The organism is Streptomyces sp. LE64 (genome assembly GCF_052606915.1).
Window position 1 is genome coordinate 1,298,154 of record NZ_CP199708.1, and the last position, 456,444, is coordinate 1,754,597.

At 73.6% G+C, this 456,444-nt stretch carries 391 protein-coding genes, 8 tRNA genes, 1 other RNA gene, 3 pseudogenes and 1 riboswitch (2 of these 404 running past the window's edge); of the genes and pseudogenes, 182 read left to right on the forward strand and 221 right to left on the reverse strand.

Features of this window, described 5'->3' with window-relative positions; translation table 11 throughout:
• Positions 1-973, forward strand: partial view of a bifunctional adenosylcobinamide kinase/adenosylcobinamide-phosphate guanylyltransferase gene (locus ACSMX9_RS05805; RefSeq protein WP_445400480.1) — the 3' portion only. The gene continues 236 nt to the left of window position 1, outside the view; 973 of the gene's 1,209 nt are visible here — the last part of the coding sequence; its start codon lies beyond the left edge, outside the window; it ends in the stop codon at positions 971-973.
• Positions 974-980: 7 nt separating this feature from the next.
• On the opposite strand, the gene ACSMX9_RS05810 is transcribed toward ACSMX9_RS05805, so the two are convergent.
• Positions 981-1,874: a class I SAM-dependent methyltransferase gene (locus ACSMX9_RS05810; RefSeq protein ID WP_445400482.1), complete on the reverse strand. Its 894-nt coding sequence runs from the start codon at positions 1,872-1,874 to the stop codon at positions 981-983.
• Between the two features lie 170 nt (positions 1,875-2,044).
• Between ACSMX9_RS05810 and cobT the strand changes: the two genes are divergently transcribed.
• The 8 genes from cobT (at position 2,045) to ACSMX9_RS05850 (ending at position 14,231) form a co-directional block, all read left to right on the forward strand.
• Positions 2,045-3,091: a nicotinate-nucleotide--dimethylbenzimidazole phosphoribosyltransferase gene (gene cobT / locus ACSMX9_RS05815; RefSeq protein WP_351242344.1), complete on the forward strand. Its 1,047-nt coding sequence runs from the start codon at positions 2,045-2,047 to the stop codon at positions 3,089-3,091.
• Between the two features lie 10 nt (positions 3,092-3,101).
• Positions 3,102-3,920, forward strand: coding sequence for an adenosylcobinamide-GDP ribazoletransferase (locus ACSMX9_RS05820; protein WP_445400484.1), 819 nt, complete (start codon positions 3,102-3,104; stop codon positions 3,918-3,920).
• Between the two features lie 171 nt (positions 3,921-4,091).
• Positions 4,092-5,648 (forward strand): leucyl aminopeptidase, encoded by a 1,557-nt coding sequence (locus ACSMX9_RS05825; protein WP_366114410.1) that lies wholly within the window; start codon positions 4,092-4,094, stop codon positions 5,646-5,648.
• A gap of 240 nt (positions 5,649-5,888) precedes the next feature.
• The gene (gene lpdA / locus ACSMX9_RS05830; protein ID WP_366114409.1) at positions 5,889-7,277 is read left to right on the forward strand and encodes a dihydrolipoyl dehydrogenase; all 1,389 of its coding nucleotides are present in this window, start codon (positions 5,889-5,891) and stop codon (positions 7,275-7,277) included.
• 62 nt (positions 7,278-7,339) lie between these two features.
• On the forward strand, positions 7,340-9,124 hold the full coding sequence (gene sucB, locus ACSMX9_RS05835) for a 2-oxoglutarate dehydrogenase, E2 component, dihydrolipoamide succinyltransferase (protein ID WP_445400486.1): 1,785 nt from the start codon (positions 7,340-7,342) through the stop codon (positions 9,122-9,124).
• Positions 9,125-9,447: 323 nt separating this feature from the next.
• Positions 9,448-10,092, forward strand: coding sequence for a GntR family transcriptional regulator (locus ACSMX9_RS05840; protein ID WP_351242334.1), 645 nt, complete (start codon positions 9,448-9,450; stop codon positions 10,090-10,092).
• A 354-nt stretch (positions 10,093-10,446) separates the two neighbouring features.
• Positions 10,447-13,152, forward strand: a complete 2,706-nt coding sequence (aceE, locus tag ACSMX9_RS05845; RefSeq protein WP_445400488.1) for a pyruvate dehydrogenase (acetyl-transferring), homodimeric type — start codon at positions 10,447-10,449, stop codon at positions 13,150-13,152.
• A gap of 113 nt (positions 13,153-13,265) precedes the next feature.
• Positions 13,266-14,231: a helix-turn-helix transcriptional regulator gene (locus ACSMX9_RS05850; protein WP_445400490.1), complete on the forward strand. Its 966-nt coding sequence runs from the start codon at positions 13,266-13,268 to the stop codon at positions 14,229-14,231.
• Here ACSMX9_RS05850 and ACSMX9_RS05855 read toward each other — a convergent pair.
• The gene (locus ACSMX9_RS05855; protein WP_445400492.1) at positions 14,222-15,193 is read right to left on the reverse strand and encodes an SDR family oxidoreductase; all 972 of its coding nucleotides are present in this window, start codon (positions 15,191-15,193) and stop codon (positions 14,222-14,224) included. The two genes, ACSMX9_RS05850 and ACSMX9_RS05855, sit on opposite strands and share 10 nt — an antisense overlap.
• A 133-nt stretch (positions 15,194-15,326) precedes the next feature.
• Here ACSMX9_RS05855 and ACSMX9_RS05860 point away from each other — a divergent pair, with 133 nt between their 5' ends.
• A complete protein-coding gene (locus ACSMX9_RS05860; protein ID WP_445402907.1) occupies positions 15,327-15,854 on the forward strand; it encodes a DUF4240 domain-containing protein in 528 nt (175 codons plus the stop codon).
• A gap of 25 nt (positions 15,855-15,879) precedes the next feature.
• Here ACSMX9_RS05860 and ACSMX9_RS05865 read toward each other — a convergent pair whose 3' ends face one another.
• Entirely contained in the window at positions 15,880-16,368 is a 489-nt protein-coding gene (locus ACSMX9_RS05865) for a GNAT family N-acetyltransferase (protein WP_445400494.1), read from the reverse strand.
• Positions 16,369-16,493: 125 nt separating this feature from the next.
• Here ACSMX9_RS05865 and ACSMX9_RS05870 point away from each other — a divergent pair, with 125 nt between their 5' ends.
• On the forward strand, positions 16,494-17,393 hold the full coding sequence (locus ACSMX9_RS05870; protein WP_445400496.1) for a TIGR01777 family oxidoreductase: 900 nt from the start codon (positions 16,494-16,496) through the stop codon (positions 17,391-17,393).
• Positions 17,394-17,597: 204 nt separating this feature from the next.
• Positions 17,598-18,938 (forward strand): NAD(P)/FAD-dependent oxidoreductase, encoded by a 1,341-nt coding sequence (locus ACSMX9_RS05875; RefSeq protein WP_445400498.1) that lies wholly within the window; start codon positions 17,598-17,600, stop codon positions 18,936-18,938.
• A gap of 41 nt (positions 18,939-18,979) precedes the next feature.
• On the opposite strand, the gene ACSMX9_RS05880 is transcribed toward ACSMX9_RS05875, so the two are convergent.
• Positions 18,980-20,545, reverse strand: coding sequence for a regulator (locus ACSMX9_RS05880; RefSeq protein WP_445400500.1), 1,566 nt, complete (start codon positions 20,543-20,545; stop codon positions 18,980-18,982).
• A 225-nt stretch (positions 20,546-20,770) separates the two neighbouring features.
• On the opposite strand from ACSMX9_RS05880, the gene lipB reads away from it, so the two are divergent.
• The 3 genes from lipB (at position 20,771) to ACSMX9_RS05895 (ending at position 23,260) form a co-directional block, all read left to right on the forward strand.
• On the forward strand, positions 20,771-21,586 hold the full coding sequence (gene lipB / locus ACSMX9_RS05885) for a lipoyl(octanoyl) transferase LipB (protein ID WP_445400502.1): 816 nt from the start codon (positions 20,771-20,773) through the stop codon (positions 21,584-21,586).
• A gap of 193 nt (positions 21,587-21,779) precedes the next feature.
• Positions 21,780-22,745, forward strand: a complete 966-nt coding sequence (gene lipA / locus ACSMX9_RS05890; protein WP_445400504.1) for a lipoyl synthase — start codon at positions 21,780-21,782, stop codon at positions 22,743-22,745.
• A gap of 311 nt (positions 22,746-23,056) precedes the next feature.
• Positions 23,057-23,260 carry a hypothetical protein gene (locus ACSMX9_RS05895; RefSeq protein WP_366115745.1) on the forward strand — a complete coding sequence of 68 codons (204 nt, stop codon included), beginning with the start codon at positions 23,057-23,059 and terminating at the stop codon, positions 23,258-23,260.
• Positions 23,261-23,282: 22 nt separating this feature from the next.
• On the opposite strand, the gene ACSMX9_RS05900 is transcribed toward ACSMX9_RS05895, so the two are convergent.
• Positions 23,283-24,185: an SDR family oxidoreductase gene (locus ACSMX9_RS05900; RefSeq protein WP_445400506.1), complete on the reverse strand. Its 903-nt coding sequence runs from the start codon at positions 24,183-24,185 to the stop codon at positions 23,283-23,285.
• A 216-nt stretch (positions 24,186-24,401) separates the two neighbouring features.
• Here ACSMX9_RS05900 and ACSMX9_RS05905 point away from each other — a divergent pair, with 216 nt between their 5' ends.
• A complete protein-coding gene (locus ACSMX9_RS05905) occupies positions 24,402-25,100 on the forward strand; it encodes a DUF4191 domain-containing protein (RefSeq protein WP_351247166.1) in 699 nt (232 codons plus the stop codon).
• Between the two features lie 184 nt (positions 25,101-25,284).
• The gene (locus ACSMX9_RS05910; RefSeq protein WP_445400508.1) at positions 25,285-26,568 is read left to right on the forward strand and encodes an MFS transporter; all 1,284 of its coding nucleotides are present in this window, start codon (positions 25,285-25,287) and stop codon (positions 26,566-26,568) included.
• Here the strand turns inward: ACSMX9_RS05910 and ACSMX9_RS05915 are convergent.
• Complete coding sequence (locus ACSMX9_RS05915) at positions 26,540-26,728, reverse strand: winged helix-turn-helix transcriptional regulator (protein ID WP_445400510.1); 189 nt, start codon at positions 26,726-26,728, stop codon at positions 26,540-26,542. The two genes, ACSMX9_RS05910 and ACSMX9_RS05915, sit on opposite strands and share 29 nt — an antisense overlap.
• 90 nt (positions 26,729-26,818) lie before the next feature.
• Between ACSMX9_RS05915 and ACSMX9_RS05920 the strand changes: the two genes are divergently transcribed.
• From ACSMX9_RS05920 to crcB, 3 genes are read left to right on the forward strand one after another with little or no spacing between them, the layout of a single operon-like run.
• A complete protein-coding gene (locus ACSMX9_RS05920) occupies positions 26,819-27,259 on the forward strand; it encodes a fluoride efflux transporter FluC (RefSeq protein WP_445400512.1) in 441 nt (146 codons plus the stop codon).
• Positions 27,256-27,603, forward strand: coding sequence for a DUF190 domain-containing protein (locus tag ACSMX9_RS05925; protein WP_445400514.1), 348 nt, complete (start codon positions 27,256-27,258; stop codon positions 27,601-27,603). The genes ACSMX9_RS05920 and ACSMX9_RS05925 overlap by 4 nt, the downstream gene beginning before the upstream one ends.
• Positions 27,600-27,974, forward strand: a complete 375-nt coding sequence (gene crcB, locus ACSMX9_RS05930) for a fluoride efflux transporter CrcB (RefSeq protein ID WP_445400516.1) — start codon at positions 27,600-27,602, stop codon at positions 27,972-27,974. Before ACSMX9_RS05925 ends, crcB begins: the two co-directional genes overlap by 4 nt.
• 84 nt (positions 27,975-28,058) lie before the next feature.
• On the opposite strand, the gene ACSMX9_RS05935 is transcribed toward crcB, so the two are convergent.
• The 4 genes from ACSMX9_RS05935 to ACSMX9_RS05950 all read right to left on the reverse strand — a co-directional run bounded on the left by ACSMX9_RS05935 (position 28,059) and on the right by ACSMX9_RS05950 (position 30,330).
• A complete protein-coding gene (locus tag ACSMX9_RS05935; protein ID WP_445400518.1) occupies positions 28,059-28,868 on the reverse strand; it encodes a phosphotransferase in 810 nt (269 codons plus the stop codon).
• Between the two features lie 239 nt (positions 28,869-29,107).
• Positions 29,108-29,743 carry a hypothetical protein gene (locus tag ACSMX9_RS05940; RefSeq protein ID WP_445400520.1) on the reverse strand — a complete coding sequence of 212 codons (636 nt, stop codon included), beginning with the start codon at positions 29,741-29,743 and terminating at the stop codon, positions 29,108-29,110.
• Between the two features lie 84 nt (positions 29,744-29,827).
• Positions 29,828-30,031 (reverse strand): hypothetical protein, encoded by a 204-nt coding sequence (locus tag ACSMX9_RS05945; RefSeq protein WP_445400522.1) that lies wholly within the window; start codon positions 30,029-30,031, stop codon positions 29,828-29,830.
• Positions 30,028-30,330, reverse strand: coding sequence for a hypothetical protein (locus tag ACSMX9_RS05950; RefSeq protein ID WP_445400524.1), 303 nt, complete (start codon positions 30,328-30,330; stop codon positions 30,028-30,030). The genes ACSMX9_RS05945 and ACSMX9_RS05950 overlap by 4 nt, the downstream gene beginning before the upstream one ends.
• A 119-nt stretch (positions 30,331-30,449) precedes the next feature.
• Here ACSMX9_RS05950 and ACSMX9_RS05955 point away from each other — a divergent pair, with 119 nt between their 5' ends.
• The 3 genes from ACSMX9_RS05955 (at position 30,450) to ACSMX9_RS05965 (ending at position 31,783) form a co-directional block, all read left to right on the forward strand.
• A complete protein-coding gene (locus ACSMX9_RS05955) occupies positions 30,450-31,262 on the forward strand; it encodes a helix-turn-helix domain-containing protein (protein WP_445400526.1) in 813 nt (270 codons plus the stop codon).
• The gene (locus ACSMX9_RS05960; protein WP_445400528.1) at positions 31,259-31,447 is read left to right on the forward strand and encodes a DUF397 domain-containing protein; all 189 of its coding nucleotides are present in this window, start codon (positions 31,259-31,261) and stop codon (positions 31,445-31,447) included. The genes ACSMX9_RS05955 and ACSMX9_RS05960 overlap by 4 nt, the downstream gene beginning before the upstream one ends.
• A 147-nt stretch (positions 31,448-31,594) precedes the next feature.
• Positions 31,595-31,783, forward strand: a complete 189-nt coding sequence (locus ACSMX9_RS05965) for a DUF397 domain-containing protein (protein ID WP_445400530.1) — start codon at positions 31,595-31,597, stop codon at positions 31,781-31,783.
• 89 nt (positions 31,784-31,872) lie between these two features.
• Here ACSMX9_RS05965 and ACSMX9_RS05970 read toward each other — a convergent pair whose 3' ends face one another.
• Positions 31,873-32,340: an RDD family protein gene (locus ACSMX9_RS05970; protein ID WP_366115731.1), complete on the reverse strand. Its 468-nt coding sequence runs from the start codon at positions 32,338-32,340 to the stop codon at positions 31,873-31,875.
• Between the two features lie 267 nt (positions 32,341-32,607).
• Here ACSMX9_RS05970 and glnA (ACSMX9_RS05975) point away from each other — a divergent pair, with 267 nt between their 5' ends.
• A complete protein-coding gene (gene glnA / locus ACSMX9_RS05975) occupies positions 32,608-34,017 on the forward strand; it encodes a type I glutamate--ammonia ligase (RefSeq protein WP_445400532.1) in 1,410 nt (469 codons plus the stop codon).
• An 86-nt stretch (positions 34,018-34,103) separates the two neighbouring features.
• On the opposite strand, the gene ACSMX9_RS05980 is transcribed toward glnA (ACSMX9_RS05975), so the two are convergent.
• The 3 genes from ACSMX9_RS05980 to ACSMX9_RS05990 form a co-directional block, all read right to left on the reverse strand.
• Entirely contained in the window at positions 34,104-34,421 is a 318-nt protein-coding gene (locus ACSMX9_RS05980; RefSeq protein ID WP_445400534.1) for a type II toxin-antitoxin system PemK/MazF family toxin, read from the reverse strand.
• Complete coding sequence (locus ACSMX9_RS05985; RefSeq protein ID WP_445400536.1) at positions 34,418-34,732, reverse strand: hypothetical protein; 315 nt, start codon at positions 34,730-34,732, stop codon at positions 34,418-34,420. Before ACSMX9_RS05985 ends, ACSMX9_RS05980 begins: the two co-directional genes overlap by 4 nt.
• 149 nt (positions 34,733-34,881) lie before the next feature.
• Positions 34,882-35,130, reverse strand: coding sequence for a hypothetical protein (locus ACSMX9_RS05990; protein ID WP_445400538.1), 249 nt, complete (start codon positions 35,128-35,130; stop codon positions 34,882-34,884).
• 360 nt (positions 35,131-35,490) lie between these two features.
• Here ACSMX9_RS05990 and ACSMX9_RS05995 point away from each other — a divergent pair, with 360 nt between their 5' ends.
• Entirely contained in the window at positions 35,491-35,853 is a 363-nt protein-coding gene (locus ACSMX9_RS05995; protein ID WP_445400540.1) for a hypothetical protein, read from the forward strand.
• Between the two features lie 81 nt (positions 35,854-35,934).
• Here ACSMX9_RS05995 and ACSMX9_RS06000 read toward each other — a convergent pair whose 3' ends face one another.
• Positions 35,935-36,720, reverse strand: coding sequence for a PASTA domain-containing protein (locus tag ACSMX9_RS06000; RefSeq protein WP_445400542.1), 786 nt, complete (start codon positions 36,718-36,720; stop codon positions 35,935-35,937).
• Positions 36,721-36,988: 268 nt separating this feature from the next.
• Between ACSMX9_RS06000 and mutA the strand changes: the two genes are divergently transcribed.
• From mutA to ACSMX9_RS06020, 4 genes are all read left to right on the forward strand, one after another.
• Positions 36,989-38,842 (forward strand): methylmalonyl-CoA mutase small subunit, encoded by a 1,854-nt coding sequence (mutA, locus tag ACSMX9_RS06005; protein WP_445400544.1) that lies wholly within the window; start codon positions 36,989-36,991, stop codon positions 38,840-38,842.
• Positions 38,842-41,049 carry a methylmalonyl-CoA mutase gene (gene scpA / locus ACSMX9_RS06010; protein WP_445400546.1) on the forward strand — a complete coding sequence of 736 codons (2,208 nt, stop codon included), beginning with the start codon at positions 38,842-38,844 and terminating at the stop codon, positions 41,047-41,049. The genes mutA and scpA overlap by 1 nt, the downstream gene beginning before the upstream one ends.
• Positions 41,050-41,060: 11 nt before the next feature.
• Positions 41,061-42,062, forward strand: coding sequence for a methylmalonyl Co-A mutase-associated GTPase MeaB (meaB, locus tag ACSMX9_RS06015; RefSeq protein ID WP_445400548.1), 1,002 nt, complete (start codon positions 41,061-41,063; stop codon positions 42,060-42,062).
• A gap of 215 nt (positions 42,063-42,277) precedes the next feature.
• Positions 42,278-42,757 (forward strand): DUF7144 family membrane protein, encoded by a 480-nt coding sequence (locus ACSMX9_RS06020; protein ID WP_445400549.1) that lies wholly within the window; start codon positions 42,278-42,280, stop codon positions 42,755-42,757.
• 28 nt (positions 42,758-42,785) lie between these two features.
• Here ACSMX9_RS06020 and ACSMX9_RS06025 read toward each other — a convergent pair whose 3' ends face one another.
• Positions 42,786-44,150 carry a DUF2252 domain-containing protein gene (locus ACSMX9_RS06025; protein ID WP_445400551.1) on the reverse strand — a complete coding sequence of 455 codons (1,365 nt, stop codon included), beginning with the start codon at positions 44,148-44,150 and terminating at the stop codon, positions 42,786-42,788.
• Positions 44,151-44,321: 171 nt separating this feature from the next.
• A complete protein-coding gene (locus tag ACSMX9_RS06030) occupies positions 44,322-44,600 on the reverse strand; it encodes a hypothetical protein (protein ID WP_351247115.1) in 279 nt (92 codons plus the stop codon).
• Positions 44,601-44,877: 277 nt separating this feature from the next.
• On the opposite strand from ACSMX9_RS06030, the gene ACSMX9_RS06035 reads away from it, so the two are divergent.
• The 6 genes from ACSMX9_RS06035 to ACSMX9_RS06060 all read left to right on the forward strand — a co-directional run bounded on the left by ACSMX9_RS06035 (position 44,878) and on the right by ACSMX9_RS06060 (position 51,556).
• On the forward strand, positions 44,878-45,390 hold the full coding sequence (locus ACSMX9_RS06035; RefSeq protein ID WP_445400553.1) for a MarR family winged helix-turn-helix transcriptional regulator: 513 nt from the start codon (positions 44,878-44,880) through the stop codon (positions 45,388-45,390).
• Positions 45,391-45,535: 145 nt separating this feature from the next.
• Positions 45,536-46,567, forward strand: coding sequence for a glutamine synthetase (gene glnII, locus ACSMX9_RS06040; RefSeq protein WP_445400555.1), 1,032 nt, complete (start codon positions 45,536-45,538; stop codon positions 46,565-46,567).
• Positions 46,568-47,051: 484 nt separating this feature from the next.
• Positions 47,052-47,672 carry a winged helix-turn-helix domain-containing protein gene (locus tag ACSMX9_RS06045; RefSeq protein ID WP_445400557.1) on the forward strand — a complete coding sequence of 207 codons (621 nt, stop codon included), beginning with the start codon at positions 47,052-47,054 and terminating at the stop codon, positions 47,670-47,672.
• 121 nt (positions 47,673-47,793) lie between these two features.
• Entirely contained in the window at positions 47,794-48,804 is a 1,011-nt protein-coding gene (locus tag ACSMX9_RS06050) for an NAD-dependent epimerase/dehydratase family protein (protein WP_445400559.1), read from the forward strand.
• Positions 48,805-48,939: 135 nt separating this feature from the next.
• Positions 48,940-49,542 (forward strand): tetratricopeptide repeat protein, encoded by a 603-nt coding sequence (locus ACSMX9_RS06055; RefSeq protein WP_445400561.1) that lies wholly within the window; start codon positions 48,940-48,942, stop codon positions 49,540-49,542.
• Between the two features lie 67 nt (positions 49,543-49,609).
• Positions 49,610-51,556 (forward strand): hypothetical protein, encoded by a 1,947-nt coding sequence (locus tag ACSMX9_RS06060; protein WP_445400563.1) that lies wholly within the window; start codon positions 49,610-49,612, stop codon positions 51,554-51,556.
• 66 nt (positions 51,557-51,622) lie between these two features.
• Here the strand turns inward: ACSMX9_RS06060 and ACSMX9_RS06065 are convergent, their stop codons facing one another.
• Entirely contained in the window at positions 51,623-52,207 is a 585-nt protein-coding gene (locus ACSMX9_RS06065) for a hypothetical protein (protein ID WP_445400564.1), read from the reverse strand.
• A gap of 287 nt (positions 52,208-52,494) precedes the next feature.
• Here ACSMX9_RS06065 and ACSMX9_RS06070 point away from each other — a divergent pair, with 287 nt between their 5' ends.
• Positions 52,495-53,226: a TetR/AcrR family transcriptional regulator gene (locus tag ACSMX9_RS06070; protein ID WP_366115712.1), complete on the forward strand. Its 732-nt coding sequence runs from the start codon at positions 52,495-52,497 to the stop codon at positions 53,224-53,226.
• Positions 53,227-53,247: 21 nt separating this feature from the next.
• Here ACSMX9_RS06070 and ACSMX9_RS06075 read toward each other — a convergent pair whose 3' ends face one another.
• From ACSMX9_RS06075 to ACSMX9_RS06085, 3 genes are all read right to left on the reverse strand, one after another.
• Positions 53,248-54,927: a glycoside hydrolase family 13 protein gene (locus ACSMX9_RS06075; RefSeq protein WP_445400566.1), complete on the reverse strand. Its 1,680-nt coding sequence runs from the start codon at positions 54,925-54,927 to the stop codon at positions 53,248-53,250.
• Positions 54,928-55,160: 233 nt separating this feature from the next.
• Complete coding sequence (locus tag ACSMX9_RS06080; protein ID WP_445400568.1) at positions 55,161-56,360, reverse strand: globin domain-containing protein; 1,200 nt, start codon at positions 56,358-56,360, stop codon at positions 55,161-55,163.
• Between the two features lie 81 nt (positions 56,361-56,441).
• On the reverse strand, positions 56,442-56,885 hold the full coding sequence (locus tag ACSMX9_RS06085; protein ID WP_445400570.1) for an RrF2 family transcriptional regulator: 444 nt from the start codon (positions 56,883-56,885) through the stop codon (positions 56,442-56,444).
• A 187-nt stretch (positions 56,886-57,072) separates the two neighbouring features.
• Here ACSMX9_RS06085 and ACSMX9_RS06090 point away from each other — a divergent pair, with 187 nt between their 5' ends.
• Positions 57,073-58,167 (forward strand): LacI family DNA-binding transcriptional regulator, encoded by a 1,095-nt coding sequence (locus ACSMX9_RS06090; protein ID WP_445400572.1) that lies wholly within the window; start codon positions 57,073-57,075, stop codon positions 58,165-58,167.
• Positions 58,168-58,300: 133 nt separating this feature from the next.
• Complete coding sequence (locus tag ACSMX9_RS06095; protein ID WP_445400574.1) at positions 58,301-59,215, forward strand: phosphatase PAP2 family protein; 915 nt, start codon at positions 58,301-58,303, stop codon at positions 59,213-59,215.
• Between the two features lie 28 nt (positions 59,216-59,243).
• Here ACSMX9_RS06095 and ACSMX9_RS06100 read toward each other — a convergent pair whose 3' ends face one another.
• Positions 59,244-60,836 carry an amidohydrolase gene (locus ACSMX9_RS06100; protein ID WP_445400575.1) on the reverse strand — a complete coding sequence of 531 codons (1,593 nt, stop codon included), beginning with the start codon at positions 60,834-60,836 and terminating at the stop codon, positions 59,244-59,246.
• A gap of 125 nt (positions 60,837-60,961) precedes the next feature.
• Between ACSMX9_RS06100 and ACSMX9_RS06105 the strand changes: the two genes are divergently transcribed.
• A complete protein-coding gene (locus ACSMX9_RS06105) occupies positions 60,962-61,585 on the forward strand; it encodes a TetR/AcrR family transcriptional regulator (RefSeq protein ID WP_445400577.1) in 624 nt (207 codons plus the stop codon).
• On the opposite strand, the gene ACSMX9_RS06110 is transcribed toward ACSMX9_RS06105, so the two are convergent.
• Positions 61,573-64,593, reverse strand: a complete 3,021-nt coding sequence (locus ACSMX9_RS06110) for a bifunctional [glutamine synthetase] adenylyltransferase/[glutamine synthetase]-adenylyl-L-tyrosine phosphorylase (protein ID WP_445400579.1) — start codon at positions 64,591-64,593, stop codon at positions 61,573-61,575. The two genes, ACSMX9_RS06105 and ACSMX9_RS06110, sit on opposite strands and share 13 nt — an antisense overlap.
• A gap of 391 nt (positions 64,594-64,984) precedes the next feature.
• Here ACSMX9_RS06110 and glnA (ACSMX9_RS06115) point away from each other — a divergent pair, with 391 nt between their 5' ends.
• Together glnA (ACSMX9_RS06115) and ACSMX9_RS06120 are read left to right on the forward strand one after the other, a co-directional pair.
• A complete protein-coding gene (gene glnA / locus ACSMX9_RS06115) occupies positions 64,985-66,346 on the forward strand; it encodes a type I glutamate--ammonia ligase (protein WP_445400581.1) in 1,362 nt (453 codons plus the stop codon).
• Between the two features lie 85 nt (positions 66,347-66,431).
• Positions 66,432-68,198, forward strand: coding sequence for an NAD+ synthase (locus tag ACSMX9_RS06120; RefSeq protein ID WP_445400583.1), 1,767 nt, complete (start codon positions 66,432-66,434; stop codon positions 68,196-68,198).
• A gap of 38 nt (positions 68,199-68,236) precedes the next feature.
• Here ACSMX9_RS06120 and ACSMX9_RS06125 read toward each other — a convergent pair whose 3' ends face one another.
• The 3 genes from ACSMX9_RS06125 to ACSMX9_RS06135 form a co-directional block, all read right to left on the reverse strand.
• A complete protein-coding gene (locus tag ACSMX9_RS06125) occupies positions 68,237-69,268 on the reverse strand; it encodes an endonuclease/exonuclease/phosphatase family protein (RefSeq protein ID WP_351247071.1) in 1,032 nt (343 codons plus the stop codon).
• Positions 69,269-69,462: 194 nt separating this feature from the next.
• Entirely contained in the window at positions 69,463-70,059 is a 597-nt protein-coding gene (locus ACSMX9_RS06130) for a TetR/AcrR family transcriptional regulator (RefSeq protein WP_445400585.1), read from the reverse strand.
• A 121-nt stretch (positions 70,060-70,180) separates the two neighbouring features.
• A complete protein-coding gene (locus tag ACSMX9_RS06135; protein ID WP_445400587.1) occupies positions 70,181-71,782 on the reverse strand; it encodes an MFS transporter in 1,602 nt (533 codons plus the stop codon).
• A gap of 190 nt (positions 71,783-71,972) precedes the next feature.
• On the opposite strand from ACSMX9_RS06135, the gene panB reads away from it, so the two are divergent.
• The 4 genes from panB to ACSMX9_RS06155 all read left to right on the forward strand — a co-directional run bounded on the left by panB (position 71,973) and on the right by ACSMX9_RS06155 (position 75,598).
• Positions 71,973-72,857: a 3-methyl-2-oxobutanoate hydroxymethyltransferase gene (gene panB, locus ACSMX9_RS06140; RefSeq protein WP_445400589.1), complete on the forward strand. Its 885-nt coding sequence runs from the start codon at positions 71,973-71,975 to the stop codon at positions 72,855-72,857.
• A gap of 255 nt (positions 72,858-73,112) precedes the next feature.
• Positions 73,113-73,670, forward strand: a complete 558-nt coding sequence (locus ACSMX9_RS06145) for a hypothetical protein (RefSeq protein ID WP_445400591.1) — start codon at positions 73,113-73,115, stop codon at positions 73,668-73,670.
• 96 nt (positions 73,671-73,766) lie between these two features.
• The gene (locus ACSMX9_RS06150; RefSeq protein ID WP_445400593.1) at positions 73,767-74,762 is read left to right on the forward strand and encodes an ATP-binding cassette domain-containing protein; all 996 of its coding nucleotides are present in this window, start codon (positions 73,767-73,769) and stop codon (positions 74,760-74,762) included.
• Positions 74,759-75,598 carry an ABC transporter permease gene (locus ACSMX9_RS06155; protein ID WP_351249228.1) on the forward strand — a complete coding sequence of 280 codons (840 nt, stop codon included), beginning with the start codon at positions 74,759-74,761 and terminating at the stop codon, positions 75,596-75,598. Before ACSMX9_RS06150 ends, ACSMX9_RS06155 begins: the two co-directional genes overlap by 4 nt.
• 16 nt (positions 75,599-75,614) lie before the next feature.
• On the opposite strand, the gene ACSMX9_RS06160 is transcribed toward ACSMX9_RS06155, so the two are convergent.
• Positions 75,615-78,956 carry an AfsR/SARP family transcriptional regulator gene (locus ACSMX9_RS06160; protein ID WP_445400595.1) on the reverse strand — a complete coding sequence of 1,114 codons (3,342 nt, stop codon included), beginning with the start codon at positions 78,954-78,956 and terminating at the stop codon, positions 75,615-75,617.
• A 146-nt stretch (positions 78,957-79,102) separates the two neighbouring features.
• Between ACSMX9_RS06160 and ACSMX9_RS06165 the strand changes: the two genes are divergently transcribed.
• Positions 79,103-79,900: a site-2 protease family protein gene (locus ACSMX9_RS06165; protein WP_445400597.1), complete on the forward strand. Its 798-nt coding sequence runs from the start codon at positions 79,103-79,105 to the stop codon at positions 79,898-79,900.
• A 21-nt stretch (positions 79,901-79,921) separates the two neighbouring features.
• On the opposite strand, the gene ACSMX9_RS06170 is transcribed toward ACSMX9_RS06165, so the two are convergent.
• Together ACSMX9_RS06170 and npdG are read right to left on the reverse strand one after the other, a co-directional pair.
• Positions 79,922-80,107, reverse strand: coding sequence for a hypothetical protein (locus tag ACSMX9_RS06170; protein WP_351249234.1), 186 nt, complete (start codon positions 80,105-80,107; stop codon positions 79,922-79,924).
• 117 nt (positions 80,108-80,224) lie between these two features.
• On the reverse strand, positions 80,225-80,965 hold the full coding sequence (npdG, locus tag ACSMX9_RS06175; protein WP_445400599.1) for an NADPH-dependent F420 reductase: 741 nt from the start codon (positions 80,963-80,965) through the stop codon (positions 80,225-80,227).
• Between the two features lie 139 nt (positions 80,966-81,104).
• Between npdG and ACSMX9_RS06180 the strand changes: the two genes are divergently transcribed.
• Complete coding sequence (locus ACSMX9_RS06180; RefSeq protein WP_445400601.1) at positions 81,105-81,725, forward strand: hypothetical protein; 621 nt, start codon at positions 81,105-81,107, stop codon at positions 81,723-81,725.
• 389 nt (positions 81,726-82,114) lie between these two features.
• On the opposite strand, the gene ACSMX9_RS06185 is transcribed toward ACSMX9_RS06180, so the two are convergent.
• From ACSMX9_RS06185 to ACSMX9_RS06195, 3 genes are all read right to left on the reverse strand, one after another.
• Positions 82,115-82,378, reverse strand: a complete 264-nt coding sequence (locus ACSMX9_RS06185) for a TM2 domain-containing protein (protein WP_351249240.1) — start codon at positions 82,376-82,378, stop codon at positions 82,115-82,117.
• A 254-nt stretch (positions 82,379-82,632) separates the two neighbouring features.
• Positions 82,633-83,070, reverse strand: a complete 438-nt coding sequence (locus tag ACSMX9_RS06190) for a DUF2752 domain-containing protein (RefSeq protein WP_445400603.1) — start codon at positions 83,068-83,070, stop codon at positions 82,633-82,635.
• The gene (locus tag ACSMX9_RS06195; protein WP_445400605.1) at positions 83,039-83,506 is read right to left on the reverse strand and encodes a TM2 domain-containing protein; all 468 of its coding nucleotides are present in this window, start codon (positions 83,504-83,506) and stop codon (positions 83,039-83,041) included. Before ACSMX9_RS06195 ends, ACSMX9_RS06190 begins: the two co-directional genes overlap by 32 nt.
• 324 nt (positions 83,507-83,830) lie before the next feature.
• Here ACSMX9_RS06195 and ACSMX9_RS06200 point away from each other — a divergent pair, with 324 nt between their 5' ends.
• Positions 83,831-85,090 carry an MFS transporter gene (locus ACSMX9_RS06200; protein ID WP_445402908.1) on the forward strand — a complete coding sequence of 420 codons (1,260 nt, stop codon included), beginning with the start codon at positions 83,831-83,833 and terminating at the stop codon, positions 85,088-85,090.
• 21 nt (positions 85,091-85,111) lie between these two features.
• Here ACSMX9_RS06200 and ACSMX9_RS06205 read toward each other — a convergent pair whose 3' ends face one another.
• Positions 85,112-85,345, reverse strand: a complete 234-nt coding sequence (locus ACSMX9_RS06205) for a hypothetical protein (protein WP_445400607.1) — start codon at positions 85,343-85,345, stop codon at positions 85,112-85,114.
• Positions 85,346-85,503: 158 nt separating this feature from the next.
• On the opposite strand from ACSMX9_RS06205, the gene map reads away from it, so the two are divergent.
• Both map and ACSMX9_RS06215 read left to right on the forward strand, forming a co-directional pair.
• Positions 85,504-86,361 (forward strand): type I methionyl aminopeptidase, encoded by an 858-nt coding sequence (gene map, locus ACSMX9_RS06210; RefSeq protein WP_445400609.1) that lies wholly within the window; start codon positions 85,504-85,506, stop codon positions 86,359-86,361.
• 238 nt (positions 86,362-86,599) lie between these two features.
• Positions 86,600-87,253 (forward strand): biliverdin-producing heme oxygenase, encoded by a 654-nt coding sequence (locus ACSMX9_RS06215; RefSeq protein WP_445400611.1) that lies wholly within the window; start codon positions 86,600-86,602, stop codon positions 87,251-87,253.
• A gap of 88 nt (positions 87,254-87,341) precedes the next feature.
• On the opposite strand, the gene ACSMX9_RS06220 is transcribed toward ACSMX9_RS06215, so the two are convergent.
• The 3 genes from ACSMX9_RS06220 to ACSMX9_RS06230 all read right to left on the reverse strand — a co-directional run bounded on the left by ACSMX9_RS06220 (position 87,342) and on the right by ACSMX9_RS06230 (position 91,397).
• Positions 87,342-88,010, reverse strand: coding sequence for a PhzF family phenazine biosynthesis protein (locus tag ACSMX9_RS06220; protein ID WP_445400613.1), 669 nt, complete (start codon positions 88,008-88,010; stop codon positions 87,342-87,344).
• Positions 88,011-88,138: 128 nt separating this feature from the next.
• The gene (locus ACSMX9_RS06225) at positions 88,139-89,845 is read right to left on the reverse strand and encodes an HtaA domain-containing protein (protein ID WP_445400615.1); all 1,707 of its coding nucleotides are present in this window, start codon (positions 89,843-89,845) and stop codon (positions 88,139-88,141) included.
• Positions 89,846-89,900: 55 nt separating this feature from the next.
• A complete protein-coding gene (locus ACSMX9_RS06230) occupies positions 89,901-91,397 on the reverse strand; it encodes an HtaA domain-containing protein (RefSeq protein WP_445400617.1) in 1,497 nt (498 codons plus the stop codon).
• A 118-nt stretch (positions 91,398-91,515) separates the two neighbouring features.
• On the opposite strand from ACSMX9_RS06230, the gene ACSMX9_RS06235 reads away from it, so the two are divergent.
• The 3 genes from ACSMX9_RS06235 to ACSMX9_RS06245 all read left to right on the forward strand — a co-directional run bounded on the left by ACSMX9_RS06235 (position 91,516) and on the right by ACSMX9_RS06245 (position 94,483).
• The gene (locus ACSMX9_RS06235) at positions 91,516-92,532 is read left to right on the forward strand and encodes a heme/hemin ABC transporter substrate-binding protein (RefSeq protein ID WP_445400619.1); all 1,017 of its coding nucleotides are present in this window, start codon (positions 91,516-91,518) and stop codon (positions 92,530-92,532) included.
• Between the two features lie 62 nt (positions 92,533-92,594).
• Entirely contained in the window at positions 92,595-93,656 is a 1,062-nt protein-coding gene (locus tag ACSMX9_RS06240) for a FecCD family ABC transporter permease (protein WP_445402909.1), read from the forward strand.
• On the forward strand, positions 93,647-94,483 hold the full coding sequence (locus tag ACSMX9_RS06245) for a heme ABC transporter ATP-binding protein (protein WP_445402910.1): 837 nt from the start codon (positions 93,647-93,649) through the stop codon (positions 94,481-94,483). Before ACSMX9_RS06240 ends, ACSMX9_RS06245 begins: the two co-directional genes overlap by 10 nt.
• Positions 94,484-94,501: 18 nt before the next feature.
• Here the strand turns inward: ACSMX9_RS06245 and ACSMX9_RS06250 are convergent, their stop codons facing one another.
• Entirely contained in the window at positions 94,502-95,479 is a 978-nt protein-coding gene (locus ACSMX9_RS06250; protein WP_445402911.1) for a hypothetical protein, read from the reverse strand.
• 212 nt (positions 95,480-95,691) lie between these two features.
• Here ACSMX9_RS06250 and ACSMX9_RS06255 point away from each other — a divergent pair, with 212 nt between their 5' ends.
• Positions 95,692-96,693, forward strand: a complete 1,002-nt coding sequence (locus ACSMX9_RS06255; RefSeq protein ID WP_445400621.1) for a small ribosomal subunit Rsm22 family protein — start codon at positions 95,692-95,694, stop codon at positions 96,691-96,693.
• A gap of 13 nt (positions 96,694-96,706) precedes the next feature.
• On the opposite strand, the gene ddaH is transcribed toward ACSMX9_RS06255, so the two are convergent.
• Together ddaH and ACSMX9_RS06265 are read right to left on the reverse strand one after the other, a co-directional pair.
• Positions 96,707-97,525, reverse strand: a complete 819-nt coding sequence (gene ddaH / locus ACSMX9_RS06260; RefSeq protein ID WP_445400623.1) for a dimethylargininase — start codon at positions 97,523-97,525, stop codon at positions 96,707-96,709.
• Between the two features lie 149 nt (positions 97,526-97,674).
• Positions 97,675-97,908 carry a DUF6243 family protein gene (locus ACSMX9_RS06265; RefSeq protein WP_445400625.1) on the reverse strand — a complete coding sequence of 78 codons (234 nt, stop codon included), beginning with the start codon at positions 97,906-97,908 and terminating at the stop codon, positions 97,675-97,677.
• Between the two features lie 182 nt (positions 97,909-98,090).
• Between ACSMX9_RS06265 and ACSMX9_RS06270 the strand changes: the two genes are divergently transcribed.
• Both ACSMX9_RS06270 and ACSMX9_RS06275 read left to right on the forward strand, forming a co-directional pair.
• Positions 98,091-98,741, forward strand: coding sequence for a TetR/AcrR family transcriptional regulator (locus ACSMX9_RS06270; protein WP_445400627.1), 651 nt, complete (start codon positions 98,091-98,093; stop codon positions 98,739-98,741).
• Positions 98,742-98,902: 161 nt separating this feature from the next.
• Positions 98,903-99,631 carry a bifunctional DNA primase/polymerase gene (locus tag ACSMX9_RS06275; RefSeq protein ID WP_445400629.1) on the forward strand — a complete coding sequence of 243 codons (729 nt, stop codon included), beginning with the start codon at positions 98,903-98,905 and terminating at the stop codon, positions 99,629-99,631.
• A gap of 284 nt (positions 99,632-99,915) precedes the next feature.
• Here the strand turns inward: ACSMX9_RS06275 and ACSMX9_RS06280 are convergent, their stop codons facing one another.
• A complete protein-coding gene (locus ACSMX9_RS06280; protein ID WP_445400631.1) occupies positions 99,916-100,056 on the reverse strand; it encodes a hypothetical protein in 141 nt (46 codons plus the stop codon).
• A 263-nt stretch (positions 100,057-100,319) separates the two neighbouring features.
• On the opposite strand from ACSMX9_RS06280, the gene ACSMX9_RS06285 reads away from it, so the two are divergent.
• On the forward strand, positions 100,320-101,072 hold the full coding sequence (locus ACSMX9_RS06285; RefSeq protein WP_445400633.1) for a helix-turn-helix domain-containing protein: 753 nt from the start codon (positions 100,320-100,322) through the stop codon (positions 101,070-101,072).
• A gap of 159 nt (positions 101,073-101,231) precedes the next feature.
• On the opposite strand, the gene ACSMX9_RS06290 is transcribed toward ACSMX9_RS06285, so the two are convergent.
• The gene (locus ACSMX9_RS06290) at positions 101,232-101,876 is read right to left on the reverse strand and encodes a dihydrofolate reductase family protein (protein ID WP_445400635.1); all 645 of its coding nucleotides are present in this window, start codon (positions 101,874-101,876) and stop codon (positions 101,232-101,234) included.
• 123 nt (positions 101,877-101,999) lie between these two features.
• Entirely contained in the window at positions 102,000-103,223 is a 1,224-nt protein-coding gene (locus ACSMX9_RS06295) for an epoxide hydrolase family protein (RefSeq protein WP_445400637.1), read from the reverse strand.
• A gap of 274 nt (positions 103,224-103,497) precedes the next feature.
• On the opposite strand from ACSMX9_RS06295, the gene ACSMX9_RS06300 reads away from it, so the two are divergent.
• Positions 103,498-103,830, forward strand: a complete 333-nt coding sequence (locus tag ACSMX9_RS06300; RefSeq protein WP_445400639.1) for a hypothetical protein — start codon at positions 103,498-103,500, stop codon at positions 103,828-103,830.
• Between the two features lie 22 nt (positions 103,831-103,852).
• Here the strand turns inward: ACSMX9_RS06300 and ACSMX9_RS06305 are convergent, their stop codons facing one another.
• Entirely contained in the window at positions 103,853-105,031 is a 1,179-nt protein-coding gene (locus ACSMX9_RS06305) for an RNA polymerase sigma factor (RefSeq protein ID WP_445402912.1), read from the reverse strand.
• Positions 105,032-105,039: 8 nt separating this feature from the next.
• Entirely contained in the window at positions 105,040-105,447 is a 408-nt protein-coding gene (locus ACSMX9_RS06310) for a YciI family protein (protein ID WP_351247993.1), read from the reverse strand.
• Between the two features lie 154 nt (positions 105,448-105,601).
• On the opposite strand from ACSMX9_RS06310, the gene ACSMX9_RS06315 reads away from it, so the two are divergent.
• Complete coding sequence (locus ACSMX9_RS06315) at positions 105,602-105,997, forward strand: GNAT family N-acetyltransferase (RefSeq protein WP_445400641.1); 396 nt, start codon at positions 105,602-105,604, stop codon at positions 105,995-105,997.
• A gap of 94 nt (positions 105,998-106,091) precedes the next feature.
• Here ACSMX9_RS06315 and ACSMX9_RS06320 read toward each other — a convergent pair whose 3' ends face one another.
• Positions 106,092-106,682 carry a short chain dehydrogenase gene (locus tag ACSMX9_RS06320; protein ID WP_445400643.1) on the reverse strand — a complete coding sequence of 197 codons (591 nt, stop codon included), beginning with the start codon at positions 106,680-106,682 and terminating at the stop codon, positions 106,092-106,094.
• A gap of 174 nt (positions 106,683-106,856) precedes the next feature.
• Between ACSMX9_RS06320 and ACSMX9_RS06325 the strand changes: the two genes are divergently transcribed.
• Both ACSMX9_RS06325 and ACSMX9_RS06330 read left to right on the forward strand, forming a co-directional pair.
• On the forward strand, positions 106,857-107,498 hold the full coding sequence (locus ACSMX9_RS06325) for a DUF1326 domain-containing protein (protein ID WP_445400645.1): 642 nt from the start codon (positions 106,857-106,859) through the stop codon (positions 107,496-107,498).
• A 160-nt stretch (positions 107,499-107,658) separates the two neighbouring features.
• On the forward strand, positions 107,659-108,228 hold the full coding sequence (locus ACSMX9_RS06330) for a TolB family protein (RefSeq protein WP_445400647.1): 570 nt from the start codon (positions 107,659-107,661) through the stop codon (positions 108,226-108,228).
• A 56-nt stretch (positions 108,229-108,284) separates the two neighbouring features.
• Here ACSMX9_RS06330 and ACSMX9_RS06335 read toward each other — a convergent pair whose 3' ends face one another.
• Genes ACSMX9_RS06335 through ACSMX9_RS06345 form a run of 3 tightly spaced genes read right to left on the reverse strand, consistent with a single transcriptional unit; the run spans position 108,285 to position 111,672 of the window.
• Positions 108,285-109,916 (reverse strand): pyruvate, phosphate dikinase, encoded by a 1,632-nt coding sequence (locus tag ACSMX9_RS06335; protein ID WP_445400649.1) that lies wholly within the window; start codon positions 109,914-109,916, stop codon positions 108,285-108,287.
• The gene (locus ACSMX9_RS06340) at positions 109,913-110,590 is read right to left on the reverse strand and encodes a transcriptional regulator (protein ID WP_445400651.1); all 678 of its coding nucleotides are present in this window, start codon (positions 110,588-110,590) and stop codon (positions 109,913-109,915) included. Before ACSMX9_RS06340 ends, ACSMX9_RS06335 begins: the two co-directional genes overlap by 4 nt.
• The gene (locus ACSMX9_RS06345; protein ID WP_445400653.1) at positions 110,587-111,672 is read right to left on the reverse strand and encodes a TetR/AcrR family transcriptional regulator; all 1,086 of its coding nucleotides are present in this window, start codon (positions 111,670-111,672) and stop codon (positions 110,587-110,589) included. Before ACSMX9_RS06345 ends, ACSMX9_RS06340 begins: the two co-directional genes overlap by 4 nt.
• A gap of 237 nt (positions 111,673-111,909) precedes the next feature.
• Here ACSMX9_RS06345 and ACSMX9_RS06350 point away from each other — a divergent pair, with 237 nt between their 5' ends.
• Positions 111,910-113,397: a glucose/sorbosone family PQQ-dependent dehydrogenase gene (locus tag ACSMX9_RS06350; RefSeq protein WP_445400655.1), complete on the forward strand. Its 1,488-nt coding sequence runs from the start codon at positions 111,910-111,912 to the stop codon at positions 113,395-113,397.
• A 193-nt stretch (positions 113,398-113,590) separates the two neighbouring features.
• Here the strand turns inward: ACSMX9_RS06350 and ACSMX9_RS06355 are convergent, their stop codons facing one another.
• Both ACSMX9_RS06355 and ACSMX9_RS06360 read right to left on the reverse strand, forming a co-directional pair.
• Entirely contained in the window at positions 113,591-114,466 is an 876-nt protein-coding gene (locus ACSMX9_RS06355) for a hypothetical protein (RefSeq protein ID WP_445400659.1), read from the reverse strand.
• Positions 114,467-114,522: 56 nt separating this feature from the next.
• A complete protein-coding gene (locus ACSMX9_RS06360; protein ID WP_445400661.1) occupies positions 114,523-115,893 on the reverse strand; it encodes a Bcr/CflA family multidrug efflux MFS transporter in 1,371 nt (456 codons plus the stop codon).
• Positions 115,894-116,137: 244 nt separating this feature from the next.
• Between ACSMX9_RS06360 and ACSMX9_RS06365 the strand changes: the two genes are divergently transcribed.
• From ACSMX9_RS06365 to ACSMX9_RS06380, 4 genes are all read left to right on the forward strand, one after another.
• Positions 116,138-117,148, forward strand: a complete 1,011-nt coding sequence (locus tag ACSMX9_RS06365; RefSeq protein ID WP_445400663.1) for a Gfo/Idh/MocA family protein — start codon at positions 116,138-116,140, stop codon at positions 117,146-117,148.
• Between the two features lie 172 nt (positions 117,149-117,320).
• Complete coding sequence (locus ACSMX9_RS06370) at positions 117,321-117,782, forward strand: lamin tail domain-containing protein (RefSeq protein WP_445402913.1); 462 nt, start codon at positions 117,321-117,323, stop codon at positions 117,780-117,782.
• Between the two features lie 92 nt (positions 117,783-117,874).
• Positions 117,875-118,429, forward strand: a complete 555-nt coding sequence (locus tag ACSMX9_RS06375; RefSeq protein ID WP_445400665.1) for a DoxX family protein — start codon at positions 117,875-117,877, stop codon at positions 118,427-118,429.
• A 59-nt stretch (positions 118,430-118,488) separates the two neighbouring features.
• Positions 118,489-118,938 carry a phosphatase domain-containing protein gene (locus ACSMX9_RS06380; protein WP_445400667.1) on the forward strand — a complete coding sequence of 150 codons (450 nt, stop codon included), beginning with the start codon at positions 118,489-118,491 and terminating at the stop codon, positions 118,936-118,938.
• 173 nt (positions 118,939-119,111) lie between these two features.
• Here ACSMX9_RS06380 and ACSMX9_RS06385 read toward each other — a convergent pair whose 3' ends face one another.
• Both ACSMX9_RS06385 and ACSMX9_RS06390 read right to left on the reverse strand, forming a co-directional pair.
• Positions 119,112-119,981, reverse strand: coding sequence for an alpha/beta fold hydrolase (locus ACSMX9_RS06385; RefSeq protein WP_445402914.1), 870 nt, complete (start codon positions 119,979-119,981; stop codon positions 119,112-119,114).
• A gap of 403 nt (positions 119,982-120,384) precedes the next feature.
• Positions 120,385-122,988 (reverse strand): AAA family ATPase, encoded by a 2,604-nt coding sequence (locus tag ACSMX9_RS06390; protein ID WP_445400669.1) that lies wholly within the window; start codon positions 122,986-122,988, stop codon positions 120,385-120,387.
• Between the two features lie 1,029 nt (positions 122,989-124,017).
• Here ACSMX9_RS06390 and ACSMX9_RS06395 point away from each other — a divergent pair.
• Positions 124,018-124,383 carry a hypothetical protein gene (locus ACSMX9_RS06395; RefSeq protein ID WP_445400671.1) on the forward strand — a complete coding sequence of 122 codons (366 nt, stop codon included), beginning with the start codon at positions 124,018-124,020 and terminating at the stop codon, positions 124,381-124,383.
• A 134-nt stretch (positions 124,384-124,517) separates the two neighbouring features.
• Positions 124,518-125,534: a helix-turn-helix domain-containing protein gene (locus ACSMX9_RS06400; RefSeq protein ID WP_445400673.1), complete on the forward strand. Its 1,017-nt coding sequence runs from the start codon at positions 124,518-124,520 to the stop codon at positions 125,532-125,534.
• A gap of 38 nt (positions 125,535-125,572) precedes the next feature.
• On the opposite strand, the gene ACSMX9_RS06405 is transcribed toward ACSMX9_RS06400, so the two are convergent.
• Positions 125,573-125,920: a hypothetical protein gene (locus ACSMX9_RS06405; RefSeq protein WP_445400674.1), complete on the reverse strand. Its 348-nt coding sequence runs from the start codon at positions 125,918-125,920 to the stop codon at positions 125,573-125,575.
• 208 nt (positions 125,921-126,128) lie between these two features.
• Here ACSMX9_RS06405 and ACSMX9_RS06410 point away from each other — a divergent pair, with 208 nt between their 5' ends.
• Entirely contained in the window at positions 126,129-126,392 is a 264-nt protein-coding gene (locus ACSMX9_RS06410) for a hypothetical protein (RefSeq protein ID WP_445400676.1), read from the forward strand.
• Between the two features lie 173 nt (positions 126,393-126,565).
• Here the strand turns inward: ACSMX9_RS06410 and rnpB are convergent.
• From rnpB to ACSMX9_RS06425, 3 genes are all read right to left on the reverse strand, one after another.
• Positions 126,566-126,983: RNase P RNA component class A (gene rnpB, locus ACSMX9_RS06415), an RNA gene on the reverse strand.
• A gap of 35 nt (positions 126,984-127,018) precedes the next feature.
• A complete protein-coding gene (locus ACSMX9_RS06420; RefSeq protein WP_445400678.1) occupies positions 127,019-127,630 on the reverse strand; it encodes a TetR/AcrR family transcriptional regulator in 612 nt (203 codons plus the stop codon).
• Positions 127,623-128,075, reverse strand: coding sequence for a DUF4260 family protein (locus ACSMX9_RS06425; protein ID WP_445400680.1), 453 nt, complete (start codon positions 128,073-128,075; stop codon positions 127,623-127,625). The genes ACSMX9_RS06420 and ACSMX9_RS06425 overlap by 8 nt, the downstream gene beginning before the upstream one ends.
• A gap of 127 nt (positions 128,076-128,202) precedes the next feature.
• Here ACSMX9_RS06425 and ACSMX9_RS06430 point away from each other — a divergent pair, with 127 nt between their 5' ends.
• Both ACSMX9_RS06430 and ACSMX9_RS06435 read left to right on the forward strand, forming a co-directional pair.
• Positions 128,203-129,057, forward strand: a complete 855-nt coding sequence (locus ACSMX9_RS06430) for a MerR family transcriptional regulator (protein ID WP_445400682.1) — start codon at positions 128,203-128,205, stop codon at positions 129,055-129,057.
• Between the two features lie 89 nt (positions 129,058-129,146).
• Positions 129,147-129,827 carry a hypothetical protein gene (locus ACSMX9_RS06435; protein ID WP_445400684.1) on the forward strand — a complete coding sequence of 227 codons (681 nt, stop codon included), beginning with the start codon at positions 129,147-129,149 and terminating at the stop codon, positions 129,825-129,827.
• Between the two features lie 69 nt (positions 129,828-129,896).
• On the opposite strand, the gene ACSMX9_RS06440 is transcribed toward ACSMX9_RS06435, so the two are convergent.
• On the reverse strand, positions 129,897-131,294 hold the full coding sequence (locus tag ACSMX9_RS06440; protein WP_445400686.1) for an APC family permease: 1,398 nt from the start codon (positions 131,292-131,294) through the stop codon (positions 129,897-129,899).
• 305 nt (positions 131,295-131,599) lie between these two features.
• Here ACSMX9_RS06440 and ACSMX9_RS06445 point away from each other — a divergent pair, with 305 nt between their 5' ends.
• Genes ACSMX9_RS06445 through ACSMX9_RS06460 form a run of 4 tightly spaced genes read left to right on the forward strand, consistent with a single transcriptional unit; the run spans position 131,600 to position 135,154 of the window.
• On the forward strand, positions 131,600-132,373 hold the full coding sequence (locus ACSMX9_RS06445; RefSeq protein ID WP_445400688.1) for a polysaccharide deacetylase family protein: 774 nt from the start codon (positions 131,600-131,602) through the stop codon (positions 132,371-132,373).
• Positions 132,370-133,239 carry an SDR family NAD(P)-dependent oxidoreductase gene (locus ACSMX9_RS06450; protein WP_445400690.1) on the forward strand — a complete coding sequence of 290 codons (870 nt, stop codon included), beginning with the start codon at positions 132,370-132,372 and terminating at the stop codon, positions 133,237-133,239. Before ACSMX9_RS06445 ends, ACSMX9_RS06450 begins: the two co-directional genes overlap by 4 nt.
• On the forward strand, positions 133,236-133,970 hold the full coding sequence (locus ACSMX9_RS06455) for an SDR family NAD(P)-dependent oxidoreductase (RefSeq protein WP_445400692.1): 735 nt from the start codon (positions 133,236-133,238) through the stop codon (positions 133,968-133,970). Before ACSMX9_RS06450 ends, ACSMX9_RS06455 begins: the two co-directional genes overlap by 4 nt.
• Positions 133,967-135,154 (forward strand): C45 family autoproteolytic acyltransferase/hydolase, encoded by a 1,188-nt coding sequence (locus ACSMX9_RS06460; protein ID WP_445400694.1) that lies wholly within the window; start codon positions 133,967-133,969, stop codon positions 135,152-135,154. The genes ACSMX9_RS06455 and ACSMX9_RS06460 overlap by 4 nt, the downstream gene beginning before the upstream one ends.
• Before the next feature lie 77 nt (positions 135,155-135,231).
• On the opposite strand, the gene ACSMX9_RS06465 is transcribed toward ACSMX9_RS06460, so the two are convergent.
• Positions 135,232-136,938, reverse strand: a complete 1,707-nt coding sequence (locus tag ACSMX9_RS06465) for an ABC transporter substrate-binding protein (RefSeq protein ID WP_445400696.1) — start codon at positions 136,936-136,938, stop codon at positions 135,232-135,234.
• Between the two features lie 217 nt (positions 136,939-137,155).
• Here ACSMX9_RS06465 and yaaA point away from each other — a divergent pair, with 217 nt between their 5' ends.
• Positions 137,156-137,956, forward strand: a complete 801-nt coding sequence (yaaA, locus tag ACSMX9_RS06470) for a peroxide stress protein YaaA (RefSeq protein WP_445402915.1) — start codon at positions 137,156-137,158, stop codon at positions 137,954-137,956.
• 64 nt (positions 137,957-138,020) lie between these two features.
• On the forward strand, positions 138,021-138,665 hold the full coding sequence (eda, locus tag ACSMX9_RS06475; protein WP_445400698.1) for a bifunctional 4-hydroxy-2-oxoglutarate aldolase/2-dehydro-3-deoxy-phosphogluconate aldolase: 645 nt from the start codon (positions 138,021-138,023) through the stop codon (positions 138,663-138,665).
• Positions 138,666-138,693: 28 nt separating this feature from the next.
• On the opposite strand, the gene ACSMX9_RS06480 is transcribed toward eda, so the two are convergent.
• From ACSMX9_RS06480 to ACSMX9_RS06490, 3 genes are read right to left on the reverse strand one after another with little or no spacing between them, the layout of a single operon-like run.
• A complete protein-coding gene (locus tag ACSMX9_RS06480; protein ID WP_445402916.1) occupies positions 138,694-139,995 on the reverse strand; it encodes a bifunctional RNase H/acid phosphatase in 1,302 nt (433 codons plus the stop codon).
• A gap of 22 nt (positions 139,996-140,017) precedes the next feature.
• A complete protein-coding gene (locus ACSMX9_RS06485) occupies positions 140,018-140,713 on the reverse strand; it encodes a zinc ribbon domain-containing protein (protein ID WP_445402917.1) in 696 nt (231 codons plus the stop codon).
• A gap of 44 nt (positions 140,714-140,757) precedes the next feature.
• Positions 140,758-141,624, reverse strand: a complete 867-nt coding sequence (locus ACSMX9_RS06490) for a Nif3-like dinuclear metal center hexameric protein (RefSeq protein WP_445400700.1) — start codon at positions 141,622-141,624, stop codon at positions 140,758-140,760.
• Between the two features lie 265 nt (positions 141,625-141,889).
• On the opposite strand from ACSMX9_RS06490, the gene ACSMX9_RS06495 reads away from it, so the two are divergent.
• Both ACSMX9_RS06495 and ACSMX9_RS06500 read left to right on the forward strand, forming a co-directional pair.
• Positions 141,890-143,263, forward strand: coding sequence for a hypothetical protein (locus ACSMX9_RS06495; RefSeq protein WP_445400702.1), 1,374 nt, complete (start codon positions 141,890-141,892; stop codon positions 143,261-143,263).
• Between the two features lie 62 nt (positions 143,264-143,325).
• Positions 143,326-143,475, forward strand: coding sequence for a hypothetical protein (locus ACSMX9_RS06500; RefSeq protein WP_445400704.1), 150 nt, complete (start codon positions 143,326-143,328; stop codon positions 143,473-143,475).
• 107 nt (positions 143,476-143,582) lie between these two features.
• On the opposite strand, the gene ACSMX9_RS06505 is transcribed toward ACSMX9_RS06500, so the two are convergent.
• Positions 143,583-144,659, reverse strand: a complete 1,077-nt coding sequence (locus ACSMX9_RS06505; RefSeq protein WP_445400706.1) for a Zn-dependent alcohol dehydrogenase — start codon at positions 144,657-144,659, stop codon at positions 143,583-143,585.
• Positions 144,660-144,966: 307 nt separating this feature from the next.
• Between ACSMX9_RS06505 and ACSMX9_RS06510 the strand changes: the two genes are divergently transcribed.
• Together ACSMX9_RS06510 and ACSMX9_RS06515 are read left to right on the forward strand one after the other, a co-directional pair.
• The gene (locus tag ACSMX9_RS06510; protein WP_445400708.1) at positions 144,967-145,854 is read left to right on the forward strand and encodes an N-acetylmuramoyl-L-alanine amidase; all 888 of its coding nucleotides are present in this window, start codon (positions 144,967-144,969) and stop codon (positions 145,852-145,854) included.
• A 156-nt stretch (positions 145,855-146,010) separates the two neighbouring features.
• A complete protein-coding gene (locus ACSMX9_RS06515) occupies positions 146,011-146,862 on the forward strand; it encodes a hypothetical protein (RefSeq protein ID WP_445400710.1) in 852 nt (283 codons plus the stop codon).
• Between the two features lie 78 nt (positions 146,863-146,940).
• Here the strand turns inward: ACSMX9_RS06515 and ACSMX9_RS06520 are convergent, their stop codons facing one another.
• On the reverse strand, positions 146,941-147,378 hold the full coding sequence (locus ACSMX9_RS06520) for a VOC family protein (protein WP_445400712.1): 438 nt from the start codon (positions 147,376-147,378) through the stop codon (positions 146,941-146,943).
• A gap of 111 nt (positions 147,379-147,489) precedes the next feature.
• Between ACSMX9_RS06520 and ACSMX9_RS06525 the strand changes: the two genes are divergently transcribed.
• Positions 147,490-148,074 carry a TetR/AcrR family transcriptional regulator gene (locus ACSMX9_RS06525; protein WP_445400714.1) on the forward strand — a complete coding sequence of 195 codons (585 nt, stop codon included), beginning with the start codon at positions 147,490-147,492 and terminating at the stop codon, positions 148,072-148,074.
• Between the two features lie 14 nt (positions 148,075-148,088).
• Here ACSMX9_RS06525 and ACSMX9_RS06530 read toward each other — a convergent pair whose 3' ends face one another.
• The 4 genes from ACSMX9_RS06530 to ACSMX9_RS06545 all read right to left on the reverse strand — a co-directional run bounded on the left by ACSMX9_RS06530 (position 148,089) and on the right by ACSMX9_RS06545 (position 152,174).
• Complete coding sequence (locus ACSMX9_RS06530) at positions 148,089-149,159, reverse strand: prenyltransferase/squalene oxidase repeat-containing protein (RefSeq protein ID WP_445400715.1); 1,071 nt, start codon at positions 149,157-149,159, stop codon at positions 148,089-148,091.
• Complete coding sequence (locus tag ACSMX9_RS06535) at positions 149,156-149,890, reverse strand: methyltransferase domain-containing protein (protein WP_445400717.1); 735 nt, start codon at positions 149,888-149,890, stop codon at positions 149,156-149,158. Before ACSMX9_RS06535 ends, ACSMX9_RS06530 begins: the two co-directional genes overlap by 4 nt.
• Positions 149,890-151,266, reverse strand: coding sequence for a glycosyltransferase family 4 protein (locus tag ACSMX9_RS06540; protein WP_445400719.1), 1,377 nt, complete (start codon positions 151,264-151,266; stop codon positions 149,890-149,892). The genes ACSMX9_RS06535 and ACSMX9_RS06540 overlap by 1 nt, the downstream gene beginning before the upstream one ends.
• Positions 151,267-151,478: 212 nt before the next feature.
• Positions 151,479-152,174, reverse strand: a complete 696-nt coding sequence (locus ACSMX9_RS06545; RefSeq protein WP_445400721.1) for a substrate-binding domain-containing protein — start codon at positions 152,172-152,174, stop codon at positions 151,479-151,481.
• Positions 152,175-152,238: 64 nt separating this feature from the next.
• Between ACSMX9_RS06545 and ACSMX9_RS06550 the strand changes: the two genes are divergently transcribed.
• Entirely contained in the window at positions 152,239-152,439 is a 201-nt protein-coding gene (locus ACSMX9_RS06550; protein WP_445400723.1) for a helix-turn-helix domain-containing protein, read from the forward strand.
• Positions 152,440-152,527: 88 nt separating this feature from the next.
• A complete protein-coding gene (locus ACSMX9_RS06555) occupies positions 152,528-152,677 on the forward strand; it encodes a hypothetical protein (RefSeq protein WP_445400725.1) in 150 nt (49 codons plus the stop codon).
• A gap of 555 nt (positions 152,678-153,232) precedes the next feature.
• On the opposite strand, the gene ACSMX9_RS06560 is transcribed toward ACSMX9_RS06555, so the two are convergent.
• From ACSMX9_RS06560 to ACSMX9_RS06575, 4 genes are read right to left on the reverse strand one after another with little or no spacing between them, the layout of a single operon-like run.
• Positions 153,233-154,552 (reverse strand): amidohydrolase, encoded by a 1,320-nt coding sequence (locus ACSMX9_RS06560; RefSeq protein WP_445400727.1) that lies wholly within the window; start codon positions 154,550-154,552, stop codon positions 153,233-153,235.
• 28 nt (positions 154,553-154,580) lie between these two features.
• On the reverse strand, positions 154,581-156,023 hold the full coding sequence (locus tag ACSMX9_RS06565; protein ID WP_445400729.1) for a sodium:solute symporter family protein: 1,443 nt from the start codon (positions 156,021-156,023) through the stop codon (positions 154,581-154,583).
• On the reverse strand, positions 156,020-156,322 hold the full coding sequence (locus ACSMX9_RS06570; protein WP_445400731.1) for a DUF3311 domain-containing protein: 303 nt from the start codon (positions 156,320-156,322) through the stop codon (positions 156,020-156,022). Before ACSMX9_RS06570 ends, ACSMX9_RS06565 begins: the two co-directional genes overlap by 4 nt.
• Positions 156,319-158,013: an amidohydrolase gene (locus ACSMX9_RS06575; protein WP_445400733.1), complete on the reverse strand. Its 1,695-nt coding sequence runs from the start codon at positions 158,011-158,013 to the stop codon at positions 156,319-156,321. The genes ACSMX9_RS06570 and ACSMX9_RS06575 overlap by 4 nt, the downstream gene beginning before the upstream one ends.
• A 140-nt stretch (positions 158,014-158,153) precedes the next feature.
• Between ACSMX9_RS06575 and ACSMX9_RS06580 the strand changes: the two genes are divergently transcribed.
• Complete coding sequence (locus ACSMX9_RS06580; protein ID WP_445400735.1) at positions 158,154-159,221, forward strand: Lrp/AsnC family transcriptional regulator; 1,068 nt, start codon at positions 158,154-158,156, stop codon at positions 159,219-159,221.
• A gap of 218 nt (positions 159,222-159,439) precedes the next feature.
• Here the strand turns inward: ACSMX9_RS06580 and ACSMX9_RS06585 are convergent.
• The 3 genes and pseudogenes from ACSMX9_RS06585 to ACSMX9_RS06595 form a co-directional block, all read right to left on the reverse strand.
• Positions 159,440-159,774, reverse strand: a pseudogene (locus ACSMX9_RS06585) (YdcF family protein); the annotation flags it as partial.
• Positions 159,775-160,091: 317 nt separating this feature from the next.
• The gene (locus tag ACSMX9_RS06590; RefSeq protein WP_445400737.1) at positions 160,092-161,549 is read right to left on the reverse strand and encodes an aldehyde dehydrogenase; all 1,458 of its coding nucleotides are present in this window, start codon (positions 161,547-161,549) and stop codon (positions 160,092-160,094) included.
• A gap of 140 nt (positions 161,550-161,689) precedes the next feature.
• Positions 161,690-162,112 carry a DnaJ family domain-containing protein gene (locus ACSMX9_RS06595; protein ID WP_445400739.1) on the reverse strand — a complete coding sequence of 141 codons (423 nt, stop codon included), beginning with the start codon at positions 162,110-162,112 and terminating at the stop codon, positions 161,690-161,692.
• 102 nt (positions 162,113-162,214) lie between these two features.
• Between ACSMX9_RS06595 and ACSMX9_RS06600 the strand changes: the two genes are divergently transcribed.
• The gene (locus ACSMX9_RS06600) at positions 162,215-162,610 is read left to right on the forward strand and encodes a hypothetical protein (protein ID WP_366117683.1); all 396 of its coding nucleotides are present in this window, start codon (positions 162,215-162,217) and stop codon (positions 162,608-162,610) included.
• A gap of 42 nt (positions 162,611-162,652) precedes the next feature.
• On the opposite strand, the gene ACSMX9_RS06605 is transcribed toward ACSMX9_RS06600, so the two are convergent.
• Positions 162,653-163,324 carry an O-methyltransferase gene (locus ACSMX9_RS06605; protein ID WP_445400741.1) on the reverse strand — a complete coding sequence of 224 codons (672 nt, stop codon included), beginning with the start codon at positions 163,322-163,324 and terminating at the stop codon, positions 162,653-162,655.
• A gap of 549 nt (positions 163,325-163,873) precedes the next feature.
• Here ACSMX9_RS06605 and ACSMX9_RS06610 point away from each other — a divergent pair.
• Positions 163,874-165,970, forward strand: coding sequence for a bifunctional glycosyltransferase 87/phosphatase PAP2 family protein (locus ACSMX9_RS06610; protein WP_445400743.1), 2,097 nt, complete (start codon positions 163,874-163,876; stop codon positions 165,968-165,970).
• A gap of 74 nt (positions 165,971-166,044) precedes the next feature.
• Here ACSMX9_RS06610 and ACSMX9_RS06615 read toward each other — a convergent pair whose 3' ends face one another.
• The 7 genes from ACSMX9_RS06615 to ACSMX9_RS06645 form a co-directional block, all read right to left on the reverse strand.
• Positions 166,045-167,739 (reverse strand): hypothetical protein, encoded by a 1,695-nt coding sequence (locus ACSMX9_RS06615; protein WP_445400745.1) that lies wholly within the window; start codon positions 167,737-167,739, stop codon positions 166,045-166,047.
• 182 nt (positions 167,740-167,921) lie between these two features.
• Positions 167,922-168,374: a transglycosylase SLT domain-containing protein gene (locus ACSMX9_RS06620; protein WP_445400747.1), complete on the reverse strand. Its 453-nt coding sequence runs from the start codon at positions 168,372-168,374 to the stop codon at positions 167,922-167,924.
• 342 nt (positions 168,375-168,716) lie between these two features.
• Positions 168,717-169,598 carry an ECF transporter S component gene (locus tag ACSMX9_RS06625; RefSeq protein ID WP_445400749.1) on the reverse strand — a complete coding sequence of 294 codons (882 nt, stop codon included), beginning with the start codon at positions 169,596-169,598 and terminating at the stop codon, positions 168,717-168,719.
• Complete coding sequence (locus ACSMX9_RS06630; protein WP_445400751.1) at positions 169,595-171,205, reverse strand: ABC transporter ATP-binding protein; 1,611 nt, start codon at positions 171,203-171,205, stop codon at positions 169,595-169,597. The genes ACSMX9_RS06625 and ACSMX9_RS06630 overlap by 4 nt, the downstream gene beginning before the upstream one ends.
• Positions 171,202-172,374: a CbiQ family ECF transporter T component gene (locus ACSMX9_RS06635; protein ID WP_445400753.1), complete on the reverse strand. Its 1,173-nt coding sequence runs from the start codon at positions 172,372-172,374 to the stop codon at positions 171,202-171,204. Before ACSMX9_RS06635 ends, ACSMX9_RS06630 begins: the two co-directional genes overlap by 4 nt.
• A gap of 111 nt (positions 172,375-172,485) precedes the next feature.
• Positions 172,486-173,175, reverse strand: a complete 690-nt coding sequence (locus ACSMX9_RS06640) for an SCO2322 family protein (protein ID WP_445400755.1) — start codon at positions 173,173-173,175, stop codon at positions 172,486-172,488.
• The gene (locus ACSMX9_RS06645) at positions 173,172-174,425 is read right to left on the reverse strand and encodes a prenyltransferase/squalene oxidase repeat-containing protein (protein WP_445400757.1); all 1,254 of its coding nucleotides are present in this window, start codon (positions 174,423-174,425) and stop codon (positions 173,172-173,174) included. Before ACSMX9_RS06645 ends, ACSMX9_RS06640 begins: the two co-directional genes overlap by 4 nt.
• 137 nt (positions 174,426-174,562) lie before the next feature.
• Positions 174,563-174,634, reverse strand: a riboswitch (cobalamin riboswitch).
• A gap of 315 nt (positions 174,635-174,949) precedes the next feature.
• On the opposite strand from ACSMX9_RS06645, the gene ACSMX9_RS06650 reads away from it, so the two are divergent.
• Positions 174,950-176,356, forward strand: a complete 1,407-nt coding sequence (locus tag ACSMX9_RS06650; protein WP_445400759.1) for a peptidoglycan-binding protein — start codon at positions 174,950-174,952, stop codon at positions 176,354-176,356.
• Positions 176,357-176,377: 21 nt separating this feature from the next.
• Here ACSMX9_RS06650 and ACSMX9_RS06655 read toward each other — a convergent pair whose 3' ends face one another.
• On the reverse strand, positions 176,378-177,046 hold the full coding sequence (locus ACSMX9_RS06655) for an HAD-IA family hydrolase (protein WP_445400761.1): 669 nt from the start codon (positions 177,044-177,046) through the stop codon (positions 176,378-176,380).
• Positions 177,047-177,344: 298 nt separating this feature from the next.
• Positions 177,345-177,926 (reverse strand): TMEM165/GDT1 family protein, encoded by a 582-nt coding sequence (locus tag ACSMX9_RS06660; RefSeq protein WP_351238443.1) that lies wholly within the window; start codon positions 177,924-177,926, stop codon positions 177,345-177,347.
• A gap of 555 nt (positions 177,927-178,481) precedes the next feature.
• Here ACSMX9_RS06660 and ACSMX9_RS06665 point away from each other — a divergent pair.
• The 4 genes from ACSMX9_RS06665 (at position 178,482) to ACSMX9_RS06680 (ending at position 182,517) form a co-directional block, all read left to right on the forward strand.
• A complete protein-coding gene (locus ACSMX9_RS06665; protein WP_445400763.1) occupies positions 178,482-179,156 on the forward strand; it encodes an HNH endonuclease family protein in 675 nt (224 codons plus the stop codon).
• 82 nt (positions 179,157-179,238) lie between these two features.
• Positions 179,239-180,927, forward strand: coding sequence for an alkaline phosphatase D family protein (locus tag ACSMX9_RS06670; RefSeq protein WP_445400765.1), 1,689 nt, complete (start codon positions 179,239-179,241; stop codon positions 180,925-180,927).
• A gap of 227 nt (positions 180,928-181,154) precedes the next feature.
• Entirely contained in the window at positions 181,155-181,607 is a 453-nt protein-coding gene (locus ACSMX9_RS06675; protein ID WP_445400767.1) for a DoxX family protein, read from the forward strand.
• Positions 181,608-181,893: 286 nt separating this feature from the next.
• The gene (locus ACSMX9_RS06680; protein WP_351238451.1) at positions 181,894-182,517 is read left to right on the forward strand and encodes a DedA family protein; all 624 of its coding nucleotides are present in this window, start codon (positions 181,894-181,896) and stop codon (positions 182,515-182,517) included.
• A 76-nt stretch (positions 182,518-182,593) separates the two neighbouring features.
• Here the strand turns inward: ACSMX9_RS06680 and ACSMX9_RS06685 are convergent, their stop codons facing one another.
• On the reverse strand, positions 182,594-182,839 hold the full coding sequence (locus ACSMX9_RS06685) for a DUF2277 family protein (RefSeq protein ID WP_445400769.1): 246 nt from the start codon (positions 182,837-182,839) through the stop codon (positions 182,594-182,596).
• 76 nt (positions 182,840-182,915) lie between these two features.
• Here ACSMX9_RS06685 and ACSMX9_RS06690 point away from each other — a divergent pair, with 76 nt between their 5' ends.
• On the forward strand, positions 182,916-183,302 hold the full coding sequence (locus tag ACSMX9_RS06690) for a hypothetical protein (RefSeq protein WP_445400771.1): 387 nt from the start codon (positions 182,916-182,918) through the stop codon (positions 183,300-183,302).
• A gap of 28 nt (positions 183,303-183,330) precedes the next feature.
• On the opposite strand, the gene ACSMX9_RS06695 is transcribed toward ACSMX9_RS06690, so the two are convergent.
• A tRNA-Val gene (locus ACSMX9_RS06695) sits at positions 183,331-183,402 on the reverse strand.
• Positions 183,403-183,638: 236 nt separating this feature from the next.
• Here ACSMX9_RS06695 and ACSMX9_RS06700 point away from each other — a divergent pair.
• The 3 genes from ACSMX9_RS06700 (at position 183,639) to ACSMX9_RS06710 (ending at position 186,347) form a co-directional block, all read left to right on the forward strand.
• The gene (locus tag ACSMX9_RS06700) at positions 183,639-184,421 is read left to right on the forward strand and encodes a DUF4097 family beta strand repeat-containing protein (RefSeq protein WP_445400773.1); all 783 of its coding nucleotides are present in this window, start codon (positions 183,639-183,641) and stop codon (positions 184,419-184,421) included.
• Between the two features lie 74 nt (positions 184,422-184,495).
• Positions 184,496-186,001: a hypothetical protein gene (locus ACSMX9_RS06705; RefSeq protein WP_445400775.1), complete on the forward strand. Its 1,506-nt coding sequence runs from the start codon at positions 184,496-184,498 to the stop codon at positions 185,999-186,001.
• 130 nt (positions 186,002-186,131) lie between these two features.
• Complete coding sequence (locus ACSMX9_RS06710) at positions 186,132-186,347, forward strand: FmdB family zinc ribbon protein (RefSeq protein WP_445400777.1); 216 nt, start codon at positions 186,132-186,134, stop codon at positions 186,345-186,347.
• A 43-nt stretch (positions 186,348-186,390) separates the two neighbouring features.
• Here the strand turns inward: ACSMX9_RS06710 and ACSMX9_RS06715 are convergent, their stop codons facing one another.
• Together ACSMX9_RS06715 and ACSMX9_RS06720 are read right to left on the reverse strand one after the other, a co-directional pair.
• Entirely contained in the window at positions 186,391-187,035 is a 645-nt protein-coding gene (locus ACSMX9_RS06715) for a response regulator transcription factor (protein WP_445400779.1), read from the reverse strand.
• Positions 187,026-188,180 carry a sensor histidine kinase gene (locus ACSMX9_RS06720; RefSeq protein WP_445400781.1) on the reverse strand — a complete coding sequence of 385 codons (1,155 nt, stop codon included), beginning with the start codon at positions 188,178-188,180 and terminating at the stop codon, positions 187,026-187,028. Before ACSMX9_RS06720 ends, ACSMX9_RS06715 begins: the two co-directional genes overlap by 10 nt.
• Before the next feature lie 132 nt (positions 188,181-188,312).
• On the opposite strand from ACSMX9_RS06720, the gene ACSMX9_RS06725 reads away from it, so the two are divergent.
• A complete protein-coding gene (locus ACSMX9_RS06725) occupies positions 188,313-188,969 on the forward strand; it encodes a DedA family protein (RefSeq protein WP_445400783.1) in 657 nt (218 codons plus the stop codon).
• Here ACSMX9_RS06725 and ACSMX9_RS06730 read toward each other — a convergent pair.
• Genes ACSMX9_RS06730 through ACSMX9_RS06740 form a run of 3 tightly spaced genes read right to left on the reverse strand, consistent with a single transcriptional unit; the run spans position 188,908 to position 193,488 of the window.
• On the reverse strand, positions 188,908-189,759 hold the full coding sequence (locus tag ACSMX9_RS06730; protein ID WP_445400785.1) for an HAD family hydrolase: 852 nt from the start codon (positions 189,757-189,759) through the stop codon (positions 188,908-188,910). The genes ACSMX9_RS06725 and ACSMX9_RS06730 overlap by 62 nt on opposite strands.
• Positions 189,756-192,299, reverse strand: a complete 2,544-nt coding sequence (locus ACSMX9_RS06735; protein WP_445400787.1) for a phosphoribosyltransferase — start codon at positions 192,297-192,299, stop codon at positions 189,756-189,758. The genes ACSMX9_RS06730 and ACSMX9_RS06735 overlap by 4 nt, the downstream gene beginning before the upstream one ends.
• Before the next feature lie 22 nt (positions 192,300-192,321).
• On the reverse strand, positions 192,322-193,488 hold the full coding sequence (locus tag ACSMX9_RS06740) for an HpcH/HpaI aldolase/citrate lyase family protein (protein ID WP_445400789.1): 1,167 nt from the start codon (positions 193,486-193,488) through the stop codon (positions 192,322-192,324).
• Between the two features lie 198 nt (positions 193,489-193,686).
• Here ACSMX9_RS06740 and ACSMX9_RS06745 point away from each other — a divergent pair, with 198 nt between their 5' ends.
• Complete coding sequence (locus ACSMX9_RS06745) at positions 193,687-194,532, forward strand: TerD family protein (protein WP_445400791.1); 846 nt, start codon at positions 193,687-193,689, stop codon at positions 194,530-194,532.
• A gap of 50 nt (positions 194,533-194,582) precedes the next feature.
• Here the strand turns inward: ACSMX9_RS06745 and ACSMX9_RS06750 are convergent, their stop codons facing one another.
• The 6 genes from ACSMX9_RS06750 to ACSMX9_RS06775 form a co-directional block, all read right to left on the reverse strand.
• Positions 194,583-195,323, reverse strand: a complete 741-nt coding sequence (locus ACSMX9_RS06750; protein ID WP_351238475.1) for a TerD family protein — start codon at positions 195,321-195,323, stop codon at positions 194,583-194,585.
• 158 nt (positions 195,324-195,481) lie between these two features.
• Entirely contained in the window at positions 195,482-196,624 is a 1,143-nt protein-coding gene (locus ACSMX9_RS06755) for a DUF475 domain-containing protein (RefSeq protein ID WP_366117262.1), read from the reverse strand.
• Between the two features lie 73 nt (positions 196,625-196,697).
• The gene (locus ACSMX9_RS06760; RefSeq protein ID WP_445400793.1) at positions 196,698-197,273 is read right to left on the reverse strand and encodes a TerD family protein; all 576 of its coding nucleotides are present in this window, start codon (positions 197,271-197,273) and stop codon (positions 196,698-196,700) included.
• Positions 197,274-197,428: 155 nt separating this feature from the next.
• Positions 197,429-198,004 carry a TerD family protein gene (locus tag ACSMX9_RS06765; RefSeq protein ID WP_351238481.1) on the reverse strand — a complete coding sequence of 192 codons (576 nt, stop codon included), beginning with the start codon at positions 198,002-198,004 and terminating at the stop codon, positions 197,429-197,431.
• 114 nt (positions 198,005-198,118) lie between these two features.
• Positions 198,119-198,577 (reverse strand): peroxiredoxin, encoded by a 459-nt coding sequence (locus ACSMX9_RS06770; RefSeq protein WP_366117261.1) that lies wholly within the window; start codon positions 198,575-198,577, stop codon positions 198,119-198,121.
• A 225-nt stretch (positions 198,578-198,802) separates the two neighbouring features.
• Positions 198,803-199,240: a DUF3052 domain-containing protein gene (locus tag ACSMX9_RS06775; protein WP_351238485.1), complete on the reverse strand. Its 438-nt coding sequence runs from the start codon at positions 199,238-199,240 to the stop codon at positions 198,803-198,805.
• A 588-nt stretch (positions 199,241-199,828) separates the two neighbouring features.
• Here ACSMX9_RS06775 and aceE (ACSMX9_RS06780) point away from each other — a divergent pair.
• Entirely contained in the window at positions 199,829-202,576 is a 2,748-nt protein-coding gene (gene aceE, locus ACSMX9_RS06780; protein ID WP_445400795.1) for a pyruvate dehydrogenase (acetyl-transferring), homodimeric type, read from the forward strand.
• Between the two features lie 122 nt (positions 202,577-202,698).
• Here aceE (ACSMX9_RS06780) and ACSMX9_RS06785 read toward each other — a convergent pair whose 3' ends face one another.
• A complete protein-coding gene (locus tag ACSMX9_RS06785) occupies positions 202,699-203,094 on the reverse strand; it encodes a peptidase inhibitor family I36 protein (protein ID WP_445402918.1) in 396 nt (131 codons plus the stop codon).
• Between the two features lie 371 nt (positions 203,095-203,465).
• On the opposite strand from ACSMX9_RS06785, the gene ACSMX9_RS06790 reads away from it, so the two are divergent.
• The gene (locus tag ACSMX9_RS06790; protein WP_445400797.1) at positions 203,466-204,686 is read left to right on the forward strand and encodes an alpha/beta hydrolase; all 1,221 of its coding nucleotides are present in this window, start codon (positions 203,466-203,468) and stop codon (positions 204,684-204,686) included.
• Between the two features lie 65 nt (positions 204,687-204,751).
• Positions 204,752-205,618: a DUF4429 domain-containing protein gene (locus tag ACSMX9_RS06795; RefSeq protein WP_445400799.1), complete on the forward strand. Its 867-nt coding sequence runs from the start codon at positions 204,752-204,754 to the stop codon at positions 205,616-205,618.
• 46 nt (positions 205,619-205,664) lie between these two features.
• Here the strand turns inward: ACSMX9_RS06795 and ACSMX9_RS06800 are convergent.
• Positions 205,665-206,675, reverse strand: a pseudogene (locus ACSMX9_RS06800) (aldo/keto reductase); the annotation flags it as partial.
• Complete coding sequence (locus ACSMX9_RS06805) at positions 206,672-207,163, reverse strand: MerR family transcriptional regulator (protein WP_445400801.1); 492 nt, start codon at positions 207,161-207,163, stop codon at positions 206,672-206,674. The pseudogene ACSMX9_RS06800 and the gene ACSMX9_RS06805, both read right to left, overlap by 4 nt.
• A gap of 126 nt (positions 207,164-207,289) precedes the next feature.
• Here ACSMX9_RS06805 and ACSMX9_RS06810 point away from each other — a divergent pair, with 126 nt between their 5' ends.
• A complete protein-coding gene (locus tag ACSMX9_RS06810) occupies positions 207,290-208,129 on the forward strand; it encodes a serine hydrolase domain-containing protein (RefSeq protein WP_445400803.1) in 840 nt (279 codons plus the stop codon).
• Between the two features lie 19 nt (positions 208,130-208,148).
• On the opposite strand, the gene ACSMX9_RS06815 is transcribed toward ACSMX9_RS06810, so the two are convergent.
• Positions 208,149-208,826: a pirin family protein gene (locus ACSMX9_RS06815; protein ID WP_445402919.1), complete on the reverse strand. Its 678-nt coding sequence runs from the start codon at positions 208,824-208,826 to the stop codon at positions 208,149-208,151.
• Between the two features lie 356 nt (positions 208,827-209,182).
• Here ACSMX9_RS06815 and fasR point away from each other — a divergent pair, with 356 nt between their 5' ends.
• The 5 genes from fasR (at position 209,183) to fabF (ending at position 214,105) form a co-directional block, all read left to right on the forward strand.
• Positions 209,183-210,352, forward strand: a complete 1,170-nt coding sequence (gene fasR / locus ACSMX9_RS06820) for a fatty acid biosynthesis transcriptional regulator FasR (RefSeq protein ID WP_351238801.1) — start codon at positions 209,183-209,185, stop codon at positions 210,350-210,352.
• A 91-nt stretch (positions 210,353-210,443) separates the two neighbouring features.
• Positions 210,444-211,406 carry an ACP S-malonyltransferase gene (locus ACSMX9_RS06825; RefSeq protein ID WP_445400805.1) on the forward strand — a complete coding sequence of 321 codons (963 nt, stop codon included), beginning with the start codon at positions 210,444-210,446 and terminating at the stop codon, positions 211,404-211,406.
• Between the two features lie 31 nt (positions 211,407-211,437).
• Positions 211,438-212,439, forward strand: a complete 1,002-nt coding sequence (locus ACSMX9_RS06830) for a ketoacyl-ACP synthase III (protein WP_445400807.1) — start codon at positions 211,438-211,440, stop codon at positions 212,437-212,439.
• Between the two features lie 73 nt (positions 212,440-212,512).
• Positions 212,513-212,761: an acyl carrier protein gene (locus tag ACSMX9_RS06835; RefSeq protein WP_351238503.1), complete on the forward strand. Its 249-nt coding sequence runs from the start codon at positions 212,513-212,515 to the stop codon at positions 212,759-212,761.
• Between the two features lie 75 nt (positions 212,762-212,836).
• Positions 212,837-214,105, forward strand: coding sequence for a beta-ketoacyl-ACP synthase II (gene fabF / locus ACSMX9_RS06840; protein ID WP_351238505.1), 1,269 nt, complete (start codon positions 212,837-212,839; stop codon positions 214,103-214,105).
• Between the two features lie 63 nt (positions 214,106-214,168).
• Here the strand turns inward: fabF and ACSMX9_RS06845 are convergent, their stop codons facing one another.
• The gene (locus tag ACSMX9_RS06845) at positions 214,169-214,663 is read right to left on the reverse strand and encodes a DUF3145 domain-containing protein (protein ID WP_366117487.1); all 495 of its coding nucleotides are present in this window, start codon (positions 214,661-214,663) and stop codon (positions 214,169-214,171) included.
• A gap of 416 nt (positions 214,664-215,079) precedes the next feature.
• Here ACSMX9_RS06845 and ACSMX9_RS06850 point away from each other — a divergent pair, with 416 nt between their 5' ends.
• On the forward strand, positions 215,080-216,000 hold the full coding sequence (locus tag ACSMX9_RS06850; RefSeq protein WP_445400809.1) for an SGNH/GDSL hydrolase family protein: 921 nt from the start codon (positions 215,080-215,082) through the stop codon (positions 215,998-216,000).
• A 92-nt stretch (positions 216,001-216,092) separates the two neighbouring features.
• Positions 216,093-217,352, forward strand: a complete 1,260-nt coding sequence (locus ACSMX9_RS06855) for a pyroglutamyl peptidase (protein WP_445400811.1) — start codon at positions 216,093-216,095, stop codon at positions 217,350-217,352.
• 43 nt (positions 217,353-217,395) lie between these two features.
• Here the strand turns inward: ACSMX9_RS06855 and ACSMX9_RS06860 are convergent, their stop codons facing one another.
• On the reverse strand, positions 217,396-218,190 hold the full coding sequence (locus ACSMX9_RS06860) for an EI24 domain-containing protein (protein ID WP_445400813.1): 795 nt from the start codon (positions 218,188-218,190) through the stop codon (positions 217,396-217,398).
• A gap of 68 nt (positions 218,191-218,258) precedes the next feature.
• Between ACSMX9_RS06860 and ACSMX9_RS06865 the strand changes: the two genes are divergently transcribed.
• Complete coding sequence (locus ACSMX9_RS06865) at positions 218,259-218,903, forward strand: hypothetical protein (protein WP_445400815.1); 645 nt, start codon at positions 218,259-218,261, stop codon at positions 218,901-218,903.
• Between the two features lie 126 nt (positions 218,904-219,029).
• Positions 219,030-220,493, forward strand: a complete 1,464-nt coding sequence (locus ACSMX9_RS06870) for an acyl-CoA synthetase (protein WP_445400817.1) — start codon at positions 219,030-219,032, stop codon at positions 220,491-220,493.
• A 55-nt stretch (positions 220,494-220,548) separates the two neighbouring features.
• On the opposite strand, the gene ACSMX9_RS06875 is transcribed toward ACSMX9_RS06870, so the two are convergent.
• The 4 genes from ACSMX9_RS06875 to ACSMX9_RS06890 all read right to left on the reverse strand — a co-directional run bounded on the left by ACSMX9_RS06875 (position 220,549) and on the right by ACSMX9_RS06890 (position 223,749).
• Positions 220,549-221,241 carry a PhnA domain-containing protein gene (locus tag ACSMX9_RS06875; RefSeq protein ID WP_445400819.1) on the reverse strand — a complete coding sequence of 231 codons (693 nt, stop codon included), beginning with the start codon at positions 221,239-221,241 and terminating at the stop codon, positions 220,549-220,551.
• A 53-nt stretch (positions 221,242-221,294) separates the two neighbouring features.
• Positions 221,295-221,723, reverse strand: a complete 429-nt coding sequence (locus ACSMX9_RS06880) for an ATP-binding protein (RefSeq protein WP_445400821.1) — start codon at positions 221,721-221,723, stop codon at positions 221,295-221,297.
• Entirely contained in the window at positions 221,717-223,339 is a 1,623-nt protein-coding gene (locus tag ACSMX9_RS06885) for a SulP family inorganic anion transporter (RefSeq protein WP_445402920.1), read from the reverse strand. Before ACSMX9_RS06885 ends, ACSMX9_RS06880 begins: the two co-directional genes overlap by 7 nt.
• Before the next feature lie 68 nt (positions 223,340-223,407).
• Positions 223,408-223,749 carry an ArsR/SmtB family transcription factor gene (locus ACSMX9_RS06890; protein ID WP_366117008.1) on the reverse strand — a complete coding sequence of 114 codons (342 nt, stop codon included), beginning with the start codon at positions 223,747-223,749 and terminating at the stop codon, positions 223,408-223,410.
• 271 nt (positions 223,750-224,020) lie between these two features.
• On the opposite strand from ACSMX9_RS06890, the gene ACSMX9_RS06895 reads away from it, so the two are divergent.
• The 7 genes from ACSMX9_RS06895 to ACSMX9_RS06925 all read left to right on the forward strand — a co-directional run bounded on the left by ACSMX9_RS06895 (position 224,021) and on the right by ACSMX9_RS06925 (position 234,143).
• Positions 224,021-224,401 carry a CU044_2847 family protein gene (locus ACSMX9_RS06895; protein WP_445400823.1) on the forward strand — a complete coding sequence of 127 codons (381 nt, stop codon included), beginning with the start codon at positions 224,021-224,023 and terminating at the stop codon, positions 224,399-224,401.
• 2 nt (positions 224,402-224,403) lie between these two features.
• Complete coding sequence (locus ACSMX9_RS06900; RefSeq protein WP_445400825.1) at positions 224,404-226,194, forward strand: VMAP-C domain-containing protein; 1,791 nt, start codon at positions 224,404-224,406, stop codon at positions 226,192-226,194.
• A 37-nt stretch (positions 226,195-226,231) separates the two neighbouring features.
• On the forward strand, positions 226,232-227,287 hold the full coding sequence (locus tag ACSMX9_RS06905) for an AAA family ATPase (protein WP_445400827.1): 1,056 nt from the start codon (positions 226,232-226,234) through the stop codon (positions 227,285-227,287).
• On the forward strand, positions 227,277-230,333 hold the full coding sequence (locus ACSMX9_RS06910; protein WP_445400829.1) for an SAV_2336 N-terminal domain-related protein: 3,057 nt from the start codon (positions 227,277-227,279) through the stop codon (positions 230,331-230,333). The genes ACSMX9_RS06905 and ACSMX9_RS06910 overlap by 11 nt, the downstream gene beginning before the upstream one ends.
• A gap of 192 nt (positions 230,334-230,525) precedes the next feature.
• Positions 230,526-231,569 (forward strand): rod shape-determining protein, encoded by a 1,044-nt coding sequence (locus ACSMX9_RS06915; RefSeq protein ID WP_445400831.1) that lies wholly within the window; start codon positions 230,526-230,528, stop codon positions 231,567-231,569.
• Between the two features lie 59 nt (positions 231,570-231,628).
• Positions 231,629-233,257 carry a sensor histidine kinase gene (locus ACSMX9_RS06920; RefSeq protein WP_445400833.1) on the forward strand — a complete coding sequence of 543 codons (1,629 nt, stop codon included), beginning with the start codon at positions 231,629-231,631 and terminating at the stop codon, positions 233,255-233,257.
• A 160-nt stretch (positions 233,258-233,417) separates the two neighbouring features.
• Positions 233,418-234,143 carry a ScbR family autoregulator-binding transcription factor gene (locus ACSMX9_RS06925; RefSeq protein WP_351238543.1) on the forward strand — a complete coding sequence of 242 codons (726 nt, stop codon included), beginning with the start codon at positions 233,418-233,420 and terminating at the stop codon, positions 234,141-234,143.
• 107 nt (positions 234,144-234,250) lie between these two features.
• Here the strand turns inward: ACSMX9_RS06925 and ACSMX9_RS06930 are convergent, their stop codons facing one another.
• The 4 genes from ACSMX9_RS06930 to ACSMX9_RS06945 form a co-directional block, all read right to left on the reverse strand.
• Complete coding sequence (locus ACSMX9_RS06930) at positions 234,251-236,179, reverse strand: ABC transporter ATP-binding protein (RefSeq protein WP_445400835.1); 1,929 nt, start codon at positions 236,177-236,179, stop codon at positions 234,251-234,253.
• A complete protein-coding gene (locus ACSMX9_RS06935; protein WP_445400837.1) occupies positions 236,179-237,915 on the reverse strand; it encodes an ABC transporter ATP-binding protein in 1,737 nt (578 codons plus the stop codon). The genes ACSMX9_RS06930 and ACSMX9_RS06935 overlap by 1 nt, the downstream gene beginning before the upstream one ends.
• 167 nt (positions 237,916-238,082) lie before the next feature.
• Positions 238,083-239,549: a xylulokinase gene (locus ACSMX9_RS06940; protein ID WP_445400839.1), complete on the reverse strand. Its 1,467-nt coding sequence runs from the start codon at positions 239,547-239,549 to the stop codon at positions 238,083-238,085.
• 63 nt (positions 239,550-239,612) lie between these two features.
• Positions 239,613-239,924: a YtxH domain-containing protein gene (locus tag ACSMX9_RS06945; protein ID WP_366117018.1), complete on the reverse strand. Its 312-nt coding sequence runs from the start codon at positions 239,922-239,924 to the stop codon at positions 239,613-239,615.
• Positions 239,925-240,067: 143 nt separating this feature from the next.
• Here ACSMX9_RS06945 and ACSMX9_RS06950 point away from each other — a divergent pair.
• From ACSMX9_RS06950 to ACSMX9_RS06960, 3 genes are all read left to right on the forward strand, one after another.
• Positions 240,068-240,140: transfer RNA gene (locus ACSMX9_RS06950), tRNA-Asn, on the forward strand.
• Positions 240,141-240,145: 5 nt separating this feature from the next.
• Positions 240,146-240,218: transfer RNA gene (locus ACSMX9_RS06955), tRNA-Asn, on the forward strand.
• A 167-nt stretch (positions 240,219-240,385) separates the two neighbouring features.
• Positions 240,386-240,459: transfer RNA gene (locus tag ACSMX9_RS06960), tRNA-Ile, on the forward strand.
• Positions 240,460-240,887: 428 nt separating this feature from the next.
• Here ACSMX9_RS06960 and ACSMX9_RS06965 read toward each other — a convergent pair.
• Positions 240,888-241,250, reverse strand: a complete 363-nt coding sequence (locus ACSMX9_RS06965) for a DoxX family protein (RefSeq protein ID WP_351238553.1) — start codon at positions 241,248-241,250, stop codon at positions 240,888-240,890.
• Positions 241,251-241,450: 200 nt separating this feature from the next.
• Here ACSMX9_RS06965 and ACSMX9_RS06970 point away from each other — a divergent pair, with 200 nt between their 5' ends.
• Both ACSMX9_RS06970 and ACSMX9_RS06975 read left to right on the forward strand, forming a co-directional pair.
• Entirely contained in the window at positions 241,451-242,110 is a 660-nt protein-coding gene (locus ACSMX9_RS06970; protein WP_445400841.1) for a TetR/AcrR family transcriptional regulator, read from the forward strand.
• Positions 242,111-242,276: 166 nt separating this feature from the next.
• Positions 242,277-243,386 carry a hypothetical protein gene (locus ACSMX9_RS06975; protein WP_445400843.1) on the forward strand — a complete coding sequence of 370 codons (1,110 nt, stop codon included), beginning with the start codon at positions 242,277-242,279 and terminating at the stop codon, positions 243,384-243,386.
• Here ACSMX9_RS06975 and ACSMX9_RS06980 read toward each other — a convergent pair.
• Complete coding sequence (locus ACSMX9_RS06980) at positions 243,355-244,122, reverse strand: GNAT family N-acetyltransferase (protein ID WP_366117023.1); 768 nt, start codon at positions 244,120-244,122, stop codon at positions 243,355-243,357. The two genes, ACSMX9_RS06975 and ACSMX9_RS06980, sit on opposite strands and share 32 nt — an antisense overlap.
• Positions 244,123-244,183: 61 nt before the next feature.
• Complete coding sequence (locus ACSMX9_RS06985) at positions 244,184-245,029, reverse strand: class I SAM-dependent methyltransferase (protein WP_351238560.1); 846 nt, start codon at positions 245,027-245,029, stop codon at positions 244,184-244,186.
• Between the two features lie 205 nt (positions 245,030-245,234).
• Between ACSMX9_RS06985 and ACSMX9_RS06990 the strand changes: the two genes are divergently transcribed.
• Positions 245,235-246,695: a N,N-dimethylformamidase beta subunit family domain-containing protein gene (locus tag ACSMX9_RS06990; protein WP_445400845.1), complete on the forward strand. Its 1,461-nt coding sequence runs from the start codon at positions 245,235-245,237 to the stop codon at positions 246,693-246,695.
• 34 nt (positions 246,696-246,729) lie between these two features.
• Here ACSMX9_RS06990 and ACSMX9_RS06995 read toward each other — a convergent pair whose 3' ends face one another.
• Together ACSMX9_RS06995 and ACSMX9_RS07000 are read right to left on the reverse strand one after the other, a co-directional pair.
• The gene (locus ACSMX9_RS06995; RefSeq protein ID WP_445400847.1) at positions 246,730-247,449 is read right to left on the reverse strand and encodes an HAD family hydrolase; all 720 of its coding nucleotides are present in this window, start codon (positions 247,447-247,449) and stop codon (positions 246,730-246,732) included.
• 3 nt (positions 247,450-247,452) lie between these two features.
• On the reverse strand, positions 247,453-248,616 hold the full coding sequence (locus tag ACSMX9_RS07000; protein ID WP_445400849.1) for a serine/threonine protein kinase: 1,164 nt from the start codon (positions 248,614-248,616) through the stop codon (positions 247,453-247,455).
• A gap of 304 nt (positions 248,617-248,920) precedes the next feature.
• Between ACSMX9_RS07000 and ACSMX9_RS07005 the strand changes: the two genes are divergently transcribed.
• The 4 genes from ACSMX9_RS07005 (at position 248,921) to ACSMX9_RS07020 (ending at position 253,488) form a co-directional block, all read left to right on the forward strand.
• Positions 248,921-250,213: an extracellular solute-binding protein gene (locus ACSMX9_RS07005; RefSeq protein WP_445400851.1), complete on the forward strand. Its 1,293-nt coding sequence runs from the start codon at positions 248,921-248,923 to the stop codon at positions 250,211-250,213.
• Between the two features lie 195 nt (positions 250,214-250,408).
• A complete protein-coding gene (locus ACSMX9_RS07010) occupies positions 250,409-251,392 on the forward strand; it encodes a carbohydrate ABC transporter permease (protein ID WP_351238570.1) in 984 nt (327 codons plus the stop codon).
• Positions 251,389-252,243: a carbohydrate ABC transporter permease gene (locus ACSMX9_RS07015; protein ID WP_445400853.1), complete on the forward strand. Its 855-nt coding sequence runs from the start codon at positions 251,389-251,391 to the stop codon at positions 252,241-252,243. The genes ACSMX9_RS07010 and ACSMX9_RS07015 overlap by 4 nt, the downstream gene beginning before the upstream one ends.
• A 144-nt stretch (positions 252,244-252,387) precedes the next feature.
• A complete protein-coding gene (locus ACSMX9_RS07020; RefSeq protein ID WP_445400855.1) occupies positions 252,388-253,488 on the forward strand; it encodes a radical SAM protein in 1,101 nt (366 codons plus the stop codon).
• Here the strand turns inward: ACSMX9_RS07020 and ACSMX9_RS07025 are convergent.
• Both ACSMX9_RS07025 and ACSMX9_RS07030 read right to left on the reverse strand, forming a co-directional pair.
• Positions 253,470-254,423: a GHMP family kinase ATP-binding protein gene (locus ACSMX9_RS07025; RefSeq protein ID WP_445400857.1), complete on the reverse strand. Its 954-nt coding sequence runs from the start codon at positions 254,421-254,423 to the stop codon at positions 253,470-253,472. The genes ACSMX9_RS07020 and ACSMX9_RS07025 overlap by 19 nt on opposite strands.
• 59 nt (positions 254,424-254,482) lie before the next feature.
• Positions 254,483-255,592 (reverse strand): NAD-dependent epimerase/dehydratase family protein, encoded by a 1,110-nt coding sequence (locus ACSMX9_RS07030; protein WP_445400859.1) that lies wholly within the window; start codon positions 255,590-255,592, stop codon positions 254,483-254,485.
• A gap of 234 nt (positions 255,593-255,826) precedes the next feature.
• Here ACSMX9_RS07030 and ACSMX9_RS07035 point away from each other — a divergent pair, with 234 nt between their 5' ends.
• Both ACSMX9_RS07035 and ACSMX9_RS07040 read left to right on the forward strand, forming a co-directional pair.
• Positions 255,827-257,533 (forward strand): hypothetical protein, encoded by a 1,707-nt coding sequence (locus ACSMX9_RS07035; protein ID WP_445400861.1) that lies wholly within the window; start codon positions 255,827-255,829, stop codon positions 257,531-257,533.
• A 308-nt stretch (positions 257,534-257,841) separates the two neighbouring features.
• Positions 257,842-259,209, forward strand: a complete 1,368-nt coding sequence (locus ACSMX9_RS07040) for an esterase-like activity of phytase family protein (protein ID WP_445400863.1) — start codon at positions 257,842-257,844, stop codon at positions 259,207-259,209.
• Positions 259,210-259,259: 50 nt separating this feature from the next.
• Here ACSMX9_RS07040 and ACSMX9_RS07045 read toward each other — a convergent pair.
• The 6 genes and pseudogenes from ACSMX9_RS07045 to ACSMX9_RS07070 form a co-directional block, all read right to left on the reverse strand.
• A pseudogene (locus tag ACSMX9_RS07045) lies at positions 259,260-260,439 on the reverse strand (RNA polymerase sigma factor).
• Positions 260,440-260,532: 93 nt separating this feature from the next.
• Complete coding sequence (gene dnaG / locus ACSMX9_RS07050) at positions 260,533-262,443, reverse strand: DNA primase (protein WP_445400865.1); 1,911 nt, start codon at positions 262,441-262,443, stop codon at positions 260,533-260,535.
• A 90-nt stretch (positions 262,444-262,533) separates the two neighbouring features.
• Positions 262,534-263,814, reverse strand: coding sequence for an NAD(P)/FAD-dependent oxidoreductase (locus ACSMX9_RS07055; protein ID WP_445400867.1), 1,281 nt, complete (start codon positions 263,812-263,814; stop codon positions 262,534-262,536).
• A gap of 212 nt (positions 263,815-264,026) precedes the next feature.
• Entirely contained in the window at positions 264,027-265,352 is a 1,326-nt protein-coding gene (locus tag ACSMX9_RS07060; protein ID WP_445400869.1) for a deoxyguanosinetriphosphate triphosphohydrolase, read from the reverse strand.
• Positions 265,353-265,397: 45 nt separating this feature from the next.
• Positions 265,398-265,862 carry a gamma-glutamylcyclotransferase family protein gene (locus ACSMX9_RS07065; RefSeq protein ID WP_445400871.1) on the reverse strand — a complete coding sequence of 155 codons (465 nt, stop codon included), beginning with the start codon at positions 265,860-265,862 and terminating at the stop codon, positions 265,398-265,400.
• Positions 265,863-265,950: 88 nt separating this feature from the next.
• Positions 265,951-266,568 (reverse strand): NADPH-dependent FMN reductase, encoded by a 618-nt coding sequence (locus ACSMX9_RS07070; protein ID WP_445400873.1) that lies wholly within the window; start codon positions 266,566-266,568, stop codon positions 265,951-265,953.
• A 346-nt stretch (positions 266,569-266,914) separates the two neighbouring features.
• Here ACSMX9_RS07070 and ACSMX9_RS07075 point away from each other — a divergent pair, with 346 nt between their 5' ends.
• Both ACSMX9_RS07075 and ACSMX9_RS07080 read left to right on the forward strand, forming a co-directional pair.
• Positions 266,915-267,439, forward strand: a complete 525-nt coding sequence (locus ACSMX9_RS07075; protein ID WP_445400875.1) for a hypothetical protein — start codon at positions 266,915-266,917, stop codon at positions 267,437-267,439.
• Between the two features lie 115 nt (positions 267,440-267,554).
• Positions 267,555-268,217 carry a class F sortase gene (locus ACSMX9_RS07080; protein ID WP_445400877.1) on the forward strand — a complete coding sequence of 221 codons (663 nt, stop codon included), beginning with the start codon at positions 267,555-267,557 and terminating at the stop codon, positions 268,215-268,217.
• Positions 268,218-268,255: 38 nt separating this feature from the next.
• Here the strand turns inward: ACSMX9_RS07080 and ACSMX9_RS07085 are convergent, their stop codons facing one another.
• The 4 genes from ACSMX9_RS07085 to ACSMX9_RS07100 all read right to left on the reverse strand — a co-directional run bounded on the left by ACSMX9_RS07085 (position 268,256) and on the right by ACSMX9_RS07100 (position 274,664).
• Positions 268,256-268,915 (reverse strand): hypothetical protein, encoded by a 660-nt coding sequence (locus tag ACSMX9_RS07085; RefSeq protein ID WP_445400879.1) that lies wholly within the window; start codon positions 268,913-268,915, stop codon positions 268,256-268,258.
• A 158-nt stretch (positions 268,916-269,073) separates the two neighbouring features.
• Positions 269,074-270,027 (reverse strand): oxidoreductase, encoded by a 954-nt coding sequence (locus ACSMX9_RS07090; RefSeq protein ID WP_445400881.1) that lies wholly within the window; start codon positions 270,025-270,027, stop codon positions 269,074-269,076.
• Between the two features lie 151 nt (positions 270,028-270,178).
• Entirely contained in the window at positions 270,179-272,899 is a 2,721-nt protein-coding gene (ppdK, locus tag ACSMX9_RS07095) for a pyruvate, phosphate dikinase (RefSeq protein WP_366116289.1), read from the reverse strand.
• Positions 272,900-273,302: 403 nt separating this feature from the next.
• Positions 273,303-274,664 (reverse strand): cytochrome P450, encoded by a 1,362-nt coding sequence (locus tag ACSMX9_RS07100; RefSeq protein WP_445400883.1) that lies wholly within the window; start codon positions 274,662-274,664, stop codon positions 273,303-273,305.
• A 436-nt stretch (positions 274,665-275,100) separates the two neighbouring features.
• On the opposite strand from ACSMX9_RS07100, the gene ACSMX9_RS07105 reads away from it, so the two are divergent.
• Entirely contained in the window at positions 275,101-277,038 is a 1,938-nt protein-coding gene (locus ACSMX9_RS07105) for an amylo-alpha-1,6-glucosidase (protein WP_445402921.1), read from the forward strand.
• 15 nt (positions 277,039-277,053) lie between these two features.
• On the opposite strand, the gene dusB is transcribed toward ACSMX9_RS07105, so the two are convergent.
• The 4 genes from dusB to ACSMX9_RS07125 all read right to left on the reverse strand — a co-directional run bounded on the left by dusB (position 277,054) and on the right by ACSMX9_RS07125 (position 281,193).
• Positions 277,054-278,214: a tRNA dihydrouridine synthase DusB gene (gene dusB / locus ACSMX9_RS07110; RefSeq protein ID WP_445400885.1), complete on the reverse strand. Its 1,161-nt coding sequence runs from the start codon at positions 278,212-278,214 to the stop codon at positions 277,054-277,056.
• A gap of 335 nt (positions 278,215-278,549) precedes the next feature.
• A complete protein-coding gene (locus tag ACSMX9_RS07115) occupies positions 278,550-279,371 on the reverse strand; it encodes an alpha/beta fold hydrolase (RefSeq protein WP_445400887.1) in 822 nt (273 codons plus the stop codon).
• Between the two features lie 28 nt (positions 279,372-279,399).
• Entirely contained in the window at positions 279,400-279,873 is a 474-nt protein-coding gene (locus ACSMX9_RS07120; RefSeq protein WP_445400889.1) for a hypothetical protein, read from the reverse strand.
• A 3-nt stretch (positions 279,874-279,876) separates the two neighbouring features.
• Positions 279,877-281,193: an AAA family ATPase gene (locus ACSMX9_RS07125; protein ID WP_445400891.1), complete on the reverse strand. Its 1,317-nt coding sequence runs from the start codon at positions 281,191-281,193 to the stop codon at positions 279,877-279,879.
• Positions 281,194-281,448: 255 nt separating this feature from the next.
• Here ACSMX9_RS07125 and ACSMX9_RS07130 point away from each other — a divergent pair, with 255 nt between their 5' ends.
• Positions 281,449-282,171, forward strand: a complete 723-nt coding sequence (locus ACSMX9_RS07130) for a polysaccharide deacetylase family protein (protein WP_445400893.1) — start codon at positions 281,449-281,451, stop codon at positions 282,169-282,171.
• Between the two features lie 224 nt (positions 282,172-282,395).
• Here ACSMX9_RS07130 and ACSMX9_RS07135 read toward each other — a convergent pair whose 3' ends face one another.
• Entirely contained in the window at positions 282,396-283,778 is a 1,383-nt protein-coding gene (locus tag ACSMX9_RS07135; RefSeq protein ID WP_366116282.1) for a glycine--tRNA ligase, read from the reverse strand.
• Between the two features lie 288 nt (positions 283,779-284,066).
• Here ACSMX9_RS07135 and ACSMX9_RS07140 point away from each other — a divergent pair, with 288 nt between their 5' ends.
• The 4 genes from ACSMX9_RS07140 to ACSMX9_RS07155 all read left to right on the forward strand — a co-directional run bounded on the left by ACSMX9_RS07140 (position 284,067) and on the right by ACSMX9_RS07155 (position 287,394).
• Positions 284,067-285,131 carry a metal ABC transporter substrate-binding protein gene (locus ACSMX9_RS07140; RefSeq protein ID WP_445400895.1) on the forward strand — a complete coding sequence of 355 codons (1,065 nt, stop codon included), beginning with the start codon at positions 284,067-284,069 and terminating at the stop codon, positions 285,129-285,131.
• Positions 285,128-285,928: a metal ABC transporter ATP-binding protein gene (locus ACSMX9_RS07145; RefSeq protein WP_445400897.1), complete on the forward strand. Its 801-nt coding sequence runs from the start codon at positions 285,128-285,130 to the stop codon at positions 285,926-285,928. The genes ACSMX9_RS07140 and ACSMX9_RS07145 overlap by 4 nt, the downstream gene beginning before the upstream one ends.
• 11 nt (positions 285,929-285,939) lie before the next feature.
• Positions 285,940-286,833, forward strand: coding sequence for a metal ABC transporter permease (locus ACSMX9_RS07150; protein ID WP_366116279.1), 894 nt, complete (start codon positions 285,940-285,942; stop codon positions 286,831-286,833).
• Positions 286,834-286,950: 117 nt separating this feature from the next.
• Entirely contained in the window at positions 286,951-287,394 is a 444-nt protein-coding gene (locus ACSMX9_RS07155; RefSeq protein WP_445400899.1) for a Fur family transcriptional regulator, read from the forward strand.
• A 36-nt stretch (positions 287,395-287,430) separates the two neighbouring features.
• Here ACSMX9_RS07155 and ACSMX9_RS07160 read toward each other — a convergent pair whose 3' ends face one another.
• A complete protein-coding gene (locus ACSMX9_RS07160) occupies positions 287,431-288,261 on the reverse strand; it encodes an isoprenyl transferase (RefSeq protein ID WP_351238622.1) in 831 nt (276 codons plus the stop codon).
• 19 nt (positions 288,262-288,280) lie between these two features.
• Positions 288,281-289,030 carry a DNA repair protein RecO gene (gene recO / locus ACSMX9_RS07165; RefSeq protein WP_351238624.1) on the reverse strand — a complete coding sequence of 250 codons (750 nt, stop codon included), beginning with the start codon at positions 289,028-289,030 and terminating at the stop codon, positions 288,281-288,283.
• Positions 289,031-289,128: 98 nt separating this feature from the next.
• On the opposite strand from recO, the gene ACSMX9_RS07170 reads away from it, so the two are divergent.
• Positions 289,129-289,506, forward strand: coding sequence for a VOC family protein (locus ACSMX9_RS07170; RefSeq protein ID WP_445400901.1), 378 nt, complete (start codon positions 289,129-289,131; stop codon positions 289,504-289,506).
• A gap of 27 nt (positions 289,507-289,533) precedes the next feature.
• Here the strand turns inward: ACSMX9_RS07170 and ACSMX9_RS07175 are convergent, their stop codons facing one another.
• Positions 289,534-290,241, reverse strand: coding sequence for a TerB family tellurite resistance protein (locus ACSMX9_RS07175; protein WP_445400903.1), 708 nt, complete (start codon positions 290,239-290,241; stop codon positions 289,534-289,536).
• 161 nt (positions 290,242-290,402) lie between these two features.
• The gene (gene leuA, locus ACSMX9_RS07180) at positions 290,403-292,190 is read right to left on the reverse strand and encodes a 2-isopropylmalate synthase (protein ID WP_445400904.1); all 1,788 of its coding nucleotides are present in this window, start codon (positions 292,188-292,190) and stop codon (positions 290,403-290,405) included.
• A 386-nt stretch (positions 292,191-292,576) separates the two neighbouring features.
• Here leuA and ACSMX9_RS07185 point away from each other — a divergent pair, with 386 nt between their 5' ends.
• The 3 genes from ACSMX9_RS07185 (at position 292,577) to ACSMX9_RS07195 (ending at position 294,580) form a co-directional block, all read left to right on the forward strand.
• Entirely contained in the window at positions 292,577-293,641 is a 1,065-nt protein-coding gene (locus ACSMX9_RS07185; protein ID WP_445400906.1) for a M4 family metallopeptidase, read from the forward strand.
• Positions 293,642-293,661: 20 nt separating this feature from the next.
• Positions 293,662-293,928, forward strand: a complete 267-nt coding sequence (locus tag ACSMX9_RS07190) for a protealysin inhibitor emfourin (RefSeq protein WP_445400908.1) — start codon at positions 293,662-293,664, stop codon at positions 293,926-293,928.
• A 94-nt stretch (positions 293,929-294,022) separates the two neighbouring features.
• Positions 294,023-294,580: a hypothetical protein gene (locus tag ACSMX9_RS07195; RefSeq protein ID WP_445400910.1), complete on the forward strand. Its 558-nt coding sequence runs from the start codon at positions 294,023-294,025 to the stop codon at positions 294,578-294,580.
• 53 nt (positions 294,581-294,633) lie between these two features.
• Here ACSMX9_RS07195 and era read toward each other — a convergent pair whose 3' ends face one another.
• The 8 genes from era to ACSMX9_RS07235 form a co-directional block, all read right to left on the reverse strand.
• Positions 294,634-295,593, reverse strand: a complete 960-nt coding sequence (era, locus tag ACSMX9_RS07200; RefSeq protein WP_351238638.1) for a GTPase Era — start codon at positions 295,591-295,593, stop codon at positions 294,634-294,636.
• Between the two features lie 61 nt (positions 295,594-295,654).
• Positions 295,655-296,002: a cytidine deaminase gene (locus ACSMX9_RS07205; protein ID WP_351238640.1), complete on the reverse strand. Its 348-nt coding sequence runs from the start codon at positions 296,000-296,002 to the stop codon at positions 295,655-295,657.
• Between the two features lie 31 nt (positions 296,003-296,033).
• Positions 296,034-296,390 carry an MmcQ/YjbR family DNA-binding protein gene (locus tag ACSMX9_RS07210; RefSeq protein ID WP_445400912.1) on the reverse strand — a complete coding sequence of 119 codons (357 nt, stop codon included), beginning with the start codon at positions 296,388-296,390 and terminating at the stop codon, positions 296,034-296,036.
• Positions 296,387-297,670 carry a hemolysin family protein gene (locus tag ACSMX9_RS07215; protein WP_351238644.1) on the reverse strand — a complete coding sequence of 428 codons (1,284 nt, stop codon included), beginning with the start codon at positions 297,668-297,670 and terminating at the stop codon, positions 296,387-296,389. Before ACSMX9_RS07215 ends, ACSMX9_RS07210 begins: the two co-directional genes overlap by 4 nt.
• A gap of 4 nt (positions 297,671-297,674) precedes the next feature.
• Positions 297,675-298,172 (reverse strand): rRNA maturation RNase YbeY, encoded by a 498-nt coding sequence (gene ybeY / locus ACSMX9_RS07220; RefSeq protein WP_351238646.1) that lies wholly within the window; start codon positions 298,170-298,172, stop codon positions 297,675-297,677.
• 12 nt (positions 298,173-298,184) lie between these two features.
• Positions 298,185-300,332 carry a PhoH family protein gene (locus ACSMX9_RS07225; protein WP_445400914.1) on the reverse strand — a complete coding sequence of 716 codons (2,148 nt, stop codon included), beginning with the start codon at positions 300,330-300,332 and terminating at the stop codon, positions 298,185-298,187.
• A gap of 134 nt (positions 300,333-300,466) precedes the next feature.
• Positions 300,467-301,594 (reverse strand): carbohydrate kinase family protein, encoded by a 1,128-nt coding sequence (locus ACSMX9_RS07230; protein WP_445402922.1) that lies wholly within the window; start codon positions 301,592-301,594, stop codon positions 300,467-300,469.
• 289 nt (positions 301,595-301,883) lie between these two features.
• Positions 301,884-304,316 carry a glycosyl hydrolase family 18 protein gene (locus tag ACSMX9_RS07235; RefSeq protein ID WP_445400916.1) on the reverse strand — a complete coding sequence of 811 codons (2,433 nt, stop codon included), beginning with the start codon at positions 304,314-304,316 and terminating at the stop codon, positions 301,884-301,886.
• Positions 304,317-305,039: 723 nt separating this feature from the next.
• Between ACSMX9_RS07235 and ACSMX9_RS07240 the strand changes: the two genes are divergently transcribed.
• Complete coding sequence (locus tag ACSMX9_RS07240) at positions 305,040-306,719, forward strand: PA14 domain-containing protein (RefSeq protein ID WP_445400918.1); 1,680 nt, start codon at positions 305,040-305,042, stop codon at positions 306,717-306,719.
• A gap of 359 nt (positions 306,720-307,078) precedes the next feature.
• Here the strand turns inward: ACSMX9_RS07240 and ACSMX9_RS07245 are convergent, their stop codons facing one another.
• From ACSMX9_RS07245 to hrcA, 8 genes are all read right to left on the reverse strand, one after another.
• On the reverse strand, positions 307,079-308,002 hold the full coding sequence (locus tag ACSMX9_RS07245; protein ID WP_445400920.1) for an aminoglycoside phosphotransferase family protein: 924 nt from the start codon (positions 308,000-308,002) through the stop codon (positions 307,079-307,081).
• A gap of 38 nt (positions 308,003-308,040) precedes the next feature.
• Entirely contained in the window at positions 308,041-308,943 is a 903-nt protein-coding gene (locus ACSMX9_RS07250; protein WP_445400922.1) for a ribonuclease Z, read from the reverse strand.
• 3 nt (positions 308,944-308,946) lie between these two features.
• Positions 308,947-309,309 carry an HIT domain-containing protein gene (locus ACSMX9_RS07255; protein WP_366117210.1) on the reverse strand — a complete coding sequence of 121 codons (363 nt, stop codon included), beginning with the start codon at positions 309,307-309,309 and terminating at the stop codon, positions 308,947-308,949.
• A gap of 100 nt (positions 309,310-309,409) precedes the next feature.
• A complete protein-coding gene (locus tag ACSMX9_RS07260) occupies positions 309,410-312,640 on the reverse strand; it encodes a S41 family peptidase (RefSeq protein WP_445400924.1) in 3,231 nt (1,076 codons plus the stop codon).
• A 115-nt stretch (positions 312,641-312,755) separates the two neighbouring features.
• Positions 312,756-313,514 carry a 16S rRNA (uracil(1498)-N(3))-methyltransferase gene (locus ACSMX9_RS07265; RefSeq protein WP_445400926.1) on the reverse strand — a complete coding sequence of 253 codons (759 nt, stop codon included), beginning with the start codon at positions 313,512-313,514 and terminating at the stop codon, positions 312,756-312,758.
• Positions 313,511-314,584, reverse strand: coding sequence for a nitronate monooxygenase (locus ACSMX9_RS07270; protein ID WP_445400928.1), 1,074 nt, complete (start codon positions 314,582-314,584; stop codon positions 313,511-313,513). The genes ACSMX9_RS07265 and ACSMX9_RS07270 overlap by 4 nt, the downstream gene beginning before the upstream one ends.
• A 260-nt stretch (positions 314,585-314,844) precedes the next feature.
• Positions 314,845-315,981 (reverse strand): molecular chaperone DnaJ, encoded by a 1,137-nt coding sequence (gene dnaJ / locus ACSMX9_RS07275; RefSeq protein ID WP_351238664.1) that lies wholly within the window; start codon positions 315,979-315,981, stop codon positions 314,845-314,847.
• Positions 315,982-316,998: a heat-inducible transcriptional repressor HrcA gene (gene hrcA, locus ACSMX9_RS07280; RefSeq protein ID WP_445400930.1), complete on the reverse strand. Its 1,017-nt coding sequence runs from the start codon at positions 316,996-316,998 to the stop codon at positions 315,982-315,984. It lies immediately after the preceding gene.
• A gap of 191 nt (positions 316,999-317,189) precedes the next feature.
• Between hrcA and ACSMX9_RS07285 the strand changes: the two genes are divergently transcribed.
• Together ACSMX9_RS07285 and ACSMX9_RS07290 are read left to right on the forward strand one after the other, a co-directional pair.
• On the forward strand, positions 317,190-317,987 hold the full coding sequence (locus tag ACSMX9_RS07285) for an MBL fold metallo-hydrolase (protein ID WP_445400932.1): 798 nt from the start codon (positions 317,190-317,192) through the stop codon (positions 317,985-317,987).
• Positions 317,988-318,098: 111 nt separating this feature from the next.
• On the forward strand, positions 318,099-318,908 hold the full coding sequence (locus tag ACSMX9_RS07290) for a DUF3097 domain-containing protein (RefSeq protein WP_351238670.1): 810 nt from the start codon (positions 318,099-318,101) through the stop codon (positions 318,906-318,908).
• A 346-nt stretch (positions 318,909-319,254) separates the two neighbouring features.
• Here the strand turns inward: ACSMX9_RS07290 and ACSMX9_RS07295 are convergent, their stop codons facing one another.
• Positions 319,255-319,692: a hypothetical protein gene (locus ACSMX9_RS07295; protein WP_445400934.1), complete on the reverse strand. Its 438-nt coding sequence runs from the start codon at positions 319,690-319,692 to the stop codon at positions 319,255-319,257.
• 7 nt (positions 319,693-319,699) lie between these two features.
• On the opposite strand from ACSMX9_RS07295, the gene ACSMX9_RS07300 reads away from it, so the two are divergent.
• Genes ACSMX9_RS07300 through ACSMX9_RS07310 form a run of 3 tightly spaced genes read left to right on the forward strand, consistent with a single transcriptional unit; the run spans position 319,700 to position 322,754 of the window.
• Positions 319,700-320,242, forward strand: coding sequence for a hypothetical protein (locus tag ACSMX9_RS07300; protein WP_445400936.1), 543 nt, complete (start codon positions 319,700-319,702; stop codon positions 320,240-320,242).
• Complete coding sequence (locus tag ACSMX9_RS07305) at positions 320,239-320,916, forward strand: hypothetical protein (protein WP_445400938.1); 678 nt, start codon at positions 320,239-320,241, stop codon at positions 320,914-320,916. Before ACSMX9_RS07300 ends, ACSMX9_RS07305 begins: the two co-directional genes overlap by 4 nt.
• Positions 320,913-322,754: a hypothetical protein gene (locus tag ACSMX9_RS07310; RefSeq protein WP_445400940.1), complete on the forward strand. Its 1,842-nt coding sequence runs from the start codon at positions 320,913-320,915 to the stop codon at positions 322,752-322,754. The genes ACSMX9_RS07305 and ACSMX9_RS07310 overlap by 4 nt, the downstream gene beginning before the upstream one ends.
• A 33-nt stretch (positions 322,755-322,787) precedes the next feature.
• Here the strand turns inward: ACSMX9_RS07310 and hemW are convergent, their stop codons facing one another.
• The 4 genes from hemW to lepA all read right to left on the reverse strand — a co-directional run bounded on the left by hemW (position 322,788) and on the right by lepA (position 330,999).
• Positions 322,788-324,020 carry a radical SAM family heme chaperone HemW gene (gene hemW, locus ACSMX9_RS07315; protein ID WP_445400942.1) on the reverse strand — a complete coding sequence of 411 codons (1,233 nt, stop codon included), beginning with the start codon at positions 324,018-324,020 and terminating at the stop codon, positions 322,788-322,790.
• A 56-nt stretch (positions 324,021-324,076) separates the two neighbouring features.
• Complete coding sequence (locus ACSMX9_RS07320; protein WP_445400944.1) at positions 324,077-326,401, reverse strand: SpoIIE family protein phosphatase; 2,325 nt, start codon at positions 326,399-326,401, stop codon at positions 324,077-324,079.
• A 546-nt stretch (positions 326,402-326,947) separates the two neighbouring features.
• Positions 326,948-328,837, reverse strand: coding sequence for an AMP-dependent synthetase/ligase (locus ACSMX9_RS07325; RefSeq protein ID WP_445400946.1), 1,890 nt, complete (start codon positions 328,835-328,837; stop codon positions 326,948-326,950).
• 296 nt (positions 328,838-329,133) lie between these two features.
• The gene (gene lepA / locus ACSMX9_RS07330) at positions 329,134-330,999 is read right to left on the reverse strand and encodes a translation elongation factor 4 (RefSeq protein WP_445400948.1); all 1,866 of its coding nucleotides are present in this window, start codon (positions 330,997-330,999) and stop codon (positions 329,134-329,136) included.
• A 306-nt stretch (positions 331,000-331,305) separates the two neighbouring features.
• On the opposite strand from lepA, the gene rpsT reads away from it, so the two are divergent.
• Positions 331,306-331,572: a 30S ribosomal protein S20 gene (gene rpsT / locus ACSMX9_RS07335; protein ID WP_351238686.1), complete on the forward strand. Its 267-nt coding sequence runs from the start codon at positions 331,306-331,308 to the stop codon at positions 331,570-331,572.
• 261 nt (positions 331,573-331,833) lie between these two features.
• Here the strand turns inward: rpsT and holA are convergent, their stop codons facing one another.
• The 8 genes from holA to leuS form a co-directional block, all read right to left on the reverse strand.
• A complete protein-coding gene (gene holA / locus ACSMX9_RS07340; protein ID WP_445400950.1) occupies positions 331,834-332,820 on the reverse strand; it encodes a DNA polymerase III subunit delta in 987 nt (328 codons plus the stop codon).
• Positions 332,821-332,895: 75 nt separating this feature from the next.
• The gene (locus ACSMX9_RS07345) at positions 332,896-333,141 is read right to left on the reverse strand and encodes a hypothetical protein (protein WP_351238690.1); all 246 of its coding nucleotides are present in this window, start codon (positions 333,139-333,141) and stop codon (positions 332,896-332,898) included.
• Between the two features lie 55 nt (positions 333,142-333,196).
• Positions 333,197-334,075: a YceI family protein gene (locus ACSMX9_RS07350; protein WP_351238692.1), complete on the reverse strand. Its 879-nt coding sequence runs from the start codon at positions 334,073-334,075 to the stop codon at positions 333,197-333,199.
• Positions 334,076-334,292: 217 nt separating this feature from the next.
• Positions 334,293-336,785, reverse strand: a complete 2,493-nt coding sequence (locus ACSMX9_RS07355; protein ID WP_445400952.1) for a ComEC/Rec2 family competence protein — start codon at positions 336,783-336,785, stop codon at positions 334,293-334,295.
• Positions 336,782-337,567, reverse strand: coding sequence for a helix-hairpin-helix domain-containing protein (locus ACSMX9_RS07360; RefSeq protein WP_445400954.1), 786 nt, complete (start codon positions 337,565-337,567; stop codon positions 336,782-336,784). The genes ACSMX9_RS07355 and ACSMX9_RS07360 overlap by 4 nt, the downstream gene beginning before the upstream one ends.
• Before the next feature lie 144 nt (positions 337,568-337,711).
• Entirely contained in the window at positions 337,712-338,572 is an 861-nt protein-coding gene (locus ACSMX9_RS07365) for a DegV family protein (protein WP_445400956.1), read from the reverse strand.
• A 105-nt stretch (positions 338,573-338,677) separates the two neighbouring features.
• Positions 338,678-339,406, reverse strand: coding sequence for a hypothetical protein (locus tag ACSMX9_RS07370; RefSeq protein ID WP_445400958.1), 729 nt, complete (start codon positions 339,404-339,406; stop codon positions 338,678-338,680).
• A 176-nt stretch (positions 339,407-339,582) separates the two neighbouring features.
• A complete protein-coding gene (gene leuS, locus ACSMX9_RS07375) occupies positions 339,583-342,537 on the reverse strand; it encodes a leucine--tRNA ligase (RefSeq protein WP_445400960.1) in 2,955 nt (984 codons plus the stop codon).
• Between the two features lie 452 nt (positions 342,538-342,989).
• On the opposite strand from leuS, the gene ACSMX9_RS07380 reads away from it, so the two are divergent.
• Together ACSMX9_RS07380 and ACSMX9_RS07385 are read left to right on the forward strand one after the other, a co-directional pair.
• On the forward strand, positions 342,990-343,997 hold the full coding sequence (locus tag ACSMX9_RS07380; protein ID WP_445400962.1) for a cytochrome b/b6 domain-containing protein: 1,008 nt from the start codon (positions 342,990-342,992) through the stop codon (positions 343,995-343,997).
• Positions 343,994-345,589: an NADH-ubiquinone oxidoreductase-F iron-sulfur binding region domain-containing protein gene (locus tag ACSMX9_RS07385; RefSeq protein ID WP_445400964.1), complete on the forward strand. Its 1,596-nt coding sequence runs from the start codon at positions 343,994-343,996 to the stop codon at positions 345,587-345,589. Before ACSMX9_RS07380 ends, ACSMX9_RS07385 begins: the two co-directional genes overlap by 4 nt.
• 74 nt (positions 345,590-345,663) lie before the next feature.
• Here ACSMX9_RS07385 and ACSMX9_RS07390 read toward each other — a convergent pair.
• The 8 genes from ACSMX9_RS07390 to ACSMX9_RS07425 all read right to left on the reverse strand — a co-directional run bounded on the left by ACSMX9_RS07390 (position 345,664) and on the right by ACSMX9_RS07425 (position 350,760).
• Positions 345,664-345,736 (reverse strand) — tRNA-Ala (locus ACSMX9_RS07390).
• Between the two features lie 112 nt (positions 345,737-345,848).
• Positions 345,849-346,082 carry a hypothetical protein gene (locus ACSMX9_RS07395; RefSeq protein ID WP_366116734.1) on the reverse strand — a complete coding sequence of 78 codons (234 nt, stop codon included), beginning with the start codon at positions 346,080-346,082 and terminating at the stop codon, positions 345,849-345,851.
• Positions 346,083-346,504: 422 nt separating this feature from the next.
• Positions 346,505-346,577 (reverse strand) — tRNA-Ala (locus tag ACSMX9_RS07400).
• A 106-nt stretch (positions 346,578-346,683) separates the two neighbouring features.
• Positions 346,684-347,364, reverse strand: coding sequence for a histidine phosphatase family protein (locus tag ACSMX9_RS07405; RefSeq protein ID WP_351238708.1), 681 nt, complete (start codon positions 347,362-347,364; stop codon positions 346,684-346,686).
• The gene (gene rsfS / locus ACSMX9_RS07410) at positions 347,361-347,819 is read right to left on the reverse strand and encodes a ribosome silencing factor (protein WP_351238710.1); all 459 of its coding nucleotides are present in this window, start codon (positions 347,817-347,819) and stop codon (positions 347,361-347,363) included. The genes ACSMX9_RS07405 and rsfS overlap by 4 nt, the downstream gene beginning before the upstream one ends.
• A gap of 114 nt (positions 347,820-347,933) precedes the next feature.
• Entirely contained in the window at positions 347,934-349,844 is a 1,911-nt protein-coding gene (locus ACSMX9_RS07415; protein ID WP_445400966.1) for a LytR C-terminal domain-containing protein, read from the reverse strand.
• 16 nt (positions 349,845-349,860) lie between these two features.
• Entirely contained in the window at positions 349,861-350,487 is a 627-nt protein-coding gene (gene nadD, locus ACSMX9_RS07420; protein ID WP_351238712.1) for a nicotinate-nucleotide adenylyltransferase, read from the reverse strand.
• Between the two features lie 111 nt (positions 350,488-350,598).
• Entirely contained in the window at positions 350,599-350,760 is a 162-nt protein-coding gene (locus ACSMX9_RS07425) for a hypothetical protein (protein WP_351238714.1), read from the reverse strand.
• Between the two features lie 250 nt (positions 350,761-351,010).
• Between ACSMX9_RS07425 and ACSMX9_RS07430 the strand changes: the two genes are divergently transcribed.
• Positions 351,011-352,144, forward strand: a complete 1,134-nt coding sequence (locus ACSMX9_RS07430; RefSeq protein ID WP_445400968.1) for a M48 family metallopeptidase — start codon at positions 351,011-351,013, stop codon at positions 352,142-352,144.
• 5 nt (positions 352,145-352,149) lie between these two features.
• Here ACSMX9_RS07430 and ACSMX9_RS07435 read toward each other — a convergent pair whose 3' ends face one another.
• From ACSMX9_RS07435 to proB, 5 genes are all read right to left on the reverse strand, one after another.
• Complete coding sequence (locus ACSMX9_RS07435; RefSeq protein WP_445400970.1) at positions 352,150-353,220, reverse strand: SCO2583 family membrane protein; 1,071 nt, start codon at positions 353,218-353,220, stop codon at positions 352,150-352,152.
• A gap of 91 nt (positions 353,221-353,311) precedes the next feature.
• Positions 353,312-353,881: an SCO2584 family spore wall biosynthesis protein gene (locus ACSMX9_RS07440; protein ID WP_445400972.1), complete on the reverse strand. Its 570-nt coding sequence runs from the start codon at positions 353,879-353,881 to the stop codon at positions 353,312-353,314.
• A 122-nt stretch (positions 353,882-354,003) separates the two neighbouring features.
• Positions 354,004-355,311 (reverse strand): glutamate-5-semialdehyde dehydrogenase, encoded by a 1,308-nt coding sequence (locus ACSMX9_RS07445; protein WP_445400974.1) that lies wholly within the window; start codon positions 355,309-355,311, stop codon positions 354,004-354,006.
• An 84-nt stretch (positions 355,312-355,395) separates the two neighbouring features.
• On the reverse strand, positions 355,396-355,860 hold the full coding sequence (locus tag ACSMX9_RS07450) for a hypothetical protein (protein WP_351238724.1): 465 nt from the start codon (positions 355,858-355,860) through the stop codon (positions 355,396-355,398).
• 177 nt (positions 355,861-356,037) lie between these two features.
• Entirely contained in the window at positions 356,038-357,165 is a 1,128-nt protein-coding gene (gene proB / locus ACSMX9_RS07455; RefSeq protein ID WP_445400976.1) for a glutamate 5-kinase, read from the reverse strand.
• A 329-nt stretch (positions 357,166-357,494) separates the two neighbouring features.
• Here proB and ACSMX9_RS07460 point away from each other — a divergent pair, with 329 nt between their 5' ends.
• Complete coding sequence (locus ACSMX9_RS07460; protein ID WP_445400978.1) at positions 357,495-359,555, forward strand: hypothetical protein; 2,061 nt, start codon at positions 357,495-357,497, stop codon at positions 359,553-359,555.
• A 70-nt stretch (positions 359,556-359,625) separates the two neighbouring features.
• Here ACSMX9_RS07460 and galE read toward each other — a convergent pair whose 3' ends face one another.
• Complete coding sequence (gene galE, locus ACSMX9_RS07465; RefSeq protein WP_445400980.1) at positions 359,626-360,597, reverse strand: UDP-glucose 4-epimerase GalE; 972 nt, start codon at positions 360,595-360,597, stop codon at positions 359,626-359,628.
• Between the two features lie 363 nt (positions 360,598-360,960).
• Between galE and ACSMX9_RS07470 the strand changes: the two genes are divergently transcribed.
• Together ACSMX9_RS07470 and ACSMX9_RS07475 are read left to right on the forward strand one after the other, a co-directional pair.
• The gene (locus ACSMX9_RS07470) at positions 360,961-363,192 is read left to right on the forward strand and encodes a bifunctional glycosyltransferase/CDP-glycerol:glycerophosphate glycerophosphotransferase (RefSeq protein ID WP_445400982.1); all 2,232 of its coding nucleotides are present in this window, start codon (positions 360,961-360,963) and stop codon (positions 363,190-363,192) included.
• A gap of 21 nt (positions 363,193-363,213) precedes the next feature.
• Positions 363,214-366,780, forward strand: a complete 3,567-nt coding sequence (locus ACSMX9_RS07475; RefSeq protein WP_445400984.1) for a bifunctional glycosyltransferase/CDP-glycerol:glycerophosphate glycerophosphotransferase — start codon at positions 363,214-363,216, stop codon at positions 366,778-366,780.
• A 127-nt stretch (positions 366,781-366,907) separates the two neighbouring features.
• Here ACSMX9_RS07475 and ACSMX9_RS07480 read toward each other — a convergent pair whose 3' ends face one another.
• The 17 genes from ACSMX9_RS07480 to ACSMX9_RS07560 form a co-directional block, all read right to left on the reverse strand.
• The gene (locus tag ACSMX9_RS07480; RefSeq protein WP_445400986.1) at positions 366,908-368,878 is read right to left on the reverse strand and encodes a glycosyltransferase; all 1,971 of its coding nucleotides are present in this window, start codon (positions 368,876-368,878) and stop codon (positions 366,908-366,910) included.
• A gap of 364 nt (positions 368,879-369,242) precedes the next feature.
• Positions 369,243-370,679: a GTPase ObgE gene (obgE, locus tag ACSMX9_RS07485; protein ID WP_366116914.1), complete on the reverse strand. Its 1,437-nt coding sequence runs from the start codon at positions 370,677-370,679 to the stop codon at positions 369,243-369,245.
• A 182-nt stretch (positions 370,680-370,861) separates the two neighbouring features.
• Positions 370,862-371,116: a 50S ribosomal protein L27 gene (gene rpmA, locus ACSMX9_RS07490; RefSeq protein WP_073793698.1), complete on the reverse strand. Its 255-nt coding sequence runs from the start codon at positions 371,114-371,116 to the stop codon at positions 370,862-370,864.
• A 14-nt stretch (positions 371,117-371,130) separates the two neighbouring features.
• The gene (gene rplU / locus ACSMX9_RS07495; RefSeq protein WP_309053521.1) at positions 371,131-371,451 is read right to left on the reverse strand and encodes a 50S ribosomal protein L21; all 321 of its coding nucleotides are present in this window, start codon (positions 371,449-371,451) and stop codon (positions 371,131-371,133) included.
• Positions 371,452-371,743: 292 nt separating this feature from the next.
• Positions 371,744-375,628, reverse strand: coding sequence for an Rne/Rng family ribonuclease (locus ACSMX9_RS07500; RefSeq protein ID WP_445402923.1), 3,885 nt, complete (start codon positions 375,626-375,628; stop codon positions 371,744-371,746).
• Positions 375,629-375,655: 27 nt separating this feature from the next.
• A complete protein-coding gene (locus ACSMX9_RS07505; RefSeq protein WP_445402924.1) occupies positions 375,656-376,504 on the reverse strand; it encodes a TIGR03936 family radical SAM-associated protein in 849 nt (282 codons plus the stop codon).
• Between the two features lie 109 nt (positions 376,505-376,613).
• A complete protein-coding gene (locus tag ACSMX9_RS07510; protein WP_445400988.1) occupies positions 376,614-378,539 on the reverse strand; it encodes a TIGR03960 family B12-binding radical SAM protein in 1,926 nt (641 codons plus the stop codon).
• Between the two features lie 61 nt (positions 378,540-378,600).
• The gene (locus ACSMX9_RS07515; protein ID WP_445400990.1) at positions 378,601-380,136 is read right to left on the reverse strand and encodes a CYTH and CHAD domain-containing protein; all 1,536 of its coding nucleotides are present in this window, start codon (positions 380,134-380,136) and stop codon (positions 378,601-378,603) included.
• A gap of 132 nt (positions 380,137-380,268) precedes the next feature.
• Positions 380,269-381,468: a rod shape-determining protein RodA gene (gene rodA / locus ACSMX9_RS07520; protein ID WP_351238747.1), complete on the reverse strand. Its 1,200-nt coding sequence runs from the start codon at positions 381,466-381,468 to the stop codon at positions 380,269-380,271.
• A complete protein-coding gene (gene mrdA / locus ACSMX9_RS07525) occupies positions 381,468-383,642 on the reverse strand; it encodes a penicillin-binding protein 2 (RefSeq protein WP_445400992.1) in 2,175 nt (724 codons plus the stop codon). Before mrdA ends, rodA begins: the two co-directional genes overlap by 1 nt.
• On the reverse strand, positions 383,639-384,313 hold the full coding sequence (mreD, locus tag ACSMX9_RS07530; protein ID WP_445400994.1) for a rod shape-determining protein MreD: 675 nt from the start codon (positions 384,311-384,313) through the stop codon (positions 383,639-383,641). Before mreD ends, mrdA begins: the two co-directional genes overlap by 4 nt.
• Before the next feature lie 10 nt (positions 384,314-384,323).
• Positions 384,324-385,271, reverse strand: a complete 948-nt coding sequence (gene mreC, locus ACSMX9_RS07535) for a rod shape-determining protein MreC (protein WP_351238753.1) — start codon at positions 385,269-385,271, stop codon at positions 384,324-384,326.
• A gap of 149 nt (positions 385,272-385,420) precedes the next feature.
• Entirely contained in the window at positions 385,421-386,440 is a 1,020-nt protein-coding gene (locus ACSMX9_RS07540) for a rod shape-determining protein (RefSeq protein WP_351238755.1), read from the reverse strand.
• Positions 386,441-386,765: 325 nt separating this feature from the next.
• Positions 386,766-387,179: a nucleoside-diphosphate kinase gene (gene ndk / locus ACSMX9_RS07545; protein ID WP_445400996.1), complete on the reverse strand. Its 414-nt coding sequence runs from the start codon at positions 387,177-387,179 to the stop codon at positions 386,766-386,768.
• Between the two features lie 67 nt (positions 387,180-387,246).
• A complete protein-coding gene (locus tag ACSMX9_RS07550; RefSeq protein ID WP_351238759.1) occupies positions 387,247-387,615 on the reverse strand; it encodes a DUF4233 domain-containing protein in 369 nt (122 codons plus the stop codon).
• A 3-nt stretch (positions 387,616-387,618) separates the two neighbouring features.
• Positions 387,619-389,175, reverse strand: coding sequence for a bifunctional tetrahydrofolate synthase/dihydrofolate synthase (gene folC / locus ACSMX9_RS07555; protein WP_445400998.1), 1,557 nt, complete (start codon positions 389,173-389,175; stop codon positions 387,619-387,621).
• 127 nt (positions 389,176-389,302) lie between these two features.
• Positions 389,303-391,927: a valine--tRNA ligase gene (locus ACSMX9_RS07560; RefSeq protein WP_445401000.1), complete on the reverse strand. Its 2,625-nt coding sequence runs from the start codon at positions 391,925-391,927 to the stop codon at positions 389,303-389,305.
• Positions 391,928-392,061: 134 nt separating this feature from the next.
• On the opposite strand from ACSMX9_RS07560, the gene ACSMX9_RS07565 reads away from it, so the two are divergent.
• Entirely contained in the window at positions 392,062-392,997 is a 936-nt protein-coding gene (locus ACSMX9_RS07565) for a hypothetical protein (protein ID WP_445401002.1), read from the forward strand.
• A 69-nt stretch (positions 392,998-393,066) separates the two neighbouring features.
• Here ACSMX9_RS07565 and clpX read toward each other — a convergent pair whose 3' ends face one another.
• From clpX to ACSMX9_RS07590, 5 genes are all read right to left on the reverse strand, one after another.
• Positions 393,067-394,353 (reverse strand): ATP-dependent Clp protease ATP-binding subunit ClpX, encoded by a 1,287-nt coding sequence (gene clpX, locus ACSMX9_RS07570; protein ID WP_366116907.1) that lies wholly within the window; start codon positions 394,351-394,353, stop codon positions 393,067-393,069.
• Between the two features lie 190 nt (positions 394,354-394,543).
• Positions 394,544-395,224 (reverse strand): ATP-dependent Clp protease proteolytic subunit, encoded by a 681-nt coding sequence (locus ACSMX9_RS07575; RefSeq protein ID WP_351238767.1) that lies wholly within the window; start codon positions 395,222-395,224, stop codon positions 394,544-394,546.
• A gap of 77 nt (positions 395,225-395,301) precedes the next feature.
• Positions 395,302-395,910 (reverse strand): ATP-dependent Clp protease proteolytic subunit, encoded by a 609-nt coding sequence (locus ACSMX9_RS07580; RefSeq protein ID WP_351238821.1) that lies wholly within the window; start codon positions 395,908-395,910, stop codon positions 395,302-395,304.
• Positions 395,911-396,254: 344 nt separating this feature from the next.
• Positions 396,255-397,661, reverse strand: coding sequence for a trigger factor (gene tig, locus ACSMX9_RS07585; RefSeq protein WP_445401004.1), 1,407 nt, complete (start codon positions 397,659-397,661; stop codon positions 396,255-396,257).
• Positions 397,662-397,883: 222 nt separating this feature from the next.
• A tRNA-Pro gene (locus ACSMX9_RS07590) sits at positions 397,884-397,960 on the reverse strand.
• Positions 397,961-398,110: 150 nt separating this feature from the next.
• Between ACSMX9_RS07590 and ACSMX9_RS07595 the strand changes: the two genes are divergently transcribed.
• Positions 398,111-398,184: transfer RNA gene (locus ACSMX9_RS07595), tRNA-Gly, on the forward strand.
• A gap of 324 nt (positions 398,185-398,508) precedes the next feature.
• Here ACSMX9_RS07595 and ACSMX9_RS07600 read toward each other — a convergent pair.
• On the reverse strand, positions 398,509-398,703 hold the full coding sequence (locus tag ACSMX9_RS07600; RefSeq protein WP_351238823.1) for a hypothetical protein: 195 nt from the start codon (positions 398,701-398,703) through the stop codon (positions 398,509-398,511).
• An 824-nt stretch (positions 398,704-399,527) separates the two neighbouring features.
• On the opposite strand from ACSMX9_RS07600, the gene ACSMX9_RS07605 reads away from it, so the two are divergent.
• Positions 399,528-400,763, forward strand: coding sequence for an acyltransferase family protein (locus ACSMX9_RS07605; RefSeq protein ID WP_445401006.1), 1,236 nt, complete (start codon positions 399,528-399,530; stop codon positions 400,761-400,763).
• Positions 400,764-400,811: 48 nt separating this feature from the next.
• Here ACSMX9_RS07605 and ACSMX9_RS07610 read toward each other — a convergent pair whose 3' ends face one another.
• The 3 genes from ACSMX9_RS07610 to ACSMX9_RS07620 are packed head-to-tail and all read right to left on the reverse strand — an operon-like array spanning position 400,812 to position 404,623.
• A complete protein-coding gene (locus ACSMX9_RS07610; RefSeq protein ID WP_445401008.1) occupies positions 400,812-401,303 on the reverse strand; it encodes an HD domain-containing protein in 492 nt (163 codons plus the stop codon).
• Between the two features lie 33 nt (positions 401,304-401,336).
• Entirely contained in the window at positions 401,337-403,826 is a 2,490-nt protein-coding gene (locus ACSMX9_RS07615) for an FtsX-like permease family protein (RefSeq protein WP_445401010.1), read from the reverse strand.
• Positions 403,826-404,623 carry an ABC transporter ATP-binding protein gene (locus ACSMX9_RS07620; RefSeq protein ID WP_445401012.1) on the reverse strand — a complete coding sequence of 266 codons (798 nt, stop codon included), beginning with the start codon at positions 404,621-404,623 and terminating at the stop codon, positions 403,826-403,828. Before ACSMX9_RS07620 ends, ACSMX9_RS07615 begins: the two co-directional genes overlap by 1 nt.
• A 412-nt stretch (positions 404,624-405,035) precedes the next feature.
• On the opposite strand from ACSMX9_RS07620, the gene ACSMX9_RS07625 reads away from it, so the two are divergent.
• Positions 405,036-406,244 (forward strand): cation:proton antiporter, encoded by a 1,209-nt coding sequence (locus ACSMX9_RS07625; RefSeq protein ID WP_445401014.1) that lies wholly within the window; start codon positions 405,036-405,038, stop codon positions 406,242-406,244.
• An 88-nt stretch (positions 406,245-406,332) separates the two neighbouring features.
• On the opposite strand, the gene ACSMX9_RS07630 is transcribed toward ACSMX9_RS07625, so the two are convergent.
• Positions 406,333-407,493, reverse strand: coding sequence for a PP2C family protein-serine/threonine phosphatase (locus tag ACSMX9_RS07630; RefSeq protein WP_445401016.1), 1,161 nt, complete (start codon positions 407,491-407,493; stop codon positions 406,333-406,335).
• A gap of 198 nt (positions 407,494-407,691) precedes the next feature.
• Between ACSMX9_RS07630 and ACSMX9_RS07635 the strand changes: the two genes are divergently transcribed.
• Positions 407,692-408,921, forward strand: coding sequence for a GNAT family N-acetyltransferase (locus ACSMX9_RS07635; protein WP_445401018.1), 1,230 nt, complete (start codon positions 407,692-407,694; stop codon positions 408,919-408,921).
• A 4-nt stretch (positions 408,922-408,925) separates the two neighbouring features.
• Here ACSMX9_RS07635 and ACSMX9_RS07640 read toward each other — a convergent pair whose 3' ends face one another.
• From ACSMX9_RS07640 to ACSMX9_RS07650, 3 genes are all read right to left on the reverse strand, one after another.
• The gene (locus tag ACSMX9_RS07640; RefSeq protein WP_445401020.1) at positions 408,926-409,747 is read right to left on the reverse strand and encodes an Fpg/Nei family DNA glycosylase; all 822 of its coding nucleotides are present in this window, start codon (positions 409,745-409,747) and stop codon (positions 408,926-408,928) included.
• A 78-nt stretch (positions 409,748-409,825) separates the two neighbouring features.
• Complete coding sequence (locus ACSMX9_RS07645) at positions 409,826-410,314, reverse strand: ribose-5-phosphate isomerase (RefSeq protein WP_351238785.1); 489 nt, start codon at positions 410,312-410,314, stop codon at positions 409,826-409,828.
• A 135-nt stretch (positions 410,315-410,449) separates the two neighbouring features.
• Entirely contained in the window at positions 410,450-411,043 is a 594-nt protein-coding gene (locus ACSMX9_RS07650; protein ID WP_351238787.1) for a biotin transporter BioY, read from the reverse strand.
• A 283-nt stretch (positions 411,044-411,326) separates the two neighbouring features.
• Here ACSMX9_RS07650 and ACSMX9_RS07655 point away from each other — a divergent pair, with 283 nt between their 5' ends.
• Together ACSMX9_RS07655 and ACSMX9_RS07660 are read left to right on the forward strand one after the other, a co-directional pair.
• Positions 411,327-412,784 carry an amino acid permease gene (locus ACSMX9_RS07655; RefSeq protein WP_445401022.1) on the forward strand — a complete coding sequence of 486 codons (1,458 nt, stop codon included), beginning with the start codon at positions 411,327-411,329 and terminating at the stop codon, positions 412,782-412,784.
• A 170-nt stretch (positions 412,785-412,954) separates the two neighbouring features.
• Positions 412,955-413,596, forward strand: coding sequence for a superoxide dismutase (locus ACSMX9_RS07660; RefSeq protein ID WP_351238791.1), 642 nt, complete (start codon positions 412,955-412,957; stop codon positions 413,594-413,596).
• A gap of 174 nt (positions 413,597-413,770) precedes the next feature.
• Here ACSMX9_RS07660 and ACSMX9_RS07665 read toward each other — a convergent pair whose 3' ends face one another.
• The gene (locus ACSMX9_RS07665; RefSeq protein WP_445401024.1) at positions 413,771-414,406 is read right to left on the reverse strand and encodes a mycothiol-dependent nitroreductase Rv2466c family protein; all 636 of its coding nucleotides are present in this window, start codon (positions 414,404-414,406) and stop codon (positions 413,771-413,773) included.
• Positions 414,407-414,736: 330 nt separating this feature from the next.
• On the opposite strand from ACSMX9_RS07665, the gene pepN (ACSMX9_RS07670) reads away from it, so the two are divergent.
• On the forward strand, positions 414,737-417,328 hold the full coding sequence (gene pepN, locus ACSMX9_RS07670; protein WP_445401026.1) for an aminopeptidase N: 2,592 nt from the start codon (positions 414,737-414,739) through the stop codon (positions 417,326-417,328).
• Between the two features lie 265 nt (positions 417,329-417,593).
• Positions 417,594-418,766 (forward strand): hypothetical protein, encoded by a 1,173-nt coding sequence (locus tag ACSMX9_RS07675; RefSeq protein ID WP_445401028.1) that lies wholly within the window; start codon positions 417,594-417,596, stop codon positions 418,764-418,766.
• Between the two features lie 27 nt (positions 418,767-418,793).
• On the opposite strand, the gene ACSMX9_RS07680 is transcribed toward ACSMX9_RS07675, so the two are convergent.
• Positions 418,794-419,237, reverse strand: coding sequence for an NUDIX hydrolase (locus ACSMX9_RS07680; RefSeq protein ID WP_351243114.1), 444 nt, complete (start codon positions 419,235-419,237; stop codon positions 418,794-418,796).
• A 355-nt stretch (positions 419,238-419,592) separates the two neighbouring features.
• Here ACSMX9_RS07680 and ACSMX9_RS07685 point away from each other — a divergent pair, with 355 nt between their 5' ends.
• Positions 419,593-422,922 (forward strand): S8 family serine peptidase, encoded by a 3,330-nt coding sequence (locus ACSMX9_RS07685; RefSeq protein ID WP_445401030.1) that lies wholly within the window; start codon positions 419,593-419,595, stop codon positions 422,920-422,922.
• Between the two features lie 67 nt (positions 422,923-422,989).
• Here ACSMX9_RS07685 and ACSMX9_RS07690 read toward each other — a convergent pair whose 3' ends face one another.
• On the reverse strand, positions 422,990-423,781 hold the full coding sequence (locus ACSMX9_RS07690; RefSeq protein ID WP_445401032.1) for a hypothetical protein: 792 nt from the start codon (positions 423,779-423,781) through the stop codon (positions 422,990-422,992).
• On the reverse strand, positions 423,782-424,288 hold the full coding sequence (locus ACSMX9_RS07695) for an RNA polymerase sigma factor (RefSeq protein WP_445401034.1): 507 nt from the start codon (positions 424,286-424,288) through the stop codon (positions 423,782-423,784).
• A 516-nt stretch (positions 424,289-424,804) separates the two neighbouring features.
• Between ACSMX9_RS07695 and ACSMX9_RS07700 the strand changes: the two genes are divergently transcribed.
• Positions 424,805-425,842: an aspartate-semialdehyde dehydrogenase gene (locus ACSMX9_RS07700; protein ID WP_445401036.1), complete on the forward strand. Its 1,038-nt coding sequence runs from the start codon at positions 424,805-424,807 to the stop codon at positions 425,840-425,842.
• A 62-nt stretch (positions 425,843-425,904) separates the two neighbouring features.
• Here the strand turns inward: ACSMX9_RS07700 and ACSMX9_RS07705 are convergent, their stop codons facing one another.
• Both ACSMX9_RS07705 and ACSMX9_RS07710 read right to left on the reverse strand, forming a co-directional pair.
• A complete protein-coding gene (locus ACSMX9_RS07705; protein ID WP_445401038.1) occupies positions 425,905-426,237 on the reverse strand; it encodes an SCO4225 family membrane protein in 333 nt (110 codons plus the stop codon).
• Positions 426,238-426,325: 88 nt separating this feature from the next.
• The gene (locus tag ACSMX9_RS07710; RefSeq protein WP_445401040.1) at positions 426,326-427,540 is read right to left on the reverse strand and encodes an MFS transporter; all 1,215 of its coding nucleotides are present in this window, start codon (positions 427,538-427,540) and stop codon (positions 426,326-426,328) included.
• A 227-nt stretch (positions 427,541-427,767) separates the two neighbouring features.
• Between ACSMX9_RS07710 and pepN (ACSMX9_RS07715) the strand changes: the two genes are divergently transcribed.
• Positions 427,768-430,338, forward strand: a complete 2,571-nt coding sequence (gene pepN / locus ACSMX9_RS07715; RefSeq protein ID WP_445401042.1) for an aminopeptidase N — start codon at positions 427,768-427,770, stop codon at positions 430,336-430,338.
• A gap of 57 nt (positions 430,339-430,395) precedes the next feature.
• On the opposite strand, the gene ACSMX9_RS07720 is transcribed toward pepN (ACSMX9_RS07715), so the two are convergent.
• Entirely contained in the window at positions 430,396-431,313 is a 918-nt protein-coding gene (locus ACSMX9_RS07720) for an EamA family transporter (RefSeq protein WP_445401044.1), read from the reverse strand.
• Positions 431,314-431,488: 175 nt separating this feature from the next.
• Here ACSMX9_RS07720 and ACSMX9_RS07725 point away from each other — a divergent pair, with 175 nt between their 5' ends.
• Entirely contained in the window at positions 431,489-432,064 is a 576-nt protein-coding gene (locus ACSMX9_RS07725) for a MarR family winged helix-turn-helix transcriptional regulator (protein WP_445401046.1), read from the forward strand.
• Between the two features lie 72 nt (positions 432,065-432,136).
• On the opposite strand, the gene ACSMX9_RS07730 is transcribed toward ACSMX9_RS07725, so the two are convergent.
• The 3 genes from ACSMX9_RS07730 to ACSMX9_RS07740 form a co-directional block, all read right to left on the reverse strand.
• Positions 432,137-432,322 (reverse strand): hypothetical protein, encoded by a 186-nt coding sequence (locus tag ACSMX9_RS07730; protein ID WP_445402925.1) that lies wholly within the window; start codon positions 432,320-432,322, stop codon positions 432,137-432,139.
• Positions 432,323-432,449: 127 nt separating this feature from the next.
• Positions 432,450-434,555, reverse strand: coding sequence for a 4-alpha-glucanotransferase (gene malQ, locus ACSMX9_RS07735; RefSeq protein ID WP_445401048.1), 2,106 nt, complete (start codon positions 434,553-434,555; stop codon positions 432,450-432,452).
• Positions 434,556-434,846 carry a hypothetical protein gene (locus ACSMX9_RS07740; protein ID WP_351243137.1) on the reverse strand — a complete coding sequence of 97 codons (291 nt, stop codon included), beginning with the start codon at positions 434,844-434,846 and terminating at the stop codon, positions 434,556-434,558.
• Positions 434,847-435,198: 352 nt separating this feature from the next.
• Between ACSMX9_RS07740 and ACSMX9_RS07745 the strand changes: the two genes are divergently transcribed.
• On the forward strand, positions 435,199-438,318 hold the full coding sequence (locus ACSMX9_RS07745; RefSeq protein WP_445401050.1) for a beta-N-acetylglucosaminidase domain-containing protein: 3,120 nt from the start codon (positions 435,199-435,201) through the stop codon (positions 438,316-438,318).
• A gap of 33 nt (positions 438,319-438,351) precedes the next feature.
• Here the strand turns inward: ACSMX9_RS07745 and ACSMX9_RS07750 are convergent, their stop codons facing one another.
• Positions 438,352-438,888, reverse strand: coding sequence for an HNH endonuclease (locus tag ACSMX9_RS07750; protein ID WP_445401052.1), 537 nt, complete (start codon positions 438,886-438,888; stop codon positions 438,352-438,354).
• 375 nt (positions 438,889-439,263) lie between these two features.
• Between ACSMX9_RS07750 and ACSMX9_RS07755 the strand changes: the two genes are divergently transcribed.
• From ACSMX9_RS07755 to ACSMX9_RS07815, 13 genes are all read left to right on the forward strand, one after another.
• Positions 439,264-440,328 (forward strand): mechanosensitive ion channel family protein, encoded by a 1,065-nt coding sequence (locus tag ACSMX9_RS07755; protein WP_445401054.1) that lies wholly within the window; start codon positions 439,264-439,266, stop codon positions 440,326-440,328.
• Between the two features lie 213 nt (positions 440,329-440,541).
• Positions 440,542-441,846 carry an ROK family protein gene (locus ACSMX9_RS07760; protein WP_445401056.1) on the forward strand — a complete coding sequence of 435 codons (1,305 nt, stop codon included), beginning with the start codon at positions 440,542-440,544 and terminating at the stop codon, positions 441,844-441,846.
• Between the two features lie 182 nt (positions 441,847-442,028).
• On the forward strand, positions 442,029-443,369 hold the full coding sequence (locus tag ACSMX9_RS07765; protein WP_445402926.1) for an ABC transporter substrate-binding protein: 1,341 nt from the start codon (positions 442,029-442,031) through the stop codon (positions 443,367-443,369).
• 2 nt (positions 443,370-443,371) lie between these two features.
• Positions 443,372-444,316: a carbohydrate ABC transporter permease gene (locus ACSMX9_RS07770; RefSeq protein ID WP_366114590.1), complete on the forward strand. Its 945-nt coding sequence runs from the start codon at positions 443,372-443,374 to the stop codon at positions 444,314-444,316.
• 2 nt (positions 444,317-444,318) lie between these two features.
• Positions 444,319-445,242 carry a carbohydrate ABC transporter permease gene (locus ACSMX9_RS07775; protein ID WP_445401058.1) on the forward strand — a complete coding sequence of 308 codons (924 nt, stop codon included), beginning with the start codon at positions 444,319-444,321 and terminating at the stop codon, positions 445,240-445,242.
• An 8-nt stretch (positions 445,243-445,250) separates the two neighbouring features.
• On the forward strand, positions 445,251-446,516 hold the full coding sequence (locus tag ACSMX9_RS07780; protein WP_351243151.1) for a 6-phospho-beta-glucosidase: 1,266 nt from the start codon (positions 445,251-445,253) through the stop codon (positions 446,514-446,516).
• On the forward strand, positions 446,507-447,526 hold the full coding sequence (locus ACSMX9_RS07785; RefSeq protein WP_445401060.1) for an N-acetylglucosamine kinase: 1,020 nt from the start codon (positions 446,507-446,509) through the stop codon (positions 447,524-447,526). The genes ACSMX9_RS07780 and ACSMX9_RS07785 overlap by 10 nt, the downstream gene beginning before the upstream one ends.
• A gap of 289 nt (positions 447,527-447,815) precedes the next feature.
• On the forward strand, positions 447,816-449,381 hold the full coding sequence (locus ACSMX9_RS07790) for a hypothetical protein (protein ID WP_445401062.1): 1,566 nt from the start codon (positions 447,816-447,818) through the stop codon (positions 449,379-449,381).
• 14 nt (positions 449,382-449,395) lie between these two features.
• On the forward strand, positions 449,396-450,361 hold the full coding sequence (locus ACSMX9_RS07795; protein ID WP_445401064.1) for a glutamate ABC transporter substrate-binding protein: 966 nt from the start codon (positions 449,396-449,398) through the stop codon (positions 450,359-450,361).
• Positions 450,362-450,471: 110 nt separating this feature from the next.
• Complete coding sequence (locus ACSMX9_RS07800; RefSeq protein ID WP_445401066.1) at positions 450,472-451,797, forward strand: hypothetical protein; 1,326 nt, start codon at positions 450,472-450,474, stop codon at positions 451,795-451,797.
• Complete coding sequence (locus tag ACSMX9_RS07805; protein WP_445401068.1) at positions 451,794-454,340, forward strand: tetratricopeptide repeat protein; 2,547 nt, start codon at positions 451,794-451,796, stop codon at positions 454,338-454,340. Before ACSMX9_RS07800 ends, ACSMX9_RS07805 begins: the two co-directional genes overlap by 4 nt.
• 165 nt (positions 454,341-454,505) lie before the next feature.
• A complete protein-coding gene (locus ACSMX9_RS07810; protein WP_445402927.1) occupies positions 454,506-455,882 on the forward strand; it encodes a PP2C family protein-serine/threonine phosphatase in 1,377 nt (458 codons plus the stop codon).
• Between the two features lie 161 nt (positions 455,883-456,043).
• Positions 456,044-456,444: the 5' end (the start) of a VWA domain-containing protein gene (locus ACSMX9_RS07815; RefSeq protein ID WP_445401070.1), read on the forward strand. It continues 934 nt past the right edge of the window; 401 of the gene's 1,335 nt are visible here — the first part of the coding sequence; it begins with the start codon at positions 456,044-456,046; its stop codon lies beyond the right edge, outside the window.

The window sequence follows — 456,444 nt, forward strand, 5'->3', positions numbered from 1 at the left end:
GGTGGAGGTGCCGCCGGGGCTGCCGCAGCCGGGGCGGGTGCCCGACGGGCGGGAGTTGGCCCTGCTGACCGGGCACCGGGTGCGGGCCGTGCCGATGGACTCGCCCGGCACCGGGTACGCGGTGACCGGCCCGGACGGGCAGCGGGTGCTGTACCTGCCGCCCGGCGCGGCACCGGCCGGGCTGGCCGAGCAGGAGGCGCGGTACGACCTGGTGCTGGCCGACGTGGTGGGCCGTCCGGACGCGCTGGCCCGGTTGCGCGAGGCGGGGGCGGTGGGCCCGACCACCGACGTGGTGGCGGTGCACCTCGACCACGACGTGCCCCCGGGGCGGGAGTTGACGCGTCGGCTCGCGGCGGCCGGGGCGCGGGCGGTGCCGGACGGGACGACGCTGAGCGTGGGCGCGTTCGAGGAGGTGCCGGACGTGCCGCGCCGGACCCTGGTGCTGGGAGGGGCCCGGTCGGGGAAGTCGGTGGAGGCGGAGCGGCGGCTGGAGAGCTTCCCCGGAGTGGTGTACGTGGCCACCGGCGGCAGCTACCACGGGGCGCCGGGCGACGCGGAGTGGGCGGCGCGGGTGGGGGCGCACCGGGAGCGCCGGCCGGGGTCGTGGCGGACGGAGGAGACCTGCGACCTGGTGCCGCTGCTCGCCCGCACCGGGCCGCCGCTGTTGATCGACTGCCTGTCGCTGTGGCTGACCGACTCGATGGACGCGGTGAACGCCTGGGACGACGCGGAATGGGCGGCGGACGGTGAGCGGGAACTACGGCGACGGGTCCGGGAGTTGGCGGATGCGGTGCGGGCCACCCGGCGGGTGGTGGTGGCGGTGTCGAACGAGGTCGGGGCGGGGATCGTGCCGGCCACCGCGTCCGGGCGCCGCTACCGGGACGAGCTCGGGCGGTTGAACGCGGCGTTCGCGGCGGAGTGCGAGCAGGTGCTGTGGGTGGTGGCCGGGCAGGCGGTGGAGTTGCGCGGCTGAACCGGCCCTACGCCGGGTCCCGGCGGGCGATCAGCCGGTAGGCGGAGGCGCGCCCGGCGACGGGGCCGGGCGGGCGCAGCGCCCGGTCGAGGGCCCGGCCGAGGCGCAGCGGGCCGGTGGCGGGCCGGGCGACGGGCCCGCGGCGGGCGGTCAGCAGGAGGGCTGCGGCGGTGCCGGCTCCGGCCGGGCGGGGGGCGCCGCGGTGGTCGACCAGGACGACGGTGGCGCCCAGGGCGCGCAGGGCGCGGTGCAGATTGGCCTCGGGGATCAGGTGCAGGTGGCCGGGGCGGTGGTAGGGGGCCCACCAACGGCCGAGGGCGGCGGCGCGGCAGCGCGGGTCGGTGCCCTCGATCAGGAGGTGGCCGCCGGGGCGCAGCACCCTGAGGGCGGCGCGGAGTTCGGTGCGGGGGTCGGGGACCCGTTCGAGGTGGCGGAAGAGGCTCACCACGTCGTAGCGGGCGGCGAGCCGGGGGGCGAGGTCGGGGAGGGTGCCGTGGTGGGCTTCGTCGAGGCGGTCCCCGGCGAGGGCGAGTTCGGGTGCGGTGTCGAGGCCGTCGAAGGCGGTGTAGGGGTGCACGGCGCGGGCGGCGGCGGGGAAGTCGGCGGGGCCGGTGCCGACGTCCAGCCAGCTCTCGGGTTCGCCGAAGGGGAGCAGGGCGCGAGCGGCGCCGAGGTGGTCCCGGTCGCGGCGCAGGGCGCGGTCGGGGTCCGCCGGGGGCGGCGCGGGGGCGGTGGGGTCGGGGGTGCGGAAGACGTGGCGGCAGGTGCGGCACTCGTCGAGGTCGCCGGGGAGCACGGGGGTGCGGACCTTGGTGCGCAGGGTCGCCGCACCGCACCAGGGACAGCGGCGGTGGGCGGGGTGGTCCGGGGCGGGAGCGGTACGCGCGGGCACGGAGGGCACGAAACGGAACGTAAGGGATCAAGGGGACGGGTTCAACGAGGGTCGGGGCGGGCCGCTCCCCGTGCCGCCCCCGCGGTGGACCGCTCCGCGCCGCGGGCCGTGTCGGAGAGGGTCCGGACGGCTCCGGGGAACCCGGTCGGGCGGGCACCGGTGGCGGTACTGTTCGGCGAATGAGCTCCCTGAATCTCGACGACTTCACCGACCTGATCGACCGTCCCGACGCCGGGTTGCGCAACGACGCCGAGGAGCGCAGGGAACGGCAGGACGTGCCGCCCGGGGCGCTGGGCCGGCTGGACGAGTTGGGCGGTTGGCTGTCGGCGGCGCAGGCGGCGGTGCCGGTGCGCCCGGTGGAGCGTCCCAAGGTGGTCCTGTTCGCGGCCGACCACGGGGTGGCCCGCTTGGACGTCTCGACCCGGGCCGCGGGCAGCGCGCACGAGTTGGTGCGGGGCGTCCTCGACGGCTCCCGTCCGGTGGCGGTGCTGGCCCGGCGCAGCGGGGTGCCGGTCCGGGTGGTGGACGTGGGCCTGGACTGCGAGCCGGACGCCTTGCCGGCGGAGGTGACGCGGCACCGGGTGCGGCGGGGCTCGGGGCGGATCGACGTGGAGGACGCGCTGACCGCCGAGGAGGCGGAGGCCGCGTTCCGGGTCGGGACGGCCCTCGCGGACGAGGAGGCCGACTCCGGCACGGACCTGGTGGTGTTGGGCGATCTGAGCGTGGGCGGGACCACGGTGGCGGCGACGCTGATCGCGGCGCTGTGCGGGACGGACGCCTCGGTGGTGACCGGGCGGGGCGGGGCCCCCATCGACGACCTGGCCTGGATGCGCAAGTGCGCGGCGGTGCGGGACTCGCTGCGCCGGGCCCGACCGGTGCTGGGCGACCAGCTGGAGCTGCTCGCCACCGTGGGCGGGGCGGACTTCGCGGCGATGACGGGGTTCCTGTTGCAGTGCGCGGTGCGCAGGACGCCGGTGATCCTGGACGGGGTGGTGTCGGCGGCCTGTGCGCTGGTCGCCCAGCGGGCCGCGTTCCGGGCGCCGGACTGGTGGCTGGCCGGGCACGACTCCGGGGAGCCGGCGCAGGCCAAGGCGCTGGACCGGATGGCCGTCGAGCCGCTGCTCGCCCCGGGCGTGCGGGTGGGCGAGGGCACCGGGGCCCTGCTGGCGCTGCCGCTGGTGCGGGCCGCCGCGGCGCTCGCGGCCGAGTTGCCGGTGCGGGACTGAGCCGGGCGCGATGACGGGTACCACGGGCGGGGACCACGACGAGCGGCGCCCCGGGCGCGGGGAGGGCGTCCGCTTCGCGCTGGGCACGCTGACGGTGCTGCCGGTGCGGGTCGCCCACTGGGACCGGCCGGCGGCCCGGTCCGGGATGTGCTGGGCGCCGCTGGCCGGGTTGGTCGTCGGCGTGCTGGCCGCGGCCACCGCGGGGCTGTTGCTGCTCGGGGGCGCACCGGTGGCGCTGGCCGCGGTGGCGGCGGTCGCGGCGGGGGCGGTGCTCACCCGGGGGCTGCACCTGGACGGGCTCGCCGACGTCGCGGACGGGCTGGGCAGCGGGAAGCCCGCCGTCGACGCCCTGCGGATCATGAAGCAGTCGGACATCGGCCCGTTCGGCGTGATCGCCCTGGTGCTGGTGGTGCTCGGGCAGGTCGCCGCGCTGGCCGCGCTGTACGCCGACTCCTGGACCTCCGGTGCGGCCGGCACCGTCCTCGCCGCGGTGACCGCCCGCCTCGCGCTGACCCTGACCGCCCGGCCCGGGGTGCCGGCGGCCCGGCCGACCGGGCTGGGCGCGGCGGTCGCCGGGGCGGTGCCGTCCGGGGCCGCGCTCTGCGTGCTGGTGCTCGTCGCCGCCGCCTCGGCGGGGCTCGGCGGGGTGCTGGACGGACCGGGCGGGGCGCTGCGCGCCCTCGCCGCGGTGCTGGGCGGCTGCCTGGTGGCCGAGGGGCTGCTGCGGCACTGCGTACGACGGTTCGGCGGGGTGACCGGAGACGTGTTCGGGGGCGTCGCGGAGGCCGCCGGCACCGCCGCGTTGGTGGTCCTCACCCTGGGCCGGTGACGCGCGGGCCGGGGCGTCCCACCGGTGGACGGCCCCGGCGTCACGGAGCGTAGGCTCCTCACTGGCACACTTCCGGCCCGACCCACCAGCGTCGGGTACGGGGCCGGTCGGGCCACCACCACCCTCACGGCTCAGCCGCTGGACACTCCTAGGAAGCGAGACCCCACCACCGTGACTGCTCTCACTCTCAGCACCGCCGCGGCGTCCGGACTGCGCGCCGACGCGATCGTCGTCGGCGTGGCCAAGGGCGCCCAGGGCCCCGTGCTCGCTCCGGGCGCCGAGGCCGTGGACCAGGCGTTCGACGGCGCCCTCGCCGCCGTCCTGGAGACGCTCGGTGCCTCGGGCAGCGAGGGCGAGGTGATCAAGGTCCCCTCCCCCGCCGGGCTGAAGGCCCCGGTCGTGCTGGCCGTCGGGCTGGGCTCGGCGTCCGCGGCCGAGGGGGCGACCGACGCCGCCGCCGACGCCGCCAACTACACCGACGAGGTGCTGCGGACCGCCGCCGGCGCCGCCGCCCGGGCGCTGGCCGGGGCGCGGAAGGCCGCGTTCGCCCTGCCGATCGCCGATGCGGAGGCCGTGGGGGCGATCGCCGAGGGCGCCCTGCTGGGCGCGTACGCCTTCGACGCGTACAAGGAGACCGGCCGCGGCAACAAGCTCGCCAAGAAGGGCAAGCCGCCGCTGGCGGAGGTCGCCGTCCTCGGCGGCAAGCCCCGTGACAAGGCCCACAAGGCGGCCGTCGCCCGTGCGGTGGCGATCACCGAGGAGCTGAACCGCGCCCGCGACCTGGTGAACACCCCGCCCAACGACCTCGACCCGGAGGCCTTCGCCGCCGTCGCCTCGGCCGCCGCCAAGGAGCACGGGATCAAGGTCCAGGTGCTGGACGAGAAGGCCCTGGCCAAGGGCGGCTACGGCGGCATCCTCGGGGTCGGCGCCGGGTCCGCGGCCGGCCCCCGGCTGGTCAAGCTCAGCTACACCCACCCGGACGCCGAGAAGCACCTGGCGTACGTGGGCAAGGGCATCACCTACGACTCGGGCGGCATCTCGCTGAAGCCCGCGGGCCACAACGAGACGATGAAGTGCGACATGGCCGGTGCCGCCGCCGTGTTCGCCGCGGTCGTCGCGGTCGCCCGGCTGGGCCTGGCGGTGAACGTCACCGGCTGGCTGGCGCTCGCCGAGAACATGCCCTCCGGCACCGCCACCCGCCCCGGCGACGTGCTGCGGATGTACTCGGGCAAGACCGTCGAGGTGCTGAACACCGACGCCGAGGGCCGGCTGGTGCTCGCCGACGCGATCGCCAAGGCGTCCGAGGACGAGCCCGACGCGATCGTGAACGTGGCGACGCTCACCGGGGCCATGATGGTCGCGCTCGGCAACCGCACCTTCGGCATCTGCGCCAACGACGACGCGTTCCGCACCGCCGTGTTCGAGACGGCCGAGGAGGTCGGCGAGCCGGCGTGGCCGATGCCGCTGCCGGAGCACCTGCGCAAGGGAATGGACTCGACCACCGCGGACATCGCCAACATGGGCGAGCGGATGGGCGGCGGGCTGGTCGCCGGGCTGTTCCTGCGCGAGTTCGTCGGCGCCGGTCTGACCTGGGCGCACCTGGACATCGCCGGCCCCGCCTTCAACGAGGCCGGCCCCTTCGGCTACACCCCCAAGGGCGGCACCGGCTCCGGTGTGCGCACCCTGGTCCGGTTGGCGGAGCGCACCGCCTCCGGTGACCTGGGCTGACCCTGCGGGCGGCAGCCGTTCGACCGTGGTGGCGCCGGGCTCCGGCCCGGCGCCACCACCGTGTGTGAGCCATACCACGCACCGGCCCGGCGTCCCGGCACCCCCCGAGTAGTGCAAAGATGGGCAACGGCAGGACAGGGCCCCACCACAGGGCCGGAGAACGAGCGGCCACACCAGCCGACGGCCGGACACCCTCCGAAACCGGAGCCGGCGCGCGGCGCAATGCATGGAGGACGTGACGTGGCGAACGACGCCAGCACCGTTTTCGACCTAGTGATCCTCGGCGGTGGCAGCGGTGGTTACGCCGCGGCCCTGCGCGGCGCGCAGCTGGGTCTGAACGTCGCCCTGATCGAGAAGAACAAGCTGGGCGGCACCTGCCTGCACAACGGTTGCATCCCGACGAAGGCCCTGCTGCACGCCGGCGAGGTCGCGGACCAGGCCCGCGAGGCCGAGCAGTTCGGCGTCCGGGCCACCTTCGAGGGCATCGACATCAAGGCCGTCCACAAGTACAAGGACGACGTCATCGCGGGCCTCTACAAGGGTCTCCAGGGCCTGGTGGCCTCCCGCAAGGTGACGTACATCGAGGGCGAGGGTCGGCTGTCCTCCCCCACCTCGGTCGAGGTGAACGGCCAGCACGTCCAGGGCCGCCACGTGCTCCTGGCCACCGGCTCCGTGCCGAAGTCGCTGCCGGGCCTGGAGATCGACGGCAACCGGATCATCTCCTCGGACCACGCGCTGACCCTCGACCGGGTGCCCGCCTCCGCGATCATCCTGGGCGGCGGCGTGATCGGCGTCGAGTTCGCCTCGGCGTGGAAGTCCTTCGGCACCGACGTGACGGTCGTCGAGGGCCTCAAGCACCTGGTGCCCGTCGAGGACGAGAACAGCTCCAAGCTGCTGGAGCGGGCGTTCCGCAAGCGGGGCATCAAGTTCAACCTCGGCACCTTCTTCGAGAAGGCGGAGTACACCCAGGACGGCGTCCGGGTGACCCTCGCCGACGGCAAGGTCTTCGAGGCCGAGGTGCTGCTCGTCGCCATCGGCCGCGGCCCGGTCTCCCAGGGCCTGGGGTACGAGGAGCAGGGCGTCGCGATGGACCGCGGCTACGTCCTCGTCGACGAGTACATGCAGACCAACGTGCCGACCGTCTCCGCCGTCGGTGACCTGGTCCCCACGCTCCAGCTCGCGCACGTCGGCTTCGCCGAGGGCATCCTGGTGGCGGAGCGACTGGCCGGTCTGAAGACCGTGCCGATCGACTACGACGGCGTGCCCCGGGTCACCTACTGCCACCCCGAGGTCGCCTCCGTGGGCATCACCGAGGCCAAGGCCAAGGAGATCTACGGCGCGGACAAGGTCGTCGCCCTGAAGTACAACCTGGCGGGCAACGGCAAGAGCAAGATCCTGAAGACCGCGGGCGAGATCAAGCTCGTCCAGGTCAAGGACGGAGCCGTGGTCGGCGTCCACATGGTCGGCGACCGGATGGGCGAGCAGGTCGGCGAGGCCCAGTTGATCTACAACTGGGAGGCGCTGCCGGCCGAGGTCGCCCAGCTCATCCACGCCCACCCGACCCAGAACGAAGCGCTCGGCGAGGCCCACCTCGCACTGGCGGGCAAGCCCCTCCACTCCCACGACTGATCTCCGGTCACCGGGCGCGACGACCACAGACTTCCGCACTTTCGTAAGGAGCAACCGAAACCATGGCGGTTTCCGTATCCCTTCCGGCGCTCGGTGAGAGCGTCACCGAGGGCACTGTCACCCGCTGGCTGAAGGCCGAGGGCGAGCGCGTCGAACTCGACGAGCCGCTGCTGGAGGTGTCCACCGACAAGGTCGACACCGAGATCCCCTCCCCCGCCGCCGGCATCCTGGCCTCCATCAAGGTCGCCGAGGACGAGACGGTCGAGGTCGGTGCCGAGCTCGCCGTCATCGACGACGGCAGCGGTGCCCCCGCAGCCGCCCCGGCCCCGGCCGCCGCCGAGGCCCCCGCCGCCCCCGCGGCTCCCGAACAGCCCGCTCCGGCCCCGGTCGCCGAGGCCCCCGCGGCCCCGGCCGCTCCGGCCGCGCCCGCGGCTCCGGCGGGCGCGGCCGAGGGCACCGACGTGGTGCTCCCGGCGCTCGGCGAGTCCGTCACCGAGGGCACCGTCACCCGCTGGCTGAAGGCGGTCGGCGACTCGGTCGACGCCGACGAGCCGCTGCTGGAGGTGTCCACCGACAAGGTCGACACCGAGATTCCGGCGCCCGTCTCCGGGGTGCTGCTGGAGATCGTCGTCGGTGAGGACGAGACCGCCGAGGTCGGTGCCAAGCTGGCCGTCATCGGTGTCGCCGGTGCCGCGCCCGCCGCGGCCCCCGCCCCGGCCGCCCCCGCCCCGGCGGCGGCCCCGGCTCCGGCCGCTCCGGCGCCCACGCCGGCGGCTCCCGCGCCCGCGCCGGTCCAGGCCGCCCCCGCGGCGCCCGCGCCGGCTCCGGCCGCTCCGGCCGCCCCCGCCCCGGTGGCTCCGGCCCCGGCCGCCCCGGCTGCTCCGGCCGCCGCGCGTCCGGCCGACGACGGCGCCTACGTCACGCCGCTGGTGCGCAAGCTGGCCTCCGAGAACGGGGTGGACCTGGCGTCCCTCCAGGGCACCGGGGTCGGCGGACGCATCCGCAAGCAGGACGTCCTGGCCGCCGCCGAGGCCGCCAAGGCCGCCCGGCCCGCCGCCGCGGCCCCGGCCGCCGCGCCCTCCGCTCCGGCCCCGGCCCGCAAGGCCCCGGCGCTGGAGGTCTCCCCGCTGCGCGGGCAGACGGTCAAGATGACCCGGATGCGCAAGCTCATCGGCGACAACATGATGAAGGCGCTCCAGACCCAGGCGCAGCTCACCTCGGTCGTCGAGGTGGACGTGACCCGCCTGATGCGCCTGCGCGCCCAGGCCAAGGAGACCTTCGCGGCCCGTGAGGGCGTGAAGCTGTCCCCGATGCCGTTCTACGTGAAGGCGGCGGCCCAGGCGCTCAAGGCGCACCCGCTGATCAACGCGCGGATCAACGAGGACGAGGGCACCATCACCTACTTCGACACGGAGAACATCGGCATCGCCGTGGACTCCGAGAAGGGGCTGATGACCCCGGTCATCAAGGGTGCGGGCGACCTGAACATCGCCGGCATCGCCAAGAAGACCGCGGAGCTCGCCAACGCGGTGCGGACCAACAAGATCCGCCCCGACGACCTGGCCGGTGCGACCTTCACCATCAGCAACACCGGTTCGCGCGGCGCGCTGTTCGACACGGTGATCGTGCCGCCCACCCAGGCCGCCATCCTGGGCATCGGCGCCACGGTCAAGCGCCCGGCGGTCATCGAGACCGCCGAGGGCACCGTGATCGGCGTCCGGGACATGACGTACCTGTCGCTGTCCTACGACCACCGTCTGGTCGACGGTGCCGACGCCGCCCGGTACCTGACCGCCGTCAAGGCGATCCTGGAGGCCGGCGAGTTCGAGGTCGAGCTCGGGCTGTGAACCCGTGGTGTCCGCGTCGCACGTCGACGCGGACACCGTCCGGTGCCGCCCGTACGGGAGGACGATCCGTCCCCCGTACGGGCGGCACTGCGTTTCCCGGGCCCGCTCCGGAGCCCCGTGGGGCACCGTTCCCGCCCTGTAAGGCTCGCCACACCTGCGAGGACGTCCCCGTCCGAGACACGTCAAGATGGGGGTGTGGCCGTATTGTCTACGGGTCAATGCCCTAGGCCGTGTCCGACCCGTGGCGTCGTCCGCCCGAAGGGTGGACGGGCACGTCGGGACCGGTTCCGGGGTCGCCATGGCCCGGCAGCAAGGAGCCCCGCATGACCGCGCCCGTCGTCCACTCGCTGCGCGAACAGATCCGCGAGCACATCGTGGAGGGGATCGTCAGCGGGCGCTGGAAGCCGGGTGAACGGATCGTCGAACGACGGATCGCCACCGAGCTGGAGGTCAGCCAGACGCCCGTGCGGGAGGCGCTGCGGGAGCTGGAGTCGCTGCGGCTGATCGAGTCCTCCCCCAACAAGGGCGTGCGGGTGCGCAACCTCACCGCCGCCGACCTGGAGGAGAGCTACCCCGTGCGGGCCGGCCTGGAGGCGATCGCCGCGGAGCTCGCGGCCGAGCGCCTCGCGGTGGACTGCTCGGCGCTGGAGCCGCACGTCGCGGCGTTGTACGAGGCGGACCGGCACGCGGACGGCACCGGGCAGGTGCGGCACACCGTGGCCTTCCACCGGGAGCTGGTGCGGGCCGCCCGCAACGGGGTGCTGCTGCACACCTGGGAGGGGTTGGGCATCGAGGTGTTCACGGCCCTGTCGATCCGCTGGTTGGGCACCGTCCAGCAGTCCTACGCGGAGGAGCACGAGGCCCTGGTGGCGGCCTTCAAGCGCCACGATCCGGCCATCGCGGAGTTGGTGAAGGCCCATGTGCTCGGCTGTGCGCCGCGCCCCGACGCGGGGCTCTGCGGGCCCTGAGCGCAGCGCACCGGGCGGGTCGGTGGGATCGCTCCGGCAGCACCAGAAGTCATCAGCAGCCCCACAGGGCACGGACGCCTCAGACAGCTCAGACCCCCATGGACCCCGTTCAGATGTGCGAAACAGCCGCTTTCACCTGCGAAAGCAAGGCACCGCATGCCTGCGACCGAGGCACTGGGTGCCGACTTTCTTCATCTGAAGAGGTTTTACCACCCAAGCCTTTGATCGATCATCGATCAGGGGGTTAGAGTCCCCGTTGGACTTCTACCAGAGTCCCGCCCTGTCCTGCCAAGACCAAGGGCACCCCGAACCCCTACCGATGAGGGAACCCCTTCGACTCCGGAAGGCGGCGACATGACCGACCCCACCGCAATTCAGCCGAGCGCGCTGGACCAGCTCCCGGACCGCGACCCCGAGGAGACCGCCGAGTGGCAGTCCTCCCTGGACGCCGTGACCAAGGCTGCCGGCCCGCACCGCGCCGCCTACCTGATGCGGCGCACGCTGGAGCGGGCCGAGGGCGCCGGTCTCGCGCTGCCCAAGCTGCTGGAGACCGACTACGTCAACACCATCCCGACCGCCGCCGAGCCCGAGGCCGACGGCGACCCGGAGATGGAGCAGCGCATCACCGCGTGGAACCGCTGGAACGCGGCGGCCATGGTGAGCCGGGGCAGCAAACTCGGCGTCGGCGGCCACATCGCGACCTTCGCGTCGGCCGCCTGGCTCTACGAGACCGGCTTCAACCACTTCTTCCGGGGCAAGGAGGCCGCGGACGCGCCCGGCTCCGGTGACCAGCTCTACGTCCAGGGCCACGCCTCCCCCGGCATCTACGCCCGCGCCTTCCTCGACGGGCGCCTCTCCGAGGGCCACCTCGACCGCTTCCGCCAGGAGGCGGGCGGCAACGGCCTGCCCTCGTACCCGCACCCGCGGCGGCTGCCCTGGCTCTGGGAGTTCCCCACCGTCTCCATGGGCCTCGGCCCGCTCTCCGCGATCTACCAGGCCCGGTTCAACCGGTACCTGACCAGCCGCGGCGTCAAGGACCTCTCCGCCTCGCACGTGTGGGCGTTCCTCGGCGACGGCGAGATGGACGAGCCCGAGTCGACGGCGGCCCTCAACCTCGCCGCCCGCGAGGGGCTGGACAACCTCACCTTCGTCATCAACTGCAACCTCCAGCGCCTCGACGGCCCGGTGCGCGCCAACTTCAAGATCGTGCAGGAGCTGGAGGCCCAGTTCCGCGGCGCGGGCTGGAACGTCGTGAAGTCGCTGTGGGGCTCCGCCTGGGACGAGCTGTTCCAGCTCGACACCACGGGCGCCCTGGTACGACGGCTGCGCGAAGTACCCGACGCGCAGGTGCAGACGTACCAGACGCGCGACGCGGCCTACATCCGCGAGGACTTCTTCGGCAAGGACCCGGCGCTGGTCGAGCTGGCCAAGCTGCTCAGCGACGACAAGATCCTGGAGTGCTTCCACCTCTCGCGCGGCGGCCACGAGCCCCGCAAGGTGTACGCCGCCTACCGGGCCGCCCTGGCGCACAAGGGCGCGCCGACGGTGATCCTGGCGCAGACCGTGAAGGGCTTCACGCTCGGCAAGGGCTTCGCGTCCAAGAACGCGAACCACCAGATGAAGAAGTTGTCCACGGACGAGTTCAAGTGCATGCGGGACCTGCTGGAGCTGCCGATCTCGGACAGCGCCTTCGTCGACGACGTGGTGCCCTACGGCCACCCCGGCGCCGACTCCCCCGAGGTCCGCTACCTCCAGGAGCGCCGCGCGGCGCTCGGCGGCCCGGCCCCGGCCCGCCGCACGCATCCGCTGGCCCCGCTGCCCGCGCCGGCCGAGAAGACGTTCGCGTCCTTCGACAAGGGCTCCGGCACCCAGTCGGTGGCCACCACCATGGCGCTGGTCCGGCTCCTGAAGGACCTGGTCCGGGACAAGGAGACCGGTCACCGCTGGGTGCCGATCGTCCCCGACGAGGCGCGCACCTTCGGCATGGAGTCGCTCTTCCCCTCGCTGGGGATCTACTCCCCCAAGGGCCAGACGTACGAGCCGGTCGACCGCGACCAGCTGATGTACTACCGCGAGGCCACCAACGGCCAGATCCTCAACGAGGGCATCACCGAGGCCGGCTCGATGGCCGACTTCATCGCCGCGAGCACCGCGTACGCGACGCACGGCGAGCCGATGATCCCGCTGTACATCTTCTACTCGATGTTCGGCTGGCAGCGCACCGCGGACCAGATGTGGCAGCTCGGCGACCAGCTCGGCCGGGGCTTCCTGGTCGGCGCCACCGCCGGGCGGACCACGCTCACCGGTGAGGGCCTCCAGCACGCGGACGGCCACTCCCCCGTCATCGCCGCGACCAACCCGGCCGCCCTCAGCTACGACCCCGCGTTCGCCTACGAGGTGGCCGCGATCGTCAAGGAGGGTCTGCGCCGGATGTACGGCGAGGCCGTCGAGGGCGAGGACCGGGACGTCTTCTACTACCTCACGGTCTACAACGAGCCGCTGCCGCAGCCCGCGAAGCCGGCCGGGGCGGACGAGGGCATCGTCAAGGGCCTGTACCGCTTCAACACCGCCGAGTCGGCGGGGCTGACGCCGCCCGCGGGCGCCGCCCGCATCCAGCTGCTGGGCTCCGGCACGGCCATCCACTGGGCGCTGAAGGCCCAGCGGTTGCTGGCCGAGGAGTGGGGCGTCGGCGCGGACGTGTGGTCGGCCACCTCCTGGACCGAGCTGCGGCGCGACGCGCTGGAGGCGGACGCGGCGGTGCTGCGCGGCGAGGAGCGGGTGCCGTTCCTGCGCACCGCGCTCGCCGGTGCGGCCGGCCCCGTCCTCGCGGTCAGCGACTACATGCGGCAGGTGCCGGACCAGATCGCCCAGTGGGTCGAGCAGGACTGGTCCTCGCTGGGTGCCGACGGGTTCGGACTCTCCGACACCCGTGACGCCGCGCGCCGCCACTTCGGCGTCGACGCCGAGTCGATCGTGGTGGCCGCGCTGGCCCAGCTGGCGCGCCGCGGTGAGGTCCCCGCGACCGCGGTCAAGGAGGCCCGCGAGCGGTACGGACTCTGAGCCGGGCGGTGCGGGGGCCCGGTGGCCCCGGCCCCCGCACCCGCCGGTCCCCTTCGGGCCCCCGCCTCCGGGCGGGGGCCCCTTCGGCGTTCCGGCCGGGGGATGATGGGGGGATGCGGGCGGCTCGGCTGATCAGGATGGTGCTGTTGTTGCAGGCTCGGGTGTCGATGACGGCGGCCGAGCTGGCGCGGGAGCTGGAGGTGTCGGAGCGGACCGTGACCCGGGACGCGCAGGCGCTCTCGGCGGCCGGGGTGCCGGTCTACGCGGACCGGGGCCGCAGCGGCGGCTACCGGCTGGTGGGCGGGTACCGCACCGGGTTGACGGGGTTGGGGCGCGGGGAGGCGGAGGCGCTGTTCCTGTCGGGGGTGCCGGGTGCGCTGCGGGACATGGGGTTGGCCGACACGGCTTCGACGGCCCGGCTCAAGGTGTCGGCGGCGCTACTGCCCGCGCTGCGGGGCGCGGCCGGTACCGCGGAGCAGCGGTTCCACCTGGACGCGCCGGGTTGGTTCCACGACGAGCCCGCCCCCGAGCTGTTGGCGCCGGTGGCGGACGCGGTGTGGAACGACCGCCGGATCGCCGTGCGCTACCGGCGGGGCGGGGCCGGTGAGGTGGAGCGGGTGTTGGAGCCGTACGGGCTGGTGCTGAAGGCGGGGGTCTGGTACCTGTGCGCCCGCGTGGACGCCGGCGCGCACCGGGTGTACCGCCTGGACCGGTTCACCGCGGTCGAGGCGGACGGGGGGCGGTTCGTCCGGGACGGGGCGTTCGACCTGCCGGGGTTCTGGGAGCAGCGGGCGGCGCAGTTCGTGCGGGCGCTGTGGCGGACCTCGGTGACCCTGCGGCTGTCGCCGGAGGGGATGGCGCGACTGCGGTACGCGGTGGGGCCCGCCGCCGCAGAGGAGGCGACGGCGGGCGAGCCGGACGGCGAGGGGTGGGTGACGGTCACCGTGCCGACCGAGTCGGAGGAGGTGGCGTACACCCAGGTCCTGGTGCTGGGCCCGGAGGTGGAGGTGCTGGCGCCGGCCGGGCTGCGGGAGCGGTGTGCCGGGGCGGCGCGGCGGGCCGCGGCGCGCTACCGGTAGTCGGCGACCTCGGGGGCCCCGCCCTCCTTCTCGGCGAGCATGTAGCCCCAGACGTCCGGGCGGGAGCCGTCGAGGTCGGTGACGCCGTAGGCACGGGCGAGGTCGGCGCTGTCGAGGGAGGTGCCGTTCCAGCGGTGGTGCTCGGGGTCGGCGACCAGGGCGGCGAGTCCGCGGGCCAGATAGGTCGGGGACTCGGAGACCGACCAGTGGGGTTGGGCCTCGGTGTTCTCCCGCCAGGTCTCCTCGGTGACGCCGAAGTGGTCCAGCATCTCCTCGGAGCGCAGGAAGCCGGGGGTGACGGCGACGGCGGTGGAGCCGACCGGCGCCAGTTCCTCGCCGAGGACGCGGGCCATCCGGATCGGGGCGTTCTTGGCGAGGTCGTAGTAGAAGTTGCCGCGGTACTCGTCGTTGCTGCGGGCGGTGCCGTCGGTGACCTCGACGAGCAGGGCGCCGGGGTGCCGCACCAGCAGGGGCAGGGCGATGCTGCTGGTGATGATGTGGCTGCGCACCCCCAGGTCCAGGATCCGCAGGCCCCGGTCGAGGTCGATGTCCCACAGCCGGGTGTCGAAGTCGAGCAGCGGGTTGCCGCCCCACATGTCGTTGACGAGCACGTCGAGCCGTCCGTGCTCGCGTTCCACCCGGGCCAGCAGGTCCCGCACCCGGTCGGGCTCCAGGTGGTCGGTGGGGACGGCGGTGCCCGAGCCGCCGGAGCCGGCGTCCCGGGCGGCGGCGTCGACGAGTTCGGCGGTCTCCTCGATGGTCTCGCCGGGTCGGCCCAGTTCGCTGACCTTCTCGCGGGTGGTGCGGCCGGTGGCGTAGACGGTGGCACCGGCCCGGCCCAGTTCCACCGCGATGGCCCGGCCCGCGCCCCGGGTGGCTCCGGCGACCAGGGCGATCCGGCCGCGCAGAGGGGCGGTGCGGGGGCGTGCGGAAGCGGCGTCGTGCGCCGTGGTGTGCGTCATGTGCCGATCGTGGCCGGGAATCCGGACATCCTCCGTCAGGCTTTGCGGACGGATCGGGGATCGGGCCGGAAGGGGGGAACGGGACCCGGCTCGGCGTGCGACCGCGGGGCGCAGGGCAGATGCTGGTCCCGTGATGGACGAGACGGAGTTCTGGGAGCTGGTCGACGGCGCGCGCGAGGCCGCCGACGGCGACCCCGAGGAGCAGGCGGACGCGCTGGTCGAGCGGCTGGTCCGGCTGGACCCGGAGTCCGTCCTCGACTTCTCCCGGCACTTCGAGGCCCGCTACCAGCGCGCCTACCGCTGGGACCTGTGGGGCGCCGCCTGCGTGCTGCTGGACGGGGTGAGCGACGACGCCTTCGACTTCTTCCGGTGCTGGCTGATCGGGCAGGGCCGGGAGGTGTTCGAGGGGGCCCTGCACGACCCGGACGACCTGGCGGAGCTGTTGGACGGCTTCGACCCGGCGGTGGACGGGGACGCGGAGGAGCTGGGGTACGCGGCGGACGAGGCGTACGAGCGGCTGACCGGGGCCGTCACCCCCGAACTGGGACTGCCCCCGGCGCCCCCGGAGCCCGCCGGGGTGCCGATGGACTTCGAGGACGACACGGTGCTGGCCCGCTACTACCCGCGGCTGTGGGACCGGTTCGGCCAGTCCGAGGCGTGAGCCGGCGCACGCCTGCCCGGCGTGCTCACAGCGAACGCCCCATGCACACGTCGTCCACGTACCGTCCGCCGACGAAGAACTCCTCGGGGAGCACCCCTTCGACGGCGAACCCCTCGGAGGCGTAGAGCGCCCGGGCGGGGGCGTTGGGGCCGAGCACCCGCAGGGTGAGCCGCCGCGCCCCCCTGCTGCGTGCCTCCGCCACGGCGGCCCGCAGCAGGGCACGGCCCGCGCCCAGCCCCCGGGCCCGCTCGGCGACGGCGAGGCCCTGGATCTGCCGGACGTGCGCGTTGGAGGCCAACGGGGTGGGGAAGCCGAGCTTCAGATAGCCGGCGACCTCCCCGGCGACCTCGACCACCAGGTGGTCCTCGGGGCGGGAGCGCCCGTCGAAGAAGGGCGCGTAGGGCGGTTCCGGAGCCGGGCTGACCGCGTGCAGCGGGGACCAGGCGGCGCGGTCGAGCCGGGCCAGCGCCTCCTCGTCCTCGGCTCGGGCGGGACGTACGTGCAGTTCGGGCATGCGGATCACCCTAGGGGGCAGGGGTGGTGGTGGGGCAGGGGTTTTCCGCCCCGCCGTCACCCGTTCCGGCGCGCCCGGACCCGGGTGCGCGGCTCCGTGTGGTGCACGTTCGGCAGGATGGGGTCATGCAGCCTTCCCGTATCGCCGTGGCCGGGGCCTCGGGGCTCATCGGCTCCGCGCTCGTCCGCTCCTTGACCGCCGACGGCCACCAGGTGGTGCGGCTGGTGCGCCGACCGCCCCGGGGCCCCGACGAGGTGCGCTGGGACCCGGTGCGCCAGCGGATCGAGCCGCCCGGGCTGCTGGACTGCGAGGCGGTGGTCAACCTGGCCGGGGCGGGGGTCGCCGACCACCGGTGGACCGCCGCGTACAAGAAGCAGATCCGGGACAGCCGGGTGCTGGGCACGGTCACCCTCGCCGAGGCCGCCGCCGCCCTGGAGGTGCCGCCGCGGGTGTTCCTCAACGGCAGCGCGGTCGGCTTCTACGGGGACACCGGGGACCGGGTGGTCGACGAGGACGCCCCGCCCGGCAGCGGCTTCCTGCCCTCCCTGACGGTGGAGTGGGAGGAGGCGGCGGCCCCCGCCGAGGAGGCCGGCATCCGTACCGTGTTCGCCCGCACCGGGCTGGTGGTGTCCCGCCACGGCGGTGCCTGGCAACGGTTGTTCCCGCTGTTCAAGACCGGCCTCGGGGGCCGGCTGGGCAGCGGGCGCCACTACTGGAGCTACATCGCGCTGTACGACGAGGTGGCCGCGCTGCGCCATCTGCTGACCGCGGAGGACCTGTCCGGGCCGGTCAACCTGACCGCACCGGAACCACTGACGAACCGTCAGATCACCGCGGCGATGGGCCGGGTGCTGCACCGGCCGGCGGTGTTCGCGGCCCCCGCGGCGGCGGTGCGCCTGGTACTGGGCGAGATGGCCACCGACGTGCTGACGAGCACCCGGGCCGTCCCCCGGAAGCTGCTGGAGTCGGGGTTCGCCTTCACCTTCCCGGACGTCGAGGACGCCCTGCGGGCCGCGCTGCGCTGAGCCGCGCCGCCCGGTCGACGGCGCACGGCCGGGCCGCCCCGCCCCCGGGGCGCCTCCGCCGTGCGACCGGCGTGCGTCCGTACCACGGTGTCGCGCGCCCTGCCGGGGGCGGGGCACGGCTCCTACGCTCGACCGGAACTCATGTACGTCACGGCCGTGTCGGGGGCCTGGTGCGCTCGACCGCGCAACCTCGGGGAGGAGCACGTGCTTGAGCCCGCACGTCATGCGGAGATCGTCGTCGTCGGAGCCGGGGTCGCCGGACTCACCGCTGCCCGGCGACTGACCGGGGCGGGGATACCCACCGTGGTCCTGGAGGCGTCCGACCGGCCCGGCGGTCGGATGGCGACCGAGGAGGTCGACGGCTTCCTGCTCGACCGGATCGCCCGACCGCTCTCCACCGCCCACGCCGAACTGCGGCGCACACCGGGGCTGGAGGGGCTGGTGCTGCGCCCGTTCTCACCCGGTGTGCTGGTGCCGGGCGAGGGGCGGCTGCACCGGGTGGGCGAACCCCGCCCCGCCCGGCGCGCACGGGGCGCATTCAAGACTGCACGCGCCCTGGCAAGCGCCCCCAGAGGCGGTCCTCGACCGGGGTGGGCGCCCCGGTCGGGTGCCGTGGGGAGCCCGCTGGACCAGGCCCGACTGGGCGCGGCGCTGGCCCGGCTGGCCGACACCCCGGTGGAACGGTTGCTGGCCCGCCCGGAGTGCCCCGCCGCCGAGGCCCTGCCCACCCGGGGCGTCCCGTCCCGGACGGTGGAGGGCTTCGTGCGCCCGCTGTTGGCCGCGCTGTTGTGCGACCCGGAGCTGTCCACGTCCAGCCGGTGCGCCGACCTCGCCCTGCACGCCTTCGCCCGGGGGCGGCTCTGCCTGTCGGAGGGCGGGGCCGGGGCCCTGCCCGACGGCTTGGCCGCCGGGCTGCCCCCGGGGACGCTGTGCACCGGGGTGCGGGTCCGTTCGGTGTCGACGAACCGGGTGGTCACCGAGGAGCACGGGGAGATCCGCTGCCGGGCGGTCCTGCTGGCCACCGACGCCCGGTCCGCCGCACGGCTGCTGCCGGGGCTGCGGGTGCCCGACTTCCACCAGGTCACCGTGGTGCACCACGTGGCCGAGGTGGCTCCGCTCCAGGACCCTGCCTGGGTCCTCGACACCGAGCGGCGCGGTCCGGTGGCCCACACCGCGGTGGTCAGCCGGGTCGATCCGACCCGGGCCCCGGCCGGCCGGTCCCTGGTCTCCTCCACCGTCCTCGGCCCTCCGCCGTCGGACCTGGACCGGGCGGTGCGGACGCAGCTGGCCGAGCTGTACGGCACCGGGACGGCCCGGTGGGAGCTGCTGTCGGTGCGGCACGTCCCGGACGCGGTGCCCGCGACGCCCGCCCCGCACGATCCGCAGCGGCCGGTGCGGGTCGTGGACGGCCTGTACGTGTGCGGGGACCACCGGGAGACCGGCGGCCCGGCCGGGGCGATCCGGTCCGGGCACCGGGCCGCGGCGGCCGTCCTCGCGGACCTCGCCCCTGAGTCGGCGCACCGGGCGGAGCACCTCGCGGCCTGACCGCCTCCGGGGTCCGGCTCCCGGACCCCGTGGGGCGGCCGTCAGATCAGTGCGACCTTGTCCCGGTAGCCGCGCGCCTGCACGGTCTCCCGGTACGGCTCCAGGCGCCGTTCGAAGTCGCGGACGTACTCCAGGGCCCGTACCGAGCGCATGTCGGCAGCCTGCTGCGCGGCCTCCGCGCCCAGGGCGCACGCCTGGTCCAGTTCGCCGAGGCCGAGGCGGGCGCAGGCCAGCACGACCCGGCAGAACAACCGGCTGCGGGCGTACCCGGGCGCCCGCAGTTGGAGGGAGCGCTCGGCGTGCTGGGCCGCGGCCCGGTACTGCTGGAGGTCCCGGTAACAGTGCCCGAACTCGTCGGCGAGTTGGGCCTCGTCGAAGAACCGGGCCCACTGCGGGGGTTCGTCCCCGGGGCGGGCGGCGTCCAGGGACCGTTCCGCCCGTACCAGCGAGGCGGTGCACGCCCGCACCTCGCCGAGCACCCCGTGCCCGCGCGCCTCGGCGGCGTGCAGCAGGGCCTGGACGGCGTGCGGGGCGGAGGAACCGATGCCCTGTTGGGCGACCCGGGCCAGCTGGACCGCCTCCCGGCCGTGGCCCAGGTAGACGGCCTGCCGGCTCATGGTGATCAGGACGTAGGCGCCGTAGGCCCGGTCACCGGCCGCCTGGGAGAGCCGCAGGGCCTGCACGAAGTACCGCTGGGCGAGCCCGTGGGCACCGATGTCGTACGAGGTCCAGCCGGCCAGCCGGGTCAGCTCGGCGGCGGCGCCGAAGAGCCGCCGCCCGGTCTGCTCGCCGTAGACCCCGCGCAGCATCGGCTCGGCCTCGTGCTCCAGGTACCGGACCAGGGCCTGCCGGGCGTGCCCGCCGCCGTAGGCGTTGTCGAGGGTGCGGAACAGGTCGGCGACGGAGCGCAGGGCGGCGATGTCACCGGCGGTCACCCGGTGGCCGGGGCCGCGCTCGGTGCCGCGCTGTCTGGGGTGGGAGGCGGGTCCGCGGCCCTGGGCCGGGATGCGCAGCCCCGCCGGCACCGCGGGCGCGGGGCCCGCCTCGGGGCGGGTGGGTCGGGGTGCCCCGGAGCCGGTGCGGGCCGCCGGCACGGTGGCCCGCTCGGGCTGCTCGGCGCGTTCGGGGTGCTCGGGGCGCGGTCGGTCGTCGCTGCGCGCCACCCGGTCGTCGGCGCGGCCGATCAGCCAGTCGCGGCTGGGGACCACGAGTCCGGCGGGGGTGAAGGCGATCTTGCGGAGTTCGGCGTGGCTGCCCGAGTCCTTGCGCCACAGCCCGCTGACGATGTCCACCGCCTCTTCGGGGCCCGCGGCGAACTCCAGCCCGGCGTACACCGGGGCGCAGGCGTCGAGTCCCAGGTCCTGGGCGGTGAGTCTGCGTCCGAGGCGCCGGGTGAACACCTCGGCGATGAGCGCGGGCGTGGTTCCGCGGGGTTGCTGCCCGCGGAGCCAACGCGTCACGGACGTCTTGTCGTACCGCAGGTCGAGCCCGTGTTCCAGTCCGAGCTGGTCGACCCGGCGGGCCAGCCCCGCGTTGGAGAACCCTGCCTCCGCGATGAGGGCGGCTAGTTGGCGGTTGGGGGTGCGCTGCGGAGGTCGTTCCGTCATCAGCTGTGCGGTCTCCTGCCTGTCGGGCCACACGTGAGCGGCCCTTACGGCCTTGTGAACGGCGCGAATGTAGCGGGAGAAGCAGACCGCAACGCCGCCTTCGCCCCGCATTCATCCGATCGTGTGAGGATCGACTCGACAGCTGACGCGTGGCGACGGGTCGTACAGTGGCGGGGGTGGAGAGGTGGCAATTCCCACCCGAAACGCTCTAGGGAGGCACGTACCGTGAGTGAGCTGCGGTTCGTCCGGCTGGGATTCGGCACGGACGCGGTGGACTACCAGGTGGCCTGGGACGAACAGCGACGGGTGCACGCCGCCCGCTTCGCCGACGAGGTCCCGGACACCTGCCTGCTGCTGGAACACCCGCCCGTCTACACCGCGGGGCGGCGCACCGAGGACAGCGAGCGCCCCCTGGACGGGACCCCGGTGATCGACGTGGACCGGGGCGGAAAGATCACCTGGCACGGCCCGGGGCAGCTGGTCGGCTACCCGATCCTGAAGCTGCCACGCCCGGTGGACGTCGTGGCGCACGTCCGCCGGCTGGAGGAGGCCCTGATCCGGGTCTGCGCGGAGTTCGGGCTCCGGACCAGCCGGATCGAGGGCCGCAGCGGGGTGTGGATCCTGGGCGACCCGGTGGAGCAGCGCCCCGCGCTCGGCGGGCTCTCCCTCGACTTCGACCCCCGGCTGGCCGACGAGGAGTACGACGCCCGGTTGATGGGCCCCGAGTACGCACCGTCCAACGCGGGCCAGCGCGGCGAGGACCGCAAGATCGCCGCCATCGGCATCCGGGTCGCCAAGGGCGTCACCATGCACGGCTTCTCGCTCAACGTGAACCCCGACAACACCTGGTTCGACCGGATCGTGCCGTGCGGCATCCGGGACGCCGGGGTGGCCTCGCTCGCCGGCGAACTGGGCCGGGAGCTGACCGTCGAGGAGGTGCTGCCGGCGGTGGAGCGCCACCTCTCCGAGGTGCTGGCAGACGCCGTGCCGCTGCCCCGCGAGGTCACCGGGCGCCCGACCGCGCCCCTGCCGGCCGCCTGACCGACGGTCCGGTGTGGTGCCCGCCCCGCGGGGCGGGCACCACACCGGAACCGCGGCACCCGGTGCCACTTACAGCTATTTCCCCGAAGGGGGGAATGCCTCCCCCGAGGTCGGAGGTTGGCACCGGCAACGGGGCTACATCTTTCGGGCGTACTCTGGTGGACGCCCAAGAATCGAAGCACAGGGAGCCGATGTGTCCGCAGTCGCACCCGACGGACGCAAGATGCTGCGCCTGGAGGTCCGCAACAGCCAGACCCCCATCGAGCGCAAGCCCGAGTGGATCAAGACCCGGGCGAAGATGGGTCCCGAGTACACGAAGATGCTGAACCTCGTGAAGGGCGAGGGGCTGCACACCGTGTGCCAGGAGGCCGGCTGTCCCAACATCTACGAGTGCTGGGAGGACCGCGAGGCCACGTTCCTCATCGGCGGTGACCAGTGCACCCGGCGTTGCGACTTCTGCAACATCGACACCGGCAAGCCGCAGGCCCTCGACCGGGACGAGCCGCGCCGCGTCGGCGAGTCCGTCGTCACCATGGACCTGAACTACGCCACCGTCACCGGCGTCGCCCGCGACGACCTCGCGGACGGCGGCGCCTGGCTGTACGCCGAGACCGTGCGGCAGATCCACGCCATGACCTCCGACCGGGCGGACGGCCGCACCAAGGTGGAGTTGCTGGTCCCGGACTTCAACGCCGAGCCGGAGGCCCTCGCCGAGGTCTTCTCCTCCCGCCCCGAGGTGCTGGCCCACAACGTCGAGACGGTGCCCCGGATCTTCAAGCGCATCCGCCCCGGCTTCCGCTACGAGCGGTCCCTGAAGGTCATCACCGAGGCCCGCACCGCCGGCCTGGTCACCAAGTCGAACCTGATCCTCGGCATGGGCGAGACCCGCGAGGAGATCAGCCAGGCCCTGCGCGAGTTGCACGAGGCGGGCTGCGAGCTCATCACCATCACCCAGTACCTGCGGCCCTCCGTCCGGCACCACCCGGTGGAACGCTGGGTGAAGCCGCAGGAGTTCGTGGAGCTGAAGCAGGAGGCCGACGAGATCGGCTTCTCCGGCGTGATGTCCGGCCCGCTGGTCCGCTCCTCGTACCGCGCCGGGCGCCTGTACCAGATGGCCGTGGAGAAGCGCGGCGCGTACGTCGCCGCCCAGGCGGTCTGACCCGGGGAACCCCACGGGACTCATGGCGGAGGGGGTCGGCGGAACGTTCCGCCGACCCCCTCCGGCGTGTCCGTCACGCCCCCTGGTGTGAATCGCGGCACACCCCCCTGCGGTGGCGTCACCCCGGTTTGACCGGTGGGTCACCCGCTGGTAACACCGGGGGGAGAACCTGACGTCCGTGGCGCCGGCCGCCGCTCGTGCACACCGGAGTGCGCTCCCTCCAGCGACCCGGCCGGCGCCACCGGGCCGCGGGGCGCCCCACCGCCGCGCGGCCTCCCGGACCCGCCGCGCTCCCAGGGGGAACCACCGCCATGCAGGCCGCACCGCCCACCGCGCTCCCGAGCCTCGCCGCCGCACTGCGCCTCGTCGAGTCCCTGCTCACCAGCCGCGGCCACCGCACCGCCCGGCGCAACGCCTGGACCTCCGTCCTGGAGGACCGTCGCCGCGCCGAGGACCGGACCGCGAGCGAACGCGCCCTGGCGGACGTCCCGGGCGCCGGCAGCCGCACCTCCTGATGACGGCCCGCCCGGGCGCCTGTCACCCGGTGCCGTCGGACGGGGTCGGGGCACCGGCCCGGAACGCCTCCAGGTGCTCCCGCGCCCACTCCTCGAAGGTCCGCGCGGGGCGCCCGGTGACGATCTCGGCCGTCTCCCGGACGAGGACCTCGTCCCAGTCCGTCTCCACCGGCTCGCCGCCCTCCGTCCCGTTCCCGTCGTAGTCCACGTCGCCGACCAGGAAGTCGGCCGCGGCGGCCGCGAACCCGCCCTGGGCGAGGTAGTGCTCCCGCAGCTCCTGCGGGGTGACGGCGCGCGGGCGGACCTCCTCGCCCAGCAGTCGGGAGAGGATCGCGACCTGCTGCCGCACGCTCAGCCGCCCGGCGCCGTTGAAGGTGTACGCACGCCCGGCGTGACCGTCCTCCACCAGCGCGGTGACGATCGCGTCCGCCACGTCCTGCGGGTGCACCGGGGAGCCCGGTGCGTCCGGGTCGAGGTCCCGGACCACCCGCTCCCCGCGCACCGAGGGCCCCCACAACTCCAGCTTGTTGCCGGCGAACTCCCCGGGGCGGACGAAGGTCCACTCGAGGCCCGACGCCTCCACCGCCCGCTCCACCGGCAGGTGGAACGTCGTGTCGTAGCCGGAGGTGACGGCCGCCGAGGAGAGCACCACGATCCTGCGCACCCCCGCCGCCTTCGCCCGGGCCACCACCTCGGCGGCGGTGTCGGGGTACGGGAAGAGCACCATGCGCTCGACCCCGGCCAGGGCTCCGGCCAGTCCCTCCGGCTCCCCCAGGTCGCCCGCCACCACCTCGACGCCCCCGGGCAGCCCCCGCGCCCGCCCGGGATCGCGGGTCAGGGCCCGCAGGGCGACCCCCCGTCCGGCCAGTTCCCGCACCACCCGTCGACCGATGCTCCCCGTCGCCCCGGTCACCAGATACGTCATCGTGCGCCTCCGTCCGCTCCTCGCACACCCTCGTTCGTACGATGTACGCAGTCATGAAGATCAGGAGGGTACACCGTACGCAGTGATGGTGCGAGCCACCCCCGCCAGCAGGGGGACGCCACCCGGGCGGTACGGATCGCCGGCCGGCCGCCGGTCGCACCGGATCGGGGGCGCCCGGACGTCGTGGCCGGGGGGGCGGACACGTAGACTTCACACATGGCGAGGAAGGAATCCGCAGCGAGCGCTGCGAACCCGGGGCGGCTCAAGCAGATCGCCCTCACGTACAAGATGACCCGCAGGGCCGATCCCAAGATCGGTCTGGTGCTCGCGGCGGTCGGGCTCGGCACCCTCGGTGTCTTCCTCGCCATCGGCTTCTGGCTCGGGCACCCCGTCTACCTGGGCATCCTCGGTCTGCTGATCGCGTTCCTCGCGACGGCCATCGTCTTCGGACGGCGTGCCGAGCGGGCCGCGTTCAGTCAGATGGAGGGCCAGCCCGGCGCCGCGGCGGCCGTGCTCGACAACATCGGCCGCGGCTGGAGCACCACGCCCGCGATCGCCATGAACCGCAGCCAGGACGTGGTGCACCGCGCGGTCGGCAAGGCCGGCATCGTCCTGGTCGCCGAGGGCAACCCGAACCGGGTCAAGAGCCTGCTCGCCGCCGAGAAGAAGAAGATGGCCCGCATCGTGGCGGACGTCCCCGTGCACGACCTGATCGTCGGCACCGGCGAGGGCCAGGTGCCGCTGAAGAAGGTGCGCACCACCATGCTGAAGTACCCGCGGGTGCTCAGCGGCCCGCAGGTCACCGTCACCAACGACCGGCTGCGCGCCATGGGCGACCTGATGAGCAACATGCCCCTGCCGAAGGGCCCCATGCCCAAGGGCATGCGCATGCCGAAGGGCCCCAAGATGCGCTAGACGCGCCCCGACGAGACGCGGAGGGCGCCGGAACCCCAGGGTTCCGGCGCCCTCCGCGCGTTCGCCGTGTCCCGGGGCCGCCTCCCGGACGACAGGCCCCGTCGGTGGCAGCATGCGGTGGCCGGGCACCGGAGCCGGTCGGTGCCCGGACCGCGCGGTCCGGCAGGAGCGAGGACGAACCCGGGTGCCCGAAGAAGACCACCGCCCGCCCGACGCGTCTCCCCCGGACCCCCCGTCCCGCGCCGAAGGGGACGAGCGGTGGTTGACGACGGGGGTGGGCAGCGTCGGGGTGACCAGTTTCCTCTCCGACTCCGGCCACGAGATCGCGACCTCCGTGCTGCCCGGCTTCGTCACCGGCACCCTGCACGGCTCCGCCGCCTCGCTGGGGCTGATCGAGGGCGTGAGCGACGCACTGACCGGGGTGCTGAAGCTGGTCGGCGGCCCGCTCGCCAACGATCCGCGCCGACGGCGACGGCTGGCCACCGGCGGCTACCTCGGCACCGCGGTGGCGACCGGGGCGATCGGCCTGGCCACCACGGTGTGGCAGGTGGGCGTCCTGCGGGCGCTGGCCTGGTCGGCGCGCGGCCTGCGCGGCCCGGCCAAGGACTCCCTGCTCGCCTCGCTGGCCCCGCCCCGCGCCTTCGGGCGGGCCTACGGCCTGGAACGCGCCGGGGACAACCTCGGAGCGGTGGTCGGACCGCTGGCTGCCGCGGGTCTGGTGGCGTGGCTGGGCGTCCGGCCGGCGATCTGGTTCGCCTTCCTGCCGGGACTCCTGGCCGCGGTCGCCATCACCGTCGCGGCCCGCGAGGCGCGGCGCCGCCACGCGGACGGGGACCGGGAGCCGATCCGGCTGCGGTTCGCCGGGCTGCGGGACGCGGGACTGCTCCGCCCGCTGCTCCCGGTGCTGCTGTTCGAGTTCGGCAACCTCGCCGTCACGCTGCTGATCCTGCGGGCCACCGAGCTGCTGCACACCGGCGGGCGCACGGCCGCCGCGGCGGCGTCCCTGGCCATCCTGATCTACGCGGCCCACAACGCAGTGGCCGCGGTCACCGCCTACGCCGGCGGCCACTGGATCGACCGGGCCGGCCCGCGCGTGGTGTTCGCCGCCGGGGCCGCCCTCTTCGTGCTGGCCTACGCGGGCTTCGCCGCCGGCCCCTCCTCCTGGTGGGTGCTGTGCGGCTTCTTCGCCCTGGCCGGGGCGGGCATCGGCTGTGCGGAGACCGCGGAGTCGGCGCTGGTTGCCCGGCTGTTGCCGGACCGGCTGCGGGGCAGCGGCTTCGGCCTGCTGGGTGCCGTGCAGGCCGCGGGCGACGTGGTCGCCACCGTGGTCGCCGGGGCGCTGTACACCGCCGTCTCCCCCGCCGCCGGGTTCCTGTACGCGGCCGGGTGGATGCTGCTCTCCCTGCTGGGCGCCGCGGCACTCGCCCCGGGCCGCCCCCCTACCGCCCCGGGGCCGCCGCCTCGTTGACGGAGACCTTCTCGGCGCCGATCCGCCGCATGCGGGCGGTGCCCCAGGCACCCAGCGAGACGCCCGGCAGGGAGCGGCGGAGTTCGGCGAACCGGCGGGCCCCGTGGTGGTGCAGCTCCCAGAGGATCAGCGGCTTCCACTTGCCGGCGACCACGTCCATCGCCGCGTCGATGCCGCAGAAGTAGGGTCTCCGACGCCCCCGTACGCACCCCGGTGCGGGCGGGGGCCGACGAGGAGGAGGCGTACACCCATGGGACACCCACCGCCCCCGGCGCCCGGACGCGCCCGGTCCGCGGGCCCCTGGACGGTGGTGGCGGTCGTGGCGCTGGGCGGGGCCCTGGGCACGGGCGCCCGCTACGGGGCCTCGCTCGTGTGGCCCACTCCGACCGGGGGGTTCCCCTGGACCGTGCTGACCGTGAACGCTGTGGGCTGCGCGGTGATCGGGGTGTTCATGGTGCTCGTCGGCGAGGTGTGGGCGGCGCATCCGCTGGTGCGGCCCTTCTTCGGCACCGGTGTACTGGGCGGGTTCACCACCTTCTCCACATACGCCGGGGACGTCCGGCACCTGGTGGCGGGTGGACGGGCCGGTGCCGGTCTGGTCTACCTGGCCCTGACCCTGCTCGCGGCCCTCGCGGCGGTGTGGACCGCGGCGTGGGCGACCCGCCGAGCACTGGCACGGAGGCGAACATGACCAGACTGACCGGTACGGCGCTGCGGGTGACGGTCTTCCTCGGGGAGAGCGACCTGTGGCACCACAAGCCCGTCTACACCGAGATCGTGCACCGCGCGCACCGGGCCGGGCTGGCCGGCGCCAGCGTGTTCCGGGGCATCGAGGGGTACGGGGCGTCCTCCCTGATCCACACCCAGCGGCTGCTGTCGCTGAGCGAGGACCTGCCGGTCGCCGTGGTGATCGTGGACGAGGAGGCGAAGGTCCGCGCCTTCCTGCCGCAGCTCGACGAACTCGTCACCGAGGGGCTGGTGGTCCTCGACGGCTGCGAGGTCATCCGCCACGTCGGCCGGGAGGACCCCCGGTGAACTGGTTGCTGGTCCTGGTGGGCGGGGCGGTGGGCGCGGCGCTGCGGTACCTCACCGACCGGGCGGTGCAGCGCCGCCACGACAGCGTGTTCCCCTGGGGGACCTTCACCGTCAACGCGCTGGGCTGCCTGGTCCTGGGGCTGCTCACCGGGGCGGTCGGCGCCGGCGCGGCCTCCTCCGAGGTGCAGTTGCTCCTCGGTACCGGACTGTGCGGGGCGCTGACGACGTACTCCACCTTCAGTTACGAGACGCTGCGGCTGGCCGAGGACGGTGCCGCGTTCTACGCCCTCGCCAACGTGGTGGGCAGTGTGGTGGTCGGGCTCGGCGCGGTCTTCGGCGGTTTCGCCCTCGCCGAGGCGTTGTGGACGTGACGGCACACCTCCTCGACCGGCCGCGCGCGGCGGTGGCGAGGGCCTACGAGCGGGGCATCCTCGGCTGAGGTCCGCGGCCCCTCCTCAGCGGGGCGCGGCCAGCAGGTGGCGGAACCGTTCGTTGCTGCCCCGCGCCCCCCGTTCCCCGACCCGCGCGGACCACTGCCGGCAGGTCGCCCGGACGTACGCCTCGACGGCCTTCGGGTCGGCCTTCCGCCAGGACGGGAAGCCGTTCAACCAGTCCAGGGCGGCCCCGGGTTCCTGGTCCTCCTCCATCAGCCGGACCGCGGTGTTCGCGGGGTCGATCCACTCCGGGCCGAGCGCGGGCATGGCCCAGTCGATGACGTGGGCGTCCCCGCGCGTCCCGCAGATGAGGATGTTGTGCGGGTTGGTGTCGGTGTGCAGCAGCGCGGAGCCGCGCAGGGCGTCCCGTTCCTCGGGCGTCAGGAACCCCTGGAGGCGGTCGGCGACCCGCGGCAGCCCGCGAACGAGCCGGACCGGGAGGCGCGGGGCGGGACGCCCCATCCTGATCATGGTCGTCCGGACGGCGGCGAGGTCCCGGCTCCCGGGGCCGAGGCCGGCGTGCCGCCCGTCGACGTGGGCGAAGGCCAGCAGCCGCCACCCGGCCGCGTCGAACCGGTGGCGGATCGCGGGGCCGCAGCCGGTCACGATCCCGTTGACGGCCTCCTCGTTGCGCAGGCCGGCCATGCCCTCGTGGTCCGAGGTGCGGACGCCCTTGAGGAAGAGCCGCCCCGAGGGGGTGCGCACGGCGAGGGCCACGGTGCAGTTGAGGCCGGACGGGACGACGACCGGGTCCACCACGGTCCCGGTGCCCTCCTGGACCTCGTCACGGAGTTCGGCGGGCAGGTCGTCCCACCCCAGATGCTCGTTCACGTGTTCTCGCTCCGTGGCTGCGGCGGGGGCCGGGCGGGTCCCGGCCCCCTGCGGTGTCACTGGTGGAACGGCCCGGCTCAGGACGCCGTCACGCCGCACTTGCGACAGCGCGTCTTGCCGGACCAGCCGACCCACTCGTGTTCGCACTCGCGGACCGCCCGGGGGCGTGGAGTCTGCGGGATCATCGTCGTGCCTTCCTTCCTCTTTCCGGTGTTCCTGCGGGGCGCTTCGGAGGTGCGTCAGCGGCTGACCAGGGACTCCCGGTCCGCCCGTCCGATCTCCTCCTCGGCGAGCCGCGCCAGCCGGCCGGTGCAGGCGGCGCAGGCGTACATGGGCGCGTCGCCCCGGGGCACGCGGATCGGCCCGATCCAGGTGACGGGCAGGTCCGTGCCCCCGCAGTACAGCCAGCACCGGCCGGGTACCCATCCCCCGCCCGTCATCGGGGGCTCCGACTCGGGTGGCGGGTCCTCCGGGGCCGGACGGCCGGCGCGGAGCTTGGCCGCGCCGAGCCAGCGGGCGAGCGATTCCTCCGCCGGGTCGCCCCGGAGTTGCCACCCGTGGTGACGGGGATGGCCCCAGAACAAGGTGCACGTCTCCTCCCGCGCCGCCCCGGCCGCCTCGCACCAGGGCAGCGACTCCAGCCGGGTCGCCGCCGCCCCGTCCGTCGCCCAGCGCACCCAGAGCGCGTGGGTGGGGCGGTGGTCCCAGTCCCACACGTGGTCCGCGTGCTCGCCCTCGTGCCACAGCCCCAACTCGCAGCGCAACCGGCGGGGAATCCGTGCCAGGTCGGCGGCGCCGACCCGGCCCTGTCCCGCGAGTATCGCCAAGAACACGTCTCCGTGGGGCACTTCGGTCGCCGCGGTGCACTTGCGCATGTCTCAACGTCCTTCGTCGTGAGGGGTCGTCCCGCCCGGACGCCGGTAACGCACGGGCGGGAACGAGCGGTTGAGCAGGTCGGTTCAGCGGGTGGCGGTCATCCGCAGGCAGGTCGGGCAGTTGACCCGGCGCAACCACTCCCAGGTCTCGTCGCCGTCCTCGCCGGCGCCGCACACCGGCCAGACGTAGGGCCTGCGGTCGGGCACCCGCCGCCACTCCAGGGCGTGCACGGTGAGCACGTCCTCCCCGACCGTCACTGCCCCGGCCGGCACGCTCGGCGCCCTCACCGGGACCCCTCCGCGCCGGGCACCAGGGGGAGTTGGACGTCCACGACCTGGTTACCGACGGCCAGCAGTTCGATCAGTCGCTCCGTCGAGGGAATGTCCACCACCCCCAGGTCGACGACCCACCTGCCGCTCTCCTCCTGTCGCTGGCACATCGTGCGGAGATGGACCCCGAGGGCCAGCGACAGCGAGTAGAGGACCGTGTACGCCGTCCGCGCACGTTCCTCGGTCACCGTGTTCTCCACGGCGGTGTAACGGCTTGCTCCGGGGTCCCGCTCGGGCGGGTTGCTGTCCAGGTGCATGAGGGTGTTCCGCTTTCTGAGGGCGCTGTTCCTGACCCCTCACACTGTGGACCGCGTATCCACTCCGTCACCAGGTGTAATATCTTCGTCCCCTGAACCCGACTACGCGGGACGGAGCCATGGGCAGGCCCCTCAAAGAACTGACGCCGCACAAGAGCGCACAGGACCTGATCGGTTGGCGCATCCGGAAACTACGGATGGAACAGAACTTGGGCGTGGACGAACTCGCCGCCAAGGTGTTCGTCACCCCGGGCCGGATTACCCAGATCGAGACCGCCAACGACCCGCCGGGCAGGGAGCTGACCAAGCAGCTCGCGGAGGTGTTGGGGGCCCAAGACCTGGTCGAGATCTGGCCGTTGATGAGGCTGGAGAGCTTCCAGGGATACGCCAAGCTGTTCCTGCGGGACCAGGCCGTGGCCAAGACCATCCATCAGTTCTGCCCAGTCGTGCCTGGCCTGCTCCAGGTGGCCGGCTACTCCAGGGCCCTGATGGGGCTGGACGACCCGGAGAACTCAACTGACTTGGAGGACGCCGTCCTGCGGCGGATGGAGCGGCAGACCATCTTCGAGCGGACGAACCCTCCCTGGTTCTGGGTGGTCCTCGCGGAGGAAGCGCTGACCCATGTGCAGGGCAGTGCCGAGGTGATGGTCCAACAGATCGACTACCTGTTGGAGATGAGCACCCGCCCCCGCATCAACATTCAGCTCCTCCCCTTGGACAAACCTTCGATCCCCGGGTCCATCAGTCTTCTGTCGCTCTCTGGTGGGGAACGCTCCACATACGCCGAGGGGTTCGGCACGGGCACCTACTACCGGGAACCCGTGGACGTGCACCGGTTCCAGAGGCTCTACGATCGACTCCAGGCCGGTGCCTTGGACATCGAGGCGTCGATCGAGGCCATCAAGGACATTCGAAGGAAACATCAACGATGACGCAGTCCCACTGGCACATCAGCACCTACAGCGGGCTCAACGACGACTGCGTCGAGGTCGCCGTGTTCGATGCGGCGTTGCCGGGCGTGGTCCGCGTTCGGGACAGCAAGGACCGCACCATCCCCGAGGTCCAGGCGTCCACCGCCGCGTGGCAGGACCTGGTCCGGCTGGTGCACGGGCACTGAACCCGCACCCGGCTCGGTGACGGGATCGCCCCGCAGCACACCGGCGCGGTGATCGCCCGTTTCCGTGTTTCGACCACCCGCCGGCCGGGCCCCTCGTTTGCGTCAGCGCACCGCTTCGGCTACCAATCGCACGGGAAGAAGTCATCCATGACACAGCCCCACTGGCACATCAGCACCTACAGCGGAGACCGGGACAACTGCGTCGAGGTCTCTGTGTTCGATGCGGCGTTGCCGGGCGTGGTCCGCGTTCGGGACAGCAAGGACCGCACCATCCCCGAGGTCCAGGCGTCCACCGCCGCGTGGCAGGACCTGGTCCGGCTGGTGCACGGGCACTGAACCCGCCACCCTCTTCACACGCACGAAGGGCGCTGGAACCCGATGGTTCCGGCGCCCCTTCCCGTATCTCCCGCGAGTGGCGGTGAGCGTCAGATCCGGACCTCGATCGACCGGGCCAGCCGGTCGTGGAGGCCGCGGCCGTCGCGGTCCCAGACGAGGGGCGGCAGGGCCAGGCAGAGCAGGGCACTGCGCAGCAGGGCGCGCTGGGGGCGGATGTGGCCGCCGTCCTCGGCGACCACCCGGAGGCCGAAGAGGCGCTTGCCGGGGGTGAAGCCGACCGTGCCCACGGTGAGGACGTTGAGGACGAAGAGCACGAGCAGCGCCCAGTTGCTGGTGACCTGGGTGTAGCCGCCGGTGATCAGACCGTATGCGATCAGCAGGCACAGGGCCCAGTCGACGGCGAGGGCGCCGAGCCGGCGCCCGGGGCGGGCTATCGAGCCGGGACCCGTCTCGGGCAGGCCCAGCTGCTGGCCCCGGTAACCGAAGTCGACGCCGGCGTTCTCCGCGGCCTCGCGGGGGCCGGAGAGCCAGGATCCGATTGCTTGCCTCTTGTCCACCCGACCACGGTAACCGGGCGGAGGTGGATCACCCGCGCCAGGGTGCCCCGGGTCCCGATCGCCCGCCGGCCGGCGGGGACGCTCCGGGGCGGGGCCGGGGCGTGGCGGGCGGTACCGGGCGGACGGCGTCGGTTAACTTCGGCGAAACAAATGGGTCACGCTCGGGAAATGCCCCGTCCCTATGGTCGGGGCGAGCGTGCGCCACCGCACTGACGCGCGAACGAGTTGCAACCCCGCCCCTCCCGGGTCGGGAGTAGGAGGAGTTGGATGTTCCAGAACGCCGACGAGGCCAAGAAGTACATCGCCGACAACGACGTCAAGTTCATCGACGTACGGTTCTGCGACCTGCCGGGAGTGATGCAGCACTTCACGATCCCGGCCTCGGCGTTCGACCCGGACGAGGAGCTGGCGTTCGACGGTTCGTCGATCCGCGGCTTCCAGGCGATCCACGAGTCCGACATGTCGCTGCGCGCGGACCTGTCGACGGCGCGGGTCGACCCGTTCCGCCGGGACAAGACCGTCAACATCAACTTCTTCATCCACGACCCGATCACGGGCGAGCAGTACAGCCGTGACCCGCGCAACATCGCCAAGAAGGCGGAGGCGTACCTGGCCTCCACCGGCATCGCGGACACCGCTTTCTTCGGCCCCGAGGCCGAGTTCTACGTCTTCGACTCGGTGCGCTTCAGCACCTCCGCGAACGAGGGCTTCTACCACATCGACTCCGAGGCGGGCGCCTGGAACACCGGTGCGGTCGAGAACAACCGCGGGTACAAGGTCCGCTACAAGGGCGGCTACTTCCCGGCCCCGCCGGTCGACCACTTCGCCGACCTGCGCGCCGAGATCTCCCTGGAGCTGGACCGTCAGGGCCTCCAGGTCGAGCGCCAGCACCACGAGGTGGGCACCGCCGGCCAGGCCGAGATCAACTACAAGTTCAACACGCTGCTGGCCGCGGCCGACGACCTGATGCTCTTCAAGTACATCGTGAAGAACGTCGCCTGGCGCAACGGCAAGACCGCGACCTTCATGCCGAAGCCGATCTTCGGTGACAACGGTTCGGGCATGCACGTCCACCAGTCGCTGTGGAGCGGCGGCGAGCCCCTCTTCTACGACGAGCAGGGCTACGCGGGCCTGTCCGACATGGCGCGCTACTACATCGGCGGCATCCTGAAGCACGCCCCGTCGCTGCTGGCGTTCACCAACCCGACGGTGAACTCGTACCACCGTCTGGTGCCCGGCTTCGAGGCCCCGATCAACCTGGTGTACTCGCAGCGCAACCGGTCCGCCGCGATGCGCATCCCGATCACCGGTTCGAACGCCAAGGCCAAGCGCGTCGAGTTCCGCGCCCCGGACCCGTCCTCCAACCCGTACCTGGCGTTCTCCGCGCTGCTGCTCGCGGGCCTGGACGGCGTCAAGAACAAGATCGAGCCGGCCGAGCCGATCGACAAGGACCTCTACGAGCTGGCCCCCGAGGAGCACGCGAACGTCGCCCAGGTCCCGACCTCCCTGCCGGCCGTCCTCGACGCCCTGGAGCAGGACAACGAGTACCTCCAGGCCGGCGGGGTCTTCACCTCCGACCTGATCGAGACCTGGATCGACTTCAAGCGGACCCAGGAGATCGCCCCGATCCAGCAGCGCCCGCACCCGCACGAGTTCGAGCTGTACTTCGACCTCTAGGCCGAACCGGCTCCCGCGGATTTCCGCGCGAAGGCCGCCGCCCCGTTCCGGGGGCGGCGGCCTTCGCCGTGCGGGGGCGGTCCGAGTCAGAGCGCCAGGACGTGCTGGAGCGCCGTGCCCACTCTCACCATCGTTTGCAGGGAGAGTGCACCGAGGTCTTCCTTGATCTCGTCCCGGTACATGGGACCGAGGTCATCGCACAGAACCCGTCCCACCAAGGGATCGTGTGTTCCCAGTTCCACGATGCTGGCGAGCGGGGGTTTCGTGGACGTCGTGATGCGTACGACCACGCAGTCGCCCAACGACCGGTTGCGCGCGTTGTTCGAGACGACGAGCCAAGGCTTGAGGCCCGCCCCGAGGTCCGCACGGTACACCCGGCCCCGCACGGGGACGATCTCGCTCATTCACCCGTCCCCACGCGACTCCGACGACGAACGCCGCGGTTGCGCACTGCCGCCTCGTGAGCGAGGTCCTCCTCGTCCTGAGCTGCGGCCAGAGCCGCGTAGCCGTTCTCCATCACCTTCTCCTGCACCGCGAGGCGGCCAGCGTTCAGGAGCACCCTCAGCGCCTCGGCCTCTGACGTTTCGGCGTCCACGCGGATGCCCGTCAGCTGGCACAGGGCGCGGCTCTCTGGCGTGTCACTACGTCTGACTCGCTCAAGGGTGTCCGCGACGAGCGGGTCCAACGGGACGCTTTTACGGGTAACCGCTGCCATGCTGCACATCGTGCAGCAGGTTATGCCGCACGTCAAAAACTGCTGTGTACGGCCGGCCGAGAACTGCCGCGGCTTCCGCTGGAGGCCCGCCACCCCCTTCCCGGGCCCCAAGAGGGGTGGCGGCCCTCGCCGTGCCGGCCCGTGGAGGATCACCGACGTCCGCGGTAGGGCTCCAGCGACTGTTGGACCTCTTCACGGACGGGGTCCATGAGGGGGCCGGGGGTGTAGTGGCGGGCCCGGGCCTTGCCGTGCGGGACCAGCCAGCCACGGGTGACGAGGTCGCGGATGTCGCGGATGGCCTGCTGGTCGCTGAGTTCGGCGTCCTGCTGGTACACGGTGCGACGGACCTTCGCTCCGGAGAAAGCGGGGAGCAGGGCGTAAACGACCCGCTCGTCCATGCCCGCTGCTTCCACGCCGTCGACCGAGCGGGGCCAGGCGCGCGACATCACGTCGAAGCGCCGCTGGGCCTGCTGGGCCTGGCGGTGGTGCGCACTCAGGCAGAACCTCTGCTGGTGACGTAGACGGGCCCGTCACGCCACCGGCCGGGACGTTTTGGGCGGTGAGGTTGCGGCGCAGTTGGCTGGTCCAGCGGTGGGCGTCCCTCAGCATGTGGCGCAGCGCGTGGCGCATGGTCTCGATCTCGTCGAGGACGCGCCGGTCGTCGGCGGCCAGGCGGGGGGCGCGTACAGCATGTCCCTATGAAACGATTGTCGTGTCATAGGGTCGAGTTTCGCAACGATCACGTGAGGCTCCCGACCATGGCAACGCTTCCGATGGACCGCGCGTCCTGGCCGGAGGACGGCAGGATCGGTCGGATCACCGCGGGCGAGTACGCGGGTCTCCACCTGCTGCTGGCCGTGGAGATCGACGACTGCTGGGCCTTCTACATCAGCGGGGACCCCGAGAACCGTGACGCGGACCGGCTCGAAGCCGACGACTTCTGGGCCGCCGACGAGGACGCTCCCCGACTGGTCGAGGAGATGGCGGTGGAATGGGCGGACGAGGCCCGGGACGCGGAGCTGGAAGAGGCGATCTTCGACATCCGCAGCGAATGGCACAGACGCCGCCGCAGGAACGCCCTCGTCCGGTCCGTGTTCCGGCGCCCCGGGCGTCGGGACTGATCGGACCGGTCGAGGAGGCCACCCGGCCCGTTCCCGGGCGGGTGGCCTCCACCGCGCTCTACGCGGGTGTCCCCCGGCCCGTCAGCAGGACTCCTCGAACTTCACCACCCGCAGGGTGACCGGCTGGCCGTTGAGCGCGGTGCCGGGGGACGGCTGCTGGGAGCAGACCTTCCAGTTGGACTCGACGAGGACGAAGCGGTCCTCGCCGGAGGCGTCCTCGACGCTGAGGCTGGTGGAGGAGTCGAGCGCCTCCCGGGCCACGTTGGCGGACTTGCCGGTGAAGTCGGGCATCGTGTCGGTGGCCTCGGCGACCTCGCCGCCCCGGTCCGAGGCGGGGCAGGTCTCGTCCAGCTTCACCGTGCCGAAGTCCACCTCGGTGTCGGTGGGGTGGACGCCGGGGCGCGGGCTCTGGAAGCAGACCTTCCAATTGCGGTCGGAGAACTGGTTGCGCTCGCGGCCCAGCGCGTCGTGGGAGGTGAGCCGGAAGAAGTCGAGTTCCTGCGCCTTGTCCTGCGCGGACTGGAGTCCCATGCCGACGAAGTCGGGGAGCCGCCCGGTCTCGGACTCCTCCTTCTCCTCCGGCGGGGCCTCCTTCGGGCGGGGCGCGGGGGTCGCGGGCGGCTCGGCGGCCGGCGAGGTGGTGGCGGGCGTGACGACCGCCTTGGCGTCGGACCGCCCGCCCGCCTCGTCCTTCTCCGCGTCGCCGTCGCCGACCACGGCGCCGAGCGCGACCAGGAAGACGAAGACGCCGCCGAGGGCGAGGGCGATGACGGCCCCGGTGGACAACTTCTTCCGCGGCGGCGGCCCGTACGGACCGGGGGCGGGCGGGTAGGAAGGCGGCTGGTGGCCCGGGTACTGCTGGCTCACGTTCCCTCGTTCACGTACGACCGACAGATTGGCGCGGCAAACGTACCGTGGGCCGATGAGAGGGGACATGTCACCCCTGTCCCGGTTGCCACCGAGGTGTCGCCGGCCACCTCCGGGGCGTGACCGACCGTCCGAGGCGCCCCCGCGCGCACACCCGCGGTCACACGACGAGTTGTGGCAAAACGGCGCACAAGGCACACCTTCCTGAGTTGGAGATCACAGTGTGTGCCCTGATGCCACGCAGCGAGTGAGGGCCTAGCATCTGGGCATGACGGTCCTGCCTGACGACGGGCTTTCGTTGGCCGCCGAGTTCCCTGACGCGACCCATGAGCAGTGGCAGCGCCTCGTGGAAGGCGTACTGCGCAAGTCGGGCAAGGAGATCTCGGGCGACGACGCCGAGCGCGTTCTGTCCACGACGATCGAGGACGGGCTCATCACCCGCCCCCTCTACACCGCCCGCGACGCGGTGGCCTCCCCCGGTTTCCCGGGTGCCGCCCCCTTCGTGCGGGGCGGCCGGCCGGAGGGCTCCGCCTCCGGCGGATGGGACGTGCGACAACGGCACGCCGGGAACGATCCCGCCCGGGTCAACGAGGCCGTCCTCGCCGACCTGGAGAACGGCGTCACCTCGCTCTGGCTGGCCCTGGAGCCGGGCGGGCTGACCGTCGACGGACTCGGGCGGGCCCTGGAGGGCGTCCTCCTGGACCTGGCGCCGGTCGTCCTCGACGCCGGCACGGCCTCCGGGGAGGCCGGACGGGCGCTGCTGGCGCGGTACGAGGCGCACGGGGTGCGCCCCGAGGAGGCGCGGGCCAACCTGGGCGCCGACCCGCTGGGCCACGAGGCCCGGTCCGGGCGGGAACTCGACGGCGGGGACGCGGTGGAGCTGGCGCGGGCCGCCCTTGCCGGGTGGCCGGGCGTGCGGGCGCTGACCGTCGACGCCCTGCCGTACCACGAGGCGGGCGGCTCGGCGGCCGAGGAGCTGGGACTGTCGCTGGCCACCGGGGTCGCCTATCTGCGGCTGCTCACGGACGCGGGGCTGGCCGTGGACGAGGCGTGCGGACAGCTGGCCTTCCGGTACGCGGCGACCGCCGACCAGTTCCTGACCATCGCCAAGCTGCGGGCGGCCCGCCGGCTCTGGGCCCGGGTCGCCGAGGTAGCGGGGGCTCAGGGCACGGCCGGGGCGCAGCAGCAGCACGCGGTGACCTCCTCGGTGATGATGACCCGGCGCGACCCGTGGGTGAACATGCTGCGCACCACGCTCGCCGCGCTGGCCGCGGGGGTCGGCGGCGCGGACGCGGTGACGGTGCTGCCGTTCGACGAGGCGATCGGGCTGCCGGACGCCTTCGCCCGGCGGATCGCCCGCAACACCTCGACGATCCTGCTGGAGGAGTCCCACCTGGGACGGGTGATCGACCCGGCCGGCGGCTCCTGGTACGTGGAGCGGCTGACCGACGAACTCGCCCACCGGAGCTGGGAGTTCTTCCAGGAGCTGGAGGCCGCCGGCGGATTGCCCGGGGCGCTGCGCTCGGGTTTCGTCGGCGAACGGCTGGCGAGTACCTGGGCGGCGCGTTCCCGCCGGCTCGCGACCCGGCGGGAGCCGATCACCGGAGTCAGCGAGTTCCCCTCGCTGGCCGAGCGGGCCGTGGCGCGGGAGCCCGCCCCGGCACGGGTGTCCGGCGGGCTGCCGCGGGTGCGCCGGGACGAGGCGTACGAGGCGCTGCGGGCGCGTTCGGACGCCCACCTCGCGGCGACCGGCGCCCGGCCGAAGGTGTTCCTGGCGGCGCTGGGCCCGGCCGCGGCGCACACCGCGCGGGTGACCTTCGCTGCGAACCTGTTCCAGGCCGGCGGGATCGAACCGGTCCACGAGCCGGTGACCGTGGACGCCGACTCGGTGGCCGCCGCGTTCGTCGCGAGCGGTGCGAAGGTCGCCTGTCTGTGCTCCAGCGACGCGCTGTACGAGGAGGGGGCGGCGGCGGTCGCGGCAGCCCTGCGCGGGGCGGGCGCACAGCGGATCTACCTGGCGGGGCGTCCGGCCGATCATCCGGACGTGGACGCGTACGTCTTCGCGGGGTGCGACGCCGTGCAGACCCTGACCTCCGTGCTCGACCTGTTGGGAGTGGCGTGATGGCGATCCCCGATTTCACCGGCGTGGAGCTGGGCGACGGGGCCGGGACGGGCACCGAGGACGTCTGGCGCACCGCGCTCAAGGAGTCCGTCGGGATGGACGAGTCGGACCTGCGGTGGGAGACCCCGGAGGGCATCGACGTCAAGCCGCTGTACACCGGACGGGACCTGGAGGGCCTGGACTTCCTGGGCACCTACCCGGGGATCGCCCCGTACCTGCGCGGGCCGTACCCGACGATGTACGTCAACCAGCCGTGGACCATCCGGCAGTACGCCGGCTTCTCGACGGCGGAGGAGTCCAACGCGTTCTACCGGCGCAACCTGGCCGCCGGGCAGAAGGGCCTGTCCGTCGCCTTCGACCTGCCGACGCACCGCGGGTACGACAGCGACCACCCCCGGGTCACCGGCGACGTGGGCATGGCCGGCGTGGCCATCGACTCGATCTACGACATGCGGCAGCTCTTCGACGGCATCCCGCTGGACCGGATGACCGTGTCGATGACGATGAACGGCGCGGTGCTGCCGGTGCTGGCGCTGTACATCGTGGCCGCCGAGGAACAGGGCGTCCCGCCCGAGAAGCTGGCCGGAACGATTCAGAACGACATTCTGAAGGAGTTCATGGTCCGCAACACCTACATCTACCCGCCGAAGCCGTCGATGCGGATCATCTCCGACATCTTCGCGTTCACCTCGCAGCGGATGCCCCGCTACAACTCGATCTCCATCTCCGGGTACCACATACAGGAGGCCGGGGCGACGGCCGACCTGGAGCTGGCGTACACCCTCGCGGACGGGGTGGAGTACCTGCGCGCCGGGCAGGGCGCGGGGCTGGACGTGGACGCGTTCGCGCCGCGGCTGTCGTTCTTCTGGGCGATCGGCATGAACTTCTTCATGGAGATCGCCAAGCTGCGGGCGGCCCGGCTGCTGTGGGCCCGCCTGGTGCGGGAGTTCGGGCCGAAGAACCCCAAGTCGCTTTCGCTGCGCACCCATTCGCAGACCTCGGGCTGGTCGTTGACCGCACAGGACGTGTTCAACAACGTGACCCGCACCTGCGTGGAGGCGATGGCGGCGACCCAGGGGCACACCCAGTCGCTGCACACCAACGCCCTGGACGAGGCGCTCGCACTGCCCACCGACTTCTCCGCCCGGATCGCCCGCAACACGCAGCTGCTGATCCAGCAGGAGTCGGGCACCACCCGGGTCATCGACCCGTGGGGCGGCAGCGCCTACGTGGAACGGCTGACGTACGACCTGGCGCGGCGGGCGTGGGCGCACATCCAGGAGGTCGAGGCGGCGGGCGGCATGGCGCAGGCCATCGACGCCGGCATCCCGAAGCTGCGGGTGGAGGAGGCCGCGGCCCGCACCCAGGCCCGGATCGACTCGGGACGGCAGCCGGTGATCGGCGTCAACAAGTACCGGGTCGCCAGCGACGAACAGATCGACGTGTTGAAGGTCGACAACTCCTCGGTGCGGGAACGGCAGATCGACAAGTTGCGCCGGCTGCGGGCGGAGCGGGACGAGTCGGCCTGCCAGGACGCCCTCAGCGCCCTCACCCGGGCCGCCGGCCGGCAGCCCGGCCCCGGCCTCGACGGCAACCTGCTGGCCCTCGCGGTGGACGCGGCCCGGGCGAAGGCCACGGTCGGGGAGATCTCCGACGCCCTGGAGAAGGTGTTCGGACGGCATGCGGGCCAGATCCGTACGATCTCCGGTGTGTACCGCACCGAAGCAGGCCAGTCGCCGTCCGTGGAACGCACCCGCGCCCTGGTGGACGCCTTCGAGGAGGCCGAGGGCCGCCGGCCCCGCATCCTGGTGGCCAAGATGGGCCAGGACGGCCACGACCGCGGGCAGAAGGTGATCGCGACCGCCTTCGCCGACCTCGGTTTCGACGTGGACGTGGGCCCCCTCTTCCAGACCCCGGCGGAGGTGGCGCGGCAGGCCGTGGAGGCGGACGTGCACATCGTCGGGGTGTCCTCGCTGGCCGCCGGGCACCTCACGCTGGTGCCGGCGCTGCGCGAGGAGCTGGCCGCGGAGGGCCGCGAGGACATCATGATCGTGGTGGGCGGGGTGATCCCCCCGCAGGACGTCGAGGCCCTGCACGAGGCGGGCGCCACCGCCGTCTTCCCGCCCGGCACGGTGATCCCCGACGCGGCCTACGACCTGGTGGACCGGCTGGCCGAGCAGCTCGGGCACGAGTCCGGACGGCGGTGAGCCCTCGACCCATGGCGAGGACGATCGATCTCGACGGCTACGTGCAGGGCGTGCTCGACGGCAAGCGGGCCGCCATCGCCCGGGCTATCACCCTGGTGGAGTCCACCCGGGCCGACCACCGGGCCGGGGCCCAACGGCTGCTGACCGCCCTGCTGCCGCACGCGGGCCGGGCCCGCAGGGTCGGCATCAGCGGGGTCCCGGGCGTCGGCAAGTCCACGTTCATCGACGCCCTGGGGACGATGCTGACGGAGCGCGGGCACCGGGTCGCGGTGCTCGCCGTGGACCCCTCGTCCACCCGGACGGGCGGGTCCATCCTCGGCGACAAGACCCGCATGGAGCGGCTCTCGGTGGACCCGGCGGCGTTCGTCCGCCCCTCCCCCACCGCCGGCACCCTGGGCGGGGTCGCCAAGGCCACCCGGGAATCCATGGTGATCATGGAGGCCGCCGGCTACGACGTGGTGCTGGTGGAGACGGTCGGCGTCGGCCAGTCCGAGACGACCGTCGCCAACATGGTGGACACCTTCCTGCTGCTGTCCCTGGCCCGCACCGGGGACCAGTTGCAGGGCATCAAGAAGGGCGTCCTCGAACTCGCCGACGTGATCGCCGTCAACAAGGCGGACGGTCCCCACGAACGCGACGCCCGCGCCGCCGCCCGTGAACTCGCCGGCGCACTGCGCCTGTTGCGCTCCCCCGACGCGACCTGGCACGCCCCGGTCCTGAGTTGCAGCGCCCGCGAGGGCACCGGCCTGGACACCGTCTGGGAACGCGTGGAGGCCCACCGCGCCCTGCTCGACTCCACCGGCGCGCTCGCCGCCAAGCGCCGCGACCAGCAGGTCGACTGGACCTGGTCGATGGTCCACGACGAACTGTTGGACCGCCTCCGCACCCACCCCGTGGTGCGGAAGCTGACCCCTGACCTGGAGCGGCAGGTACGGGACGGCGAGCTGACGGCCACGCTGGCCGCGGAGCGGATCCTGACCGCCTTCCGCGCGGACGGCGCGGGCGAGGAGTGACGGGGGCGGGCCGTCGCCCGCCCCTCCTACCCCACCTCCGTCCGATCCATGCCGGCCGAGGGCGACCCGACTCCGGATTCACCCGTTCGGTCGTGCTCCGATCGCCGCCCGGGCCCGGGCGGGCGGACGCTCGGGTCACCGGGTCCCCGGCGGCCCCGCACGGGGGCCGCCGCTCCGCACAGGGCGAGGGGACCGCTCTTCGAGGGGAGAACCCCATGAGCAGCACCACACCTCCGCCCGCGGGCACCTCCGGCACGCCGGGCACGCCGGGCGCCCCGGGCACGGGCGGCAGGGGCCGGCACGACGGCCGGACGGGCTGGGTGACCGGCGGGACCGTGTTCGCCGGGGTCCTGATGCTGGTCTCCGGTGTACTGGCGGTCCTGAACGGCATCGCCGCGATCGCCGAGGACGACGTGTACGCCAGCGTCAACGACTACGTGTTCGAGTTCGACCTGACCACCTGGGGCTGGATCCACCTGGTCCTCGGGGTGCTGGTGGCGCTCGTCGGCTACGGCATCCTGAAGGGCGCGGACTGGGCCCGGGCGGTGGGCGTGGGGCTGGCCGCGCTGAGCGTCGTGCTGAACTTCGTCTGGCTGCCGTACCAGCCGCTGTGGGCGCTGGTGGCCATCGCCATCGGGCTCTTCGTGATCTGGGCGCTGTGCAGCGCGCCGGAGCGCGAGGGCCGGGTGCTCTGACCCACCGGGAACACGGGGCGGCCCGGGCTCACACCCCGGGTTCCGCCGCGATGACCCCGGCCGCGATCGACGCCTCCAGGGCGGAGTGGTCACTGGTGTTCTGGGCGGTGTAGCGCAGGGCGAAGTCGGCGACGGCCCGGTCGAAGGTGTCGCCGTTGCCGAGGTAGGCGGCGAGGGCGATCCGGTCGCCGGAGCGGGCGTGGGCGCGGGCCAGGGCGGTGCCGCAGAGGCCGGCGTAGTTGACGAGTTGGCGGTCGGTGAGGGTGGCCAGGTCGACCGAGCCCTTCATGTCGCGCAGTTGGCGCCAGTAGTAGGCGCGGCTCTGCGGGCCGGTCATCCAGCCGAGGAAGATGTCGCTGGCGGCCTGGATGAGGCGTTGGCCGGCGACGACCCGGCGGCCGGGGTGGTCGTAGACGCCGTTGGGCAGGTGTTCCTCCAGGACCGAGGCGTTGGCCTCCTTGATCTGGAGGAACAGCGGGTCGCCGTCGTCGCGGCCGGTGAGCAGCACGATGTAGCAGCGGGTGCCGACGCTGCCGACGCCGACGACCTTGCGGGCGGCGTCCACGAAGCGGTAGCGGTCGAGGAGGGTGCGGCGCTCCTCGGCGAGGGTGGCGCGGTAGTCGCCGTAGGTCTTGCGGAGTTCGGCGAGGTCGGGGCCGCCGACCCGTTCGACGAGGGGCGGATCGTCGACGATGCGGCGGTGGCCGTCGACGAGTTCGGTGAGCTTGTTGAGGGCCTGGAGGCTGGTCCGGCGGCGGGCCCGGGCGAAGGTGGCGCGGGCCGTCTTGCGGCCGCTGGGGCGCACCAGGCGCATGATGCCGGTGGTGTCGATGCGGGTGTACCAGACCTCCAGTTCGCCGAGTTCGGCGAGGCGGCGCATCATCAGCCGGTACCGGGTGACGCTCTCCTGGGCGGCCCGGCGGGCGGCGGCCTTGCCGAGGCCGTTGTCGCGGGCGGCGACGGCGGCGCTCACCGCGAGCCGTTTGACGTCCCACTCGAAGGGGCCCGGGTAGGTCTCGTCGAAGTCGTTGACGTCGAAGAGTTGGGCGCGTTCCGGGGAGGCGAAGAGGCCGAAGTTCATCAGGTGGGCGTCGCCGCAGAGTTGGACGGTGAGGCCGGTGTGCTCGGTGGTGGCGAGGTCCGCGGCCATGATCGCCGCGCTGCCCCGGAGGAAGGCGAACGGGGAGAGCGCCATCCGGCCGTAGCGGATGGGGAGGAGTTCGGCGACCCGGTCGGTGCCCTGGCGTTCGAGGACGGCCACCGGGTCGGGGCGGGAGACGGCGGGGGTCCAGGCGGCGTGGGCGCTGCGCGGCACGCGCTTGCGGGCCCGGCGGCCGCGTTCGGTGCGGGCCGCGACGGTGCGGTCGGCGGGCCGCCCGGCGGGGGTGCTCATGCCGTCCGCCGCGGTCGCAGGGACGGCGTGACGGGGTAGCTCGGCATGGGGCAGCCTCCCGGGAGTGCGCCGCGTGGTGCCCCCAGTGAACGGGACCGGGCGGCGGGTCGCACCCGCCGGTGTGCGAACGGGTGAGCCCCGGGAAGGGGCCCACCCGGTGGGGCGGGGGCGTCAGCGGCCGTAGCGCATGAACGCCCGGACCATGTGGCAGGTGGTGGCGGACGGCGGGTGGATGCCGATGCGGGAGGCGGTGGAACGGATGGTGCGGTCGGGTGCCTGCTGGGGCACGTGGAGGCCGGCGTCCAGCAGGGCGATGGCCAGGCGCATGGCCTTGAGCCGGCGGTTGTGGGTGACGTACCACTCGCGCGGGCGGCCGGCGGGCAGCGCCTTCTTCCGCAGCGGGGCGTAGGGCTCGATGGGCAGGGGCTGGGTGGACGCGGTGGTGGGCACGGATGTCCTCCTGACGTCGTCGGGGCTCCTTGGCGACCCCCTCGAACTGTCTCCATTCTACCGGCGGGCACTGACAAGAGCCCCTGCTCAGAAGGGGTTTGACGGAATCGGCGGGTGGGCGGGCCGCAGGGCGCGGGGTGTTCGTTACCCGGACTTTGCCTACCGGATTTGAGTAGCCCCCCGGCTTGCTCCGTACCTGTCACCGCGGGTCGCGTGTCCGGCCGGTCCGGTTCCCGGGGCGCCGCACTGCCCCCACGAGACCCACCGGAGGACGACCATGGACGCACACAGCCCCCAGGACACGGGGCGGGAGATCGTACGGTTGCTGCGGGAGGCGGCGGTCGGGCTCGGGGTGCTGCACACCCGGTTCGCGGCCCGGCACGCGCTGCACCCCACCGACGTGCGGGCGCTGGCCTGCCTGCTGGACGCCCGGCACGCGGGGACGCCGGTGACGGTGGGGCACCTGGGGTCCCGGCTGGGTTTGAACTCCGCGGGGACCACCGCCCTGATCGACCGGCTGGAGCGGGCCGGTCACGTGCGGCGGGTGCCGGACGAGCGGGACCGGCGGCGGGTGTTCCTGGTGTTGGAGCAGCGCGCCGCGGGCATGGCCCGTGCGGTGCACGCCCCGCTCGTCGACCGGTCGGCGCAGGTGCTGAAGGAGTACGACGACCGGCAGCTGGACGCGGTGCGGGGCTTCCTCGCGGCGGCCCTGGAGGCGACCCGTTCGCCGGCGCCGTCCGGGAGCGGGGGGCCGGGGGTGCGGCGCCGGGCGGGCGGAGTCGCCGGGTAACACGGGGTTCACACACGGGCAACGGTCGGGAAACCGCGCCTTGACAGGCTGGCGCCAGCAGCGCGACCCCGGTGCGCGCGGCCCCGCAGGACCCGCGGCACCCGCCATGACCGCGCAGCCGAAACGCCCCCGAAGGATGTGTCCCGTGACGTTCAAGGCCGAGTACATCTGGATCGACGGCACCGCGCCGACGGCCAAGCTCCGTTCCAAGACGAAGATCATGCCGGGCTCCCCCACGGGCCTGGCGGGGCTGCCGCTCTGGGGTTTCGACGGGTCGAGCACCAACCAGGCCAAGGGCCACTCCTCGGACTGCGTGCTCAAGCCGGTGTACGTCTGTCCGGACCCGATCCGCGGCGGCGAGGACGTCCTCGTGCTGTGCGAGGTGCTGAACACCGACCTGAGCCCGCACGAGTCCAACACCCGGGCGGAGCTGGTCGAGGTCGCGGAGCGGTTCGCGGCGCAGGAGCCGGTCTTCGGCATCGAGCAGGAGTACACGTTCTTCGAGGGCGAGCGCCCGCTCGGCTTCCCGGTGGGCGGGTTCCCCGCGCCGCAGGGCGGCTACTACTGCGGCGTCGGCGTGGACGAGATCCACGGCCGGCCGATCGTGGAGGCGCACCTGGAGAACTGCCTGACGGCGGGGCTGGGGATCTCCGGCATCAACGCCGAGGTGATGCCGGGCCAGTGGGAGTTCCAGGTGGGCCCGCTGCCGGCGGTGGAGGTCGCGGACCAGCTGTGGGTGGCCCGTTGGCTGCTGTACCGCACGGCGGAGGACTTCGAGGTGTCGGCGACGCTGGACCCGAAGCCGGTGAAGGGCGACTGGAACGGCGCGGGGGCGCACACCAACTTCTCCACCAAGGCCATGCGCGAGGGCTACGAGGCGATCGTCACCGCGTGCGAGGCGCTGGGCGAGGGCTCCAAGCCCCTGGACCACGTGAAGAACTACGGCGCCGGCATCGACGACCGGTTGACCGGTCAGCACGAGACGGCCCCCTGGAACGAGTACTCCTACGGGGTGTCCGACCGGGGCGCCTCGGTCCGCATCCCGTGGCAGGTCGAGCAGGAGGGCAAGGGGTACATCGAGGACCGCCGCCCGAACGCCAACGTGGACCCGTACGTCGTGACGCGGCTGATGGTCGACACCTGCTGCACCGCGCTGGAGAAGGCCGGCCAGGTCTGATCCCCCGCACCCCTCCTCCCCGTGGGGGCGTCCGCCGGTCCGGCGGGCGCCCCCACGGGCGCGTTCCGGGACCGCGATGTCCACGGAGTGGGACGGCCTCCTCTGCGGCGGGTCTCGCCGCACCCGTCCAACCTGGTGTTTTGTCTGGCCAGTTGGGTGGTTCCGGGCGATCACCGTTCCGTGGGCGTCCACAGAGTGAGAGGAGACCCCTGGTGGCGGACGGCTTCTGGTTCAATGAGGACATGGCCAGCCAGCGGAACACAGCGACGGGACGTCCCGACCTGTACCTGGAGCCCTTCTGGCCGTCACGACAGCACCACGACTTCGATCGGGTGTGTCGCCGCGCACGGAACGCGCCGGCCCTCTAAAGCCGCTCACCCCGGCCTTCGGCCAGCGCGCACGACGTACGTCCCGAGGAACGGGCCCACCGGCCCGGCGCCCTCGGCTCCCACGACGGCATCTCGCGCGAAAGAGCTGACCTCTCATGGCGAACACCCGTTCCTTCCCGACGAACAGCCCTCGTCCGGTCCCCACGGGCTCCGCGCTCCCCGCCCATCCCACCACCACGCCCGGCCACGCCGGTCCCGGCCTCGGGGCCCGCCGCGGACTGCGGGCCGTGGACCGGGACGAAGTCGTCGACGTGACGGACTTCCTCCCGCCGGGCGCCACCTGGCTGCCCGCCCCGCAACACACCCTGCCCACCCTGCCCGGGCACCCCCCGATGATCGGCTACCTGGTGCTGGTCCCCGCCGACCAGCAGCGGCTGCTGCCCGTGCCGGCCGAGCCCGACCAGGGCGCCCAGGAGGAGGGCGACGAGCTGGTACGCGTCGACCCGGTGCGGCGCACGGCCCAGGTGCGGGGGCAGGACCTCGACCTGACCTACCTGGAGTTCGAGCTGCTGGCCCACCTGGTGGCGCACCCGGGCCGGGTGCACACCCGGGACCAGCTGGTCACCACCGTCTGGGGGTACGGACACGTGGGCGACGGGCGCACCGTCGACGTCCACGTGGCCCGGCTGCGGCGCAAGCTGGGCGCGGAGAACCGGCAGGCCATCCAGACCGTACGGCGGGTGGGCTACAAGTACGTGCCCCCGATCGCCTCCTGAAGCGCACCGCCCGGCGCGCCAACCACCGTGCGCGCCGGGCGGGTTCAGCCCTCGGAGTAAACCGTTCTCCCTCGGCCGAACGGGGTTCCGCACACCCCGGGCCGGGGGCAGGCTCCGGGGCATGAAGCTACTGATCCTGGGGGGAACCGAGTTCGTCGGACGGGCCGTCGCCGAGGAGGCCGTGCGCCGCGGCTGGGACGTCACCGCCGTCAACCGTGGCCGCCACCCCACCCCGGCGGGGGTCACCGCCCTGCGGGGCGACCGCACCGAACCGGCCGGTCTCGCCGCGCTCGCGGACGGCACCTGGGACGCGGTCCTCGACACCTGGTCGGCCGCGCCCCGGGCGGTCCGTGACGCCGCCGCGCTCCTGGCGGACCGGGTCGGCCACTACACCTACGTGTCCAGCAGGTCCGTGTACGCCTGGGCGCCCCCGCCCGGGGCCGACGAGAACCACCCGGTGGTGGCGGGCTCCCCGGACGCGGAGTCGACCGCGTACGCCGAGGACAAGCGGGGCGCGGAACTCGCCGTCGAGGCCGCCTTCGGCCGGCGGAGCCTGCTGCTGCGGGCGGGTCTGGTCATCGGACCGTACGAGAACACCATGCGGCTGCCCTGGTGGCTGAACCGGATAGCCCGCGGCGGGGACGTCCTGGCACCGGGGCCGCGGGAGCTGCCGCTCCAGTACGTCGACGCCCGTGACCTCGCCGCCTTCGCGCTCGACGCCACCGCCGCCGGACTGAGCGGCCCCTACGACACGGTGGGCCCGTCCGGAATGACCACCACCGGCGGACTCCTCGACGCCTGCGTGGCCGTGACCGGCTCCGCAGCGCGACTGCGGTGGACCGACCCCGAGGTCATCCTGCGGGCCGGGGTGGCGCCCTGGACCGAACTGCCCGGCTGGGCCCCGCCCGACTCCGAACTCCACGGGGCCGTGCACCGGTCGGACCCCTCCCGGGCGCTGGCCGCGGGACTGGTCTGCCGGCCCCCGGCCGAGACCGTCGCCGACACCTGGGCGTGGCTCACCGCCATCGGCGGCCGGGCCCCCCGGCGTCCGGACCGGCCCGGCGCCCGGCTCGACCCGGAGACGGAGGCCCGGGTCCTTCGGGAGGCAGCCGGACTCGACGCCCCCGGCTGATCCGCGCCACCTTCGACATCCCGGACGACCCAAACGGTTCGCCGGCGGAAACATGGCTGATCACCGCCGGAACCCGACCGCTTGCGGGGTACAAGTGTGCGAAGGTGTGCCTGTGGAAGAAGGAAGGGGAGGGGCATGCGCGGGAACGGGAGCAGCGGGAAGACGGTGCGTCAGGTGCAGCACGGCGCACGGGGCGCGGCGCACGGCACGACGACAACGACGGCGGTGACGGGGGACGGGGAGCCCGGGCTCGCGTGGGAGCAGCGGCTGGCCGCCGCCTGGTCCCGGTACGACACCCTGCCCGCGTCCGAGTTCCGGGCGGTGATCGAGGCGCTGGCCGCGGAGTTGCCGGCGGACAGCGCGGTGGCGGCCTTCGAACGGGCCGGGGCGTTCGACTCGACCGGACAGCCGGCGCGCGCGGTCCCGTTGTACCGGATCGCGCTGGAGCGGGGCGTGCGCGGCGCACGTCGTCGTCGCGCCAAGATCCAGCTCGCGAGTTCGCTGCGCAGCCTGGGCCGCCCGGAGGAGGGCGTGGTGCTGCTGTCGCCCGAACTGGACGCGGAGAACGACGAGTTGGACGATGCGGTGCGGGCCTTCCTGGCACTGTGCCTGGCGGACGCCGGACGGGAGCGGGAGGCCCTGTCCCTGGCCTTGGGGGCCCTGGCGCCGCATCTACCGCGCTACCAGAGGGCGTTGGGCCACTACGCGCACCAGCTCTCCACGCCGGCCGGTTCCTGACCGGTCGGCCGGTGCTCCGTCCGGGTCCGGGCGGTGACCTCCGCGGGATTCGTTCGTTGCGCTGGTCGTGCAGTCACAGGATGTCGCCTCCCGTCCCGCCCGCCCAGCCGACCCGGTCACCGACGAGGAGCGGGCCGAGGCCACGCTCGTCGAGCACTATCCCCGGCTCGCCCGGATCGCCTACCTGGTGTTGCCGCCGGACCTCCCCCGCGCCCGGCGGGTGCTCACCGCGCACGGCCTGGTCCAGCGGGCGCTGCCCCGGGGACGCGGCGCGCGGTGGGCGGCCGGGGTGGTGGCCGCCCGGCGTTCCGCGGAGGACGAGGGCGTCGACCCCGGGTACGCCCTGGTGCGGGAACGGGTCCTGCGGGGCGCGCTGGCCGCGGCCCGACCCGTGAAGCGGTGGGCGCTGCTGCGCCGGGCCCGGCGCCGGCCCGCCCTGCCGGCGGTGTGGGGACTGAAGCTGCACCCCCACCCCGGGGGCGCCGGGGAACTCGCCCTGGCCCGGGAGTGGTCCGAACTGTCCGCCGAGGCCCGGGCCGCCCTGGTGCTCCGGGGCGTCGAACGGCTCTCCGACGAGGAGGCCGAGGAACTCCTCGCGGCGGTCGGGGTGGCCGACCCGGAGGACGCGCTCGCCGAGGCCGACGAGGTCGACCTCCGGTACGCCCTGTTGGAGTCGCCGGAGTTCGACCCGTGCACGCTCCGGGCCCGTCCCACCGATCTGGTGCGCCGCCGCCAGCACCTGCGGGCGGCGGGCGTCGCCCTCGCCGCGACGGTGGTGTGCGGGGCGCTGCTCGGGATGCCCGGCGAGGGCTGGGGCCCGGACGGGGCGGCGGCCCCGCCCTACGCCCGCAACCCGGCCGGGCAGGCGGCGCTGGACCCGGAGCAGTTGACCGCCGCCGAGCCCGACGCCTGGCGGAGCTCGCCGCGGACCGACTTCTCGGTGTGGCCGGCCCGCGGTGCGTTGACCGGTGACCGGGCCCTGTTGCGACGGGCGCTCGCGGTGTGGGCGCGGCCCGGCTCCACGGTGCGGGTGTCCGCGACCCCGGGCACCCAGGCGGGGGCCGCGCCGGGCCCGGCGCAACTGCTGTACGCGGGCCGGGTGGACGCGGCCCGGGTGGTGCTGCTGTACGACGGGCTGCGGGTGGTGCGCTACGCGGAGCCGGCGGAGGGCACCGAGATCGCCGCCCTGGACCTGGCCCGGGTGGACGGGGCGGAACGGGCCGCGGCGGGGGCGCTGGTGCTCGGCCGCTCCGACGGCAACGTCCGCTATCTGACCGCCCCCTGGGTGACCGGCGCCGCCGCCCGGGACCTGCGCAAGCCGGACGCCGAGCCGGTGGAGCTGGGCCGCAGTGCACAGGGGGTCACCGACCCGTTGCCGGGGCCCGGCCGCCCGGATCCGGACACCGGCGTCTGCGGTGCGGTCAACGCCCTCCAGCTGCGGGAGTCCGGGGGCGCCGGCCGGCTGCTCGCGGACCTCGGGGAGATCACCCCGGCCCGGCTCACCGCGGGCCCGCCCGGCTCGCCGCGGGACGTCGCCGGTCCGGACGCGTACGGGGAGTGGGCGAGCACCGCGTGCTCGCTGGCGGTGTTCCAGGGCCAGGGGGTGCGGTCGGTCAACTCGTGGGCGTACGCCCGGCAGCCGTTGCCGCAGGGCAACGGGGAGGCCCGCTGGCTCTGCACCCGGGGCGAGACCTGGCGCGGGCCACAGGCCCGGGTGCTCGCGCAGCTCCTCGCCCCGGGCAAGCCGGTGGCCGCGGTCGCCGCGCAGTCCTCGGGTGCGCCGGCGTGCGGCGCACGGGAGCCGCGGGTGTTGGCCGGGGCCCTGTGGAAGGCGAAGGCGGGCGACTGGTTCCTGTTGGCGGCCGGCAGCCGGCAGGTGACGGAGGTGGCCACCAGCGGCGACGTCACCGAACGGGCGTCGGGCCGGTTCCTCGCCGTGCCCACGGAGCAGGGGGTGCAGGCGGCGCTCGAAGGGCGCACCGCGGACGGGACCACCGTGCACGGCCTGCACTGACGCCCCTTCCGACGGAGGTCCCCGCGCCCGGGTGGGTGCGGGGACCTCCGTCGTCCGGGCCGGCGGTCAGGGGTGCGGGGCCGAATCCGGCAGACGGGGGTCCGGGGGACGGGGCGGCTCCCAGCCGGCGAGGGCGGGATCGTGGACCACGACCGGTACGGTCCGGCCGAGGGCCCGCAGCAGGGTCCCGTCCGTCGTGAGGGCGTCGGCGACCCGTTCGCAGGCGTCCGCGAACAACGCGTAGAGGGCCTCCGCGCAGTCGTCCTCCTCGGCGTCGGTGAGGTCGTCCCCGTCCTCGTACCAGTGGCCGAGCCGCACCGCCTCGGCGCGGAACGCCGCGGCCACCGGCCCGTCGCCGACGACCTCCCCGCCGGGCAGCCAGTGCAGCGGGTTCCACCGGGCCTCGTCGGTGCCGTGCCGGACGCGCTGCGCACGGAACCGGCCCTCCGTGTTGCCGCCGACCGTCAGCCGGGGACGGCGGGGGTCGTCGGCGATCCGGCCGATGCGGAAGGACAGCACGTAGACCTCCGGCCCCAGCGCTCGGGGCAGTCGGGAGAGGGCCGCGGCGGTGGCGCGGCGCAGGTGCGGCAGGAAGGAGGGGGACGCGAACGGGGTGGCCGGGGCGTCGGGGGGCGGGATGGGCGTGGTCATGGCGTCTTCGCGCTCCGGATGGTGGGGGAAGGGAAGAAGTGCCGTGTGTCGTGGGGGGTTCGAGCGACCTCGCGGTCGAGCCAGGAGTACTCCACCACGCGGGGGCCGGGCGTGCGGACCGGTCGGCCGAGAAAGTCACGGCCCCGCCTCGCGCCCCGGCCCGGGTGTGCACCCGGTCGCTCCCGCCGGGCGGTGGGGGACGGCGGGAACGAACCGGTACCTGAGGGTCCGGTAACGGTCCCGACGCCCCGCCGACATGCGGGTTCGCTGCGGTTATGGTGTCCCCCATGACGACCGGGGTGCGCCGCAGGATGGGTGTCGAGGAACGGCGACAGCAGCTGATCGGGGTTGCTCTCGACCTGTTCAGCCACCGCTCGCCCGAAGAGGTGTCCATCGATGAGATAGCCGTCGCGGCGGGCATATCCCGGCCGCTGGTCTACCACTACTTCCCCGGGAAACTGAGCCTGTACGAGGCGGCGTTGACCCGGGCCGCGGAGGACCTGGCGGCCCGGTTCCGGGAGCCGTGCGAAGGCGCGCTGGGCGACCGGCTGCTGCGGATGATGGGCCGCTTCTTCGACTTCGTGGACGAGCACGGGCCCGGGTTCGCGGCCCTGATGCGCGGCGGTCCGGCCGTCCCGACCGGTGGCGGCGGGGTGCCGGTGCCCGCGGCCTCGGCCACCAACGGCCTCGTCGATTCGGTACGGCAGACCGCGTACGAGCGGGTGCTCGGGCACCTGGGCGTGCCGCAGCCGCCGCCGCGGCTGGAGCTCGTGGTGCGGTCCTGGATCTCGCTGGTGGAGTCGACCGCCCTGCTCTGGCTGGACACCCGGAAGATCCCGCGCGGCGAGCTGGAGTTGCAGCTGGTGCACGACTTCGCGGCGCTGGTCGCGGTGAGTTCCGCCTACGACGAGGAGATGGCCGACATCCTGGTGCGCATCCTGGCGGACGAGCCCTCCGAGGGTCCCTTCGGCGACCTGGTCGGACGGCTGGTGTCCCTGGCGCCGCGCGCCGCGGCCTGATCCCGACGAGTGCTCCGCCGCTCAGGGAGTGCTCCACCAGACCGTGGTGTCGGGGGGCAGTTCACCGGCGACGGGCAGCGGTCCGCTGGACAGCAGCGGGGTGCCGGGGGCCGTCCAGGACACCGGTGCGCCGGTGGTGTTGGCGGCGCAGACGACGGCGCGCCCCTCGGCCTCGCGGCGGAAGGCCAGCACCCCGGGCGGGGCGTCGAGCCAGTCGACCCGGTCGCCGGCGCCGAGGGCGGGGTGGGCGCGACGGGTGGCGAGGGCCGACCGGTACAGCTCCAGGGTGGACCCGGCGGCGCCGGTCTGCGCCCGTACGCTCAGCCCTCCCCAGTCGGCGGGTTGCGGCAGCCACGAGCCTGCCGGGCCGAAGCCGTAGGAGGGGCCTTCCTCGGTCCACGGGATCGGGACGCGGCAACCGTCGCGGAAGCCGTCCTGGCCGGAGGCGCGGAAGAAGGAGGGGTCCTGGCGGGCCTCGTCGGGCAGGTCGACCACGTCGGGCAGCCCCAGTTCCTCGCCCTGGTACAGGTAGGCGGAGCCAGGCAGCGCCAGCATCAGCAGGGTCGCCGCGCGGGCCCGGCGCAGCCCGAGTCGACGGTCGCCGGCGGTGCGCAACTGGGTGCCGAGGCCCGGCGGGTTGGCGTACCGGGTGGCGTGCCGGGTGACGTCGTGGTTGGAGAGCACCCAGGTGGTGGGGGCGCCGACGGCGCGCATGGCGTCCAGGGAGCGGTCGACGACGGCGCGCAGCGCGCTGGCGTCCCAAGGGGTGGTGAGGTACGAGAAGTTGAACGCCTGGTGGAGTTCGTCGGGGCGGACGTAGCGGGCGGCCCGCTCGACGGTGGGGGTCCACGCCTCGGCGACGAAGATGCGCTCGCCCCGGTACTCGTCGAGGAGGGCGCGCCAGGAGCGGTAGACGGCGTGCACCCCGTCCTGGTCGAAGAAGGGTTTGGCGCCGCCGTCGAGCAGTCGCGCGTGCGCCGGGCCGCCGGCGTCGGGCAGCCCGGGGGGCTTGACCAGCCCGTGGGCGACGTCGATGCGGAAGCCGTCGACGCCCAGGTCGAGCCAGAACCGCAGGACGGAGCGGAACTCGTCGGCGACCGCCGGGTGGTCCCAGTTGAAGTCGGGTTGTTCCGGGGCGAACAGGTGGAGGTACCAGTCGCCGGGGGTGCCGTCCGGGCCGGTGGTGCGGGTCCAGGCCGGGCCGCCGAACACCGACTCCCAGTCGTTGGGCGGGAGTTCGCCGTGGGCGCCGCGGCCGGGGCGGAAGTGGTAACGCCGGCGCAGCGGGGAGTCGGGGCCGTCGGCGAGGGCACGGCGGAACCAGTCGTGGTGGTGGGAGGAGTGGTTGGGCACCAGGTCGACGATGATCCGCAGGCCGAGGGCGTGGGCGTCGGCGATCAGGGCTTCGGCGTCGGCGAGGGTGCCGAACACGGGGTCGACGGCCCGGTAGTCGGCGACGTCGTAGCCGGCGTCGGCCTGGGGCGAGGCGTAGAAGGGGCTGAGCCACACCGCGTCGACCCCGAGGTCACGCAGGTAGGGAAGGCGGGAGCGGATGCCCGGTAGGTCGCCCATGCCGTCGCCGTCGCTGTCGGCGAAGCTGCGCGGATACACCTGGTAGATGACGGCCTCGGTCCACCAGCCGGGGCGGACGGCGGTCCGGGTGACGGTCTGCGAGGGGTGGTCGTCGGGGTGCGGGCTCATGGCGTCCTTCGTGCGTCGGGGCCGGGGCGCGGGGAGGCCGTCCGCCGCGGGGCCTCCCGGGCGGGGTCGCCGGGGCGCGCCCGAGACGGCGGCGCCTCCGCGAAATCTCTTGCGGAAAGCATGCGCAAGGATTTGCACTTCCATGCCTGCCCGGGGCCGCCCGCCTCCGGCGGGGGTGGACTTCGCGCCACCGGTCGGGTCCGCGGGGGGGGTGCGGACCCGACCGCACGGGGTCAGTCCTGGCCGAGCCAGAGGTCGGGACCGAACACCTCGTAGTGGACGGACCGGGCGGGCACTCCGCAGCGCAGCAGGTCGCTGCGGAAGGAGCGCAGGAAGGGCAGCGGGCCGCACAGGTAGGCGGTGACGCCTTCGGGCAGGTCGAGGACGCCGGCGTCGGCCAGTCCGGTCCGGGCGGGGGTGCCGGTGTCGGGGCCGGGGTCCTCGTACCAGAGGTGCAGGGCGGCGTGCGGGAGCCGGTCGACCAGGGCGAGTTGTTCGGCGCGGTGGGCGTGGGAGCCGGGGCTGCGGTCGGCGTGGACGACGGTCACCGGGCGGGTGGGGGCGGTGGTGGCGAGGTGGTCGAGCATGGCGAGCATGGGGGTGCAGCCGATGCCGGCGGAGGCGAGGAGCAGGGGGCCGTCGCCGGGGGGCAGGACCAGGTCGCCGAAGGGGGCGGAGACGGTGAGCACGTCGCCGGGGCGGGCGTGCGCGTGGAGGTGGTGGGAGACCTCGCCGTCCGGGTCGGGGCCGCCGTCGACCCGTTTGACGGTGATGCGCCAGTGGTCGCGGCCGGGCGCGGCGGAGAGGCTGTACTGGCGGATCTGGTGGGCGCCGTCGGGGAGTTCGACCTGGACGCTGACGTACTGCCCGGGGCGGAAGGGGGCGAGCGGCAGGCCGTCCGCGGGGCGCAGGCCGAAGGAGACGGTGTCGGGGGTCTCGGCGTGCCGTTCGACGATCGTCATGGGGCGCCGGACCGCGCCGCCCGCGGTGCCGCTCTCCTCGTAGAGGCGGGCCTCGACGGCGATGAGGGCGTGGGCCATCAGCCAGTACACCTCGTCCCAGGCGGCGCCGACCTCGGGGGTGACGGCCTCACCGAGCACCTCGGCTATCGCCTCGAACAGGTGCTGGTGGACGACCTTGTACTGCTCGGGGGTGACGCCGAGGGAGGCGTGCTTGTGGGCGATCCGCTGGAGCAGGGCGTCCGGGCGCTCGTCGGGGCGCTCCAGCAGCATGCCGGCGAAGGCGGCGATGGAGCCGGCGAGGGCCTGCTTCTGGGTGCCGCTGGCCTGGTTGCCGCGGTTGAAGAGGTCACGCAGGAGGGTCGGGTGGGCCTCGAAGAGCTTGCGGTAGAAGAGGTCGGTGATGTCGGTGATGTGAGCACCGACCACCGGGAGGGTGGCGCGGACGATCGGAACGGACCGTGCTGAGAGCACAACGACTCCTCGTCGGTTAATTGGTAAAGGATCTTCGTATTCACGCGATCGACGGATGCGACCGCGCACCCGGGGTGCGACTCAGGGACGCGGTCGCCCGACCAGGCCGAGCAGCACCGGCCCGGTGGGGGGTGCCGCGAGTTCGCCCACGGTCAGCGGATCGAGCGCGGCGTAGAAGGCGTTCTGCGCCTCGCGCAGCGCCCGGCGGAGCCGACAGGCCCCCCGCAACGGACAGGGCGAGTCCCCCTCGCACTCCACGACCTCCCCCTCTCCCTCCAGGTCACGGACGAGTTGACCGACCGAGGTGTGCCGCCCGGCCGCGGTGAGCGCGAGCCCCCCGCCGCGCCCCCGGCGCGCTTCGACCACGCCCAGGTGCTGGAGCCGGGCGACGGCCTTCGCCAGGTGGGTGTAGGGCACGTCCATGGCCTCGGACACCTCGCGCGTGGTGAGCGGAGCGCCACCCTCCGAGGCGGCGAGGCTCATCACGGCACGGAGGGCCAGGTCGGTGAACTTGGTCAAGCGCATGCCCGGACGCTATCAAATAGGCATCTCATCTTCTTATTTGGGGGGTCGCTTTCGGACACGGCCGGGGAACCGCCGACCTCACCCGCGGTCCCCGCCCCCTCCCGCTGCGTATACGTTGGGCGCGCGGGCGCCGACCGCCGCGCCCATGACGCACGTTCGCCCGTCCGGCACGATCCGAGGGAGCCCGATGAGTCAGCAGCCCACGGCGAGCCCCGCCCCGGCACCCGCCCCGCCCCCGGCCGCGCGGCTCGCCGACATCGCGGCGCGGGTGGGGGTCAGCGAGGCGACCGTCAGCCGGGTGCTCAACGGGCGGCCCGGGGTCGCCGCGGCCACCCGCCGCTCGGTGCTCGCCGCCCTCGACGGGCTCGGCTACGAGCGGCCGACCCGGCTGCGGGCCCGCAGCGCCGGACTGGTCGGCCTGATCATCCCGGAGCTGGACAACCCGATCTTCCCGGCGCTCGCCCAGGTGATCGGCCAGGCCCTGACCCGACAGGGCTACACCCCGGTGCTCGCCACCCAGACCCCGGGCGGCTCCTCCGAGGACGAACTCACCGACCTGCTGGTGGAACGCGGGGTGCGCGGCATCATCTACGTGTCCGGACTGCACTCCGACACCACCGCCGACCCCGGCCGCTACGAACGGCTGCGCGTCCAGGGCGTGCCCTTCGTCCTGGTCGACGGGTACGCGCCGGGCGTGCGCGCCCCGTTCATCTCCCCCGACGACCGGGCGGCGATGCGGTTGGCCGTCACGCACCTGGTCTCCCTGGGGCACGTCCGGATCGGACTGGCGCTCGGACCGGTCCGGTTCGTGCCCGTGCAGCGCAAGATCGAGGGCTTCGTCCGCGCGGTGCGCGAACAGCTCGGCCTGGACGAGGACGAGATCACCGGGCGGCTGATCGCGCACTCCCTGTTCTCGGTGGAGGGCGGCCAGGCCGCGGCCGGCACCCTGCTGGAGCGGGGGTGCACGGCGCTGGTGTGCGCCAGCGACCTGATGGCCCTGGGTGCGGTGCGCGCCGCCCGGCAGCGGGGCCGCGCGGTCCCCGGCGAGGTGTCCGTCGTCGGATTCGACGACTCCCCGCTGATGGCGTTCACCGATCCCCCGCTCACCACCGTCCGCAAGCCCGTGCCCGCGATGGGGCAGGCCGCGGTGCGCGCCCTCCTGGAGGAGATCGACGCGTCGCCGGCCCCGCACAGCGAGTTCGTGTTCCAGCCGGAACTGGTGGTCCGCGGCTCCACCGGATCCGCCCCGGGGCGCAACCCCCGCCGGCCCGAGGACGTCTAGCACTCCGAATGCCCCGGGGCGGCCACCAGCGCCGACGCTGAGGGGGCGCGAGCACGAGGGGGCAACGGGGTGCGGGACGGGACCGTCCGGGGGATGATCGGACTGACCAGGTCATCTGGCAGACTCTTCCCCCATGGGTGAGACGACCGTGACACAACTGGAAGGCCGACAGCAGGCCGCCAGCGGGCAACCCGGTACCGCTCCCCAGGACGGTGCCGCGCCCGCGGACCGGCACGAGGACACCGCGGCGCCGCACGGGACGGACCCCCGCGGACCGCTCGGTCCGCGCCGACTGCTCGACCGGATGCGGGCTCCGCGCCGTCCCCGACTCTGGTTCGAGGTCCTGCTGATCGCCATCAGCTACTGGACGTACTCGCTGGTCCGCAACGCCGTGCCCGAGCAGAAGGCACAGGCGATGCGGAACGCCCACTGGATCTGGGACGTCGAGCAGAGCATGGGACTGGCCTTCGAGAAGGCCGTCAACCACGCCGTGGACTCGGTGACCTGGCTCGTCGTGGGGATGAACTACTACTACGCCACGCTGCACTTCATCGTGACGCTGGGTGTGCTGGTGTGGCTGTTCCGCAGCCATCCCGGCCGCTACGCGGCGACCCGCACCGTGCTCTTCGCCACCACCGGGGTGGCCCTGCTCGGCTACTACCTGTACCCGTTGGCGCCCCCGCGGCTGATGACCGGCGGCGGCTTCATCGACACCGTCCTGGTCCACGAGACCTGGGGGTCGATGGCCTCCGGGGACCTGAAGAACATGTCCAACCAGTACGCGGCCATGCCGTCCATGCACATCGGCTGGTCGCTGTGGTGCGGGCTCACCCTGTACTTCCTGGCCCGGGTGCCCTGGGTGAAGGTGCTGGGCCTGTTGTACCCGGTGCTCACCCTGGTCGTCATCGTCGCCACCGCCAACCACTTCTGGCTGGACGCGGTCGGCGGGATGGTCTGCCTCGCCTTCGGCTACGGCGTGGCCCGCGCCTGGTACGGCCGCTGGCCCTCGGAGCTGCCCCGGCTCGTACCGAACGACCGCACCGGCTGACCCGGGCCGGGCCGCCCGGCGGCCGGGCTCAACCCCGGTGGACGACGCGCCCCGCCACGGTGGTCAGCACCACCGGCGCTCCGGCCACCTCGTCGGCGGGGGCCGCCACCGGGTCCACTCCGAACGCCGTGAGATCGGCCCGACGGCCCGGGGCGATCCGGCCGGCCTCCCGCTCCTCCCCCGCCGCGAGCGCGGCATGGGAGGTGAGCCCCTCCAGGGCCATCAGCCCGGTGAGCCCGGGCCGGGCGGCGGCGGCCCCGCGCGGGGAACGGGCGGTGGCCAGCACCCCGCGCGCGTCGAAGGGCGCGATCGGCCAGTCCGAGCCGAGGGCCACCACCGCGCCCGCGTCCCGCAGGTCCCGCACCCGCCAGGCCCGCCCGGCGCGCTCGGGCCCCAGCCGCCGGGACCACTCGTCACCGTGGTCGGCCCGGGTGTAGGCGCTGTGCGGCGGCTGCATCGAAGCGATCACTCCGAGGGCGGCGAAGCGCGGCACCAGGGCGTCCGGCACGGTCTCGACGTGCTCGATCCGGTGCCGCATCCGGCCGCCCGGGCCGAGCGACCCCACGGTGTCCAACACGTGTCCGACCGCCGCGTCCCCGATGGCGTGGGTGATGGTGCGGACCCCGGCCCCGTGCAGGTACCGCACCGCCTCCGCATACGCCCCGGGGTCGGGCCACAGCGCCTCGGTGCCCTGTCCGTGGCGGTCCGGGTGCGCCAGCCAGGCGGTGCCGCCCTCGACCGTGCCGTCCATGAAGAACTTCACCCCGCCCACCCGCCAGTCTGGCCCCTGTCTGCCCTGGAGGGCGACCAGCGCGTCCAGGGCGTCCCGGTCGGCGCCGGGCATGCACCAGGGCGCCAACCGCAACCGCAACGGCAGCCCGCCGGCCTCCTCGGACACCGAGGCCAGCAGCTCCAAGTCACCGAGGTCCATCACCTGGGCCCCGGTCAGCCCGGTGGCGGCCATCGCCGACAACAGGTCGCGCAGCCGGGCCCGGCGCTCGGCGCGCGGCAGCCGGGGCAGGACCGGGGCCACCAGGTCCATCGCGGCCTGCTCGATCAGATGGCCGGTGGGCCCGTCCGCGTCGCACACCACCTCGGCGCGCTGGCCGAACTCCCGGGGGCCGGTGATCCCGGCCGCGGCCAGGGCGGCCCCGCTGGCCAGCGCGGAGTGGCCGTCGTAGAGCCGCAGCAGGGTCGGCGCACCCCCCACCGCCTCCTCGATCGCGGCGCGGTGCGGCGCCGCCCCGCCGAAGGCGTTGTGGTCCAGGCCCCAGCCGAGCACCCACCCCCCGGTCCGCTCCGCCCCGGCGAGCGCCGCCCGCAGCCCGGCCGGGTCGGTGACCCCGCTCAGGTCGACCCCGGTGGCCAGCTCCAACCCCCACACCGGGTGGCTGTGGGCGTCGGTGAGACCCGGCACGAGGGTCGCCCCGGCCAGGTCCACCACCTCGGTACCGCTGCCGCGCCAGTCACGGACCTCGTCCGGCGCGCCCACCGCGACGATCCGGCCGGCCCGGACGGCGACCGCGACGTCCTCGCTGACCGGGGGCAGGGCGGGATCGAGGGTACGGACCCGGGCCCCGGTCAGCAGGAGGTCGGCGGTGCGGGCGGCGGGGTCCGGCATGACGGCTCCTTCTCTCCGCGACAGAAACCTAAAGCCTGTCGGTTCCAGCACGGTAACCTGTGCCCGGGCGATCCGGAAGGCCGGACTCCGCCCCCTCCGACCACCCCCCGGGAAGGCCCCACGGCATGGCACGACCCCGCACCCCGCTACTGGACCGGGACCGGATCACCACGGCCGCACTGGAACTGGTCGACGCCCGGGGCGACTTCAGCGTGCCGCAGATCGCCGCCCGGCTCGGGGTGCGCACCGCCTCCGTCTACCACCACGTCGACGGGCGGGACGGGATCGTGGAACTGCTCCGGGAGCGGATCACCGACGCCATCGACCCCGCCACCCTCGACGAGGAGCCCTGGGACCGGGCGGTGGCCGCCTGGGCCCGCTCCTACCGCGCCGCCTTCGCCGCGCACCCCCGGGCGATCCCCCTGCTGACCGCCTCGCCGGTGCGGGCGCCCCGCGTCCTCGACCAGTACGAACGCGCGGTGGTGCGGCTGTTGGCGGCCGGCTTCCCGCTGCCCGAAGTGCTGCCGGTGGTCGTGGCACTGGAGAACCTGGTCCTGGGGTCGGCCCTCGACCTGGCCGCTCCGGAGACGATGTGGGAACCGCCCGCGGGGGCGCGCACCCCGCAGCTCGCCCGCGCCCTGGCCGCGGTCGGCCCGGACCGGGCCGACCGGGCCTTCGAGCTGGCCCTGGCCGGCTTCCTCACCCGGGCCGCCGCACTGCGGGGACCGGCCGCGCCTCAGGAACCGTAGAAGACCTCGTCCACCACCGCACGGGCCCGCCGGGTGGTGCGGCGGTAGGCGTCCAGGAGTTCTCCCACCTGCCCCGGGCCGTACCCCAGGTACCGGCCCACCGCGGCGAGCTCGCGACCGTCCGAGGGGAAGGTGTCGCCCGCCCGGCCGCGCACCAGCATCACCGCGTTGCGCACCCGGGAGGCCAGCACCCACGCCTCGTCCAGCACCTCGGCGTCCGGACCGTCCAGCAGCCCCGCCGCGGTCGCCGCGGCCAGTGCCGGGCGGGTCCGGGTGGTGCGCAGGCCCGGCTCCGACCAGCCGTGCCGCAGTTGCAGCAGTTGCACCGTCCACTCCACGTCGGAGAGGCCCCCGCGGCCCAGCTTGGTGTGCAGGGTGGGGTCGGCGCCCCGGGGCAGGCGTTCGGACTCCATCCGCGCCTTCAGCCGCCGGATCTCGCGCACCGCGTCCGGTCCGATGCCCTCCGCCGGATAGCGCAGGGGGTCGACCAGTTCCATGAACCGCTGCCCCAGCTCGGCGTCCCCGGCGACCGGTTCGGCCCGCAGCAGGGCCTGCGACTCCCACACCAGCGACCAGCGCCGGTAGTAGGCGGCGTACGAACCGAGGGTGCGCACGAGCGGCCCGCTCTTGCCCTCCGGACGCAGGTCCGCGTCGATCAGCAGCGGCGGGTCCGCGCTGGGGATCTGGAGCAGGCGCCGCACCTCGGCGACCACGGTGGCCGCGGCCTTGGCGGCGGTCTGCTCGTCCACCCCCGGACGGGGCTCGTGGACGAAGAGCACGTCGGCGTCGGAGCCGTAGGAGAGTTCCTGCCCGCCGAAGCGGCCCATGCCGATGACCGCGAACCGGGTGGGCAGCTCCTCGCCCCACCCCGCGCGCACCACGGCGCGCAGGGTGCCCGCGATGGTCGCCGCGGTCAGGTCGGAGACGGCCCCGCCGACCAGGTCCACCAGGGCGCCCTGGTCGGCGACGGCCGGGGCCTCCTCGGTGCCGTAGGAGGCGACGATGTCAGCGGCGGCGGTGCGCAGCAGCTCGCGGCGGCGCATGCCGCGGGCGGCGGCCACCGCCTGCTCCGCCCCGTCCGCGCGCCGGACGGCCGCGAGCACCTCCTGCTCCAGCGGCTCCCGACCGCGCGGCCGCAGCCCGCTGGCGTCGCCGAGCAGGGCCACCGCCTCCGGGGCCCGCATCAGCAGGTCCGGGGCGAGCCGACCGGCGGACAGCACCCGGGCCAGGTTCTCCGCGGCGGCGCCCTCGTCCCTCAGCAGCCGCAGGTACCAGGGGGTCTTGCCGAGCGCGTCGGAGACCTTGCGGAAGTTCAACAGGCCGGCGTCCGGGTCGGCGGAGTCGGCGAACCAGCCCAACAGCACGGGCAGCAGGGTCCGCTGGATGGCCGCCTTGCGGCTGACCCCGGAGGCCAGGGCCTCCAGGTGCCGCAGCGCTGCGGCCGGATCGGCGTAGCCGAGGGCCACCAGCCGTTCCCGGGCCGCCTCGGTGCTCAGCCGGGTCTCCCCGGGCGCCAGTTGGGCGACGGCGTCCAGGAGGGGGCGGTAGAACAGCTTCTCGTTGAGGCGCCGCACCACCGAGGTGTGGCGGCGCCAGGCCCGGTCGAGCTCGGTGATGGGCTCGGTGCGCATGCCCAGCGAGCGCCCTATGCGCCGCTGGTCGGCCTCGCCCTCGGGGACCAGGTGGGTGCGGCGCAGCCGGAACAGTTGGATGCGGTGTTCCAGGGTGCGCAGGAAGCGGTAGGCGTCGTCGAGCTGGGCGGCGTCGACCCGGCCCACGTACCCGCCGCGGGCCAGGGCGGCCAGCGCGTCCAGGGTGGTGCCGCTGCGCAGCGAGGTGTCGGCCCGGCCGTGCACCAGTTGGAGCAGTTGCACGGCGAACTCGACGTCCCGCAGCCCGCCGGGGCCCAGCTTGAGTTCGCGGTCCACCTCGCCGGCCGGGATGTTCTCGATCACCCGGCGGCGCATCTTCTGCACGTCGGCGACGAAGTTGTCGCGCTCCGCGGCCTGCCACACCAGGGGGGCGAGGGTGGCGACGTACCGGGCGCCCAGCTCCTCGTCGCCGGCGACCGGGCGGGCCTTGAGCAGTGCCTGGAACTCCCAGGTCTTCGCCCAGCGCTGGTAGTAGGCGAGGTGGCTGGAGAGGGTGCGCACCAGCGGACCGTTGCGGCCCTCGGGACGGAGGTTGGCGTCGACGGGCCAGATGGTCCCCTCGACGGTGGTCTCCGAGCAGATCCGCATCAGGTGGGCGGCGAGCCGGGTCGCGGCCTGGAGCGCCGCGGTCTCGTCGCCGTCCTCGGCGCCGGCGGCCGGTTCGGCGACGAAGATGACGTCCACGTCGGAGACGTAGTTCAGCTCGTGGCCGCCGGTCTTGCCCATGGCGATCACGGCCAGCCGGCACCGCGCCGCGTCCTCGGGGCCGGCCGCGGAGGCGATGGCGAGGGCCGCGCGCAGGGTCGCGGTCGCCAGGTCGGCGAGTTCGGCGGCGGTCTGGGCCACGTCGGTGGTGCCGCACACGTCGCGGGCGGCGATCGACAGCAGGCAGCGCCGGTAGGCGACCCGCAACGAGACCGGGTCGGTGGCGGCGGCCAGCCCCCGTTCGAACTCCGCCACCCCGGGGTGCAGGTCCTGGGCCTCGTAGGTGGTGAGGGCGCGCCAGTCGCCGGGGTGGCGGGCCAGGTGGTCGGCGAGCGCCTCGGAGGCGCCGAGCACCCCGAGCAGCCGGTCCCGCAGCGGTTTGGCGGTGAGCAGGGTGTCGAGCAGTTCCTGGTGGCCGAGTTCGTCCGGTTGGGCCTCGACCAGGCGGACGAGTCCGACCAGGGCGAGGTCCGGGTCGGCGGTGCGGCCGAGCGCGTCCAGCAGCACCGGATCGGCGCGCGCCGGGGCCAGTGCCTCCCCGTCGAGCAGCCGCTCGGCGGTGGAGGGGTCGGTGAAGCCGTGCCTGAGCAGGCGCGTGAAGGTGCTGCTGCGGCGTCCGCTCGACACCGGCGGCCCCGACGGCACCGTCATCCGTCCGTCCCCCTGTTCCGTTCCGTCCGTGCTGTTCGCCCTGGTCCGTACTGCGGTGTCGCGGGGGTGCCCGTGCTCCGCGGCGGCCGGTCCCCGTCCGACGGAAGATCACACCGCACGCCGAGCCTACGTCCTCGGCCCCGGGTTCCGCCCCAGGGCACCGCCCCGGACGCGTCCGGCGCCCGGCCGCTCCCCGGGTGGCGGGTCCGACCGTTACGGAGACCCGGATCAGCAGGCACTATGGGCACAGAGCCACCGAGGGGCACCCGGCCGCGGACCTGCGCCGGGCGCCCGCAACGTGCCGGAAACCGTGTGGTGGGATGCTCGTGACGGGGCCTGTCCCAGGGCACCGGAGCACGCGGCCCGACCAGCAAGGATGGGGAAGTCGACAATGGACAAGCAGCAGGAATTCGTGCTCCGCACGCTGGAGGAGCGCGACATCCGGTTCGTACGCCTGTGGTTCACGGACGTGCTGGGCTTCCTGAAGTCCGTCGCGGTCGCGCCGGCGGAGCTTGAGCAGGCGTTCGACGAGGGCATCGGCTTCGACGGCTCCGCCATCGAGGGCTTCGCCCGGGTGTACGAGTCCGACATGATCGCCAAGCCCGACCCGGGGACCTTCCAGGTGCTGCCGTGGCGGGCGGAGGCGCCGGGCACCGCCCGGATGTTCTGCGACATCCTGATGCCGGACGGCTCCCCGTCCTACGCGGACCCCCGCTACGTGCTCAAGCGGGCCCTGGCCAAGACCTCCGACCTGGGCTTCACCTTCTACACCCACCCCGAGATCGAGTTCTTCCTGCTGAAGGACCGGCCGCTGGACGGCTCCCGGCCCACCCCCGCCGACAACTCCGGCTACTTCGACCACACCCCGCAGAACGTCGGCATGGACTTCCGCCGGCAGGCCATCACCATGCTGGAGTCGATGGGCATCTCGGTGGAGTTCAGCCACCACGAGGGCGCTCCGGGACAGCAGGAGATCGACCTGCGGTACGCGGACGCGCTCTCCACGGCGGACAACATCATGACCTTCCGGCTGGTGATGAAGCAGGTGGCGCTGGAGCAGGGGGTGCAGGCCACGTTCATGCCCAAGCCGTTCTCCGAGCACCCGGGCTCCGGGATGCACACCCACCTCTCGCTGTTCGAGGGCGACCGCAACGCCTTCTACGAGTCGGGCGCCGAGTACCAGCTCTCCAAGGTGGGCCGGTCCTTCATCGCCGGCCTGCTGCGGCACGCGGCGGAGATCTCCGCGGTGACCAACCAGTGGGTGAACTCGTACAAGCGGATCTGGGGCGGTTCGGAGCGCACCGCGGGCGCCGGCGGCGAGGCCCCCTCGTACATCTGTTGGGGCCACAACAACCGTTCGGCGTTGATCCGGGTGCCCATGTACAAGCCGGGCAAGACCGGTTCGGCGCGGGTGGAGGTCCGCTCCCTGGACTCGGGGGCGAACCCGTACCTCTCGTACGCGGTGCTGCTGGCCGCGGGCCTCAAGGGCATCGAGGAGGGGTACGAGCTGCCGCCGGGCGCCGACGACGACGTCTGGGCCCTGTCGGACGGGGAGCGACGGGCGATGGGCATCGAGCCGCTGCCGCAGAACCTGGGCGAGGCGATCCGGTTGATGGAGCGCAGCGAGCTGGTCGCCGAGACGCTCGGCGAACACGTGTACGACTTCTTCCTGCGGAACAAGAAGTCCGAGTGGGAGGAGTACCGCTCCGAGGTCACCGCCTTCGAGCTGCGGAAGAACCTCCCGGTGCTGTAGGCCCCTCAGTGGGTCCGGGCGCCGCCGGCCCGGGCGGGGCGGTGCCCGCAGGACATCGCGTCGGAGTGACGATTACACTGGGGGCGTGCCTCAACTACGCCTAGCCCTGAACCAGGTCGACTCCACGGTCGGCGCCCTCGCCAGCAACGCCGACGCCGTGCTCCGGTGGACCCGGCACGCCGCCGGCCAGGGGGCCCATCTGATCGCGTTCCCCGAGATGGTCCTCACCGGCTACCCCGTCGAGGACCTGGCGCTGCGCTCCTCCTTCGTGGAGGCGTCCCGGGCGGCCCTGCGGGACCTCGCCCGCCGGCTCGCCGAGGAGGGCTTCGGCGGGATCCCGGTGGTCGTCGGCTACCTCGACCGCTCCGAGACCGCGCAGCCCAAGTACGGCCAGCCGGCGGGCGCCCCGCAGAACGCGGCGGCCGTGCTGCACGGCGGCGAGGTGGTGCTGACCTTCGCCAAGCACCACCTGCCCAACTACGGGGTGTTCGACGAGTTCCGGTACTTCGTGCCGGGCGACACGCTGCCCGTGGTGCGGGTGCACGGGGTGGACGTGGCCCTCGCGATCTGCGAGGACCTGTGGCAGGACGGCGGCCGGGTGCCGGCCGCCCGGTCCGCGGGCGCCGGACTGCTGCTGTCGATCAACGCCTCCCCCTACGAGCGGAACAAGGACGACACCCGTCTGGAGCTGGTGCGCAAGCGCGCCCAGGAGGCGGGGTGCACCACGGCGTACCTGGCCATGATGGGCGGACAGGACGAGTTGGTGTTCGACGGCGACTCCATCGTGGTGGACCGGGACGGCGAGGTGATCGCCCGGGCCCCCCAGTTCGCCGAGGGCTGCGTGGTGCTGGACCTCGACCTGCCCGCGGCGGCCGAGGAACCCCCCTCCGGCGTGGTGGACGACGGGCTGCGCATCGACCACCGCACGCTCTCCGCCGACCCCCTGCCGCCCTACGAGCCGGAGCAGTTCGGCGGGTACGCGGAGCGCCTGGACGACGACGAGGAGGTCTACTCGGCGCTGGTCGTGGGCCTGCGCGCCTACGTCGCGAAGAACGGCTTCCGCTCGGTGCTGATCGGGCTCTCCGGCGGCATCGACTCGGCGTTGGTGGCGGCCCTGGCCTGCGACGCCCTGGGCGCGGAGCACGTGTACGGGGTGTCCATGCCCTCCAAGTACTCCTCGGAGCACTCCAAGGAGGACGCGGCGGAGCTGGCGCGCCGCACCGGGCTGCACTTCCGCACGGTGTCGATCGCGCCGATGTTCGACGCCTACATGGAGTCCCTGGGGCTGACCGGGCTGGCGGAGGAGAACCTCCAGTCCCGACTGCGCGGCACCCTGTTGATGGCGATCTCCAACCAGGAGGGCCACATCGTGCTGGCCCCGGGCAACAAGTCCGAGCTGGCCGTGGGGTACTCCACGCTGTACGGGGACTCGGTGGGCGCCTACGGGCCGATCAAGGACGTGTACAAGACGACCGTGTTCCGGCTCGCCGAGTGGCGCAACCGGGCGGCCGTCGAGCGCGGCGAGACCCCTCCGATCCCCGAGAACTCCGTCACCAAGCCGCCCAGCGCCGAACTCCGCCCCGACCAGGTGGACACCGACTCGCTGCCGGACTACCCGGTGCTGGACGCGATCCTGGAACGGTACGTCGACCGTGACCAGGGCGCGGACACGATCGTGGCGGCCGGCTTCGACGCGGAGCTGGTGACGAAGACCCTGCGGATGGTGGACACCGCCGAGTACAAGCGGCGCCAGTACCCGCCGGGGACGAAGACCTCCGCCAAGGGCTTCGGCAAGGACCGGCGGCTGCCGATCACCAACCGGTGGCGGGAGTCGGGTCACGCCCCGGAGTGAACCGTCGCGCCCGGGGCCCCGGCCCCGGGCGCGGAACCTCAGAGCCGGACCCGGGCCGCGACCGGGAGGTGGTCGCTGGTGGTGCGCGGCAGGGTCCAGGAGGCCATCGGCTCCACGTGCTTGACCAGGATCTGGTCGATCCTGGCCATCGGGAACGCCGCCGGCCAGGTGAAGCCGAAGCCGCTGCCCGCCGCGCCCTGGGTGGAACGCATCTGCGCGGTGACGCCGTTGAGGGCGCGGTCGTTCATGGTGCCGTTGAGGTCGCCCAGCAGGACCGTCCGCTCCAGGGGTTCGCGGGAGATGGCCTCGCCGAGCGCGTCCGCGCTCTGGTCCCGGCGGCTGGCGGTGAACCCGGCGTTCAGCTTCACCCGCACCGAGGGCAGGTGAGCCACGTACACGGCCACCGGGCCCTGGGGCGTGGTGACCGTGGTGCGCATCGCCCGGGTCCAGCCGAGCTTGATGTCGACCGGCGCGGTGTCGCTCATCGGGTACTTGCTCCAGACCCCGACCGTGCCCTCCACCTTGTGGTACGGGTACGAGTCCTCCAGGGCACGGGTGTACACGGGCACCGCCTGCGGGGTGAGTTCCTCCAGGGCGAGCACCTCCGCCCCGGAGGCGGCGACGCTGCGGGCGGTCCCGGCCGGATCGGGGTTCTCGGCGTTGACGTTGTGGCTGACGACGGTGAGGTCGCCGCCGGTGCCGGTCTTGTCGGTGACGAGCCCTCCGAAGAGGTTGACCCAGGTGACGGCGGGCACCAGCACCGCGATCAGCGCGGTGGCGGACTTGCGGACCAGGGCCAGCAGGAACAGCAGCGGCACGAACACCCCGAGCCACGGCAGGAAGGTCTCGTTGAGACTGCCGAGGCTGCCGATGGAGTTGGGGATCTGCGCGTGCAGGATCATCGCCAGCGCGACCAGGACGGCGAGCACGGCCAGCACCGCGCCGCGCCGCCAGGTGCCCCCGTCGCCGCGCCAGCCGCGGGTCAGGCGCCGCAACCGGGAAGCGGGGCGGCCGCCGGTCCCCGGGTCGCCGCCGCTGTCCGTCGCCGTCGCATACGTCTGCTGCGCCATTGGTCGCCTCACTGATGCCGTGCCCTTCGTTCCCGCCTGCACCCGACCCTAGGCGATGGCCCGTGGTGTTCCCGTCGTCCCGGGCGGGGGTGTGGGAACGAAGACGAGAGATGGGGCCCCGGGAGTTCCGGAGCGGCCCCGTCCGCCGTTCCGCGCCGGCGGGTCGCGCGGGAGTGCGCCCGGGCGCGGTGACCCTACTGCGCCGGGCGCAGCCCCGCCAGTAGGGCGTCCACGATCCGTGTCGCGAAGTCGTCCGGGAGGTCGCCCTCGGGGCGCAGCACGGTGCGCACCAGCATCGGCCCGGCGAAGAGGTCGTTGAGGAAGTCGGCGTCGAGGTCGGCGCGGATCTCACCGTCGGCCTGTCCGCGGCGGATCACGTCGAGGGCGGTGCGGCGGCGGGGTTCGATGACGGTCGCGCGGTAGGCGGCCCAGAGCCGGGGGTGGCTCTTGATCTGGGCGTGGACGTTGTGCAGCAGGGCGGAGGAGCGCCGGGCGAGCCCCCACCGGCGTTGGGCCTCCAGCAGGGCGACCAGGTCCTCCCGGACCGAGGTGCCGGCGAGTGGGGGCTCCTCGGGTTCGACGCGGCGGATGGCGGCGACGAAGAGCTCCTCCTTGCCGGGCCAGCGGCGGTAGATGGTGGCCTTGCCGACGCCGGCGGCCCGGGCGATGCGTTCGATGCCGATGTCGGCGAGCGGCACCCCCTCCTCCAGGAGCCGCACGGCGCCCTCCAGGATCGCCTGTTCGGCCGCCTCGCTGCGGGGGCGGCCCCGCAGCGGCTTCACCTCGTCCACCGTTCCTCCGGGCCTCGTGGGACTGTGCCCCCATCTTGGCGCCTCGTGGCCCCCGAGGTGCGGGCGCGCCCGGCGTCCTCGCCGCGGTCCGCGACCGGCTGCCGAGCTGACGGCCCGTAGGTCAGGGGGTGCGTCCGGCCTCCGTCCGGGTCGGCCGCGGCACCTCGTCGGGTGCCGGTGGCCGGGGAGTGCGGGCGGGCAGGAACAGGGCCGTCACCACGGCGCCGAGCACCGCGACGGCCGCGCCCCACAGCGCGGTGGCCCCCATGGCGTGCAGGAAGGACTGGTGCGCGGCGGCCACCAGGGGCGCCCCGTCCGCCCCGAGGCGGTGCGCGGCGGCGAGGGTGGCCTCGATGGACTCGCCGGCGGTGTGCCGGGCCGCCTCCGGCAGCACGGCGATCCCGTCCTCGACGCCGGCCCGGTAGGCGGCCGACAGCACCGAGCCCAGCACGGCGATGCCGAGGGCGCCGCCGACCTGTCGGAAGGTGCTGCTGAGGGCGGACGCGGAGCCCGCCTTCTCCCGGGGCACCGCCTGCATGATGAGCACGTTCGTCGGGGTCACCACGTGCGCCATCCCCAGTCCCATCAGGAAGAACACCAGCTCCAGCACCCAGAGCGGGGTCCGTTCGTCGAACACCGCGAAGGAGGCCAGGGTCGCGGCCAGCAGCAGCAGTCCGGAGGTGGTGACCGCGCGGTGGCCGAACCGCTCCACCACCAACCGGGCCCGGGGCGCGGCGAGGAGCTGCGCGATCGCCAGCGGCAGCATCAACAGGCCGGTCTCCAGCGGGGAGTGGCCGCGCACGGTCTGGAGGTAGAAGACGGAGAAGAAGGTGACGCCCATCAGCGCGAAGAAGACCAGCGCGACGGCGGTGACGGCGGCCGAGAACACCCGGTCGCGGAAGTACCGGACGTCGATGGCGGGGTGTGCGGTGCGCTTCTCGTGCCGCACGAAGAGCCACAGGGCGAGCAGCCCGGTGCCGCTGGTGGCGAGGACGACGGGGTCGGTGAAGTCGGCGAGGCGGCCGCCTTCGACGATGCCGTAGACGAGCAGGGTGAGTCCGACGACGGTGAGGAGCACCCCGAGCGGGTCGACGCGCCCGGGCGCGGGGTCGCGGGACTCGGGCACCAGCACCAGGATCAGGACCACCGCGACGAGCACGACGGGGACGTTGACGAGGAACGCGGAGCCCCACCAGAAGTGGTCGAGGAGCAACCCGCCGGTGACGGGGCCCACGGCGATGGCGAGGCCGACGCCGCCCGCCCAGATCCCGATGGCCTTGGGCTGTTCCTCGCGCTCGAAGACGTTCATCAGGATCGCGAGGGTCGCCGGCATCACGAAGGCGGCGCCGAGGCCCATCAGGGCGCGGTAGGCGATCAGCTCGCCGGGCGAATCAGCGTAGGCGGCGAGCGCGGAGCAGGCCCCGAAGGCCAGCATGCCGGCGACCAGCACCTTGCGGCGGCCCAGCCGGTCGCCGAGGAGTCCGGCGGAGAAGAGGAGCCCCGCGAAGACCAGGGAGTAGGAGTTGATGGCCCACTCGATCTCGACCTGGCTGGCGCCGAGGCCCACGGGCGCGGGCGTCGAGATGGTCTTGATGGCCACGTTCAGGATCGAGTTGTCGATCACGACGACCAGCAGGCTGAGCATGAGCACGCCCAGGACGGCCCAGCGCCTACGGTGCACGGCTTCGGACACCCGCCCGGAGGGGACAGCAGGATCGGTCATGGGCCGAGCCTAGGAACCCTTCGATACGAGACGGACCCGTATCGAAATCCATGGGGAGAACTTTACGCTTCGGGGTCCGACCTGCGGGAGGACGGCCCCCGACTACCGTCCCGCGTCCCGAGGTGCCACCATGGAAACGGTCCGGAGACGCCGTCAGGGCGCTTCGAGATGACATGAAGGAGCCGTTGCGATGACGCAGCTCTCGGCTGCCCGCACCCCAGACCAGCCCCCCGTACCCCCCGACGGGGACGGCAGGACGCTGTACGGGGGCAAGGGGACGCGCCGCATCACCGTCCGGGACATCGCCCTCGCCAAGGAACGCGGCGAGAAGTGGCCCATGCTCACCGCCTACGACGCGCTGACCGCCTCCGTCTTCGACGAGAACGGCATCCCGGTGCTGCTGGTGGGCGACTCCATGGGCAACGTCCACCTCGGGTACGAGACCACCGTGCCCGTCACCATGGACGAGATGACCATGCTGTCCGCCGCCGTGGTCCGCGGCACCCGGCGGGCCCTGATCGTGGCGGACCTGCCCTTCGGCTCGTACCAGGAGGGCCCCACCCAGGCGCTGCGCAACGCGATGCGACTGGTCAAGGACGCGGGCGTGGGCGCGGTGAAGCTGGAGGGCGGCGAGCGCTCGCACCGGCAGATCGAGTTGATCGTGGAGTCCGGCATCCCCGTGATGGCGCACGTCGGGTTGACCCCGCAGTCCGTCAACACCATGGGCTACCGGGTGCAGGGCCGCGGCGAGGAGGCGGCCCAGCAACTCCTGCGGGACGCCAAGGCCGTTCAGGACGCGGGCGCCTTCGCCGTGGTCCTGGAGCTGGTCCCCGCCGAACTCGCCGCCGAGGTGACCCGCACCCTGCACATCCCCACGGTGGGCATAGGCGCCGGCGCCGCCACCGACGCCCAGGTGCTGGTGGCCACGGACATGCTCGGGCTGACCGGCGGGCGCCTGCCCCGGTTCGTCAAGCAGTACGCCCAGTTGCGCTCCGTCATCGGGGACGCCGCCCGTTCCTTCGCGGACGAGGTCGTCGGCGGGGCCTTCCCGGCGGAGGAGCACTCCGTCCACTGATCCATCCGGCACGACGGCCCGGGCGCGCCGCCCGGGCCGCCCGCGACCGCCGCGGCACCACGACGGCCCGTCGACCGTCCCCCGTCGACGGGCCGTCGCCGATCCGGCGGACCGCCGCCGGCCACCGGGCGGCTGCTCGGCACCACGCGCGGTGACGGTACGATCCTCCTACTGCCAGCTCGAAACGGCGGCTTCCCGCCACCCGGGACGCCCCGACCGCTGGCCGGCCCCGTGCGGTATGAGGAGGATTCCCTGGTGTCTTCGCGTCGACTGCCCTCGTGGGCCTGGGTCACCGGACTGCTCAGCGCGGCCCTGGTGGTCGTGGTCGGGCTGGCCGTCCGTGCCGAGCCCCTCCCCGAGGGAAAGCCCGCCGCCACGGGCACGACGGTGAAGCCGAGCCCCGGGGAGAAGAAGGAGCCGCCGGCCGCGGCCCACCCGGTCCCCGAGGAGTCGGGGCAGGGACGTCGGGTGGTGTACTCGCTGGAGCTGCGGCGGGTGTGGCTGGTCGACGGCGCGGAGAAGGCGGTGCGCACCTTCGAGGTGTGGCCCGGCTCCGTGCACCCCGCGGAGGGCTCGTACAAGGTGTTCTCCCGGATGGCCACCGGCACCGGCACCGACGGGGTCAGCGTCGCCAACGTCATCTACTTCGCCCGCGCTTCGGGGGCGACCATCGCCTTCTCCAACGCCGTGGACGGCGCCCGCCCCAAGGTCGACCTCGGGGTGCAGACCGGCGCGGTGCGCCAGGGTGTCGCGGACGGCGCCGCCCTGTGGGCCTTCGCCCCCGAGGGCACCCCGGTGCACGTCGTCACCTGATCCCGCGCGCGTCCCGTCGGCGACCTGTCGGCAGGGACCCGGGTCCGCGTCCGGACTGTCGGCGGACTGTCGGCGGGCGATGACAGCGTCGCTCCCATGACGCACATCAACACAGCGGTCTCCGTGCGGGGGCTGGTCAAGCACTACGGGTCGGTGAAGGCCCTGGACGGAGTGGACCTCGACGTCCGGGAGGGCACCGTGATGGGGGTGCTCGGCCCCAACGGCGCCGGGAAGACCACCCTCGTGCGGTGCCTGTCCACCCTGATCGTCCCCGACGCGGGCACCGCGCGGGTCGCGGGGCTGGACGTGGTCCGCCAGCCCTACTCCCTGCGCCGCCGCATCGGGCTCACCGGCCAGTACGCCGCCGTCGACGAGAAGCTCTCCGGCCGCGAGAACCTCGTCCTCATCGGACGGCTCCTCGACCTCTCCCGCAAGGCCGCCCGGGCCCGCGCCGACGAGCTGTTGGAGCGCTTCTCCCTCACCGAGGCCGCCGACCGGCCCTCCCGCACCTACTCGGGCGGCATGCGCCGCCGGCTCGACCTCGCCGCCTCCATGATCGGCCGCCCCGAGGTGCTCTACCTGGACGAGCCGACCACCGGCCTCGACCCGCACACCCGCAACGAGGTGTGGAACGAGGTGAAGGCCATGGTCGACGACGGCGTCACCGTGCTGCTCACCACCCAGTACATGGAGGAGGCGGAGCAGCTCGCCGACGAACTGACGGTCATCGACCACGGACGGGTCATCGCACGCGGCGAGGTCCACGCCCTCAAGGCCAAGGTCGGCGGCCGGACGCTGCGGGTGCGCCCCGCCGACCCCGGCCGGTTGTCCGAGGTCGCTGCCGCCCTGGACACCACCGGACTGACCGGGCCGGGCCGGGCCACCGCGGACCCCGACACCGGCACCGTCCTGGTGCCGATCCTCAGCGACGAGCAACTCACCGCCATCGTCGACGCGCTGGCCACCCAGGGGGTCACCCTCGCCGGGATCTCCACCGAACTCCCCAGCCTGGACGAGGTGTTCCTCGCCCTCACCGGCCACCGCCCCACGTCCGACCCGTCCCCCGACACCGCTGCGGAGGCCGCCGCATGAGCACCTCGACCCTGCCCGACACACCGTCCGCCGCTCCCCCGGCCCCGCCGGCCGCCCTCAAGGACGACAGCCGGATCGGGCCGCGCGCGCACCTGCGGCACATCAGCGCCCTCATCCGGCGCAACCTCCTGTGGATCCGGCAGAACCCGGAGTCGATCCTCGACGCCGTGCTGATGCCGATCATCTTCGCCCTGCTCTTCGTCTTCGTCTTCGGCGGCGCCATCGCCGGGGACCGGGACACCTACGTCGACTACGTGATCCCCGGCCTGATGGCGATGATGGGCCTGAGCGTCGCCATGGGCGTGGGCACCGGGTTCAGCGAGGACATCCACTCCGGGGTGATGGACCGCTTCCGCACCCTGCCGATCGCCCGCTCCTCGGTGCTGATCGCCAAGATCGTCGTGGAACTCGGCCGGATGCTGGTCGCGGTGGCGATCCTGCTCTGCGTGGGCTTCGCGCTCGGGCTCTCGGTGGACAACGTGCCCGGCCTCTTCGCGGCCGTCGGCCTGGCCGCCGTCTTCGGGTCGTCCCTGATGTGGGTCTTCCTCGCCCTGGGCGTCACCCTGCCCAACGCCCAGTCCGTCCAGCAGATGGGGATGCTCGTGATGATCCCGCTCCAGTTCGGCTCGTCCATCTTCGTCCCCACCTCCACCATGCCCGGCTGGCTCCAGTCGTTCGCCGACTACAACCCGCTGTCGGCGCTGGCGGACTCGGCCCGCGCGCTGATGAACGGCGGCCCGCTCACCCACCACCTGGTGGTGGTACTGGTCTGGTCGGCGGCCATCACCCTCATCATGGCCCCGGTGTCCTTGCGGAAGTTCCGGCCCGGGAAGTAGGCCCGTCGGGCCCCGCTCACAGCAGGGCCAAGGCCCCGTCCAGGTCCAGGGAGCCGCCGTCGACCAGCGCCGCCCGGTACGCCTCGGGGCCCAGGACCCGGACCCCGGCGGCCTCGACGACGGTCCGGGAATCCCGCTCGGCCAGCTTGGGGTGGAGACCCGGCGGGAGCAGCGCCCGGTGCGCGCCGAACAGCCGCACCGCGTCCCGCGTCCGGGCGCCGCCGTCCCGTTCGGCGAGGTTGTGGGCCGCGGTCAGCAGGTGCGTCCCCACCAGTTGCGGGGCGACCATCTGGCACAGCGGGTCGCGGGAGGCGTCCAGGGCGTGCCGCAACCTCTCGGCACCGGACGCGTACCGTCCGTCCAGGGTGTCGAGCCACCCCTCGACACCGCTGAGGAGGCTGTCGAAGACGACGAAACCCGCCGCGGCGAACGAGGTCCGCAGCGTTTCGACCTGTTCGCGGGCCTCCCGGCGGCGACCGGTGCGGCCCAGGTGCATCGCGAGGAAGAGCCGGGCGGCCGGCATCGCCTCCGTCCCGTGGTCGGGGAGCTCGTCGATGATCGTGCGCAGGCACGCCTCTCCCTCGGCGGCCCGCTCCTCGCTCTCGATCCAGACGCCCGCGAGCCGCGCCCGCAGGACGGCCACCTGTCGGTGCGCACCGAGCCCGAGGGAGTACGCGATGGCCTCCTCGTAGTCGGCGGCGGCCCCCGCGAAGTCGCCCTTGCGCTCGTACAGTTCGCCGCGGGCGGAGAGCGCCTCCGCCGCACCCCAGCCGTCCCCCAGCTCCCGGAAGATCGTCAGGGCCTCGTCGGCGTCCCGGGCGGCGTCCCCCTGCCACTCGGGTCGGCTGGCCGTGACGACCGACCGGGCCTGGAGTACCTGGCCCAGCTCCCAGCCCATGCCCAGCTCCCGGCAGGTCACCACGGCCGCGTCGGCGGCGGTGCGCAGGGCGGCCGGATCCTGGGTGAGGATCACCGCGAAGAACCACAGGTGCCCCGGGTTGCGGCAGACCTGCGGCAGACCGGGCCGGTACGCCTCCGCGATGCCGCGGATGCGGGCCTGTCCCTGGGGCGTCTGCCACCGGTCCAACTCCGTGTCCAGGCAGGAGAAGTGGACCAGGTGCACCCCGCGCCGGGCCTCGGCCAGCACCTCCCGGGCCATCGGAGGCGGCGCGCCGATCGGTGACTCCGACAGCGGCAGCGCCGGGACCACCGGCGGGGCGAAGGGGTCCGGCCCCATCGCCCCGACCTCCTGGGACCAGGTGCGGGCGTCGGTGCGCAGGGCACGGAGCTGCCAGAACCACGACAGGGACAGCACCAGGCACAGGGCCTCCTGCTCGTCCCGGACGGCCACCGCGTGCCGCAGTGCGGTGCGCAGGTTCTCGTACTCGGTGGTGAGCCGGCGGATCGCCGCGAGCTGCCCGGCGCCGCGCAGCAGCGGGTCGGTGGTGCGGGCGAGTTCGCGGTAGTGGACCAGGTGGGCGCGTTCGGCGGCGGCCCGGTCGCCGGCCTCGTCGAGGCGTTCGGCGGCGTACTCGGCGACGGTCTCCAGCAGCCGGTAGCGCATCGGGCCGTCCGGTCCGGGCGCGGCGACGACGAGGGACTTGTCGACCAGCGCGCCGAGGGCGTCCAGGGCGGCGGGCCCGCACACCTCCTCGGTGGCGGCCAGGTCGCAGCCGCCGGCGAAGACGGAGAGCCGGCGCAGCACGGTGCGTTCGTCCTCGTCGAGGAGTTCCCAGGACCAGTCGACGACCGCGCGCAGCGTCTGTTGGCGCGGCAGGGCGGTGCGGGCGCCGCCGGTGAGCAGCCGGAAGCGGTCGTCCAGCCGGTCGGCGATCTGCCGGGCGGTGAGCATCCGCAGCCGGGCGGCGGCCAGTTCGATGGCGAGCGGGAGCCCGTCGAGCCGCTGGCAGATCTCGGCAGCGGCCTCCGGGTCGTCCCCGGCCCGGAACCCGGGGCGGGCGGCGGCGCCCCGGTCGGCGAAGAGCCGCAAGGCGAAGCGGTCCGGGAGGGGGCCCACCGGGTGCAGGGACTCGCCGGGCACGGCGAGCGGCTCGCGGCTGGTGGCGAGGACGGTCACGCCCGGGCAGTGGGCGACGAGGTGTTCGGCGAGCCGGGCGGCGGCGGTGACGACGTGTTCGCAGTTGTCGAGGACCAGCAGCATCCGGCGGTGGGCGCAGTACTCGGCGAGCCGGGTGAGCGGGGCCTTGGCGTGCACCTCGGCGACGGCCCGCAGTTCCTCGGCGCCGCTGCCCCGCAGCACGGTCTCGCGGGCGCCGAGCGCGGTGAGCACCGCCTCGGGCACGTCCTCGGGGGACTCCACGGGCGCGAGTTCGGCGAACCAGACGCCGTCCGGGTGGTCGGCGGCGACCCGGTCGGCGACCTCCAGGGAGAGCCGGGTCTTGCCCGCGCCGCCGGGGCCGAGCAGGGTGACCAGCCGGGTCCGGCCGAGGTCGGCGCGGACGGCGTCCAGGTCGGCGTCACGGCCGACGAAGGAGGTGAGCCGGGCCGGGAGGTTGCCCGGGTGCGCCGGGCCGGCGGCCGGCGCGGGGCCGGCGGCCGGGGCGGGGACGACGGCCGGCGCGGGGACGACGGCCGGCGCGGGGACGACGGCCGGCGCGGGGACGACGGCGGCCGGGGCGGGGGCGGCGAGGAGTTCGGCGTGCAGGGCGCGGAGCTCCGGGCCGGGGTCGGTGCCGAGCCGGTCGGCGAGGGCGAGGCGGACGGTGTCGTAGGCGGCGAGGGCTTCGGCGGCCCGCCCGCTCTGCCGCAGCGCGCGGATGCGCAGGGCCTGGAGGGGTTCGTCCAGGGGGTGCTCGGCGCACAGGGCGGTGAGTTCGGGCAGGGCTTCGCGGGCCTCACCGAGGGCGAGCGCGGCGGTGAGCCGGTCGCGGCGCGCGGCGAGGTGCAGGGCGTGGTGGCGGGCGGCCTCGGCGGCGCGGTCGGGCAGGTCGGCGAGGGCGGGTTCGCCGCGCAGGGCGAGGGCCTCGTCCAGGACGGTGGCCGCCCGGGCGGGGTCGGCGGCGGCGAGGGTGCGGGCGCCGAGGGCGGCGAGCCGTTCGAAGCGGTGCAGGTCGACCCGGTCGGGGTCCACCGCGAGCCGGTAGCCGCCCTCCGCCAGGACCACGGCCTCGGGGCCGAGGGTGCGGCGCAGCCGCCCCACGAGGGCCTGGAGGGCCGCGGTCGCGTCGGCGGGGGTGTCGGTGCCCCAGACGTCGTCGACCAGGACGGACACCGGGACGGTGCGGTCCGCCCGCAGGGCGAGCGCGGTCAGCAGCGCGCGCAGCCGCGCGCCCCCGACGGGGAGCACGGTTCCGTCGGGGCGCAGGGCTCGGGTCGGGCCGAGGATCTGGTACCGCACGGGGCCATTGTCCCCCGGGCGTGCGGCGGAGCGTCCGGGGAACCCCGCCCGGTCGCGGGACGTTCCCCCCGCGGGCCGGTACGGTCGGCCCGCGGAGCGCCGCCCGCGCCCGTCCGGGCCGGCCAACGACGACCTACGGAGTCCCGATGACCACCGCCACCGTCCCCCGCGGGGACCGGAGGATCAGCCCCGTGTTCCTGGGCATCGTCGCCGTGACCGCGGTCGCGGGGTGGGCGACCTGGACGGACTTCGCCGAGGTGCCGGGGCTCGCGGTGTTCCTGTTCGTGACCGGGGCGTGGCTGGTGTCGCTGTGCCTGCACGAGTACGCGCACGCCCGCACCGCCCTGCACGGCGGGGACATCACCATCGGGGCCAAGGGCTATCTGACGCTGAACCCGCTGAAGTACACGCACGCGCTGCTGAGTGTGGTGCTGCCGGTGCTTTTCGTGATCCTGGGCGGGATCGGTCTGCCGGGCGGGGCGGTGTTCATCGAGCGGCACCGCATCCGGGGTCGCTGGAAGCACAGCCTGATCTCGGCGGCGGGCCCGCTGACGAACGTCCTGTTCGCGCTGGTGTGCACGGCGCCGTTCTGGTTGGACGCCTTGGACGGGGTGCCGTCGACGTTCCGGTACGCCCTGGGGTTCCTGGCGCTGCTCCAGGTCACGGCGGCGATCCTGAACTTCCTGCCGGTGCCGGGGCTCGACGGGTACGGGGTGGTCGAGCCGTGGCTGTCGCACAAGGTGCGTCGGCAGGTGGAGCCGTTCGCCCCGTTCGGGCTGCTGTTCGTGTTCGCGCTGCTGTGGATCCCCGAGGTGAACGGGGTCTTCTTCGACCTGGTGGACGCCCTGTTGCGGGCGCTGGGCGTGGGGGACCTGGAGACGTACTGCGGCTACGACCTGTTCCGGTTCTGGCGGGAGGCCAATCCCCTGTGCGAGGTGCGCTGAGCGCGCTCCCGGGCCGCCGGGTCAGCTGCCGGAGGCGGCGCGGGCGCGCAGCTTCTCGCGCCGTACGTAGTACCAGGTCATGTTGGACGACAGGCCGGCCATCAGCACCCAGACCACACCGATCCAGTGGCCGTTGACGAAGGACACCACGGCCGCGGTGACGGTGAGCAGGCAGAGCACGAGGGCGAAGAGGGCGAGGCGGGGCATGGGGGTCGGCTCCTGTCGGGGGACACTGCGTCCGCCCAGTGTCCCCCATCCCGTCCGGAGCGGACCGCACGCCCCCCGCACGCCGGGCGGTGCGTCGGCCCGTTCCCGGCGCCCCGGTCAGACGTCGGTGATCCGCAGTCCGGCGTGCGCCTTGTAACGGCGGTTGACGGAGATCAGATTGGCGACCAGCGACTCCACCTGGTGGGCGCCCCGGAGCCGGCCGGCGAAGACGCCGCGCATCCCGGGGATGCGGCCGGCGAGCGCCTGGACGACGTCGGTGTCGGCGCGGGACTCGCCGAGCACCATGACGTCGGTGTCGATCTCGGCGAGGGAGGCGTCCTGGAGCAGGACCGCGGAGAGGTGGTGGAAGGCGGCGGTGACCCGGGAGTCGGGGAGCAGGGCGGCGGCCTGTTCGGCGGCGCTGCCCTCCTCGGGCTTCAGCGCGTAGGCGCCCTTCTTGTCGAAGCCGAGCGGGTTGACGCAGTCGACGACGATCTTGTCCCGGAGTTCCTCGCGCAGGGCGGTCAGGGTCGCCGCGTGCCCGTCCCAGGGGACGGCCACGATCACGATGTCGCTGCGTCGGGCGCATCCCGCGTTGTCGGCGCCCTCGATGCCGAGGCCCAGTTCCCCGGCGGCGGCCTCGGCCCGCTCGGCGGCCCGGGAGCCGATGACCACCTTCTGGCCGGCGCGGGCCAGTCGGTAGGCGAGGCCGCGGCCCTGGTCACCGGTGCCGCCGAGGACCCCGACGACCAGCCCGGACACATCGGGCAGCTCGCGGGGGTCGGCGGCGGCCTTCGCGGGGGCGTGCCCGGACGGAGCGGGGGCGGAGGAGGGCTGTGCGCTGTCGGAAGGAGTCATGCGCCCGAGCCTATGCGGGGCGCACGGCCGCTCGGCGCGCCGGGCCTCGCGCCCGCGCGCCGGGCGAACGCATGTCCGGTACGGGCAGTCCGGCCGTCTCCCGGGCGGGTCCGGCCGGGGTGGGGCAGGATGCCGGGCCATGGACGCCGTACGAGTCGCACTGCTGCGGGACGTGCTCGCCGGGACCTCCCTCCTGGACGCGACCCATCACTTCGCGGGGACCTTGCGGTCCCGGGTGGTGCCGCGGGGCGGCGGGCTGTTGTTGGTGGGGACGGCGGAGTACGAGCCCTGGCACCTGGCGGCGCACCTGGTGGACGAGGCCGCGTGGTCGGGGACCCCGGAGCTGGCGCCCACCCTGGTGCGCCACCGGGTGCCGCCCGCCGGTTCGGGGGCGCCGCACCTGTCGGTGGGGCTGGAGCGGCTCGACGCGGTGCGGCGGGACGGGACACTGTTGGTGGTGGCCCCTCACGTGCCGGACGAACGGTTGCTGGAGCGGGTGCACGGGGCGCGTCGGGCGGGGGCGACGGTCCTCGCCCTCTCGGCGGAGGAGGACGGGAGCGGGGGCGAGTTGGGGGCATTGGCGCACGAGGCGCTGGCGGTGCCGAGGGACTCCGCCCCCTCCTTGGACGTCGTCCAGCACCTGGTGAGCGCCGCGGCCGGGGAGGCCGGCCCGCCGCTGGAGCGTTCTCCGCGGCGGTTGCGCGAGCGCTTGGCGCGGCTGACGGAGCACTTCACCGTGCCGCCCCCGGCGCACTGGTGAGCGGGGCCGGGGCGCACGGAGGGGGCGGCCTCCGGGCCTGAATCCCGTGAGCCGCCCCCGGTGTCCGCCGGCCGTCACCGGCGGTGGGGCCGTACCGGAGTCGTCCGGTGCGGTGTGGCGACGGGCGCGTCGCCGGTGTCGTCGAGTCCCCCGACCGTTCCTGTTCCCCGATGTCCCCCCGGGGCGGGTGACGTCGACGGCCGCGGACCGCTGGGGTGCCGTGGTCGGACGTCTCCCGTGCGGACGGATCCGTCCGCGGTGGATCGGGCGTCGCGCCCTGCGTCACGGGCTCGCGCTGCCGGGGAGCGGCCGGGCAGCGGGGCCGTGACGGGTCGTTCCCGGACGGCTCCGGGAACCGGCCGCCGGTGGCGGCCCTGGGTGGTGACGGCTCAGCCGCGCAGCACGCGACCGTGCTTGTCGGTGCGGTCGTTGCTGGTGAGGAAGAGGATTCCGTCGATCAGCGCCCATATGCCGAGGCCGCCGCAGGTGAGGAGCTGGGCGACGCCGACGCCGACCGAGCCGACGTAGAAGCGGCCGATGCCCAGGCCGCCGAGGAACAGCTGGAGGACACCGGCGACGATCTTCGACTTGTCGGAGTAGGGGCGGCCCGTCGGGTCGTAACCGTAGGGGGCTTCGGGCGTGGGGACGGCCATGAGGTTCTCCATGGGTGAGCGGACGAGTACCGGAGCGGTTTGTTCCGGTACGCACGCAAGAGGAGAACCCGACAAAGAACACTCTGCGCGTCGCCCCCCTGCGACCTGGCAGCGTAGGAAGCCGAGCGCGCTCCGGGCGAGGGGGCAGGGACGATCGTGCCCGTACCGTGATCAAACCAGGACGGAACCACAACGTCCGAAAAGCGTCCCCAACATGGCGGTTCTCCCCCGCCCGACCCGTTCCGGCGTGCGGGTCAGACGAGGTTGCGCACCACGGTCCACAGCACCGCGACCGACAGCACCGCGGCCTGGGTGCGGCGGCCGGGTTGCGGGCGCCAACGACGTCCGCGCAGCCCTTCCAGGGCCCAACGGGCCAGCAGGGCCAGGGCGAACGGGGCGGCCAGCAGCAGCACCCGGTTGTCCGCCCAGGCCGCGGCGAACTCGCCGTGCATCAGGTCGTACACCATGCGCGTGCCGCCGCAGGCGGGGCAGAGCAACCCGGTGACCAGGCGGAACGGACAGCGCGGCAGGAACTGGCCGGCCTCGTGGGGATTGGTGCCGTACAGGTAGGACGCACCGGCGACCCCGGCGACGAACACCGCTACCGGTGCCGTCGCCGGGTGCCGCAGGAACCGCGCCACGGACCGCGCCACCGGAGCCTCAGCCACCGCGCAGCGGACGACCGTTCGCATCGGTCGTGCTGTCGCCGGTGAGGATGACGATGCCGTCGACCAGCGCCCAGATGCCGAAGCCGCCGCAGGTGAAGAGCTGGGCGAGCCCCAGGCCGACGTGCCCCAGGTAGAAGCGGCCGACGCCCAACGTGCCCAGGAACAGCGAGAGGATGCCCGCGACGATCTTCGACTTGTCGGAGTAGGGACGGCCCAACGCGTCGTAGCCGTACGGGGCGTTGGGGTCGCCGGTGTAGGTGCCCGGGGGGACGTATCCGGGCGGCGCGTAGCCGTAGCCGGGCCCGGGCGGCGGGCCCTGCTGCGGGTAGCCGTAACCCGGCTGCGGGGGGTAGGCGTTGGGGCCGGGCGCACCGTACGGGTTCGGCTGGCCGGCCGGGTCCTTGCCCGGGTAACCGGGGCCGGGGCCGCCGGACGGGGGCTGGGGAGGCTGCTCGCTCAAGGTTCCTGCTTCCTGGTGCGCACTTGTCACATCAGATGACGGGGACGGAAATCTCGGGTCATCTTGCAGGACGGAGCCGCCCCGGGAAAATCCCCGGGGCGGCGGGCTCCGGGTCCGGACCGGGAGGGGAGCGCTCGGACGGCCGCCGGGGCCGGTACCGGGAGCGTGCGCACCGGCGCCGCCGGCCGGGGCGGAAAACCGTTTGCGCACCGGCCGGCGGGGCCCGCAGGATGCGGATGCGTGACCGCCGATCCGCTCCGGCCCGATGAGCCGCCGCCCGCCGCGCCGGAACCGGAACACCCCGGCCCCACGGCCGGGGGCCGACTGCGGTCCCTGCTGCCGGACCTCACGCCCTGGCGCTCCGTCCCGGACTTCCGACTGCTGTGGACCCAGGGCCTCATCACCTACTGCGGTGCGGCGATGGCCCTCGTGGCGCTGCCCCTCCAGATCAAGGACCTGACCGGTTCGCCGCTCGCGGTGGGCGCGATGGGTGCGGTCGAATTGGTCCCGCTGATCGTGTTCGGGCTCTACGGGGGCGCCCTGGCCGATGCGGTGGACCGGCGCAAGATGATCATCGCGACCGAGGCGGGACTGGGCTGCCTCGCGCTGGTCCTACTGGTGAACGCGCTGCTGCCGGAGCCCCTGCTGTGGCCGCTGTACCTGGTCGCGGCCGGGGTCGCCGCGCTCGCCGGCCTCCAACGACCCGCCCTGGACGCGCTGATCGCACGGATCGTCCCGCACGAGCAGTTGGCCGCCGCGGGCGCGCTGAACTCGCTCCGCTGGCAGACCGGGGAGATCGCCGGGCCGACCCTGGCCGGCCTCGTGGTGGCCTTCGCCGGCAGCGCCGCCGCCTACGGGACCACCCTCGCCACGTTCGTCCTGTCGGTGCTGATGTGCCGACGGCTGGCGCCCGCACCACCGTCCGCCGGCGCGGAGAAGCCCTCCCTGCGCGGGCTCGCGGAGGGCGCGCGCTACGCCTGGTCGCGCCCCGTCCTGGTGGGCACGTACGCCATCGACCTGGCGGCGATGCTCTTCGCCTTCCCCAACGCCATCTACCCCTTCCTCGCCGACGACCTGGACGCCGAGTGGGCGCTCGGGCTGATGTACGCGGCGGGGGCGGTCGGCTCGCTGGCCGTCAGCCTCACCAGCGGCTGGCTGTCCCGCTCCCGCCGGCACGGGCTGCTGGTGATCGGGGGCGCCACCCTCTGGGGTGCGGGCATCGCCGCGGCCGGCTGGTTCGAAACGGTGTGGCCCGTCCTGCTGTGCCTGGCCGTCGCCGGCGCCGGCGACCTGATCAGCGGACTGGGCCGGGGCACCATCTGGAACCAGACGATCCCCGACCGGCTGCGCGGCCGGCTCGCCGGCATCGAGGTGCTCTCGTACAGCGTGGGCCCGCAGCTCGGCCAGGTCCGGGCGGGCGCCATGGCGAGCTGGACGGGTGCCCGGACCGCGTTCTGGTCCGGGGGGCTGGCCTGTCTGGCCTCGGTGGCCCTGCTGTCGGCGGCCCTGCCGAAGCTGTTCGCCTACGACGCCCGGACCGACCCCGACGCCCTGCGCCGCAGGGCCGAGACCACCGCGGAGTAGCGACGGCCCGGGGACCGCCCCTCAGCCGTCCCCGTCCTCGCCCCGGGCGGCCGTGTCGTGCCAGCGCGGATCGTTCTCCCACTCCCGGGTGCGTTCCTGCGCGGACTCCAGCGCCCGCTGCGCCTCCTCGCGGGAGGCGTAGGGGCCGAGCCGCTCCTTGGCGGGGCACTCGGGCCCCTCCTCCACCGTGTGGTGCTCCAGGCAGTAGTACCACTCCCCCGGCTTGCCCACCGCCCGCTTCCTGAACAGCGCCATGTGCCCATCCTCCGCTCCTCGTGCCGCGCACGCCCGTCGTGCGCCCCGCCCGTGGGCCGCGCGCCCGGCGCACGTGGTGCTGACCGCCCGCCCGGTCCCCGTACCCCCGCTCCACGGCGCCCATGCCGCGCCCGTCGGGCCGGCCGTAGACTCGCTCCATGTCTGCGCAGTCACTGCTCGTCCCCGGAGAGCTCTCCCCCCCACGCACCGTCCCGGGACACATCGTCCGTCCACCGTACGTGGGCAAGCCGGCCCCCGCCCCCTACACGGGTTCCGAGGTGCAGGACGCCGACACCGTCGAGCGCATGCGCGTCGCGGGGCGCATCGCCGCCCGGGCCATGGCCGAGGCCGCGAGCGCCATCGCCCCCGGGGTGACCACGGACGCCCTCGACCGGATCGCCCACGAGTACCTGTGCGACCACGGTGCGTACCCGTCCACGCTCGGCTACCGCGGCTTCCCCAAGTCGCTGTGCACCTCCGTCAACGAGGTGATCTGCCACGGCATCCCCGACTCGACGGTGCTGCACGACGGCGACATCGTGAACCTGGACGTCACCGCCTACGTCGGCGGGGTGCACGGCGACAACAACGCCACCTACCTGGTCGGGGAGGTGGACGAGGAGTCGCGCCTGCTGGTGGAGCGGACCCGGGAGGCCCTGGACCGGGCGATCAAGGCGGTCCGCCCCGGGCGCCAGATCAACGTCATCGGCCGGGTCATCGAGTCCTACGCCCGGCGGTTCGGCTACGGGGTGGTGCGCGACTTCACCGGGCACGGCATCAACACCTCGTTCCACTCGGGCCTGATCGTGCCGCACTACGACAGCCCGCACGCCACCACGGTCATCCAGCCGGGCATGACCTTCACCATCGAGCCGATGCTGACGCTCGGCACCCACGAGTACGACCTGTGGGAGGACGGCTGGACGGTGGTCACCAAGGACCGCAAGCGCACGGCCCAGTTCGAGCACACCCTGGTCGTCACCGATACCGGGGCGGAGGTCCTCACCCTGCCGTGACCGCTCCGCGGCACCCTTCCCGCACCGCGGCGAGAGCCCGTACCCGGTCGACCGGGTACGGGCTCTCGTGCGTCGGCCCCGGCCCTCCGGGGGTCTTTCCGCGGCGCCCGTTGGGAGCTACCGTCTTTCCGACAGCCTGTCGGAAAAGCATTGACTTAGGTTAGCCTAACCATAGATGATCCGGGTGGAGGACTCCTCCCGTTCGCCCGTCCCCGCTCGCTGGTTCCCCGGAGGTCCCATGGACACGACGCCGTTCTCCGCACTCATCCGCACCGCGTCCCAGGACGCCCACACCGAAGCGGAGACCACGACGTTCATGGGCGACCTGCTCGGCGGGCGGCTCGGCGTCGAGGCGTACGCGCGCTACACCGAACAGCTCTGGTTCGTGTACCGGGCGCTGGAGGACGGTGCCGAGGCCCTCCGGAACGACCCGGTCGCCGGCCCCTTCGTCCAGCCCGAGCTGATGCGTCTCGCCGCCCTGGAGCAGGACCTCGCCCATCTGCGCGGCGCCGACTGGCGGGCGGGAGTGGCCCCGCTCCCCGCCACCGCCGCCTACGCGGAGCGGATCGCCGAGTGCGCCCGCCGGTGGCCGGCCGGCTACGTCGCCCACCACTACACCCGCTACCTCGGCGACCTCTCCGGCGGCCAGATCATCCGGGACCGCGCGGAACGCGTCTGGGGCTTCGCCCGCAAGGGCGACGGCGTCCGCTTCTACGTCTTCGAGGACATCTCCAACCCCGCCGCGTTCAAGCGCAACTACCGCGAACTGCTGGACCGGGTGCACGCCGACGACCTGGAGAAGCAGCGCATCGTCGCCGAGTGCAAGCGCGCCTTCGCCCTGAACACCGCCGTGTTCCGGGCGCTCGGCGACGAGTTCCCGCTCAGCGCCTAGACACCGCACGCACAGGGGCGCCGCCTCCGACGGAACCGGTTCCGTCGGAGGCGGCGCCCCCACACGCGCACGGCGGACGACGACCGGATCAGTCCGGCAGCGGCACGCCCGACTGGACCAGACGGACCCGCCCCCCGACCTCCACCCAGCCGTACGGCTGCGGGGCGGTCAGGATCTGCGAGCCCGTGCCCTGGCGGATGTTGAGGGCCCGACCCAGCTCCGCCGTCAACAGGAGCGCCGCCGCCCCGGTCGCCTCGTCCTCCCGGATGCCGTCGTCACGGCCCGGGAACGCCCGCGCCCTGATCCGGCCGGCCCGCTCGTCCTCCCACGCCCAGGCGTAGATCCACTCACCGGGCGGGGGCACCTCCAGCGCGTCCACCTCGGCCGCCGAGCCGTACGCGCGCAGGGTGCGCTCCGGCGCCCACTCGGGCAGCGCCTCGATCCAGGAGAACTCGCCGTCCTGCCGGGCGCCCACCACGCCCGCCGGGGTCACCAGCTCCGGCACGTCCAGCAACCAGGCCGCACCGACGCACGGATGGCCCGCGAAGGGCAGCCGCAGGGTGGGGGTGTAGATGTCGATCGCGCCGCGTTCGGGATCGTCCACGAACACGGTTTCGCTGAACCCGAGCTTCGATGCAGTGCTCTGACGGGACGCCTCGTGCGGTAGGGGACTGCCGTCCCGCACGACGCCCAGCTCGTTGCCGCCCCGGTTGCCGTCCGGGCCGCAGAAGACTCGTAGTACGTCGAGTTGGGTCACCGCTGCATTGTGCCTGCGCAGGGGGCCTGCGGGAAATCCCGCCGCCGCGGGACCCGTCGGGACGGACGTTTCCCGGGTGCCGGCGAGCCGCCTCGACGGGGTGAGGGCACGGTGCGACGGAGGCGGGGTCAGTCGCAGGAGCGACGGCGGACGGCGAAGACCGTGGCCGCGCCCGCGGCGAGGATCGCCCCGGCGCCCGCGAGCAGGGACCCGGTCGGCACGTTCGCGCCGGTGCTCGCCAGGGCGTCCGAGCCGCCGGGGCCGCCGCCCGTGGAACCGCCCGTCGAACCGCCACCGGTGGCACCGCCCACGCTGCCGCCCGTGGCACCGCCCACGGAACCGCCTACGCTGCCGCCCGTGTTGCCGCCACCGGTCGAACCACCGGTGGCCGAGCCTGTGGTGGTGCCCCCGGAGCCGGTGGTGCCGGAACCCTCGGAGCCGCCGGGGCCCTCGGGGATCTCCGCGTCCTCGGAGAGGGCGAGGGCGACGGTCACCGGGTCGATCGCCTCGCCGACCTCGTAGAAGGTCCCCACGGTGTCGTTGGCGAACTGCTGGATGCCGGCGGCGGTGAACGCGGCGGGTATCCGGTCGAGCACCAGGACGTCGTCCTTCACCTCGTACGAGGCCGCGGAGAGGTCCAGCGTGGCGAACTCGACGTCCTGGTTGGTGCGCTGGGGCGTGGTGACGTCGACGATCAGGGTGCCCTCGGTGCCGGACGCCTTGATCTTGACGTCCGAGAAGGTCATGTCGATGGTGTGGCTCGGGTACCGGAACCGCACCTCGCCGCCGAAGGACGCTTCCAGCTTTCGGGCGTCGGCGTCGAGGTCGGCCTTGGCGTACGGGAAGTCGAAACCGGCGCCGTTGTCGCTGGCCCCCTGCGAGGGCTCGATGGTGCCGCCGGTCTTGACGTACCTGCGGAAGGACTCCTTCACCCCCCAGGAGAGGGTGCCGTCGACGACCTCGCCGGACTGCTCGGTCCCGAAGCTGCCGGGGCCGGACGGGGTGCCGCTCGGCGTGCCGGACGGGGTGCCGGAGGGCTTGCCGGACGGGCTGCCGCTCGGGGTGCCGGAAGGCTCACCGGAAGGCGTACCCGACGGCTCTCCGGAGGGCGTGCCCGACGGGGTGCCGCTGGGCGTGCCCGAAGGGGTCCCGCCGGGGTCGGTCGGCGTACCTGACGGGGTACCGGTGGGACGGGGGCCCGATTCGGCGGTGACGGTGAGGGTGGCGGGGTCCAGGGCGGTGCCGGCCGGGTAGAAGTTCTGGAACGCCTCGGCGCCGTCCGCGGTCAGTTCGGCGGGGATGTCCTTGAAGACCATCGCGCCGCCCGCGCCCGTGCCGGGCCTGATGCCGTCGAGCCCGAGGGTGGCGAGCGGCACGTCCTGGTCGGTGGTGGTGGTGCCGTCCTTCTTGGTGGTGACGTCCGCGGAGATCGTGCCGTCGGTGCGGGTGGTGGCGACCCGCACGTCCGAGAGGGTGATGTCGAGCGCGCCGTGGTGGCCCTCGAACCGCACGGCGCCCTTGAAGGCGGTGTTCACCCCGTGGGTGGACTGGTCGTAGCTGCCGGTGCCGGCGGTGAAGGTGAACGGCCCGTTGTCGTCGGCCTGTCGGGCGCCCTCGCTGGCGGTGATCCTGCCCTGGGCTATCGGGGACAGCAGGTAGGAGCGGAAGGACTTCTTGACGCCCCAGTCGAGGGTGCCGTCCTTCAGCGCGATCGGCGGAGCGGCCGGGGCCGCGGGGGCGGCCACGGCCGGGAGGGCCAGGGCGGTGGCACCGAGGGTGACCGCGGTCGCGGCGGACACCGCGAGCGCGGTCGGGCGGCGGCGGGGAGCTGCCATGGTTCGGGATCTCCTTGGAACTTCGGGGGGAGGGGAAGGGGGCGAGCCCCTGGGGTCAGCCCTCGCCCGCGGCCTTGCGGCGGCGGGCGCGGAGGACCCCGAAGGCGGCGGCTGCCAGCAGCAGGACGCCCGCGCCGGCGGCGACGGGAACGACCGGGAACTCGGAGGAGTCCGCTGGGGAGGCGGCCTTCTCGGTCGCGTCCTGCGCGGGGGCGGCTTCGGCCGTGCTCCACTCGGGGGCGGGGCTCTCGGGGAGGTCGCTGCCCAGGTCGGGCAGCGCGGGGAGCCGGGCGTCCTCGTCGAGCGCGACGGCGAACGAGACGGGGTCCATGGCCGTGCCGGCCTTGTACATGCCGTTGAACGCCTTGGCGCCGCGCTCGGTGAGTCGGGCCGGTGCTTCGGTGACGGTGACGAGTCCGTCGGCGGTCTTGAGGTCGGAGGTGTCGAAGGTGACCAGGGGAACCTTGGTGTCGCGCAGTTCGGGGGACCGCACGTCGGCGTAGAGGGTGCCCCGGTCGCCCGCGGTGGTGACGGCGACCTTGCTGAGGGTCAGGTCGAGGCCGTGCTTGCCGGTGAAGCGGACCGAGCCGGTGAAGGCCGCGTCGAGCGCTTCCTTCCGGTAGGTGCCGGTGCCCCCGGTGAAGCGGAAGAGCGCGCCGCCGTCCCGGGCGCCGCCGGCGAGGGTCCACTTGCCGCCGGCGATGGAACCGGTGACGTACTCGCGGAAGGTGCGGCGCACCCCCCAGTCGACGGCGGCGTCCTCGATCCGGCCGGCCTTCGGGGGCTTCTTCCCGGGATCCTTCGCGGGCTTCTCCTCCACGGGCTCCTTCCCCGGCTGCTCGGACTCCCCGGGTGCGACCGTCCCCCCGGGCTCGGTCGGCTGCCCCTCAGCGGGCCGTTCGGCCGGCGCCCGGGGGGTAGTGACGTCAGCGGAGAGGTTGACCGGGTCCAGGGCGGTGCCGGCGGTGTAGTACCCGGCGAACGATGTGGCGCCCTGGGCGGTGAGCGTCGCGGGGACGTTGGTGAGGGCGACCGGGGAGCCGCCGCCGCGCATGTCGATGCCGGACAGGTCGAGGGAGGCCATGGGGACCTGGGTGGAGCGGGTGACCCTGCCGGTCTTCAGGTCCTTGCTGACCGTGTCGACGTGCAGGGTGCCCGACCCGCCGGCGATGCGGACGGTGGGCCGGGAGATGCTGAGGTCGAGTTGGAGTTCGCCGTTCGGCTTCTGGTGGCCGGTGAACCGGACGCCGCCGGTGAAGCCGGCGCGGAAGGTCCCGGTGTCGGGGTCATAGCCGCCGCTCGCCGAGTGGAACCGGAACTGGCTCCCGCCCACGGTGGCGGCGCCGCCCTGGAGCGTGAAGTTCCCCTTGGCTATGGGGCCGGTGACGTACCGCTGGAACGAGGACTTGACGCCCCAGTCCAGTCGTCCTCCCTGAACCGTGCGCTCCTCGGCGTGCGCGGTCGACGCCGGAAGCGCCACCACCCCCGCGCACGCCGTGAACGTCGCGCACACGGTGGCGACGGCCGTACGGGCAACCCGTCCGGACAGCATGGATCCCCCCTCCTCGGGCTGGTCATTAAGGTAAGGCTAACCTAAACTATGTCGGACCTGGCCGAAACCCTACGGTCACCCGAACCTCTCCCACCAGCACGACAGGACGGTGCGATTCGTGCGCATTCCACGACTGGCAGGCGTCTTCACCCTCGTCCTCGCCCTTGCCCTGACGGGCTGTGGCAGCACTCAGGACGACGGGGGCGACGCCCCGGCGAAGGCCCGCACGACGACCGCGGCGGACCGGGTGGAGCCGCTGGCCACCACCCCCCAACCGCGACTTCCGGCCACCGTGGACTCGGCCGACGGGCGGCGGGTGGAGGTCACCGACATCAGCCGGATCGTGCCGCTGAGCGGCAGCCTCAACGAGATCGTGTTCACCCTCGGCCTCGGGGACCGGGTCGTGGCCAAGGACATCACCGCCACCTTCGAACAGGCCGCGGAGCTGCCCGTGGTGACCCGGGCGCACGACGTCTCCGCCGAGTCGGTGCTCTCGCTGCGGCCCACCGTGGTCCTCGCCGACACCACCACCGGGCCCGTCGAGGCGATCGACCAGATCCGCGACGCGGGCGTGCCGCTCGTCGTCTACGAGACCGCGGCGGGCCTCGACGACGTGAGCACCCGGATCGAGGCGGTCGCCAAGACGCTCGGCGTGCCCGACGCGGGCGAGGAGCTGACCGACCGCACCCGCGAGCGCATCGCGAAGGTGCAGGCGGACGTCCCCGAGCCGGCCGCCGAGGCGGACCGTCCCCGGGTGGCGTTCCTGTACGTCCGCGGCTCGGCCTCCGTCTACCTGCTGGGCGGCCGGGACTCCGGGGCGAGTTCGCTGCTGGAGGCGGCGGGCGCGGTCGACGCCGGCAAGGAGTCAGGGCTGGACAAGGACTTCACCCCGATCACCAGCGAGGCGCTCGCCAAGGCCGCCCCGGACGCGGTGCTGGTGATGACCAAGGGGCTGAAGTCGGTCGGCGGGGTCGACGGCCTGGTCAAGATCCCGGGCGTGGCCGAGACGCCCGCCGGGATGGACCGCCGGATCGTCTCCATCGACGACGGGGTGATGCTGAACTACGGCCCCCGCACCGACCAGGTGCTCCAGAGCCTGGTGGACCAGCTCTACGCGAAGGGCGGCGCGAAGTGACCGCGGTCGCGGGACCCGAAGGCCCCCCGGACACCCGTCCCGCGGACCCGGCAACAACAACAGTGGCGAAGACGACCGAACGGGCTCCGGTCCGACGGCGGGGCGCCGCCCCCGCGCTGACGGTCGGGCTGGTCGTCGCCCTGCTGGTGACGGCCCTGGTGTCGGCCGGCACCGGGGCCTACCACATCCCCCTCGCCGACGTCCTGGGCTCGGTGCAGCACCGGCTGGGGCTCGGCGGGGCGGCGCTGGACCGGGTCGGCGAGAGCGTGTTGTGGAACGTGCGGCTGCCGCGGGTGGTGCTGGCGCTGCTGGTCGGCGCCTCGCTGGGCTGCGCGGGCGCCCTGATGCAGGGGGTGTTCGGCAATCCGCTGGCCGAACCGGGCGTGATCGGCATCTCCGCCGGTGCGGCCGTGGGCGCGGTGGCGGCCATCGCGTTCGGGCTCTCGTTCCTCGGCAACTGGACGGTCACCGCGGCGGCGTTCGTCGCCGGACTCGCCACGGTGAGCCTGGTCTACCTGCTGTCCCGTTCCGGCGGGCGGACCGAGGTGGTCACGCTGATCCTCACCGGCATCGCGGTCAACGCCTTCGCCGGCGCGCTGATCGGGCTGTCGGTGTTCTTCGCGGACAACTCGGCGATCACCCAGATCACCTTCTGGCAGCTCGGTTCGCTCTCCCAGGCCACTTGGCCCAAGGTGCTGGCGGTGCTGCCGTGCGCCCTGCTCGGGCTGCTGCTCGCGCCGCTGTCAGCGCGCAAGCTGGACCTGTTGGCGCTCGGCGAACGCCCCGCCCGGCACCTGGGCGTGGACGTGGAGCGGCTGCGGATCACCATGATCCTGGTGGTGGCGCTGCTGACGGCCGCCGCGGTCGCCGTCGCCGGCATCGTCACCTTCGTGGGACTGCTCGTTCCGCACCTGCTGCGGATGGCGGCGGGCCCCGGCCACCGGTTCCTGGTCCCGGGCAGTGCCCTGGGCGGGGGTCTGGTGCTGGTCAGCGCCGACCTGGCGGCCCGTACCGTGGCCGCGCCCGCCGAACTGCCGCTCGGCGTCCTCACCGCCCTGTTCGGCAGCCCGTTCTTCTTCTGGCTGCTGCGCCGGACCCGTCGCAAGCAAGGAGGCTGGGCGTGATCAGGTCCCTGTTCGCGGGCCGGACCCGCACCCCGCCCGCTCCAGTGCCACCGGGGACGGTGCTGGTGGCGGCCGAGGGCCTGACCGTGCGGCTCGGCGGCCACCCGGTGCTGTCCGGGATCGACGTGGCCGCCCGGGCCGGGGAGGTGCTGGCGCTGGTCGGCCCGAACGGGGCCGGCAAGTCCACCCTGCTCGCCGCGCTCGCCGCCGACCGTGCGCCCGCCGAGGGCACCGTACGTATCGCGGGACGGTCCGCCGCCGACTGGACGGCCGCCGAACTCGCGCTGCGCCGTGCGGTGTTGCCGCAGTCCGCGACGGTTTCCTTCCCGTTCCCGGTGGCGGAGGTGGTGCGGATGGGACGCGCGCCCTGGGCCGGTACGGCACGGGAGGCCGAGGACGACGCGGCCGTGGCGGCGGCGATGGCGGCCACCGAGGTGACCGCGTTCGCCGGGCGTCCCTTCTCCGGGCTGAGCGGCGGCGAACGGGCCCGGGTCGCGCTGGCCCGGGTCCTCGCCCAGCGCACCCCGCTGCTGTTGCTCGACGAACCGACCGCCGCCCTGGACCTGCGCCATCAGGAACTGGTGCTGCGGGTGTGCCGGGAGCGGGCGGCCCGGGGCGACGCGGTCGTGGTGGTGCTGCACGACCTCGGGTTGGCCGCGGCGTACGCGGACCGGGTCGCGGTGTTGCGCGGGGGGCGGCTGGTCGCGGAGGGCGCCCCCGGGGAGGTGTTCACCGACGCCGCCCTCAGCGAGGTGTACCGGCAGCCGGTCGAGGTGCTGCCCCATCCGCGCACCGGGGCGTTGCTGGTGGTGCCGCGGCGGGACTGAGTCCGGCGCCCGCCCGGCTCACTCGCCCTTCGCCCCGGTGAGCCCCTGGATGCGGCTCAGCACCTCGACGCCCTTGCCGGGCTCCGCGCGGGGCGGGACGCGCACCGCCTGGTTGGAGGTGAACTCCAGGGTGACGGACTGCTTGGCGTCTCCGCGCAGCAACGCCCGCACGTCGGCGCCGAGCTTCAGGTCCCGGCCCCGGGCCACGGTCTGCTTCTCGAAGTGCCGGGTGGCGAAGAACACCAGTGCGCCGCCGTCCGCGGTGCGCAGTCCCACGGGCGCGAACCCGGCTCCCTCCACCGGCTGGTCGACGTACTGGCGCGACAACCCGGGCCGGGTGGCGCCGCGTTCGCGTTCGGTGCGCCAGCGGTCGGTGTGCGGCCCGGGCAGGAAGCCCGGGCCGCCCTTCGCCAGGTAGGTGGTGTACCGCTCGGCCAACTCCTCGGGCGCCACGGCGAGGTCGTCCGCGTCGAGGGCGACGGGCGCGGCGAGGTCCTTGCCCCGGTCACCGTCGCGGGTGCGCAGTTCGGGGACCTCGTCCGGGGACAGGATGGTGAGGAAGGCCACCTGCCAGCGGGCGTCGGGGCCGGTCTTGGTGAACACCAGCAGCCAGCGGGTGTCCCGGGCCGGGTCGTCGTCCACGTCCCGGTCCGAATCGGTGTCCGCGAGGAAGAACTTGGGCCAGCCCGCCGTCTCGGGTATCGCGTACTTCACGTCCGTCAGCTTCAGCGGCACGTGCTGCGGATTGCCCAGGGGCGCGGTGGCCCGCCGGGCCCGCAGGGTCCCCCGGTCGATCGCACCGAGCGCGCCGGTGACCCGATCGGCGTCCAGGGAGGGGTCGTTGGCCTCGTCGGCCTCGTTGTAGGCGGCGAGGAAGTCGGTCAACGCCCGGGCCGCGCCCACCGGGCTGGTCGCCGGGATCACCTCCCGTTCCCCGTGCACCGTCACGCAGCCGCTCGCCGTCAGCGCCAGGGCCACCGCCGCCGGCAGCGGCAGCAGGCGCCGCGACCTCCCGCGCGCCCCGCGGGACGCGGCGGCCCCGTCCGCCCCGGTGACCTCTGCTGCTGACCTTGCTGGCGTTGCTCGCATCGGGCCCCTTCACCTTCCCCTTCCCGGCCCCGAACCCTACCGGGGTCGCGGTGGCGGCGGTGCCGGGACGGCGGGCGGTGGGGCGCGGGGCGGGGCGGGGCGTCCCTAGAATGGGGTCGGTGAGTCGTACTACTGCCGCCGCGGCCAGCGGAAACCTCCGGGAGGCCCTGGACGGCCTGCTCGGTGACCTGCCCCCGACCCAGGCCGCCCGGGCGGTCGACCGTCTGATCGGCACCTACCGCGGGGACACCCCGACCGGGGCGCCCGTGCTGCGGGACCGGGCGGACGTGGCCGCCTACGCCGCGTACCGGATGCCCGCCACCTTCGAGGCCGCCCGGACCGCCCTGGAGGCACTGGCCGCGGCGGCCCCCGGGTGGAGCCCGTCCGGTCACACCGACGTGGGCGGCGGGACCGGCGCCGCCACCTGGGCCACCGCCGCCACCTGGCCGGGCCGGCGTCCGGTGACCGTGCTGGACTGGGCCGAGCCGGCGTTGCGGATCGGCGCGGAGATCGCCGCCGCCCACCCCGACCTGGACGAGGTCCGTTGGCACCGCACCCGGATCGGCACCGCCCTGGACCTCGTGGAGGTGGACCTGGTCACCGTCTCCTACGTGCTCGGGGAGTTGACCGCCGCGGACCGCACCGCGGTGGTGGACGCGGCGGCCCGGGCGGCGCAGGCCGTGGTCGTGGTGGAGCCGGGCACCCCCGAGGGCTACGCCCGGGTGATCGAGGCCCGGCGGCGTCTGTTGGCGGCGGGGCTGCGGGTGCTGGCGCCCTGCCCGCACGACGACGCCTGCCCGATCGTGCCCGACACGGACTGGTGCCACTTCTCGGCGCGGGTCAGCCGTTCCTCGCTGCACCGCCGGGTGAAGGGCGGCTCGCTGCCCTACGAGGACGAGAAGTTCAGCTACGTGGCCGCGGTGCGGTTCCCGGGCACCCCCGCGCCGGCCCGGGTGGTGCGGCGCCCGCAGATCCGCAAGGGCCAGGTGCTGTTGGACCTCTGCGAGGCCGAGGGCGCGCTGCGCCGGGAGACGGTGACCAAGCGGCACGGCCCCCTGTACCGCGCCGCGCGCGACGCGGACTGGGGCGACGCCTGGCCACCGCGCGCGGGGACGGACTGAACCGGCCGACCGGTCAGGGCCGCAGTTCCAGGGTGCAGCACTTCACGCTGCCGCCGCCCTTGAGCAGTTCGGACAGGTCCGTCCCGATCGGTTCGTAGCCCCGGCGGCGCAGCGGCGCGAAGAGCCCGAGCGCCGCCTGCGGGAGCAGCACGTGCCGCCCGTCGGAGACCGCGTTGAGGCCGAGGGCCGCGGCGTCCCGTTCCCCCACGGTCAGTGCGTGCGGGAACAGGCGTTCCAGGACGGCCCGGCTGCCCGGGGAGAAGGCGGCCGGGTGGTACATGACGTCGTCGGTGCGGTCGTCGAGGACGGCGAGCGCCGTGTCCAGGTGGTAGAAGCGGGGGTCGACGAGGTCCAGCCCGATGACCGGCCGGCCGAAGAACTCCTGCGCCTCGCCGTGGGAGAGCGGACTGGTCCGGAACCCGCGGCCGGCCAGCACGTACGAGGCGGTGACCGCGAAGTCGCCCTCGCCCTCGTTGACGTGGAGCGGTTCGCGGACCTCGGGCCAGCCGTGCGCGCGGAACCAGTCGAGGTGCGCCGCGGCCTCCGCCGCGCGTTCGGGGTGGGCGAAGCGGGCGCCGAGCACCCGCCCGTCGATGACGGTGGCCCCGTTCGCGGCGAAGACCATGTCGGGCAGGTCACGGCGGGGCGTCAGTTCCTCGACGGTGTGACCGAGGGCGCGGTACCGGTCCCGCAGGTCCTGCCACTGGGCGACGGCGACCGGAACGTCCACGGGCTTGGTGGGGTCCATCCACGGGTTGATCGCGTACGTGACCGCGAAGTGTGCCGGTGGGCACATGAGATAACGCCGGGGTGTGGCGTGGCGACGAGGCATGGGTGCTCCTCACGACCGCAGGGCGCCGCCCCGGTCGGGGACGGCACCGCCATGGTGCGGCAGTGCCGGCCCGCGGGGGGAGACCCCGGTCACCCCGGTGTGGCGTGCGGGGCCGGCCGTGCGCCGTGCGCGAGCCCCGCGCGCGGGGTTCAGCGGGGGTCGTCCGGAGCGCTCGTCGGTGCGGGGTCGGGGTGCTCCCCCGCCCGGGGTGCCCGGTCCTTCGCCGCGCGCTCCTCGCGGAGCCTGCGCAGCAGGTCCCGCTTGGCGGCTCCGGGGTCCGTGTTCGCCCCGGGGGCGCCGCCGGGGCCGCGGCCGCGCAGCGCCCCGCGGGACAGCTTGCTCCGGGTGCCGCCGACGCCGAGCAGGTCTCCGCCTCGGGCCATGTGTCCCACCTCCGTGGTGTCCTCGTCGCGCCGGGCGGTCGGGGCCACCCGATCACGACCAGCGAGACGATCCGTCTCGTGACCCCCTGAACATTAGGCGAGACGATACGTATCGTCAATCGATTTACCCGAAGGGGCCGCCGGAGCAAGACGCTGCGTCTCGCCGGGGGTACATTCGACGCATGTCCACAGACTCAGCCGCCCAGCACACCGCCGTCCGCCCGCCCGACCGGGGCCCCAACGCGGCCCGTCGCAGCGAACGCTCCCGCCGCGCCATCTACGAGGCCGCGCTCGCCCTGGTCAGCGAGGTCGGCTACCAGCGCACCACCATCGAGGGCATCGCGGCCCGCGCCGGGGTCGGCAAGCAGACCATCTACCGGTGGTGGCCCGCCAAGGCCGACGTCCTCCTCGAAGCCTTCCTCGACCTGGGCGAACAGGCGGCCGAGGCCGCCGGCGGCGAATCCTGGTCCTTCCCCGACACCGGGGACCTCGCGGCCGACCTCACGTTCGTGATGCGCGCCACTGTGGATGAACTCCTCGACCCCAAGTTCGAAGCACCCTGGCGGGCGCTCGCCGCCGAGAGCGTCGCCAACGACCGGCTCCGCGAGGAGTTCGCCGCCAAGCTGCTGGAACCCCAGTTCCAGCTCTACGTCGACCGCATCGGATCCGCGCAGGACAACGGCCAGGTACGGGCCGACGTCGATCCGCGGATCGCCGCCGAACTGCTGGTCGCGCCCCTCGCGCAACGCTGGCTCCAGCACACCGCACCCCTCAGCCACGCCTACGCCGACGCCCTGGTCGACCACGCGCTGCGGGGGCTCGCCCCCCGCTGACCCCACCCCGGGTACGGGCTCCGGCCCCCCAGGGCTCAGGATGGTGGGACCATGGAAGGCCACGGAGGCCGCGGGGACCCACGAGTAACCCACGGCGATCCGTGTCGACCGGCGGCCACGCCGTGTCGGAACTCGGGACCGCGGACTGAGTGAGGGGATAGATGGGCGTGGACAACGGCAGCCGCCCGGGCGGACGGAGCAGGATCTCCCAGTGGCTGCGAGGCCGCCGGCCCCGTGACGTCGGGGACCCGGCGGACGACGGCGGCCGGGTGGCGCTGCTGCTGGCCGTCGCCGGGGCCGGGCTCCCCCTCGCCCCGGCCGCCCACCCCTCCGGCTACGGCTGTTCCTGCGACCGGGTGGGCTGCCCCACCCCCGGCCAGCACCCCGTCTCGTTCGCCTGGCAGACGCAGTCCACCACGGACCGCGCACAGGTCGAGCGCTGGGCCACCCACCAGCCGGAGGCCAACTTCATCACCGCGACCGGGATGGTCCACGACGTGCTGGACGTGCCGATCGCGGCGGGGCGGGAGGCGCTGGAACGATTGCTCGCCGCCGGGACCGAGGTCGGCCCGGTCGTCGAGTCCGACGACGACCGCATGTTCTTCTTCACCGCCACCCGCGGCACCCCCGAGGACGAGGACGAGTGGTGGCCCTGCGAGCTGGACTGCCACCCCGAGACGATGGACGAGCACCCCGGCCTGCGCTGGCACTGCCGCGGCTCGTACGTCCTGCTCCCCCCGTCCCGGCTCCCCGGTGACCGCTCGGTGCGCTGGATGCGCGGCCCCGAGCACCCGCTACCGGACCCGCTGAGCCTGCTGGAGACCCTCACGGAGTCCTGCGCCAGGTACGCCGGCGACGCGGTCGGCTTCGGCTGGCCGCTGCGCAGCTGACCCGCCCCTCCCCCGTGCCCCACCCGGCCGCCCCCGTCCCGCACGCCCGCCCTGCCAGGGCACCGGAACGGGGGCGGCCGTCGTCGGGCCCGCCCCGGCGCGCACACCGGCCTGCGGGATCAGGGTCACTTCCGCCAGGAGCACCGAGCCCGAGCCCGAGCCCTGGCCAGCGGGGGGTCAGATGGCGGAGCCAAGCGCCATCCCGATCACCAGGCCACGTGGGCCGCTGATCAGGACGACGAACGGAACGCCCGCGTACCGGCCGACGACAGCCGGTGGACGACTCACAGGGACGACGCCGGCTCGTGCCGTTCGTGGTCGTTGTCCGCGAGGACCCGGGAGAGTGCGGCGTGCAGAAGCTCGGCCTCACTGCCCGACAGCCAGAGTCCCGAGTCGGCCTTGTGCTTGCCGTCATGAAGCAGCATGAGCGGGAGGAGGTAGCGGACGCTGCCGTCCTCGCATTCCATCCTTCGAACCCGTTTGGCAGGGATCACATCAACCCTCCATCCGGAGCCTGGCCTGTACTTGGGGTCAAGAGAGTTCATGGTGGGCCCTTTCCGTGTCCGTGATGGGTCTCGGACGGATCATCGGCGGTCCCCAAGGACGTACTTGCCCGTATCGGCAGGACGGTTGAGAAGTCTGACGCTAGGGTCCGAGACGTCTCAAACGCTCGCCGGAGGGGGTTGACTTGAACGCCGCGCTTCGCACCGCGATGGATAAGACCGGAGTGACCCCCCGACAGCTCGCATACCGCGTGGGGGTATCTTCCAAGCAGGTGGACCGATGGCTCGCGGACGGGGCCGTGAGACCGCACGCACGGAACCGCGAGGACGCTGCCCGAGCACTGGGAGTGGACGAAGAAATGTTGTGGCCCGATGCCGTCAAGGACCGGATGAAGACCGGCACCGATCGTGAGCTGGTCCGTAGCTACCCGTACCGGTCCGCCTGCCCATCCACCGTGTGGGCCGATCTGATCGCCGGGGCGACTGACGAACTCTTCTTCGCCGGGTACACGAACTACTTCCTGTGGACCCAGGTGCCCGCGTTCGCTGACGCCCTGCGCCGGAAGGTCGCGGCCGGGGTCAGGGTCCGGTTCCTCCTGGGAGACCCGGATGGGGAGGTGACCCGTCAGCGCGAGATCGTCGAGGACGCGACCCTCACCGTCTCCACCCGGGTACGCATCACTCTCGGAGAGCTGACCAGGATGGGGCCGACAGAGGGGCTGGAGGCCCGCTTCAGCGCCCCTGAGGACGCAGTGAACCACGTCGGCCTGTCCGTGTTCCGGATGGACTCGGACGCCCTGGTGACCCCTCACCTCGCCCGGCTCGTGGGCCACGACTCACCCCTGCTGCACCTGCGGCGCCACGGCCCGAACGGGATGTTCGACCGGTTCGCGGAGCACGCCGAGGAGCTGTGGAGTCGGTCCACGCCCATAGGCTGACCGTCCCCTCGGCCCGATGATCTACGGGTGGTGGGGGAACCCATCGCGATGCCGGCACGTCCACGCGGGCTTGCCCACGCCAGCGGCGTGAGTCGGCGGACGACCCAGGGCGCGGCAAGGCGATGACGCTCGACGTGTGCAGGTGAGACGGGGCCAGGGTCACTTCCGCCAGAACAGGTGGTGCGTCACCCCGCTCGGGCTGGGCACCACCTCCCGGTGGAACCGGTCCAGCAGGTCGTCCGAGGACTCCCACAGGCGCAGCCCCGTCCCCAGCGCCACCGGGGGGACCGCCACGTGCAGGGTGTCCACCAGGTCCGCGTCCAGGAACTCCCGGATCGTGGTCACCCCGCCGCCGAGCCGGACGTCCTTGCCCCCGGCGGCCTCCCGGGCCGACTCCAGCACCGACGCCGGGTCCCCGTCGACGAAGTGGAAGGTGGTGTCGGAGAGCGTGAACGACGGCCGCGGGTGGTGGGTGAGCACGAACACCGGCGTGTGGAACGGGGGCTCCTCGCCCCACCAGCCGCGCCAGGTGTGGTCCGTCCAGGGGCCGCGCTGCGGCCCGAACTTGTTGCGGCCCATGATCTCGGCGCCGATGTTGTTCGCGAAGTCCCGGGTCAGGTAGTCGTCCAGCCCCCGGCTGCCCCCGGGGTCGGTGCGCCCGGGCCAACTGGCCGTGGCACCGGCCCAGGCGAACAGCCGCTCGGGGTCGACGTGCCCGAACGGCCGCTCCAGGGTCTGGTCCTCGCCGGCGCCGATCCCGTCGCTCGACACGGTGAAGTTCTGCACCCGCAGTAGCTGGGTCATCCGTCTCCTCCTGGCTTCCGGCGACGGTGGCAGGACTCCCCGCGCCGCGGGAACTCATCGCCGCCGCCGGGACCGATCCTCGGGCCGGCCGCGGGGGCCGGCCACCCGGGCCCGCCGTACGGCTCATCCGACGGGGGCCGGCGGGTGACCGCCCCGGTCGGAGCCCCGGCCGAGCAGGGTGCGGAAGAACCGCCGGACGTCGTCGACGAGCAGGTCCGGCACCTCCAGCCCGGGGAAGTGGCCGCCGCAGTCGTGGTCCGTCCACTGGACGATGCGGTTCGTCTCCCGCGCGAGGTGCGGCAACAGGACGAAGTTGTCGTGGGGGAAGTGGGCGACCGCGGTCGGCGCCACGGAGGGTTCGGGCGGCGCGCCCCAGTAGTCCGCGTGCGCCCGCTCGTAGTAGAGGCGCGCCGAGGAGCCCGCGGTGGCGGTCAGCCAGTACAGCATCACGTTGGTGAGCAGGAGGTCCCGGTCCACGGGGTGTTCGGCCCACTCCTGGAACTTCTCCGCGATCCAGGCGAGTTGGCCGACCGGCGAATCGGTCAGGCCGTACGCCAGGGTCTGCGGGCGGGTCGACTGGATGTCCGCGTACCCCTGCCGGTCCCGTGCCCAGGACTGGAACCGGGCCCAGGACCGGTGGGTGTCGGCGACCTCCCGCCGGGAGAGTCCGGACAGGTCCCGCTCCTCGGGCCGACGCGCCATGTAGCCGTTGGGCAGCAGGTTGAGGTGCACGCCGATCACCTCGGGGCGCGTACGGCCCAGTTCGCGGGAGATCGCGGCGCCCCAGTCCCCGCCCTGCACCCCGTACCGCCGGTGGCCCAGCCGGCGCATCAGCTCGGCGAAGGCCGCGGCCACCCTGCGCGGTTCCCAACCGCGTTCCCGGGTGGGGCCGGAGAGGCCGAAGCCCGGGATGCTCGGCAGCACCAGGTGGAAGGCGTCTGCGGGGTCCCCGCCGTACCGCACCGGATCGGTGAGCGGCCCGGCGACCCGGCTGAACTCGACCGGGGAGCCGGGCCAGCCGTGGACCATCAACAGGGGCGTGGCCGCGGGTTCCGGCGAGCGCAGGTGCGCGAAGTGGACGCGGGCGCCGTCGATCCGGGTGGTGTATTGCGGCCACGCGTTGAGCCGGGCCTCGGCGGCCCGCCAGTCGTAGGCGTGCCGCCAGTACCGGACGAGTTCCCGCAGGTACCCGAGCGGCATCCCGTACTCCCAGCCCGCGCCGGGCAGTTCGTCGGGCCAGCGGGTGCGGTCCAGGCGCTCGGCCAGGTCGTCCAGCTCGGCTTGCGGGACGTCCAGACGGAACGGCTCGATCCGCTCGTCGGGACGGGGGCTCTCGGTGTCGGTCATCCGGGCAGCATCCCAGGGCGGGGGCACGGGGGTCTCCCGGCACCGTCGGGTCGGGGGGCACTCGCTCCGCGGGCCTCCGGGGGCGGCTGCCCCCTGTCGGCGGCGGCGGCCCACGACAACGTGGCGAACAGCCGGCGAGGGAGCATCCGACGAAGGGGTCCCCTTGCCCACGGGGCCGGCGTGGAGCGCCGTTGGCGCCCGCCGGGAAATCCCGTCGCGGGATCGGGGTGGGTGGGAAAAATGGTGGCCACGTCCGTACCGGGGGGGGTGCGTCATGTCGGTCCTGATCGTCGTGTGCGATGTGCTCGTGTGGTTCTTCCTGGTGGGGGGTGTGGTCGCGCACCACCGCGTCGGCAGACGTGCGCTCGGCAACGCGCTGTTGTGGGGTGCCGCGGTGCTCGTCCTCGTGCTGTTGGGGGCCACCGCCCTCAGCGTCCGGAACGCCGTGGAGCCGTCGGGCTGGCACGGCCTGGCCACGGCCTGGTGCTCGCTCGTCTGGCTCGGTCCGTTCGTCGACATCCTGGTGTACAGCCTCGTGTGGCCGGTGGCCGTCACGATCCGGCACGGGAGGAAGCCGAAGGCGCCGCCGGTGGCCGAAGGTCGCTGACGGGACCCCTCGGACGGCCCCGTCAGCGGTCGGGGCGGGCGTTGAGCCGGGCGGCCCGGCGGGTGAGGTGGTCGCGTTCGGCGAGGTTGGGGGCCCGGTGTGCGGCCTCGGCGTACAGCCGGGCCGCGGTTGCGCGGTCGCCGGCGCGTTCGTGGAGGTACGCCGCCGCCGCGGTGCGTCGGGGCAGGGCGGCGTCCAGTTCCGCGAGCGCGGCGAGGCCGGCGCGCGGCCCGTCGGCCTCGCCCACGGCCACGGCGCGGTTGAGGCGGACGACCGGGTTGTCGGTGAGGCGGGCGAGTTCGTCGTACCACTCGACGATCTGGGGCCAGTCGGTCTCCTCGGTGGAAGCCGCGTCGGCGTGGAGTGCCGCGATGGCGGCCTGCGCCTGGTACTCGCCCAACCGGTCGCGGGCCAGGGCGGCTTGGAGGACGGCCACGCCCTCGGCGATCAGCGCGGTGTCCCACCGGCCGCGGTCCTGTTCGGCGAGCGGCACCAGGCTGCCGTCCGGCGCGGTCCGGGCGGCGCGCCGGGCGTGGTGGAGCAGCATCAGGGCGAGGAGCCCGGCCGCTTCGGGGTGGTCGACGCGGGCGGCGAGTTGTCGGGTGAGCCGGATGGCTTCGGCGGCGAGGTCGACGTCGCCGGAGTAGCCCTCGTTGAAGACCAGGTAGAGGACGCGCAGCACGGTGGCGACGTCGCCGGGACGGTCGAAGCGCACGTGGGAGACGGTGCGCTTGGCGCGGCTGATGCGCTGGGCCATGGTCGCCTCGGGCACCAGGTAGGCCGCGGCGATCTGACGGGTGGTCAGTCCGCCGACGGCGCGGAGGGTGAGCGCGACGGCCGATGCGGGGGTCAGCGAGGGGTGGGCGCAGAGGAAGTAGAGCTGGAGGGTGTCGTCGGCGGCGGGCGCCGGCCCGGGTGCCGGTTCCCGTTCGGTGAGGTCCTCGCGCCGGCGGCGGGCGGTGTCCGCGCGGTTCGCGTCGAGGAACTTGCGCCAGGCCACGGTGATCAGCCAGCCCTTGGCGTCCCGCACCGGGGGACCGGCGGGCGAAGGGTTCGGGACGGGGGCGGCCAGCGCCCCGGTCCGCACCGCCTCGACCAAGGCGTCCTGCACGGCGTCCTCGGCCGCCGCGAAGTCGGCTCCGCGGCGGACGAGGACGGTGAGCACGCTCGGGGTGAGGCTCCTGAGGTGGGCCTCGTCCATGGGGACGGTCACTCCGCGATGGTGGGCGGGGCGGTGAGGAACGGACGGACCTCCAACCATTCGTGGATCGGTGCGCCGCCCGCCCCGGGGGCGGCGGACAGTTCCCCGGCCAGTTCGACGGCGCGTTCGTAGCCGTCGACGTCGATGACCATCCAGCCGGCGATCAGGTCCTTGGTCTCCGCGAAGGGGCCGTCGGTGACGGGCGGGCGCCCCTCGCCGTCGTAGCGGACCCAGGCGCCCTCGGGGGCGAGGGCTTGGCCGTCGACGAATTCTCCGGTCTCCTCCAGCCGGGCCGCGAAGTCGTTCATGTACTGGAGGTGCGCCGAGATCTCCTCGGGGGTCCACCGGTCCATCGGCACGTCGTTGACGGGGGCCGGGGCGCCTCGGTAGTGCTTCAGCAGCAGGTACTTGGCCATCGTGGTTCTCCTCGGTGCTGGTGCGGCCCATTGTGGTCGCGTGGCACCTCGGGGACGGAGCCGGACGCGCGTTCTCGACATCGGTGTCGGGGATCTTCCTTCGGACGTCCTCACGGGTCCCGGGCGGGTCGCCCTGCCGTCTACGCTCCGCCGCATGACGATCACGTACACCTGGCGAGACGCCTTCGAGAACGCTGCCGTCAACGCGCTCCACGCGGAGGGCTTCCACCACCGGATCCTGGACATCGACTGGTGGGAGCAGGTCCAGCGGCACAGCCTGGGCTGGGTCTGCGCCCGACGGGACGGGGAGCTGGTCGGGTTCGTCAACGTGGCCTGGGACGGTGGCGTGCACGCCTTCGTGCTGGACACCGTGGTGAGGGGCGATCAGCGCCGGGCGGGGATCGGGGTCGGGCTGGTCGAGGCCGCAGTCCGGGGCGCGCGGGCGGCACGGTGCGAGTGGTTGCACGTCGACTTCGACGAGGGTCTGCGGGGGTTCTACCTCGGCTCCTGCGGCTTCGAACCGACCCCGGCGGGCCTGATCGCGCTCTGAGCGGTGCGCGCCCGCCGGCCGTGGGCCCGCCGCTCGGGCAGCGGCGGGCGCACGGCGGCACGGGCGGACGGTGCCGCCGGTCACGGGCCGCTGGTCAGGGGCGGACGATCCGTCCCCGGGCGGTGCCCTCCACGAGCTCCAGGTAGGCGCGGGCCACCTCGTGCGCGGGGGTGCCCTCGGCAGGGTCCAGGCCGATGGCCGTCAGGGTTTCGCTGATCCAGCCGGGGCTGACCAGGTTGAGGCGCAGCCCTCGCGGCAGTTCCGCGGACGCCACCCGGACGAAGCCCTCCAGCCCCTGGTTGATGAGGGCGCCCAGGGCTCCGCCGGCGACCTGCGGGGCGGCGAACCCGCCACCGGTCAGGGTGAGGGAGGCGCCGTCCTTGAGGTGGTGGACGGCCCGGCGGACCAAGGCGGTCTGGCCCAGCAGCTTGCCGCGCAGGCCGGCGGCGAACTCCTCGTCCCCGATGGTCTCCAGGTCGACCAGCGGCCCGTTGGCGGCGCAGCACACCAGGGCGTCGAGGTCGCCCGCCCCGGCGAAGAGCGCGTCCAGGTCGGACGGCTCTTCGAGGTCCACCTTCACCGGCCCGCTGCGGGCCGCTTCGACGACTTCGTGGGACGCCTCGCGGAGGGCGCGGACCACCGCGCTGCCGAGGGTTCCCGTTGCTCCGATCACCAAGACCTTCATGCGCCCATCATGCCCACGCCGTCAAATGACTTTCTCCGTAAGGGGATTGCCACACCAGCCCCATCAACCACATACCCCCTGAGGGTATTTGACGGACAGAGCGGGAGCAGGCTAGCCTCATCGGGAACGCATACCCCACCCGGGTATACGAATCAATGAGGGGAACGGTGAACGATGAGCGGGACGGACTGGCACCTCAAGGGCGAGTGGTTCGACGTGTGCAGCTGCTCCATGCCCTGTCCTTGCACCTTCGCGCAGGCACCGACGAACGGCGCCTGCCTGTTCACGCTGGTCTGGCAGATCCACGAGGGCCACCTCGGGGACGTGCCCCTGGACGGGCTGGGCGTCGTGGCGCTCGGCGAGTTCGCCGGGAACATGTGGGTGGACGATCCCGATGCGACGATGGCGGTGATGTTCTACATCGACGCCAAGGGGACGCAGGAGCAGCGGGACGCATTGGAGGAGGTCTTCCGCGGCAACGTGGGCGGCTGGCCGGGCACGTTCGGCGCCCTGATCCGCGAGGTCCGCGACGTGCAGTACGCGCCGATCCGCTTCGAGGCCGCGGCCGACCTCTCCTCCTGGCGCGCGACCGTGTCCGACAAGGTCAGCGTGGGCGCCACCGCGCTCACCGGACCCACCTCGGACCCGACGCGCCGGGTACAGCTGATCAACGCTCCCGGGGCGGAGGTGGGGCCGGGACAGGTGGCCACCTGGGGCGTGGTGAGCGAGGACCGCGCGGAGGGCTTCGACTTCTCCCGCCCCTACTGCGGCGGGTCCAGCAAGCACTTCCCGTTCGACTGGCGCCCCGAGGCGTAGGCGACCGGGTCGAAGGATCCGGCGGGCGAATGTCGGCCGGAGCCGCACCCTCTCGATACGCCGGGCGACGCATTGACCCCGGAGGGCCATCGCGGTTCGATGTCGGTGGCCCTCCGGAGGGGAGTCCGGAGGAGGAACCGGGCCCTTCCTTGGGGGGAAGATGAAGGCGAACACGCACACCAACCGCGGCACCACCCGGCGCTTACGGACCGCCATGGGCTCGGCGGTCGCGGTCTGCGCGGTGGCCACGGCACTGCCCGGCGTCGCCCGGGCCGAGTCCACGGACGTCGGCGTCCGCGCGTCCGGCATCGAGAGGGTGAGCGTCGCGACCGACGGCGCCCAGTCCGACGGGAGTTCCACCGACGCCTCGATCACCCCGGACGGCAGCCGGATCGTCTTCTCGTCGACGGCGACGAACCTCGGGGACACCCCGACGACGGCGGACGGCGAGGAGCAGGACGTCTTCGTGTGGGACCGGTCCAACGGCACCCCCGCCGGCCCGATCGAGGGCCCCGCCAAGGCGGCGACGCTCGTCCAGCTCAGCGACGACGGCAGCAAGGTCGTCTACCTGTCTGGCTCCGACACCCATGTCCATGACACGCGCTCGGGCACCGCCCGGACCGCGGTCAGCGCCGGTGGGCGTGCCGTGGTCTTCCATTCCACGGCCGACGACCTCGTGCCGGGCGACACCAATGGCACCTCGGACCTCTTCGTCCGGTCCTTCCGGTAACCGCCCGGGTCGCCGCCGCGCTCGCCGTCCGCCTCCTCGACCTCCCGCCGCCCCGATCAGGGCCGGGGCCGCGGCCCGAGCAGGACCGCCCGGGCCGCGGCGAGGCGTTCCGCGTCCTCGCGGCCCGGTGCCGGGGCGCCCGTCAACGCGTCTGCCCAGTCGAGGAGTCGAACCGTCCGGGGGTCGGGGGCGGTGGGGGCGAGGCGGGCCCTGCCCGAGACGACCTCGCCGCCGGTGCCGTCGATGGTGACCAGGGTGCCCTCCGGCACTTCACGGGAACCGATCCGGGCGCCGGCGGCGTCGACGGTGAGGTCCGCGGCGCCGACCACGGCCGGCCGGCCCAGCGACCGGGCCACCACCGCCGCATGGCTGGTCGGCCCGCCGCGGGCGGTGACCACGCCGGTGGCGGCGGCCAGGCCGTGCAGGTCGAGGGGGGAGGTCTCGGGACGCACCAGGACGACCGGGCCCCTCGCGGCGAGGCGCACCGCGGCGTCGGCGGTGGTCGCGACCCGGCCGACGGCGACCCCGGGCGAGGCGCCGAGGCCCCGGGTGAGGAGGTCCGGCCCGCCCGGGGCGGCCAGCCGCGGGGTGCGCGCCTGCCGGAGGTGGTGCGGGGAGACCCGGAGGACCGCCTCGTCCCGTCCGATCAGACCGGCCTCGGCGAGGTCGACGGCGACCCGGACCGCGCCGCGGCCGACGAACCCGCCGGGGCGCGCCTGGAGCAGCCAGAGCCGGCCCGTCTCGAAGGTGAACTCGACGTGACAGGCGTCGCGGTGGTGGGTCTCCAGCCGGTGGAGGGCCTCCCGCAGCGGGGTCCACACGGCGGGTTCCCGTTCGGCGAGTGCGGACAGGTCGGCGGTCCGGGACCGGCCGGAGACCACCTCGTCGCCCTGGCTCCCGAACAGGACCTCGCCGAACGGGCCGGGCGCCCCGGTGGTGGGGTCGCGGCTGAACGCGACGCCGGAGCCGCTGCGCCGGTCCCGGTTGCCGTACACCATGGCCTGCACGGTCACGGCGGTGCCCAGGTCGTCGGCGATGCCGTGCAGTTCCCGGTAGGTCCGGGCGCGCGGGGTGTGCCAGGAGGCGAACACAGCGGCCACCGCGAGCAGCAGTTGGCGGACCGGGTCCTTCGGTACGGGGCTGCCGCTGCGCTCGTGGACGAGCCGTTCGACGTCCTCGACCGCCGCGCCGAGGCGGTCCTCGTCGGCGTCCCGGTCGGCGGTGGCGCGGGCGCCCGCCAGGGCCTGCGGGGGGACGCCGGCGACCTCCGCGGCGTAGCCGAGCAGGAACCGCAGCCGCGCCTCGTGGGCGAACCGGGGGTCGCCGGTCTCCTCGGCCAGTGCGGCGGTGGTCCCGGCGGTGAGTCCGAGGTTGAGGACCGTGCTCATCATGCCGGGCATGGAGGTGCCCGCGCCGGAACGGACGGAGACGGTCAACGGCCGTCCGTGGCCGCCGAAGGCGCGGCCGGTGGCGGCTTCGAGGTCGGCGACGGCCGTCGCCAGTTCGGCGGCGAGGCCGTCCGGGAGCCGTCCGGTGCGCAGGAACGCCCGGCACGCCCCGGTGCCGATGACGAACCCCGGAGGCACCGGGAGCCCCAGGCGCCGCAGGACGATCAGCCCGTGCGCCTTGCCGCCGAGGGCCTCCGCCCCGCCCTCGACCTCGGGCGCGAGCGGCCGGATCCAGCTCACCGCGGGCCCGAACCGGTGCGGTCGGACGGGGGTTCGGCGGTCCAGCCCCGGGGGATGCCGAGGGTGGCCAGCAGGTCCTCGTGCAGGTGGAACCAGACGGTGTGGTACGAGGCGAGGTCGTCGGTCAGGTACTCCCACTCGCCGCCCCCGGCCCGGGCCAGGGCGTCGGCGAGCCGGGCCCGGTAGTGCCCGAACCGCGCCAGCACCGCGGCCAGTTCCGTGCAGACGGGCTCCGCGCGACGGTGCAGGTCGACGAACCGGTGCAGGACCCGGGCGTCGTGGGCGGGGTCGGTGTGGTCGTTGGCCGTCAGGGTGCCGTCGACGGTGCGGGTCTGCCAGGCCGTGCACAGGTCGAGCAGTTCGGGGTTGAGGACGAGGAACCGTTCGAAGGCGGCGGTCACCGCGGACCGGGCGTCGGCCGCGTCCAGTTCCTCGGCGATGCGTGCGGCGTCCGCGGCCCGGCCGGGGTCGGTGAGGGACCAGCCGCCGAAGGGGCCGGCGGTGCGGGTGACGAGCCCGGACACGGCCAGGTCGATCAGCTCGGACTCGGCCTCCGCCTCGGGCAGCCCGGTGGCGGCGGCCAGCCGTGCGGTGCCCGAGGTGCCCGTGCAGCGCAGGGCGTGCAGGACCAGCAGGTCGCGGGGGGTCGGGTGCGGTGCGACGGGCAGGGTCACGGGGCGGCCCCTTCGGGTGCGGTGCGGACGGCGGTCGTGGCGGCGGCGTGGGCGGCGCCGCGGCCCGCGGCGCGGGCGACCAGCACGCCGCGGTGGACGCGCACCGCGCACTCGGTGCCGTCGTCGGGGTCGGGGACGCCGAGGACCGCGGCCAGCAGGCCCTGGTCGTCGAGGACCAGGCGCGGGCCCGGTCGGACGGCCGGCGGGAACACGCGCCGCAGGTCGTGGGCGATTTCCCCGATCCGCAGGCGGACCAGGCGCCCGGTCCCGGCGGGGTCCGCCGTGGTCACGGCGATCGTGACCCGGTCGTCGGCGTGCGCGGCGCGCACGGCCTCCTCCGCGGCTTCTAGCCGGTGGGTGCCCAGGACCACGACCACCCCGTCCTCCTCCGCGGTGACCGGGACGCCGGTGATCAGGTCCCGGAGCCCTCCGGGCGGGCGCCACGGTTCCGCACCGGCGCGGGCCGGTCGGACGTGCGGCAGGTGCGGGGGGTCCCAGGCGTCGGCGAGGTCGAGCCCGCCCAGGTGGGCGCAGGCCCGGGCGATGTCGAAGGGGTCGCCGTGGCCGAGGGCGGGATCGACCAACGCCCCGGGACCGTCCACCAGCCGTAGGACCAGTTCGGCCCGCCGCACCTGCCGCCCGGCCGGCTCGGGTGCGGCCGCCTCCAGGGCGAGGGCCAGCAACAGCGCTTCCAGTCGGGCCAGTTGCCCGAACGCGGTACGGATCGGTTCGTCGTCCAGCACCCCGACCAGCGAACGGGAGGAGGCCGGTTCCCCGGTGAGGGGCAGCCGTTCGAGCCGGGTGCGGGCGAACCCGGCCAGCGCCTCCCCCGTCGACGGGGGGACGGACCGTGCCGGGTGCGGAGCGCCGGCGGGTTCGGCCGCCTCCAGCAGCACCGCGAGGTAGAGGGCGCGTTTGCTCGGGAAGTTCGAGTACACCGCGCCCCGGGTCAACTCCGCCCGTTCGGCGATGTCGTCGACCTTCGCCGCCGCGTACCCGCGCACGAGGAACTCCTCCCGTGCCGCGGCCAGCACCGTCGCGCGGGTGCGCTCCTGCTGTTGGGCCCGGGTCAGTCGCACCATCCGTCGCCCCTTCCTCGTGACTTCATACACCCGGAGGATACGCAGAACATCGGGATGATGTCATCATCCGAATGCCGAGGACGGATGGCGACCGGGCCCCCTCTCCGCGCCTTCGCGCCTGCGGTGACAGCGCGTGTGCGGGTGACGGGAAGGGGCCCGCCTGGCCGACACCCGGCGTGCCGGGTCGCTTCCCCGTGGTGATGATCCGAGGTGGAGGGGGTCACTGGAAGGAAACGGATGAAGCACGCACGGATACGCGGCCCCCTGGCCGCCGCAGCCGTTCTCGCCCTCGGCATATCACTCGCCGGCGCCGCCGTCACCGGCGGCGATCCCGCCGGTGGGACCGGTACGGACGTCTCCGGTCAGGACGGCTCCGCGCCGCCCACGGGACGGTTCACCAAGCGGGTCGTGGCGACCGGCCTCGACAACCCGTACGAGATCGTCAGGGCGCCCGACGGGGCCCTCTGGGCCACCGAGAAGAGCGGCAAGAAGGTCACCCGCGTCGACCCGGCGTCCGGCGCCAAGACCACCCTGCTCAGCCTGCCGAAGGCGGTGCACAGCCAAGGCGGACAAGACGGAGTGCTCGGCCTCGCCCTGGAGGAACGACCGAAGGGCGCAGGGCTGTACGCGTACGTCGCGTACAGCCACGACATCGACCCCACCCCGGTCGTGCAGGCCCGCACGAAGATCGAGCGCTACACCTACGACGCCGACGCGCAACGGTTGGAGGACCCGAAGACCGTCATCGCCGGGATGCCGTCCGGCAACGACCACCAGTCCGCGCGGCTCCGTCTGGGCCCGGACGGCAAGCTCTACTACACCATCGGCGACCAGGGCACGAACCAGTTCGGGAACTTCTGCCGACGCAACTACGCCCAACGGCTGCCCACCGCAGAGGAGGTGCGGACCAGGGACTGGATCGCCTACCAGGGCAAGACCCTGCGGCTGAACACCGACGGTTCCGTCCCCTCGGAGAATCCGGTCCTCGACGGCGTGCGCAGTCACGTCTACACCTACGGGCACCGCAACGCCCAGGGACTCGCCTTCGGTCCCGACGGCACGCTCTACCAGAACGACCAGGGTCCGAAGACCGACGACGAGATCAACATCCTGCGCAAGGGCGCCAACTACGGCTGGCCCGACGTCGCGGGCTACCGCGACGACAAGGCGTACGTCTACGGCAACTGGTCCGCCTCCTGGCCGACCCCCTGCGACGAGCTGACCTTCAGCGACTTCGAGATCCCCGAGACGGTCCCCGTGCAGCAGGAGACCGACTTCACCCAGCCCTTCGTGCCACCCGTCCGCACCTTCGGCACCGTGGACACGGGCTACAACTTCAAGGACCCCAAGTGCGCCGAGGGCGAGCTGTGGGCCGTGTGCTGGCCCACCATCGCGCCCTCCAGCTTCGAGCACTACGGAAGCTCCAGGAAGGCCGGCGAACCCGGCCCGGGCATCCCCGGCTGGAGCGACTCGCTGGTGATGACCACCCTCAAGGACGGCACCGTCTACCGGGTCGACTTCGCGGAGAACGGTCAGGACCTCCGTGGGGTCGTCAAGCTCTTCAGTGAGCAGAACCGCTTCCGCGACGCGGAGTTCAGCGCCGACGGCAAGTCGATCTTCGTCGCCACCGACGTCGCGGGCATCGTCCGCGACGGGCGGGGCGCGCCGGCGTCCGGCCCCCTGGAGAACCCGGGCTCGATCATCGAGTACCGCTGGCAGCCCTGAGACACCGCCGGTGCGGTGAGCGGAGCGTCCGGACGGGGTGACCTCCCGACTCCGCCACGAGGGACCGGTGTCGGTGCGGAGCCCCGAGGGCTCCCCGCCGGCACCGGTCGTCCTGCGCCGCTGCGGGCCTCGTCCCCGACCCGGTCGGCGACGGCGCCCCCGACGAAGGCGGCGACGGGGCCGCGAGGCGCGCTCACTCCTCCTCCCCCTCCCACCCCATGAAGTAGTGGGTGTCCAGCCGGGTCGTGGGGAAGCCCACCTGCTCGTCCACCAGCATCCGCAACAGGAACTCGCCGACTCCGCAGTCGAAGCGCTCCCATGCGCCGTACTCCCCCACCAGGACCGGCCAGTCGTCGGCGTCGGCCGCGCCCGTCTGCCAGACGAAGTCGAGGTCGCACTCCGAGGAGGCCCAGCGCAGCAGCCCGCCGGGGGCCGGGTAGACGGTGTGGGGCTCCCACAGGTCCGGGTACCGCGCGTCGACCTCGGCGGACAGCACGATCCCGCCGTCCGAGGGGTTGGGCGCGGTGAAGAGCACGTAGTCGTCGAAGGTCCCGTCGCCGAACAGGTCGGCGATCTCCTTGTAGTCGCGGGGCAGTGCGGTGCCGAGGGCCGCCTCCACGGCGGGCCAGTCGATGTCCGGCAGGGGTTGCGGGCACAGGCCGACGACGATCGCCAGCCGCTCGGCCCAGGAGGAGCCCGCCGGGAAGCCGCTGTGGGCCGGGTCGTCCCGGTGGGCGACGACGAGGACGGTGCGCGGACCGTCCGGGCGGTCGAGCCGCCCGAAGCCGACCGCGTGGGAGCGGTGGATCCACGCCCGCAGCTGGCGCAGTTCCGGGCCGAACGGCGCTACCAGGGTCGCCCCGGTGGAGTCGGTGAGCGTGGGGTCGACGAAGCCGTCCAGGACCAGGGACCGGGTCGTCCGCTTCGACGTGCCCGTGATCGCGGCGTCGAGCGCGGCCAGCGCGCCGCCGTCCGGATCGGGCACCTCGCGGATCACGGGCGCGCCCGGAGCGGGCGGCGGCCCGTCGATCAACTCCTGCGCGAAGTCGATGAGTTCATTGATCGTCACGAGCACACAGTCAAGCGGACCCCACTGACAGCCGCCCGCCGCCCGGTCCCGGTCGCTCAGCCCCCGTCGGGCGCGGCCCGCCGGCGGGTGAGCAGGACGAAGGCGGTGAGCGCGCAGAGTCCCGCGGCGAGCTGGACCAGGGCCATCGGGACGGCGGTGTCCTCGCCGGCGATGCCCACCAGCGGGGACGCGATCGCACCGATCAGGAAGGAGGAGGTGCCGAGCAGGGCGGAGGCGGAGCCGGCGGCGTGCCCGGCGCGCTGGAGGGCGAGCGTGTTGGCGTTCGGCAGCACCAGGCCCATCGCCGACATCAGCACGAACAGTCCGCCGGCCACCGGCAGCAACCCCGTCTCGCCGAACGCCCCGGAGGTGATCAGCAGGAGCGCCACGGCGGCGAGCGCGATCACCGTGAGCCCCAGCAGGAGCACCCGGTCCAGCCGGACCCGGCCCACCAGCAGCCGCCCGTTGACCTGGCCGACGATCACCAGCCCGACGGAGTTGAGGCCGAACAGCAGGGAGAAGGTCTGGGCGGAGGCCCCGTGGATCTCCTGGACGACGAAGGGCGAGGCGGACACGTAGGCGAACAGGGCGGCGAAGCCGAAGCCGCCGGCCAGGGTGTAGCCGGTGAACCGGGCGTCGCGGAGCAGGTCGCGCATGGTGCGCAGGGCCGCGGGGATGCCGCCGGAGTGGCGGCGCTCGACCGCGAGGGTCTCGGGGAGCCGGCGGTGCACGAGCAGGGTGAGCAGCACGCCGACCGCGGCCAGCACCCAGAACACGCCGCGCCAGTCGGTGAACAGGAGCACCTGGCTGCCGATGACGGGCCCGATGACGGGGGCGACTCCGGAGATCAGCATGAGGGTGGAGAAGAACCGGGCCATGGCATCGCCCTCGTACAGGTCCCGGACGACGGCGCGGGCGATGACGATGCCCGCGGCTCCGGCGAGGCCCTGGGCCAGGCGGAAGGCGATGAGGAGTTCGACGTTCGGGGCGAGCGCGCAGGCGGCGGTGGCCACGATGTAGACGATCATGCCGACCATCAGCGGACGCCGTCTGCCCCACTTGTCGCTCATGGGTCCGACGACGAGCTGGCCGAGCGCCATGCCGGCGAGACAGGCGGTGAGGGTGAGCTGGACGGTGGCGGCGGAGGCGCCGAGGACCCCGGTGACCTCCGGCAGGGCCGGCAGGTACATGTCCATCGAGAGCGGGGGGAGGGCGGTGAGGCCGCCGAGGACCAGGATCACCAGGAAGCCGGTGCGGCGCACGGCCGGGGGCACCGCTGCTCCGATCGCAGCGGCGCCCGCCACCGCCGGCCCGCCCGCGCCGAGGGGCGCCACGTCGAGGCGGGGGCCGGTGCCTATGTGCCCCGACCCCCGCTCCCCGTCCGGTGCGGCGGGGCCGTCCGGTGCGGTACCGCTGCGCTCGGGCATGCGTGGTCCTTTCGTCGGTGGGCCGTGACGGCCGTCACGGGGCGGGCCGTGGCCGACCGCCCCTGGAGTTCGTCGAATGCGCTCTCTATGCTCGCAGCACGGATCGGGTGGTTGGGACCGTTTGTCCCGTACCGCCCCCGTCGGCGTGGACGACGGCGGTACGGCGCGGGCCCGGTGCGCCGCGCGGGGAGCGCGGGACTTCGGGGCGGGCGCTGCCGCGTCACGCGCGGACGGAGGGGGCCGGATGGCCGGGACGGTCGGAGAACGGGTGCGCTGGGGGATCCTGGCGACGGGCGGCATCGCCGCGTCGTTCACCCGCGACCTGCTGGAGCTGCCGGACGCCGAGGTGGTGGCGGTGGCCTCGCGCACCGAGGAGGGCGCGCGGGCGTTCGCCGACCGGTTCGGGATACCGCGGGCCCACGGGGACTGGGCCTCGCTCGCCGCGGACGAGGACGTCGACGTGGTGTACGTGGCGACCCCGCACGCCGCGCACCGGGCCGCCGCCGGCCTGTGCCTGGAGGGCGGGCGTGCGGTGCTGTGCGAGAAGGCGTTCACGGTGAACGCGGCCGAGGCGGCGGAGCTGGTGGCGCTGGCGCGGGCACGGGGGCTGTTCCTGATGGAGGCCATGTGGACGTACTGCCATCCGCTGGTCCGCAGGATGCGGGAGCTGGTGGCGGACGGGGCGATCGGGGAGGTCCGCTCGGTGCACGCCGACTTCGGCATCGACGGCCCGTTCCCCGCGACGCACCGCCTGCGGGACCCGGCGCAGGGCGGTGGCGCACTACTGGACCTCGGGGTGTACCCGGTGTCGTTCGCCCACTTGTTCCTGGGCGCCCCTTCGGGGGTCAGCGCGCGGTCGGTGCTGTCCGAGGAGGGGGTGGACCTCCAGACGGCCGCGGTCCTGTCGTACGAGAGCGGGGCGCTCGCGGTGGTGCACTGCGCGTTGAACGCGCACACCCCGGTCACCGCCTCGGTCACCGGCACCGCGGGCCGGTTGGAGGTGCCGCACGGGTTCTTCCACCCGGACCGCTTCGTGCTCCACCGGAACGGCCGGGAACCGGAGACGGTGGTGGCGGACCCGCGGTGGGGTCGCCGGGACTCGCTGCACCACGAGGCCGTCGAGGTGACGCGCTGCCTGCGGGCGAAGGAGACCGAGTCGCCGCTCGTTCCGCTGGACGGGTCGCTGGCCGTGATGCGCACCCTGGACGCGATCCGCGCGCAGGTCGGCGTCCGCTATCCGGGCGAGGCCGGCTGATCGGTGGGCCGCGGTCACCCCCGAGCGCCCGGTTCACCCGTCCGGGCGAGTCGCCCTTCACGCGATCTCCACATATGGAATGTTGAACTCCGGGTGATGTTCCCCGGGAAGCCCATATGCTCATCATTCCTTCGGCAGCAATGCCATCAAACCTTCACACTTGGGGCCCGTGTTGCGTACCCGTTCCATCCTGCCCATAGCCGTCGCCGTCGCCGTCGCGGCACCGCTGCTCGCCGCCACCCCGGCCGCCGCGGCACCGCACCAGCGCGGGCTGCACTTCGGCACGATCCAGTACGACACCCCGGGCGCGGACCGGCGCACCAACACCGCGGTGAACGGCGAGTGGGTCAACATCCACAACAACTCGCGCTCCGCCGTCCAGCTCAAGGGCTACAAGGTGAAGGACAACAACGGTTACACCTACACCTTCGGCAGCTTCAAGCTCGGTGCCGGCAAGACCGTGAAGCTGCGCACCGGCAAGGGCGGCAACACCTCGACCACCCGCTACTGGGGCCGTTCCTGGTACGTCTGGAACAACACCAGCGACAAGGCCCGCCTGATCAAGCCGAACGGCTCGCTCCAGGACTCCTGCTCCTGGACCACCCGCGACCGCGGCACCAAGAACTGCCACTGAGCCACCACCGCGGGGCGGGTCGCCGGAACTGCGGAACCGCCCCGGGGGTGCCACCGTGGGAACGAAGGCCAGGCTCCGTGAGGAGGAAAGGCATGTCCCACTGTTCCCGTGTCCACCGCCGTGACCTGGGGCTCCTGCTGCTGCGGCTCGGCGTCGGCGGCGCCCTGGTGGCCCACGGCACGCAGAAGCTGTTCGGCTGGTTCGGCGGCGGCGGCATCGAGGGCACCAAGACCGCCATGGAGTCCATGGGGTACGAGCCCGGCAGACCCAGCGCGATCGCCTCCGGGCTCGCCGAGGCCGGCGGCGGCGCACTGCTGGCGCTCGGCCTGGCGACCCCGTTCGCCGGCGCCGCCGCCGCGGGCGGCATGGCGGGCGCCTCCGCGGTCCACGCGCCGCACGGCTTCTTCGCCTCCGAGGGCGGCTACGAGTTGCCCGTCACCTTCGGACTGGCCGGCGCCTCGCTGGCGCTCACCGGTGCCGGACGCTACTCGCTGGACCACGCCACCTGCCACGCCCTGGACCGCGACTGGATGGTCCCGCTGGCCCTTGCCGCGACCACCGTCGCGACCGTCTGCGTGGTGGGCTCCCGGCAACGCCGACTCGCGGCCGCCGACGGCCCCGAGGGCGACGAAGGGCCCGCCGGGTAGCCCTCCGCCCACCGCGAACACCGAGGCCGGGCCCCACCGCCCCCCGTAGGGTCGGGGGCATGAGTGAACACACGGGTGAGCGGTGGAGCGAACGGGCCCCCGGCGTACTGCGGTTGCCGTCCGGTCGGCTGGTGCGGGGACGCGGACTGCGGCACGGGCCGCCGGACGGGCCCGCCCCCGAGTACGGGGTGTACCTGTTGGGCTCGCCGCCGCCGGCCACCGACTGGCCGGCGGACTGGGTGCGTTGGCCCGACTTCCGGCTCCCCCGCGACCGGGCGGCGGCGGGCGAGGTGCTGGGACGGGTGTGGGAGCGCAGCGCCACCGAACGCGTCGAGGTGGCCTGCGGCGGCGGGCGGGGCCGCACCGGCACCGCACTGGCCTGCCTCGCCGTCCTGGACGGGGTCCCGGCGGACCGGGCGGTGGGGTACGTCCGCGCCCACTACGACCGCCGCGCCGTGGAGACGCCGTGGCAGAAGCGCTACGTGCGGAACTTCCCCCGGCCGCACTGACCCGCGGGCCGAGGGGGGCCGGACCGGGGCGACCGCCCACGGCGCCACCGTGACCACGGAGCCCCGGCCCCAGGGCGGACTCAGCGTCACGGTGTCCCTCCCCGGTGAGCGCGGGTCCGGCCCGGACCGGGTCCGTCCCGGGCGGGCCGCGGCCGGCGTCCGCCTGACGGCGGTCAGCGCCGGCCGGGGACGGGCTCCCGGGCCGCGTCCACGGGGAGCGCGCCGCCCGCGATCCCGGGTTCCCGGCCGGCGAAGAAGTCGAGGACCAGTTCGTTCAGCGCATCCGGCCGCTCCAGGTGGCCGTAGTGCCCGCAGTCGGCTAGTTCCCGGTAGTGGGCGCCCGGGATGGCGTCCGCGACCTCGCGGGACAGATGGGGGCGGATGACGAGGTCGTCCCGGAAGGCGACGACCAGGCAGGGGCGGCGCACGGTCCGGTAGGCGGGGAGCCGGTCGGGGATCTGGCTCACCGGCAACTGCCCGCGCACCGCGGCCGGGTCGACCCCGAGCAGTTCGAAGACCGTCAGCCAGTCCCGCAGCAGCGCCCCGTCGTTGAGGGTCCGCGGGGAGAGGTTCTGGAGCGCCGTCACGAAGGCCGCGTAGACGGGCGGCAGGGTGATCCCGCTGTCGGCGAGGGCGAGGTCCGCGGCGGCCATGGCCCGGACCACCTCGTCGGTCCGTCCGCCGGAGGCGATCAGGACGGCCTGGCGGACGAGTTCGGGCCGGGCCACCAGCAGTTCCTGCACGAGGATGCCGCCCAGTGAGTGCCCCACCACCCGGCAGGGGCCCGCCCCGAGGTGTTCGATCAGCCCGGCGAGGTCGGCCACCATGTCGTCCAGGGTGAAGCTGCGTTGGCCGGGTTCGTCGGGGGCCAGGCCCCGGTTGTCGAAGGTGATCACCCGGTGGCCGGCGGCCTTCAGGGCGGGCACCTGGTGGGTCCGCCAGACCCGGCCCGGGCTACCGGTGCCGGACACCAGCACCACCGGCTCCCCCGTGCCGTGGACCTCGTAGGCGAGGTCGATCCCGTTGATCCGCGCGCGCGGCATGGTCCGTTCCTTCCGGTCGGTCCTACGGCGTTCTTCCCCGGCGTGCGGGGCGGTGAACGCCCCCGGCGAGGTCCGCCGCCGGGCCGCGAGTGTCGTCTCGTCCGCGTCGAAGGGCACCCGGACCCGGGGGAAGAACCGTGCGGGGACGTCGACGTCCCCGTCCACGCGCAGCGAGTCGGCGATGACCTCGCGGATCAGTCCGAGCGCCGGGTCCGCGAGGCTGGCGTGGAGTGCGGCCCGGTGCAGGGGGCGGCGTGGTGCGCGGGATCGCCCGGCGAACGTCCGACGTCGATTTCGACGGTCAGGCTCACACGGTTCGCGAGCCGGCGACAACCGTCGTCCAACCGAAAGCGCCCGCCGGTTGGACGCGCTGCGGCCCGTGCCGGGCGCCCGCCCGAGGTCCTCAGCCGCCGTTCGGCAGACAGGGGGGAAGTCCGTGGACCCGGAGCGCGGAGGGGAGGTCGTTGCGTCCCCGCACCCGGAGCTTTCGATAGGTCTTGGTGAGGTGTTGTTCCACGGTGCTCATGGTGATGAACAACCTGCCCGCGATCTCCCGGTTGGTGCACCCGACGGCGGCCAGGGTGGCCACCCGGCGCTCCGCCTCGGTGAGTTCGGACGGGGCGTCCCCGGTGTCCGGGTGCCGGGCGACCGGCAGTCCCGGGGGGTCCCCGCGGTGCTGCGGCACCGCGGCGGGGGCGCTCGCGCCGCCGCCGGCGGACTCCCGGACGTGGTCGGCGGGCCGCCCCGCGCCACGCCGCAGGTACTGCTCCTCCATCAGGCTGCGGGCCTCCTGGACCCGTCCCATGGCGACCATGGCGGTGGCGGCGTCGTTGCGCCAGTCCACCAGGTGCGGGACGTCGATCCGCCACTTCGTCATGAGCTCCCCGCAGGAGCGGAAGTGGGTCAGGGCGGTGTGCGGCCGGCCCACGGCCAGGTGGTAGCGGCCGAGGGCCTGGAGGTAGGGCAGGGCGAACGGGGTCTCGAACATGCCGGGCGGCACGGGGGTGTTGAGGAGGGGCACCACGGTGTCGTAGGCGCCGGTCTCGGTGCCGGAACGGATGGCCAGGGCCAGTGGCAGGCCGACCGCAACTCCCCAGGACGCCGGCGCCACCAGCCGCAGGACCGTGCGGGCGGAGGCGGCGGCCTTGACGGCCTCGCCGTGGCGCAGGGCCGCGGCCGAGCGGACCGTCTCCAGCATGGCCCGGCGCATCGGCACCCGCTCGATCCAGCGCTGTTCCAACAGGCGGTCCGACCAGGAGACGGCGTCGTCCAACCGGTCGGTGTGGATGAGCAGGGTGAGGGCGAGGAGGACGGCGGCCAGCGGGCTGCCGGCGCGGGTGCTGCGCAGGACCTGGTCGACGCCCTGCGCCTCCTCCCCCTCGCCGGTCCCCCCGGTGGACAGGTCGAGGAAGGCCCGGGCGGCCAGCGGCCCGACGCCGGTGGCCGCCCCGTCCGGGGGGCCGCAGGAGGCCCCGTGCCGATCGGAGGGGTCCGGGACGCAGAGGGCGAGCGCCGACCGGACCAGCCGCACCCCGGAGCACCCGGGGGTGGTCGACACCGCGGACGGGTTCCGCTCCTCGTGGGCCTCGATCTGCTTCAGCAGGGCGTCGGCCCGGGTGAACTCGCCCCACCAGATGAGGTGTTTGACCGGCACCAGCGCCTCGGGCCCGGTGAGCACCCCGTAGCGGACCAGTCGGACCAGTTGGTCGAGGTGACGGGTCGCCTTGGCGGGGTCGATGTGCCACTGCGCGTCGGCGAGTTCGGCGGTGACCTGGGCTTCCCCGGTCCGGTCGGGGCAGACCCCGGTGGCGTGCCGAAGGTAGCCGACCGCCGCGACGACGTCACCGGCGAGCATCGCCTCCTCGGCCGCCTGCCGGAGGATCTCGACCCGCCACGGGGTGCGCTCCGAGTCGTGGGCGGCCATCAGCTGGCTGCCCACCGCGACGGCCGGGGCCCCCTCCTCGTGGAGGAGTTCGGCGGCCCGGCCGTGCAGGGCGCGCAGTTCGGCGGCCGGGACGTCGGCGAGCACGGCCAGTCGTGCCTGATCGTGCCGGAAGCGGTTGGCGGCCAACAGCCCGGCCGCGTGCAGTCCGGCGATGCTGGCGCCGACCAGGATGCCGTCGCGGCCGACGAGTTCCCCGACGAGGGCGGGCGCGGCGGAGTCCCCGAGGACGGCGAGGGCTCGGGCGGCACCCAGTGCGCCCGGGGCGCACCGGTGCAGACAGCGCACCACGGCATAGCGGTACGCCTCCCCGGGCTGGGGTTCGCCGGGGGCGGTGCCGCTGGTGGTGCGGTCGTCGACGAGCGCGTGCAGCAGCAGCGGGTTGCCCCCGCTGACCCGCGTCCACAGCTCGGCCTCCTGGTCGGAGGGGGTGGCGCCCAGGCGTTCGCGCAGTTGCTCGGCGACGCCGTCCGCGGTGAGCCGGGCCAGTCGCGCGGTGTGGCAGTGAGCGAGGTGGAGGATCTCCGCGTGCAGGGCGACCAGGGTCCGGTCGTGGCCGGTGCACTCGTTCATCACCATGAGCACGGCGGAGGAGTCGATCCTGCGCACCAGGTAGCCGAGGACCTCCAGGGAGGCGGCGTCGGCGAAGTGCACGTCGTCCACGCCGACGACCAGGGGCCGGCGTTCGGCGAACGCGCACACGGCACGGGAGAGCCGTTGGAGCAACGGCACCGGCACCGGCCCGGCCGACGCCGGACGCTCCGCGGCGGCCGTGCCGTCCGCTGCGTCGTCGGCGAACGGATCGGTGGGCATGCCGGCCGTGCGCAGGGCGTTCACCAACTGTTCGGCGAGGCCCAGGCGGTGGTGGCGTTCGCTGGCCGAGGCGGTGACGGAGAGGAACAGCGCGCCGTGCGCGACGGCCCGTTCGGCGAAGGCCGACAGCAGGGCGGTCTTCCCCGCGCCGACCGGTCCGCCCACCAGGACGACGGAGCCGCGGTCGTTGGTGCAGCGCACGTACAGTCGGTCGAGTAACTGAAGGTGGGCATCCCGCTCTGCGAGGTTCACAGGTATCCCCCGTGCCGTATCCGTACGCTCGTCCGTGCTGTCGGCTCCGGCGCCCCCGACTCGCGAAGAGTGATCGACCCGGAGGACGGAAGCGGAGACGCTTTCCCACCCGGAACGACGGGCCTGTGTGTGTGGGGGGGGCCGGCCCGGTGGTGCGCGGGAACCTCCCAGCTGACTCACAGGGTAACCACCGCGCCCGGAAACAGACGCCTCGTCCCGAACTCCTCACCGATCCCGGACGAACCCGGGACGCCGCCGTCGTCCGCACGCGCACGAAGACGACACGGCATCCGGGCGCTCAGACCGGAATCCGACCGCCCGCACACGTCCCGGCGTTCCGGTCAATGGATGTTTGTCGGGATTCTGCCCGAAGTGACACCACCGCCACCGGCCCTGCCCTCAAAGATTCAATAAAAAACTCACACGGTGAATGATTCGTCCATTCCCGAGGTGACCGCGAACGCCCGGCGCATTCCCGCGGCGGAGTTCCGTGCGGCAGCGGGGCGAGTTACACCGGCCGGGAGGGGGCCGGGGTCGTGGCCCACGCGGTGCTCGCGGTCCTGGGCCAGCACCTCGGCCCCGCCGACGCCTACCGACTGGCCGTACGGCTTCCCGACCGCCTTGCCGGGAGCCGCCGTCGCCAGCCGCGCGGCGCTCGCCGTCCTCGGGCAGCATCTCGGCTCCCACGCCGCCTCCGCCTCGCCACCCAGCTGCCCGACTGCCCGTCCATGGGCAGGACGGAAACGACGGCGCCGCTCACCCCCACCGGGCCCTGAGGCCGTCGGGACCTCACCGCCCGGAGCGGCGCTGAAGAAGGCGGCTCACCCCCGGGGCCGCCCGTCAGGGTGACCGCAGGCAGAACACCGAACCGGAAGTAGCGGTGCCCGGTCGGCCTCGTCCGTAGGCCCGGCACACACGGTCAACGGCGCGGCGCGAATCGTCAACGGTCGTGCCCGGGGCCTGGGTCATGATCGGTGCTGCCCGGGACAGAGTCCGCCGACCGGTCCCGGGCGGAACGGAAGGGGAAGCATGAGGATGAACATCAGGGCGGGCGCCGTCACCGGGCTTTCGGTCGCCGTCTGCGGCGCGCTGCTGGCCGTACCGGGACCGGCCGTTGCCGCGGGCAAGGACGCCGGGGTGCGGTTCGACTGCAAGGTCCGTACGGTCTCGGATGACTACGGCATCACGGAGTACAAGGGCTGCAAGGAGGGCTCGAAGCACCGGGTCTCCATCCGGACCAAGGACACCCGGCTGGACGGCTGGCCCTCGATCGCCACGATCCGCAGGGACGGGCACAACATCGTCACCGCACGCGCCGACGGCAAGGGGAAGAAGTCCCCCTGGATGACCACGGGCTGGACCACCAACAAGGGTCCGTACTTCGTCAGCCCGTGACCGGCTGAGGTTGTCACCGGGCCGGGCGCGCGACGCGTCCGGCCCGGTCGCGCACGGCAGCCCCGACAGGCGGAACGCCTGCGGCTCGTATTGGCTGGCAGACTCGGCCCGACGTACGAGCAGGGGGAGGGCCGTTGCTGACCCAATCGGTGATCCGGACCGACGACGTGCCGCCGCGCGACCGGTTCGCCTTCTGGCAGGAGTGCATGACGCGCACCATGGCGCCCATGGAGATGAGCGCGCCGCGGCCGGGCGAGTTCCGGGCCCGCAAACGACTGCTGTACCTGGACGACATCACGCTGTGGCCGACCGATCTCGGCCCCTCGCGCTACCGCCGTACACCCCGGCTGATCCGGCGTTCCGACCCCGGGCTGCTGCATATGACGCTGGTCCTGCCGGGCAGTGGCACGATCCGGGTCGACCACGCCGGGCACCGCAGCGTCAACGAGCCGTACGACCTCTACTTCCTCGACACCTCCCGCCCCTACGACGTCCAGTCCGACGGCGAGCGGCGGCTGGTGGGGGTGGGAGTGGAGATCCCCAGGTCCCGGCTCGGCGTCGCCGGTGAAGGCGCGCTGACGGGTGTCCTGGGGCGGCGGATCTCCGGTCGCCGGGGGTTCGGCGGGCTGCTGACCCGGTTCCTCACCCAGCTCTGCGAGGAGAGCGACGCCTACCGGTCGTCGGACGCGCCCCGGCTCAACGGCGTACTGCTCGATCTGGTCACCGGGCTGATCTCCCATGAACTCGACTCCCGGGGCGCTCTGCCGCCGGAGACCCGGGACCGCCATCTCGTGCTGGCCGTCCGCTCCTTCGTCGGCCAGCACTTCCGCGACCCCGGTCTCACGGCCCGCGCCGTCGCGGCGGCCCATCACGTCTCCCCCCGGCAGCTGCACCGGCTGTTCCAGCCGGAGGGCGTCACGGTCGCCGGACTCATCCGCCGCCAGCGGCTCGAACAGGCACGACGGTTCCTCGCCGACCCGGCCCTCGCCACCGCCTCGGTCCACACCATCGCCACCCGCTCCGGCTTCACGGCGCCGGCCCACTTCAGCCGGTCCTTCCGCACGGCCTACGGAACCTCCCCCACCGACTACCGCCGAAGCGCCCTCCACCACTCCACCGCTCTACCGGGGCCCGGTCCGAAGGCGTGCTGAGGTTGTCGCGGCGGGTGCCAGTACCGTCCGAGTGGTGATCAGTCGTCTGGGCCCTGGGTGTTCCAGAAGTTGCTGACGGTATGGCCGTAGAGGCAGCGGACCTGGGAGACGCTGGTCCCCCCGACGACGGGTCCGCTGAGGGTGAAGGGAACCGGATGCTGCTGCGGATGGAAGCATGAGACGTGAGCCTGGTGCCAGTGGCGGTAGGTGCCCGGCGGGCACACCGACCTGGCACCGACCCCCAAAGCGTCCGCGAACAGTTCGGCCCGGCACGGCCCGGCGACAGCCTTCTCGCTCGCCACTGCGGACGCGGGCGCGTTGACCAGCCCGCCCCCGATCAGCGCCAGTCCTACGGCGGCCATCAGCGTGAATCGACGAGTACGCATACTCTCTCCCATCCAGTTGGCTACCGAGTAACTACTTAGAGCGATGGTCATTCCGGGCCACCAAGGCGGAAAGCCCCGTGAAAGAAGGCAAAATCTGCGCTGCGCCGTATGCGCGCCCCGTCCCGTGTCTCGGGCGCCTGCGGCGGTGCCCCGGCGCACACCGCAGGCCCGGGAGCGGACACGCCGGGGCCCGGTCCCCGCTCCGGGAATGGCGGAGGAACTGGCGGCCGCAGCGGCGACGTCAACTCACGGCAGCCGAAGCGGCCCGGGTGCGGCTGAGCACGACCGGTACGACGACCCGCTCACCACTCTTCTTCGGGCCGAGGCGGCGCCGGAGGAGCTGGCCGCGGCCGACGCGGTGGTGCTGCTCGTCGACCATGACGAATTCGACTACGAGGCGGCGAAGCTGCGCGCCCGATACGTACTGGACTGCCGGAACCGGCTTTCCGGCCCGAACGTCGATGTCCTGTGAACACGGGCTCCGAAGGAACTCGCCAGCCCACCGCCCGCCCGTCGCCGCCATCCTCGGCACGATCAGTCGGGCGTCCCCGGTCGAACCAGTACGCATGGAGGCCGAGGCGAGCCTCCGGACACCCGAAGAAGGGCCCCCGACCTGCGCATGCGCCGGCCAGAAGCCCCGGGCGGCAGACGAGTCGGGCTATAAGCCGGGTTCTGTACCCCGGGACCTCGCGGTCGTCGGGGCGACGGCCATCCATCTAGGACCGGTGTTGCCACCGGCCTCGTGCGGTCTACCCGCGGACTCGGGCGGGCAGCCCTCGAACGTCCGCGCAGGAACGCCGCTCCTCACGGAGGGGCACTCCCTCTTGACCTTGCTCCGGGTGGGGTTTACCTAGCCGCCTGGGTCACCCCAGGCGCTGGTGGTCTCTTACACCACCGTTTCACCCTTACCGGGATCCGTACGGGTACGGTCCCCGGCGGTCTGTTCTCTGTGGCACTGTCCCGCGGGTCACCCCGGGTGGCCGTTAGCCACCACCCTGCCTTGTGGAGCCCGGACGTTCCTCGGGGGCATCGGAGATGCCCACGCGGCCGTCCGCCCGGCTCGTCTGCCGTACCGGACATGCTACCCGGCCGCGCAGGTCAGCGTTCCAGGGCCCGGACGCCCGCCGTCCAGGCCGCCGGGAGGTCGGCGTCCTGCGGGAACCTGCCGTGGATCTCCAGGCTGACCATGCCGTGCGCGAAGGCCCACAGGGCGCGGGCCCGGGCCTCGTCGAAGGCGCAGGCCCGCATCAGCGGCAGCGCCGCCCGGGCCTCCAGCCCTTCGGGCAGCGCGTGGCGGGGCAGCGGGCGTTCGGTGGCGAGGAGGTAGAGGTGCGGACGGGCGAGGGCGTCCGCGCGGTACGCCTCGGCGAGGGCTTCCAGGATCGAGGCGGGGCGGTCCTCCCCCGGCTCCCCGGACGCCCGGGCGAAGCGTTCCTCGGCGGCTTCCAGGGCCTCGGCGGTCGCCAGCAGCCCGAGGGCGATCACCTCGGCCTCCACCGCCGCCTTGTCGGGGAAGTGCTTGTACAAGGAGGGGGCCTTGATGCCCAGGTGGTCGGCGAGGGCGCGCATGGTGAGGGCGGCCGGGCCGGACTCCGCCACCAGGGCTCGGGCGGCGAGGACGATCTCACGGGCGCGGGGGGTGAGCCGGGAGAGCGGGTCCCGCGCGCCCGGGGGGAGCTCCGTCGCCGTGTCCGCCCGCCGTTCAGCCACGCTGGAAGCCTTCCTTCGTCCGCAGTCCGTACCCGAAGGCGCGATCGTACGAGATGTGGGCGAGCCAGCCGCACAGGGCCGCGAAGACGGGCGCCCAGCCGGCGGGGGCGGCGAGGGCGTACAGGGCCGCGAGGGCGAACGGGATCGAGGCCCGGTGCGTCAGGTTGTAGTAGGGAACGGCGCGGGGCGGGAGTTGACCGCGCACCAGGCCCGCGTGCTCCCGCAGGCCCACCAGCATCGCCAGATCGGGGGCGAGGGCGAAGAACAGGGCCGCTCCCCCGGCGGGCCACCCGTGGTGGACGCCTTCCCACACGGCGAACCCGGTCCAGAACAGGGCGGCGGCGAGCCAGGCGGCGCGCAGCGCGGGGGCGGGCACGGCACGGGTGCGGCCGGCGGGGGCCGGAGCGGGGGTGCGGGGCCGGGGGGCGAGGGCGAGGTGGGGCACGGCGGGCTCCTTCAGCGGGCGAGACGGAGGCTAACACCATTAGCTTCCTCTTGAGGCTAACACCATTAGCCACCCGAGAGGGTCTCGGCCTTGACCTTGCCGCAACGTCAGGGTTTCTCCTGGAGGCATGCGGATCGGAGAACTCGCCGCGGTCGCCGGGGTCACCCCGCGCGCCGTGCGCCACTACCACCACCTGGGCCTGCTGCCCGAGCCGGAGCGCCGGCCCAACGGCTACCGCACCTACGACCTGCGGCACGCGGTGCTGCTGGCGCGCATCCGTCGGCTGACCGAGCTGGGCCTCGGGCTGGCCGAGGTGCGGGACGTGCTCGCCGACGACGCAGGGCGGGAGCTGGTCGACGTGCTGACGGAGTTGGACGAGGACCTGGCCCGACAGGAACGGGCGCTGGGCGAACGGCGGCGACGGGTTGCGGTGATCCTGGCCGAGGCCCGCGCCGGACGACTGCGTGCCAACGGCCCGCTGTCCCCCGAACTCACCTCCTTGCTCAGTGAGTTGGACACGGTCGTACGCGATGCGCCGCCATCCCCGATGGCGGTCAAGGACCGTGAGCTGCTCGCCCTGCTGGACACCGCGGCCACCCCGGAGGACTCCGCCCTGTTGATCTCCGCATTGGGCGAGACGGTGCAGGCCCCTGGCGGCGCCGCCCGCGCCCACGAGGTGTACGCCCTCCTGGACGCGCTCGCCGAAGCCGCCCCCGACGACCCCCGGGTGGACGGGGCGGCGCGCGCCCTGGTCGCGTTCCTCCCCCCGGACATGGCACGGGCGGCCCGGGCGGAAGGCCCGCAGGAGTGGCAGGGCGCCTTCGCGGAGGCCCTCTTCGCCGACTTCGCCCCGGCCCAGGCCGCCGCCGTGCGCCGGGCCATCGCCCTCCTCGCCGATACGGCCGATACAGCCGATACAGCCGACACCACGGACGTCACCGAGGCCACGGACGTCACCGGGGCCACCGAGGGCCCCCGGTGAACGCCGCGGGCACCGGGAGCGCTCGACCAGCTGCCCGCCCGCACGGGGGGTGGCGAACGGACCACGGATGCACGGGGAACGGAGGGGACGTGACGGAGAACGGATCGATCGCGACGGGGGACGCCGCCCGGGACGAACGCCCCGGCCCGCCGGCGACTGCGGACGAGGGCCGGGTGCCGGGGACGCTCGGGCGGACGGCTCGCCACGAGGCGCGGGTCCTGGCCTCCTACGTCCGGTGGCTGGGCCGCCGACCGCAGGGGGTCGGGGCAGGCGACCGTCCCTTCGGCTACGCGCGGGGCCAGGCGGCCATGGTGTACGGCATTGCCTTCGCCTGCCTGGTCGAGACCGTGGGCCTGGTGTACCTGCTGCGCGACCACCCCGTGGCCCACGCGGTCATGCTGGTGTTGGACGTGTACACGGTGGTCATGGTCCTGGGGCTCCAGGCCGCGGCCGTCGCCCGCCCGCACGTGCTCTCCGACGACGCGCTGCGGGTGCGCCGGGGGGCCGCGCTGGACGTGCGGGTTCCGCGGGCGGAGGTCGTCGCCGTGCACCGGAGGTTGCGGACCTCGGACCGTCCCGAGCCCGGCGAGCTGTCGGTGGACGTCGGGGCGATCACCAACGTCACCCTGGAGCTCGGCGCACCGCTGACCCGCACCACCCTGTTCGGGCGGGTGGAACGCTTCTCGGTCGTCCACCTGTACGCGGAGGAGCCGGACGACCTCGTCCGTGCGCTGCGGTCCGGCCGCGGCCCGGGACCCGCCGCGGGCTGAGCCGAACGCGCCGTGGCGCCCGGCCGGCACGGGGGGCCGGCCGGGCGCCGCGGTGTTCGAGGGGGCGCCTCAGACGACCGGGCTGGAGTCGCGGGGTGCGCCCGGGACGGCGGGGGTGACGTCCTCGTCCTCCATGCCCATGTGCAGCTCGGGCGGGCGTCGGGTGAAGAACCGGGTGGTGACGGCGAGGAGGACCACCCCGACCGCCATCCACACCAGGCCGACCACGAAGGTCTCCCCGGTCAGACTGGTCCACAGCCAGACCGTGCTGGCGAAGCCCAGGCCGGGCAGCAGGCCGTTGACGAGCAGGGAGCGGGGGGTGAGGGTGCGGTCCCGACCGAAGAGGTAGTGCTTGATCACGCTCAGGTTGACCATCGAGAACGCGGCCAGCGCACCGAAGTTGATCATGACCACGGCCTGGTCGAGGGTGAGGAACACGGAGAGCAGGGCGACCGCGGAGACCGCGACCAGGGCGCCGACCGGGGTGCCGAAGCGGGGGCTGAGCCGGCCGAAGACCCGCTTCGGCAGCAGCCCGTCGCGTCCCATCGAGAAGATGATCCGCGAGACGCTGGCCTGGGAGACCATCGCCGAGCCGATGCAGCCCATCACGTAGACGGCGGTGAACGCCGAACTCATGGCCGAGCCGCCGACCGTGCTCATCAGCTCCGCGCCCGCCGAGTCGGCGTTGGTGAAGTCGTTGTCGGGGCGGACCAGCGCGCCCACCCAGGCCACCAGGATGAACAGCCCGCCGCCGATCGCGGTGGTGAGGATGATCCCGAGCGGGACGGTCCGGCGCGGGTTGTGGGCCTCCTCCGCGAGGGTGGACACCGCGTCGAAGCCGAGGAAGCTCAGGGCGAGGATGGCGGCGCCGCCCGCCAGCAGCCCCCACTGGTCGGAGGCCGGGACGAAGGAGTCGAACAGCTCGCCGGCCGGGACGTTGGACTTGGCGCCGGCCAGGCCCACGAACAGGGCCAGCAGCAGGGCCGTCACGCCCATCACGATCGCGGTGACCTTGCTGACGAACTTCACGCCCACCACGTTGAACACCAGCACCAGCAGGAGCGCGGCCACGCTCCACACGCCCTGCGGAACGCCCGGGAACTGCGCGTGCAGGTAGATGCCGGCAAGGAGGAACGACACCATGGGCAGGAACAGGTAGTCGAGCATCAGGGTCCAGCCGGTCAGGAACCCGACATGGCCGCCGAACACCTTCTGCGAGTACTTGTAAGCGGAACCCGCCGTCGGGAAACTCCGCACCATGCGCCCGTAACTGTGCGCGGTCAGCAGCATGACCGAGAGCGCCAACACGTAGGCCGCCGGAAGATGGCCGCCGGTTTCGGCACCCACGATTCCGTACGTCGTGAAAACGGCCACCGGAGACATATAGGTGAGGCCGAAAAGAACGATCGCGGGCAACCGCAGCACCCTGTTGAGCTGGGGCGCTTTCTCCGTCGTGGTACTGGACACCGGCTCGTTTCCTCTCCGCGCCCGTCGGTTCAACGGGGGTTCCATCGATTCCCGAAGGGTGGCAAAACCGCGGCGGGTCGGACATACGCATCTGTACGTATGGCGCGGCGGCGCCCCGACCGCCCCGGTGCGGGAGGCACCGTCGAGGGCACGGCACATACGTAATCTTACGGAGTTCGCCGTGCGACCTGGGTCGATACCGTGTTCAGCAACGTGGCCGCCCCGCTCCCGAGGGAGCGTGCGGTGGCGGCCCGGCGAGCGAGCGGAAGGACCCGTACATGTGGCCAGTGGGCTGTGACGCGGCAATGGCGGTGACCGTCGACTTCGACGCCGAGGAATTGTGGCTCGCCGAGGACCCGGCGAACGCCGCCCGTCCCGGAGTCCTCTCCCAGGCCCGGTACGGCGCGCGGACCGCCGTTCCCCAACTCCTGGAAGTCTTCGAAAGCCTCGACATTCCCGCGACGTTCTTCGTCTGCGGCGGAGATGCCGTACGCCATCCGGAGATCCTGGAATCCGTCGTCGCCCACGGACACGAGATCGGCCATCACGGATACACACATCGTTCGCCGCACCTCATGTCCCGCGAAGAAGAGGAATCGGAACTCGTCCGAGGAATCGAGGCCCTGCGCCCGATCGCCGGCGAGGTGCACGGATACCGTTCGCCGTCCTGGGACATCAGCGCGAACACCCTGGACCTGTTGGTCGCCCACGGCTTCTCCTACGCGTCGAACATGATGGACGCCGTGCGCCCCTACACCCACCCCGAGCACGAGCTGGTGGAGATCCCCGTGCACTGGTCGCTGGACGACGCCCCGCACTTCTGGTTCGACGCGACGAGTTGGAACAAGACGATGCGGTCGGCACGGGAGGTGGCCGAGGTGTGGACCGAGGAGACCGAGGCCATCCACGCCGCGGGCGGCCTGGTCACCCTGACCGTGCACCCGCAGATCATCGGGCGCCCCGGCCGGCTGCGGATGCTGACCGAGTTCCTGACCCGGGTGCGCGCCGACTCGGGCGTCTGGTTCGCCCGCGGCCGGGAGATCGCGGACGCCGCGCGCCGGGCCGCGGTGCCGGCATGAACGGGGTGAACGGCATGAACGGGGTGAACAGCATGGACGGCATGGATGGCATGGACGGTGCGAGCGTCCCGCACCGGGCGGACGCCGCCGGCCGGCGGCGGAGCGCCCTGGTCACCGGGGCGGCCCGGGGCATCGGGCGGGCCGTCGCCGAGCGGCTGCTGGCCGACGGCTGGAACGTCCTGCTCGCCGACGTCGACCCCGAGGTGGAGGCGACGGCCCGCCGGCTCGACCCGAGCGGGCGGCACGCCGTCGCCGTGGTCGCCGACGTCACGCGGACCGGGCCGGACGCCGGCGCCGAGCGGATGGCGGCCCGGGCCGTCGAGGCGTTCGGCTCCCTGGACGCCCTGGTGGCCAACGCGGCCGTGGGCGGGCCGGACACCCCGCTGGTGGAGACCCCGGACGAGGCCGTCCGGCAGGTCTTCGAGATCAACTTCTTCGGGGTGCTGCGCTGCGCCCGGGCCGTCGCCCCGCTGCTGGGGCGGGGCGGGGAGCGCGGGCGGATCGTGGTGCTCGGTTCGCTGTTCGCCCAGACCCCGACGCCCGGGGCCGGCGCCTACAGCGCGTCCAAGGCGGCCGTGCAGTCGCTGATGACGACGCTGGCGGTGGAGCTGGCCGCGGTGGCCACGGTCAACTCGGTGGCGCCCGGCTACATCATGACCGAGATGCACCGCGAGGAACTCGCCGCCCGGGCCCGCCGCAGCGGGCGCAGCCCCGACGAGGAGCGGCGGCTGGTGGCCGCGGACGTCCCGCTGGGCCGGCACGGCACGGGGGCCGACGTCGCGGACGCCGTCCACTTCCTGCTCTCCGGCGCCGACTACGTCACGGGCCAGACCATCAACGTCAACGGAGGAGTGCTCCCCTCATGAGCGACACGTCCACCACCCCGCGCCGGCTGGTCGTCACCGGCGCCGGCTCCGGCATCGGCCGCGCGACCGCCGACCTCGCGCACGACGCGGGTTGGTCCGTCGTCGGTCTCGACCTGCGGCCCGACGGGGACGCCCGGTACCCGGTGCTGGCGTGCGACGTCGGCGACGAGGAGTCGGTGCGGGAGGCGTTCGCGGGGGTGGACCGGCTCTGGGCCGGGGCCGCCCCGGACGCCCTGGTGCACTGCGCGGGCGTCTACCGCTTCGCACCGGCGGTCGCGACCGGCGCCGCCGACTGGGACGCGGTGGTGGGACTGAACGCCCGCGGTTCGCTGTTGGTGGCCGCGGCGGCGGGCCGACGGATGGTCGCCCAGGGGGGCGGCAGCGTGACCCTGCTGTCCTCGATCGCGGCGGCCCGCGGCGACGCGGGCGAGCCCAGTGCCGCGTACAGCGCCAGCAAGGGCGCGGTCGAGGCGCTGACCCGGCAGCTCGCCGTGGAGTGGGGGCCGGACGGGGTGCGCTGCAACGCCGTGGCGCCGGGGGTGATCGACACCCCGATGACCACGGTGTCCGCCGACCCGGGGGCGTTCGCGCAGGTCCTCGGGCGGATTCCGGCCCGCAGGCTGGGCACGGCGGCGGAGGTGGCACGGGTGTGCCTGTTCCTCTCCTCCGCGGACGCCTCGTACGTGAGCGGCGTGGTGGTCGCGGTCGACGGCGGGCAGGGTGCGGCATGAGCGCCGGATCGCGGGCCGCCGGGGTGCGCTACGCCGAGCCCTTGGTGGTGCGGGTGCAGGGCGGGCCCCGGGAGCGGGGCCGGCAGTACGGGGCCCTCGCGCGGGAGCGGGTGCGGGCGAGCCTGGCCGCCTACGCGGAGGTGTACGCGAAGTTCGGCGGGTTGACGTGGGCCGGGGCGACGGGGCTGGCGCGGACGTTCGTGCCGGCGCTGGAGCGGTTCGAGGCCGCGGTGGTACCGGGCGGGGCCGGCTACCTGGAGGAGATGCGGGGCATCGCCGAGGGGGCCGGGGTGGCCTTCGCGGACGTGCTGGCGTTGAACCTGCGCACCGAGATCCTGTTCTCCGGCAAGGCCCGCACGATCGCGGCGGCCGGGCGGGCGCCCGGCGGTCGTCCGCCGGCGGAGTGCACCTCCTTCTGCGACCTGCGGGGCCCGGAGCCGGTCGTGGGCCAGAACTGGGACTGGATCCCGTTCTCGCACGGCACCGTGGTGGTGCTGGAGTCCGATCCGGACCGGGGACCGCGCTGGGTGTCGGTGGTGGAGGCGGGGTTGCTGGCCAAGTTCGGGATGAACGCGGCCGGGCTCACCGTCCTCACCAACGCCCTGGTGACCTCGCGGGACGCGGGTGACACGGGGGTGCCCTACCACCTGATGCTGCGGGCGCTGCTGGACGCGCCGTCGCTCGCCGCCGGGGAGCGGCTGATCAGCAGCGCGACGCGCTCGTCCTCGGCGAACTACCTGCTGGTGGAGGGGGACCGGGCGGTGGACGCGGAGACCCGTCCGGGCGGGGCGGCGGAGGTCCACCGCACGCCCGTGGAGCGCGGCGGGTTCCTGGTGCACGCCAACCACTTCCACGGGGGCGAGGGGGACTTCGGCGCGCCCGCCGAGGACCTGGGCCCGCGGGTGATGCCGGATTCGCCGTTCCGCCGGGGTCGGGCGGAGTACGGGGCGGAGCTGATGCCCGAGCCGTCCCTGGCCGGGTGGCACGAGGTGCTGAGCGACCACGAGAACTTCCCGGACTCGTTGTGCTGCCACCCGGACGCCGCCCAGCACCCGCTGGAGCAGGGGTCGACGGTGGCGAGCGCGGTGTTCCTGCCGGCGCGGCGGGAGATGCACCTGGCGCTGGGGCATCCGTGCGCGGTGCCGCGGATCCGGTACGACTACGGGGAGTTCCTGGCGGGTTGAGCCGGGCGGGCCCCGGGCGGTGTCCCCACCGCCCGGGGCCCTCGTCGTCCGGGAGGCGCGTCCCCCGGCCGTGCGGGTCAGGCGGGGAGGAGTTCCTGTCCGGCCGGGGAGAGCCGGTAGGTGCGGATCGGCTGGGAGAGGCTGGCGTCGCCGGACTCGTAGGGGTAGCCGGAGACGGCCTGGCCGGGCGAGGCGAACAGGTAGGTGCCGTTGACGCCCCGGTAGGCCGAGTCCCGGAGGTAGGCCCCGACCGCTTCGGGGCGCAGCGAGCCGGTGATGGAGAACGCCGCGTGCACCATGCGCACCTGGTCGTAGGCGGCGCTGGCCTGGCTGCGACCGGGCGGGACGCCGAAGGCGCGGGCGTAGCGTTCGCTGAAGCGCAGGCCCAGCGGGTCGTCGGGGCGGCCGGTGACGGTGGACCAGAAGACCTGTCCCCCGCGGTGCTCGATCCGACGGGCGAAGCCCGGCACGGAGGGGGTGTAGATGTGGTAGGTCCGCTGGTGGGGGCTGTGCCGGGTGAGCGCGTTCTGGATCGCCGCGGAGGTCTCCACGCTGAGGTGGGAGACGACGACCAGTTCGGGGCGGTCGGCGAGGACCTCCTTGACCAGGTCGTCCACGGAGTCGACGGTCAGGCCGACCCGGTGGGTGGAGGCCACCGTCCACCCGGCCTCGTCCAGCCGGGAGGTGAAGGTGTCGTCGGTGATCGCGCAGCCGTAGCCGTCGAGTTCCACGACGGCCAGCCGGGGGGTGCCGGCGGCGGGGTGGGCCCGGAGGTGGGCGAGGAGCGCGGACTGGTAGGCGGTCTCCGAGGGGCAGGTCTGGAAGACGTGCCCGAAGCGGCGGGGGTCGGCGCGCACCGCGTCCACGCTGCGGGTCCAGGTGTTGGTGTGCAGGAAGGTCCGTCCGAAGTCCGCGGCGAACTCGAAGACGGCCGGGGACAGTGCGCTGACGTAGCTGCTGGTGACGGCGTCCACGTCGGCTTCGGCGAGTTCGGTCAGCGCGTCCTCGACCGATCCGGGGTCGAAGGGGTCGATGTGCACGGTGAGGTGTTCGACGGACCGGCCGTGGTCGTGACGGAGCGCGTTGATGTCGCGGACGGCGAGGGCGGCGCCGCGGGCGGACTCCCGTCCGTCCGCGGCGAACGCCCCGGCGACGACGATGGTGCCGATCCGGACGGTGGGGCGCGGGGCGTGGCCCGGGGCGGCGGGCCGGCCGCGCCGGGCGAGGGGGACGGCGGTGGCGGTGGCGGCGTGCCGTTCGATGTCGAGGACGCGGATGCCGGAGCGGTGCTCCACTCCGCCGGGGATGGGCAGCCGGATGAGGTCGCGGTCCACGGCGAGGGCGCCGAGTCCGGCCCGGGAGTCCTGGCCGAGCTTCTTCAGCAGCCGTTCGACCTGGGTGGTGACGGTGCGGATGCTGGTGCCGAGGCGGCTGGAGACCTCCCGGTTGGAGAGCCCGAGGGCGACCAGCGAGATGATGTCGATCTCGCGGGCGGTGAGGCCTGCGGGCGGTCCCGGCAGCGGCCGGGTGCGCAGGGTGATGACGGGTTCTTCCTGGATCGGGGTGCGCAGGTCCAGGTGGCACAGCAGCCACTGGCCGTCCTCGCACCACAGGAAGCGGGCGTCGGTGAGTCCCGCGGCGTGGAAGCCGGCGACGCGTCGTAGCAGGGCGGGGCCGAGGCCCTCGGGCGCCGGGGGCGACGACAGGGCGTCGGGGTCGGTCGCGGTGACCAGGGTGAGGTCCCAGGACTCCTCCCGCGACGGCGGGGGCTGTCGTGACGGCACGGTCCTCCTCCTTCCGCCCGGGCGGCGGGCTCGGACGCCGACCGTTGTGGCAAAACCCCCGCGTTCGTACCCTAAACGGTCGGCGGGGTGTGCGGCCAGGGACGTTCGCCCCCGGCCGAGCGGGGCGGCCGGAGCACCGGGCGGGGACGGCTTAGGCTGGTCGGCCGGGGCGGTTCCGCCCCGGCCGACCGGCCACCGTCGCCCCTTGGAGATGCTCGTGCTCGTGCTGTTGCCGCCGTCCGAAGGCAAGGCCGCCGCAGGTCGGGGGGCGCCGTTGAAGGCGGAGGCGCTGTCCCTGCCGGGGCTGGCGCCGGCCCGGGAGCGGGTGCTCGACGCCTTGGTGGAGCTGTGCCTCGGGGACGGGGAACGGGCCCGGACGGTGTTGGGGCTGAGCGGGGGCCAGTCGGCGGAGGTCGCCAAGAACGCGGAGCTGCGCACGGCGGGGGCCCGGCCGGCCGGGGAACTGTACACGGGGGTGCTGTACGACGCGCTGGACCTGGGCTCGCTGGACACGGCGGCCAAGCGGCGGGCGACCCGTTCGCTGCTGGTGTTCTCGGGGCTGTGGGGTGCGGTGCGGATCAACGACCGGATCCCGCCGTACCGGTGCGCGATGGGGGTGAAGCTGCCGGGGCTCGGGGCGCTGGGCGCGTTCTGGCGTCCGGTGACGGCCGGGGTGCTGCCCGCCGTGGCGGACCGGGGGTTGGTGCTCGACCTGCGGTCCTCGGCGTACGCGGCGGCCTGGCGTCCGGCGGGCGAGGTCGCCGGGCGGACGGCGACGGTGCGGGTGCTGCACGCGCAGGTGGTGGACGGGGTGGAGCGGCGGTCGGTGGTGAGCCACTTCAACAAGGCGACCAAGGGGCGGATCGTGCGGAGCCTGTTGGCCGCCGGGGCGGACCCGAAGGGGCCGGCCGAGTTGGTGACCGCCCTGCGGGACCTGGGGTACGTGGTGGAGGCACAGCCGCCGGCCCGCTCGGGCGCCCCGTGGGCGCTGGACGTCGTGGTGACCGAGATCCACTGACCCTCTGTTGCGCTCCACGCAACACCCTTTGCGTGGAGCGCTCACGGAACGGCAGGATGGCGCCATGACATCCACGCAGCCCGCCGCCCCCGCCTCCGCCCTGGACCTCGCCCCCGTCATTCCGGTGGTCGTGGTGCGGGACCTCGCCGACGCCGTGCCGTTGGCCCGGGCCCTGGTCGCCGGTGGGTTGCCCGCCATCGAGGTCACCCTGCGCACCCCGGTCGCCCGGGACGCCATCGCGGCGATCGTCGAGCAGGTCCCGGAGGCCGTGGTCGGCGCGGGCACCGTGACCCGCCCGGAGCACGCGGGGGCCGCGGTCGCCGCCGGCGCCCGGTTCCTGGTCTCCCCCGGCTGGACGCCCGCCCTGCTGGACGCGATGCGCACCACCGGCGTCCCGTTCCTGCCCGGGGTCTCCACCACCTCGGAGGTCGTGGCGCTGCTGGAGCAGGGGGTCACCGACCTGAAGTTCTTCCCGGCCGAGGCCGCGGGCGGCACCGCCTATCTGAAGTCGCTGGCCGGGCCGCTGCCGCAGGCCCGCTTCTGCCCCACCGGCGGCATCGCCCTGGACAGCGCCCCCGCCTATCTGGCCCTGCCCAACGTGGCCTGCGTGGGCGGTTCCTGGATGCTGCCGGAGACCGCGGTGCGCACCGGCGACTGGGACCGCGTGGAGGCCCTGGCCCGCGAGGCCGCCGCACTGGCCGCCCGCTGAGCCCCGGCCCGCCCGCAGCCGCCCCCGCTCAGGGGGTCGGGCGCAGGTGGGCCGTCTCGTTGAACAGCCGTACGCTCGCGTTGCCGTCCGTGAAGTAGGCGACGGCGGAGAGCGCCGCCGCGGAGAGTTCCATCCGGAACATCGACTCGGGCGGCGCCCCGAGGGCGAGCCGCACCAGCGTCTTGATCGGGGTGACGTGGGTGACCACCAGGACGGTGCGCCCCGCGTACCGCTCGACGAGCCGGTCCCGCCCCCGGGCGACCCGCTCGGCGACCTCCACGAAGCTCTCGCCACCGCCGGTGGGCCGGGCCTCGGGATCGGCGAGCCAGGCGTCGAGGTCCCTCGGGTGGCGCTCCCGGACCTCGCCGAAAGTGAGCCCCTCCCAGGCGCCGAAGTCGGTTTCGCGCAGGTCCTCGTCGATGCTCACGGGCAGGCCCAGCAGCTCGGCGGAGGCGCCCGCGGTCTCCCGGCAGCGGCGCAGCGGTGAGGAGACCACCGCCTGGACCGTGCCGCGGGCGGCCAGCGCCCGGGCGGTGAGCGCCGCCTGCGACCGACCCACCTCGGAGAGGGCCGGGTCGGTCCCGCTCCCGCTGCCGGAGAACGCCTTGGTCGCGGTCAGCGCGGTCTCGCCGTGCCGCAGCAGCACCAGGGTCGCCGGCTGGCCCAGGTCGGCGGCGGGGCCCCAGCCGGTGACGGGCACCCGACCGGGTCGCTCCGCCGCGACGGCCAGGTTGCGGGCCGCCCGCAGGTCGGCGCGGACCCTGGTCTCCCCGGCCGACGCAGCGTCCGCTGCGGGGCGACGGCCGGCCAGGGCGGCCCGGGCCTTCGCCGCGCCCGCCGTCGCGTCCCCGGGCGTCCGCTCCGGTTCCGCGGCGGAGGAGTCGAGTGCGGCGGTGGAGGTCGACGGCGACCACTGCTCGCCCCGCTTGCCCGCGTCCATCGCCTCGTTGGCGAGCCGGTCGGCGTGCTTGTTGCGCTCGCGCGGGATCCACTCGTAGCCGACCCGGCCGGCCGGGTAGACCGCGGCGGCCTCGGCGGCCAGCGGCTTCATGTCGGGGTGCTTGATCTTCCAGCGGCCCGACATCTGCTCGACGACCAGCTTGGAGTCCATCCGCACCCGCACCCGTGCGGCCGGGTCGAGGGCGTGCGCCGCGCGCAGCCCCGCGATCAGCCCCCGGTACTCGGCCACGTTGTTGGTGGCCACCCCGATGTACTCGGCGGCTTCGGCGAGGGTCTCGCCGCTCGCCGGGTCGATGACCACGGCGCCGTAACCGGCCGGCCCCGGGTTGCCCCGGGACCCGCCGTCCGCCTCGACCACGAACTCCCGCACGGAGGACGACACGTCGACGCCCCTACAGACCGGAGTCGGCGGTGCGCACCAGGATGCGTCGGCAGTTCTCGCAGCGCACCACCGCGTCCGGGGCGGCGGCCCGCACCTCGTGGAGTTCGGTGATGTTGAGCTCCAGGCGGCAGCCCTCGCAGCGGCGCTGGTAGAGGCGCGCCGCGCCGATGCCGCCCTGCTGCTCGCGCAGCTTGTCGTAGAGCTTCAGCAGGTCCGCCGGGACGGAGGCGGCGATCAGCTCGCGCTCCTTGGTCGCGGCGGCGGCCTCGGCCCGGAGTTCGCCGTCGGCGGCGTCCCGCCGGGCGGTGGCGTCGTCGACCTTGGCCTGCACGGCGGCGACCCGGTCGGTCAGTTCGGTGACCCGCTCCTGGGCCGACTCACGGCGCTCCATGACCTCCAGGACGATGTCCTCCAGGTCGCCCTGGCGCTTGGCGAGCGAGACGATCTCCCGCTGGAGGCTCTCCAGGTCCTTGGGGCTGGACACGGTGCCGGAGTCCAGGCGCTGCTGGTCCCGGGCGGCCCGCTGACGGACCTGGTCGACGTCCTGTTCGGCCTTGGTCTGTTCCCGGGCGCAGTCGCCCTCCTCGGTCTGGGAGGCGACGAGCAGGTCCTTCAGCTGGCTGAGGTCCTTGGTCAACGACTCGATCTCGGCGTGCTCCGGCAGCGACCTGCGCTTGTGCGCGAGCTGCTGGAGTCGTACGTCCAGGCCCTGGACGTCGAGGAGTCGGAGCTGGTCGGCGGGCGCGGCGTTCAGTTGGGGGCTCCCGGTTCGTAGGTGGTGGCCAGTGGTGGTTCGGACGCCGCGTGGGCGGTCCAGGGGTCGGTGACCGTCCGGGAGACGTGGCTGCGCAGTCCCCAGCCGTGCCGGTCGGAGAGGGCGTCGAGCTGGGCGGCGGCCAGCTCGCACCAGGGCCATTCGGTGGCCCAGTGCGCCGCGTCGAGCAGCGCGAGGGGGGTGTGCTCCCGGGCCTCGGACACCGGGTGGTGACGCAGGTCGGCGGTGAGGAAGGCGTCCACGCCCGCGGCCCGGACCTGGTCGAAGAGGCCGTCGCCGGAGCCGCCGCTGACCGCGACGGTGCGGACCTCGGCGTCCGGGTCGCCGGCCACCCGGACGCCCTGCGCGGTGGCGGGCAGCCGGCGGGCGGCCAGCTCGGCGAGTTCGCGGACGGTCATCGGACGGTCGAGCGCGCAGATCCGCCCCAGGCCGCGGCGGCCGGACGGATCGCTCGGATCGGGCACCAGCGGGCCGGTCACCCGTAGGTCCAGGGCGCCGGCGAGGGCGTCGGACACCCCGGGGTCGGCGCGGTCGGCGTTGGTGTGGGCGACGAACAGCGCCACGTCGTGCTTGATCAACGTGTGCACCACCCGGCCCTTGAAGTGCGAAGCGGCGACGGTGGTGGTGCCGCGCAGGTACAGCGGGTGGTGGGTGACCAGCAGGTCGGCTTCGAGCCGGACGGCCTCGTCGGCGATCTCCTGCACCGGGTCGACGGCGAACAGCACCCGGCGGACCTCGGCGTCGGGGTCGCCGCAGACGGTGCCGACCGCGTCCCACCCCTCGGCCCGCTCGGGGGGCCACAGGGCGTCGAGCGCGGCGATGACTTCAGACAGGCGGGGCACGCAGCTAGGCTACCTGGCCCCGTGCCCCACCTGGACGGCTGATCCCCGCCCGGGCCCGCGCCGTCGCCGCCGGGTCGCCCGCTCCCGGGCCCGCGGGGCACTCGCACCGCGCCGCCGGGCGCCGAGCCGGCCGCCGCACACCGGCCGTCTCCGGAGCGATTTCGACCGGAACCCCCGATCGCCACCCTTTGTGATGAATGTCGGGCGACGCGTGCAACGTCCGTGCGTACGAAAACCTAGCTTCGTCGCCGGAGGTGACCGAACCATGACGGTCTGTGCCAGCGGGACCACTGCTGACGACGGCGAACCACCCGCACCACCCGTGCCCCCCGGTCCCGGGGGCGTCTCGGGGAGCCTGGTGATCACCGAGGACGGCGGCTACGCCGCCCGTCTGACCCGGTCCGCGGACGCCGCGGACCGCTGGTTCCCCGAACGGTGGACCTTGGACGGCCCCGAGCCGTACGCCGTTCCGCTGCCGGGGCACCGGCCGGAGGAGCCCGGCACCGAGGTGCAGCCGATGGCGGACGGCCGGGTGCTGGTGCGGCGGCCGGTCGCGGACCGCCACGAGTTCTCGTTGGTCTACCCGACGGGACCGCGGACCGGCGAGGTGCGGCTCGGCGCCCTGGACCAGGGCCCGCGCACCGCCCGGTGGAGCCTGCTCCCGCCCGCGCCCGGCGGGACCTGCGCCTACGCCCTGGGCGCGGACACCGACCTCAGCCGGGTGTGGCGGGTGGCCGGGGGCGCGGGACCGGAGCTGGTCGCCGAGGTCCCCGGGCGCTGCTCGGGCGGCGCCTGGCTGGACCGGACGGGCCGGCTGCTGGCCCTGGACCGGACCGCGGACGGCCGCACCAAGGCGGTCTCCGTCGACCTCGGACAGGGCGGAGCGGCGTCCCCGCTGCTCCAGATCGCCCGGGACAGCACCGACCGACTGGTGCTCGCCGATCCCGACAGCGGGCTGCTGCTGATCCGTTCCGACGCCCCTTCGCCGGGGCTGGAGCGACTGGGCTGGGGCGTGCTGGGCAGCACCCTGCCGGTCCGCTTCCCCGACTGCCTGCGACTGCCGGGCCACCGGGTGGCGCCCTTCGCCCTGCAACCGGGACAGGCGCTGGCCCCGGAGGAGTGCGGGGTCGCCCTGCGGATCGACGGTCCGCGGGGCAGTTGGCTGGGCGTGTGGCGCGCCGCCTCCCGAACGGTGCGTCAACTTCCGCCCCCACCGGGTTGGTTGCCGGGAGCCGGACTCTGGACCCGGGACGGTGAGCTGCGGTTGCCGTACGCCACCCGGACGGTGCCGTGCGGGGTGGCCCGGCTGACGCCCGCCGCGCTGGCCGCGGCGCACCCCTCGACTCCCCCGCCCGCGACCGCCGCGCCCGGCCGTCCAGCGGCCGACGTCCCGGTCCCCGCCCCGCGGGCCGAGCACACCGGCGAGCCGCCGCCGGTCCGGTCGCGGGCCGCCGAGGACGGACGGAACGGGTCGTCCGTCGAGGGGCAACCACATCCGGACGGGGTGACCCTGGTGCCGTGCGGACCCGGGTCGGGCGTCTGGCCGGGGGCCGGCGCGGTGGTCGGAGTCGGCGGCCACCTCCGCCCGGTACCGCTGCAACAGGCCCCGCTCACCGGGCGGGTGCCCCTCGGTGGATGATCGGTCGCCCGCTAGAATCACCCGGCTGTTGTGAAGATCCAACGACGGGGTGAACCATTCGGATGACCGAGACCCAGACGGACCCGACCGCCGAACCGCGCGAGGCCGTGGAGACCGCCGGACCCGGTAAGCACCGGGGTGCGGTGGCCGCCCACGACCAGGAGGAGGAACCGCACGGCCGGCACCGCAAGCCGGACTCCGCCGCGGCGTAGTCGAGCCACCGCTCCCGGCGGCCGGCGCGGGGCCCACGGGTCCCCGCCGGCCGCCCGCACGCCCCAACGGCCCCGCCCTGCGGGGCCGTTGGGGTCGGTCCACGCCTTCAGAACTCGATGCAGGTCCGCAGGGCGCTGCCCGCCCGCATCCGCGCCAACGCCTCGTTGACCTCCGCGAGCGGGATCCGGTGCGTGATCAGGCCCTCCAGGTCGATCCGTCCCGTCCGCCACAGGTCGACGGCCCGCCGGTAGGAGCGCAGCGGGTCGCCGCCGCCGTACATCGACGGCAGGATGCGCTTCTCGTCGAAGAAGAGCTCGAACATGCTGAGCCGGAGGAAGTCGTCCGGGGCGCCCGCGCCGACGACGCACAGGGTGCCCCCGCGCCGGGTGGCCTCGTAGGCGGTGCGGGCGGTGGTCGACGTGCCGACCACCTCGAAGACGTAGTCGAAGCCCTCGCCGCCGGTGACCCGTTGCCGTGCGTCGTCGAAGTCCTCGGGGGCCACCGCCTCGGTCGCGCCGAACCGCAGCGCCGCCGCCCGGCGGTAGGCCACCGGGTCGACGGCGACCACGTGGGCGGCACCGCTGAGCCGGACGCCCTGGAGGGCGGCGAGGCCGACCCCGCCGCAGCCGACCACAGCCACCGACGAACCGGCCTCCACCCGGGCCGTGTTGAGGACCGCGCCGAGCCCGGTGGTGACCCCGCAGCCGATCAGGGCGGCGAGGTCGAAGGGCAGGTCGTCCGGGATCGGCACCGCGCCCGCCGCGTCGACGACGAGTTCCTCGGCGAAGGTGCCGCTGCCGGCGAAGCCGAAGACGGGACCGTCCGGGCGGCGGAAGTGCGGGGTGCGGGCGGCCCGGAAGCCGCTGAGGCACAGATGGGTCTGCCCCCGGGTGCAGGGTCCGCAGGACCGGCAGGCGGGCAACCAACCGATCAGGACCCGGTCCCCGGGGCGGACCGCGTCCACCCCGTCCCCCACGTCCAGGACCTCCCCGGCCCCCTCGTGACCGGGGACGAACGGCACCGGCTGCCGCAGGGTGCCGTCCATGGCGGAGAGGTCGGAGTGGCAGAGCCCGGTCGCCCGCATCCGCACGCGCACCTTGCCGGGGCCGAACCCGACCGCCTCGACGTCGTCGTGGACCTCCAGCTGGGACTGTCCCGTCTCGTGCAGGACGGCTGCGCGCATCGCGGTGCTCCTCTCCTCGGGCGGTGTCCGTCGCGCCCGGGCGACCCGGCGGAGGCGTACCGACCGGGCGCACGCGGCGGCGGGCCGGCCCCGACTCCCCTCGTGCGGACCGGCTCGATCATCGTAGAACGCAATACCGTCCGATGATTTCGCCGGTCAACCCGACGCCGCGGAGAACACTCCGAGGTGCGGGCGGCACGGGGACGGGGCCGCCTCCGGCCGCTTCCAGGAGGTCTCGGCGACGGGTTCCCTGCGCGTCCTGCGCCGTGGAGCCGCCCCGGCGCCCCCGCGGGGTTAGGGTCGCCCCGTGCCCGAACGCGTTCCCGAGCCCTCCGCCGCCCCGCCGGCCCGGCGTCGGCGCGGGCCGCTGGTGGTGGCCGTGCTGGGGTGCGGCGTCCTCCTGGTGGGGATGGCGGCCCTGGCCGGCGGGGGCGGGTCGGCCGCCGAGCGGGGGCCGGCCGGCGCTCCGGGCCACCCGGTCGCACCGTCGACCGGCGGGGCCTCCGCCGCGGGGCCGCTGGCCGGGAAGGTGGTCGTGGTCGATCCGGGGCACAACCCGGGCAACTTCCGGCACCCCCGCGAGATCGCCCGCGAGGTCGACATCGGTACCGGGCGCAAGGCGTGCGACGCCACCGGGACGGCGACGGGCGACGGGCCGGACGCCGCCACCGAGGCGGACTTCACCCTGGACGTGGCCCGGAGGCTGGCGGCGACGCTGCGGGAACGGGGCGCGCGGGTGGTCCTCACGCACGACGGGGAGCGGGCCTTCGGGCCCTGCGTGGACGAACGGGCCCGGACCGGCAACGAGGCGCGCGCCGATGCCGTGGTCTCGGTCCACGCGGACGGTTCCGCACCGGGGAACCGGGGCTTCCACGTGATCCTGCCCGCCCGGGTGAAGGCCGGCGCCGCCGACACCGCCGCGATCGTCGCCCCCTCCCGCGCCCTGGGGGAGGACGTCGCCCGGGAGTTCGGGCGCGCCACCGGCAGCGCGCCCGCCAACTACCTGGGCGGTGGCACCGGCTTGGACGTGCGCGGGGACCTCGGGGGGCTCAACCTGTCCCGGGTGCCCAAGGTGTTCGTCGAGTGCGGGAACATGCGGGACCCGCAGGACGCGGCCCGGCTCGTGGACGGCGCCTGGCGCCAGCGGGCGGCGTGGGGAATCGCCGAGGGAATCATGAGTTTTCTGCGTGGGTAGTATGCCCTGCCCCGGCCTGGCAGACTCCTGCGCCGGGCCGACGATAGGGTCAGCCTACGATGGAGGGTCACCCCCCTCGCTTCCCGCCTCCGCGCGGCGGCGACACGCCCCCTTCACGAGCGACCGACCAGACGACCGACGAAGGACCTTCCTGAAGTGAACATCCGCTCCCTCACGAGAGGCGATGGCGTGGTGATCGGAGCAGCGGTGTTGCTCTTCATCGCGTCGTTCCTCGACATGTACTCGATCGACGGGGCCATGGAGAGCGCCGAGTACCCGAACGCCTGGGACAGCGGCCCCACCCTGATGAGCATGTTCCTGGCCGGCGTGATCGCCGCCGGACTGATCGTTTTCTCCCACACCCAGCCGCAGCCGCGCAAGGTGGTCGGGTTGGACCTCGGTCAGTTCGGGGTGGCCTTCGCGATCTTCTCCGCGTGGAGTGCGCTGGGCAACATCTTCGACCCGGCGGGCCCGTTCGACGGGAACGGTGCGTTGCTGTCCCCGGACGCGGGCGCCGGACTCATCCTCGGCCTGATCGCGGCCGTGCTGCTCGCGGGCGCCGCGGTGGCGACCCCGCTGGTGCCGGCGCTGAAGGCGCCGCTGATGGGTGCCCCGCGCCCGGCGGCGGCCCCGCAGCCGTACGGTCAGCAGCCGCCCGGCGGCTACGGCTACCCGGCCGGTCCGGGCGGCCAGCAGCAGCCCTTCGGCGGTCAGCAGCCGAACGCCTTCGGCACCCCGGGCCAGCCCGCGGGTGACCAGGCGCCCCAGCCCGGCCCCGCGGCGGCGCCCGGGCCGCAGTCGTCCGGCGGGGACTTCTCGCCGTTCTGGTTCGCGGTGCCGGTGACCCGGCAGCTGTTCCCGGAGGACGGCTCGCCCAACCCGATCGCCGAGCTCACCCCGGGCACCTGGTACCTGGCCGTGGAACAGCGCGGTCCGGGTCTGGTGGCGCAGACCCAGGACGGCCGCAGGGGCGTCCTCCAGGACACCTCGGGCATCCAGCGGGGCTGATCACGGCCCCTCCCTCCGCACACGGCGTCGGCCCGCCACCCCGATCGGGGTGGCGGGCCGACGCCGTGTCGGTGGGTCCTACGCGGGGACGTGGCCCTCGGCGTAGCCGGCGGCGTATGCCTCGGTCGGGGGGACGACGGTGATGACGTCGATCAGCACGCCGTCCGGGGCCTCGACGATGAAGTGGCGCTGGCCGAACTCCTCGGTGCGCAGGGGCAGGAGTTCGACGAGCCCGGCGCCGTCGACCAGTCGGCGGTGCTCCGCGTCGACGTCGTCCACCTCGAAGTTGAGCAGGAGGCAACCGTCGAGCGGGGCCCGGTGGCCTTCGGGGACGCTGGGGTGGGTGGGGTCCAGGAGGGCGAGTTCGTAGTGCGGGGCGTCGGGGCGGTGCAGACTGACGTACCAGTCGGCCTCGAAGCTGATCGCGAACCCCAGATGGCGGGTGTAGAAGTCGCGGGCCGCGGCGAGGTCCCGGGTGCCGATCACCGGGTAGAAGCCGCCGAGTCTGCTGGTCATCGCGGAAACCTTTCGTCGCGGGAAGGGCTGCACCCAGGTTCACATACCCCAAGTATGTGAACCTGGGGATTAGCATACCCTGGGTACGCGAAATCGAGGGAAGGGGCGGGGATGGCGGTCAGCCGGGCGGAACAGCGGGCGATGACGCGGCGGGCGCTGCTGACGGAGGGGCGGCGCCGGTTCGCCGCGGACGGGTACCACGCGGTGGTGCTGGCCGAGGTCGCCGAATCGGTCGGCGTCACCAAGGGCGCCGCCTACCACCACTTCGCCAGCAAGGCGGGGCTGTTCCGGGCCGTGGTCGCCCAGGTGCAAGGCGAACTCGGCAAGGCGGTGGCGACCGCCGCCGAGGCGCACGACGACCCCTGGGAGCAGCTGCGGGCCGGCTGCCGGGCCTTCCTCACCGCGGGCGGGGACCCCGCGGTGCGGCGCATCGTGCTGGTGGACGCCCCGACCGTGCTGGGCTGGGACGAGTGGCGGGCCATGGACGAGGACTCCTCCGCCCGCCACCTGGCCGAGGCCCTGCACGGGCTGATCGCCGCCGGCGTCCTGCCCGAACAGCCCGTGGAGCCGCTGGCCCGACTGCTGTCCGGCGCGATGAACGAGGCCGCGCTCTGGCTGGCGCGCACCGCGGAACCCGGCGCCCTCGACGCCACCGCCCGGGCGCTGGACCGGTTGTTGGACGGCCTGCGCGCCTGACCCGCCCGGGCGGGTCAGGCGCAGCAGACCGGTTCGACGCCCCGGGGCAAGCGGTCGGCGGTGAACACGGCACGGGTCGGCTCGTGCCCCCCGAGCACGGCCACCGCGAGCAGCACCGCGCCCGCGGTCCACGCGGTGCGCTCCTCCGGCCAGACCGCCCGGTCCTCGTAGACGTAGCCGGTCCAGTACAACCCGCTGGCGTCGTCGCGCAGATGGCGCATCGCCACCAGCACCTCCCGGGCCCGCTCCGGATCGCCGGCCACCCACAGTGCGAGGGCGAGTTCGGCGGACTCCCCGCCGGTCACCCAGGGGTTGGGGGCCACGCAGCGCACCCCCAGCCCGGGCACCACGAAGCGCTCCCAACCGGCCGCGAGCCGCTGACGGGCCGCCCCGCCCGTCACCGCGCCGGCCAACACCGGGTAGTACCAGTCCATCGAGTAGCGGGACTTGTCGAGGAAGCGTTCGGGGTGACAGCGGATCGCATGGCGCAGCGCACCGACCGCGAGTTCCCAGTCCGGCCGGGGGTCATCGAGGTGGTCGGCGAGCGCCAGGGCGCAGCCGAGCGCCTGGTGGATGGAGGAACTGCCGGTGAGCAGGGCGTCGGTGACGGGCGTGCCGTCCGCCCCGCGGCGCCAGCCGATCTGCCCGCCGGGCTGCTGGAGGGCGAGCACGAAATCGACCGCTGCCCGGACGGTGGGCCACATCCGGTCGGCGAACGCCTCGTCGCCGGTGGCCAGGTAGTGGTGCCAGACGCCGACCGCCACGTAGGCGCAGAAGTTGGTCTCCCGGGTGCGGTCGGTGATGCGCTCCGGGTCCCCGTCCGCATAGGCCGCGTACCAGGAGCCGTCCGGGTTCTGGTGGTCGGCGAGCCAGTCGTAGGCGCGGGCCGCCGCCTCGTGCTCCCCCGCCGTGTCCAGCGCCATCGCCGCTTCGGTGTGGTCCCAGGGGTCGAGGTGGTGGCCGCGGAACCAGGGGATGGCCCCGTCCGGCCGTTGCAGGTCGCCCACCGCACGGACGGTGGCGGCGGCCTGGGCCGCGGTCAACACCCCGGGCAGGACCAGGTGGTGGGTGCGGGGGGTGGTCACCGGGCGCCCACGGGCGGCAGCTGCGGTTTGGTCGCGTAGGCCACGAAGCTCTTGCCGAGCAGCGGATTGAGGGCGCGTTCGGCGGCGCGGGTGGCCAGCGGCTTCTTCATGATGTCCCAGACCAGCAGCTTGTGGTACGCCCGCACCGGCAGCGCCCGGTCGTTGTCGACGCCGAAGGCGCACTTGAGCCACCAGTAGGGCGCGTGCAGGGCGTGCGCATGGTGGCTGCCGTAGGGGCGCAGTCCCGCCTCGCGCAGCCGGGCCAGCAGTTCGTCCGCCCGGTAGATGCGGATGTGGCCGCCCTCCACCTCGTGGTACGCGTCGCTGAGCGCCCAACAGATCCGCTCCGGCCCGTAGCGCGGGACGGTGACCGCGATCCGGCCGCCGGGGCGCAGCACCCGCACCATCTCGGCGAGCAGGCCCTTGTCGTCGGGGACGTGTTCCATCACCTCGGAGACGATGACCACGTCGAAGGAGGCGTCCGGGAAGGGCAGGGCCAGGGCGTCGCCCTCCAGGGCGGTGGCGGTGGCGCCGGCGGGCGCCTCCCCCGCCTCCCGCATCGCCGCGAACCACTTGGCGACCTCGCGCACCTCCTCGCCGTTGCGGTCGAGCGCGACGACCCGGGCGCCGCGCCGGTAGCACTCGAAGGCGTGGCGGCCGGCGCCGCAGCCGAGGTCCAGGACCCGGTCACCGGGGGCGAGCGGGAAGCGGGTGAAGTCGACGGTCAGCATCAGCGGTTGCCCCCCACGGGTGCGGTCGTGCCCCGACCGGCACGACCGGCCGGGGCCTGGGCGCGGTCGAGGGCCGCGCGGTAGTGCCGGACGGTGCCCTCGGCGGCCTTCGCCCAGGTGAACCGGGCGAGCACCCGCTCCCGGCCGGCCGCGCCGAGCCGGGCCCGCAGGTCGGCGTCGCCGAGCAGCCGTCCGAGGGCCGCGGCGAGGGCCCCGGCGTCCGCCGGCGGCACCGCGAGGCAGGTCTCGCCGTCGGGGCCGGCGACCTCGGGGATGGCTCCGCCGGTGGTGGCGACGAGCGGGGTGCCGGTCGCCATGGCCTCCGCGGCGGGCAGCGAGAACCCCTCGTACAGCGAGGGCACGCAGGCGATGCGCGCGGAACGGATCAGGTCCACCAGTGCGGTGTCGCTGACGCCCTTGACGAACTCCACCGCCCCGTCGAGCCCGTGCCGGGCGATCGCCCGGGCCACCGGCCCGTCCTCGGCCCGCCGGCCCACCACCACCAGGTGCGCACCGGGGTGGTGGGTCCGCACCACGGCGAGCGCCTCCACCAGGTGCACCAGGCCCTTCAGGGGGACGTCGGCGCTGGCGGTGGTGACGATCCGGCCGGGCACCTCGGCGACGGAGGGGTCGGGGGCGAACAGTTCGGCGTCGGCGCCGATGGGGACGACGTGGACCCGATCGAGGCGCACCCCGAGGTGGTCGACGATCTCCCGGCGGGAGCTGCCGGAGACGGTGAGCACCGTGGGCAACCGGCGGGCCACCCGCTTCTGCATCCGGGTGAAGGCGTACCAACGGCGCAGCGAGACCCGCCGCTTCCAGTCCGCCGCGGCGTCGAGTTCGACCTGCCGGTCCACGGTGACGGGATGGTGCACTGTGGTGACCAGCGGCGCCCCCAGGTCGCCCAACTGTCCGTAGCCGAGGGTCTGGTTGTCGTGGATGACGTCGAACTCGCCGCGGCGTCCGCGCAGGTGCCGGCGGGCCCGCAGGGAGAAGGTGAGCGGCTCGGGGAAGCCGCCGGCGCGCATGGTGGCGAACTCCAGGCGGTCGACCCAGTCGCGGTACTCGTCCCGGGCGGGGGTGCGGAAGGGGTCGGGCTCCCGGTAGAGGTCCAGGCTCGGCAGTGCGGTGAACCGCAGCCCCTCCAGCCCCGGGCCGCCGTCCAGGACGGGATAGGGCTGGGCGCCGATCACCTCGACGGAGTGCCCGAGGCGCACCAGTTCCCGGGACAGGTGCCGGACGTAGACGCCCTGGCCGCCGCAGTGGGGGTTCCCCTTGTAGGTGAGCAACGCGATCCGCAGCGGACGGTCCCCGATCGGCCCGTCGCCCTGCGCGTCCCCCGGCCGAGGACGGGCCTCCATGGCCTCAGCGGTCACTCGTTGGCCCCCTTCTCGTGACAGTGCGCCCGCGACCCCACGCACGGCGGCGAACGGGGAACACGTTCCTGGTCGGGGCGGTCAGGAAGGCCGAATCTACCGGCTGGTAGCCCCGTGCGGCCGAGCGGCCCCGGTGATTCGCGCCACGCGGTGCGTGCTGCGCCGCGCGGGCCGAACCGCGAGGGGCTCCGCACGCGGTCGACCGGGAGGCCCTAGCCCGCGGCCGGGTGCATGCCCCTGACGCGGACGGTCTCCGATGCGGCGTCGGAGCCGAGGAAGTCGAGGACCTCACGGGCCGGACCCGGCCGGGTGGAGGCAGCCAGGACGCCCCCGCCGAACGTGGAACGGATCGCCGTGTCGCCCGGTAGCGGGCCGATGACGACGACGTCCGGCAGGTCCATCAGCTCGCTGTGCTGCTGGAAGGCCAGATCGGCCCGCCCCGACGGCAGCAGGCTGCCCGCCGGCACCCCCGGCGGCGTCCGGACGAGCCGGTCCCGGAGCTCTCCGGCGAGGCCCAGCCGCGCGATCAGGTCGACGAGGGCCTGGCCGCTGGGGCCCGTGGAGTGGGCGATCCCCTCCGCTTGCAGGAGCGCGGCCCGCAGGTCGTCCTCCGACCCGAACGCCGGGACCGGCGCGCCCTTCGGCACGGCCGCGACGACCTGGGACACCCACAGCGGACGCACCGTGCCGCGGAGGAGGAGACCCTCCTGTGCCAGAGCGGCCAGCGCCCCGTCGGCGAGCACGAGGAGGTCCGCCCCGGCGCCCTCGCGCACCCGGCGGGCGATCTCGATCCCGCCCGCGGAGTCGAAGCGCACCGGGATCGCGTGGTCGCGTCGGATGCGTGCGGCGAGTTCCGTGACGATCGGACGCGTCGCCATCGAGGACAGTCCGGAAATCTCCTGGTTCACGTTGCCTCCTTGCTGTCGGGCGGATGGTACGGGGCGGTTCGAGCCGGTCTGCGAGACTTCCCCCGTGAGCACCACCGGGAACACGGCGGCCGGAAAGGTCCTCAAGGTACTCGCCGCCTTCGATCGCGAGCGTCCGTCGCGGACGCTGTCCCAGATCGCCCAGGACACGGGCCTGGCCCTGAGCACCGCACACCGCGTGGTCGCGGAACTGGCCGAGTGGGGGGCGCTGGAACGCGATGGAGACGGTCATGGCACATCGGGCTGAGGTGGGAGGTCACCTCCGGCTGTCCCCGCACCCAGATCCTGCGCGATGCGGCCCTGCCCTTCATGCAGGACCTCACTTCTCCTCCTGGATGACCCGGCTGCTGCACACCACGCCCGGCGACGGTGCGTTCGACCTGCGGCGCCAGCTCGGCGAACTCGACAACGTGGTCGGCACCCGCACCGGGCGCGCCCACCTCGCCGAGCAGTACACCGGTTGGCCCGCCAGCACCCCGGGCTGACCCGACGAACATCAGGGGCCCGCACACGGCCATCGACTGTCACGGTCGTTTCGGGCCGGAACACGGGATCGCGGAGGCGTTCCGTGACCACGCCCCCACCACGCCGACGAGCCGCCATTCCCGCCGGTGTGACCGGTTCACGGTCACACCGGCCGTGGATCGGAGACAGCGGAGCAGGCCCTGCGGCACCCGGAAGATCTCCTCAACGCCGTACGGCTTCGCGTGGAATCCGAACAGGACGTCCTGGTCAGCAGTCAGGATGCACCGGCTGGACGGTGGACGGCACCCCCTTCCAGAACGGTCGTGTCGCTGGATGGTCCGTTCGCGCACGGTGCGCGCGTCGGCAAGGCGGCCCGGGGCAGACGATCTACGCCCCGGGCCGCCGCGCGCGACCAGCGTGGGCACGTCCCGTCCTGCCCGGCTCCGCACGGCGGCGACGGCTGCGCGTGACTCGCGCGTTGCCGGGGAACGCCCCGGCAACGCGGGCGGCCCGCCCCCGGTCACACCGCGGGGCGGGCCGCACCGGGGCCGGGGACCGTCCCGGTGGGCTCGGCGTCAGGGCTCCGCCGGGGCGTCCGCCGGGTGGGCGGGGGAAGCGAGCCAGGCCAGGGCGGCGACCAGTAGGGCCCGTACGCCCGTGTCGAGGGTCGGCTGGAGCACGGGGGCGAACTGCGGGCTGTGGTTGCCGGGCACCGTCGTGGCCACCGTTCCCGCGGCATCGGCCTCGGCGTACCGGTCGGGCGCCGTGCCGCCGATGCACCAGTAGGTGTAGGGGACGCCGAAGGCACGGGGGATCTCACTGAAGTCCTCGCTCGCGGGGAGCGCCTCCATGGTGCCGGCGGCGTCGCCGAAGTGCGCGGAGAAGGCGGCGGCGACCCGGCTGGTGGTGTCGTCGTCGTTGACCGTCGGCGGGAACGCGGCCGTCCGTTCCACCTCGGGCGGCCTCGGGCTGCCGGACGCCTCGCACTCGGCGCGCACGATCCGGCCGATCGCGTCGAGCACGTGGGCGCGCGCCCGTTCGTCGTGGGTGCGGACGTTGATCTGGAGTTCCGCGGTGTCCGGGATGATGTTCGGTCCCGTGCCCGCGTGGATCGACCCGACGGTCACCACCGCTCGCGTGGCTGCGGACAGTTCGCGCGAGACGACGGTCTGGAGACGTACGACGATCATCGCGGCCAGGACCACCGGATCGACGCCGAGGTCGGGGGTGGACCCGTGCGTCCCCCGACCGTGAAGGGTGACGCGCAGACTGTCCGCCGTCGCCATGAAGGGGCCGCTCCTGGTACGGACCTGCCCGGCCGGCAGAGGGGTCACGTGCTGTGCCAGGGCGACGTCCGGTTGCGGGACGCGCTGGCGGAGACCGTCGGCGATCATGGTTCGTGCACCGTCTCCCCGTTCCTCCGCGGGCTGGAACAGGGCGATCAGGGTGCCCCTCCAGACACCGCGGTGGGTGGACATGAGATCGGTCAGGCCGAGCAGACAGGTCAGGTGGACGTCGTGCCCGCAGGCGTGCATGACGCCCCGGTGCTCCGAGGCGTAGGGCAGCCCGGTGGCCTCGGCGACCGGCAGGGCGTCCATGTCCGCGCGGAGGAGGACGGTGGGTCCCTCGCCGTTGTGGAGGACTCCTGTGACGCCGGTGGTGCCGATGTGCTCGGTGGTCTCCAGTCCCTGGGCGCGTAGCCGTGCGGCGATCAGCGCGGCGGTGCGGACCTCCTGATGGCCGACCTCGGGATGGCGGTGCAGATCGCGGTAGAGGGCCTCCAGATCGGATCGGAGGGTGTCGTCGAGGCCGGCGAGCACGGTGCGGGCGGCGGCCTCGGTGGCCGTGGGCGTGGGTGCCGCGGTCGGGTCACCCGGACGTGGGCGGGATTGCATGGGACCTCTTCCTCCGGGGGCGGGTCGGTCAGTCGGTCGCGACGGCGTACCCGGTCCGGCGGTCCGGCTCGGGTTCCGGCCGGGCGGCGACGGGGGTGAGCGGGGCGGCGGGCAGCACCCGCGAGGTGCCCCAGGCCACGGCGTAGTTCACCAGCAGGGCGACCAGGCCGGGGCTCACACCGGCGAGGTCGGGCGGGCTGTACTGGAACCAGACCAGGACCGCGGAGCCCGCCGCGATGCCGACGCCGAGTGCGGCCGGGGACATCCGGCGGGCGAAGAGCATGGACGTCATCGTCGGTACGGCCTGGGCACCGATCGCGAAGACCAGGGCGAGCACCGTCGCCATCAGTGACGAGGAAGTGGCGGACAGGAGGCCGGCGGAGAGCAGGAAGGCCGCGGAGAGCAGCCTGGTGGCGGTGGACTGCTTCCGCTCGGGGACGCCCGGGAGGATGTTGCGGGCGATCATGCCGGCGGAGGTCAGTGCGAGGGCGGCCAGGACGAGCATCGCAGCCAGTCCCGCGGCGGCGGCGACCACGCCCACCCCCCAGTCGGGCAGCAGATCCCGCGCGGCGACGAGGAAGACGCCGTTCGGATCGGTGCCGACGGTGCGGTGGGCTGCGCCGTAGAAGCCGACGAGCGCCAGGAAGGGGAACATCAGCATGTACAGCGGCATCAGGACGAGGGACTTCTTGACGGCCCCCTCGGAGCGGGAGGGGAGCAGGAACTGGGCCTGAAACCCGAGGTACATGCAGAAGCTCTGGAGCACGATCGTGGTCATGACGTAGCGCAGTGCGTCCCCGCCGGTGGTGATCTGGGTGGCCGGCAGCACCGACGGATCGAAGATGTTCTGGATGCCGCCCGCCTTCGCGAGCACGGCGATGCCCATCAGCAGCACGCCGAGGACCATGCAGGTGTCCTTGAGCACGGCCACGTACGCGGAGGACCGCATGCCCGCCGCGGCGACGTACAGGAGCGCCATGCCGCAGCCGAGGACGGCGGCGCCCGTGGGCGAGAGGCCGACGTCCAGCCCGGTCAGGACGGCGCGGAGCCCGAGGACCTGGTTCATGCCGTTGGCGAGGAGGGCCGCGACCATGACGAGGGCGATCAGGCGTTCCAGCATGCGGCTGGAGAAGTGGCGGCGCACCAGGTCGACGAGGGTGAGGGCCTGGTAGCGGCGGGCGGCGCGCCACAGCAGGGGCGCGGTGAAGTACCCGATCGGGTAGGCGAGGAGGATGTACCCGTAGAACCAGATGCCGTAGCTCGCGCCGGCCGCGTAGATGCCGCCGGTGAAGCCGAGCAGGGAGGTGACCGAGTACATCTCCCCCACGGCGAGGAAGTAGACGAGCCAGGTCGGCAGCGAGCGGCCCGCAACCAGCATCTCGCCGACGCCCTTGCCCCGGGCGTGGCGCCGGGCGGCGAGGGCGAGGCCGATCGAGGTGGCCAGGAACAGGAAGAAGACTGCGGCGGTCATCTGTCGGCGACCTCTCCTTGGGTGCCTGAGCCCTCTGTGGGCGGCGGGGTCGGGGCGTCGCCGAACTCGTGGCGGTCGTAGTGCCACCAGGCGAGCCACATGCACAGCGAGCTGAGGGGTGCCCAGGCGAACAGCCAGGCGAACACGGCGGGGAAGCCGAGGACGAGCCGGGTCGACCCGGCGAGGAACGGAACGCCGACGAGGACCGCCAGCGCGGGGATGCCGAGCGCCAGGACGAGCGAGCCGGCTCGGACCCGGCCCGTGGCCGGGTCCCCGGGGGTGCCGGTGGAATGGGTCACGAGGCCGGCCCCCCGATGGCACGCTCGTAGCGCACCACGCCGCCGACGACGGTCGCCTCGACACGGACCTCGCGGAGCGCGTCCGGTTCCGCAGTCGTGGGATCGGTGTCCAGGACGGTCAGGTCGGCGACCTTTCCTGGCTCGACGGTGCCGTGGGTCGTCTCGGCGTGGCCGAGCCAGGCGGCCTCGGAGGTGTAGGCGCGCAGGGCGTCCTCGACGCCGACGCGCTGTTCCGGGCCGAGGACCCGACCGGAGCGGGTGCGGCGCGCGGTCGCACACCACATGGCTTCGAGCGGTGAGACGGGGGTGACCGGTGAGTCGGAGTGCAGGCCGAAGCGGATGCTCCGGCGCCGTAGGGAGGCCAGCGGCGAGATGCGGCCGGCCCGTCGGGGGCCGAGCCACCGATCGTGGTGCTGGTCACCCCAGTAGTGCACGTGTTTGACGAAGACCGACGCCAGGACCCCGTGTTCGGCCAAGAGGTCCAACTGGTCCTCCCGGATGGTCTGGCAGTGCTCGATCCGGTGGCGCGGAGCACGGGCGTCGCCGGCGTGGCGGTACGCGTCGAGTACGGCGTCGATGGCGGCGTCCCCGTTGCCGTGGGTGGCGATCTGCCAGCCCGCGGCGGTATACCGGGCGACCGCCCTGCGCAGTTCGCCGGGCGTCATCGACATCAGGCCGTGGGCGTCGGGATCGCACTCGTAGGCGTCGCGCAGGCATGCCGTCAGTCCCTGGAGCGCGCCGTCCGCGACGAGTTTGACCCCGCCGACCTCGAAGCCTCCGGGCCCCTCGGTGCGGGCGAAGGCGACCGGACCCCGCTCCACCGCGTCGAACTCGTCGATCACCTCGTGGCGGAGGAAGCCGCGGACGGAGGGGCCGAACCGACCGGTGCCGCAGACCCTTGCGTAGGCGTCGAGTTCGGCCGCACCCGCGACCAGTCCGACGCCGAGGTCGTGGACGGTGGTGATGCCGTGGCGCAGGTACTCCGCGCCCGCCGCCGCCAGGCACGCGTCGAGCAGGTCCGGAGTCACCGGCGGCAGTGCCTCCGCGACCTGGAGGACGGCGGCCTCGGCCAGCAGGCCGTTGGGCTCGCCGTCCGGATCGCGCCCGACGACGCCGTCCGGCGGCGGCGGCGTGTCCCGTCCGATGCCGGCGAGGCGCAGGGCGGCCGAGTTGCACACCCCCTGGTGGGTGGAGGCGTGCAGGATCGCGACCGGGTTGTCGGGGGCGGCCCGGTCCAGTTCGGTGCGGGTGGGGTGGCGGCGCTCGCGCAACCGGGTGTGGTCGTAGCCGGCGCCCAGGACCCACTGGCCCGGTTGACGTTCGCGGGCCGCCGCGGCGACCCGTTCCAGGATGTCGGCGACCGAGTCGTTGGACGGGCTGGAGGCGTCCACGGGCGCGGACGCGACCATCCCCACCCACAGCGGGTGGGTGTGGGTCTCCAGGAACCCGGGGGTGACGACCCGGCCCGCCAGGTCCCTGCGCTCGGTGCCCGGTGCCGCCAGGGCGAGCATCTCGCGACTGGTGCCGGTGGCCAGGACCAGGCCGTCGCGGACGGCCACGGCCTCCGCGCGCCGGCCGACGCGGTCGAGGGTCAGGACGCGGCCGTTGTAGAGCACGAGATCGGGCGGCAGCGAGTCCGCGGATTCGCCCCGGGGGGACGAACGGGGGGACCGGGGAAGTGTCTGCATCATGATCGACTGGACCTCTGAAAGGTACGGATGTACAGAAAGGGGAAGGCAGAGCGCCAGCTGGCTGGAACAGTGAGGGAATGATGCACAGCACCGCGGACATGCGGGACACAATGCTTGATTCCTGCGATCTGGAGGTGCAAGTGACGGAAAGCGGCAGCGCGAGTGCGGGAGTCGCGGCCCGTGCGGCCATCGACGAGACGGACCTGGCGATCATCGAGGCGCTCCAGACCAGCCCGCGGGCCAGCTGGTCCCGGATCGCCGGCGCGGCGGACGTCAGCCCCTCCACCGCGCAGCGCCGCTGGGAGCGCCTGACCAGCCAAGGGTTGGCGTGGCTGACCGCGTACCCGGCCTTCTCCGAGGAACAGATCGGCTATCTGGAGATCGACTGCGAGCCCGGTCGCATCGACGCGGTCGCGGCGGATCTCGCCACCTGGCCGTGGGCGTTCACGGTCGAGCACATGGCCGGGGAGTACGACCTGCTGGTCTCCGTCGTCGCAGCGGATCTCGCCGCCCTGTCCCTACTGGTGCGCCGGGACATCGCCGCACTCGCCGGAATCGGTCGGGTGCGCACGCGGATCGGCGGTCGCTGGTACACGGAGGGCAGCGACTGGCGGCTGCGCGCCCTGGACCGCACCCAACGGGCGGCTCTGGCTCCGGAGCGCGGCGCACCCGCACTCCAGCGGGGCGTCCGCGGACCGGCCGCCGCCGCGATCGCGGCGGACATGCGGCCGCTGGTGGACGAGTTGGGCCGGGACGCCCGGCTCCCGTGGACGGAACTGGGCCTGCGAACGGGGCTGGGCGAACACGCCGCCCGTCGTCGTTCCCTCAGACTGATCAGGGAGAACGTGCTCTTCGTCCGGTGCGACTTCGCGCACGCGCATGCGGGGTGGCCCGTCTCCCAGACGATGACGCTGGACGTACCGCCCCACCAACTCGACGCGGTGGGCACCCGCGTGGCACGCCTTCCTGAGGTGCGGATGGCCGGCGCGGTGACCGGTACGGGCAATCTCCTGGTCACGCTCTGGGCGCGGGGGTTCGACGACTGCCACGCCGTGGAGTCGGCCGTCACGGCCGAGCACCCGGTGCGGGTCCAAGGGCGGAGCATCTCGGTTCACACGTACAAGCGGATGGGGCGTCTGCTCGACGGGACGGGGAAGGCGGCCGGAGGGCACGTGGTGGTGATGGCGTACCGGCCCGACGGCTGGTGAATCCCAGCCGGCCCCGGCCGGGGCGGGGCCCAACGGCCCAGGGCGGGCAAGGAGTGGCCGCGCTCGCCCTGCCCCGGTGGACACGGACCGGTCGACAGCGCGACCGCCGTGCTCCTGCCGGTGCGGCCGACCGAGTCCACCCGCTGGTGGCCCCGCGAAGCGGACGGCCCCGGTGATGCCCGCCGCGCACGGCCGGCAACCTGTCGGAGACGGGCCCCGGCGGGCACGAGGCGGCTGGTGAACCCCGCGCTGCACAGCCGCTCGTACGCCCGCAGGACGTCTTCGGGCACGTCCTGCTCGATCAGGGGCCGCGGGTAGACCATGAGCCGCTGGAGCGCACCGACGAGCATGTCGATCACGAGTCGGCCGTCGCCGAGTCGTCGACGTACTCGGGAAGCTCCATGGGAGCCGAGGTGCACACGAACTCGACACCGGACCACAGTTCCCTGGCCGTCGCGTACGCCCGGCGCTGCCCGTAGGGCTTGGAGACGAGCAGGACCGACGAAGCCTCCACGCCCTCGGCCTCCAGGGGCGCCCGCGAACACGTGATGTTCCGGTCCCGGACGGTTCGCGCGTCCTGCCACGCCTGGAGCGGGATCACTGCTCCGTCCTTCGGTGAGGTCCGTCGCCGGGAGCAACCCCGGCCCCGGCAACGGACCAGGCGGAGGCGAACGCGTGACCGGGTCCGGGACGCAGCTCGGCACGGACCCGGTGATCGCGGAGCACCGATGAGGCCCGGGGCCGAGCAGGCACTGTGCGTCTCCCCGTGACCGCGATGGTGGTCGTCCTGGCGTTCGCCGTCGCCCGCTGAACTCCGTCCGGGCGGGCCGACCGGGACGGCTCAGCGCCCGCCCGGCCCGCCCGGACCGTTCAGCCGGACCAGTCCACCGGCAGGTGGATCATCTTGTGCTCGAAGTAGGCGGCGTACCCCTCGGGGCCGAACTCCCGCCCCAGGCCGGAGTTCTTGTAGCCGCCGAACGGGCCGAGCACGTCGACGCCGAAGGTGTTCACCGAGTAGGTGCCGGTGCGCACCCGGCGCGCCACGTCGAGCCCGCGCTCCGGGTCCTCGGTCCACACGCTGCCGGAGAGGCCGTACTCGGAGTCGTTGGCGATCCGCACCGCCTCCTCCTCGTCCCGGTAGGGGAGCAGGCAGACCACCGGGCCGAAGATCTCCTCCCGGGCCACCCGCATGGAGTTGTCGACGTTGCCGAAGAGGGTGGCCTCCACGTACCAGCCCCGGTCGAGGCCGTCCGGGGTGCCGCCGCCCACCAGGACCTGGGCCCCCTCCTCGCGGCCGAGCCGGATGTAGTCGAGGGAGCGCCGCTGCTGGCGTTCGGCGACCAGCGGGCCGAGTTCGGTGGCGGGGTCGAGGGGGTCGCCCGCCTTCAGGGAGCTGGCCGCGGCGGCGAAGGCGTCGGCGAACTCGTCGTGCCGGGCCCGGGGCACCAGGATGCGGGTCTGGGCCACGCACGCCTGGCCGTTGAGGAGGTAGGCGAACGGGGTGATGCCGGCGACGGCGGTGTCCGCGTCGGCGTCCGGGAGGACCACCGCCGCCGACTTGCCGCCCAGTTCCAGGGTGACCCGGGTGAGGTTGCGGGCGGCGACCTCCATCACCCGGCGGCCGGCGGCCGCGGAGCCGGTGAAGGACACCTTGTCCACGTCGGGGTGGCCCACCAGGTGCTCGCTGACCTCGCGGTCGGCGCACAGGATCGACAGCACGCCCTCGGGCAGGCCCGCGTCGGCGACCGCCTCCGCGAGGACGTACGCGTCCAGCGGGGTCTCCGGGGAGGTCTTCAGGACCACCGGGCAGCCGGCGAGCAGGGCCGGCGCCAGTTTGGCCGCGGCGGTGAACTGGGGGACGTTCCACGGCACGATCGCCGCCACCACGCCGACCGGCTCCCGGCGCACCAGCAGCTTGCCCAAGGCGCCCTCCCGGGGCTCCTCGTAGACGAAGTCGCGGGCCACGGACATCGCCGCGTCCCACACGGCGAGCGCGCCGAGCGCCTGCATCCGCAGGCTGGACGTGTACGGGGTGCCGTTCTGGGCGGTGATGAGCCGCGCTATCTCCTCGTGGCGGGCGGCGAGGCCGTCCCTGATCCGGCCCACCGCGGCCAGCCGTTCGGTCAGGCCCATCCGTGGCCAGGGCCCGTGGTCGAAGGCGCCCCGCGCGAGGGCGACCGCCCGGTCCACGTCGGCGCGCGAGGCGCTCGGCACCCGGGCGAACACCTCCCCGGTGTGCGGGGACACCACTTCTATGACCTCGGCGCCGAGGGGCTCGGTCATCGTCCCGCCGATGAACAGCTTTCCGTGCTCCACCTGGTCGGTCATGCCTGGAATCGCCTCCCCGCGGTGCCCTGCCGGGCCCGCCTTCGGGTGATACGCGTTCGCGATGCACACACCAGGTCAGGTGTTCCCCGCGACACAGCACGCCAACCGACCCAAAGGGGGCAGCGCGGGCGCGGGGCGGCTCACTCCGGGGCGGGCTCCGCTCCGGTGCGACGGGCGTGCCACTCGCGGGCGATCTCGTCCAGGTCGAAGGGTTTGAGGCCGAGCGGGGGGCCGGGGGGCGGTTTCAGCATCATGTCGAGGATCTTGGGGTTGACCTCGGCGACGATGCGGCGGGCCGCCGCCGCGGACGGCGCCGCCCAGGCGGCGGCGAGGGCGTCCTCGGCCTCCTTGCGCAGGGCCAGGCTCGGCGGCAGGCTGCTCAGCCCCTCGCGGACCATCTTGCGCTTGATCCACCAGAGTTCGTCGTACGGCGTCTCCACGCCCTCGTCGAAGGGGCGTCCCGCGCCCTCCAGGCCGGCGAACTCGCCGCGCTGCTGCGCATCGCGGATCTGCCGGTCGACCCATGACTCGAAACTCACTCCGGGCGGTTTCCGTTCGGTCATGTGGACATTGTCCCAGACGTCTCCCCTTGCGGCGGGGTGCTGTGCGACCCTCCCCCTGTCCGAACGAACGCCGGCAGAGCGGCGGAACGAAGGAGCGCAGGGGTGCTTGAGCTGACCATGGCGACGGTGTCGGAGGCGGACGCGGGTGCCACGGCGGGCATGCTGATGGCGGAGGCCGCGAGCGAGGCGGGCGCGGTGCTGCGGGTGGGGCGGGACCGGAGCACGTGCCGGCTGGCCACCCCCGCGGACTGGCTGTTCGTGTCCCGTGCCCATCTGGAGTTCCGCTGCGGTGCGGACGGCGCCTGGACGGTGTCCTGGCTGCGGGGGTCGCAGGTGGACCCGTCCTCCGAGGTGCGGCTCACGGTGGGCCGCGGCCCCTCGCAGCCCGTCCCGTACGGCGGCAGCGCGCCGCTGCCGCCGGGCTCCTCGGGGGAGCTCGTGGTGCTGGACCGCACCGGGCCCCGCTCGGTGAACGTGGGCTTCTACCACGAGCCCTGAGCCCGCGGGAGGCGCCCGGGAGCGGAGCCCGGCGGGCCGGGGTCAGTCGGTGACGCGTGCCAGCAGGAAGCCGTCGTACCCCTTGGTCCCGACCGTCTGCACGGCGGTGGCGCTCAGCCGGGGGTGGGCGGCCACCCGGTCGACCAGGGCACGGGTGCCGACCACGGCCGGGTCGGTGCTGTCCGCGTCGGTGACGGCACCGTCCCGGACGACGTTGTCGCAGACGATGACGGAACCGGGCCCGGTCAGCCGCACCGCCCAGTCGAGGTAGTGCGGGTTGTTCACCTTGTCCGCGTCGATGAAGACGAAGTCGAAGGGGGCGCCACCCTCGGCGGCCAGCCCCGGGAGGGCGTCGAGGGCCGGGCCGACGCGCACCTCGACCACCCCGTCCAGCCCCGCGCGGGCCAGGTTGCGCCGCGCCACCTCGGCGTGCGCGGCCTGGTGCTCCAGGGTGATCAGCCGGCCGTCGGCGGGCAGCGCCCGGGCCAGCCAGATGGTGCTGTACCCGCCGAGCGTGCCGATCTCCAGGATGCGCCGGGCGCCCTGCATCCGGGCGAGCAGCTGGAGCAGTTTGCCCTGGTTCGGGGCGACCGCGATCTGTGGGAGCCCGGCCGCGTCGCTCTCCCGCAGCGCCGCCTCCAGTGCCTCGTCCGCGGGTGCCAACGCGGACGTGAAGTAGTCGTCGACGGCGTTCCACCGCTCCTGCTCGGCCATGTGCTCGAACTCCGTTCCCCTGGTGTCTCCGTGGTCACGTCACGTGGTCATCGGTGCGTGGTCATCGGTGCGTCGAACCGAACCTATCCCGTGCCGTTCCGTCCGGGAACGGGCCGTTCGCCCCGGCGCGCGTGCGGTGCGGTCCTCCGGTGGAGTGGTTCGTGCGCGCCCGCGCACGCCCTGGACACCGCACCGGCGGGCGGTGCGGTGGACGGCCCGGGGCCGGAATCCGGGCGCCGCGGGGCGACCGGGAGGACGGGGCCGGCGCTCCGGGGACGTGACCGTCGTCTCCTTCCGCGTTCGGCGATGAGCGCCGACCGCACTATCGTCGTCCGGTCGAAGGAGTGGGACTGTCAGGCGAAGAGGGGGGTTGCCTGCGTCCTCTCCCACGGGCAGTGCGAGCCTCTTGGGGGCGCCCCGTCGAGCGGGACGCCCCTCAGGGGCGTCGACGAGCACGAACGAACGCAGACGGACGAGCAAGCATCGACGAGCCGCTGGCGAGCACCGACGGGCGCAGCGGACGGAACGGGGCGGGAGGGCCGACACGGCGTGGCGAAGGCGGAGCACGGACCAGGGAACGTCTTGGCGAGACCAGGGGGGTCGCCCGCGTCGGCGGTGGACCCCAGGATCGCGGCCGTCCGCGTCGGCCTGTGGTTGATGGCGGCGTTGCTGGCCGCCCGGCAGGTCACGGTGATACTGCGACAGCCGCCCGGTGAGCGCCTCACCGACCTGGAGACCTGGATCGGTCCGAACGGGGTGCTGCACGCGCCCGGTTCGCTGTACGACTCCGACCAGTTCTCGGGCACCCCCTTCAACGGTCTGGTGCTGCGGCCCTTCGTCAGCTCCGCCGAGGAGGCGCTCGGCTGGGGCTGGACCTTCGGCACCCTGCTCCTGGTCGCGGTGCTCGCGGTGGTCGCCGCGCGCGCGGTGCCCCAGCCGGTGTCGCGGCGCACCGCGCTGCTCGCCGTCCCGGTGGCGATCTGTCTGCTGATGCTGTCGCTGCCGGTGCGCAACACCCTGCACCTGGGGCAGACCAGCATCATCCCGGTCCTGTTCGTGCTGCTGGGCTGTTTCGCGGTGCGGGGGGAACGGGCCAGCGGGGTGTTGATAGGGGTGGGGGCGGCGTTCCAGCCGACCGTGCTGCTGTTCGCGCCGCTGCTGTGGCTGACGGGGCGCCGGAGGGCGGCGGTGGCGACCGGCGCGACCTTCGCGGGGTGCACCGCCCTCGCCTGGGCCGCGCTGCCCGAGGACTCGTGGACGTACTGGGTCCGGGAGATCGTGGGCGCGGGGCTCTCGGTGAACCCGGACGAGCTGGCCAACCAGTCCCTGCACGGCGCGCTGCTGCGGTTCGGGCTGAGCGGGCCGGCGGAGTGGGCGCTGTTCCTGGTGCTCGCCGCCGCCGTGGTCGTGGTCGGGGTGCGCCGGGCGGTGCGCTACGCGCGGGACGGGCAGCTGCTGCTGGCGGTGGCGGTCACCGGGTGCGTGGCGGTGGTGGTCTCGCCGACCGCCTGGCAGCACCAGTTGCTGTGGGTGCTGCTGGCCGTCGTCGGCCGGGTGGGCAGGCGGGCCGCGGACCGGCCGGTGTGGCCGGTGACCGTGGTGCTGGTGATGACGCTGCCCACCAAGATGCTGCTGCCGAACACGCTGGTGCTGCAACCGGTGCGGGAGAACGTCATCCTGATCACCGCGCTCGCCGCGGCCTGCTTCGTACCGTTCCTCTCCCGCACCTCGCCGTTCTACGGCGCTCCGACGCCCACCCGGTACGCGGCGCCGGTGCCCGCCCGCTGGCGGTGGGTGCCGCTGGTGCCGTTCTGGCGACGGGTGCTGAGCCGGCCCAACCTGCTGCTGGAGTTGTTGCTGATCCGGGTGGGGTACTCGGCCTACTCCAAGGTGCGGTTGGCCGCGGCCTCCGGGCGGGACACCGCCGAGGCGCACGGGGAGCAGGTCCACTCGATCGAGAAGGCGCTGTTCCTCGACGTCGAGCACTGGCTCAACCACAAGGTGGTGGACACCCCGTGGTTGGAGGCGTTCTTCAACTTCTACTACACGTCGTTCCACTTCCCGGTGCCGTTGCTGGTGCTGGGCCTGCTGTACGTGCGGCGGCCGGTGGACTTCCGGTGGGCGCGCACCGCGCTGGGCTTCGCCACCGTGCTGGCCCTGATCGGGTTCTGGCTGTACCCGCTGGCGCCGCCGCGACTGATGCCGGGCCTCGGGTTCGTGGACACCATCCACGGGGTGCAGGACTTCTCCAAGCCGGACTACGGCACGCTCACCGCGCTCACCAACCAGTACGCGGCGATGCCCTCGCTGCACTTCGGGTGGTCGCTGTGGTGCGGGGTGGTCATCGTGGTCCTGGCACCGAAGGCGTGGATGAAGGTGGTGGGGGCGCTGCACCCGGCGCTCACCGTGCTGGTGATCATCGGTACGGCCAACCACTGGGTGCTGGACATCGTCGGCGGTGCCGCGGTGGTGGCCGCGGGCTTCGGGCTCGGATACCTGTTCGCCGGCCCCCGGGCGCGGGGCGGCGGCGGTGCGGACGATCCGGTGCGGATCCCCGGTCAGCACGGACCGCGCCAAGCCCTCAGCGGGGTGGGCGCGAGCGGGGCCGCCGAACCCTCCGGCCCGTCGTCCGGATCGAAGGACTGAACCGGTAGGCGTACCCGGGGGCCCGGGTGGACGCGCTGCCAACGCGTCCACCCGGGCCCCCGGTACGTGGTGGGTCAGGAGCAGTCCTGCGCCGGGCGGCTGCGCCAGGACGAGTCGATGCGGTAGGTGCCGGGCTCGGTGGCGACGAGCCGGGTGTACTCCCCGTCCTGCTCCAGGCAGGCCCCTTCGGCCCGCAGCCACGGCGAGTACGCCACCCGGACGGTGGCGGCCCCGGCGCGGTCCATCCGGACGCGGAGCCCGGTGGCGGTGGACTCCAGGACGGTGGCGGGGGCGGCGGCCAGCGGCACGGCGTCGCGCACCCGGTAGACGCTCCAGTGGGCGTCCCGCCACACGGGTTCCAGCCACTCGGGCTCGGAGCGCACCAGGGCGGCCTCTTCCTCGGCGGGGCCGTCCGGACGCCCGTCGTGCATCACCACCAGGCCGACCGCCCAGCGGTCCAGCCAGGCCCGGTAGGTGGTCTCGGAGAAGGTGCCGTCGTAGAAGAGCCGGCCGCGTTCCACGTCGAGCTGCCGGTTCCAGCCGCGGGCGAGGTTGACGTGCGGGGCGAAGGCGGTGGCCTCGCGGTGGTTGCGGGCGGGCACCACCTCGACCCGGGTGCGGTCCGCGCCCAGTCGGTCCAGTGCGGCGATGACGTCGTCGGTGTTCGCCGCCCAGGCCGGCACCGTGGTGGAGATGTACAGGTCGTGCACGGTCTTGGGGGTGAGCCAGGCCAGCGACAGCACCAGCGCCACCGCGAGGCCGGCCCGTCGCGCCCGGGCCTGTCCGGGCACCAGCAGCGCCGCGAGCAGCACCGCCGGGGCGGCCAGCAGGGCGAGCCGCTCCACGTTGGTGCCGATCGGCGAGGAGATCAGGTACGTGAGGACGATCCCCACCGCGTAGATCGCCGCGGAGAGCCGCACCAGGCGCCAGGCGCGGGGCGCGGCGACGGCCACCACCAGCGCGAACACCGCGGGCTCCAGGATGCGGTGGACGGGCATGGGCTGTTCGCCCTTGAACGGGAACAGCACCGTGGTAAGGGCGACGACCAGGGCCGGGGGCGCCATCAGCGCCAGCGCCCGGCCCCAGTCCCGCAGCAGGAACCAGGCGCCGCCCGCGACCACCAGGAAGAGTCCGGAGACCGGGCTGGCGGCGGTGGACAGGGTGGCCAGCAGTCCGGCCGCCCAGAGCCTGCGGTGCCGTCCGGTCAGCACGAGCAGGGCTCCGATGCCGAAGGCGACGCCGAAGGCGAAGGTGGTGCGGCCGGAGGCGACGTTGGACCACAGGGCGACCGCGAGCAGCGCGGCGGGGGGCAGCGGACGGCGGAACCCGGTGCGCTCGACGAGGAGGGCCCCCAGCCAGGTGGCGGCGATCCCGGAGAGCACCGTGACGGTCCGCACGCCGAGGGCCGTCATCAGGTACGGGGACAGCAGGCTGTAGTTCGGCACGTGCATGCCGCCGTACCAGGACAGGTTGTAGGGGGTGCCGGGGTGGGCGGCGCTGAACGCGGTCCACGCCTCCTGGGCCGCGAGGTCGCCGCCGCCGGTACCGAGGAAGAGCCACCACACCGCGTAGACGGGCAGCGCGGGGAGGGTGACGAGCAGGGGCAGCCGGTGGCGCCGGGCGAAGCCGCGCGCCCCGCCCGAGGGGCGGGGCGCGGCCGGGGCGTCGAGGGGGCGCGCGGGGCGGGGAACCGTTCCCTGGGCGTGCCGCGGCGGGGCCTGGGCCGGGTCCGTGCGGGCAGTGGCGGGGAGTGACGGCTCGGCGACCACGGTGTCCAATTCTTCGCGGGGGCCCGCAGGGGCCTCGGGGGCAGGCTTCCGTCAGCCTAGACGCGGGGCACGGGCGGAACGTTCACGGGTCCTGCGGTTCCGTACGGGCCCGGGCGCACGTCGAGAGCGGCGGCACCCGGGTGGGTGCCGCCGCTCTCGGTGGTCTCGGCTGCGGGGCCGGCTCAGTACCAGCCGTTGGACTTCCAGAAGTCCCAGGCGCCGACGGGGCTGCCGTAGCGGTCCTCCATGTAGTCGATGCCCCACTTGATCTGGGTCTCGGCGTTGGTGCGCCAGTCCGTGCCGTGGGTCGACATCTTGGAGCCGGGCAGGGCCTGGACGAGTCCGTAGGCGCCGGAGGAGGAGTTCTGCGCCGTGACGTCCCAGTTGGACTCACGGGTGACGATCTTCTCGAAGGCGGTGTACTGCGCGTCGTTGGGCAGCAACTTCTTCGCGATCGCCTTCGCGGACGTCGCCTTGGCCTGGGCGGTGACCGGGGCGGCCTGCGCGGTCGCGGCCTGGGCCGGCGCGGCGGCGAGCACCATGCCGGTCGTGGCGGCGGCCACGGCGGCACCGGTCAGGGCCTTCTTGGCGGAGAGACGACGGAACAGCGAGGTGGAGGCGAAGGAGATGGACACTGCGGACCTTCCGGTCGGGAACGAGGGCGGTCGTTCGCGTCTCCGGGCCGGCGGTGTGCCGGCGCTCCCCGAACGGGGCGGGAACGCGAGGGCGCCGCGGCCCGGGTGGGCTCGTGGCGCCGTGCGACTCGGTCCAGAGAAACAGGTCCGGGAACGTCCCGCAATCACCCCTTTTACTAGTGGGAGTCGCATCCGCCCCTCTCGGCCCCGATGTGATCTGGCTCTCAACCCGCAGGTCAGCGCCTTGTTCTGTGCGTACACGACAAGTGAGTGGATCTACGGCCCCGGTTAGGAGGGGCCCCCACTCCTGTGGCACGCCTCACCGCGGGGCCCGCGCGACGCTCACGGTCCGCGTTCGGCGTCGTACGGGGCGGCACCGGACGGTGTGACCGGTGCCGCACCGCCGGGCCCGGTTCGGGCGGCGAACCCCGGCCGGGTGTCGAAGGCCGCCCGCCGGGTCGCCCGTCGCAGGGCCTTCAGCAGGGTGCCGCCCAGGGTCAGGGTGAGCACGGCGGTGAGCACCGCCCGGCCCAGGTCCCAGCCCAGCGAGGTGGCCAGGCAGTAGGCGAGGAACCGGACCAGGTTCTCCCCCACCGGATCGCCCGGGACGAACGCCACCGACGAGGTCAGCTCCCCCAGGAACGGCCAGCCCGCGAGGTTCATCACCGTGCCGTACGCGAACGCAGCCAGGAACCCGTAGCCGGCCAGCAGCAGCCGCTCCCCCGCCCCGCGCAGCCGCTCCGGCAGCAGCCCGGCGCCCAGGGTGAACCAGCCCATGGCCAGCATCTGGAACGGCAACCACGGCCCGACGCCCCCGGTGAGCAGTGCCGAGGCGAACATCGTCACCGCGCCCAGCACGAACCCGAACCCCGGTCCGAGGACCCGCCCGCTGAGCACCATCAGGAAGAACATGGGCTCCAGCCCCGCCGTCCCCGCCCCCAGCGGGCGCAGCGCCGCCCCGGTGGCGGCCAGCACGCCCAGCATCGCCACCGCCTTGGCGTCCAGCCCCGACTCGGCGAGCGTCGCCGCGGCCACCCCGACCAACAGGACCAGCAGCACCGCGAAGAGCCAGGGCGCGTCCTGGGCGTGCGCGTGCACCGCGGAGTCGGGCGCCGCCAGGAACGGCCAGCCGAAGGCGACCACGCCGACCGCGGCGACCAGTCCCAGGGCGACGGCCGACCGGCGGCCCACCCGTACGGCCCGCACCGGGCGTGCGCCGCTCATCGCAGCGCCTCCCGCACCTGCGCGACGGTGAGCCACGGCCCCTCGCCGAGCACCTTGGCCACCTGGGGCGCGAAGGCCGGCGAGCCCACCACCACCTCGGCGGCCGGACCGTCCGCGACCACCTCGCCGTCCGCGAGGATCAGCACCCGGTGCGCCAGTTCGGCGGCCAGCTCCACGTCATGGGTGGCCAGCACGATGGTGTGCCCCTCGGCGGCCAGCTCCCGCAGCACCCCCACCAGCCGGGCCTTGGCCACGTAGTCCAGGCCCCGGGTGGGTTCGTCCAGCAGCAGCAGCGGGGGGCGGGCGGTGAGCACCACGGCGAGGGCGAGCGCGAGGCGCTGGCCCTCGGAGAGGTCCCGCGGATGGGTGTCGTCGGCGATCCCCGGCAACAGGGCGGACACCAGCTCCCGACAGCGGCCGGGCGGGGCGCCCGCGTCCCGGTCGGCGGCGGCGCACTCCGCGGCCACCGTGTCCGCGTACAGCAGGTCGCGGGGCTCCTGGGGGACGAGGCCGACCCGGCGGATCAGGTCGCGCGGCCGGGTGCGGTGCGGCTCCACCCCGCCCACCCGGACGGTACCCCGGTCCGGCTCCACCAGGCCGACCAGCGCCGACAGCAGGGTGGACTTGCCGGCGCCGTTGCGGCCCATCAGGGCGACGGTGCCGCCGGGCCCGAGGCCCAGCCCGACCCCGCGCAGCGCCTCCACCGGTCCCCGGCGGACCAGGAGCCCGGTCACCTCCGCCACCTGCGGGGCCCCCTGCGCCGGCTCGGACGCCGGCGCGGGCGGGGTGGCGGTGGCGAGGCGCTCCCGGAGCGGGGCGGCCCTGCGGCGGGCGTCCCGCACGCTCAGCGGGGGTGGCGACCAGCCCGCGAGCCGGGCGAGGTCGACCACCGGCGGACGCACCGGCGACCCGGCCATCACCGCGGCCGGCGGGCCCAGCACCGGGCGCCCGCCCGGGCCCGGCAGCAACAGGACCTGGTCGGCGTACTGGACCACCCGTTCGAGCCGGTGCTCGGCCATCAGCACCGTGGTGCCCAGGTCGTGCACCAGCCGCTGGAGGACGGCGAGCACCTCTTCGGCGGCGGCCGGGTCCAGTGCCGAGGTGGGTTCGTCGAGGACCAGCACCGCGGGGTGCGGGGTGAGCACCGATCCGATGGCGACGCGCTGGCGCTGCCCGCCGGAGAGGGTGGCCAGGGGGCGGTCCCGCAGTTCGGCCAGGCCCAGCAGGTCCAGCGTCTCCTCCACCCGGCGCCGCATCACGTCCGGTGCCAGGCCCAACGACTCCATGCCGTAGGCGAGTTCGTCCTCGACGGTGTCGGTGACGAAGTGGGCGAGCGGGTCCTGGCCCACGGTGCCCACCACGTCGGCCAGTTCGCGCGGCTTGTGGGTGCGGGTGTCCCGGCCGGCGACGGTGACCCGGCCGCGCAGGGTGCCGCCGGTGAAGTGCGGCACGAGTCCGCTGACCGCGCCGAGCAGGGTGGACTTGCCCGCCCCGGAGGGCCCGACCAGCAGCACCAGTTCGCCCTCGGGCACGGTGAGGTCGACGTCCGCGAGCGCGTCCCGCCCGGCGCCGTCGTACCGCACCGACACGTTCTCGAAGCGGATCACGAGCCGCTCGCCTCCTTCGCCACGTCCGTCACGTCCCTTCCGGCCGCGGTGTCCCCCGCGGCCCCCGGCCCCGTCGCGGTCCGCGGCGGGGCCGGGGCGACCAGGGCCGGCAACAGCCCCAGCAGGATCGCCGCGGCCGGCCACAGCGGCAGCTCCGGGGCGGTCAGCGGCACCACGCCGGGGTGCAGCGCCTCGGCCGCCGCCCCGCCGAGCGTCCCCCAGCCGACCAGGGTCACCGCCACCGCCGCCCCCGAGCCGGCGACCAGCCAGGCGCGCGCGCCCCACCCGTCCGGGCGGTAACGGGTGCGCACGGTACGACGTCCGCCGAGCCACAGTCCGCCCAGCGCGGCGGCCAGTCCCGCGGCCAGCACCGGGAGCGCGTACCCGGCGCCGTCCGCGCCGAGCAAGCCGTACGCGCCGGCGCACACGCCGAGCAGTCCGCCGAGCGTGAGCGCCGCGGTGAGCCGGCGGACCCGTACGGGAACGTCGGCGGTGCGCCCGTAGCCGCGGGCGTCCATCGCCGCCGCGAGGGCGACCGACCGCTCCAGCGCGCCCTCCAGGACCGGGAGCCCGACCTGGAGGACCCCGCGCAGCCCGCGGTCCGGGCGGCCCCGCAGCCGCCGGGCGGCCCGCAGCCGGCGCACGTCGGCGATCAGGTTCGGGGCGAAGGTCATCGCGACCACCACGGCCACCCCGACCTCGTACAGCGCGCCCGGCAACGACTTCAGCAGCCGGGACGGATTGGCGAGGGCGTTCGCCGCGCCCACGCAGAGCAGCAGGGCGGCCAGCCGCACCCCGTCGTACAGCGCGAACACCAGCCCCTCCAGGGTGACCCGGCCGCCGATCCGCACCCCCTGCGCCCAGTCCGGCAGCGGCACTTCGGGCAGGGTGAACAGGACGTGCGTCCCGGGGATCGGCGAGCCCAGCAGCACCGCGAACACCAGCCGGACCCCGAGCACGACGAGCGCGATCTTCACGAAGGCGCCGTAGGCGCGGGCCCACGGGGCTTCGGTGCGGCGGGCGGCCACCACGTATCCGGCGACCGCGACCAACAGGCCGAGCAGCAGCGGATGGGTGGTCCGGGAGGCGGCGACGCCGAGCCCGAGGGCCCACACCCACCAGGCCCCGGGGTGCAGGGCGTTCGCCCGGCCGGCGGGCGGGGCGACCACTCGACGGGCCGCCCGGGACGCCCGCGACGTTCGGGACGGAAGGGGCGACCGGTACGGCGGGGTAGGCGGGAGCGACGGGGTCGGCGGGGGTACGGACACGGCGGACGCCCGTCAGCGCCGGCGCCGCAGGTGCCACACGGCAGCGGCGCCCAGCAGCAGGATGACGGCGGCCGCCGGGTACACCCCGACGGACGGGCCGCCCCCGGACTCCTCGGACGCCCGGGCCCCCTCGGGCGCGGTGGCGGCGGTGGTGGTGGGGGAGTCGCCCGAGACCTGTTCCCCGCAGCCGGTGCGGGGGTAGCCGTCGATGGCGCACAGCAGGGCGTTGGTGTCGTACCGCAGCGGCTTCGCCACGGCGGCCAGGGCCTCGGCGCTGCTGGCGTCGGAGGCGACCCGCGCGCAGGCGGTGCGCGGCCCGGACGGGCGCTCGCCCGCGGGGGCGTCGGCGGCCACCCCGGGGTCGATGACCAGGGCGACCCGCTTGGTGTCGGGCCGGGGCGCGGTCTCCCCGCAGATCCCCTCGAAGTCGTGGGGGCCGCGCGGGGTGGCGGCCTCCGCGGAGCCCTCGCTCACCGAGAACCGGAAGCCCTGGACGTCACCGTCCCCGGGACGGGCCAGCGCCGGCCCCTGGGTGGCGTACGTCCAGCGTCCGTCCACGAGGTCCCAGAACGACCAGTAGCGGTACCCGGCGGCGTGCGCGGGAGGGGCGGTGAGCAGGCTCGTGAGGACCGTGACGAGGGCGAGGACGAGCGCCGGCTGCGCCACTGCGGCGCGTCCCGGCGCGGAGCCGGCGCGGTTCACCGGCGCCTCCGGGCCCGGAGGACGAGGAACTGGGCGGCCACGCCCGCGGCGGCCAGCCCCAGGACCAGGAGGAGGCCGCTGAGGAGGTTCCACGAGAACCAGCCGTCGTCGGACTTCTCACCGTGCGGGTCCTCGCCGGCCGCCGCGGGCACGGAGGCCGGCTCGGGGCCGGTGGCGTTGAGTCGGGCGACCAGGTCGGTGGAGCCGAAGTCGCGGGGGTCGGCCCCGGCCGCGTGGGCGGTGAGGACGAGTTGGGCCCAGGCCGCGGGGCCGGTGCGTTCGGCCCAGCCGGCGGACTCCCGTTCCAGCCAGGCCACCGCCCGCTCGGCCCGGCCGCCGAGTCCGGCGGCGGTCAGGGCGACCACGGCGTCCGCGGTGGTGCCGTGGTCGGGCTGGTCCTCGGCGCCCGGCATGCTGCTGGTGAGGTGGCCGTCCGCGGCGAGCGCCTCGGCGAGGTACAGGGCCCCGTTGCGGGCGGCGTCCGCGCCGGTGCGGGCCTTGACGCAGGCGCGCGGGGCGTCCCGGTCGGCGGCGGGCGCGGGGACGAGGGGGAGTCCGAGTCCGCCGAGGACGCCCGCCGCGGTGGCGTCGTCGTTGGCGACCAGGGTTCCCTTCTTGTCCGGCTGGTAGGCGAAGGCTCCGCCGCCCTCGGCGGAGCAGGGCAGGGCGAGCTTCAACAGGGCCTGCTCCGGGGTCGCGCCCTTCTCCTTCGAGCGGACCCCGGAAGGGGCGGTCCCCCCGCTGAGGAGGGCACCGACGACCAGCCCGGTGGAGTTGGTGTCGCTGGGGGCGCCCGGCAGGTAGCCCCAGCCCCCGTCGGCGTTCTGGACGGATCGCAGCCAGTCCACCGCCTTCTTCGCCTCGCTGCCCCGGCCGAGGGCGGAGAGGGCCTGGACGGCCGCGGCGGTGCTGTTGGTGTCGACGGGCGTCTTGGCGTCGCAGGCCGTGGCGGGCCGGGCGCGGTACGCGGCGAAGCCCCCGTCGGCGCACTGCTGGTCGCCGAGCCAGCGGACCGCGGACGGGGCGGGGGTGACCCCCACCGCGTCCTGGGCCAGCAGGGCGAGCGACTGGCGCCAGACCCCGTCGTAGGTGGGGTCGCCGCTGCCGTACAGGCCCGCGGGGAGCGCGACGGAGGAGGAGGGGGACGGTGACGCGGCTCGGACCGCTCCGTCCGCGAAGGCGGCGGGAGCTGATGCCGAGCCGAGCACCGCGGTGACGGCGAGGGCCGCGGTGGCGCGGCAGATCTTCATGGTGGCGTGTGCCCTTTCCCTGCCGGCCGGGCGCACGGGCACGCGTCGTGAGCGGGCACCGGCGGCTCGGCTCCGTATTCCTCGACGGTGCCCGCCGACCGGTTCCCGGTGGCGTGAGCCGGTCACGTCGGCGTACGGGGTGCTCCGGCTCGCGCGCCCGTGGGCGGCTCACGGTTGCGGGTCAGCGCCGGATTCACACCGGCTTCCCCCCGTATCGGACGTGATGACGACCGCCCATCCTACCGACCGTCCCGCCCGACGGTCGGCGGGACGGCGCGAATCGGCCCCCGGCGGCCGTCCCCGCTGCGGGCGCCGCCGCACCCTCCGGGGCGCGCGGGGCGGCTGCACCCCTGATCGTCACGTGACGCGCGCGGGCCCGGGCACCGGCCGGTGCCCGGGCCCGCGCGCGGCGACAAGCCGGACGGACCGCCCCAGACTTGTCGGGGACATGGGGAGTCAGTGCCTGCGGTGCCCTCCGGTTGTCTGCATAATCGCCTTCAAACAATGGGGAGGGGACCCAGACGGTGAACCGACAGACATGTCCGCGGTGCGGAGCGCCTGGGGGCGCGGGCGCACCCGGCGGCTGCGGCTGTGCCGCGTGGACCGGGGGGCCCGTCCAGGGCACCGACCCGGTCGCCGGCCACACCGCCCCGCCCCACCCGTCCGACCCGTCGTACCCGGGGGCCGCGCCGCACCCGGAGCACCCCGCCCACCACGCGGAACCCACCGACCACACCGGCCAGTTCGCCCAGGTCCAGGTGCGCCCGTACCTGGGCCAGGCGGACCCGGGTGATCCCGCGGGGCCGCAGCCCGGCACGCCCTCCGCGCCGGCTGCGGACTCCCCCACCCGTCCGCTGCCCCGGGTGACCGGGGCGGGCCCGGCCCCGCTGACGCCCGCCGGCCCGATGCCGCCGCACCGGGAACCCGCCGGGGCGCAGCCCCCTACGCCCGGAGCGCCGCCACCGTCCGCCGTGGTCCCGGGCGCGCAGACCGGGGTCGCGGCACCGCATGCCTGGGCGGGGGCGCAGGGCGGGCCGGGCACGGCCTCCGGCGAGCAGTTCACCGGCCCGGACCCGACGGGCGGGCCCGGCGGCCCGGACCTGAGGGGCGACCGGGTTCGGGCTCCCGAGCCCCGCCCGGCGACCCGGCCGCGTTCGGTGCACCCCGCCGAGGACACCCGCCCCCCGTACCCGGTGCCCGCCGAGACGCCCCGGCAGCGGCCGGTGCAGCAGGACCCGGTGGACCGGCTGGACCGGATCGAACCCGACTCCGGATCCCGCAGGCGGCGGCTCGCCCTCATCGCCACCTCGGGCCTGGCGGTGGCCGCGGTGAGCATCGGGGTGGTCGCCAGCGGAGTGTTCAGCTACGAGAAGCCGCAGCACGACAAGGCGCTCCCGGACATCGACACCACCGTCCCGGACACCTCTCAGCCCGGCGGCGAGGACCCCACCGAGGAGCAGCGGGCGCCGACGTCGGGCGCCTCGAAGAGCACGCCCGGGAAGGTGCCGCCCTCGGCGGGCGCGCCGCCCGCCACCGCCGCACCGCGCACCCCGGGGACCACCACCGGCCCGTCGAAACCCCCGGGCGGGAAGTCCTCCTCGCCGAGCGCCTCCGAGCCCTCCGCACCGCCCACGTCCGGCTCCGCTTCCCGGCCCGCAGACCCCGCCCGGCCCGCCCCCGGCGGGGTCCTGCGCGTCGGCGACCGGGGGCCCGCGGTGCAGGACCTCCAACAGCGGCTGTGGCAGATGCGCCTCTACACCGGTTCGCGCGACGGCGTCTTCAACTCGGAGGTGGCGCAGGCCCTGACCCGCTACCAGATAGCCCGGGGGATACCGGAGCCCCGCGGGACGTACGGACCGGTGTCCCGCGGCGTGCTGGAGGCCGAGACCTCGGCCCGCGGCGAGGACCGGGGCGGCAGGGGCGACGACTGACGCGTCGGCGGCCCGCGGTCGTTACGGGACGAGGACCAGCCGGAGGGCGCCGTCCGCCGCGACCTCGACCCGGATCCGGGTGAGGTCGTCGATCTGGACCGTGGGACCGTGCGCCGCCGCCCGGGGGCCGACGCCGACCACGCGCATCCCGGCGGCGAGCCCCGCCGCGACACCGGCCGCCGAGTCCTCGAAGACCACGCAGTCCGCGGCCGGCACCCCGAGTTCGGCGGCGCCCTTGAGGAAGCCCTCGGGGTCCGGCTTGCTGGCGCCCACGTTCTCGGCGGTCACCCGGACCCGGGGCAGGGCGAGCCCGGCCGCGCCCATCCGGGCGGCGGCCAGTTCCCGGGTGGCGGAGGTCACCAGGGCGTGCGGGGCTCCCAGGGAGACCAGGCAGGAGAGGAGGTCCGCCGCGCCCGGCACGGGCACCACGCCGTCGAGGTCGGCGGTCTCCTCGGCGAGCATCCGGTCGTTGTCCGCGTGGTTCTCGGCCATGGACCGCTCGGGCAGCAGCAGCGCCATCGACGCGTACCCCTGCCGTCCGTGGACCACCTGCATGACCGTGTCGGCGTCGAGTCCGTGCCGCGCGGCCCAGCGCCGCCAGCAGCGTTCCACCACCGCGTCGGAGTTCACCAGGGTGCCGTCCATGTCCAGCAGCAGGGCCCGGGCGGTCAGTACGACGGTGTCCGACATCGGCGTGCTCCAAGGGTGGGGTGAGGGTGGTGCGCGGGGATCGGACCCCGTGCGGGGGACGCAGGGCGACCGGGCCGGCTGCGGACGACCGGCGGGCTGCCGCAGGTGGCCGGTGCGCGGCCGGGGACGCCCCGGTCGGGCTCGACCGGGCGGACGTGCCGGGTCGGCGGACGGGCGGGGCCGTGCGCTGCCAAGGTGGCCCCGCCCGCTGGTCAGGGAGGGCGAGCGGGAACCACTTTGTTTCAACACGGTACAAAACAATCGGCCATCACGCCACCACCCCGACCCCTCGGGCACCTCAGCCGGCCACCGCCTCGTACAGGCTCCAGACGCCGAGCCCCAACATCAACAGGGCGGCCACCTTGGTGATCAGCCGCAGTGGCACCCGCTTCATCAGCGCCTTGCCGCCGACGATGCCGAGCCCGGCCACCGCCCAGAGCGCGAGCACGGCCCCGAGCCCCACGGAGAGCGGGTCGTCGTAGCGGGCGGCGAGGTTGGCGGTCATGATCTGGGTGAGGTCACCGAACTCGGCGACCAGGATGAGCATGAACCCGGTGCCGGCGACCTTCCAGAAGCTCTGGTCCTCGGGCTGGCGCACCTCCTCGTCCCCGTCCCCCTTCTTGAAGGCGAGCACCGCCGCGCCGCCGAGGAACAGCACCCCGGTGATGGCGCTGAGCAGCCGCTCGGGCAGCAGGGTCAGGACGCTGCCCGCGGCGACGGCGAGGGCCACGTGGACGGCGAAGGCGGCGGCGACCCCGGCGAACACGTACGAGGCGCGGTAGCGCGTACCGAGCACGAGGCCGGCGAGCGCGGTCTTGTCCGGCAACTCGGCCAGGAAGACGACGCCGAAGACGAGCGCCGTCACGCTGATGCTGATCAAGTTTCCTCAATCGGTCGGGCCACCCCACCGAGAGTCACTGCGATCGACGCCTCGGCACGGCAGCGCTGACGCGTGCACGGGTGCGCACGCGGAGCACTACTGGCCGAAGGTCTCGCTGGCCGGACCTCGCGGTCCTGCCTCCGGGCGCCGGCTCAGACGAGCTGAGCAGTGTGTCGACGGTCCGGCGAAGAGCTACTCCCCTTCTGCTGCCCCCATGGTACGCGAGCCGCTCGACGGCCACGCCCAGCGGCGCCGGCGGGGGCGGAGTCCGCCGGCGCGCGGTGCGGCCCGTTCCTCCACGACGGCGCACGAGGGCATGCGGTGGCGCACGGCGAAGCGCCGCGGAGGAGGAGCAGGAGGCGCGTCCGCCCGGTTCCCGCCGGTTCGCAACTCTGCGCCTCATTCCGGAACATGAGCCTCCGTTATCCCCCTTGATGTGACGTGGCCATGCCGCAACCCTGTTCCCTGTGCGCCCGCGTTCCGCACGTCGGGCGCCCGGCCCGGACGGACCCGTCCGTTCCGCGCCTCCCGCCCCACGACGCCCAGGGAGACCCCATGCCCCGTGGCCCGGCCCCCGCCGCCCACCCGCCCACCCGTCGCCGTCACCGCCGGGGGACGCTCCTCGCGCTGACGACGGGCCTGTCCCTCCTCGCCGCGCTCACCGGTCCGGCGGCCGAGGCCGCACCGCCCACTCCGGTCAGCGCGGCCACCGCCCGCACCTACCTGGCCCGGCTCACGGTGGCCCCCGAGGGTTCGTCGGCCGGCTACAGCCGGTCCAAGTTCCCGCACTGGAGCACCGTCTCCGGCACCTGCAACACCCGGGAGGTCGTCCTCGAACGGGACGGCACCGACGTCGTGCAGAACGCCGCCTGCGCGGCCGTCTCCGGAACCTGGACGTCCGCCTACGACGGCGCCGTCTGGACCGCCGCCTCCGACCTCGACATCGACCACGTCGTCCCGCTCTCCGAGGCGTGGCGGTCGGGCGCGGACGGCTGGACCACCAGCGCCCGCAAGGGCTTCGCCAACGACCTGGTCCGCCCCCAGTTGATCGCGGTCACCGACAACGTCAACCAGGCCAAGGGCGACAAGGACCCGGCCGAGTGGCTGCCGCCCAGCGCCTCCTACCACTGCGTGTACGCACGGATGTGGGTGCAGGTGAAGGAGCACTACGCGCTCGACGTCGACCCGGCGGAGAAGTCCGCGCTCGCGGACCTCCTCGACTCCTGCTGACCGACGCCCCGCGGCCGAACCGGGCGCCTCCCCGGCGGCGTTCCGTACCGTACGGAGCGGACGGACGAGGAGAGTGATCACGGTGACGGTACTCCGCTTGGGACCGCTGCTGAGGTACGTCGACGAAGCGGCGGCGACCGTGTGGGTCGAGACCGGCCTGCCCTGCACCGTCGAGGTGCGGTGCGCCGACGGGGCGGGCGGCCGCGCCCCGACGTTCCAGGTCTCCGGTCACCACTACGCACTGGTCACGGTGCGGGGGCTCACCGCCGGCACCGCCACCGGGTACGAGGTGTTCCTGGACGGCACCCCGGTCTGGCCGCCCACGACCGACGGGGCCGCCCGGTTCCCGCCCCCGGAGATCCGCGCCCCCGCGCCCGCCGCGCGGGGGCGCACCGCTGCCGACCGGCCGGCGGGCCCACCCGTCCGGGTGGCCTTCGGCTCCTGCCGCTGGGCCGCGGCGACCCCCGACGGGGCGGACCCCGTCGGCCCCGACGCCCTCGCCGCCCTCGCCGCCCGCCTGGTCGTCGACCCCGGGGCGCCCCGCCCGGACGTCCTGCTCCTGCTGGGCGACCAGGTGTACGCGGACGAGGTCTCCCCGGCGACCCGACGCTGGCTGGCCACCCGCCGCGACCTGGACGAGCCGCCCGGCGCACAGGTGACGGAGTACGAGGAGTACACCCGCCTCTACTACGAGTCCTGGCTGGACCCCGCGGTCCGCTGGCTGCTCTCCACCGTGCCGTCCTGCATGGTCTTCGACGACCACGACGTGATCGACGACTGGAACACCAGCGCCTCCTGGCTCGCCGACATCCGGGCCACCCCCTGGTGGCGGGAGCGCATCCTCAGCGGGCTGATGTCGTACTGGGTGTACCAGCACCTCGGCAACCTCCCCCCGGACGCCCTCGACCACGACGAGGTGTACGCCCGGGTCCGGGCGACCCCGGACGGCACCGGAGCCCTCCGGGCCTTCGCCGTCGCGGCGGACGCGCACCCGACACGGGTGCGGTGGAGCTACCGCCGGGACTTCGGCCGGGTGCGGGTGCTGATCGCCGACACCCGCGCGGCCCGCGTCCTCGACGAGCAGCACCGCGCGATGCTCGCCCCCGAGGAGGCGCACTGGCTGCGCGAACAGGCCCTGGACGCCCCCGGCAGCTACGACCACCTGCTGATCGGCACCTCCCTGCCGTGGCTGCTCCCCCCGCTCGTCCACGACGGCGAGGTGTGGAGCGCGGCGCTGTGCCGGGGCGAGCGGGGCGCCCGGTGGGCACGGATCGGGGAGCGCCTGCGGCGCGGTGCCGACCTCGAACACTGGGCGGCCTTCCCGGAGTCGTTCGACTGGCTGACCGGGCTGGTCGCCGAGGCGGGCTCCGGCCCCGGGGCGCCGGCCTCGGTGTACGTGCTGTCGGGAGACGTCCACCACGCGTACGTCGCGGAGCCCACCCGCTGGCCGGCGGGCCCACCCCCCGCCGCCCGGGTTCTCCAACTGACCTGCTCCCCCCTGCACAACTCCGTGCCCGCGCACTTCGTGGTCGCCTTCCGGTTCGGCTGGAGCCGGCTGGCCCGGGTCCTCGGGCGGCTCCTCGGGGCCCACGGCCGCAGCGGCCGGCGCACGACGGCATGGACCCGGCGGGGCGGACCGTGGTTCGGCAACCACCTGATGACCCTGACCCTGCACGGACGGGGCTCGCGCCTACGGCTCGACCGGGCACGGGCCGGCGCGGACGGCGAGCCCCGCCTGGACACGACCTGGGATTCCTCGCTCACCCCCTGACGGCCGCCAAAGGCTCGCGTTCCGCGGCCCGCCGGCGACGCCTGCACCTCTCCGACCTGCGATTCCCCACCAGAAGACCTCGCCTGACGGTGCATCGCCCATGGGAGTGAGCCACCTTCGAGAGCGATACTTGGCCAAATGTTGAACTTGCAAGTACTCAGAAGGTCAACCTAACCTGTGGCCCCACTCGGTTACGTCCCCACACCACACCGAAGGAGAGTCCCCCCATGACTGGCCGTCTCAACAACGCCCAGCCCTATGCACTCGGCCTGTTCCGCATCGTCGTCGGCCTGCTCTTCGCCTGTCACGGCGCCGCGTCCCTCTTCGGCGTCCTGGGCGGCGCCCACGGCGGCGGCACCGTTCCCGCGGGCGAATGGCCCGGCTGGTACGCCGCCGTCATCCAGTTGGTCGGCGGCGGGTTGGTCATGATCGGCCTGGGCACCCGCGCCGCCGCGTTCATATGCTCCGGCTCGATGGCCTACGCCTACTTCAAGGTCCACCAGCCAGAGGCCCTCTGGCCCCTCCAGAACAGCGGCGAGTCCTCGGCCATGTTCTGCTGGGCCTTCCTGCTCCTGGTCTTCACCGGCTCCGGCGCGTTCGGCCTCGACCGGTTGTTCGCCTCGCGGTCGCGGAACGCGGGGGGCTCCTCCCGGCAGGAGTCCGCTGCCGCCCCCGCCTGAGCCCGACACCGGTCCGCGCGCCAGCCGACCGGCCCTCCCCTCTGGAGGCTTCCGGAGCACGCCCCGTGCTCCGGAAGCCCCCGGGGCGTTCCGGCTCGCACCCCGGGGCGGGGCGATTCCTATCAAACTCCCCCACCCTCCCCGCCCCGACCGTGGAGAACAGGTGAACCCCCGGTGGATCACAGGCGCGAATCCCGGCGTACGCTGTATGGCTGTCACCTAGCGCCGCCCCTGCCGCACACCACGCGACACCGCGGCATCGCGATGCCGACCCGGGGGAGATTCGGTGCTGGAGAGTATGGGCTCACTGACCGCGAGCCCATGGATCTACGTCGTCGTCGCCATCTCGGTGCTCCTCGACGTCTTCCTCCCCCTGCTGCCCAGCGGCGTCCTCGTGATCACCGCGGCCACCGCCGCCGCGGCCGGCACCGGAGCGGCGACCGGCCAGGTCCCGCACGACGTACCGGACATCCTGGCGCTGCTGCTGTGCGCCGCGACCGCGTCGGTCCTCGGTGACTTCTGCGCCTACCGACTGGCCCGGAGGGGCGGCGCCCGCTTCGACCGGGCCATCGCCCGCTCCCGACGGCTCACCTCCGCCCAGGCCAGGCTGGGCTCCGCGCTGGCGCGCGGCGGGGGCGCCCTGGTGGTCATCGCCCGCTTCGCCCCGGCCGGCCGGTCCCTCGTCTCGCTCGGCGCGGGCGCAGCGCAGCGCCGCAGCCGCGACTTCCTGCCCTGGTCGGCCCTGGCCGGGGTGGTCTGGGCCGCCTACAGCGTCGGCCTCGGCTACGTCGGCGCCCAGTGGTTGGGGGCCACCTGGCTGGCGGCCGGGGTGTCCCTGCTGGCCCTCTTCGCCGCGGGCGCCGGCGCCGGTTACCTGATGCGCCGCCCGGCCCCCACCAGCGCCTCCTGAGGCTCCGGCGCCGCGCCCCACGGGGTGGCGCACCGGGTCCGCCCCCGAACGGAACGGGACCGCGGAAGCCGGATCCCTAGGAAGCCGCCGCCGGGGCGGGCTGCTTCCGGCCCGCGTTCCGCACCTCTAGGCCGGCCAGGAGTTCGGCGGTGGCCGCGGCGACGGCCTCCACCGCGGCGTCGAACACCTCGCGGTTGTGGGCCGCCGGGGCCCGGAAGCCGGAGACCTTCCGCACGTACTGAAGGGCGGCGGCCCGGACCTCCTCCTCGGTGGCCTCCTCGGGCAGGACGGGCGGACGGAGCGTCTTGATGCTGCGGCACATGCCACCAGTGTCCCGCGACCGGGTGACTCCGGGAAAGGACTCGCTCGAAAAATTCGAACAGGCGTACTATCGGCGGGTGGCTGCGACCTATGACTTCCCGAGCGACCTCCTGGCAGGCCAGGAGGAGCTGCACCGGGTGCGCGCGGAACTCATCGCCCTGCTGAAGCGCCTGCCCTGGTCGGTGGAGCCCCTCGACGGGTTCACCGACGACGCCGGCTGGCGTCGGGTCGAACGCACCGCCTCCCCCGGCTGGAGCCCCGAGGAGCAGAAGCAGGTGGAGGCGCTGCGCGCACGCGAGCACGAACTCGCCGTCTTCGTCACGTGTCACCACCACTGGACCGAGGTCGCCGTCGGCAACCGGTCCGACGCCCGCTCGGCCCTGAAGCACACCGGGGGCACGTCGCCCTCCCCGACCGGCGGGACGGGCACGCAAGAAAGCCCCGGACCCCCTGACAACAGGTGATCCGAGGCTTCGGCGAAGACGGCTCCGGTGGGCGCGGACGGTTTCGAACCGCCGACATCTGCCTTGTAAGGGCAGCGCTCTACCACTGAGCTACGCGCCCGGAATGAATCGACAGCCTACCCTGCTTCCACTCCGCCCCACACACCCGTGCGCCCCCGCGGACTGGGGTTATCCCCACCCCGGTTCGGGGTGCGACCCCGATGCCGCCGTGGGCCGTCGCGCCCTACGGTCGTACCACGCTCCGCACGACGCCCTGGCCACCCTTGACCAGCCGCGGTGCCCCCATGGGCACCGGACGGGCCGGGCCGCAGCGGACCACCACCGGGGGGACCTTCCATGACCGCACGCCCGAGCCGACCGCGCCGCACCCTGCTCCTCGTCACCGCGGGGGCGGCTCTGCTGGCCCTCGTCGGCTGCTCGTCCGACGCCGAGGAGGACCCCACCCCCGACCGGCGGTCCTTCGCCCTGCCCGGCACGACCCTGACCGTCGACGCGGACGGCTCCGCCCTCGAACTCGTCCCCGCGGACCACGAGGAGGTCCGCGTCACCCGCTGGTTCCAAGGACGCAAACTGATCGGCTCCTCGCCCACCTTCAGCTGGCGCATGCGGAACGACCAACTCACCCTGCGCCACGACTGCTCCGGTTTCGTCGCCGTCTGCGACCTCAAGCACCGCATCGAAGTGCCCCGCAACACCTCCGTCACCGTGCGCAACGGCGATGGTTCGGTGCGGGCATCCGGCTTCCGCTCTCCCCTCGACATCACGACGCGGAGCGGGTCGGTCCGGGTGCACGACACCAGCGGCGCCCTCACCCTGCGCAGCAGCGACGGCAGCATCAGCGCCGAGGGGGTGCGCTCACGCCGGGTCACGGCACGCACCGACGACGGTTCGCTGCGCCTCTCCCTCGCGGCCGTTCCGGGACGGGTCGCCGCCCGGAGCAGCGACGGTTCCGTCACGATCGCCCTGCCCCGCGGCGAGCACGAGGCCACCCGCTACCGGGTGGAGGCACGGAGCGACGACGGCAGCGTCACCGTCAGCGTTCCCCGTGACGAACGGAGCCGGCACTCCGTCTCCGCCCGGAGCGACAACGGCAGCGTCACGGTCCGGCACGCGAACTGAACGCCCCGTGTGCGCGTCCGTACCAGGTGGGAGAATGGCACCGGGCACGGCGGACCACAGCACGGGAGAGGAACGTGACGGCGACACCAGAACGGCCGTACACACCGACGACATCACCGACACGGATCACCCCCCACGTCTTCACCGCGGCGACCCCCCTCAGGCGCGCCCGCCCGTCCCCGGAGGCGGCTCCCGCCCGGGGCACGGCCGGGCGGTCGCGGCCCGGGGGACACGGCTCACGCGCCGAGAGCGCCCTCGGCCGGCTCGTGTTCCCCCTCTCCCTGTCCTTCTCCCTGCTCGGCTTCGCCCTGGCCACCCTCCCGGCGGCCTTCAACGGCGGCAGCACCCGACGGTGGTTCGGCGGGCGCGCCGAGGGCCAGCGCGCCCAGGCCCAGGCCGCCAAGGACGCTGCCGCCGCGGCGTTCTACGACCTCGACTCCGCCCAGCGCGATCTGCGCATCTCCATAGAGACCATCACCGCCGTCGACGACTCGCCCGCCGCCCGGCGTGCCGTCTCCGACTTCGGTGCGCTCGGCCAACGCATCGACGAGGTCAGCCACCAGTACATCGCCGCGGTCGACGCCCACGACCTCGACCGCGACGACCTGGAGGCGTCGAGCGCCGCCCAGGCACGAGCCGAGCTCACCCGCGCGAAGGACGCCCTCGTCGCGGTCAAGTCGGACCTCGACCGCTTCTCCGCGGGCCTCGGCCCCCTCCTGGACAAGGCCGAGACCCAACTCGCCCGGCTGGCGCCGTCCGTGGAGAGGGCCCGCCAGGCCCTGCTGGCCGCGACGACCGCCCTGGACGCCACTCGCTCCTCCGGCCTCAAGGCCGATGACCTCGCGGCGCGGCTCGCAGCCCTCGCCCCGGAGTTGACCAAGCTCAACCAGGGAGCCGGACGGCACGGGGTTCCGGAGACCCTGCACCGCGCCGAGCACGTCGCCCGGGATGCCGAAGCGGTGCGTTCCGAAGCCGAACGGCTTCCGGAACGGGCCGCCGAGATCGATCGCCGCCTCGTCTCCCTCCGTACCCGCGCCCAAGCGCTCACCACCCGGTCCGAACAGGTCGACCCCGTTCTCAGCGAACTGCGTCGCCGCTTCGCCGCCGCCTGTTGGCAGGACCTCCAACAGGTCCCCGACCGGGCAACCACCGATCTCCGACAGGCCGAACTCAAGCTCGCCGAGGCCCAGACCGCACGCGACGCGCAGCGCTGGCCCGATGCCGCCTCCCTCCTGTCCACCGCCCGTGCCCTGCTCAATGCCACCGACGAAGCGATCTCCGCCGCAGGCAACCGCCTTCGGATGCTGAACGCGGTGGCGGAGAACCCCGAGGACGAGATCGAACGCACCCGCTTCGCCATCCGCGACGCCCAGCGCCTGGCCATGGCCGGACGCCACACGCCCGACCCCCGTCACGCCCGTCCACTGGACACGGCGGTGGAGCGGCTGGAACGGGCCATCGGCACCCTCCAGGGGCGGCACCCCGACTACTGGCACTTCCTGACCGAGACCGAGGCCGTTCGTCAGCAGGTGTCCGCCGTGGTGTCCCTCATCCGCGGGGAACGCGGCACCGGTTCCTGACCTCCCTGCTGCTCCTGGGGCCCTTGTTCCCTGTCCATCCGTTCCGCCGCTCCTCTCGCCGGCCCCGCCCGCGGACGCCTGCCGGGGCCGCGGCACCCGCGGGCTTGCGCCGGGCCGCTAATCTGATGCCATGCCTCGCTACGAGTACCGCTGCCGGACCTGCGGCGACATCTTCGAACTGAGTCGCCCCATGGCCGAGTCCGCCGCCCCCGCGCCCTGCCCGACGGGCCACGACGACACGGTGAAGCTGCTGTCCACGGTCTCCGTCGCCGGGGCCGCGGGGGCCGCACCGGCTCGCGGCCCCGCCTCCGGCGGTGGCTGCTGCGGGGGCGGTTGCTGCGGCTGAGGGATCCTTCGCCGAAGGCATCGCCGGAGTGCCCACCCGTGCATCACGTGCCCAGGTACCGGAGCACGGCCAGCACCCGCCGCGAGTACCCGGCGCCTCCCGGGAGTTCCAGCTTGTCGAAGATCGCGTTGATGTGCTTCTCGACCCCGCTCTGCGAGATGTGCAGTCGACCGGCGATGGATCCGTTGCCGTGCCCCTGTGCCATCTCGGCCAGGACCTCGCGCTCCCGGACGGTCAGTCTGGCGAGTTGATCGCCGTGGGAACTGCCGCCCAACAACTGTCGCACCACCTCCGGGTCGAAGGCCGCCCGGCCTGCGGCCACCCGCTCCAAGGCGTCCAGGAACTCGTCCACCTGCACCACGCGGTCCTTGAGGAGGTAGCCCACGCCTTCCGGTTGCCCGGACAGCAACTGCCGGGCGTAGCGCCCCTCGACGTACTGGGACAGTACGAGCACCCCCACGGTCGGCCAGCGCTCCCGAATCCCCAGCGCTGCCCGTAGACCCTCGTCCGTGTGGGTCGGCGGCATTCTCACGTCGGCCACCACCACGTCCGGGCGCTGGTCCGCCAGGGCCTCCGTCAGGGCCTCCGCGGTGCCCACCGCCGCCAGTACCTCGTGGCCCTCGTCCCTGAGCAGTCGGACCAGCCCTTCCCTCAACAGGATCGAGTCCTCCGCGATCATCAGGCGCACGGCAACTCCGCGATGATCTCCGTGGGTCCACCGGACGGACTGCGCACGGTGAAGGTTCCGTCCAGCGCGGCGACCCGGCGGGCCAGCCCCACCAGACCGCTGCCTTCCGGAGTCGCACCCCCCTTGCCGTTGTCCTCGATCCGCACGTACAGGACCCCCTCCATCTCCTCGACCGTGACCGCTATCTTGGTCGCCTCCGCATGCTTGATCGTATTGGTGACCGTCTCGGCAACCACGAAGTACGCGACGGTGGCGACCGCCCTGGGCAGCGGACGCATCACGTAGTGGCTCACCAGCACGGGGATCGGCGCCCGGTCCACGACGGTGCTGAGCGCCGCTTCGAGCCCGGCCTCGTCCAGTGCCGCCGGATACACCCGCCAGGCGACCTCCCGGAGGTCCACGAGAGCTCGTTGGCTCTCCTCGTGCGCCTGTCGGAGCAGGACGCTCGTGCGGTGGGGGTCGTCGCTGCGCCGCGCCCGGCCCAACAGCATGCCCAGGGCGACCAGTCGTTGCTGGACGCCGTCGTGCAGGTCCCGTTCGATGCGGCGGCGTTCGTCGTGGACGGCGTCGACCATTCCGGTGCGGCTGGTGAAGAGCTCCTCGATCCGCCGCAGCAGTTCCTCCTCCTGCTGGGGAGGAGAGAGCAGGCGCGTGGCGAGTCCGGCCTCCCAGGTGGCGGCCCCCAGCACGCCCTGGACGGCGAGGAACGACAGGAGGAGTCCCCCCAGGGCGGTGAGCGCCAGGTCCTCGGGGTGTCGGACCTCCCTGACCAGCCAGCCGAACATGACGAAGAACTCGGTCCCGATGCCGACCAGCAGGCATCCGAGCGCGCCGCCGCCGAGCAGCCCGAGGGGCCAGCGGAGGGCAAGATAGCGCAGCGCGCGATCATCGTTCTCGGGACCCCCGTACAGTGGAGGCAGACGTATGCGGTGGAAGGTCGCGAGCCTTGCGCGTTCCCTCGCCACCAGCCATCGCCCCGCTTTCCGCACGGGCCGTAACACGGCGTGTCGGCCTCGGGGCCAGACCCGTACAGAAGCGAGGAGCAATCCGGCGAGCAACACGAAGATCAACTCGGCGATCGCCGTGCATGCGCCGAGGACGAGTCCGGTGACGAGCCTCAGCCCGCCGCGTACCGCTGTGTTCACGTCGCTCACAGTAATCAACCGCGGGGCAGCGGCGCATTGCGGAAAACCGCACTTCTCACCTGTGGCGTGCACCACCGAAAGCGTGTGGGCGGCTTCAGTGTGCATTCAGCTCGAACTTTCTACGGTGGAATCATGATCGAAAGCAGCGCTCCGCAATGGATCAACGGTCTGATGGACCAGCTCGGCGCACCGGGCGCCGGTCTGGCCATCGCGCTGGAGAACCTGTTCCCTCCCCTGCCCAGTGAGGTGATCCTGCCCCTCGCCGGCTTCGCGGCCAGCACCGGGCAGATGAACCTCTACGCCGCTCTCCTGTGGACCACGGCCGGTTCCGTCGTGGGCGCCCTCGCGCTGTACGGCATCGGTGCGGCACTCGGCCGTGACCGCATGATCGCGATAGCCGCCAAGCTTCCGTTGGTGAAGGTGGCGGACATCGAGAAGACGGAGGCGTGGTTCCACCGCCACGGCACGAAGGCCGTGTTCTTCGGGCGGATGATCCCCATCTTCCGGAGCCTGATCTCCATACCCGCGGGCATCGAGCGCATGTCGCTGCCCATGTTCCTGATGCTCACGACCGTGGGCAGCGCGATCTGGAACACCATCTTCGTCCTCGCCGGGTACCTGCTGGGCGAGAACTGGACGGAGGTCACGGGCTATGTGTCGGCGTACTCCAAGGTCGTCCTTGTACTGGCCGTCTGCGCCGTGCTCCTCTTCATCGGCGTGCGGATGTTCAGGCCCGGGCCAGGGCAGCGGCGCGGACAAGGCTCTTCACGATCTGCTCGCCGGCAATAGCACCCTTCTGCGGAAGGACCGTGAGGTGGGGGGCGCGCCACTCTTCGTCGGCAAGCTCGCCGTGGCTCGGCCGCCACGCCTGGTCCGCGGCCAGCAGCAGGTCGGCGTCGAGTAGCGAGTCCCCCGCCGCGAGGGTGTGCGCGGCACCGGTTCGACGCAGGACCTCGCGCAGCGCGGCGCTCTTGGTGAGGGGGCGGGGCACCACGTAGACCTTGCGCCCCTGGAGCGAGACGGTCCAGCCCCGTTCCTCGGACCAGACCGCGAGGTCCTTGACCCACTGCTCGGGCAGCAGCGACCGTTCGACCACCAGATAGGCGAAGAAGTCGTCCGCCGTGCGTTCCTTGAGCAGCCACCTCGGGTCGGCGGTGCGCCGTAGGTGGTCCCCGATCTCCTCCAACGGAGCGCACTCCGCGGTGATCCGGCCGACGACGTGCCGCTGCCAGGCGGGGTCGGGGACCCCGTCCACCAGGATCTGCCCCCCATTGGCGCAGATCGCATGGCGGGGCGCGGGTCCGGGGAGGTGGATGCGGCGGTACTGCTCCAGGGTGCGGGTCGTGGTGGGGACGAAATGAGTGGTTCGGGCCAGTTCGGCCAGGAGGTCGGCCGCGGTCTCGGTGAGGTAGGACAGCGGCTTGCCCTGGTACACCTCGACGCACAGCAGCCGGGGCGCCTCGGCGTCCGGCACGCTGAGACCGAGGGCCGCCGCCGAGTAGATCAGGGTGCGGTCGAGGTCGCTGGCGACCAGGACGGTGCGCGGCTCGTCCCGGTCGGTAAGGGGTGCGCTGGTCACCGGGCGTTCACCGCCGTGCCGTCGGCGCCGGTGGCGCCTCGGGTGTACCGGGGGTGGATGAGTCCGACGCAACTGTAGGGAAGGTGGTCGACCTCCTCGACGGGAACACCGCGTTGGGCGGCGAGGAGCCGTACGTGCTCCAGGTCGGTGCCGGCGCCGCGCCGGACGAGGACCTTCCAGGGCACTCGGCGCAGCAGGACCCGGGTGGTCTCGCCCACCCCGGGCTTCACCAGGTTGACGTCCCGGATTCCGTACTCCTCGCTGATCCGCTCGACCGCCGTCCATCCCTCCCAGGTGGGCGCCCGGTCCGTCGTGAGCATCTCCTTGACCTGGCGGTCGACCGCGTCGCCCACGTCGGGGAAGCAGGTGACGATCTGCTGGAGGAAGTCGTGGGAGACGTCGGAGTCGGCGAGTTCCCGGTAGTGCTTGGCCCCGTGGTAGTCCTCGGGGCCGACGAGGTCGGCCCTGAGGACCGTGCGGGAGACCAGTCCGGAGACGGTGGAGTTGAGGCAGGCGGAGGGGATCAGGTAGTCCTCCCGGGTGCCGTAGGTCCGCACGCACGCACCCGGGTCGGCGAGCACCGCGATCTCGGGGTCGAAGCCGTGGATTCCGGTGCGCTCCTGGAAGTCCTTGAGGGCCTGGGCGAGTTCGCGGGTGATGGCTCCCTTCCCCGTCCACCCGTCCACGAAGACGACGTCGGCGGGTTCGTGGTGCGCCGCAAGCCATCGCAGGGCGTTCTGATCGATGCCCCGGCCCCGCACGATGGACACGGAGTAGTGCGGGAGGTCGATGTCGTACCGGTGCCGGGCCCAGCGGCGCATGAGGATGCCCACCGGGGTCCCCGCACGGGCGAGCGATACCAGCACGGGACGCGGGGAGCGCTCGGCGAGGACCAGTTCGGTGACGGTGCCGACGGCCCGGGCGATCCGCTGCGCCGAGGCGTCCAGGGCCTCGTGGAACAGCTGCTGGTACTGCGGGCTCGGCTGGTACTCCACCGGCAGGGACTCGGCGTAGTGGGCGCCGCCGGCCTGGATCGCCTCCTCGCGTTCCTCGGTCGGCGCCTCCAGCGTGACGGCGGACAGGTCCTGGAGCAACCAGCCGACGTCCTCGGCGGCGTACGAGGAGAAGGCGGGGCCGCGCAGCGGATCGGGGAGCAAGGAGGGCCTTTCTTCTGGGCGTTCGGGCACGGGGCCCGGCACGTAGGAGGGCACCACGGCGAGCAGCAGCCGAGGGGTGTGTCGGGCGAGTTGGGCCAGCAGCCCCCCGGGGGCATGGAGTTCGGGTGTGTCGGCCACCGAGTCGACCACCAGGACGACGGCGTCGAACCCCGCGCCGGCGACGTTGTAGGCGTAGCGGTCGCCGGGTCCGTCGTCGGGGTCGTCGTGCGCGGGGAAGACGAGTCGGCTGCGGATCGCGTAGCCCGGGTCGTCGACCGCGAGGACCGGGGAGCGGGTGGTCGTGGAGTAGCGGACGTCGGCGGTGCCGCGGAGGTGGTCCTCCAGGGCGGTGGCGATCCGCAGGGGGGCGTACATCAGCTCCTCGAAGCCCAGGACGAGGACGCGTGGGAGGGCTCCGGCGGCGGCTTGCACCGGGCTGATGCCGTTCTCGCCGAGCAGTTGCTCGGCCAGTCGGGCGGCAGCCGGGCCGAGGACCGCTTCCAGGCGGACGCGGTGGGCCGGGGAGAACCCGTGCCGGCCTCCGTCCGGCAGCCCGGCGGGCCACCCCGGGTCGACCCGCACCACGGCCGCGGTGCGGGGCGCCGCCGGCCCTTCCGCCGTGGCCGCGGGCGACCCGTCCGCGGGGGCCTCGGCCTCGTACCGGGCGACCAGGGAGCGTCCCCTCTCCAGGACGCCCGCGGGCAACCGCACCGTGCCCGAGGCCGTGGCCACCAGGTCGATCCGTGCCCCGATCTCCCGGGCGAAGGCGTCCAGCCGGGTGCGGTCCTGCGGGGAGCGCATGTCGATGAGGGCGACGATGACATAGCGCCGGCGGGGGTAGCGGGCGTGGACGGCACGGATGGTGTTGAGGACGGTGTTGCCGGTGGAGAACTCGTCGTCGACCAGCACCAGCGGGCCGTCGCCCGCGAGCAGGTCGGGGTCTTCGGGCAGGATCAGGTGGCTCGTCGCATGGGAATGGGCCTCCTCGAAGCCGGCGACCGCCTTCACGCCCGCCACCGGGCGGCGCGTCGAGTGCAGGTAGGGGGCCGTTTCGAGGCCGTCCGCGACGCAGTGGCCGAGCCCGGTGGCGGTCTCCGCGTAGCCGAGGACCACCGCCTGCCGGGCCAGTTCGTCACCCAGCAGGTCGCGTACCCGACGGCCGAGCTCGTACCCGTGCCGGTAGACGATCGCCGGCGAGCGGGGCACGTGCTTGCCGAGCACGTTCGACACCAGCAGATGGGCGCGCTTCGGGTTGCGGCGCAACGCGAGGCCCAGGAGTTCGCGAAGCCGGTCGCCGCCGTCCGCGGCCCTCCCCTCGGGCCCCGCCAACTCCACCCCGAGCCGTCGGGCGACCCACGTCCCCGTCCACACCGCGTCGTTCATTCCGTCCTTGCCGTCCTTGCGATCAGCCGGAGAGCCCGGCGGCGAGCAACTCCACGAAGCCGACGTCCTCGCCCGCGACACCGAAGACCTCGGCGCGTTGCAGGGTCCGCTCGGCCCAGGCGCGGTGCGGCTTCACCTCGTTCATCTTGTTCGTGTAGGCGGAGCGCATCACTCCGCCGCCGTCCCGTTCGGGTCGCAGGATGTCCCGTGCGTCGCTGTACTCCTCATGACTGACCACCGAGAGCGCGTGCACCGGGAGGACGTGGGAGGGGTGGATGCAGGTCTTGCCCAGCAGACCGTTGGCACGGTCCAACTCGATCTCCCGGAGCAACCCGTCGAGGTCGTGCTCGATCAGTTCCCGGCGCAGTTCGTCAGCGCGGCCGGCGAGGAAGGGGCTGCGGCGCAGCTGGGGCTTGAACATGCGTTCCTGGAGCCGGAAGTACTCCCAGACCGGGCCGGTGACGGTGAAGCCCGTGCCGTCGGACCGGCCGAGCAGGTTGACCACGTCCGCGATCACGGAGGCCACGATCTGCACGTCGTACGCCGTCATGTCGGGCGGTCTGCGCAAGCCGTACGCCGAGCAGAAGTCGGTGACGCCGAGCCGCAGCGCGAGCACGCGGTCCCGGTACTTGTCGACGGTGCGGGCGATGCCGTCCAGCGTCTCGCGGCGGCTCTCCAGGTGCAGCAGCTCCGGTGACTCCAGGACCGGCATCGCGAACAGTCGGCGCCCCGAGGCGCCCTCGGTGGCGGTGAGCGCCTCCAGGAACGGAACACCCCGTTCCTCGGTGAACTTCGGAAGGACGAATCCGGACAGCAACGTCGCGGACGCACCCAGTCGTCGCACGAGGTCGGGTATCTGCTCCGGAGTGCGCACGCGGACGAACAGCAACGGAAGGTCACCGACCGGGCCGTCCGCCAGTTCCGCGAACTGGCGGACGACGTTCTCCTCCGCCTGGGGGACTTCGGAGTCCTCTATCGAGTCCTCCAAGCACACCACCATGGAGATCAGGCCACGTTTCGCCTGCTTGCGGATGTCCTCCGCGAGCGTCGGCCGGTTGGCGGGGCTGTACAGGGTGGCTCCGAGGGCGACGGCGAGCACGCGGGCGGGAGAGTCGGCGGTGAAGTCGCACGGCTCCCGGTGGAAGAGGCGCTGTCGCACCTGCGGGGCTATGTGCCCGAAATGACGCATGAGTCTCCCCGTGTTGCCGGAGTGGTCCGACGCAATGTGGCCGGTAATAGTACGTAGAAACCTGCGTCAGGGGTTCCCTTGCCCCATGAAATCCTGATATCCGACGCATGTCACATCCGCGCCCGACCCGCCCGGCCCGTCCTTTACCACACGGCGCCCGCATTGTCCTGGCGGTGATCGGGAAGGCAGGATGGCCGTATGACGCACGCGATGCTGAAGGGGTCGAACGTCCCGCTGGAAGCCACGGCGGTGCGTGCCGTGCTGCACTGGGCCTCGGCACAGTTCGTCCCGGACGTCGACGTCTCGGCGCTGCTGCTCGGCGCCGACGGCCGCGTGCGCTCCGACGAGGACTTCGTCTTCTACAACCAGCCGCGCCACCCTTCGGGGGCGGTGTGGCGACTGGGCAAGAAACGCGCGACCCACGGGCTGACCGACACGATCCAGACCGATCTGGCCGGCCTCCCCGAGGAAGTCCACCGGGTGCTGCTGGTGGCCTCGGCGGATGACGTCCCGTTCAGCCAGGTGCAGGCGTTGCGCATCCAGGTGCACGATGCGACGGCCGCGGGCGAGGAGCCCCTGGCGTACTTCGACATCACCCCCGAAACGGGTGCCGAGACGGCTCTGATCTGCGGCGAGCTGTACCGGCGCGGGGACGGGTGGAAGTTCCGGGCGGTCGGCGACGGCTACTCGAACGGCCTGGTCGGCCTGGCCACCGACTTCGGGATTTCGGTGGACGAGTCGGAGTCGACCGATCCGGAGCCCGAACGGTCCTTCCCGACGGTCCCCGGGCCGCCCCCCGGGTCCGTCTCGGGGAGCGATGCGGTGCCCCCGGGTGCGCTCCCCACCGCCGGGCCGGCGGCCTCGCCCGGGTACGGCTATCCCCCGCCGCCCGCCGCCCAGCCCGGATACGGTTACCCGCACGCCTCGCCGGCCGCGTCCGACGACGCCCGGCAGCCCGCCTACGGCTACCCCCAACCGGTGGCCGCGGCCCCGGACCCGAACTTCGCACTCCCTCCGCAGGGCCCCCAGTTCCAGCCCCGCTGACCCCGCGCAACGGACCCGTCGTCCGTCCGGAGCGGGTGGAGGATGCGGGTTCAGCGGCTGGCCTGCGACTTGTACCCGCGGCCCCACTGGAGGCCCCAGCCGAACAGGCGGTCGAGTTCGGCCTGGAAGCCGTACACGAACTTCACCTCGCGCCGGACGATCAGCTGGCCCTTGACGTTCTCCAGGGAGAACACCGCGCAGGAGCGCGCCTCGGGGGCCCGCTCGTCGAGGCTGATCTCGATGCGGGGGCCACTGCTCGGGTAGAGGGTGACCAGGGCGTGGGTGCGGTCGAAGGCGGGCGTCTGGTCGTAGATGTAGACGAAGATCAGCAGCCGCTTGATGGCATCGCGCTGGTCGAGGTTGACGAACAGCGTCTCGCCCGAGCCGGAGCCGAACCGGTCGTCGCCGCTCAGCTTGACGTATGGAGCACCGTTGAGATCGCCCAGGAGGTCACCGAGCGGTTGGACGACGCCCTTGGTCCCGTCCGCCAGCTCGTACAGACAGCCGAGGTCGAGGTCGACGTTGACCATGCTCTGGGTGTGGGCCTGGACGGCCTCCGGCTTGAACATCTTGAGCGGGCTGCGCAGCAGTCCTCCCTGGTCCCGGCGGCCCCCGATGTCGGAGCTCCGCATCCGCCACGACAGGTTGACGCGTAGGTTTCCGGTGGCGGCTCCTTGTTTGGTGAGCGAAACCGCGGGGTTCCGCTTGGTGAGTTCGATGGAGTTGGACGCGGAGATGCCGGAATCGAAATTCGCCGACTTTCCCCGCCACAAATCGTCCCAGAAGGACATGTAAGCCCCCCAATGCCCTGAGTCCTCTACCCCGGCCCTGAATGCCGGGGCTTCCTACCTACAGCGGGGCGGCCACAGGAAGTGTCCCGTGACCGCCCTCTGAAAGCGTTCCTCACGACGGGCCCGGCCACACACCGGAACCGGTCATGTCGGCTGACTCACACTCCGGACGACACCTCGGACTTGTTGCCCGACCCGTCCCCCGCGCCCCCGGCCGCGGCGAGGGCCCGGTTGCGGCGGACCGAGGACCAGAACGACCAACCGATCAGGAACACGCCCACGAGTCCGGTGATCACCTCGTGGATCTCGTAGCGGATGGTGATCAGCAGGATCGTGGCGAGCGCGCCGATCGCGTAGTGCGCACCGTGCTCCAGGTAGACGTAGTCGTCCAGGGTGCCCTGGCGCACCAGGTAGACGGTGATGGAACGCACGTACATCGCGCCGACACCGAGGCCGATCGCCATGAGGACGATGTCGTTGGTGATCGCGAAGGCGCCGATCACACCGTCGAAGGAGAACGACGCGTCTAGGACCTCCAGGTAGAGGAACATGAAGAAGGCGGCCTTGCCGGCCAGCAGCACCACCGGCTTTCCGCTGCGCTTGGCCGCCTCCTCCGCCTCGTGCTCGCGTTCCTCCTGCTCCTCCAGCCGTCCCTCGAAGAACCCGGACAAGCCGCCCACCACCAGGTAGGTGATCAGGCCGGCGATGCCGGAGAGGAGCACCGTCTCGGTCTTGTCCGCGTGGGTGCCGCCGTGCTGGTGCGCCTCGGGGGCGAGGAAGACCGCACTGAGGAGGAGGGCGATCAGGGCGATGCACACCGACAGCATCTCGACCTTGCCGAGCCTGGCGAGCGGGCGCTCGATCCAGCGCAGCCACTTGATGTCCCGGTCCTCGAAGACGAAGTCGAGGAAGATCATGAGCAGGAACATGCCGCCGAAGGCCGCGATGGAGGCGTGGGCGTCAGTGACGAGTTCCTGGTAGCGGTCCTTGTCGTTGAGCGCGAGGTCGACCGCCTCGATCGGCCCGAGACCGGCACTCACCGCGACGATGACGACCGGGAACACGAGCCGCATGCCGAACACGGCGATCAGGATGCCGATGGTGAGGAAGATGCGCTGCCAGAACGCGTTCATCTTCTTCAGGATTCCGGCGTTGACCACGGCGTTGTCGAAGGAGAGCGAGATCTCCATGATGGAGAGCATCGCCACGAGGCTGAAGCCGACCCACCCCCCGTAGAGCAACGCCGCGACCAAACCGAGCGCGGTGACCGCGAACGACCAGCCGAAGGTTTTCAGAATCACTGGCTACCCATCCCTGTCACGGGGGTCCCCCCGATAGGGGTCCGGCAGGGGGCACCCCGCGCCGGGCCCAGATTCACGACACATTGACCCCGAAGTCTAGGGCGGTGCCGCGCAGGCCCGACGCATAGCCCTGCCCCACCGCGCGGAACTTCCACTCGCCTCCGTAGCGGTAGACCTCGCCGAAGATCATCGCGGTCTCGGTGGAGGCGTCCTCGGAGAGGTCGTAACGGGCCAGCTCCCGGCCGTCCGCCTGGTTGACGATCCGGATGAACGCATTGGCGACCTGGCCGAACGCCTGTGCCCGGGCGTCCGCCTCGTGGATGGAGACCGGAAAGACGATCTTGTCGCAGCCCGCCGGGACCAGGGAGAGGTCCACGACCAGGGACTCGTCGTCGCCGTCACCGTCGCCGGTGAGGTTGTCGCCGGTGTGCTCCACCGAACCGTCGGGGCTGGTGAGGTTGTTGTAGAACACGAACCACTCGTCGCCCAGGACACGGCCGGAGCTGCACAGCAGGGCGCTGGCGTCGAGGTCGAAGGGGGCTCCCGTGGTGGAACGCGCGTCCCAGCCGAGACCCACCACGATCCGCGTGAGGTTCGGTGCGGCCTTGGACAGGGAGACGTTGCCCCCCTTGGACAGCGTGACACCCATGATCTTTTCCTCCCCGAGGTAGTGCGACGTCGTCCCGGGGGCGGACCGGACCCACGGCGGCGCCACGCCCCCGTGCCCCCGGCGGGGGTGTGCGCTCGGACGCGTCCGGTGCCGCACCGACTGGCGGCTGCGGCACCGGACGCCCGGACCGTGGCTCAGACGTTGACGCCGAAGTCCTGCGCGATGCCGCGCAGGCCGGAGGCGTAGCCCTGGCCGATGGCGCGGAACTTCCATTCGGCCCCGTGGCGGTACAGCTCGCCGAAGACCATCGCGGTCTCGGTGGAGGCGTCCTCGGAGAGGTCGTAACGGGCGATCTCCTGGTTGTTCGCCTGGTTCACCACGCGGATGAACGCGTTGCGCACCTGCCCGAAGGACTGCTGCCGGCTCTCGGCGTCGTAGATGGACACCGGGAAGACGACCCGCGTGACGTCCACGGGCACCCCGGCCAGGTTCACCTTGATCTGCTCGTCGTCGCCCTCGCCCTCACCGGTGAGATTGTCGCCGGTGTGTTCCACCGAACCGTCAGGGCTCTTCAGGTTGTTGAAGAAGACGAAGTTCTGGTCGCTGGTGACCTTGCCCTCCGCGTTCGTCAGGATGGCACTGGCGTCCAGGTCGAAGTCCGTACCGGTCGTGGTGCGGACGTCCCAGCCCAGACCGATCACGACCGCGGTGAGGCCGGGCGCCTCCTTGGTCAGCGATACGTTGCCGCCCTTGCTGAGGCTGACTCCCACAAGTCCTCCCAATGGTGTCAGGGGCGGGGAGCCCCCGTCGTGCTCTGGTATCGGATCAACGCTCCGATCCTAGTGACGGGTTCCCACGCTCCGCAGTGGTTGGGCCCGAAGAACTCAGAGGGTGTCGAGGGCCTTGACGTAGTCGTTGAGGTCCCGGGCGTCGGGGAGGCCGTTCACGACGGTCCAGCGCACGATGCCCGCCTTGTCGATGACGAAGGTGCCGCGGAGGGCGCAGCCCTTGGTCTCGTCGAAGACGCCGTAGGCGCGCGACGCCTCGCCGTGCGGCCAGAAGTCCGACAGCAGGGGGTAGTCGAGGCCCTCCTGCTCGGCGAAGACCCGGAGGCTGAAGGGGGCGTCGTTGGAGACCGCCAGCAGTTGGACCCCGTCGTTCACGAACGTGGGCAGTTCGTCGCGCAGCGCGCACAGCTCGCCCGTGCAGACGCCGGTGAAGGCGAAGGGGTAGAAGAGCAGGACGACGTTCTTCTCGCCGCGGAAGTCGGAGAGTCGCACGGTCTCACCGTGCTGGTTCTTGAGCTCGAAGTCCGGGGCCTCGGTACCGACCGCGATCGTCATGGTCACGCATTCCCTTCACGGGGCTGTTCGGGTGGTGTTCCACCCACCCTACGCAGCGGAAGGGGGTGGACCGGCCAGCGGGCGCGGGAGGGACGGGCGACGGCCCGGACGGGCGCGCGGGGAGCCGCGCGCGTGCGGTGCGCAGGACGACGGCCCGTGGACGGGGGCGCAGACGCGCGTGAGGCCCACCGGCCCCGTGGGACGTGGTTCCCACGGGGCGGGCGGTCAGCGCTTCTTGGCTGCGGCCTTCGGGGTGACCAGACGGCTGCCGGTCCAGTCCTTGGCCACGCTGATGCTCTTGGTCTGGGAGAGACCAGCGGTCTGCGCCGACTCGTTGATGTCGCTCGGTTCGACGTAGCCGTCCCGGCCGGTCTTGGGCGTCAGCAGCCACAACTGGCCGCCCTCGTCGATCAGCCCGATGGCATCGACCAGCGCGTCCGTCAGGTCGCCGTCGTCCTCGCGGAACCACAGCACGACGACATCGGCGACGTCCTCGTAATCCTCGTCGACGAGATCGGCGCCGATGGTCTCCTCAATGGCCTCGCGGAGTTCCTGATCGGCGTCGTCGTCGTAGCCGATCTCCTGGACCACCTGCCCGGGCTGGAACCCCAGCCTGGCGGCAGGGTTCGTCCGCTCCTCCGCGTGGTCCGCGGTCGCGCTCACCGTTTGCCTCCTGATCATGTTCGAATGTCGTCTGTCGCCCTCGCGCCAGCGCGGGGCGTTGGCCGTAGTCCACACGTGCGGGGCGGATCGCGCAAGTACCCGGCCGTCGAGACCGCCGAAACGGTGACGTTCCCGACCGGGTCACCGCAACTCCTGGCACGAAATCGCGGCATTCAGTGACACACACCACGACAGTCTGCCCCATTCGACCGTTTCGCGAACACGTACGGGGCGGGGAAGAAATCCCCACCCGCCGCCGGACACCCCGAGGGACCGGCGGCGGACCGGGGGAACGCCCCCAGCGGCAAGGGCTCCGACGCGCGATCCGCCAACCCCTCGCCCACCTGCTCGGACGCACCCGACGACCGAGCGCACGGTCCTAGCACACGGGGCGAGGGGGCCGTCACCCGGGACGGCGAGGGGCGTATCGTTCCGTTTTGGACCACACCGCCCCATCTGCCGTATCGAGTACCTGGTTACCCCTCGGTACGGATGACGTTTCCCACCCTGCGATACACGATGGGAAACGGTGCACACACCAGCAGTGGCAAGGCCCACGACCGTGCCACCGAACAGTGAAGGAACAGCGTGGCTTCCGGATTCGATCGCAACCCGATCATCATTGGCGGCCTTCCGAGCCAGGTCCCCGATTTCGACCCCGAAGAGACCCAGGAGTGGCTCGACTCGCTCGACGCCGCCATCGACGCGCGGGGTCGCGAGCGGGCCCGCTACCTGATGCTCCGACTGATCGAACGCGCCCGCGAGAAGCGCGTGGCCGTGCCCGAGATGCGCAGCACCGACTACGTGAACACCATCGCCACCCGGGACGAGCCGTTCTTCCCCGGCAACGAGGAGATCGAACGCAAGATCCTCAACGCCACCCGCTGGAACGCCGCCGTCATGGTGTCGCGCGCCCAGCGTCCCGGCATCGGGGTCGGCGGGCACATCGCGACCTTCGCCTCCTCGGCGTCGCTCTACGACGTGGGCTTCAACCACTTCTTCCGCGGCAAGGACGAGGGCCACGGCGGGGACCAGATCTTCTTCCAGGGGCACGCCTCCCCGGGCATCTACGCCCGGGCCTACCTCCTCGACCGGCTCTCCGAGCGCCAACTCGACGCCTTCCGCCAGGAGAAGTCCAAGGCCCCGGACGGGCTGTCCAGCTATCCGCACCCACGGCTGATGCCGGACTTCTGGGAGTTCCCGACGGTCTCCATGGGGCTCGGCCCCCTGGGCGCCATCTTCCAGGCCAGGATGAACCGGTACCTGGCCGCCCGGGGCATCGCGGACACCTCCTCCTCGCACGTGTGGGCCTTCCTCGGCGACGGCGAGATGGACGAGCCGGAGTCCCTGGGGCAGCTGTCCATCGCCGCCCGCGAGGGCCTGGACAACCTGACCTTCGTCGTCAACTGCAACCTGCAACGGCTGGACGGGCCGGTCCGCGGCAACGGCAAGATCATCCAGGAGCTGGAGTCCCAGTTCCGCGGGGCCGGCTGGAACGTCGTCAAGCTCGTGTGGGACCGGTCCTGGGACCCACTGCTCGCCCGGGACCGGGACGGCGTCCTGGTGAACCGGTTGAACACCACTCCGGACGGACAGTTCCAGACCTACGCGACCGAGACCGGCGCCTACATCCGGGAGCACTTCTTCGGCGACGACCACCGACTGCGCGCCATGGTGGCCGACATGACGGACGATCAGGTCCTCCATCTGGGGCGCGGCGGGCACGACCACCGGAAGATCTTCGCCGCGTTCTCCGCGGCGAAGGCGCACCAGGGGCAGCCCACGGTGATCCTCGCGCAGACGGTCAAGGGGTGGACGCTCGGCCCCAACTTCGAGGGTCGCAACGCCACCCACCAGATGAAGAAGCTGACCGTGGACGACCTGAAGGGGTTCCGGGACCGGCTGCGCCTGCCGATCACCGACCGCCAACTGGACGAGGGGCTGCCGCCCTACTACCACCCGGGCCGCGACTCGGAGGAGATCCAGTACATGCACGACCGCCGCCGCGCCCTGGGCGGTTACGTGCCGACGCGGGTGGTGCGGGCCGCACCGCTGACCCTCCCGGGCGACGGCGCCTACGCGAGCGTCAAGAAGGGCTCCGGTCAGCAGTCGATCGCGACCACCATGGCCTTCGTGCGCCTGCTCAAGGACCTGATGCGGGACAAGGAGATCGGGCGGCGGTTCGTCCTGATCGCCCCGGACGAGTACCGCACGTTCGGTATGGACTCGTTCTTCCCGAGCGCGAAGATCTACAACCCGCTCGGCCAACAGTACGAGTCGGTCGACCGGGACCTGCTGCTCGCCTACAAGGAGTCGCCGACCGGGCAGATGTTGCACGACGGCATCTCCGAAGCGGGCTGCACGGCCTCGCTGATCGCAGCGGGATCGGCGTACGCCACGCACGGCGAGCCGCTCATCCCGGTCTACGTCTTCTACTCGATGTTCGGTTTCCAGCGCACCGGCGACCAGTTCTGGCAGATGGCTGATCAGTTGGCGCGCGGATTCGTTCTGGGGGCCACTGCCGGTCGGACCACCCTGACCGGGGAGGGGCTCCAGCACGCGGACGGCCACTCCCAGTTGCTCGCCTCCACCAATCCAGCGTGTGTGGCCTATGACCCCGCCTACGCCTACGAGATCGCGCACATCGTGCAGGAGGGCCTGCGACGGATGTACGGACGGACCGCGGACGGCGCCCCCGGCGAGGACGTCTTCTACTACCTCACCGTCTACAACGAGCCGATCCAGCACCCGGCCGAACCCGAGGGCGTCGACGTCGAGGGCATCCTCAAGGGCGTGTACCGGCTGAAGTCCGGTGACCGCGGCACCGTGCCCGCGCAGGTCCTGGCCTCGGGCGTGGCCGTGCCCTGGGCCCTGGAGGCCCAGCGCGTCCTCGCCGAGGAATGGGACGTGAGGGCGGACGTGTGGTCCGCAACCTCCTGGAACGAGCTGCGGCGCGAGGCGGTCGAGGCGGAGCGGCACAATCTGCTCCACCCCGAGGAGGAGCCCCGGGTGCCCTATGTGACGCAGAAGTTCTCGGGCGCTGAAGGACCGTTCGTGGCGGTCTCCGACTGGATGCGGTCGGTCCCCGATCAGATCGCCCGTTGGATTCCCGGTACGTACCAGTCGCTGGGGGCGGACGGCTTCGGCTTCGCCGACACCCGGGGCGCGGCACGGCGCTACTTCCACATCGACGCGCCTTCGATCGTGGTGGCCGTCCTCACGGAGCTGGCGAAGGAGGGCAAGGTCGACCGCTCGGCACCGCGGCAGGCGATCGACCGCTACCGGCTGTGGGACGTGGCCGCCGCGGACCCGGGCACGGCCGGCGGCGACGCCTGACCCGCACGGCACGCGGAGGCGTACCGGACGGACGGGAGCGGCGGGGGCGGACGGGAAGTGCGGTCCGCCCCCGCCGCGCCCTCGGGCCGCGGGCGGCACGGCCCCCAGGGGGTCGGCGAGGTTCAGTTCTCCCACACCTTGAACGCCCTGATGCGGTGGGGCGAGCGCGGGGTCCAGGTGCCGTCGCCGGGATAGGTGTCGAACTCCCCGGTCTCGGCGCAGGTGGCGGACTGGTAGGTGGTGACCGGACGGCCCAGCCGGTTGGCGAGGGCCTGTGCGGAGCCGCCCGAGGGCAGCGGGGTACAGCTCTCGATGTCGACTTCGGAGAGTTCGTAACCGAGTCGGGTGCCCTTGAAGTCGGGTTTCGACCACAGGCACAGCTCCCCGGGGCCGCAGCGGCCCAGCACGGGCTCCGCCCGCGGGGCCTGCCCGGCGCCCGGCACCGTGGCGATTCCCGCCGGCGCCGGACCGAGGAGGAGGGCCGCGCCGGCGGTCGCGAGGACGATGGTGGTGCGCAGGACGGAACGCATGGTGGTAACCCCCGTGTCGGACTGATCACTTGGTGCAACTGTCGCCGCTCGCCGCGAGCGGAAGGAAGCGCTCCGGGGGGCGGCCACACTGATGGGGGAAATCCCCCGACGGACCGGCACCCATCAGGCGGCCCGGGCGTGAGGGGCCACCCGCGGCCCCCGCCGGACCACCCGTCCGCACCTGCGGTCCGCAGGACGTCCGTCCGCCCGAAGTCCCCGGTCACGGGGGTGCGCGGCCGCTCCCGCACACCCCGATGGAATGAGCACCGCCGCCTCCGTTCACCCTTCCTCCGTCCGGAAACGTGATTCCCGTCACGCAATGCACAGCCGGGTGCGGGGGTCTCCTAGGGTGTCCCGCAGTGACTTCCTTCGACCCCTCCCCCGCGCTCGGCGTCTGGCGCGCGCTGATCGCCCTCGGCGTGGTCTTCATCATGTTGGCGACCACCGGCTGGACCGCGGTCCACCACCGGCGCGACGGCGGCGCGCCCCTCAAGGTCGCCCTCACGGCCTGGGGCGAGGACCGTCTGGAAGGTCGCCCGCTGCCCGACCCGCTGACCGCCCCGGACCGGCTGGCCCGGTTCTTCGCCTCCCTCGAACCCGGGCAGCTCACCCGGCTCGCCCGGCGCCATCCGCTGGTGATCGGCAACATGAACGGCGCCCCGCTCGCCCTGCGCTACCGGGCCAACCGGACCTCGCTCGACGCGGCCCGACGGGCGGAATCCCGACGGGTGCACGACGACCGACTCTCCCCCGAAGGGCAACGCCAGGCGGAGCTGCGCATGCAGCGCTACCGCGCCCTCACCCGGCCCGACCGGCACATCCTCGCCTTCGACCCGACCGGAAGCGGACGGATCGCGGAAGTCCTCGGCGACCTGGCACGCGCACGGCGCGTCTCCGTCGTCGTGCCCGGGGTGGACACCACCCTCGGCTCCTTCGAGAGCGCCCGCCGCGCGCACTCCACGCCCCTGGGCATGGCCCGCGCCCTGTACCGCGCGGAGCGCTCGGCGAGCCCCGCGACGCGCACGGCGGTGATCGCCTGGGCCGACTACACCGCACCCGACGGCCTCGGCGTCGAGGCGGCGACCGGGATACGCGCCCGGCACGGCGCCGTGCGGCTCAACGCCATGCTCCGCGGGCTCCCGGACCGGGCCCGCGTCGCCCTCTACTGCCACAGCTACGGCTCCGTGCTCTGCGGCATCGCCGCGCCCTCGCTGCCCTCCCGGGTGACGGACATCGCCGTCGCGGGCAGCCCGGGCATGCGCGCCGGCCACGCCTCCCAACTGCGCACGCGCGCCCGCATCTGGGCGATGCGCGACGGGGACGACTGGATCGAAGGGGTGCCGCACCTCGAAGTCGGCGGCATCGGACACGGCGCCGACCCGGTCTCCCCCGCCTTCGGGGCGCGGTTGCTGTCGGCGAACGGCGCGAACGGCCACACCGGCTACTTCGAGCCGGGCACCGGCAGCCTGAGCAACCTCGCGGAGATCGGCGTCGGCGCCTACCTCGGGCTGGAGTGCGCCGACGGGGACGACGGGTGCAGGAGTGGCCTGGACTCCGCCGGGGCGGACCCACACGCGTAGCAGGGGGGAGAACTCCCCCGGTAGCGGGCGGGACGATGTCGGCCCCGCCGCATACGATGAGCCGCATGGGTGATGTACTGGCCGGATTTCACGCCGCTTGGGAGTTCGCGTCCGACTCCGTGCACATCCGCTTCGAACGGGGGATACGCACGCCCAAGCTCTTCCAGGCGCTCGGTGAGCGCCGGGTCCCCCACGAAGCGATCTCCGCCGTGGCGTTGTCACCGGGCAAGCGCGGCACGGTCGTGCTGCACGCCGTGCCCCGGCCCGGCGCCGACCCGCTGATGGACGCGGCCGCCGGGCAGTTGAGGGAGGGGTCCGACCCCTACCGCCTGGTGCTGCCCGCGGAACGGGCCGACCTCGCCGAGTACTACGCCGACGAGTTGCGGCCCCTCCTCACGCACCGCACCGCCGAGGAGCCCCTCGACCACCACCTCGTGGAACCCCCCGAAGCCCCCCTCAGCTTCAAGGCGTACGACGGCAAGGCGACCTTCGACGGGAGCACCGTGTTCTACCGCTGGTCCTGGACGGGGGCCTCCTCCGCCAAGTGGAAGGCGGGCGACCAGCGGTTCCCGGTCGCCGACCTCAGCGGCGTGGAGTGGCGCTCCCCCGAACTCTTCGAAGGCCACCTCCGGTTGCTGCGCCGCGACGTCCCGCAGCCGCCGGCCCAGGCCGACCAGGACCCCGGCGCCCTGGTGTTCGGCCTGGGCTACGGGCCGGTGCACGAGTCGTTGCCGTTCGCCGCCTCGGTGTTGGCGGCGGTCCGCTCGACCGGCCCGGCCGGTGCGACCGGGGCCCCGCACTCCCCGGGCGGTCGACGGGATCCGGCCGACATCGCCGACCGGATCCGTCACCTCGGCGAGTTGCACCGGGCCGGGCTCGTCACCGACGACGAGTTCCTCTCCAAGAAGGCCGAGTTGCTCGCCGAGCTCTGAGCCCGCGGCCCCGCCGACCGGGACGGCCGGCCCGGCAGCGACCCTGTTCCCGCCCGGCCGAGGTGAAGCTCATGTCGGCGTACCGGTCGCCGGAGACCCGGGCGGCGAGGGGTTCGAGGAGCGACAGTTCCTCCGCGGTCAGGGTCAGGCCCGCCGCGGCCACGTTCTCCTCGACCCGGTGACGTGAGCGGGTGCCGGGCAGCGGGACGACCGGCAGGCCGTGGACCTCGGCCCGCTGGTGGACCCAGGCGAGGGCGACCTGGCCGGGGGTGGCCCCACGGGCCTCGGCAACGGCGCGCACCGGCTCCAGGAGGGCGGCGTTGGCGGCGGCGTTGGCCCCGGTGAAGCGGGGCTCTGCTCCCGACGGAAGTCCTACGGGCCGAGGTCCTTCTCCGCGCTGCTGAAGGCGCCGGTGAGGAAGCCGCGCCCGAGGGGGGGGCGTAGGGCACCACGGCGATCCCCAGGTCGGCCGCCGCCGGCACGACGCCCCGTTCGACGTCCCGGCTGAACAGGGACCACTCGGACTGGAGGGTGGCGATCGGATGGACGGCGTGGGCCGCCCGCAGCTCGGAGCCGGAGACCTCGCTCAGCCCGAGGTGGCCGACCTTGCCCGCCCGGACGAGGTCGGCCATGGCGCCCACCGAATCCTCGATCGGCACCGCGGGGTCCGGCCGGTGCAGGTAGTACAGGTCGATGCGGTCGGTGCCCAGCCGACGGAGGCTGGCGTCCGCACAGGCGCGGATGTAGGCGGGATCGTTGCTGATCGAGCGCCGGGTGGGATCGACGGGATCGACGGACAGGGCGCACTTGGTGGCGATGACGACCTCGTCGCGGTGGGCCTTGAGGAAGGGGGCGAGGAAGCGCTCGTTGGCCCCCGCGCCGTACAGGTCGGCCGTGTCGTACAGGGTGACGCCGAGTTCCCGGGCGCGTTCCAGGGTGGCCCGGGCCTCGGCCTCGTCGGTCGGACCGTGGCGAAGCTCATGCCCGTGCAGCCGAGGCCCTGCGCACCGACCAGGGGGCCGTCGGCACCGAGGCGGACGTGGGTGGGGCGGGTCAACGGGGGTTCCCTCCGGAGGCGTTGGCATAGAAGTCGATCTTGTGGTCGAGGACGGCGAGGGTGCCCCGCAGTTCGGCGATGCGGGAGAGGACCTCCCGGCGGGTGGCCTCCAGGAGCCGCTGCCGCTCGGGGAAGGTGTGGTCACCGCTGCGGACCAGCTCCGAGAAGCGGACCATATCGGCGACCGGCATGCCCGTGAGGCGGAGCTTGCTGACCAGGTCCAGCCAGTCCAGGTCCCGGTTGCGGTACCGGCGCTGACCGGTGTGCGAACGGTCGATGTGCGGCATCAGCCCGATGCGCTCGTACCAGCGCAGGGTGTGGGCGCTCAGCCCGGTGTGGGCGACCACTTCGCCGATGGTGTACCGGTCCTGACCGTCCGGCCGCGGGTGCGCGCCGGGCGGGGCGGCGCACGCGTCGAGGGCGGCGGGGACCGTGGGGTCGTCCGAGGTCGTCGAGGCTGCCGGGGGCGCCGTGTCCGTCACCGTCATGGCTCCCAACCTAGGGGCCTGGAGTGCACTCCAAGCAAGCGTTCCGGGCCGGCGCTCCGCACGGGCCCGCGCCGCTCCCCCCACCCGGGCCGCCGACCGCCGCCGGCGGGCAACTACGCTCCGAGGATGCAGAGCCTTGGGTTGATGGAAGGGTGGCCGGTGCCGGCCGCCGCGGGTGCCGTGGTGCGGTCGAACGGGGAGCTGGCCGGGGTCTTCGGGGACACCGGGCGACGGTTCGCCCTGGCCTCGGTGACCAAGCCGCTGACGGCGTACGCGGTGCTCGTGGCGTACGAGGAGGGCGCACTGGAGCTGGACGGGCCGGCGGGGCCGGCGGGCGCGACGGTGCGGCACCTGCTGGCGCACACCAGCGGGCTCGCCTTCGACGAGCACAAGGTGATGGCGGAGCCCGGGACGCGCCGGCTGTACTCGAACGCCGGGTTCGAGGTGCTGGCCGACCACGTGGCCGAGGCCACCGAGATGCCCTTCGAGGAGTACCTGCGGCAGGCGGTGCTGGAGCCGTTGGGGATGGCGGGCACCGCCCTGGTCGGCGGCGGCTCGGCCGCGAAGGACGGGGTGTCGACCGTCGAGGACCTGGTGCGGTTCGCCGCCGAGGTGCAGGCGCCGCGGCTGCTCGACCCTCGGACGGTGGCGGAGGCGATCACCGTGCAGTACCCGGGGACCAAGGGCGTGCTGCCGGGGTACGGCCACCAGAGCCCGAACGACTGGGGCCTAGGGTTCGAGATCCGGGACGCCAAGTCCCCGCACTGGACCGGGAGCACGTCCTCGCCGCGCACCTTCGGGCACTTCGGGCAGGCGGGCACGTTCCTGTGGGTGGACCCGGAAGCCCGGTGGGCCGACGGCCGGGGCACCGGAGCGGCCTGCGTCGCGCTCGCCGACCGGGCGTTCGGGCCCTGGGCGGTCCAGGCGTGGCCGCAGCTCACGGACGCGGTGCTCGCCGAGCTCTGAGCCGGTCCGGGCTCGGGGGTCAGCTCCGGGAGGCCATCTCCCAGACCAGGACCTCGGCCGGGGCGAGGGCCACCAGGGCGGCCCCCTCGACGTCGGCGAGTCGGACCGCGTCGCCCGGGCCCAGCGGCGCCGGGTCCCCGTCGACGGCCGGGTGCAGGGCCAGCCTGCCGCGCACCACGTGCGCGTAGGCGTGCGCGCCGGTGGGCAGCGGACGGCGCTCACCGGTGGCGAGCCGCTGGACGTGCAGCAGCGCGCCGGCTTCGGGGACCGGGTACGCCTCGTTGTCCGGGAGGGCGCGGACCACCTCGTAGCGCGGTTCGCCGCCGGGCGTCAGGGGGGCCAGCCACATCTGGACGAAGACCAGCGGGTCCGGGCCGTCGTTGCGCTCCACGTGCCGCACGCCGCCCGCGGAGCTCAGGCGTTGGACGTCCCCCGCCCGGACGCGGGTGGTGCGGCCCGTGGAGTCGCGGTGGGTGAGTTCGCCCTCGACGACCCAGGTGACGATCTCGGTGTGGCTGTGCGGGTGCTCGTCGAAGCCGGCGCCGGGGGCGAGGCGCTCCTCGTTGCAGGCGATGACGGCACCGAAGCGCAGGTTGTCCGGGTCGTAGTGGGGCCCGAAGGAGAAGGCGTGCCGGGACTCGATGCCCGCCGTCGGGTCGCCTCCGGGGTAGCGCTCTGCGGCGCGGCGCACGTCGATCACGCGACCACGGTAGTCCCCGTCCCCGGGGGCGGTCCGCCCGGTGCGCCGGTTCCGCACCGGAACCCACCGGGACCGCCCCGCCGATTCGTCCGGGCGCGCGGATGAGGCAGTCTTGTCCCGTGTCCGAACCCGAAGTCGGCAAGACCGATCCCGCAGATCACGGCGCAGCGCGCACTCCCGTCCCCGGCTCGTCCCGGGGGGCGAACCCGGGTGGTCCCGGCGTGCCACCGTCCGACGGGCGCGGCGGGCCCACGGCGGACTCCGACTGGCCCGACGCCGCCGAGCACCCGGCGCGCCGTTCCTCCGCGGACCACGGCGCCGCCGGTGAGCCGACCGATCGGGGGCGCCCGCCGGTGCATGCGCCGCATTCGCACGCCGGCACCCTGCGCCGGCTGGAGAAGTCCTCCGGGAGCCTCGCCGCGCAGGCCATCGCCCGGATGGACGAGACGCTTCCCTGGTACCGGGCCATGCCGCCGGAGAACCGTTCCTGGATCGGTCTGGTCGCCCAGGCCGGCATCGCCGCGTTCACCGAGTGGTTCCGCCGCCCGGACGCTCCGCAGGCGATCTCGACGGACGTGTTCGGCACGGCGCCGCGCGAGCTGACCCGGGCGATCACCCTGCGGCAGACCGTGGAGATGGTGCGGACCACGATCGAGGTCATGGAGTCCGCGATCGACGAGGTCGCGGCGCCCGGCGACGAGTCGGTGCTGCGCGAGGCCCTGCTGGTGTACGCGCGGGAGATCGCCTTCGCCACGGCGCAGGTGTACGCACAGGCGGCGGAGGCGCGGGGCGCGTGGGACGCCCGGCTGGAGTCCCTGGTGGTGAACGCGGTCCTGTCCGGCGAGGCGGACGAGGGGGCGGTCAGCCGGGCGGCGGCGCTGGGCTGGAACGCTCCCGAGCACGTCTGCGTGGTGCTGGGGACGGCGCCGGAGGGGGACAACGAGCTGACCGTGGAGGCGATCCGGCGGGCGGCCCGGCACGCCAAGCTCCAGGTGCTGACGGGGGTGCTCGGGGACCGGCTGGTGGTGATCGCGGGCGGCAGCGACAACCCCTTGCAGGTGGCGAAGGCGCTGATCGGACCGTTCGCCGCGGGGCCGGTGGTGGCGGGGCCGATCGTCCCGGACCTGTTGGCGGCGACCCGGTCGGCGCAGGCCGCGGCGGCGGGGCTGCGGGCGTGCGGTGCGTGGCAGGACGCCCCGCGCCCGGTGCTGGCCGACGACCTGCTGCCGGAGCGGGCCATCGCGTCCGACCCTTCGGCGCGTGAGCAGCTGGTGGAGGAGATCTACAGACCGCTGGAAGAGGCCGGGTCGGCCCTGCTGGAAACGCTGAGCGTGTATCTGGAGCAGGCCAGCAGCCTGGAGGGTGCGGCGCGGATGCTCTTCGTCCACCCGAACACCGTGCGCTACCGGCTCCGACGTGTGACTGACGTCACCGGCTGGTCACCCTCCGACGTGCGTTCGGCGTTCACTCTGCGTATCGCGCTGATCCTTGGCCGGCTCGCGGACGGAGATGTCCCGTCTTAGGCGGTCTTGTTGAGTGCCTACAATTCCCCCTTCGGTTCTTCGTCCTTGTCCCCACGGGCGGCCCAGGCCACCCACAAGAGAGAGTGTGAGTGTGCTCGTACTCGTAGCTCCCGGCCAAGGCGCACAGACGCCCGGCTTCCTCGCTCCCTGGCTCGACCTGCCCGGCGCCGCCGATCGCGTGGCGGCCTGGTCGCAGGCCATCGACCTCGACCTGCTGCACTACGGCACCGAGGCCGACGAGGACGCCATCCGTGACACCGCGGTGGCGCAGCCGCTGCTGGTGGCCGCCGGCCTGCTGGCCGCGCTGGCCCTGGCCGCCGACTCCCCCGACGCCCCGGACGGCGTCGCCCTCGCGGGCCTGACGGCGGACGTCGTCGCGGGCCACAGCGTGGGTGAGATCACCGCCGCCGCGCTCGCGGGGGTGCTGTCCCCGGCGGCCGCCCTGCGCCTGGTGCGGACCCGCGGGCTCGCGATGGCCGAGGCCGCCGCGGCGACCCGGACCGGGATGGCGGCGCTGCTCGGCGGCGAGGCGGAGACCGTGCTGCCGCACCTGGAGCGACTGGGGCTGACCCCGGCGAACGTGAACGGCGCGGGTCAGATCGTCGCGGCCGGCACCGCGGAGCAGCTGACCGCGCTGGCGGAGGAGAAGCCGGAGGGCGTGCGCCGCGTGGTGCCCCTGAAGGTGGCGGGCGCGTTCCACACCCGGCACATGGCCCCGGCGGTGGACGCCCTCCGGGAGGCCGCGCGGAAGCTGTCGCCGGCCGACCCCGCGATCGCCTACGTGTCGAACAAGGACGGCCAGGCGGTCGTCTCGGGCGCGGAGGTGCTGGACCGGCTGGTGGGCCAGGTGGCGAACCCGGTGCGCTGGGACCTGTGCATGGAGACCTTCGCCGCGCGCGGGGCGACCGCCCTGGTGGAGCTGTGCCCGGGCGGCACGCTGACGGGCATCGCCAAGCGGGCCCTGCCCGGGGTGCGGACCTTGGCGCTGAAGACCCCCGCCGAACTCGACGCCGCTCGTGAGCTGATCGCCGAGCACGCCGGGCAGACGGCCTGAGTCCGGACCCGGGAAGGAGAGTTCGAAGAGCATGGCGAAGATCAAGACCGCTCGGGGAGCCGCGTACGCGCGCATTCTCGGGGTCGGGGGCTACCGTCCGACGCGGGTGGTGCCCAACGAGGTGATCCTGGAGACGATCGACTCGTCGGACGAGTGGATCCGCTCCCGGTCCGGGATCGCGTCCCGCCACTGGGCCGACGACCAGGAGACCGTCGCGGCGATGTCCCTGGAGGCCGGTGGCAAGGCCATCGCCGCCGCCGGGATCACCCCGGAGCAGATCGGCGCGGTCGTGGTGTCGACGGTGTCGCACTTCAAGCAGACCCCGGCGGTGGCGACCGAGATCGCGGACCGCATCGGCACCGACAAGGCCGCCGCGTTCGACATCTCGGCGGGCTGTGCCGGGTTCGGGTACGGACTGACGCTGGCCCGCGGCATGGTCGTGGACGGGAGCGCCGAGTACGTCCTGGTGATCGGCGTGGAGCGGTTGAGCGACCTGACCGACCTGACGGACCGGGCGACCGCCTTCCTGTTCGGCGACGGCGCCGGCGCGGTGGTCGTGGGGCCGTCGACGGAACCCGCGATCGGGCCCACCGTGTGGGGTTCCGAGGGCGACAAGTCGGAGACCATCAAGCAGACGGTGCCGTGGACGGACTACCGTGACGGCACGGTCGAGAAGTTCCCCGCGATCGCCCAGGAAGGCCAGGCGGTGTTCCGCTGGGCCGTGTTCGAGATGGCGAAGGTCGCCCAGCAGGCGCTGGACGCGGCCGGGATCACCGCGGACGATTTGGACGTCTTCATCCCGCACCAGGCGAACATGCGGATCATCGATTCGATGGTGAAGACCCTCAAACTGCCGGAACACGTGACGGTCGCCCGCGATGTGGAGACCACCGGCAACACCTCGGCCGCCTCGATCCCGCTCGCGATGGAGCGGCTCCTGGCGTCCGGCGAGGCGAAGAGCGGTGACACCGCGCTCGTCATCGGATTCGGGGCGGGTCTCGTGTACGCCGCCACGGTCGTTACCCTCCCCTAGGCGTCCGTGCCGGGCCTTCGGGTCCGTCCGGATCGCCGTCCCCTTTTGGTTAGTGATGAAGAAGGAGCGCCACATGGCCGCCACTCAGGAAGAGATCGTCGCGGGTCTCGCCGACATCGTGAACGAGATCGCCGGCATCCCCGCCGAGGACGTCCAGCTGGACAAGTCCTTCACCGATGACCTGGACGTCGACTCGCTGTCCATGGTCGAGGTCGTCGTCGCCGCCGAGGAGCGCTTCGACGTGAAGATCCCCGACGAGGACGTCAAGAACCTCAAGACGGTCGGTGACGCGACCGCGTACATCCTGAAGCACCAGGGCTGATCCAGCCCTGTCATGCCTGCCGCCACCCGGCGGTGGCGCCGCTGAATCCCTCGTAACCGTGGAGAAGGAATTCCTGTGAACTCGACCAATCGCACCGTGGTCGTCACCGGTATCGGCGCGACCACACCGCTGGGTGGCGACGTGGCATCCACCTGGGACGGTCTGGTCAACGGCCGTTCCGGGGTCCGGTTGCTGACCGAGGAGTGGGCGACGGACCTGCCGGTCCGGATCGCCGCCCGGGTCGCCGTGGAGCCGGGCGAGGTCCTGCCCCGCCCGCAGGCCCGCAAGCTGGACCGGTCGGCGCAGTTCGCGCTGATCGCCGCCCAGGAGGCGTGGCGGGACGCCGGGTACACGGCGCGGGCCGGTGAGGACCCGGCGGTGGACCCCGACCGTCTCGGTGCGGTGATCGCGTCCGGGATCGGCGGTGTGACGACCCTCCTCGACCAGTACGACGTGCTGAAGGAGAAGGGCGTGCGCCGGGTGTCGCCGCACACGGTGCCCATGCTGATGCCGAACTCGCCCGCCGCGAACGTGGGCATCGAGTTGGGCGCGCGGGCCGGGGTGCACACCCCGGTGTCGGCGTGCGCCTCGGGTGCGGAGGCCATCGGGTACGCCATCGAAATGATCCGTACCGGGCGCGCCGACGTCGTGGTGGCCGGCGGCACGGAGGCGGCGATCCACCCGCTGCCGATCGTGGCGTTCGGCAACATGATGGCGATGTCGAAGAACAACGACGACCCGACCGGCGCCTCGCGCCCCTACGACACGGGCCGCAACGGCTTCGTGATGGGCGAGGGCGCGGGCGTGATCGTCCTGGAGTCCGCGGAGCACGCGCGGGCGCGGGGCGCCCGGATCTACGCGGAGGCCCTCGGTCAGGGCATCTCCGCGGACGCGCACCACATCACGCAGCCGGAGCCGTCCGGCAACGGCATCGCGCGGGCCCTGAAGCACCTGTTGGACTCGACGGACCTGAAGCCGTCGGAGATCGCCCACGTGAACGCGCACGCCACCTCGACGCCGCAGGGCGACGTGGCGGAGGTGAAGGCCCTGCGCCAGGTCTTCGGCGAGGACGTCGACCACATGGCGATCTCGGCGACGAAGTCGATGACGGGTCACCTGCTCGGTGGAGCGGGCGGCGTGGAGACCGTGGCGCTGGTGCTGGCGCTGCACCACCGGATCGCCCCGCCGACGATCAACCTGGACGAGCTCGACCCCGAGGTGGACGCGGACGTGGTCCGCGGCGAGGCGCGGGCGCTGCCCTCCGGCACGATCGCGGCGCTGAACGACTCCTTCGGCTTCGGCGGCCACAACGTGGTGCTGGCGTTCCGGTCGGCCGCGCAGTAGTCCCCGGCACGACGAGTGGGGGCCCGCCGGTACCGGCGGGCCCCCACTCGCGTCCGGGACGGTTCAGACGACCTGGTGGAGCCAGCGGACGGGGGCGCCCTCGCCGGCGTGCCGGAAGGGTTCGAGCTCGTCGTCCCAGGGCTTGCCGAGGAGCCGGGCGATCTCGGTCTCCAGGGAGGTCTCGCCGCGCTGGGAGCGGGCGAGCGCGGCGCGCAGTCGGTCCTCGGGAACGAGGATGTCGCCGTGGACGCCGGTCACGGCGTGGAAGATCCCGAGGTGGGGGGTGGAGCTGTAGCGCTCGCCCTCGGCGGTGGCGCAGGGTTCGGCGGTGACCTCGAAGCGCAGGAGGTCCCAGCCGCGCAGGGCCGAGGCGAGCTGGGACGCGGTGCCCGCCCCGCCCTTCCAGGAGAACTCGGTGCGCCAGGCGCCCGGGGCGGCCGGCTGCCTGATCCAGTCGAGGTTGACGCGCGTCCCGAGGACGCCCGCCACCGCCCACTCGACGTGCGGGCAGAGCGCACGCGGTGCGGAGTGCACGTACAGGACTCCACGTGTCGTCACCGGGACCTCCAGGGTGGGGCGAGGGGGTGCCTTGGGTTCGACGGATTCGCACCCGTGCCGAGCGGTTGTTCGTTGGACGTGGGCAACGCCTGAGAAGCTCGAAAACTGACATATGTGACGTCCGGTAATTTACCGGATACCACACCGGAGTGGTGCCCCTGGGCGGGTGGTCCCGCCCCGTCACCGCCGGTGCGGCGATGACGGGCGCCACGGGCCCGAGGCTACCGTGCGCCGGGGCGCGGAGTGTGACGTACCGTCGGTCCCGGCGACCGTGCGCCCCGCGCTTTCACCCGCGGGGACGCCCTGCGGAACGCGGGCGCGGCGCCGGCCGGCCCGGGTCCCGCCCGGCGCGACGGGCCCGGGCTCAACCTCCGGGGGCGCAGGGACGTCGTGGAAGGCGACAGAGGGGAGCCGGAATGCGTAGCCGCACACACCGTTCGGAGCCGACCGGTCGACGTGCACGGACCGCCGTGGCGACCGGGGCCGCCGCGCTGGCCGCGGTCGTGGCGCTGAGCGGGTGCGAGGCCGTCGGCGGGGACGACACCGCGGCGGGCGCCGCGGAGCGGGGCGAGAGCTCCGCGCCGCGGCCGAAACGGGTCTGGGACACCAGTCCGCAGTCACTGGCGGCCGTGGGCGACTCCATCACCCGCGGCTTCGACGCCTGCTCGGTGCTGACGGACTGTCCGGAAGCCTCCTGGGCGACCGGCACCGACCGGGAGGTGCGCAGCCTCGCCGACCGGCTGCTCGGGCCGACCGGCGCCACCGAGCGCAGTTGGAACTACGCCAGGACCGGCGCCCGGATGGTCGACCTGCCGGAACAGATGCACCGGGCCGGGGCGCACCGACCCGAGTTGGTGACGGTGCTGGCCGGGGCGAACGACGCCTGCCGTTCCTCGGTGCGCGCGATGACCCCGGTGGCGGACTTCCGGGCCGACTTCGAACAGGCCATGCGGACGCTGCGGCGGCAGTCGCCGAAGACCCAGGTGTTCGTGGCGAGCGTGCCGGACCTGAAGCGGCTGTGGTCCACCGGACGGGACCACCCGCTGGGCAGCCAGGTGTGGAAGTTGGGCGTCTGCCCCTCCATGTTGAAGGACGCGGACGCGGTCGACGGGAAGGCCGTCGCCCGGCGGACCGCCGTGCAGGAACGGGTCGTGGCGTACAACCGGGTGCTCAGGGAGGTCTGCGCCGAGGACCTGCGGTGCCGGCACGACGACGGGGCCGTGTTCGACTTCCGGTTCCAGAAGGACCAGCTGAGCGAGTGGGACTGGTTCCACCCGAGCAAGGAGGGGCAGTCGCGGCTGGCGGAGCTGGCCTACCGCGCGGTGACGACCGAGTAGCGCCGGTCCTGCCCCGGGCGGCGTCGCCCCTGGCGGGGACCGCGCGGTTCCCGGGATACTGCCTCCACCCCACAGGCAACGGAGGTTCCCCCATGCCCGTTCCGGCTCCGATACTCACCGGTGCGCTCGCCCTGACCACCGCACTGGCGCTCGCCCCCGCGCCCGCCCTCGCCGAGGAGGCGCCCGCCGCCCCGCCCTCGGTGGAGGAACAGCGCCTCGGGCGGGCGGCGCCGCAGGAGATCCTGCGGCGGTCCGGGTTCGACGCGGTGGCGCCCTCCTTCGCCCGGGCCCTGGCGCGCACGGACTCCCACCGGCAGGCGCGCCGGGTGGTGGAGCGGCACGGGGCGCGCCTGTGGGAGCGGGCCGTGGACCGGGCGCAGGGTCGAGGGCCGCTGCGCGGGGACCTGAGCCGGGGCGACGACCGTCCGCTGTACTGGGCCCGACTGGCGATGGCTCGTGAACTACGGCTCTGGGAGCCCGACTTCACCGTGGACGAGCGGGGTCGGGCACGGCTGTCGGAAACCTTGGAGACCACCTCCCGGGGGCAGGACGCCATCCGCTTCGGCCGTTCCGCGCGTCCGGAGCGCGGGGAGCCCTTGCGCATCCTGATGACCGGCTTCGACCCGTTCACCCTCGACCGGGACGTGCGGATCGGCAACCCCTCGGGCGCCGCGGCCCTCGCCCTGGACGGCACGGTGGTCCGCACCCCGCGCGGGTTCGCCCGGATCGAGACGGCGGTGTTCCCGGTGCGGTGGCAGGACTTCACCGACGGCGAGGTGGAACGGACCTTGCGGCCCCACCTCGACCGGGTGGACCTGCTGACGACGGTGAGCCAGGGCCGTCCGGACCGCTTCGACGTGGAGCGGACCAACGGAGCCTGGCGCGGCGGGTTCCCGGACAACGAGAACCTCTCGCAGCGGGAGCAGGTGCCGGTCGCGGAGGGCCCGGGCCCGCAGTGGACGTCCAGCACCCTGCCGGCGGCGGCGATCGTCGCGGCGCCCACGGGGCGGTTCCCGGTGCGGGACAACCGGGGCGTGACGGAGATCCCGGCGGGGGCCACCGCCCCCGTCGACCGGGTGGACGGGCCGACGCCCGGCTCCACGGCACGGGCCGGCGGTGGCGGGGACTACCTGTCGAACGAGATCGCCTACCGGGCGACCCTGCTGCGGGACCGGTTCGGTCCGGCGTCGCTTCCGGCGGGGCACCTGCACACCCCGGTGCTGCGGTTCGGCGCGGGCAACACCGACCCGGCGACCGGGACGGTCACCGATCCGGAGTTCCAGCGCAACCGGCAGGACATCGTCGACCAGGTGCGCGCCGTGCTCTCGGTGGCGGTGTCCGCCGCCCGTTGACCCGCCGCCGGCCCCGGCGCGCGCCGGGGCCGGCGGGGCGTGGTCACGCCTCGGTCGTGGCCGGGGCCGGGGCGGGGGCCGGCCCGGTGGCGAGTTCCTCGCCCATCAGGTCGCGGGCCATCAGGGTGGCGCCGGCGACCGCGCCGGGCATCAGGAAGACCGCCACGAAGGGCACCAGGAAGGCGACGGCCAGCGGGGTGCCGAAGCCCCAGACCAGCCGGCGGCGGGCCCGCAACAGCCGCAGCCGGTCGCGCAGTTCGACCCCGCGGCGCTGGAGCGCCACCGCGGTCAACTCCTCGGTGAGGAAGAAGCCGGTGACGACGAACCCGATCACCGGCACCACGGTCTGGCCGAGGAACGGAACGAAGCCGAGGACGAAGAGCAACAGGCTCCAGAGGGTGGCCCGGACCAGGATGCGCAGGCTGTCCCGACCGGAGATCCACAGGTCCTTCCAGAGCGGCAACCCGGACTCGGGCGCGGTGCCGTCGGGCGAGACGTCCCGGTCGACCTGGGCGGAGAGCTCCTCGTAGAAGGGTTGCCCGAGGAGCAGGGTGACGGCGGTGAAGGTGATGACGGCCAGCAGCAGCGCGAGCGCGAACAGCAGCACCGTGAGGAAGCCGCGGAAGAGGCCGAGCCAGGGCGAGGACCAGTCGTCGGCGAACGGGGTCGCCCATCCGACGAAGTCGCCGCCCCACACCAGGAGGGCCACCAGCGCCCCCAGGTAGAGGACGAGCGTGACCAGCCCCGGGATCAGGCCGAACCCGAACGCCTTGCCGTGGGCGGCGACCCAGCGCTGCCCACTCATCATGTACCGGAAACCCACCCCGAGATCGCGCATGCCGGGAACCCTACCCGCAGCTTTGGCCGGTGCCGTCGGGCGTGGCGGACTGTGACGGGGGCGTCGACATGTCACGGCCCGGGGCGGGGGCGGCGGGCGTGCGGCACGATGGGGACGTGCCCCGTTCCCCCTCGCCGCCCCCCGCGCCCCTGGGTCCGCTGGACCTCCAGCTCGTGCTGCTGCGCCGCATGGCCGACCACCAGCCGGAGCTGGTGGCCGACGCCCGACGGGAGCTGGGGGTGTCGGCCGCCGACATGCGGGAGGCCAACCGGCGTTGGCAGGCGCTGGTGCGCGCACCGCGCGGCCGGGAGTCGGTCGGCCGCTACCGGTCGGTGCTCGGCGTGCCGGAGGGTCGGGCCGCCCGGCTCCTGGGGGACGTGCGGTGCGAGGCGTTGACCTGGCCCTTGCCGCTCTGGCCCGGGCTGCGGTTCGAGGTGCTGGCCGGGCCCGGCGGCGCGGTGTGGAACGCCTGGCTGGTCCGGGCGCCCGGGGCGCCGGCCCCCGCCCTGCGGACGGCCGAGGACCTGGTGCCGTGGTCCTGCACGGTGGACGAGGTGGCCCGGGCCTTCGCCCCGGCCCGGCCGCTCCAGGGCACCGCCCCCACCCGCTGGGGCCTCGCCTTCACCGCTCCGGACGCGACCGGCGCGCCCCGGCCGTGCACCGCGGAGTTCACCCACGGGCTGTTGCAGCGGAGCACCGGCGGCCCGGGGTAGCTCGTGGGTCCCGGTGGTCGTGCGCCGCCGCCGAGGGGGCAGGCTGGGGCGGGGCGCACTCAGGCGCCCCGCCCGGACCCGCGAGCCGTGCCGGTCCGGGCGTGCCCGAGTGGAGGAGGAACGACCGTGACCGACCTGTTCCCGCCGTTGGCGGACCCCGACCGTGCGAAGCGCCCCGCGCTGTCCTTCGGCGCGCAGGGACTGACCTACGGCGAGCTGGCCCGGGCCGCGGCGCGGGTCGGGGAGCGGATCGCCGGGGACGAGCGGATCGCGGTGTGGGCGACGCCCTCGCTGGAGACCGCGGTCGGCGTGGTGGGGGCGCTGCTCGCGGGGGTCCCGGTGGTGCCGTTGAACCCCAGCTCCGGGGAGAGGGAGTTGGCCCACGTCCTCGCCGACAGTGCGCCGCGCCGGGTGCTGGTGGCCCCGGGCGTCGAACTGCCCGCGGCGCTGCGGGACGTGCCGCGCTGCGAGGTCGAGGTGGCGCCGGCGGCCGCGGCGGACGCCACCGCCCGTCCGGTGCCCGCGGACCCGGAGGCGCCGGCGCTGGTGATCTACACCTCCGGCACCACCGGGGCGCCCAAGGGCGCGGTGCTGCCGCGCCGGGCGATCGCCGCGACGCTGGACGGCCTGGCCGACGCCTGGGCGTGGACGGCGGACGACGTCCTGGTGCACGGCTTGCCGCTGTTCCACGTGCACGGTCTGGTGCTGGGCGTGCTGGGTCCGCTGCGGCTCGGCGGCGAGCTGCGCCACCTGGGCCGGTTCGGCGTCGAGGGGGTGGCCCGGGAGCTGACGGCGGGCGGCACCGTGCTGTTCGGGGTGCCGACGATGTACCACCGGCTGGCGCAGGCGCTGCCGGACGCCCCGGAGCTGGTGCGGGCCCTGGCGGGGGCGCGGCTGCTGGTGTCCGGCTCGGCGGCGCTGCCGCTGCGGGACCACGAGCGGATCGCGGCCGCGACCGGTCGGCGGGTGGTGGAGCGGTACGGCATGACCGAGACGTTGATCACCACCGCGGTGCGGGCGGACGGGGAGCCGCGGACCGGGACCGTGGGGCCGCCGCTGGCCGGGGTGGGGGTGCGGCTGGTGGACGAGTCGGGGGCCGAGCTGACCGCGCACGGCCCGGAGGCGGTCGGAGAGGTGCAGGTGCGGGGGGCGACGCTGTTCAGCGGGTACCTGAACCGGCCGGACGCGACGGCCGGGGCGTTCGCCGAGGGGGGCTGGTTCCGCACCGGGGACATGGCGGTGCTGGACGGGGACGGCTGCGTGCGGATCGTGGGCCGCCGGGCGACCGACCTGATCAAGAGCGGCGGCTACAAGATCGGCGCCGGTGAGATCGAGAACGCGCTGCTGGAGCACCCGGGGGTGCGGGAGGCCGCGGTCACCGGGGAGCCCGACGCGGACCTCGGGGAGCGGATCGTCGCCTGGGTGGTCGCCGTCGACCCGGCCGCGCCGCCCGCGGAGCGGGAGTTGGCGGACCACGTGTCCGGGTGGCTGGCCCCGCACAAGCGCCCCCGGGTGGTGCGCTACCTCCCGGCGCTGCCGCGCAACGACATGGGCAAGGTCCTGAAGCGGGCGCTGCCGCAGGGCAACTGACGGCGGGCGGGGGCCGGGGAGGGCCGCCTCCACCGGCCCCGCCCACCGGCGGGGGTCACGCCTTCTTGAGGAACTCCGTCTTGAGGACGAGGCCCTTGACCTTCTTGGTGTTGCACTCGACCTCGCCCGGTCGGGAGGTGAGGCGGATGTTCTTGACCAGGGTGCCGCGCTTGAGGGTCTCCGAGGTTCCCTTGACCTTGAGGTCCTTGACCAGGGTGACGGAGTCGCCGTCCGAGAGCGGGGTGCCGTTGCTGTCCTTGACCACGATGTCGTTCATGTTCCGTTCCTTGGTGCTCGTCGTTGTGCGCTGCGGTGGTGCGGTGGTGTCCGGCGGAGGCCGCCGGCACGTGTCAGCGGGTCCGGGGGTCGCGGGCCATGCGTCGCTGCGCCACTGCCGCTGCGCGGTCCCGGTGGCGCCGTGGGCGGCGAGCGCGCTGGCCAGGTCGCCGTGGACGGTGGTGGCGGGGTGGCCGTCCGCGGGGACGAGGGACCCGTCCGCGGGGATGGCGGCCAGGTGCAGGGGCCGGTCCTCGGCGGCCAGCCGCCGGGCGGCCTCGGAGACCGCGAGCTGCCCGTCGGCGGACCAGCCGCGCAGCCGGGTCAGGTCCAGGATCACGGGTCCGCTGCCGCGGGCCCGCACCCAACCGATCGCCCCGGTGAACCGGCCGATGGCCTCGGTGCCGAGGTAGCCGGCCAGGGACAGCACCCCGAGGCCGGGCCGGGTGGTGTAGCGCCACTCGATCGTCATGTCGTACTTCCTGAGGTTACGGAGGTTCCGGGAGCCGTCCGGCTCTCGGTGGCTCACAGGGGCAGGGTGATCCAGATGCTCTTGCCGCGGCCGTCGCGGTCGCCGCGGACGACCGCGGTACCGCCCAGGGACAGGGTGAGTTCGACGACGGTGGCGAGACCCGTGCCCTGACCGGTGGCGTGCGTGCCGTACAGGGACGGCTGGTACGGATGCCGGTCGCCCACGGCGAAGGCGAAGGTGCCCCGACCGGCCGTGTAGACGACGGTGACCGTTTCCGACAGCGCGGCTGCGTGCCGGACGCTGTTGGTGACCAGTTCCGACAGGATCAGCAGGGCTGGGCCCACGCTCGGGTGGCGGCGCGGCACGCCCCACTCCGCCAGGACCAGCTCCGCGGTCTCCCGGGCCAGTCGCACCGCGGCCCCCTCGGTGGGCAGGGTCAGCACGTGCCGCAGCGGGAGCGGGGCGTCGGCGGGCCTCACCACGCGGCCCGCTCGGCGGGCTGCCGGGGACCGGGCGCTCCGACGCGTTCGAGGTGGGCCCGGGCCCCGGCGACGGCCTCCGGCGCGGTGGCGTACTCCCGCCCCGATCGGCGCAGTGCGTCCAGCAGTCCCACCGAGTCCAGGGCCCTGCGCTGGCCGGGGCGTATGCCGGAGGCCAGCACCACGACGCCCCGCCGCTCCAGTTCCTCCACGGCGTCCTTGAGCGCCAGGGCGCCGGTCGCGTCGAGCGCGGTGACCCGGGACAGCCGCAGGATCACCACCCGGGCGTCGCCCACCGCGGACAGTTCGCGCAGGACGCGGTGGGCACCGGCGAAGAACACCGGGCCGTCTATGCGATAGGTGACGAGGTCCTCGCCGAGCCCCCCGGCGCCGTCCGGGGCCGGGGGGAGGTCGAGCCGGTCCAGCCGGGTCTGGGTGGCGACCGCGCGCAGGGCCAGGGCGCCTGCCACCAACAGGCCGATGACCACCGCGTACACCAGGTCCAGGACCACGGTGGCGGCGGCGGTGAGCACCAGGACCACCGCGTCCGAGCGGGTGGCGCGGGCCATCGCGCGCAAGGCGCCGACCTCGACCATGCGGACGGCGGTGGCGAGCAGCACGCCGGCGAGCGCCGCCAACGGGATGCGGGAGACGAGCGGGGCCGCGGCGAACACGATCACCGCGAGGACCGCGGCGTGGGTGAGGGCGGCCAGTCGGGAGACGGCCCCGGAACGGACGTTGACCGCGGTCCGGGCGATGGCGCCGGTCGCGGGGACGCCGCCGAACAGCGGGGCGGCCAGGTTGGCGAGGCCCTGCCCGAAGAGCTCGCGGTCCGGGTCGTGCCGGGGCCCGGTGGTCATCCCGTCGGCGACCTGCGCGGAGAGCAGGGACTCCAGGGCGGCCAGGGCGGCGACCGCGACGGCGGGGGCGAGCAGCCCGGGGACGTCCGCCGGGGCGAGGAAACCGAGGGAGGGGGCGGGCAGGCCCGCCGGGAGCGCGCCGATGGTGGCGACGTCCAGGTGGCCGAGGTGGGCCACCGCGGTGGCGGCGACCACCGCCACGATCGAGAACGGGACGGCGGGCCGCAGCCTCGCCCCGAGCAGCATCAGCACGGCCACCGCGAGGGCGAGGGCGACGGCGGCCGGGGCGGGCTCGCTGACGAACGCGCGCAGCGCGTGCCAGGCCACGACCAGGACCCCGTCGCCCTCCGGCACCGGCACGCCCAGCGCGCCCGGCACCTGTTGGAGGCCGATCACCAGGGCGATGCCCAGGGTGAAGCCCTCGACCACCGGCGCCGGCACGTAGGCCATCCAACGGCCGGCGCGGGCCGCGGCCAGGCCCAGCAGCAACACGCCGGCGAGCACGCCGACCGTCAGCACGCCCCCGGTGCCGTGCTCGGCGACGATGGGCACCAGGACCACGGTCATCGCCCCGGTCGGCCCGGTGACCTGGAGGCGGGAGCCGCCGAAGAGGGCGGCGAGGGCCCCCGCGACCACGGCGGTGGCGAGTCCGGCCTCGGCGCCGAGACCGGAGGAGACCCCGAAGCCGAGGGCGAGCGGCAGGGCGACGACGGCCACGGTCAGCCCGGCCAGCAGGTCCCGGCGGGGGGCCCGCCGCATCGAGGTCAGGTCGGTGCGGCCGGGCAGCAGGGCGCGCAGCCGGGCCGTGGCGCGGGCGAGGGGGCCGGTCACGGGCCGGACACCTCGGCCTGGCGCAGCTCGACGAGGAGTTCGTGCTGTCCGGCGAGCATCTCGGTGAGGATGCGGCGGGCCGCGCGCATCAGTTCGGCCACGTCCCCGCCGGAGAGTTCGTAGACCACGGTGGAGCCCTCGCGGGTGGAGGTCACGATGCCGGAGCGGCGCAGCACCGCGAGCTGTTGGGAGAGCGCGGCCGGCTCGACGGCGATGTCGGCGAGCAGGTCGCGCACCGCCTTCGGGCCGTCCTGGAGCAGTTCCAGGACCCGGATGCGCACGGGGTGCCCCAGCATCCGGAAGAACTCCGCCTTGGCCTGGTACAGCGGTACGGGCATCGTCGCGTTCCCCTCCTCGTTCCCCCTCGCGGCCCCGTCGGACGGGGCGGCCGGTGTCGTCGTCCCGTGCGCACGGCCGCCGGGCACCCATGGGAGGACGCGCGGCGGCCTCCCATGATGGAACGAGTTGCAAAACTTTGCAATTCCGCAAGTCAGCCACGCGCCGGTGCGCCGGTCGTTCCCCCGGTTTCCGCTGACAGCGGTGCGGGCCGTCGTGAAGAATCGGACCGCGGCACGGCACGTGAACGGACGGCGGCACCACGGGGGTTGCATGGACGAGTTGGTGGAGTTCAGGACCGAGGAGGGCGCGCGCGTCCTGGTCTCGGTGGACCCGCGGGGCGGGACCGGTGCCCGGCCGGTGGGCCGGGGCGACCGGGGGCCGGAACAGGTCGCCCGCACCTTCGAGGCGTCCCTGGCGGGGGCCGGGGCGGCCGCCTCGGCGGCGCTGCGGGTGTTCCGGGACGGGAGCCTCGCCCCGGACTCCGTGGAGATCGAGTTCGGGGTGAAGCTGACCGCCGAGACGGGTGCCGTGATCGTCAGGGGCGGGGCCGAGGGACACCTGCTCGTCCGGCTGTCCTGGTCGCCCCGGGACGCCGGGGCCGCGGCGCCGGACGACTCCGCCGCCGGGTCGGCCGCGGGACCCGGGGCCTGACCGTGGGCGCGCCGCTGCCGCGGTCCGGCCCGGGCGCCTCCACCGCCACCCGGCCCACGGCCGCCTGGCACGCCCGGGTGGACTGCGGGCGGGAGGTCGGCGCCGGGTTCCTGGTCACCGCGCGCACCGTGCTGACCTGCGCCCACGTGGTGCGGGAGCGGGCCGACGCCCCGGTGACGGTGACCTTCCCGCAGGCCGCCGGGCTGGGGCCGATCACCGCCCGGACCGTCAGTGACAGCGGGTGGGGCGGCGGCGACCTGGACCCCGGGGACCTGGCGGTGCTGGAGTTGCCGCACGAGGTGCCGCTGGCCCCGGTCGAGTTCGCCGCGCCCGAGGAGGGCTACGAGGAACCGCCGCCCCGACTGCTGCTGTACGGCTTCCCGGTGCACTACGACGAGGGCGCCCTCGCGGAGTACCGGGTCGCCGCCGCCCAGCGCATCCGGGACGAGTGGGTGCAGTTGGAGGCGTGGACCGGGCACGGTCGGCCGGTCTCCCCCGGGTTCAGCGGGGCCGCCGTCGTCCTCGCGGGCGGCGGGCGCGCGGTGGGCATGGTCACCTCGGCGGACGGCGGGGCCGGGGCGCGCGGCGCGCGGATGCTGCCGGCCGCCGTGCTCGCCCGCCACTGGCCGCCGCTCGCGGACCTGATCCCCACCCCGGGGCTGACCGGCCCGGACCGGGCCGGACTGCGGCGGCTGGTGGCCGAGGCGGAACGGTCCGGGACGGAGTGCGTCCCGGACCGGCTCTACGCCGAGTCGGTGGACCCGGTGACCGGGCCGCCGCTGCCGCCGGGCGGATTCCGGTCGCTGTGGCAGGTCCTGTGGTACCTGCTGTTCGAGGTGGCGGACCCGGCGGCGCCGGCCCGGTTCGCCGGCCGCCTCGCCGACTTCGTCGCCGAACCGGCCCTGCGGTACGCCCTCCGCCGGTGGGCCGGGTTCCCCGACGCCCCCGTGCGGCCGGCCCGTCCGGTGTCCGACTGGACCCCGATCGTGGTGGAACTCGAACGCAGCGGCTCCGGCGGACGGCGGTTCCTCGCCGAGGTGTCGACCTACCGCGACGGGCACCGCAGGCTCCTCGGTTCCCGCACCCTCGACAAACGGGCGCTGCCCCGTTACGTCACCGAACTCGTCGACGCGGCCTTCCACGAACTCCCTCACGAAGCACGCGTGTTGATCGCCTTCGTGCTGCCGCGCGGCTCCCTGAACGAACCGGTCGCGCAGTGGCCGCGCGGCCCCGACGACCCCAGCCCGCTCGGCTGTCTGTACCCGGTGGTCGTGATGGACCGGGAACGGCGGCGACAGGGCTCCCTGCAACACGCGCTGCTGCGCAAGTGGCGGCTGCTGGACGAACGCGCGGCCCGGGACGGGCCGGTCCCCGCCGACCTGGTGCGGGTGGAGTGCGGCAGCACCGAGGACCAGGGCCGGTTGACGGTGCGGCTGTTCGACGAGGGCCACGTCATGGCGTTCACCGCACCGCCCACCTCGCCCCGGATGAGGCGGCTGTTCACCGCCGGGCTGAACGGCTCGGTCCCGGTGATGCTGTGGCCGCGCACCGGCTGCGCCGGCGGCCACGGGACCGGGGAGCCGTGTCCCGGCGGGGAGTTCCTCGACCGGCTCCGCACGCACCTGGCCGACCTGCCCCCCGAGGAGATCCCCCACCGGGTGCGCGCGCTGCGCAGGGACGCGTACCTCTCCGCCGACCGCTCCGCCCACTGGGCCCGGGACCTGAGCCTGCTGTGGGAGGACCCCCGGCACTTCCCCGAGCCCCCGGGGCACGCCGCCTCGCCCGTCCGCTGACCCGCGTCCCGACCGACCACCCGAGGAGAGTCCGGTCATGTCCCAGTGGCCCGTCTACACCGGCACGGCAGCGCCGCACGACCACGTCGACGCCCTGCCCGCACCACCACCGTGGCGCGCCTTCGACGGCGGGCCCCCGCTGGAACCCCCCGCCGGGGACGAGGAGGCCGGCTCCCCCGACCTGGCGCACCGGGCCCGCACCTACCAGGCGACCCCGGAGGCCGTGGACCTCGTCAACGCCGCGCTGTTCCTGCGGCGTCCGCTGCTGGTGACCGGCCCGCCCGGCAGCGGCAAGTCCTCGCTCGCCTACGCCGTCGCCCGGGAACTGCGGCTCGGCCCGGTGCTGCGGTGGAACATCACCAGCCGCGCCACCCTCCAGGACGGCCTGTACCGCTACGACCCGCTGGCCCGGCTCCACGCGGCCCGGTCCGCCGCGGTGCGCACGGCGGCCCCCTCGTCCGAGGCACCCGCGGACGGCTCCCCCGACGCGGACGGAGACGAGGCGCTCCAGGACCACCTGCGGCTCGGCCCGCTCGGCACCGCGCTGCTCCCCTACCGCAGGCCCCGGGCCCTGCTCATCGACGAGATCGACAAGAGCGACCTCGACCTCCCCAACGACCTGCTGAACGTCCTGGAGGAGGGCCGCTACGAGATCCCCGAACTGGTCCGGGCGGCCCGGCACACCCCCCGCGCCCGGGTGATGGTCGACGGGGACGCGGAGCGGGTGACCGTCCGGGGCGGTGCCGTCCGCTGCCGCTCGTTCCCCTTCGTGGTGCTGACCAGCAACGGCGAACGGGAGTTCCCGCCCGCGTTCCTGCGCCGCTGCGTCTCGCTGCGCCTGCGCCGGCCGGACGGCGACCGGCTCGAACGGATCGTCCGGGCCCACCTCGGCGCCCCCGACGACTACGCGCGCGGCCTGATCGCCACCTTCCTGGGCCGCTCGGACGCGGGGGAACTGGCCACGGACCAACTGCTGAACGCCATCTACCTGACCGGGGCCGCCGGGCTGACCGGACCCTCCCGGGACGCGCTCGCCGCCCGGCTGATGCCGTACCTGGGCAACGGGCCCGGGGCGGACGACGATGAGCGCTGAACCCGGCGGCGTCGCCCGGCTCGCCGCCGTGCTGACCGCCGCCGCCCGGGGCGCCGCCCCCACCCCCACCGAACTCGCCGAACTGCTGTGGCTCGCCCGCCACGCCCAGCCGGACCCGGTCGCCGCGCCCCCGGCCGTCCCCGACACCGCCCCGGTCCGCGTCGACGGACCCGGCGGGACTCCCCTGCCGCCCGTCGAACCAGGCGTCCCGCTGCACCTGTTGCCCGCTCCCGACCGGCCCCCCGAGCCGGCGGGGACGGCGGCCCCCGAAGCGCCCGCCCGCCCGCTGCCCGCGCCCGAGGAGCCGCCCGCCCGGGCCGCGCCGGCCCCCGTCACCCGGCTGCCGCTGCGCGCGGTCGCGCCCCCGATGCTCCCCCATCCGCTGCCGCTCCAGCGGGCGTTGCGCCCCCTGGCCCGGCGGGTGGCCGCCCCGCACGGACACGAACTCGACGAGACGGCCACCGCCGAACGCATCGCCCGGTTCGCCGACGCCCCGGGGCAGTGGCTGCCGGTGCTGCGACCGGCCCGGGAGCGCTGGCTGCGACTACACCTGGTGCACGACGCCGGACCGACCATGCCGGTGTGGCGCCCGCTGGTCCGCGACCTGCGCACCGCGCTCACCCGGTCCGGGGTGTTCCGCACGGTGGAGGCGTACCGGCTGGACCCGGACGGCCGGGTCGGCGGCCCGGGCCGCACCCCGGTGCCGGTGCCCGCGGACGGCCGCACCGTGACCCTGCTGGTCAGCGACTGCACCGGCCCCCCGTGGTGGTCGGGCCCTGCGGGCGAACGCTGGTACCGCACCCTGGGGCGCTGGCTGCGGCGGATGCCGGTCGCGGTGCTCCAACCGCTGCCCGAGCGGTTGTGGCGGGCCACCGCGCTGAGCCCGGCGGCGGGACTGCTGTCGGCACCCGCCGCCGCCGCCCCCAACGCGGCGCTCGCCTTCGCCCCCTACGACCCGGTCGCCCGGCCCGCCCCGTCGACGGTGCCGCTGCCGGTACTGGAGGTGGCGCCCCGCTGGCTCGCCCACTGGTCCGCACTGGTCGCCGACCCCGGCGGCGGCCGGTTCCCCGGCGCGGTGGCCGGCGTGGCCGGCCGGCCGCTGCCCACCGCCGCGGACGGCCCGCCCCGCGACGACGCGGCGGCCCTGCCCCCGGAGGAACTCGTCGCCCGGTTCCGGGCCACCGCCTCGGCAGAGGCGTTCCGACTCGCCGGCCACCTGGCGCTCGGCACCCCCCGACTGCCGGTCATGCGGCTGGTCCACGCCGCCCTGGAACCCGACCCGCAGCCCCAGCACCTGGCCGAGGTCATCCTCAGCGGCATGCTCAGCGGCGACGGCGCCCCCGTCGACGGCTACGCCTTCCGGCCCGGGGTGCGCGAGGTGCTGGCCCGTTCGCTGCCCCGCTCCGGCCGACTGCGGACCCGGGCCCTGCTCGCCCGGGTCGGCGCACTGATCGACGACCGCGCGGGCACCGCACCGGGCGGGGTGAGCGCCGAGGCGCGGCTGCCCGGGCCGCCCGGGACCGGAGCGGCGGACGCCTCCGGGACGGGGCCGGTCGCCGTGGTGAGCCCGGACACCCTGCGGTACGCGCCCCACCCGGACGGCCCGCCGTTCCGCGCCGGGGTGACCGTGGGCGACCGCTACCGACTGCGCCACCCGCTGCGCCCCGGCGGCGCCCTGTGGCGGGCGCACGACCGGCGGACCGGCCAGGACGTGGTGGTCCAGCCCTGCGCCGCCGGTGACCGCCGGGAGTTCGAGCGGACCGTCCGCTCGCTCGGCGAACTGTGGCACCCGAGCATCGTGCGGGTGCTCGACTCCGGCACCCACGGCACCGTCCCGTACGCCGTGCTGGAGCACCTCGACGGGCTGGCGCTGGACGTGCTCGCGGCCCCCAGCGGATTCCTGCTGCCCTCCCGGCTGACCACCTCGGTCGCCCGGGGCCTCGCCAGCGCCCTGACGCAGTTGGGCGAACGGGACCTGGTGCACGGGGCGATCGGCCCGCACTGCGTCGTGGTGCTGCCGAACGGCACCCCCAAACTGACCGGCTTCGCACTCGGCACCGCCTCCGGCGGGGACCGGCGCGCCGAGGACCTGCGCCGGTTCGCCGCCCTGCTGGCCCTGCTGATGTCCCCGGACGGCGGCCCCGAGCCCCGCGCGGAGCTCCTCACCCGGCTCCCCCCGGACGTGCGGGTGCTGACCGCCGGTGCCCTGGCGGCCCTGCGGGACGGCCCGCGGGCGGAACGCCACGCGGTCCTCGCCTGGCTGGGCGGTCTGCGCTCCTACCGCCTGCGGCCCCCGTCCGAGCAGTACTTCCAGTACCGCGCGATGGGGCCGGTGCGGGTCGGGCGGACCGATCTGCCCTGGTGGGCCGCGTGGCCCGACACGCCCCCGCCGGAACCGCTGGACCTCGGCCCGCCGGAGCGGACCGCGCTGCTGTGCGCGCTGCTGCTGCGCCCGGGCCGCCCGGTCGGCCACGCCGAACTCTCCGCGGGCCTGTGGGGGCCCGGCGAGTCCCCCCCGGACCCGCGCGGTCGGCTCGCCGCGCACGCCGCCGGACTGCGCCGGGCGCTCGGGCCCGGTCGGCTCGCCGTGCTGCCCGACGGGTACGCGCTGCACACCAGCGCCGACCGGGCCGACGTCCACGAGTTCGAACGGCTGGCGGCGAAGGCGGAACGGCTGCGGGCCGATTCCGCGGGCGCCCACGAGGCCGCCCGCGCCGCGCTCGCCCTCTGGTCCGGCACCCCCCTGGCGGGGGTGCCCGGTCCGGCCGCCGACGCGGCCCGGGACCGTCTGGGCGCACTGCGGCTGCGGCTGCTGGAGATACGTTCCGAGACCGACCTGGAGCAGGGCCGGTTCACCGTCGCCGTGGACGAACTGTCCGGGCTGGTGGCGGAGCACCCCCGGCACGTGGGCTTCCGCAGGCTGCACCTGACCGCCCTGGACCGGGCCGGCCGCACCGCCGAGGCCCGGCAGGCGTACCGGGACCTGCTCGCCGCGGGCGGCCGGCCCGACGAGGAACTGACCGAGCGCTACCGGGGACCGGACTGACCCCGGGGGGTGCGTAGCACCACCGGTCCGGGCCGCCGCGCACCGGCGCGGCGGCACCCGCCGCCACCACCCGTCCGGCGGCCCCCCGCGCGGCCCAGCCCGCCGAGCGCCGTCCCCCGGCCGCACCCACGATCGGAGGGAGGACCGCCGTGCGGGCCCCGCCGGACGGCCCGCGGACTCGGGAGGAACACGATGAACGCCCACGTCAGCCTGGACCAGTTGCGCCGGTGCCACATCGCGGTGGACCTGGGGGCCGCCCGGACCCGGGTGTTCGTCAAGGGCGTGGGCCTGGCCGTCGACCAGCCGAGCGCGGCGGCCGTCAACACCCGGACCGGCTCGCTGATCGCGGTCGGCGAGTTCGCCGAGCGGATGACCGGCCGCACCCCCGGCTACATCCGGGTGGTCCGCCCCGTGTCGGGCGGCTCGGTGGTGGACGTCGAGATGGCCCAGCGGATGCTGCGGCACCTGCTCGGCGAGAAGCTGCGCCGCGCGCTGCGCCGCAAGCCGTGGCTGCGGGCCGCCGCCTGTACCCCGCACGAGGCCGACCCGCTGGCGCAACGGGCCGCGGTGGAGACGCTGGTGGGGCTCGGGGCCCGCCGGGTGGAGCTGGTGGACACCCTGGTCGCCGCCGCGGTGGGGTGCGGGCTGCCGGTGGAGCGGGCCGAGGCGACGATGATCCTGGTGTGCGGTGCCGCCACCACCCAGGTCGCCGTGTTGTCGCTGGGGTCGATCGTGACCGCGGAACGGATCAAGGTCGGCGGCGAGGCCATCGACCACGCCATCGTGCAGCACCTGCGCCACCGGCACGAGCTGATGCTGCCCTCCCAGTCGGTGCGCCCCCTGCAACTCGCCTTGTCGGGCAACGGGTTGAGCCCGGACGGCCCCACCTCCACCGAGATCCACGGCCGGGACGTGGCGACCGGGCTGGCCCGCTCGGTGCAGGTGGACACCGCGGCCGTGCGGGACGCCATCCACACCCCTCTCACGGCGGTGCTCGACGGCATCGGCAAGGTGCTGCGGGACTGCCCGCCGGACCTGGTGGCCGACCTCGCGGACCGGGGCGTCACGATGGTCGGCGGGAGCGCCCTGCTGCCGGGCCTCGACCAGATGCTGCGGGACGCCACCGGGATGCCGGTGACCATCGCCGAACGCCCCGACGTGTGCGCGATCCTCGGTCTGGGCGCGATGCTGGAGGGCAGGGTCCGGCCGATGGTGCTCGATCCGCTGTCGGCCTGATCCGGCGCGCCCCCGCGGTCGGGTGCCGACCACGGCCCCGGAGTTGGCATGCTGGACGGGTGAGCGAAGACGACCGTGCGGCGACGCACCCACCACGGCTACCGCCGCTGCTGGACGCGGTGTTGGAGATCGGCACCGATCTCGACCTGTCGACCACCCTGCAACGCGTGGTCATCCGCGCCGCCGAGTTGACCGACGCCCGCTACGGGGCACTGGGCGTCCTGGACCTGACGGGCGGACCGGGGCCCCGTCTCACCGAGCTGTACACCACGGGGCTCTCCGCCGGACGGCGGGCCCGTCTGGGGCAGTTGCCGGACGGCCACACCGGGCTGATCGGGACGGTCATCGACGACCCCCGGCCGCTGCGGATAGCCGACCTCACCGCCGACCCCCGGGCGCACGGCCTGCCGCCCGGGCACCCGCCGATGCGCTCCTTCCTCGGGGTGCCGATCCACGTCGGCCACGAGGTCTTCGGCAACCTGTACCTCACCGAGAAGCGGACCGGGGCCTTCACCGAGGAGGACACCCAGCTGCTGCGGGTGCTCGCCGCCCAGGCGGGCATCGCCATCGGCAACGCCCGGCTGTACGAGACGGCCCGCCAGCGCGAACGCTGGATCGAGGGCGCCGCGGCCGTGACCACCGCCCTCCTCGCCGGCGGCACCGCGGCCCACGCCCTGGAGACGGTCGCGGAGCGCGCCCGGGTGCTGGCCGGCGCGGCGGCCGGGGTGATCCTCCAACAGGGCCCGGACGGCGGGCTGGAGGTGGTGGCGGCGGCCGGCCCGCCCGGGCTGGTGGGGCCCGCCGGGATGGAGGTCCTCGCAGGCGCCGCGGTCCCGGCGGACAGTCCGGTCCTCGGCCGGCTGCTCGCCGGGGAGTCGGTGTGCGTGCCCGACCCGGTCGGGGATCCGCACGGCGGTCCGGCCGCGGCGCGCTTCGGACCGGTGATGCTGCTGCCCCTCACCTCGGGCGGGCGGCCGATCGGCACCCTGGCGCTGCCCCGGCACCGGGGCGCCCGCCCCTACACCCCCGCGGAACGGCTGATGGCCTCCCAGTTCGCGGCGCACGCGGCCCTGGCGCTGGTCCTCGCGGACGCGCAGGCGCGACGGGAACGGCTCGCCGTGTACGAGGACCGCGACCGGATCGCCCGGGACCTGCACGACCTGGTGGTGCAGCGGCTGTTCGCGACCGGGCTGATGCTGGAGTCCACCCAGCGGCGCGCGGAACGCTCCTCCCGGGAGGGCGGGTCCGGCGATCCGCCGGAGGTGCACGGCCGGTTGGCGCGGGCGGTCGACGAACTCGACGCCACCGTGCAGGAGGTGCGGACCGCGATCGTCGCCCTCCAGCAGCCGCCGACCGACGCACCGGCGACCCTGCGCGGCAGGGTGCTGCGGGAGACCGGGCACGCGGCGGCGGTCTGCGGCTTCGCGCCCTCGGTGCGGTTCGTGGGTCCGGTCGACGCCCTGGTGGGCGATCCGGTGGCGGGGCACCTGGTGGCCGCGCTGCGCCGGGCGCTCGCCGCGGCGACCGCCCGGGCGGGGGTGAGTCGGATAGCGGTCACCGTCGACGCCGCGGTGCACCTGGCGGACGGGCGCCCCGGGGTCCGGTTGACCGTCGACGACGGAGCGCCGACGGCCTCGGACGGCCGTGTTCCGGGGACGACCCCGGTGACCTGGCACTCTCCGCTGTGAGCCGGCGTCCGGGCGGCGCGAGGCGGCGCGCCGACGATGAGGGACCGATGAGGGGTCTCTCATTGCCCTCGACAACAGATGGGCTGTCCGGTTTTCTGTCCGTGTCGGCGTGGCCGAAGGCGGCGCACACGCCCTGACGGGGAAGCAGGAACCTGACTCCATGGCACGACAGGCACGGGCGATCCAGACGCGCGAGTCCATTCTGCTGGCGGCAGCGGCCGTCTTCGACGAACGTGGGTACAGTTCAGCGACGATCACCGAGATCCTGCAACGGGCCGGGGTCACCAAGGGTGCGCTGTACTTCCACTTCGCGTCGAAGGAGGAGCTCGCGCTGGGCGTGGTATCGGCCCAACTCGACCTCAACGAACTGCCTCCGCAGCGCACCAAGCTCCAGGAACTCGTGGACCACGGGCTGCTGTTCGCCCACCGGCTGCTGCACGATCCGCTGACCCGGGCCAGCATGGGGCTGGCGATGGACCAGCGGCGGGAGGCGACGGTGGACCCGGCGCCGCTGCGGGGCACCCCGTACCAGGCGTGGATCGACCGCATCGGCCTGGTGTTGAGGGAGGCCGAGGCGCGCGGCGAGTTGCTGCCGCACGTGGTGCCCGAGGACACGGCCGAGCTGATGGCCGGGGCGTTCTCCGGCATCCAGGGCATGTCGCACGTGCTGTGCGAGCGGGCCGACCTCACCCGCCGGGTCATCGTGCTCCTCCAACACGTGCTGCCGAGCATCGCGGTGCCGGCGCTGCTGTCGACCCTGGACCTGGCCCCCGATCGGGCGGAGCGGCTGCTGACCGTGCTGCCGGTGCCCCTCCCCGACGGCACCGTGACCGGTGTCGAGGGCGTGCCGAGCCCGCGGCGCAAGGTCCCCGTCGCCGCGGGCTGAGCGGTCCGGCCCGCCGGTGCGGGCCGGACAGCTCAGCGCCGGACGACGGTGGCCCGTCCGCCCCTCTCGCGCCCGCCCCCGGGCACCGGGGGCGGGACGCGGCGGGGTCAGTCGACCTCCGCGACGGCCTGGGCGAACTGCGCGGCGTACAGCCGGGCGTAGGCGCCCCGGGTGAGCAACAGCTTCTCGTGGGTGCCCTGTTCGACGATGGCACCGTCCTCCATCACCAGGATGGTGTCCGCGTCGCGGATCGTGGAGAGCCGGTGGGCGATGACGAACGAGGTGCGGTCCCGGGAGAGGCGGGCCATCGCCTTCTGGATCAGGACCTCGGTGCGGGTGTCCACGGAGCTGGTCGCCTCGTCGAGGACGAGGATCACCGGCTCGGACAGGAACGCCCGGGCGATGGTGATGAGTTGCTTCTCGCCCGCGCTGACCCCGGTGCCCTCGTCGTCGATGACGGTGTCGTAGCCCTCGGGCAGGGTGCGGATGAACCGGTCGGCGTGCGCGGCCTTGGCCGCCTCCTCGATCTCCTCCCGGGTCACCTCCCGGGACGCCCCGTAGGCGATGTTGTCGGCGATGGTGCCGCCGAACAGCCAGGTGTCCTGGAGGACCATGCCGATCCCGGCGCGGAGCTCGTCGCGGGACATCCGGGCGATGTCGACCCCGTCGACGGTGATGCGCCCGCCGGTGACCTCGTAGAACCGCATCAGCAGGTTGACGAGCGTGGTCTTGCCGGCGCCGGTCGGACCGACGATGGCGACCGTCTGGCCCGGCTCCACGGTGAGCGACAGGTCCTCGATGAGCGGCTTGTCCTCGCTGTAGCGGAACGACACGTGCTCCAGGGCGACCCGCCCGGTGCTCCGTTCGGGGCGCTCGGGCCGCTCCGGGTCGGGGGTCTGCTCGGGGGCGTCGAGGAGTTCGAAGACCCGCTCGGCGGAGGCCACCCCGGACTGGACCAGGTTGGCCATGGACGCCACCTGGGTGAGCGGCATGGAGAACTGCCGGGAGTACTGGACGAACGCCTGCACGTCCCCGATGGACAACGCCCCGGAGGCGACCCGCAGCCCGCCGACGACCGCGACGAGGACGTAGTTGAGGTTGGACACGAAGAACATCAGCGGCTGCATCAGCCCGCTGGTGAACTGGGCGCGGAACCCCGCACGGTAGAGGGCCTCGTTCTCCTCGGCGAACTTCCGGGCGGACTCCTCCTGCCGGCCGAAGACCTTGACCAGTCCGTGCCCGGTGTACATCTCCTCCACGTGGGCGCTCAGGGTCCCGGTGGCCCGCCACTGCTGGACGAACTGGGGCTGGGAGCGCTTGCCGACCCGCGTGGCGATCAGGAACGACAGCGGGACGGTGACCAGCGCCACCAGGGCGAGCAGCGGCGAGATCCAGAACATCATGATCAGCACGCCGATGATGGTCAGCAGCGAGTTGACGAGCTGCCCCAGGCTCTGCTGGAGGGTCTGGCCGATGTTGTCGAGGTCGTTGGTGGCCCGGCTCAGCACCTCGCCGCGCTGGCGCCGGTCGAAGTACGACAGCGGCAGCCGGGCGAGCTTCAGCTGCACGTCGCGGCGCATCCGGCCGACCGTGCGGTTGATGGCCCGGTTGCCGAGGCGGGTGGCGACCAGCATCAACAGGCCGCCGACGACGAAGGTGGCGAGCGCGAAGCCGAGCACGGTGCCCACGGCCCCGAAGTCGATGCCCTCGCCGGGGGTGAAGTCCACCGTGGAGAGCACGTCGGCGATGCCGCCCTCGCCGCCGTCCCGCAGTCGGGCGAGGGCCTCCTCCTTGCTCTGGCCGGCGGGCATCCGCTCGCCCACCGCCCCGGCGAAGATCAGGTCCGTCGCGATGCCGAGGATCTTCGGCCCCAGCACCGACACGGCGACGCTGATCACTGCGCAGCCCACCATCGCGTACAGGGTCAGTCGTTCGGGTCCGAAGCGGCCCAGCAGGCGCTTGCCGGAGCCCTTGAAGTCCATGGAGTGGTGGTCGGGTCCACCACCGGCCATCATCCGTCCCGCGGGCCCCGCCATCAGGCCGCCTCCGCTTCCGTGAGCTGGGAGAGCACGATCTCCCGGTAGGTCTCGTTGTCCCGCATCAGGTCGTCGTGGCGTCCCACCCCGACCACGTGTCCCCCGTCGAGGACGAGGATCCGGTCGGCGTCCCGGATGGTGGCCACCCGCTGCGCCACGATCACGACGGTGGCGTTCGCGGTCTCCTCGGCGAGCGCGGCCCGCAGCGCGGCGTCGGTGGCGTAGTCGAGGGCGGAGAACGAGTCGTCGAAGAGGTAGATCTCGGGCCGCTGGACCAGGGTGCGGGCGATGGCGAGCCGCTGGCGCTGGCCGCCGGAGACGTTGGTGCCGCCCTGGGAGATCGGCGCGTCCAGGCCGCCTTCGAGCTGGGACTCGACGAAGCCGCGGGCCTGGGCGACGTCCAAGGCGTGCCACAGCTCCTCGTCGGTGGCGTCCGGGTTGCCGTAGCGCAGGTTGGTGGCGACGGTCCCGGCGAACAGGTACGGCTTCTGCGGGACCAGGCCGACGGTGCGGGCCAGCAGCTTGGGGTCGAGGTCGCGCACGTCCACCCCGTCGACCAGGACGGCGCCCTCGGTGACGTCGAACAGCCGGGGCACCAGCCCCAGCAGGGTGGTCTTGCCGCTGCCGGTGGACCCGATCACGGCGGTGGTCTCGCCCGGTCGGGCCACCAGGTCGACGCTCTTGAGGACGGGCTCCTCGGCACCCGGGTAGCGGAAGCCTGCCTCCCGCAGCTCCAGGTGGCCGTGGGAGCGCAGCTCGCGGACGGCGGCGGCCGGCGGGACCACGCTGGACTCGGTGCCCAGGACCTCCTGGATGCGCTCGGCGCACACCTCGGCGCGCGGCACCATCATGAACATGTAGGTGGCCATCATCACCGACATGACGATCTGCATCAGATAGGCGAGGAACGCCGTCAGGGCGCCGATCTCCATGTCCCCGCTCTCGATGCGCTGCGCCCCGAACCAGACGACGGCGACCGAGGAGACGTTCACCACCGTCATCACCAGCGGGAACATGAACGCGAGGATCCGGCCGGTGCCCAGGGAGATCGCGGTCAGTTCGTCGTTGGCTACCCGGAACCGTCCCTGCTCGTAGCCGTCGCGGACGAACGCCCGGATCACCCGGTTGCCGGTGATCTGCTCGCGCAGCAGCCGGTTCACGGTGTCCAGGCGCACCTGCATGGACCGGAACAGGGGCCGCAGCTTGACCACGATCATCGTCACGCTGATGCCGAGGACGGGAACCACGGCGACCAGCACCGTGGAGAGCGTCACGTCCTGGCCGAGCGCCATCACGATCGCACCGACGCACATGATCGGCGCGGAGACCATCAGGGTGAACGCCATCAGCACCAGCATCTGCACCTGCTGGACGTCGTTCGTGGTCCGGGTGATCAACGTCGGCGCCCCGAAATGACCGACCTCCCGCGCGGAGAAGGACTGCACCTGGTCGAAGACGGCGCCCCGCACGTCACGCCCCAGGGCGGACGCGGTGCGGGCACCGAGGTAGACGGCGCCTATGTTGCAGACGACCTGCACCAGGGTGACGGCGATCATCAACCCGCCGAAGCTCATGATGAAACCGGTGTCGCCCCGCACCACGCCCTTGTCGATGATGTCGGCGTTCATCGTGGGCAGGTACAGGGAGGCGCAGGTCTGGAGGAACTGGAGCGCCACGAGGGCGGCGATGGGTTTGCGGTACGGGCCCAGGTGGGCCCTCAACAGTCGTATGAGCACGCGCGGGTCTCGCTCACTGGGAGGCGGTAGGGGCGGGGGCGGCCGGTGGCCGGGTCCGCCGGTCGGCACATCTCACCCCATCGTCCACCCACCGCTCCCCGTTACCCCAGCGGATTAAGCCAACAGCGGGTTCCGGGCGCCCCAGGACCCCCCGGGGGCGGGACGGATCAGCCGCCGAACGCCCCGGGATGGATCTGCTCCCGCACCGCCGCGTACTGCTGTCGCACGGCCTGCCCCACGGCCAGCTCCTCGCCCGGCTCGTGGACCTGACCGGTCGCCCCCGGCCAGGCCGGCGGGGTGTGCGGGTCCAGCGTGCCGCGGGAGACGCCCAACGCCCACGCGGCCTGGCGCGCCGCGCCCAGCGCCGCGTACTCGGCGGGGTGCGGCACCACGATCTGCGCGCCGAACAGCGAGGGCGCGGCGGCCTGGACGGCGGGCAGGTCGGCGGCGGCACCCAGCAGGAACACCCGGCGCACCTCCACCCCGCGACCGCGCAGCACGTCGAGGGCGTCGGCGAGCCCGCTCAGCATCCCCTCGACCGCGGCCCGGGCCAGGTGCTCGGGCTTCATCGCCTCCCGGCGCAGTCCGGAGAGGGTGCCGGCGGTGTGCGGCAGGTGCGGGGTCCGCTCCCCCTCCAGATAGGGCAGGAGCACCAGTCCGTGCGCGCCCGGCGTGGACTTCAGGGCCAGGTCGGACAGCGATTCCAGGTCGGGCAGGCCGAGCATCTCGGCGGTGCCGCGCAGCGCGCGGACCGCGTTCAGGGTGTGCACCACCGGCAGGTGCATGCCGGTGGCGTCGGCGAGGGAGGTGATCATGCCGCTGGGGTCGACCAGGGCCTCCCGGTGCACGGCCATCACCGAGCCGGAGGCCCCGAGCGACACCACGGCGTCGCCCAGGCCGATGCCGAGGCCGAAGGCGGCGGCCATGGTGGACCCGGTCCCCGCGGAGATCAGCAGCCCCTCCGGGGTGGTGCCGGCGGCCTCGGCCGGCCCCAGCACCTCGGGCAGTTCGGCGTGTCGGCCGAGCGCCAACTCCACCAGGTCCGGCCGGTAGGCACCGGTCGCGGCCGACCAGTACCCGGTGCCGGAGGCGCCGCCCCGGTCGGTGGTACGGCGCAGCGGGCGGCCGAGGAGCTGCCAGACCAGCCAGTCGTGGGCCTGGAGCACCAGGGCCACCCGTTGGGCGGCCTCGGGCTCCTGGGCGGCGAGCCACCGGAGCTTGCTGACCGGGTTCGCGGGCTGCGGGACGCACCCGACCGTCCGCGCCCAGGCCTCGCGCCCGCCGAAGGCGTCGACGAGGTCGGCGGCGGCGATCTGGGTGCGGCGGTCGGCGCCGACCAGGGCGGGGCGCACGGTGGCGCCCTGCTGGTCGAGCGGCACCAGCGCGTTCTGCTGGGCGGAGACCCCGATGGCCTCGACGCCTTCGAGGACCCCGCCGCCCGCGGCCTCCCCGAGGGAGAGCAACCACGCCTGCGGGTCCACGTCGCTGGGGCGTCCGCCCTCCCCCGCTCCCCCGTGCGCCCCCTCCAGCGGGTGGGAGGCGTATCCCTGCCTGATCACGGCACCCGTGTCGGTGTCACAGACCACGATGCGCGTGGAGTCGGGCGTGCTGTCCAGACCGGCGACTATCCCCATGCGGGAATTCTGCACCACGTTCGGGTGTGTGCCGCACCACACCCCGGGCGGAGTCCGGCGGGCTCAGGTGTTGCTGGTGCCCCAGCCGTCGTCGGACGCGTCGGGACCGCCGCGGCCCCGCTCGCGCAGCGCCCTGACCCGGTCGGCGACCGCGTCCGGCACCCGGCCCTGAGCGCGCTCGGACACCGAGTGCAGCGCCTTGCCCGCCACCTCCCGGCCCTGCTGCGCGGCGGACTCGGCGGCGTTGCGGACCGCGGGGTTCTCGGCGAACTGCCGGACGGACTTCTTCAACTGCTCGTACCGTTCCCGTCCGGCCCTGGTACCCAGGACGTATCCGAGGGCCAGCCCGGCGACGAATGTGAGCCGGTAGCGCATGGAGCCACCCTTCCCTTGCGTCGGTGTGGATCGCGGGGCACCGATTGGCGGAGCACCCCCCTGCTTGCGCTAATGTATGTGTCGCAGCGAACGGACGCCCCCTGGTGACCACCGGGGCAGGTGCGTTCGATGCAACGAGGCAATCCTCCGTAGCTCAATTGGCAGAGCAGCCGGCTGTTAACCGGCAGGTTACTGGTTCGAGTCCAGTCGGGGGAGCTCGATCCTCCGTAGCTCAATTGGCAGAGCAGCCGGCTGTTAACCGGCAGGTTACTGGTTCGAGTCCAGTCGGGGGAGCAGCCGAGAAGGACCCCTCCCAGGGGTCCTTTTTCGTGTCCGGTGGAACCGTCCGGGCGCGTCCGGGGTCTCCATGGTCAGCAGGGCCGACCAGCCGAGGCAGGAGATCGTATGAGCGGCTATGCTGCGGCAGACGGCGCGCGCATCGGCGCGCGACGCGCCGTAAGGGGGCGGTAGCTCAGCCGGTTAGAGCAGCGGACTCATAATCCGTCGGCCGTGGGTTCGAGTCCCACCCGCCCCACTCTCGTCCCGCACGAGCAGAATCGTTCAGACGCGGACGGGTCGAGCCCGAACGACGGCCCTCCGGGCTGCGCAAGGGCGAGGGCGGCCGGCACGCGGCGGAGCGACAACTTTCCCCCAGGGTGGCTCTCTTGCCCGGCCCCGTGGCTCCGCCTCCAGCACCCAGGTCTCCGAGGCGCCTGCCCGGGCAACCTCAACCGCGACGACTCCGGCGCGTTGAAGACTCCGCCCTACGTGGCGGACGACCCGTCAGGGGCTCGTAGCCGTAGCCGACAAGCACAACGACCCCATCGGCCGCCACCGAGACGAGGTGCGGCCCGGCGCTCCGCCGCCCCTGCCCGGCACCGTCCCTCCGCGCTCTCGCAGACCTGACGGGCCGGGTCCGGTCGCAGGGCCCCGGGCGACGGACCGGACCGAGGGCCCCGCAGGTCACGCCGTGGCGAGGCCCAGCACCAGGGGGATGGCCGAGACCACGGCCAGGACGAAGGGCGAGGGGGCGCCCTTGAGGTCGTCGGCCCGCAGGTGGGCGACGACGGCGCCGAGGAAGTAGAGCACCAGGCCCACGGCGGCGGCGATGCCCAGCGGCCGGTAGGCGATGCCGGCGAGCAGGCCCAGGGCGCCGGCGAACTTCAGCAGCGCCAGCACGGTGTAGGAGCGTCTGGGCACGCCGACGCGTTCCATGGTCTCCACGATGTTCTTGTCGCCGACCAGCATGCCGCGGCCGGAGAACACCAGCAGCAGCGACACCAGGACGGCGAGGACGACGTAGGAAACGAACACGGTCTTCTCCAAGGGGTGAGGGTGTGGAGGGGGAGCGCGCCCCGGGCCGGCGGCCGGCGCGACAGCGGGCCGGCAGCAGTGCTGCGGGTGCGGGTGCGCGGACACCAGGCACGATCGCGCGGGCGGTCCGCCGCGTGTCTCCCACCCAGGTAAAGTACAACGTGCACTGCACTAAGTAAAACGATGCCTGCAATCACTCAGGAGGTGCCGCCATGACCAGGGCGGACGCGGGGCGGGACGCACCGCGCAAGGGGTTCCCGGAGAAACGGAACGCGATCGTGCGGGCCGCTCGGCAGGTGTTCGGCCGGATCGGCTACCAGGGGGCCAGCATCGACGTGATCGCCGCCGAGGCCGGGGTGTCCACCCGCACCATCTACAACCACTTCGAGAACAAGGAACGGCTCTTCGTCACCGTGCTGCTCGACAGCTCCGAGCAGGTGGCCACCGCCCACGAGGCGCTGATCGAGCGCCACCTCGGGGGCGCGACCAGCACCGCCGAGGTGGAGGGCGGCCTGGTGGCCCTGGCCAAGGACTGGGTGCGGCCGGGGCCGGAGTTCGCCGAGCACTGCTCGATGGTCACCCGGCTCGCCACCGAGGGCGAGAGCGTTCCCGAGGACCTCCACGGCAGCTGGCAGCAGGCGGGCCCCCGGCGGGTGCAGGGGGCGCTCGCCGCCCATCTGACCCGGCTCGCCGGGCGCGGGCTCCTGGACGTTCCCGACCCCGCACGCGCGGCCCAGCACTTCGTGGCCCTGATCACCCCCGCCGGGGCCCACGGCAAGGCGGGCACGGACCCGCTGCCCGAAGCCGAGGCGGAGGCGGTCGCGGTCACCGGGGTCCGCGCCTTCCTGTACGGGTGCCTGCCCCGGGGCTGAGCCGCCTCGGCGGGAAGGCGGGTCCGGGAGCCCGGGACGGGCCACCGCATCGCGTCACTGAGCGGCCGTTTTCGGCCGTCGCCCCCGCTCCGTGGGGATTCCGGGTGGGTGCTGGCCATGATCAGCGAGACGTCATTCCCGGTCGTTCGGCTGAAGGAGCCCCTCGATGCCCACCGCACGCGTCAGTTCGGCCGTGATGACCCACCCGGTCCGCCGGGCCCAGGCGGAGGACATGGTGACCAGGCTGGGCCTCGGTTCCCTGGCCCTGGACCCCGACCCGGACGGGCCGCCGTCGGCCCTGCGGACGGCGCTGGTGGCCTGGTCGCGGGTGACCGAGGGCGCCACCCACCAGTTCATGATCCAGGACGACGTGGCCGCGCCCGACGACATGATCGACCTGGTGGCCCACTGCGCCGACCGGTTCCCCGGGGACGCCCTCGCCTTCTACACCAACTGGCACGCCCGCAACGGCGGGGCGACCCGACTGGCCGCGCTGGCCGGGGCCGGCTGGGTGCGCGCGGTGCCGGAGGAGTTCACCCCGACGCTCGCCATCAGCCTCCCGGTGGAGGTGGCCGAGGAGTTCCGGCAGTACGCGGAGGCTTCCGCCGAGCGCCACGACGACGAGGTGATGTGCACGTTCCTGCGGACCGGGGGACGGCGCAGCGCACTGTTGGCGGTGCCCACCGTCACCGAGCACACCGGCACCAGCAGCATCAACGGGCACGCCGCCCAGGGCATCCGCCTCGCGGTCTGTCCCGCCTCCGCCGAGGACGCCCGGCCGTTCCTGTACCGGGGGTGGGTGCTGGAGGAACTGCCGTGGGTGCCGTACATGCGGTACGGCGAGGGCTACATCCGCTTGCCCGGGCAGGAGCACGAACCGCAGCCGCGCCACCACTACACCTGGCGGGAGGCCCTGCCGCTGACCGGTGAACTGACCGAGAGGCAGGTGTGGGACGCGGTGCGCCGGCGGCGGCCGGCGGCGCAGGCGGTGCGGGTGGCCGAAGCCTTCGGGGAGCCCTTCGCCGACGAGTTCTGGATCCACTGCCTGCTGCTCGGCCGGCAGGCGGAGGTGGCCGCCCGGCGGCACGCACCGGCGGGTGCGCAGCGGGGCGGCACACCGGGCGCCGACCGGCTGCGTCGGGCGGCGGTGTCCACGGCGGGCCCGGCCGGGCTGTCGCCCGAGCGCCGGCCGGAGGTGACCCCGGCGTACGCGGAGCTGTTGTCCGCGTACGCCTGGACCGCCGTCACCTGCGGGGAGTCGCTCCTGGAGGGCTGAGGTCGTAGGTGACCCAGACGGCGGGCTCCCAGTAGGCGGCCCGGTCCTGCTCGCGGTCGACCCGGAGGGTGCTGAGCCCCTCCGGGAAGACGTAGGCGTCGCTCTCCGGGAACTCCATCCCGGTCCAGGACTCCCACTCGGCGACCGTGCCGCTGATCAGGGAGGACTCCTCCGCAGTGGCGGTGATCCGGCCACCGAGCCGCACCTGGGTGCGCACCCAGGGGTCGAAGGGCTCGCCGTCGTCCCGGGTCCACCGGGCGTAGCGCTCGGTGGGGACGAGGGGGTAGCGGTGCTTCCAGATGGGCCGCACCGGGACGATGACGTGCCGCAGTCCGTCCCGGCGGGCCATCTCGATCATCTGCTGGAGCAGCGCCTTGGACAGGTTCCTGCCCTGGTGGGCGGGGGCAACTTCGACGCCGAGCGCGCACAGCGCGGTGGGCTCGGTGCCCGCGTCGCGGGCGGCGAAGGCGTCCCGGATGGAGGCGTCGAGCCCGGTGCCGAGGCCCTCGGGGGTGCCGTCCCAGGGGCGGGGCAGTGAGCGGCCGGTTCCGAGGATCGCGTCGTCCGCCTCGTCGTACAGCAGGAACTGGTGGTCGCCGAAGTCGTCGAAGAGGCGGTTCCAGAAGCCTTCGGCCCCGATGTCACCGTGCAGGTTGTATTCGGGGATGATTCCGGTGAACTCCTCGGTGATGCGGTCCCAGAGTTCCGGGCGCTCGTTGTACAGAACGGCTTTCACGGTGTTTCCCTTTCCCTGTCCCGATGCGTTCTCCGCACCCGTGCACGTGCTTTGCTTTCCGTCACGCCTTGACGGCCTCCCAGACGATCACGATGGGAATTCCTTCCCAGGCGGCCCGGGCCGCGTCCTCGACGAACTCCTCGTAACCACCGGGGGAAAGCCGTCCGTTGAAGACGGGTTCGTAGCAGGCGCGAACGGTGAGGCCCGCGGCGGAGAACGCCTCGATGTACCGGCCCGGCAGGTGCACGTGGTTGCGGACGAAGGCGAGGTGGTCGTCCCCGTGCACGAACAGGCACTGGCCCTGGAGGGTGATCACGAAGGGGTGCAGATCGGTGACGATCACGCGCCCGCCGGGGCGCACCACCCGGGCGAGCTCGGCGACCGCGGGGCCGAGGGCGGGCTGGTGGGTGAGGGCGAGGGTGGAGACCGCGAGGTCCACGCTGGCGTCGTCCACCGGCAGCTGCTCCAGCCGGCCGAGGCGGAACTCGGCCTCCGGGGCCTTGCGGCGGGCCTGCTCCACCATCTGCGGGGACTGGTCGACGCCGATGGTGCGGTAGCCGCGGCTGGTCAGGGCGACGGTGGTGCGGCCGGTGCCGCAGGCGGCGTCCAGGGCGGTGCCGACCGGGCCCGCGTCCAGGAGCCGGTGCACGATCGGTTCCTCGACCTCCAGGTAGGAGCTGGGCAGGGAGTCGTACAGCTTGGCCCAGGAGGCGTAGCCGGCCGCCTCGTCCAACTCGCTGACCCGGGCGCCGGCGCCGGGCATGCCGTCGTCCCCCTCGGCGGCGAACTTCCTGATCTCGGCGAGCCGGGCGTCGAGGAAGGCGTCGTCGGCGTCGAGGGCGCCGCGCAGCAGGGCCAGCCCCTCGATCCCCAGGACGAGTTCGCGCACCCGCAATTCCTTTGTCATTCTTTTCCCTTTCCGCACAGCACGCCGTTCCGTTCGTGCCGCGCTACCCGACTTCTTGTGGTCGCATCCTTCGCGGTATCCGCCTGGCTGGAATCAGTGCGAGAAAGGCCGATCTCCTCCGATGATTTGTTGTACCGGGAAACAGCTTCTAGCATCGGGCCTCTCGTCGTGGGACAAACGGCGATCGACGGTACTGGGAGGGCCGATGATCGAGGGCTATGTGGATCGGGAGAGCGTGGCCGCGGGGGAGGTTCTCGACCTCCACGTGTCGACCGATGCCGAGGAGTTCCGGGTCCGCTTCTACCGACTGGGCCGGGAACTCGAATACCTCGGCGAGTCCGAGCCCCGGCGGGGGGTCTTCAAGGCGCCGCCGGCGCACCCGGACGGCGTGGCGGGGCACGCCGCGCCGGACGTGGACTGGGAGTTGCCGCACTTCGCGTTCCCGGTGCCCGAGCAGTGGCGGCCGGGCGTCTACCTGGCCCACCTGGTGGAGGGGGACGAACGGCGGGCGGCCGGGGTGCCCTTGCTCGGGGACGGGGACGTCGAGGGGTTCTCGCGCGAGTTCTTCGTGGTCCGCCCCCGGCAGCCGGGGCGGCACGGGCGCGTCCTCTACAAGAAGTCCACCTTCACCCGGCACGCCTACAACCGCTCGGACGGCGAGGGCCTCCCCCGTGACTCCAGCCTCTACGACAGCCCGGTCCACCAGGAGGGAGACGCGCACCGGCCGCGCGGGCACAAGGTCAGCCTGCACCGGCCGGGCGGGGTCATCGACCTGGCCCACTGGGACGCCCCCTTCATCGCCTGGTTGGAGCGCTGTGGCTACGCGGTGGAGTACTGCACCGACCTCGATCTGCACGAGGATCCCGAACTCCTCTCCCCCTACGACCTGTTGTTGAGCGTCGGGCACGACGAGTACTGGAGCGCCGCGATGCGCGACCACGTGGCCGCGCACGTCGCGGGCGGGGGGAACGTGGCGTTCCTCAGCGCCAACACCTGCTGGTGGCGCATCCACGTGACGGACGAGGGCACCGCCTTCGTCTCGGACACCGACCACCACGTCGACGGGGTGTATCCGCACCTGCCCGCCACCGACCTGTGGTGGGCCGCCCCGCCGGACGGGGTGGGGCGGCCGGAGAACGCCATGACCGGGGTGAGCTTCCGCAACGGCGGCATGTGGCCCGGGGACTGGCCGGGCGACCGGCCGACCGAGGGGTACACCGTGCAGCACGCCGACCACTGGGTGTTCGAGGGCACCGGGCTCCGGGACGGCCGCGACGGCTCGCCGGCCGACCGGCTCGGCGCGGGCACCCCGCTGATCGGGTACGAGTGCGACGGCGCCGCCTTCGTCCGCGACGAGCACGGGGTGGCCCGGGCCAGCGGGGTGGACGGCACGCCGGACTCCTTCCTGATCCTCGGCATCTACCTGCTGGACCCCGTGAACGACGACCTCCACCGCTTCAAGTGGAGCCACTGGAACTGCCCGGAGCGGGAGCCGGCGATCACCAGCCCCCGGGCCGCGACCATGGGCGTGCACACGACGGAGGGCGGCGGCACGGTCTTCACCGCCGGCACCGTCGACTGGCCCGTGGTCTGCGGCCGGGAGGAGGACGCGGGTGTGGTGCGGGTGACCCGCAACGTGATCGACCGGCTCTCGCGCCGGGGCTGAGGCCCCTCCCCCGCCCCGGTCCGGAAGAAACGACCTAGAGGAGCGCGCCGAGCTCGTCCAGCGAAGCGATGCGGTGCGCCCGGTCGGGCAGCGGCGGGGCGATCCCGTCCACCACCCGGTCGGGGCGCCGCAGGTGCACCGCGCGGATGCCCTGGGCCAGCGGCCCCTCGACGTCGGCCTCCCACATGTCCCCGACGAACAGGGCGCGTTCGGGTGCGACTCGGCAGGCGTCGAGCGCCGCCCGGTAGATCCGGGGGTGCGGTTTGCGCACCCCCACCCGGGCCGAGGTGACGGCGGCGTCCACCAGGTCCGTGAGCCCGCACCCGGCGACCGCGCGGTCGAGGTCCCAGTACCAGTTGGAGCAGAGGGCGACCGTGCGGCCGTGCTCGCGCAGCTGCGCGAGCACGGCCTTGACGTCCTCGAAGAGCTCCAGGTGCAGGGCCTTGTTGGCCCGGTCCAGCTCCGCCGCCAACGGGCCGGCCGCCTCCTCGGGCACCCCGCACTCCAGGGCCCGACGGCGGAGCCGGTCCACCTCCCAGGCCAGGTACTCCCGTTCGCCGACCGAGTGGACGCGGTGGTCCTCGCCGTCCGCCGGCCCGGTCGCCCACTGGTCTCCCCACGCCTCGACGTGCGCGTCGAGGCCGAGCCGGTGGAACACCGCGGCGTGGCTGGGCGGCAGGGGGTCCACCAACCGGACCAGCGTGCCGTAGAAGTCGAAGATCACCGCCTCCGTGGGGCGGGGAGCCGTGGCCACGGCTCAGTACCGTCCGTGCCGGACGGGGAAGTAGTCCTCGCAGTCGCCCTCGCGCTCGATGTCGACGGTGGCGCAGTGCAGTCCACCGCCGAAGGGGCCGACCGCGCGGAACGGCACCGGTACGATCTCGAAGCCGTAGCCGGCCAACTGCTCGGAGAGGGCGACCTCCTTCTCCTCGATGCACAGGGTGTTCTGGTCCAGGTTCAGCATGTTCCCGGCGAGCCAGGGGCTGCAGAAGGAGAGCTTCGGCGGGTGGTCCCAACTCGCGGGCTGCACCGCCTCGATGACCTCCCAGTCGTTCAGCCGGTAGAACTCCATCAGCTCGGGGTCGGCCAGCCGCTCGCCGCAGTGCAGCACCAGCCCGGGACGCAGCGGCACCCAGGTGGCGTCGATGTGCAGGGGGTGGGTGTTGGTGGAGGTCACCGCGTGCACCCGGTGGTCGGGGAAGTGCCGCTTGAGCCAGTCGTAGCCGCTGCGGTTGGTGACGAAGGACAGCTGGACGAAGAGGTCCTTGCCCATGCGGGCGATGTCGGCCGCGTCGAACAGCGGCTCCTCCTCGGTGAGCACCAGGTCGTAGTCGCGGACCTTGGCCAACTGCACCTCGGTGGGCAGCTCGTGGTAGGTGTCCCAGAAGTCGGTGTGGTAACTGGCGTCGGTGAGACGGGGCTTGGGGGCGGCCTCCCAACGCATCCGGGGGTCGGACCGGAAGAGGTCCTGGAGGATCGGTCGGTAGCAGAGGTACTCGAACCAGCGGCTGCGGTAGGACATGGTGGCTTCCAGGACCTCGCTGCCGACCGTCAGCAGCAGGTCGCGGGGCGGCATGCAGCCCGACATGGTCTCCTGCTCCCAGTCGGGGGTGGAGACCTTCTGGTTGAAGTCCAAGGGGGTGGGCCGGTCCACCCGTACGCCCCGCTTGCGGAGCATCCCGGCGAAGTTGTCGAGCTGTTCGTTGGCCTCGGCCATCATGTCGGCCGGCATGGTGCCGTAGGTGCCGAGGGGGAAGCCGTCCTCGGGGAAGTCCCGGCGCACCGCGGGCTCGGGGGCCTGGACCACCGCGGCGTCGGCCCGTCCGACGATCACGTGACGCAGGGGGTCCCAGCCGTTCCAGGAGTTGACCCGCACGGGTCGGGAGTCCGAATCGCCTGCGGTCGCATCGTGGTTCACCACGGGTAACACCTTTCGATAGGGGAACGCTGGAGACACCCGGAGAAAAATGGGTCAGGAGTTGCGTCACCGTCAAGGGCACCCAAGAGGGGCATCGTAGTGTTTTGCGTCAATCAGAAACGGCCGATCCGGTGGTGCCACCGCACCGGCCGGACACCGGGCCCGTGCGGGCCGGGGCCAATCCAAAACAACAATGTTCCATAATCCACCTCCACATCCTGGCCAAAAAGCGCCCCAGCAGTAGTTTGCGGGGCTTCGCTGGGTAGATAGCAGCCCGGTTCAACCAGTCATCGAAAGGCAGAGATCCATGACCCGGCGCTTACGCCGCTTCACCTCGACTCTCGGATCGGTCGCCGTGCTCGCCACCCTGGCCGGGTGCGGCACGGACGACTCCTCGGACGCCGGGGGCAAAGGCGGCGCCCTGACCGTCTGGCTGACCATCGACGCGCGGGAGAGCTGGCCCGATCTGGTCGCCCGCACCAACAAGCGGTTCGCCGAGCTGCACCCGGGCACCGAGGTCAAGGTCCAGTACCAGCAGTGGCCCAGCAAGAACCAGAAGATCGACGCGGCCCTCGCCGGCCGCGAAGTGCCCGATGTGGTGGAAATGGGCAACAGCGAAACCACCAACTACATCATCAACGGCGCATTCTCCCCGTTGGAGAAGAAAGATTTCGACCATTCGGAAGATTGGCTTCCGGCACTGGCCGACGCGTGTCAACACAACGGGAAGAACTACTGCGTGCCCTACTACGCGGGGGCGAAAGTCGGCATCTACCGGACGGATATCCTGAAGAAGGTGGGCGTGACGAGGCCGCCGCGCACCTACCCCGAACTGCTGTCGGTCCTCGACAAGGTGAAGGCCGAGTACGGCGCCGAGGACAAGAACTTCTCCACCTTCCACATGCCGGGCCGCTACCCCCACGCGGCCATGGCCTGGGTGAAGGACGCCGGCGGCGAGATGGCGGTGCAGGAGGACGGCCGGTGGAAGGGCGCCCTCTCGCTGCCCGCCTCCCGGGCCGGGCTCACCACCTGGAAGAAGCTGATCGACGACTACTACGTCGGTGACCGCTCCAAGGACAACGGCGACGAGCCGGGCGTCGTGGGGCAGGGCAAGGTCGCCATGTTCTACGGCAACACCTGGGAGGCGAACGCCGCCGCCGACCCGCGCAGCGGAGGCAACCCCGCACTGCGCGGGAAGTTCGACACCTTCGCCTTCCCGGGCCCCTCCGGCAAGCTGCTGCCCCCGTTCCTCGGCGGCTCCCTGCTGGCCGTCCCGGTCAAGTCCGGCAAGCAGGAACTCGCCCGGGACTGGATCAAGCTGTTCACGGACCACGGCTCCCAGCAGCAGTTGATCAAGGCCCAGACGCTGCCGAACAACACCGTGCAACTGAGGGAGGTGCCCGCGGACGGCATCAACGGCCCCTCCGCACGGGCCGCCGAACGCGGTTGGGTGACCCCGCTCGCCCCCGGCTGGACCGCGGTGGAGAAGTCCAACATCCTCCCCTCGATGCTCCAGTCCATCGCCACCGGGAAGAAGACGGTGGAGCAGGCGACCGAGGACGCCGACCGCGAGATCGACAAGCTGATCAACGAGAACTGACCGCCCCCACACCCCAGCGGCGTTCCGTTCCTCCTGCCGATCCACGGTCCCACCACCGGATCTCACCCCACTCACCCCACTCACCCCACTCACCCCACTCACCCGCATCGTCAACCCCCACCCCTCCCCCACCCACCCACCGCGTCGGTCGTGTGCGCCGGGCGCGCCGCGGGCGACGATCCGAGGAGTTCCCGCATGGTGACCGCAGACCCACCGGACTCCCTCGCCGTCTCCCAGCCCGTCGTCCCGGCCCCCACCGGGAAGACGGGCCGGCGGCGAGCCCGGCCCCTGTCACGGCGGCTGGTGCCCTACCTCCTGATCGCCCCGACGGTGCTGGCGCTCGCCGCCGTCCTCGGCTATCCCCTGATCGAACTGGTGCTGCTGTCCTTCCAGGACATGACCCGGCAGGAGCTGTTCGCCGGCACGGAACCGCCCTGGGTCGGCCTGGAGCAGTACCGCACCATCGCCACGGACGGGTTCTTCTGGCGGGTCGTCGGGCGCACCGCGCTCTTCACCGCCGTCACCACCGTCCTCACCATGGGCCTCGCCCTGGGCGTGGCCCTGCTCACCCGCCGGGTCTCGCCCTGGGTGCGGCTGCTCATGGCCGGCGTGCTGGTCGCGGTGTGGGCCATGCCCGTCATGGTGGCCGCCGCGGTCTTCCGCTGGCTGGTGGACGCCGACTACGGCGTCGTCAACTGGCTGCTCGGCCTCCTACCCGGGCTGGACTTCAGCAAGCACAACTGGTTCGAGAACCCGTGGGAGGGCTTCGCCGTGGTGGTCGCGGTGGTCGTCTGGGGCTCGCTGCCCTTCGCGGCGATCACCCTTCAGGCCGCCCTCACCCAGGTGCCGCCGGAGTTGGAGGAGGCGGCCACCTGCGACGGCGCGGGCCGTACCCAGGTGCTCCGGCACATCGTGCTGCCCGTGATCAAGCCGGCGTTCGTGGTGGTGACCACCCTGAACGCGATCTGGAGCTTCGGGGTGTTCAACCAGATCTGGCTGATGCGCACCGGCCAGCCGGAGAAGGAGTACTACCTGCTCGGCGTGCACTCGTTCATCGAGTCGTTCGCCGTCAACCGCTACAGCACCGGGGCGGCCATCGCGGTCGTCACGGTCCTGTTGCTGCTCGTCGGGGCGGTCGTCTACGTCCGTCAACTCGTCCGGATGGGAGAGACAGATTGACCCCCGCCCCCGCCGCCCCGCGCGGCGCCCGTAGGCGGCGCTCCTGGCGGGCCGACGCGCTCGGACTGCTGTTCTGCGCGCTGATGGCCTTCCCCCTGTACTGGATGCTGCTGACCGCCTTCCGGCCGGCCTCGGAGATCCGGAGCGATCCGCCGCACTTCTGGACCCTCGAACCCACCCTGGAGAACTTCCGCCGGGCCATGGCCTCGGACACCTTCTGGTCGAGCGTGCGGGCCAGCGCACTGGTCGGCGTCGGCACGGTGGTGGTCTCCCTGCTGATCGGGGTGGCCGCGGCCTACGCGGTGGCCCGGTTCTCGTTCACCGGCCGCCGGGCCTTCGTGCTGGTGATCCTCTCCGTGCAGATGGTGCCACTGGCCGGGTTGATCATCCCGCTGTACCTGTTGCTCAGCGACGCCGGGTTGACCGACAGCCTGGTCGGGGTGGTCCTCACCTACCTCGTCTTCATGCTGCCGTTCACCGTCTGGCTGCTGCGCGGGTTCGTCGGCGGCATTCCCGTGGAGTTGGAGGAGGCGGCGATGGTCGACGGCTGCACCCGGGCCGGGGCCTTCCGCCGGGTGACGCTGCCGCTGCTCGCGCCGGGTCTGGTCGCCACCTCCATCTACGCCCTGGTGCAGGCGTGGAACGAGTACGTGTTGGCGTACGTGCTGCTGTCCAGCAACGACAAGCAGACCGTCTCCATCTGGCTCGTCTCGTTCCAGACCAGCTTCGGCACCGACTACGGCGCCCTGATGGCGGGGGCCACGCTCACCGCCCTGCCCGTGGTCGTGTTCTTCATGATCGTCCAGCGTCGGGTGGCGGCCGGACTGACCGTGGGGGCCGTCAAGGGCTGACCACATGGGACCGCCTCCGCCGTCGTTCGGCGGGGGTACGCCCGGACCACGACCGGGCTTCGGGGGCGTCGACGCCCCCGGGGGAACGACCGAGGGCTGGGTGCCGCGGCGGTGGCACGCCCTCTTGACCAGCAGGAGAACTCTGTGACGTTCGACCGTCTTGACCTGGTGTCCAAGCTGTACCAGCCGTCCGGCTGGCCGCGGGTGCTGGACGCCGCGGCAGGCAGACGCACCACCGGGCCACTGGTGGTGGACCTGGACCCGACGACGTTCTGCGACCTCGCCTGCCCCGAGTGCATCAGCGGCAAGCTCCTGAACCAGGGACGGTTCACCCCCGAGCGCCTCGCCGAACTGGCCGAGGAGCTGATATCCATGTCGGTCCGCGGGGTCGTCCTCATCGGCGGCGGCGAACCGCTCGCCCACCGGGGCACCCGTCAGGTGCTGCGGATGCTCGGCGGGGCCGGGATCGCCATCGGGGTCGTCACCAACGGCACGATGATCAAGCAGAACCTGGACGAGCTGGCCGAGTACGCCTCCTGGGTGCGGGTCTCCATGGACGCCGGCACCTCGGACACCTACCGGAAGTTCCGGCCCGACCGCAAGGGCCGCAGCGTCTTCGACAAGGTGACCGGGAACATGCGGCTGCTGGCCGAGGTGAAGAAGGGCGCCCTCGGCTACTCCTTCCTGGTGATGACCCGCCGGGAACCGGACGGCACCGTGATCAGCAACCACCACGAGGTGCTGGAGGCCGCCGGGCTCGCCCACGACATCGGCTGCGACTACTTCGAGACCAAGGCCATGTTCGACGACGGCCACCACATCATCCAGGTCTCCGAGGACCTGCTCCGCTCGGTGGACGACCAGTTGGCCGAGGCGGAACGGCGCTGGGCCGGCGACTCCTTCGAGGTCATCAACTCCTCCACGCTGACCTCGCTGCGCAGCCGGGTCGGGGCGATCCAGCCCAAGGACTACCACCGTTGCCAGGTGGCGGAGTTGCGGACCCTGATCACCCCGTCCGGCGTCTACGTCTGCTCCTACCACCGGGGCAACTCGCAGGCGAAGATCGGCGACGCGGTCACCGAACGGCTCCCCGACATCTGGGAGAACTCCGACCGGGGCATCATCGACCCCACCCGGGACTGCCGTTTCCACTGCGCGCGCCACCGCTCCAACCTCGAACTGGAGAAGATCGCGGAGGGAGCGGTGACGCCCGAAATCGGGCCGGACTACGACCCGTTCATCTGAGGCTTCCGGTCCGCGGGACCGGCGAGCGGCCCCGCGGCCCGGGTGGGAACCACCCGGGCCGCGGGGTGCCGGCCCCCGATCGCCCGCCGCACCGCGTCGGCCACCTCCTCGGCCTCGACGGCGGCGCACACCCCCACGAGGGACCCCCCGCCGCCGGCGCCGCTCAGCTTCAACCGCAGCCCGGCCGCCGTGAACGCCGTGTCCCGCAGGTCCTCCAGGACCGGTGTGGACATCCGTTGCCGGTCGCGCATGGTGACGTGGGCGCGGTCCATGGCGAGGGTCAGCCCCTCCAGGTCCCGGCGGCCGATCGCCGCCCACGCCTCCGCGGACGCCCGGTCCGCCTCCTTCAGGTAGCGGGCCAACGCCGGGTCCCGATCGGCCACTTGGGAACGCACGACCGCGATGTGGTCCCCGGTGTCCTTGCGGGTCGCCGAGTCCACCACCAGCACCGTCCACTCCTCGGGGAAGACGGTGCGCCCGCGGATCAGGGGCAGTCCCGTGGGTCGGCCCTCCAACAGCAGCGCGCCGCCCTCGACGACGGCCACCTGGTCCATCCCGCCCCCGTTGAAGCGGGCGAACTCAAAGCGGTACGCCCATCGGGTCAGGGTCGCGGTCGGGACCTGCGCCGCGGGGGCGCACGCCTCGACGTAGGCCCGCATCAGCGCCACGATCAGGGCGGTGGACGAGGACAGCCCGCTCGCGGCGGGGGCCTCGCTGTGCACCCGCACCGCGGGCGGTCGGGGCCCGAAGTGCGGGAACTCCCCGCGCAGGTACTCCCACACCTCGTGGGGCCAGCCCGAGCCGGACGGTGCGGGCGGACCCGGCACCGTCTCCACCACGGTGGGCAACGCCAGCGCGAGGCTCACCGACCGGCCGCCCAGCCAGTCCAGGTCCTCCCCGGAGAGGCAGGCCCGGCAGGGCACCTCCGCGCGCACCTCGCGCGTCCTCCCCCCGGGGTCCGCCGTGGGACCCCGTCCGGGGCCGCCGGGCGGGGTCACGCGGTCCGCGGCCCTTGCCCGCGCCCCTCCCGGGCGGCCTTCTCGACCAGCCACTCCGGCAGCGCCTCGGGGGTGGCGTTCAGCCAGTGCACGTAGCGGTCCACGCCCTGGGGGACGGAGATCCCGGGCTGCCAGCGCATCAGCTCGCGCATCCGGTCGATGGCCGCGTACCCGCCGAGCGGGTCGTCGGCCGGGCGGGGCGTGGTGACGAACTCGGCGCCGGGGTAGTGCGGGGCGATCAACTCGCCCACCTCGCGCACCGAGGTCGGCACCCCGGAGCCCACGTTGACGGTCTCCCCCACGACACCGTCCTCCACCAGGGCGAGCGCGGTGGCCATCGCGATGTCGTCGACGTGCACCAGGTCGCGCACCTGCACCCCGCCGCCGTTGAGCCGCATCGGCAGTCCCAGCCGGGCGTGCAGCGCCAGCCAGGCGACCATCCAGGAATGACTGCCCGGCTTCACCACCTGGGGGTCGCCGTAGACGGAGAAGTAGCGCAGGATCGCGTGCTCGACGCCCGCGGCGCCGAGCAGCAACCGGGTCTGGTGCTCCGCCCAGAGCTTGGAGTTGGCGTAGACGGACAGCGGGTGCGGGGGCTGGTCCTCGTGGAAGACCTGCGGCCCGTCCGCGCCGTCCGCGGGCGCCACCCCGTTGCCGTAGACGGCGGCGGAGGAGATCAGCACCAGCCGGCGCACGCCCGCGGCGGCGGTCTCCTCCAGGACGACCTCGGTGCCCTCGTTGTTGGCCTTGAAGGCGACGTCCGGTCTGCGGGTGCAGGCGGCCACGTCGGCGTAGGCGGCGGCGTGGACCACGAACTCGGCGCCGCGCAGCACCCCGCGCACCGCCTCCCGGTCCCGGACGTCCCCCACCACCAGGCGCGAGGCGGTGCGGCCGGCACCGAACAGTTCGTGGGTGGCCCCCGGGTAGGCGTCCATCCGGTCCAGGACGACCACCTCGGCCTCGGCCCTGCGCAACAGCGCGGTCAACCGGCTGCCCACCAGTCCCCCGCCGCCGGTCACCACGATGCGGGAGCCCCGCAGTTTCTCCAGTCGAGAAGACCCCGAAACGCCGGAGGCAAGGGCCTCGTCATCGGTCTTCACGGTCATACGGACTCCTCTATCGGTGATACGTATGGAAAGCACGCGCAGCCAGCATGAACGATCATCATCGGCCAGAACCAGGGGGCCTTTTCGGCACTTCTGGAGACGTTGAAGATTCCTTCTTAATTTCCGAAATTCGCCAGTGCCACCGGACGGGCACGGGCCGCGGGCCGGCCCGAGGAATCGGCGCCCTCCGGCGGAATTCGACCTTCCGGTGGAGCACCAGAGCACGGAGGACCTGTGACGCGTTACCGCATCAGCAGTGTGGTGATGACCCATCCCAAGCGGCTGCCCGCCGCCGAGGCGCTGGCCCGCTCGGCACCGCCGGGCGCCCTGCGCGTGGTGATGGACCCCGATCCCGGCGGCCGGCCGTCGGTGTTGCGCACCGCCCTCGCGGCGTGGTCGTCGATCGAGGAGGGCGCCACCCACCAACTCGTCGTGCAGGACGACATGATCCTGTCCGAGGGGTTCTTCGCACGGGTCCAACGGGCCGTGGAGCAGCGGCCGGACGCGGCCCTCGCCCTGTTCGCGCTCTGGGACTCCCGCAACGGCGGCGCGGTGCGCCTGGGCGCGCTGTCCGGGGCCCGTTGGGTGCGCGCGGTCAACGAGTACGTGCCCTGCGTGGCGCTGGTCCTGCCGCGCGCGGTGGCCGCCGGGTACGTGACGTACGGCAGGCGGCGACTGGACGCCTGGCCCGACGACATCCTCATGCAGCAGTACCTGCGGACCCGCGGGACGCCGGCCTACGTGTCGGTGCCGAACCTGGTGGAACACGACGACCGGGGCAGCATTTCCGGCAATGCCTTCCGCGGCCCCAGACGCGCGGTGTGCTTCCTTCCCGACGACCCCGTGGTGGACGAAAAGACCGCTTTGGAATCCCCGGGGGTGGTTCCCTTCTTCAAACACGGCAAGGCCCAGTGCGTGGTGCGGATGACGGGCGCCGGACCACAGCGGTGGCTCCATCTGGAATGCGCCGACTACCTCTCCGGACAGGGCGTGGACATCGCCAGATACAAATCGGCCAACATCGAGTTGACCAAAGCCCCGGACCCCGGGGCCGCCCAGGAGACCTGGCTCACCGCCTTCACCATGGGATTCGTCCACCGCACCGAGGGCCGGGGCGCCGACGCGTCCCGGACGGCGGCCACCGTCGAGGCCCTCGCCACCCTCGGCCCCGGCGGGACCAGCCACCACCAGGACGAGGAGCGCATCCTCGAACTCCGGGCGGGGCTGGCCGAGATCGCAGGGGCGGGGCTCGACGCGGGCCTGGCCGCGGCCGGCGAACCCCGGTCCGCCCCGGTGCGGACGGGACGCCCGGTCGCCGTGCTGGGGGCGGCCAGCCCGCTGGGCGAACACGTGGTGCGCGGACTCGCGGACCGGGGCCACCGGGTGGTCCTCCGCCCCGGCGGCGGCGAACGGCCCCCCGCCCGCGGCCACCTGGTCGACCTGCGCCCGCTGGGGCGGCCGGCGGACCCGGCCGTGGTGGTGCACGGCCCCGACGGCCCGCCGGTGACCCTGCGCACCGGCGACCTGTACGGGCCGGGCTGCGCCCGCGACACCCCGATCGGCCGCATGGTGTGGAGCGCGCTGCGCAGCCGCCCCGTGGTCCTCACCGAGCCGCCCGGCCGCCCGCTGCGCCCGCTGCACACCTCCGACCTGGTCGGGGCGATCAGCCGGGTGGTGGCCCGGCGCCCGGCGGCCGGGGTGCTGGAGCTCCCCGAGGACACCCCGGTCCCCGCCCGCGACCTGGCCCTGGCGGTGCAGGCCGCGGTCCGCCCGGTGGGCATCGAGACGGTCGCGGCCCCGACCGCGGCGCCCCCCGCGCCGGACGGCGCCCCGCGGGCTCCCCGGCTCGCCGACTGGCACCCCGGGATGCCCCTCCACCACGGTCTGCACACCTTCATGCAGTGGCTGGCCTACGAAGGGTTGGCGCTCACCGGGGAGTGACCGGATCCGGCCGGTGTCCCTCCGGTGCGCGGCGCGCACGGCGCGCCGGAGGGACGAGCCCGTGTCCATGGCCCATGCATTCCAGCCAACTATGCGCGTAGACAAGGGGGCGCGCCGGCCGTGGCCTCCCAGGTGAAACGTGAGTGCACTCCCGGGAAGGCCGTTGACGAGAGGGGCGAGGTTCGGCCGTCATCGCGGGAACCCCGCCCGGAGCCCGGGGGCGTGCGGCAGAGTCAGGGCTCCATCCGGGCCGGTCGTGCGCGACCGGCCCGCCGTTCGGTCCTGTGTCCCCCCGCCAGGAGGCCCCGATGTCCCCCCGCTCGCGCCTCGCGCGCCCCTTGCGCATCACGCTCACCCTCGGTCTGCCGCTCGCCCTCGCCGGCGGTCTGGCCTTCACCGCGACGGCCACCAGCGTCCTGCCCGGCGGCGAGACCGGGAAGCGGGCGCAGGGGCCCGTGGTCACCGGGTCCGCGGTGCTGGACGAGATACCGCTCGCCGAGTTCAGCAACGGGCTGTTCCCCGGCTCGGTCGACAACGACCGGGGGGTGAACCTGGGCATCGGCAGCGACCTGTACCCGGCGGACCGGCCCGGCGAGTTCTGGGCGCTCACCGACCGCGGGCCCAACGGGCAGATCGCGGTGAACGGGAAGAAGCGGCGCACCTTCGCCGTGCCGGGCTTCAACCCGGCGATCGTCCGGGTGAAGGTCGAGGGCGAGCGGGTGCGGGTGCTCGGATCGGTCCCGATCACCACCCGGTCCGGCAAGCCCGTGACCGGGCTGCCCAACCAACTCTCGCGCGACGAGGCCCCGTTCGACTACAACGCGCAGAACGCGCTGGAGGTGAACCCGAACGGGCTCGACACCGAGGGCATGGCCAGGGCCGCCGACGGGACGTTCTGGCTGGTCGACGAGTACAGCCCCTCGCTGATCCACGTCTCCGCCCGAGGCGAGGTGCTCACCCGCTACGTGCCCGAGGGACTGAGGTTGCAGGGCGCCGACTACCCGGTGGTCGAGGCGCTGCCGTCGATCCTGCTGAACCGCAAGCAGAACCGGGGCTTCGAGGCGTTGACCGTACTCCCCGGCGGGGACCTGGTGATCGCGGTGCAGAGCCCGCTGCTGGTCCCCGACAAGGCCGCCGGCGAGGCGTCCCGCAACCTCCGGCTGCTGCGCTTCTCGCCCGAGGAGGGCGAGGTGACCGGCGAGTACGCCTACCGGGTGGACCCGGTGAACGAGGTGGACCCGGCGGAGACCGACCAGTCGGAGCTGAAGGTGTCCGCGCTGGTCCCGGTCGGCGCCCACAGCGTGCTGGTGCAGGAGCGCACCGACCGCACGGCCCGTCTGCACCGGGTGACGCTGCCGCGGGACGAGGGCATCCTCGACAGCCGCTGGGACGAGGTGGAGACCTCCCCCAGCTACGAGCAGACCGAGGACCTCGCGGGCGCCGGGGTCGACGTGCTGGACAAGCGGCTCGTGGTGGACCTCGGCAAGATCCCCGGGGTGCCGGGGAAGGTCGAGGGAGTCGCCCTGGTCGGCCGCGACACCCTCGCGGTGATCAACGACAACGACTTCGGCATGTCGGACGGCCCCGACGCCTTCGACCAGAACGGTCGGCTGCGGGACAGCGGGCTGAACACCAAGATCACGCACATCAAGCTGCCGCAGGCGCTCCGCCGTTGAGCCCGCCCCCGGTGCGCCCGTTCCCCGAGGGGGCGGGCGCACCGGCGGATTCAGTCCAGATAGCCGCGGAGCTGACCGGCGAAGGCGTGCTCGCGGAGCTTGCGCAGGGTCTTCGCCTCGATCTGGCGGATGCGCTCCCGGGTGACGCCGAAGAGCTGGCCGATCTCCTCCAGGGTGCGGGGGCGGGCACCGGCGAGGCCGTAACGGAGCTGGACCACCTCGCGCTCCCGGTCGCCGAGGGTGGAGAGCACGGCGTCCAGGTGCTCGCGCAGCAGGAGGAAGGCCACCGATTCGACGGGGGAGGTGGCGTCGCGGTCCTCGATGAGGTCGCCGAAGGCGACGTCGTCCTCCTCGCCGACCGGGGCGTGCAGGGACATCGGCTCCTGGGCCAGCCGCAGCATCTCGCCCACCCGCTCCGCGGAGAGGCCGAGTTGGGCGCCGATCTCCTCGGGCGTGGGGTCGTAGCCGCGTTCCTGGAGGATGCGCCGCTGGACCCGCACCACCCGGTTGATGAGTTCCACGACGTGGACCGGGACCCGGATGGTGCGGGCCTGGTCGGCCAGGGCGCGGGACATCGCCTGGCGGATCCACCAGGTGGCGTAGGTGGAGAACTTGAACCCGCGGACGTAGTCGAACTTCTCGACGGCTCTGATCAGCCCGAGGTTGCCCTCCTGGACCAGGTCGAGCATGGTCAGTCCACGGCCCATGTACCGCTTGGCGACGGAGACCACGAGCCGCAGGTTGGCCTCGATCAGCTGCCGTTTGGCGGCACGTCCCAGCACGACCAGCCGGTCGAGGTCGCCGGCGAGCCGGGAGTCCAGGTCGGGGGTGGTGTTCAGCTTCTCCTCGGCGAGCAGCCCGGCCTCGATGCGGCGGGCGAGTTCGACCTCGTCGGCGGCGCTGAGCAGCGGGGTCCGGCCGATCTCCCGCAGGTACTGGCGGAACAGGTCGGGCGGGGTGCCGCCGGACGGCGCGGCGCGGCGCGGGCGGCGGCCCTGCGCGGGAACGGCGGGGAGCGGGCCCGCGACGGAGCCTGCCGGGGACGGGGTCCGGGTCTGCACGGCGGCGACCTCCAGGGGGTTCGCTGCGGGACGGGCGGCAGCGGGACGACGGGACCGGCGGGAAGCGGCCGCGCCGCTGTCCGCTCCGTACGCGGGGAGCACGACCGCGGGGGTGAGGGTCCGAGGTGACCTCGGGGTGGGGTCGGCCGCGCTCCGGGGACTCAGGCACCGCTCCCAGTGTGCTGTACGACACACCGTCGCCACGAGGGGCGTGCGGGGACTTTCTGCGTTCGAGGGGTGACCGCGCGGTCACTCCCGGCCCCTACAGGGCGCCCGCGCCCTGCTCGCGCAGTGACTGGTCGTACTGCTGGAGGACCCACAACTCGTTCTGGACGGCGGCCAGGTGGGCCGCGTCGCCCCCGGTGCCGAGTCGGGTGAGCGCGGACTGGATGTCCCGCACCCGGCGTTCGACGGCGCGGCGGCGCACGGCCACCAACTGCTCGCCCGCGTAGACCTCGTCCACGGTGCGGCGCATGATCGCCTCGACGGCGAGTTCGGTGACCATGGCGCGGATCCGGTCGTCGGGGGCCGCTTCCCGCACCCGCACCAGGTACGCCTGGGCGTCTTGGACGCCCTGTTCCGCGCCGCCCGCCTCGGTGATCGCCTCGCGGACGGCGGCGTAGGGCTCGGCGGTGAACTCGTCGACGCCGTAGGCGTCGAAGGCCGGGGAGACCAGTTCGGGCCGTTGGAGGGCGAGCTTGAGCAACTCGCGTTCGGTGGCGTGCACCGGGTTGCGCAGGTTGAGGGCCGGGCCCTGGGGACGACGGGCGGCCGGGTTCTCGGCCACGGGCGGCCGGCCTCGGTCCGGCCCGGGGCCGGGCCCCTGACCGCCGCGGTCCCGGGCCCACCGGGCGAGCTGGCCCACCCGCTTGACCACGAACTGGGTGTCGAGGATGCCGACCAGACCGGCGAGTTGGACGGCCACCTCGTGCTGGGAGGCGCTGTTCTTGATCCGGGCGACGACCGGGGCGGCCTCGTCCAGCGCGGCGGCGCGCCCGGCCGGGGTGTCGAGGTCGTAGCGGGCGACGATCTGCCGCAGGGCGAACTCGAACAGCGGGGTGCGCGGCTGCGCCAGGTCGGCCACCGCCTCGTCGCCCCTGGCGAGCCGCAGGTCACAGGGGTCCATGCCGTCCGGGGCGATGGCGATGTAGGTCTCGGCGGCGAACTTCTGGTCGTCCTCGAAGGCGCGCAGCGCGGCCTTCTGCCCGGCGGCGTCCCCGTCGAAGGTGAAGATCACCCGGGCGGAGCCGTTGTCCATCAGCAGTCGGCGCAGGATCTTGATGTGGTCGCTGCCGAAGGCGGTGCCGCAGGTGGCGATGGCGGTGGTGACGCCGGCGAGGTGGCAGGCCATGACGTCGGTGTAGCCCTCGACGACGACGGCCCGGCTGGCCTTGGCGATGTCCTTCTTGGCGAGGTCGATCCCGTAGAGGACCTGGGACTTGCGGTAGATCGCCGTCTCGGGGGTGTTCAGGTACTTGGGGCCGTTGTCATCCTCGCGGAGCTTGCGGGCACCGAATCCCACCACTTCGCCGGAGATGTCCCGGATCGGCCACATGAGCCGGCCGCGGAACCGGTCGATCGGCCCGCCCCGGCGCCCTTCCTGGGCCAGTCCGGAGAGCAGGAGCTCCTTGTCGCTGAAGCCCTTGCCGCGCAGGAAGCGGGTCAGGTGGTCCCAGCCGGCGGGACTGTAGCCGACGCCGAAGTGCCGGGCCGCGTCCTGGTCGAAGCCGCGTTCGGCGAGGAACTTCCGGCCGATCTCCGCCTCCGGGCTCGCGTCGAGCTGTTCGGCGTAGTAGCCGGCGGCGACCTTGTGCGCCTCGACCAGCCGGATGCGCTCACCGCGCTGGTGGGTCGGGTTGTACCCGCCCTGCTCGTAGCGGAGGGTGATGCCGGCGGTGCCCGCCAGCCGCTCGACGGCCTCGGAGAAGGAGAGGTGGTCGACCTTCATCACGAAGGTGATGGTGTCGCCGCCCTCCTGGCAGCCGAAGCAGTGGAACAGCCCCTTGGCGGGACTGACCTGGAACGAGGGGGACTTCTCGTCGTGGAAGGGGCACAGGCCCTTCAGGTTGCCGCCCCCGGCGTTGCGCAGCTGGAGGTACTCGGACACGACGGCGTCGATCGGGACCGCGTCCCGTACCGCCTTCACGTCCTCGTCGTTGATCCTGCCTGCCACGTCCGCGATTCTACGGCGGCCCGCGGACACCCGGACGCCGCGTGGTGCCGCGGACGGGTCGGGACCCCCGCGGCACCACGACGGGGCCGGTCACTCCACCGGCGCGGTGACCAGTGACTCCAGGGGGACGGACGGGTCGGCCAGGGCCTCGGTGTCCACCGGGGCGGCGGACCGGATCAGGTCCTGCACCGGTGCGGTGACGTCCCACACGTTGACGTTCATGCCCGCCAGCACCCGGCCCCCGGCCAGCCAGAAGGCGATGAACTCGCGCTTGGCGGCCGTGGCGGACCCGCGGATCACCACCTGGTCGTAGGAGCCGGGCGGGGCCCAGCCGGAGTACTCCAGGCCCACGTCGTACTGGTCGGAGTAGAAGTAGGGCAGCCGGTCGTAGGCGACCTCCCGGCCGAGCATCGCGCGGGCCGCGGCCGGGCCGCCGTTCAGGGCGTTCGCCCAGTGCTCCACCCGGATGCGGCGGTCGAAGAGCGGATGGTGCACGGAGGCGATGTCCCCCGCCGCGTACACGTCCGGGTCGGAGGTGCGCAGCGCCGCGTCCACGGCGACGCCACCGCCTTCGGCCGGGTCGACCAGCTCCAGGCCGGCGGCCTGTGCCAGTGCGGTGCGCGGGGCGGCTCCGATCGCGGCGAGCACGTCGTGCGCCGGGTGCTCCTCGCCGTCGTCGGTGCGGGCGGCCAGCACCATGCCGTCCTGGCCGACGATCTCGGTGAGGGTCGCCCCGAAGTGGAACCGCACCCCGTGCTCGCGGTGCAGGTCCGTGAAGAGCTGGCCGAGCTCCGGGCCGAGGACCCCGTGCAGGGGCGTGGGGCCCCGGTGCACCACCGTGACCTCCGCCCCGTAGCTGCGGGCCGCCGCCGCGACCTCCAGGCCGATCCAGCCGGCGCCCGCGATCACCAGGTGGCCGTTCTCCCGGCCGAGGTTGGTCAGCACCTGGCGCAGCCGCTCGCTGTGCGCCAGCCGCCGCAGGTGGTGCACCCCCACCAGATGGGTGCCGGGCACGTCCAGCCGGCGCGGTTCCGCGCCGGTGGCCAGCAGCAGCTTGTCGTACGCGATCGAGGTGCCGTCGCCGAGCCGGACCGTCCGGGCCGCCCGGTCGATCGACTCGACGGTCTGCCCGAGGTGCAGCTCCACGTCGTGCTGCGCGTACCAGCCCGGGGGGTGCACGAAGAGGCTGTCCCGCTCCGCCTTGCCGAGCAGGTAGTCCTTGGACAGCGACGGCCGCTCGTAGGGATGGTCGCGTTCGTCACCGATCAGGATGACCCGGCCGGAGTAGCCCTCGGCCCGTAGGGTCTCGGCGGCCTTGGCGCCGGTGAGCCCTCCGCCGACGATGACGAACGTCTGATCCGCGTCAACCACGTGATGCCTCCTCGTGAGCCTTTTCCGCCAGGGTGAGCGTCCCGCACCCGGCGGGCAGCGGGAAGAGGGACTGACCCGATCAGGCCAGCCCCGTCACGCCCCGTGGCGGTGGCGGACGCTCCGCACACGGCGGCGCCCGCCCCGCGTACCGGTCCCGGGCCGGGCCGGTCCGGCCCGGGGGCGCCACGGTTTCCGTGGCCGAATCCGCACGGTCAGCGGGCGGTCAGTCGGGTGTGCAGGGCGGCGGCGGAGGCGTCGGTGAGGGAGGCGATCTGGTCGACGATCACCCGCCCCCGGGCCCGGTCGTCGGCGGCCGTCTCGAAGAGCGGGCGGAACTGCGGGTCGAGCCCGTACGGGGCGCGCCGCACCAGTGCCTCGGCGAGTTCGGCGACCACCACCCGTTGCTCGGCCCGGATGAGCTCCTGCTCGGCCCGCTGCATCACGTACCGGTCGGCGACGGCCTTGAGGACCGCGCACTCCAGAGCGGCTTCCCGGGGGACCACCAGTTCGGCGGCGTAGCGGGTGAGCCGCAGGCCGGTGTGCCCGGGGTCCCACCGGGCGCGGGTGGCGTGCTCGGCGGCCAGGCAGAAGCGGCCGATGAGCTGGCTGGTGGCGTCCTTCAGCCCGGCCTGGGCGCGGGCGGAGCCGTCGTAGCCGTGCGGCCACCACTCCTGGGCGAGCAGCCGGTCCAGCGCCTCCGCGAGCTCCTCCGGGTCGGTGCCGGCGGGGGCGTAGCGGGCGAGCGCCACCGCGAAGACGTCCCGGCGTTCGGGCTCGGCGTGCAGCGCGGCGGGGTCGACGTGGCCGGCGTGCAGCCCGTCCTCCAGGTCGTGGACGGAGTAGGCGACGTCGTCGGACCAGTCCATGACCTGCGCCTCGAAGCAGGTGCGGCCCTCGGGAACGCCCTGGCGGACCCAGTCGAAGACGGGACGGTCGTCCTCGTAGACCCCGAACTTGGGGGAAGCCGGGTCGGTGGGGTGGGCGCCGCGCGGCCAGGGGTACTTGGTGGCGGCGTCGAGTGCGGCCCGGGTCAGGTTGAGGCCCACGCTGACCGGCTCGGTGCCGGGGGCGGAGCCGGGCGGGGCCGCGAAGCGCTTGGGTTCGATGCGGGCGAGCAGCCGCAGCGACTGGGCGTTGCCCTCGAAGCCGCCCCAGTCGGCGGCCACCTCGTTGAGGGCCTGCTCGCCGTTGTGGCCGAACGGGGGGTGTCCCATGTCGTGGGAGAGGCAGGCCGTCTCCACCAGGTCCGGGTCGCAGCCCAGGGCGGCCCCCAGTTCCCGGCCGACCTGGGCGCACTCCAGGGAGTGGGTGAGCCGGGTGCGGGGGCTGGGGTCCCAGGCGGGGCTGCGGGTGCCGGGGGTGACCACCTGGGTCTTGCCCGCCAGCCGCCGCAGCGCGGCGGAGTGCAGGACGCGGGCCCGGTCCCGCTGGAACGCGGTGCGGCCCGGCCGTTTGTCGGGCTCGACCGCCCACCGGGCGGTGTCGGCCGTGTCGTAGGGCGGCGGCGCGTCGGACTCGGGGCGGGGGGTGCGTGCCATGGCCCCGACAGTAGTCGGCAGGTCCGGGACCGGGCGGCGGGCGGGTCAGCCGGGGCCGGGGGCGTGGGCGAGCCAGTCGCCGCCGGCCATCGGGGTGCCGGACCGGCGCAAGCGGTCGGCCAGCCGGGGCGCCGCGAGGTAGACCCAGGCCGGTACGGCGGCGCCGTCGGGGGTCAGCACCTCGCGCACCACCCGCTCGTACTCGTTACGGGCGTCGCCCGGGCCGGCGTACTCCTCCAGTGCGTCGAGGGAGGCGAGCAGGGCGTCGTGGTCGGCGGGGCGGACGGTGACCAGGTCGCCGAGGACCTCGGCGGGCGGCGGGGCGGCGACCGCGTACGGGTATCCGGGGCCGTCGTGGAGGGCGGCGTCCGGCAGCCGGGCCGGGACGACGGTGGCGAGGGCGTCCCGCAGGTGGCTGTCGTGGTGGGTGCCGCCGGGGCGCAGGGTGCCGTACACGAAGAACGGCAGGGCGGACCCCTCGCCGGTCGCGGTGGGGTGGGCGCTGGTCATCGGGGCGGCCGTCCTCTCGGGTGGTGCGGGGCCGGCCGGCCCCGTCTTTGGCGATGGTGCCAAGGAGGCGGGGCCGGGCGGAAGGCGGTCAGGTGCGGTAGGGGTGCTCCGCCCTGCCGTCCCGCAGGGCCCGGGCCCACCAGGTCAGCTGGTCGAGCAGGGTCTTCGCGGCGCCGCCGGCCGCGGCGGGGTCCCGGAGCCGGCCGGTGTCGTCGAAGCGGTCGTGGGCGTGGGCGAAGGAGACGGTGTCGCGGACGGTGACGGCGTGCAGTTCGGCGAAGACCTGACGCAGGTGCTCCACCGCGCGCAGCCCCCCGGAGACTCCGCCGTAGGAGACGAAGGCGACCGGCTTGGCGTGCCACTCGGCGTAGTGCCAGTCGATGAGGTTCTTCAGGGGCGCCGGGTAGGAGTGGTTGTACTCGGGGGTGACCACCACGAAGGCGTCGGCGGCGGCCAGTGCCGGGCCGACCTTGGCGAGTTCGGCGCCCTGCCGTGGGGTCGGCCGGCCGGTCAGCGCGGTGGGCAGGTCGACCGCGGCGACGTCCACCAGGTCGGCGTGGAGTTCGGGGCGCGGCGCGATCTCGTCCAGCAGCCACCGGGCGACGACCGGGCCGAAGCGGCCCTCCCGGTTGCTGCCGAGGATCACCGCGATCCGCAGCGGCTGCGGGGGCGGGGTGGTGCCGGAGGATCTGAGGTCTGTGGTCATGCGTCAGACCCTGTTACCTCGACCAATGTTGAGGTCAAGCAGGCTCTCGGCCGGGCGGGCGAACCGGCCAGTGCACCCGGCCGCCGGACCACGGACGGGGCCTCCTCCCACGGGCGGGTCACCCGTTCGTCGGCCCCTTCACCCGCCCCGTGGAACTTTCCCACGGCACCGCCATGACCTGCTGCAACGCCCGTGCGCACAGGGGGACGGTCCACCGTTCGCCGGTATCCGCCGCGGGGCGCCGGGAGGCGGGGCGGGGCGGGAGGCCGTTCCCTCGTGGTGCGAGGACGTGACCGAAACCGCGGCACTTGGGGGCCGCCGGGCACGCCCGGCCGAGGAGCGATCCATGCGCACTGCCCGCCCGCTGAGCGCCGCCGTGTCCGCCGTCGCCCTGGTGGGCCTCGCCGCCGGCCCCGCCGCCGGCGGCGACGGGCCGGGCACGACCGTGTCGCCGGCCACGGCGGTCCCCGGCGACCCGGTGGTGCTGCGCTCGGACGGGTGCGGCACGGGCGGCGCCGCGGTGGGCGACGCCAGTGCGGTGGGCGCGGGGTCCTTCGCGCTGGCCCCCGAGACCGCCGGGGGTCCCGCGGTGGGCCGCTTCACGGTGCCCCCGGGGGCCCACCCGGGCACCTACGAGATCGCGGTGCGCTGCGCGGACGGCAGCGGCCCGGCGGCGGACCTGGCCGTCGTCCTGGACGGGGCGGCGGCCGAGGCGGTGCCCGCGCACCCGCGGGGGCACGTGAACACGGGGGTCGGCGGCGCCTTGGGCCCCGACCCCGTCCAGACCGCGGCGGGCGTGGCGGCCCTGGCCGTCGCCGCCGCGGGCGGTACCTGGCTCCTGCATCGCCGGGCGAGAGGCGACGGGATCTGACGGACAACCTCCGCTGTCCACCGGTACCGCCATCCGCTCCTCCTCCGGTCCCGCGGCTCCTCGCCGGGGCCGGAGGGGGCAGCGGGAACCGGCTCCACGACCCGAGGGGGACGTCATGCGCACACCGGGCCAGCCGCGGCGCACTCCGGCGCGGCGGTGCGGCGACGCGGCGATAGCCGGCGGCACGGCGCTGTTCCTGTGCCTGGGCGTCTGGCTGCTGCACGACACGGGCGCCCCGCGGCTGCCGCCGCAGCCGTCCGACGCCCAGTCCGCCGCGGCCCGCCCCGGGGGCGCGCAGGATTCCGAGGGTGCCCCGGCGCTCGCCCCGTCGCCTCCCGACCGCATCCGCATCCCGGCGATCGGGGTGGACGCCCCCCTGATGGGCCTGCGGTTGACCGCGGGCGGCAGCCTGGACGTCCCCCCGCCCGACCGGCCGGAGCTCGCGGGCTGGTACGAGGCCGGGACCACTCCGGGGGAACGGGGCACGGCCGTCGTCGCGGGGCACGTCGACAACGCGGACGGGCCGGCGGTGTTCTACCGCCTCGGTGCGCTGACCCGCGGAGAACGGATCGAGGTGGACCGGCGGGACGGGTCGGTGGCCGTCTTCACCGTCACCGCCGTCGAGGTGCACCCGGGCGAGGACTTCCCCGACGAGCGGGTGTACGGTCCGGCGCCCGGTCCCGAGCTCCGGGTGATCACCTGCGGCGGACCGTACTCGAAGCGGACCGGGTACGCGGGGAACGTGGTGGTCTTCGCCCGGTTGACGGACGGCCGGTGAGTCCGGGTCCGTGTGGGGTCGGACCCGGCGGGCGGACCTCAGTCCAGGTGGGACACCTCGAACACGGCGCGGGCCTCGGTGGCGTCCCACTGCTTCCCCATCCCCTGGAGGACGGTGGTGCCGGTGCGCAGCAGTCCGTTGGCGCGGGCGTGACGGGCTCCGGTGTCCAACCGGTGCCAGATCAGCGGGTTGTCGCTGAGGACCTTGGGGTCGACCTCCAGGCGGTTGCCGAGGGCGTCCCGCAGCACCAGCCGGGGTTGCAGGCCGTCGCCGTGGCGGACCGAGACCAGCAGGTCGGTGGCGACCCGTCGGGTGCGCCACAGCCCGCGCACGGCCAGCCAGCCGGGGCCGGCGGTCACCCGCGAGGGGTGCAGCACCCCGTACAGCAGCAGGGCGAGCAGCGCCCACAGTGCGGCGCGGGCCGGGGTGAGGCTGCCGTTGCCGACGTCGACCAGGCCGACGAGGGCGAGCAGCGCGAATGCGCAACAGACGGCGTCCCGGCGGTCGCTGGTCCACCGGCGGTCGACAGTGACGTCGGGGGCCCGGACGGGCCCGGTGGGGGCGGGGGCGGCGGTGTCGAACGCGACCCAGGCGAGGCCCTGGTCCGCAGGGGCGGGCGGGCCGCCCCGGGGCGTGGAGTCGGGGTCGTCGGGGTCGTCGTCGGCGTGGTCGGCGTGCGGCGTTCTGTCACATCCCATGCATGGCACGGTAGAACGACGACCCCGTCACGTCAGCGGGATTGACGGGGTTTAGATGGTTCGCTGACCCGTCCCTTGCCGACGGCGCCGACCCCGGGACCGCCCGGAAACCGGGGCGTCCGGTCGGCGGAGCCGTCCGGGTCCAGGTCAGCGGCCGGTCAGGAGGCGGTGTCCGGGTCCGTCGCCAGCTCCGGCCAGGTGACCCCGGTGAGCCGGACGGATTCCTCCCACAACCGGCCGGAGGCACGGTCGTCGGTGGTCCAGCGGGCCCGGCGGGCCGGCGCCGGGGCGCCGCGCCAGGAGAGCACGGCGGGCCCGGTGAAGGAGTCGGGACGCACCCCGGGGGCGGTGGCCGCGTACAGCGTGGGCAGCGCCCCGGCTTCGGCGCTCTGCGCCAGCAGCAGGTTGCCCAGTTCGATGACGCGCTCGGCGGAGCGGCGGCCCTCCATCCGCGGGGCGGCCGTCTGGAGGTTGGTGCGGGCGTACCCGGGGTGGGCGGCGGCGGCGACCGGGTGGCCGCCGCGGGCGGCGAGCCGGCGGGCGAGTTCGTGGACGAAGAGCAGGTTGGCGGTCTTGGACCGCCCGTACGCGGTCCACCGCCGGTACCCGCGAGTGCTGTTGAGGTCGTGGATGTCGATGTTCGCGGTGTGGTGCATGAAGCTGGAGACGGTGACGATCCGGGAGCCGGGGGTGGCGAGCAGGCTCGGCAGCAGCAGCCCGGTCAGGGCGAAGTGGCCGAGGTGGTTGACGCCGAACTGCATCTCGAAGCCGTCGGCGGTGAGCCGGTGCGGCAGGGCCATCACCCCGGCGTTGTTGACCAGCAGGTCCAGCCGCCGGTCGCCGGCCGTGCGCCAGGCGTCCGCGAATCCCCGCACGGAGTCCAGGTCGGCCAGGTCCAGCGGGGCGAACTCCACGTCGGCGCCCGGGACCTCGGCCCGCAGCCGGTCCCGGGCGGCGGTGCCGCGCTCGGCGCTGCGGCAGGCCAGCACCACCCGGGCGCCGCGCCGGGCGAGGGCCCGGGCGGTGGCGTGGCCGAGGCCGCTGTTGGCTCCGGTCACGATCGCCGTCCGACCGTGCTGGTCGGGGATGTCGTGCTCGCTCCAGCCGCTCATTCCGTGTGCTCCTCGCCAGGTGGGCCCGGGACGTCCGCCCCTCCATCGTCCACCACGCGGGCGCCGTCCGGCGCGGGCGGGGTGCGCCGCAGCCGCCGCCGGTCGGTGAGGGTGACCGGCGGCGGCTGCGGGGTCTCGGGTCCGTCGGCGGTCAGCGGTGGTCGCTGCCCGCTGACTCGTTGGCGGCGCGGGCGGCCTCCAGCCGGGCCACCGGGATGCGGAAGGGGGAGCAGGAGACGTAGTCGAGGCCGACCTCGTGGAAGAAGTGCACCGACTCCGGGTCGCCGCCGTGCTCGCCGCAGACGCCCAGCTTGAGGTCGGGGCGGGTGGCCCGACCGGCCCGGACCGCGTCCCGGACCAGCGCCCCGACGCCGTCCCGGTCGATGGTCTCGAACGGGGATACCCCGAAGATGCCCTTCTCCAGGTAGGCGGTGAAGAAGCTGGCCTCCACGTCGTCGCGGGAGAAGCCCCACACGGTCTGGGTCAGGTCGTTGGTGCCGAACGAGAAGAACTCGGCGGCCTCGGCGATCTGTCCGGCGGTGAGCGCGGCCCGGGGCAGCTCGATCATGGTGCCGAGGGCCAGCTTGAGGTCGACGTTGTGGGCGCGTTCGACCTCGGCGATGACCTGCTGGGCCTCGTCGCGGACGATCTCCAGCTCCTGGACGGTGCCCACCAGCGGGATCATGATCTCCACCCGGGGGTCGCCGCCGGCCTCCCGCCGGGCCGCGGCGGCCCGGGCGATGGCCCGCACCTGCATGGCGAACAGGCCGGGGATGACCAGGCCGAGCCGGACGCCGCGCAACCCCAGCATCGGGTTCTGCTCGTGCAGCCGGTGGACGGCCTGGAGCAGCCGCAGGTCGTTCTCGTTGGCGTCCTGGCGGGACTCGGCGAGCGCGACCCGTACCGACAGCTCCGTGATGTCGGGCAGGAACTCGTGCAGCGGCGGGTCGAGGAGGCGGACGGTGACGGGCAGTCCGTCCATCCCCTCGAAGAGCTCCACGAAGTCGCTCTCCTGGAGCGGCAGCAGCCGGGCGAGGGACTCCTCGCGCTCCTGGTCGGTGTCGGCGAGGATCAGCCGCTCGACGTACTCCCGGCGCTCGCCGAGGAACATGTGCTCGGTGCGGCACAGGCCGATGCCCTGGGCGCCGAAGCGGCGGGCGCGCAGCGCGTCCTCGGCGTTGTCGGCGTTGGCGCGCACCCGCAGCCGGCGGACCCGGTCGGCGTAGGCCATGATCCGGTGGACGGCGACGACGAGTTCGTCGGCGTCGTCGGCGCCGGCGTGCATCCGGCCCTCGAAGTACTCGACGACGGGCGAGGGGACGACGGGCACCTCACCGAGGTACACCTTGCCGGTGGAGCCGTCGATGGAGACCAGGTCGCCCTCCTCCACCACGATCCCGCCGGGCGCGGTCATCCGGCGCCGCTTGGTGTCGACCTCCAGCTCCTCGGCGCCGCAGACGCAGGTCTTGCCCATGCCGCGGGCCACCACGGCGGCGTGCGAGGTCTTGCCGCCGCGGGAGGTCAGGATGCCCTCCGCGGCGATCATGCCGTCGAGGTCGTCGGGGTTGGTCTCGCGGCGGATCAGGATGACCCGCTCGCCGGAGCGGGACCACTTGATGGCGGTGTACGAGTCGAAGACGGCCTTGCCCACGGCGGCGCCGGGCGAGGCGGCGATGCCCCGGGCGATCCGGTCGACCTGCGCGGCCTCGTCGAACTTGGGGAACATCAGCTGGGCGAGCTGGGCCCCGGTGACCCGCTGGAGGGCCTCGGCCTCGTCGATGAGGCCCTGGTCGAGGAGTTGGGTGGCGATCCGGAAGGCGGCCCCGGCGGTGCGCTTGCCGACCCGGGTCTGGAGCATCCACAGCTTGCCGCGCTCGATCGTGAACTCGATGTCGCACAGGTCCTTGTAGTGGTTCTCCAGGGTCTCCATGATCTGCATGAGCCGGTCGTAGGAGTCCTTGTCGAGCTTCTCCAGCTCGGCCAGCGGCACGGTGTTGCGGATGCCGGCGACGACGTCCTCGCCCTGGGCGTTCTGGAGGTAGTCGCCGTACACGCCCTGCTGGCCGCTGGCCGGGTCGCGGGTGAAGGCGACTCCGGTGCCGGAGTCGGGGCCGAGGTTGCCGAAGACCATGGAGCAGACGTTGACCGCGGTGCCGAGGTCGTGCGGGATGCGCTCCTGGCGGCGGTAGAGCTTGGCGCGGTCGCCGTTCCAGGACTCGAAGACGGCCCGGATCGCCAGGTCCATCTGCTCGCGCGGGTCCTGCGGGAACTCCCGGCCGGCCTCGGTGCGCACGATCCGCTTGAACCGCTTGACGAGCTTCTTGAGGTCGGCGGCGTCGAGGTCGGTGTCCACGGTGACGCCCTTGGCGGCCTTGGCCTCCTCCAGCGCCTCCTCGAACAGTTCGCCGTCCACGTCGAGGACCGTCTTGCCGAACATCTGGACGAGTCGCCGGTAGGAGTCCCAGGCGAACCGCTCGTTGCCGGACTGGGCCGCGAGACCCTCCACCGACTCGTCGAAGAGCCCGATGTTGAGGACGGTGTCCATCATGCCGGGCATCGAGAACTTGGCGCCGGAGCGCACCGAGACCAACAGCGGGTCGTCGGGCTGGCCGAGTCTCTTGCCCATCCGTTCTTCGAGGGCGGCCAGATGGGCGGTCACCTCGTCACGGAGTGCCGCGGGCTCCGTTCCGCTCTCCAGGTAGACCTTGCAGGCGTCGGTGGTGATGGTGAACCCGGGGGGTACGGGAAGACCGAGGTTGGTCATCTCGGCGAGATTGGCGCCCTTCCCGCCGAGCAGGTCCTTGAGGTCCTTGTTGCCCTCAGTGAAGTCGTAAACGAACTTCGCGACATGAGGCGCTTTGTTTTCCGACACGGGTTCGACTCCCCAAGGACTCGGTGGCTGCCCTGACGGCGAGGAACATACCCAGATCGAAGGCTTCCCGGTACGTCCACCTGCCTGTCATACGAGCGCAACCACTCTTCCGCCAGGAGATCGAAAGCCTTCCCGGAGCCTGCGGCGAGGGGTCTTGCGTTCACCTCTTGAAGTCAACAAAACCTGAACACGCCATGGAACGCTCAGATGAGCGGATATCAACCCACTTGATTTCGACGCCCGAAGGAAAATGGGGTGGCACCCGGTGCCACCCTTTGGAGAAGTGCATTCGCTCATCTGAGCAGCCACCCACTCAGGGGTGGCGAGAATCACGTAGGCTCCGGCCGGCGCGTCCCACGATCCGGACGCGCCCGCGCACGCCGGACGCGCCCCTGCGAGCCGGTCAGTCGGCCGGTGCGCTCAGCGTCACGGGCAGCCCGTCCCGGGGCACCGGCAGGGTGCTGAAGTCGAGCGTCCAGGTGTAGTCCCCGGGCACCGACCAGGCACGCGAGCGCAACAGGCAGTGCATGACCGCCTTGGCCTGGAAGCCGGAGAAGTGCCGGCCCATGCAGGTGTGGATGCCCCCGCCGAACGGGAACCAGGAGTACGGGTGGGTGATCTCCGACTGCCGTTCGGGCGCGAAGCGCTCCGGGTCGAAGCGCTCCGGGTCGGGCCAGTGCTCGGGCATGTGGTGGTTGGTGTGGATGGTGAGGCTGACCAGGGACCCGGCCGGGATGTGGTAGCCGAGGACCGCCGTGTCGCGCACCGCCACCCGCGGCAGCAGCGGCACCGGCGCGCAGAGCCGCAGCGACTCCCGCATCACCAGGTCCATCGAGCGCAGCGAGTCCAACTCCGCCGTCGTGGCCGCCCCCGGACCGAGCGCCAGCGACTCCGCGCGGCAGCGCTCCTGCCACGCCGGGTGGCGGGCCAGGTGGTACGCCATGGTCATCAGGGTGATCGTGGAGGTGTCGTGCGCGGCCATCAGCATGAAGATCATGTGGTTGGCGATCTCGGTGTCGCTGAAGCGCTGCCCGTCCTCCGTCTCGGCGGTGCACAGCGCCGCGAACAGGTCGTCGCCCCCGTTCGCCCGCTTCTGCGGGATGTGCCGGATGAAGAAGTCCACCAATTGACGGCGGGCCTTCAGGCCCCGGCTCCAGCGCAGCCCGGGCACCGGCACCCGGACCACGGCGAGCCCGGCCCGCACCGCCTCCGTGAAGGCCCGCTCCACCCGGCGGATCTCCCCGCTGCCCAACTCCAGCCCCACGAACGCGCTGATCGCCATGTCCGTGGCCAGCCGGCGGAACAACGGCAGCAGGGTGTGCCGGCCCGGCTGCCAGGAGCCGATGCCGCGCTCCGCGATGTCGTGGACCCGGTCGAGGTAGGCGACCATCCGCTCCCGGGTGAACGCCTGTTGCATCAGCCGGCGGTGGGCCAGGTGCTCCTCGAAGTCCAACAGCATCAGCCCCCGGTCGAAGAACGGACCGATGAAGAAGTCCCAGGCGGGGCCGGAGGCGAACGCCCGGTCCTGGTTGGTCAGCACGACCTCGGCGGCCTCCGGCCCCTGGACGGTCACCAGGGGGCGGCCCAGGAAGTTGCCCCAGGAGACCGGGCCGTAGCGCTCCATCCGGTCCCGGTGGAGCCGGACCGGGTCGCGCATCATGGCCAGCGCGTACCCCACGTACGGCGGACCCGGATCTCCCTGCACCCCCGAAAGTCCGCTGCCTTCCGGCGCGGGGGCGAGAAGTCGCGGTTCACTACGAGTCATCGGAAATCCTTCCGTTCACACGGCGGGCCCCCGGTCCCGCCCGAAGATGCGCACCTGCCCGGTGTCTCGACACCGGGGCGCCGACAGCGCCCGGGTGCTCCCCCGGACTCTCTGGAGCCCAACGCCCCGACCCCCGCCCGGGTCACGCCCGCAATCAGGTCCACCGGACAGGTGAACGGCCCGCTCCGCCGCGGAGCCCGGGAGCCCCGACACGGCGCACCGTCGTGCTCCCGGACGACGCGCATGGGGACCCGACCGCCGGCGTGCGCACCGGGTGGGTGTGACGCGCGCCGTAACCGTCACGCCGGGCCGGGGCACCCTGTTAAATGGTCGCCACCCCGGCCCCGCCCGGCAGGCGCACCACCGGGGCGCCCCGGCGCCCTGCCTCCGCCTGCCCGCGCACCCGCCGGACCACGGGACGAAGGAGTCACCGATGTTGACCGATCCGCGCCATGTCCTGGTGCACGGCGGGACGTTCGTCTCCGTGGGGGTCGGCGGTGAGATCACCGGGACGCACTCCGGTCACGCCCCGGACGGGCTGTTCGTCCGGGACGCCCGGCACCTGAGCCGCTGGCAACTCACCGTGGACGGTGCGGTGCCGTGGGTGCTCGTGCCGGTGGAACCCGGAGACACCGCCCGCTGCGTGCTGGTGCCGCGGGTCGGCCTCGAAGAGCCGCCCTCCTGCACCGTGGTGCGCGAACAGGCCGTCGCGGAGCACGGGTTGGTGGAGTCGCTGCGGGTGGTGGGCAACCGGGCGGTACCCACCGCGGTGCGCCTGGCCCTGACCGTCGACGCCGACTTCGCCGACCCGTTCGAACTCCGCCACGACCACCGCACCTACTGCAAGACCGGTGCCGTGCGAGCCCGCCGGGCCACCGGGGACGGGGTGGTCTTCGACTACCACCGCGGGGAGTGGGCCTCCCGCACCGAAGTCGTGTGCACGCCCGCCCCGGACGCCGTCGAGGAGACCGGCACCGGGGCCCGCCGGCTGGTGTGGGCGCTGGAACTGCCCCCGGAGGGCACCGTCGAACTGCTGCTCAGGGTCACCGCCCATCCGCACGGGGCCCCGCATCCCGCCCGGGTACCCGGGTCCCCCGGCGAGGCGATCCGCGAACTCCGTTCCTTGCAAGACGAGTTGACCCCGCGCACCCGACTCGACCCGCGTCCCGAATGGCCGGGCCTGGTGGACGTCTGCGCCCAGGGCCTCGCCGATCTGGCCGTGCTCCGGGTGCCGGCCACCGGCCCGGACGGCGAGGACGTACGGGTACCGGCCGCGGGGGTCCCGTGGTTCTCCGCGATGCTCGCCCGGGACGCCCTGCTGACCTCGTTGTTCAGCGTGGAGCACCTGCCGGCGCTGGCCGCCGCCACCCTCGCCGCGCTCGCCGCGACCCAGGCCGACGCCGAGGCCCCCGAGCCGGGGAAGATCGTGCACGAGGTGAGGCACGGGGAGTTGGCCCACTTCGGGCAGGTGCCGTACGGCCGTTGCTACGGCTCCGTGGACGCCACCCCGCTGTTCCTGGTGCTGCTCGGCGCCTACACCGCGACCACCGGGGACCGCACGCTCGCCCGACGCCTGGAGCCCCACGCCCGGGCCGCCGTCGACTGGCTGCTCGACCACGGCGGGCTCGCCGAACACGGCTACCTGGTCCACCGCGCGGACGGGTCCGGGCCCGCCGGCCGGGGCTGGAAGGACTCCCCCGGCGCGATCTGCCGCGCGGACGGCACCCCCGCGACGGGCCCGGTACGGGCCGCGGGCGCCCAGGGCTACGCGTACGACGCGCTGCGCAGGGCCGCCTTCCTGGCCCGCACCGCCTGGGCCGACCCGGCGTACGCGGCCCGGCTGAACCGGACGGCGACCGCGCTGCGGACCCGGTTCCCCGGGGACTTCTGGATGGCCGAGCACGACTTCCCCGCCCTCGCCCTGGACGAGCACGGCAAGCCGCTGGACGCCCTCGGCTCGGACGCCGGGCACCTGTTGTGGTCCGGGCTGCTGGACGAGGAGCAGGGCCGGGCGGTGGGGCGGCGGCTGCTGGCCCCGGACTTCTTCTCCGGCTGGGGCGTGCGCACCCTCGCCGCCGGGCAGGGCGCCTACCACCCGCTCTCCTCGCACCGGGGCGCGGTGTGGCCGCACGACAACGCGGTGATCGCCCTGGGGCTGGCCCGCTACGGGCTGCACGAGGAGGCGCACACGGTGGCGCGCGGGGTGCTGGCCGCCGCCCGGGCGGGCGGCAACCGGGTGCCCGAGGTCCTGTCGGGCCATCCCCGCGACACCCATCCGGTGCCGGTGCCCCACCCGCACTCCGGGGTGCGCCAGTCGCGCTCCGCGGCGACGCCGCTGGCCCTGCTCACCGCGGTGGGCGACCGCGCAGGCTGAGGCCGGTGCGGGCCGTCAGCCGCCGGAGGTGTCGAGTTCCGCGTCCTCGCCGACGCCGGCGCAGTCGTACGGGTCCTTCAGCCAGCCCTCCGGCAGCACCACCCGGTTGTTGCCGGAGGTGCGCCCGCGGGGGCCGTCCGCGCCCGCGGGCCAGGACTGGTCGAGGTCCAGTTCGGCCAGTCCCTCCGCCAGTTCCGCGAGCGAGGAGGTGACGGCGAGCCGCTTGCGCATCTCGGAGCCGACCGCGAAGCCCTTCAGGTACCAGGCGACGTGCTTGCGGAAGTCGATGACGCCCCGCGCCTCGTCGCCCAGCCACTCCCCCAGCAGGGTCGCGTGCCGCACCATGACCCGCGCCACTTCGGCCAGCGGGGGCGCGGCCGGGCCGCCGGTGCCCTCGAAGGCGGCGACGAGGTCGGCGAAGAGCCAGGGCCGTCCCAGACAGCCGCGGCCCACCACCACGCCGTCGCAGCCCGTCTCGCGGACCATCCGCAGCGCGTCCTCGGCGCACCAGATGTCGCCGTTGCCGAGGACGGGGACCTCCGGCACGTGCTCCTTGAGCCGGGCGATCGCGTCCCAGTCGGCGGTGCCCCCGTAGTGCTGGGCGGCGGTCCGCCCGTGCAGGGCGATCGCGGTGACCCCCTCCTCGACGGCGATCCGGCCGGCGTCCAGGTAGGTGAGGTGGTCCTCGTCGATGCCCTTGCGCATCTTCATGGTCACCGGGAGGTCCCCGGCCCCGGTCACCGCCTCGCGCAGGATCGACCGCAACAGGTTCCGCTTGTACGGGAGCGCGGAGCCGCCGCCCTTGCGGGTGACCTTGGGGACGGGGCAGCCGAAGTTCAGGTCGATGTGGTCGGCGAGGCCCTCCTCGGCGATCATCCGCACCGCCTTGCCCACGGTCGCCGGGTCCACTCCGTACAGCTGGAGCGAGCGCGGGGTCTCGCTGGCGTCGAACCGGATGAGCTGCATGGTCTTCTCGTTGCGCTCGACCAGGGCCCGGGTGGTGATCATCTCGCTGACGAACAGCCCCTTGCCCCCGCTGAACTCCCGGCACAGCGTGCGGAAGGGCGCGTTGGTGATGCCCGCCATGGGGGCGAGCACCACCGGCGGGTGCACGGGGTGCGGGCCGATGGCGAGGGCGGGCGCCGGGGCGGTGGCGGGGGTCTCGGGGGATGTCATCGCGGTGTCGACCATCGAGGGGTGCGGGGACGGGGGCACTCCCATTGTCGCGCACCGCGGGAGCGTCCCGTCCCCGGGCGCCCCGCCGGGGCCGGTGGCCCCGCTGTGCCATCATGCGCGGGACGGCCCCCGGGTCGGTGACCCGCTGTGCCCGAACGTCGCTCCTGCGTCATCTGCGGGTACCGCGGCGGGGGCGGGCCCGCGGCCGTCCGACGCGCGGCGGTCGCGAGCCGAGACGGCCGGCGGAGACGATCACCGGGCCGGTTGCCTCCTTCCCGTCTCGTACGACGGGGTCCGCACCGCCGACGGCGGGTTCGGGACCGCCGTCGGCCGCCTCAGTGGCACGAGCCGGCCAGGAACCGGCGGACCGCCGCGGCCGACTCCTCGGGCCGGCGCAGGTGCACCCAGTGGTCGGCGTCCAGTTCGACCAGTTCGGTGCGGGGGCGCCGGTCCGCCATCGCCCGGGCCTGCGCGGTGGGCAGGACGGTGCTGGCGGTGCCGTGCAGCAGCAGCGCGGGGCACTCGGAGGCCGACCAGACCTCCCCGTGGTCCCCGAGCAACCGGGCGTCCGAGTCGATCATGTCCTCGGGGTGGCAGCCCAGCCGCCAACCCTCGGGGTGCGGGCGCAGTCCCCGCTCGAACAGGGGCGCCAAGGGGCCGCAGGCCGCGAGGAGTTCGCCGCGGGTGGGCGCCGTGTACGGCAGCCCCCGCAGGAAGGACAGCGGCGGCGGCGAGACGACGGGCAGGTGCGCGGGCCCGTCGACGTTCACCAGGGCGCTGACCGCACCGGGTCGTTCGGCGGCCGGGTGGTACCCGTTGACGGCGCCGAGGGAGTGGCCGAGCACGGGCAGGGGGCGTTCCCCGAGTCCCAGGTTGGCGAGCAACCGCCCCAGGTCGTCGAGGTATCCGGCCCGGTCGTAGCGGTGGGCCCGGTCGGAGTCGCCGCTCCCGCGCTGGTCGGGGGCGAACACGCGCCAGCCGTCGCCGGCCAGTCGGCGTGCCAGGGGGACGAAGTCGGCTCCCTCCCCGAGGTGCCCGTGCAGCGCCAACAGGGGCCGGCCCCCGGCGGGCCCGAGGTCGAGGTAGGACAGCCGTCGTCCGTCGGGCAGGGCCAGGCGGGCGCGGAGGAACCGGACGGGCTCGGCTGCGTTCGGCATCCGCCCACCGTACGGGGCCGGCCCGGGCTCAGGCGTGGGCGGCGAGTCCTCCGTCGAGCGTCCACACCGTGGCCGCCACGCCGGAAGTGCGGGCGAGGTAGCGGTCCCGTTCGACCAGGATGTTCAGGTCTCCGCATCCGACTCCGTTGACGGCGTGTTCCACCAGGGTCATCCCGGAACTACCGCCGTCGACCAGGGCATTGAGATGCATCGCGTTCCACTCGACCTCGTTCAGCGCCCAGGGTGCCCGACCGGCCACCACCATGCGCAGCACCTCCGCGAACTTCTCCGCCGAAGTACGGCGGAGGTATCCGTCGGAGAGTTGCGCGATGTGGTTGCCCGTCTCGATGACCGCGGTCACCGGGAGGAGCAGGTCGCAGTCGCGGGCGGCCCGCTTCCTCCGCAGTTGCTCCCTCACCTCGTCACGGTCCTGGCACTTGCCGGGCACTTCCAGCAGGTTGCACAGGATCGACGTGTCGACGAACTCCACCCGGCGGGCCATGCGTCACCCGATCCCGAGCAGTCGGTCGAAGTCACCGTAGTCGCGCTCGGCGCGTTCCCGGGTATGGATGAGCCCCTGGGTGACGGCCTCGCCCAGGGGCCCGGCGGCCATCGCCACCGGGTAGCCGTCGAGTGCGGTGAGCCGGGCGAGTCGGCTCAGGCCCGTCCCGGCTTCCCTCGAACAGACCACGACCCCCTCGTGGTCGCTGTTGTCGAGAGCGGTCAGGAGTGCGGGGCTGTGGGTGGTGATGACCACCTGGGTCCCGTTGGCCGCGCTGGCGTCCCGCACGAGTTGGAGCACCTGGGACGCCTGGGTGGGGTGCAGCCCGTTCTCCAACTCCTCCACCACCAGCATCAGGAACGGCCCTTCCGCGAAGCCCGACGAGGGCGGGGAACCGAGGTCCAGCCCGCCCCCGCCGGTGAGCAGCGCTGTCGTGATGGCGAGGAAGCGGAGCATGCCGTCGCTCATCTCCCGGGCGGGGGTCAGTCCGAGGGCGCCCTCGTCGAGGGCGAGCATGACGTCACCGAGGTCGGACTTGGTGACCATCAGCCGGGCGATGTCGTGGTCGGCCAACTCCCTCAGCCGGTGCACCAGCGAGGCGAACAGTTCGGGGCGGGTGCGTTGGACGTCTCCGACCGCGGCCGAGAGGTTCTCCGCGGTGCGCCGGAGGTTGCTGTCCCGCGCGTGGACGTACTGGCGCATCAGGTGCGGCACCGGGTCGAGGTGGAAGACGCCGACGAGCGCGGACGACATGGCTTCGGCGCACCAGACGCTGTCGCGTTCCCCCTCGGTCTCGCCGGAGACCCTGGCCGGCAGTTGCGAGGTCAACAGCCGCGTGGAGCGGAACGGGCCGCTGGGGTTCCGGCTTCGCTTGCCGTTGTGCCACGACGCCTGGATGTCGCCGTGGTGCGGACTCGCCTCCCCGCTGACCAGGACTTCCCGGCGCCCCCGGGCAGTGGGCCCGGTCAGCTTCTCCTCGACGACCCGCACCTCGGGTTCCACCTGGATCGTCACGTCCAGGTCGACGGGGCCGCGTCCGGTCCGTACGGTGCAGCCCAGCGAGAACCGGTCGGATCCGTGTGGAACGCACCCGGCGAGACCGCCGCGTACCGGACCCGAGGCGCTGCGCCTGCTCTCCAGGGCCTCCGCGATGTCCTCGCCCCGCGCCAGCCGGGAGAGGACCTCCAGGCCGTCGAGGGCGTTGGACATGCCGCTGCTGTTGCGCCCGATCAGCACGGTGAGGGGCGCCAACGGGAACGCCTCGCCGCGGAAGCTCTTGAAGGCGGTGAGGCGGACCTCTTCGATGGCCAGGGCGGTCACACCGGCCAAGTTACCCGGGGCTCCGGGTCCGGGCGGAATCCCCGGTTCTCGTACCGCCGTGCCGCCGGCTCCAGTTCAATGGCACCCGGTCGGGAACGCACGGGCGTGCGGACCCGGCCGCGTGGTGGGGGCGGACACGTGAGGGGACGGACGTCCGTCCCCGGGCGGCACGTGTCAGGAGCGCGGGCCCGGACCCGGTCCGGGGTCGCCCCCGACCACGGCGACCCGTCCGACGAGAGGAACGGTACGCACGACATGACGAAGCACAGCAGGCCGCGGGCCTGGCTCGGTGCCGCCCTGGCCGCCCTGGTGACGGTGGCGTTGCTGCCCGGGACCGCCCGGGCCGACGACGACCCCGAGCGGGACTGCTCGGCCGGTCACGTGGCCCTCACCTTCGACGACGGTCCGACCGCCGCCACCCCCGCGTATCTGAAGGCGCTGCGGGACGCCGACGTCAGGGCCACCTTCTTCGTGACCGGTGCGGCGGCCCGGGAGCGTCCGGAGGGCACCCGGCGGATCGCCGCGGCGGGCCACCACATCGGCAACCACTCGTACACGCACCCGAACCTGGTCGCCCTGGACGCCGCCGCCGCGTTCGCGGAACTGCGCGACACCAGCCGGCTGGTGAGGGAGCAGACGGGCCGGGCGCCGCGGCTCTTCCGTCCGCCGTTCGGCAGCACCGACGCCCGGACCCGGCAGGACGCGGCACGGCTGGGGATGACCGAGGTCATCTGGACGACCGACACCGTCGACTGGAGCGGCATCCCCACCGACGCGGTGGTGGCGAACGCGCTGGCCGTGCGGCCGGGCGGGATCGTCCTGCTCCACGACGGACTGCCGAACACCCTGGCGGCGATCCCGCGGATCGTGGACGGGCTCGCCGCGCGCAAGCTGTGCGCGGGCCGCATCGTGCGCTCGGCGGAGCCGGTGCAGGCGTGGCCGGGTCTGACCTTCCACGCCCGGGCGGCGCGCTGGTGAGGTGATCCGCGGTGACCGTCCGGGCCGGGCTCGGCCGGGCGCAGACGTCACGCCGCCGCCGCACCGCCGCCCTCGATCGTCGAGGACGTCGGCGGCCAGCGCCACCACGTCCGGCTGAGCACCGCCGGCGCACACGAGCCCGGCCCCGGTTCCCGCGCGTGCGGGTCCGGGGCCGGGGGGGTGCGCCGACCGGGCCGGAATGCCCCGGCCCGGTGGAGGCGGGTTCAGCAGCCGATCAGGCGGGCGGCGAGGTAGCCCTCGATCTGGTCGAGGGAGACCCGCTCCTGCTTCATCGAGTCGCGTTCCCGGACGGTGACCGCGTTGTCGTCGAGGGTGTCGAAGTCGACGGTGACGCAGAACGGGGTGCCGATCTCGTCCTGACGGCGGTAACGACGGCCGATGGCGCCGGCGTCGTCGAACTCGATGTTCCAGTGCTGGCGCAGCGCGGTGGCCAGGCCCTTGGCCTTGGGCGACAGCTCCGGGTTGCGGGACAGCGGCAGCACGGCGACCTTGACCGGCGCCAGGCGCGGGTCGAGGCGCAGCACGACGCGCTTCTCCAACTTGCCCTTGGCGTTGGGGGCTTCGTCCTCGACGTAGGCGTCCAGGAGGAAGGCCAGCATGGTGCGGCCGACGCCCGCGGCGGGCTCGATGACGTAGGGGGTCCAGCGCTCGCCGGCCTCCTGGTCGAAGTAGGACAGGTCCTGGCCGGACGCCTTGGAGTGCGCGGACAGGTCGTAGTCGGTGCGGTTGGCGACGCCCTCCAACTCGCCCCACTCGTTGCCGCCGAAGCGGAAGCGGTACTCGATGTCCGCGGTGCGCTTGGAGTAGTGGGAGAGCTTCTCCTGCGCGTGCTCGTACCAGCGCATGTTCTCCTCGCGCAGGCCCAGGCCGGTGTACCAGTTCCAGCGCTGCTCCATCCAGTACTCCTGCCACTGCTCGTCCTCGCCCGGCTTGACGAAGAACTCCATCTCCATCTGCTCGAACTCGCGGGTGCGGAAGATGAAGTTGCCGGGCGTGATCTCGTTGCGGAAGGACTTGCCCATCTGGGCGATGCCGAACGGGGGCTTGCGCCGCGAGGTCTGCTGGACCTGGGAGAAGTTGGTGAAGATGCCCTGCGCGGTCTCGGGGCGCAGGTAGGCGACGGAGCCGCTGTCCTGGGTCGGGCCGAGGTGGGTGGCGAGCAGGCCGGAGAACTGCTTGGGCTCGGTGAACTGGCCCTTGTTGCCGCAGTTGGGGCAGTTGACGTCGGCGAGGCCGTTCTCGGGGAGGCGGCCGTGCTTCGCCTCGTACGCCTCTTCCAGGTGGTCGGCGCGGAAGCGCTTGTGGCAGGAGGTGCACTCGGTGAGCGGGTCGGTGAAGGTGGCGACGTGGCCCGACGCCTCCCAGACCTCGGTGGCGAGGATCACCGAGGAGTCGATGCCGACGACGTCCTCGCGGGACGTGACCATGTAGCGCCACCACTGGCGCTTGATGTTCTCCTTGAGCTCGACGCCCAGCGGCCCGTAGTCCCAGGCGGCGCGCTGGCCCCCGTAGATCTCGCTGCACGGGTAGACGAAGCCACGGCGCTTGCTCAGGCTGACGATGGTGTCGATCTTGTCGGCGGCCACGGTGCTCTCTTCATTACGACGGATGACGACGGGTGACGACGGCGCGAAGCGAATGCTTCCGAGCGAATGCCCAAGGTTACGGCGCAGGCACGGACCGGGCCAACTCCGAACGCCAAAGTCCGCCGGCCGGACCGCGGACGGCGTCCGGGTCCCGTCCCGGGGGGCGGGCGCCCGGAGCGGGCGGAAGTGGATCACGGGTGACGGGCGCCCTCAAGGTCTCGTTCGAGTGATCTGGGCGACAGAGCGGTTTATTGACAATCGTTTCCAGTTTTGTTGAAAATGAGTGTCATGAACGTACGACGCCTGATACCCGGCACCGCCGTCGCGACCACCGCGGTCCTCGGCCTCGCCGCCCTCACCGGCTGCGGAGCCGCCGACGCGTCCGGGGAGGACGGCGGGCCCGGGCTGGATGTCACGGCGTCGTTCTACCCGCTCGGCTACCTGGTCGAGGAGATCGGCGGCGACCGGGTGCGGCTGACCACCCTGACCGAGCCCGGCCAGGAACCGCACGACCTGGAGGTCAGCGCCCGGCAGCGGGCCGCGATGGAGGAGTCCGACCTCGTCCTGTACCTGAAGGGGCTCCAGCCCGCCGTGGACGAGGCGGTCGAGCAGTCCGAGGCCCGCGCCAAGGTCGACGCCACCACCCTCACCGACCTGGAGAAGACCGGCCCGGACGCCCCCGCGGAGGAGCCCGCGCACGGCGAGGAGGGCCACGCCCACCAGGACGGCGACGAGCACGGGGAACACGGCGAGCCGGACGCCCGCGCCGAGGAGCACGGCACCGAGGGCGAGGACGCCCACGAGGACCACGGCCACGCCCACGACCACGAGGGCCCCGACCCCCACGTCTGGCTGGACCCGGTGCGCTACGCCGAGGTCGCCGAAGGGGTCGGCGCGGCCCTGGCGAAGGCCGACCCCGACCACTCCGCCGTCTACCGCGACCGCACCGAGGCCCTGGTGAAGCGGCTGGATTCACTGCACGAGGCGTTCGCCGACGGGCTGCGCAACACCCGCACCAAGGTCTTCGTCACCACGCACTCCGCCTTCGGCTACCTCGCCGACCGCTACGGGCTGACCGAGGAGTCGATCAGCGGCCTCGACCCCGAGACCGAGCCGAGCGGCGCCCGGATCAAGGACCTCCAGAAGGTCGCGAAGGCCGACGACGTGACCACCGTCTTCTACGAGACTCTGGTCTCCGACCGTGCTGCGAAGTCCCTCGCCGCCGACACCGGGCTGCGCACCGACGTCCTCGACCCGGTCGAGGGGATCACCGACCGCTCCCGCGGCGAGGACTACTTCCAGGTCATGGAGGCCAACCTGACCGCCCTGCGGACCGCACTGGGGGCGAAATGACCACCGCACGCGAGCGCGTCGACACCCGAGGGCACGATGACCCGGTCATCGCCCTGCGCGGCGTGACGGCCTCCCTGGGCTCCCGCCCGGTGCTGCGCGGGATCGACCTCTCCGTCCACCGCGGCGAGGTCGTGGCGCTGCTCGGGGCCAACGGCTCCGGCAAGTCCACCGCGGTGCGCACCGTCATCGGCCAGGTCCCGGTCGACGACGGCGCCGTCGAACTGTTCGGCACCCCCCGCCACCGCTTCCGCGACTGGGCGCGCGTCGGCTACGTGCCGCAGCGCACCACCGCGGCCAGCGGCGTCCCGGCCACCGTCACCGAGGTCGTCACCTCCGGACGGTTGGCCCGCACCCGGTTCGGGCTGCTGGGCCGCGCCGACCGGGCCGCGGTGCGCGGAGCGCTGGACCGGGTCGGCCTGACCGACCGGGCCAAGGACCCCGTCGACGCGCTCTCCGGCGGCCAGCACCAGCGGGTGCTGATCGCCCGCGCCCTGGCCGCCGAACCCGAGCTCCTGATCATGGACGAGCCGATGGCCGGCGTCGACCTGGCCAGTCAGGAGGTGCTGGCGACCACCCTGCGCGAGCAGGTCGCGGCGGGCGTCTCGGTGCTGCTGGTGCTGCACGAGCTGGGCCCGCTGGAGCCCCTGATCGACCGGGCGGTCGTGCTGCGGGACGGCTGCGTCCTGCACGACGGACCGCCCCCCAAGGCCGTGGGACAGCACGCGCTCCCCGGCCACGACCACGTACACCCGCACGCGGACGGCCCCGAGCCGCTGCGCACGGGACTGCTGAGCTGAGGACGACGGCCATGGAGATTCTCGACTACGCCTTCATGCAGCGGGCGCTGCTCGCCGCCGTGCTCGTCGGCGTCATCGCCCCGGCCGTGGGCATCTACCTGGTCCAGCGGCGCCAGTCGCTGATGGGCGACGGCATCGGCCACGTCGCGATGACCGGCGTCGGCCTCGGCTTCCTGCTGTCGGCGTCCCCGGTGTGGATGGCGATGGCCGTCTCCGTGCTGGGCGCCGTGATCATGGAACTGATCCGCTGGTACGGCAAGACCCGCGGGGACATCGCCCTCGCCATGCTGTTCTACGGCGGCATGGCCGGCGGCGTCATGTTCATCAACCTCGCGCCCGGCGGCTCCAACGCCAACCTGAACTCCTACCTGTTCGGCTCGCTGTCCACGGTCTCCTCCGAGGACGTGGCGGCGATCTGCCTGCTGGCCGGGTTCGTGGTGCTGGTGACGGTCGGACTGCGGCGGCAACTCTTCGCGGTCAGCCAGGACGAGGAGTTCGCCCGGGTCACCGGGCTGCCGGTGCGGCTGCTGAACCTGTTGACGGCGGTGACGGCCGCGGTCACGGTCACCGTGGCCATGCGGGTCGTCGGACTGCTGCTGGTCAGCGCGCTGATGGTGGTACCGGTGGCCGCGGCCCAGCAGTTGACCCGCTCCTTCGCCGCGACCTTCGCGGTGGCCGTCGCCATCGGGGTCTCGGTGGCCCTCGGCGGCACGGTGACCTCGTACTACCAGGACGTTCCGCCCGGCGCGACGATCGTCCTGCTCACCATCGGCGTCTTCATCGCCCTGACCCTCCTCGCCACCCCGTTGGCCCGGCGCCGCGCCCGGGCCCGGGCCGCCGCGGAGGCGTCCGCCGAGGGCGCCGAGGGCAGCACCCTGGAGTGCGCGGTGCCCACCTCGCGCTGACGCCCGAAGGCCGCCAACAGGGAGGAAACCACCGCGACGCGGAGGAACGGGAGGGAATCGGGGGACACGGCGGACGGCCGATCGTCGCTCCGCACCGGGGGGTCGGCGCCTGGCACAATGGCCGGGCAGGAGACCAGCGAGGAGGCCATCGTGACAGCCCCGGTTCGAGGCAGGTCCACCCGCCAGCGTGCGGCAGTGGCGGCAGCACTCGAAGAGGTGGACGAGTTCCGCAGTGCTCAGGAACTGCACGACATGCTCAAGCACAAGGGCGACTCGGTCGGCCTCACCACGGTCTACCGCACGCTCCAGTCCCTCGCCGACGCCGGCGAGGTCGACGTCCTGCGCACCTCCGAGGGCGAGGCCGTCTACCGCCGGTGCTCCACCGGCGACCACCACCACCACCTGGTCTGCCGCGCCTGCGGCAAGGCCGTCGAGGTGGAGGGGCCCGCGGTGGAGAAGTGGGCCGAGACGATCGCCACCGAACACGGCTTCGTCAACGTGGCCCACACCGTGGAGGTCTTCGGCACCTGCGCCGAGTGTGCGGAGTCGGGCAAGGACTGAGCGGCCCGCCGGGGCCGCCCCGTCCCGGCCGGCACCTCAGCCGGCGCCGCCCGTGAGGAGTTGCTGCTCGTTGGGGATCGCCCCGCCGAAGCGCCGGTCCCGGGAGGCGTACTCCAGGCAGGCCCGCCACAGGTCACGTCGGTCGAAATCCGGCCACAACACGTCCTGGAACACCATCTCGGCGTAACTGCTCTGCCAGATCAGGTAGTTGGACGTGCGCTGCTCGCCGCTGGGCCGCAGGAACAGGTCCACGTCCGGCATGTCCGGGTAGTACAGGTACTTGGCGAAGGTCTTCTCGTTGACCTTCGCCGGGTCCAGCTTGCCGGCGGCCACGTCCCGGGCGATGGCCTGAGCCGCGTCCGCGACCTCGGCCCGCCCGCCGTAGTTGACGCAGAAGTACAGCGTCATGGCGTCGTTGTCCCGGGTCTGCTCCTGGGCGATCTGGAGTTCCTGGACGACCGACTTCCACATCTTCGGCATCCGGCCCACCCAGCGGATGCGGATGCCGAGTTCGTCCATCTCGTCCCGGCGACGGCGGATGACGTCCCGGTTGAAGTTCATCAGGAAGCGGACCTCGTCCGGCGAGCGCTTCCAGTTCTCGGTGGAGAAGGCGTACAGCGAGAGGTTCTTCACCCCCAGCTCCAGACAGCCCTTCAACACGTCGAGGACGACGCCCTCCCCCACCTTGTGGCCCTCGGTGCGCGGCAGTCCGCGGTCCTTGGCCCAGCGGCCGTTGCCGTCCATGACCACCGCCACGTGCTTGGGCACCAGCTCGCCGGGGAGCTTGGGAGGACGGGCACCGGACGGGTGCGGCTCGGGGGTCTTGTACTCGCGCCGGGAACGGCCGAGGAATCCACGTCGTGCCATGCGGGGTCGTCTCTCCTACCTAGGACTTCTCTACGTAACGCAGGGAGCGCAGACCGCGCTCCAGATGCCAGTGCAGATACGCCGACACCAGCCCGCTGCCCTCGCGGGCGTGCCGCGGTTCGCAGGCGTCGGCGGTGGGCCAGTCGCCGGTGAGCAGGGCCCCGAGGAGTTCCAGGGCCTGCGGCGAGGGTACGACGCTGCCGGGCACCCGGCAGTCCCCGCAGACGCTGCCGCCGGCCGCCACCGAGAAGAAGCGGTTCGGGCCGGGCAGTCCGCACCGGGCGCAGTCGCCGAAGCTGGGCGCGTACCCGTTGACGGCGAGCGACCGCAGCAGGAACGCGTCCAGCACCAGGTGCGGCTCGTGCTCCCCCCGCGCCAGGGTCCGCAGCGCCCCGACGAGCAGCAGGTACTGCTGGACGGCCGGCTCCCCCTCGTGGTCGGTGAACCGTTCCGCCGTCTCCAGCATCGCCGTGCCCGCGGTGTAGCGGGCGTAGTCGGCCACGATGCCGCCGCCGTACGGGGCGATCGTCTCGCTCTGGGTGCACAGCGGGAGGCTGCGGCCCACCAGTTCGCTGCCGCGGGCGAAGAACTGCACGTCGACGTGGGAGAACGGTTCGAGTCGGGCACCGAACTTGGACTTGGTGCGGCGCACCCCCCGGGCGACGGCGCGCACCCTGCCGTGGCCGCGGGTCAGAAGGGTGATGATCCGGTCGGCCTCACCGAGCTTCTGGGTCCGCAGCACGACGCCGTCGTCCCGGAACAGACTCATGGCAACCATTCTCCCGCACCACGGGACCCGGTCGGCCCACGACCCGTGGACCGGAAACGAGCACGCGGACGACGGTCCTCCGGGCCTACGATCGGGGCATGATCGCCGAGTTGCAGTGCGTGGTCCTGGACTGTCCCGAACCCATCGAACTGGCCCGCTTCTACGCGGCGCTCCTGGGCGGCGAGATCGACCGCCCCGACGCCGGTTGGAACCTCAGCGCGCAGTGGTCGACCCTGCACACCCCTTCGGGGCAGGTGCTGGCCTTCCAGGGGACCGCCGACCACCGTCCGCCCACCTGGCCGGACCCGGCCCTCCCCCAACAGCTCCACCTCGACCTCACGGTGCCGGACCTGGACCTCGCCCATGACGCGGTCCTCGCGGCCGGCGCCCGTGTCCTGGACGCCGGCGGACCGGGACGGAGCTGGCGGGTGTACGCGGACCCGGCCGGCCACCCGTTCTGTCTGGTCCGGCACTGAGCCCGGGGGCGCTGCGTCCCCCGCTGGCTAGGACGGCGTGGTCCGGGCCTCGGTGAGCAGACGGTTGACGTCCTCGGGGTCGAGGGTCAGGGCACGGCCGACGGTGGCGAGGATGTCGCGCTCGGCGGGGGTGTAGGGGCCGTCCGCAAGGGCGATGCGGGCGCCCTGGAAGAGGAGGCGCTCCCGGCCGGGGACGGCCAGGTGCGGGGCGAGCGGTTCGAGGGCCTCGTGGAGTTCGATGGCGAAGCCGGTGAGGCCGCTGTCCCCGTAGAGGCCGGGCAGGCGACCGGTGTCGACGCTGACGGCCTCGACGAGGGTGACGAGCTGTTCCTCGTCGCACTCCCGGTAGCCGGCCTGTCGCAGGGCGCTGAGCGCCACCTCGACGGTGCACCGGGCGCCGGTGCCGCCGGCCGCGAGGACGGCGAGGGCGATGGTCTGCACGGCGTCGCGGAGCATCGCGGCGAACCGTCCGGTGGTGGGGCGGTCGAGGACGTCGGTGCCGAAGCGCTCCTGGCAGGTCATGCACTCCACGACGGGTCCGGTCGTCCCGCGGGGCAGCAGCGGGATGCCGAGCACGGCGAACCGGCGGTGGCCGGTGCGGCGTTCGTAGTTGCGGTCGCCGCCGCAGCCCGGGCAGAAGAACGTCCCGTCCGCGACGGTCGTCCAGGAGGTGCGGACCCCCAGCAACCGGCTCCAGCGGTCACCGCGGCCGGTGGGTCCCTTGTTCGGCAGCACGCCACACCTCCGCAACGTCATGGCAACCTCGCCGTGCTGGCGTGATGTTAGCCACATCAACCCGCTGCCGTCAGTACCCACGACGTGAAGCTGGCCGTAACCCGACCCGGCTCCGACCGCCCCAGGGGGCGGCCGGAGCCGGGGATGCGCAGGTCGCGGGGTCAGCGGGCGGCGCGGTTCACCGCGGAGACGACCGCCTTCAGGGACGCACGTGTCGTATTCGCGTCGATGCCGACGCCCCACAGCACCTTGCCGTCGATCGCGCACTCGATGTAGGACGCGGCCTGGGCGGACGCGCCCTCGCTCATGGTGTGCTCCTGGTAGTCCAGCAGGCGCACGTCGATGCCGATGGACTGGAGGGCGTCGAAGAACGCGGAGATGGGGCCGTTGCCGGTGCCGCTCAGCACGGTGTCCGCGCCGTCCACGGTGGCCTCGACGGTCAGCGAGTCGGTGCCGTCGGTGTCGGTGGTGGACTGGCCGGTGCGCAGTTGGACGCGGCCCCACGGGTCGTCCGGGTTGGGCAGGTACTCGTCGCGGAAGACGTTCCAGATGTCGGCGGGGGTGACCTCGCCGCCCTCGGCGTCGGTCTTCGCCTGGATGATCTTCGAGAACTCGATCTGCATCCGGCGCGGCAGGTCCAGCTTGTGCTCGTTCTTCAGCACGTAGGCGATGCCGCCCTTGCCGGACTGCGAGTTGACGCGGATCACCGCCTCGTAGGAGCGGCCCACGTCCTTGGGGTCGATGGGCAGGTAGGGGACGGCCCACTCGATGTCGTCGACGGTCTTGCCCTGGGCGGCGGCGCTCGCCTCCATGGCGTCGAAGCCCTTCTTGATGGCGTCCTGGTGGGAGCCGGAGAAGGAGGTGTAGACGAGGTCGCCCACGTACGGGTGGCGCGGGTGGACCTCCATCTGGTTGCAGTACTCGGCGGTGCGGCGGACCTCGTCGATGCGGGAGAAGTCGATCTGCGGGTCGACGCCCTGCGAGAACAGGTTCATGCCCAGGGTGACCAGGTCGACGTTGCCGGTGCGCTCGCCCTGGCCGAACAGACAGCCCTCGACGCGGTCGGCGCCGGCCATCAGGGCCAGCTCGGCGGCGGCCACGGCGGTGCCGCGGTCGTTGTGCGGGTGCACGGACAGGCAGACGAACTCGCGGCGGGACAGGTTGCGGCTCATCCACTCGAAGCGGTCGGCGTGGGTGGCGGGCGTGGAGCGTTCGACGGTGGCGGGCAGGTTGAGGATGATCTCCCGGCCGGCCTCGGGCTGCCAGACGTCCATCACCGCCTCGCAGACCTCCAGCGCGAAGTCCAGCTCGGTGTCGGTGAAGATCTCGGGGCTGTACTGGTAGCCGAAGGTGGTGCGGTCGTCCAGCAGCTTCTCGGCGTACTCCACGACCAGGCGGGTGCCGTCGACGGCGATCTGCTTGATCTGCTCCTTGGAGCCCCGGAAGACGACCCGGCGGAAGACCGGGGCGGTCGCGTTGTACAGGTGGACGGTGGCCCGCCGGGCGCCCACCAGCGACTCCACGGTCCGCTCGATCAGGTCCTCGCGGGCCTGGGTCAGCACGGAGATCGTCACGTCCTCGGGGATCGCGCCCTCGTCCTCGATGATCGACCGGACGAAGTCGTAGTCGGTCTGCCCGGAGGCCGGGAAGCCGACCTCGATCTCCTTGTAGCCCATGGCCACCAGCAGGTCGAACATCTCCCGCTTGCGGGCCGGCGACATGGGGTCGATCAGCGCCTGGTTGCCGTCGCGCAGGTCGGTGGAGAGCCAGCGGGGCGCCTGCGTGATCCGGTTGTCCGGCCAGCTGCGGTCGGCGATGTCGACCTGCTCGTAGGGCCGGTACTTGTGGATCGGCATCGTGGTGGCCCGCTGGAAGTGCGTCGCGTTGGTGATCGGCGTGGTGCGTCCCACGGGTGCACGGCCGGCAGCGGGCTGGGAAGGGCTGGACATGATGCGTAGGGCTCCTCTTGGTCCACGGGGGACGGCCGACGGCTGAGCGCAACACCGAACTCCGCGGGGAGGGGGTCGGCCTACGACTTACAGGCCCTCGCCGCGGCAGCTAAGGAGAAGCAGCCCGAAACGCATGGTTCGTGCAGCGTAGCCGACCCGCCCCGAGGCCGGTGACTCGTCCCAGTATGCGGGACGTGCGAGGAGGGCGGGACGGGTGCACCCCCGGCTCCGCGCCGGCGCCCGCATCCGCTCCCCCGCGCCACACCCGGCCCGTCCCGTGCCCACGACCCCGCCCGTCACTCCCCGCGCCCCTCGGCTTCACTCCTTTTCGCCAAATCTCCGTCACTTGTGGTGACATCGGAGTGACCGACTGCCACATTGCGGTCATGACACCACAGCGAACGGGCCACCAGCCCGTCTTCTGCACCGTCGTCCCCCCGCACGTCCTCGACAAGCTGGCCCAGGCGGACGACGCCGCCCGGGCGGAGCTCGCGCGCCGCACGCTGGAACTCGACGCCGCACAGCGCACCCGCCGGCGGATCACCACCCTGCGGGCCGCGGTCCCCGGCCCGGCGGCCCCCTCCGACCAGCCCGACCGGCGGGTCCACGACGCCCAGCGGCGGGAGGTCCTGCCGGGCCGCAAGGTCCGCGGCGAGACCGACCCGGCGACCCGGGACGCCACCGTCAACCGCGCCCACGCCGGTCTCGGCGCCACCTTCGACCTGTACCTGAAGGTGTACGGCCGGCACTCGATCGACGACGCCGGGCTGCCGCTGATCGCGACCGTCCACTACGGCCGCGAGTACTCCAACGCCTTCTGGAACGGCGAGCAGATGGTGTTCGGCGACGGGGACGGGGACCTCTTCCTCGACTTCACCCTCCCGGTGGACGTCATCGGGCACGAACTGACCCACGGCGTCGTCCAGTACACCGCCAACCTGGAGTACTACGGCCAGTCGGGCGCCCTCAACGAGTCCGTCGCCGACGTGTTCGGCGTGCTGATCAAGCAGTACGGCCTGGGCCAGCGCGCCGCGGACGCGGACTGGCTGATCGGCGCCGGACTGCTCGGCCCGAACGTCCAGGGCGTGGCCCTGCGCTCGATGAAGGCCCCCGGCACCGCGTACGACGACGACGTCCTCGGCAAGGACCCGCAGCCCGCCACCATGGACGACTACGTCCGCACCAACCAGGACAACGGCGGCGTCCACATCAACTCGGGCATCCCGAACCACGCCTTCTACCTGTTCGCCACCGAACTCGGCGGCAACGCCTGGGAGCGCGCCGGCCAGGTCTGGTACGACACCCTCAGCGGCGGCGAACTGGCCCCGGACGCCGACTTCTCGGAGTTCGCCCGGCTGACCCTGTCCGCAGCCAGCGCCCGGTACGGTGAGGGCGACGTGCTGGAGGCCGTGACGAAGGCCTGGTCGTCGGTGGGCGTGCCGACGAACTGACCGGGAGTGGGGACACCGACATGCGCATCGTCGTGCGGCGCACCGGAGGGTTCGCGGGGATCGAGCGCCGGGCGGAGGTGGACACCACCGACCGCCCGGACGCCGAGACCTGGCACGCGCTGGCCGAGCGCGCCCTGGCCGGCGCCCGCACGGCGCCCCCCACCGGGGTGCCGGACGGCTTCCAGTACCGGATCACGGTGGACGGCCGCACGGCGTACTGCGCCGACCCCCGACTCACCAACGCCCAGCGGGAGTTGGTGCGCAAGGTCCTCAAGGAGGGCGCTTAGCGCGATCGAGTCGTGATTGCGCCCCGCTTCCCCCGGTCGCACGGCACACTTGTGCGGGTAGGAGCATCAAGAACCTGCGCTCCAGGGGGACTTCATGACTCGCACACGTTCGTTGCGCGCGTTCGTCGCGCTCGGTGTCGTCGCCACGGCGTTGACCGGCTGTTCGGCGGCCGACACCTCCTCGGACACCCCGGTGACCGAGGACACCGAGGAGCTCTTCGCCCGGTCGGCCGAGGCCGTCATCGAGCGGCGGACGGGGGCCCTGCTGGACCCTCCGGCGCCGGCCGACGGCGGCCGCGGCCCGGTGCGCCTCAGCCCGGCCCTGCTCGCCGAGGAGGAGGTCCTCTTCGGGAAGCTCGCCCGGTCCGGCGAGGAACCCGCACGGAACGCGGAGGACGCCTACGCGGCGGCCCGGTCCACGGTCGCCGTGGACGCGGTCACGGTGACCGGTGACACCGCCACCGCGCGGATGGTCGAGGAGACCGCCCTCACCCACCGGCCGCCCCCGGGCGGCGGCGAGGCGGTGACGACGGAGTTCGTGGCGGAGCACCGGTTCGTCTTCCGCCTCGGGAGGGACCGCTCCTGGACCCTCGTGGCCGCCGAGCCGCTGGGCGGGCCGCCCGTCCCGGACAACCAGCTGCCGCGGGACTGAGCACGCCGGCCGGGTCGGGGACGCGAAGGCGTCCCCGACCCGGCCGGCGGGGGTCAGAAGCCGAGCTTGCGGAGCTGGCGCGGGTCGCGCTGCCAGTCCTTGGCCACCTTCACGTGCAGGTCCAGGAAGACCGGGGTGCCGAGCAGCGCCTCGATCTGCTTGCGGGACTTGATCCCGACCTCCTTGAGCCGCTTGCCCTTGGGGCCGATGACGATGCCCTTCTGGCTGGGCCGCTCGATGTAGACGAAGGCGTGGATGTCGAGCAGCGGGCGGTCGGCGGGACGGTCCTCGCGGGGGAGCATCTCCTCGACGACCACGGCGATCGAGTGCGGCAGCTCGTCCCGCACGCCCTCCAGCGCCGCCTCGCGGATCAGCTCGGCGACCATGACCTGCTCGGGCTCGTCGGTGAGGTCGCCCTCCGGGTACAGGGCGGGGCCCTTCGGCAGCAGCGGGACCAGCAGGTCGGCGAGGAGGTCGACCTGTCGGTCGCCGACCGCGGACACCGGCACGATCTCCGCCCACTCGAAGCCCAGCTCCTTGGCCAGCTGGTCCACGGCGATGAGCTGCTCGGCGAGGGTCTTGGGGTCCACCAGGTCGGTCTTGGTGACGATCGCCACCTTGGGCGTCCGCTTGATCTCCGAGAGTTCCTTGGCGATGAAGCGGTCGCCCGGGCCCAGCTTCTGGTCCGCCGGCAGGCAGAAGCCGATCACGTCCACCTCGGCCCAGGTGGTGCGGACCACGTCGTTCAGGCGCTGGCCGAGGAGCGTCCGGGGCTTGTGCAGGCCCGGGGTGTCCACCAGCACCAGCTGGGCGTCCGGGCGGTGCACGATGCCCCGGACGGTGTGCCGGGTGGTCTGCGGCCGGTTGGAGGTGATCGCCACCTTCTGGCCGACCAGGGCGTTCGTGAGGGTGGACTTGCCCGCGTTGGGCCGCCCCACGAAGCAGGCGAAGCCAGACCGGTGGGTGGCCTCGGCGGGCTCGGATGACGGGGTACGGACGCTCATGGTGCCCATTGTCCCCGATCGGCGGGGCCCCGCCGCACCCAGCCCGCCGCCCGGCGGGCGCGGACGCCGCTCAGGCGGTGACGGTGCGGCGCAGGACGCCGTCCGGGCCGGCCAGGTGCACCGGGGTGCCGGCGCCGGCGAGGTCGCGGACCGCGGCCAGGTCCTCGTCCGGGGCGCCCCCGGCCTCGGTCACCACCGCGGCGGCCTCCAGGGAGGTCGCGCCGGAGGCGACGGCCATCGCCACCGCGGTGCGCAGCGCGCTCAACCCCAGCGAGGGCAGCGCCACCGTCCCCGCCACGTACGTCCGACCGTTCTCGTCCCGCACGGCGGCCCCCTCGGCCACCCCGTTGCGGGCCCGCGCGGAACGCGCCAGGGTCACGATCTTGCGGTCCTCGGCGCCCAGTTCGCTCTCACTCATGCCCCCAGCTTAGGCGGCCCGTCGCCCCGGGCTACGGGCGGTCCAGCCGCAGTCGTTCGGCCCGCGGCAAGCCGGCCACCACCAGGTCGTAGGAGTCCTCGACCAGCTCCCGCACCTGCCGGGCGGGCAGCTCCCCGACGGTCACCGTGTTCCAGTGCCGCTTGTTCATGTGGTAGCCGGGGAGCACCACCCCGGGGTGGTCGGCGCGCAGCCGCACCGCGTCCTCGGGGTCGCACTTCAGGTTCACGGTGAGCGGCCGCCGGTCGGGCCGGATCAGGGCGAACATCCTGCCCCGCACCTTGTAGACGGGGGTGTCGGGACCGAATGGGAACTCCTCGACGGCCGCGTTGAACGACAGGCACAGCGCCCGCAGCCGACCCGGCGTCACCGGGGCCCCTCCCCCTCCGGCTCCACCAGCACCGTGACGATCTTGTTGCGGCGACCGGTGGCCGTCTCCGCGGTCAGCCGCAGCCGCCGACCGTCCGGCAGCGTCACCGCGGCGTGGGCCCCGGCGATGGGCACCCGGCCCAGGGCCTTGGCGAGCAGCCCGCCGACCGTCTCCACGTCCTCGTCGTCGTACGCCTCCAGCCCGTACAACTCGCCGAGGTCGCCGATGTCGAGGCGGGAGGTCACCCGGTGGCGGCCGTCCCCGAGGACCTCCACCGGCGGCAGCTCCCGGTCGTACTCGTCGGTGATCTCCCCGACGATCTCCTCCAGGATGTCCTCGATGGTGACGATCCCCGCCGTCCCCCCGTACTCGTCGATGACGACGGCGACGTGGTTGCGCGCCTGCTGCATCTCGCGCAGCAGGTCGCCCGCGTTCTTGGTGTCGGGGACGAACACCGCCGGCCGCATCGCCGTGGACACCAGCTCCGCCTCGGCGTCCCGGCTGATGTGCGTCTTGCGGACCAGGTCCTTCAGGTAGACGACGCCCACGACGTCGTCCTCGTTCTCCCCGGTGACCGGGATGCGCGAGAACCCGGAGCGCAGCGCCAGTGTGAGTGCCTGGCGGATGGTCTTCCACCGTTCGATGACGACGAGGTCGGTGCGCGGCACCATCACCTCCCGCACCAGGGTGTCGCCCAGTTCGAACACGGAGTGCACCATCCGGCGCTCCTCCGCCTCGATCAGCGACTCCTTCTCGGCGAGGTCGACCAGCGCCCGCAGCTCCGCCTCGGAGGCGAACGGGCCTCGCCGGAAGCCCTTGCCGGGGGTGAGCGCGTTGCCGATGAGGATCAGCAGCGAGGGGATCGGGCCCATCACCCGGGCCAGCGGCACCAGCACGTAGGCGGCCAGGGTCGCCGTGGTCACCGGGTGCTGCCGTCCGATGGTGCGGGGCGAGACGCCGACCGCCACGTACGACACCAGGACCATCACGCCGATCGCGAGGAGCAGCGCCTCCCAGGTCCGGTCGAACTCCTGGAGGCAGGCGTAGGTGACCAGGGCGGCGGCGGCCATCTCGCAGGCCACCCGCACCAGCAGGGCCACGTTCAGGTACCGGGTGGGGTCGGCGGCGACCTGCACCAGCTTCGCCGCGCCGCGCCGGCCGCCGCGCACGGCCTCCTCGGCGCGGAAGCTGGACACCCGGGCGAGGCCCGCCTCGGCGCAGGCGGCGAGCCACGCCACGACGACCAGCAGGACCGCGCCGAGGACGAGGGGGACGCTCATCGGTTCAGGAGACCGTGGGCGCGGGCGACGGGCCGGTGTGGCCCTTCTCCTGGCGCCAGCCGTCGACGATGGCCGCCTGGAGGCCGAACATCTCGGCCTTCTCGTCCGGCTCCTCGTGGTCGTAGCCGAGCAGGTGCAGCACCCCGTGGACGGTGAGGAGTTGCAGCTCCTCGTCCATGGTGTGCCGGGTGGGGGCCTCGCGCCCCTGCCTCTCGGCGACCTCGGGGCAGAGCACGATGTCCCCGAGCAGCCCCTGCGGGGGCTCCTCGTCGTCCTTGGAGGGCGGCCTCAGCTCGTCCATCGGGAAGGACATGACGTCGGTGGGCCCGGGCAGGTCCATCCACTGGACGTGCAGCTGTTCCATGGCGTCGGCGTCGACGACGATCACGGACAGTTCGGACAGGGGGTGGATGCGCATCCGGGCGAGCGCGTAGCGCGCGATGTCGAGGATCGCGTGCTCGTCGACCTCGGTGCCGGATTCGTTGTTGACGTCGATCGCCATGGTGGTGCCGGTCTACTTCCCTCGACCGCCGCGGCCCGGACGGGGACCGCGGTCAGGGCCGTGCTCGGTGCTGTTCGCGTGGTCGTACTTCTCGTACGCGTCGACGATACGGCCGACCAGCCGGTGCCGGACCACGTCCTGGGAGGTGAGCCGGGAGAAGTGGACGTCCTCGACCCCGTCCAGGATCTCCTGCACCTGCCGCAGCCCGGACTTGGTCCCGCTCGGGAGGTCGACCTGGGTGACGTCACCGGTGATGACGATCTTGGAGTCGAAGCCGAGCCGGGTGAGGAACATCTTCATCTGCTCGGGGTTGGTGTTCTGCGCCTCGTCCAGGATGATGAAGGCGTCGTTGAGGGTGTTGTGCGTCAGCAGGTAGTTCTCGGTGACGTACAGGGAGTCCTCTGCCGCCACCTGGATGCACACCGCCTCCTCGCGGCCCGCTGGCTCGATGGAGTCGATGAATCGCATCGGACGGCCGCCACCCGTGGCGGCGTACTTCTCGGCCTTGCGGCGCAGCCGGAAGGGCTCGATACCCTCCGGTAGCCGGATGTCGACGATGTGCGCGTCCCGTCGGTGCTCGACAGGACGACCGGACGCCCGACCGGGTCGGCGTCCGGTAGCCGCCCGGCGGCGGGTGTAGGCCACCCCGCCCAGCGACTGCACCAGGCCGATGACGTCGTCCCGCAGCACGATGGACGTGGTCGTGTACTGGACGCGGCACGTACGGTCGGACTGGGTGACCGGTCCCCCGTCCGAGTCGAGGAGCCCCTGGAGAAGCGCGATCCGGACCTCGGGGGTGTTCTGGAGGTAGTCGTCCGGGACGCACTTCGTGTGGGAGCGGCTGCCCCACAGGTCCAACTGCCGGAGCACGGCCGTGACCGGATTCTCCAGGGTGATCACGTCCCCCGGGGAGGCGACCCGGTTGAGGACGTAGTCGGGGCCGCCTCGGTGGCGGACCGACACCCCGGGCAACGCGGCCTCCAAAGCCTCCACGAGTTCGGGATCAGCCGTGGAGAACGACGGGGTCGTCGTACCCGTGAGGCAGCCGTCGCCCAACAGCAGACCCAAGGCGTAGGGGTCCATGGGAACCGGACGCTCCGGAAACCGGACCGGGGAGGTCAGCAGCGGCAGCTCGTAGCGGCGCGCGTGCGCGGCCCGGAGGTTGCCGATCATCTCCTTGGTCTCCAAGACCCGCCAGGGCTTGTCACGCCGGCGGTCGGAGGCCGTGCGCACGGTCCACAGGTGCTCACCGCAGCACAGGGTCCACGAGCCGTCCTGCGCGGTCACTCGGTAGATGTCCTTCTCTCCCTGGGGATAGACACCAAGCACCGGAGTGGGTTCGCCGTTCGAGCCGACCACCAGGTCACCGACGCGGAGGCTACCGATGGCGCGCCATCCCTCAGGGGTGAGCACCTTGGTGAAGATCGGCTGTGCACGACCCCGCATATAGGCGAGAGGCGCCACTTCGATGGTCCCAGCGGCCATCAGCCTGGGAATCGAATCCGGATCCAGCATGTCGTGCAGCGCGTCGTAGAGGGGCCGCAGATACGGGTCGATCTTCTCGTAGAGGGTGCCGGGCAGGAAGCCGAGACGCTCGCCGGCCTCCACCGCGGGGCGGGTCAGGATGATCCGGTTGACCTGCTTGGACTGGAGGGCCTGCACGGCCTTGGCCATGGCCAGATAGGTCTTGCCGGTGCCCGCCGGGCCGATGCCGAAGACCACGGTGTGCTTGTCGATGGCGTCGACGTAGCGCTTCTGGTTGAGGGTCTTGGGGCGGATGGTGCGGCCCCGGGAGGAGAGGATGTTCTGGGTCAGGACCTCGGCCGGGGTCTCCGCTCCTTCCCCCTCGCCGTTCTCACTCGCCCTGAGCATGGCGATCGAGCGTTCCACCGCGTCCTCCGTCATCGGTTGCCCGGTGCGGAGCACCAGCATCATCTCGTCGAACAGGCGCTGGATCAGGGCGACTTCACCGGGGTCGCCGACGGCGCTGATCTCGTTGCCGCGGACGTGGATGTCGGCGGCCGGGAATGCCTTCTCGATCACGCGCAGCAGGGAGTCCCCGGAACCGAGCACGGTGACCATGGGGTGCTTGGCCGGAACGGCGAACCGGGCGCGGGCCGGGCCCGGTGCCGAGGCGTGGTCTGTGGGTGTGTGCGTCATGGGCCGGCGCTGTGGCCTGCTCGTCCTCCTCGTGCGGTGGCGCGGCGTGGTGCGGCGCGCCTGTGCACTGCCCAGGGTACGACGCCCCCCGAGCGGGCACCGAGCCCTTTTCCCGGTGCCCGCTCGGGGCGGGGTCACCCGGGGGCACGGAAGCCGATGGTGGGCACCGCGCGCCGCAGCGGCCAGGGGCGGGCGGTGGCCGGCAGCGGGGGGTCCAGTTCGTCGAGGAAGGCGTAGCGGGCCAGGGCGGCCGGGTCCTGGGGGCCGTAGCCGCGCACCCGGCGCCACCAGGCGGCGACCTCGGTCCAGCCGGGGGCGGAGAGCGAGCCGCCGAACTCCTGGACGGACAGGGCGGCGGTGAGCCCGGCGAAGGCCACCCGGTCGGCGAGCGGCCAGCCCGCGAGGGTGCCGGTGACGAAGCCGGCGACGAACACGTCGCCGGCGCCGGTCGGGTCCAGCGCCTCGACCTCGATGGCGGGAACCTGTGCGGTCTCCCCGGTGCGTCCGTCGACGGCGTAGGCGCCCTGGGCGCCGAGGGTGACGACGGCGACCGGCACCCGCTCGGCGAGGGCGTGGGCGGCGGCACGGGGGCAGTTGGTGCGGGTGTAGCGCATCGCCTCCGCCGCGTTGGGCAGGAACGCCTCGCAGTGCGCGAGGTCGGGCAGCGCGTCCAGGTCCCAGCGGCCCGTCTCGTCCCAGCCGACGTCGCCGAACAGGCGGGTCCCGGCGCGGGCGGCGGCCCCGATCCAGGGCTCGCGGGTGCCGGGGGCGAGGGAGGCGACGGCGGCCCGGGCCGGGGTCGCGGGGCCCCGGTGCGGGTCGGCGGCCCCGGCGGCGGGCGGGGGCTCGTGGGCGTGGGACACCATGGTGCGCTCGCCCTCGTAGGCCATGGAGACGGTGACCGGGGAGTGCCAGCCGGGGACCCGGCGGGAGGGGGCCAGGTCGACGCCCTCGCCGCGGGCGAGGGCGTCCCAGCAGTACTCGCCGTAGTGGTCGTCGCCGAAGGCGGCGGAGAGCGAGGTGCGCAGGCCGAGCCGGGCCAGGGCGGTGGCCATGTTGGCGACGCCGCCGGGGCTGGAGCCCATGCCGCGGGCCCAGGACTCGGTGCCGCGGACGGGGGCGCAGTCGAGTCCGGTGAAGATGATGTCGAGGGAGACCGGCCCCGTCAGGTAGACGTCCCGGGGCGGGTCCTTCGGGGTGCGCAGGGCGGCGAGCGGATCGTGCCGGGGACGGGGGCGGACCCGGGGGTCCCGCTGCTCCAACGCGGCCCCGGCGGCGTCTTCCTGTTCGGGGTGGGGCGACGACGGCTGCGCGGTCGTACGGGGTCCCTGCGGTGGCTCTCCGGTGTGCGTGCTCACGTTGTGCTCCCCTGAATGGTGCGGGTTCAGGCCAGTGTGCCCGATGGGGCGGCACGGTCGGGCGATCCCGCGGGAGGGGCGGCGGCGCTGCGCACGGGGGCGGCCCCGGGCCGGCGGCGGTGCGCCGGCCCGGGGCCTTGGTGGGGGGTGGCGGTTCGGTGGGGTCGACCGGAGGGCGGCGGGCCCGGGGCGCCTACGGGAGCCCGGTGTGGAGGGCGTTCATCAGGGTTCCGTCCGGGGTGTCGCCGGACAGCTCCCAGACCATGGCGCCCAGCAGTCCCTTGGCCCGGATCCACTCGGCCTTCTTGCCGATGGACCAGGCGTCGTCGAAGGACCACCACTGGCCGCCGGGGCCGGTGTACCCGTAGGTGGAGACGGACTGTTCGTCGTGGTGGACGGTCATGTGGGGGTGGTTGCTGACGAGGTTGTGGTAGCCCCGGATGCCGGCCTCCTCCGGGAACTGTCCCGGGGCGGCGCCGTTCGCGGCCTGCCACTCGCCGTTGGTCCCGGTCGGGCCGCTGGCGACGCCCTTCCAGCCGCGCCCGTAGAACGGGAAGCCCACGGTCAGCTTCCGCGGGTTGACCCCGGCGTCGAGGTAGGTCTGGACGGCCTTCTCGATGCTGAAGTCGAAGGCGTACGGGTCCTGGGCGTCCCGGTGCAGGTTGGCCTGGTGGCCGGTGCGGAGGGGTTCCCAGGAGTTGTCGCTGCCGGAGCCGTGGAAGTCGTAGCCCTGGACGTTGGCGTAGTCGAGGTGGTCGAAGATCTTCGTCAGGTCCCAGCCGGCCTGGATCTTCGCGGGGTCGGCGGGGGTGAACGCGGTGAGCAGCCTGTGCTCGCCGCCGAGTGCGTCGAGCTGCTTGCGGAACTCGGCGATCAGTGCGGTGAGGTTGGCCTTGTCGGCGGCACCCCAGTGGTTGCCGGGGTGCCCTTCGGCGCCCGGCCACTCCCAGTCGAGGTCGATGCCGTCGAAGACCCCGGCGCCGGTGCCCGGGCCGCCCGCGCCGTTGTAGACGGGGAGGTCGCCCTTGATCCAGACGTCCACGCAGGACCGCACGAACTTCTCCCGGGAGGCGGGGGTGGCGGCCGCGTCGGCGAAGTACTTGGAGAACGTCCAGCCGCCGAGCGACACGACGAACTTCAGGTGCGGGTGCTTGGCCTTGAGCTTCTTGATCTGGTTGAAGTTGCCGCGCAGCTTCCCCCAGCCGTCGTCCGCCACGCCGTCCACCGACTGGGCGGCGGACATGGGCCGCGCGTAGTCGGCGTCCGCGTCACCGGCGCCGGTGCCCTCGTCGGGGTCCTGCGGGTTCCCGGAGACGCCCTTGGTGACGCCCGCCTGGCAGGTCAGGTTGACGGGGTCGACGTTCTCGAAGGCGTAGTTGACGACGTCGAGTTTGGCGGCGGCCCCCGAGGTGTCGAGGTTCTTGATGAAGAACTGCCGTCCGTAGATGCCCCATTGGGCGAAGTAGCCGACCTTGTAGTAGTTGCCCGTCCCCGCCACGTCGTCGGTGGTGACGCGCAGGGCGTCGGACGCCGGGGAGGAGTTGTCGGCGGTGTCGCGGGCCGTGACGGTGAAGGTGTAGGGGGTGGCCGGGGCGAGCCCCGCGATGGTGACGGTGGTGGTCGTGGCGCCGACCGTCTTCACCAGCGCGTCGCCCCGGCGGACGTCGTAGCCGGCGACGGCCACGTCGTCGGTGGACGCGTTCCAGGCGAGGACCACCGCGGAGGAGGTCTTGCTGGTGAGCCGGAGTTGGGTCGGCGCGGTGGGCGGTACGGGGTCGGTCGCGGGGTCGACGGTGCGGAAGGTGAACGGGTCGCTGGCGGGGCCGGTGTTGCCCCGGGCGTCCTTGGCCCGGACGGTGACCGTGTACCCCGTCGCCGGGGTCAGCCCGGTGAGGGTGGCGCCCACGCTGTCGGTGGTGGCGAGGACGGCGCCTGCGCTCACCACCTCGTACGAGGCCACCGGGTGGTCCCCACCGCGGGCGGCGGTCCAGTTCAGGGTGGCGGTCCTGGCGGTGACGGCGGCCGCCGTGGGGGCGCCGGGCGCGGTGGGCGGCACGTCCGGGGTGCCGTCGCACTTGTCGCCGTTGACGGTGCAGCCGGTGGGCGCGCCGATCGGCCCGTTGGCGATGAACCAGTAGCTCCACGGTTCGCTGGTGCCGCCGGCCGGCACGGTGGCGTTGTAGTGCGCGTTCTTGACGGTCACCGTGGTGCCGTTGACCGTGGCGTCCCCGTGGTAGTGCCCGCTGACGGTGACCCCGGCGGGAAGTCGGAAGCTCAGGTTCCAGCCGGTGACGGGCGCGGTGCCGGTGTTGCGGATCACGTACGTGCCCCGCCACCAGGAACCGTTGTTCTCGCTGCTGAAGCTGGCGGTGAGGGTGCCGGCGGCTTGGGCGGTCCCGGCCAGCCCGGTCAGCGAGGCGAGCGGCAGCGCGAGCACGGCGAGGACCACGAGCAGCCTGCGCCGGGCGCGGGCTCCGGGGCGCCCGGGCCGGTGGGCGGGGCCGGTGGGCGGCGGTGCGAGGGTGCGGACGAGCGCGTGGGCGGCGGCGCGGAGCCGCGCTCCCTGGCGGCGGAGGATCCGGCGGACGCCGGGTCTGCGTGCGGTGCGGGTTCGTCTGCGGAACATGGGCTCCCCTGTGGGTGTGGGAGGAGGGGGGAGGAGCTGGGCGTTCGGCCTGGACGCTGGGAGGGGTGGGGCGGGCGGTAAGCCGGCCGCACCGGATCGACCCGGTGTGGGGCCGGGTGGATCCGGTGGGGCCGGTTCGGGCGGCCGGTGCGGAGCTCGGGGGGCGGTCGCCCTCGGCGGCACCGCACCGGCTGACGCCGGGCTTCGGCGTCGGCCGATCTGCGGTGCGCGGTCGTGCGGTGCGATGGCCGTGCGGTGCGTTGCCTCGTTCTCACGTGCGGCCGTGCTGCCGTGCGGTGCCCGGGCGGGACCGGGTGGGGCCGGACTCCCGGGACCGGAATGCGTTGGAGCGGTTCGGAGCACGGTCACGGGCCCGCCGGGCGAGCGGCGAGGGACCTCGCCGGCATGCGCCTGCCCTGTTGAAGTTACTTGGTCTGTACCAGTTCGTGAACCCGTGCGGAGGGGCCTCTTTACGCCATACCTTCGGCACGGGGAGAGGGGCCGGGACGGTCTCCCGGGCGGGGCCTTCGGCCGTCGGCGGCAGAGGGCCCCGCACCGACGACGATCGGGGCCTTCCCGGTGCCCTCTACAACCAACCGACCTCCTCGCCGGTCTGGTCCAGGACATCGATCCGTCGCGTCGGGACCGGACCGGGCACCGTGCCCGGGTGATCCGGCACCGACACGGCGGCGGATCACCCAACCGTTCATCACCGGGGCACGAATGAATCCTGCAAGACGCACCACGACGGCGACCGCCGTGGTGTTCGCGATGGCGGGCGGACTGCTCACCGCCGTCGTCCCGGCGGCGCCCGCCGCCGCCGCGCCGAACTGTCCCTCCCCCGTCTTCACCCGCCAGTTCTTCGCCGGCGCCGGCTTCACCGGGCAGCCGAAGAGGACGGACTGTGACGGCTCCGTCAAGGAGAGCTGGTCCGGTTCGCCCGCGCGGGGCCTGCCGAAGGACAGGTTCGCGGTCCGCTGGACGGTGACACGTGACTTCGGCTCCGGCGGCCCGTTCTCGTTCTCCGTCGAAGCACGCGGTGGCGTCCGCGTGTACCTGGACGGGGCCCGCAAGGTGGACCTCTGGAACAGCGACTCCGCCACCCGGCGGAAGACGGTCAACGTCACGGTCCCCAAGGGCAAGCACACCCTGCGGGTCGACCTCGTCAACCGGACGGGGCCCGCGAAGGTCGGGTTCGGCTACGCGCCCCGCACCTCGGCGCAGGTGGACCGGGTCAAGCCGCTGGTGCCCACGAGCCCCGCGGTCAGGTACGACCGGACCTCGGGCAAGGCACGGATCAGTTGGGCGAAGAACAAGGAGATGGACCTCGCCGGGTACCGCGTCCACCGGCGGGTCGCGGGCGAGGCGTTCCCTTCCCGCGCGCTCGTCACCACCACCGCCACCTCGTACACGGACACCCCGCCCGCGACCGGCCGCACCTACTTCTACGAGGTCCGCGCCTATGACAAGGCGGGCAACCGGTCGGCGGGCACCGCCGACCGCGGCGCCGTCACCGTGGACCGGACCCCGCCCGCACCCGTCACCGGGCTTTCGAGCACCGGGACCACGGCGGGCAACCGGGTCTCGTGGACCGCTTCCGCCTCCGGTGACACGGTGCACTACGCCGTCCGTTCGTCCCGGGCGGGCGCCCCGGACGTGCCGAACGGGCTGGCGGTCGTCAAGGGCACCTCGTACCACGACGCCGCCGCCCCCGTGGGACAGGAGGTCGAGTACCGGGTGCACGCGGTCGACGCGTACGGCAACTCCTCGCCGGTCGCGGTCACCAGGGCCGCTCGGCCGGCCCCCGCCGAGTTGCCGGTTCCCAAGGCGACGAGCGGGGTGCCGACGGACGAGGCCACCGTGATCACGTTCGACCACGCGGCGGGGGACGGGACCGACACCCACCGGTTCCGGCTCTACCAGCGGCGGAACACGACCGAGGGGTGGACCCTCGTCACCACGGTCCCGTCGGGCGGGGCGGGCACCGCCCGGCACGCCACGGCGCAGGCCGGTCGGACCCACTACCACCTGGTGGCGGTCGACGCCCAGGGTCGCGAAGGGGCGCCGTCCGAGGCGGTCACCGTGGACCGGGAGACCCCGGTCCACCCGACGCCGCCGAGCCCGCCCCGGCTCACCGTCGACCGCGAGGGCGCTCCCCGGACCGGCCCGTTCGTCGTCCACGTCAAACCCGCCGCGGCCGACGTCAACCGCAAGCTGGGCGGATACCAGTGGGAGTTCTCGGGTGCCTGCGGTTCCTCGAACCCGCAGCGGGCCCAGGGCACGGCGGCCACGCTCACCTGGCAGCCGCCGTGGAACGGCCCGTGCATGCTGACGGTGACCGCCCTGGACCACTACGGCACCCGGTCGGGGAACCCCGCCGTGCGTGAGTTCATGATCCGCTGACGCCGGACCTCCCGCGTGGCCCTCTCCCCCGGTTGCCGAGGGACGGGGCCACGCGGGGCGTTCAGACGGCGGGTGGGCGACACCGGACTCCTCCGGCAGTGCGAGGACCGCGTCCCCTTTCGTCCCGGACCAGGTGGTCCCGGACGTCGTGCACCGTGAGGTCGTTCCCGGTGGCGGCCCCGCGGGGGAACCAGCAGGCCGGCGGCCTTGCGCCGGGCCGGGACCGCCACACCGTGACCGCCGGCAGCGACCACTCGGCGGCACCCTACCGGCAGGTGCGGCAACCACCAGTGGCCCGGCAGGAGTTGGGCGCCGTAGCGGAGCGGCACCACGGCGACCACGGCCAGCGGGCCGACCGCTCAGTGGACGGAGGCCGCGAGCCGGCGCAGCGCGGCGCGTCCGGGCGGGCCCCAACTGGCCTTGCCGCCCGGGCGGCCCCGGACGCCGGCCTCGCCGACGTGGAGGCAGACGAGGGCCTTGAGCAGCGCCGCCCCGCGGGCGCGGCGAAGGGCGGCCCCGTCCGGGACGGGGCGGTACGCGCGGTGGAAGCGGTCGAGGGCGCCGTCCGGGAGCAGCAGCCAGCCGGCGGCGAGGTCCCAGGCCGGGTCGCCGGAGCAGAGGTCGCCGAAGTCGATCACGCCGCAGAGGGTGCCGTCCTCGGTGAGGACGTTGGCGGGGTGCAGGTCGCCGTGGAGCCAGAGCGCGGGCCCGGGCCAGGCGGGGGCGGCGACGGCGTCCGCCCAGACCTCGCGCAGGGCCGGGGCAGCGCGCTCCTCGATCAGCCCGGCCGCGAGGGCGGCCTCGAACTGCGCGGCGAAGGGCTCGGTCAGGGCGGACAGCGGCCCGCCGCGCCCGTGTCCCCCGACGGGGGCGTCGGCGGGGGCGGGCCGGTGCAGGGCGGTGAGGAAGCCGGCCAGGGCGTCGGCGGTTTCGGCGCCCCGGGTCACGGGCGCCCGGTCGGCGGGTTCGCCGGGCACCCAGGTGGTGACGGTCCAGGGGCGGGGGAAGCGGCTGGTGGGTTCGCCAAGGCGCTGCGGCACGGGCACCGGCAGCGGGAGGTGCGGGGCGAGGCCGGGCAGCCAGGCGTGCTCCCGGCGGAGCAGGACGTCCGCGTGCTCCGTCGCCCAGGGCAGCCGGACGGCGAGGTCCTCGCCGAGGCGCCACAGCTGGTTGTCCCAGCCGCGGGCGCCGAAGCGCACCGGCCGGTCGGCCAGGTCGGGGTGCTGGTCGTGCAGCAGGTCCCGGATCAACTCGGCGGTGATCTCGGTGTCGGAGTGCGTCATGCGGACCCACCGTAGTGCGGACGGCGGGCGGGGCCCGGTCAGCGCTTGGGCAACGGGATGCGCATCAGGTCGGCGGCGACCGTCAGTTCACCGGTGTAGCCGGCGCCGCGGGCCTCCGCGGCGAAGGCGTCGGGGTCGCCGTAGCGCTGGCTGAAGTGGGTCAGCACCAGGTGGCGCACCCCGGCGTCGGCGGCGGCCCGGGCGGCCTGCGCGGCGGTCAGGTGGCCGTGCTCGACGGCGAGGGCCTCGTCGGCGGCGAGGAAGGTGGACTCGATGACCAGCAGGTCGCAGCCCTCGGCGAGGACGGAGACGCCGGGGCACAGGCGGGTGTCCATGATGAACGCGAACCGCTGCCCGCGCCGGACCTCGCTGACCTCGTCGAGGTGGACGCCCCGCAGTTCGCCCGCCCGCACCAGGCGGCCCACGTCGGGGCCGGTGATTCCGTGGGCGGCCAGGCGTTCGGGCAGCATCCGGCGGCCGTCCGGCTCCACCAGGCGGTAGCCGTACGACTCGACGGGGTGCGACAGCCGGTGGGTCTCCAGGCGGTACGGGCCGGGGTCGGCCAGGAGGCCGTCCGCGGCGGCGGGGGCCTCGGTCAGGCGGACCGTCTCGCGGTAGGCGGTGGCGTGGCGCAGCCGGTCGAAGTACCGCTGCCCCGAGGCGGGGTAGTGGCAGGTGACGGGGTGCGGGACCCGGTCCAGGTTGATGCGCTGGATGACCCCGGCGAGACCGAGGGAGTGGTCACCGTGGAAGTGGGTGACGCAGATCCGGTTGATGTCGTGCGCGGCGACCCCGGCGCGCAGCATCTGCCGCTGGGTGCCCTCGCCGGGGTCGAACAGGATGCCCTCGCCGTCCCAGCGCAGCAGGTAGCCGTTGTGGTTGCGGTGCCGGGTGGGCACCTGGCTGGCCGTGCCGAGGACGACGAGTTCGCGGACCGACACGGCTCAGCCGGGGGGCCACTGGAGGCCGCGGCCGGCCAGCACGTGGGCGTGGGCGTGGAAGACGGTCTGGCCGGCGCCGGAGCCGGTGTTGAAGACGATGCGGTAGCTCTCGGAGCCGTGGGCGGCGGCCACCTCCCCGGCCTCCCGCAGCACGTCGGCGGCGACCTCGGGCGCGGCGGCGGCGAGGGAGGCGGCGTCGGGGTGGTGGAGGCGCGGGATGACCAGGACGTGGGTGGGGGCCTGGGGGTTGATGTCCTGGAAGGCGACCGTGGTGGCGGTCTCCCGGACGATCGTGGCAGGCACGTCCCCGGACACGATCTTGCAGAACAGGCAGTCGGCCTGCGGCGCTCCAGCCGGGTCGGTCACGTCGCTCACGTCTCCTCGCGGGGCGGTCAGTGCGGCACGCGGTGCCGGGTACGGGGGCATGCTATCGGGGGCGGCCCGGGCCGGGCCGCCCCCGGGCGGGTCACGGCAGGGACGGGGGCACCTTCGCCGGGCGTTCGGCGAGGGCGGCCAGGGCGATGCGGACCGCCTCGTCCAACTGCGGGTCGCGGCCCGCCGCGTGGTCCTGCGGGGTGGGGACGACCTCGACGTCCGGGTCGACGCCGTGGTTCTCCACGGCGAAGCCGTACCCCTCCAACCAGATGGCGTACTTGGGTTGGGTGACGAGGGTGCCGTCCACCAGTCGGTAGCGGCTGTCGATGCCGACGACCCCGCCCCAGGTGCGGGTGCCGACGACCGGTCCGATGCCGAGCGCCCGGATCGCGGCGTTGACGATGTCGCCGTCCGAGCCGGAGAACTCGTTGGCGACGGCGACCACCGGACCGCGCGGGGCGTCCTGGGGATAGCTCGACGGGACCTGGCCGCGCGGCAGGTTCCAGCCCACGATCCGGCGGGCCAGCTTCTCCACCACGAGTTGGGAGGTGTGGCCGCCGCGGTTCTCCCGGACGTCCACGACCAGTCCCTCCCGCATGACCTCCAGCCGTAGGTCGCGGTGGATCTGCGCCCAGCCGGGTGCCTGCATGTCGGGGACGTGGAGGTAGCCGAGGCGCCCGTCCGAGAGTTCGGCGACCCGGGCCCGCCGGTCGGCGACCCAGGCGTGGTAGCGCAGCGGTTCCTCGTCGTCCAGCGGGACCACCACCACGTGCCGGGGCGTTCCGCCGGCGGCGGGCAGCACGGTCAGTTCGACCGGTTTGCCGGCGGCGCCGGCGAGCAGCGGGGCGGGGCCGGTGACCGGGTCGACCGGCCGGCCGCCGACGGCGAGCACGGCGTCGCCGGCGCGCACCGCGACGCCGGGGGCGGCCAGCGGGGAGCGGGCCCGCGGGTCGGAGGTCTCCGAGGGCAGCACCCGGTCGATCCGCCAGTGCCCGTCCGGGTGGCGGGACAGGTCGGCGCCGAGCAGGCCCTGGGCCTCGCCGTGGCCCCAGCCGCCGCCGGGGACCACGTAGGCGTGGGAGGTGCCGAGTTCGCCGTGCACCTCCCACAGCAGGTCGACGAGGTCGTCGTGGGTGGCGATCCGGTCGAGGACGGGCCGGTAGCGGTCGAGGACGGCGTCCCACTCGACGCCGCCGAGGTCGGCGCGCCAGAAGTGGTCGCGCATCAACCGGCCGGTCTCCGCGTACATCTGGCGCCACTCGGCGGCCGGGTCGACCTGGTGACGGATGCGGGAGAGGTCGACGGTGAGGTGCGTGTCGCCGTCCTCCTCGGAGGGGGCGCGCCGGTCGCTGGGGACGACCTTGAGGACGCCGTCCGTCCAGAGCAGCACCCGCTTGCCGTCGCCGCTGACGGCGAAGTGGTCGGCGGCCGAGGCCAGGTGCTCCACCCGGCGCTGGGCGAGGTCGTACCGTTCCAGGTCGGCCTTGGGGGACGGGTCGTCGGGGGTGGCGCGGGCGGTGCCCAGGACGCCGACGACCGGGTGCCGCAGCCACAGGACGCCGTCCTTGGCGGCGCGCAGGGTGGTGTAGCGGCCGGACTCGACGGGGAACGGGACGATCCGGTCGGCGAGCCCGTCGAGGTCCACGCGGGTGGTGGGGGTGCCCTCGCCGTCCGGGGTCTCGTCCTTGTCGGGGGCCTCGAAGGGCCGGCCGTGGCGCTGCGGGCCGAACGGGGACGGGGTGGCGGCGGCGAGCGTGATCAGGTGCGGGCGGGAGCCGCCGAGGAACGCCAGGTCGAAGACGTGCTCGTCGTAGACGGGGTCGAAGGCGCGGGCGGAGAGGAACGCGAGGTGCTTGCCGTCCGCGGTGAAGGCGGGGGCGTAGTCGCGGAACCGCAGCGGGGTGGCCTCGGTGACGGTGCCGCCGGCGAGGTGGGCGAGCTTGAGCTGGCAGAGCGGCTCGGGCCCGGGGTGCGACCAGGCGAGCCAACCGGAGTCGGGCGAGAAGGTCAGCCCGGAGGCGTCGCCGTGTTCGCTGCGGTCGAGTTCCCGGATCTCGCCGGTGGCCCGGGTGAGCAGCAGCACCCGGCCGTCGTGGGAGGCGACCGCGGCGTGCGCGCCGTCCGGGGCGACGGCGAGGTCGAGGACCCGGCCGAGGCGGCCGGCGCCGATCCGGTGGGGCGTCGGCCCCTCCGGCGCCGTCCCCGCCGCGGGGACCTGCCGCTCGGCCGGGGTGCCGGTGGCGGGGGCGAACTCCAGGGCGTCCTCCCCCTCGGCGTCGGTGACCCACACCACGTGTTCGGCCCCGTCCGCGCGGAAGGTGCGCGGCATCCTGGCCCGCACCCCGGGCGCGGCGGCGAGGACCCGGGCGGGGCCCTCGCGGTGGGTGACCCAGTGGATCGAGCCGCGGACGGAGACGGCGCTGCCGCGGCCGGTGTGGTCCGGCCGGGCGGCACCGAACCAGCGGGCCGCGCTGACGGGGTGGGGCTGGAGGTCGGTGCGCTGGCCGCCGAGGCGGACGTCCAACCGGCGCGGGGCGGCGTCGGAGAGGTCGTCCAGCAGGAACAGTTCGCCGGCGCTCGCGTACACCACCCGGGTGCCGTCGCCGGCGGCGTGCCGGGCGTAGAAGCCGTCGACGGGGGTGTGGCGGCGCAGGTCGCCGCCGTCGGCGAGGGAGGAGTACAGGGCGCCCACGCCCTCGTGGTCGGAGAGGAACGCGATCCGCTCCCCCGCCCACACGGGGTACTCGACGTTGCCGTCGAGGTCCTCGTGGAGCCGGACGAAGGCGCCGTCGCCGTCCCGGTCGATCCACAGCTTGCCGGCGGTGCCGCCCCGGTACCGCTTCCACCAGGCGGCCTCGCGGCCCATCGGGGCGGAGAGCAGCACCACCGTGCCGTCGGGTCCGGTCACCACGTGGCCGACCGGCCCGTACGGCAGGGTCTCGGCGGGGCCGCCGTCCAGGGGCACCGCGCGGGCGAGGCTGCGGCGCAGGCTCGCCTGGTCGTGGGTGGCGAGGGCGAGGACCCGGCCGTCCGCGGTCCAGCCGCGGACGGCGGTGCGCGGGGACCCCCAGTGGGTGAGCCGCCGGGAGGGGCCGCCGTCGACGGGCGCCACGTGCACCTCGGGGGCGCCGTCCCGGGTGGAGGTCCAGGCGACCGTGGTGCCGTCCGGGGAGATCCGCGGATGGTGCACGGGCACGTTGTCGGCGCTGACCCGCCACGCGCGACCGCCGTCGAGCGGTGCGATCCAGACGTCGTCCTCTGCTGTGAAGGCGACCAACTCGCCGTGGACGTGCGGGTACCGGAAGTACGCAGACTGAGTCACCTGATCACCCTAGGCAGGGGTGGGTCTCCCGGTCAGCGGTTTCGATCACTTCGGGCCAGCTCAGGGGCGTTTCGGTGCCCGCTTCGGCTCGGTTTCCGATGGCTCCCGGACGGCGTCAGTCCCAGCGGCCGGTGCGGCTGAGCACCAGCGCGGTGGCGACGGTGCCCGCGGTGGAGGTGCGCAGCACGCTGGGGCCCAGTCGGTACGCGCCCGCCCCGGCCTCGGTGAACGCCGCCAACTCCTCCGGGGAGACGCCGCCTTCGGGTCCGACGACGAGGACGATCTCGCCCCGTGCGGGGAGTTCGGCGGTCGCGAAGGGCTCGCTGCCGTACTCGGGGTCCTCGTGCAGGACGGCCGCGAAGTCGGCGGCCGCCAGCAGGGCGGCGACCTGCTTCGTGGTCATCGGCTCGGAGACCTCGGGGAAGCGCACCCGCCGGGACTGCTTGCCCGCCTCGCGGGCGGTGGAGCGCCACTTGGCGAGGGCGCGGGCACCCCGGTCGCCGCGCCACTGGGTGACGCAACGGGCGGCGCTCCAGGGGACGATCGCATCCACGCCGGTCTCGGTCATGGTCTCGACGGCGAGTTCGCCGCGGTCGCCCTTGGGCAGCGCCTGGACCACGGTGACCCGCGGGTTCTCCACGGGTTCCTCGGAGTAGGAGGAGAGGAGGACGATCAGTCGGTCCTTGCCCTCGGAGCCGATGACCGAGCAGTCGGCCCAGCGGCCGAGGCCGTCGGTGAGGACGACGTCCTCGCCGGGGCGCAGCCGCTTCACGGACACCGCGTGGCGACCCTCGGGCCCGTCGAGGACGTACCGTCCGCCGGGCGCCGCGAAGCTCTCGTCGAAGGGGGGTACGACGAAGACGGGTGCGGTCATGCGGTCCTCCCGTGGGCCAGGACGTCCGCGGCGTCCTCGATCTCGGCGGTCAGCGTCTCGACCAGTTCCCCGGCCGGCAGTTCGCGGGCGAGCCGGTGCCCCTGCCCGGCCCAGAGTGCCATGCCCTGCGGGTCGACGGCCTTGGCGGCGGCCTTGCGCAGCGGTGCCGTCAGGTGGTGCACCTGCGGGTAGGCGGCGGGGGCGTACGGCCCGTGTTCGCGCAGGAAGCGGTTGACCAGGCCGCGGGCGGGGCGACCGGTGAAGGCACGGGTGAGTTCGGTGCGGACGTACAGCGGGTCGGTGAGGGCCTGTTTGTGCATGAGGTGGGCACCGGACTCGGGGGTGGGCACGAAGGCGGTGCCGAGTTGGGCGGCGTCCGCCCCGGCGGCGAGGGCGGCGGCGATCTGGGCGCCGCGCATCAGCCCGCCGGCGGCGATGACGGGTATTCCCACCTGGGCCCGGATCAGGGGCAGCAGGGTGAGCAGGCCGATGCCGGCGGCGTCGTTGTCGAGGCTGTCGCGGTGGGTGCCCTGGTGGCCGCCGGCCTCGACGCCCTGGGCGATGACGCCGTCCGCGCCGGCCCACTCCACGGTGCGGGCCTCCTCCGGGGTGGTGGCGGTGACCAGGGTGAGGGTGCCGACCTTGCGCAGGGCGTCGATGACCTCGCGGGTGGGACAGCCGAAGTGGAAGGAGACCACGGGCACCGGGTCGTCGAGGAGGATCGCCAGCTTGGCGTCGTAGCCGTCGTCGCGGCCGTGGTCCGGGTCGCCGAGTTCGACGTCGTACCAGGTGGTCTCGCCGGCGAGTTGGTGGCCGTAGACGGCGACGACCGCCGGGTCCGCGTACTCCGGTTGGGGCATGAACACGTTCACCCCGAAGGGTCGGCCCGTCAGGCTCCGCAGCTGTTTGATCTCCTGGTACATGCCGTCCGCCGTCTTGTATCCGGCGGCGAGGAAGCCGAGTCCGCCCGCATCGGACACCGCAGCGGCGAGCTGCGGCCGGGACACCCCACCCGCCATGGGTGCCTGCACGATCGGGCGCGAAAAGAGATCGGTCAGCGCGGAGGACATGGACGCATGTTGTCACGTCCGCCACACAAGTCCGAATCCAGCCGTACATTTGGCATATTCGGCCGCCGGTACTCCTCTACATATCGGCCACGAGGGGCCGCTGTCGCTGGTCAGTGGCGTACTTGAGGATTGGACCAGCCGCACAGCGGCGATTGTCGGCCACTCCCCTGCTCCACACGGGTGTTGACAAGAGTGCGCCCCTCGCTTCCGGGCCTCGGAAGGAGGGGCGCACCTCACGGAGCGTGGCGACCGCACTACGGTCAACGGCCGTTGAACGCGTCCTTCAGCCGGGAGAACAGGCCCTGCTGACCTGGCTGGAACTGACCGGTCGGTCGCTCCTCGCCGCGCAGCTTCGCCAGCTCCCGCAGCAGCCGTTCCTGTTCCGGATCGAGCTTGGCGGGGGTCTGCACCTCGACGTGGACGATCAGGTCACCGCGACCGCCGCCGCGCAGATGGGTCACCCCGCGACCGTGCAGCGGGATCGACTGGCCGGACTGGGTGCCGGGCCGGATGTCGATCTCCTCCAGGCCGTCCAGCGTCTCCAACGGCACCTTCGTCCCCAGCGCGGCGGCCGTCATCGGGATGGTCACCGTGCAGTGCAGGTCGTCGCCGCGCCGCTGGAAGACCGCGTGCGGCAGCTCGTGGATCTCGACGTAGAGGTCACCGGCGGGACCGCCACCGGGGCCCACCTCGCCCTCGCCGGCGAGCTGGATGCGGGTGCCGTTGTCGACACCGGCCGGGATCTTCACGGTCAGCGTGCGGCGGGAACGGACCCGGCCGTCGCCCGCGCACTCGGGGCACGGGGTGGGCACCACGGTGCCGAAGCCCTGGCACTGGGGACAGGGCCGCGAGGTCATGACCTGGCCGAGGAAGGACCGGGTCATCTGCGAGACCTCGCCCCGGCCGCGGCACATGTCGCAGGTCTGGGCGCTGGTTCCGGGCGCGGCGCCCTCGCCGTTGCAGGTGGTGCAGACGACGGCGGTGTCGACCTGGATGTCCTTGGTGGTCCCGAAGGCCGCCTCGTCCAGCTCCACCTCCAGCCGGATCATCGCGTCCTGCCCGCGCCGGGTGCGGGAGCGCGGGCCGCGCTGGGACGCCGTGCCGAAGAAGGCGTCCATGATGTCCGAGAAGTTGCCGAAGCCACCCGCGCCGAAGCCGCCGGCGCCGGCGCCGCCCGACTGGGACAGCGGATCGCCGCCGAGGTCGTAGACCTGCTTCTTCTGCGGGTCCGACAGCACCTCGTAGGCGGCGTTGATCTCCTTGAACCGCTCCTGGGTCTTCGGATCGGGGTTGACGTCCGGGTGCAGCTCGCGCGCGAGCCTCCGGAACGCCTTCTTGATCTCGTCCTGGGACGCGTCGCGGCGCACGCCGAGTACGGCGTAGTAGTCCGTGGCCACTTACGACTCCGCCAGGATCTGTCCGACGTAACGTGCCACTGCGCGTACTGCTCCCATCGTTCCCGGGTAGTCCATGCGGGTCGGGCCGACCACGCCGAGCTTGGCGACTGCCTCGCCGCCCGAACCGTAGCCCACCGACACCACGGACGTGGAGTTGAGTCCCTCGTGGGCGTTCTCGTGACCGATCCTTACGGTCATGCCCGAATACTCGGCCTCGCCGAGGAGCTTGAGGAGCACGACCTGCTCCTCCAGCGCCTCCAGCACGGGCCGGATGGTGAGGGGGAAGTCATGTCCGAAACGGGTGAGGTTGGCGGTGCCGCCGATCATCAACCGTTCCTCCGTCTCCTCGACCAGCGTCTCCAACAGGATGGAGAGGACGGTCGAGACACTGCCCCGGTCCTCGGCGTCGAACACCTCGGGCAGGTCCTGCACCAACTGCGGCACGTCGGTGAAACGCCGGCCGGCGACCCGGCTGTTGAGCCGGGCCCGCAGATCGGCGAGGGAGGTCTCGCCGAAGGGGGCGGGACAGTCCACCATGCGCTGCTCGACCCGGCCGGTGTCGGTGATCAGGACCAGCATCACCCGGGCCGGGGCCAAGGACAGCAGCTCCACGTGCCGCACCGTGGAGCGGGTCAGGGACGGGTACTGCACGACGGCGACCTGTCGGGTCAGCTGCGCGAGCAGCCGGACCGTGCGGCCCACCACGTCGTCGAGGTCCACCGCGCCGTCCAGGAAGTTCTGGATGGCCCGGCGTTCCGGGGCCGTCATCGGCTTGACGCCGGCCAGCTTGTCCACGAACAGGCGGTAGCCCTTGTCGGTGGGGATGCGCCCGGCGCTGGTGTGCGGCTGGGCGATGTACCCCTCCTCCTCCAGCGCCGCCATGTCGTTGCGCACGGTCGCCGGGGACACGCCGAGGCTGTGCCGCTCGGTCAGCGCCTTGGAGCCGACCGGCTCCTCGGTGCCGACGTAGTCCTGGACGATGGCGCGCAGCACCTCCAGCCTGCGTTCGCTGAGCATCGCGCACCTCCAGCTCCGTCTGCCCCAGCGGTGGACCCGCCCGGCCCGGTGGACCGGAGCTTGGCACTCATCACCTTCGAGTGCCAGCGTCCCCAGCCAAGTGTACGGCCGGTGGGCGTGCCCGGAGCAAGGCCGTGACACGTGCGGCTGTCGCCGACCCGGGCGCGGGGACGGTGATCTAGCGTCGCGGCATGCGAACGACACGGGACATCGCCTGGACGGCGGAGGGTTGGGAGCGGATCGCTCCGCGGGTGGGACGGCGCAGGCTGCCCGGCTGGGACTGCACGGTCGGACTGGTGGCGGGCGAGCACGGCGCCCTGCTGGTGGACGCCGGGTCCACCCTGCGGGAGGGGACGGAACTGCGGGAGCAGACGGGGCGGCTGCTGGGCGGGCGGGGTGTGACGCACATCGCGCTCACCCATCCGCACTTCGACCACGTCTTCGGGGCGGCGGCGTTTCGGGACGCCGAGGTCCACGGGGCCGGCGGGCTCGGGACCGTCCTGGTGACCGGGCGCGAGGAGCTGCGGACCGATGCGGTGCGGCACGGGGTCGCCCCGGCGGAGGCCGCGGCGGCGGCCGGCGCGCTGCGCGCCCCCGGGTTCGAGGTGGCGGACGTGTGCGCCCTGGACCTGGGCGGCGTGTCGGTGGTCCTGGCGAACGTGGGCCCGGGGCACACCGGGCAGGACCTGGTCGTGGTGGTCGGCGACCGGTCCGACGGACGTCCCCCGGTGGTGTTCTGCGGCGATCTGGTCGAGGAGTCCGGCGAGCCCCAGGCCGGCCCCGACGCCTGGCCGGACCGCTGGCCCGGGGCGCTGGACCGGGTGCTCGCCCTCGGCGGTCCGCACGGGCGGTACGTGCCTGGGCACGGGGCCGTGGTGGACGCGGACTTCGTCCGGGCCCAGCGGGCGGAGCTCCACGCCCGGTGCGCCCCCGACGACGGGGCTCCGGGGACGCCCGGGGCCGACGGGGCGGCGGGGGGCCCGGGCTGAGGGGCGGGGCGCCCGGGCTGAGGGGCGTGAGGGCGGGCGGATCCGGGGGCTTGCGCCACCGTCCGCGCGCCCCGTTCCGGGCGGGACCGACCGGCGTTCTATCGTCTCGGAATGCGTCAGTACCCGGCGGACCTGACTCCGCCCTGGAAGAAGCGGGCCGCGGTGCCCGAGGTCGCGGCCGAGGTGGACCTGGTGGTGGAGGAGGTCGACACGGGCTTCTGCGGGGCGGTGGTCCGGGTGGAGGCCGGGACCGTCACCCTGGAGGACCGGTTCGGCAAGCACCGGGTCTTCCCGATGGCGCCCCGCGGCTTCCTGATCGACGGGGCACCGGTCACCCTGGTCCGCCCCGGCCGGCCGGCCCCGCAACGCCCCGCCCGCACCGCTTCCGGTTCCGTTGCCGTGCCGGGGGCGCGTGCGCGGGTCGCACGCGCCGGGCGCATCTACGTCGAGGGCCGCCATGACGCGGAACTGGTCGAGAAGGTGTGGGGGGACGACCTCCGGGTGGAGGGGGTCGTGGTGGAGTACCTGGAGGGGGTGGACGACCTGCCGGCGATCGTCGCCGAGTTCGCCCCGGGACCGGACGCCCGCCTCGGGGTCCTCGTCGACCACCTGGTGCCCGGCAGCAAGGAGTCCCGGATCGCCGCCGCCGTGACCGATCCGCACACCCTGGTCGTCGGCCACCCCTTCGTGGACGTCTGGCAGGCGGTCAAGCCGGCCGCCCTGGGCATCGCGGCCTGGCCCCGGGTGCCCCGGGGCCAGGACTGGAAGACGGGGGTGTGCGCGGCGCTCGGCTGGCCCCCGCACACCGGCGCCGCCTGGCAGCACGTCCTGTCCCGGGTGCACAGCTACCAGGACCTGGAACCGGAGCTGCTGGGTCCGGTCGAGCACCTCATCGACCACGTCACGGTGGGGTTCAGCTAGGGCCCCGACAAGAGGCCGAGGGTCCGCCCTTGACCCGTCAGCGTGCGAGCAGAGGCCGATCGGGTCTTCAGGGTCACCGTAGCGGACATGCGGACCGTCATCGGACACGTCTGCCCCCGCGCCCAGGCGTGGTTCGCATCCACCCGGGCCCGGCGCGTCAACGACACCATCGCCACCTTCCCTCTCGATGGGCTCCCGGGTCCCAGGCAGACCACCGGAAGGCCGTGAACACCGGAATCCCAAGGCACACCTGCCGAAGCACCGCCCCACCCTGAACACCCGCCCCACCTGGGAAAAGAATGAGTCAACAAGCTTGCAGAAAGCCTTAGTTGACGGGCCCAGGCGCCTATACCATCGCCTGCCCGGGGAGCCCCTGCGCACCCCGGGAGGGGAAGGGGGACGCCATGGTCGAGGCGGGCGAAAGACCTGCGGCACACCGGTCCGGACCGGGGCGGCGACCGGTCGGGGCAGGGCTCGCCCTGCTGGTGGCCGCGCTGCTCACCGGCTGCTCGGGCGACGGGGGGCCGGCGCCGTCCGGGGCTGCGCCCTCCGCGTCGGGGGCGTCGGCGAGCAGCGCCCCGCCCTCGACGTCCGTACCGCCCTCTGCGTCCGGGGTGGCATCCGGGCCCCCGTCTCCGACGCCCGCCGCCCCGTCCGCTCCGGCACCCTCGACCGCCGCGGAGCCGCCGACCTCGCCCTCGGCCGCCGGGGAGCCGCCGACGGAGGGGACGACGGAGAGGACGACGGGGGCCGCCGCGCTCTGGGGCGGGGAGTACGCCGGCACCGCGGAGGTGTCGGTCGAGGTCCACGACTACTGTGGGGCGGGCGGGGCGCGCCGATCGGCGGACCGCGCGACCTACTCGTTGCCCGGCACGCTCAGCCTCAGCCGGCCCCGCACCGGCGGCGGATTCACCGAGGACAACCCGTTCTCCCTGGTCCTCGCCGTCGGGCAGCCCTCCGACTCCGGGGCCCTGTCGCTGTGGTCGGCCGCCGTCAGCACCACCTCGGGCCAGGACCTCTCGGGGAACCCGCGGGACCCGAACCTGCTGCTGACGTACTGGGACCTGGACTGGTCGGACGGTCGGCTGGCCGGGCGGCTCACGGACCCGCACATCCAGGAGGCGGTGGCGCTGAACCTGTTCAACTGGTCCACGGAACTCGTGCCGTGCCGACCCGAGTTGGGGCAGCTCCCGGGCGCCCATCCGCACGCCCTCGCCGCCGGCACCACCCTCGACGGGCGGCTGGACGACGGCGGTCTGTCGCTGACCGCGCAGGGCACCACCCAGGACGGCCTGCTCACCTTCCGCTTCACGTTCACGGGGAGTGCCTCATGACGGACACCGCACCGACCGGACGGCCGGGACACCCGCGGCCCGCCCCGGGCGCCGACCCGCTCGACGGATGGGGCGTGCGCGTCGCGCGGTGGGCCGGGTGCCGGGAGACCTCGGTGGCCGCCCAGCTCACCCGGGCCTACGCGGCCGGCGGGACGGAGCGCCGGAACCTGTTCCGCACCGGGCGGCACGCACCGGGCGGGCTGGGCGGCGGCATCGAGACCGTGCTGCCGCACCTGCTGGACGCGCTGGCGTACGCGGGGGGCGCGCTGAAGGCCGCCCTCGGCAGCCCGTACGTCAACAACGCGGTCGCCACCGCGGCGCTGGCCCTGGCCCTGCGGCAGCACGTCGAACGGTCCGGGCGGCCGGCGGACGAGGGAGCCGCCCCCGCGGTCGGCGAGGGCCCGAACGAGGAGGTCGTGGCGGCGGCGGTGCGCGCCTACGAACGGCTCCGGGCCCGCCGGGTCGATCCCGCGACGGCGGAGGCGCTGGTCTCCCGGCTGGTCCACCGGTTGCTGACCACCGAACGGCCCGAGGAGGTGGCGGCCTTCCTGGACGCCCTGGTGGCCGCCGAGCCGCCGGCGCCGGTGCGGGCCTCGCGCCGTGACCGGCTGCGGCGGATCACCGGGAAACTGCTGCGCCGTCCGGGCGGAGCCACGGGGACCGGCGGACGGTGACCACGCCCCCCGTGGTGGACGGCGGGCGGGGGCGACGGACGGTCTGGGGGCCGCCGCCCTGGCTGTGGCTGATCGTGGTGCTGCTCGCGGCGCAGGCCCCCACCGGGCTGTTCGCCTCGCACCGACGGGCGGCGGCGGTGGTGCGGGAGTGGCAGGAGGTCGGCGGGGGCGGTCGCCTCACGGTCGGGGTCCTGACCCTGGTCCAGTCCCTGCCCCTGGCCGTGGCCCTGGCCGCCGCCCTGGTGCTGCTGTCGCCCCGGGTCCGGATGCGGCTGGTCGAGCGGTGGAACGGGCTGATGGCCCCGGACGACCCTCGGGTGGCGCCGGACACGGCGGTCGTCTACGCGGAGATGCAGCGCTTCCTCACCGCCCGCGCGCCGGGCACCGTCCTGCGGGTCAGCAACCAGGTGCAGCAGCTCGCCCGGGTCTACCCCGGCGGGCGGCGCACCGCCCGGGTCGGCGTCTTCGTGCCGATGGTCACGCTCTGGGACGAGGACCGGGACGCGGCCCGCGCGGCCCTGCTGCACGAGTTGGGGCACCTACGGGCCGGGGAGCAGCACGTCTGCGGGCTCGGCAGTCCCTTCGTCGCGCTGGTGGTGCTCTGGCCGTACCTGCTGCTCGCCTTCGGGGTGGTGCCGGTGGCCCTGTTGTTCCTGGACGGGAACCCGACCGCTCCGCTGATGGGGGCGCAGGCGGTGCTGGTGCTCCTGGCCGTGCCCAAGTTGCTGCTGGTCGTGGTGGGCGCGCTGTGGTCCGCGGAACTGGCCGCCGACCGGTACGCGGGGCAGGCCGCCGGCCGGCAGACGCTGCGGCGCGGGTTCGACCGGGTGGAGCGGGGCGCGCCGGGTGGGCTGGCCCGGCTGTACCACCCGCCGGTCCGGCTGCGCCGCTGGTTCGCCGCCGAGCCCGATCGGTGGGCCCGTCAGGTGTTGCTGGTCCTGTGGTGGCCGGCCGCGGTGCTCGTGGAGGCGCTGCTCGACTTGCTCGGCGGGGCGCTGGCCCTCCGGCTGCTGGGCGGGGAGTGGGACGGCTGGGACGCCGCCTGGGGCGCCGCCCTGCGGCTCGCCCACGACCAGTTGGCCGCAGGGCCGCTGTGGTGGGGCGTCCTGGTAGCCCTCGTCGGGTGGCCGTTGGTGGCCCGCCGGTGGCCGCGGGGGTGGGGGTGGCACGGCGGGGAGCGCGGCGGGCTCCCGCGCGGGGCGTACGCGACGGGGGCACTGCTCCCGGTGGTGCTGCTGTGCCTCGGGCTGCTGCCCGGGCCGGCCGGCCCGGGCACGGTGTCCGACGGGCCGGCCCCTTCGGCGACGCCTTCGGCGGGCCCCGGGGACCTGCCCTCGCCCTGTCCGAGCCGATCCGCCCCCGCGCCGCCCTCGCCGCCGACCGACCTGCCGTCCTTCGAGGCCCCTCCTCCGTCGGGTGCCGCTCCGGCGCCGGAGCGGGAGCGCGCCTTCCGCACCGTGCGGGTACGGACGGTGACGCCGCTGTCGGGCACCCCACCGGGCACGGCCCGGGACCTGGCCGACCGGCTGGGACGCGCACGGTGGCGGCTGGCCGCGGACGGCACGCTCACCGCGGACCTCGACGCGGTCCCGGCCCTGCGCACCACCTCGGTGGGCGGTGCCACCCGGCTGCTGTACGGGGAGCGGACCGGAACGACCGAGGTCAGCGCCACCACGACCTGGGTGTGGGCCCGGTTGCACACGCCCGAGGGCCGGCCCCCCGAGCTGCACCTGGTCCGGGCGGCCACCCTGGCCACCCGGGCCGTGGTGGCCTGCCGGGCCTCGGCCTCCACCACCACCTCGGCGGCCCGTCTGGTGCTGGAGCTGGGCGCTCCCTGACCGCCGGGCGCCGGCGTGCGCGCCGGGGTGTCCTCAGTCCACGAGGTCCCGGACCACCGCGTCCGCGAGCAGGCGCCCCCGCAGGGTCAGCACCGCCCGGCCGCGGCGGTGCGGCTCGGCTTCGAGGAGCCCGTCCGCGAGGGCGCGGTCGGCCGCCGCCCGGCCCCGGGGCTTCAGCAGCTCCAGCGGGCAGCCCTCGCTCAGCCGCAGTTCCAGCAGGACGCGCTCCACCCGCCGGTCCTCGGCCGACAGCAGCTCCCGGCCGGCGCCCGGGGAGCGCCCCTCGGCCAGCGCGGTGGCGTAGGCGCCGGGGTGCTTGACGTTCCACCAGCGCACCCCGCCGACGTGGCTGTGCGCGCCGGGGCCCGCGCCCCACCAGTCCGCGCCCCGCCAGTACAGCTCGTTGTGGAGGCAGCGGCCGGCCTCGGAGGTGGCCCAGTTGGAGACCTCGTACCAGGTGTAGCCGGCGGCGGCGAGGGCGTCCTCGGCGATCAGGTACCGGTCGGCGTGCACGTCGTCGTCGGTCATCGGGATCTCGCCGCGGCGGATCCGCCGGGCCAGTCGGGTGCCCTCCTCCACGATCAGCGCGTAGGCCGACACGTGGTCCGGGCCGGCGCCGATCGCCGCCGCCAGGGAGGCGCGCCAGTCCTCGTCCGACTCGCCGGGGGTCCCGTAGATGAGGTCCAGGTTGACGTGGTCGAAGCCGGCCGCCCGGGCCTCGGCGACACAGCGCTCGGGCCGGCCCGGGGTGTGGGTGCGCTCCAGCACCTCCAGGACGTGCGGTCGGGCGCTCTGCATGCCGAACGAGATCCGGTTGAAGCCGCCCTCGCGCAGCGCGGCCAGGTACGCCGGGTCGACGGAGTCCGGGTTGGCCTCCGTGGTGACCTCGGCGTCGGGGGCGAGCCCGAACTCGTCGCGGACCGCGGCGAGCATGCGCACCAGGTCGTCCGCGGCGAGCAGGGTGGGGGTACCGCCGCCGACGAACACGGTCCGCACCGGCCGGGGGTCGTCGCCGAGCACCTTGCGGGCCAGGCGGACCTCGTCCACCAGGGTCGCCGCGTAGTTGTCGCGGGAGGCGAGGACGCCGCCGGTGCCGCGCAGCTCGGTGGCGGTGTACGTGTTGAAGTCGCAGTACCCGCAGCGGGTCGCGCAGTAGGGGACGTGGAGGTAGAACCCGAGGGGCCGGTCGGCGGCGCCGACGAGCGCATCGGCGGGCAGCGCCCCGGTCTCGGGCACGGCCTCGCCCTCGGGGAGTACGGCAGGCATGCACCCATTGTCCCCCGTCCCGGCGGTGCGCCCGCACCGGTCGGGGGACGGTCCGGTCACACGGCCTGGAGGACCAGGATGGCGAGGTCGTCCTCCGGGGCCTCGTCGCCGAAGGCGTGCACCTGCTCCCGCAGCCGGGCCGCGATGGCGTCGGCGGAGAGGCCGGCGCAGCCCGCCAGGGCGACGGTCAGCCCCTCCCCGTCGTCGAACTGCCGGCGGTCGGCGCTGCGGCGTTCGGTGACCCCGTCGGTGACGCACAGCAGGGTGTCACCCGGCGCGAGGACGAAGGAGTCCGCCCGGTAGGTGGCGTCCTCGACCACGCCCAGCAGCACCTGGGACCGGCTGACCACGGACACCTCCCCGTCCGGGCGCAGCACCAGGGGCAGCGGGTGGCCGGCGGAGGCCAGGGTGCAGCGGACCCCGTTCGGGGTGGGCACCAGTTCCCCGTACAGCGCGGTGAGGAAGCGCGGCATGAAGCCCTCGGGCGGCAGCGGGCCGCCCTCGGCGCCGGCGAGGGCCCGCGCCCCCGCCTCGGCGGCTTCGGTGGCGTCGTCCAGCAGCAGGCGGTTGATCCGGTCGAGGACCTCGCCGACCGCGTACCCCTCGCGGGCCAGCAGCCGCAGCCACGGCCGGGCCAGCCCGATCACCACCGCCGCCTCCGGTCCCTTGCCCTGGACGTCGCCGAGGGCGAAGCACCAGCGGCCCGGGCCGGCCGGGAACACGTCGTAGAAGTCCCCGCCGGGGCCGCCGCGCTCCCGCGGTTCGTAGACCAGGGCGCTGCGCATGCCCGGGATCTCGGCGACCGAACTGGGCAGCAGACCGCGTTGCAGGACCCGGCTGATGGTGGCCTGCCGGGTGTACTGGCGGGCCGCCCCGATCGCCAGGGCGACCCGGCGGCAGAAGTCCTCGACCAGGCCGGTCACCTCGTCGGGGAAGCGCAGCAGCCCCGAGCGTCCGATCAGCAGGGTGCCGAGCAGGCGGCCGGCCACCACCAGGCGGAAGGCCACGGCGGCGCCCAAGGACTCGCCGGACCCCAGCGCGGCGCCGGGCCAGCGCACCGGGACGCCGCCGGTGCGCAGCGGGTCGCCGGTGAGCACCGGGGGCTCCTTCTCCAGCGCCCGGCGCAGTTCCTCGATCCGGTCCTCGCTGCCGTGCCAGACCCGGGCCAGCCGGTGGTGGCCCGGGGGCAGGGTGCCGGTGCCGGAGCCGGTCCGGTCGGCCTCGTCGCTGAGCCAGACCGCGCACCAGTCGGCGAGGCGGGGCACCAGGAGCTGACCGGCGAGCGTGGCCACCAGGTCCTCGTCCAGTTGCCCGGCGAGCAGTTCGGACGCCTCGGCCAGGAACGACAGGGCGCCGCGCCCCACCCAGTCGGGTTCGCCGCCCGGCGCCCACCGGGTGGCGTCGGCGGAGGCGCGCGGGGGCAGGGTGAGCGCCGGGCCGGAGGGCAGCGGGCCGGCCGGGCCGGAGGTGCCGTCCCCACCGGCCGCGGGCACCGCGGCCCAGCCGGGACCCGTGGGGCGGGTGCCCTCGGGCGGGGAGCCGGCCATCACCCCGTAGCCCGCCACCGCCTCGTAGCCGGGCATGACCACCTCGTCCACCGCGCCCCGGGCGTCGGCGAGGACACCGGGCAGGCCGAAGCCGCGGGGGCGGGCGGGGAGACGGGCCCACACGGTCTTGGTGCCGGGCCGGTAGGTCACGCCCCAGGCGGTGGCGAGGCGGGCGACGAGTTGGAGGCCCCGGCCGTACTCGGGTGCGTCGCTGGTGCGGGCCGCGGTGGCGCCGTTGATGGGGCGGGCGGGGTGCAGGTCGGAGACCTCGATCACCAGGGCGCCCCGTGCCTCCGGACCGTCCGCGGCGGCCCGTCCGTCGACGGTCCGGGGCGGGTGGGCGCCGGGAGCGTCCGGGTCCCCGGCGGCTTCGGACGCGGGTGCCGGGCCCGGCAGGGGATCGGCGTCCGGTGCGGGGACCTCCGCATGCGCGGGAGCGTGCGCCGGTGCATGCGGGGCCTCGGTGCGGGGCGGGTCCGGGGTGACGGTGTCCCGGTCGCCCTGGTCCTCCGGGTCGCCCCGGCGTTCCGAAGGGTCCCGGTCGTCCCGGGCGTCGAACGCGTCGACGTCCTCCGGAGCATGCTCCTCCCAACGGCAGAGCAGCCCCACGTCCGTGCCGGCGTGGACGACGGCATTGGTCACCAACTCGCTGACCAGCAGGGTCGCGTCCTGCACCAGACGGTCCGGTATCCCGGGTGCCGGCGGTAGGCCCTCCGGAGCCTCCGCGCCCTCCTCGGCCGCACCGTCGCGGGCCCACCGCCCGAGGACCTCACGGGCGAACACCCGCGCGGCCGAGGGCGCCAGGGAATTCCCTGGTAGTGATGTGCGTGCCACGCGCGCGCCCGCGCGCCCCCTTGCTCGACGTACACCGGTGGCTCCGGCCACTCCGGCACGGACCGTGCTCTCCCGTCGCATCGGAACGGACCCCACTCCTACGGCTGCTGGGAACTTCGGACGAATGTGCCTCGGGCGACAAGGACAGGGTGACAGACCGACCGTGCCCATACGCACCGAGTGACCGAACTGGGTCACCCCGAACGGTGGAGCAGGATGCGCTCGACAGGACGAGGACATCCCCTGCACGGCCGGCGAACCGGCTACCGCGAACGGCGTACCCCGGACACGCTCGCCCGCCCGGGCGGAAGCCCTCGGGAGCCGATCATGCAGGGACCAGCAGCACCGCAGGGTGTCTCCGGTCGCCCCGCCGGGGCTCCGGCGGCCGGCCCGGGCCCGGGGATTCAACCCCTGGGCGGGAGCACGACCGCAGGGAGCGAGGGCACCCCGAGCACGGGGGTGCGCCGGAGTCGGAAGCACAGCACACACAGGGGGCGCACGGTAGCAACCGACCGCCGTCGGTTCCGCCGTGCGCCCCGGGCGCGTTCAGGCTTCCTTCGTGCCCGCGTACATCTCGTCCAGCAGGTGCCGGAACTCCCGCTCCACCACCGGCCGCTTCAGCTTCAGGCTCGGGGTCAGGTCCCCGTGCTCGACGTCCAGATCGCGCGGCAGGATGCGGAACTTCTTGATGGTCTGCCAGCGTTGGAGATCCCGGTTCAACTCGTCGACGTACCCCTCGACGAGGGCCGTCGTCGCCGGCTCGGCCAGCACCTGCGCATAGCTGCGGTCGGCGAGGCCGTGCTCGGCCGCCCACCCCAGGATCGCCGTCTCGTCGAGGGCGACGAGCGCACTGCAGAAGTTGCGGTCCACCCCGTGCACCACGACGGCGGAGACGTACGGGCAGAGCGCCTTGAGCCGACCCTCGATCTCGGCCGGGGCCACGTACTTGCCGCCGGAGGTCTTGATGAGGTCCTTCTTGCGGTCGGTGATCCTCAGGTACCCGTCCTCGGAGAGCACCCCGATGTCCCCGGTGTGCAGCCAGCCGTCGCTCTCCAGCACCTCGGCGGTCTTCTCGTCCAGCCCGTGGTAGCCCGCCATGATGCCGGGGCCGCGCAACAGCACCTCGCCGTCCTCCGCGATCCGCACCTCGGTCCCGGGCAAGGGCTTGCCGACCGTGCCGGTGCGGTACGTCCCGGCCCGGTTGACGAAGGAGGCCGCGGAGGACTCGGTGAGGCCGTAGCCCTCCAGGACGTGGATGCCGGCGCCGGAGAAGAAGTACCCGATCTCGGGGGCGAGGGCCGCCGACCCGGAGATGCAGGCGCGCAGCCGACCGCCGAACGCCTCGCGCAGCTTGGCGTAGACGAGGGCGTCGGCCACCTTGTGCCGGGAGCGCAGCCCGAGCGGGACCTCGGCCCGCCCGGTGCGGCGCAGGGCGTCCTGGGAGGCGCGCGCGTACTCGCGGGCGACGGCAGCGGCCCACTGGAAGATCCGGTACTTGGCGGCGCCGCCCGCCCGGGCCTTGGCCGCCGCCCCGTTGTAGACCTTCTCGAAGATCCGGGGCACCGCGGCCATGTACGTCGGCCGGACCACCGGCAGGTTCTCGACGATCCGGTCGATGCGGCCGTCCACCGCGGTGACGTGACCCAGGTCGATCTGGCAGGAGAGCAGCACCTTGCCGAAGACGTGGGCGAGCGGCAGCCACAGGTACTGGACGTCGTCCTCGCGCACCAGGCCGGTCCCGGCGATGGCCTTGGCCAGGTACGACCAGTTGCCGTGCGGCAGGCGCACGCCCTTGGGGCGGCCGGTGGTGCCGGAGGTGTAGATGAGGGTGGCGAGCCGATCGGCGGTGATCGCCGCGACGCGTTCCCGGACCGCCTCCGGCCGCCGGGCGAGCAGGGCCGTGCCCCGGGCCTCCAGTTCGGCGAGGGTCAGCACCCAGCCCTCGGGGTCGTCCGGGTCGGGTGCGTACCCCTCGGGGTCGACGAGGACGACCCGGGCCAGTTCGGGCAGGTGCTCGCGGGACGCCCGGGCCGCGGCGAGGTGTTCGACGTTCTCCACGACGAGCACCCGGCTGCCGGAGTCGGCGACGATGTACGCCGCCTCGGCGGCGGTGGTCTGCGGGTAGACGGTGGTGTTGGCCGCGCCCGCGCACAGGATGCCCAGGTCGACGAGGATCCACTCCACCCGGGTCGCGGACATCAGCGCGACCCGTTCCTCGGGCGCCACGCCCAGGTCGACGAGCCCGGCGGCGATGGCGTACACCCGTTCGGCGGTCTGCCCCCAGGTCAGGGACCGCCACTCGTCGGGGCCCCGGCCGGAGGCGGGAGGCACCGGATACCGGTACGCCTCGGCGTCCGGGGTCCGTTCGACGCGGTCCTGGAACAGGTGGGCCACCGAGGGCGGCCGGTTCTCGATCAGGGTCTGGTTGTCGCTCACGACGTCCTCCGGGCCCGCGACAGTGCGTGGTGCGTCCGAACTGTGTGCGGCTGGTGCGGCTGGGGGTGACTGCCTGCTTGACTCACAAGTAACTACCGGGCAGTGATCAGACTAGGACGGACGTTCCCCCTGCGTAAGGGGCCGGACGCGGCGGCCGGTAACGGTTCTCGATCGGTGCGGACACGGCCGGGCCCGCCGGGGTCCGGCGAGGTGCGGCCGGTGGACGTGGCGACGGGCCCGCCGCCACGTCACCGTGGCAGCGGGCCCGTCGCGGGACGCCGGTCGTGCGGGTCAGCTCACTTCTTGGCCTTGCCGCCGTCGTCGCTGGAGAGCACGGCGATGAACGCCTCCTGGGGGACCTCCACGGACCCGACCATCTTCATCCGCTTCTTGCCCTCCTTCTGCTTCTCCAGCAGCTTGCGCTTCCGGGAGATGTCACCGCCGTAGCACTTGGCGAGGACGTCCTTGCGGATGGCGCGGATGGTCTCCCGGGCAATCACCCGGGAGCCGATCGCGGCCTGCACCGGCACCTCGAAGCTCTGCCGCGGGATGAGCTCCCGCAACTTGGCGACCAGCCGGACCCCGTAGGCGTACGCCTGGTCCTTGTGGGTGATCGCCGAGAAGGCGTCCACCTTGTCGCCGTGGAGCAGGATGTCCACCTTGACGAGCTGGGCGGTCTGCTCGCCGGTGGGCTCGTAGTCGAGGGAGGCGTAGCCACGGGTCTTCGACTTCAGCTGGTCGAAGAAGTCGAAGACGATCTCCGCGAGGGGCAGGGTGTAGCGGATCTCGACCCGGTCCTCCGAGAGGTAGTCCATGCCGAGCATCACACCGCGCCGCGCCTGGCACAGCTCCATGATCGAGCCGATGAACTCGCTGGGCGCGAGGATCGTGGCCCGCACCACCGGCTCGGACACCTCGTCGATCTTGCCCTCGGGGAACTCGCTCGGGTTGGTGACCACGTGCTCGGTGCCGTCCTCCATGGTCACCCGGTAGACCACGTTGGGGGCGGTCGCGATCAGGTCGAGGCCGAACTCCCGCTCCAGCCGCTCCCGGACCACGTCCAGGTGCAGCAGCCCGAGGAAGCCGACGCGGAAGCCGAAGCCCAGCGCGGCGGAGGTCTCCGGCTCATAGACCAGCGCGGCGTCGTTGAGCTGGAGCTTGTCGAGCGCCTCGCGCAGGTCCGGGTAGTCGGAGCCGTCCAGCGGGTACAGACCGGAGAAGACCATCGGCTTCGGGTCCTTGTAGCCGCCCAGGGCCTCCTCGGCGCCCTTGTGCTGGCTGGTGATGGTGTCACCGACCTTCGACTGCCGGACGTCCTTCACGCCGGTGATCAGATAGCCCACCTCGCCCACGCCCAGCCCGTCCGCGGGCAGCATCTCGGGCGAGCTGACGCCGATCTCCAGCAGCTCGTGGGTGGCACCGGTGGACATCATCCGGATGCGCTCGCGCTTGTTGAGCTGGCCGTCGATGACCCGGACGTAGGTGACGACGCCGCGGTACGAGTCGTAGACCGAGTCGAAGATCATCGCGCGGGCGGGCGCGTCGGCGACGCCGACCGGGTGCGGCACCTCGGCGACGACCCGGTTGAGCAGGGCGTCGACGCCCACCCCGGTCTTCGCCGAGACCTTCAGGACGTCGTCGGGGTCGCAGCCCACCAGGTTCGCCAGTTCCTCGGCGAACTTCTCCGGCTGGGCGGCCGGCAGGTCGATCTTGTTGAGCACCGGGATGATCGTGAGGTCGTTCTCCATCGCCAGGTACAGGTTGGCGAGGGTCTGCGCCTCGATGCCCTGGGCGGCGTCCACCAACAGGACGGTGCCCTCGCAGGCGGCGAGCGAGCGGGACACCTCGTACGTGAAGTCCACGTGTCCCGGGGTGTCGATCATGTTGAGGATGTGGGTGGTCCCCAGGTCGGGGCCCTCGGTCGGCGCCCAGGGCAGTCGGACCGCCTGGGACTTGATCGTGATGCCGCGCTCCCGCTCGATGTCCATGCGGTCGAGGTACTGGGCGCGCATCTGCCGCTGCTCGACCACCCCGGTGAGCTGGAGCATGCGGTCGGCTAGCGTGGACTTGCCGTGGTCGATGTGCGCGATGATGCAGAAATTGCGGATCAGAGCCGGGGCGGTACGGCTGGGCTCTGGCACATGCTGAGAGGTCGCGGGCACGCAGGGTCCTGTCTCTTGAGGCTTCTCACGCCTCGGCTCGGATCGTTACGTAGCCCCCATCGTCCCATGGGTGGCGGACTGCGGCCGGTTTGGGCCGCCCGCGGGCCGACTGGTAGCCTGGGCCGCTGTGTCTCCTGCCCTCTCAGCCGGGGACACGAGGCGGAACGCCGGAGTCCCGACGGTCCGCACGGCACCCCGGTCCGACCGTCCCGTACGGCCCCGGCCCGTGGCGCCACCGACGAAAGACATCACCGGCGCGTGCGGGTCCCGTCCCGTGCTCGCCTCTGAACCTGAAAAGGCTCCTTCGTGGCGAACATCAAGTCCCAGATCAAGCGGATCAAGACCAACGAGAAGGCCCGGCTGCGCAACAAGGCCGTCAAGTCCTCTCTGAAGACCGCGATCCGTCGCACCCGCGAGGCCGTCGCCGCCGGCGACGTCGAGAAGGCCACCGCCGCGCAGCGCGAGGCTTCGCGCAAGCTCGACAAGGCCGTCTCGAAGGGCGTCATCCACAAGAACCAGGCCGCCAACAAGAAGTCGGCGCTGGCTTCCCAGGTCGCCGCCCTCAAGGGCTGAACCGTGCGCGTGGGGCCCGCCCCCACGCCCGGGACCGCGGTACGGACCGGGTCGTGACGCCGTCACGCACTCGACCCGCCGCATCGACTTGACGCCGGAGGGGACCCAGCGGGCCCTCTCTTCCGCTCCCGTCCGGCACCTCGAACCGGTACGCGGCCTGCGTTCGCCACGCGGGTACCGGCTCACCATCGTGGACCGAGGGCCCCGCACCCCGCCTTCCCCAGGCGCGGTGCGGGGCCCTCGGCGTGCGCGGACGGCTTCTCAGTTCCGGCGGGAGCGGGCCGCCCGGGCGATCGCGACCACGGCCTTCTCCAGGGCGTACTCCGGGTCGTCGCCACCGCCCTTGACCCCGGCGTCGGCCTCCGCGACCGCCCTGAGCGCCACCGCCACCCCGTCCGGGGTCCAGCCGCGCATCTGCTGACGGACCCGGTCGATCTTCCACGGCGGCATGCCCAGCTCACGGGCGAGGTCGGCGGGCCGGCCGCCGCGGGCCGAGGAGAGCTTGCCGATCGCCCGTACCCCCTGGGCCAGCGCACTGGTGATCAGCACCGGGGCGACCCCGGTCGACAGGGACCAGCGCAGCGCCTCCAGCGCCTCCGCGGCCCGCCCCTCGACGGCCCGGTCGGCGACCGTGAAGCTCGACGCCTCCGCCCGGCCGGTGTAGTACCGGCCCACGACCGCCTCGTCGATGGTGCCCTCGACGTCCGCGACGAGTTGGGCCGCCGCCGACGCCAACTCCCGCAGATCGCTGCCGATCGCGTCCACCAGCGCCTGGCACGCCTCCGGGGTCGCGGACCGGCCCAGCGCGCGGAACTCGCCGCGGACGAAGGCCAGCCGGTCGGCGGGCTTGGTCGTCTTCGGGCAGGCCACCTCACGGGCGCCCGCCTTGCGTGCCGCGTCCAGGAGCCCCTTGCCCTTGGCCCCGCCGGCGTGCAGCAGCACCAAGGTGATCTCCTCGACGGGCGCGCCGAAGTACGCCTTCAGCTCCTTGACGCTGTCGGCGGAGAGGTCCTGGGCGCCGCGGACGACGATGACCTTGCGTTCGGCGAAGAGCGAGGGGCTGGTGAGCTCGGCGAGGGTGCCGGGCTGGAGTTGGTCGGAGGTGAGGTCGCGGACGTCCGTGTCGGCGTCCGCGGCCCGCGCGGCGGCCACCACCTGCTGCACCGCGCGGTCGAGGAGGAGGTCCTCCTGGCCCACGGCGAGCGTGACGGGGGCGAGCGGATCGTCGGTTGCGGTCTTCTTGGCCATCACGCCCCAGCATCCCACGTCCCACTGACGCTCCCCGGCGCACGGCGACGGGCGCCGGTCCGGCGGCGGACGCGGTCAGGGTTCCTCGCGCCAGCCCTCCCACTCGGCCGCGAAGTCGTCGAGGCCCCGCGGATCGAGCCGGCCCTGCGGGTCCTCGACCACCACCAGCCACTGGGCGTCCTCGGCGTCGTCCTCCCCGGCCAGGGCGTCCCGGACGAGTTGGGGCTCCTCGCGCACCCCGAACCGCTCGGCCAGGGCCTCGGCCGCCTCCTCCGCGGCGTCCCGGTCGGGCAACACCAGCACGTGTCTCACGTCGCTCACCCGGCCATTGTCCGGCACCGGGGCGGGCCCCCGCGCCGGCGGGGTCCGGTCGCCGTCAGCCCTTGGGCACGACCTGGATGTCGAGGGCGACCTCGATGCTGGGGCCGATCGCCGCGATGCCCCGGGCCAGCATGGTCTGCCAGGTGATGGTGTAGTCGTCGCGGTGCAGTTCGGTGGTGGCCCGGCAGGCGGCCCGGGGTTCGCCCTCCATGCCGTTGCCGAGGCCCAGGTACTCGGTGTCCAGCGTCACCGTGCGCGTCACGCCGTGCAGGGACAGCGCTCCCACCAGGTGCCAGCGGCTGCCGCCCCGGTGGACGAACCGGTCGCTGTAGAACTCCAGGGTGGGGAAGCGCTCCACGTCCAGGAAGTCCCCCGACCGCAGGTGGTCGTCCCGCATCTTCACGTTGGTGTCGATGGAGGCCGCGTCGATCACCACGTGGAGGGCGGAGTCCTCCATCCGCTCGCCGATCCGCAGGGCGCCGGCGAAGGTGTTGAACCGGCCGTGGATGCGTGCCAGTCCGATGTGGCGCGCGGTGAACGCGACGGAGGAGTGGGTCGGATCGATCGTCCAGTCTCCGGCGCCGGGCAGCGCCTGCGGCGGCACCGGCTGGAGCAGCACGTCGCCGACCGGGACGTGGGCGCCCTCCGGAACGGTGGCGCTCCCCCGGTAGGGGGTGTACCCCTCGGACTCGACCACCACGCGGTAGTCGCCCACCGGCACGGTCGCCACGAACTGGCCGAAGGGGTCGGTGCCACCGCTGACGACCGGGCGTCCGACCGCGTCGGTGACCGTCAACTCCGCGTTCCGCACGGGCTCGTTCACCAGGTCGAGGACCCGGCAGCTCAGGACGCCGGCGGATGGGGGCACCGGGACCGCCGAGACGGGGGACACCCCTCGTGCGTTCTTACGGTTTCCCAGCCAACGGCCCAGCATGCCCGAAACACCCCATGATCGTATGACGTCACCCGACGTTCAATCGGAAAGGCATTCGACCACCTTCGCTCCTTGCGAAGCAAACTCACCGACCTTCCACACTCTCTCGCCCATACCTCCACTTCTCCGGGAAATCCCAGTTCAGACCCGCTTATGTCGCCCGTCTCCACTTTCATCCGACCATTCGCACCGCCTTTCCGTGCGCAATGCCCATGGCTCACGGTCCGGGGCCGGTCGTACTCACCTCCGCCGCGCCGTCCCCGGTGCCGACCACGGCCACCGAACCGTCCCGGTCCGTGCGCAGCACCGTGGCCCCGGCCGCGCGCAGGGCGGTGAGGGTGCGGGTCGCCGGATGCCCGTACGGATTGTCCGCGCCGGCCGAGATCAGCGCCAGCCGCGGTCCGGTGCGGGCGAGCAACTCCGGGTCCTGGTGCGCCGACCCGTGGTGGGCCACCTTCACCACGTCCGCCCGGGCCGGGCGGGTGGACAACGGCCCCCGGGCCAGGGCCCGTTGCGCGGGCGGCTCCAGATCGCCCAGCAGCAGCATCCGCAGCCCGCCGCTGCGCACCCACAGGGTCACGCTCGCATCGTTGGGTTCGAGGGCGACCGTGCCGGCACCGGGCTGCGGCGGCCACAGCACCTCCCAGTCGACCGGCCCGACCCGGCGGCGCTCCCCCGCCACCGCCTGGCGCAGTGGCACCCCCTGGGCGGTGGCGAGCCGCCGCACCGCGGCGGCCTGGGCGGCCGGCTCCGCGAGTCCCGTCGTCTCGATCACGCCCACCTCGCGGCCCCGCAGCACCCCGGGCAGTCCGGCCACGTGGTCGGTGTGGAAGTGCGTGAGCAGGACCGACGGGACGCGGGTGATCCCCAGGCGCCGCAGGCAACGGTCGATGCGCCGGGGGTCGGGCCCCGTGTCCACCACGACGCCGGTGGCCCGCCCCGCCGCGAGGACCAGCCCGTCCCCCTGGCCCACGTCGCACATCACCAGCCGCCACCCGGGCGGCGGCCAGCCCGTGACCCAGCGGGTCAGCGGCACCGGACGCACCACCGCCACCACGGACAACAGCACGCACGCCAACGCCAGCCAGCGGTACCGCAGCACCCAGCCGGCCAGCACCACCGCCCCCGGGGCGAGCGCCACCAGGAGCAGCGCCGCGGGCCAGCCGCCGGACCAGGCAATCGACCCGCCCGGCAGCGACGCCCCCGCCCGGGCGACCCCGGCGATCCACTCCACCGGCCACCCGGCACACCAGGCCAACGCCTCGGCGCAGGGCAGCAGGACCCAAGAGAGGGCCAGCGCGCCGAAGCCCAGCACCGTGGCGGGGGCCACCGCGAACTCGGCGAGCAGATTGCACGGCACTCCGACCAGGCTGACCCGCTCCGCGAGCACCGCCACCACCGGAGCGCACACCACCTGCGCCGCAGCGGCGGCGGCCACCGCCTCGGCGAGCCGCCCGGGCACGCCCCGGTCGCGCAGGGCCGCGCTCCACCGCGGCGCCACCGTGAGCAGGGCCCCGGTGGCGAGGACGGAGAGCAGGAATCCGGGGCTGCGGGAGAGCCACGGGTCGTACAGCACCAGCAGGAACACGGCTGCCGCGAGCGCGGGGAGCAGCGAGCGGCGCCGCCCGGTGGCCATCGCCAGCAGGGCGATCCCGCCGCAGGCGGCGGCCCGCACCACGCTGGGTTCCGGCCCGCAGACCACGACGAAGCCGAGGCTCAGTGCCGCGGCCAGCGCCGCCGTGGTGCGCAGCGGGATGCCCAGCCTCGGCGCGAGGCCGCGGCGCTCGGCCGACTGCGCGGTGCCGGGCGGGCCGATCAGCAGGGCCAGCAGGATCACGAAGTTGCCGCCGCTGACCGCCAACAGGTGCGTCAGGTCGGTGGCCTCGAACGCCTCGCGCAGTTCGGGACCGATGCGTGAGGTGTCGCCCACCACCAGCCCGGGCAGCAACGCCCGTGCATCGGGCGACAGTTCCGCGGTCGCCTCCCGCAGCCCGGCGCGCAGCCGCCCCGCGATCCGCTGCACCGTGCCGGGGCCCGCCACCGGGTGCGGTCCCCCGCTGCCGTCCACCCGCAGCACGGCGGCCACGTCCACGCCGTCCCCGTAGGGGGGCGACAGCCGTGCCGTGGTCCGCAGCCGGCTGGAGGGAAGCACCGCCAGCCAGCGCTCCCGCTCCCGGCCCGCGTCGACGAGGACCAGCACCGGGGTCCGGGTGGCGGTCGTCGCGCCGTCCGGGCCGCGCACCCGGACCACCCGGGCGTCCACCAGGAGCGGGGGCGGCGGTCCCCCGCCCGCCGACCGTTCCCGCGCCGGGCGGGGGTCGGCAGTCACCTCCCACTCAACGGTGGCGGTGGCGTAGCGGGCCGCGAGCTCCGGCACCGGGCCGCGCCGCACGTCCGCCGCGTGCAGGGCGGCCGTGGTGGTGGACGCCGCCAGGCACAGCAGGACCAGCGCACCGGTCGGGTGCCCCCGCCGAGTGCGCGGCGAGCCGCGGCGGCGCAGGGGCAGCAGCAGGACGGCTCCGACGAGTGCGCCGACCGCTACCCGGGCCGGGTGTCCGGAGGGAGCCCCCAACGCCCAGGCGGTGGCCGCCCAGACGGTGAGCGCGGCCGGGACCAGGCGCAGGTCGGCGGGGTCCGTCCGGTTCGTCGTCGGGTGGGCCGCCGCGGGGGACGGTCGACCCGAGGAGGGGGCGCGCACGACCGTCCTCACGGCTGCACCAGGTCCTTGAGGTCCGCGTAGCGGCGTTCGCCGATTCCGGTCACTTCCCGCAGCTGTTCCACGCTGCGGAAGGCGCCGTGCGCATCGCGGTGGTCGATGATGCGGCGCGCGAGCACCGGGCCCACCCCGGGCAGTGCGTCGAGTTGTTCGGCGGTCGCCGTGCTCAGCGGGACGGGGCCGGTCGGTGGGGTCGGCCCGGAGCCGCCGGTCGTGGTGGTGCCCGGGGGCGGTCCGGTCGGGGGCACGCCGACCACGACCTGCTCGCCGTCGACGAGGACCCGCGCCCGGTTGAGCCCCGTCAGGTCGGCCCCGGGGCGCACGCCGCCGGCGGCGCGGAGCGCGTCCGCGACCCGGGCACCCACGGGCAGCCGCAGGACGCCCGGTCGTCGGACCTCGCCCCCGACGTCCACCACCACCCGGCGCCCGTGGGGCGTCGCGGAGGCGGCGGGCGCGGTCCGTTCCGGGGGCGCGGGGCCCACCGCCTCGGGGACCCGCACCGGTTGGGGCCGACCGTCCCGGAAGTGGTGGACGGCCAGCACGAGCGCGAGGACCAGCACCACAGTGAGGGCGACGAACCCGCGCCACTCCAGTGCGCAGCGCGTGCGGAGCCAGAGCGGCAGTCGTTCCCGTACGGACAGTGCGCCGCGGTTCAGGCGGCCGAGGGGCCGGCCGTCCGCAGGGGGCGGGTGCGGTGGTGACGGGTCGCCGGGAGCGGTGCCGGGCATGGTCCCGGAAGGGCCGGAGGGATGGCGGTCGGGCGGTCGAAGGTCCATGCCCCCGACGGTAGACATTCCCCGTCACTCTCGGTGATCATGAACAAATCCCGGGGATCACCGGCCCGTTGTGGATAACTCCGCCACTCGTTCCAGCGAATCCCCCACGTCCGAGTTGACGTCGAGTCAGTGGATGCGGGTGGCTCAGGCCCCACCGGGCCGTGCGGAGACCACGACTCCCAGCAGCCCGGGCCCGGTGTGCGCCCCGATCACCGCGCCCACCTCGCTGACGGGCACCTCGCCCAGTCCGGGCAGCCGTTCCTGGAGCCGTTCGGCGAGCCCGGCGGCCTTCTCCCCGGCGGCGAGGTGGTGCACCGCGATGTCGACCGGGCCGATGACGCCCGCCCGTTCCACCGCGATCTCCTCCAGCCGGGCGATCGCCCGTGCCGAGGTGCGCACCTTCTCCAGCGGCTCGATCCGCCCGTCGACCAGCTGGAGCAGCGGCTTCACCGCGAGCGCGGAACCGAACAGGGCCTGGGCGGCCCCGATCCGACCGCCCCGCCGCAGGTAGTCCAGGGTGTCCACGGAGAAGTAGGCGGAACTCCCCTCGGCCCGCTTCTGGGCCGCGGCCACCACCTCGTCGATCGAGGCGCCCGCCGCCGCGGCCTGCGCGGCGGCCAGGGCGCAGAACCCCAGGGCCATGGCGATCATCCCGGTGTCGACCACCCGGACCGGTATCGGCGCCGACCGGGCGGCGAGCACGGCCGCGTCGTAGGTGCCGGACAGTTCGGAGGAGAGGTGGAGGGAGACGATGCCCTCGGCCCCCGCTTCGGCGGCCCGCCGGTAGGTGGCGGCGAAGACCTCGGGGGCCGGGCGGGAGGTGGTGACCGGCCGGCGCTTGCGCAGCGCCTCGGCCAGGGACCGGGCGGAGAACTCGGTGCCCTCCTCCCAGGCACGGTCCCCGATGACCACCGTCAGCGGCACCAGGACGATGTCGTGCTGTCGCACCGCCCGCTCCGGCAGGTAGGCCGTGGAATCGGTGACGATGGCGACATGGCGGGACATGGCTTGGAGGTTACCCGCCCCGGCGGGAGCACGGCAGGCCGGGCCGGGGGCGGCCGGCCGCCCCCGTTCGCCGACGGGGTCCGGCCCGCTCATGACGGAGCGGGCTCAGGTGGTGCTCTCGGGCCGGGGCTGCTTCTTCTCCCAGGGACGGCTGGGCTGCGGTCCGGTCGGAGCGATGGCGGGGCGGGAGGCGGCTGGCTGCTGCTCCTCGGGGCGGGGCTCGCGCCGGGCGGGCTCGGGCTCCGGCGCGGCGGGGGGCTCGGACCAGGAGAAGGGGGCGTCCGCGGCGGGCGCGCTGGTCCAGTGGCGCAGCGCGTCCGACTCCATGCCGATCTGCTGGCTGAGGGTGTCGAGGTCGTCGTGGGCGAAGCGGTGGGCCCGTTCCCGCGCGGCCCAGCGCAGGGCGTCGGCGGATTCGGTGATCTGGTCGGTGCGCCGGCGCAGTTCGGGGAGGACGGTGGTGAGCTGGGTGCGGTCGGGCTCGGTCTCCAGCCGCTTCAGCTCGCGGTCCAACTCCTGCCCGTGCACGCTCAGCCGCTCGAAGAGGGCCAGGGACTCCTTGAGGGACTCGTCCTCGGCGACGCCGGCCTGGAGGGCGTCCTGGGTGGCGCGCATGGAGGTGCGCAGGGTGAGCCGGAGCTGGGCCAACTCGCCGGCCGGACCCACCTGGGTGTAGGTCTTGGCCTTGAGGGTGGTGTCCTCGACCCGGCGGCGGGCCTGGTGGATGGTGCGGTCCACGCTGCGCTTCGCCGCACCGACCACCTTGACCGCCGCGTAGCCGCCCACGACCACGAAGAGCACCACGAGCAGCACCAGGGCGATCAGCAGTTCCATATGAGTCCTCTCCCCGGTCCTCTCCTGCTCTACCACGGTAAACGCAAAAGGCCCGTTCGGGAGTTCCCCCGCGCCCCGACTCCGCCGCGCACGTCCCCCAGGGGAGTTCCCGGAGTCCGGCGCGGGCGGCTCAGGGGAGGGGTCCCTCCCCGGAGCCGCCCGGCGGCCGTACCGGCTCAGGCCGGCACGATGTTGACCAGCTTCGGGGCCCGGACGACGACCTTGCGCACGTCGGCGCCGCCGAGTGCGTCCCGCACCTTCGCGTCCGCCAGGGCCAGGCGCTCCAGCTCCTCGTCGGAGACGTCCGGGGCGACCTCCAGCCGGGCCTTGACCTTGCCCTTGACCTGCACCACGCAGGTGACGGTCTCGTCCACCAGGTGGGCGGGGTCGGCCACCGGGAAGTCCCGGTGCACCACGGAGTCGGTGTGGCCCAGCCGGCGCCACAGCTCCTCGGCGACGTGCGGGGCCAGCGGGGCGATCAGCAGCACCAGGGGCTCGGCCACCGCGCGCGGGAGCGGTCCCTCGGTCCGGGTGAGGAGGTTGTTCAGCTCGGTGATCTTGGCGATGGCGGTGTTGAAGCGCAGGCCCTCAAGATCCTGGCGCACCCCCTCGATCGTCTTGTGCAGGGCGCGCAGGACGTCCTCGGCGGGGGCGTCCCCGGTGACGGTGACCTCGCCGGTGGCCTCGTCCACGACGTTGCGCCACAGCCGCTGGAGCAGCCGGTACTGACCGACGACGGCACGCGTGTCCCAGGGGCGGGAGACGTCCAGCGGGCCCATCGCCATCTCGTACAGGCGCAGGGTGTCGGCGCCGTACTCGGCGCAGATCTCGTCCGGGGTGACCGCGTTCTTCAGGGACTTGCCCATCTTGCCCAGCAGTCGGCTGACCTTCTCGCCCCGGTGGAAGAACTCGCCGTCGCGCTCCTCGACCTCGGCGGCGGCCACCGCGATGCCCCGGGCGTCGCGGTAGACGTACGCCTGGATCATGCCCTGGTTGAACAGCTTGTGGAACGGTTCGGGCGAGGAGACGTGGCCCAGGTCGTACAGGACCTTCGACCAGAAGCGTGCGTACAGCAGGTGCAGGACCGCGTGTTCGGCGCCGCCGACGTACAGGTCGACGCCGCCGGTGGGCGCGCCCTCGCGCGGGGACATCCAGTAGCGGTCGATGTCGGGGGCGACCAGCTGCCGGTCGTTGTGCGGGTCGAGGTAGCGCAGCTCGTACCAGCAGGAACCGGCCCAGTTGGGCATGGTGTTGGTCTCGCGGCGGTAGCGGCGCGGGCCGTCGCCCAGGTCCAGGGTGACGTTGACCCAGTCGGCATTGCGGGACAGCGGGGTCTCGGGCTGGGTGTCGGCGTCGTCCGGGTCGAAGGTGCGCGGCGAGTAGTCCTCGACCTCGGGCAGTTCCAGCGGGAGCATCGACTCGGGCAGCGGGTGGGCGACGCCGTCCTCGTCGTAGACGATCGGGAAGGGCTCGCCCCAGTAGCGCTGGCGGCTGAACAGCCAGTCGCGCAGCCGGAAGCTGACGGTGCCCTCGCCGATGCCCCGGCGGGCCAGCCACTCGGTGATGCGGGCCTTGGCGTCGACGACGCCCAGGCCGTCCAGGGAGACGCCCTCACCCGTGGAGTTGACGAGCTGCGCGTCGTAGGAGGCGAAGGCGTCGTCCCAGGTGGCGGGGTCGGTGCCGCGGTCGTCATCGGGTTCGACGACGCAGCGCATCGGCAGCTCGAAGGCGCGGGCGAAGGCGAAGTCGCGGGAGTCGTGCGCGGGCACGGCCATGATGGCGCCGGTGCCGTAGCCCATCAGGACGTAGTCGGCGATGAAGACGGGGATCTGCTCGCCGCTGACCGGGTTGGTCGCCCGGGCTCCCGTGAAGACGCCCGTCTTCTCCTTGGCGTCGGCCTGGCGTTCCACGTCGGACTTGGCGGCGGCCTGCTTGCGGTAGGCGGCGACGGCCTCGGCGGGGGTGGCGTGGCCGCCGGTCCAGACCTCGCGGGTGCCCTCGGGCCAGGCGGCCGGGACGATCCGGTCGACCAGGTCGTGCTCGGGCGCCAGGACCATGTAGGTGGCGCCGAACAGGGTGTCCTGACGCGTCGTGAAGACGGTGATGGCCTCGGCGCCGGGCACCGCCTCGGGCGTGCCGGAGACGGCGCCGGTGACGGCCGCCGCCGCGGCGCCGTCGACCGCGACCGGGAAGTCCACCCGGGCGCCCTCGGAGCGGCCGATCCAGTTGCGCTGCTGGAGCTTGATGGCCTCGGGCCAGTCCAGCCCGTCCAGGTCGTCCAGGAGGCGGTCCGCGTAGGCCGTGATGCGCATGTTCCACTGGCGCAGCTTGGCCTTGAAGACCGGGAAGTTGCCGCGCTCGGAGCGGCCGTCCGCGGTGACCTCCTCGTTGGCCAGCACGGTGCCGAGCCCGGGGGCCCAGTTGACGGGCGCCTCGGAGGTGTAGGCGAGGCGGTACTCGCCCAGCACGTCGGAGCGCTCCTTGGCGCTCAGCTCGTGCCAGGACCGGGCGGTGCCCGGCACGGCGCGCTCACCGGACGCGAACTGGGCGACCAGGTCCTCGATGGGGCGGGCCCGGTCGGCCTCCTCGTCGTACCAGGAGTTGAAGATCTGGAGGAAGATCCACTGCGTCCACCGGTAGTACGCGGGGTCGATGGTGGCGATCGAGCGCCGCTGGTCGTGGCCGAGGCCCAGCCGGCGCAGCTGCCGCTTCATGTTGTCCATGGCGGCTTCGGTGGAGACCCGGGGATGGGTTCCGGTGGCGATCGCGTGCTGCTCGGCGGGCAGGCCGAAGGCGTCGAAGCCCAGGGTGTGCAGGACGTTGTGCCCGGTCATCCGCTGGTAGCGGGCGTACACGTCGGTGGCGATGTACCCCAGGGGGTGGCCCACGTGCAGCCCGGCACCCGAGGGATACGGGAACATGTCCATGATGAACTTCTTGGGACGGGCCACCACGGCCGGGTCGCCCGCGAGGTCGCCGCTCGGGTTGGGCGCCCGGTAGGTGCCCTCCGCCTCCCAGACGTCCTGCCACCGTCCCTCGATGGCGGTGGCCAGGGTCGCCGTGTAGCGGTGCGGGGCCACGGCCTCCGCGGCGCTGTCCGCGGCGGCGGGGGAAGAATTCGTCTCGCTCATGGTCCCTACAAGCTCCATCGATCGTCATCTGCCTGCGGTCGTCGACCACTTCGCCCGGTGGCGACGAGGTCCGGAAACGAAAAAACCCCTCGCACAGGAGGGGGAGCCGCGCCGATGCCGACCGGACTCGCGGCCTGCGGTCCCCCGAGGCGGCCCGGTCGGGTCCTCAGGTGTCCGCCGTCGTCCGTCAGGGTCCGGTCGGTACTGATCAGCGCGGCCCGCTAAGCAGAAGGCCTACGGCACGCATGGCGCCAGAATACCCCAGGGGTCAGGGCCCCGGCGACGCGCCCCGAGGGCTGCGATTACCGTGCGTACCCCTCCTTAACGGGACAACATCCGGGGCGGATCGCACCGCAGCGCGAAGCAATGGCCAAAACTCCATACTCAGCGCTCTGACCTCAACCTAGAGTGCCGCAGCGGGACCACCGTGCCGCGCCTTTGGGAGTCGCCCCATGAACCCCCACCACCCCAGACCCCTCCGGAGTCCCCGGGGCCACCGAGCGCCCCGCGGGCGCGGGCGGCGCCCCCGGCGCGCCGGCGCCCCGGACGGACGGGCGCGCCGGACCCGGCGGCTCCTCGGAGCGGCAGGAGCGGTCCTCCTGCTGCCGCTGCCCGTCGTCCTCGGCGGCGACGGGCTGAGGGACTTCGTCGACCACTGCGCGGGGGTGCTCGCCCTGGTCTCGCTCACCTGCTCGGTCGGCTGGGGGCTGCTCGCCTCCGACCGCCTCCTGCTGAGCCCCCGTCAACGGCTGCTGGCCCAGGCCGCCCACCGGACGACGGCGGTGGGGGCGCTCGCCTTCCTGCTGCTGCACCTCACCGTCAAGCTCGTCCTGGGCCGCACCACCCCGCTGGCCGCGCTGGTCCCCTTCGGCCGCGGCCTCACCGGCTCCGCCGGACTGATCGGGCTGGGGTCGCTGGCCGCGCTGCTGATGCTGGTCGCGGGCCTCACCGGCGCCCTGCGCGGCGCCTTCGCCTCCCCCGCCCCGGTGGCGGCCCGCTGGCGCTCGGTGCACGCGCTCGCCTACCCCGCCTGGTGCGCGGCGCTGCTGCACGGACTGCACGCCGGACGGCCCCCCGCGGGCTGGGTGACGCTCCTGTACGGGCTCTGCCTGCTGGGGGTGCTCGCCCTGCTCGGGCTGCGCGCGGCGCCGCCCGAGGTGCGTCGCCGGGCCGCCGAACGGTTCCTGGCCGCGCTGGCGCCCCAGCCCGTCGAGGCCCCGGCCCCCGCCGCCGTACCGCCCCCGCCGACCGTGCCGCCGCGCACCCCGCCCCCCGTCGACCGGTGGCCGACGGCCCCGCGCGCGCCCGTCCCGTCGACGCCCGTCGCGGAACCCGCCGTCCACCACGGGGGCGAGCCCCATCTGCGTCCGCACCCGGCCGTGGAGTACGCCCCGGCGGTGGACCCGGACGGCACCGCGGGCGCCGACGTCTCCCGGGCCGTCGCAGGAGGCGGGCAGTGAGCGCCGGCGTCACCTCGCTGCCCGAGGTGCCCGAGGTCCGGGCGGCCGGGGTGCCCCGGCTCACGGCCGGCTTCGACCTGGCCGAACGGCTCGACCTCGCCGGGCATCTGGTGGTGCACGGCCCGCTGCCCCCGCTGAGCGGCGAACGGCTGGCCGCGCTCGCCGAGGGGATCGCCCTGCGCGGACGCGGTGGAGCCGGCTTCCCGTTCGCGCGCAAGCTGCGTGCGGTGGCCGACGCGGCGGTCCGCCGGGGGGTGCGCCCCGTGGTCGTGGTCAACGGCAGCGAGGACGAGCCCGCCTGCCGCAAGGACACCGTCCTGCTCAACCGTGCCCCGCACCTGGTCCTGGACGGCGCGCTGCTGGCCGCCGAGGCCCTCGGCGCGCGCACCCTGGTGGTCGGGGTGACCCGGGACTCGACCCGGCGGTCGACGGAGCGGGCCCTCGACGAGCGCGGCCTGGCCGACCGGCGCGGGGCGGGGCTGCGCGCCCGGGTGCAGCGCAATCCGCACCGGATGGTCACCGGCGAGTCCTCCGCGCTGATCCGCTCGATCGACGGCGGGCCGGCCAAGCCCCCGGGGCGCAAGGTGCGGGCCGCGGAGACCGGGGTCGGCGGGGCGCCCACCCTGCTGTCCAACGCCGAGACCTTCGCCCAACTCGCCGTGGCGGCCCGGACCGGCGTCGACCGCTACCGCTCCACCGGGGTCCCCGACGAACCGGGCACGGTCCTGCTCACCCTGTCCGGCGCGGTGGCCCGGCCCCTGGTGTTGGAGGCGCCCTCCGGGGTGCCGCTGCGGTACGCGCTCCAGCTCGCCGGGGCGCCCGCCGACCCGCAGGGGGTGCTGACCGGGGGCTACCACGGCCGGTGGCTGGACCCGGCCGCGGCCCACGGGGCGGTGGTCTCCCGGGCAGCCCTGGAGCGGGTGGGCGGCCGGTTGGGGGCCGGGGCCGTCCTGCCGCTCGCCCGGGACACCTGCCCGCTGGGCGAGGCGCTTCCGGTGGCCCGTTGGCTGGCCGGGGAGAGCGCCGGGCAGTGCGGGCCCTGTCACCGGGGGCTGCCGGCCGCGGCCCGGGGCCTGGAGGAGGTGCTCACGGGCGGCGGACCGCTCGCCCTGGAGGCCCTGCGGCAGATCACGGACGCCGTACGGGGGCGGGGGGCCTGTCGGCACCCGGACGGCTCGGCCGACTTCGTCGAATCGGCGCTCGTCGCCTTCGCGGACGACCTGGCCGCGCACGTGCTGGGCGGTGGCTGCGGCCGTCCGGTGCGGGCGGTGCTACCGCTGGGGACGGGCGGGGCGGGAGCGGTCGACGGGGACGCGGGCGAGGCCAGCGGGCGGGTGCTGACCGTCGACTGGACGCTGTGCGAGGGGCACCGCCTGTGCGCCGACATCGTGCCCGAGCTACTCCCGATCGGGCCGGACGGCTATCCCTCGGTCGCCGAGGTCCCGGTGCCGCACCGGGCGCTGGCCGACGCCGAGCGGGCGGTGCGTCGGTGCCCCGCGCTCGCCCTGCGGTTGGAGGCCGATCCGCGGCACGCCGCCGGGCCGCAGGCACCGGGCCGGGGCCGTCGGGCCCTGCGCCGCGGCCGGGGATGACGCCGGCGGAGGCGCACGGAAAGCGGAAGGTCCCGCCCGGGCGACCGGGCGGGACCTTCCGCTTCCACTTCTTGTGGAGCTAAGGAGAATTGAACTCCTGACCTCCTGCATGCCATGCAGGCGCTCTACCAACTGAGCTATAGCCCCGTGCTGCGTGCTTCCGGGTTTCCCCGGCGGCGACGCCAACACTAACGTCCCCTCCAGCCGTTCACCAAATCCGTTCCGGGAGCCCGTCCGGCCCCCGACGGCGGGCCGCGCTTCAGGCCGTGGCGAACGAGTAGAAGCGCTTGAGGGTGCAGTGCTCGTCCAGCAGCCGACCGTAGATCGGCTCCCCCTCCAGCTCCCGGTAGGTCTCGATGGGGTCGCCCTTGATGATCAGCGCCCGGGCGCACTCCTCGCACCAGTACTGGTAGTCGGAGTGGGCGGGCTCCATGTCCCGGACGATGGGCGTGCCGCTGCCGCACCAGTCGCACTTACGCCTGTGTGCACCCATCGCTCAGCTCCGGGGACGGCGGGGGCGGACCGGACCGGACGCGCCGGGCACGGCGTGCGCCCGGACGGGCGGCGCGGACGGGGTCGGACGGTCGGGACGGGACCCCGTGCGGAGCCCTCGGCGGGTGCGGCCCCCGTGGGGCACCCCCCGGACGAGGGGGCGGTCGCCCCCCTCGCGGATGCTCGAAGGCATCGCTTCTCCCTCCCGTCGGGCCGCGTCCCCAGCCGGCCCGTCGATTCTGCCACGCAAGGGCCGCCACGGTCAGCGACGACCGCGTACCGGTCCGGACACGGTCGGCGCCCGCCGCCGGCGCCACGCCCACCCGCGGCGGTGGCCCCCGGGCGCGGGGGAGTTCCGCGGCGGAGCGGGAACGAGAAAGGTGACCTGCCCCCGCTCGTGCGAGAACAGATCACCTTCGTCTGTGGAGCTAAGGAGAATTGAACTCCTGACCTCCTGCATGCCATGCAGGCGCTCTACCAACTGAGCTATAGCCCCGTGCGTTCTTCCCGCCCGGCGGGCTGAACAAGAAGAACTTTAGCCTGCGAGCGGCCGGAAAGTGAAATCCGCGTCCGCGGGTGCCGGCTCCGGCCGCACGGCGGTCTCAGTCGTCGTCGCCCAGGACCGGCTCGGGCAGGGTGCCCGCGTTGTGCTCCAGCAGACGCCAGCCGCGGGCGCCCCGGCCGAGCACCGACCAGCAGCAGTTGGAGAGGCCGCCCAGGCTCTCCCAGTGGTGGGAGTCGAGGCCCAGCAGGCGCCCGATGGTGGTGCGGATGGTGCCGCCGTGGCTGACGACGACCAGCGTGCCCTCCTCGGGCAGCTTGTCGGCGTGGGCGAGGACCACGGGCGCCGCACGGTCGGCGACCTCGCTCTCCAGTTCGCCGCCGCCCCTGCGGATCGGCTCGCCGCGCTTCCACGCCGCGTACTCGTCGCCGTACCGCTCGATGATCTCGTCGTGGGTGAGGCCCTGCCAGACGCCCGCGTAGGTCTCCCGCAGGTTCTCGTCGTGGGTGACCGTCAACCCGGTGAGCGCGGCCAGTTCGGCGGCCGTGCCGGCGGCCCGCTTCAGGTCCGAGGAGACGATCGCGTCCGGGTTCAGCGAGGCGAGCAACCGGGCCGCGCGGCGGGCCTGGAGGACGCCCGTCCCGGTGAGCTCGATGTCGCTGGTGCCCTGGAAGCGGCGGGCCAGGTTCCAGGAGGTCTGACCGTGCCGCCACAGGATGATGCGGCGGCTGCTCCCGGACTCGGAGAACGGCTTGAGGTCGGTGCGGCTGGAGGCGCTCATCGCAGTTCCCCGCCCAGCTCGCGCAGTTCGCCGGCCTCCTCGGCGGCCTGCTGGCGCTGCGCGTGCTCGGCGCCCTTGCCCCGGGTGGCCCGTGCCTCGGCGGGCAGCTCGATCTCGGGGCAGTCCTTCCAGAGCCGCTCCAGGGCGTAGAAGACGCGCTCCTCGCTGTGCTGCACGTGGACGACGATGTCGACGTAGTCGAGGAGGATCCAGCGCGACTCGCGGTCGCCCTCCCGGCGGACGGGCTTGGCACCCAACTCCTTGGCGAGCCGTTCCTCGATCTCGTCGACGATCGCCTTGACCTGGCGGTCGTTGGGGGCGGACGCCAACAGGAAGGCGTCCGTGATCGCCAGGACGTCGCTGACGTCGTAGGCGAGGATGTCGTGCGCGAGCTTGTCGGCCGCCGCCTGGGCGGCGGCGGAGATCAGCTCTAGGGAACGGTCCGTAGCGGTCACTGCGCGGCTTTCGTCGGTCGGTCAGTACCCCTCCAGGGTCTCACGGTCGGTTGACCGCGGACCAAACGATTACCGTGCGCGACCGCCGCGGCGGGCCGGCCGGGGTCACCGGCGCTACGGCGACTTCGGCGCGTAGTCCCGACCGAGGGTGACCTCGATCTGGGCGTTGCCCTCGACGGTGCCCTGCACGACGGCGGACGCGGGCAGGCCGAGGGTCTTGGCGACCTCGCCGGCCTCCTGACGGTGCTCGGCGTCCGCATGGACGACCCGGGTGGTCGTGGCGGCGCTGTGCTTGCCGCCGTCGACGACGGTGTAGCCGCCGTTGACCAGGACGACCCGGGCGGACTCGACGCTCTCGTCGCCGTCCGCACCGCTGGCGTCCCGGACGCCGACCCGGATCGCGTCGCCCTCGGCCGGGGCCTTGACGGTGCCGCCGAGCAGCGGCTTGACCACGGTCTCGGTGGCCTCGTCGGCGAGTGCGCCGCCGGACGCGACGGGGAGCAGCGCGGTCGTGTAGTCGCCGCCCTTGGCGCGGTCGGAGAGCCTGGCGAGGAAGGCGCCGAGGTCCTGTTCGGTCAGGGACGGGTCGAGGATCTGGGCGAGCGACTGGACCGTGACGGTGGCGGCCTCGGCGTCGGAGGACAGCTTGCGCAGGACGGCCTGCACGACCTGGCCGAAACGGGCGAGTTGGGCGTCCTGGGCCTCGCCGGGGGCGCGGTGGGTGGCGTAGGCGACGGCCATGGGACCGCTGAGGGTCTGCCGTTCGCCGCGCCGGACGAGCGGGGCCTGTCCCTTGGCCGCCTTCTCGGCGGGGACGTCGACGTCGGTGTCCACCTCGATGCTGCCGACGAGTTCGACCAGGTTGTTCAGGTAGGGGGTGTCGAGGCGCCAGGTGCCTTCGATGCGGGTGCCCAGCAGGGTGTCCACCGCGGTGCGGGTGCCGGTGGAGCCGTCGTCGTCCACGGACTTGGCGAGGGTGGTGGAGGTGCCGTCCTCGGTGGCGACGCCGAGGGTGTTGGGCAGCAGGATGGTGCTGCCCTGCTCGGTGGTCGTGTTGTCCACCAGGAGCGCGGTGGAGGTGCCGCCCTGCTTGGTGTGGTGCAGGTGGACCAGGACGACGTCGCGCTTCTGGGGACCGGTGGCGGCGGGTCCCGCCGGGTCCTCGTCGCCGGAGAGGCCGGGCAGCTTGCCGGCGAACCCCAGGTAGCCGAGGACACCGACCACGACCAGGGCGAGCACCACGCCCAGGGCCACGAGCCGGCCGCGGGCGCGGCGCTTGGCCTCCTCGCGGCGCTCGGTGCGGTTCTCGGTGAAGGCGAGCCAGTCGATGACGTCCTCGGGGTCGCCGTCCGGCTCCTCGCCGAAGGAGAACTGCTCGGTGTCGGGGTCCCGGGGCGGGGCCGCGGGACCGGCCCCGGCGGGCTCCGCGCCGAGGTGCTCGGGCCCGGGCGGGGGGCCCTGCGCCGGAACGTGGGCGGTCAGTCCGGCGGCGGCCCCGTCGTGGAACGGGCCGGGGTCGGGCGCCGGCACCGGCTCGTGGGGCGGGTAGGCGTCGTACGGGACGCCGGTTCCGTATCCGGCGGCCGGCGTGGTTCCGTGGTCGGAGGGGTGAGCGCCGTACCCGTGGCCCTGCGGGTCGGGGTAGCCGTGTCCCCCGGGGTCCGGGACCGCTCCCGGGTAGGGCTGGTCGTAGGTGCCGGCGTGGCCGGGCGCCGGGTACTCCTGCGGGTAGTGCGCCGGGTGCTCCTGGGGGAGGCCGTACCCGTACCCCTGCTGGGGGGCGAACGACTGCTGCTCGTACGCGTGGGGCTGGGGGGCGCCGTAGGCGTCGGTCGGGTCCTGGCGGGAGGGGAACGGGGCCGGTGCGGCCTGCTGGTAGACGGGACGGCCGTACTCGTCGTAGCCCGCCAGTTCGTAGGCGGCGAAGCCCTCGCCCCCTTCGGAGGCGTCGGCGGGGCGGGGGGCACCGGAGCCCGAGTACGTCCCGCCCGGGTATCCGTCGTCACGATCGTCTCGGCCGTTCACAGCTGCCCCTCCCGGCTCAGTCGCCGCGGTACAGGTCGCGCTTGTCGATGTAGCGCACCACTCCGTCCGGTACCAGGTACCAGACCGGGGCGCCCGCCGAGACCCTCGCCCGACAGTCAGTGGACGAGATGGCGAGGGCGGGGACCTCCACGAAGGAGACGCCTCCGGCGGGAAGTCCGGGGTCCGCGAGGGTGTGGCCGGGGCGGGTGACCCCGATGAAGTGTGCCAGGGAGAACAACTCTTCCGTGTACCGCCAGGTGAGGATCTGGGCGAGCGCGTCGGCACCGGTGATGAAGAAGAGGTCCGTGTCCGGGTTGAGGGCCTTGAGGTCACGGAGGGTGTCCGTGGTGTAGGTGGGGCCGCCGCGGTCGATGTCGATGCGGCTGACGGAGAACTGCGGGTTCTCCGCGGTGGCGATGACCGTCATCAGATAGCGGTCCTCGGCGGGCGAGACCCGGGCCTCGCTCTTCTGCCAGGGCTGCCCGGTCGGGACGAAGACGACCTCGTCGAGGTGGAACTGGGCGGCGACCTCGCTGGCCGCCACCAGGTGCCCGTGGTGGATCGGGTCAAACGTTCCGCCCATGACCCCGAGACGGCGCTTGCCGTGGTTCGTCCGGCCGGTAGGCATGTCCTGATCTCCCATGCGTGCAGACCCTACCGGCCCGTACTGCGGGCTCGAACGGCCGGCCGGACGTGCGGGCGGCGTCCGGCCGTCGGTGGCGCAGCGGGCCGGCGGTCGGGTCGTGCGCGGGCGTCAGCGGTCCCGGTTGAAACGGGTGGTGATCCAGAGCAGCAGGAGCAGGACGAGGAGTGCGCCGCCACCCGTGACGTACGGGCTGATGCTCGCGTAGGGGCCGTGGTGCTCGCCGCCCGAGGCCAGGTTGACCAGCGGGGCCGCGGTGCTGTGCAGACTCATCTTCGGAGGACCTATCCGGAGGAGGAACGGGCTGGAGACGGGGTGCCTCCGGGGCCATCGTAAGCGTGGGGTAAAGCTGAGTCGCGGGAGGGCCGTGATTACGGGGGTTCGGGCGCCGCCGGATCCGTCACGCGGTGTCACCCCCCGGGGCCGACGGCGGATCGACCGGTTCCGGGACGTCCGGGAACCCGGGCGGGCGGACGTGCGTTTTCACCGGTGACACAGGCACGGGGCTCGACAGGGGGGCGCGATGACGGACGGTACCGGCAAGGACGACGGACGGACGGCGGACGGCGGTGCTGCGGAGGGGAGTTCGCCCGGGCGCACCCGGCGGCGGTTCCCGGGCATCTCGTCCCGGGCCTACGAACACCCCGCGGACCGCTCGGCGCTGGTGGCGCTGCGCAAGCTCAGCGGCTTCGACACGGTCTTCAAGGCGCTGAGTTCGCTGCTGCCCGAGCGCAGCCTGCGCCTGCTGTTCCTGTCGGACTCGGTACGGGTCTGCGACGTCCAGTTCCCGCACCTCAACGACATGCTGCGGGACGCCTGTCACATCCTGGACCTGGAGAAGGTCCCCTCGATGTACGTCAGCCAGGACCCCAAGCCGAACGCCATGTGCATCGGCCTGGACGAGCCCATCATCGTGGTGACCACGGGCCTGGTGGAGTTGCTCGACGAGGAGGAGATGCGGGCGGTCGTCGGCCACGAGGTCGGGCACGCCCTGTCGGGCCACGCGGTGTACCGCACGATCCTGCTGTTCCTGACGAACCTGGCGCTGCGGGTGGCGTGGATCCCGCTCGGGAACGTCGCGGTCATGGCGATCGTGACGGCGCTGCGGGAGTGGTTCCGCAAGTCCGAGCTGTCGGCGGACCGGGCCGGGCTGTTGGTGGGCCAGGACCTCCAGGCGTCCCTGCGGGGCCTGATGAAGATCGCGGGCGGCAACCACCTGCACCAGATGAACGTGGACGCCTTCCTGGCCCAGGCCGAGGAGTACGAGCGCGGCGGCGACCTGCGGGATTCCGTCCTCAAGATCCTGAACGTGCTGCCCCGCTCGCACCCCTTCACCACCGTGCGGGCCGCCGAGCTGAAGCGGTGGGCCGAGTCCCGGGACCACCAGCGGCTGATGGACGGCCACTACCCGCGGCGCGACGAGGACAAGGACGCCTCGGTCACGGACTCCCTGCGCCAGTCCGCGGCCTCCTACGCCAGCGACGTCCGCGGGTCGAAGGATCCGCTGATGAAGCTGGTCACCGACATCGCGGGCGGGGCGGGCGAGCTCGGCGAGCGGGTGCGCAGCAGGTTCGGCGGCTTCGGCTCGGGCCGGGACGCGGGGGCTCCGCCCGCGGGCGGAGCCCCCGCGGGGCCCCCGGGCGGGTCCGGGGGCTGACCGGCTCAGCCGGCTCGGGTGGCCTGCGGCTGGGCGCCGGGGGCCAGCGTTCCGCAGGGATGGCTGGCGCCGTCCGCGGCATAGGGGTCGGTGGCCCGGGGCGGTCCCCCGGCCGGGGGGCTGCCCGCGAGCAGGGGCCGCAGCCGGTCCGCCCAGCGCGCTGCGCAGGCCAGCGGGCCGGCCTGGGTGTACGAGGTCACCACCTCGGCCCGGTGCTGCCGGAGGTCCTCGCGGTCGAAGCGGAACAGCAGCGCGCGGCGGACGGTGAACAGGGCCGCCCGGGTCGTCCCGCCCCGGGCGGGACGCAGCGCGTAGACGAAGGTGTGGTCGCTGGTGACCTCCAGGGTGCCGGAGTCCGCCTCGGAGACCCGCAGGGTGCCCTCGACCCGTACCCGGGGCTCGGCCAGGGCCACCCGCGCCGGGTCGAAGCGGACCAGCCAACCGGTCGCGGAGTGCAGCCCGTCCGCGGCCGGCCGTTCGACGCTCCGGTCGAACTGGGCGTACTGGTCGGAGTCGATCAGGACGCGCACCGGCCGCACGGCGTCCCCGGTGAGCACCTCCGGGTCGACGGACGACCTCACCAGGTACTCCTTGGCGATGACCAGGGCGGCTTCGACCTGGCCGACCGAGAAGTGCGCGGTGCGGCTGCGCAGCGGGAGGGCGATGCCCTTGGCGCCGATCCGGAACTGGTCGGCGGGGCTGCGCGCGTACAGCTCGGCCGGGGAGCCACCGGGGACGGTCGCCACCGGGGCCAGGGGGATCACGGTCATCCGCAGCGGTGCGGCCCGCTGTCCGGGGTACCGTTCGGCCGGTTGGCGGAAGCCCAGGTAGACAGCGGTCACGAAGGCGACCGCGATCGTCACCACCAGGGTGAGCGCCTGCCAGGACGTGCCGCGGCGGCGCGGCGGGGGTGCCCGGCGCACGGCGGGGGTGTGGTCGGTGATCCGCTCCTCGGCGGAGAACTCCTGGAGCCGGGCAGCGCGGACGAACGACTCGTCGAAGACGACGGATCGGTACTCGTCATCGCCCGGGGCGCCCTCGGGTGTCCCCTGCGGTGGGTTTCCTGGCCCGCCCATACCTTCAGGGTGGGTCAGGGCGGCGTTCCGTAAACGCGGTGCCGCGCCGCGAGTTCACCTCCCCGGCCGAGCCGGCCGGAACCCTACGGTGTCAGGGGGCGTGCGGCACGGTCACGAGCGGGGGCGGGGAGGATGCGGCCGCTCCGGGGGTGCGCGCCGGCTGGCTCCGCTCCCACTCGGTGGAGCTGGGGCGCGGGGCGGGGTCCTGCCGACCGCCGGCGGCCCCCCGGTAGACGGCGGCGAAGGCCAGGGCGACCATGCCGATCCCCATCACCAGGGCGAGGACCCAGGCCAACCGCCGGGGCCAGCGGGCGTGGCCCATGAAGGCGTCGCTGCGGCCGTAGGACTCCTCCAGCACGTCCCGGGCGTACCGGTCGTCGGGGTCGAAGTCGCGGCCTTGGCCGAAAACCTCCCGTGCGAGGGCGTGTTCCTCGTCACCGAAGTCGTCGGCCGCACCACGGGACCCGGGACGGCCCTCCGCGTCGGAGCGGGCTTCGGCCGCCGCCAGCAGGCGTTCCTCGGCGCTGGGTTCCCGTACCCGGGCGGCCCGGACGAAGTCCTCGTCGAACACCACGGAGGCGAACTCACCGTCCGCACCTCCGTGGTCGCGGTCGTCGGGCTGGCCGCCGTCCGGCGGCGTGCCCCCCACGTCCTCCGGCACGCCCCCAGGGTAGCCCCGAAAGGGCGATCCGGGCAGACTGTCCGATCGATCCCGGACGCCCGGGACGGCCGCGCGGGGCACGGCCGTCCGGGGGACGGGAGGGGCGCGGGACGCCCCGCGGGTCAGCCGCGGGTGTGGCCGTCGCCCGTGACGATGTACTTGGTGCTGGTGAGCTCCGGCAGGCCCATGGGGCCGCGGGCGTGCAGCTTCTGGGTGGAGATGCCGATCTCGGCGCCGAAGCCGAACTGCCCGCCGTCGGTGAACCGGGTGGAGGCGTTGACCGCGACCGTGGTGGAGTCCACCAACTGGGTGAACCTGCGGGCCGCTTGCTGCGAGCCGGTGACGATGGCCTCGGTGTGCCCGGAGGACCAGAGACGGATGTGCTCGACCGCCTTGTCCAGGGAGTCCACCACGGCGGCGGCGATGTCGTACGAGAGGTACTCGGTGTCCCAGTCCTCGGCGGTGGCTGCCACCACGGTCGCCTTGCTGCCCGCCGCGTACGCGGCGACCCGCGGGTCGGCGTGCACGGTCACCCCGGCCTCCGCGAGGGCGTCCAGGGCGCGGGGCAGGAACGCGTCCGCGATGTCCCGGTGCACCAGGAGCGTTTCGGCGGCGTTGCACACGCTGGGCCGCTGCGCCTTGGAGTTGACGAGGATGTCGACGGCCATGTCGAGGTCGGCCCGGGCGTCGACGTAGACGTGGCAGTTGCCGGTGCCGGTCTCGATGACGGGGACCGTGGACTCCTCGACGACGGTGCGGATCAGCGAGGCGCCGCCGCGCGGGATCAGCACGTCGACCAAGCCGCGGGCGCGCATCAGTTCGCGGACGGAGTCCCGGCTCTCGCCGGGGACCAGCTGGATCGCGTCGGCGGGCAGTCCGGCACCGCCGACCGCGTCGCGCAGCACCCGGACCAGGGCGCTGTTCGACTCGTAGGCGGAGGAGGAGCCGCGCAGCAGCACCGCGTTGCCCGACTTGAGACAGAGGGCGGCGGCGTCGACGGTGACGTTGGGGCGGGCCTCGTAGATGATGCCGACCACGCCGAGCGGCACCCGCACCTGGCGCAGGTCGATGCCGTTGGGCAGGGTGGAGCCGCGGACGACCTCCCCCACCGGGTCGGGCAGGGCGATCACGTCCCGGACGTCGGAGGCGATGGCGCGCACCCGCTCCGGGGTGAGGGTGAGCCGGTCGACGATCGCCTCGCTGGTGCCCGCCTCGCGCGCCTTGGCGGTGTCCAGGGCGTTGGCCTCGACGATCTCCCGGGACCTGACCTCCAGCGCGTCGGCGATCGCCGACAGCGCCTCGTCCTTGGCGGCGCGGGGCAGCGGGGCGAGGTCCGCGGCGGCGGCCTTGGCCCGGTAGGCGGCACGCGCGACCTCGGACATGTTGTCGTACGGGGAAGGCGCGGAGAGCGGAGCTTGCGACGACGTCATGCGGGCAGGGTAATGCGCCCCCGGGCCCGGGCGGCCCTCGTCCCACACCCCGAGACGCGCGTCCCGGGGCGCGGGCACGGCAGCTCAGTACGGGTGGACCCCCACGGGAGTGGCGGGGGCGGGCCCGTAGCCGCGGGCCACCCGCTGGTGGTACGTCTCCCGGTCGATCACTTCGAGACCGACGATCTCCCAGGGCGGCAGCTGCGCGGTCCGCCGGTGCTCACCCCACAGGCGCAGCGCCACCGCCGCGGCGTCGTGCAGGTCCCTCGCCTCCTCCCAGTACCGGATCTCCGCGTGGTCGTGGGCGTACCGGCTGGTCAGCAGGAAGGGGTGGTCGTGGGCCAGCTGTTCCAGACCGCGGCGGACCTCGCCCAGCGGGGCCTCGGCCCCCGACAGGCTGAGGGTCACGTGCCACAGCCGCGGCGCCCCCTCGACCCCCTCACTCCCCTGCCGGGTCGTGCTCGTCGGGGCCCGGTCCTCCCGCACCGCCCTCAGGGCGGTGGTCGCGAGGCCGGCCCGGGCCGCGACCCCTTGGCGCGCTCGTGCCACGACGGTCTCCTTCACGCAGTGGTCGTCCGACCGGTCCGACTGGTCCCTGACACCGGACCCTGCGTCCACGCTGACACCCCCACCGCCCGCCGTGGGCCACTTTTACGGAACGTCCACCTGCCGGACGCCTCCCCGTGCGTCCCCGCTCCGTCCGGGCCGCTCCGGTGCGGTGGGCGGTCAGTCCCCGAGCAGGACCAGGGCGTCGCGGTGGACGACCTCCCGTTCGTAGGCCGGGCCCAGGTCCCGGGCCAGGTCCCGGGTGGAGCGGCCGAGCAGCCGGGGCAGCTCCTTGGCGTCGAAGTTGACCAGTCCCCTGGCCACCGCCCGACCGTCCGCGTCCCGCAGTTCGACCGGGTCGCCCGCGGAGAACTCGCCCTCCACCGCGGCGATCCCCGCCGGCAGCAGCGACTTGCGGCCCTGCACGACGGCCCGCACCGCGCCCTCGTCCAGGGTGAGCGCACCGCGCGGGGTCGAGGCGTGCTGGAGCCACAGCAGCCGGTCGGGGGAGCGACGGCCGGTGGGGTGGAAGTAGGTGCCGGTGTCCCGGCCCGCGAGGGCGTCCGCCGCGTGGACCGCCGAGGTGAGCACCACCGGGACGCCGGCGGCGGCGGCGATCCGCGCGGCCTCGACCTTGGTGACCATGCCGCCGGTGCCGACGCCGGCGCGCCCCGTGCTGCCGATCTCGATGCCCGCCACGTCCGCGGGCCCCCGCACCTCCGCGAGCCGGGTGGCCCCCGGTCGGCGGGGGTCGTCGTCGTAGAGGCCGTCCACGTCGGAGAGGAGCACCAGCAGGTCGGCGCGGACCAGGTGGGCCACGAGGGCCGCCAGCCGGTCGTTGTCGCCGAAGCGGATCTCGTCGGTGGCCACCGTGTCGTTCTCGTTGACGACCGGCAGCGCGCCCATCGCCAGCAACTTGTCCAGGGTGCGGGAGGCGTTGCGGTGGTGGGCGCGGCGGCTGGTGTCCTCGGTGGTGAGGAGGACCTGTCCGACGCGGACCCCGTAGCGGGCGAACGACGCCGTGTACCGGGCCACCAGCAGCCCCTGGCCCACGCTCGCGGCGGCCTGCTGACGGGCCAGGTCCTTGGGGCGCCGGTGCAGCCCGAGCGGGGCGAGGCCGGCGGCGATGGCGCCGGAGGAGACCAGCACGACCTCCTTCGCCCCGCCGTCGCGGACCTTGGCCAGGACGTCGACGAGGGCGTCCACGCGGTCCGCGTCGAGCCCGCCCGCGGCGGTGGTCAGCGAGGACGAGCCGACCTTGACCACGATCCGGTGTGCTTCCGTGACCCGCTGCCTTACCCCTGACACGCGCTTCCCCTCAGTCGCCCGGTGCGTCCGGTCCACCCGGTGCGTCCGTCGACGGGCCGCCGGGCGCCGCTTGGCAATGTACGTGAGAGTCGTCCCGATCGGTCCGGGCCGTCCGATCGGCGGATGCCGCCGCCCCCTCCTGCACGGAAGTCTCATGGGGGTCTCAGCGACGCGTCAGTTCCGCGCGACACGATTCCCCGGCGAGAAACCGGGCACAAGCCCGCTACCGGTTGCCCCCTTCCGGCGTTGACCAGCAAGCCCGACAACCGCGCCGCGTTCCCCCACGCGTGAAGCGTGGATCCGGATCGCGCTGCTAGGAGAGTCCCATCTTGCGTTCCGTCCCCCCGTCCCTCGCCCGTGTGGGGAAGCTGGTCCTCCCCGCCGTCCTGGCGGTCTCCTTCGCCGCCCAGGTGGTGGGTGCGCTGCTGCCGCACGTCCCGCTCCTGGTCGGGGCGACCGCCGTCGGCATCGCCGCGGAAGCGGTGCTGCACCGCTGGCAACGGCCGCTGGCCTCGGCGATCGCCCGCACCCGGGCGGACGTGACCTTCCGGGTGGTCCTGCGCGACCTGCTGCTGGTGGCCGGCCTCCTCTCCCACCAGCAGGGCCAGGACCAGCGCACCGCCTACCTGCCGCTGGTCCTCGGCCTGCTGACGTTCTACGCCCTGCACTTCGCCTGCCACGCCGCCGCGATCCTCGTCCGCCGCTCCCGGACGCTGCCCGTGCTGACCCGCAACGTCGACACCGCCGGGCTGCGGTTGCGGCCCGCCCCGCCGGTGCTGCTGGCCCGGCGGGCCGGCACCCGTCTGCTGCTCTTCGGCTTCCCCGCCACGGCGGGGCTGATGGCGACCGCGCTCACCGACGAGCCCCTGGCGGCCGTGGTCGGGGTCGGGCTGGCGATCGCGGCCGGAACGGCCGGCCTGGTCGAACTGCTCACCCGGCTGCTGCCCGCCCGGCGCCCGGCCCGGCCCGAGGAGGCCCTCGCCTGGTTCGAGGAGTGGCTGGCCGAGTACCGGCCCACCGTGGCCCTGTACTTCTCCGGCGGCACCGCCTCCGCCTACCAGGCGAACATGTGGCTGGAGACCCTCGGCCGGCTCGGCGGGCGCCCGCTGATCGTGCTGCGGGAACGCTTCATGGTCCAGAAGATCGGGGCCACGGACGTCCCCGTGGTGTGCCTGCCGAAGGTCGCCGACCTGATGCGGCTGGAGCACTCCACGCTCCAGGTGATGCTGCACCCGGCGAACTCGGGGAAGACCTCGCAGGTGCTGCGCATCCCCACCATCAAGCACGCCTTCGTGAACCACGGCGAGAGCGACAAGCTGTCCTCGGTGAACCCCTACTCCAAGGCGTACGACGAGGTGTGGGTGGCCGGGCCCGCCGCCCGCGAGCGGTACGCCCTGGCCAAGGTGGGCGTCGAGGACAAGGACGTCGTGGAGGTGGGCCGCCCCCAGCTCGACGCCATCCGACCGCACACCGGCCGGCCGGCCGGCGATCCGGTGACGGTGCTGTACGCGCCCACCTGGGAGGGCTGGGACGGCAACCCGGGCAACACCTCCGTCGTCGAGGCCGGCGAGAACATCGTCCGCGCGCTCCTCGCCGACCCGGGGGTGCGCCTGCTGTACAAGCCGCACCCCATGACCGGCTCGGTGGACCCGCGGGCCGGCGCCGCCAACGCCCGCATCCAGGAGATGGTCCGCACCGCCGCGGCCCGGCAGGACGCGGCCCCGGTCGACCCCGCGGCCCGGGCGGAGCTGGAGTCGGCCGCCGCCGACCTCGAACGGGCGACGCGCACCGGCTTCCGCCGGGCCGCCGACGACATGGAGCGGATGCTGCTCCAGGGCGCGCCGGCACCCGGGCGGGCCGCGGAGGTCGCGGCGGCGTACGCGCGGTGGGAGGAGGCGTACTGGGCTTCGCTGCCGGCCGGCGCGCACCAGGTCGTGACCGGGTCCCGGCCCGTGCTGTACGGCTGCTTCGACCGGGCGGACCTGCTGATCAGCGACGTGTCCAGCGTGGTCAGCGACTACCTGGCCAGCGGCAAGCCGTACGCGGTCGCCAACACCAGCGGACTGCCCGAGGAGGTGTTCCGGGAGACCTTCCCGACCGTGGGCGCGGCGACGGTGCTGGCGCCGGACGGAAGCGGGGTCGGGGAACTCCTCGCCTCGGTGCGGTGCCCGGAGGCCGACCCGATGGGGCCGGCCCGAGCCCGGCTGCGGACCCGGTTGCTGGGGCCGGCCGGGGAGCCGTCGCTCGCCCGCTTCGACGCGGCGGTGCGGGCGCTGGCCGAGCGGGCCGCGCAGCGGGCGCGGATCGTCGGGGCGATTCCTGCGCAGGCGGTGGCGCCTGCGCAGGAGGCCGCGGAGCAGCGGTTGGGCACCGGTCCCGGCGAGGGGTGACCCCGGCGGGCGGGTCCGCACTCCCCCGGTCCGGCCCCCTGCGGGTCCGTCGTGGTTCCTCGCGGGCGGGTCAGCCGTGGCGGTGGCGCCAGCCGCCCCACGCGGACTCGATCATCTCGTCGATCCCGTACCGCGCGGACCAGCCGAGTTCCTCGCGGATGCGGTCCGCGGAGGCGACGACGCGGGCCGGGTCGCCGGCGCGGCGCTCGACGACGGCGGGGGCCTGGTCCTCGCGGCCGGTGACCTTGAGGATGCGCTCCACCATCTCCCGGACGGAACTCCCCTCGCCCCGGCCGATGTTGAGGGTGAGGGAGGTGCCGGGGGCGGCCTCGGCGAGCTTGACGGCGGCGGCGAGGTGCGCGGAGGCGATGTCCTGGACGTGGATGTAGTCACGGACGCAGGTGCCGTCCGGGGTGGCGTAGTCGTCGCCGAAGATCCGCGGGGCCTCGTCGGCCTCCAGCCGCTCGAAGACCATCGGGATCAGGTTGAAGACGCCGGAGTCGGCGAGTGCGGGGGCGGCGGCGCCGGCGACGTTGAAGTAGCGCAGGGAGGCCGCGCGCAGCCCGTGGGCGCGGGCGGCCGCGTTGATCAGCCACTCGCCGACGAGCTTGGTCTCGCCGTAGGGGCTCAGCGGCGCGCAGGGAGTGTCCTCGGTCACCAGGGTCACGTCCGGCATGCCGTATACGGCGGCGGAGGAGGAGAAGACGAGCCGGTCGACGCCGGCGTCCGCCATGGCCTCCAACAGGGTCTGGAGTCCGGTGACGTTCTCCCGGTAGTAGAAGTAGGGCTTCTCGACCGACTCGCCGACCTGCTTCTTCCCGGCGATGTGCACGACCCCGGTGACCGCGTGCTCGCGCAGGGCGGCGTCGAGGGCCGTGCGGTCGAGGACGCTGCCGACCACCAGGGGCACCTCGTCCGGCACCCGGTCGCGGCTGCCCGTGGAGAGGTCGTCGAAGACGACGACCCGCTGCCCGCCCTCGACCAGCGCGCGCACGACATGTGCGCCGATGTATCCGGCTCCGCCCGTCACCAGCCAGCTCATGGACTTCCCTTCGTCGACGCTGTCGGAGGCAGAATCACCCGGCGGCGCCCGAAAATCGAATCGGACATTCCGTGTCCGTTCCCGGTTTACCGGTGCAGCGGCGGTTCTGTTTCGTTCTGTGACCCATGTCTCCGTGACCGGAGGGTGACAGGTGTTGACCGATACCATCCAGGATGACGACTCTTCCGCAGGTCGTCACGGGGGAAGAGCGGGCCGTTCCGAGCGGGGACGGGCGCGCTACCGGCACCCGGGAGACTTCGGGTGAATCCTTTAGGATTGGTCGGCGCGGTCTCGGCACTGGTCCCGGCGAACCCCAGCGCAGCCCGACACTCCCGCGGACAGTTCTCGGAACAGGTTGTAAGGATGCCCAGACTCACGCTCGTCGTCCCTGTCTACAAGGTCCAAGGCTACGTGGCCGAGTGTCTGGACTCGATCCTGCGGCAGGACTACACGGACGTCGAGATCGTGGCCGTCGACGACTGTTCCCCCGATGGTTCCGGAGCGATCCTCGACGATTACGCTTCGCGCGATGACCGAATACGCGTGATCCACCTCACGGAGAACGTCGGTCTGGGGCGCGCCCGCAATGCGGGGCTGGCCGAGGCGCGCGGGGACTACGTGCTCTTCCTCGACAGCGACGACACCCTCGACCCGGGGGCGCTGTCCGCGATCGCACACCGGTTGGACGCAACCGGGGACCCCGAGATCCTGGTCTACGACTACGTGCGCACGTACTGGAACGGCGAGGTACGCCCGAACCAACGGGCCGAGGTGCTGCGCCACGGGGACGACGGGGCCTTCCCCCTCCGGGACCGCCCGGAACTGCTCGACCTCCTCCAGATCGTGTGGAACAAGGCGTACCGCCGGGACTTCGTGGAGCGGCTGGGGCTCGCCTTCCCGCCCGGGTACTACGAGGACGCCCCCTGGACGTTCTGCTCGCTGATCGCCGCCGAGCGGATAGCCGTCCTGGACCGGGTCTGCGTCCACTACCGGCAGCGCCGCGAGGGCGGGAACATCCTCAAGACGGTGAGCCGCAAGCACTTCGACGTCTTCGACCAGTACGAGCGGGTCTTCGGCTTCCTCGACGCGCACCCCGAGTTGGAGCAGTGGCGGAGCCGGCTGTTCCGCAAGATGGTCGACCACTACCTCACGATCCTGGACCGCCCGGGCCGCCTGCCCCGCGACGCCCGCGCCGAGTTCTTCCACCGGGCCGCCGCCGACTACGTCGCCCGGGTCCCCGCGGACTTCGCCCGCCCGACCGGGGGCCGCGGCTACAAGTACACGATGCTGGAGCGCGACGCGTACTCGGCGCTGGCCGGCGCCACCAAGGCGGTGCGCACCCGACAGGCCGTCAAGCGCCGGGCGGGCGCCGCGGTCCGCCGCTCCAAGCGCAGCGCGATGGGCCTCTACTACCAGTCCCAGCTGCGGGCCCCGCTGGACGAGAACCTGGCCCTGTTCTCCGCGTACTGGAGCCGTTCGGTCTCCTGCAACCCCGCCGCGATCGCCGCCGAACTGGCCCGCCTCGCCCCCCAGGTGCGCCAGGTGTGGGCGATCCGGGCGGACAGCGTCGGCGCGGTGCCCGAGGGCGTCGAGTACGTCCGGGTCGGCTCCCGCGAGTACTGGTCGGCGCTGGCCCGCGCCAAGTACCTGGTGAACAACGTCAACTTCACCGACTCGCTGGTCAAGCGGGAGGGGCAGGTCCACCTCCAGACGCACCACGGCACCCCGTTGAAGACCATGGGGCTCGACCAGCAGAAGTACCCCGCCTCGACCAGCATGGACTTCGAGAAGCTGCTGGAGCGCTGTGACCGCTGGGACTACAGCCTGAGCTCCAACCGCCACTCCACCACCGTGTGGGAGCGGGTGTACCCCTGCTCGTACACGTCCCTGGAGACCGGCTACCCGCGCAACGACGTGCTGGTCAACGCCACCGCCGAGGACGTGCGCCGGGCGCGCGGCGCGCTCGGCCTCGCGGACGGGACGACCGCGTTCCTCTACATGCCGACGCACCGCGAGTACCAGGGTGAGTTCCGGCCCCGGCTGGATCTGGCCCGGTTGGCCGACTCCCTCGGCCCGGACGTGACGCTGCTGGTGCGCGGCCACTACTTCTACTCGGCCTCGCCGCAGCTCGCCGACCTCCAGCGCAGCGGCCGGATCGTGGACGTGTCCGGCCGGCACCCCGTGGAGGACCTGTACCTCGCGGCGGACGCGCTGATCACCGACTACTCGTCGGCGATGTTCGACTACGCCGTCCTGGACCGTCCGATCGTGGTCTTCGCCGACGACTGGGAGGTCTACCGCGCGGTGCGCGGGACCTACTTCGACCTGCTGACGGAGTCACCGGGGGCGGTGGCCCGCTCCGAGGACGCCCTCATCGAACTGCTGCGCTCCGACGCGTGGCGCGACGGGACCGCAGCCGACCTGCGCGAGGTCTTCCGCCGCCGGTTCTGCGAGTTCGACGACGGGCGCGCCGCCGAGCGGGTCGTGCGCCGGGTCTTCCTCGGCGAGCCGACCCTGATCCCTCCCGTTCCGTTCGAGGAGCGTTCACACGCTCCGTACCCCGCCCAGGTGCTCGAACTGGTCGAGCGGGCCTGACCGAAAGGAAAACCACGTCACATGGCCCCCCGGCTCAGTGTCGTCGTACCCATCTACAACGTGGAGGAGTACCTTCCGGCGTGTCTCGACTCGCTGGAGGCACAGACCCTGCGTGACCTCGAAGTCCTCATGGTGGACGACGGTTCGCCGGACGGCTCGGCGGCCATCGCGGCCGAGTACGCGGCCCGTGACCCGCGGTTCACGCTGATCCGCAAGGAGAACGGCGGCCTCGGCGCCGCCCGCAACACCGGCATATCCCGGATGTCGCCGGACGCGGAGTTCCTGACGTTCGTCGACAGCGACGACGTGATCCCGCCGGACGCGTACCGGCTGATGGTCACCAGCCTGGACGAGAGCGGCTCCGACTTCTGCACCGGCAACGTGTTCCACCTGCGGGGCGAGAAGTCCTGGCAGGTGCCGCTGCTGAAGATGCTCTCGGGCGAGGCCCAGCAGCGCACCCACATCTCGCAGATGCCGCGGCTGGTCGCGGACCGGATCGCCTGCAACAAGGTGTTCCGCCGGTCGTTCTGGGAGAAGCACGGGTTCGCCTTCCCCGAGGGCATCCTGCACGAGGACATCCCGGTCGTGCTGCCCGCCCACTACCGGGCCGAGGCCGTCGACATCATCGGTGAGCCCACGTACTTCTGGCGGCTGCGCGAGGGCGAGGCCGCCCCGTCGATCACCCAGCGCCGCAAGGAGCCGCAGGCCATCCGGGACCGGGTCACCGCGGTCACCATGGTGAGCCAGTTCCTGGCGCAGCAGCCGGGCCCGGAGTTCGCGGTCTACAAGAAGCAGTACGACGACCGGGTGCTCCGCGACGACCTGCGGCTGTTCCTGCGGGTGCTGCCGGACGCCACCGCCGAGTTCCACGAGGCGTTCCTGGAGGCCACCAACCGCTACCTCGACACCATCGACCCGCAGACGGTGATGGCGCTGCCGCTGGTGCTGCGGGTGCAGTGGCTGCTGGTGCGCAAGCACCAGATGAACGAGCTGATCGCGCTGCTCGCCTCGCAGCGCCGCAAGGACCCCATCGAGGTCAGCGGGGTGTTCCGCAAGTACGCCGAGTTCGAGCCGCTGGAGAAGGCGGGCGTGGAGCTGCCGAAGTCGGCGCTGCGCATCGACAAGGACCTGGCGCTGAAGGCTCCGCTGCGGTCGGTGGACTGGCGGGACGGCAAGCTGGTGCTCTCCGGTGACGCCTGGATCGACAAGGTCGACGTCGACAGCAAGCGGGCCAGCTTGAAGGTCCTCCAGTTCAAGCACAGCGGCTCCGGTCGACGGATCTTCGCGCCGGCCAAGAACCTGCACCGCCCCGAGGCGACCACCCACTCCGGCCAGAAGCGCTACAACTACGACTGGGCGGGCTGGGAGCTGGTCTTCGACCCCTCCAAGCTGCGCAAGGGCGGCAAGTGGCAGGAGGGCATCTGGCACGTCGGCATCAATGTGTACGCCTCCGGGCTGGTGCGGCGCAGCGGGGTGTGGGCGCGCGGCGGTTCGGCCGCCAACTTCCCCACGTACCACTGGCTGGACGGCGACCACCGACTGCTGCCGGTGGTGGAGCGCAGCGCGCTGAAGCTGCGGCTGGAGAAGGTCAAGGCGCTCGTCACCGACCGGCGGATCGACGGCGACGAACTGGTGGTCAGCGGTGAGCTGCGGGCCGGCGCGACCTCGGTGTCCGACCTGGTGCTGCGGCTGAGCAACCAGAAGAGCGGCGAGGTCATGGACTACCCGGTGGAGGTGCAGGTCACCCCGGCGGGTCGGCTCTTCACCGCCCGGGTGCCGATCGCGGACGTGGCCCTGGTGCCGAACGAGGCCCTGGAGGCCAAGGCGCAGCCGGACCGCCGCTCCTGGAGCACGGTCCTGGTGGCGACCGACCCGGACGGCACCGAGCACCGCTACAGCAGTGTGGTGCGGGACGGTCTGGCGGACCTGCGCGGCGACCTGCCCGCCTCCATGGGGCCGGAGGCCGCGCACCACGAGATCGCGCTGATATCCGGCAACAACGGCTATCTGAAGATCGTCGGCCGGGGCCGTCGTGCGGTGGTGACCAACGTCGTCGAACGCGGCGGCAAGATCGTCATGGACGGCTACACCAGCGAGCGCCTGGTCGGCGCGGAGCTGCTGGTCAAGTCGCGGGGCCGGTTCGACGAGCGGACCGTGCCGGTCACCTGGCAGCCGGACGGCCGCTTCACGGTGGCCTTCGACCCGTCGTCGCTGGGCGGTTCGGGCGACGTGCCGTTGAAGGCCGGCCGGTGGAACGTGTTCCTGCGGCTGCCCGACGAGCCCGAGGTGCCCAAGGCGGCGTTCGTCATCGAGCGGTCGGCCGCGCGGCAGTTCCCGCTGAAGACGGTCCTGAACGGCCGGCGCTACTGGTTCGAGTCGCTGTGGGGCACCTACCCACAGCTCAACTGCCGTTCCGAGCTGAGCGACATGGAGCTGGGCCCCTACCGTCAGGCGCAGCTGCGCCGCGAGGTGTACGAGCCGGGCCGTCAGCAGCCGCTGCGCGAGCAGGTGTTCTTCCTCAGCTACAACGGCAAGCAGTACTCCGACAGTCCGCGGGCGATGCACGAGGAGCTGTTGAAGCGCGGCAGCGAGCTGAAGTACCTGTGGGCCGTGCGCGACGGTCAGGTGGTGCTGCCGCCGACCGCCGACAAGGTCCGCATGTGGGGCCGGGAGTGGTTCGAGGCGCTGGCCACCTCCCGCTACATCGTCACCAACGGGCACCTGCCCGAGTGGGTGGAGCGGCGGCCCGGTCAGGTCATCGTGCAGACCTGGCACGGCACGATGCTGAAGAAGATCGGCCACGACATCGAGACGCTGCACTTCGACCGCGAGTACCAGAACCGCCTGGGCAAGGAGGCCAACAACTGGTCCCTGCTGGTCTCGTCGAACCGGTTCAGCACCCCGATCCTCAAGCGGGCGTTCTCGTACCACGGGGAGATCCTGGAGGCGGGCTACCCGCGCAACGACTACCTGTACTCCCCCGACCGGGACAAGATCGCCGAGTCGGTGAAGGAGAAGCTGGGGCTGCCCGCCGACAAGAAGGTCGTGCTGTACGCCCCGACTTGGCGCGACGACCAGTCGCACAGCGCCGGCCAGTACAAGTTCAGCCTGAAGATCGACCTGGACGACGCTCGGGCCCGGCTCGGCCACGACCACGTGCTGCTCATCCGCCGCCACTCCAACATCGTGGACGCGGTGCCCGGCGCGGGCAACGGCTTCGTCTTCGACGTCTCCGAGTACCCGGACATCGCCGAGCTGTACCTGGCCGCGGACATCATGATCACCGACTACTCCTCGGTGATGTTCGACTACGCGCACCTCAAGCGGCCGATGCTGTTCTTCACCTACGACCTGGAGCACTACCGGGACACCCTGCGCGGGTTCTACTTCGACTTCGAGGAGGACTCCCCCGGGCCGCTGATCCGCACCTCGGAGGAGCTGGTCGAGTCGATCCGCCGGATCGAGGAGGTCAAGGTCGAGTACCAGGACCGGTTCGACCGCTTCCACCGGTTGTTCTGCGACCTGGACGACGGCTCCGCCTCGCGGCGGGTCGTGGACCGGATGCTGGAGCAGGCCCGGGAGCTGTGACGCGCCCCGCGGGGGCCGGGGAGGAACGCCTCCCCGGCCCCCGCGGCCGTCCCGGGCACGGGAACGGGGCCGGGCACGGAGGATTCCCCTCCGTGCCCGGCCCCGTCGTCGTCGGTGCGCCGGCGGGTCAGACGGTGACCGTCTTCACCGCGAACTGCGCGGTGACCGTGAAGTACGGCCGGATCTCGGTGCGGGGCGGCTCGGCGGGCTCGGTCCGCTTGCGCAGCGCGCCCAGCAGGGGGCGGCGGGGTGCCGGGGCCGACGCCCGGGTGTGCCGGCCGGGGCGGACCGGCCGGGGGTACTTGAAGACCTTGTACGGCTCCAGGATATCGGTGGCGAACATGCCGAGGCCGGCGGTGCGCTCCTCGTCCAGGCGGATCCGCAGGTCCCAGATCTCCTCGTCCCCGTGGTGCGCATCGACCAGGGTCGACAGCGGCAGCTCGAACCGGAAGCGGGTGCCCTCCGTCACGGTCAGCGGCACCCTCAGGGTGCGCTCCGCATCGGCGCGGTTCACTCCTTCGACGACGGGGTCGGCGGCCTCGTCCGGCACCTCGGCGCCCCAGAGCTCGCCCTCCACCACCACCGCATCCCCGTCCACCCGCACCACGAGCACCTCGCCGTGCAGCGCGCGCACCTGACTGCGCACCAGGAGGCGGCCCCGGTCGTCCTTGTGCGGCAGCAGCACCTCCAGTCCGCCGCCGGAGGGGGCGGGGCGGCGGGACACCATCCGGGTCACGTCGAGGTGCTCCGCGTCGAGCCGCTTCTCCGGGCCCTTGGGGCTGGCGACGCCGATCTCCCAGTGGCCCTCGCCGAGGACGTCCCGGTGTCCGATCAGCGCCGCGCCGGCGACCACCGGCAGCCGCACCGGCTCCCGGCGCCCGCGGACGTCCCGGCAGACCAGCTCCAGGTCACCGGTGACCTGGTCGGCGGCGACCCCCCGCAGGGTGATCCGCACGTCGCCGCCGTCGAGCACCTCGGCGTCCGCGGTGCCGGGCAGCCGGCGACGGAGTGCGGCGTGCTCCAGGATCGCGCCGAACCGCTCGGCGCTGGGCTCCTCGGAGAACCGTTCGGCGGTGCGGGCCGCGGCCTCGCCCATGGCCAGACGGCGCTCGTCGTCCTCGATGAGTTCGACGATGGCCTCGGCCATGGCCGCGTTGTCCCCGTTGGGCACGAGGATGCCGTCCGTGCCGGGGGTGAGGATGTTGCGCGGGCCGTGGTCGCAGTCCATGCTGACGACCGGCAGCCCCCGGGTCATCGCCTCCACGGTGACGTTGCCGAACGGCTCCCGCAGCGAGGGGAGGACGAAGATCGCCCCCTTGCCGAACTCGGCGGTCACCGGGAAGGCCGGCCCCATCAGCTGGACGTGGTTGTACAGGTCCTTGTCGTGGATGCGGCGTTGGAGGGCGCCCCGGTCGGCGCCGTCGCCGTAGATCCGCAGCTTCCAGTCGGGGTGGCGCCGCACGACGGTCTCGAAGGCGTCGACCAGGCCGTGGAAGTTCTTGTGCTTCTTCAGCACGCCGGCCGTGACGACGACCTTGCTGCTGCCGTCGGAGCGGGGGCCGCCCGGGTCGGGGATGCAGTTGGGCATGACGTTGATGCGGTCCCGGACGTAGGGGACCAGCTTGCTGAGGTTGGCGTGCTCCTCGGGCGAGAGCACCGTGATGGCGTCGAGCTTGCGGTACGCCTCGAAGAGCGGCTTGCGGACGTTCTCCGCGTAGATCCGCGGCATGGAGTGCTCCTGCGCGATGCGCAGGAAGGTGCCCGGCGCCTCGGCGAGCATGGTGGTGATCCGCGGGTTGGAGCTGACGATGGCGTCCGCGTCGGTCTCGGCGAAGAACTCCAGCAGCCGCCGCTCGGCGAGCCTGCTGACCAGCGGAGTCTTCTCGTTCGCGCCGTACGGGTAGCGCAGCGGGAACTCGTGGGCCAGCGGGTCCTCGCCGTCGTAGCGGTGGGAGTTCTCCCGCAGGTCGGTCAGGGCCCGGACCCGGACCCGTTCGTCCAGCGGGAAGTAGGACTCGTCGCGCACTTTGCGCAGGGCGACGATCTCCACCTCGTGGTGGCGGGCCAGCGCGCTCGCCAGGTTCTGCGTGGCACTCACCACACCCCCCATGTGGCAGAGGTCGCGCACCAGAAAAACAATCTTCACTTCGCGGTCATCCCTTTCCCGTGCGGCCCGGTCGCGCCGCACCCTCCCCCGAGCCGAACGGCGTCCCCACACATCCCGATCGGTCACATCAGGACATGTGGTGCCATAGCCGTACTTCGGGTGACGAACCCATACATGCTGCCATGGCATACGGGTTGCTCTTTACCGGGTTTGACAGCCGGACGCCGTCAATGGTTGTGCGGGAAAAAGGCAAAGCCGTTCGAGGCGCCGCCCCTCGATCGGGACGGCGCCAGCGAACGGCCTTCCACCTGCGCCGATTGACTCGGCATCAGATCAGTTCCGCAGAACGGACGACTCAGAAGGGCTCGAAGTCGTCGTACGCGCGCTGCGACTCGTCGCGCTCGGCCTGCCGGTCGCGGCGACGCTGGGTCGCCGGCCGCGGGGCGTCGAAGCGGTGGTCCTCGCCACGGCGGCCCAGCATCTCGGCGCCGGTCATCATGGTGGGCTCCCAGTCGAACACCACCGCGTTGTCCTCGGGGCCGATGGCGACGCCGTCGCCCGCCCGGGCGCCCGCCTTCACCAGCTCGTCCTCCACCCCGAGCCGGTTCAACCGGTCCGCGAGGTAGCCCACGGCCTCGTCGTTGTTGAAGTCGGTCTGCCGCACCCAGCGCTCCGGCTTCTCGCCGCGCACCCGGTACAGCCCGTCCTCCTCCGCGGTGACCGTGAAGCCCGCGTCGTCGACCGCCTTGGGCCGGATGACGACCCGGGTGGCCTCCTCGCGGGGGCGGTCCGCCCGGGCCTTCGCCACGAAGCCGGCCAGGGCGAAGGACAGTTCCCGCAGGCCCTTGTGGGCGACCGCGGACACCTCGAAGACCTGGTACCCGCGCGCCTGAAGGTCCGGCCTGACCAGGTCCGCGAGGTCCTGCCCGTCCGGCACGTCGATCTTGTTGAGCACGACCACCCGCGGACGGCCGTCGAGGCCGCCGTACTGCCGCAGCTCCTCCTCGATCACGTCGAGGTCGGAGACCGGGTCGCGGTCCGACTCCAGGGTCGCCGTGTCCAGCACGTGGACGAGGACGCTGCACCGCTCCACGTGCCGCAGGAACTCCAGGCCCAGGCCCTTGCCCTGGCTGGCGCCGGGGATCAGCCCGGGAACGTCCGCGATGGTGTAGACGGTGTCCCCCGCGGTGACCACGCCCAGGTTGGGCACCAGGGTGGTGAACGGGTAGTCGGCGATCTTCGGCTTGGCCGCCGAGAGCACCGAGATCAGCGAGGACTTGCCCGCACTGGGGAAGCCCACCAGCGCCACGTCGGCGACCGTCTTCAGCTCCAGCACGATGTCCTGGACGTCACCGGGCTCGCCCAGCAGCGCGAAGCCGGGCGCCTTGCGGCGGGCCGAGGAGAGCGCCGCGTTGCCCAGTCCGCCCCGGCCGCCCTCGGCCGCCACGTAGGTGGTGCCGTGCCCGACCAGGTCCGCGAGGACGTTGCCCGCCCTGTCCAGCACGACCGTGCCGTCCGGCACCGGCAGCACCAGGTCGGCCCCGTCCTTGCCGGAGCGGTTGCCGCCCTCACCGGGCCGGCCGTTGGTCGCCTTGCGCTGCGGGCTGTGGTGGTAGTCCAGCAGGGTGGTGACCGACTGGTCGACCACCAGCGTCACCTCACCGCCCCGGCCGCCGTTGCCCCCGTCGGGGCCGCCGAGCGGCTTGAACTTCTCACGGTGGACGGAGGCGCAGCCGTGGCCTCCGTTACCCGCGGCGACGTGCAGTTCGACGCGGTCCACGAAGGTGGTCATGGTCAGTGCCTCCAGAGGGGTACGGATGGGGATGTCGAGGTGCGCCGACCGGGTCGGCGCCGGGCGCCGTACGGCGCTCCCGGGGGAACAACACGCGAAAGGCGGACCAGCTTCCCCGTACCGAAATCGTACGGGGAAGGCGTGGTCCGCCTCCGCGAGAAAAACGCCCTACAGCCGTCCGGTCAGGCGACCGGGACGATGTTCACGACCTTGCGGCCGCGGAACGTGCCGAACTCCACCGCACCGGGCAGCAGCGCGAACAGCGTGTCGTCGCCGCCGCGGCCGACGCCGGAGCCGGGGTGGAAGTGGGTGCCGCGCTGGCGGACCAGGATCTCACCCGCGTTGACGACCTGACCGCCGAAGCGCTTCACGCCGAGCCGCTGGGCATTCGAGTCGCGACCGTTCCGAGTGGACGATGCGCCCTTCTTGTGTGCCATCTCTCCTCAGTCCCTTACTTCGCAGCCGTGGGGATCGCCGTGACCTTGATCGCCGTGTACTGCTGGCGGTGGCCCTGACGACGGCGGTAGCCGGTCTTGTTCTTGTAGCGCAGGATGTCGATCTTCGCGCCCTTGTGGTGGTCCACGACCTCGGCCTGGACCTTGATGCCGGCCAGCACCCACGGGTCGCTGGTGACGGCCTCGCCGTCGACGACGAGCAGGGTCGAGAGCTCGACCGTGTCGCCCACCTTGGCAGTGGAAATCTTGTCAACCTCAACGATGTCGCCGACAGCAACCTTGTGCTGGCGACCACCGCTGCGCACGATGGCGTACACGCGGGTCTCACTCTCTGTGCTCGTGGTGGAACCTCTGAAGCCAGCCGCTCACACGGGCCCGGAAGCCCGAAGATCCGCGAGGACGAGCGGCCTCTCCGGCCCGACCAGACGGCCCGACCCGGAGGGAGATGCTCAGAGGGATGGCGTAGGAACGCCGACGCTCTAGGTTACGGGGCCCCCCGCCACCGGTCAAACCGGGGCGCCGGCACCCCTCGCCGAGAGCCGGAGGGGAGGTCCGGGACGCCGGGTCCCGGACCTCCCCCTCGTGCGGCACCGCAGCGGTGCGGGGCCGTCAGTCGTCCGTCGAGGCGGTGACGGTCGGTGCCGCCTGCTGCTCCGCCGCCGCGGTCTTCTTGGCCGCCGACTTCTTCGCCGGCGCCTTGGCCGCCGCCTTCTTGGCGGTCGTCTTCTTGACCGTCGTCTTCTTGGCGGCGGTCTTCTTCGCCGGCGCCTTGGCCGTCTTCTTCGCCGGCGCCTTGGTCGCCGCCTTCTTGGCGGTCGTCTTCTTCGCCGTCGTCTTCCGGGTGGCCGTCTTCTTCGCCGGCGCCGCGGTCTCCTCGGCCGCCGCCTCGGTCAGGGCCTCCTCGTCGCGTCCGGCCGCCTCGTTGGCCTCGACCGGCTCGGCCGCGGTGCCCGGGACGACCACCACGGCCGTCTCCTCCGAGGCGGTGGGCGCGGTGGCCTTGCGCACCGCGCGCCGCCGCGGCCGGGCCGGAGCGGCCTCGGCCACCGGCTCCGCCACCGGCTCGACCGGCTCGGCCACCGGCTCCGGGGCCGCCTCGACCACCGGGACCGTCACCTCGGCGGCCACGCCCTCGGGGGAACCCGCGGGCGCACTGGCCACCCGGGTGGCCCGGCGACGGGTCCGCCCCTGCGGCGCCGGCTCGACGACCGGCTCGGGGACCGCCTCGGCCACGGGCTCCGGGACGACCGGTTCGACGACCGGCTCCGGGACGGCCTCGACCACCGGCTCGGCCGGCGCCTCGGCCGCGCGGGGCGCACCCGCCGGCGCAGACGCCCGACGGCCGCCACGGCGCCGTCCACGACCCCGACCCGCCGCGGCCTCCGCCTCGGCGACGCTGCTGTACAACTCCTCGTCGGGCGCGAAGTCCGGCGAGGTCAGCGCAGTGGGCTCGGCGACCTCGGCGGCCACCTCGGCCGCCGTCTCCTGCTCCGGCTCGACCACCGCGGCGGTCTCGTGCTCGTGGTGCTCCTCGTGGCTCTCGCCCGCGCCCCGGCCGCGCTTCTTGCGCTTGCCGCCGCCACCGATCGAGGTCGGCTGCTCCATGTGCACGATGACCCCGCGGCCGTTGCAGTGCACACAGGTCTCGGAGAAGGACTCCAGCAGGCCCTGGCCCACCCGCTTGCGGGTCATCTGCACCAGGCCCAAGGAGGTGACCTCGGCCACCTGGTGCTTGGTCCGGTCCCGGCCCAGGCACTCCAGCAGGCGCCGCAGCACCAGGTCCCGGTTGGACTCCAGGACCATGTCGATGAAGTCGATGACCACGATGCCGCCGAGGTCGCGCAGCCGCAGCTGGCGCACGATCTCCTCGGCCGCCTCCAGGTTGTTGCGGGTCACGGTCTCTTCCAGGTTGCCGCCCTGGCCCGTGAACTTCCCGGTGTTGACGTCGACCACGACCATGGCCTCGGTCTTGTCGATCACCAGCGAACCGCCGGACGGCAGGTAGACCTTGCGGTCCAGCGCCTTGATCAGCTGCTCGTCGATGCGGTACGTCGCGAAGACGTCCACCTCGGACGTCCAGCGCTGGAGCCGCTCCGCGAGGTCGGGCGCCACGTGCGAGACGTAGCCGTGGATCGTCGACCACGCCTCGTCACCGCTGACGATGACCTTGGAGAAGTCCTCGTTGAAGATGTCGCGGACCACCCGGACCGTCATGTCCGGCTCGCCGTAGAGCAGCGTCGGGGCGTTGCCGCTCTTCGCCTTCTTCTTGATGTCCTCCCACTGGGACTGGAGGCGCTCCACGTCACGGCGGAGCTCGTCCTCGCTGGCGCCCTCGGCGGCGGTGCGCACGATGACGCCCGCGTCCTCGGGGACGACCTTCTTGAGGATCGTCTTCAGCCGGGCCCGCTCGGTGTCCGGGAGCTTGCGGCTGATGCCCGTCATCGACCCCTCGGGGACGTACACGAGATACCGGCCGGGCAGGGACACCTGGCTGGTGAGCCGGGCGCCCTTGTGGCCGATCGGGTCCTTGGTGACCTGGACCAGCACCGACTGGCCGGACTTGAGCGCGCTCTCGATCCGACGCGGGCCGCCGGACATCCCGAGCGCCTCGAAGTTGACCTCGCCCGCGTACAGGACCGCGTTGCGCCCCTTGCCGATGTCGATGAAGGCGGCCTCCATCGACGGCAGGACGTTCTGCACCTTGCCCAGGTAGACGTTGCCGACGTACGAGGTCGACTGCTCCTTGTTGACGTAGTGCTCGACGAGGACGTCGTCCTCCAGCACCCCGATCTGGGTGCGCTCGCCGAACTGGCGGACCACCATCACCCGCTCGACGGCCTCGCGGCGGGCCAGGAACTCGGCCTCGGTGATGATCGGCACCCGGCGGCGGCCCTGCTCGCGCCCCTCGCGCCGGCGCTGCTTCTTGGCCTCCAGACGCGTGGAGCCCTTGATGGACTGCACCTCGTCCGAGGCGGGCCGCTCCCGCTCCTCCTTCTTGCGGGGCTCGCGGACCTTGACGACGGTGCGCTCCGGGTCGTCGGACCCGGCGTCCCCGGAGGCGTCCCCGGCGCGACGGCGACGACGGCGCCGGCGACGGCTGCTGCTGGAGCCGCCCTCGTCCTCGGCCGCATCGGCGTCCTCCTCGGCCGCGGGCTCCTCGGCCGACTCCTCGGCCTCGTCGAAGCCGTGCTCCTCGCCCTCGGCGTGCTCACCCCGGCGACGGCGGCGGCCGCCCCGACGGCGCCGACGACGGGACCCCGTCTCCTCGCCGTCCTCGGCCTCGACGTCCTCGGGCGCCTCGGCCCGTGCCTCGTCGGTCGGCTCCCCGTCCTCCTCGGGCTCCGCCGGAGCCGGCGGCTCCACGGCCTCCTCGGCCTGCGGCGCGGCGGCGGAGACCGCCACCCGACGGCGCCGACGACGCCGGGAGCCGGCGCCCTCGTCCTCGTACCGTTCGGTGTCGGTGGCCTCCGCGGGCGCCTGGGCGCTCTCGGTCTCCTCCTCCTCGGCCGCGTGGCGGGCCTCGGCGGCCTCGGCCGCCGCCCGCTCCGGCGTCTGGAACATCGGCTCGGCGAACACCGGAGCCTGGAAGACGGCCACGGCCGGCCGCGCCGGCCGGTCTTCCCCGGCGGACCGGGCGTGGTGCTGGGCGGGCTCGGAGAATCCGCCGGCGGCCCGGGTGGCGCGGCGACGGGACCGCTTGGGTGCCGCCTCCTCGACCGGGGCGGCCTTCTCGACCGGAGCCGCGGGCTCGTCCGCGACGGGCTCCGCCGTGCGGTCGGCCTCGGCGGCCCGTGCGGCCGGCGCTTCGGCCGGAGCGGCGGCGCGCGTGGCGCGCCGGCGGGTACGCGGGGGCGCCGCCTCCGCGGCGGGGGCCTCCTCGGCCGGGGCGGGCGCCTCGGGGACGGTCTCGGCCGCGGCCCGGGTCGCCCGGCGGCGGGTGCGCTTGGGCGCCGCCTCCTCGACCTCGGCGGCCGGCGCGGTCTCCTCGACCGGCGCGGGCGATCCGGCGGGCGCGGACGCCCTGCGGACCACCCGGCGGCGGGTGCGCGGCGCCTCGGCGGCGATCGCGGACTCCTCGGCGGCCACGGGCGCCGGTGCTTCGGCGACCGGCTCGCCCACGGCCACGGTCACGACCTCGGGGGCCGCGGCGGCCGGGGCACCGGCCGGGCGGGAAGCCGCACGGCGCCTGCGGCGCGGCGGCAGGGTGTCGCTGGGACTGTCGTCACCCGCGGTCGCGCGGGCGGCGGAGGTGATGGCGGAACCCTCGGGTTCGTTCGATTCGAGCATGCGGGCGGTTCTCCCGTCGGCTCCCGGGCGCCGCGCCTGTTCCGGTGACGTCCGCGGCACCACGTCCTGCGTGGGCCGCCGTCCGGGGCGCGGGCGCCGCACGGGAGCTTTCTGTGTCCTGTCTCGCCGGTTCCGTACGCCTTGTCGCGTACGGCCTGGCGAAAGTCTTGTAGTCGGTGCGCTGCCCGACCCAGGTGGCTCCCGGATACGAGGGCGGCGCTGCGACGTCCGTCCTTACGCGGGTCCGCCCGGTGGCACCGCCGCAGCGGCGGGCACGGCGACCCCGGGAACAGCAGCCGGAGCGGCCTTGACCGTCGCGCGATCGGGCGCGAGCGGGTCGGTGACCGTGCCGGTCGCCTCATCGAAAAGCCCCTGCGCCAGCCTGGTCACCGCTGCGGGGACCGGCGGCGCCAGGTCGGCCACAGCTCGGAGACCGGACAGGACGTCGTCGGGTCGCACGGCAGGCGTCACGTGCCGAACAACCAGGCGCAGTATCGCACAGGCCCGGTCGCCCGGCCCATCAGCCCGGGCCGGGTCCTCCTCGAACACCGTGAGGGCGGCGACCGCGGACCGGGCGTCGAAGGTGCGCAGACCGTTCTTCGTCTGCCGCTGGACCTCCACCCTTTCGGCGGCCGTGAAGGCGTCCACGGCGCGCCGTGCCTCGCCCGGCGCCACGCCGTCGAGCCGCAGTTCCCACACGGAGCCGGTCAGCCGGTCCGCGAGGCCCGGGGTGCGGGCCTCCACCGCGTCGACGACGTCGAGCCCGGGGGGCAGCGACTCGTCGAGCAGCACCCGGAGGGTCTCCGGGTCGCGCGGCGCGGTGAGCGCGATCTCCAGGTACTCCGCCTCACTGCCCGTGCCGGTGGGTGCGGCATTGGCGTACGACACCTTGGGGTGGGGCGTGAACCCGGCCGAGTACGCCATGGGCACCTCGGCCCGGCGCAGCGCCCGCTCGAACGCGCGCTGGAAGTCGCGGTGGCTGGTGAACCGGAGGCGGCCCCGCTTGGTGTAGCGCAGTCTGATGCGCTGTACCGCGGGTGCGGGCGGGGGGCCTTCGGGCTGTCGCTTGCCCAGTGTCGTCAGTCCTTCGTGAGTGCGGTCGTCCTGCTGCCTAGAGTACGTCGCGGGGCCGCGACCGGTTCACCGGCGCCCGTTCCGGCCCGGCCGCGGCGTTGTTCCCCGACCCCTCGGGTCACTTCACCACGGTCAGCGGCAGCAGCTTCTTGCCGGTGGGACCGATCTGGATGGCGGTGTCCATCTGAGGGCACACCCCGCAGTCGAAGCAGGGGGTCCAGCGGCAGTCCTCGACCTCGGTCTCGTCGAGGGCGTCCTGCCAGTCCTCCCAGAGCCAGTCCTTGTCGAGGCCGGAGTCCAGGTGGTCCCAGGGCAGGACCTCCTCGTAGCCGCGCTCCCGGGTGGTGTACCAGTCGACGTCGATGCCGAAGGCCGGCAGTTCCTTGTCCGCGCAGGCCATCCAGCGGTCGTAGGAGAAGTGCTCGCGCCAGCCGTCGAACCGGCCGCCGTCCTCGTAGACGGCGCGGATCACGGTGCCCAGACGGCGGTCGCCCCGGGAGAGCAGGCCCTCGACGATGCCGGGCTTGCCGTCGTGGTAGCGGAAGCCGATGGAGCGGCCGTACTTCTTGTCCCCGCGGATCTTGTCGCGCAGCTTCTGGAGGCGGGCGTCGGTCTCCTCGGAGGAGAGCTGCGGGGCCCACTGGAACGGGGTGTGCGGCTTGGGCACGAAGCCGCCGATGGAGACGGTGCAGCGGATGTCGTTGGAGCCGGAGACCTCCCGGCCCTTGGCGATGACGTTCATCGCCATGTCGGCGATCTGGAGGACGTCCTCGTCGGTCTCGGTGGGCAGACCGCACATGAAGTACAGCTTCACCTGGCGCCAGCCGTTGCCGTAGGCGGTGGCGACGGTGCGGATCAGGTCCTCCTCCGAGACCATCTTGTTGATGACCTTGCGCATCCGCTCGGAGCCGCCCTCGGGGGCGAAGGTGAGTCCGGAGCGGCGGCCGTTGCGGGTGAGTTCGTTGGCCAGGTCGACGTTGAAGGCGTCCACCCGGGTGGAGGGCAGCGAGAGGCCGATCTTGTCGTCCTCGTAGCGGTCGGCGAGGCCCTTGGCGACGTCACCGATCTCGGAGTGGTCGGCGCTGGACAGCGACAGCAGGCCGACCTCCTCGAAGCCGGTGGCCTTCAGGCCCCGGTCGACCATCTCGCCGATGCCGGTGATGCTGCGCTCGCGGACCGGACGGGTGATCATGCCGGCCTGGCAGAAGCGGCAGCCGCGGGTGCAGCCGCGGAAGATCTCCACGGACATCCGCTCGTGCACGGTCTCGGCGAGCGGGACCAGCGGCTGCTTGGGGTAGGGCCACTCGTCGAGGTCCATGACGGTGTGCTTGGAGACGCGCCAGGGCACGCCGGAGCGGTTGGGCACCACCCGGCCGATGCGCCCGTCGGGGAGGTACTCCACGTCGTAGAAGCCGGGGACGTACACCCCGCCGGTGCGGGCGAGGCGGAACAGCAGTTCCTCGCGTCCGCCGGGCCGGCCCTCGGCCTTCCAGGCGCGGACGATGTCGGTGATCTCCAGCACGGCCTGCTCGCCGTCGCCGATGACCGCGCAGTCGATGAAGTCGGCGATCGGCTCCGGGTTGAAGGCGGCGTGGCCGCCGGCGACGACGACCGGGTCGTCGAGGCCGCGGTCCTTGGCCTCCAGCGGGATGCCCGCGAGGTCGAGGGCGGTGAGCATGTTGGTGTAGCCCAGTTCGGTGGAGAAGCTGAGCCCGAACAGGTCGAACGCCTTCAGCGGTCGGTGCGCGTCCACGGTGAACTGCGGGACGCCGTGCTCCCGCATCAGCGCCTCCAGGTCGGGCCAGACGCTGTACGTCCGCTCGGCGAGGACGCCCTCGCGCTCGTTGAGCACCTCGTAGAGGATCATGACGCCCTGGTTGGGCAGCCCGACCTCGTAGGCGTCCGGGTACATCAGGGCCCAGCGGACGTCGCAGGCGTCCCACGGCTTGACGGTGGAGTTGAGTTCCCCTCCGACGTACTGGATGGGCTTCTGGACGTGCGGGAGAAGCGCTTCCAGACGCGGGAAGACCGACTCGACAGGCATCGTGGTGTCTCTCGTGAGCTTACGGGGGACCTCCCGCGCAAGAGGCGGGTGACCCTCAAGCCTAGCGCGTTCCGCGCAGCGCCCGGGTGGCCCGTTCGGCGGCCTCCCACGCCGCGGGGAGTTCGGCCTCGTACCCGGCGGCCCGGCTCTCCTCGTGGCCGTAGACCAGTCCGTAGGTGAAGGAGCTCTCGCCGGCGGCGTGGGCCTGGCCGGCGAGCTCGCGCAGGGTCAAGCGGGTCATGTAGCTGTCCTGGTGCTCGCCGAGCAGGTCCTGGAGGTCCTTGGCGCCGCGGATGGCCCGTTTCGCGGGGCCGCCGAGGGTGTGGAGGGCGGCTTCGGCGGCGTAGCGCAGGCGTTTGGCCTTCTTGCGGGCTTCGTGCAGGGCGTGGTCGCGGGCGGGACCGGCGGGCTGCCGGAACGCCTCCTCGATCAGGTCGGCCAGTCGGTCGAAGTCCTTGCGGGCGGCCCGGTGGATCGCCTTGGCGGGGTCCTTGGCGGCGGCCGGACGGAGCGGGGGACGGGCGATCAGGGCGTCCAGGGAGTCCAGGAGGGCGAGGTAGCGCCGACTGTTGAGGAGCGCGGCCAGTCGGCGTCGGGAGCCGCCGCGGCGGGCGTTCGCCCAGGTGCGCAGGCGGGTGCGGACGGGGCCGACCAGGTGGGGGCGGGGCAGTTCGGCGAAGTGGCCGGTGAGGCGTTCGGTGAGGACTTCGGCGTCGCGGTCGACGCCGAGTTCGCCGGCGAGCCACTTGAGCTCCGCGGCGAGGTGGTCGGTGGCGGTGCGGTCGAGCACCCGGGAGTAGGAGCGGAAGGTGCTGCGGGCGCGGCGGGTGGCGACGCGCATGCGGTGCACGGAGTCGTGGGTGCCCAGGCGGACGGCGGGGTCGAGCAGGACGAGGGCGTCCCGTTGGGCGGTGAGGTAGGCGAGGACGGGTTCGGCCGCGGTGCCCCGGTGGGGGTCGGGCGGGGTGGTCGCCGTGGGCGGGTGGGGGGCGGTCTCGGCGAGGGCGCGGGCGAGTTTGGAGGCTGAGGCGCTGCGGCGCAGGCCGGCCTTGCGGAGTCTCTTGTCGAGGGCGTCGAGGAGGGCCGGGTCCCGGTCGGGGGCGAGTTCGACCTCGATCTCGGTCCAGCCGGTGGTGGCGTCGCCGTCGGTGAGGCGTTCGGCGCGGACGGTGTCCACGCTGACCTCGGCGAGGAGGGTGCCGTCGGCGTCGAGGAGGTGGACGAGGTCGCGGGCGGAACGGAGTCGGACGACGGGCACCAAGCGGGCGCCCCGGGTGCGGGAGCGGGTCAGTGCGAGGAGGGTGCGCGGCACCGCGGGGGAGAGCGGGGCGTGGATCTCGTCGCGGACGTCCTCGGTGACGGGGAGCTTGAGGTGCCAGCCGGCGTCGGTGCCCCCGGTGCGGCGGCGCAGGGTGACCGCGTGCCGGGCGAGGCGCTGGTCGGCGGTGTCGTAGTAGACGGCGTCCAGGTCGTGGGTGCCGCGGGGGACGGCGGCGTGCACGCCGCGGACGGTGGTGAGGTCCGGGAGGGCCGGGGCGCCGGCGTCCGGGTCGGTGGCTTCGTACTTCCGCTCGATCTCGCGTTGTATATCCGCCATGTACAGAATCTAGTCGGATTCCACCCGGTTCGGCAGACCTCGCGGGCCGGGTCGGGACGGGCGGGAGCGATGGGTCGGGGGTGGTCCCGGGAGGGTGCCTCCCGGGACCCGAGGTGGGCCGGGAGGCGGGTCCTACGCCGAGAGGGGGCGTTGGACGCGGATGGACTGGAGGAGTCCGACCGCGATCCAGACGGCGAACATCGAGGTGCCGCCGTAGGAGACGAAGGGCAGCGGGAGGCCGGCGACGGGCATGATGCCGAGGGCCATGCCGATGTTCTCGAAGGACTGGAACGCGAACCAGGCGATGATGCCGGCGGCGACCACGGTGCCGTACAGCTCGGTGGTCTCGCGGGCGATGCGGCAGGCGCGCCAGAGCAGGACGCCGAGGAGCAGGATGATCAGTCCGCCGCCGATGAAGCCGAGTTCCTCGCCGGCGACCGTGAACACGAAGTCGGTCTGTTGTTCGGGGACGAACTGGCCGGTGGTCTGGGTGCCCTTGAACAGGCCCATGCCGGCGAGGCCGCCGGAGCCGATGGCGATGCGGGCCTGGTTGGTGTTGTAGCCGACGCCGGCCGGGTCGAGGGCGGGATTGGCGAAGGCGGCGAACCGGTTGATCTGGTACTCGTCGAGCACGTTGAGCTGCCAGACGGCGACCGCGCCGAGGGCGCCGGCGCCCAGCAGGCCGAAGATCCAGCGGTTGGAGGCGCCCGAGGCCAGCAGCACCCCCAGCACGATCATCACCATGACCATGACCGAGCCGAGGTCGGGCATCAGCAGCACGACCGCGATGGGGACGGCGGCGAGCCCGAGGGCCTGGACGACGGTGCGGTGGTCGGGGTGGAGCCGGTCGCCGGCGTCGACCCGGGCGGCCAGCAGCATCGCCATGCCCAGGATGATCGTGATCTTCACGAACTCGGCGGGCTGGAGGGAGAAGCCGCCGCCGATGACGATCCAGGCCCGGGCGCCGTTGATGGTGGCGCCCAGCGGGGTGAGCACCAGCAGCACCAGCAGCACGGAGAGGCCGTACAGGAAGGGCACCACGGTGCGCAGGGTGCGGTGGCCGAGCCAGATGGTGCCGATCATCAGGACGACGCCGATGCCGGTGTTGAGCAGGTGGCGCAGGAGGAAGTAGTAGGGGTCGCCCTCGTTGAGCTCGGTGCGGTTGCGGGTGGCGGAGTAGACGAGGACGGCGCCGATGAGGGAGAGCGCCGTGGCGCAGAGCAGTATCGGCCAGTCGAGGCGGCGCAGCAGGCTGTCCCGGGCGGTGGCCCGGGTCAGCCAGGAGCGTTCGGGGCCGTACCGGGAGACGGAGAAGCCGTTGGTGCCGCTCATCAGTCGCGCCTCCCGGTCGTCGCCGGGGGTCCGGCGAGGGCCCGGGCGGTGGGGGACGGTTCGGGCTGCCCCTTGTAGGGGGCGAGCTTGGGGGCGTCGATGGTGCCGTCCCGCTGGATCTTGGGCAGGCTCTTCTGGGGCTGGGGCAGGAGGGCCTTCTTGGGGTCGATCGCGCCTTCGGGGCTGACCCCGTACAGGGCGTTGTAGACGTTGCGGACGGCGGGTGCGGAGGCGCCCGAGCCGGTGCCGCCCTGGGCGATGGTCATGACGATGGCGTAGTCGTCGGTGTAGCTGGCGAACCAGGAGGTGGTCTGCTTGCCGTGGACCTCGGCGGTGCCGGTCTTGGCGTGCATGGGGATCTCGTCCTGGGGCCAGCCGGTGAACCGCCAGGCGGCGGTGCCGCGGGTGGCGACGCCTTCGAGGGCTTCGTCTATCTCGGCGAGGGTCTTGCGGGACACCGGGAGCTTGCGCTGCACCTTGGGCTCGATCTCGGTGATCTCCTTGCCGTCGGCGCTGATGACGGCCTTGCCGACGGTGGGGTGGTGCATGGTGCCGCCGTTGGCGATGCCGGCGTAGATGGAGGCCATCTGGATGGGGGTGACGAGGGTGTCGCCCTGGCCGATGCTGTAGTTGACGGAGTCACCGGCGCGCATGAGGTTGCCTTCGAGGCAGTTCTCGTAGGAGAGCTGCTGGAGGAAGTCGCCGCCCTTCTTGCCGGTCTTGCACCAGGCGTCCTTGTTGGCCTTCCAGAAGTCGCGCTTCCACTGGCGGTCGGGGACCCGGCCGGTGACCTCGTTGGGGAGGTCGATGCCGGTCTCCGCGCCGAGGCCGAACTCGTGGGCGGTCTCGTAGAACCAGTCCTTGGCGCCCTTCTTGGGCTTGAGGCCGCCGTCGCGCTGCCACTCCTGGTGGGCCAGCCGGTAGAAGACGGTGTCGCAGGAGACCTCCAGGGCCTGGCCGAGGTCGATCGAGCCGTAGCCCTTGGACTCGAAGTTGTTGAAGACCTGGCCGCCGATGGCGTAGGAGCTGGAGCACTCGTAGCGGTCGTTGAACCCGTAGCCGGCCTTCACCGCGGCGGCGACCGGGATCACCTTGAAGATGGAGCCGGGGGCGGCCTGGCCCTGGATGGCGCGGTTGAGCAGCGGGTAGTTGGAGGACTTGCCGGTGAGCTTCGCGTAGTCCTTGGCGGTGATGCCGCCGACCCAGGCGTTGGGGTCGTAGGTGGGGTTGGAGGCCATGGCCACCACCCGGCCGGTCTTGGCCTCCATGACGACGATGGCGCCGGAGTCGGCCTTGTAGTTCATGCTGGTGTTGTCGTCGTAGACCTTGCGGGCTTCCTTGAGCGCCTCGTTCAGCTCGTACTCGGCGATCCGTTGGATGCGGGCGTCGATGCTGGTGACGACGTTGGCCCCGGGTTCGGCCTTGTCGCTCTTGGCCTGGCCCATGACGCGGCCGAGGTTGTCGACCTCGTAGCGGGTGACGCCGGCCTTGCCGCGCAGTTCCTTGTCGTACTGGCGCTCCAGGCCGCTGCGGCCGACCTGGTCGGAGCGCAGGTAGGGGGATTCGCTGTCCTTGGCCTTCTCGATCTCGACGTCGGTGACGGGCGAGAGGTAGCCGAGGACCTGTGCGGTGTTGGCGTCGCCGGGGGCGGTGTAGCGGCGCACCGCGGTGGGTTCGGCGGTGATGCCGGGGAAGTCCTCGGCGCGCTCGCGGATCTGGAGGGCCTGCTTGGGGGTGGCCTCGTCGGTGATGGGGATGGGCTGGTAGGGGGAGCCGTTCCAGCAGGGCTGGGGGGTCTCGGCGTCGCAGAGCCGGACCTTGTCGGTGATCTCCTTGGGCTGCACGCCGAGGACCCCGGCGAGCTTGGTGAGGACGGCCTTGCCGTCGTCGTCCATCTTCATCAGGTCGGTGCGGGAGGCGGAGACCACCAGCCGGGTCTCGTTGTCGGCGAGGGGCACGCCGCGGGCGTCGAGGATGGAGCCGCGCACGGCGGGTTGCACCACGCGCTGGACGCCGTTGCCGTCCGCCTCGGCCGCGAACTCCTCGCCGTTGCGGATCTGGAGGTACCAGAGCCGTCCGCCGAGGGTGAGCAGCAGGGAGACCACGAGCACCTGGATGACGACGAGTCGGATCTGGACCCGGGGGGTGCGGCCGGTCTCCGGGATGTTGGTCACAGTCGCTTGGCCCCCTTGACCTTGATGCGGCCGGCGCGGGCCACCCGGGCCCGGGCCGCCTTGGCGCGCAGTCCGCCGCGCTGGCTGCCGATCCGCAGTCCGGTGCCGGAGGCGAGCCATCCGGCGGAGACGTCGCTCTTGGCCGCGGCGTTGGTCTCGGCGAGCGGATCGTTGTCGAGGCGGCGGGCGAGCGCCATGATGAACGGCACGGTGAACGGCGCGAGCAGCAGGTCGTACAGGGCCGCGGTGAACAGCAGGCCGCCGAGGCCCACGTGGCGGGCGGCGGTGTCGCCGACGAGGGCGCCGACGCCCGCGTAGAGCAGGGTGGAACCGACGGCGGAGCCGACCACGACGACCATCGGGCCGAGCGCGGACTGGAGCCGGCCGCTCTCCGGCTTGGCGAGTCCGGCGAGGTAGCCGATCACGCACAGCACCAGCGCGTAGCGGCCGACCGCGTGGTCGGCGGGGGGCGCCAGGTCGGCGAGGAGTCCGGCACCGAAGCCGATCAGTGTGCCGCCGACGTGCCCGTAGACCAGGGCGAGGCCGACGACGGTGAGCAACAACAGGTCGGGGACGGCGCCGGGCAGTTGCAGCCGGGCGAGGACGCTCACCTGGACGACCAGGGCGGCCACCACCAGGGTGACCGAGAGCAGCATCCGGTTGACGCGCATGGTCGGGCTCCTACTGCTCTGCGGTCTGCCCGGCCTGGCCGGGCGCCTGCGCGGACGGGGTGACGGTGACCGTCACGGTCGGCGTGGGCGTGGGCTTCGGGGCGGGCGGCAGCACCGCGTCCCGGGGGTCCTCGCGGGGGGCCTCGACGACGATGCCGACGATGTCGAGCTTGGTGAAGCCGACGTAGGGCTCGACGTAGACGGTGCGGGTGAGGTCGCCGCCGGAGGGGTCGACGCGGACCACCCGGCCGACCGGGACGCCGGGCACGAACGGCTTGTCGGCGCTGGAGCCGAAGGTGACGAGCCGGTCGCCCTTCTTCACCTTGGACTTGCCGTTGAGCAGGCTGACGCGCAGCGGGCCGTCACCGCCGCCGGAGGTGAAGCCGAGCTCGTCGGTCTTCTCCATGCGGGTGCCGACGGTGAAGTCGGGGTCGTTGGCGAGCAGCACGGTGGCGGTGGATGGGCCCACGGTGGTGACCCGGCCGACGAGCCCGTCGCCGTTGAGGACGGTCATGTCGCGGGTGACGCCGTCGCGGGCGCCGACGTCGAGGGTGACGGTCCAGGAGAAGCCCTGGGCGGCTCCTATGCCGATGACCTCGGCGGCCTTGATGCCGTACCGGCCGGCGCCGGCCTTCTTCAGCAGGGCGTCGAGTTGGCGGACCCGGCTGCGGTTGCGGTCGTCGCTGCCGAGGCGGGCCTTGAGGGCGGCGTTCTCGCGTTCCAGGACGGCGATCCGGTCGTGCCGTTCACCGGAGTCGCGGACGGCGCCGATGGCGTTGCCGATGGGGTCGACCGCCGAGGACACCCCGTCCTGCACCGGGCCCAGCACCGTGGCGGCGGCCCGGCGGGCGCCGTCGACCGGGGAGTCCTCCCCGCCCCTGATGTCCACGGTGATCAGCGCGAACGCGATGACGACCAGCAGCACCAGGAGCAGTCGGCTCTCTCGTGTGTCCCTCACGTGCGGCGGCCGTGCCTTCCTCGTCGGAATGTGCGGAGCGTACGGAAATCGGTGGCTGTGGTCCTCCCGGCCGTCCGGCGGGCCGGACGGCCGACCGCTCCCCCGCGGCCGCGACGGTCACCGTCGTGGCGTGGGGGCGGGCCAGCGGCTCACCTGCGGGGCTGGGCGTCCAGCACCTGCTGGAGCGCCTCGAACTCCTCGACGCACTTGCCGGAGCCGAGCGCGACGGAGTCGAGCGGGTCCTCGGCGATGTGGATCGGCATGCCGGTCTCGCGGCGCAGCCGCTCGTCGAGGCCGCGCAGCAGGGCGCCGCCGCCGGTCAGGACGATACCCCGGTCCATGACGTCGCCGGAGAGTTCGGGCGGGCACTTGTCGAGGGTGGTCTTCACCGCGTCCACGATCGCGTTCACGGGTTCCTCGATGGCCTTGCGGACCTCGGCGGCCGAGATGACCACGGTCTTGGGCAGGCCCGAGACCAGGTCGCGGCCGCGGATCTCGGTGTGCTCGTCCTGGTCGAGGTCGTACGCGGAGCCGATGGTGATCTTGATCTGTTCGGCGGTGCGCTCGCCCAGCAGGAGGCTGTACTCCTTCTTGATGTGTTGGATGATCGCGTTGTCCAGTTCGTCGCCGGCGACCCGGATCGACTGGGCCGTCACGATGCCGCCGAGGGAGATCACCGCGACCTCGGTGGTGCCGCCGCCGATGTCCACCACCATGTTGCCGGTGGCCTCGTGGACCGGGAGCCCGGAGCCGATGGCGGCGGCCATGGGCTCCTCGATGATGTGCACCTGCCGGGCACCGGCCTGGGAGGACGCCTCGATGACCGCGCGGCGTTCGACGCCCGTGATGCCCGAGGGCACGCAGACGACGACCCGGGGACGGGCGAGGTAGCGCCGCTTGTGGATCTTCAGGATGAAGTAGCGGAGCATCCGCTCGGTGATCTCGAAGTCGGCGATCACCCCGTCCTTCAGGGGGCGCACGGCCACGATGTTGCCCGGGGTGCGCCCGATCATCTTCTTCGCTTCCGAGCCGACCGCGAGGATGCCACCGGTGTTGGTGTTGATCGCGACCACGGACGGCTCGTTGAGCACGATCCCCCGGCCCCTGACGTACACCAGCGTGTTGGCGGTCCCGAGGTCGACAGCCATGTCACGGCCGATGAACGACATGTTGTTCCCCAAGAGGATGCGTCTGGCCTTCCCGGACGGAGCACATGAGTGCTCCTCAGGTCGGCGTGTGTGTGCTGTGTGGCGTGGAGGCTTCCATCGTAGTCTCGCCTGCACGGACACGGCGCGAGGGTCTTCGCCATTGTCAGCAGATGAACCGTCGCCCCGCTATGGGGGACGTGCGGATGGAGCCATGCGTTCCCCCGATCGGCGTGCACATGTCCGAAGGGTCGCTCCCCGGTGGGGCCGGGCGCCGTGAGGGGGTGTCAGCGCTCGCCGGTGCGCGGGCGGCCCCGGGCCCCGCACGGGCCCGGGCCGCGGGGGCCGGTCAGACGAGACCGGGGAAGAAGATCTTCAGCTCGCGCTCCGCCGACTCCTCGGAGTCCGAGGCGTGGATCAGGTTCTCCCGGGTGACGGTGCCGAAGTCGCCCCGGATGGAACCGGGGGCCGCCGCGATCGGGTCGGTGGGGCCGGCCAGCGTGCGGATGCCCTCGATGACCCGCTCGCCCTCCACCACCAGCGCGACCACCGGGCCGGAGGACATGAAGGCGATCAGCGGCTCGTAGAAGACCTTGCCGACGTGCTCGGCGTAGTGCTGCTCCAGGGTCGCCCGGTCCAGGGTGCGCAGTTCCAGCGCGGTGATCCGCCAGCCCGCCTTGCGCTCGATGCGGCCGACGATCTCGCCCACCAGACCGCGCTGGACGGCGTCGGGCTTGAGGAGGACGAGGCTGCGCTGGGTCATGGGTGTGGACTCCTTCGATCACCGGTGTGCGAGTGCTCAGAGGGTACAGGCAAGGCACCGGATACCGTCACGCAGCGTCAGGCCCTGGGCTGACCGTGGACTCCTCGCTCATCGCCGCCCACCGGGCCTTCGCCTCGTCGACCTTCCGGCCGAAGTGGATCGAGGCCCACCACAGCACGCCGAAGCAGACACCGAGCACGAACATCACCGGGACGTAGAACCCGGCGGCGACCAACAGGACCTGGAGCGCCCAGCCGAGCCGCACCCCCGTCTCCCGGCCGACCATGCCGCACAGCAGCAGGCTGAGCACCATCAGCACCCCGCACACGGTCCACACCGTGCCCGCGGAGAGGTCCGGGTCCTTCATCGCGACCAGCCCGGCGAACCCGATCACGAAGAACTCGGCGAGCAGGGTGGACGAACACAGGGTGCGCATGGGTCAGCCCCTCCCGAGGAGCAGTCGGGCGTCGCCGACGGTGAACACGGAACCGGTGACGAGCACTCCCCCGCCGGAGAACTCGCCCTCCTCCTCGGCGAGGGTGACCGCCGCCTCGATGGCGTCGTCGAGCCGGGGCTCCACCTGGACCCGGTCCTCGCCGAACACCTCCACCGCGATCGCGGCGAGTTCGTCGGCGCCCAGCGCGCGGTGGGTGGAGTGCTGGGTGACGACGACTTCCGCGAAGACCGGCTCGAAGGCTTCGAGCAGCCCCCGGGCGTCCTTCTCGGCACTGGTCGCCACCACGCCGATCAGCCGGCTGAAGCCGAAGGCCTCGCCCAGCGACTCGGCCACCGCCCGGGCGCCGGCCGGGTTGTGCGCGGCGTCCAGGACCACCGTCGGCGAACGGCGGACGACCTCCAGCCGCCCCGGGGAGGTGACCGCGGCGAACGCCTTGCGGACCGTGTCCACGTCCAGCGGGCGCGCGTGCTGGGCGCCGACCCCGAAGAACGCCTCCACCGCGGCGAGCGCCACGGCCGCGTTGTGCGCCTGGTGAATGCCGTGCAGCGGGAGGAAGACCTCCTCGTACTCGCCGCCGAGGCCGCGCAGCTTCAGCAACTGCCCGCCCACCGCGACCTGCCGGGCCAGCACCCCGAACTCCAGCCCCTCGCGGGCCACCGTGGCGTCGACCTCGACGGCCTTCTTCAGCAGCACCTGCGCCGCGTCGACCGGCTGTTGGGCCAGGATCACCGTCGCGCCCGGCTTGACGATCCCGGACTTCTCGACGGCGATCTCCCCGGGCGTGGAGCCCAGCCGGTCGGTGTGGTCCAGGTCGATGGGGGTCACCACGGCCACCGAGGCGTCGATGACGTTGGTGGCGTCCCAGGCGCCGCCCATGCCGACCTCGACCACCGCCACGTCGACGGGGGCGTCCGCGAAGGCCGCGTACGCCATGCCGGTCAGCACCTCGAAGAAGGAGAGCCGGTAGTCCTGCTGGGCGTCGACCATCTCCACGTACGGCTGGACGTCCCGGTACGTCTCCACGAACCGTTCGGGGGCGATCGGGGCCCCGTCCAGACTGATCCGCTCGGTGATCGACTGCACATGGGGCGAGCTGTACCGGCCGGTGCGCAGGTCGAAGGCGCCGAGCAGGGCCTCGATCATGCGGGCGGTGGAGGTCTTGCCGTTGGTGCCGGTGACGTGGATCGACGGGTACGAGCGCTGCGGCTCGCCCAGGACGTCCATCAGCGCGGCGATCCGCCGGACGGACGGCTCCAGCTTGGTCTCGCCCCAACGGGACGCCAACTCCGTCTCCACCTCGCGCAGCGCCCGGTCGACCTCCGGGTCCTCGGGGCGGCCGGGCAGGTCCTGCTCGGGGGCACCGCGCTGGGTGCGCAGGGTGCGGCTCCCCGCCTCGATCACCGCGAGGTCGGGGTCGCGGTCGGTCTCGGCCTCGACGATCTCGTCGAAGCGGTCGAACCCGCCGGCCTCGTCGTCGGGGAACCCGTCCACGGGGTCCGAGGGGGCACGGTCCGGGTCGTCAGGGGGGAACTCGCTCACGGGGGCCAGTCTACGGAGCCCCGCCGACAGCGGCGCACCGGCCGCCGGGACCCGGGAACGCCCCGGCCCGGCGCCGGTCGCGGGGACCGGGCCGGGCCGGGGGTGCGGGAGGTGCTCCCGGTGGCCGTCAGGCGGCGGGGAGCCGCTCCAGCTGCGCCTCGATGCGGACGATGTCCTCCTCCGCCTTGGCGAGCCGACCGCGGATCTTGTCGACCACCTGATCGGGCGCCTTGGCCAGGAACGCCTCGTTGCCGAGCTTGGCCGTGGCCTGCGCCTTCTCCTTCTCGGCGGCGGCCAGGTCCTTGGCGAGCCGCTTGCGCTCGGCGGCCACGTCGATGGTGCCCGACAGGTCGAGGGCCACCTCGACGCCCGCCACCGGCAGGGTGGCCGTGGCGGCGAAGCCCTCGCCCTCCGGCTGGAGCCGCAGCAGCTGCCGGACGGCCGCCTCGTGCGGGGCGAGCGGCGAGCCGTCCAGGGTCAGCCGCGCGGGCACCCGCTGGCCGGGCTGGAGGCCCTGGTCGGCGCGGAACCGGCGGACCTCGGTGACCAGTTGCTGGACGGTGCCGATCTCCCGCTCGGCGGCGGGGTCCCGGAAGCCGCTGTCCTCGGGCCAGTCGGCGATCACCACGGACTCGCCCCCGGTGAGGGTGGTCCACAGGGTCTCGGTCACGAACGGGACGATCGGGTGCAGCAGCCGCAGCGTCACGTCGAGGACCTCGCCGAGGACCCGCCCGGAGACCCGGGCCGCCTCGCCGCCGGCCATGAACGTGGTCTTGGACAGCTCCACGTACCAGTCGAAGACCTCGTCCCACGCGAAGTGGAACAGCGCGTCGGAGAGCTTGGCGAACTGGTAGTCCTCGTAGAGGGCGTCGACCTCCGCGATGGTGGCGTTGAGCCGGGAGAGGATCCACCGGTCCGTCGCGGAGAGCTGCTCGACGGGCGGCAGTTCGCCCTCGACGGTGGCCCCGTTCATCAGCGCGAACCGGGTCGCGTTCCAGATCTTGTTGGCGAAGTTCCGGGAGCCCTGCACCCAGTCCTCGCCGATCGGCACGTCCACGCCCGGGTTGGCGCCGCGCGCCAACGTGAAGCGCAGGGCGTCGGAGCCGTACGTGTCCATCCAGTCCAGCGGGTTGACCGCGTTGCCGAAGGACTTCGACATCTTCTTGCCGAACTGGTCGCGGACCATGCCGTGCAGCACGACGGTCTTGAAGGGCGGGGTGCCGTCCATCGCGTAGAGGCCGAACATCATCATCCGGGTGACCCAGAAGAACAGGATGTCGTAGCCGGTGACCAGGATGGAGTTCGGGTAGAACTTCGCGAGGCTCTCGGTGCGCTCGGGCCAGCCGAGGGTGGAGAACGGCCACAGGCCGGAGGAGAACCAGGTGTCGAGGACGTCGGTGTCCTGGTGCCAGCCCTCGCCGGTCGGCGGCTCCTCGTCCGGGCCGACGCAGACGACCTCGCCGTCCGGGCCGTACCAGACCGGAATGCGGTGGCCCCACCACAGCTGGCGCGAGATGCACCAGTCGTGCAGGTTGTCCACCCAGTCGAAGTACCGCTTCTCCATCTCCTGCGGGTGGATCGCCACCTCGCCGCTGCGCACCGCGTCCCCGGCGGCCTGGGCGAGCGGGGCGACCTTGACCCACCACTGGAGGGAGAGCCGGGGCTCGATGGTGGTCTTGCAGCGCGAGCAGTGGCCCACGGAGTGGACGTACGGGCGCTTCTCGGCCACGATCCGGCCCTCGGCGCGGAGCGCGGCGACGATGGCGCTGCGGGCCTCCAGCCGGTCCAGTCCCTGGAACGGGCCGGGGGTGGTGATGACGGCGTGCTCGTCCATCACCGTGACCGTGGGCAGGTCGTGGCGCTGGCCGATCTCGAAGTCGTTGGGGTCGTGCGCGGGGGTCACCTTGACGGCGCCGGTGCCGAACTCGGGGTCGACGTGCGCGTCCGCCACGACCGGGATGCGCCGGTCGGTGAGCGGCAGGGCGATGGTCCGGCCCACGAGGTGGCGGTAGCGCTCGTCGTCGGGGTGGACGGCGACCGCGGTGTCCCCGAGCATGGTCTCGGCCCGGGTGGTCGCCACGACCAGGGAGTCCTCGCCCTCGCCGTAGCGGATGGAGACCAACTCGCCGTCGTCGTCCTGGTACTCGACCTCGATGTCCGAGATGGCGGTGAGGCAGCGGGGGCACCAGTTGATGATGCGCTCGGCCCGGTAGATCAGCTCGTCGTCGAAGAGCCGCTTGAAGATCGTCTGGACGGACCGGGACAGGCCCTCGTCCATGGTGAAGCGCTCCCGCGACCAGGCCACGCCGTCACCGAGACGACGCATCTGACCGGAGATCTGCCCGCCGGACTCCTCCTTCCACCGCCACACCCGCTCGACGAACGCCTCCCGGCCGAGGTCGTGCCGGGACTTGCCCTCCTTGCCCAGTTCGCGCTCGACGACGTTCTGGGTGGCGATGCCCGCGTGGTCCATGCCGGGCTGCCACAGGGTCTCGAAGCCCTGCATCCGCTTGCGGCGGGTGGCGGCGTCGATCAGCGTGTGCTCGAAGGCGTGCCCGAGGTGCAGGCTGCCGGTGACGTTGGGCGGCGGGATGACGACGGTGAACGGCGGCTTGTCGCTCTTCTCGTCCGCTTCGAAGTAACCGCGCTCCACCCAGCGCTCGTAGAGCTTCCCCTCTACCTCGGCCGGCGCGTACTGGGTCGGCAGTTCGGTGCTGGGGCTCTGGTTCTGCTGCTGAGAGTTCTCGGTCACGCGCCCAGTTTAGGGGCGTCACGGTCCCGTGCAGAAACCATGGGTTTCGTAACGGTGCCCACCCCGCCGCTGCCCCGCGCCCGGGCGTTGCGTCAGGATGTCGGGAGCACATAAACATCGGGGAGGAACGTTCCATGAGCAACCACCAGCCGGGCCCGTACGGCGGCGGCCAGCCGGGGCAGCCGGGGCCGTACGGCCAGCCGGGCCCTTACGGCCAGCCGCCGCAGGCCCCGCAGCCCGGCTACGGCTACCCCCAGCAGCCTCCCCAGCCCGGGTACGGCCAGGCCCAGCCGGGCTACGGCCAGCCGCAGCAGCCCGGTCAGCCCCCGCAGCCCGGCTACGGCTTCCCCCAGCAGCCCGGCCAGCCGGGGTACGGCTTCCCGCAGCAGCCGGTGCCGGCGGGCGGCAAGAAGAAGACCGGGCTGATCATCGGCGTGGCGGTCGCCGTGGTCGCCGCGGCCGGCCTCGGGGCGTTCCTGGTGCTGGGCGACGGGGAGTCCGGCCCCGCCGACGACGGCCCGCACAAGCTGACCACGCCGGAGAAGGTGCTCCACGGCGAGTACAAGCGGCTGACCCCCGAGAAGCCCGCCGAGGACGCCTCTTCCTCGGACACCGGCAAGCAACTCGCCAAGAGCGGGGTCACCGACGCCAAGGCGGTCTCCGCCATGTGGGCCACGGTCGACCTGTCCCCCGGCGCCCAGCCGACGCCGGAGCAGATCGCCTCCTCCAAGGCGGTCACCTTCATCGGTCTCTACGGCGAGGTGAAGGACCCGGAGGCCGCCGTCGACGCCTCCTTCGCCTCCATGTCCCAGGAGAAGGCCGAGAAGCTCAAGGTGATCGGGGAGGTCAAGACGGTCGAGCCGGACAACGGGGACGGCGCGGTGTTCAAGTGCCAGCAGGCCCAGGCCAAGGACCGGGACGGCAAGATCGACACCCAGTACATCTGCATGTGGGCCGACTACAGCACGGTGGCCATGGTGATCCCCGCGGAGAGCGGCAACGGCGTCTCGCTGAACGTCTCGGCGCAGGTGACGGCGGACCTCCGCAAGGACATCCGGGTCAAGGACTGACCGACCGTCGGCAGACGAACGGGCCCCGGACGACGGATCGTCCGGGGCCCGTCCGCGCAGTGCGGCGGGTCAGGCGCTCTTCTGCTCGCCCGGTCCGCGGCCCCGGGAGTCCCGGGGGATCAGCGTCGGGTTGACGTTGGAGTGCACCACGTCCGCGGTGATGACCACCCGGGCCACGTCCTTGCGGGACGGCACCTCGTACATCACCGACTGGAGGACCTCCTCCATGATGGCGCGCAGACCGCGGGCGCCCGTCTGGCGCAGGATCGCCTGGTCCGCGATGGCCTCCAGCGCGTCCCGCTCGAAGTCCAGCTCCACGCCGTCCAGTTCGAACAGCCGCTCGTACTGCTTCACCAGGGCGTTGCGGGGCTCCACCAGGATCTGGAGGAGGGCCTCACGGTCCAGGTTGTGCACCGAGGTGATGACCGGGAGCCGGCCGATGAACTCCGGGATCATCCCGAACTTGACCAGGTCCTCGGGCATGACGCTCTCGAACTGGTCCTTGGACTCGATCTCCCGCTTGGAGCGGATGGTCGCCCCGAAGCCGATGCCCTTGGCGCCCGCCCGCGACTCGATGATCTTCTCCAGGCCGGCGAACGCCCCGCCCACGATGAACAGCACGTTCGTCGTGTCGATCTGGATGAACTCCTGGTGCGGGTGCTTCCGTCCGCCCTGCGGGGGCACGGAGGCGGTGGTGCCCTCCAGGATCTTCAGCAGGGCCTGCTGGACGCCCTCCCCGGAGACGTCACGCGTGATCGACGGGTTCTCGCTCTTGCGGGCGACCTTGTCGATCTCGTCGATGTAGATGATGCCGGTCTCGGCCTTCTTGACGTCGTAGTCGGCCGCCTGGATCAGCTTCAGCAGGATGTTCTCGACGTCCTCGCCGACGTAGCCGGCCTCGGTGAGCGCGGTCGCGTCCGCGATGGCGAACGGGACGTTCAGCATCCGGGCGAGCGTCTGCGCGAGCAACGTCTTGCCGGATCCGGTGGGGCCCAGCAGCAGGATGTTGGACTTGCCCAACTCGATGATGTCGTCGCGCCCTTGGGAGCTCGCGCTCTCTCCCGCCTGGACGCGTTTGTAGTGGTTGTAGACCGCGACCGAGAGGGCCTTCTTCGCGGCCTCCTGGCCGACGACGTAGCCCTCCAGGAACTCGTAGATCTCGCGGGGCTTGGGGAGTTCCTCCCACCGCACTTCGCTCGACTCGGCGAGTTCCTCTTCGATGATCTCGTTGCAGAGGTCGATGCACTCGTCGCAGATGTACACACCGGGGCCTGCGATGAGCTTCTTGACCTGCTTCTGGCTCTTGCCGCAGAACGAGCACTTGAGCAGATCGCCGCCGTCACCGATGCGTGCCACGAGGTGCTTCCCCTTCGCCTGGGAGACGCCCGTGCAAGCGACTCCTGGTGCCTCATATTCGACGGTACCTTGCCGGGCCCCCCGTTCGGGCCCCCCTTGGCGCGGTTCACGTCGCCTCCCGTGAACCCGGACGGATTCAGCGGGAGACGACGACGCTACGTCAAGGGGCAGCAAATCATGCCGTGGCGGGTCACACGACCTTGGAGTTGTTCATCTTCCGGGTGGAGATGATCTGGTCGATCAGACCGTACGACAGGGCGTCCTCCGCCGTCAGGATCTTGTCGCGCTCGATGTCCTCGCGGATCTTCTCGATCGGCGTGGTGGAGTGCTTGGCGAGCATCTCCTCCAGCTGCGCGCGCATCCGCAGGATCTCGTTCGCGGCGATCTCCAGGTCGGAGACCTGGCCCCGGCCCGTCTCGCTGTACGGCTGGTGGATCAGCACCCGGGCGTTGGGCAGCGCCATGCGCTTGCCCGGGGTGCCGGCGGCCAGCAGGATCGCCGCCGCCGAGGCGGCCTGGCCCATGCACACCGTCTGGATGTCCGGCTTCACGAACTGCATGGTGTCGTAGATCGCGGTGAGCGCCGTGAACGAGCCGCCGGGGCTGTTGATGTACACGGAGATGTCGCGGTCCGGGTCCATCGACTCCAGGCACAGCAGCTGCGCCATGACGTCGTTGGCGGAGGCGTCGTCGATCTGGACGCCGAGGAAGATCACCCGCTCCTCGAAGAGCTTCGCGTACGGGTCGTACTCGCGCACGCCCTGGGAGGTGCGCTCCACGAAACGGGGAATGACGTAGCGGGATTCGGCGCGGGGGCCGGTGTACTCGGCCTCCGTGCGGGCGTAGAGGCCGCGGCCGGGGAAGTCGTTCATTGGGTCACTCTCCTGAAGGGCGCCGAGGCGCCGTGACGGTCGACTGGGGGCTCGGTGGGACCGGTTTCCGCGCCGGCTCAGGCCGCCCCGGTGCCACCGCCGCCCGGCATGCCCGCCGCGGTGGGCATGATGTCGTCGATCAGGCCGTACTCCTTGGCCTCGATCGGGTCGAACCAACGGTCGCGGTCCGAGTCGCGGGTGATCTGCTCCACGCTCTGGCCGGTGTGGAACGAGGTCAGCTCCGCCATCCGCTTCTTGGTGTGCAGCAGCCGCTCCGCGTGGATCTTGATGTCCGAGGCGGAGCCCGCGAGGCCCGCGGACGGCTGGTGGATGAGGATCTCCGCGTTCGGGAGGGCGAAGCGCTTGCCCGGGGTGCCCGCGCTGAGCAGGAACTGCCCCATCGAGGCCGCCATGCCCATGGCGATCGTCACCACGTCGTTCTTGATGTACTGCATGGTGTCGTAGATCGCCATGCCCGCGGTGATCGAGCCGCCGGGGCTGTTGATGTAGAGGTAGATGTCCTTCTCCGGATCGGAGGCAAGGAGCAGCAGCTGTGCGGTGATCTTGTTCGCGATGTCGTCGTCGACCGGCTGGCCGAGGAAGATGATCCGCTCGTTGAGCAGCCGGTTGTAGACCTGGTCACCGAGGCCACCACCGATGGAGGGCTCGCCGGCGGCGGAGGGCATCAGATTCGTCACGTATCCACCTGCTCGTCTTACGACGGCGCCGGGCCGTCTCACGTCTTCCGCTGGGGCACGGGGCCCCGCGCTGCGCCGCGTCGCGGCGGGTACGGGGGCTCCCCTGCCCTCGTACTCATGGACCCTAACGCGATGGCGGCCGAGGGCCATCCCGCATGGGGAACTGTTCGCTGTCAGCGCAGGTGGCCGGGGCGGGGCGGGGGCGTCGCCGCGGGGGCCGCCCGACCCCGTCGCGGGGCCGTCGCCGGGCCCGCGAACGGCGGCAGGGCCCGGAGGCGCGCATGCGCTTCCGGGCCCTGCTCGGGGTCCACGGCGTCGAACCGCGGGAGGGGTCAGGCCGAGGGGGCCTCGCCCTTGTCCGCCTTCGCCTCGACCTCGGTGCCCTCCGCGGCCTCGACGACCTCGGTGGCCTCGGCGACCTCGTCCTCGTCGTCGTCCAGGTCGACGACCTCGCCGTTGGTGTCCTTCACCGTGGCGGCCTCGACCACGACGGCCAGCGCCTTGCCACGGGCGACCTCGCCCACCAGCATCGGAACCTGACCGCCCTCGACGACCGCCTGGGCGAACTGGTCGGGGGACATGCCGGAGGAAGCGGCCCGCCGCATGAGGTGCTCGGTGAGCTCCTCCTGGTTGACGTTCAGCTTCTCCTTGCTGACCAGCTCGTCCAGGACGAACTGGGTCTTGATGCCCTTGATCGCCGCGGCCTTGGTCTCGTCCTCGAACTCCTCGGCGGTCTTGCCCTGGATCTCCAGGTACTTGTCGAGGGTCAGGCCCATCTGGCCGAGCTGGTGGTGCTCCAGGTTGTGCTTGCGGGTGTTGACCTCGTCCTCAAGGAGCTTCTCGGGGACGGGGACCTCGACCAGTTCGAGCAGCTTCTCCAGCACCCGCTCCTGGGCCTGGGTCGCCTGGTCGTACTGCTTCATGTTCTCCAGGCGCTTGCGGCTGTCCGCCCGCAGCTCGTCCAGCGTGTCGAACTCGGAGGCGAGCTGCGCGAACTCGTCGTCCAGCTCGGGCAGTTCGCGCGCGGCGACCTGGGTGACCTTGACGCTGACCTCGGCGTCCTTGCCCTCGGCCGAGCCGCCCTTGAGCTGGGAGGTGAAGGTGGCCTCGCCACCGGCCTCCAGGCCCGTCACGGCGTCGTCGACGCCGTCCAGCAGCTCACCGGAGCCGATGGTGTAGGTGACGCCGCTGGCGACGCCGTCGTCGAGCACCTCGCCGTCGACCTTGGCCTCCAGGTCGATCGTCACGACGTCGCCCTCGGCGGCGGCGCGCTCGACCGGAGAGGTGGAGGCGAAGCGGCCGCGCAGCTCCTCGACGGCCTTGTCGACGTCCTCGTCGGTCACCTCGACCGCGTCCACCTCGACCTCGATGCCCGAGTAGTCGGGGATCTCGATGGCGGGACGGACGTCGACCTCGGCGGTGAAGTTCAGCGTCTCGCCGTCCTTCAGCTCCGTGATGTCGACCTCGGGCTGTCCCAGGACGTTCAGCTCGGCCTCGTTGACCGCTTCGGTGTAGAACTTCGGGAGGGCGTCGTTGACGGCCTCCTCCAGCACCGCACCGCGGCCGAAGCGCTGGTCGATGACCCGGGCGGGGATCTTGCCCTTGCGGAAGCCCTTCACCGTGACCTGCTGGTTGATCTTCTTGTACGCCGCGTCGAGGCTGGGCTTGAGCTCCTCGAAGGGCACCTCGACAGTGAGCCGAACCCGGGTCGGGTTCAGGGTCTCCACGGCGCTCTTCACGGTTCGGTCTCCTTGTGGCTGACTGCTGGGGTGTCTGCCGGGCCGCTCCCGGAACGGGGAACCTCGGCACAGTAGCGGCCCTGAGAGACGTACGTGTGCGTGTACAGAGCTGCCACGACCGTCTCGGCCGGGGCAGTGCTGCGTACAAAACGTGCGGACACACGGGCGCGCAGTGTGCATAGTAGCCGCAGGCGATACACCGCCCCAAAGGCGATCTTCGCGTGGTCGGGGTGGCGGGATTTGAACCCACGGCCTTCCGCTCCCAAAGCGGACGCGCTACCAAGCTGCGCCACACCCCGTCGGTGCGACACGTAGGGTACATGGCCGCAGGCAGTGGGGCCGCCGCATTTTCCGGGGCGGCCCGATCACCGGAAACGGGTGTGCGCCCCGGGCCCGCGACCCGCTAGGATGCACATCGAGTCGCGGTCGATGACCTGCGGTTCGTCCGTGCGGGCGTAGCTCAATGGTAGAGCCCTAGTCTTCCAAACTAGCTACGCGGGTTCGATTCCCGTCGCCCGCTCCAGTCAGTGCGATCGAGGCCGGTCCCGGGGTTCCCGGGCCGGCCTCGCCGCGTTCCTCCCGGGCGCGGGCGGCTCGCTTCCGGCCGCCCGCGACGTCTCCCGCCCGCCGCCTTCGGCCTCCCACCCGGCGCGCCTCGGCGGCGGAGTGCACGGTCGCGGCGGCGGCACGTGGTCGCCGGGGCGGCCGCGTGGGCACACGGGGCCGGCGACGGAGGGCGGAGGCCGAGCGCGCCGGTGCACCCCGGGGGTCCGTCACGCCCCGGGCGCGTCGCCACCCGGGCCGCGGCCCGGTGCGGGCGGCCGGGCGTGCCGGCGACTCTCCCGGCTCAGAAGTCGATCGAGGCGATCGAGTTGCCGACCGCGTTGAGGAAGCGCTGGATGTCGTCGGCCATCCCGGTCGACGCGAGGAAGAAGCCGAAGAGCACCGCGACGACCGCCGGCCCCGCCTTCAGGGACCCGCCCCGTATCAACACCACGAGGATGATCGCCAACAGCAGTACCACTGATAGCGAGATGGCCACTCTGATCACACACCCTCGGTCGGTTCCGCTCCCGGATCGGGGCGTCCGCTCTCGCACACCCCACCAGAACCATCGTGCCACCAACGGACCCCGACCATGCGGGCCGTGACGGAACGTCGTCCTCCGCGACCACTGGCGCCCGCCGGATCCACCCGGCCCGCACCGCGGTGCCCTCGCCCCCGGACGCCCTCCGAGAGGCGCTCGACGCGGGCCGGAGGGGCGAGGCGCCCGGAACGGTCGTCACAAGGGGGGCGGAGGGCGAGCAGTTGAGCGGAGGCCGGTGCGCGCCGGGGGCGCGAGCCCGACGCGGAGAATTCCACGGGCCCGCGCACGAGTGAATTCCCCTCGATGGTTTCACTACTCACGCATCATGTTCGCAGGCATTTCGAATTGTTGAGGAAGCCACAACGCGAGGGGGCACCGGACATGATCACCACCAGGTCACCACACCTCCGGACACGACGCCCGATGGGCCATTGGGAGACATTCCACCAGCGCCGCCCGTGGATGGTATGACCCGCTTAAGGGTGATGAAGGAGTATATAAAGACCAACTTCGCCGCCTGCTCGTGGACTTCGAACCCGTCATCGAACGGTGCGTGCACTTCTCCGAAATCGGGGTACGCGCACCCCCTGGGCCGATTTCCCGGCGTGGGATGCCCGACCGAAGGGAGAACGGAGCAAGAACAGCGCGAAAGACGACCGGAGTCGTTCACCACACACCGTCCCCGACGCTAGGGTTCCTCCAATGTTTCCCACTGCCCCGCCCCACGCACGTGCGGTGAGGTCGCGGATCGTCTCCCCCAGTTCCTGGTGGGAGGGCCTGTGACCAACTCGCTGCGACCGACCGGTCGTCATCCGGCGCCCTCACCCCCGCTCACCTCGCCCGACCCGCCCCCCGGTACGGATCCCGCCGAAGCGCGCGACCCCGACGACCTCGCGGACGGCGTACCCACCCCGCGCTCCCGGCGGGCCGAGCACCCGCTCACCACGCCGGTGCCCCCCGATCCCGGCGCCCGTCCCGCCAAACAACGCGACCCCTTCTTCGACAACGCCAAGTACCTGGCCATCGTCCTGGTCGCGATGGGGCACGCCTGGGAGCCGTTGACGGACCAGAGCCGCACGGCCACCGCGCTCTACCTCTTCGTGTACGCCTTCCACATGCCCGCCTTCATCCTGATCTCGGGCTACTTCTCGCGGGGCTTCGACATGAGCCCCGCCCGGGTCCGGAAGCTGCTCAGCACCGTGGTGGCGCCGTACGTGGTCTTCGAGATCGCCTACACCTTCTTCAAGCGCTGGGCCGACGACGACCCGGGGCACCGGCTCAGCCTGCTGGATCCCTGGTACCTGACGTGGTTCCTGATCGCCCTCTTCGTCTGGCGGATCTCCACCCCGCTGTGGAAGGTGGTGCGCTGGCCCGTCCCGGTGGCCCTCGGCATCGCCGCGCTGGCCTCGGCCTCCCCCAGCATCGGGGACGACTTCGACCTCCAACGCGTGCTCCAGTTCCTCCCCTTCTTCGTCATCGGGCTGTACGCCAGGCCCGAGCACTTCCAGTTGCTGCGGCGCCGTGAGGTGCGGCTGCTGTCGGTGCCGGTGACCGTCCTCGCGCTGGCCACCGCCTGGTGGGCGGTGCCCCGGATGGACACCGGCTGGCTGTACCACAGCAACAGCGCCCAGGAGTTGGGGGCGCCGTGGTGGACCGGGCCGGTCATGACCTTCGCCCTGTTCGGTTGCTCGCTGCTCCTGACTGCCTGCTTCCTGTCCTGGGTGCCGCGCCGCAGGACCTGGTTCACCGTCCTCGGCGCGGGCACCCTGTGCGGGTACCTGTTGCACGGGTTCCTGGCCAAGGGCTCCCGCTTCTGGGGGTGGTACGACCCCGCCTGGCTGCACGAGCCCCACGGGCAGGTGTTCGTCACGCTCGTCGCGGGCGCGGCCATCACCCTGATGTGCACCCCGCCCGTACGGCACGCCCTGCGGTTCGCCCTGGAACCGCGGCTGCGGTGGGCCGTGCGCAGCGACGCGGTCGACGTGGCGCGCGGCCGGGCCCGCGACTCCGGCTGACCGGCGTCCGCCGGTGGGCCCGGGGTCGGTGGGTCGTGCGGACGGTGGTCAGTCGTCCGGTAGGCCCAGCAGGGCCCGCATCGTGGCGTACTTGCGGATCAGCCGCCGGCGGGTGGCCCCGTCGAGGACCGCGAGCCGTTCGGGGGCGGTGTTGTGGGCCAGGTCGGCCTCCTTCACCAGACGGGCGCCGGGCGTGTCCAGGATGCGTCGGGCGTACGCCTCGGGCGGCTCGTCCGGCCGCTTGGTGAGGGCGAGGACGATGGCCTTGGTGCGCGGTGTGAGCGCCGCCGCCCGCAGCCACTCCTCGCTGAGGGCCGCGTCCTCGACGGCGTCGTGCAGCCAGGCCGCGGCGATCTGTTCGTCCGTGCCGCCCCGGGCCCGCACCCCCTCGGCGACCGCTCGGAGGTGCTCCGCGTAGGGGCGGCCCGACTTGTCGGTCTGGCCTTCGTGCGCGGCGCGGGCCAACGCCTCGACCTCTGCGAGGCCGAGCGGGCCGGTGGGCGGGGGGACCGGGGTGCGGTCCGGGGGCGTCTGGGTCACGGGTCGAGTGTGACCGAGACGCCCCCGGGCCGGCTACGCCCGGTGCGAGGCACGGAGCACGAAGCGGGCGGGCAGGGCCGTGGCGAGGAGGCCGAGCAGCAGGGCCCCGCCCACCAGTGAGCCGTACACCGCCGGGGGTATGTGGACGCCCTCCCCCGTGATGCCGCGCACCATGGGGACCAGGGTGGCGAGGGCGATGGCGCTGCCGAGGACGACTCCGACGACGGCGACCAGCAGTGCTTCCCAGCGGACCATGCGCAGCACCTGGCGACGGGTGCTGCCGATCAGGCGCAGGGTGCCCAGTTCGCGACGGCGGTCCAGGACCGTCATGACCAGGGTGTTGGCGGAGGCCACCGCCGCGAATCCGCCGAGGACGGCCGCCATCAGGCGGTTGGCCCAGGCGTTGAGCTCCCGGTCGACGGAGGCCGCCGAGGTGTAGTCGCCGCGGGCGATGACGGTGCCGTGGGCGGCGAGGTCCGCCGCGGAGCCGCCCTTGACCCACAGTTCGGCGGCGAACGGGTCGGTGACGTGGCGGGCGAGGTCCCCGCGGACCATGGTGACCTCGGCGAGGCCGAGGCCGTGCGCATAGGTGGCGACGACCTCCACCGACCGTTCGGTGCCGTCCGGCAGGCGCAGCGGCAACCGGTCGCCGACCGTGACGTCCGCGGCCTCGGCGAGGCGCAGGTCGACGGCCGCCCGGCCGGGTCCGAGGTCCAGCGCACCGCGGCGCACGTCGAGTTCCTGCACGGCCGCCAGGTCACGGGCGGGGCCGTCGACGCCCTGGGCGGACGCGGTGCGCAGCATGGCGGTGTCGCCGGAGCCGGTGGGGATCAGGACCGCGGTCCTGAGCAGGCCCACGGCGGCGCGGACCCCGGGGCGGTCGGCGGCGGCGGCCACCGCGTCGGGGGCGAGGCCCCCCGAGGCGGGTCGGACCACGTGGTCGGCGATGACCCCGGCGCTCTGTTGACGGACGGTGGCCCGGTCCTGGCTGCTGTGGAGGAAGAGCAGGGTGGAGGCGAAGGCGACGGCCAGCACGATCGGGGTGATGGCGGAGGCGAGTCGGCGGGCGTTGGTGCGGGAGTTGGCGGCGGCCAGCGCTCCCGCGGCCCCGGCCCCGCGCATCGGCAGTCCGACGAGGGCGGCGCAGGCCCGGGCCACGAGCGGGCCGAGCAGCGCCACGGCCAGCATGAACAGCAGGACCACGCCCATGGCGGCGTTGGCGGCGTCCTCTCCGGCCGTGGACTGGGCCACCGCGGCCAGTGCGGTGCCGCCGATCGCCGCGGCGATGCCGAGCCCGAGGCGCAGCGGACCGGGGAGGGAGCGTTCCACGGCGGCCCGGGCCAGGGCCTGCCCCGGGCGGATCCTGGCCGGGCGGCGGGCCGCCGCCCACCCCGCGACGAGTCCGGTGAGGACCACTGCGGCGACCGCGGCGAGCAGGGGCAGCGGGGACACGGCGAGGTCGAGGTTGCGGGGCAGGGCGCCCTTGTCCTGGAGTTGGCCGAACCACCAGGTGGCGAGCGCGGCGCCGGGGAGGCAGCCGAGGGCGCCGGCGAGCGGGGCGATGAGCAGGGTCTCGGTGGCGATGGCGCGGCGCACCTGGCGCGGGGTGGTGCCGATGGCGCGCAGCAGGGCGTACTCACGGGCGCGTTGCCCCACGGAGAGGGCGACCGTGCCCGCGGCGGTGAAGACGGCGACCAGGGTGGCGGTGCCGCCGAAGGAGCCCCCGAGTCCGATCAGGAGTTCCTTGGCCTCGCCGAGGCCGGGTTCCGCGACGGCGCCGCGGTCCTCGCCGGTGTGGATCTCGGCGGCGTCGCCGAGGGCGGCGGCGACACGGCCCTTCAACTCGGTGGTGGACACGCCCGCCTCGGGCAGGACGGCGATGGCGTCGATCCGTCCGGGGTGGCCGGCGATCCGGGGTGCCTCGGTGTCGTGGAACCAGGCGGTCGGGGTGGCTCCGGCGGCGGGGACGAGGGCGGCGACCCGGAAGGTGCGGGCGCCCTCGGCGGTGTGCAGGGTGATCCGGTCGCCCACGGCGGGTGGCTCGCCGGCGGGGGTGCGGACCGGGCCGGGGACGGTGAGGGCGACCTCGCCCGGGGCGGGGGCGCGGCCGGTGGTGGCGCGTTCCCCGGTGAGGGCGGTGGCGCCCCAGCCGTGGCCGGTGAGGGCGGCGCGGTCGGTGCGGACGGGGAAGGTGGTGTCGCCGATGGCGGTGTGGACGCCGGGGACGGCGGCGGCCCGTGCCACCAGGGCGGCGTCCAGTCGGGCCCGGTCGGGTACGGGGCCGCCGTGGTCGGAGCGGTCGCCGGCAGAGTCGACGACGGGGTGGTGGGCCTGCTGGTCGGCGGCGAGGACGACCGGGGCGTCGGCGTAGCGGCCGGGCGGGACGGAGGCGCGCAGACCGGTTTCGAGGAGGATGCCGCAGGCGCTGACGATCATCGCGGCCATGAAGAGGGCGAGGAAAGTGCCGGCGAAGGCCGCGGGCTTGAAGCGCAGGGCGGCGCGGGCGAGTCCGTTGGGGCGCATCAGGCTGCCACTCCGGCGAGGCGGCGATGGTGGGAGATGAGGTCGGTCAGGCGGGTGCCGATGCGCTGGGCGGACGCGCCGCTGAGTTCGTCGGTGATCGCGCCGTCGGCGAGGAAGAGGACCCGGTCCGCCCAGGCAGCGGCGGACGGGTCGTGGGTGACCATGACGACGGTGGCGCCGAGTCGGTCGACCGCGGTGCGCAGCAGGGAGAGGATCTCGGTGGCCGTGGTGGTGTCCAGGGCGCCGGTGGGCTCGTCCGCGAAGATCACGTCGGGGCGGGTGACGAGGGCCCGGGCCACGGCGACGCGTTGTTGTTGTCCGCCGGAGAGCTCGGTGGGGCGGCGGTGGCCCTTGTCGCCGAGGCCGACCCGGCCCAGGACGTCCCGGGCGCGGGCGCGGTCGGGTCGGCGGCCTCCGAGGCGCAGCGGGAGCAGCACGTTCTGTTCGACCGTCAGGGACGGCAGCAGGTTGAACGACTGGAAGACGAAGCCGAGGCGGGCGCGGCGCAGTTCGGTCAGTCTGTTCTCGTCGAGGGCGGTGATGTCGGTGCCGGCGAGGCGGACCGTGCCGGCCGTGGGGCGGTCGAGGCCGGCGGCGCACTGGAGGAAGGTGGACTTCCCGGAGCCGGAGGGGCCCATCACGGCGGTGAAGCTGCCGTGCGGCAGGGCGAGGTCGATGCCGCGCAGGGCGTGGACCTCGGCGGACCGCTTGCCGTAGCTGCGGCGCACGCCGTTCAGCTCGACCGCCCACGGGGTGTCGGCGGGGCGGGGGGCGGTCCGCTTCTTGCGCAGGGCCATGGCTGGGGTGCCTCTCCTCGGTGCGTGGTCGGCGAGTCGCCCCGTGCGGCGGGGTGGTGACTCGGTGCTTCGACCGTACGGAGGGCGGGGGGTCGGACACCATGAGGTGCGCTGTAGACCTGGGGTGGGGTTTTCCCCAGCTCAGGGCGGGGGCCTGCATCCACCCGGGCGGGTTCCCCCTGCCCCGGCCGGCGGAGGTCTGGTGGGGGGTCCCGACGGGAACCCGGGCGGGACGGCGGCATGGGGGTTGGCCCCCATCTCCGTGACCGGGGAAGCTTTCCCGGTTAATCCTTCGGTAAACTAACTATTGACGCTTCCTTGACGCCCCCGTGGTGCTTCGGGGCGTCCCCACCCCTGTCGATCCCTCGCACGGAGGAGGAAGCCCATCGGACACGCAGACACCCTGATCGCCATGGGCGGCGCGTTCCTCGCCGCCGCGGTCCTGGCACGGCTCGGCGGCCGTATCGGACTGCCCACCATCCCGCTCTTCATCCTGGCCGGCATACTGCTCGGCCCGCACACCCCCGGCATCGTGCTGGTCGCCGACCCGCACGACCTGGAGATGCTCTCCGCGCTCGGCCTGGTCCTGCTCCTCTTCTACTTGGGCCTGGAGTTCCACCTCGACGACCTCAAAGCCGGCGGCCGCAAGATGGCGCTGGCCGGGGGGATGTACCTCGCGCTGAACGTGGGCGCGGGCCTCGGCTTCGGGTTCGCCCTGGGCTGGGGCACCTCCGAGGCGCTGGTGCTCGCCGGCGTGCTCGGCATCTCCTCGTCCGCGATCGTCACCAAGGTGCTGGTCGACACCGGCCGGCTCGGGAACCCGGAGACCCGGCCGATCCTCGGCATCATCGTGGTCGAGGACATCTTCCTCGCCCTCTACCTCGCCGCGCTCCAACCCATCCTGTCCGGCGCGGACAGCCTGGCCGCCGCCGCGACGGACGCCGGCAAGGCGTTCGCGTTCCTGCTGGCCCTGGCGCTCGCCGCCCGGTACGGGACCCGCGTCATCGGCCGGCTCTTCGCCGTCAAGGACGACGAACTGCTCGTGATCTCCTTCCTCGGGGCGGCGGTCCTGGTGGCCGGGGTCTCGGAGTGGTTCGGGGTCGCCGACGCGATCGGCGCGTTCATGGTCGGACTGATGCTCGGCAGCACCGCCTCCGGGGAGCGCATCCGCACCCTGGTGCACCCGCTGCGGGACGCCTTCGGCGCCATCTTCTTCTTCGCCTTCGGCCTGTCCATCGACCCCGGCGACCTGCCGGTGGTCCTCTGGCCGGTGCTGGCCGCCGTCGCGCTGACGATGGTGATGAACGTCCTGGCCGGGGTGGGCGGCGCCCGGCTGTACGGGTTCGGTCCCGGGCCCGCCGCCAACATCTCCACCACGCTCCTGGCCCGCGGGGAGTTCGCCCTGATCATGGCGACCATGGCCGCGGGAGCCGGACTGGACGAGCGCCTGTCGCCGTTCATCGCCGGCTACGTGCTGCTGCTCGCCGTGCTGGGCCCGCTGGCCGCCGGACGTTCGTCCTGGCTGGCGCGGCTACTGCCCGACGCACGTCCCGCCGCCCCGCGGGAGCCGGCGGAGCCCGCCGAGCTGTCCGCGGTCGGCGCCGGGGAGGAACGGGCCTGACCCGGCGCCGCCGGGGAACGGGGAACGACGATCGCCGTCGCGATGAACTCGCGACGGCGATCGTCGTTCTTGGTGGCCCGGGCGGGGATCAGCCGGGGTGCTGGGTGTCCCGGGAGATCAGCAGCAGGGCCCGGTCGTCGTTGACGTCCCGGGCGACCGCCTCGATCAGGTGCCAGGCCGCGCCGTGGAACCCGTCCGCCACGTAGCGGTTGGCCGCGCCGGTGAGCCGGTCGATGCCCTCGTCCAGGTCGCGGTCGGAGGTCTCCACCAGCCCGTCGGTGAAGAGCATCAGCACGTCGCCCGGGCGCAGGGTGCCCTTCAGGGGGTCGAACTGGGCGCCGTCGTAGACCCCGAGGAGCGGGCCCTCCGGCGCCTTCTCCTCCCAGCGGCCCGAGCCGGCGCACAACTGGAGCCCCGGCGGGTGCCCCGCCGAGTAGAGCTCGTAGTCGCCCGACTCCAGGTCCAGCACCAGGTGGATGGAGGTGGCGAAGCCCTCGTCCCAGTCCTGGCGCAGCAGGTAGCCGTTGGCCGCGGGGAGGAAGTCGTGGGGCGGGAGCGAGCCGAGGAGGCCGCCGAAGGCCCCGGAGAGCAGCAGCGCCCGGGAGCCCGCGTCCATGCCCTTGCCGGAGACGTCGGTGAGGACGACCTCCAGGGTGCGCCCCCCGTGAGTGCGGGCGGCGACGACGAAGTCACCGGAGAAGGACTGGCCGCCCGCGGGGCGCAGCGCCATCTCGCGGTGCCAGCCGCGGGGCAGCAGCGGGAGCTTGCTCTGCACCCGGATGCGTTCGCGCAGGTCGAACAGCATGGTGCCGCCACGGCGCCAGGGCACGCCGACGCGGCTGCGGAACTGGGCGATGAGCAGGCCGGTGAAACCGCAGGCCGCGACGGTGAGGACCACGCCCGGCGTCACCCGGGCCGGGCCCTCCGCGTACGGGCCGAGCCGCACGGACTCGACGATCAGGGCAGCGGCGGCGGCCGCGTACAGGGTGAGCAGGCTCGCCGGGCGCAGCAGCAGGCCGCCGGCGACGATCGGCAGCACCAGGGCGGCCGGGGAGAACCAGAGGGAGTTGGCGAGCGTGCCCGCGGCGATCAGCGGAACCGTGAGCAGCAGACCCGCCAGGGCTATCCAGTCGGAGCCGTCGCCGCGGAAGTAGTCGACGCCGGATTTGCGGACGGCGACGCGGACCCGGTGCAGTCGCTTCTTCATCCGGGCCGGGAACTTCTCTACTGCCGTTCGTCGTCGTGCCATCGCACGTGGACCTTATCCAGCGCGCCCGAGGGGACGCACAACAGGTCCCTCCCGGCGCACCCTCGGGATCAGCGGAACCACTGGTGAACCCCCCTGCCTCACGGGCCTTCGGACGGCCCTCACCCCTTCCGTGCGGGCCCGGCGGGACGCACGGAAATCGGTTCGCTCATCCTGCTTCGCCCTGATAGTCATGTCTACATGACGACAGAGCCACGGGTGTTGCGACCGGACGACTGGGATGTGTGGTACGCCACACTGGAGCGGGCGTTCGGTGGCTTGGCCGAGGCTCCCGAGGAGCGCGAACTGTGGCGGGCGCTCACCGAGACGGAACGTTCCCTCGGGGTGTGGGAGGACGGGCGGTGCGTCGGTACGGCCGGGGCCTTCAGCTTCCGCATGACCGTGCCGGGCGGCGCGGCCGTGCCCGCGGCGGGCGTCACCATGGTGAGCGTGGCGGCCACCCACCGCCGGCGCGGGGTGCTGACCTCGCTGATGCGCCGGCAGTTGGACGACGTGCGGGCGCTGGGTGAACCGCTCGCGGTGCTGACCGCCTCGGAGCCGGCGATCTACGGCCGCTTCGGCTACGGCATCGGGACGTACCAGTTGGGCGCGACCGTCGACACCTCGCGGGTCACCCTGCCCCGGCTGCCGGACGAGGACGGGCTGCGGCTGCGCTTCGCGGAGCCGGCCGAGGTGCGGGTGGAGTGCGAGGCGCTGTACGCGCGGGTGGTGCCGGAGCGGCCGGGCATGATCGCCCGCGGTCCGGGCTGGGAGCGGTTGCCGCTGCTGGACCCGGAGGGCGGGCGCGGCGGCGGGTCGCCGTTGCAGTGCGTGCTCGCCGAGCGCGACGGCGTGCCGGTCGGGTACGCCCGGTACCACAACAAGCCCTCGTGGGAGGCGCAGGGGCCCAACGGCGTGGTGACCCTGCGGGACCTGGAGGCGGTGGAACCGGCGGCGTACGCGGCGCTGTGGCGGTTCCTGTTCGACCTCGACCTCACCTCGACGGTGGTGGTGCGCAACCGTCCCGTGGACGACGCCTGGCAGTACCTGGTCTCGGACGTGCGGCGCTCCCTGCTGACCTCCCGGGACTCGCTGCACGTGCGGCTGGTCGACGTGGGCGCGGCGCTCGCGGCCCGCACCTACCGGACGCCGGTGGACGTGGTGTTCGACGTGGTCGACGCGTTCTGCCCCTGGAACACGGGCCGCTGGCGGCTCTCCGGCGACGCCGAGGGGGCCGTCTGCGCCCGCACCGAGGACCCCGCCGACCTGCGTCTGTCGGTGCGGGAGTTGGGGGCGGCCTACCTGGGCGGGACCGGCCTGGGGGCGCTCGCCGCGGCCGGCCGGGTCACGGAGGTGCGGGCCGGGGCCCTCGCCCGGGCGACCACCGCCTTCGGCTCGGACCTCGCGCCCTGGCTGCCGCACGGCTTCTGAGCCGTCAGCCGGTCCCGACCGTCGTGGGCTGGCAGGTGGGGCACCAGAAGAGGTTGCGGGCGGCGAGGCCGGCGGTGCGGATCTCGTCGCCGCAGACGTGGCAGGGCCGACGGTCCCGCCGGTACACGTACACCTCTCCCCCGTGGTCGTCGACCCGGGGCGGACGCCCCATGGCCTCGGGGGTGTGCTCGGGGCGGACGGTGTCGATGCGGTTGTTGCGCACGCCCTCCCGCATCAGGGCGACGAGGTCCGCCCAGAGGGCGTCCCACACGGCCCGGCCGAGGTCCCGGCCGGTGCGGTAGGGGTCGATGCCGTGCCGGAAGAGGACTTCGGCGCGGTAGACGTTGCCGACGCCCGCCACCACCTTCTGGTCCATCAGCAGGGCGGCGACGGTGCTGCGGCTGCGTGAGACGCGGGTCCAGGCGGGCTCGGGGTCGTCGTCGCGCAGCGGGTCCGGGCCGAGCCGGTCGTGCACGGCCCGCTTGTCGTCCTCGGTGATCAGGGCGCAGGTGGTGGGGCCGCGCAGGTCGGCGCAGTCGGTGGGGGTCGCCAGCCGCAGCCGGACCGTGTCGGTGGGCGGCGGCACCGGGGCCGTCGCGAAGTCGAGCTTGCCGAACAGGCCCAGGTGGACGTGGACCCAGTCGCCGCCGGGGAAGCCGAGGAACAGGTGCTTGCCGTGGGCTTCGGCGGCGGTCAGCGGGCGGCCGTCCAAGAGGGCGGCGCTCGCCGCGAAGCGGCCCTGCGGGCTGCTGACCCGGATCTCGCGGTCCAGGAAGCGCTCGCGGTGGTCGAGGGCGAGGCGGTGGATGGTGTGCCCTTCCGGCACGGGTGGGACTCCTGGTGTCGGTCGGACGGGGACGGTCCGGGCGCGCCGCCCCGGCCTCGGCGGGGGCGGCGCGGCGGCCTACGGCTGCTGCGGGTGGTGGGCCGGGATCGGCGGGAGTTCGCCGGTGGTCTCGTAGACCGACAGCATGTCGATGCGGCGCTGGTGGCGGGACTCGTCCGAGAACGGCGTCTTCAGGAAGGTCTCGACGAAGGCGGTGGCCTCGTCGGTGGTGTGCATCCGGGCGCCGACCGCGATGACGTTGGCGTCGTTGTGCTGGCGTCCGAGGGCGGCGGTCTGCTCGCTCCAGGCGAGCGCGGCGCGCACCCCCTTCACCTTGTTCGCGGCGATCTGCTCGCCGTTGCCGGACCCGCCGATGACGATGCCGAGGGAGCCGGCGTCCGCGGCGGTCCGCTCGGCGGCGCGCAGGCAGAACGGCGGGTAGTCGTCCTGGGCGTCGTAGAGGTGGGGCCCGCAGTCGACGGGCTCGTGGCCGTGGGCCTTGAGCCACTCCACGAGGTGGTTCTTCAGTTCGTAGCCGGCATGATCCGAGCCGAGGTACACGCGCATGGGACCGAGTGTGGCATGCCCCGGACGGGGCGGGCGTCCACGGGTCCGCGCATTGGTCCGGACCTGAAACCCGGAGGGGGGACGGCGCGGCCCCGGTCCCCCACGGGAACCGGGGCCGGACGGCCACGGGCGCGGTCAGCGCTTGACGAGGCGCCAGGCCGCGGGCAGCAGGCCCATCGCGAGGGCCGCCTTGAGGGCGTCGCCGATCAGGAAGGGGGTCATGCCGGCGGCGACCGCACCGGACAGCGACAACGGGGTGCTGGCCGCCAGGTAGGGCACGCCCACGGCGTAGATGACGGCGGAGCCGAGCACCATGGTGCCCGCGGTGCGCAGCACCGAACGGTCGCCGCCGCGCCGGGCGAGGGCGCCCACGACCGTGGCGGCGAGCAGCATGCCGAGGACGTAGCCGAAGGTCGCGCCGCCCGCGCCGGAGGTGCCGCCCGCGAACCAGGGCACGCCCGCCATGCCGACCAGGGCGTACAGGGCCAGCGAGAGGAAGCCGCGGCCCGCGCCGAGGGAGGTGCCCACCAGCAGCGCGGCGAAGGTCTGCCCGGTGACCGGGACCGGCGAGCCGGGCACCGGCACCACGAGTTGCGCGGCGATCCCGGTGAGCGCGGCGCCGCCGACGACGAGGGTGACGTCGCGCAGTCGGGCGCGGGCCGCCGAGGCGGCGGGCAGGAGGTCGGCGAGGACCTCGCCGGGACGGGTGGTGACGGCTGCGGTGCTCAACGGTGCTCCCGGGGAGGTCGGACGGGGGGCGGACACGGCGACGCTATCCCAGCGCCCCCGGCGCGCTCACCGTCAGCGACCGACAAAGGGCGCCGGCACGCCTTGGTGGGCTCCGCACAAATCGACGGGTGGAATCACCCGGTCAAGGTGACACTGGTCACTGCCGGACTGTGGAGTACTGCCAAATCCCCTCCCCGGAAGGGTGACTGGGGCGAGGAGCCCGCACCCCTTCGCGGGCATGCTCATGACCGCTTTGGGTAGAGGATGCCCGTACCCCACACTGATGGCTCCCCACGCCCCTCACACCCACGGACAGCCCATGGCCCGCTCGGACACCGCCGCACCCGCCCCTTCGGACCCGCGCCCGGACCCCGGGAGGACCGACCCTCCGGGCAACGCCCTCGGTCACGGCCTCAAGCAGCGGCACCTGTCGATGATCGCCCTGGGCGGGGTGATCGGCGCCGGACTCTTCGTGGGATCGGGCGCCGGGATCGCCGCCGCCGGCCCCTCGATCGTGGTGGCGTACACCGCGTCAGGGCTCCTGGTGATGCTCGTGATGCGGATGTTGGGCGAGATGTCGGCCGCCCACCCCTCCTCGGGGTCGTTCTCGACGCACGCGGACCGCGCCATCGGCCCCTGGGCGGGGTTCACCGTGGGGTGGGCGTTCTGGGTGCTGCTGTGCACGGCCGTGGGACTGGAGGCCATCGGGGCGGCGACGATCGTCACCGGCTGGCTGCCGGGGACCCCGCAGTGGATGTGGGTGGCGCTGTTCATGACCGCGTTCTGCCTCTCCAACCTCGCCGCGGTGCGCAACTTCGGCGAGTTCGAGTTCTGGTTCGCGGCGCTCAAGGTCGGCGCGATCGTGGTGTTCCTGGGACTGGGCGGACTGGCGATCGCCGGCCTGCTGCCGGGCACCGAGGCCCCCGGCACCGCGCACCTGACCGGCGACGGCGGGTTCCTGCCGAACGGGACCGACGGGCTGATCATCGGCCTGTTGGCCTCGGTGTTCGCGTACGCCGGCCTGGAGACGGTGACCATCGCCGCGGCCGAGTCGAAGGACCCGGTGCGCGGGGTGGCCACCGCGGTGCGCACCGCGGTGTGGCGGATCGCACTGTTCTACATCGGGTCGATGGCGGTGATCGTGACCCTGGTGCCCTGGGACGACCCGGACGTCCTCGCCCGGGGCCCGTACGTGGCCACCCTCGACACCCTGGGCATACCCGGCGCCGGCGAGATCATGAACGTGGTGGTCCTGGTGGCCCTGCTGTCGGCGATGAACGCCAACATCTACGGCGCCTCCCGGATCGCGTACTCCCTGGTCGAGCGGGGGCAGGGGCCGAAGGCGCTGGGACGGGTGCGCCGTCGGGTGCCGTGGGCGGCGGTGCTGGCCTCCTCGCTGTGCGGCTTCGGATGCGTCCTGCTGAGCTACTGGCGCCCCGACGACGTCTTCGGCTGGCTGCTCAACATGATCGGCGCGGTGATCCTGGTCGAGTGGATCTTCATCGCGGTCTCCCAACTGATCCTGCGCCGGCGCACCGAGCGCGAGGAGCCCGAGCGGCTCACCGTCCGGATGTGGGGCTTCCCCGTGCTGACCTGGATCGCCCTCGCCATGATGGCCGGGATGTTCCTGCTGATGGCGCGCGAGCCCGACACCCGGGTGCAGTTGTACTCCACCGGCGCCCTGGTGCTGGTGCTGGCTGTCACGGGATACGTGCGCCAGCGGCGGGGGGCGCTCACGTAGGGACCCTCCTCCCCCGCCCGCGACCCGAGGGCGCCCGACCGGACACCGGCGGGCGCCCTCCTCCGCGTCCGGGCGGCGACGCCCGCCCGGGGCCGCGGCGCACCGCCCCCGAGCTGCTGGTAGCGTGCAGATGCAAGTAGGTTGCAATAAGAGGTCAGAGGGGACCCGCGATGGCCGTCTACACACTTCCCGAACTCCCGTACGACTACTCCGCGCTCGCGCCGGTGATCAGCCCCGAGATCATCGAGCTGCACCACGACAAGCACCACGCCGCCTACGTCAAGGGCGCCAACGACACCCTGGAGCAGCTCGCCGAGGCGCGCGACAAGGACCAGTGGGGCTCCGTCAACGGACTCCAGAAGAACCTGGCCTTCCACCTGTCCGGGCACATCCTGCACTCCATCTACTGGCACAACATGACCGGCGACGGCGGCGGCGAGCCGCTGGACAAGGACGGCGTGGGCGAGCTGGCGGACGCGATCGCGGAATCCTTCGGCTCCTTCGCGGGGTTCAAGGCCCAGCTCACCAAGGCGTCCGCGACCACCCAGGGCTCCGGCTGGGGCGTCCTCGCCTACGAGCCGGTCAGCGGCCGGCTGATCGTGGAGCAGGTCTACGACCACCAGGGCAACGTCGGACAGGGCTCGACGCCGATCCTGGTCTTCGACGCCTGGGAGCACGCCTTCTACCTCCAGTACCGCAACCAGAAGGTCGACTTCATCGACGCGATGTGGGCCGTCGTCAACTGGCAGGACGTGGCCAAGCGCTACGCCGCCGCCAAGGAGCGCGTGGACAACCTGATCATCGCCCCGTGACGCGGTAACCGCCGCCGCCGTGCCGTCCCCCGGGTCAGGGCCGCTCCCGGGGCGGGCACCCCCAAGGTCCTGCTCGTGATCGTCTTCTCACCGCTCATCGGGCAGGAGCACCAAGCGGAAGGCCCCGCGAGGACGTGACTCGCGGGGCCTTCCGTGCTGTCGGGGCACGGACGCTCAGTCGAAGACGGGGTCCTGGGTGCGGGTGCGCTTGATCTCGTAGAAGCCCGGGGTGGACGCCACCAGCAGCGTGCCGTCCCACAGCCGGGCGGCCGCCTCGCCCTTGGGGGCCGGGGTGACCACCGGACCGAAGAAGGCGATCTGCTCGCCGTCCGGGCCGGGCACCGCGATCACGGGCGTGCCCACGTCCTGGCCGACCTTGTCGATGCCCTCCTTGTGCGAGGCGCGCAGCTCGACGTCGTACCGGTCGGAGTCCGCGTGCTCCAGGAGCGAGGCCGGCAGGCCCGCGTCCGCGAGCGCCCCGGCGATCGCCTCCCGGGTGGGGCCCTCGCCGCCGTTGTGGAAGCGGGTGCCCAGGGCGGTGTACAGCGGGCCGACGACCTCCTGACCGTGCAGTTCGCGGGCCGCGATCACCACGCGGACCGGCGCCCACGCCCGGGCCAGGATCTCGCGGTACTCCTCCGGCAGCTCGTCGAGTTTGTCCTCGTTGAGAACGGCGAGGCTCATCACGTGCCAGCGGACCTCGATATCCCGTACCTTCTCGACCTCCAGCACCCAGCGGGAGGTCATCCACGCCCATGGGCACACGGGATCGAACCAGAAGTCGACGGGGGTCTTCTGCGACACGGACATGTCTCTCCTCAGCGCCGTGGGCGCGTGGCTGCGGTGCACGATCGGTCGCCGGGGGAACACCGTCGGTCCACCGGGTCATTCCCGCCCGTTCGGTCGACGGGCTCCCCCTGCCCGCCCCGTCGGCCCTCGTGGCAGGATCGCTCACCGGGTACCGAATACCGCGTACCGGTTTCCGGACGCACGACGCCGCGAAGCACCGGAAACACCAGCAGAACGAACAGAACGACATCCGCCACCGCCGGATTCCGGCGTCCGTCGGTCCCGTGCGCCGCGTGCCGGCGCACAGGACCGACGGACGCCGGGTTCCGCGAGTCACAAGGGAGTGCCGCAGTGCCCGGTGAGAACCTGTCCCGCGACGAGGCCCGCGAGCGGGCCGCGCTGTTGTCCGTCGACGGCTACGAGGTCGCGCTCGACCTGCGCTCCGCGATCGGAGCCGGCAGCGCCGACGACGGGGACGGTCCGCGGACCTTCCGCTCGGTCACCACGATCCGGTTCCGCTGTGCGGAGCCGGGCGCCACCAGCTTCGCCGACCTGGTCGCCCCGCGGGTCACCGCGGTCTCGCTGAACGGCCGGGACCTCGATCCGGGTGCGGTCTTCGACGGCGCCCGGATCGTCCTGGAGGACCTGGCCGCGGAGAACGAACTGGTCGTCGACGCCCGGTGCGCCTACAGCCGCACCGGCGAGGGCATGCACCGCTTCGTCGACCCGGAGGACGGCGAGGTCTACCTCTACACCCAGTACGAGCCGGCGGACGCGCGCCGGGTGTTCGCCAACTTCGAGCAGCCGGACCTGAAGGCCCCGTACCGCTTCGAGGTGGTCGCCCCCGACGACTGGACGGTGTGGGGCAACGGGGTCGGGGAGAAGGCGGACGGCGTCTGGCGCTTCGCGGAGACCAAGGCGATCTCCACCTACATCACGGCGGTCGTCGCCGGCCCGTACCACCACGTCACCGACCACTACACGCGCACCCTCCCGGACGGCAGCACGCTGGAGATCCCGCTCGGCGCGATGTGCCGCAAGGGCCTCGCCAAGCACTTCGACGCCGACGACGTGTTCCTGGTGACCAAGCAGGGCCTGGACTTCTTCCACGACCACTTCGACTACCCGTACCCGTTCGGGAAGTACGACCAGGCGTTCGTCCCCGAGTACAACCTGGGGGCGATGGAGAACCCGGGCCTGGTGACGTTCCGCGAGGAGTACATCTTCCGCGGGAAGGTCACCCGGGCCGCCTACGAGCGGCGGGCCAACGTCGTCCTGCACGAGATGGCGCACATGTGGTTCGGCGACCTGGTCACCATGCGCTGGTGGGACGACCTGTGGCTGAAGGAGTCGTTCGCCGACTTCATGGGCACCTTCTCGATGGTCGGGGCCACCCGCTTCACCAACGGCTGGGTGACCTTCGCCAACAACCGCAAGGCGTGGGCGTACCGCGCCGACCAGCTCCCCTCCACCCACCCGGTCACGGCGGACATCCGGGACCTGGAGGACGCCAAGCTCAACTTCGACGGCATCACCTACGCCAAGGGCGCCGCCGTGCTCAAGCAGCTGGTGGCCTACGCGGGGCAGGACGCGTTCCTGGAGGGCGCCCGGCGCTACTTCAAGCGGCACGCGTACGGCAACACCGGGCTCGGCGATCTGCTGGCCGTGCTGGAGGAGACCTCGGGCCGGGACATGACCGCCTGGTCGCGGGCCTGGCTCCAGACCGCCGGCGTCAACACGCTGACCCCGCAGGTGCTGTTGGACGCGCACGGGCGGATCACCGAGCTGGCGGTCCTCCAGGAGGCCCCGGAGGCGTACCCGACGCTCAGACCGCACCGGGTCGCGCTCGGGCTGTACGCGCGCGAGGACGCCGGCGGGGACCTGGTGCGCTACGCCCGCGCGGAGGTCGACGTGGACGGACCGCGCACCCTGGTGGGCTCGCTGGTGGGCGAGCGCGCGCCGGAACTGGTGCTGGTCAACGACGACGACCTGACGTACTGCAAGATCCGGTTCGACGAGAACTCGCTGGTGACACTGCGGGAACGGCTCGGTTCGCTGACCGATCCGCTGGCGCGGGCGTTGTGCTGGTCGGCGATGTGGAACCTCACCCGGGACGCGGTGGCACCGGCACGGGACTTCGTGGACCTGGTGCTGCGGTTCGCCGGGCGGGAGACCGACATCGGCGTCCTCCAGATGCTGCACGCCTGGGCGCTGTCGGCGGTCACGCACTACGCGGCGCCCGAGTGGCGCGAGGAGGGCGCGCGGCTGCTCGCCGAAGGCGCCCTGCGGGAGCTGCGGATCGCCGAGCCGGGCAGCGAACACCAGCTGTCCTGGGCGCGCTTCCTGGCCGCGACGGCCGGGAGCGAGAACGACCTGGGCCTGCTGACCGGGTTGTTGGACGGCACCGCGCGGATCGACGGGCTGGAGGTCGACCAGGAGCTGCGGTGGACGTTCCTGGAGCCCCTGGCCGCGCACGGGGTGGCCGGCGAGGGCGTGATCGCCGCCGAACTGGCCCGGGACGACACGGCCTCGGGCAAGCGGCACCAGGTGCGCTGTCTGGCGGCCCGACCGCTGACCGAGGTCAAGGCCCGGGCGTGGGCGGACCTGGTGGAGTCGGACCGGTTGTCGAACGCGCTGGTGGAGGCGACCGTCGCCGGCTTCAACCAGCCCTCGCAGCGGGAGCTGCTCGCCCCGTACGCCGAGCGGTACTTCGCCGCGATCGAGGGGCTGTGGGCCGAGCGCTCCATCCAGATCGGGATGGATCTGGTGCGCGGGCTGTTCCCGGCCCTCCAGGGCGACCGGGCGACCCTGGACGCGGCGGACGCCTGGCTGACCGCCCACGAGGGGGCGCCGCCGGCGCTGCGGCGGCTGGTCTCCGAGTCCCGCGACGACCTCGCGCGCGCCCTGCGCGGGCAGGAGTGCGACCGGATCGCCGCCGGCTGACGACCGGCGGGGGTCGCCCCGCCACCGAGCCCCGCGCCCCCGGCCGTACGCGCCGGGGGCGCGGGGCTCGGTGCGTCCGGTGCCGAGTGCGCCGTCTCCCACGCCCCGGCGCAGTGCCCTCGCCGCTCCGAACTCGCGCCGGCTGGACGGGGGATGAAGGTTTCAGCAGGTGAACGCCCACTCTTTCGGGCGAAGTTGTCCTGGAATGTCGATGAAGCGGCACGGTGGACGAGTGACCCCGTCCGAGGTGGGCAGATTGCGGGACATGAACCACAATGCCCCGCTCTTCGGTCGCCCCGGCCGCCCCCGCAGCATCCCGCGCCCCTCGCTCCCCCCCGACCTCCGGGACCTCCGTGACGTGCGGCTGCGCGTCATGAGCCTGCCCCAACTCCGGGCGCACGGCGTCTCCGCCGCCGAGACCAGCGCGCGCTGCCGCCCGGGGGGCGCCTGGCAGCAGTACCTGCCCGGCGTGTACCTCCTGCACCAGGGGCCGCCCACCGGCGAGGAACGCCTGCACGGGGCACTGCTGTACGCCGGGCGCCCCACCGCCTCCGGCACCGTCCTGCCCGCCCAGCCGGCGGCCCGGGGGTACGGCGCCCCCTCCGGTCGGCTCGGCCCGACGGACCCCGGGGGCGGCTCCGGAGAGGGAACGGGCGAGGCGCCCTCCCCCTACCGCGACGCGATGATCACCGGCCTGGCCGCGCTCGCCCTGCACGGCTTCGCCGCGGCCCCCTCCCTGCTCGCCCTCGACCGGCTCGACGTCCTGGTGCCCCGCACCCGCCGGCTGCGCTCCGTCCCCGGGGTGCGGCTGGTGCGCAGCGCGGTGCTGCCCCGGGCCCAGCAGATCACCGGGGTGCCGGTGGCGCCGGTGCCCCGGGCCCTGACCGATGCGGTGGCCGCGCTCGGCGATTCGCCCTCGGTCCGGCTGCTGCTCACCGAGGCGGTGCGCACCCGGCACTGCGAACCGGGCGCGGTGGTCCGCGAGTTGAACCACGCCCGGCTGTTGAGCCGACCGCACGTGGTGGACGCGGTGGACTCGCTGCTCGCCGAGGGGCGGGCGATCGCGGAGGACCGGCTCTACCGGATGGTGAGCGCGCACGGGCTGCCCGCGCCGATCTGGAACGTCGACCTCCGGCTGTCGGACGGGCCCCCGCTGGGCGAGGTCGACGCGTACTGGCCGGAACACGCCGTCGCGGTGGAGTTGGACACCCGCCCGCCGCGCCCCGGGGCGCGCCCCCAGGACCCGGCCGAGCGCGCGGAGTGGGCCCGCTGCGCCCGCAAGCGGGAGCGGTTGGAGGAGTGCGGGATCACCGTCGTCCACATCACCCCGCGCAAGTTGCGGGACGGCGCGGAGCAGCAGGCCACGGTGGTGCGGAGCGCGCTGTTGAACGCGGCCGGGCGGGAGCCGGCCGCCCGGGTGGTCGTGCTGCCCCGCTGACGCCCCGGAGGAGGGCGGCCCGCGCGGTCAGCGACCGACCGGGGGCCGTTCGCGCCACAGCCGGAGCGCGTGGTCCACCAGGGGCGCCCGGGTCAGTTCGGGCACCTCCGCCAACGGGTACCAGGCGGCGCGGTCGGTCGAACCGCCCACCTCGTCACGGAGTTCGCCCCCGGTCACCTCGGCGGTGTAGAGGACGCGCAGGGCGTGGAAGTCGGCGTGCCGCCCGAGCGGCCGGGGGTCGCGGGGGTTGCGGTACGAGTCGACGCCGAGCAGGGCGCGCGGCGCGACCGTGTAGCCCGTCTCCTCGGTCACCTCGCGGACCACCGTGTCGTAGGGGTCCTCGCCGTGCTCCATGCCGCCGCCGGGGAGCATCCAGCTGCGGGTGCCGTCCCGGGCCACCCAACGGGCCAGCAGGAGGCGGTCGTCGTGGACGCAGACGGCGTAGGCGGCGACTCTCAGGATGTTCTGCATCCGTCCCACGGTACGGACACCGGGTCCCCCGGTCCGCCCGGTCCGCACGCTCCGACCAGCACGAACAGCCCCAACAAATGCGACTATCACCCGCTATGCACGCCATGGCGTATGGCGGAAGTACGCCATGGGCACGACACAGTTCGGGCGCCCCTCCCCAAACGACGGCCCGGTACGTAAAGCTGAGCGGTCATCCGACTTCGACATCCGGAACACCTCCGGAACCGGTCGGTCACCAAGACGGTCGTTCCGGGTGCACCGTCCCGTCCCGCGCGCCCCCAGGGCCCCGCGGGCACGGGACCGTACGACGCCCGGAACGGGCACCCCCATCCACTCCGACACCCACAGGGATGAGATGACCCCCACCCCCAACGCGGCGCCCGGCTCCGGTGCCAGACGCGCCGCGCGCATAGCCGTGGCCGCGGGCCTCGTGGCAGCGCTGTCCGCGGCCGGTCCCCTGCCGTCGAGCTTCGCGGCCCCCGGCGGCGACCCCGCTCCGGTGGACGCGCCCGTCAAGCCGGCGGACGCCAAGCTCGGTTCCGCCGACGTGGAACTGCTCGCCGAGGCCAAGGCCGAGGGCGAGAAGAACGTCACCATGATGATCGCGACCAAGCCCGGGGCGACGGAGCAGGTCAGGGACCAGCTCGACGCCGTCAAGGGCGGCTCGGTGGCCCGTGCGCACGACAAGCTCGGCTACGTCCGGGCCACCGTGCCGACCGCCCGGGCCGAGTCCGCGATCGCGGCGGCGGCGAAGCTGCCCTCGGTGCAGGGCATCGACCTGCGTCACGAGATCGAGCTGGACGACCCCTCCCCCAACGGCGGCGCCAAGGGGACGACGGGTGGGCGGGCCCCGGGCAGCCACCCCGCACCGGACGCCACCACCCCCGCCAAGAACCCGTACAACCCGTCCTTCGAGACCGGCGCCGTGGACTTCGTGCGCCAGAACCCGAAGGCGGACGGGCGCGGCATCACCATCGGTGTCATCGACTCCGGGGTCGACCTGGGCCACCCGGCGCTCCAGAAGACCACCACCGGCGAGCGCAAGATCGTCGACTGGGTCACCGGGACCGACCCGATCCTGGACGGCGACGGCACCTGGCGGCGGATGAACACGACCGCCACCGGTCCGTCGTTCTCCTACCTGAACACCACCTGGACCGCGCCCGCGGGCGACCACAAGGTCAGCCTGTTCCGGGAGGACGTCACCCTCACCGGCGACGCCAAGGGGGACCTGAACCGCGACGGCGACACCACCGACGCCTGGGGCGTGCTCTACGACCCAGCCGCCGGCACCGTCCGCGTCGACCTCAACGGCAACCGGGACTTCACCGACGACGAGGCGCTGAAGCCGTACAAGGACGGCTTCCAGATCGGGTACTTCGGCACCGACGACCCGGCGACCGAGATCGCCGAGCGGGTGCCGTTCGTCGTCGAGATCCGCAAGGACGTGCCGACCGACCCCTACGGCGGCGACTGGATCGGCAAGAAGGCCGACTTCGTCAACATCGGCATCATCGAGGGCGACCACGGCACCCACGTGGCCGGCATCGCCGCCGCCAACAGCCTGTTCGGCGGCAGGATGAACGGGGCGGCGCCCGGCGCCAAGCTGGTCTCCTCGCGCGCCTGTTCCTGGGGCGGCGGCTGCACCAACATCGCGCTGACCGAGGGCATGATCGACCTCGTCGTCAACCGCGGGGTGGACATCGTCAACATGTCCATCGGCGGACTGCCCCCGATGAACGACGGCAACAACGCGCGCGCCGAGCTCTACGCCCGGCTGATCGACACCTACGGCGTGCAGCTCGTCATCGCGGCGGGCAACGACGGTCCCGGCGTCAACACCATCGGCGACCCCGGCCTGGTCGACAAGGTCATCTCCGTCGGCGCGACGATCTCCAAGGAGACCTGGGCCGCCAACTACGGCTCCGGGGTCCGCAAGGCGTACGGGATGATCCCGTTCTCCTCCCGCGGCCCGCGCGAGGACGGCGGCTTCGCGCCGGTCATCTCGGCGCCCGGCGCGGCCATCAACACCACCCAGACCTGGACCCCCGGCGGCCCGGTCGCCGAGGCCGGCTACCAGCTGCCGCCCGGCTACTCGATGCTCCAGGGCACCTCGATGGCCTCCCCGCAGGCCGCCGGCGCCTCGGCGCTGCTGCTCTCCGCGGCCAAGCAGCGGGGCATCGCGCTGCCCCCGGCCACCCTGCGCACCGCGCTGACCTCCACCGCCCAGCAGATCCGCGGCGAGCAGGCGCACGCCCAGGGCACCGGCCTGATCGACGTGGTCGACGCCTGGAAGTCCATCCGGCGCGGGGCCACCGCGCACGAGTACGCGGTGCAGGCCCCGGTCGACACCGCCCTGGACCAGGGGCTCAAGACCCCGGGCTTCGGCACCGGGCTCTACGACCGCGAGGGCGGCCTGAAGAAGGGCCAGCGCAAGACCTACGACGTGGTCGTCACCCGCACCACCGGCCCCGACCGTCCGGTCCGGCACGAGCTGGAGCTGGAGAACAACCACCGGGGCACCTTCCGCATCGTCGGTGACGACGAGGTGCGGCTGCCCCTGAACCAGCCCGTCACGGTGAAGGTGCAGGCCCGCCCCGCCTCGGACGGCGTGCACAGCGCGATCCTGGAGATCGACGACCCGCGCACCGAGGGCACCGACCACCAGGTGATGTCGACGGTGGTGGTCTCCACCCCGATCGCCGAGCCCTCCTCGACCTTCTCGGCCTCCGGCGTCTCGACCCGCAACGGCCACCGCTCGTACTTCCTGACCGTGCCCGAGGGCGCCAAGAGCCTGGAGGTCAAGCTGAGCGGGCTGGCCGACAAGAGCCAGACCCGGTTCATCTCGCTGCACCCGTACGGCGTGCAGATGGAGGACTCCAGCACGATCTTCTGCTACGCCAACTACGAGCACCCGCTCAACCAGTGCCGTTCGGACCTGCGCTCCTACGCCAACCCGACGCCGGGCGTGTGGGAGATCGAGGTCGAGTCGCGGCGCACCTCGCCGCTGCTGGACAACCCGTACCGGCTGGACGTGACGGTGCTCGGCGCCTCCTTCGACCCGGCCGTGAAGACGCTGCCGGAGGCCAAGGCCGGCGTGAAGACCCCGGTGGACTGGAAGGTCACCAACCGGTTCGCCGCCCTCCGCGGCAAGCTGGCGGGCGGTCCGCTGAGCTCCGTCAGGTCCGACCGGCCGACGATCGGGCACCACGGGGTCAGCACCTTCTACGTCACCGTGCCGGAGGGCGCGAGCCGACTGGACGCCTCCATCGGCAACCCCTCCAACCCCCGTGCAGACCTGGACCTGTTCGTCTACCGCGGTGAAGGCACCACCCCCGTCGCGCAGAAGGCGGACGGCGACTCGGAGGAGGCCGTCTCGCTGCGCAACCCGGCCGCCGGCACCTACCGCGTCGAGGTGGAGGGCTACTCCGTCCCGGGCGGCGACGGCACCACCGCGTACGACTACCTCGACCTGTTCGTGGCGCCCGCGCTGGGCTCCGTCACGGTCGACGAGACCCGGACGATCCCGCTCGGCCCGGGCGACAGCGCCCCGGTGGCGGCCGAGTTCGTGGCCAACGCGCCCACGGCCGAGGGCCGTGAGCTCCGCGGCGACGTGCGGCTGCTGAACGAGCGCGGCACCGTCACCGGCATCGGCAGCGTGCAGGTGGGCAAGGTCACCCCGTAACGCTCGACGGCAGGTGCCCGCGGGGCCGGTACGCACGCGCGTACCGGCCCCGTCGTCGTGCGGACGGTCACCCGCACCCGCCGTCCGCCGCCCCGGCCAGGGCGGCGCGCGCCCGGACCAGTTCGACGCCGGTGACCCAGTGGGCGGGGTCCGCCGCCCCGTCCTCGGGGAGGAAGACCAGCACCCGCTGGCCCACCTCGGGCACGGCGCCCCGCTCGCGCTCCGCCTCGAAGGCCAGCCGCGCCGGGCCGCGCCGGGGCTTGTAGCTGCGCGACACCTCCAGGGTGACCCGCGCCCCGGTGCCGTCCGGGCGGGGCACCGAGCGGGCGACCGTGCCCTCGGCGACCCGTCGGGCGCAGGCCAGGAGCTCGCCCGCCGAGCGCTGTTCGCGGGCGGCCGGTGCCTCCACCGCCTCCGGGACGGCGCTCTTGTCGTGCACCGAGCCGCCGGTGAACCCGCCGCCCGTCAGCCAGCCGGCGCCCAGCACCAGGGCCGCTACGCAGGCCGTGACCGCGAGGGCCGGGCCGCGACCGACCCGGACCGCCCGGCGGCCGGGCGGGCGGCGGCTGCCGCCGCGGGGGCGGGGCCGGCCGCCGGGGGCGCCCCCGCCGCCGTCCCGCACCGGGCGGTCGGCCGGGCGGTCCGGTGCCTCGCCGAGGGCGTCGCCCAGCAGGTGCATCCGGGTGCGGAGCGCCGAGAGGTCGGCGAGGGCGGCACGGTGCGCGGCGACCCGCTCCGGGTCGGTCGCGGCCCCGGGGGGGAGCGGTTCGTCCAGCAGCGCGGCCATCAGCGCCTCGTCCCACGCCTCGCCGCCCGGGTCCTCGGCGTCCTCGGGAGGCAGTTGTGCCCCGGCCACCATTCAGACCACCCCGTCCTCGTGCAGGAGCGCCCGCAGCGCCCGTACCGCCGTGTACAGCCGGCTCTTCACGGTGCCCTCCGCGATGCCGAGCCGGTCGGCGATCTCCCGCACCGGCAGGTCGGCGTAGAACCGCAGCACCACCACCTGGCGCTGCGGGGCGGGCAGCGCGTCCAGTCCCGTGGCCAGGGCCACCGAGAGGACCCGGACCTCCTCGCCGCCGGTGCCCTCCTCCTCGGTCCGCAGGGCGGCCAGGCGTTCGCCGACGCGTTCCTGGCGACGGCGGGAGCGGTGCCAGTCCACCGCGAGGTTGGAGGCGACGACGGCCGCCCAGGCCGCCGGGTCCCGAGGGGCCTCCTGGCCCCTCGCCGTGCGTTCGAGCAGCCGCAGCCTGACCTGCTGCACCCCGTCCGGCAGGTCGGACTGCGGCACTCCGCCGAGCGCCAGGATCGCGCGCACCCGGCGCTCCAGGGGCGCATCGAGCGGGTCCGCGGCGGACCGGGCGGTCACCGCCCGGGGCCGGGCGGGACCGGCCGTGCCGCCTCCCCCGCGGGGCGCGACCGCGTCCCCGCGCGCACCGGCCGCCGCAAACCGCCCCCGCTCCCCCGTAGACGGGTCCTCGGGGGCCGCGGCACGGACCGCTCCCCCCGGGCCCCCGTTCTCCTTCCGGTCCCGTCGCCGCAGCAAGGACACCGCTCCCTCCCCAGGCACCGGGCCGCCCCCGGCGGGGGCGGCCCGTGTCCCCCCTACGACGCCGGAGCGACCCGAAACGTTCGGTGTGGATTCCCCGGGCCCGGGAACGGTCCCCGGTGCACGCCCGGCGTCCCGGCCCTCGGAACGTCGGCCGGTGGATTGGACACGCGGGACGGGAAGGGACGCATCATGGAACCGTGAACCGTCCTCGTACGTCGCCAGACGTGTACGTACAGGGTTGAAACACCCCATGTCACCCGTACAGCGCGGTACGGACGTCGAAGTACGTCCGGGCAGCACTCCCGCCCGGACAGAGCACCAGAAGGAGTCACCGTGAGGATCGGAATCGTCGGAGCCACCGGTCAGGTGGGCACGGTCATGCGCAAGGTGCTCGCCGAGCGGGACTTCCCGGTCAGCGAGCTGCGGCTGTTCGCCTCGGCGCGCTCCGCCGGCTCCACGGTCGACTGGAAGGGCACCCCGATCACCGTCGAGGACGCGTCCACCGCCGACTACCGCGGTCTGGACATCGTGCTGTTCTCCGCCGGCGGCGCCACCTCCCGCGCGCTCGCCGAGAAGGTCGCCGGCCAGGGCGCCGTGGTGATCGACAACTCCTCCGCGTGGCGGCGCGACCCCGAGGTGCCGCTGGTGGTCTCCGAGGTCAACCCGCACGCCGTCGCCGACCGCCCCAAGGGGATCATCGCCAACCCCAACTGCACCACCATGGCCGCCATGCCCGTGCTGCGTCCGCTGCACGAGGAGGCCGGGCTGGAGGCCCTCGTCGTCTCCACCTACCAGGCGGTGTCCGGGTCCGGGCTGGCCGGCGTCGCCGAACTGCACGGACAGGTGCAGAAGGTCGTCGCCGAGGCGGACCGGCTCACCCACGACGGCGAGGCCGTCGACTTCCCCGAGCCCGGGGTGTACCAGCGGCCCATCGCGTTCAACGTGGTCCCGCTCGCCGGCAGCATCGTGGACGACGGCTCCCAGGAGACCGACGAGGAGCAGAAGCTGCGCCACGAGTCGCGGAAGATCCTGGAGCTCCCCGGGCTGAAGGTCGCCGGCACCTGCGTGCGGGTGCCCGTGTTCACGGGCCACTCGCTCCAGGTCAACGCGCGCTTCGCCCGGCCGCTGAGCGTCGAGCGGGCCCGCGAGGTGCTGGGCGGGGCGCCCGGGGTGGCCCTCTCGGAGATCCCGACGCCCCTCCAGGCCGCCGGCGGCGACGTCTCGTACGTGGGCCGCATCCGCGCCGACGAGACCGTCGAGCACGGGCTGTCGCTCTTCCTCTCCGGGGACAACCTCCGCAAGGGCGCCGCGCTGAACGCGGTGCAGATCGCGGAACTCGTCGCCGCCGAGCTGGGCGCCGCCCGCGGCTGACCCCCGCTCCACGCCGTCCGCGCCCGCCGGGACCGTTCCGGGTCCCGCGGGCGCGGCGCGCGTCAGCCGTGCTGCGGCCGGGCGGTGTTCCTGCGGTGCAGGCGCCCCACCGCGTGCCCGAGGAGGCCGAGCGCGAACGACTGGACCAGGGCGCAGACCCCCAGCCCGAGGAGCAGCGCCCAGAACGGGGCCTCGTGCCACACCGTCATGCCGATCCCGGCCGCGACCAGGGAGGCCGGGGCGGTGACGAAGGCGGGCCACACCCAGACGAACCCCGGGTCGGAGGCGAACAGGGTCACACCGGTGGCGAACAGGACGCTGCCGCCGAAGACCGCGAGGTACACGGCCGAGACGGGGTTGGTGACGGCCAGGCGGACGAAGGTGCGTGCGTTCACGGGCACTCCTTGGAAGCGGTTGCTGCCGCCAGCCTCGAACACCCGAGCGCCCCGGTCCTGAGTACCCGTACCCAGATCGCCCCGTGGTTCATCCCGGTTCCGCGGGGTGCCGGCCCGCGGCGGCGAGGAGGAGCACGGCCAGCGCCGCCCCCGCCGTCGCCCCGGTGAGCAGCGGCACGACGGACACCCCGGCGAGGTCCGCGCAGACGCCGCCCGCCGCCGCGCCCAGGGCGATCGCCGCGTTGAACACGCCCGCGCAGAGCCCGGACGCCGCCTCCCTGGCCCGCGCGCCGGTCACCGAGTCCGTGACCCAGCCCTGCGCCGAGACCGACAGGCCCCCGTAGCCGAACCCCCACACCACCAGCAGCGCCACCGGCAGCGCCGCCCCGCCGGAGGCCACGGCCAGCGGCGGCACCGTGACCAGGAGCACCGCCGACACCCCGAGCAGCGCCCGGCGCGCCGAGCGCCCGGCGACCGCCCCGCCGGCGAAGTTGCCCGCCACTCCGGCCGCCCCGTAGCAGAGCAGCAGGGCGCCGACCGCCCCGGGCGTGATCCCGTCCACCCGTTCCAGCAGGGGTCTCACGTAGGTGTAGGCCGCGAAGTGCCCGGTCACCAGCAGGGCGACGAGGGCCATCCCGGTCCGCAGCACGGGCAGCCGCAGCAGCGCCGCCATCTCCCGGGGGCGGACGGCGGCCTCGGTGGGCAGCGGCGGCAGCAGCACCGCGTGCACCACGGCGACCAGTGCGGCGAGCGCGCCGACCGCCGCGAACGCCCAGCGCCAGTGGGCGACCTCGCCGACCAGCGCGCCGGCCGGGACCCCCAGCACCGAGGCGAGCGCGATCCCGCTGAAGACGACGGCGGTGGCCCGGCCGGCCGCGGGCGCGGGCACCAGGCGGTGGGCGAGGGCGGCGGCGATGGTCCACACCCCGGCGATGCAGACGCCCACCGCGACCCGGGCCGTCAGCAGCACCCCGTAGGAGGGGGCGAGGGCGCTCGCGGCGTTGGCCAGCGCCAGCAGTGCCATCAGTCCGCAGAGCAGGACCCGGCGGTCGTGGCGGCCCGCGAGGGCGGGGAACGCCGGCGCGACCAGCGCGGCGACGAGGCCCGGCAGCGCGACGGCGAGCCCGGCGGCGCCCTCCGAGACGCCGAGTCCCGCACCGAGCGGGCTGAGCAGGCCGACCGGCAGCATCTCCGTGGTGACGACAGTGAAGGTGGCGGCGGCGGTGGCGGCCACGGCGGCGCGGCCCCGCGCCGGGGACGACGGATGCGCGGCGGACGGCGGCCCGCCGAGGTCAGTGGTCATGCCCCGAGGCTCCGCGCGGCCACCCCCTCGAACAACGGCGCGGGACGACCCCCGGACGGGACCCGGCCGCGGTGCGCCCGCGCCGCCGGCCCGGGCACGGTCCGGGGAACCGGGTGGTCAGCGACGGTGGGGACGGACGGCCGGATATCCCGGGGCGACCCGGTCGGGGCCCGTGGAAAGATGGCGAGAAACGTCATGAATCGTCGTGCGACCTAGGAGATGAACGCGTGCCTGGCACGAACCTGACCCGCGAGGAGGCGCAGCGCCGCGCCTCGCTGCTCACCGTGGACTCGTACGGGATCGACCTCGATCTCAGCGGCGCGCAGGAGGGCGGCACCTTCCGCTCGGTGACCACGGTCCGCTTCGACAGCGCCGAGGCGGGTGCCGAGTCCTTCATCGACCTGGTCGCCCCCGCGGTCCACGAGGTGGTCCTCAACGGCACCGTGCTCGACCCGGCGGAGGTGTTCGCCGACTCCCGGATCGCCCTGCCGGGCCTGCTGGCCGGGCGGAACGAACTGCGGGTCGTCGCCGACTGCGCGTACACCAACTCGGGCGAGGGCCTGCACCGCTTCGTCGACCCGGTGGACCAGCAGGCGTACCTGTACACGCAGTTCGAGGTGCCGGACGCGCGCCGGGTGTTCGCCGCGTTCGAGCAGCCGGACCTGAAGGCGACGTTCCAGTTCACCGTGAAGGCGCCGGCCGGGTGGACGGTGGTCTCCAACTCGCCGACCCCGGAGCCGAAGGACGACCTCTGGACCTTCGAGCCGACGCCGCGGATCTCCACGTACATCACGGCCCTGATCGTGGGTCCGTACCACGCGGTGCACAGCACGTACGAGAAGGACGGGCAGTCCGTGCCGCTGGGCATCTACTGCCGTCCCTCGCTCGCCGAGTTCCTCGACGCGGACGCGATCTTCGAGGTCACCCGGCAGGGCTTCGACTGGTTCCAGGAGAAGTTCGACTACGCCTACCCGTTCGCCAAGTACGACCAGCTCTTCGTGCCGGAGTTCAACGCGGGCGCGATGGAGAACGCGGGCGCGGTGACCATCCGCGACCAGTACGTGTTCCGCTCCAAGGTGACGGACGCGGCGTACGAGGTCCGCGCGGAGACGATCCTCCACGAACTGGCCCACATGTGGTTCGGCGACCTGGTCACCATGGAGTGGTGGAACGACCTGTGGCTGAACGAGTCGTTCGCCACGTACACCTCCATCGCCTGCCAGGCGTACGCCCCCGGCTCGCGCTGGCCGCACGCCTGGACCACCTTCGCGAACTCCATGAAGACCTGGGCGTACCGGCAGGACCAGCTGCCGTCGACGCACCCGATCATGGCCGAGATCCGTGACCTGGACGACGTTCTGGTCAACTTCGACGGCATCACCTACGCCAAGGGCGCCTCCGTCCTGAAGCAGCTGGTCGCGTACGTGGGCCAGGACGCCTTCTTCGCCGGGGTGCAGCAGTACTTCAAGCGGCACGCCTACGGCAACACCCGGCTCTCCGACCTGCTGGGCGCCTTGGAGGAGACCTCCGGGCGGGATCTGAGGAACTGGTCCCGGCAGTGGCTGGAGACGGCCGGCATCAACGTGCTGCGGCCCGAGATCGTGACCGACGGGGACGGGGTGATCACCTCCTTCGCGGTGCGCCAGGAGGCGCCCGCGCTGCCCGTCGGCGCCAAGGGGGAGCCGACGCTGCGCCCGCACCGCATCGCGGTCGGCCTCTACTCCCCCGACGCGGACGGCAAGCTGGTGCGCGTGGAGCGGGTCGAACTGGACGTGGACGGCGAACTGACCGCCGTGGACCAGCTCGTCGGCGTGCGGCGTCCGGCGGTCGTGCTGCTCAACGACGACGACCTGTCGTACGCCAAGGTCCGACTGGACGAGGAGTCCCTCGGGTACGTCACCGGGCACCTGGGCGACTTCGCCGAGTCGCTGCCGCGGGCGCTGTGCTGGGCCTCCGCCTGGGACATGACCCGGGACGCCGAACTGCCGGCCCGGGACTACCTGGAGCTGGTGCTGTCCGGCATCGCCAAGGAGTCCGACATCGGGGTCGTCCAGTCGCTCCAGCGGCAGGCCAAGCTGGCGCTGGACCTGTACGCGGCACCGGCGTGGCAGGAGGCCGGGCTGACCCGGTGGACCGAGGCGACGCTGGCGCACCTGCGGGCGGCGGAGCCGGGCAGCGACCACCAGTTGGCGTGGGCCCGGGCGTTCGCGGCGACCGCGCGCACCCCCGAGCAGCTCGACCTGCTGGAGGGGCTGCTGGACGGCACCCAGACCGTCGAGGGCCTCGCCGTCGACACCGAGCTGCGTTGGGCGCTGGTGCAGCGGCTGGCCGCGGTCGGGCGCTTCGACGAGGTGGAGATCGCCGGCGAGTACGAGCGGGACCGGACCGCGGCGGGCGAGCGGCACGCGGCGACCGCCCGGGCCGCGCGGCCCACCGCGGAGGCCAAGGCGGAGGCGTGGGCGTCCGTGGTGGAGTCCGACGCCCTGCCGAACGCGGTGCAGGAGGCCGTGATCGGCGGCTTCGTCCAGACGGACCAGCGGGAACTGCTGGAGCCGTACACGGCGAAGTACTTCGACGCGATCGCCGGGGTGTGGGAGTCGCGGTCCCACGAGATGGCCCAGCAGGTCGTGGTGGGGCTCTACCCGGCGTTGCAGGTGTCGGCGGAGACCGTGGCGGCCACGGACGCCTGGGTGGCCTCGGCCGCGCCCGGGCCGGCGCTGGCGCGGCTGGTCTCGGAGGCCAGGTCCGGGGTGGAGCGGGCGCTGCGGGCCCGGGCCGCGGACGCCGCGGCGGGCTGACCCCCGGTGACCAGGAGGGGGCGTGCGGACTGAGGTCCGCGCGCCCCCTTCCGGGTGTCAGCGGGAGGCCCGCCGCGAGGACCGGGCCGGGGCCGGCGGGGGAACCGCGGCGGGCCCGGGACGCCGTGCCGGCAGGAGCTGGCCGGCGAGCGTCGCGGTGAGGGCCAGGGCCATGCCGGCCACCTGGAGCGGGGTCAGCGCCTCGCCCAGGGCGGCCCAGCCGATGATCGCCGCGGTGAGCGGGGAGAGCGGGCCGAGGAAGGTCACCTGGGTGGCGGAGAGCAGGCCGATGCCGCGGAACCAGAGCCAGTACGCGAGGGCCGTGTTGGCGACGGCGAGGTACAGGAAGCCGCCGACCGCGGGGGCGTCCAGGGCGGGCGGCGCCCCCTCGACGACGAGGGCGAGCGGGACCATCAGCAGACCGCCGGTGGTCAACTGCCAGGCGGTGAGCGCCAGCGGGCCGACCCCGGCGGGGCGGCCCCACCGCTTGGTCAGCACGGTGCCCGTCGCCATCGAGAGGCTGGACCCCACGGCCGCGGCGACGCCGAGCGCGTCGAAGGCGCCGGTGGCCTTGAGCACCACCAGGCTCACCCCGAGCGCGGCGGCGATGCCGGTGAGCAGGGTGCGCGCGCTGGGCCGTTCGGAGAGCAGCAGGACGGCGAGTCCGGCGACGAACAGCGGGCCGAGCGAGCCGACGACCGCCGCCATCCCGCCGGGCAGCCGGTACGCGGAGAGGAACAGCAGGGGGAAGAAGGCGCCGATGTTCAGCGCGCCCAGCACCACGGACTTCCACCACCAAGCCCCGGTGGGCAGCAGCCGGACCGCCGCCAGCAGGACGAGTCCGGCGGGCAGGGCCCGCACCACCCCGGTGAACAGGGGCCGGTCGGGTGGGAGGAACTCCGTGGTCACGGCGTAGGTGGAGCCCCAGGAGACGGGCGCGAGGGCGGTCAGGGCGATGGTGGCGGCACGGTTCACTTGCGGTCCCCCGGAGGTCTGGGCGGGTTCCGGCCGTCGTACGCGGCACGACCGGAGATCACTCGCTAGGAAGCAGCTTAGCGCTAAGTTTATTCCTGCCAACCTTCTTGCTTCCGGGTGACCAATGAGACAGTGACTTGTTCGCCAGCGACCGAGAGATACGGATAATTCGCCCATGACCACACACGCCCCGGCCCCCGGCCCCGCCGGCCGTCCCGCCGTCGAACCGCCCGCCGCCCCGGCGACCGCGCCCGACGCCGTGGACGCGATCATCGACCAGTGGGCCCGGGTGCGACCCGAGTTGGACACCCGGGCGATGGAGGTGTTCGGCAGGATCACCAGGCTGGCCCGCGCCATGGCCGACCGGGCCGAGCGGACCTACGGCCGGCACGGCATCTCGCGCGGCGAGTTCGACGTGCTCGCCACCCTGCGCAGAGCGGGCGAGCCGTACACCCTCTCGCCCCGGCAGCTCGCCGCGACGCTGATGCTGACCAGCGGGGGGATGACCGGTCGGCTGGACAAGCTGGAGCGCGCCGAGTTCCTGCGCCGGGCGCCCGACCCGCACGACCGGCGGGCGCTGCGCGTCACCCTGACGGAGGAAGGGCTCGCGCTGGTGGACCGGGCCGTCGTGGCGGGTCTGGAGGTGCAGCAGGAGGCGCTGGCCGCGCTGGACGAGGAGCGGGCCACGGAGTTGGCCGGGCTGCTGCGCGTGCTGCTGACGGGGGTCGAGGGCCCGGCGGCCACCGACTGACGCCCGCCCGAGCAGCACGAGGGCGGCGACCGCGCCTCGGCGGTCGCCGCCCTCGTGGCGGAGCGTCGGGGGTCAGCCCTGCTTGGGCTGCTTGCCGGAGCGGTCGCCCACGATCACCAGACCGGCGATGACCAGGAACAGCACCACCGGAGTGACCACGAAGAGACCGACGGTCTCGACCACGCTCAGCTTGGGAGCCGGGTCGTCACCGTCGTCGCGGGTCAGCGCGAGCGCGGGGGACGACATGAGCAGCATCATCAGCGTCGTGCCGGAGGCCAGGGCGCCGGCGCGCAGGGCGTTCTTCTTCACGGTGCCAACGTAGCGAACGCCCGCCCGGGCCGCGCGCCCGGGGTCCCGGAACCGCGGCCGGCACCGACCCCGGAGGTCAGCCGTCCGGCGCGACGGGCCACCGCAGCGCCTCGACCAGCGCCCGCACCCGCGGCGCGGCCACCAGGTCCTCCAGGGCCAGAGGGCGGCCGTCGGCACCGGCCACGGGGAGCCTCCAGTTGGGGTACTCGTCCCGGGTGCCGGGCACGTTCTGCGGGCGCCGGTCGCCGACCGCGTCCGGCAACCAGACCCCCACCAGCCGGGCCGGGGTGCGCACCAGGAAGCGGTGGACCGCCCCGATCCGCTCCACCTCGTCGTCCGCCGAACCGGGGGCGAGCAGCCCGCACCGGGCGAACAGGTCCAGCCAGGCCCCGGTGGCGCGGGCGGCCTCGGCCCGGGCCTCGTCCGGCGGTTCCCCCAACAGGCCCAGCGAGTCCCGCAGGTCGACGTCGGTGCCGGCCAGACGGGCGGCGGTGGGCGGCAGGTCGTGGGTGGCGGCGGTGGCGAGGCAGTCGGGACGCCAGGCGTCCGGGGGCAGCGGCTCACCGGTGCCGCCGCGTTCGAACCACAGCACCGAGGTGCCGAGGACGCCCCGGGCGCGCAGCGCCTCGCGCACCCCGTCCGCGACCGTGCCGAGGTCCTCGCCGATGACCGCGGCGCCCGCCCGGTCGGCCTCCAGGACCAGCACCGCGAGCATCGCCTCCGCGTCATAGTGCACGTAGGCGCCCTCGGCGGCCGGCCCGCCGGCGGGCACCCACCAGAGCCGGAACAGGCCCATGACGTGGTCGATGCGCAGCGCACCGGCGTGCCGGAACAGGGCGCGCAGCAGCGCCCGGTAGGGCGCGTACCCGGTGGCCGCGAGGCGGTCGGGGCGCCAGGGCGGCAGCCCCCAGTCCTGACCCTGCGGGGCGAAGTCGTCCGGGGGCGCCCCGATCGAGGTGTCCGCGGCGTAGAGGTCCTGCCCGGCCCAGGTGTCGGCGCCGTGCGGATGGACGCCGACCGCGAGGTCGTGGACCAGGCCGATCGGCATGCCCGCCGCGCGCGCGGCGCGCCCGGCGTCCTCCAGTTGACCGACGGTGAGCCAGACCAGCCAGCGGTGGTGGTCGATCCGTGCCGCGAGTTCCGCCCGCGCCCGGTCGGTCTCCGGCGAACGGGGGTCGGTGAGGCCCCCGGGCCAGGTGCGCCAGTCGGGACCGTGGCGTTCGGCCAGGGCGCACCAGGTGGCGTAGTCGTCCAGGGCGGCGCCCTCCCGGGCGGTGAACTCCCGGTAGGCGACACGCCGCCCGGGGTCGGGCGGCACCGCGGCCAGCAGGTCGAGGGCCTGCCGCTTCAGCGCGCGGACGGCGTCCCGGTCGATCAGGGCGGTGCCGTCCAGGACGCCGTGCCGCAGTTCGGCCGCCCGGGCGGTGAGGGCGTCGAACTCGGCCCGGGCGGCGGCGGGGAGCCGGGCGTGCTCGGGGACGTCCTCGATCCGCAGGTGGACGGGGTCGGGGAAGCGGCGGGAGGAGGGCCGGTACGGGGACGGGTCGCCGGGGTCGCCGGGCACGGCCGCGTGCAACGGGTTCAGCTGGACGAAGCCCGCGCCGAGTTCGGTGCCCGCCCAGTCGGCGAGGTCGGCCAGGTCGCCGAGGTCGCCCATGCCCCAGGAGCGGCGGGAGAGCAGGGAGTGGAGTTGCACCAGGAGGCCGTGGGACCGGCCGGCCGGGGCGGGGGCGCGTTCGGGGGCGACCACGAGGTGGGTGCGGACGGCACGTCCGTCCGGGGCGGCGGCGGTCAGGGCGTGCACGCCGTGCGGGAAGCCCTCGGGGAGCACCGGGACCACCCCCGGGCCGGCCGTCCACCCGCCGTCCCCGACGGGCGCGACCGGCACCGGGTGCCCGTCCGGGTCCGGCGCGATGCGGACGCGGGTGCCGGTCGGCAGGCCGAGCAGCTCCCGCGGGGGCCGGTCCGGCCACCACACGAGGGTGGGCGGCAGCAGTCGGGTGCGCAGTTCCGCCTCGCGGGCGGCCAGGGCGGCGGCGGTCCGCTCCGCGTCGCCGGCGTCCACCCCGAGCGCGGCCAGGGCGGCGCGCACGGCGCGCGGGGACGCCTCGACGGTACGGCCGGGCGCCGGGGAGTAGGAGGTGGCGACCCCGTGCAGGGCGGCCAGCCGGGCCAGCGGCATTCAGGCCACCGAGGGGTCCCGGCCGGCGGCCGGGGCGGTGGGTTCGCTGGTCAGCGGCAGACCCGCGGTGTACGGGGACTCGCTGGTCAGCGGGGCGGTGGCGGCCAGCGGGGGTTCGCTGGTCAAGGGGACGGCGGTCGGCTGGGACGGGGGACCCCCGCGGACCGGCCGGCGGTCGTCGGGCGGCCCGGCCGGGGCGGGGAGGGCGGGGGCGACGAGCGCCGGGGGGTGCCCGGCGTCCTCGACCTGCGGGGTGAGGGCGTCGAGCAGGAGGCGTGCGGACCCGGTCATCGGGGTCTCCTTCGGCTGGGGTCGTGGTCGGGACCCACCCGGTGCCGCGCCGATCGCCGCAGTACGGGGGGCGTGCTCCCCGGGCCCCTACCCGGGTCGGCCGCCGGCAGACGCGATCCACCCGCGATCGTGGTCGGGGTCACCCGCCCCGGTCGCGGAGGCGGCGGGGCCGGCGCGGTGGTCGCCATGGAGGCACTGTGACCGACGGCGCGTCAGGGCGCCGCAGAAGCGCGTCCGTCCGGGCAAAACCGGCACAACGGCCACTGACGTTGACATGCTCCCCCACCGAGTGGTGGGCTCCGTAACGTTTTGGGCCAACGGCGGCCCAGCACGGGCGGAAAGGGCGGGCGCCGTGATAAAGCGCAGGACGAAGGCGGGAGCGGTCGCCGCGGCCCTCATGGCGGGTGCCCTGGGCGGCGGGCCCTCGACGCTCGGGGCGACCTCGGGGGTGGGCGCGCCCACCGCGGCGGGCCCGGCCGAGCAGTCCACCCCGCCGGGCGCCGCCCCCGGGGCGGTCACCCCCGGTTCCGCCGTCCCGCACCAGCCCGGCAACGCCCCGGGCGCCAGCGGGGGCACCGGCGCGCCGGTCCCCGGGGTGTCCGGCGACTCGGCGCCGACCCCGGGCGTCCGGGCGGCGAAGGAGGGCCCGGTGCCCGCGGTGTGGCCGCGCCCCCAGCAGGTGCGCGCCGGCAAGACCTCGGTACGGGTCACCGAGGAGGTGCTCCTGGTCGCCCCGGGCGGCGTCGACGAGCACGCGGTGGCGGAGCTGACGGCGCTGGTGCAGGAGGCGGGCGCCCGGCGGGTGATCCGGCTGTCCGACCGGGACCGGGTGCCCGACGGGTCCGCGCTGGTGATCCGGGTCGGCCCGGACACCGGGGACGGCGGCCCCCTGGGCACCGCCGCGGGCGCCCGGCTGGACGCGGTCCTGCGGGCGCTGGGCGCGCCGGCCCGGGGCGACCTGCCGACCGGGGGCTACCGGCTGGCGGTGGGCAAGCACGGCGGCCGGGCCACCGTCGCCCTCGCGGGCGCCGGCCCCGACGGACTGTTCCACGCGGTGCAGACCCTGCGTCAGCTCGTCGAGGGGTCCCGGATCGCCCCGGTGGCGGTCCGGGACTGGCCCGGCACGGCCGTGCGGGGCATGACCGAGGGCTTCTACGGCACCCCGTGGACGCACCAGCAGCGGCTCGCCCAGGTCGAGTTCCTGGGCCGCACCAAGCAGAACCGCTACCTGTACGCGCCGGGCGACGACCTGTACCGGCAGGCCCGCTGGCGCGAGCCCTACCCGGCGGCGCAGCGCGCCGAGTTCCGGGAGTTGGCGGACCGGGCCGGGCGCCAGCACGTCACGCTGGCCTGGGCGGTGGCGCCCGGGCAGGGCATGTGCCTCTCCTCGGAGGCGGACGTCAAGGCGCTGAACCGGAAGCTGGACGCGATGTGGGCGCTCGGGTTCCGGGCCTTCCAGCTCCAGTTCCAGGACGTCAGCTACAGCGAGTGGCACTGCCGGCAGGACGCGGAGGCGTTCGGCTCGGGCCCGCAGGCCGCCGCGCGGGCGCACGCCCGGGTGGCGAGCGCGGTGGCCCGGCACCTGGCGGAGCGGTACCCGGGCGCCGCCCCGCTGTCGGTGATGCCGACCGAGTACTACCAGGACGGCGAGACCCCCTACCGCCGGGCGCTCGCGGCCGGCCTGGACGGTTCCGCGTCGGCGGGGGCGCCCGTGGAGGTGGCGTGGACCGGGGTCGGGGTGGTGCCGCGCACCATCACCGGCGCGGAACTCGCCCGCGTCCGGTCGGCGTTCGGCCGCCCGGTGGTCACCATGGACAACTACCCGGTCAACGACTTCGCCCGGGACCGGGTCTTCCTCGGCCCCTACCTGGGGCGGGCGCCCGCGGTGGCGGGGCGTTCCGCGGCGCTGCTGAGCAACGCCATGCAGCAGCCGGTGGCGTCCCGCATCCCGCTCTTCACGGCCGCGGACTTCGCCTGGAACCCGCGCGCCTACCAGCCCGGCGCCTCCTGGCGGGCGGCGATCGACGCGGTCTCCGCGGGCGAGTCGGAGCGGACCCGGGCGGCGGTGACCGCGCTGGCCGCGCACGACGCGTCCTCGGTGCTCGGCGCGGAGGAGTCGGCCTATCTGCGTCCGTTGGTGGACGGGTTCTGGGGCTCGCGGCAGCCGGGGGCGAAGGACCGGGCCGCGGACGAACGGCGGCTGCGGTCGGCCTTCGAGCAGCTCACCTGGGTGCCGCGGGACCTGACCGGCACCGAACTGTACGACGAGGTCCGGCCGTGGGCGGACCAGTTGGCCCGGTACGGCACGGCCGGGGTGGGCGCCCTGGACCTGCTGGCGGCCATGGACCGCGGTGACGGGGCGGCGGCCTGGGAACAGGCCCGGGACCTGGACCGGCAGTTGGCTCAGGTGCGGGCCGCCGGGGTGACGGTGGGCGACGGGGTGCTGGAGCCGTTCCTGAAGCGGGCCCGGACCGCGTTCGCCACCTGGTCGGGGGCGGCTTCGGAGCCGGAGCCGACCGGCGCCGGCGACGGCCGGACCCTCGCCTTCGACCGGCCCCGGCCGCTGTCGGCGGTGACCGCCTTGACCGAGCCGGGCACCGTGGGCGCGGTGGAGGCGCTGGTCGAGGGCGAGGGCTGGCGGCGGCTGGGCGACCTGTCCGCGGACGGCTGGACAGAACTGTCGACCGAGGACGTGGAGGTGCGGGGTCTGCGGGTGAGCGGCCCCGAGCCCTCCCGGGTGCGCCACCTGGTCCCCTGGTACGCGGACACCGATCCCGCCGCCTTCGCACTGGCCCGGACGGAGGTGGACGTGGCGCTCGGCGGCGAGCCGCGGAAGGTGACCGTCCGGCTCACCGGGCAGCGCCCGGGCGCGGTGCGCGGCAAGGTGACCGTCCGGGCGCCGGAGGGCGTCGAGGTGCGGGTGCCGAAGCAGGTGCTGGTGCCGCGGGGCACCCGGCTGGAGGTGCCGCTCGTGCTGAGCGTGCCGAAGGACACCCCCGCGGGGAACTACCGGGTCGCGGTGGCCTTCGGCGGCCGGACCGAGGTGCTGACCGTGCGGGCCTTCCCCGAGACCGGGGGGCCCGATCTGGCGCGCGGGGCGCGGGCCGGCTCGTCCGCCGACGAGACCCCGGACTTCCCGGCCGCGTCGGCGGTGGACGGCGATCCCGCCACCCGCTGGTCCTCCCCCGCCGAGGACGACTCCTGGTGGTCGGTGGAGCTGGACCGCCCGGTGCGGCTGGGGCAGGTGGTGCTGCGGTGGGAGGCGCACGCGAAGCGCTACCGGGTGCAGGTCTCCTCGGACGGCCGCACCTGGCGCACCGCGGCGACGGTCACCGACGGGCGCGGGGGCCGCGAGACGGTCCGGATGGACGCGCGGGACGTGCGGTTCGTGCGCGTCCAGGGAGACCGGCGCGGCACCCGCTACGGGTACTCGCTGTGGTCGGTGGAGGCGTACGCGATCGGCGGGCGCTGACCGGTTCCGGGCGCGGTCGGGGTCGCCGCCGCCTCAGGCGGAGACCCCGTCGATCCGGGCCAGGGCGTCCTCCGCCCCGTAGGGCTGGAGGTAGGGCAGCCACCGCGGGTCCCGGTGACCGGTGCCGATGATGCGCCAGGCCAGTCCGGTCGGCGGGGCGGGCTGGTGGCGCAGCCGCCAGCCGATCTCCACCAGGTGCCGGTCCGCCTTGACGTGGTTGCAGCGCCGGCAGGAGGCCACGACGTTGTCCCAGACGTGCTGGCCGCCCCGGCTGCGCGGGATGACGTGGTCGACGCTGGTGGCGACCGCCCCGCAGTACATGCAGCGTCCGCCGTCGCGGGCGAACAGGGCGCGGCGGGTCAGCGGAACGGGCCCCCGGTAGGGGACCCGTACGAAGCGTTTGAGACGCACGACGCTGGGGGCTGGGACGGTGACGGTCGCGCTGTGCAGGAAGGCGCCGGACTCCTCCAGGCAGACCGCCTTGTTCTCCAGGACGAGGACGAGCGCGCGGCGGAGCGGTACGACACCGAGGGGCTCGTACGACGCGTTGAGGACCAGGACGTGCGGCACGGACTGCCTCCTTGTACGCCGGCGGCGCGTGGCTCGCGCCGGGACGATCTCGTTCAGTCTCCCCTCTTGCCTGGTGGACGCGCCACCACCTCCGGGTAACGGGGTGGGGGAGTTTTTTCTCACGTTCCCCCCGTGTCCCCGGTCCGCCCGCTGGCCGGCGGGGGCCGCACGGCGGGGCGCGCGAGGGGGTCGCGGCGCAGGTGGTGGGGGCCTCGGGCGGCGGGCGGCGCGGCCCGCGGCCGTCCCGGCGGGCGTGGCGCAGACCACTGTTCGGGCCGCACTGCCCCGTTAGTGTGGTGTGTCTGCCCGATCCAGGCGGGCCCGCGCCCGCCTCTCCCCCGGCCGGGCAGGCCGCTACGCCTGGAGGTACGTGCCGTGTTCTTGTCCGTCCTGTCGGCCGAGGGCTCCGAGGGGCCCGGCACCCTGGAGGACGCTCACGAGAAGGCGACGAACGCCGCGAGCTGGGTCGAGCAGAACTGGTCGACCTGGCTGAGCATCGGTCTGCGGGTGCTGCTGGTGCTGGTGATCGCCCTGGTGCTGCGGGCGGTGATCCGGCGGACGATCACCAAGCTGATCGACCGGATGAACCGGACCGCGCAGGCCGTCGACGGCACCGCACTGGGCGGACTGCTGGTGAACGTCGAGCGACGGCGCCAGCGCTCGCAGGCGATCGGTTCGGTGCTGCGCTCGGTGGCCTCGTTCCTCATCATGGGCACGGCCGCCCTGATGATCCTGTCGACGTTCCAGATCGACCTGGCCCCGCTGCTGGCCTCGGCCGGCGTCGCGGGCGTCGCGATCGGCTTCGGCGCGCGCAACCTCGTCACGGACTTCCTGTCCGGGGTGTTCATGATCCTGGAGGACCAGTACGGCGTCGGCGACACCATCGACGCCGGCGTGGCCTCCGGCGAGGTCATCGAGGTGGGCCTGCGGGTGACCAAGCTGCGCGGGGACAACGGCGAGATCTGGTACGTCCGCAACGGCGAGGTCAAGCGGGTCGGCAACCTCTCGCAGGGCTGGTCCACTGCCGGGGTCGACGTGATCGTGCGCCCCAGCGAGGACCTGGACCGGGTGCGCACCACGCTCGCCCAGGTCACCGAGCGGATGGCCAAGGACGAGCCGTGGAACGAGCAGCTGTGGGGGCCCATCGAGATCCTGGGCCTGGACAGCGTGCTGATCGACCAGATGGTGATCCGGGTCTCCGCGAAGACGATGCCCGGCAAGTCCCTCGGCATCGAGCGCGAGTTGCGGTGGCGGATCAAGCGGGCCTTCGACGCGGCGGGCATCCAGCTCGTCGGCGGGCTCCCGCTCCAGCAGGACGGCGAGGACGCGGCGGGCGACCCGACGGCGGGGATGGCGGCGCCCTCCGCGTACGGCAACGCGGCCTCGCCTCAGTCGATGGCCACCGCCCCGATACCGCCGGGCCCCAACCTCACCAAGTGATCCGCCGGCCCCGCGCAGTCCCGTGCCCCCGGTCCCCGGCCGGGGGCACGGTCGTGTCCGGGCCCTCCGGACGGGGACGGATAACGACTTGGTAGCCGCGCGCCCCCGGCATTGACGCGTGCACGGCCCGCCCCCTACCGTCCCGTGCATCAGATAGGAAAGTTTCCTAACAGTGCCGGACGGCGGCCGGAGAGGAGGGCGGGTGGTTCCGCGATGAACGCCCAGGGCCCCACCGGGCGCCCCCACCCCGCCGGCACCACGGGCCAGGGCGGCACCCCGGGCACCCCCCGGGTGCTGCGCACCATGAACGACCGGGCGGCACTGGACCTGCTGCTCGCCCGCGGGCCGCTGTCCCGCACCCGGATCGGCACGCTCACCGGGCTCTCCAAGCCCACCGCGTCCCAGCTGCTGGCCCGGCTGGAGGCGGCGGGCCTGGTGGTGGCCACCGGCACCACCGAGGGCGGACCCGGTCCCAACGCCCAGCTGTACGCGGTCAATCCGGCCGCCGCCCATGCCGCCGGGCTGGACGTCCGCCCCGAGGGCATCCGCGCCGCCGTCGCCGACATCACCGGCCGCACGGTCGGCGAGTTCGCCCTGCGCACCCCCGGGCGCCGCACCGCCCGGCCGGTGGTCGACCTGGTGACCGAGGCCCTGGACGGTGCGACCGCGGACGCCGGACTGACCCGGTCCGAGGTGCACCGCCTGGTCATCGGCACCCCGGGCGCGTTCGACCCCACCACCGGTCGACTGCGCTACGCCTCGCACCTGCCGGGCTGGCACGCCCCCTCGCTCCTCGACGAGCTGGCAGCGGCGCTGCCGATGCCCGTCGAGTACGAGAACGACGTGAACCTCGTGGCCCTCGCCGAACAGCGGCTGGGCGCGGGCCGCGGCCACGAGGACTTCGTCCTGCTGTGGAACGAGGACGGCCTGGGCGCCGCCCTGGTGCTCGGCGGCCGGCTGCACCGCGGCTGGACCGGCGGCGCCGGCGAGGTGGGATTCCTCCCGGTGCCGGGCGCCCCGCTGATGCGTCAGGTGACCCGGACCAACAGCGGTGGCTACCAGGAGTTGGCGGGCGCCCAGGTGGTGGCCCGGCTGGCCCGCTCGTTCGGCATCGCCCCGGTGCCCGAGGGCTCCCACCCGGAGGTCGCCGCCGCCCTGATCGGGCGGGCCGCGGCCCGCCTCGACGCCCGTGACGGCCCCGCGCCCTCCCGCCACCGCGGACACTCCGACGACGCCCACGAGGACCTGCTGCGCACCTACGCCACCGGATTGGCGACCGGCCTGGCCTCCCTGGTCTCGGTGCTGGACCCGGAGCTGATCGTGCTCAGCGGTTCGGTGCTCGCTGCCGGCGGCGAGGTGTTGCGGTCGCTGGTCCAGGCCGAGTTGCGGGACCTGGCCGCCCCCCGTCCCCGGCTGGTCGTCGGCGAGGTCCGCGGCCACCCGGTGCTGCGCGGCGCCTTGGAGAGCGCGCTCGCGGCCACCCGCGACGAGGTGTTCGACACCTCGCGCGCCCCCTGACCCCCCACGGGATCCGGTCCCCCGGATTCCCCCCACTCCCCCCACTGCCCACCCGTCCCCTATCCCACTGGACCCGTCCCGCACCGACAGCACCACACGCACCTCTCTGCACAGCACATGTACGGCGCACCATCCCCCACCCGTTTGCCGAACCGCTCAAGGGAGACCTCGTCATGCTCAGAATGCCCGCGTTCCGTCGGAGGGCGGCGGCCGCCTTCGCCGCCACCACCTCGATAGCCCTCTTCGCGACGGCCTGCACCGGCCAGTCCTCGACGGGTGCCGACGACGACGCGTCCGCGAACACGACGATCACCTTCTGGCACGGCTGGACCGCCCCCTCGGAAGTGAAGGCGATCGAGGACAACATCGCCCGCTTCGAGAAGAAGCACCCGAACATCACGGTGAAGGTCGTCGGCGGGATCAACGACGACAAGCTCAACCAGGCCCTGCGGGCGGGCGGTTCCAAGGGCCCTGACGTCATCTCCTCGTTCACCACCGCGAACGTCGGCAAGTTCTGTTCCTCGGGCGCCTTCGCCGACCTGGGCCGGTTCATCGAGAAGGACGGGATCGACCTGGAGAAGACCTTCTCCAAGGTGCTGCGGGAGTACACCGAGTTCGAGGGCACCCGCTGTGCGATGCCGCTGCTGTCGGACGCGTACGGGCTCTACTACAACAAGGACGAGTTCGAGAAGCACGGGATCGAGGCGCCGCCCAAGACCTGGAGCGAGTTCCTGAAGGTCGCCAAGAAGCTGACCAAGACCAAGGGCGACGGCTACGAGACCCTGGGCTTCATGCCGAACTACCACGGCTACGAGACGGTCGTCTCGCACTACATCTCCCAGTGGAACCACGCCTACTTCGACGCGGACGGCAAGTCCAACGTGGCCAAGGACCCCGCTTTCAAGGAGATGTACGCCTTCCAGAAGAAGATGGTCGACGAGCTCGGCGGCTTCGAGAAGCTGGAGAAGTACCGCACCACCTTCGGCGACGAGTGGGCCGCCGAGCACCCCTTCCACGAGGGCCAGGTCTCCATGCAGCTCGACGGGGAGTGGCGGCTCGGCATGGCCGAGGCGGCCGACCCCGGCTTCGAGATCGGGGTGGCGCCGCTGCCGGTGGCGGACGACGAGGTCGACGAGTACGGCAAGGGCTACCTCTCCGGGACCATCATGGGCATCTCCCCGCACAGCAAGAAGAAGAACGCCGCCTGGGAGCTGGTGAAGTACATGACCACCGACACGGAGGCGGTGGTGCAGTTCGCGAACGGGATCAAGAACGTCCCGTCCACCCTGGCGGCCCTGGACTCGCCCGACCTGAAGCTGGACCCGCGCTTCAAGACCTTCCTGGACATCGCCAAGCACCCCAAGTCGAACACCTCGCCCGGGGCGGTCGACGGCATCGGCTACCAGAACACCCTCCAGGACTTCGGCTACCGCTACGAGTCCGGCAAGGTGAAGGACCTCCAGGCCGGTCTGGAGGAGACCGCGAAGCAGATCGACACGGACCTCGCGAAGGTCTCCCGGTAACCGTGTCCACCGCGCACCCGCTGCGTGCGAAGCGCCGCCGCTCGGCGCTTCGCACGCTGGCCTTCCTCTCGCCCTGGTTGATCGGGTTCGGCTTCTTCTTCGCCTACCCGCTCGTGTCGACCGTCTACTTCTCGTTCATGGCGTACGACGGCTTCGAACCGCCCACCTGGAACGGGTTGGCGAACTGGTCGTACCTCTTCAACGACTTCCCGAAGTTCTGGCCGGCGATGCAGAACACCCTCTGGCTGGTCCTGGTGATGGTCACCTGCCGGGTCGCCTTCGGGCTCGGCGTCGGGCTGCTGATCACCAAGATCAAGACGGCCACCGGGGTCTTCCGGACCCTGTTCTACCTGCCCTACCTGGCGCCGCCGGTCGCCGCGACGCTGGCCTTCGTGTTCCTGCTGAACCCGGGCACCGGGCCGGTCAACTCCCTGCTGGAGACGGTGGGGATCTCGGCCCCGAGCTGGTTCAACGACGCCGACTGGTCCAAGCCCGCGCTCACCGTCCTCGCGGTGTGGGGCGTCGGCGACCTGATGGTGATCTTCATGGCCGCACTGCTGGACGTGCCGAAGGAGCAGTACGAGGCCGCCGAGTTGGACGGGGCCTCCCGCTTCCAGCGGTTCCGCTTCGTCACCCTGCCGAACATCTCCCCGATCGTCCTCTTCGCCGTCGTCACCGGGGTCATCTCGGCGATGCAGTACTACACCCAGCCGATCGTGGCCGCCAAGGTCGCCTCCGGGAAGATGGGCGGCTCCGGGCAGCCCTTCGAGCCGGGCTATCCGGAGGCGTCCACCCTGACCCTGCCCCAACTCGTCTACAACGTCGGCTTCCAGCGCTTCGACTACGGCACTGCCTGTGCCGGGGCGCTCGTCCTGTTCGTCCTCGCCATGGCGTGCACCGCACTGTTGATGCGGCGCCGCGGCGGCCTCATCGGGACCGGTGACTGATCATGGCCCAGACGACCACCACCGAGGACGCCCGCCCGAACCCGGCCGCCCCCCGCCCCGCGGCCGACGGACCGCTCACCCCGGCCGCCCGCACCGCCCGGCGCCGGGCCGTGCTGCACTGGATCGCGGTCCACTCGCTCGGCGTGGCGGCGGCGCTGTTCTTCCTGCTGCCGTTCGTCTTCGTCGTGCTGACCTCGCTGATGAACGACCAACAGGCCCTCACCCGCGACCTGTGGCCGCGGGAGTGGGCCTTCGACAACTACCTGACCGTGTGGGACACGCCCGGCTTCCTCACCTGGTGGCGCAACACCCTGCTGTACGCCGGGCTGGGGACGGTGCTGTCGGTGGTGTCCTCGATCCCGGTGGCCTACGCGCTCGCCAAGTTCCGCTTCCGGGGGCGCCGGCTCTCCCTCATGCTCGTCATCTCGATGATGATGCTGCCGCCGCAGGTCGTGATCATCCCCATGTACCTGTTCTGGGCGAAGCAGATGGACATGTCGGGCACGCTCTGGCCGCTGATCATCCCGATGGCCTTCGGCGACGCCTTCTCGATCTTCCTGCTGCGGCAGTTCCTGCTGACCATCCCGGACGAGTACCTCGACGCGGCCCGGATCGACGGCTGCGGGGAGGTCCGCACCCTGGTCCGGGTCGTCCTGCCGATGGCGAAGCCCGGCATCGCCGCGGTGGCCCTGTTCCAGTTCTTCTACGCCTGGAACGACTACTTCGGCCCCCAGATCTACGCCTCCGACAATCCGGCGGCCTGGACGCTCAGTTACGGACTGGAATCGTTCAAGGGCGCGCACCACACCAACTGGAACCTGACCATGGCGGCCACCGTGCTGGTCATGGCGCCGGTCATCCTCGTCTTCTTCTTCGCCCAGAAGGCGTTCGTCGAGGGTGTCACGCTCACTGGAGTGAAGGGCTAGTACTACTGATGAAACTGACCGTGGTCGGCGGAGGCTCGACCTACACCCCCGAACTCATCGACGGATTCGCCCGTCTGCGGGACACCCTGCCGATCAGCGAACTCGTCCTCGTGGACCCGGCGGCCGACCGGCTGGAACTGGTCGGCGGACTCGCCCGGCGGATCTTCGCCAAGCAGGGCCACCCCGGCACCATCACCACCACCGGGGACCTGGACGCCGGCGTCGCGGACGCCGACGCGGTGCTGCTGCAACTGCGCGTGGGCGGTCAGGCCGCCCGCAACCAGGACGAGACCTGGCCGCTGACCTGCGGCTGCGTCGGCCAGGAGACCACCGGCGCGGGCGGCCTAGCCAAGGCGCTGCGCACCGTGCCGGTGGTCCTCGACATCGCCGAACGGGTCCGGCGCACCAACCCGAACGCGTGGATCATCGACTTCACCAACCCGGTCGGCATCGTCACCCGGGCCCTGTTGGACGCCGGGCACAAGGCGGTCGGGCTGTGCAACGTCGCCATCGGCTTCCAGCGCCGCTTCGCCGAGCACCTGGGCGTCGAGCCGGGCCGGATCCACCTCGACCACGTCGGGCTCAACCACCTCACCTGGGAGACCGGGGTGCGGATCGGCGGGCCGGAGGGCGAGGACGTGCTGCCGAAGCTGCTCGCCGAGCACGGCGAGGCCATCGCCGGCACGCTGAGCCTGCCGCGCGCCCTGCTGGACCGCCTCGGCACGGTCCCCTCGTACTACCTGCGCTACTTCTACGCCCACGACGAGGTGGTCCGCGAACTGCGGACCAAGCCCTCGCGGGCCGCCGAGGTCGCCGCGATGGAGCGCGAGCTCCTGGAGATGTACGGGGACCCGGCGCTCGACGAGAAGCCCGCGCTGCTCGCCAAGCGCGGCGGCGCCTTCTACTCCGAGGCCGCGGTCGACCTCGCCGCGGCCCTGCTGGGCGGCGGCGGCAGCCCGTACCAGGTGGTCAACACCCTCAACCGGGGGACCCTGCCGTTCCTGCCGGACGACGCGGTGATCGAGGTGCAGGCCGCGGTGGACGCCGAGGGGCCCCGCCCGCTCGCGGTCCCGAAGCTCGACCCGCTGTACGCCGGGCTGATCGCCAATGTCACCGCCTACGAGCAGTTGGCGCTGGACGCCGCCCTGCGCGGCGGGCGGGAGCGGGTGTTCACCGCCCTGCTGGCCCACCCCCTGGTCGGACAGGTCGAGTACGCCGAGAAGCTCACCGACGAACTGGTCGCGCACAACCGGGAGCACCTCGCGTGGGCCTGAACGACCTCGCCCCCGACGGCGCGCACCGCAGCCCGGGCCCCGTCACGGGCCCGGTGCTCGCCATCGACGCGGGCAACAGCAAGACCGACGCCGCCGTGGTCCTGGCGGACGGCCGGGTGGTGGGAACCGGCCGCAGCGGAGGGTTCCAACCACCCCGGGTGGGCGTCGAGACGGCCGTGGACACCCTGGCCGAGGCGGTGTCCGCCGCCTTCGCCGAGGCGGGGCTCACCGAGGTCGGGCACGTGTCAGCGTGCCTGGCCAACGCCGATCTGCCGGCCGAGGAGCGCCAGCTCGCCGAGGCCCTGCGACGCCGCGGCTGGAGCGGCACCGGCAGCGTCGACGTGCGCAACGACACCTTCGCCCTGCTGCGGACCGGGGTCGCCGAACCGCGCGGGGTGGCCGTGGTCTGCGGCGCGGGCATCAACTGCGTGGGCATGCGCCCGGACGGCCGCACCGCCCGGTTCCCCGCCATCGGGAAGATCTCCGGGGACTGGGGCGGCGGCCTCGGGCTCGCCGAGGAGGCCCTGTGGCACGCGGCCCGGGCCGAGGACGGCCGCGGCGGGGCCACCGCCCTGGCGCGTGCGCTGCCCGCCCACTTCGGGCTGGACTCGATGTACGGGCTGATCGAGGCGCTGCACTTCGGGCACGTGCCGTTCGGCCGCGTCCACGAGTTGACGCCGGTGCTGTTCGACTGCGCGCAGGACGGCGACGCGGTGGCCCGCTCCCTGGTGGACCGGCTCGCCGACGAGGTGGTCGGCATGGCGGTGGTGGCGCTGTCCCGGCTGGAACTGCTGGAGGAGGCGGCTCCCGTGGTGCTCGGCGGCGGCGTACTGGCCGCCCGCCACCCGCGGTTGGACGCGGGGGTGCGCGCCAGGCTCGCCGCCCGGGCCCCGAAGGCGGTGCCCCAGGTGGTGGCGGAGCGCCCGGTGTTGGGCTCCGCGCTGCTGGGGCTGGACCGTCTCGGGGCGGGCCCGCGGGCCCAGGCGAGGCTGCGGGAGCAGCTCTCCTAGCGCAGCTCCGGAGCCCCCGGTGCCGACCGCCCTCCGGGCCCGGTCGGGACGGGGGCTCCGTCGTGCGCGGAGCCGCGAGGGGCCGGTGGGGCGGTACGGCCACCACCGCATCACTCGATCGTGTGTACGGTCCGTGCGAGCGGGAACCGAACACCCTCGGGGGGCGTATTCACCGTAGGGGCAGACGATCCGGACAAGGGCGGTGCGCGAGGGGGCACCGGCGGCAATACTGACCGCACGGAACGGGCAGCACAGGGGGGACGAGAGGGATGAGCACGGGGGAAGCCGCATGACGCAGCCGCCGAGCCGGGGCGTTCCGGGGCCGTCCGGCAGTGCCAAGCCCACCGGCGCGTCCACCGTCCCACCGGCACCCCCCGACGGCGGGCTCCCCGTGGTCCCCGCCGCTCCCCCGGTTCCGTTCGCGCCCGCGCTTCCGGTGCAGGGCGCCGGGACTCCCCCCGGCTCCGGGCCGCCCGGACCCCGCGGCAGCGCCTGGGCGGAGGGGTGGGGCCGGCTGCGTGCCGCCGCGGGCACCGAGCGCGGTCGGCTGCGGATCATCGGGGCCGTCCTCGCCCTGCTGGTCGTCGGATTCGGCGCCGCGACCAGTTGGCAGATGACCGACCGCGCCGCCGCCGCCGAGGACGTGCTGCACCGCAGCCAACCCCTGGCCGCGGACGCGGCGGCCATCTACCGCTCCCTCGCCGACGCCAACACCACCGCCTCCAGCGGGTTCCTGGCCCGCGGTCAGGAACCCGTCGAGGTCACCGAGCGCTACCGGCAGCACGTCGACACCGCCGCCGAGAAGCTGGCCAAGGCCGCCGCCGGCGCGGAACCGGGCTCCGCGTCCGCCACTGCGATCACCGAGTTGAACAAGCTCCTGCCGCGGTACACCGGCCTGGTGGAACGGGCCCGCGCCAACAACCGCCACGGCATGCCGCTGGGCGGCGCGTACCTGCGCTACGCCAACGACACCATGCAGACCGAGATGCTCCCGGCCGCGGAGAAGCTGTACCAGCACGAGAACGCCCGGTTGCGCGCCGACTACGACGGCGCCACGCCCTACCCCTGGGTGGCCCTCGGCCTGGGCATGCTCGCGCTCACCGCGCTGGCCTGGGCGCAGCGCCGCAACTACCGGCGCACCAACCGGGTGTTCAACCACGGCCTGCTGGCCGCCACCGCCGCCTCGACGGTGGTGGTGCTCTGGCTGGCCGTCGGGCACACGGTCGCCCGGTCCGGGCTGAACACCTCGTACGAGGACGGGGTGCGCTCGTTGAACGTCCTCAACGACGCCCGTCTCGCCTCCCTGAAGGCGCGCGGCAACGAGAACCTGACGCTGGTCAGTCGGGGCGCCGAGACGATCACCGTGGAGAAGCGCCAGGTCGACAAGTTCGACGCGGCGTTCAAGGAGCAGATGGCGCTGCTCTCCGGGACGAAGAACCGCACCGGTCTGCTCGCCACGGCCGCGCGGTTCGCCGACGACGACAGCGGCCGGGCACCGGTCACCAGGGCGGCGGACGCCCTGAAGACGTGGCAGGAGCGGCACGCGGTGGCCCGGGAGCGGGACGACGCGGGCGACTACCAGGGCGCGTTGGACAGGATCATCGGCAAGCCGGGGGAGCCGTCCGAGGGCGAGTGCCTCGACACGGCGGCGGACAAGCCCACGGGCGAGTGCTTCGACGTCGTCGACGCCGCTCTGGAGGAGGCGCTCGACCACGAACAGGGCGAGTTCAGGAAGGCGGTCGGGAACGCCCCGGGCAGTATGACCGTCCTGGCTCTCGGGGCCGCTGGTCTCGCGGCCCTCGCAGCGGCCTCCGCCCTCTTCGGGATCGGCCGCAGGCTTTCGGAGTACCGGTGAGAGGGGACGCGACCATGCGACGCGTGAGTCTGCGGGGTTGGGGCGGTGTCGCCGCGATGGCGGTGGCCTGCGTCCTCACCGCCCTGTTCGTCCTGCTCCCGGTGACGCACACCAGCGGGGACGTCAACCCCGCCCTGCGCGGCCCCGGGACGGCGGAGGGCCTCCACACGAGGGCGAGCGACTGTGTGCCGGAGGCGTCCAGCCTGCGGCCCTCGTCCTCGACCACCGGTCCCGCGCTCTCCGCGATCCGCGAGCGGGGGCGGCTCGTGATCGGGGTGGACCAGAACAGCTTCCGCTGGGGCTACCGCAACCCGAACAAGGAGAACGGCGGTCTGGAGGGCTTCGACATCGACCTGGCGAAGGCGCTGGCCCGGGAGATCCTGCCGGGCGGCACGGTCCAGTTCAAGACGATCCCCACCAACCGGCGCATCCCCGCCCTCAAGAACGGCGAGGTCGACATGGTCGTGCAGACCATGACGATCAACTGCGAACGGCTGGAGGACGTCGACTTCTCCAGCCCGTACTTCAAGACCGGACAGCAGGTGCTGGCCGCCCGCAACTCCTCGATCACCGGCTACGACCCCTCGCTGAAGGGCAAGCGGGTCTGCTCGGCGCACGGCTCCACCGCCAAGGACGCGCTCACGACCAAGAGCCACGGCGCGGACCTCTCGGTCACGGTCCCCAACCAGTTGGACTGCCTGGTGCGGCTCCAACTCGGCGAGGTGGACGCGGTGGTCACGGACGGCGTGCTGGCGGCGGTGCAGGCGGCCCAGGACCCGATGGTGGAGCTCAAGGGCGAGCCGTTCACCACCGAGTACTACGGCATCGCGATGAAGAAGGGCTCCGACGACCTGGTGCGCCGGGTCAACCAGGTGCTGGTGGAGTTCCGCCAGGGGCAGTGGCAGAAGTCGTACAAGGAGTGGCTGGCCGAGGACCTGGGCCCGGGGACGGGTCCCCCGTCCCCCGACTACCGGGACTAGGCCGCCCGGACGACGAGCCACACGAGCAGGACCAACGGAACGAACAGGGCGGCGCGGAGGCGGGCACGACCAGGCCCGCCGGGGCAGCACCGAGAACAGCGAGGTGATCGATGGGCGGCGCGGGACCCGCCGAGCAGGTGTGGGACCGGGACGAGGTGGACCGTGCGCTGGCACGGCTCGGGGTGGAGCACGAGGCGATCGAGAGCTCGCTCCTCGCGCTCCAGGACCACGCGGGCCGCAGGCTGCTCGAAGGCGCCGAGCTGACCGGCACCACCCGTGACCGTTGGGCCGAGACCGACGCCGCCATCACCCTGCTGTGGTCCTACTTCGACCGGTACACCGAGGCGCTGCGGACGGCACGGGAGCTGCGGGCCCGCAGGCGCTGGTCCAGCCAGGAGGACCTGGTACGGCTCACGGAGCTGTTGCGGGGCCCCTGCGTGGCGGTGCCGGAACCGCGGGGCGACGGCGCGCGGACGGTGCCCTCGCTCACCGGTCCCGCCCGGCTGAGCCGCAGCTTCACCCTGGAGGAGCTGGTCTGCGCCATGAACGACCTGTACGCGGGCGCACTCGACCTGGTGGTCGCCGCGGACACGGTGTGGTCGACGCTGCCGGCCCGGATCGACCTGCTCTCCGCCGAGTTGCAACGCACCCGCGGGCTGGCCCACTCCGTGGGCGTGCGGCCCGGCGAACACCCCGCGGGCGACGACCTGGAGCGCATCACCCGCACCCTGGCCGAACTGCGTCGGCAGGCGGTGTCGGACCCCCTGGTGTTCTGGCGCCCCGCCGGCGGGAGCGCGGCACCGGGCGGCGGGCGTCCGGACACCGAGCGCTACGACCGGGAGGCCCGGGCCCTGGAGGAGGTGCGCCGCGAGATCGACGCGGTGCTGACGGTGCGCCAGGACGCGGAGTCCCGGTTGCGGAACCTGCGGGACGTGCTCTCCCGGGCGGACCGCACCCTCGCGGAGGCCCGCACCGCGCGCGGCGAGGTGCTGGCGAAGATCGCGGCGACCGAGGTCCCGGCCGTCTCCGGCCTGCCCACCGCGCTCCAGGAGCAGTGGGCGGCGGCCTCCGAGTACCGCAGGCACGGTCAGTGGCACCGGTTGTCGCCGCTGTTGGAGGCGTTGGAGGAGCGTGCGGAGGAGGAGTTGTTGCGGGCCCGGGAGTCACTGACGGCGGTGACGGCGCCGCTCGCGGTCCGCGCGGAACTGCGGGGGCGGCTGGACGCGTACAAGGCGAAGGTGGCCCGGCACGGTCTGGCCGAGGACCCGCTGCTGATCGAGCGGTACGACCTCGCCCGCCGCATGCTGTGGAGCGCGCCCTGCGACCTCCGGGTGGCGGAGGGCGCGGTGCTGCGCTACCAGCAGGCCGCGGCCGAGGCACTGGCCCCGCCGGCGGCCGGGCCGGACGGGTCCGCGGACGGGAGGGGGAACGGGTGAACGGGACGGAGTGCCAGCGGCCGGACTGCGCGGGCCGCTACGAGGACGTGGGCGAGGGGCAGGTCTACTGCGACACCTGCGGGCTGGCCCCGGTGGTGGCCCTCCGGGTTCCGGAGCCGCGGCCCTCGGGCGGCTCCGCGCCCACGGGCGCGCCGGCGTCCGGCGGCTCCGCGCGGTCCTCCCGTTCCTCCGGCTCGGCGGCCTCGCACCGCTCGGTGTCCGGACGGCTGTCGAGGGCCCGCTCGGTGTCGGGGCGGGTGACCGAGCGTTCGGTGTCGGTGCGGGCGAACCCCTCGGGAGGCGTCGGCGGGCCGTCCACCCGGGGCCGACTGGGTGCCGGGCTGGTCGAGGTGCCCAAGATCCCCCGGCCCAACCCGGCGGAGATGGTGCTGGAGGACCCGGAGGTCCCCGAGCGCAAGCGGTTCTGCTCGCGGTCCGACTGCGGTTCCCCGGTGGGGCGTTCCCGCGGCGAGCAGATCGGGCGCAAGGAGGGCTTCTGCACCGCCTGCGGACACCCCTACTCGTTCGTCCCGAAGCTGGACCGGGGCGACGTCGTGCACGGACAGTACGAGGTGATGGGGTGCCTGGCGCACGGCGGACTGGGCTGGATCTACCTGGCGATCGACCATGCGGTCGCCGACCGCTGGGTGGTGCTGAAGGGCCTGCTGGACGCCGGTGACCAGGACGCCATGGAGGCGGCGATCGCGGAGCGCCGCTTCCTCGCCGAGATCGAGCACGCCAACATCGTGCGGATCTACAACTTCGTGGAGCACCTCGACCAGCGCACGGGCTCCCTCGACGGCTACATCGTGATGGAGTACGTCGGCGGCAAGTCGCTGAAGGAGATCGCCAACGAGCGGCGCACCCCCGACGGCAGGCGGGACCCGCTGCCGGTGGAGCAGGCGTGCGCCTACGGCATCGAGGCCCTGGAGGCCCTGGGCCACCTGCACGGCCGCAAGCTGGTGTACTGCGACTTCAAGGTCGACAACGCGATCCAGACCCAGGACGAGTTGAAGCTGATCGACATGGGCGCGGTGCGCCGGATCGACGACGAGGACGCGGCGATCTTCGGCACCGTGGGCTACCAGGCCCCGGAGGTCGCCGAGGTGGGGCCGTCCGTCGCCTCGGACCTGTACACGGTGGCCCGGACCCTCGCGGTGCTCACCTTCGACTTCCAGGGCTACACCACGGTGTTCGTGGACTCGCTGCCCGACCCCGAGCACATCGAGGTGTTCCGCACCTACGAGTCGTTCTACCGGCTGTTGATACGGGCCACCGACCCCGACCCGGCACGCCGGTTCGCCTCGGCCCAGGAGATGGCGGAGCAGTTGACGGGGGTGCTGCGGGAGGTCGTGGCCCTCCAGAGCGGGCGTCCCCGGCCGGCCCTGTCGACGCTGTTCGGGGCCGAACTCAAGGTCACGGACACCGAGCTGTTCGACCGCTCCGACGCCGGCGGGTCGAGGCTCGGGGCCCGTCCGGTCTCCCGCGGGCGGACCGGACGGCGCGCCACGGGCGGTGCGACGGGCCTGACCGGCGGTCCCGCCGCCGCCCTCGCCGCGGGGCCGCCGGCCCCGGCGGCCCCGCACGGCCCGGTGCACGCACTGGACGTCACGGCGGCGGCGCTGGCGCTGCCGGTGCCGCACGTCGACCCGGGGGACCCCAACGCCGGGCTGTTGGCGGGCCTGGTGGTGTCCTCGGTGCCCGCCGAACTGCTCGCCGCCCTGCATGCGGCGCCCGTCGACTCGTTGGAGTTGCGGCTGCGGGAGCTGCGGGCCCTGCTGGCGGCGGGCGATCCCCGGGCCGCAGGGCGGACGCTCGCGGCCCTGCTGGAGGGGGACGGCGAGGACTGGCGGGTCATCTGGCACCAGGGCGTGGCCGCGCTCTCGACCGGCGATCACGAGACGGCGGCCCTGTCGTTCGACGCGGTGTACGACGCGTTTCCGGGCGAGCCGGCGCCGAAGCTGGCGCTCGGGGTGTGCGCGGAGGTGTTGGGCCAGCTCGACAACGCCGCCGAGTACTACCGCCTGGTGTGGACGACGGACCCGAGCTACGTGTCGGCGGCGTTCGGGCTGGCGCGGGTGCGGCTCGCCGCCGGCGACCGGTCGGGCGCGGTGCGGGCCCTGGAGTCGGTGCCGGAGTCGTCGATCCACTACACGGCGGCGCGGGTGGCGGCGGTCCGCGCCCGGCTGCGCGGACGGATCGTCTCCGGCGGGGACCCGGAGTTGCTGGAGGACCTGACCGCCGCCGCCGGTCAGGTGGAGGCGCTGGACGCGTTCGGCCTCGACGCGGTCCGCAGGGAACGGCTGTCGACCGAGGTGCTGGGTACGGCGCTGGACTGGGTACTCTCCGGTAGCCGGGGCCCGGCCGCAACGGGCGGCCCCGGTGGCCGATCGGTGCTGCTCGGCAGCGAAGTGGACGAACGCGGGCTGCGGCTCGGCCTGGAGCGTTCGTACCGCACGCTGGCGCGGCTCGCACGCGGCGGCGCGGAGAGGATCGAACTGGTGGAACGCGCAAACCGTTTCCGCCCCCGGACATGGGTGTGAGTGATGTCGTCGCAGCAACCCCGCTCGGCCGCCGGACCACGGTGCCCCAGGTGTACGGAGCCTCTGGAGCCGGGCGACCGGTTCTGCGGCGTCTGCGGTCATGACGTGTCGTCAGTGACCGCCGGCGCGGGACCGGGCGCCGAGCAGGACCGTCCGACCCTCGTGATGGACGTCCCGTCGCCGCTCTCCTCGCCTCCGGGCCGGGCGGGCGCGGTGCCGGGCCCGGTGCGCTGGCCCGAGCCCTCGGGGGTGAACGGGGGCGTCTCGGCGCCGGTCCACCTGCCGAGCGACATCTCCGGGCGCACCTCGGGCGGCGGGCAGCTCCCCCCGCACCCGGGCGGGCACCCGGTGACGCGGGCACCGGAGTACCGGACCGACCACGCCTACGAGCACCCGGGCCTCTCCCCCGCGGCGGAAGCCGACCGGGCTGCCGGGCGCGGCGCCCTCGACGCCGAGGGCTACCCGCTGCCCTCCCCGGCCGGGGCGTCCTCCGCCTCGTCGGCGCCGTCCGAGCAGTCGGCGCCCTCCGGGGCGGGCGGTCCGGCGGGGTCGTCGGGCGACACCGCGGCCACGGCGCCGGCTTCGGCCGACCCGCGGGCCGCCGCCCCGCCGACGGGCGCGCCCGTGCGGCGGTGCGTGTTCTGCGCGGTGGGCCCGGTCTCCCGGGACGCGTACTGCGAGACCTGCGGGAAGGCCCAGCCCCGGGAACGGGACCACATGGAGACGGCCTTGGACGCGGTGGCCGCGGTGAGCGACCGCGGGCTGCGCCACCACCGCAACGAGGACGCGTACGCGGTGGCCGCGGCGGCACTGCCGGACGGCTCGCCGGCGGTGGTCGCGATCGTCTGCGACGGGGTGTCCTCGGCGAGCCGCCCCGACGAGGCGTCCCTCGCCGCGTCCCGGGCCGCCAGCGAGTGCGCGCTCGACCTGTTGCCGCGCGGCGTCCACCCCCAACAGGCCATGCACCGGGCGATCGTGGCCGCCTCCGAGGCGGTCAACGCGCTCGCCGAGGAGGACCCGACCGCCGGGGACGGTGGCTCCGCCCATCAGAACGCGCCGGCGTGCACCGTGGTCGGGGCGATCGTGGTGGGCGAGTTGCTGGTGATCGGATGGGTCGGCGACAGCCGGGCCTACTGGGTGCCGGCGGACCGGGCGGCGCCTTCGGCCCGGCTCACCGAGGACGACTCGTGGGCCGCGCAGATGGTGGCGGCGGGGCTGATGAGCGAGGCGGAGGCGTACGCCGACGAACGCGCCCACGCCATCACCGGCTGGTTGGGCGCCGACGCCTACGAACTGGAGCCGCACACGGTGTCGTTCAAGCCGGACCGGGCCGGTGTGGTGGTGGTCTGCACGGACGGGCTGTGGAACTACGCCGAGTCGGCGCAGGACATGGCCGCGGTCCTGGCCACGGACGCCGGGCGGCAGCCGTTGGCAGCCGCCCGGGCGCTGGTCTCCCACGCCCTGGAGGGCGGGGGCCACGACAACGTAACAGTGGCGCTGGTGCCGTTCCCCGCTCCCGGGCAGGGGGCAGGATCGGCCTGACGCACGCACCGTCCGACCGCCGGTCGGACGGGCCCGACCGCGGGCCGGCGGAACGCGCCGGCCCGTCGCCCGGGCCGGTCTCCGCGGGGGCGTCGACCCGGACGTCCCCGGTGGACACGCAACACGCCCACGTGCCGTGGGAAGCAAGGGGGAGTGCATCCATGGCCAACTTTTCGAAGCCGCCCGTCCCGCGGTTCTCGGTGGACGTCTACCAGAACGAGTTCCTGCCGGAGGGCGGGCGCGAGGTCAACGCGGTCGTCACGGTGACCCGCACCGGCGGCACCGCCGGCCCCGGTTCCGCCGCCCCGCACGACCCGGGGCGCGGACCCGGCGCCGCTGTGGTGATCATGGTCGACTGCTCGGGCTCGATGGACTACCCGGCGACCAAGCTGCGGGGCGCCCGCGAGGCGACGGCGGCGGCGATCGCGGCGCTGCGGGACGGGGTCCGGTTCGCGGTCGTCGCCGGAACCCACCTCGCCCGGGAGGTCTACCCCCGGGGCGGGGGCCTGGCTGTGGCGGACGAGAGGACCCGGGCGGACGCCACGGAGGCGTTGCGGAGCCT

What these genes read in the sequence shown, in the direction of transcription:
- holA (WP_445400950.1), bottom strand. Translation starts at nt 332,820, where the DNA reads ATGGCCAAGAAGACCGCAACCGACGATCCGCTCGCCCCCGTCACGCTC.
- ACSMX9_RS07515 (WP_445400990.1), bottom strand. Translation starts at nt 380,136, where the DNA reads ATGGCGGATATACAACGCGAGATCGAGCGGAAGTACGAAGCCACCGAC.
- sucB (WP_445400486.1), top strand. Translation starts at nt 7,340, where the DNA reads ATGGCGGTTTCCGTATCCCTTCCGGCGCTCGGTGAGAGCGTCACCGAG.
- leuA (WP_445400904.1), bottom strand. Translation starts at nt 292,190, where the DNA reads ATGTCCAGCCCTTCCCAGCCCGCTGCCGGCCGTGCACCCGTGGGACGC.
- ACSMX9_RS07625 (WP_445401014.1), top strand. Translation starts at nt 405,036, where the DNA reads ATGGGCGGCGCGTTCCTCGCCGCCGCGGTCCTGGCACGGCTCGGCGGC.
- ACSMX9_RS07145 (WP_445400897.1), top strand. Translation starts at nt 285,128, where the DNA reads ATGACCACCGCACGCGAGCGCGTCGACACCCGAGGGCACGATGACCCG.
- ACSMX9_RS06525 (WP_445400714.1), top strand. Translation starts at nt 147,490, where the DNA reads ATGGCGGTCAGCCGGGCGGAACAGCGGGCGATGACGCGGCGGGCGCTG.
- ACSMX9_RS07365 (WP_445400956.1), bottom strand. Translation starts at nt 338,572, where the DNA reads ATGTCCCGCCATGTCGCCATCGTCACCGATTCCACGGCCTACCTGCCG.
- ACSMX9_RS06020 (WP_445400549.1), top strand. Translation starts at nt 42,278, where the DNA reads ATGAGCAGCACCACACCTCCGCCCGCGGGCACCTCCGGCACGCCGGGC.
- ACSMX9_RS07665 (WP_445401024.1), bottom strand. Translation starts at nt 414,406, where the DNA reads ATGTCCGTGTCGCAGAAGACCCCCGTCGACTTCTGGTTCGATCCCGTG.
- ACSMX9_RS07155 (WP_445400899.1), top strand. Translation starts at nt 286,951, where the DNA reads ATGGCCGGGCAGGAGACCAGCGAGGAGGCCATCGTGACAGCCCCGGTT.
- ACSMX9_RS07065 (WP_445400871.1), bottom strand. Translation starts at nt 265,862, where the DNA reads ATGACCAGCGCCCACCCCACCGCGACCGGCGAGGGGTCCGCCCTGCCG.
- rodA (WP_351238747.1), bottom strand. Translation starts at nt 381,468, where the DNA reads ATGAGCGGCACCAACGGCTTCTCCGTCTCCCGGTACGGCCCCGAACGC.
- ACSMX9_RS06070 (WP_366115712.1), top strand. Translation starts at nt 52,495, where the DNA reads ATGACGACCGGGGTGCGCCGCAGGATGGGTGTCGAGGAACGGCGACAG.
- ACSMX9_RS07090 (WP_445400881.1), bottom strand. Translation starts at nt 270,027, where the DNA reads ATGAGCGGCTGGAGCGAGCACGACATCCCCGACCAGCACGGTCGGACG.
- ACSMX9_RS06810 (WP_445400803.1), top strand. Translation starts at nt 207,290, where the DNA reads ATGCAGAGCCTTGGGTTGATGGAAGGGTGGCCGGTGCCGGCCGCCGCG.
- ACSMX9_RS06975 (WP_445400843.1), top strand. Translation starts at nt 242,277, where the DNA reads ATGCCCACCGCACGCGTCAGTTCGGCCGTGATGACCCACCCGGTCCGC.
- ACSMX9_RS06265 (WP_445400625.1), bottom strand. Translation starts at nt 97,908, where the DNA reads ATGGCCCGAGGCGGAGACCTGCTCGGCGTCGGCGGCACCCGGAGCAAG.
- ACSMX9_RS06850 (WP_445400809.1), top strand. Translation starts at nt 215,080, where the DNA reads ATGCGTAGCCGCACACACCGTTCGGAGCCGACCGGTCGACGTGCACGG.
- nadD (WP_351238712.1), bottom strand. Translation starts at nt 350,487, where the DNA reads ATGGGAGATCAGGACATGCCTACCGGCCGGACGAACCACGGCAAGCGC.
- ACSMX9_RS06090 (WP_445400572.1), top strand. Translation starts at nt 57,073, where the DNA reads ATGAGTCAGCAGCCCACGGCGAGCCCCGCCCCGGCACCCGCCCCGCCC.
- ACSMX9_RS07240 (WP_445400918.1), top strand. Translation starts at nt 305,040, where the DNA reads ATGAATCCTGCAAGACGCACCACGACGGCGACCGCCGTGGTGTTCGCG.
- eda (WP_445400698.1), top strand. Translation starts at nt 138,021, where the DNA reads ATGACATCCACGCAGCCCGCCGCCCCCGCCTCCGCCCTGGACCTCGCC.
- ACSMX9_RS05980 (WP_445400534.1), bottom strand. Translation starts at nt 34,421, where the DNA reads ATGAGCGAGATCGTCCCCGTGCGGGGCCGGGTGTACCGTGCGGACCTC.
- obgE (WP_366116914.1), bottom strand. Translation starts at nt 370,679, where the DNA reads ATGACCACCTTCGTGGACCGCGTCGAACTGCACGTCGCCGCGGGTAAC.
- ACSMX9_RS05990 (WP_445400538.1), bottom strand. Translation starts at nt 35,130, where the DNA reads ATGGACGAGCGGGTCGTTTACGCCCTGCTCCCCGCTTTCTCCGGAGCG.
- ACSMX9_RS05880 (WP_445400500.1), bottom strand. Translation starts at nt 20,545, where the DNA reads ATGACGGAACGACCTCCGCAGCGCACCCCCAACCGCCAACTAGCCGCC.
- ACSMX9_RS06290 (WP_445400635.1), bottom strand. Translation starts at nt 101,876, where the DNA reads ATGACCCAGCTACTGCGGGTGCAGAACTTCACCGTGTCGAGCGACGGG.
- ACSMX9_RS07575 (WP_351238767.1), bottom strand. Translation starts at nt 395,224, where the DNA reads ATGAACGACTTCCCCGGCCGCGGCCTCTACGCCCGCACGGAGGCCGAG.
- ACSMX9_RS07100 (WP_445400883.1), bottom strand. Translation starts at nt 274,664, where the DNA reads ATGACTCGTAGTGAACCGCGACTTCTCGCCCCCGCGCCGGAAGGCAGC.
- ACSMX9_RS06555 (WP_445400725.1), top strand. Translation starts at nt 152,528, where the DNA reads ATGACCCGGCTGCTGCACACCACGCCCGGCGACGGTGCGTTCGACCTG.
- ACSMX9_RS07475 (WP_445400984.1), top strand. Translation starts at nt 363,214, where the DNA reads ATGGCCCCCCGGCTCAGTGTCGTCGTACCCATCTACAACGTGGAGGAG.
- ACSMX9_RS06315 (WP_445400641.1), top strand. Translation starts at nt 105,602, where the DNA reads ATGACGATCACGTACACCTGGCGAGACGCCTTCGAGAACGCTGCCGTC.
- ACSMX9_RS06895 (WP_445400823.1), top strand. Translation starts at nt 224,021, where the DNA reads ATGGACGAGTTGGTGGAGTTCAGGACCGAGGAGGGCGCGCGCGTCCTG.
- galE (WP_445400980.1), bottom strand. Translation starts at nt 360,597, where the DNA reads ATGAGCTGGCTGGTGACGGGCGGAGCCGGATACATCGGCGCACATGTC.
- ACSMX9_RS06740 (WP_445400789.1), bottom strand. Translation starts at nt 193,488, where the DNA reads ATGCGTCATTTCGGGCACATAGCCCCGCAGGTGCGACAGCGCCTCTTC.
- era (WP_351238638.1), bottom strand. Translation starts at nt 295,593, where the DNA reads ATGGGCACCATGAGCGTCCGTACCCCGTCATCCGAGCCCGCCGAGGCC.
- ACSMX9_RS07680 (WP_351243114.1), bottom strand. Translation starts at nt 419,237, where the DNA reads ATGCAGAACATCCTGAGAGTCGCCGCCTACGCCGTCTGCGTCCACGAC.
- ACSMX9_RS07060 (WP_445400869.1), bottom strand. Translation starts at nt 265,352, where the DNA reads ATGGCACGCACCCCCCGCCCCGAGTCCGACGCGCCGCCGCCCTACGAC.
- ACSMX9_RS06185 (WP_351249240.1), bottom strand. Translation starts at nt 82,378, where the DNA reads ATGGCCGTCCCCACGCCCGAAGCCCCCTACGGTTACGACCCGACGGGC.
- ACSMX9_RS07370 (WP_445400958.1), bottom strand. Translation starts at nt 339,406, where the DNA reads ATGGAACTGCTGATCGCCCTGGTGCTGCTCGTGGTGCTCTTCGTGGTC.
- ACSMX9_RS05870 (WP_445400496.1), top strand. Translation starts at nt 16,494, where the DNA reads ATGCAGCCTTCCCGTATCGCCGTGGCCGGGGCCTCGGGGCTCATCGGC.
- ACSMX9_RS05965 (WP_445400530.1), top strand. Translation starts at nt 31,595, where the DNA reads ATGACACAGCCCCACTGGCACATCAGCACCTACAGCGGAGACCGGGAC.
- ACSMX9_RS07800 (WP_445401066.1), top strand. Translation starts at nt 450,472, where the DNA reads ATGGGCGGCGCGGGACCCGCCGAGCAGGTGTGGGACCGGGACGAGGTG.
- ACSMX9_RS07565 (WP_445401002.1), top strand. Translation starts at nt 392,062, where the DNA reads ATGAGCAACCACCAGCCGGGCCCGTACGGCGGCGGCCAGCCGGGGCAG.
- ACSMX9_RS07765 (WP_445402926.1), top strand. Translation starts at nt 442,029, where the DNA reads ATGCCCGCGTTCCGTCGGAGGGCGGCGGCCGCCTTCGCCGCCACCACC.
- ACSMX9_RS06990 (WP_445400845.1), top strand. Translation starts at nt 245,235, where the DNA reads ATGATCGAGGGCTATGTGGATCGGGAGAGCGTGGCCGCGGGGGAGGTT.
- ACSMX9_RS07470 (WP_445400982.1), top strand. Translation starts at nt 360,961, where the DNA reads ATGCCCAGACTCACGCTCGTCGTCCCTGTCTACAAGGTCCAAGGCTAC.
- ACSMX9_RS06855 (WP_445400811.1), top strand. Translation starts at nt 216,093, where the DNA reads ATGCCCGTTCCGGCTCCGATACTCACCGGTGCGCTCGCCCTGACCACC.
- ACSMX9_RS07760 (WP_445401056.1), top strand. Translation starts at nt 440,542, where the DNA reads ATGAACGCCCAGGGCCCCACCGGGCGCCCCCACCCCGCCGGCACCACG.
- ACSMX9_RS05860 (WP_445402907.1), top strand. Translation starts at nt 15,327, where the DNA reads ATGGACGAGACGGAGTTCTGGGAGCTGGTCGACGGCGCGCGCGAGGCC.
- ACSMX9_RS07710 (WP_445401040.1), bottom strand. Translation starts at nt 427,540, where the DNA reads ATGACCACTGACCTCGGCGGGCCGCCGTCCGCCGCGCATCCGTCGTCC.
- ACSMX9_RS06915 (WP_445400831.1), top strand. Translation starts at nt 230,526, where the DNA reads ATGAACGCCCACGTCAGCCTGGACCAGTTGCGCCGGTGCCACATCGCG.
- ACSMX9_RS07140 (WP_445400895.1), top strand. Translation starts at nt 284,067, where the DNA reads ATGAACGTACGACGCCTGATACCCGGCACCGCCGTCGCGACCACCGCG.
- ACSMX9_RS06520 (WP_445400712.1), bottom strand. Translation starts at nt 147,378, where the DNA reads ATGACCAGCAGACTCGGCGGCTTCTACCCGGTGATCGGCACCCGGGAC.
- ACSMX9_RS06270 (WP_445400627.1), top strand. Translation starts at nt 98,091, where the DNA reads ATGTCCACAGACTCAGCCGCCCAGCACACCGCCGTCCGCCCGCCCGAC.
- ACSMX9_RS06305 (WP_445402912.1), bottom strand. Translation starts at nt 105,031, where the DNA reads ATGGACGAGGCCCACCTCAGGAGCCTCACCCCGAGCGTGCTCACCGTC.
- ACSMX9_RS07675 (WP_445401028.1), top strand. Translation starts at nt 417,594, where the DNA reads ATGAACCACAATGCCCCGCTCTTCGGTCGCCCCGGCCGCCCCCGCAGC.
- ACSMX9_RS06875 (WP_445400819.1), bottom strand. Translation starts at nt 221,241, where the DNA reads ATGACGATCGAGTGGCGCTACACCACCCGGCCCGGCCTCGGGGTGCTG.
- ACSMX9_RS06165 (WP_445400597.1), top strand. Translation starts at nt 79,103, where the DNA reads ATGACCACCGCCACCGTCCCCCGCGGGGACCGGAGGATCAGCCCCGTG.
- mutA (WP_445400544.1), top strand. Translation starts at nt 36,989, where the DNA reads ATGACGGTCCTGCCTGACGACGGGCTTTCGTTGGCCGCCGAGTTCCCT.
- map (WP_445400609.1), top strand. Translation starts at nt 85,504, where the DNA reads ATGTCTGCGCAGTCACTGCTCGTCCCCGGAGAGCTCTCCCCCCCACGC.
- ACSMX9_RS07245 (WP_445400920.1), bottom strand. Translation starts at nt 308,002, where the DNA reads ATGACGCACTCCGACACCGAGATCACCGCCGAGTTGATCCGGGACCTG.
- ACSMX9_RS05960 (WP_445400528.1), top strand. Translation starts at nt 31,259, where the DNA reads ATGACGCAGTCCCACTGGCACATCAGCACCTACAGCGGGCTCAACGAC.
- ACSMX9_RS07360 (WP_445400954.1), bottom strand. Translation starts at nt 337,567, where the DNA reads ATGGACCTTCGACCGCCCGACCGCCATCCCTCCGGCCCTTCCGGGACC.
- ACSMX9_RS06495 (WP_445400702.1), top strand. Translation starts at nt 141,890, where the DNA reads ATGACGGTCTGTGCCAGCGGGACCACTGCTGACGACGGCGAACCACCC.
- ACSMX9_RS06700 (WP_445400773.1), top strand. Translation starts at nt 183,639, where the DNA reads ATGACCGCACGCCCGAGCCGACCGCGCCGCACCCTGCTCCTCGTCACC.
- ACSMX9_RS06105 (WP_445400577.1), top strand. Translation starts at nt 60,962, where the DNA reads ATGGCACGACCCCGCACCCCGCTACTGGACCGGGACCGGATCACCACG.
- ACSMX9_RS07730 (WP_445402925.1), bottom strand. Translation starts at nt 432,322, where the DNA reads ATGATGCTGCTCATGTCGTCCCCCGCGCTCGCGCTGACCCGCGACGAC.
- ACSMX9_RS06380 (WP_445400667.1), top strand. Translation starts at nt 118,489, where the DNA reads ATGAGTGAACACACGGGTGAGCGGTGGAGCGAACGGGCCCCCGGCGTA.
- ACSMX9_RS06310 (WP_351247993.1), bottom strand. Translation starts at nt 105,447, where the DNA reads ATGGCCAAGTACCTGCTGCTGAAGCACTACCGAGGCGCCCCGGCCCCC.
- ACSMX9_RS06625 (WP_445400749.1), bottom strand. Translation starts at nt 169,598, where the DNA reads ATGAGCGGCGCACGCCCGGTGCGGGCCGTACGGGTGGGCCGCCGGTCG.
- ACSMX9_RS07510 (WP_445400988.1), bottom strand. Translation starts at nt 378,539, where the DNA reads ATGCCTGTCGAGTCGGTCTTCCCGCGTCTGGAAGCGCTTCTCCCGCAC.
- ACSMX9_RS07655 (WP_445401022.1), top strand. Translation starts at nt 411,327, where the DNA reads ATGGCTCCCCACGCCCCTCACACCCACGGACAGCCCATGGCCCGCTCG.
- ACSMX9_RS07130 (WP_445400893.1), top strand. Translation starts at nt 281,449, where the DNA reads ATGACGAAGCACAGCAGGCCGCGGGCCTGGCTCGGTGCCGCCCTGGCC.
- leuS (WP_445400960.1), bottom strand. Translation starts at nt 342,537, where the DNA reads ATGAGCGAGACGAATTCTTCCCCCGCCGCCGCGGACAGCGCCGCGGAG.
- ACSMX9_RS06535 (WP_445400717.1), bottom strand. Translation starts at nt 149,890, where the DNA reads ATGCTGACCGTCGACTTCACCCGCTTCCCGCTCGCCCCCGGTGACCGG.
- ACSMX9_RS06065 (WP_445400564.1), bottom strand. Translation starts at nt 52,207, where the DNA reads ATGACCACGCCCATCCCGCCCCCCGACGCCCCGGCCACCCCGTTCGCG.
- ACSMX9_RS06595 (WP_445400739.1), bottom strand. Translation starts at nt 162,112, where the DNA reads ATGACCGAACGGAAACCGCCCGGAGTGAGTTTCGAGTCATGGGTCGAC.
- ACSMX9_RS07790 (WP_445401062.1), top strand. Translation starts at nt 447,816, where the DNA reads ATGACGCAGCCGCCGAGCCGGGGCGTTCCGGGGCCGTCCGGCAGTGCC.
- ACSMX9_RS06385 (WP_445402914.1), bottom strand. Translation starts at nt 119,981, where the DNA reads ATGCCGCGCGCGCGGATCAACGGGATCGACCTCGCCTACGAGGTCCAC.
- ACSMX9_RS06100 (WP_445400575.1), bottom strand. Translation starts at nt 60,836, where the DNA reads ATGCCGGACCCCGCCGCCCGCACCGCCGACCTCCTGCTGACCGGGGCC.
- ACSMX9_RS05940 (WP_445400520.1), bottom strand. Translation starts at nt 29,743, where the DNA reads ATGCGCAAGTGCACCGCGGCGACCGAAGTGCCCCACGGAGACGTGTTC.
- ACSMX9_RS06215 (WP_445400611.1), top strand. Translation starts at nt 86,600, where the DNA reads ATGGACACGACGCCGTTCTCCGCACTCATCCGCACCGCGTCCCAGGAC.
- ACSMX9_RS06575 (WP_445400733.1), bottom strand. Translation starts at nt 158,013, where the DNA reads ATGATGCAGACACTTCCCCGGTCCCCCCGTTCGTCCCCCCGGGGCGAA.
- ACSMX9_RS07775 (WP_445401058.1), top strand. Translation starts at nt 444,319, where the DNA reads ATGGCCCAGACGACCACCACCGAGGACGCCCGCCCGAACCCGGCCGCC.
- ACSMX9_RS06665 (WP_445400763.1), top strand. Translation starts at nt 178,482, where the DNA reads ATGCCCCGTGGCCCGGCCCCCGCCGCCCACCCGCCCACCCGTCGCCGT.
- ACSMX9_RS07170 (WP_445400901.1), top strand. Translation starts at nt 289,129, where the DNA reads ATGATCGCCGAGTTGCAGTGCGTGGTCCTGGACTGTCCCGAACCCATC.
- ACSMX9_RS06325 (WP_445400645.1), top strand. Translation starts at nt 106,857, where the DNA reads ATGAGCGGGACGGACTGGCACCTCAAGGGCGAGTGGTTCGACGTGTGC.
- ACSMX9_RS07550 (WP_351238759.1), bottom strand. Translation starts at nt 387,615, where the DNA reads ATGCGCACCCTGTGTTCGTCCACCCTGCTCGCCGAGTTCTTCGTGATC.
- ACSMX9_RS07235 (WP_445400916.1), bottom strand. Translation starts at nt 304,316, where the DNA reads ATGTTCCGCAGACGAACCCGCACCGCACGCAGACCCGGCGTCCGCCGG.
- ACSMX9_RS07780 (WP_351243151.1), top strand. Translation starts at nt 445,251, where the DNA reads ATGAAACTGACCGTGGTCGGCGGAGGCTCGACCTACACCCCCGAACTC.
- ACSMX9_RS06110 (WP_445400579.1), bottom strand. Translation starts at nt 64,593, where the DNA reads ATGACGGTGCCGTCGGGGCCGCCGGTGTCGAGCGGACGCCGCAGCAGC.
- aceE (WP_445400488.1), top strand. Translation starts at nt 10,447, where the DNA reads ATGACCGACCCCACCGCAATTCAGCCGAGCGCGCTGGACCAGCTCCCG.
- ACSMX9_RS06365 (WP_445400663.1), top strand. Translation starts at nt 116,138, where the DNA reads ATGGCCGGGACGGTCGGAGAACGGGTGCGCTGGGGGATCCTGGCGACG.
- ACSMX9_RS06045 (WP_445400557.1), top strand. Translation starts at nt 47,052, where the DNA reads ATGGCGAACACCCGTTCCTTCCCGACGAACAGCCCTCGTCCGGTCCCC.
- ACSMX9_RS07445 (WP_445400974.1), bottom strand. Translation starts at nt 355,311, where the DNA reads ATGACGTCGTCGCAAGCTCCGCTCTCCGCGCCTTCCCCGTACGACAAC.
- ACSMX9_RS06710 (WP_445400777.1), top strand. Translation starts at nt 186,132, where the DNA reads ATGCCTCGCTACGAGTACCGCTGCCGGACCTGCGGCGACATCTTCGAA.
- ACSMX9_RS05840 (WP_351242334.1), top strand. Translation starts at nt 9,448, where the DNA reads ATGACCGCGCCCGTCGTCCACTCGCTGCGCGAACAGATCCGCGAGCAC.
- ACSMX9_RS06910 (WP_445400829.1), top strand. Translation starts at nt 227,277, where the DNA reads ATGAGCGCTGAACCCGGCGGCGTCGCCCGGCTCGCCGCCGTGCTGACC.
- ACSMX9_RS06050 (WP_445400559.1), top strand. Translation starts at nt 47,794, where the DNA reads ATGAAGCTACTGATCCTGGGGGGAACCGAGTTCGTCGGACGGGCCGTC.
- ACSMX9_RS06150 (WP_445400593.1), top strand. Translation starts at nt 73,767, where the DNA reads ATGACGCACATCAACACAGCGGTCTCCGTGCGGGGGCTGGTCAAGCAC.
- ACSMX9_RS07305 (WP_445400938.1), top strand. Translation starts at nt 320,239, where the DNA reads ATGACGGACACCGCACCGACCGGACGGCCGGGACACCCGCGGCCCGCC.
- ACSMX9_RS06125 (WP_351247071.1), bottom strand. Translation starts at nt 69,268, where the DNA reads ATGGCGCAGCAGACGTATGCGACGGCGACGGACAGCGGCGGCGACCCG.
- mreD (WP_445400994.1), bottom strand. Translation starts at nt 384,313, where the DNA reads ATGCGCGTCAACCGGATGCTGCTCTCGGTCACCCTGGTGGTGGCCGCC.
- ACSMX9_RS07215 (WP_351238644.1), bottom strand. Translation starts at nt 297,670, where the DNA reads ATGAGCGTCCCCCTCGTCCTCGGCGCGGTCCTGCTGGTCGTCGTGGCG.
- ACSMX9_RS07115 (WP_445400887.1), bottom strand. Translation starts at nt 279,371, where the DNA reads ATGCCGAACGCAGCCGAGCCCGTCCGGTTCCTCCGCGCCCGCCTGGCC.
- ACSMX9_RS05900 (WP_445400506.1), bottom strand. Translation starts at nt 24,185, where the DNA reads ATGACGTATCTGGTGACCGGGGCGACGGGGAGCATCGGTCGACGGGTG.
- ACSMX9_RS06925 (WP_351238543.1), top strand. Translation starts at nt 233,418, where the DNA reads ATGGCACGACAGGCACGGGCGATCCAGACGCGCGAGTCCATTCTGCTG.
- ACSMX9_RS07425 (WP_351238714.1), bottom strand. Translation starts at nt 350,760, where the DNA reads ATGAGTCTGCACAGCACCGCGGCCCCGCTGGTCAACCTGGCCTCGGGC.
- ACSMX9_RS07660 (WP_351238791.1), top strand. Translation starts at nt 412,955, where the DNA reads ATGGCCGTCTACACACTTCCCGAACTCCCGTACGACTACTCCGCGCTC.
- ACSMX9_RS07795 (WP_445401064.1), top strand. Translation starts at nt 449,396, where the DNA reads ATGCGACGCGTGAGTCTGCGGGGTTGGGGCGGTGTCGCCGCGATGGCG.
- ACSMX9_RS06430 (WP_445400682.1), top strand. Translation starts at nt 128,203, where the DNA reads ATGCGGATCGGAGAACTCGCCGCGGTCGCCGGGGTCACCCCGCGCGCC.
- glnA (WP_445400581.1), top strand. Translation starts at nt 64,985, where the DNA reads ATGGACAAGCAGCAGGAATTCGTGCTCCGCACGCTGGAGGAGCGCGAC.
- ACSMX9_RS06455 (WP_445400692.1), top strand. Translation starts at nt 133,236, where the DNA reads ATGAGCGACACGTCCACCACCCCGCGCCGGCTGGTCGTCACCGGCGCC.
- ACSMX9_RS06655 (WP_445400761.1), bottom strand. Translation starts at nt 177,046, where the DNA reads ATGTCGGACACCGTCGTACTGACCGCCCGGGCCCTGCTGCTGGACATG.
- ACSMX9_RS07690 (WP_445401032.1), bottom strand. Translation starts at nt 423,781, where the DNA reads ATGGTGGCCGGGGCACAACTGCCTCCCGAGGACGCCGAGGACCCGGGC.
- glnA (WP_445400532.1), top strand. Translation starts at nt 32,608, where the DNA reads ATGTTCCAGAACGCCGACGAGGCCAAGAAGTACATCGCCGACAACGAC.
- ACSMX9_RS06205 (WP_445400607.1), bottom strand. Translation starts at nt 85,345, where the DNA reads ATGGCGCTGTTCAGGAAGCGGGCGGTGGGCAAGCCGGGGGAGTGGTAC.
- ACSMX9_RS06805 (WP_445400801.1), bottom strand. Translation starts at nt 207,163, where the DNA reads ATGACGGTGACGGACACGGCGCCCCCGGCAGCCTCGACGACCTCGGAC.
- ACSMX9_RS06190 (WP_445400603.1), bottom strand. Translation starts at nt 83,070, where the DNA reads ATGCGAACGGTCGTCCGCTGCGCGGTGGCTGAGGCTCCGGTGGCGCGG.
- ACSMX9_RS06905 (WP_445400827.1), top strand. Translation starts at nt 226,232, where the DNA reads ATGTCCCAGTGGCCCGTCTACACCGGCACGGCAGCGCCGCACGACCAC.
- ACSMX9_RS06565 (WP_445400729.1), bottom strand. Translation starts at nt 156,023, where the DNA reads ATGACCGCCGCAGTCTTCTTCCTGTTCCTGGCCACCTCGATCGGCCTC.
- rpmA (WP_073793698.1), bottom strand. Translation starts at nt 371,116, where the DNA reads ATGGCACACAAGAAGGGCGCATCGTCCACTCGGAACGGTCGCGACTCG.
- ACSMX9_RS06375 (WP_445400665.1), top strand. Translation starts at nt 117,875, where the DNA reads ATGTCCCACTGTTCCCGTGTCCACCGCCGTGACCTGGGGCTCCTGCTG.
- ACSMX9_RS05895 (WP_366115745.1), top strand. Translation starts at nt 23,057, where the DNA reads ATGCAGGCCGCACCGCCCACCGCGCTCCCGAGCCTCGCCGCCGCACTG.
- ACSMX9_RS07085 (WP_445400879.1), bottom strand. Translation starts at nt 268,915, where the DNA reads ATGGGATGTGACAGAACGCCGCACGCCGACCACGCCGACGACGACCCC.
- ACSMX9_RS07070 (WP_445400873.1), bottom strand. Translation starts at nt 266,568, where the DNA reads ATGACCACAGACCTCAGATCCTCCGGCACCACCCCGCCCCCGCAGCCG.
- ACSMX9_RS07285 (WP_445400932.1), top strand. Translation starts at nt 317,190, where the DNA reads ATGCGAACGACACGGGACATCGCCTGGACGGCGGAGGGTTGGGAGCGG.
- cobT (WP_351242344.1), top strand. Translation starts at nt 2,045, where the DNA reads ATGAGCTCCCTGAATCTCGACGACTTCACCGACCTGATCGACCGTCCC.
- ACSMX9_RS06560 (WP_445400727.1), bottom strand. Translation starts at nt 154,552, where the DNA reads ATGCAATCCCGCCCACGTCCGGGTGACCCGACCGCGGCACCCACGCCC.
- ACSMX9_RS06280 (WP_445400631.1), bottom strand. Translation starts at nt 100,056, where the DNA reads ATGCTGCTTCATGACGGCAAGCACAAGGCCGACTCGGGACTCTGGCTG.
- panB (WP_445400589.1), top strand. Translation starts at nt 71,973, where the DNA reads ATGACGCAGCTCTCGGCTGCCCGCACCCCAGACCAGCCCCCCGTACCC.
- ACSMX9_RS05920 (WP_445400512.1), top strand. Translation starts at nt 26,819, where the DNA reads ATGGGACACCCACCGCCCCCGGCGCCCGGACGCGCCCGGTCCGCGGGC.
- ACSMX9_RS06450 (WP_445400690.1), top strand. Translation starts at nt 132,370, where the DNA reads ATGAACGGGGTGAACGGCATGAACGGGGTGAACAGCATGGACGGCATG.
- ACSMX9_RS06865 (WP_445400815.1), top strand. Translation starts at nt 218,259, where the DNA reads ATGTCACGGCCCGGGGCGGGGGCGGCGGGCGTGCGGCACGATGGGGAC.
- ACSMX9_RS06170 (WP_351249234.1), bottom strand. Translation starts at nt 80,107, where the DNA reads ATGCCCCGCCTCGCCCTCTTCGCCCTCGTGCTCTGCCTGCTCACCGTC.
- scpA (WP_445400546.1), top strand. Translation starts at nt 38,842, where the DNA reads ATGGCGATCCCCGATTTCACCGGCGTGGAGCTGGGCGACGGGGCCGGG.
- ACSMX9_RS07630 (WP_445401016.1), bottom strand. Translation starts at nt 407,493, where the DNA reads ATGGCACGACGACGAACGGCAGTAGAGAAGTTCCCGGCCCGGATGAAG.
- ndk (WP_445400996.1), bottom strand. Translation starts at nt 387,179, where the DNA reads ATGACCCAGCGCAGCCTCGTCCTCCTCAAGCCCGACGCCGTCCAGCGC.
- ACSMX9_RS07435 (WP_445400970.1), bottom strand. Translation starts at nt 353,220, where the DNA reads ATGGGCGGGCCAGGAAACCCACCGCAGGGGACACCCGAGGGCGCCCCG.
- ACSMX9_RS07190 (WP_445400908.1), top strand. Translation starts at nt 293,662, where the DNA reads ATGCGCATCGTCGTGCGGCGCACCGGAGGGTTCGCGGGGATCGAGCGC.
- ACSMX9_RS06940 (WP_445400839.1), bottom strand. Translation starts at nt 239,549, where the DNA reads ATGGGGATAGTCGCCGGTCTGGACAGCACGCCCGACTCCACGCGCATC.
- ACSMX9_RS06395 (WP_445400671.1), top strand. Translation starts at nt 124,018, where the DNA reads ATGAGGATGAACATCAGGGCGGGCGCCGTCACCGGGCTTTCGGTCGCC.
- ACSMX9_RS07740 (WP_351243137.1), bottom strand. Translation starts at nt 434,846, where the DNA reads ATGACCGGGTCCGCACGCCTCCTGCTCGACGCCCTCACCCCGCAGGTC.
- ACSMX9_RS06645 (WP_445400757.1), bottom strand. Translation starts at nt 174,425, where the DNA reads ATGAAGATCTGCCGCGCCACCGCGGCCCTCGCCGTCACCGCGGTGCTC.
- ACSMX9_RS07265 (WP_445400926.1), bottom strand. Translation starts at nt 313,514, where the DNA reads ATGACCGCACCCGTCTTCGTCGTACCCCCCTTCGACGAGAGCTTCGCG.
- ACSMX9_RS07185 (WP_445400906.1), top strand. Translation starts at nt 292,577, where the DNA reads ATGACACCACAGCGAACGGGCCACCAGCCCGTCTTCTGCACCGTCGTC.
- ACSMX9_RS06970 (WP_445400841.1), top strand. Translation starts at nt 241,451, where the DNA reads ATGACCAGGGCGGACGCGGGGCGGGACGCACCGCGCAAGGGGTTCCCG.
- ACSMX9_RS07205 (WP_351238640.1), bottom strand. Translation starts at nt 296,002, where the DNA reads ATGAGTGAGAGCGAACTGGGCGCCGAGGACCGCAAGATCGTGACCCTG.
- ACSMX9_RS06735 (WP_445400787.1), bottom strand. Translation starts at nt 192,299, where the DNA reads ATGAACGACGCGGTGTGGACGGGGACGTGGGTCGCCCGACGGCTCGGG.
- ACSMX9_RS05995 (WP_445400540.1), top strand. Translation starts at nt 35,491, where the DNA reads ATGGCAACGCTTCCGATGGACCGCGCGTCCTGGCCGGAGGACGGCAGG.
- ACSMX9_RS07580 (WP_351238821.1), bottom strand. Translation starts at nt 395,910, where the DNA reads ATGCCCTCCGCCGCCGGCGAGCCCTCCATCGGTGGTGGCCTCGGTGAC.
- ACSMX9_RS06085 (WP_445400570.1), bottom strand. Translation starts at nt 56,885, where the DNA reads ATGCGCTTGACCAAGTTCACCGACCTGGCCCTCCGTGCCGTGATGAGC.
- ACSMX9_RS07685 (WP_445401030.1), top strand. Translation starts at nt 419,593, where the DNA reads ATGACCCCCACCCCCAACGCGGCGCCCGGCTCCGGTGCCAGACGCGCC.
- meaB (WP_445400548.1), top strand. Translation starts at nt 41,061, where the DNA reads ATGGCGAGGACGATCGATCTCGACGGCTACGTGCAGGGCGTGCTCGAC.
- ACSMX9_RS07405 (WP_351238708.1), bottom strand. Translation starts at nt 347,364, where the DNA reads ATGAGCGCCTCCAGCCGCACCGACCTCAAGCCGTTCTCCGAGTCCGGG.
- ACSMX9_RS07005 (WP_445400851.1), top strand. Translation starts at nt 248,921, where the DNA reads ATGACCCGGCGCTTACGCCGCTTCACCTCGACTCTCGGATCGGTCGCC.
- ACSMX9_RS05985 (WP_445400536.1), bottom strand. Translation starts at nt 34,732, where the DNA reads ATGGCAGCGGTTACCCGTAAAAGCGTCCCGTTGGACCCGCTCGTCGCG.
- ACSMX9_RS07080 (WP_445400877.1), top strand. Translation starts at nt 267,555, where the DNA reads ATGCGCACACCGGGCCAGCCGCGGCGCACTCCGGCGCGGCGGTGCGGC.
- ACSMX9_RS07120 (WP_445400889.1), bottom strand. Translation starts at nt 279,873, where the DNA reads ATGGCCCGCCGGGTGGAGTTCGTCGACACGTCGATCCTGTGCAACCTG.
- ACSMX9_RS07725 (WP_445401046.1), top strand. Translation starts at nt 431,489, where the DNA reads ATGACCACACACGCCCCGGCCCCCGGCCCCGCCGGCCGTCCCGCCGTC.
- ACSMX9_RS07350 (WP_351238692.1), bottom strand. Translation starts at nt 334,075, where the DNA reads ATGCTGGGCCGTTGGCTGGGAAACCGTAAGAACGCACGAGGGGTGTCC.
- ACSMX9_RS06945 (WP_366117018.1), bottom strand. Translation starts at nt 239,924, where the DNA reads ATGCGCTACCGGCTCACATTCGTCGCCGGGCTGGCCCTCGGATACGTC.
- ACSMX9_RS06225 (WP_445400615.1), bottom strand. Translation starts at nt 89,845, where the DNA reads ATGGCAGCTCCCCGCCGCCGCCCGACCGCGCTCGCGGTGTCCGCCGCG.
- malQ (WP_445401048.1), bottom strand. Translation starts at nt 434,555, where the DNA reads ATGCCGCTGGCCCGGCTGGCCGCCCTGCACGGGGTCGCCACCTCCTAC.
- ACSMX9_RS06345 (WP_445400653.1), bottom strand. Translation starts at nt 111,672, where the DNA reads ATGGTGCGACTGACCCGGGCCCAACAGCAGGAGCGCACCCGCGCGACG.
- ACSMX9_RS07635 (WP_445401018.1), top strand. Translation starts at nt 407,692, where the DNA reads ATGACGACAGAGCCACGGGTGTTGCGACCGGACGACTGGGATGTGTGG.
- ACSMX9_RS06745 (WP_445400791.1), top strand. Translation starts at nt 193,687, where the DNA reads ATGACGCACGCGATGCTGAAGGGGTCGAACGTCCCGCTGGAAGCCACG.
- ACSMX9_RS05855 (WP_445400492.1), bottom strand. Translation starts at nt 15,193, where the DNA reads ATGACGCACACCACGGCGCACGACGCCGCTTCCGCACGCCCCCGCACC.
- ACSMX9_RS06360 (WP_445400661.1), bottom strand. Translation starts at nt 115,893, where the DNA reads ATGCCCGAGCGCAGCGGTACCGCACCGGACGGCCCCGCCGCACCGGAC.
- ACSMX9_RS07030 (WP_445400859.1), bottom strand. Translation starts at nt 255,592, where the DNA reads ATGACCGTGAAGACCGATGACGAGGCCCTTGCCTCCGGCGTTTCGGGG.
- ACSMX9_RS06135 (WP_445400587.1), bottom strand. Translation starts at nt 71,782, where the DNA reads ATGACCGATCCTGCTGTCCCCTCCGGGCGGGTGTCCGAAGCCGTGCAC.
- ACSMX9_RS06350 (WP_445400655.1), top strand. Translation starts at nt 111,910, where the DNA reads ATGAAGCACGCACGGATACGCGGCCCCCTGGCCGCCGCAGCCGTTCTC.
- ACSMX9_RS06675 (WP_445400767.1), top strand. Translation starts at nt 181,155, where the DNA reads ATGACTGGCCGTCTCAACAACGCCCAGCCCTATGCACTCGGCCTGTTC.
- ACSMX9_RS06505 (WP_445400706.1), bottom strand. Translation starts at nt 144,659, where the DNA reads ATGCGCGCAGCCGTCCTGCACGAGACGGGACAGTCCCAGCTGGAGGTC.
- ACSMX9_RS05925 (WP_445400514.1), top strand. Translation starts at nt 27,256, where the DNA reads ATGACCAGACTGACCGGTACGGCGCTGCGGGTGACGGTCTTCCTCGGG.
- ACSMX9_RS07810 (WP_445402927.1), top strand. Translation starts at nt 454,506, where the DNA reads ATGGACGTCCCGTCGCCGCTCTCCTCGCCTCCGGGCCGGGCGGGCGCG.
- ACSMX9_RS07615 (WP_445401010.1), bottom strand. Translation starts at nt 403,826, where the DNA reads ATGCGCCCCAACGGACTCGCCCGCGCCGCCCTGCGCTTCAAGCCCGCG.
- ACSMX9_RS06770 (WP_366117261.1), bottom strand. Translation starts at nt 198,577, where the DNA reads ATGACGATCGCGGTCGGTACCGAGGCCCCGGACTTCGAGCTCAAGAAC.
- ACSMX9_RS06590 (WP_445400737.1), bottom strand. Translation starts at nt 161,549, where the DNA reads ATGACCGACCAGGTGGAGCACGGAAAGCTGTTCATCGGCGGGACGATG.
- ACSMX9_RS06095 (WP_445400574.1), top strand. Translation starts at nt 58,301, where the DNA reads ATGGGTGAGACGACCGTGACACAACTGGAAGGCCGACAGCAGGCCGCC.
- ACSMX9_RS06830 (WP_445400807.1), top strand. Translation starts at nt 211,438, where the DNA reads ATGGCGAAGATCAAGACCGCTCGGGGAGCCGCGTACGCGCGCATTCTC.
- ACSMX9_RS06930 (WP_445400835.1), bottom strand. Translation starts at nt 236,179, where the DNA reads ATGGCGGGGCCCGCGGGACGGATGATGGCCGGTGGTGGACCCGACCAC.
- ACSMX9_RS07380 (WP_445400962.1), top strand. Translation starts at nt 342,990, where the DNA reads ATGAACCCCCACCACCCCAGACCCCTCCGGAGTCCCCGGGGCCACCGA.
- ACSMX9_RS06230 (WP_445400617.1), bottom strand. Translation starts at nt 91,397, where the DNA reads ATGCTGTCCGGACGGGTTGCCCGTACGGCCGTCGCCACCGTGTGCGCG.
- hemW (WP_445400942.1), bottom strand. Translation starts at nt 324,020, where the DNA reads ATGCCTGCCGTACTCCCCGAGGGCGAGGCCGTGCCCGAGACCGGGGCG.
- ACSMX9_RS07270 (WP_445400928.1), bottom strand. Translation starts at nt 314,584, where the DNA reads ATGTCCTCCGCGCTGACCGATCTCTTTTCGCGCCCGATCGTGCAGGCA.
- ACSMX9_RS07540 (WP_351238755.1), bottom strand. Translation starts at nt 386,440, where the DNA reads ATGTCGTTCATCGGCCGTGACATGGCTGTCGACCTCGGGACCGCCAAC.
- ACSMX9_RS06445 (WP_445400688.1), top strand. Translation starts at nt 131,600, where the DNA reads ATGGCGGTGACCGTCGACTTCGACGCCGAGGAATTGTGGCTCGCCGAG.
- ACSMX9_RS07195 (WP_445400910.1), top strand. Translation starts at nt 294,023, where the DNA reads ATGACTCGCACACGTTCGTTGCGCGCGTTCGTCGCGCTCGGTGTCGTC.
- recO (WP_351238624.1), bottom strand. Translation starts at nt 289,030, where the DNA reads ATGAGTCTGTTCCGGGACGACGGCGTCGTGCTGCGGACCCAGAAGCTC.
- ACSMX9_RS06985 (WP_351238560.1), bottom strand. Translation starts at nt 245,029, where the DNA reads ATGACAAAGGAATTGCGGGTGCGCGAACTCGTCCTGGGGATCGAGGGG.
- ACSMX9_RS06405 (WP_445400674.1), bottom strand. Translation starts at nt 125,920, where the DNA reads ATGCGTACTCGTCGATTCACGCTGATGGCCGCCGTAGGACTGGCGCTG.
- ACSMX9_RS06795 (WP_445400799.1), top strand. Translation starts at nt 204,752, where the DNA reads ATGGGTGATGTACTGGCCGGATTTCACGCCGCTTGGGAGTTCGCGTCC.
- ACSMX9_RS05915 (WP_445400510.1), bottom strand. Translation starts at nt 26,728, where the DNA reads ATGGACGTGGTCGCCGGCAAGTGGAAGCCGCTGATCCTCTGGGAGCTG.
- ACSMX9_RS05820 (WP_445400484.1), top strand. Translation starts at nt 3,102, where the DNA reads ATGACGGGTACCACGGGCGGGGACCACGACGAGCGGCGCCCCGGGCGC.
- ACSMX9_RS06750 (WP_351238475.1), bottom strand. Translation starts at nt 195,323, where the DNA reads ATGTCCTTCTGGGACGATTTGTGGCGGGGAAAGTCGGCGAATTTCGAT.
- ACSMX9_RS05905 (WP_351247166.1), top strand. Translation starts at nt 24,402, where the DNA reads ATGGCGAGGAAGGAATCCGCAGCGAGCGCTGCGAACCCGGGGCGGCTC.
- ACSMX9_RS05955 (WP_445400526.1), top strand. Translation starts at nt 30,450, where the DNA reads ATGGGCAGGCCCCTCAAAGAACTGACGCCGCACAAGAGCGCACAGGAC.
- ACSMX9_RS07075 (WP_445400875.1), top strand. Translation starts at nt 266,915, where the DNA reads ATGCGCACTGCCCGCCCGCTGAGCGCCGCCGTGTCCGCCGTCGCCCTG.
- ACSMX9_RS06500 (WP_445400704.1), top strand. Translation starts at nt 143,326, where the DNA reads ATGACCGAGACCCAGACGGACCCGACCGCCGAACCGCGCGAGGCCGTG.
- ACSMX9_RS06275 (WP_445400629.1), top strand. Translation starts at nt 98,903, where the DNA reads ATGGGCGTGGACAACGGCAGCCGCCCGGGCGGACGGAGCAGGATCTCC.
- hrcA (WP_445400930.1), bottom strand. Translation starts at nt 316,998, where the DNA reads ATGCTCAGCGAACGCAGGCTGGAGGTGCTGCGCGCCATCGTCCAGGAC.
- ACSMX9_RS06605 (WP_445400741.1), bottom strand. Translation starts at nt 163,324, where the DNA reads ATGGCCGAGCAGGAGCGGTGGAACGCCGTCGACGACTACTTCACGTCC.
- ACSMX9_RS07010 (WP_351238570.1), top strand. Translation starts at nt 250,409, where the DNA reads ATGGTGACCGCAGACCCACCGGACTCCCTCGCCGTCTCCCAGCCCGTC.
- ACSMX9_RS06330 (WP_445400647.1), top strand. Translation starts at nt 107,659, where the DNA reads ATGAAGGCGAACACGCACACCAACCGCGGCACCACCCGGCGCTTACGG.
- ACSMX9_RS06055 (WP_445400561.1), top strand. Translation starts at nt 48,940, where the DNA reads ATGCGCGGGAACGGGAGCAGCGGGAAGACGGTGCGTCAGGTGCAGCAC.
- ACSMX9_RS07225 (WP_445400914.1), bottom strand. Translation starts at nt 300,332, where the DNA reads ATGACGCACACACCCACAGACCACGCCTCGGCACCGGGCCCGGCCCGC.
- ACSMX9_RS05865 (WP_445400494.1), bottom strand. Translation starts at nt 16,368, where the DNA reads ATGCCCGAACTGCACGTACGTCCCGCCCGAGCCGAGGACGAGGAGGCG.
- ybeY (WP_351238646.1), bottom strand. Translation starts at nt 298,172, where the DNA reads ATGGCGATCGACGTCAACAACGAATCCGGCACCGAGGTCGACGAGCAC.
- ACSMX9_RS06025 (WP_445400551.1), bottom strand. Translation starts at nt 44,150, where the DNA reads ATGAGCACCCCCGCCGGGCGGCCCGCCGACCGCACCGTCGCGGCCCGC.
- ACSMX9_RS07150 (WP_366116279.1), top strand. Translation starts at nt 285,940, where the DNA reads ATGGAGATTCTCGACTACGCCTTCATGCAGCGGGCGCTGCTCGCCGCC.
- ACSMX9_RS05950 (WP_445400524.1), bottom strand. Translation starts at nt 30,330, where the DNA reads ATGCACCTGGACAGCAACCCGCCCGAGCGGGACCCCGGAGCAAGCCGT.
- ACSMX9_RS06180 (WP_445400601.1), top strand. Translation starts at nt 81,105, where the DNA reads ATGGACGCCGTACGAGTCGCACTGCTGCGGGACGTGCTCGCCGGGACC.
- ACSMX9_RS07160 (WP_351238622.1), bottom strand. Translation starts at nt 288,261, where the DNA reads ATGGCACGACGTGGATTCCTCGGCCGTTCCCGGCGCGAGTACAAGACC.
- npdG (WP_445400599.1), bottom strand. Translation starts at nt 80,965, where the DNA reads ATGACTCCTTCCGACAGCGCACAGCCCTCCTCCGCCCCCGCTCCGTCC.
- ACSMX9_RS06295 (WP_445400637.1), bottom strand. Translation starts at nt 103,223, where the DNA reads ATGACCGACACCGAGAGCCCCCGTCCCGACGAGCGGATCGAGCCGTTC.
- ACSMX9_RS06890 (WP_366117008.1), bottom strand. Translation starts at nt 223,749, where the DNA reads ATGCCCGTACCGCTGTACCAGGCCAAGGCGGAGTTCTTCCGGATGCTG.
- ACSMX9_RS06760 (WP_445400793.1), bottom strand. Translation starts at nt 197,273, where the DNA reads ATGGGTGTCACGCTGTCCAAGGGGGGCAACGTCTCCCTGTCCAAGGCC.
- ACSMX9_RS06685 (WP_445400769.1), bottom strand. Translation starts at nt 182,839, where the DNA reads ATGTGCCGCAGCATCAAGACGCTCCGTCCGCCCGTCCTGCCCGAGGAG.
- ACSMX9_RS07430 (WP_445400968.1), top strand. Translation starts at nt 351,011, where the DNA reads ATGACGGACGGTACCGGCAAGGACGACGGACGGACGGCGGACGGCGGT.
- ACSMX9_RS05850 (WP_445400490.1), top strand. Translation starts at nt 13,266, where the DNA reads ATGCGGGCGGCTCGGCTGATCAGGATGGTGCTGTTGTTGCAGGCTCGG.
- ACSMX9_RS06725 (WP_445400783.1), top strand. Translation starts at nt 188,313, where the DNA reads ATGATCGAAAGCAGCGCTCCGCAATGGATCAACGGTCTGATGGACCAG.
- ACSMX9_RS07645 (WP_351238785.1), bottom strand. Translation starts at nt 410,314, where the DNA reads ATGCGCGTGTACCTCGGCTCGGATCATGCCGGCTACGAACTGAAGAAC.
- ddaH (WP_445400623.1), bottom strand. Translation starts at nt 97,525, where the DNA reads ATGCCTCGTCGCCACGCCACACCCCGGCGTTATCTCATGTGCCCACCG.
- dusB (WP_445400885.1), bottom strand. Translation starts at nt 278,214, where the DNA reads ATGACATCCCCCGAGACCCCCGCCACCGCCCCGGCGCCCGCCCTCGCC.
- ACSMX9_RS06885 (WP_445402920.1), bottom strand. Translation starts at nt 223,339, where the DNA reads ATGCGGCGGGCCCCCCGCCGGGACCTGCTGGCCGGGCTGACCGTGGCC.
- ACSMX9_RS06035 (WP_445400553.1), top strand. Translation starts at nt 44,878, where the DNA reads ATGGACGCACACAGCCCCCAGGACACGGGGCGGGAGATCGTACGGTTG.
- ACSMX9_RS07620 (WP_445401012.1), bottom strand. Translation starts at nt 404,623, where the DNA reads ATGGCCCTGCGCAAGAAGCGGACCGCCCCCCGCCCCGCCGACACCCCG.
- ACSMX9_RS07040 (WP_445400863.1), top strand. Translation starts at nt 257,842, where the DNA reads ATGTCCCCCCGCTCGCGCCTCGCGCGCCCCTTGCGCATCACGCTCACC.
- ACSMX9_RS06460 (WP_445400694.1), top strand. Translation starts at nt 133,967, where the DNA reads ATGAGCGCCGGATCGCGGGCCGCCGGGGTGCGCTACGCCGAGCCCTTG.
- ACSMX9_RS06410 (WP_445400676.1), top strand. Translation starts at nt 126,129, where the DNA reads ATGGCGGAGGAACTGGCGGCCGCAGCGGCGACGTCAACTCACGGCAGC.
- ACSMX9_RS06835 (WP_351238503.1), top strand. Translation starts at nt 212,513, where the DNA reads ATGGCCGCCACTCAGGAAGAGATCGTCGCGGGTCTCGCCGACATCGTG.
- ACSMX9_RS06300 (WP_445400639.1), top strand. Translation starts at nt 103,498, where the DNA reads ATGTCGGTCCTGATCGTCGTGTGCGATGTGCTCGTGTGGTTCTTCCTG.
- ACSMX9_RS06075 (WP_445400566.1), bottom strand. Translation starts at nt 54,927, where the DNA reads ATGAGCCCGCACCCCGACGACCACCCCTCGCAGACCGTCACCCGGACC.
- ACSMX9_RS06860 (WP_445400813.1), bottom strand. Translation starts at nt 218,190, where the DNA reads ATGCGCGATCTCGGGGTGGGTTTCCGGTACATGATGAGTGGGCAGCGC.
- ACSMX9_RS06155 (WP_351249228.1), top strand. Translation starts at nt 74,759, where the DNA reads ATGAGCACCTCGACCCTGCCCGACACACCGTCCGCCGCTCCCCCGGCC.
- ACSMX9_RS06320 (WP_445400643.1), bottom strand. Translation starts at nt 106,682, where the DNA reads ATGAAGGTCTTGGTGATCGGAGCAACGGGAACCCTCGGCAGCGCGGTG.
- ACSMX9_RS07395 (WP_366116734.1), bottom strand. Translation starts at nt 346,082, where the DNA reads ATGGGTGCACACAGGCGTAAGTGCGACTGGTGCGGCAGCGGCACGCCC.
- ACSMX9_RS07290 (WP_351238670.1), top strand. Translation starts at nt 318,099, where the DNA reads ATGCGTCAGTACCCGGCGGACCTGACTCCGCCCTGGAAGAAGCGGGCC.